Below are 346,531 nucleotides of genomic sequence, written 5' to 3' on the forward strand. Positions count from 1 at the left end.
GGCTTCGCCTCAATCAATCGGGCAATCATGCCCTGCTCAATAATCGCATAAGAGCGCGGCCCTAGACCGGTGCCCAGAAACAAGTCCGTGATATCGCGACGACGGCACTTAGTCCCGTTAAGAAAGTAATTCGACTGGCCTTCTCGCGTCACCTGACGCTTGACTGCAATTTCAGCATATTGCGCGTAAGCACCGCCTAACTTACCGGCCGTATTATCAAACACCAATTCAATGGAGGCTTGGCCAACGGGTTTTCGTCCTCGGGAACCATTGAAAATCACATCAGTCATGGACTCGCCACGCAGATACTTGGCGGACGACTCCCCCATTACCCAGCGTACCGCATCAATGACATTCGATTTGCCACAGCCATTAGGGCCGACAATCGCGCTCATATTACTTTTGAAGGGCACCGTTGTCGGGTCAACGAAGGATTTAAACCCCGCCAGCTTAATGGATTTGAGGCGCATGCATCATCAGTCTACGTTAGTCAAAAGAACAGGCTAGGCCCAGAAACGACAAACGGGCCATTTTGGCCCGTCCTTGTATCGCTCGCAAGCATCCTTTTACGAGGCCGGATCAGTCTCTAAGCGTTGATCAATCACGATATTGACCTCCTGACGACCGTCAACCGCCAGCGGTGTATCGCTTCCCCCTTGCCAATCTCCCGGCTGAGCCTTGGGATCACCATGACGAGAAACGCGAGCCTGAACGAGCACTTGCTCCGCCTGAGATAAGCGAGCCTGCGGGGACATTGCCTGCCCATCATCCAGAACCACCGTCGTCGGCAGATCACTGACTTTCAGACGTGCCACCGCCAAAGGCATAGGCAGATCGGGTCGACGTGCTAAGACATAGACCACATCATCCTCACTCACCGCCATACGCGCTCGATTGGAAAGATCAACTTTCACCGCAAAGCTAGCCTGAGCCTGCAGAGGCGCTTGACCCAGCCGAATACGTAACTCGTTAACACCTTCGGTGAGTGCTTTTTCAGCCTCAGGAGATTGCGCACTGGCTAAAGCACGCTCCCAGTAATCCAATGCAGAAGCCCATTGCTCAGATTGATAAGCATGCATGCCCAACAAACTCAGCGCTTGAGACTGGGACGGATTAGCCTCTAATGCCTCATCGATCAGCGTTTTTACTCGGCTCGACATCTGTCGTTGATCGGCAAAGTAGTAAGCTTGGGCCGTTTGTGCCAAGAACACAGGTTGACGCCCTTGCAGACGCATAATCTGCTCCAACGCCTGCCCCCCTTGTTCATAACGCCCCATATCTAGATAAATACGTGCCAACAGCGACCAGCCTTGGGGATCATCTGGATGTTCTTCGACAGTCTGTTCAAGCCGCTTCAACAACTTACCAAAATCTTGCTGACCTTCAGCCACTAGCTGTTGATGGGTAAAGTAAGCCGCGACCTCATCAGCACCTCCCCAATGACGATATAATCCTGCCGCCCCCAGGATCATGCTCAAGGCCACGACGACCACACCCATCATGGCCGTTTTATTCGAACCAGAGCGCCACTCAGCCGCGGCTTCCTGTTCAGTATCCGCTAAAAGGCTATCTTCCAACTCATGACGCTGCTGTTGATAAGCAGGGGCATCTAATTCACCTGCAGCATGCGCTTGCTCTAAAGCAGCCAGCTTTTGCTGAAACAAACGCACATTTTCAGCATTCCGAGCCTTGTGCTCACTGATCAAACGTTGCTGCAGACGAGGCCACCGCCAAACGGCTAGCAATAACACGAGAACAGCCATCACAACCAAAAGGCTCAGGCCGATCCATAAACTACTCATGAGGGAATATCCTTGTCGTCAGCATAGCGATCCAACACTTGCTGCAAGCGTGCAGCGCGTTGAGCTTCGTGGGGGGAAGACGTCACCTCAGCTGCCGCATTAGACTGGCGGCGCTTATGCCATACCAGCCCCAAGATAATGATGGCACCCGCCAATAGCGCCAATGGCGGCAACCACCATAAAACCCAAGTATCTTTCCGCATGGGGGGCTGATACACCACATAATCACCAAACCGGGCCTTCATATAATCAATCACTTCCTGATCCGAATGCCCTTGCTGTAAAAGAGTAAACAGCTGTTCACGCATATCTTGAGCGATTGGCGAATTCGACCCCCCAATAGTTTGGTTCTGGCACTTAGGGCAGCGCAATAGTTCGGTAAGATGTTGAAATCGATCACGCTGTTGATCATCTGCGAATGGAAACACTTCGATCGCGGCGTGAGCCATTGAGACAATGAGCAGACCCATACATAGGCCCATCAATGTTTTTGCCATCGGCGCACCTCCGGCAGGAGCGTTTCATTTAATAGGGTTTCGGTCACAACCCCCGTCAGGTGATAACGAATGGTGCCCTCACGATCGACCAAAAAAGTTTCTGGCGCACCATAAACGCCGAGATCAAAGGCCAGTGCCCGCATACCTTCAGGCTCCTGTAAATTCATTTGATAGGGGTTGCCCATTTTACGTAAATACTCATGAGCTTTTTCCGGCGTATCTTTGTAGTTCAACCCAATGACCGGCACACCGGCTTTTGCAGCCGCCACAATGTATTCATGCTCATCGTAACAACTGGGGCACCAACTCCCCCAGACATTAAGCAAGAAGACTTGACCTAGTAGGTCATCACGCGTCACCACTTGATGCGGAGCGTCCAGTCGTTTCAAACTGAACTCAGGTAACGGCTGGCCGATCATGGTGGAAGCGCGCTCCATCGGGTTCAGTGACAAGCCTCGCATGAAAAAAACCGCTAACACCAAAAAAATCGCCAACGGAATAAACAGCACCAAACGCCTCATACCGCAACCTCCGTGACGGCAGCAGCCTCTTCAGAACGCTTGACCCGAGACCGATAACGTTTATCACAAGCCGCTAAGAGACCACCAAGCGCCATGAAGCCCCCACCAAACCATAACCAACGAACAAAAGGTTTATAGTGAACACGCATCGCCCAAGCCCCATCCGCCAGAGGCTCTCCCATCGCCACGTAAATATCTCGCGTGAAGCCCCAGTCAATCGCCGCTTCCGTCATCGGCATCCGGCGTACCGCATATAAGCGTTTTTCAGGATGCAGTACTGAAATTTGGGCCCCATCGGGTCCCGACACCGACACGACTGCACGCTCAGCGGTATAGTTCGGCCCTTCTACATGTTCCAGTGAGGTCAACGTAAAGTTCAGCCCATGCACCTCAACAGGCTCCTGCAAGGCCATTCGGATATCCCGCTCTTCAGCATAATTAGCCACCATGGTGACCCCAAAAGCGGTCATAGCTAAACCAAGGTGGCCTAAGATCATGCCCCAGCGGCTGGCCGTCACCCCAGCAAGACCGCGTCGACCTCGAGCCGCTTCATACAGGTCACGCAGTGATGTCAGCACAATCCAGAGCGTCACCGTCATGCCCATAGCCACCCAGAAGTGCCATTGCCCATCATAGATAAACGGAAGTACAACAAGGCCAAAGACCAGGGTCGCGCCAGCAGCCCACCATAAGCGCTGCCGTAAGCGCTGCCAACGGGCCTGCTTCCATTCCGTCAAAGGCCCTAATCCCATAAAGAACGCCAGCAGAATCATTTGCGGCGCAATCAAGGCATTGAAGTAAGGAGGTCCGACAGAAATTTTGCCATGTCCCAATGCATCCAGTAATAGCGGATAGATTGTCCCCAATAGGACCGTCAACATCGCCACAACAAGAATAATATTATTGACAAGCAAAAAGACTTCGCGGGAAAACAGCGCATAGCGCACCTTGACGTTCACTTTAGGTACGCGCAATGCATAAAGCAGTAATGAGCCCCCAATCGTGATTCCCAACAGGACCAAAATAAAGAAGCCCCGACCTGGGTCAGCCGCAAACGCATGCACCGAATTCAGCACGCCGGAGCGCACCAAGAAAGTCCCCAGCAAGCTCAATGAAAACGAGAAGATGGCCAGTAGCAGTGTCCAACTACGGAAGACACCACGTTTCTCCGTCACCGCCAAAGAGTGCATCAGGGCGGTTCCCACCAACCAAGGCATCAAAGAGGCATTTTCGACCGGATCCCAGAACCACCAGCCCCCCCAGCCCAGTTCGTAATAGGCCCACCACGAACCGAGGGTGATACCTAATGTCAGGAAGATCCAGGCCACCGTTGTCCAGGGCCGACTCCAACGTGCCCAAGCCGCATCCAACCGACCACTCCAGAGCGCGGTAATCGCAAATGCAAACGCCACAGCAAACCCGACATAGCCCATATAAAGCAAAGGCGGATGCACGATAAGACCGAAGTCCTGTAAGAGCGGGTTCAGGTCAGCACCATCCGTCGGGATTCGGGGCAAAATACGCTCAAAGGGGTCAGATGTCGCCAGAATAAACAGCGCAAACCCGACAGAAATCGCGCCCATCACCGCCAGTACACGCGCTAAAATTTCAGCGGGTAATCCACGCGTCAGGCTGACAGCAAATGTCCACCCAGACAGGATCCAAATCCACAGCAATAACGATCCCTCGTGGCTGCCCCACACAGCGCTAAATTTATAGTACCAAGGCAAAGCACTATTCGAGTTATTGGCAATATACGCCACACTGAAATCATCCAGCATGAAGCTCGCTGTCAAACAGGCAAAACTGAATGTCAGGAATAAGAACTGTCCCCATGCCGCCGGTTGCGCATAAGCCAACCAAACCGGTTGACGTACCAGAGTGCCCAATAACGGCATCACCATCTGCACACAAGCCATGCACAGGGCCAGAATTAAGGCAAAGTGGCCTAATTCGGGTAATTCGATTATGTGCATGATCACCTCAAGGTTGCGCTTTGACAGGAGCGGATTCAGAGTCAGGCGGTAAACGACCGGATTGCTTCAAAGCCTCGGCCACTTCTGGGGGCATATAATTCTCATCATGCTTGGCCAATACTTGAGACGCGACCAGAACACCCTCAGCATTCAATTGCCCGACAGCCACAATCCCCTGACCTTCACGGAAGAGATCCGGCAGAATTTTGTCATAGGAGACAGTGACGGTGTGGGCATAATCGGTCACACCAAACTGCACGTCTAAAGCGCCTGATGCACGCTGGACACTCCCCTCAACCACCATACCGCCGGCCCGAATCTCACGGCCCTGAGGCGCCTCACCTTGCGCAATCTGAGTTGGGGTATAAAAGAGGTTAATATTACTGTTCAAGGCATAGAGCACTAGACTGACCGCGACAGCCACACCGCCAACCAGTAGACCAATTAACAATAAGCGCTGCTTACGCTTGGGATTCATATCAGGCTCCTTATCCCGTTATGGCCGCGTAGTCGATACGTGATCCGTACCCGCGGGTCGGCTCATCGAAGAAGTGGCAGATGCGGCATGCTGTGCCTTACGAGATAACCGGCGCTGCAACTGTTGCCGAAAACGGCGGCTTTGCCACCAAGGCACTAAAATATTCAGTACGAGGATCGCCACGCCGATACCATAGGCCCCCCAGACATAAGGAGCGTGCCCCCCCATATGCACAAAATCGGTCAGATTCGCAAAGTACATATTTGCAAAACTCATGACATCACTCCCTCAACATCAGCTCACGCACCCAGTGCGCCTGCTGCTCGCGGCGCAGAATTTCATGACGGGCACGCAATAAAGTCGCCCAAGCTAAAAAACAATAGAACCCTAAGACCATCACTAATAAGGGCAGCCACATTTCCATCGGCATGGCTGGCTTTTCGGTCAAAGAGAAAGTGGCAGGTTGATGCAGGGTGTACCATAAGTCCACAGAGTATTTAATAATTGGAATATTAATCACCCCGACAATCGCGAGAATGGCACAAGCTTTGGCGGCCGCATCCTCTGGCGATAACGCCTCACGTAATGCGATCACTCCCAGATATAAAAACAGCAGGATCAACATTGACGTTAGACGTGCATCCCATACCCACCAGGTTCCCCATGTGGGCATTCCCCAGATCGACCCAGTGACAAGTGCTAAAAAAGTCATGGAGGCACCAATCGGCGCTAAGGCTTTGGCTAACACATCCGCCATCTTGATTTTCCATACCAGCAACACCACCCCCATGGCGGCCATCATCATATAAATCGATTGCGCCAAGATCGCGGCGGGAACATGCAGATAAATAATGCGAAAACTATTCCCCTGCTGATAATCCATAGGCGCAAAAGCCAAGCCCCAGACAAGACCAATACTTAGCAGGAGCACGCAGGCCACACCAAACCAAGGCAGCCAACGGCCACTGATCTGATAGAACCACTTGGGCGATCCCAGGCGGTGATAGCATTGCTTCAGCCAGTTCCACACGGTATTGGTCCTCATCAAGCTGTTTCAGGTCTTAAGACCATCAATAGTTTTGTATAACCTTGCGTCTATCTACAGGGACTCATGCACCATGAGTTTTGCACCGTATCGTACAGGCCCATCGTAAAAACGTGTTTTACACCCATTGCCCCTGCACCGATCAAGGCTCCAGTACGACGACTCATCATTGCCCCTGCACAACAACCTTGAGGCTGGCAGAAATAGCCCAAGGTGCCAGCATCAACGCCACCACCCACATCGCCATCAGCAGTGCCAATGTGGGCAGTGGTGAATGTCCGGCAATCGCGTACTGCACCGTCTGAGTGCCAAGAATCAGTACCGGAATATATAAAGGTAAAACCATCAGAGTTAATAGCACGCCGGATTTTCCCAGCCCAGCGGTCAATGCCGCGCCAATGGCTCCCACTAGCGCCAGCACCCCAGTTCCCAAGAAAAGCGCTGCCATCAGGGCGGGCACCGCAGACCAAGGCAAAAACAGCATCATGCCCAAAAAAGGCGCCAGCACAATCAGTGGCAAACTACCGAGTAACCAATGCATCATCACTTTTGCCAAAGCTAAAGGCGCCACCGGCTGCCCTGAGACCACCCATTGTTCTAATGAGCCATCTAATAAGTCAGGTCGAAATAAAGCGTCCAGAGAAAGCAATGTGGCCAACAAAGCGGCCACCCAAAGCACACCGGATGCGACCGGGGCCAAGACCTCAGAAACAGGAGAAACACCCAATGGGAATAAGATCGTCACCAGGGCAAAAAATAATAACGGATTAATCAAGTCACCCCGGCGGCGGACCTGCAAACACCATTCGCGCTTAAGTGCAGCCCAAAGCACACGCGATAGCCGAACCGGGTGATGTGACACTGGAGATAAAGGACGAAAAGCTTCAGACATCAAGCATATCCTCCGGCGGCATAATCTCAACCTGCCGTAATGACGTTAATGACTGAAGTGCATGATGACTGGTTAAAATAACGGCGCCTCCCCGGGCAGCATGCAACTGAAAAAGCTGCTCAAGGGCTTGAACGCCTGCCTGATCAATCGCGGTCAGAGGTTCATCCAGAATCCATAAAGGGCGTTCAGTTAATAGCAAACGGGCCAATGCCACTCGGCGCTGCTGGCCAGCCGATAACTGCTGGCAAAGATGGTCTTCGTAACCCGCTAGACCAACACGCTGCAAGGCTTCGACTAAACGAGGTTCATCACAGCCACCTTCTAATTGCATCAACCAATCAAGATTTTCTAAAGCCGTCAGTTCATGCTTAACCCCTGACAGATGACCAAGAAATAACAGGTGTTGATTAAATGCCAGACGCTGTTGAGATAAAGGCTCACCTTGCCAGCATAGCTGTCCCTCATCATGAGGCAGCAGGCCCGCCAGAACGCGTAACAGCGTGGTTTTACCCACACCATTAGGACCGACGACTTGCACTAGATCGCCATTACCAACACTCAAATTGACACCCTGCAGCAGGCGTTGAGTATGGCGTTGACAGACCAGCGCTTCAGCGGTCAGAGAAAATGGGGCGTACGAAGTGGCCGTCATAGCACCTTACACTGCCGATCCAGAAGAGAATCCAACAAGGATTCTGATATCGGCCGCCACTTTACTATGATCCCTATCAAACCGCTATACACATCACGGCCACAGGTTTTGCTTATCGCGGCCGATAACCCTATTGTTGATCTTGGGCAAAAAAATTGATCGGGTTGGAACTGAATATGTCGACATTGGATCCACAGCTCACCACACAGCTGAGTCAAACATCACGAACAGCGATCACTCAGTCAGCACCGATCAAAGTGGCTTCTGGGACGCCTCCGGCAGCCGGTCAGCAGATGGCAGGAGAGGTCATCCCTCCGCCTCAAGGGCAAAGTGCTGCAGCGGCAAAAACGGCTAATACCACTTGGGTCCAATTAAGTGATGGGCGCGTCATGGCCTTACAGACCGAACGCCCGCTTCCTCCAGGCACTCAAATCAACGTCACAGGTCGCCAAGATCAGCAGGTCAACCTTCAAGTATTACCTCAGAAAACCACCCAAGCAGCCGCCAACGCCGCCGCCTTACAAGCGCTATCAACGACAAGCCAAACAAACCAGCAAGCGGGCCCAGCGACTTCGACAGCCTTTCAAAGCCCTTCAACAGCAATTTTGTCGGCGCTGGTGAGACAACTGCCCGAACCCCAGCAACAGCAGCTGATCCAGCGCCTCAATGAAATCAGTCAACCGCAAGTCACTCAGCAAACGGCCGCGGCAATGAATAAAGCCAGTACCGCAGGCGATACGCAATCACTGCTACAACTGGCCAGTCAACAATTACGTCAAGCCTTACCCGTACAGCAGTCTTTACAACAAACGCTTCAGCAAATCACAAACCTACTCCCACAGCTGAAAGCGACATCCCCAGACTTGATGAGCCTTTTACAAACCATCACCGATAAAGTGCCCAAAGGGGATCAACCGCCCTCCGCGCAAGAGATCAAGCACTGGATCAATTCCAGTGGTCCTTTGCTGGAGGCTCGTATGGCCCAAGGGAAAGGTGATGTTCAGCAGGATCTAAAACTGCTATTACAACGTGCTGCTGCGATGCTCTTACAGCAATCAAGCGCCCAAGGCCGAACGGCGACCACTCATATGGCCAACCGTTCGACCTCAAACACAACAGGCCAAAGCCCTTCCACACCCGCATCCTCACAACCCGCTTCAACGAACACCAATAACGCTGCGACGAGTCCCAATGCAACGGCAAGCAGTCATGCGGCGGCAAGGCCAAGTACAGCGAGTGGAACGACGACAGCTCAAGGGGCTAACACCGCGGCATCATCTCCTTCAAGCTCAACCCCAACATTACCAAGTGGCTCTACGGCAGCACGCTCAAACTTACCTAACGCTCAAGCGTCACAGTTTCAACAAGCTGCTCAACAACTCCAAAGTGCTTCCCCTGCCTCACTCCTAGCCACGATGAACCCGCCCACTTCGGCAGGAGCAACGAGCATTCGTGCAGCGCTATTACAAGGCGCTCTCGCAGGGCTGAACCAAGCACTCAGCTCTACACCGGGAAATCCTGCAGGCACCTCCCCCGCTAACTCGATTCCAACACCGGGAACGACAACACCGAATACGGCTTTCACCGCATCATCACAAGCCAATGCCGCTCAGTCACCGACAGTTCAAACACAGGAGGCTCTCCGCCAAGCACTTGGGGGAGCTTTAGCCCGTATTCAGGTACAGCAGCATGCCGCATTACAGCAAACACAAACGTCTTTTGATCGAGGCCAGCCCGCCCAGGTATTACAAACAGATATTCCCTACATGGTTCGTAATGAATGGCAAAACGCTCACCTTGATATTCGCCGCTTACATGTTAATGAAGAAGGCGGTGGAGAAGGCAGCACGAGTGAAGCTCAAGATCGACCCTGGCAAGTGCGACTCAGATTTGAACTGAATGACTGGGGGGTTGTACATACCCACCTAGTATTGAGAGGAGAAAACTTAAAAGCAGACGTCTGGGTGGAAGAAGCATCCGCCTATAAAGAGATGCAATCAGCGGTTGAGTCTTTGGCTTCACGACTGAGAAGTATTGGGGCCGAGGTGGAAAACGTCGACTGCCACATCGGCACGCCTCCCAGTCTGAAAGCAGAAAGGACTAGCTCAAGTGGCTTGATCGACACCCACATATGATGCAAATTGATTCAAGAGTGCGCATCAAGGTCACCCCAACACACCAATGAGCTTGTAATCATGAAAGTGCATCGACAAAGGTTCACCCCCACCCCAAAGGCTATTGCACTCCAATATGATGGCATGTCGCCACCACGTGTGACCGCCACAGGCGCTCAAGAGATTGCAGAACGCATTGTGGCGATTGCCCGAGAGCACGATGTACCGCTTTATGAAGACCCTTCCCTGGCTGGAGCCTTAGCCCATCTTGAGCTGGGGGATGAAATACCAGAACTCCTTTATCTCGCCATTGCAGAAGTATTGGCTTTTATTTATGGCCTACAGCAAGAAGGTCAACACAAGGGTGAATACACCCGAGAAGACCTCAATCAAAAAAGGCGCCATCGCTATCGCTAATGGCACCTTTTTGACGATAAGGAATGAGCTAAGCACCAACAGCCTCATAATGCTCTTCTTCAGAGACACCACGAACCTCTCGGTGTACTAACGTAATCAATTCCGCTTCAGCTCTCGCCAAACCACAATTTTTCACTAAATCGTCTGAAGACGCGCCCATTTCAACAAGTCGAACAGCATAGTTATAAGGTAAGGCCCCCGGATCACGCTGCTCTATTTCTTGTTGTCGCTCAACGGTCTGATTCAAGCGTTTCTCCACTTCAACCAATCGTTGACCAACCCCAATCGCACCACTGCCCATTGCGTGCGTTTCATTACGCAATGCATTCACCAGCATCCGCGTTTCACGCCGAGCTTCATCGACATCGGACTGAATTCTACGTGTACGCCTAAGCGCAACAAGCCCTAACGTCAACGTGATCAGGCCCAGCAATAAAGCAACGCCAGCCAGATACATCATGGCACTATCCATATTCATCACCCACATCAACACTGCCCGCTGTATCTAGCCAGCGATTCTTTAGCCTAATCAAATCGCCGCCAGTTCCGCCCATTCTTCGTCGTTCATCATCTTACTGAGTTCGACCAGAATAAGCAGAACATTGTTCTTGTTACAGACGCCCTGAATGAATTTGGCACTTTCTTCATTCCCGACATTAGGCGCTGTCTCAATTTCAGACTGGTTCAGATAAACCACTTCCGAGACAGAGTCGACCATGATACCAATCACCTGTTGATCGGCCTCAATAATCATAATCCGCGTTGCATCTGATACCTCACTGGGTGCCAAACCAAAACGCAGTCGCGTATCAATCACGGTCACCACATTACCCCGCAGATTGATAATGCCCAGAACATAGTCTGGCGCCCCGGGGACCGGTGCGATTTCGTTATAACGCAGGACTTCTTGTACCTGCATTACATTGATGCCGTAGGTCTCTTCCGCTAAACGGAAGGTCACATACTGCAACACGGGATCATTGGCACTTTTGGCCTGAATTTCTTGTGAGCTCGACATAATGCGTAACCCTTCTGTTGCCCGCGGGAATCAAACCCGGCCAGACTCATGCTAGTACATGGGTGACGGGATTGACACCCTCGAATCAATCTTCAATATTTTCCAGTACACTTAAATTGGCAGGTGCCATATCACCATGCCCTTCTTCCAACAATCGAGCAAAAGCAGAGACATCAATCAACGCACACATATGATCAATGACTGTACCTGCTAGCCAAGGACGACGCCCTAGCTGAGTACGCCATCTGACCTGCTCCGGCCCTAAGCTAATGGCTTCAGCCACTTGATTGCAGCACAGCCCCCAGTGGCTGTCATGTATCCGAATCACAAATTGATAAGGATCTTTCTGCTGAGCAAGGTGAGGAGGCAGTACCCACTGCGCTGTATCCACCATGCAGACATTCATCCCATTTGAACGCAACATACCACTGAACCAGTCGGGCTGCCCAAATAAAGGCGTTGGTTCTTTTTCAACGCGAATAATACCGCCCAGCTCAACCAGAGGCACTGCCAGCGTTAACCCCTTAACCTTGAACAATAAACACTCAAACCGTTCTTGAGCCCAAAGAGGGCGGCCATTTTTCCATTGAGGCGGTGCAGGAGGCGCCGGAGTCTGATCCTGATGTTGTACAACGAGTTCTGGCTCTGGCTCTGGCTCTGGCTCTGGCTCTGGCTCTGGCTCTGGCTCTGGCTCTGGCTCTGGCTCTGGCTCTGGCTCTGGCTCTGGCTCTGGCTCTGTAATATCAGGCGCGACCTCTTCATTGAGGTCAACTTCAACGTCAGGTGTAGTGGGCTCCGGAACCGCTATTTCAAACTGCTCGCTGTCAGGCTCAGGTACTGACAGTTCAGGCATTAAGACCTGAGGACCAGGATTCACTTCAGCAACAGGAACATGTTGTGCTTCTACCGGAGCAGAAGTTTGAGCCTGAGGCGCTGTCGCTTCAGCCCGAGCATTCATTGACTGACGTAAGTGCTGAGCTTGCTGTGAATCTGAATTTTCAGGCTCTTGCTCTAACAGTTTATGAGCAGACTCCGATTGATTATGAGCAGAATCCCACAATGTCGTCTCGTCAGACTCAGTTAACAAAGCCTCAAGATAGCCTTCAATGGCCTGTTGATGGGCATCATGCTGACTCATAACACAGCCCCTTCAGCATCAAGGCGATGCCGTTCATTCTGCCGATCCAACAAGAATTTCAATAAGACAGAGTAAGCATGCACACCCCGGCTATTGGGGTCTAGCATTGAGGCTGGCATACCAGCCACACTGGCTTCTCTAAACTTAGTATCAACGGGCACCATCCCATGCCAGATGGAGTCGCCATAAGTGTTGCGTAGTAGGCGCAAACTCTGAACAGATGCTTGAGCACGCCGATCATAGAGTGTCGGTACCACGGCATAAGGAAGATCGTGTTTGCGTGCCTTGTTCACCATCCGCAGTGTTCTCATCATCCGTTCAAGACCTTTAATGGCCAAGAACTCAGTCTGAACAGGAACAATCAGCTGCTGACAAGCCGCCAGTGCATTAATCATGAGCAATCCAAGCACAGGCGGGCTATCAATCAACACATAATCAAAACGATTCCACAGCATGGCCAATGCCTTAGAAACGACAAGGCCTTGCCCACCTTTGCCACTGGCTTGGCGCTCCAGCGTCGCTAATGCCGTTGAAGCCGCCATAATTTTTAAACGATCATGGCCGGTATCAAGCAAAAGTGAAGCGGGCAAGTCTTCAGGCATCTGTCGGTGTTGAAAAAGCTCATAAGCACTTTTTTCAACATTATCCGGGTCGTACTTAAAGTAACTGGTTAAAGAACCATGGGGATCCAAATCCAATAGCAATACTTGATGGCCACGATCAGCTAATAAGCCGCCGAGTGTCACGACAGACGTTGTTTTACCAACGCCTCCTTTTTGATTTGCAACTGCCCAGACATGCATACCAGATCCCCATTCCACTCAGCACTTCTTATGTAATATCACTCTATCACGTGACATCACTGATCAGCTTCGCAGGTATATCGGCTAAATTAATGATTTCATCAGTCAGGCCTGCTTTAGCCACTGCCATTGGCATGCCATAAATGACTGAGCTGGCCTCATCTTGCGCCCAGATCAAGCTCCCAGAGTCTTTCAACATACGAGCCCCTTCTCGTCCATCTGCGCCCATCCCCGTCAGCACAACACCCAGTACCTTGCCCGGATAAACTCTCGCCGCAGAACCAAAAGTGACATCAACACTAGGTTTGTAATTTAAACGTTCGTCACCATCGAGAATTTTGACACAACCACTACCACGCTTTTCGACCATCATTTGCTTCCCGCCAGGGGCTAGCAAAGCTAATCCAGGGCGTAACGCGTCACCATCACGGGCTTCTCGCACTTCAATTTTGCACAAGCTATTCAGCCGCTCAGCAAAGGCACCAGTGAAAGTCGCCGGCATATGCTGAATCAATACAATAGGTGCAGGGAAGTGAGCTGGCAGCTGAGTTAACAAGCTTTGCAAAGCCATAGGCCCCCCCGTCGAAGTCCCAATAGCGACTAAACTAAAATGGCGAGGATTAGATTTTGGCCGGGCTGCAGGCTTAACAGGAGGGCGCGGCTCATGAGTCTGACGAGCTTGAGTTTCCTGACGACGCTGCTGAATTCGATCTCGCAACCCTCCCGGCACTGGCTTGGGAGAAGGTTCGGCTGGAGCATGTCGCTGGCGTGATTCAGGAGGACGTAATGCGGAGGCATTGGGCTGACCTCGCAACACTCCTCTCTGGCTTCGAGCAACCGTCAGAACTTTATCGCACAGAACTCTCGCCAACTTATCAGCATGACGTGAAATATCTTCAAAATTTTTCGGCAGGTAGTCAACAGCCCCAGCCTCAAGGGCGTTTAATGTAATACGCGCCCCTTCATGAGTCAGAGAAGAGAACATCAAGACAGGAGTGGGTTGACGCTGCATGATCTCCCTGACCGCCTCGATGCCATCCATGACAGGCATTTCATAGTCCATGGTGATGACATCAGGCTTAAGTGTTAGCGCCTGCTCGATAGCCTCGCGGCCATTACTAGCGGTACCAATCGGCTTGAGACGTGGGTCCGTCGACAGCAGTTCACATACTCTGCGTCGAAAGAAACCAGAATCATCCACGACCAAGACTGTTACAGGCATGAGCAGTGCCACCTCATCATCATTTAATTACAACTCCGACATTAAATTAGTGTGCTTGCCCTCTGAGCCTTCAGAAACCAAAAGACCCAGTGTGTCACCTTCAATAGAAACCAGTAGTAATACAACAGGCTCACAAGACTTGCTGATAAAAGAGGTCTCTGTAGCGCCTACACATCGTGTATGACAATACAGTGACCCCTCACTTTTCTATCGTGGTCTTGAGCAAAAGGGACCCGCTTTGATTATCAAGCAAACTTTAGCGGATCAGTTACCAGAGCACAGGGCTTCCTAGAACACAGGGTTAACGACGAGCATAATGCTTAAGCACGCCAGGAATATCCAAAATCAGCGCAATGCGCCCATCTCCTGTAATAGTGGCCCCGGCTAGACCAGGCGTACCATGTAGCATCTCTCCCAGAGGCTTAATCACCACCTCTTCTTGCCCTATCAGCTGGTCAACCACAAATCCAACTTGTTGGTTACCAATAGAGACCACGACAACATGAGCACTTTTCAACTCATCGTGTTCAATCACACGCTTGGCAGGATCGCGCACCAACCACCGACGCAGATGGAACAACGGCAAAGTACGATCACGAATGACCAAACACTCCTGGCCATCCACCACATTCGCCTTAGTAATATCCAGCTGAAAAATCTCATTCACATTAACCAACGGTAATGCAAAAGCCTGATCCTTCAACATAATCATCAAGGTCGGCATAATCGCCAGCGTCAAAGGCACTTTAATACTGATTTTGGTGCCCTTATGAATCTCAGACCACACATTGATCGTGCCGTTAAGCTGGGAGATTTTAGTTTTCACGACATCCATCCCAACCCCTCGACCCGAAACATCAGAGATTTGATCCTTGGTCGACAAGCCTGCCGCAAAAATTAAATTAAAGGCCTCTTGATCATTTAATCGGTCAGCGGCATCAGGGTCTAACAATCCTTTTTCAACGGCCTTCTGACGCAGCCGGTTAGGATCCATACCAGCCCCATCATCGGAGATGGTCAGCAAGATATGATCGCCTTCCTGCTCAGCCGCAAGAATGACCTTACCCTGGCGAGACTTACCATTACGCTCACGCTCATCGGGAGTTTCTACCCCATGATCAACAGAGTTTCGAACCAAGTGAACCAGTGGATCCGCTAAGGCTTCAACCAGGTTTTTATCAAGATCCGTATCTTCACCGATCATTTCCAGCGCAACTTCTTTCTTCAACTTACGGGAAAGGTCACGAATAACACGAGGGAAACGCCCAAACACTTTCTTCACTGGCTGCATGCGCGTCTTCATCACAGAGGTCTGCAAATCTGCGGTGACGACATCAAGGTTAGAAACAGCCTTAGCCAGCTCAGAATCATTACTCTCAGACCCCAAGCGAACCAAACGGTTACGCACCAGCACCAACTCACCCACCATATTCATAATTTCATCAAGGCGAGAAGTGTCAACGCGCACAGTGGTATCAGCCACAGGCTCTTTCTTAGCGGGCGCCTTACCCTGCTGAGCAGGTAAGTTTTGACCATCTTTATTAGCCGCAGCGGCCGCTTTAGGTTTAGGTGCAACAGGCGGTTTTGGCTGAGGAGAAGACGGCGCCTCGGTGTGAGGATGGACATCAACAGGCCCTTTCCCCTTACCGTGCAACTGATCGAGCAGCGCTTCAAACTCATCCTCAGTGATATCTTCACTGCCACTGGTCGCCACCGAGATATCCGCTGCCGCAGGCTCGGGCGAGGATTCCGAAGATAACTCAGCGCCAGGCCCCTTCCCTTTACCATGTAGCTGGTCTAGGAGATTCTCAAACTCATCTTCAGAAATCTCATCACCACCATCTGCCGCCCCCCCTGTTGCCGCGACCGTTGAGGGCTGTTGTGGTGCAGTGGGCGCCTTGCCATCATGCAAGGCATCCAATAGTGACTCGAACTCGTCATCCGTAATATCGCCACTATCAGACTCAGGAGAATCCGTGGTGATCTCAGGCTCTGGCTCAACCGCAGCACTCGGTGGAGGCTCGGCAACCGGAGCAGAAGCCACCTCTGGCGCGGGGCCTGTTTCGCTCTCCGGTTTTGCATAATAAACCAGTTGCTCAATGAGAGCCTCATCAGCTTCTTCTGGCATTTCATCGCCGCGCACCGTCTCAAACATCTCATTGACGCTATCTAACGCAGCCAATACCACGTCCATCAATTCAGGGGTGACCTGACGTTGATGTTTACGCAGGGTATCGAACACATTTTCCGCGGAGTGGCAGCACTCAACCAACGGTGTCAACTGGAGAAAGCCTGCCCCCCCTTTGACCGTATGAAAGCCTCGGAAAATCGCATTCAGCAGCTCAGTGTCATCTGGGGCCTGTTCCAGATCGACCAACTGTTCTGACAACAATTCAAGAATTTCCCCCGCCTCAACGAGGAAGTCCTGCAAAATTTCCTGGTCTACATCAAGACTCATCCAATGACTCCTTTAAAACCCGAGACTAGAAAGAAGGTCATCCACTTCATCCTGATTGGCAACCACATCGCTACGTTTATCCGGCGACACAATCGGCCCCTCGGGCAGTGTTCCATCACCTTCTTCTTTGGCCACCTGTTTCTGCTGGGCCATCTGGGGATGTCGGATGCCGGTAATACGGTCAACCTGTCCAGCCATGCAGACCAGGTTTACCAGACTGGATTCCACTTCATGAACTAAATTGCTCACACGCTTCAACACCTGCCCAGTAAGATCCTGATAGCCTTGTGCTAGCGTAATTTCACCGAACTTTTCTGAAAGGACATTGGATTGTGTTTCAACATGCTCCAGAAAGAGATCAATGCGCTTATAAAGCCCACGAAACTCATCTGCTTTCATTTCGCGACTCATAAGCTTGGCCCATTCTTTTCTAAGCTGTGAGGCTTCCCGACCAATATTGTCATTAATCGGTGTGCACTCTTCCACCTTATCCATAGTGGTATTAGCAGCTTCCTGAGTCATGCCGATGACATAATTGAGCCGATCAGAAGCATCCGCCATTTCCGACATTTGTTGACTCGCTTGCGGATTCAAACCCGAATCAATGTGGAAATTATTAATGGCATCATGCAACGCTCGAGTCAGTCTCCCAACCTCTTGGTAGAGATTTCGGTGACGTTCATCATTAATCTGTTGGAGCAGGTTAACTGCTTCCGTCAGATCTCCTTTTGCGATGCTCTCTGTCAACTCAGCTGTGGCCTCTCGAAGCTTTTGCTCGAATTCACCACTTTCGTGCTGTTCATCTGTCATAGCTCGACCCTGTCGCCATTAAGCCAAGGTGCTGCAAAATCCAAAATCAACCTTCAATACGTTCGAAGATCTTTTCGATTTTGTCTTTGAGCACTGCAGCTGTGAATGGCTTCACAATATAGCCATTAACACCGGCTTGAGCCGCTGCCACAATCTGCTCTCGCTTCGCCTCTGCTGTCACCATCAAGACCGGAAGATCTTTTAACTTCGGATCAGCCCGGACATGCTTCAGCAAGTCAAATCCCGTCATACCCGGCATATTCCAGTCGGTGACTAAAAAGTCAAAGTTACCGGAATTAAGTAGCGGAACAGCAGTCGTACCATCGTCGGCTTCTTGGGTATTGTGAAACCCCAAGTCCTTCAACAGGTTTTTGATGATTCTTCTCATGGTGGCAAAGTCATCCACGATGAGAATTTTCATGTTCTTATCCAAGGCAACCTCCGTTAAACCTTGCTAGCAGCGGTCAAGGGTATATTACAACAAGATGGCGGCTTTTGATCTCAGCCTTTCCACCCCGAAAGTCGGCCTCGTAATCGCATTGCGGCCTGACTGTGGATCTGGCTGACCCGTGACTCACTTACTGAGAGCACAGCGCCAATCTCCTTGAGATTTAATTGCTCTGTATAATAGAGACTTAATACCAGTTTCTCCCGTTCAGGCAAACCTTCAATCGCATCAGCAAGCGCACTCTGAAAACGATTTTCTTCCAGTTCACCCTGCGGACTGGGCAAGTGACCATCAGGAATTTCATACGGTGAATCATCCTGATTAGTCAGTTCATCAAAGCTGAAAAGTCGCGTACCTGCAGTATCAGCCAAGCAAGCATGATATTCATCCATACTCATGCCTAACTCTTCAGCCACCTCTAAATCACGTGCATCTCGTCCCGTTCGGGTCTCAATATGCTTAACAGCTTCTGCAATTTTACGCCCATTTCGATGCACAGACCGGGGCGCCCAATCATGCCGCCGCACCTCATCAAGCATAGCGCCTCGAATACGAATTGCGGCATAAGTTTCAAAACTTGCCCCTTTATCCGCTTCAAACTTTCTTGAAGCTTCGATTAAGCCAATCATCCCTGATTGCATCAAATCTTCTAGCTGAACATGATCAGGCAAGCGCCCCATAAGGTGTCGGGCCACTCTTCGCACCAGAGACGTATATTTTTCAACCAGCTGACCATCAGCCAGCTGCTGATTACGAGCATAGAGATCATGCCCCTTGACTGCAGCCATCCTGTTGTCCCGTCTCGTCCCGACTTTTTCCACCGCCATTGAGTGATGCATGATCAAGGCCTTTAAAACACACCTACTGAATGCAGCATAACAGCGGTCACTTAAGTGCTCCACTGATTCAATGCGAATTGAGTGCACCATTAATAAAACAAAACAGTCTGCTTCATATTGCACAACCGTCGTCACTAGACAGTAATGTTTCGTTCAATAATTGAATCAGTACATCGCGATTAACCAACGATAAATCATCTGGAATCTTTTGACCTGTTGCCAAATAGGCCAACGGCAAACGACGTTCCGCGACCAAGCCCAGCACATCACCCAAACGGCGTGCCTCATCCAGTTTAGTCAATACACAGCCATTCAGGCCTGATGGATGATACGCATCATAAGTTTCGGACAACACTTCGGTTTGACTCGTACACGGCAATACCAGAAAACGACGGATCCTCGCTTTGGCACTGTTTAACAAATTCAGCTGGGTCATCATATTGGGATCGCGTACATTGAGCCCGGCAGTATCAATTAAAATAAGTTGCTTGGAGCGCAATGATTTAAGCGTCTCATCCATTGAGTTACGCTCATCAACGACACGCACCGGCACCCCCAAAATACGTCCAAATGTCCTCAACTGTTCGTATGCCGCAATGCGATAGCAGTCTGTCGTCACCAAGGCCAACCCATCGGGACCATGTTTAAGCACATAGCGAGCAGCTAATTTCCCGATTGTCGTCGTTTTGCCTACGCCAGTGGGCCCCATTAATGCCACCACACCACCGCGATCAATCAGCTCTTCGTCAACAACTTGCAAATCTAACTTGAGCCGCTGCAACATCATATCCAAGGCTTGAGTAGAGTCATCAATACCTTCTATAGCACTGAGCTCTAATAAGCGTTTAATGTATTTTTCTGTAAACCCTTGGGCTAAAAGTCGTCGCCTAAGCATCGCTTCAAGTGGGTGGCGCATATCACCCTGCTCACGCATTTGCTCTCTCAAAAGCTCACGAAGCCCTTGGATTTCCGCCTGCATCGCATCCAGTACAACCTGTTCGTGCGCCGAACTTGTAGAATGACGCAACTCCGAGGCTCGGGATGAGCGGCTTCGATCAGAATCAGCCCCCTGTTCTGCATGCCTCAACTGCTCGGCATAACCCCCTAGCTGGCGAGCCTGCGCTCTTTTCTGAAACGCATTGTCATCTAGACCACTGTCAAAGCGAGCCCCTTCAAGAATACGCTGTCTAGCGGATTCCAGCTCTCTCTTTAAATCCTCACCTTCAAGCTGTTTACTCAGCCGATCAGAAGAAGCTCCGAGTGAAACATCAGAACCTGATAACGACACAGGATTAGCCTCTGTCTGCTCCGCCTCATGAAAGTCTAGCGCGCAAACCACCTCTACGCCCCCATCTCGATGATTACGCGACAAAATTGCAGCATCAGGCCCAAGTTCTTCCTGAACTTGACGCATCGCTTGTCGCATCGTCGGCGCAAAGAACCGCTTCACACGCATTCAATCAACTCCGGCAACCTCGATATCATTAACGTTCCACATGCCGCCATTCATAACCTGCACAAGATAAGGAGAGTCAATACACCGCAAGCAAAATGCTTAAATACTCGACCCTTCAACACCATGATAGACTTTATTAACCTCAGCATGCGCCATAAAACGGCTAAAAAACAACAACTTCGATACAATATACTTACAAGCCGTGCATATGATACCTCATGATAAACGGCATCATTGTCCCACAGTCGCCACGATTGTAATTTGTTTATTATCAGGAATTTCCTGATAAGAAAGCACATGAACATTCTGAATACCATAGCGTACAAAACGCGCCATGACAGGCCTCACAGGCCCAGCAACCACAAGCACCGCAGCATTGCCCTGCATTTCTTGTTGTTGAGCGGCCTCAGCTAATGAATGTTGCAACCGCTCAGCCATCGCAGGTTCAAGCACAAGTTGATCACTTTCACCGCCTTGCTGAGCGGCTTGCTGCACACTTTTCAATAACATTTGTTCAAGCTCAGGCGCCAGTGTGATTACAGGAAGGTGGTCACTGGGCCCTGTAATCGCCTGAACAATTGATCGAGACAAGGCAACACGAACAGCAGAGGTCAACTGAACAGGATCTCGTGTTGTATGCGCCGCATCAACAATCGCTTGAGCAATGGAACGCATATCCCGCACGGGCACATGTTCAACCAATAAGCTTTGCAATACTTTCAATAGAATAGACAATGTCACACTATCAGGGATCAGCTGTTCAGCCAATTTAGGTGACGACTCACTGAGGATATCCACCATTTTTTGCACATCATCATGCCCCATGAGTTCATAAGCATAATCTTGCAGCACCTGGTTGAGCTGTGTCGCGATCACCGTACTTGCATCCACAACGGTGTACCCGAGCGTTTGCGCCTCTTCGCGCTGTGCCGGCGTAATCCATACGGCTTCCAAGCCAAAAGCAGGATCACGCCCTTTAATGCCGTTAATAGGGCCATAAACCTGCCCAGGGTTAATCGCCATTTCCCGTTCAGGATGAACCTCTGCCTCTCCAATCGTGACGCCCTTTAAGACAATGCGATAGGCATTTGGCGATAAATCCAAGTTATCTCGGATATGAACGGACGGCATCAAAAAGCCGAGATCCTGAGACAGTTTTTTACGAATCCCCTTGATTCGTCCCAACAACTGCCCTCCCTGAGCACGGTCAACCAAAGGAATTAACCGGTAGCCCACTTCAAGCCCCAATAAATCGACAGGCGCCACATCCTGCCAACCCAGTTCCTTTTGGTCGATGACCTCAGCATCAGGTTTTTCAGGCGGCATCGCAGCCGCTTGTTCTGCAGCAACACGTTCGGCTTCAAGTTTTTGCTGATGGCGAAATAACAGCCAAGCAATACCCGCCGCAATGGTCGCCAATCCCAGAAAAGCGACATGGGGCATTCCTGGCACTAAGCCCATAACCGCCATAATCGTTGCGGCAACGACCAAGGCTCGCGGGGTCCCGAACATTTGGCGAGTCACCTGCCCACTAATCGTTTCCGAGCTGTTTACTCGAGTCACGATAATGGCCGCCGCCACAGACAGAATTAATGAAGGAATTTGAGCAACAAGGCCATCACCGATGGTCAATAGCACATAACGCTGCATGGCAATCTGAAATGACAGGTCATGCTGCAGCATACCGACTAATAAACCACCGATGATATTAATCACCAGGATCATAATCCCGGCCATTGCATCACCGCGAACGAACTTACTCGCCCCATCCATAGAGCCATAGAAATCGGCTTCAGAGGCAATCTCTTCTCGCCGCGCTCGAGCCTGCTCCTGATCAATCAAACCTGCATTGAGATCAGCATCAATCGCCATTTGCTTACCGGGCATCGCATCCAGCGTAAAACGAGCGCTCACCTCAGAAATTCGTCCGGCACCTTTGGTAATCACCACAAAGTTAATAATCATCAAAATAAGAAAGACGATCAAACCCACGACATAATTACCACCGATCAATACCGAGCCAAAGGCTTCAATCACCTTACCCGCAGCATCCCCCCCCTCGTGACCATTCAATAAAACAATACGTGTCGAAGCCACATTAAGCGCCAGTCGTAATAAGGTCGCAACGAGCAAAATGGTCGGAAAAACTGCAAAATCAAGTGGTTTCAATGCATAAATCGCCACCAACAAAATGATGATGGAAAGCGCAATATTGAAAGTAAACAAGACATCCAGCAGGAATACAGGCATCGGCAGCGTCATCATGCCGAGCAGGATTAGCAGCAGCAGCGGGATGCCTACTTGTGCCTGTTTGATGCTTCTAAAAGAGCTAGCCAGCTGCGTACGATCCATTCATCACCTGCCATTGATAAGGCATCCCCAATAAAGACAAGAAGTATGCCAATATCAAGGACCTAAATAAACTCGCTCTGCTGTGACGAAATACAGCAAATTGTTAATCGCGATACACACTTACTGAACTCAAGCATCGTACCGGAAATCTTCGGGTACCTCGATGTCAGGTAAATGACTCGGCCGTTTAACTCGACCGGCTTTGGCCTGACGTAGTTGATAGACATAAGCCAGTACTTGTGCCACAGCCATATACAATGCCTGTGGGATTTCATCCCCAATTTCGGTGGTATGATACAGGGCACGAGTCAAAGGCGGGAGCTCAAGTGTAGGAATATCATGATGTTGAGCAATCTCTCTGATTTTGAAAGCAATTTCATCAGCCCCTTTAGCCAGCATTAAAGGAGCACTATTCCCTTGTTCATCATATTGTAGTGCTACAGCGTAGTGCTGGGGGTTTGTAATCACAACATCGGCTTTCGGGACATCCGCCATCATGCGACGCTGCGCCATCTCATACTGCAAGCGACGAATGCGGCTTTTAATTTCAGGGTTACCTTCCGTATTTTTATTCTCGTCTTTCACCTCCTGTTTCGTCATTTTCAGCTGTTCTTTATGCTGATGAAGTTGCCAAGGTACATCAATTAACACGACAGCAATCAAGCAAGCACTGATCGCAACAAAAGCCCACAGAACCATGTAAGCCCCTCGCGCCATCGCTTGCTCGGGCGCCATAAACCCCAAAGCAGTGAAGTCATTCTTCAGGCTTAATACAATACCAACAGCCGTCCCCCCGACGAGAAAAAGCTTCGCAGTCGCTTTGCCTAGCTCAACAACAGAGTTCTTAGAGAAGATTCGCTTAATGCCCTTAACGGGATTCATGCGACTGCCTTTAGGCGCTATGGCTTTACCGCTCCAGTTCCACCCCCCCACTGCGATTTGAGACAAAATGCCCGATAAAAACAAGGCGAACAAAATGGGCAATATCACTTGTAAGGCTATAATGGCCGAGTTTTTCAAATGGATGGCCATCATGGAAGTTGAAGTCACCGCCTCCCGGTCTATCGAAAAATTAAAGCGCATCATCTGAATCGCGGCATCTGCCACCCAAGCACCAAAAATAAGAATCGACATCCCACCAAACAGTAGCAGTAAAAAAGTGCTCAGTTCTTTTGAACGGGCAACCTGCCCCTCCTTTCGCGCCTCTTCAAATTTTTTCGACGTCGGCTCTTCCGACTTCTCCTGGCCGTCTTCGTTTTCTTGTGCCATTAGGGCACTCCGATCCAGTTCCGCATGAGCTCAAAAATATCCCGCGCCATACGATCGTAATAGAACAAATAGTCCGACATCCAAACCCATAACTCAAAGAGCCCCATGATCATCATCACAGGAAAACCGAGCGTAAAAATATTTAATTGGGGGGCAGCACGAGTAGCAATACCCAGCGCTCCATTCACAATCAATTTCGCGACAAGAATAGGTAACGCCATAATCACGCCGCCAGAAAACAGCCAACTCCCTTGCTGGGCAAGCAGCCATGCCCGCTCCCGTGTAAATCCCTCAGCCCCAACAGGAATAACACGAAAACTCTCAATCAAGGTGTCTAAAACGACAATATGACCATTGGTGGCTAGAAACATAAGGTTTGTGGCCAAAAGCATGTATTGGCTTAATACCGTCGAACTAATGCCATTGACGGGATCATTCATTTGCGCCATCCCAAGACCAATTTGCATCGCAATGACTTGGCCAAACACCACAAAAACTTCAAGCAATAGCTTCACGATGAAGCCTAGTGCAACACCGATTAACAACTGATGCGCGACAATTAACCAGCTATTCACCGTTAAAGCATCTAAAGGCGGCATTTTAGGCAAAAGCGGAGCCACAAGTACGGTTGTAAAAAGCGTTAAGCCAATCTTGACTTGTGCAGGAACCGTTTGCGCACCAAAGAAACTGACAACCATAAAAAAGCCGCCTATGCGCACCATAGGCCACAGAAAGCTGCCAATCCAGGCACCAATGGTGGCATCGGTCATTGGCAGATCAGAAAAAGGCAACATGCGAGGCTAACTAATCAAATAAGGAATATTAGTCATTAGATTAGTCATAAACTCCATGAGTTGATTGACAATCCAAGGGCCGGCAACGATCAAAGCGGTTAAAGTGGCCAACAATCGCGGTAAAAAGCTTAATGTTTGCTCATTAATCTGGGTCGCCGCCTGAAATACACTGATCATTAACCCCACAAGCAAACCTGGCACTACCGCAATGGCGACGATCGTAATGACGAGGAAAAGTGCCTGACGCAACAGATCAAGCGTTTCGCCCGGATTCATGGTCTATTCCTCCTCGACATGCTTTGCCTGCTAAAACCCATAGCTTGCGGCCAGGGTACCCATAACCAGAGACCAGCCATCAACCAGTACAAAAAGCATCAGCTTGAAAGGTAGCGAAATAATAATAGGCGACAACATCATCATACCCATGGCCATCAAGATACTGGCGACAACCATATCAATGATCAGAAACGGTATGAACAACATAAAGCCTATTTGAAAAGCCGTTTTAAGCTCACTCGTCACAAACGCAGGCACTAAAACCGTAAAAGGCACATCCTCTTCATCCTCAAATACCTTATAACCACCAATACGGCCAAAGAGGTCGAGATCTTCCTCTCGCGTCTGTGAAAACATAAACTCACGAAGCGGGAGACTCGCCTGTTTAACAGCATCAACAGGCCCCATCTGCTCATTCAAATAAGGTTGCAATGCCTCTTCATTAACCCGCTCCCAAACTGGGGTCATGATAAACATCGTTAAAAAAAGCGCCAACCCGATCAGTATTTGAGTTGAAGGGGTCTGCTGTAATCCCAACGCCTGGCGCAAGATCGCCAGCACAACCACAATACGCGTAAAACTGGTCATCATGATTAAGGCCGCTGGAATAAACGTCAGCGCCGTCATGATGGCCAGAATTTGCAATGTTACAGAGTAAGTCTCTCCGCCCTCTCCATCAGGGGTCATTTTGAGTGCGTCAATGCCTTCTGGAGCGGCAAGGACCGGAGCCGAAAAGCATGCACACAGCAAAGCAATCAGAAGACCCCATCCGACAATCGATTTATGCTCACGCCAAACATGAGCCACCAAGAAATTAATCAAGAGAGGACCTACTTTCCGTTGAGCCTTGAGGCGTTGATGTCGTGTCAGGTTGACGCCAATGCTTTAGTATTTGTTTAAACCCAGGGTTATCAGGACGCGTCATATCCACAGGCTCATCAAACACGTGTAAACATGAAATTTGATGTGAAGTCACACCTAATAACAAATGCTTACCGCCAATATCGACTAACATGAGGCGTTCGCGCTGCCCTAGCGCATGCGTCATGATCACTTTCATGCCATGGGTATTGGCATTAGGGGTTAAACGAAGTCGCTTGGCAGTCCAAGCCAGCAAAAGTATTAAAGCAATGACGACCATAAGTCCGGCAATCATTTGCAGCATACTTGAGCCCACGCCAGCCCCAGAAACGCTCGATGCCTCCGACGCCTGGGCAAGCGGCGGAAGCATCATGAGTATCAAGCTCCAGATGAACATCTTAACGTAAACGTTTAATACGTTCAGACGGGCTCACGACATCAGTCAAGCGAATACCAAACTTTTCATTCACCATGACCACTTCGCCATGAGCAATTAAAGTACCATTAACTTTAACGTCTAGAGGCTCACCCGCTAAACGATCAAGCTCAATCACGGAGCCCTGATTGAGCTGCAATAAATTACGAATCGCAATTTCCGTACTGCCGACCTCCATAGAAATCGTCACAGGAATATCCATAATGACTTCAAGATTAGGATTATCGGAGTCAAAGTCTGGCGACTCATCTTCTAGATAATCTAAAGGTGCCGTCTGGATATCATCTTCAGTCAAGTCCGCACTATCGGTTTCATCCTGCTCGGCCATGGCCGCAGCCCAGTCATCCATCCCATCGTCATCAGATGAAGACTCTTCTTCCGTCATAGCTGCGGCCCAATCATCAGTCAAGTCATCACTACCGGCAGCCTCACCACCTTGCTCATCATCCAGAGCCGATGCCCAATCATCGAGGTTATCGTCTTTAGGCTGATCCTGATTGTTTTCGTCACTCATGAGCCACTTCCTTAACGGATAAAGAGTCGGTAAAACCACCGCCCCATATGCTATTCATTTGGGCAAAAGCCCAACTTTAACTAATCGAGCCAGAGACTCGAACCGAACACACTGTCAATGCTAACGCTGCAACTTCACCTGTTCTGCAATTTTTAGCGCTAAATTATCTCCAGAGCGCCCAAGCTTGCACTTAAACACAGGCACACCATTCGCATTGAGCTGTACATGCTCAGACATATCGACAGGAATAATGTCGCCCGCCTCCAAATTGACAATATCGCGCAACGTCAATTGACGCTCGACCACTTTAACGTTCAATGGAATATGGGCATCCATAATGTCTGAGCGCAGCGCACGAACCCAACGTTCATCAATATCATCGACATCAGACTGCACCCCTGAGTCCAGTTCTTCTCGCACAGGCTCAATCATGGAATAGGGCATTGTGATATGAAGATCACCACCGCCCCCATCAAGCTCAATATGGAAAGTACTGACAACCACGACTTCACTGGGGCTGACGATGTTCGCCATCGCCGGATTCACTTCAAAACCAATATATTCAAAATTAAGAGGCAAAACCGTCGCCCAGGCTTCTTTAAGGTCGACAAACACTTGCTCTAATACTTTCTGAACAATACGGATTTCAGTCGGTGTAAATTCGCGACCTTCAATTTTGGCATGGCGCCCATCACCGCCAAAAAAGTTATCAACAAGCTTAAACACCAACTTGGCATCCATCACAAATAATGAAGTGCCTCGCAAGGGACGGATTTTGACCAAGTTAAGACTTGTGGGCACATACAGTGTATGAACATACTCACCAAACTTCATAATCTGCACGCCACCTGAGGCGACATGGGCACTGCGTCGCATCAGGTTGAACAAGCTAATGCGCGTATAACGGGCAAAGCGTTCATTGATCATTTCCAGCGTGGGCATCCGCCCACGGACGATCCGATCCTGACTGGTAATGTCGTAAGCCTGCACATCTCCCGATGCGCCTGCCTCCGAGGGGTCAGGAAGATCATCATCATCGACGCCATGCAGCAGTACGTCGATTTCATCCTGGGACAACAGATCCTGTACTGCCATAAAAGCTACCTGTTTCCAAAACGTGGCCGTCTAACCGTATCTGAATTACTGCATGACAAAGTCAGTAATCAGTACAGTATCAATGTTTTGTGACTCTTCCTGAACTACTTTTTGTACAGCTTCTGTAGCCGCCATTTGCAGCTGCACTTTACCTTCAACGGTTTGCATTGTGGCAAAGTCCTGCCGACGCAACAGCTGATTCACATCATTCAACACTTGTGGAAGCCGCTTTTCAATGACGCTAATCGCCTCAGGCGTTTCCGCTTTTACGGCAAAGCGCACTTGCATAAATCGCTGACGCTTACCACTTCCTTCGCTGGCAAAAGGCGATACAAATGGCTTTTCAAAGCTATAATAAACCGCAGAACTAGGCTGAAGCCCACTCATAGGCGCTTTATCTACGACCTCTTCCTGCCCACCACCAGACCCAGGCAAGCGATCTAAAAAGTACAAAGTCCCGCCAACCGCCAAAGCAGCCACGACCGCTAGCCCCATAACAATGCCACCGATCAGCAACAGTTTATTGGACTTGCCGCCTTCATCTTCGTCAAAATCATCTGCCATGGCATAACCTTCCTTTCAGACTATACAAGAGAAAGCTCTATTTAATTCATTGAATGGATTAACAATCAAAGCAAAAACAACACGTTTTCAACATCCATACTAACGCTTATGTTCAGGTTAACAGAACTCACTGACACCGAGTCATTTATGAATAACCTCACCCATTGAGTCATCACGCATAAGCATCCACCAACCCAACAAGCTGGCGCTGGGGCACCGAAATGCTAACCCCATCAGCATCAAGCTCAATGCCGCTCTCTTGTGCCGAGCTTGAAGCACCTTCTGAACCATCATGAGCTGCCGCCATATCTTCAGCAATACTGCGTTCACCATGCTGTTGATCTGCGACGTTCGCTTCCCCCATATCCATCCCTTGCTCCGCTAACATATCGCGTAAGCGCGGCATTGACTGCTCCAGCGCATCTCGCACATGTGCATGAGGCGACTGGAAGCTAATATTGGCCTGATCACCTTGCATATGAATGCGAATGCGTAAAGCTCCTAGCTCAGGAGGATCCAAGCGAATCTCAGCAATCTTCATATTACGCGACTGCATAATGGCAATGCGCTCCACTAAAGCACTGGCATTCGACTGTGCCGCTGCATTAGCTTGAGCCGTCATCAAGGGTAAAGCCGGTACACTGGTACGGCTGGCATTAATGCTAGAAGACTGGAGCTGCTGCAAGCCTTGCCCTGCTGTCTGTATCAGCTGTTGTAATGAATCGGTCCGAGTATGGCCTTTGCCATCCTGGGCATTAATACCGAGCGCATTCATACCTAGTGCCATTTTTTGTTCTTTCTGGCTCGTCACATAACGATTAAACAACGACTCTGAAGCGAGCATGTCTTGCTGCTGCTTCGAGGCAGCTTGATCTAATGATTGCTTTCCAGAGCTGAGCTCACGTTGCGATGAGTCCTGCTGTTGCCGCCATTTATCCACGACTTCAGACACTAACGCTTCTTGAGATTTTGCTGAGTTTGCTTGAGCCACTTCCGAAGACGGAGATAAGCGTACAGTCACCAGCTCAAAGCGTTTGCCATCTTCCCCAATCGAATCAGCACGCCAGGCCAATCGATAATGTTGCCCTTCAGGCAACTGCTGAAATGCTGCTGCCAGCTCTCGCACTGCTGCCTCTAAATCACCAAATTTCAACCCCAGCTCACCTGAGAGTTGGTCAAGCTGAGCCCTCAGCTCATCAGATAAATTGAGTTGATCTAGATCTGCATCAGGATGCTGATTGAGCCATTCGGTAAGTTTCGACAACACTTTCTTCAACTGCTCATCATCAAACTGAGCCAATACATCACGAGTTTTATCGTCTAACGGCAGAGCTTGTCCTTCATCCGGCATGGACTTGCCGCCCTCAGGACTGAGACGGGCGTTCGAAGCAGGGTCTTCAGCACCTTTCTTTTTACCGACTTGAGTGTCTCCCGCAGATGACGACTCGGCACTTTTCACTTTCGCTGTTTCAGTAGACTCACGAGCGTTATTCTGAGCTGTATCAGCTGAGGCACCATGTTGAGTCGTCGCAACAGTCTTATTCGGCACACGGTCACGTTCATTATTAGAAACAGCATTCTGAGACCTATTCGGAACATTTGTTTCTTTCGATACCCGATCTAAAGACTGATCAGCACGAGATGAAGACCGGCCGGCGTTTAGATATTGACCAAACGCTGGGGCTTGAGCCGGCGATTTCAGTGTCGCCTGAGCTGACGGCTTCAAAGACCCTGCCGATGCCGTTTGTAATAGTATGCCAAGACTCGATTGTGCCATCCCGTTCCCTACCCTGAAGACCAAATCACGCAACTGTTTTCAAATCTAATGCAAGCCTTGTACCAACATGCAGGCAACACCATAAAGAAATGATCTGCAGGCATTATTTTTTCGATAATCAATACTTCAAGTGCAACTTACCAGCGCGATTGTCGTGCAAAGCGATAGTTTGAGAATTCATCCAATTGCTTTTGCTCACGCTTCAATTCGAATTGTTGGGCTTTTTGTTGATCACGTTCAATCAAGTTTTCTAATGCTTTCACCCGCGCTCGTTTTTCTACCCAGTGCGCTTTGACTTGCTCATGCTGGCGATATAACTGGGCAATTTGATCGTTCTGTTGATGCTGGGCTTTCTCCAAACGCTCAACAAACTGCTGATAGCGCATCATAGACTGGATATTCACGACCTGCCCTGCTTGGCCATTCTGAGACATCATATCCAAGTACTCGCGCTGATAGTTTTCCAGCTGTGATAATGTTGAACGCTCTTGATCTATTTGCTGGTTCAAGTACCCCAAAGCTAAAGCGGCTTGGTCTTCTTTTTGCTTTTCAAGGCGCAAAACAGGCAATAATCGATGTGATGACGCCATGAACTCACCCCTATAAGCGATTGATGCATCGTTAACCTATAACAGCAGGCACAATCAAGATCATTTTAAGCGTCAATTCGGATGCATATCACCTGCTTTTAAGCACCAAATTGAATCTGCCGGTTATCCACCTGATCAGCCTCACTCAGCAGCACTTCAAGCTCCCGAACACTGGCTTTCAAGTCTACGGACTGATCAAGCGATTGCTGAAGAAATCGACGAATACGCGGCATCATATTAATCGCCAAATCAACATTTTGATCAGACCCCCTCGTATAGGCACCCACATTAATCAAATCACGGTTTTCTTGATAAGCCGCATAAATCTGCTTCAGCTGATACACACGCCGAAGATGTTCCGAAGTCACAATTTGAGGCATCGCTCGGCTAATAGAGGCTTCAATATCGATAGCAGGGTAATGACCTTCTTCAGCTAAACGACGCGACAACACAATATGACCATCTAAAATCGCACGCGCAGCATCGGCAATAGGATCCTGCTGATCATCGCCTTCGGTCAGCACGGTATAAAAAGCCGTAATCGACCCCCCACCCTGAGCCGCATTCCCGGTTCGCTCAACCAACCGGGGCAGTAAAGCAAAAACCGAAGGGGGGTAACCCTTGGTCGCAGGCGGCTCACCTACAGCCAATGCGATTTCACGTTGCGCCATGGCATAACGTGTCAGCGAATCCATCAACAACAAAACATTACGCCCTTGATCACGATAATATTCAGCCACGCTATGAGTTAATTGAGCAGCTCGCAGTCGCATCAAAGGCGCATCATCAGCCGGGGAAGCCACAACCACTGAACGCGCCAGGCCCTCAGGCCCAAGAATTTGCTCAATAAATTCTTTAACTTCTCGGCCACGTTCCCCCACTAGGCCAACGACAATAATGTCGGCCTCGGTAAAGCGCGTCATCATACCCAATAACACGGATTTACCAACACCACTACCGGCGAACAACCCCATACGCTGGCCACGGCCAACCGTCATAAGCGCATTAATCGCGATAACGCCTACATCAAGCGGTGTATCAATGGGGTGACGCTCTAAAGGATTCAGTGCCTTACCCGTAATACTTTGCTCCGCCTCAGCACGCAACGGCCCCAACCCATCCAGCGGCCGACCCGCACCATCCAAAACCCGCCCTAACAAACTGAATCCAGCAGGCACACAAAGGGCTTTCAGATTAGGCGTCACTCGAGCACCAGGTCTCAGCCCTTCGGCTTGCCCCATAGGCATCAAGTACAGGTGCTCTCCGGCAAAACCGACCACTTCAGCTTCAATCGGGGCCCCAGTCGCCGACTCGATAAAGCAGTAAGAGCCTACCGGAAGATTGCACCCGACAGCTTCTAAGGTCAGGCCAACCATCCGCACGAGTCGACCCTCAACCAAAGGCGGTGTCTCTTTCTCCAGAGCATCTTGATAGTGGCGTAGCCGATCAGCAAGACGAGGACTATTCATGAGTAGACCTCTCCGCTTCGACACCCTTTTGCTCAGAATCAGATAGGGTATCATCGGGGTGGCTAGAAGGCTTCACAGATTCTGAACGCCCCTCTCCCACTGGAGTATCAACGTCCTCTAACGAATATCGGTCTTCATAAACCGAAGAGGTTTCACCTGAAGGAAAAGCGACATCGCCGTCATCATGATGATGGCTACTGTTTTGGGCTGACTGTTGTACGGAAGCGGCTGCTTGGGTCACAAGATCAGCCGCAGAGGCTTCAGCGATGTGACTTGTCTGAGAGTCATCCGTCTCTATATCACCTACAGACGCCTCCTGAGTCGCATCGTTATTATTGAGAGTGGCATTACGAGGAGAGGAATTAGCCGAGTCATCTCGAGGTGCATGCTTCCGAGATGAGGATAACGAAACCCGCACGGGTTCACGCTTTCCTGGCGAGGCTTGAACACCCGTCGTTTCAACAGGGTCGACAGGAGCCACCGACTCATCAGAGTTGAGCGACTCACCCACCGGATCTGGTGACAACTCAGCATGCGGTGCTTCCAATATTTCCGAAGGAACATCGTCGCCTTTTGTGTACAACGGTTGGTCCGTACCAGCTTTTTCAGTACGTCGATCTACAGAGTTCGGGACTTCAGAGGCTCTGTATTCAGGACCCAGGCTTTCAGCATTATGGTTTTCAACACGATGAGTAGATGGTTTACTCTCTGTTTGAGCAGACAACGCGCCATCACTTTCGAGTGGATCAGTTTCGCCCCTCTCCTCGGCAGAGAGATTTTCTCGCCCATCATCCGCTTGAACCGGTTCAGATGAGGGCCCTTGTACGGGCTCAGGAGAAAAGTCAGTCGATGAGACATTAGCCGATGATGAGCTCAACGGACTAGAGGTATGGGTTTCAGGTAAAACGGCATCATCGCCTAATACCGCCGCCAACTCAGCCCGCAGACTCTCTAATTCAGCCAAAGCGGCCTCAGCTGAAAAATGGCCCGGCCCAAGGGGCGAATCACTTTCGGCACGCCTAGGCAACGGTCCCGCTGCAGGTGGCTGATCAGGATACTGCTCGCCCATTAGTTTTTCGACCACAGCGCGATATCGCCGCTCCACGGTACAGTCCACTAGGCTGTATTGAGTTTCAATATGAACGCCTCCCGGCGTCACTTCCGGGTCTTCCACAATACGGTAGTCATCAAAGCGACCTTCACAGGCCGCCTCGACAAGGACTTTGTCATCCGGATGCACATGAATGCGGAGGCGCCGACTAGTATCAGGTAAAGCATTTAAAGCCTCCTGAACAATATGCGTCAAAGATGAACGGTCAATCGTTAATTCTCGGCGCAAAACCCCTGTCGCAATTAATTCAGCCAGTTCAAGCAATGCCTGCTCAGCATCATCATCGACGTGAGCCAAAGGCCGCAGCAATTGATCAAGCTGCGACTGAAACCTAGCGGACAATTGATCGACTTCATTCCGTGCTTGTTCAAGACCTTTTTCATACCCACTCTGAAAACCAGCTTCCGAACCTTCCCGCTCACCGGAAGCATACCCTTGAGCTCGACCATGCTCATACCCTTCGGCATGGCCCGCTGTCAGCCCTTCTTGACGCCCGTCCTCATAAGCCTGTGCTTTTAACGCTTCAATATCTTCATCAGAAGGCATTTCAACAGGCACAACATCATCTTCTGTTACCTGCTCAGCAGACACTTCGGCTTCACGCTGAGCTTCAAGCTCTTCTAGGCGACGCGAAATACTACGACGGACTCCCGTGAGGTCTGGCATTTCCCAGCGCTCATAAGCATCGACATCGTCAGCGGGTATTCGAGTTTGTCGTGTCATCAGAGCTCCACAACGGCACTATAGCAATGATTAATCAGAATAACGTCCTGGTTGCTTATGACTGTTTTAAATCATCTGATCAGCGCCCGATGACAAATTGATGGTGCCATCTTCCGCCAAGCGTCGTGCCACACCCAAAATTTCTTTCTGAGAAGTTTCCACTTCACTCACCCGAACAGGTCCTTGCGCCTCAAGATCATCACGCAATAGCTCAGCAGCACGCTTGGACATGTTTTTAAAGATTTTTTCCTGCACACGAGTGTCAGCGCCTTTAAGCGCCATAGTCAGCGTTTCTGGTTTGACTTCACGCAACAAGGTCTGGAGATCCCGATCATCAACATCAACCAAGTTATCAAAGACAAACATCAAGTCCTCAATCTCTTCACCAAGCGCTTCATCAATCTCTTTAATCGCCTCCATCAGATCACCTTCCACATTGCTGTCCAGGTTATTCATGATATCGGCGACAACCTTAACACCGCCCATGCTGGTCGTTTGGGTGCTGCCAGAGCCAGAGAACTGCTTCTCAAGGATATCATTCAGCTCTTGCAAAGCCTGAGGCTGTACGGACTCCAACGCAGCCACACGCAACATCACATCCAAGCGCACTTTGGGATCGAAAAACTTGACGACCTCACCCGCCTGATCAGAGTCCAAATAGGACATGACGATCGCTTGGATCTGAGGGTGTTCGTAACGGATGATATCGGCAACCGCCCGCGGCTCCATCCATTTCAACGTATCCAGCCCCGTGGTATTGCCCCCCAGCAAGATACGATCAATCAAGCCATTCGCTTTATCTTCACCCAAGGCTTCGGACAACATTCGGCGAATATAACTATCAGCTCCAACGCCCAAGCCCGTTTGCTCTCCCACCGCCTCAAGAAAATCAGCTAACACTTCCTCAACTTGTGCCCGCGTCACATTTTGCAGCTGTGACATGGCCAAGCCTACTTTCTGAACTTCTTTCGGCCCCATATGCTTCAGGATCTGGGCAGCGTCAGACTCACCCAGCGTCATCAACAAGATCGCTGCGCGATCCAGAGCCGTTAACGGCTCTGGATATAAATCATCTTCATCACTCATCACTCACCACCCATTGGCGCACGACCTGTGCTACTCGACCTGGATTCTCTGCAATCAACGCTCTTACAGCATTGAGCTGACGCTCATATGAGTCACTGGGCGGAGCCAGCAAGGGATCATCAGAAGCACTCAAAGTCACTTGGTCGTCACTTAAACCACCATCCAACGCTTGGAACTCTTCCAGTTCAGCTTCTCGCTCATCTTGATCCGCTTTACCTGCAGCCAAGTTTCGCAGAATGGGACGCAGCACGCCAAAAATCAAAATTAAGACAAAGAGTCCTGCTAACAACTGTTTGGCCAAATCCCAAACCCATGGCTGTTCCCACAGAGGGATCTCGGGCAGCTGATCTTCGCCGGTATCGACAAAGGGCGCATTCACGACACTGACGCTATCACCACGCTCAGCACTATAGCCCACTGCATTGCGTACAAGCGCCGTCATACGCTGCAACTCATCCTCACTCCAGGCGGTGCGTTCAATATTGCCCGAATCAGGATTACGCTGAATCACGTCGTCTAACACAACAGCAACAGTTAAACGGTTCACCCGACCCGCATTATTCCGGCTATAACTCAACGTGCGATCAAGCTCATAATTACGGGTAGCCTGTGAGCGGGTATTCACTGGGGTTTGCTGTTGACCATTCCCACCTTGTGCCTGCTCTGGAGCAAAGCCATCTTGTGGTGGCTGATTGGACAAAGCACCAGGAATCCCTTCAGGCCCGAAATCACCGACACGCTGTTCATCTACAGTCTGTTCACTACGAATCGCAGGCAAGTCAGGATTAAATTGTTCCGCACTTTGCTCAGTCTGGGTAAAGTCCATATCCACAGAAACGGCCGCCTGAAAACGACCTGCCCCAGCGACAGGCTCAAGAATAGAGCGCACACGATCAGTCAACCGCTGTTCAACCGTACGGGTGTAATCAAGCTGACGCTGCATTTCTTTGTCAGTGGGGTCCTCTGTCTTATTCGACAACAGCTCCCCGCGTTGATCCACAATCGTGACAGACTTGGGATCCATTTCAGGAATACTAGAGGCGACCAAACGCACAATCGCATTGGCTTGCTCATGATCCAATGTCCGTCCGGCCTGCATGTTAATGAAGACAGAAGCAGAGGGCTTGCGCTGATCACGCATAAAAACAGACTGCTTAGGCATAGCAAGATGCACACGAGCTTGCCGAATACTATCCAAACTCGAAATCGTACGCGCCAGCTCGCCCTCAAGGCTACGCCGATAACGCGCATTTTCCATAAACTGACTGGTTCCTAAGCCCTGGTCTTTTTCCAGCAGCTCGTAACCAACAGTGTTCGGTTGAGAAATATCAGCACCTGCAATCTGCATTCGAGCCTGATAAATCTGATCCGAAGGCACCAACAAGGCACCTGAATTAGGATCTATTTTGTAATCAATATGATTTTTTTCCAGAACCTCGACAATCGCAGCAGAGTCCACCTCATTGAGGCTAGAGAGCAGCGGTCGATAAGGCTCGCTTTGCGACCAAAGCACCACTGCAAATCCCAGGGCAATGCTCGCAGCAAAACCAACCAGCAATGCCATTTGACGCAACACATCTAACTGATTAAAACCAGCAAATGCATTCCCCATGGCAAACCGGCTTTTATTTCCGCGTTTGTCGCTCTTGGACGACTTATCACTACTACTTTCAGTTCCTGCAGCCGCCGAGGCATTCTCATCTTGCCCCTCATCAGCCACCTTGACTGGTGCGTTTTCCATCCAATGACCCCAATCTGAGTCTCGAACCGGGCATTAAGCTTTACAGCTGCATGCGCATGATTTCCTGGTAAGCACTTACCAAGCGGTTACGTGCTTGCAATGTTGCCTCAAAAGCCACACTAGATTTTTGAGAAGCCACCATCACATCCACAATATCCACATTAGGGTCACCCATTTCATAGCGAGTACGCAGATCGCTTGTCTCCGATTGCAGACCATTCACATTGTCAATTGCTTGCTTCAACATATCGGTAAATGAAGGAGAATCGGATGTATCGACGGCATGCTGCGTAGAGGCGCCCTCTTCGTTTTGCTTAAGCGCATTCAGCAGAGGCTGCTGCAAAGAGGATCCATGCCCCTGAGGTTGAACCTCTTGCTGCATGCTACGTATTTGTGACAGCACTTGGCCGATTTCAGGTCTGTCTAACACGATTCGCCTCCAGTTATGTCAATGACGGGAGTCTGTTGAAATATAAAATTGTCGACCATATCTATTCATTGCCTGTATAGCTTAAAGCAGCAATGCTGCCATACTTTCTAAAAGCCAGTGACTTGTGAGATCAATGCACTGCATGCCATAAAGCATAGGCAACTTTCATGCCCAACCATCACAAGCACTATAACAACCACACATTTAGCGGTAATTTTTTCGCGCTGACAACCATCAAATACATGCATTTAACCTGCACGTTTAATACACCCAGCAACAGGACTACTCTAACCTGAATTGAGACGAGAGTGTGTTTCTCGGCGTTACATTATGTGCCTTTAACAGCGCCCAAACGTCAACGCTCTAACCATCCATCACTCCGCATTTTAGCAAGTTTGTAACGAAGCGTTCTGGGGCTAATACCTAAACGCTCCGCCGTTTCTTTTTTTCGTCCATCTTCAGCCCGTAAGGCTTCAAGAATCATCCGATACTCTTGTTCCCGCAACCCATCTCCAAGTCCTGATCCCGCATCATCGCGTGACAAATCAGACACCTCGGTAACTGGCACTACAGTATGTTCAGTCTCGCGACTCAAACAAAAACGATCGGTTTCCAGTACAATATCATCAGAACATACCCATCCTGCTGAAGACAGGATCAATGCACGCTGCATGACATTATCCAGCTCCCGAACATTCCCTGGCCACTCATAAGCCAACAGGCGCTCTACAACGGCTTCTTCCAGCTGAGGGACACGCATCCCCATTCGATGCGCATGCTTCATTAATAACGATTGGGCCAGCGGTAAAATGTCTTTAGGGCGCTGGCACAGAGGAGGCCAATTCAACGGAAACACATTGAGCCGGTAATATAAATCCTCCCGAAAAATGCCTTCAGCAACACTCTGCTTTAAATCACGGTTACTCGTCGCCAACACCCTTACATTCAATGCAATAGGCTTACGCCCACCCAGGCGCTCTACTTCGCGCTCTTGCAGCACTCGTAACAGCTTCGCCTGCAACGCCAAGGGCATCTCAGTCACTTCATCAAGCAACAAAGTGCCTCCCTGGGCTTGTTCAAACTTTCCTGGAGCCGCATTAGAGGCGCCTGTAAATGCGCCCTTCTCATACCCAAACAACGTTGCTTCTAACATCGTATCGGGAATGGCTGCACAATTAATCGCCACAAAAGGATTATCAGCGCGATCCGAACGTGTATGAATAAAGCGAGCAAGCACTTCCTTACCGGTACCTGAAGCCCCACCAATCATCACCGCAGCTTCACTCCGAGCGACTTTCTCAGCCAATTGAAGCAACTTGACACTTACAGGATCTTCTGCGATAGGTGCGCCTTCCTCAGCGGACGTTGCCCCCACGCCTAACAAAGGACTCAGCGTATCAAGCAACGTCTGAGGCTCAAATGGCTTCACTAAATAATCTTGAGCCCCAGCTCTCATCGCCTCAACAGCCTTATCAATAGAGCCATAAGCGGTCATTAATATTACAGGCAGGCCCGGTTGGCGACGTTGAATTTCAGCAAGCAACTGGTGCCCTCCCATCTCTGGCATAGAGACATCAGAAAGCACCGCCACATAAGACTCTTTTTCTAAAGCCACGAGCGCTTCTTTTCCATGGCTTGCAGCTGTAGATGCAATACCTTCGAGCTCCAAGGTATCGCACACGGCTTCACGAAGATCAGCATCATCTTCAACAACCAAAATACGTTGCTGGATCATAACCTCAAACCACCTGCTTCATTGTCATGCCACCCAGTCTACCTAAATTGACAAAGAAAGATGTTGCACAACAGCAATGATTAAGTTTCTGCGGGTAGCGCAATCCAGGCACGAGTGCCTTGCCCAGGTACAGATTGCAACCAAAAGCGACCGTTATGGGCATCAATCACTGCTCGAACAATCGCCAGCCCCAACCCTGTGCCTTGGGACTTTGTCGTAAAAAAGGGCTCATTTACCTTGTTTAATAAAGCCTCATCAATCCCTGGCCCCTCATCCACTAAGCACATCAACACATGCTTACCCACTTGTTGAGGGAGGGTTTCAACATACTCAACATGCAGCCTCAAAGGCGGTGGCGGCACAGAAACTTCCAATGCATTGTTCACCAAGTTCAATATAGCACCGACAAGTGAGTCTTCACTGACCACCATAAAAACCTGAGAAGATTTATCCGCAGTGGGAACAGACCACTCACAATCAGCACCCGCACGATCAAGCACAGGCTCCACCGCTTGACGGATTGCATCCAATAACTGCCCTAAGGTCACACGCTGCGCCATATGAGTTTCCCCTTTGGCAAAAATCAGCATGTCTTTAATTTGGCGGTCCATATGAAGCAAACGGCCTGTCAACTTGGTCGCAAAGCGCTGTCGCTTATCATCAGGCAAACCAGTTTTCTGCAAGTGTCCGGAATATAACAAGGCGGTTGATAAAGGGGTTCTAAGCTGATGAGCCAAAGAGGCCACCATTTTTCCCATCGAAGACAATCGCTCATGGCGAGATAACGCCGACTGCAGCTCCCGCGTTTCAGTCATATCCTGCAATAAGATCAACTGCCCACGCCCACCCGTGAGCGAGCTGGTAGTAATACTGACACGGCGCCCATCCCGTAAAGAAACCTCATGACCATCATCTTCTCTTGGTGCAAACGCCTCTCGAATAACCTCAACCCATAGGCGCCCCACCAATGCCTCCCCCAGCAACTGTTCAGCCGCCGGGTTTGTTTGAAAGACTTGACCATGTCCATTCAGCATCACAACACCCGCGGGCAATACTGCTAAGACATCCTGCCAGTCGCCTTCGCTTAGCACCTCACTCACACATTAGCTCCTTCAGAGGCTGACACCAGCACTACTCCAATGCATCTGCCTGTCAATGTATCGCACCTTCAGCCGATATATCATACGCTTACACAAAGATAATGTGGGCAACACCAAGCCAGTGTAGGCTTTAAGCCAAACCATTAACACTTTAGCTCTCGCGGATATGCCTGAAACCGCAGGGCGGTAGCGTGCCTACTTCGGACTGTCGATTCCAGATTAGAAGGTCAGGATATCATTGAGAGTCACCCTTATATTGTTTGATTTTTTTGTAACAAATGTTTCTTTGGCGTCGAGATTGCTCCGCAGTTCAAGCGGCTTAAGTAGTCGGGATTAAGCGGCTCAAGAGGTTTCACAATAAGCCAATTCGATTCTCAAGCTTTCATGTTCATCACATTTTTGGACGCCAGAGTAGCCTGTACAACCAGACACACACTTCCTAACACCACGCTTCCTCACTCTGGAAAATCTGGCCTATAACGGCCTCACTAGGTACACGAGCGGATAAGATTTCTAACGAGAAAGGCACCACGGATATTGTCAGCATCGACATGAATCTTCATACCGAAGCACTACAAATTTTCTTTTTTAGCTTGGCTCATCCTGGGATCACCACGACCACTTTATTTTGAGTTGGGCTGGACACACGGAGAATACAGGCAACCCTCTGAAGCCCTTGCTTGAACGTCACCTCCCATTGCTTACATTTTCATATTATTAAAAGCTAGCAAAAGAGACTCATCGAATGACAACAAGTTCAGCAGAACAATATTAATCAAAGTCAGGCCGATACTTGGCTAAAAAGCAAGAGCATAAACAGGATTCTGATTTTGTAAAATATCACTTTAACCAACATGCATTATTGCTGTTAAAAATTTACCTCTCAGCGCAACATAAATTTCTGCGCAACCAAGTGACAAGTCCCTCATGAGGTTCCTTTACATGGGCTGAAGATTTTAAAGTCATCGGCGTCACATTGCTTGGAGACTGGCTAAATTCAGATAGAACATATAAAAGTTACTCATAACCAACCATCTCCTCTATTAACACCAACATTTTCTTGACCCAATCTAATCCAGGATAAGCTTATGAGATCCATACTCAATTTAATCGGAAGAGATCAGAACTTATTTGACAAAGATATTGCTAACAATGATAAACAACTATCTGAAACGGTAAAAAACTCGCGTTTTCTAGTGCTCGGAGGCGCGGGCTCCATCGGCCAAGCAGTCACAAAAGAAATCTTCAAACGGTCACCTCAGAAACTACATGTCATTGACATTAACGAAAACAACCTAGTCGAGCTGGTACGAGACATAAGAAGCGAGTTCGGCTATATCAGTGGGGAATTCCAAACATTTTCAATTGATATCGGGTCAACTGAATACGATGCCTTCTTCAAAGCAGACGGACACTATGATTTCATTTTAAATTTATCAGCACTGAAGCATGTTCGGAGTGAGAAGGACCCCTATACATTAATGCGCATGATTAATGTAAACATACTCAATACAGAAAAAACACTTAAACAAGCTATAGAGTCAGGCGTCAAAAAATATTTTTGCGTATCAACAGATAAAGCTGCCAACCCTGTCAATATGATGGGAGCGTCAAAGCGAATAATGGAAATGGTTATCATCAAAAATAGCGATAGCATTAACGTATCTACAGCAAGATTTGCTAACGTTGCTTTCTCTGATGGATCATTACTTCATGGATTTAATCAACGCATAGAAAAAAAACAACCTATTGTAGCCCCCCAGGATATCAAGCGTTATTTCATAACTCCAAAAGAAGCGGGAGAGCTTTGTTTAATGTCCTGTATTTTTGGTGAAAACAGAGAAATATTTTTCCCCAAACCGAGTAGCAAATTGAGTCTGATATCCTTTTCAGAGATAGCTCATAGATATCTGAAAGAGAAAAACCTAGAACCCATTTATTGTCATAACGAAGATGAAGCACGCACCATAGCAAAAACATTAAAAGACAATAAAAAATGGCCTTGCCTGTTTGCCAACAGCGATACCACAGGAGAAAAAGAGTTCGAGGAATTTTATACTGATGCAGAAAAAATCAATATGGAAAAATTTGAAAGCATCGGCACCATAGATAACGAGCTAAATATCGACAACGAGCAGTTAAAAGATTTCAAAAACTCGATTATAAAAATGCAAAAAGAACTTACCTGGAGCAAAAAGGAAATATTGGAACTATTCACCAAAATCATACCAGAGTTCCAACATAGAGAAACAGGAAAATATCTAGACAACAAAATGTGAGAGCGCCGTGAATAAAGAATTGATCGAATTCATTAGAGACCACTACAAAACAAAAGATTTTATACCCTTACATGAACCTAGCTTTGATCACCGAGAAGAAGAGTATGTATTAGAGACGATTAAATCTACATTCGTATCAAGCGTAGGGACTCATGTAGATAGCTTAGAAAAAAAAATAGCTGGATATACAGGTTCACCCGCAGCTGTCGCCACTGTCAATGGCTCTTCGGCACTTCATATCGCCTTAAAATTAGCTGGGGTTAAGCATAATGATTTAGTGATCACACAGCCACTAACCTTTGTTGCGACATGCAATGCAATTACTTATTGCGGTGCAAGCCCCATATTCATTGATGTTGACAAGAATACATTGGGAATGTCCCCCACCGCATTGGATACTTGGTTAAGTGATCATGCTTATATCGATCCAGATAACTTATGTAGGACCATAAAAGAGGACAAAGTAATTCGAGCATGCCTTCCCATGCACACTTTTGGACATCCCGCTGATCTTGATGGATTAAATGAGGTAGCAAGGCGCTGGAAATTAATACTGGTAGAAGATGCAGCCGAATCATTGGGTAGTTTTTATAAAGGGCGTCATACGGGGACAATTGGAACCTTAGGCATACTGAGCTTTAATGGAAATAAAATAATTACAACTGGCGGCGGTGGAATGATTCTGAGCAATAACTCAATAGCCAAAAAAGCCAAACACCTCACGACCACAGCGAAAACACAGCATCACTTTGAATACAATCATGACGAAATTGGCTACAACTACAGGCTGCCCAACTTAAATGCAGCACTGGGCTGCGGACAGCTAGAAAAGATAGAGAAACTAATAGAATCAAAGAGATCGCTTGCAGGTAAGTATAACACATTATTCAAAAATTCATCCATTCAGTTCATCACTGAGCCTCCACAGTGCCGCTCGAATTACTGGCTAAACAGCATAATCTGCGAGGACCAAGAACAAAGAGATGAATTACTCGAATTCACCCACAAAAACTCGGTAATGACCCGCCCTATTTGGAGGCTGATGAATTATTTACCGATGTATAAGCATTGCTTACGGGGTAGTTTAAAAAATGCTGAATGGCTTGAGCAAAGAGTTGTTTGTTTACCAAGCAGTGCGCAACTAGGAGAACAAGATTGAAAACAATTGCGATCTTCACTGGTACTCGTGCTGAATACGGACTACTTTATTGGCTAATAAAAGAAATTGAAAAAGATTCCACGCTTGAGCTCAAGCTTATCGTCAGTGGCATGCACCTATCCCCAGAGTTTGGTCATACAGTAGATGAAATAGAAAATGATGGTTTTCTCATTCACGAGAAAATTGAAATGCTGCTTTCATCATCAAGCGAAATAGGCATTGCAAAATCTATTGGACTTGGAGTGATTAGTTTTGCAGATGCACTCAATCGATTAAAGCCAGATTGTTTAGTGATTCTCGGGGACCGATTTGAGGCTTTGTCAGTAGCACAAACCGCAATGCTACTTCGGATTCCCATAGCACATCTACATGGTGGTGAAATTACGGAAGGGGCAATAGATGAATCTATTCGCCACTCAATCACCAAAATGGCTCAATTACACTTTACTAGCACAGAGATATACCGTAATAGAGTTATTCAATTAGGGGAAAACCCAGAAAGAGTTTTTAATGTAGGTGCTCTCGCGATAGAAAACATAAAAAGATTGCCTCTTATCAGCCAGCCAGAGCTTGAAGCATCATTAAACTTTAGCTTAGGAGACAGCTCAATACTGGTTACATACCACCCAGTAACACTAGATGAAAACGGCGGTATAGAAACTCTTAAAAACCTCATTGGAGCTATTGATGCACTAGATAAAGAAATAAAAATAGTGATCACCTCACCCAATGCAGATGCACACGGAAGAGACTTTATAGACCTAATCAAAGAATTCACTTCTAAAAACAAAGAACGAGTATTTTTCACATCATCACTAGGTAAAACCAGGTATTTAAGCCTAGTCAAGATATGCAAAGCTGTCGTAGGCAATTCATCTAGCGGCATTTTTGAAGCACCAGCACTAAAAACGCCTTCAGTTAATATAGGGGAAAGACAAAGAGGAAGATTGCAGCCTAAATCTGTAATACAAAGCGGTGAAAGCAAAGAAGAAATAGAAGACGCCATCAAACAAGCAATTTCAAAAAAACAGCAAATAGCAAGCGATCCCTGCTGTGATTTTTATGGTGAGGGTCACGCAAGTCAAAAAATAATCAAAACATTAAAAGAAACCAATTTAAACCAATTAACAACAAAAAAATTCTATGACCTCCCCAAGCCTTAAAACAACAGAAAAAACCATCAAACTGTTAACTTGATACGTTATTCTTAATACAAGCCAAACTCATGACCAGATACATCATGTCCACGACTTATCAAACAATCATTCATTGAAGGATGAGATGGCTAACCTAGTAGCTACCTTGTATACCCAACTCATTCTTTGAAACATTACCCAGTATCTTTTGGCCCCAAAGAGCTGACCGTACGTAAGTGTAAGGATAATGATCTACGAACATGTAGCCGCATTATTTTCATTTCCGTTCAGACCAAGTGAACACTGAGCAGCGGGCTTTGGTAGAGTCGAATCATCCGCCATTGCTTTACTCTAAGGATGGTCATGAACTGTCATAAAATGAAATCGCTGGAATGTTTTCTCAATACCAGCATCAAAAAAATCAAAACATAAAATTAATTACAACATTGAAGACCAAATAAAAAATCACTCACATCAAACTCTAAAAGCAGCATAGACCCAAAGTTCTTAATCGAAGGAAACATTAATGGCCATCTTTATAATTGCTGAAGCAGGTGTAAACCATAACGGAAGCAAATCCAAAGCATTAGAACTGATAGAGGTCGCAGCGAAGGCTGGTGCAGATGCCATCAAATTTCAAACATTTAATGCAGAGCGCTTAGCCACTAAAAATATCTCTAAAGCTAATTATCAAAACAAAACAACCAGTCGCTCAGAATCACAGTTAGACATGTTAAAAAGACTAGAGCTGCCCGTCGACTGGCATTATGAGCTAAAGCAAAGAGCCACTGAGTTAGGAATCGAATTTTTATCTACAGCATTTGATACCGAAAGCTTAAATTTTCTCGAAAGTTTAGACCTACCTTTTTATAAAATTCCATCTGGTGAAATAACGAATGGCCCCCTGTTACTTGAATTTGCTAAGACGGGAAAAAAAACCATCTTATCGACAGGAATGTCAACACTAGGAGAAGTAGAACAAGCATTAGCCATTTTATCATGGGGATATAAATATCAAGAAGCTCCAAATAAATTATCAGATATATGGCGACACTGGTCTTCTAAAGAAGCCACAGCAATCATAAAAGAAAAAGTATCGCTTTTACATTGTACATCTGAATATCCTGCAGCAATGGAAGAAGTCAATTTAAAGGCAATGGACATGCTTTCAAATTCTTTTTCACTGCCTGTGGGTTATTCAGATCACACAGAAGGTTCACTGATATCAATTGCCGCTGCAGCCCGAGGTGCAGTCATTATAGAGAAGCACTTCACACTAGACCGTGAATTACCTGGCCCAGATCATAAGGCATCCATCAATCCAACAGAGTTAAATCAGCTGGTGGCCTCAATACGTAATATAGAAATAGCCTTAGGGGATGGTCAAAAGCGCCCTCAACCAAGTGAGTTGGAAAATAGGTCAAAAACACGACAAACTATTATTGCAAAATCAAATATATCAAATGGAGAAATCTTCACAGATCAAAATTTGACCACCGCCAGAGCCGGTGCTGGTGAGTACCCAGTACAGATATGGGACAAATTTAAAACAAGGTCAAATCGAAAATATAACAAAGGAGATATCATTGAATCTTAATGAGGAAACACTAATACTGATCGGAGCAGGCGGCCATGCCAAAGTCATCATTGATACATTAAAAGATCAAAATATAAACATCAACGGTATCGTCGATCCAAAGCTATCAAAAACACAATCTTTTTGGCGGAACATTGAAGTGCTAGGCGATGATCATTGGCTGATGAGACAATCACCAGAAAAAACAAAGCTGATCAATGGAGTAGGATCTTTGCCTGGCCACACAATCAGAGAAAATATATTCAATCGCTTCAAATCTTCAGGCTTTGAGTTTATTTCGGTTATACATTCAAGCGCAATAATAGGATCAGGTGTTGTAATAGAAGAAGGCTGTCACATCATGGCTGGAGCCATTATTCAAGCTGACTGCAACATAGGAGAAAATACAATTATAAACACAGGAGCTCAAATAGATCATGATTGCAAAATAGGTAATAATGTACACATCGCGCCTGGAGCGATTTTATCAGGTTCAATCACTGTTGGGGACCAATCACACATTGGCTGCGGCGCGACTCTTATACAAGGCATCGAAATAGGCAGACAATCAATAGTTGCTGCTGGAACCACGGTGGTCAAATCGATATCCAGCAACTCAAAAATCATCGCCCCGAAACCACACATAATAAAACAATAACTGCAACTATCAAAAAATAAAATCATATAGCGACTCTCCAAAATCATCACAATTATATCGTCCATTCAATAACTCAGTACTTGCCTAATCGTGTATCAATATCATCAGGACATCATTATGATCACCGTCACAGTATGATAGCCAATATGACGCCTATATTCATAATACGCTTGGGAGTCTGTCGTTTATGGGAATAACCACACTCCACACACCTTGAGCGAAGCCATACGGTGGCATGCAAGGAACTAGTCTGAAAATCAGTCTCTCGTGAGCCCGGATAAAAGGCCGTTTAAACCAGGCAAACGGTAAACGACTCAAGGGGTGGTTCTATCGACCTGGACAAGGAAGCACTATACGTGATCCATGTGTAGCAACATCAATAACACGGAAAATAACGGCGCAAGCTAAGTAGCTTAAGAAAATTCGGTTCAGGACGACATAAAAACCGGCTATCACGTTGGGTAGCTGCATGAATCGCACCTCCCTCTGGACATTGTGCGTTAGTGATTGCCAAGGATGAGGCAACCCTCCCACAAAGCTTTATGCATGACGTCCTAAGCCCAACGTTGCTGGCTAGTTGAAGCGATCAATAGTCATCTATGCAATAGAAATATCGAGAAGACTGATTGAAAAACCATATTAATAAATGCAAGTCACGAAAAATCAATCAATGCTTTTCAAGTAATGACAACATCAGAAGCATTGAGAATGGATGTGAAAGCTTACTTTTAAACACATATGACTTTTTTAAACACATATGACTTCCTCTCATCCATATAAAAACTGCCCTTATTATAAATTATTCAACATAGAACCATTAATAAACCTCATCACACCCTCAATCATCAAACCCTAAACTCAACGGCTATGAGAAATCTTATGAAAGCCTGGCGAAATACATTAACATCACCGTCAACTCCATTGAAAGAAGCCATCAAGAAAATGGATAAGTCGGCACAACAAATATTAATCATAGTCAATAAAAAAGAAGAACTATTAGGCACTGTCACGGATGGAGACATAAGAAGATCTTTAATCAATGAAATCAACTTAGAAATACCTATTTCAGAAATAATGAATAAAAACCCTCATTCTGCCAAACCAGAATGGGGGAAAAACAAAATAATCAAATTCATGGAAGAACATAGTATATCTCAAGTGCCAATTGTAGATCAAAACGGGATAGTCATTGGCATTAAAAACCTGCGCAACTTACTCAACACAACCTCAAAAGAAAACCCCGTTTTTATCATGGCGGGAGGATTTGGCAAGCGTCTACACCCTTTAACGAAGGACTGCCCAAAACCCTTATTAAAAATTGGTAAAAAACCAATACTAGAAATAATACTAGAGAGCTTTATTGAAGCTGGATTTTATAATTTCTTTATTTCCACTCATTACATGCCCGAAAAAATACAGGATTATTTTGGAGATGGGAGCAATTGGGGGGTTACTATCAACTACATCCATGAGGAACAACCTTTAGGTACGGCGGGAGCTCTTGGATTGCTCCCAAAAGACAAGATAAATTCACCTCTTTTTATGATCAATGGTGATATATTGACAAACCTTGACTACCACTCACTGCTCAAAGAACACATAGAAAATAACAGTGATATTACTGTGTGTGTACGTCAACATGAATATCAGATACCTTATGGTATCATTGAGTCAGAAGACACAAAGATCATATCCATAAAAGAAAAACCAACATATAAATTCGATGTCAATGCAGGCATTTACTTAATATCTCCAAACATTATAAAAAACGCTCCCTCTAATAAGAAGATGGACATGCCAGAACTCATAAAAGAAAATATAAAATCCAAGAAAAAAATCAACTTATTCAAACTCAATGACTATTGGCTTGACATCGGTAGAATGGATGATTTCAAGCAAGCCCAATCTGATATTATCGAGTTTTTCTCATGAGTGCTTTTACACATAAAAATTTAGCGATAATACCTGCACGCTCGGGAAGCAAGAGGCTTCCCAAAAAAAATACAAAGAATCTCAATGGAAAGCCTCTCATCAAATGGACAATTGACTTAGCTAAGCAGGTGAATGAAATAGACTTGACTGCCATTACCAGTGACAGCTCTGAAATACTCACAATGGCCTCACAGGAAAATTGTATCACCATACAGCGCCCAGACTATCTCGCCTCAGATACAGCATCAACATTTGATACTTTGCTCCATACAATAGAGCATCTAGCCAATACTGGAATATATCCAGAGAATATCTTACTGCTTCAACCAACATCACCGTTAAGATCTAAAGAAGATATAGAAAATAGTTTAAGTTTGCTGGACGAAAAAGAAGCGGATAGTATTATCAGCGTATGTCCCAGTGATCACCCTCCTTTTTGGAGTAACACGTTAAAATCAGACTTGAGCATGGACTCTTTTCTCGAGAATGACATCCCAAACCAGTCAAAAAAGTACTATAGATTAAATGGGGCAATATACTTAACAAAAACATCACTCCTAATAAAAAACAAAGGTTTTTTTATGCCCAACTCTTTTGCTTATATAATGCCACAAGAACGCTCAATTGATATCGACACATCACTTGATTTTGAATTTTGCGACTTCATGTTAAAAAGAAGGCAGAACTAAATGAACTTAACATATTACAAGTCAGATCAGTTTGCTGAACTAATATCGAGAAAAACATTTTGCGGATTTAATGCTTGGAAAAGACTTATGACATGGTCTGATGTCGATGATCATTTTATAGAGTTTTTAGATTGCTGGTTAAAAAACATTGCACCTTTTTATCATTCCGATGAAAAAGATGCAGAAAAACCATCTATCGAAGGCCTCTTAGAAAATCATTTTGAATATCTCTATCCGGCGCAATTCATTCTCAGGTTAACACAAATAGCAGATCTTGAGCGCCAAAGCTGGTTATTATCATCAATAAATACTCGCCAGCAACAAATATTGCTTGAGTGGATCGCTGACAGCCATCATGATTTTTTGAAAGGGTTTATTGCTGACAACTGGTCACAAGAATTACCTAAAGACATCGTCACATATGAAGGTGTTGATATCACAAGCCCATTGAGAAGTTACATCTTTCAACAGTTATCGAATCATAGCAAAAAACTTTCAAAAAAGCTCAGGTAAAATCATGAAGAAAGAAGCTATTATATCCACTTTGCTAGATCGTCACCTAGCAGTACTCGATGGTGTGCTTGCTTATCATAAGATGGAGATTATATCTCCAGATTTATTCGCATCAAGTCACATGCCATTAGCCACATTTCACGAAGTCAATGTCATCAATATAGAATCAACTTTAGATGAGAGTGATTACGAGGACATTGAAAATGAGGCAAAAAAGCTTATCCACTTATACCAAAAAAATAGTAAAAGCATTGAGCCTTGGCTTATAGAAAATCAAGGCTCAGTTGCTTGCATTTCAACTATAGAGAATGTCTTAAAAGAAAGGCTATCGTACATAATCAAGATAATAAAAGGACTCAACAAACTCAACAATGAATATGATATAAAAGCAGTTATTGTAAATCAAGAATACATGAAATCTGAAGCCACATTGATTCAGTGGGCGAAAACAAACAACATACCGTCAATTCACTTTTGTCATAGCCCCTATATTGCCAGAAATTTAGGCTCCATTAGGCATTTCCTTAGTGACCATCTGACACTTGCATCGGAGCGGTGCAAAGAAACACTGGATGACCTGAACACAGGTAAAGGTGAAAGACATATCACGGGAATGATCAATTGGGACACTTATAGAGATATAAAAAACACCGACAAAAAAGACATTATTGATTCTCTAGAAATACCAGAAGATAGTTTAATTGTCAGTTTCTTCACGACCTACGCTGTATTAGAAAATGCAACCTCTGATATCGAAACACACCAAAAATCAATTGACGCATTCATGGAAGCAGCGGCTTTCATAAATAAAAACTCAAATAAAAAAGTCTTCTTTATCATAAAAGACAGACCGTCTGGAACCTACTTTTCTAAGCAAAATGTACTCAAAAAAGCTGAAAAACTTGGACTCTCTAATAACTTTGCTTATATTTTTGAGCGTCCAGAACGAATCATTCTAATTTCTGATATTGTCATCTCATCTGGATCCAGTATTTCAGTTGAAAGTATGGCGTTAGGAAAGGCCACAATAGAGCTAGTGTCGCGGCAAGTTTTTCTAGGAGGATTAATTTTCTCCGCTGAAGATGGTGTTATACAGTGCGAAGCGTCAACACTGAAAGATGAGCTTTTAACTCTCGTAGAAAAACCCAAGTACAGGGAACACCTTGAACACCAAGGATACATCAATGATTATTTTAATGAAATGACCAAACAGTGTCTTGCGACACAAAACTCTGCACATACACTTTTAAAAACAATAGGGAAAAATGAAGAGTCTCAAAAGCTGCTGGCGGATACGGATTTTTACTCCAAAATAAATATCAAGGCGACCGACTCACGTTTCAACAAAAGGGATAACTTCTTAATTTGGCGAGCAAGAACACAAATTAACCCCCTTACCGGCCAATTAATGGGCGAAAGCTATAATAGCTGGGCAACAAAACCGACCTTTCATTTGATTATCATTGCCTATCAACATCTTTTTAGCGCACTGGCCGACACGCTAGATAGTCTCGAACAGCAGTTTTATCCTCATTTTGGGGTATCCATTATCAGCCCATCCCCCTGCCCTATCATTGAGTTAAACAAAAAAGAAAACATAGAGTGGATTCAGAGAGAAACACCAGAAAAAAATATCAATGAAATCATAAACAATGTCGAATCAGACTGGGTCATTCAAATAACGCCAGGAGACAACGTACAACCTCAGGCTCTTTTCAACCTGGCAGATTATGCAAATTTAAATCCAAAATGGCTCGCCATTTATGGTGATGAAACCATTCTTAGAGAAAGAAATAGCGATGAACAACTGGGGGATGAAGAATCTCACTTTGATGATAGTTTGCAAGTGACCCCACTATTCAAGCCCGACTTTAATATAGACTTATTTCGTGCCACAGATTACATCAGCAGGTTCATTGCGTTTAAAAGAAGTGCAATCAAAGAGTTAGGAGGCTTTCAACCTTTACCCTATAGAGCAGCTGAAGACCTCATATTCAGACTACATGATAGTAAAGATGAAAACTGCATAGGACACATTCCCCAAATCCTATTGTATAGATCAAAACACATTGATTCTTTCAAAAACTTTAAAGAGAATGAAATACTAGGGTTTAATATAAGAAATGAACATTTAAAGAGAATCGGTTATCAAGACAGCAAAGTCTTACCGGGACTTTACAGCTCAATATACAATATCAGATATTTTTCTGACACCCCCAAAGCATCAGTAGATATGCTCATCCCCAGCAAAGAGTTAGACGAACAGCTATTGAAAAGTCTTTCCACTTTGCAAGAACAAGGTAAGTCAGGCTGGCCTGACAATATCATTATTGCGACATGCGCTTCCTCGCATGAAGTCAAACAATGGGTCGACACGAATAAAATAGAAAAACTTCCAATTAATTCTATAACCATAAGTGATTGGAATGGACCTGTTGATGCCTTACAGCATTCTTTATCATTAAGTGATTCAGAATATTTAATTTTGGCTAGTAGTGAGCTTAGATGGGTACAAGAAAACTGGTTATCTCCATTACTCGATCAGCTGCAAAGGCCGGAAGTTGCTGCAGCGGCACCACGTTTGGTCTCATCTCAAGCTGAAATCATAAGTGCCGGGCAAATTCTTGGTAAGGATGGACTCCTTGGTGATTTATATCGAAACTTTTTTCTTGAGCAAGAACTTGATGTACTCCCTCGAGCATGGTGCGAACAAAGCTTAAACTCACTTAACCCTAACTGTATTGCTATAAAGAGAGAAGTCATCGATAAGCTAAATGGATTCAACTTAAACTACAAAGGGCTGTTGGCAATCAATCACTTGCAACTAGAGTCTCGAGTATTAGCCCAAAAACTCATCTGGACACCTTTAAGCACAGTAGTTCAGATTGAGAATTCGAATTACATCAATCAAGCCTCAATAGATGAAAAAAAATACTTCAAACAAAATTGGTTTAAAGCACTCATCAACGACCCTTGTTTCAACAAAAATTTGGAATTAAAAAACTCTGGATTAGAGCCTGACACCATTCTATCAAGTTCGTGGCATCCAACTTACTTACAACGACCACGAATATTAAAAATAATGTATAACATAAACAAATATCAGAGAAGCGACTTCGAGGAGATAGAAAAAGTAATTGCCTTAGTAGAGCAATCAGAGAAAGTACAAACAATGTCATACCTGTACGATGACAACCATCAAAAACAAAAAATATCTTCAATAGAAATCGCACGAACGATGCCAAGTTTATGCTTATATGCCGGCGAAGTGCCTAGTGATGAAAGTATAATCCAAGACATTGCGTCATATACAGAAGTAAAGCAATGGGCTTTCATCAGAAACAAAAAAGAATTAAACTATTGGCACCAATCAATGAAGTACCTAACCGGCATCATCACAGACAACCAAGCACTATTAGAATCAGAAAAGAACAACCCAGACAGTCTTTTTGTATTTTTTGACAAGACAAAAACCAATTATTCAAAATGCCGCTGGCTAGAGGATGAAATTTTAAATATATTACCCTAATTTATCGATAGGTGGATAGCATAACTAAGAGCAACACAAGCTAATGAATACTGCAGAAGCACCTGCTGGATTTATTTATCCAAATATCAGTTAAGAGTCGTATTGATCTCGAATGTTGAACTGAAGCACCGTGGAGCCCAATTCGTTCTCACTGAATATCGGCAAACATATCCGCTTCACTAGAAGCTAGTGCAGAATAGCATCAATGCTCTCGTTGGTTGCACACTGTCAGAAATGTGGGGGGCGGTGCGATTTAAATCGCGCCGCCCATTTTTCATCATTGTCACAATGTCTATCCATACCAAGTGACTTCATGACATGGAGTTTAGCATCACAGTAGGATCCCACAGCCGAGCGCCAAACAATCCAGGCCAGTAACAATGGGCACCTCAAGAATGTGTAAGCGATCCACTACGCCCAAGTCATGCAGTTTATCCATGAAGGTGGCCGCCTTCATGGGACTGCCGTTATCGGAGTGCAGCACCAGGGACTTTTTCTGAGAAGCCAGGTGTTCACGCCAGTAGGCTTTCTCAATGAACTCACTCGCCAGCTTACCCGCTTCACTGTCTTAGACCTCATGGCCCACAATCTTGCGGCTGTAGACGTCCAGCATCAGGTATAAGTAGAACCAGGTTCCTCGCGTTGGCCCAGGCAACCAGGAGTATCCCAGGCCCATAGCCGGTTCACCTCAGAGGCTTTATGCGTCGTCGCCTGACGTTTGCGCTCAGGCGTTTTCTGGCGCCCCCTGAGGTGAATCTGATCATAGTCACGCAGGACCCGGTAAAAGGTCGATTCCGAGGCCAGGTAACGGCCCCGATCCAACTGATCCGCGACAATAAATGCCGGCGGACAGCTTCGGTATTCTGGCTGGTTGCAAAGCGACGCCACAACTACCTTTTCAGCCCGGGCTTTTTCCTTGCGCCGCAGCTCGAATTGTAAGCGGTCCACAAACCCCATCTTTCGGGCTTGATTCCACATACGACAGACTGGTGGCTCTCATCATAAAGTAGAACACCATGACCGACTTCAATAAAGAGAAGACATGTTTTACACCCTTATTCAGATAGCTACCGACAAGGAGCGCTAGCATTTCCTGATCGTATCAGCGCGGCTACAACAACTCGTGAACTGGACATACATTCGTGCCAGCTTTAATCAGTGCCGCTCCCAAGCCCAACGGCAACAAGACACTTTGGAACGAGAGCGGTGGTTAGCTGAAGAGAATGCCCTCAGAAGAGGCAACGAGCCGAAACCAATGAAGAATTGGCTACCACAAACAATGGCGTGAGGAACAAGGCGAAGAGCATGAAGTGAGGTACACCTTCATCCAGCGTCATCAACAGGCTTTCAGCGTTTAACGCATGTGCCATGTTCTTGACGATGCGTGAAGCGGCGACTACAACGCTTGGTAACAGCACGAAAGCGAGCTTTGATTGCTTACATCCTCACGCAACAAGGGAAGGAACTCTCAACATAATCGCCATACCACTGTCCGTAGAGAAAAAGATTAAAGGTTCCTGGATACTCGCCGATAAGGTATTTGTCAGCAAAAACCAATCTTGTAAGGAGCACTACCATGGCTATGGTAATCAACACTAACATTGCATCAATCAACGGCCGTAACGCCCTAAGCGCTACTCAAAAAGATCAAGAAACTACTTTCAACCGTTTGTCTACTGGTCTGCGTATCAACTCAGCGAAAGATGATGCGGCTGGTCTATACTTGTCTGAAAGTCAGACTAAAGACATCCGTGGCCTGAATATGGCAACCCGTAACGCTAATGATGGCATTTCTCTCGCTCAAACCGCTGAAGGCGCGTTGGATCAAATCACTTCCAACATGCAGCGCATCAACGAACTGGCCACCCAGTCTGCGAACGGAACTTACAACACTGCTGCTCGCTCAGGCATGCAGCAAGAAGTTAACGCCTTGACTCAAGAAATTGCGCGTATTGTTGAGACAACTGAGTTCAATGGTAAAACACTGTTGAATTCATCTGCTGAATCACTCGATATGCAGGTAGGTTTCAAAAATAACTCTGCATCTCGCGTCAGCGTCGGGATGTCTGGTGGCCTATCTGCGGCTCTAAATACTGCAAACAATACCGCCATTGGGGCGATTGTAGCCGGTGGCTTGAATGGTACTGCTATTATCGATATCAGTACTCAGACTGCGGCTCAAAGTGCGATTTCTATGAGCCGTACTGCGATTGATGGTATCTCATCAGTTCGCGCAGACTTCGGTGCTGCAATGAACCGGTTTGATGCTGTTATCTCAGGTAACGAAACCTATAGTTCTAACTTGAATGCAGCACGTAGCCGTATTCGTGATGCTGACTTTGCAGAAGAAACTGCGAACTTGGCTAAACAGCAGGTTCTACAGCAAGCAGGTGTTGCAGCACTTGGACAAGCTAACTCGTCTTCACAGGTTGTTCTGAGTCTGCTGTAATAGACACTTAAGCAAATGTGTACACAACCAGTACCGGGCAGAGCCCGGTACTGGTTTCACAGGAGCCTATTATGACCAGTTCCTCTCTTAATAACGCGTTATCTGGCACGATGGCTCAAGAGAACTTGAGGTCTACTGCTCAACGTGCCTCTCACGAAAAGACCCCGTCCCCTCACTCGCCTAAAGATGTCGATCAACTCAAAAGTACTGAACGGGTAGATACAGAGGCGATGCGCACCCAGGGGCATCTTGAACAGCAGACTCGTAACGCACCTCAGCATCATGACATAAAGCATGACCCAAGCGATGGCCAGAAGGCCAGTGCTCTCGCAAGCGACACTCCGCAAGCCCTGGAAGCACAAGAAGACGAAGTGAGTGAGGAACAGGCGCCCAAACTGGCCCAACAACTATCTGAACTCAACAATGTGATGTACGCTTTAAATCGTAAAATCAAATTTGAAATAGACGATACAACTGAAGCTCTCATTGTAAGGGTCATCAATAAAGAGACGAATGAGATCATTCGTCAATACCCAAAAGATGAAATCTTAGAACGCATGGAACGTCTGCTAGAAGGCGATACCGGTTCGTTTTCAGCCGAGATCGAATAAACGAAAAGTGAGGTTAGCATCATGTCAACGGTAGGCAACTCAGCAGGCATAAAGTTTTCAGGGCTAGGCTCAGGCTTGGATGTTGAAGCAATTGTAGATGCAACAGTCCAAGCTGAGTCTATGCAGCTCGAAAGGCTGAAAGAAGAGAAAAATTTTACTGACACTCAAATTAGCGACTATGGCAAAGTTTCGACCATGCTCGATCAGTTACAAACGACCATGGATAAACTGACCGGTGCAGACAATTTTGCCTTATTAAAATCATCGACTAGCAACGAAAACCTCTTTTCGATTGCAGCAGACCGAGAAGATGGCGCTCAATCAGGCACTTATGATATCCAAGTCATTGACGAAGCTCGTCAATATAAATCTGTCAGCCAATCAGCAGCCAAAGATGACAGCTTTACGGGTACATTATCCATCAAAAATGCTGATGGTTCAGATACCTTAGCGGATATTGATCTGTCTGGAGGAAAATCTCTTGAACAGATTCGAGCAGCCATCAACGCCAATGAAGACCTTAAAGGGAAAGTGACGGCTAGCATCGTACAAGAAGGCAACGGTCAACAACGCCTCATTCTCAAATCAGCTGAGACGGGCGAAGAAAACCGTCTCACGGTTGATTATAGCGGCGTCTCTGGCGCAGGACTGAGTGAAGATAGCACCTTATCATCAGATGCGAGCAGCCTTGATGCGAAAATCAAGGTAGATGGTATAGAAGCAACCAGCAGCACGAATACTTTTGATAATGTCATTTCAGGTGTCACCATTACGCTGAATGACGGTGCCTCGCTACAATCTGACAAGCAAGGCACTGCACGCGTCGCCCGAGACGACGAGCAAATTAAAAGCAACATTGAAGATTTTGTAAATAGTTACAATGAAGTGGTTAAATTCCTTAATCAAGCAAAAAATAAGGAAACCTCTTTAGGCAAAGAAACAACAATTCGGAGTATTGAGACAGCCTTGAGAAGTGTCATCAGTGCACCTGCTGGTAGTGATCCGAACAATTGGGAAAACTATTTGGGCTCTCTTGGGATTACCACGGACCCAGGCGCACCAGGAGACACTTTAGATCCAAACCGGGGCACGCTGAAGTTAGATTCAGAAGAACTACAGAAAGCCCTTGAGAGTGACTTCGACCAAGTCGCTTTTGTTTTAGGTGACCCTGATACAGGATATGCGTCTCGTTTAGCTAAAATCGCTGAACAAATGACCAGTACAACGGTTGATTCTGAAGGAAGAATACAAAAGGGTTTGATTGAGATTCGAACTGAAGGTCTGACTAAAAATAGCACTCGAATCGCTGAAAGAATAACCAAGGAACAAGAACGCCTCGATGCTTTAGAGGCGCGTCTTTATACAAAGTTTAATTCAATAGAAAGCTTGACCGCTAATTTGAATTCAACCGCATCTTACATCGGTGGTCAAATAAGTAGTCTGCCGGGTTATACACGATAGTTCAACCCAATAGTGTATCGTTTAATTGGTAAGTATAGAATAACAAGGGCGCTCAATAGCGCCCTTGTTATATACAGTTGGAGAAAGTAATGAGTTATCAAAAGCGCTTACTAGGGGTGCAACAGTACGTTAGAGGAAGTGCTGAATCTCAAGTGAGAGATGCAAGCCCCTATCAACTAATCCTTATGTTAATGGATTCGGCCTTAGGACGACTGGCAGCTGCACGAGGCGCTATTGAGCGCCAAGATGAGCCATTAATGGCGCAGTCATTACAAAAAGCCCAAGCGATTATTAACGAACTTCGTAATGTATTGGATTTCGAGCAAGGCGGTGAAGTGGCACAAAATCTACATGATCTTTATGACTACTTTGGTCAGCAAATTGCCAAAGCCGCTGCACAGAAGAAAGCCGAGCCTATCAACGAAGTGGTCCGATTATTTCAGCCCCTCCGCGATAGCTGGGTCGAAATACGTAATGAAGCTGAAAAGGCCCTCATGGAAAGGGATCAAGAGTAAGATAAAACTGGCACAGAGATTGCAACTCTAAAAAGCAAGGCGAATGACCGATCAAAAAGGTTAAGCCCGATAAGGCGTGCTGCGATAACAACGGCAAGACCCTGCCGGTTTTGGCAAAGCCATGCCGTAGCACAAGACTGAAGTAGCTAAGGAGTTCATAACATGGCACTGGTACTCAATACCAATATCGCGGCAATCAATGGCCAGCGAAATCTTTCAAAAACCCAAGCGGATCAAGCCACAACATTTAATCGTCTATCTACTGGGCTGCGCATTAACTCAGCTAAAGACGATGCTGCGGGCTTGTATCTCGCCGAGAGTCAAACTAAAGATATTCGTGGCCTCAATATGGCAACCCGCAACGCGAGTGACGGTATTTCTATGTCACAAACCGCTGAAGGAGCTTTAGACCAGATCACATCCAACCTGCAGCGTATCAATGAACTCGCCATTCAGTCGGCTAACGGCACCTACGACACTGCGGCACGAGAAGGTATTCAGAAAGAAGTTGATGGTCTAACCCAAGAAATTGCGCGTATAGTAGAAACAACAGAGTTTAACGGAAAGAAACTACTAAACACTGCCGCAACCAAAACAACATTACAAGTCGGCTTTAAGAATGACTCTGCATCTCAAGTTGATGTAGGCTTGTCTGGTGGTCTTTCTGCCGCACTCGATGCAGCGGGCTTCGGTACAGCAATCGGTCGTATAATTTCTGGTGGGTTGGTTGGCACTGGTATTATAGATTTATCGACCCAAACTGCGGCACGAAGTGCCATTGACTTTAGCCGAAACGATATTAATGGAATCTCTCGTTTACGCGCAAACTTTGGTGCTGCCATGAATCGCTTTGAGGCAGTGATTTCAGGCAACCAAACTTATAGCGAAAACTTACAAGCTGCGCGCAGTCGTATTCAGGATGCAGACTTTGCTGAAGAAACGTCAAAACTGGCTAAGCAACAAGTACTCCAGCAAGCAGGTGTTTCTGTACTAAGTCAGGCCAATGCCTCAAGTCAGACCATTCTTGGACTACTACAGTAAGTATATTAAAGAGGTTGTTTCATGCCACGCGCCAAAACGTTGCGTCAGATCCAGCAGGCTGCTGCCCAATATTCACAACAGGTGCAGGGGAACCGACACCTTCGTGAAGAAGTTAAGCAGGCCAATCCATATCAGCTGATCAAGATGCTTTATGCTGCCCTAGAGTCTCATTTGGATGCTGGGCTCAGCGCTTTGGAGCGTGGCGACACCGTGTCGGCGACTCGCTGTTTGGATAAAGCCCACTCAAGTATTAACTACTTAAGAGCATGTTTGAGCCCTGAGTTTTACCCTGAGTTATATGAAACACTGGACGCCCTCTACGACTACATGGGACAACGACTTGTTACTGCCCGACTTAAGCATGAGGTGGCAGCCGTGCAAGAGGTGCAAGAGCTTCTAAGACCACTACAAGAAGCTTGGGTTGAGGTTGAAACCACTGCTGACGAGCTATATAAAGATTTTGTTCCCGCGGATTACGACTCACTTTCGGAGTCAGGTTAATGCCAAGTGAACGGATGCATCATGACGATTTTGAAAAGGCGTTATCGGCGCTTATCAACGTCAGTGAAGCGCTCAAGGAAAAGATCAAGTCTGAGGATCTCACCAAGGCCGTTGAGCTCTCCGGAGCGCGCGACCAAATAGCCCATCAGCTTTTTGCTCTACCTTGGTCAGAATCTAAAGTACAGCAACATCATTCTAAATTAGAAATAATCGACCAACTTGATCGAGAGATCACCTCGGTTGCAGCAGCATTTAAAGCTGAGGTTGAGCAGCAAATCAAAGACGTTCAGGCCGAAAAAAAAGACCTATCAGAACAAATGCGTCAGTTATCAAAAGGACAAAGTGCTATTAACGCATATGATAAAGCACGAAAAGCTTTTCGATAATTCCATAGCAGGTCAAAGCGCTGAGTAACCTCCACAGTCCCTTTTATAAGTACCATAAAAAAGCCCTCTAGAGAGGGCATTTTTATGGCTTCAAAGATCACATTTTAGACATCGATTCAGACATAGTTAAAGAGTGAAAGCCCCTGAATCTGGCCAAAAGCCTGTTGACTCGCCTGTAACGACATCTGCTGCACTTTAAATTGGCTAATCGCTTCAGCGTAATCTAGATCTTCTAAATTCGAAATGCTCTTTTTAGCGAAAGAAACAAAGTCTTCATTTGAGGATTTTAAAGAGCTTATAGTACTCTGTCTTGCCCCAACCTCAGAACGAGCCTGTAGCGCTTGATCAAAAGCAACATCAATATCATCAATACTTTTGCGGATCATCTCCTTATCCACAACCTGATTAGTACCATTTCCGGTTGCATCAACAAGTTGCTTAACCGCCCCCATCATATTTGAAGGCAAGAGATTACCGCTGTCATCACGAAACTCTAATAAATTACCGGCTTCATCCTTCAGGTTCTCGAAGGCTTTAGCGCCTGTCACATTAGCGGGCGTAAACACATCATCACTCACCTGTAATTCTCGTTCGATATCATCACCTTGAAAACTCAAACCTGAATAGGCTTTTTGGTCCCCTTGGGAACCTGCAAAGATATACTCATCAGTTTCATTTTGAGTATTCACTAAGCCTTGTAGCTGGTTCAACAACTCTTTAGCTTCAACGCCCGCCGCTTTAATTTGGTCATCGCTGTACTGATCACTACCAAGCTGTATCGCTAGCTCTTTTAACCGATTCAATACATCACCCGTTTGATCGAGTACAGATTCGGTTAAATCTAAGTTTTTATCAGCGTAATCAGCATTTCTATTATATTGCTCAACAATAGATTGGCGTGTTTTGGTATTAAGGCTTTGTGCCGATGCCACGGGATCATCAGCAGGAGTCAGAACCCGTTTTCCGGAACTGAGTTGATCATAAGTGCTGTTCATCTTCGAGTAGGTCGACAACATATTGTCTCGACTACTGTAAAACATCTGAGCTGTAGAGAGCCTCATAATCTCAAATCCTCCAAACAGTTATCGACCGATACTCAAGATAGCGTTGAATGTTGTTTGGGCAGCGGCAATGACTTGTGCAGCGGCCTGATAGGCTTGCTGGAATTTGACCAAGTTAGCCGCTTCCTCATCCATATTAACACCAGAAATAGACTCTCTTAATTGTGTCGACTGGCCGAGAATGGCATTATTGGTTTCGTTAGTGATTCGAGCTTGACTCGTTTTATTGCCCACAAATTCCACAAGCTGACTGTACGACTCTTGCAGCGAGCTGCCCCCACCATCACTAGCATCAACTAATTTATCTCTTTGCAAGCCTGCTAGCTCTAAACCATTGGCATTACCAGACTTACCCTCTGGCATGAGGGACCATGAATCCCCAGCAGCGGCAGAGTCAAAATTGATGCTCAAAACCTGGGTAGAGCCATCCCCCATATCAACGTTAAACACAGTATTACCTGTACCAGCACCGGCAACAGTGACGGTTTGATCAAGCCCGTTGGCATCAACATAAGAAAGCGTATAGTCAGTACCATCATAGCTAATTTCGCCAGAAGGAATGATATCCGTCGCCTGGGTGACAGCGGCTGAACCAGTCGTCCCTTGACTCCCTTGAATCAACTCACCGCCGTCAAACGAGCGCGAAAAAGTCCAGTTATCGCTATCATTACTTGCTGCTAAGGCACCCCCGGTATAATTCATTTCGAGGGTCTCGCCAGAAGTTAGGGTGAAATTCAGTGTTGCAGGCGTAGAACCGACAGCAGCATCAACAGTCACGCTTTGACTGACGCCATCTTGATCGGTGTACTCAAGTACAAATCCGCCAGTCCCCGCGGTACCAGCAGAATCATCATAGGTAATCTTAGCATTATCGGGAATATTCGTAATATCGCTCGCAGCGGTGAAATCAAGCGTAATGGCATTAGTAGCATCATTACTGCTATTGGCAACAACTTCAGACGACGTCAATGATAAACTGTCGTTATTACCGCCCCGCAAAGCGATTTTATTAATATCTTTGATCACCGTTTCAAGTTGGCTTGCCCCGCTGCGTGCAGGACTGATCATAAACTTATCTGCTGCATTCTCACTGCCGAGTCCATTAGGAATCGAGACTTCAAAACCTAAATCATTACCTGAGCTATCGGTAAACGTTAAATAATCATTCGGGTGATCGGCATCAGCCGCATTCGCTGCCACATTATACTGCGTGCCATCTAAACCTCTTAACGTATAGTTGCCGGCACCATCACCTTGTAGCACGTATTCATCTGTCGATAATGCACTAAGATCTGTTAGAGCCACCTGAAGCTTCCCTGCTCCTGGGCCTGCTCCGTTTGTTTGGAAGCCATTCGCTCGAGACTGCATAAAATCGATAGAATTAATATCTTTAAAGAAATCACCGCCAAGCGCATCATTCAGATCTTTACCTTGCTGATGCTGTTCATTAAAAGCATCTGCAAAAACCATCGCAGTACGCCCTAACTCATTTAAAGAACGATCTAAAACATTTTCGCGGAATCGGAGTAACCCACCTAACTCACCACCTGTGAGCAACTGGTTGACAACTTGAGAAGACCCCGCCGGATCTCTAAACACAACGTCATGACGACCAATATCACCTTGTCCAGTCTGAACAGCCATCCGCTGCGCATCCCCACCCAATACTAAGGGCTGTCCTTTACCAATCATGACATTGATGCTATTACCATCTTGTTCAACAACATCGACGTCGACATACTCAGACAGTTCACGCAACTTTTCATCACGAGAGTCAAGCAAGTCATTAGGTGGGTTGCCCGCCCCCTTACCATAAGCGGCAACAATTTCATCATTCAACTTGGCAATAGAAGATGACAGCTCATTGACGCGATCTACGATAGAACTTAATTGGGTATTAATCGCATCATTCTGCTCCATCATACGATCATAAGCCGTTTGAAAACGCTGCGTCATTCCCGTTGCAGTTGATAACACCAACTCTCTTGCAGGCTTAGATAGCGGGTCATTAGCAGCTGTTTGAAGCGCATCAAAGAAATCATTCAGCGCATTGCCTGGTGCAGAACTGTCATTTGCCAATAGGTTATCTATTTGGGAAATATTCTCTAAATAAATCTCTGCTTCCTTAGCTCTGCTCGTATCAACACGGACTTGATCTACCGCATATTTGTCGACAACGCGATTAATTACTTCCGTTCTAGAGCCACTCCCCATCGCACCATAACCGTGATAACTGGCCGAGTTCGTCACTTGTTCAGCACGTTGGCGAGAATATCCTGGCGTATCAATATTGCTAATATTATGGCCAGTTACTGTCAAATTATTGCGGCTTGATCGAATCCCAGTCAATCCAATATTCAGTAAATCAGCCATAATCGTATCCTTATAATGGTTGTACGCTCAAAGTGCGCACAAAACTACTTATATTATTTAACAATCAACATCAACAAGACTAACAACTTTAAACGAGCATCAAATCATGACGCATTTTGATACCCCATCATTCTAATATTTGATTTGCCCCATTCGATGCTGTTTGATCTTTTAAATCATTAATAGTCTGATTGAATGGATCACTATCGAGTATTTTCAAAATTTTATTGGCATATTGTGGATCAGTTGCATATCCAGAGCGCTGTAAGCCATGGGTATAAGCATGAGCATTATCGGCTTCCTGTAACGCAGCCTCATAACGTGGGTTGCTTAACAAAAAATCAGCATAATCACGCATGCTTTCTTCAAACGATCCATAAGCACGAAAAGCAGCCTGCTCTTGCTGAGGTTGCCCATTTCGAAATTCCAACGTATTGACGTTGGCTGATTCGCCAGCCCATCGTGAATCAGCCTTAATACCAAAGAGATTAAAGCTATTACGACCATCCTCACGAGGAATCATGTAACGCCCCCACCCCGTTTCCAATGCCGATTGCGCTAACATGACTTTGGGGTCGACACCCAGTGTTTTGGCCACTTTTTCAGCGACAGGGTAAAGCGACCTCACGAAATCTTCTGGACTCTCAAAATAGGCTCTTTTTTCCGCACTATTTCCATCGACCCCAAGCGGCTGCTCGCCTGCAGCCAATAGCGGTGGACGTATTCCTTCAATATCTTGAGTTTCTAATGTATAGGTAGGCAAGGTATGAGGCATGGCAGTACTTGTCATACGTCGAGCCTGAAGCGCCTGCTGAATGTGATCAGCGGCCGCCGCGATATCGGCCTCAGAAGCATCACGTTTAAGCAATTGCGACACTTCAGATGAAGGTTCATGGTCACCTGAAGCTTTATCACCTAACTGCTGAACAAGCGCTTGTGCAATCCCGAAGCCACCATGACCATGATCTTCAGCCAAAGCGACTGACATTTGCTCATCCATCATGCCTTGATAAAACTTCATCTGTTGCGAGCTGAAATAGCTGTTCTCGCCCGAAATCAGATCATTGGCATCACGTGCACTTTTCAGCACCATCTGAATGAAGAGTGCTTCGAATTGACGTGCCGTTTCTTGTAAGGCTTCTGGGCTATCGCCACCCTGTTTAAGCGACTGGAGTCCCTTCAAGTCATGATAACTCGAAGTTTGAAACTGAGTTTTTGGCAGCACACCACTTTTATCGCCCAGCATCTCACCGACCCCTTGAAGATAAACAACGAAGATCCTGTCGTATGATCAAATCACGACCAGTTCTGCCTTAAGCGCGCCTGCCTGCTTAAGCGCTTCTAAGATAGCCATTAAATCTCCTGGCGCAGCACCTACCTGGTTAACCGCTTGAACCAGCTGATCCAGGGTGACGCCTGCATCAAATTTAAACATACGCCCATCACCCTGCTGCACATTCACCTGTGATTGAGGCGTTACCGTCGTATCTCCGTCACTTAGCGCATTAGGCTGACTCACTTGGGGATTCTCATTAATCGTGACAGTTAATCCACCATGCGTTACAGCCGCAGGCGAAACACGGACATTTTGTCCAATAATAATGGTGCCGGTCCTAGAGTTTATGATGACACGCGCTTTGGCTTCAGCCGGATCCACTTCTAGGTTTTCTAATACCGATAAATAACTGACTCGCTGGCTTGAGTCTCTTGGTGCCCGAACACGAATAGAGGTCGCGTCCAAAGCTTGAGCGACATCGGGGCCCATCAGGTCATTAATTTGTTCAGCAACACGGCGTGCAGTCGTAAAGTCGGGATAGTTAAGATTTAATGTAAGCGAATCGCCTTTGGCAAAAAAGTTAGGTATTGATCTTTCAACCGTTGCACCGCCGGGGATTCGTCCAACACTTGGGACATTAACCGTAATCTTAGAGCCATCTGCACCCGAAGCGCCAAAACCACCCACCACCAAGCTGCCTTGAGCCACTGCATAGGTATTACCATCAGCGCCTTTCAAGGGCGTCATCAGCAAGGTTCCACCCCGCAAGCTATCAGCATTACCAATCGATGAAACCGTAATATCAATGGCCTGACCTGGCTTTGAAAAAGGGGGCAACTCAGCACTGACAGTAACGGCTGCGACATTTTCTGAATCGGGGTTAACACCAGGTGGCAATGTAATCCCGAACTGAGTCATCATGTTGGCAAAGGTCTGATCCGTAAAAGGCGCATCATCTCCGGTACCATTCAAACCCACGACAAGTCCATAACCGATCAGCTGGTTATTACGCACACCTTGAACCGACGTGATATCTTTAAGTCGATCAGCCTGCGCCAAGGGTGCAAATGCAGCGACCACAAGCGCCACTAAGCAGCATACGCGGGCAGGTATTTTGAACGCTTTCATTAAGCTCAATGACTCCACCTTATTGCCTTTCGTCTTTTCAATGACCATTCTGATCACCCCTCAGAAAGGCCACCAGCCGCTATTGAAGAAGCGTGTTAGCCAACCTTGCTTGTTGGAATCAGCCAAATCACCCGTGCCGCTGTAAGTCAAGCGAGCATCGGCTAGGTGCCTTGAAGCCACCGTATTATTCGGCTGAATATCATCCGGCCGCACAATGCCAGAGACACGAATAAACTCTGAACCCTGGTTCAAATTAAGCCACTTTTCACCCCGGACCTGTAAATTCCCGTTCGGCAATACTTGATGTACTGTGACCGTAATCTGACCCGTCAAGCTATTACTTTGGTCAGCACTACTATCACCTTTAAAGTCACTGGAACCATCAAAGCTAGTCCCCAAGTTCATACGTGTTCGCCCAAAAACAGTCGGCGTAGGTAAATCAATATTTGATTCACGCTTGATGTCCGTTTTGGCCGACTTGGTCGAACTTGTTTGCTCTTGAAGCACAATCGTGATCACGTCACCCACACGGTATGCTTTGCGATCACCAAATAGCTGTTGGCTATACTGCTGCTGGTAAAGTGACCCATCTGCCGGAGGAGGTGGTTCCATGCTGCTAGGCTGAACCGGCGCATAGTATGGATCACCAGCTTCAACGACAGGCTCTGAGCCGACACAGGCCGTCAACCCAAAAACAGAACAGATCAGACTTAACTTTAACCAGCGCATGGTGTGACCTCTATATCCAGCTATCCGAAACTCAGACCTATTGTAACGGATAGCCCAACCTCTCATTAGAGGGTTTGTGTCAGGTTGCGTAGCATTTCATCAGCAGTAGAGACGACCTTAGTATTCATCTCATAGGCTCGTTGGGTCGTGATCATATCCACCATTTCTTCAACCGCACTCACATTAGACTGCTCCAGAGCCCCTTGAGTCACTGCGCCAAAGCCATCTTCCCCACCGACACCGACATTGGGAGCACCCGAGCCCGCGGTCTCTTTAAAGATATTGTTACCCATTGCCATCAGGCCTGCTGGATTAATGAAATCCACCACGTCAATTTGACCGATTTGCTGAGGATTGGCGGTATCCCCATCAGTGATCACCTCAACAGTACCATCTTGACCGATAGTGAGGTCTGTTGTGTTATCGGGCACCACGATTTCTGGATCAAGAGGCAATCCATTAGTATTGACAACACGGCCTTCCGAGTCCAAATGAAATTGACCATTTCGGGTATAAGCCACATCACCATCGGGTGTAGCTAAACGGAAGAAACCACGACCATTAATCATGATATCCAGCGTCTGACTGGTCGTATTCACATTCCCTTCAGTGAACTGCTTTTGCGTACCGGCAACACGGACACCAGTACCTAGCTGTAAGCCTGACGGAATCTGTGCATTATCCCCATTTTCAGTACCGGGCATTCTTTTGATCTGGTAGAGCAGGTCTTCAAAAACGGCACGCTCACGTTTAAAGCCCACCGTGTTCACGTTGGCCAAGTTATTCGAAATGGTGGACAGTTTAGTGTCCATCGCATTCAAACCCGTTTTACCTACCCATAATGCCGGATGCATGAGCAACTCCTTGAAATTATTGGTTTACCAGAGATCAATATCAATCGAGCGTCTAGCTCATACGTAAAACGCTGTTCATTGAAGAGCCATTTTCATCAACGGTCTTCATCATTTTCACATTCATTTCATATTGGCGTGACAAAGCAATCATATGCGTCAGCTCATTGACGGCATTGACATTACTGGTCTCAATCATGCCTGAAGCCACACGCACAGTTGGATCTTCATCCAACTGTGCCTGGCCATTACGGGGGCGCATCAAACCATCAAGGCCCTTGTCCATCGCCACGTCTTCTGCTGCGGGGTTCACAAGTTTTAGCTGGTCAACACCCATCGCCATCGGCTGGCCACCGCCATTGGAGATAATCGAAATAGTGCCATCTTCGCCAATGCTGACACGTGAGGCAGGCGGTAGCACGATCGGCCCGCCACTGCCGATCACCGGCAAGCCATTGCCGGTTCTCATAACGCCATTAGCATCGAGGGAAAGATCACCACGACGCGTATAGGCTTCGGAACCATCCGGGGCTTGCACCGCCAGCCAGCCATCACCGTTAATGGCGACATCTAAGGGGTTACCGGTTTGATTATACTGGCCACTGGCAACATCGGTCGCTGGACGTTCAGTCAATGCATAAGCGCGCGTCGGATAGCTTTGACCAAATACCGGCATGGCTCGCGCTTGCTCTAAGTCAGCCTTGAAGCCTGTGGTATTCACATTGGCCAAGTTATTGGCCCTTGCTTGTTGAGCCAGCATATTGTGCTTGGCTCCAGTCATTGCGATAAAAAGCGCCTTATCCATACTTATCTCCTATAGATTGCTTTTAACTAAAGCAAAATATATGCCAACACTTCAAGCTATAAAAAAACCGCTAGCCTCTGGGTGCTAGCGGTTCCAAACCCTGACACGAACGTTTATCGAATATTAATAATCGTCTGTGTCAACGCATCCTGAGTTTGTATGGTTTTAGCATTAGCTTGATAGTTGCGCTGAGCCACGATCATTTTAACCAGCTCTTCCGACAAGTCGACATTGGAATCTTCCAGGGAGCCCCCATCAACCGCCCCAGTGACGCCTGTACCCGCGGTATTAACGGTTGGAATGCCTGAATCAGTTGTCTCAGCCCAAGCGGTTGAACCTACAGGCTTTAACCCGCCCGGGTTACGGAAGTTCGCTATAGGCACTTGACCCACTGCTTTTTGCTGTCCATTCGTATACCGAGCGTAAATCGTACCATCTTGATCAACATTAAGACCCGACATCTTACCGGTGGTATAGCCATCCTGAGTTAAAGAACTGACCTCAAAGTTATCACCATATTGCGTTGAGCCCGTAAACGCCACAGCAACCGTATTATCTCCGTTCTGGCCAAACTCAGTACTTGTGCCGTCAACAGAGCTTAAATCCAAACTAAAGCTCTGAGTCGGGTCACCCGCAGCAGCCGGGGGGTTAATACCGGCAAAAGTCCCAGTATTAGAGTAACCAATCGTCGCATTCGCAGCGGGTGGATTTACCGTGGGATCACTATATGCAGCACCATCCCAGAACAAGGTCTCTCCCTGGGTGTTGGTAATAGAGGTATAAACTTCCCAATCGGTTTCACCAACGGCCGCTGCAGGCGTTGATGTGGAGTCCGCGACCTTCTTGTAATACACCCGTAACGTATGCTCATTCCCCAAGCTATCAAAAGTCTTCACTGCCGTGGAATGATTGTAAGTGGTTGCATCATCTGGGTTAAAAGCCGTTGCCGCAGGGATAATATCCTCACCGCTATCCAGGTTATTCTCCATATCAATGCGGTCAGTTGCTCGCGGCGCAACGTTGGCCTGCTCAATACGAATATCACCCAACGCACCCGTTAACACCTCACCATCTTCAGCTTCATAACCCTGAAGACGAGCGCCAGTGTTATTGACGACATAGCCATCTTTATCAATCAAGAAAATACCATTACGCGTATATTCCGTAGAGCCGTTATTCTTGGTGATAAAATAGCCATTACCATTGATGGCTAGATCCAATGAATTATCAGTGGAATTAATATTGCCCTGATTGTGCATTTGCGCAACACGCTCAACCAACACACCTGAGCCGACTGCATTTTTTCCCGTACCGAGCACGGAGGCTGCGTAAACATCACCAAACTCAGCACGCGATTGCTTAAACCCTGTCGTACTGGCATTCGCGACGTTGTTACCAATAGTATTAAGATCTATCTGTGCACCACGCAAGCCAGAGAGGCCAACATTAAAAGCCATAACACCACTCCTTTAAATTCAGAAACCTGCACTACTTAATATTCTTGACCTCAGAAAGCGGTACCTGACCCACCCCCTGAATGTTTAGCATCAACTGACCCGAACCACCTGCCGCAACCTGCACGCTATCCACATTTGAGTCCATATACATCGTGGGCACATCTTGATCTTCACCATTTTTCGCGAGATTACGCGGCTTAAACACGTAAACACCCGGCGGAAAGTCATTGCCCTCGGTATCTTTACCATCCCATTCAAAAGGCACCTCACCTGCACTCACATTATCCCAAGCAATAGAGCCCAAGTATTCTCCGGATGAGCTTTCGACATCGACCACTAATGATGGTGTGTCGTAATCAAGGTGAACACTGCCGGATACTTTGCCACCTTCTTTCAAAATCCCCACATTAGACTCAACTTCAACCTTGCGACCCACGAGCGAAGAGGCTTGCAAGGCCTGAGCAGACTTGAGGCTGACCGCAAAGTTATCCACGGTACTATTGAGCTGCTGAATACCTTCCAGAGAACTGAACTGAGCGAGTTGCGCCACATATTGCGTATTATCTTGGGGACTCGTCGGATCCTGGTTTTGCAACTGAGTAATCAACAATTGCATAAACTGATCCCGCCCCATATCAGTTCTTGAGGCTTTTTCCTTTTCTCTCTGATCCCTAAAGCGATATTCCGCCTGAAGGCTCTCATAGAAACTGGTTGGTTCAGCCATGCTCGCTCTCACTCAGCCACATTCAGCGGCAATCCGTTATTACTATTTTAAATATATTGATTATGCGTCAACGTTAACTTCGCTAAGAACCAAAGCCAAAAAATGCATCAAGCACCCTGTCCCAAAGTCAATGCTCGCTGAACCATTTGCTTCGCTGTGTTCATCACTTCCACATTCGTTTGGAAGGAGCGGGAGGCCGCAATCATATCGGTCATTTCTTCGACCACATTCACGTTGGGATAGAACACATAGCCGTCTTCATTCGCCGCCGGATTATTCGGCTCATAACGCATTTTCAATTCAGCATTACTTTCGACAATGCCCAACGTCTGAACCCCTTCACCCGCAACATTCTCAGGGTTCAGACTCGTCACGGGGTTTTGATAGCCCTGATTATCCGTAATCCCTTGTTTATAACCTTCCAAAATCGGAGCGAAGACAGGCTTACGGGCACGGTACGTCTCATCAATAGAAGAGGAGACTGACTGAGCATTCGCCAAGTTAGAAGCGGTTGTATTCAAGCGCAGTGACTGCGCATTCATGCCAGAACCCGCAATATCAAAGACTTTATTTAAAGACATGTCATCAACCTATCGATACCATCAGAACGATCTCAGCCCCAAAAACCATAGGGCAACCTTTACGCGATTATTGACGATGCGCTATTGCTCTTTCATCGCTTTGACCAGTCCCTTGAACTTGCTATCGAGAAACGAAAAGCTGGCCTGGAAGTCCAATGAGTTATCGGCATACTTGGCTTGCTCAATATTACTTTCCACTGTATTGCCATCCACTGCAGGCTGCTGGGGGATGCGATATTTCAAAGCGCTATCGACCACAGCCGCTTCGGCAGGAATATGCCGAGCATTCGTTGTTTCAAGGCGCATACGATCGACTTTCTCATACTCACCCTTCAGCATGCCTTGGAAGTCCAAATCCCGCGCTTTGAACCCAGGCGTATCACTATTAGCCAAATTATTCGCCAGAATTTCAGCGCGCTGACTGCGCACACTCAGCGATTGCGGATGAATACCCAGAGCATTTTTGAAGTTGATCGCCATTGCTTTCTCCTTAACACTTATTCAGAACCTATGCACAACTCGTGCCATTAAAATAAAAACCATAAAAAACAATAAGTTAAAAAACAAACGCTCAACTTTCATATGCTAAAACACCTAAAGCGGCAAACCGATGCCGCACAAAAACGGCAACATAATGCAACACAGCAGCACCTAAAGCCGAACACACTCATGCATCAAGACACATCAAAACGATGCGGCAGTAGACTTGCAGCGGATTTTATCGCCCCCATACTGGTTATTCACCCTTTAGTTATTCGCAGGTTAAACGACGATGTCGACATCTTCTATCATGCTCCGCTTAATCCATTTACTCGAACAACGCATGCGTCAAGCCAATCTATGGCACTGTAGCACCCCGTCACACGACGCGATGCAAAGCACAGAGCCCTTTGCAGTCGATACGATGCACCTTGAGCAATGGCTCAAGTTTATCTTTATCCCCCGAATGCGCGCACTGATCGACGGACAACACCCCTTACCCGAACGCTGTGTCATTACGCCCCACGCCGAACAAATGTGGGCACGCCCCCAAAGCGATGCGGTCATTGAAGTGCTCATGGCCATCGATGCCTTTATTTCTGAAAATCGAATGCCGAGTGCCAAACTGCTCAAAACCCTGGAGCATTGAGCCTTAGCGTTTTCATCCCGCAAGCACTTAAAGGCTTACCTCCCCATACTGACACCGTAAGAGCGAACACGACACACAAACCTTGAAGCATTCGTAAACGGTATCGCGATGATTAAAACGCTCACAATATCGACTCACGGTCAGGGCCTTTATGAATTCACCCGTGTACTGGCGCCCTTGATCAAACAGTCACACCGATCTGAAGGACTCTGCTCCTTACTGGTTCAACATACCAGCGCCAGCTTATTGATTCAGGAAAATGCAGATCCAAGTGCCCGTGATGACTTGGAACAGTGGTTAAATCGGTTAGTCCCCGAGCAAGATTCAGCTTACACCCATACCCATGAGGGGCCTGACGATATGCCCGCTCATATCAAAGCGGCATTAACGGCCACAACACTCAGCATTCCTTTTCAGCATAATCGCTTATTGCTAGGCACATGGCAGGGCCTCTATCTTTGGGAGCATCGACACCAACCCGCCTCCAGACGAATTGTCGTTCATTTATCGACATAGCAATCGAATAGGGACAATCATGCCTGACATCACTCCGCCACAGCCACTAGCTGATGACCATCAACCCTCTCAGGAGACATCAACTCCCGACGGCAATACGACTCGAGAACGTCTATTAGCGCGGGCTCAAAAATTGATCCAGCAAGGCGGGACTCAAGGGTTCAGCTATCAGCAATTAGCCAATGATATAGGCATTAGAAAGGCAAGCGTTTACTACCACTTCCCCAGTAAAGAGGCGTTAATCAATGCTGTTTTAACTCGCTATATCGACACCTTTAACCACTTTTTAAACCAGCAAGAGGGCATCACTGCAGAGGCGCAGCTACACGCTTACTGCCATTATTTCGTTCAAATACTCAGCCAGCATAACCAGCTATGTCCCGTCATCATGCTGACTTTAGAACAGAACTCACTTAACGACTCAACTCTTAGTCTTATGCATGAGTTTCTCAAGCGGAATGAGCAGTGGCTGACACAAGTTTTTCGGCAGGGTAAGTCCACCCGCCAGCTAATGTTAACGGGCAGCGAAACAGTTCACGCCAAGCAACTTTTGCAACGGTACAGGGCAGTATGCTGACCGCCCGAATGAGCGGTCAGCGGGGTGATTTTCAAGCGATTATCGATCAATTATTACGCGGCTATAAAGCGCTTTAATGGCTCGAAGACTGATCAGCGGGAGAAAACGCCGGCACTTGATCTGAGCGCTCATTAGAATAGTGATGAACATCTCGCTGCGGATAAGGAATCGTCACGCCTTGTTCATCAAACGCCAGTTTGATGCGCTCCATCATATCCCACTTCAACGGCCAGTAGTTCGCCGTGTCGACCCAAGCGCGCACAGTGAAGTTAACGGAACTATCAGCAAATTCAAACACGGCGATTAGGGGTTCTGGGTCGTGGTGAACGCGCTCATCGGCTTCCAACAATGATTTTAAAATAGTACGCACCTGACGAATATCATCGTCATAGCTCACACCAATCAGCAAATCGAGTCGGCGAGTCGATTGTGCCGAATAGTTAATAATATTTCCGCCCACCAGGTTGCCGTTGGGCACAACAATTTTTTTGTTATCCGGAGTAATCAGAAAAGTATGGAGTAAGGTGATGCGATCGACAGTACCGGCCGTACTGCCGCCTTCAATATAATCACCGCTACGAAAAGGCCTTAAAGCGACTAACAAAAAACCTGCGGCCAGATTTTCTAGCGAATTCTTCAGCGCCAAGCCAACAGCCAGACCTACGGCACCCAAGGCGGCAATCAACGAGGTGGTATCAATCCCAAGCTGACTTAATACGGCAATAATCAAAATCACCAGCATCACGGCATAGGCAATTTGCCCCATGAATCCAGCCGCGGCATGATCCATACGCCGAGTCATGACTTTGATCATCATGCTACGCAGCCACTTCACTAACACCCAACCGACGATAAGGAGCAATAAAGCTGGCCAAAGTGCATCAAACACATCCCAAACGCGCTGTGCAAAGGGACCACTTTCTTGCATTAACTTTTCCCACATGAAGATCTCCTTAGCCATAAGTCATGATCATCCGGCGAGCATAGCACAGCTCACATTCAACGCACTTGCGAACCGCACTCCAATCAATGACAAAAAGCCGTGCGGGCAACCCGCACGGCTTTTGTTTTTCAAAACTTGAGAGTGCTTCAAGTCCGGTTAAGTCTTTGCTTTAAAGACGCTGACACTGAGTACGATTAACTCACAACAGAACGACGCATCCCTCACTCAAGCATCATTTTCAGCATCAACGTCACCGAAGTTGTTACGCGCTTCAAGCCACATGGCATTAATAATGCCAAGACTACAGGCAAAGAGCACCCCAATAATCCAAGTGAAGTACCACATAACCTTCTCCTCAATTAATCAGTGATATTCCCGACAACCTCGACCATTAATAAAGTGCGTGCGCATTCTCTTCGATATCACGCACAGAGATACGGCGCCACATTTTGACGTAAGCCCAAGTGGTGTAGGCGAGGATAATCGGCACCATCACAATGGCGACCCAGAACATAATTTTCAGAGTCAACAGACTAGAAGTGGCATCCCATAATGTCAGACTATCGGAAGGCACTAAGCTGGACGGCATAATGAAGGGGAACATGGCAAACCCAGCAGTGGTGATGACACCCGCAATGGTCAAAGAGGACATAATCAACGCCAATGCCGGACGACGAGCCAATGCCAATAAAGCCACCACCAGGGCACTAAACAGCCCCAACATCGGTGCAATCCAGAACGAAGGATGGCGATCAAAGTTGCCGATCCAAGCAATACCATCCGCCACAACATCTTTATTCAACGGATTAGGGTAAGCATTTCCATCAATGACCGACTCAATGCGGAACCCGAACTCGCCCATCCACAGCCAAAGCCCACCTAACGCAAATAGGACTAAAACCACTAATGCCAGCAGAATCACCGCAACACGGGCACGTTCAGCCACCGCCTGATCAGCTCGTGCCATCATCCAGGTGCCCCCATGCATGGCCAACATCGCAATCGATAAGATCCCCGCCAACAAACCATAAGGGTTCAGCAGCTGCCAGAAGTTACCCACATAGGTTGGTCGCATGAGGTCATCAAACTGAAAAGGCACCCCTTGCAGCAAATTGCCAAAAGCCACGCCAAAGACCAGGGCAGGCACTAAGCTGCCACCGAAAAGCGCCCAATCCCAGGCATTACGCCAACGGCTGTTCTCCAGCTTACTCCGGTAGTCAAACCCGACAGGTCGAAAAAACAGCGCAAACAGGGTCAACAACATGGCCATATAAAAGCCTGAGAAGGCAGTCGCATAGACCATAGGCCAAGCAGCGAAAATGGCCCCGCCAGCAGTAATAAACCATACTTGGTTGCCATCCCAATGCGGCGCAATCGTATTGATCATGGTGCGCCGTTCATTATCGGTTCGCCCTAAAAAAGGCATCAGGATCATACTGCCCATATCCATGCCATCAGTGACCGCGAAACCAATCAGTAACACACCGATCAACACCCACCAGATGAGCTTCAATGTTTCATAATCAAGAATCATGTCCATTCTCCTCAACGCAACCGGTCGGCCGGCCCTGGTAGGGGACCATTGCCACTTGGTGACACCTGCTGTTCGTGATGATAACGACCAGTATGCAGACTGGAGGGACCCAAGCGTGCGAAACGGAACATTAAGTACATTTCCACAATCGCCAGCAGCGTATAAAGCCCGACAAATCCAGCAATACTCATCATCAGGTCATGGGCTTCAAGCGTTGAAGTGGCCAGGAAAGTCGGCAAAATTTCGCCAATCGCCCAAGGTTGACGCCCGAATTCAGCGACAAACCAGCCAGTTTCCACACCAATCCAAGGGAGCGGGATCGAAAAAAGCACCAGCTTCAAGAACCAGGGGTAACGTTCAGCGATGCCTTTAGTGGAGAGATAGACCGAAAAGATGAAGATGAACAGCATCGCGAAACCACACGCTACCATCACACGGAAACTCCAGAACAAAGGCGCTACCGGCGGGATGGAATCCATCGCAGCTTGCTGAATTTGAGCCTCTGTTGCATTAGCAGGATTTTCAACGTAGCGTTTCAGCAATAGACCAAACCCGAGGTCATCTTTCACCTCATCAAACTGACGGCGTACCTCTAAGCTGGTATCTCCGCTGCGTAATCGAGTCATCAGATTGTAAGCCACGACACCATTACGAATCCGGGACTCATTCTGTTGAATCAAGTCACGTAACCCAGTGACAGGCGTATCCACAGAGCGTGTGGCAATCAGCCCCATCAGATAAGGAATCTTAATGGCATAGTCTGTTTTTTGGGCTTCCTGATCAGGTAAACCAAAGAGGGTAAAGCTGGCCGGCGGTGTGCTGGTTTCCCACTCCGCTTCAATAGCGGCCAGTTTCACTTTCTGAACTTCGCCGACTTCATAGCCTGATTCATCACCTAATACGATGACAGAAATCACCGAAGCCAACCCAAACGCAGCGGCAATCGCAAAAGAGCGACGTGCGAAAGGTAAGTCGCGGCCCTTCAGCAAGTACCAGCTGGAAATACCAAGGACAAACATAGAGCCGGTCACATAACCCGCTGAGACGGTATGCACAAACTTCACTTGAGCGACAGGATTCAAGACCAGATCAGCAAAGCTCTGCATCTCCATGCGCATGGTTTCGAAGTTAAACTCAGCGCCGACGGGATGCTGCATCCAGCCATTAGCAACCAGAATCCATAAGGCTGATAGATTTGACCCCAACGCCACCAGCCAGGTCACCGCCAAATGCTGACGTCGAGACAGTCGATCCCATCCAAAGAAGAAAAGACCAATGAAGGTTGACTCCAAGAAGAAGGCCACCAGTCCTTCGATGGCTAGAGGTGCGCCAAAGATATCCCCCACATAATGGGAGTAGTAAGCCCAGTTGGTACCGAACTGGAACTCCATGGTTAAACCAGTGGTTACCCCAAGGGCGAAGTTAATACCAAACAGTTTTCCCCAAAACTGTGTCATGTCCTTGTAAACCTGCTTACCAGTCATCACATAGACTGATTCCATAATGGCCAGCAGGAAGGTCATCCCCAGAGTCAGCGGCACAAAGAGGAAGTGGTAGAGTGCGGTGAGCGCAAATTGCCACCGCGACAGGTCGACCACAAGATCACTAATCATTGCCAGTCTCTCTCGTCTTAAGATTGGACGAATATGTCGGCACTGCGTATTACCGACCGGACATACCATCATCATGTATGTCCGGGGCTCCGCCCGGAGCCCGATACAACAAAAGCGGAAGGCTTTTGTTGGGGTCAGTCAGGTCGTAAAGATGCTTTTTAATGGAAGCTCAGTTACTTGTTCGAAATATTTCATCGCACAAAAACTCAACTAACGCCTTGGGCATCTATTCCCACCGGCATAAACTGCGTAGACTTTGCAGCATTGAGTTTGCCTTTTCATGACGTGCCGTCATTTTAATCGACCCCAAGATAAGGCTTAAGGTGACATGATGTCGCACCCTGAATCCATGAGCGAGATTGGCCAGTTCCCGGCGCCCTCACCTCAGGCAGAAACCTGGGGAAAACGCTTAGCGGAACTCGAAGCACCGATATTGAGCCAGCGCCAGCAATTACAGCGAATGCTATCTCCTTCAATATCCTTGCTTGATTTAGAGCATGCTTTAGCCGCTGACCCGATGCTGGCATGGCCTGTACTCCTAAAAGCAGCACAACTGCCACGAATAGGTGGTCAGGTACAAGGCCTACAGCACGCTTTGAATTTACTCGGCTTAGATAAAACACAAGCATGTATTCGCGCACATTCAAAACCGGCCTATGATCGCAACCAGCCTGGCCATACTCATTATTTGCAGGCCTTGTCTGTCGGCGAATTTGCAGCTCAACTACTACGCCTATGGGAGTCGCCACAATACCCTGGCGGCACAGAACACATGGCTTGGAGCACGATGCTGTTGAGCCTGGGTCGTTACCTTATGCCATTATTAGAACCCAAGCTCATGGCACAACTGGAACGACGTGTTGCTTTGGGAGAAAGACGCAGCCGGGTCGAACACTCTCTATTGGGATGCAATCTGGCAGAAATCACGATCGCCATGTTGCGTTTGAAAGGGCTGCCTGAATCGCAATGGCCGCCGATGATTGATAGCCGAACACCTCGTCATATTGCCGCAGCGGGCCACTTCGCTTGGACCGATATCATGGCTCCCGAACTGCCCCGTCACATTGCACTATGGTTGAGACGCCCCAATACCGGCATGTTATTGGCCCATTTACTGGCTTGGCGCGCTTATGATGGCTGGTACGACCGTGCGACATGGCGTTTACTTCACACTGTTTCTGCTTATTTAAATCAGCCACTGAGCCAGGTGGTTGCAAGCGTTCACCACTGTGCGGCACGGACCAGTCGCTTACAGCGTCATACCGAGATTGTCACGGTGGGAGAGTTACTGCTTCACCCACCACGGGCTCCACGAACTTTAAATACCGATCCGACGGAAAGCCGATCCCATACCGAATCTCAAAGAGCCGCTACAGCAGCCCCGGCTTTACAAACGACTAGCCATGACGATGCTCTAAATGTCACGACACCCGCACCCGACATTCACCATCTCAAACAATGGCTAAAAGCCGTTCAGCAAGGACAATACACTGATCTAAGGGCACTCATGCATAGCGCAGCCATCACCATGACTAAAGGGCTAGGGATAGAACGTTGCCTATTGCTCATGCGCCCACCCAAAAGTGAAGCGCTTCGCTGCTACTATGCCCATGGGTTTGTTGAGCCAGACCACTTACGCCAACTGACATTGACCGAGCATAGTGATGGTGTTTTAGCGCGCATGATGAATGATGGCGGGGCCCTCAAGGTCAATGCAGACCGAGTGAATGCCATCAAACGACAACTTCCACCTCCCCTGAATACCCTCTGCCTGCAAAGCGGGTTATTATTAGCCAGTATCCACTTGAACCACCATGTTGTAGGTCTGTTATGGGCCGACACTGGACATGCGGAAATACAATTGCATGATCAGCATTATCTGGGATTTAAAAAAGTGGCACAGGCGATTAGCCACGGCTTTGCGCTACAAGCCAAAGGGCGACAAGCCATACGCACATCTCAACCTCCAGGATCTTAATTCGCCCCATATCACGTTGACGCGGAGAGCTGCTGTCCATGCTGCTAAGTGAAACCCAAGCTGCTTGTAATGATTTACTTGAGCTCATCGAAGAAAGTATCGACCTATACCAAGATCATGCAGCACAGCTGCCCGCAAGTGATCGTAAAGCGCAACTTGACCGTTTAATGGAAGAGCGCCAACAGCTACTGGAAGAGCTTCAGCAGCAAGCCCGCCAATCATTAGGGCTCAGGCCGCGGGCAGCGGATCTAGATATGGAAGGATTAACTCATCTACTCGGGCAATTCAGAAGCCTTTGGCAATCACCAGAAGGGGTCGCGCTGGAAGTTATGCGAGATCAAGAGAAAGCCGTGCATGATGCGCTGACAAAGCTCCAACAACAGGATGAAGGCTTACCAGAACATCTACAGCTTTCATTGCGCAAGCTCGCTGACCACCTGACAGCTATCGCACCTTGGTGGCGTCCATAGCGTCTCGTCTATTCAGACTAAATGGCGCCATCAAGGCGTTAATCTGCTGGCGATATCACTTCATCCGGTAGGTCCACATGAGGGCCCAGAAAACGGGGAGCACGCTGCCAGATAAATAAATCGCCTAATGTGGCCAACCGGGCCAACACTTCACGCCACCATTGAAAATGAGTCCAATGCAACGTCGGCCCGTATGCAGAACAACCTTCCACATGAAGCCCCAGAACGTCAGCGATAAATAAGGCTCGCGGCAGGTGCCAAGATTGAGAAACCAATAACGCGCGCTGAACACCAAACACCTCTCGCGCCCTCACCAGGGTGTCAAAAGTGCTGAGCCCGGCATAATCGAGCGTCATGACCTCTGGGGGCACGCCTAATGCCATCAGATCCTTCTGCATATTGACCGGCTCATTGTAATAGAGCGAGCGATTATCTCCTGACAACAAAAGATGCTGGATTCGCCCTTCGTTATATAACTGAGCCGCTAAGTCCAAACGGCCATGATAGTGGGGATTATCTCGACCATTGCGCAAATAACGACTGGTTCCAAATACAATCGCCAAGGGAATCGAAGTGCACCGCGAAGGCGACTGAATGAAAGGACGCGTCTTCCATAACATCCATTCATTCAATGCGATCATCACGACAAGCAATAAGGCGAGCAGGCCGCAAAGGGGCAACCCCCATCGCCGAATCAGGGACACCCGTCTCATAGCGGCCTACAGACAGAGAAAACCGTCATATTCAATCAGCAACCTGAGCAAACCCCTGCCCCATACGGACTGAGGCTTGCGGCCCTAATGAGTCATGCCACTTCGTTGCAGAGTTCGCCATCAACAAAATAACTGTCGAGCCTAATTTAAAGCGCCCCATTTCAGCCCCCTTTTCTAATTCAACAGGCCCTTGGGGAACATGTAGGGCGGTCGTCTGACGCATCTGCGGAGTGACCTGCCCCTGCCATACCGTTTCAATGCCCGCCACGATCATCGCACCCACCAGCACCATAGCCATAGGCCCAAACTGGGTATCAAAAATCGCCACCAATCGTTCATTCCGCGCGAACAAATCGGGCACATGGGCCGCTGTCGCTTGATTCACAGAAAATAAACGGCCCGGAATGTAGACCACCTCACGTAGCGTCCCAGTCACAGGCATATGAACACGATGATAGTCTCGTGGAGAAAGATAAACCGTCGCAAATTGCCCGCCCATAAAAGGCTTAGCGCGTTCAAGATCGCCACCGAGCAAAGTGTTCAAACTATAATCATGACCTTTCGCTTGAAAAATACGGCCCGCTTCAATCGCGCCACACTGGCTAATCGCGCCATCAGCAGGGCTCACCACATCAGCGGCCGGATCAATCTCACGCACATCAGGCCGTAAAGCTCGCGTAAAAAAATCATTAAAGCAATCATAAGCGATGGGATTAGGCTCAAGGGCTTCACTCATATCGACTTGATAACGCTTCACGAACCAACGAATGAACGCATTCTTTAGCCAAGGCGTTCGGGTATCGGCCAAGCGACCGACCCAACGAGAAATACAGTGATGGGGAAGCGGATACTGCCCCAAAGAAAACAAACGCGCTTTATCCACGAAGCATGCCTCTTTCATCTTTCAGCCCACTGCGCCGCAGTATACTGATCCAAGTGTTCTGAGAAGAACGAATGTGCCAGAGTGTACAAATAAAAACGCACACTTGGAGATATTGTTACGGATACGCCGCCACTCAGCAGATTCGAATCGAATGCACGCAATAGCATGCTCACAAGCACGGATCTATGTTATGAAAGACCCACAGTGCAATCATCACATTGCCAAAGCACACGCATTATGCCGACCGAAGGCATAAGTGCCTAGAGGCCAATAAGAATCAAATGCTTACATCGCCTGAAGCGGCATGGTTTGTGGCCAGCCCTATTCACGTGACACAGGCAAGTCCGCCCGGTTTCCCCACTCTTTCCAGGAGCCATCATAAGCTTGCATTTTGAGCCCTAATAAAGTCCCGACCAGCCAGGTTAAGCCAGAGCGATGATGGGTCTGACAATGAGTAACGATCGTTTTTCCCGGAGCGATTCCTAACGCGGCTAACTCTTGCCGAATGATGTCAAGATCACGCAGGCCTTTATCTGCAGACGGCATCATCGTTTTTGTCCACTCATAATTCACCGCGCCAGGGATGTGGCCACCTCGTGCAGCCAGCACTTTTTCACCTGAGAATTCCTCTGGGGCCCGAGCATCCCAAATCGCCAAATCTTCAGCCCCCAGCAGTTCACGGAGATGATCAGCCGACACCATCAGTTCGGGGTGTCGAATGGTGACCACATAATCTGTCGGTTCAATAGAAGGCTCTTCTGTCGAAACAGGATAACCCGCCGCCTGCCAGGCGACGACACCGCCATCAAGATAGGACCAACGCTCATGACCAATAACCGCGAGCGTCCAAATCAGTCGACCCGCCCAACCCCCGCCTTCATCATCATAAACGACGATATGCTGGTCAGGAGTCACACCTAAGGTCGACAACAAGTCGGAAAGTTGCGCGACAGAGGGCAGTTTATTCCCCCGCTCCCCTCCCGCTAAGAGTGCCGTATGGTCGACATAAATCGCCCCAGGCAGGTGTCCCTGACGAAAATGCTCAATGGCCGTCGGCACACACAGCACAACGATATCAGGATGTTCCAATAACGATGCCAAGGCTTCGGGTTGAATGAGCCGAGGCAACCGGTTTTGATCAAGATTCATTTTAATCCCCTGCAACAAAAAAACAGCATGCAACAAAAAACAGCGTTTTAGCATGGACAACATTATTTAATAAGATGTCCTAACATGAGGTCATCATCCGTCACAAAGCGCACACAACATAAGATCAATGAACTTCATCGAAGACCCTGTATAACGGTTTCGCCCCTTCTCGTCTGCGGGTACACTAACTCAATAATGATACGACGTACGCTTAGGGACCCAAACAACCATGCTACTGATTATTGGTGCTTTAGTGGTAATAGGCAGCGTAGCCGGCGGTTACGTATTGTCGCACGGCGATTTGATTATGCTCTGGCAACCCTACGAGCTGATAATCATTGGTGGAGCTGCCCTTGGCGGGTTCATCACCGCCAACCCTGCCCATGTCTTGAAAGATGTGTTTGCTTCTGTGCCTCAGTTGCTAACGAGCGGCGGACAGAACAAGGCCTTTTATATTGATCTACTGCGCTTGATGTTCGAACTATTCAATAAAGCGCGTAAAGAGGGCATCATTGCTATCGAAGCCGATGTTGACGAACCGGAGCAGAGCCCTATCTTCCAAGGCTACCCAGCAATCCTTAAACAGCATGAGCTTATCGAGTTCATCACAGACTATATGCGGCTTATCAGTTCAGGCAATATGCAGCCTCATGAGCTGGAAGGGTTGATGGATTCCGAAATTGAAAACCTACAAAAAGAAATGGCGGAGCCTAGCCATGCCGTAGGCAGTGTGGCAGACGCCTTACCAGGGTTTGGTATCGTGGCCGCGGTGCTCGGGATTACCATCACGATGAAAGATATTGCCGCACCACCAGAAGTCCTCGGCCACCACATCGCCGCAGCGTTGGTTGGAACATTCCTGGGGATCCTGCTCTCTTATGGTTTTGTTGGGCCTACGGCACGCGCAATGGAAACCATGGCGCACGATAAAATCAAAGCCTTTGAAGCCATAAAGGCCTGTCTTCTGGCCAATATGAATGGGTTACCTCCCCAACTGGCCGTCGAGTTTGGGCGCAAGATGCTCAATCATGGCAGTCGCCCAACCTTTAATGAACTTGAAGAAAGCGTTCGTAATCGCTGATCGCCAACGGATGGCGAAGTCAACGCCTCCGATCTCAGCTCTGTGTACTGGCTGCGCCTTGCAGCCAGTACACGCGCGTTAAGCCTTTAAGTACGAGGAGTTCACGCCCATGGCGGCAATGGATGATAAGCAACCCATCATCATCAAAAGGGTCAAGAAAGTTGTTGGGGGCCACCATGGCGGCTCTTGGAAAATTGCCCTGGCTGACTTTGCTATCGCGATGATGGCCTTCTTTTTGCTGCTCTGGCTATTAGCCAACACCACAGAAACACAAAAAATTGAACTGCAGCAGTTCTTTTCTGACCCCACCGGTTATATGGATAAAGTCGGCCGGCTTAATCCTATCGATTTAGGCGGGAGCCCTTCATTACTGCGTAATACCAACCCATCAGATAGCAGCGAGCAAATAGAGTCTTCGCAAGAGCTGTCAATGGAGAACCCAGAAGAGCTGGCCAGCTCACCCAATAAAGAATCACTCGAAGAGCTTCAAAACTCTTTGCTTTCCGCCATTGAAAGTGATGACCTCCTCTCGCAGTTTAAAAATCAGTTAATTATCGATATTGCGCCAGATGGTCTACATATTCAGATTGTCGATAATCAACGCCGACCGATGTTTGATGAAGGCTCATCTCGCTTACGTTATTATTTTGCGGAGATCCTACTTCAACTCGCGCCCGAACTTGCCAAAGTCAACAATAAAATTAGCATTCAAGGCCATACCGATAGTTATCACTACAGCGACAATGATAACTTTGGTAACTGGGAGCTGTCGGCCAATCGCGCCAACGCAGCCCGACGGATGTTAATTGAAGGCGGATATCCTGATGATCAGGTCGCCCAAGTGGTGGGACTGGCCGACTCAATACCTTTCGATACTGATCACCCCACAGACCCGATTAATCGACGTATTGAATTGGTAGTACTCAACCGCCAGGCAGAAAAGCAGCTGGATAATCAATCTGGAGAGCACTTAAGTGATGCCGCTAAAGCCAGATTAGAAGCCGCGCGGAAAGCTGCCGATATTGATCCAAGCCCAGAAAGTACTGAAGGCGATTCCCTTGATACCAAGCCTCCACGCAAAGGCGCTGAAAGTCAGCCCGGCGAGGTGCTCGATCAACTGGAGCAGTTGCTAAATCAAGACAGTCCTTATCAACCGCCCTCCTCGGTACGCTAAGACAACGGCATGGCATAAGGCAATGCCGTCACAACCTATTCAACAATGACTTATCGCGCCAGGCAGACGTCAACTCTGCCTGGGCTTAGTGGTTACCATCATGACACGACTTTCAGCACTAGCGCACTGGCCTCAGTTCGAGCAAGAAGCTCATCATATGCATGATGTTCACCTGCGGGACCTCCATCAGCAGGAACCCAACCGGTTTGACCAATGGCACCTTCAATTTGATCAATTACTGCTGGATCTCTCCAAGCAAAGAATGCGTGCAGAAACCCGCAAGGCCTTACTTCAGCTGGCCCGAGAAGCCAAGCTCCCCGAAGCCATTGAAGCGCTATTTACGGGACAACCGGTCAATCGCAGCGAACAAAGGCCGGCCTTGCACACCGCCCTACGCCAGCCATCGGACACATCCCTTGAAGTGGACGGCGAAGACATCATACCGGCGATCCATCAGACGCTGGATCATATGGAATCCTTGGTCAACACGGTGCGCTCAGGCCAGTGGCGTGGCGTCACCGGCCACCCCATTACAGATGTGGTGAATTTAGGTGTTGGTGGCTCAGATCTTGGCCCCTTGATGGCCTGCCATGCACTGAGAGACTTTGCCGTCCAACCGCCTCGCGTACACTTTGTCTCCACCATGGATGGCTCACAACTGGTTGATCGGCTAGCCTGGCTGAATCCAAGCACTACGCTATTCATTTTTTCATCGAAGTCGTTCACAACCGCAGACACCCTAGCCAATGCAGAAACGGCTCGGCGTTGGCTGAGCCAACATTTGGGAGACGAAGGGCTCATTATGAAACGCCATTTTATTGGCGTCTCAGCCAGCCCAGATAAAATGACCGCCTGGGGAATCCCCGAAGCTCACCAGTTATGCTTTTGGGAATGGGTCGGTGGACGCTATTCACTCTGGTCCGCCATTGGCCTGCCCATCGCGCTCAAGATAGGCATGGCCGGATTTCGCGAACTGCTCGCCGGAGCACATGCCTTAGACCAGCATTTCCGGCAGACGCCACTGGAAGAAAATCTGCCCGTAATGCTGGCCCTGACCGGGGTTTGGAATATCAACGGATTAAATATCAATGCCCATGCCGTACTGCCTTATGATGGCCGCATGAAGTACTTACCCGCTTACCTTGAACAACTGGAAATGGAATCCAACGGTAAGTGCACGACTCAAGATGATGAAGGTGTCGACTATGACACTTGTCCAGTGCTTTGGGGTGAACTTGGGCCTAATGCACAGCACGCTTTTTATCAACTGCTCCATCAGGGCACTCAAGCCGTCAACTGCGACTTTATCGCCCCCGCCCGACGCTATGAAGATGTTAAATCGCCCGATCAACGCCAACAACTGACACGCCAACACCGTATGACATTGGCTAACTGTTTTGCCCAATCACGCCTTTTGATGTTGGGAGATTCGGCGTTGGATCCCACTGTACTTGATTCAGCCCCTCGCTACCGCTTATATCGCGGCAATCAGCCCTCGACCACACTATTGCTCGAACAACTCACCCCTTATAGCCTGGGTCAGTTACTCGCGTTGTATGAGCACAAAGTGTTTGTCCAAGCCACGCTGTGGGACATCAACCCGTTCGATCAGTGGGGCGTTGAAATGGGCAAAAAAATAGCAATTGCGACAGAAGAAGCCCTCGTTGAACAACGCCACACCATGGCTGAGTTCGATAGTTCAACTCAAGGGCTGATGAGCCATTGCCTTCATCAGCAAGAGGCCTCAAACAGGTCGGACTTGGAGTCTTAGAATGGAATTGCTGAGTGCCTTTTCTCCCATGACGCTAGGTTTCATGAGCTTGATTGCGCTCATGACGGCCTATTTTCATGGTCCCGTTTATTCACTGAGAACGGTGAATGCTGCTCCCTCAATCCTCACGAGCGTGGGGATTTTCGGTACATTTCTGGGGATTGCATTAGGCCTGATGAACTTTGATAGCAGCAACGTTGAAGCCAGCGTTCCTCAACTTATTGAAGGACTCAAAACAGCCTTTTGGTCATCCATTGCAGGGCTCCTTGGCGCAATGACGATCAAGCTTCGCCATGTCCTGAATCATGTGCGCGGAGTCGATGGCAGCACTCAAGTCACTGGTGCAACAATGGACGACTTGGCCACGCTGCTTGGGGATATTCGCCTTCAACTCAAAAGTTCTGGGCTGACCCGGCTGGATGATCATTTAAAAGCTTCTGATCAACGCTTCGAACAATTACTGACCCGTATCAAAACCGATATTGGGACTTATCAAGAACAAATGGCAAAAGCCAATAGTGACGCTTTGGTTCAAGCACTGGGGCAATTGCTGCAAGATTTTAACCAACAGATTGGCACCCAATACGGCGATAACTTCCAAGCTTTAAATGATGCTGTCGGCCAGATGCTGCAATGGCAGAACAATTACCGTGATGAGCTGGAAAAACTTCTCAACGAACAAAGGGCCAATGGGCAAGTGCTAGATAAAGCCACAGAAGCTTACAAGACCATGGTGCAACACACACAATCATTTAATACCGTGGCTGAAACTCTGGGTGACGTGATGCAGGGCTTGCAGCAACAGTCTGAATCACTGGGCAGTTATCTGGATTCATTAGCCCGTTTGGTGAACCAAGCAGGCGGCGGCTTGCCGAAACTAGAAGGTCGCATTCTCGCGCTGACCGAAGGGCTCTCAGAAGCCTTAGAGCATCAACACAGTCAGATGCAAAAACTATTGGATAACAGCGGACGCCGTATCACAGACAGTGTCGAGCACCTCAATGAAGTGCTAGGAGAGCGACTTGATCAACAATTGGAACGCCAACAACGCCTGACCGTCCAAGCATTGGATCGTAATGAGCAACAGCTGGTCCGGATGGATGCAGCATTGGAACACGAACTGACACACGCTCTACAAACTTTTGGCAGTCAAATGGCCGCCCTTTCTGAGAAGTTTGCCACTGATTACACGCCGCTAGCGGACAAACTTCGAGACATCGTCAAACTTGCCGAACAGATCGACCGAGAGACCGTAAGAGGCACGAAATGAACCCCAATCTGCAGGATGAAGATCCACTTGCAGGCGAAGAAGGCGCTCACTGGATTTCCGTCAGTGACTTGATGGCCGGGCTAATGATGGTCTTCTTGTTGCTGGCAGTTGTCTTTATGGTCATCGTCCAGCATCAAAATGAACGGGTACGACAGGTAGCCGAAGTCTATGTTGATCTTCGCGAAGCCCTTTACCAAGACCTACTCCAAGAGTTTAAAGATGACCTCCCTCGTTGGGGCGCTGAGTTACGCCGAGACCTGAGCATTCGCTTTAATGATAGCGGCGGCTTATTTGAATTAGGTTCAGCAGAACTCCGCCCTGAATTTGCCGAGATACTGGCGGATTTTTTTCCACGCTATATTCGCATTATTACCTCGCCCAAGTACCGGGATGAAATCGCAGAAGTCCGTATCGAAGGTCATACATCAAGCGACTGGACCAATGCCAAAACCCAGGATGATGCTTACATCAACAATATGCAGTTATCCCAACATAGGACACGCAGCACACTGGCCTACTTACTGCAGCTGCAAGACCTTCAAATTGAAAAATCCTGGCTGAAGCATAATGTCACCGCCAATGGTCTTTCTTCCTCAAAGCCATTGCTCACCGCAGCGGGGACAGAAGATGAAGCACGTTCTAGGCGGGTAGAGTTCCGTGTTCGAACCGATGCCGATGCCCGAATACGCGAAATTCTGCAAGAGATGGGGGTTAAAAGTGTGATTCCACATGGCGATCTCAATGAGTCGTCCAAGATCAAAGCCGCAACATCAACAGCGGTCACACCGTCGCAGACCGATCAAAAAGCGCCAATCCAATGAAATTACCTGATTTCACTGAATTTGAGCCCTTTGTCGCATTGAGACAGCAAATGGGGGCTCGCCGCCAAGGCCATTTTGAATTATTCGACCCCAAACGCCATCTCAATGGTCGTGAACGATCGGCGTTAGAAACCACCGGTCTCAAGCGTTCACTGTCACAATTGAGGGCCCTTGCAGATGGTACCTGGGCCATTAAAAACAGCCGAATTCTCATTTATAGTGCCCACACGCCTGGGCATTACCACTTGGCCCAGTGTCCATCCTTATTAACGCAAAAACGACAAGAGGTCGTGATCACAACACGCCGACAAGGCCAAATTCCAGGATTCACTGAGGACGTGACCGCTCAAGTCTGCTCAGACTGCCTACAACTGCTGGGCTATAAAGGGTTTGATCTCACCCGCAATCGTAAAATCGCCTACAGCAAAGCACTACTCAAAGATTTCTCTCGTGAAGACTTTTTTAAAGTGTTCACCCTTTATCCTGTGCGCGGCATTGCGGAACATACGTTAACCGAGTCACCCCTGACTCAGTCTAACCATCAAGCATCAGGGGATGCTTAATGCAATGCCTGACGCTTAATCCCCATCACCACCCCAAGCACTTCAACATCTTCATTGGCCAGATAAATAGGTGACAAATGCTCGTTCGCGGGTTGCAAACGGACACCTCCACGCTCGATATACAGCTTTTTTAAGGTGACTTCACGCTGATTAATCATAATCACGGCTGTTTCACCATTTTCGGCGGTTTCCCGGCGATCAATAATAATGACATCACCGTCATGAATATCGCACTCAATCATTGAATTCCCACGAACTCTAAGTGCATAAGTATCTCGTCGTACCAACTGACGGGGCACCGTCACGGTCGACGAATTCTCAAATATTTCAATAGGCTGACCAGCGGACACCCATCCCAAAAGCGGCACGTCCATATCCGCGGGATCATCCAGTAACTGCCACGGTAAACACCGAGTATGCTGCAAATGCGACGTCTGACGCGCTAAAAATTGCACTTTGCTCATAACCGCCTCCGGCAATGACTTATCCCCAATATGAAAGGTGAATATAAGTCACTCCGGGGCAGATGAAAAGCAATTTACTGTATTTTTGAACAGCATTCAGCACTCATCATAGAGCTCATCCATAACAACACGATGATTCACAATTGATGGAAGCTCTCAATTTCTTCGCTGCACTGATGAGAGCCTGTTCCGTCTCAGACCAGGACAAGCAAGGGTCAGTCACTGACTGGCCAAACGTTAACAAAGAGGGATCTTGCAGCGGTTGCCGGCCCGCCTCAATAAAGCTTTCTAGCATTACGCCTAGAACAGGCGCCCCGTTGATACGCTGTTGTAATACCGCTTGCAACACTTCCGACTGTCGCTCAGCGACTTTACCGCAGTTAGCATGACTACAATCGACCATAAGCTGTACAGGCAACCCGGCATGACTCAGCCTATCAGTCGCAGCTTGAATAGAATTCGCATCATAATTAGGACCCTTATGCCCTCCTCTGAGCACAAGGTGCGTATTCGCATTCCCCCTAGTCACTTTTTGCTGTAAACGTCCATCCGCACTCTGGCCGAGTATCGTATGAGGCTGCGCAGCGGCACGCATGGCATTCATCGCCACCTCAAAACCACCATCGGTACCATTTTTAAATCCAATCGTACCCGGTAAATCACTGGCCATTTCACGGTGTGTTTGAGACTCCGTCGTACGTGCCCCAATCGCGTACCAGCTCACCAAATCCTTGAAGTAATCGGCCACCAGAGGATTCAGTGCCTCGGTCGCTATGGGCAACCCTAACTGAGCGACCTCGCTCATTAACCGACGTGAAAGCGTCAAACCTAGCGCTAAATTATCTTGCCCACTCAGACGAGGGTTGGTGACAAACCCCTTCCAGCCCAGCGCAGTTCTCGGTTTTTCGATATAAACACGCATCACTGGATACATCACATCTGAAACTTGTGATGTAAGCGCCGTTAATCGACGTGCATAGGCCAAAGAGGAGGCCATGTCATGAATAGAGCAAGGGCCAATGACAACAAGTAACCGTGGGTCGTCTCCGTTAAGAATACGATGAATCGTTTGGCGCTGTTGCTGAATTTGATGTTTCAAAAGTGGACTTAGCGGATACTGCGCTTGCAATTCTGCACAGGAAGGCAAAGAGGCACAGTCTGTCGTTTCATTAACCACATCAGTCTGCGCTGGGTGAGTCGCCGTTTGAGAAGCATTCACAGTCGATAAAGCAGTCATGCTTTGAATCTCCTTAATACTTGAGTCTTCTGACTCAGGTATATCAACATCGTAATGTTAAACATGTTCGTAAATGGCCGGCGATATTCACTTGCTGAACACCAGCCGTACTCAAGGCGCAGCAAGCGTCACTAAATCGCCACCCATAAGCCTGTGTCAGATAAACCAGTGCGATATTGAAATATGACATGTTCAGATCCTCTAAATTGATGGCGTTAGGCCTGTCGAACGAATACCCGTTCTAGCAAATAAAACGCATAAAAAAACCCCGGTGTGGACAGGGCCACTCACCGGGGTTCTTGATACAGGGTGGGCGGCCATCAGGCGCCCAACCGAGTAGGCGCACTCAGTCGGTAAAATACCAATAGTTCATAGGGACTTGCTGAATCAAATTCAACAGTGCCGAGTCTGAGCGAACGCCTGTATGGCTGACTGAAAAATTTTCACGCACGAAAGTGTCAGCGCCTTTGTGGGGCTGAAAACCATGATTTAGAACACATGAGCATTGATCAGTTAATTTTTTCATAGCTTGATCATGCCGACTTAATCAGCGCTTGGCAAGGCCTTTTGTGCCATCATTTTAGCTGTCACATATTCAGCACGAGATGACGCATTGACGGGTTTACCCTTCTCGTTACACCAAGCCAACAATTCTTCGACATCAACCTCAACGCGATCAATAAAGATTTGTCGAGTGGCAAAGACTTCTATCATTTCTTCAGTCTTGGCGCGCCACTCCTCCCAAGTCGACTCCAATAGATCATGATCTTCCGCAATATCCAACAAACGCGGCCACTGTGCTTCTTGTATCCAGCAAATCCCCGCTTTCTGCGGGGCTGCAGTCTGTGCCTCTTCCATTCCCACCGCTCCTAAAGGCTTACCATCATGCCTAAAACCCTAGCACGATGAGCCTGTTCAGCCAAATCATCAAACAGCTGGTTATTCAAATAATTAGTTATTCAAACAATTAGTTATTCAACCCATTGATCAACCCACTTTAATCGCGTAGGCATCTAGCAATGTCTCCTGAACACTGATTTCAGCCTCCCCTTCGGCGGGTGTCTGCAAGCGATAACTACCATCGCTTTGTAAGCACCAACGTTGGCAGTTGTCCACGAGGTAAGTCTCAAGGTCTTTGCGCACACGATTAGCAAGACGAGGCTCAAGCAATGGGAAACAGGTCTCCACCCGGCGGAACATATTTCTTTCCATGAAATCGGCACTGGCACAGTACACCTCATCCCGGCCGTTATGATGGAAGTAAAATACACGGGTGTGCTCCAAAAAACGTCCGATAATAGAATGCACTCGTATCGTTTCAGAAATACCCGGCAAACCAGGTTTTAAACAACACATACCACGAATGATCATATCAATTTCAACACCCGCCTGACTGGCTTTATACAGAGCACGAATCAGCTTGGGTTCGGTCATGGAATTACATTTAATAATGATACGTGCTTTATGGCCTGCAGCGGCATGCTCGGCTTCACGCTCAATCATAGCGACTAGCTGTTTATGCAGTGTAAAAGGCGCATGCAGAAGATGGTTCATCTGAAGCACTTGCCCCATACCGCACAACTGCTGAAACACTTTATGTACATCTTCACATAGCTCAGGATGAGCGGTTAGAAGCCCATAATCAGTATACAGTTTGGCTGTTTTCGCATGATAATTACCGGTCCCGACATGCGCATAATGCTTTAACTTGCCATGCTCACGACGCAAAATATGCATCATCTTGGCATGGGTTTTATACGCCACCACACCATAAATAACGATAGCACCGGCTTCTTGTAGGCGACTGGCCAAAGCTAAGTTATCCGCCTCATCAAAGCGCGCTCTCAACTCAATCACCACGGTCACTTCTTTATTATTGCGAGCGGCTTCCACCAGTGCATTCACAATTTCAGAATCGGCGCCAGTGCGATATAACGTTTGTTTGATTGCCACAACATTGGGATCTCGTGCTGCCTCTCTGAGCATATCCTCAACGGGTGCAAAGCTCTCAAACGGGTGATGCAGGAGAATATCCTGCTGCCGAATTGCATTAAAAATCGAGCCTTCTTCTCGCTTCAAAGGTTTAGGCAATCCCGGGGTAAAAGGTGGAAACTCTAAATCCGGACGCTCTGTTTGACCCATCACCGTCATTAAACGATTCAAATTGACCGGTCCATTCACGCGATACAGCTCATCTTCACTCAGACCAAACTGATGGAGTAAAAAATGAGACAACTCGTCCGGGCAATTATCCGCCACTTCCAATCTGACGGCATCACCATAACGGCGTGACAATAGCTCCCCTCTCAAAGCACTAGCGAGATCAGACACCTCTTCCGGATCGACCAGAAGATCCGCATTACGTGTCAGCCGAAACTGATAACAGCCCTTCACTTTCATGCCGGGAAAGAGCAGTTCAGCATGGGCATGAATCATGGAAGAAAGAAATACAAACTCATCACCACCTTGTGTCAAGTCCCCAGGCATGCGAATCAAGCGTGGTAAGGATCTCGGCGCAGGCAAAATCGCTAACCCACCTTCACGGCCAAAAGCATCTTTTCCTTCTAAAGACACAATGAAGTTAAGGCTTTTATTCACCAAGCGTGGGAAAGGATGTGAGGGATCCAAACCAATCGGACTAATGACGGGCATGATTTCGTCCTGAAAATACTTCGCGACCCACGCCTTCTGCGCATGACTCCATTGGTTACGTCGCACAAAACGGACGTTATGTTCTTCTAATGCAGGAATCAAAATATCATTCAAAATATGGTATTGCCGATCAACCTGCTCATGGCAAATACGAGAAATCTCTTTTAAAACCTCAGCAGGGCGCATGCCATCGGCATCAGAAGTTTCACGTCCAAACGCCAATTGCCGCTTCAGCCCAGCCACCCGAATTTCAAAGAATTCATCGAGATTGCTGGAAAAAATTAATAAAAAAACCAACCGGTTAAATAATGGATGACTTTCATCCAACGCTTGCTCAAGCACGCGAATATTAAACTGGAGATGAGAGAGTTCTCGGTTGAAGTAAAGCTCAGGAGCATCGAGATCAATATCAGAAGAGGGCTTACGTCGGCGCACTCCCGTTTTGCTCTGATTAATACGCAGAATAGGGCGTGTGACGGTACCCGCCTCATCATACTGAACCTCGGGCAAAGAATGGGGAGGGCGGGGATCACTACTCATGGTACAAGCTCCTTAAGCCATGTTCATAGACAGACACTACAGCACCATCACAATGAAATGATTACCGGTATAGCATGGTGTTGTGCTAGTAGGTTGATCAAGATGCGATCAATCGATATTCGAGTACATGGTATTAACAATAGGGCTGCAAGACTGAAACAACGAGATGACAAAAAGATGACAGAACGCCATTCAGTAATGACGCACTGCATCATCATAGTGTGACTCAATTGGCTACACCGCTGAAGGCTGCATTAGATTGAAGTGACGCTATCCGTTGGAGGATCTGCTATGAATAAACATATTGCTGTTATTTTAGCGGGCTGCGGCCACCAAATGGGGTCAAGTGCCGAAGATACTGTGCTGACCCTGTTACAGTTGGATCATGCGGGTGTACAGAGCCAATGTTTCGCACCGGAGCAAGCTCACATCCCTCCAGCCAACTTACCATCACCCACATCACTACCGCTGGCTGATGCTGCCAAACTCACACGTCAGCCCGTTCTCCCACTTAATGACGAGACACAAGCTAAACACTTCGATGGCATTATTATTCCTGGGGGACGTGGAGTGCTCAGCGTCTTCTCAAATCTAGATCAACCGGATGCAACACCAGAGCTACAGGATGAGCTGGCCGATTTTTTAGCCTCAGCCCATCAAAATGATATCCCGATTGCCACAATAGGGCTGGCCACGCTGCTCTTGCCTATTGCCTTTGGCGAAGGAATTACTTGCACACTGGGCCAAGAGGCTGCAATGCTCGGCACATTGATGCACTTAGGCGGACTACATCGTCATTGCGAAGCCGATGATATCGTCATTGATCATGCTCAAAAGCTACTCTCAACACCAGGCACGTTAGAGGCAGAACACTTAAGTCATGCCGCTAAAGGAATTCATTGCCTTGTTGATCGTCTACTTGAATTGAGCAACTAGTCATGACATTTGGCCACAGCGGTTACTCAATGCCCAACGGATCCCCCTGATGTCAAACAGGTTATATCAAGTCAGGCATTTCAAAGTTAAAAGACTGGGCCAAACGAATGACTTCAACCCCCCAAAGCATTGCGGGATTAATCGGATGGCGATCACTTAATCCACATGTCGAACAAATTGCAAAGTTCTCTGCCCCGGTGTTCCGACGCCGGGGTGAAATAAAGAAATTACCATCTGCTTTTTTTATACTGGCCACAACTGGCGCCTTGGGGTCCGTTGTACGCCCAACCACAACGGCTCGCTCCCCATTGTTTAATCTGACATAGACCCCCGGCGGGTATAAGCCTAATTCATTCAGAAAGAGCAAGGTCAACTTTTCATCAAACGACTCGCCTCGTTTAATGAAGAGCTCACGCAGCGAGTCCTTATGCTGAATTGGCGGCCGATAAGGACGCGCCGTCACCATAGCGGAATAGACATCAGCTAATGCCAAAATACGGGCTTCTCGACGAATATCATCCCCTTTGAGACCAAGAGGATAGCCAGTACCATCTAACTTCTCATGATGCTGGCGCACTAATTCGAGCCATAACTCCGAATCCACACCCGAATGCGCAAGCATCCGAGCACTTTGTAGTGGATGTTTATTGATTACACGGCGCTGCTTTGAAGAAAGGGGCTGACGCTGTAAATGAAGTTGTTGCTGGTAGTGATTCATCGCGATATTACAAGTCAGAGCCGCGCCAATCGCCGGCAGCTGGATCTCTTGCTCAACACGCAGTCGCTTTAGAATCAACTCAGTCAGCACAGCCATCTGCATTGGGTGGTGCAGATGATAGGGAAACTGATCGGACAAATGAACGGCGCCTAACAGGGCATCAGCATCATAATGAGATAACCCCTGTAGCGTCGTCACGATTTCATAAATACGTTTCTCGACTAAGCCTGCCCGCGGCGGCACTTCTTGTTCAATGAGTTTAAATGCCTCCTGGAGCTTCATGCATAACTCATCAAACTCAGCAAAGGGATTAATACGCCGGTTGAAGCGGACAGGCTGCGGGAGTTGATGTGTCGTTTGATGACGTTGTGTCGGCACATGTAGGCCGACTTGAACCAACACATCTCGTTGATGCTGAGAACGTACTCGAGCACCTTTGGCCAAGAGTAACTTACCAAATTCATCATAAACAGCCCAAGGGATAGGCTGCCCAACTTGTAACTCTTCAGGCGCAATACCTGTCAACTCAAAGCCACGTAACTGCATCATTGTTGTCATCCTTGTAGCCCCCGCCGTTACGGTCGCCACACTGCGCGCCGATCGATGCGTCGAGTAAGGATTCGAACCAAACCTCACCTATCACGCCGCATCATCGTCAACAGAACCTACCTTTAGAAGCCGTAATACTCATCCAGCAAATCGGTGCCGCACTGCAAGCCTTCTAACCATTGAAGAAAAGGCTCAATCATGGGTTTAGGAATAATGGCGCCATGTTGAGGCACAATCATTTCCACTGGATACTGACGAATCATCGCCACCCATTTAGCCAAAGCCGCTTGATTGCCCATGTAACGCCGATGAAAACCTTCCATATAACCACGATGCTGTTCCCAATCCTCAGCGAATAAATAACGCTCGCCTTTTGGAAAAACAGCGGCCCCGATATCGCCTGAAAACAAGATATTAGAGCGTGTATCGTAAAAACTAAAGTTACCTTCGCTATGCAAAAAATGGGCTGGCAGCAGCAGTATTTCACCGCCTTCGGCAAGGCGAATCTTACGTCCTTTATCTTCAATCGGCACAAGACGGCTCACATCATTAAAGCCGAAATGGGAAACAAAGCGCACCCATAGCCTAGAAACCAATAATTTAGCCTGAGTGGCCTTCAGCCATAGCGTCACTGAAGACAACACATCTGGATCTTGGTGGGTCGCAAGAATATAGCGAATCTGATCAAGGGCCACATACTTGTTTAACTCAGCCACGACATCAGAAAAAATGAAAGCACCACCAGGATCAAACAAATACGCCTGATCACCATGAGTGACCAACACTTGGTTTGACTGCACCAAACTTTCTTCTGCTTCAGGATCTTCCCAGCCAAACCAAATCAGCTGGTGCTCGTCGTCCTCATACAAAATCCGACTTTGTTCAACCATCGATGTCCGCCCGAGCCTCAATCTAACTTACTCAATAAATAGACACATTACCTGTCCTTCGATAAGCCACCATGACTTAAAACAAAAAAGCCGTCGATTAATGTCGACGGCTTTTATTTACGCTTATGTCAAGGTCACTGGATCACATTTCTTCACTACGCTTCGGTAACAGTCGCGCAATCAAGATACCCACTTCAAAAAGCAGCCACATGGGTAGTGCCAACATGCTTTGCGAAAAAATATCGGGAGGGGTCAGCAGCATCCCCACCACAAAACACCCCACAATCACGTAGCCACGCTTAGCCGCTAGCTTCTGTACAGAAGTCACCCCTATTTGTACTAGCAATACAGTCGCCACGGGAATTTCAAATGTAATACCAAACGCGAAAAACAGCTTGAGCACAAAGTTTAGGTAGGCGTTGATATCCGTCATGACCTCAACACCTTCAGGCCCAGTACTGGTAAAGAAACCAAATATCAGTGGGAACACCACATAATAAGCAAAAGCCATCCCGGCATAAAACAACACAATACTAGAGGCGAGGATGGGCACAGCAATACGTTTTTCATGGCGATAAAGCCCAGGCGCCACAAAGCTCCACGCTTGGAATAGCACAAACGGCATGGCGGCAAAGATCGCCACAATTAACGTGAGCTTAAAAGGCGCTAAAAAGGGTGAAGCCACTTCAGTCGCGATCATATGAGAGCCTTCAGGCAACAAATCTCGCAAAGGCCCCGATACGAACTGATAAAGATCATTCGCAAAATAAAATAGCGCACCGAAAACACATAAAATGATCAGCACACTTTTAAGTAAACGGTTTCGCAGCTCAACCAAGTGCTCAATCAAAGGGGCATGGGCGCCACCCTCAGGAGTGACCTCAGTTGATGCTGACGGTGTATCAAGATCCGTGGACTCTGGTTCATCAGAAGTCACGGTGGGAGTCGACTCACGCTCACTCATCGAGATGATTTACCTGTTTCTGATGTGGGCTCGGATCGTTCAGCAGGTGGCACCTCCGAGTGACTCTGCTGCTGATTGAGCCTATCGGCACTTTCATTACCTGCCGCTCCATTAGCTGCCGTTCCATTACCTAACGCGCCATCACTTGCCGACTGATGATTCGCTAAATTCGCATGACTATCGTCACTTGAAGCCAATGCGTCAGCCTCAGTCACCGGCGACTCAGAATTGGGCGCCGACGTCTCAGCTTTGTCGGGAGAGCGGTCAGGTAAAGGCTCGCCTTTGAGGGATGCTTTGGCTTCTTCTTCAGTACGAATCAGGCCATCCTTGACCCGCTTCTCATGTTCAGCCAAGCGTTGACGCATTTCTTCAAGCTGCAGCTGGTCATTGACCTCTTGCTGGATGCTGCTCGCCATACGCTTGATACGCCCGACCCATAGGCCCACAGTCCGCACCGCCTGAGGCAACCGCTCAGGTCCAAGGATCAATAGTCCAAGAATGGCAATAAGCAATAACTCGAAAAAGCCGATATCAAACATAGTGGCGGCTTATCGCTGCGACTTATCGTCGGACGTTTGAGACGACCGCTCAGCCGTGACGTCAATCGCGTCATCATCTTCAGAGCGTTGCTCTACAGACTTCTTCTCGGCGTTATTCTGATCCTGATCATCAGTTTTGACAGCCTCTTTAAAGCCTTTGACCGCGTTGCCTAGATCGCCGCCAATATTGCGTAGCTTCTTCGTGCCAAAGATCAAAATAATGATGCCCAGCACGATTAATAACTGCCAGATACTAATGCCACCAAACCCCATGATCTTCTCCTACACCCCTGCGGGCGATTCATTCAAAACGGTCATAGCCCACGTCAATACAGGCAGATAAAGACCACACACTGATCACACCAATGCGTGATAGGCCTTTTTACTCCTGCACGCGAGAGGCTTTCTCTTCTAATCCGGATATTCCCATACGCCGTGCAAGTTCATCGAGCACTTCGCCATGGCTCACACCTAAATGCGATAGCATCACCAGAGAGTGAAACCACAAATCGGCCGTTTCGCCAATCAAGGCTTGTCGCCCCCCGGGAAGCGCTACATCCTTAGCCGCCAAAATCGTTTCTGTCGCCTCTTCCCCTACTTTTTCAAGAATTTTGTTCAATCCTTTATGGTGAAGTTGGGCCACATAAGACGTCGAAGGATCAGCTTGGCGACGTTGCGCCAAAATATCATCCAGTTGATCGAGAATATCACTCATCAGAAGTCCTGCATCATGCTTGAAATCATGTGACAAAGGTATTTCAAAATACCCAAGTTGGCATTAAAAAAGTACTTTTTCTCGCTTCACTTCATTCCACCGTGTTCAAAATCAAACACAATGGAGATCAATATGGTCTCTCAAGCTCATACTGACTCAGCGGCGCAACAAGATCACCAGCCCGAGTACGCCAATCCCGCCCAACACGAACTCAGGCATCGCTTTGAGTTGAGGCATATAGTCAGGATACAAGCCATAGAGGGCGAATGCGATCAACAACAGTCCGATCCAACGCCAACCACCTTGTCGCCGATTAGCACTGACCTCTTGGGTCAACTGCTGTAATACCTGACGGTGCGCCTGTTGCTCTTGCCGCCAATCCTGTAACTGGTTCAAACTTTCATGGGCCAACTGAGGCAACTCAGGAATCTGTTCTAACCAATCAGGTAATTTTTCATAGGCTTTCTTCACGATCCCCCGAGGGCCAACCCGTTGTTTCATCCAGTTTTCCAGATAAGGCTTAGCCGTACTCCAAAGATCTAACTCGGGATAAAGCTGCCGTCCGAGCCCTTCAATATTCAGTAATGTTTTTTGCAGCAGCACCAACTGAGGCTGTACCTCCATATGAAAACGCCGGGCCGTTTGGAAAAGCCCCAATAACACTTGACCAAAAGAGATATCCATCAGCGGTTTCTCAAAGATCGGTTCACATACGGCTCGAATTGCAGAAGCAAACTCATTCGCTCTCGTATTCTCCCCGACCCACCCCGACTCAATATGAAGGCGCGCGACTTCATAATAATCCTGCTTGAAAAAGGCCAATAGGTTGCGCGCCAAATAGTTCTGATCTTCAACGGTCAAGCTACCGACAATGCCACAATCGATACCGACATAACGTGGAGACGCGGGGTTACGAACATCAACAAAGATATTCCCCGGATGCATATCCGCATGGAAAAAATTATCGCGAAACACCTGGGTAAAAAAGATCTCAACACCACGTTCAGCCAATAGCTTCAAATCAACATGATGTGAGCGGAGAGTTTCTACATCCGCCACTGGAACGCCATAGATACGCTCTTGAACCATGACATTGCGGCGTGATAAATCCCAGTAAATGCTGGGCACATAAAGCAACTCAGAATCTTTAAAGTTACGCTTGAGCTGGGAAGTATTGGCCGCTTCTTTTTGCAAATCCAGCTCATCAAACAAAGTCACCTCATAATCGGCGACCACTTCTCTTGGACGCAACCGGTGCGCTTCAGGCACCAGCTTCAGCATGAGTTCTGCCACCATGTACATCAGCGCAATGTCTTTGCGCATAATGCGATCAATACCTGGGCGTAGAATTTTTACCACGACCTGATCACCATTGGGCAATTGTGCCGCATGGACTTGCGCAATGGATGCCGACGCCATCGGCTCGGTACTAAATTCGGTAAAGAGCGTTTCAATCGACTCGCCCAAGGCTCTTTCAACCACACGGCGTGCAACAGCGCCAGGGAAAGGGGGTACTTGATCTTGCAAGCGCTTCAGCTCTTGCGCCACGTCATCCGGTAAAAGATCCCGACGGGTCGATAGCATTTGCCCAAATTTAACGAAAATAGGGCCTAACTCTTCCAGGGATAAGCGTAATCGCTCCCCTCGGCTACGCTGACCGACAGGAAATAGCCGCATCGGGTTTACCCAAAGCAACCAACGCAGCATCACCGGTAACCGCTCAGCAGGAATTAACGTATCTAAGCGATAACGCGTGATGACATAGCCAATACGCAAAAAACGAATGATTCTGGACACCTCAAACTCCTGTCAGGCGGTGTTCTAACTGCCCAACACGGGCTTCCAAGCGATCAAGACTTAAGCGTAACTCACTAAGCTCATCTTCCAGGCGCTGCATCGCATGAGGAGCCGGTGCCCAGCGGACTTCTTCATGGACATAATCCCGCACATCCTGCTGCCCTGAAGACCAACTGCGCAAAGCCCAGTCACGTAAGCCCGTCAACCCAGAACGCCCCCAATCAGTCCATGTTGCGCCAACAAACTGAGATAAAAGGCGCGTGGTATCCAGCTCCAGAGATTGCACCAACGCCTGTAATGCTTCCAGACGCAAAGAATCTCCCCCCATGTGAACACCAGAGCTCATCATCGTCTCAGTGGAAGACGTCGTCGTCACGAGCTTCATCAAAGCAGAGGGGGATAACTCGAGCCATGCATCAGGCTCATCGTCCAGGTGACGATAAAAAACGACGCCTGAAGACGTGATACTGAGCCAAAGCACCACATCAGGAGGATTCAAACGAATACGAAAAAGGCTGCCTGACAACTGAGCCAAACGCGTTTGACACGCCGGACCTTTAAGCAGCGGATTAACCCACTGTTCTAACGTTGCCAAGGCGCCGAGTACCATGACCTGATTCATAATGCGATCTCGATCACAATTTGACGCCACGGTGCAATGCAACCACACCCCCAGTCATATTGTGGTATTCCACATGATCCAAGCCTGCATCGCTCATCATCTGCTTTAACGTTTCCTGATCCGGATGCATGCGGATGGATTCCGCCAGATAACGATAAGATTCACTATCCCCAGCAATCAGTTTTCCCATCAAGGGCAGAGCGCTGAAGGAGTAAAGATCATAGGCTTTAGACATCAATGCCGTCGTTGGCTTAGAAAATTCCAGCACTAACAACCGTCCACCAGGCTTAAGGATACGGGCCATATCCGCCAAAGCTTTATCCTTATCGGTCACATTGCGCAGGCCAAAGGCAATGGTAATACAATCAAAATGATTGTCAGGAAAAGGCAGCGACTCGGCATTGGCTTGAACGAATCGGATATTGCCGCCAAACCCTCGGTCTAGCAGTTTATCCCGACCGACGTTCAGCATCGACTCATTGATATCAGCTAAGACCACTTCACCCTCGTCACCGACCAACCGAGAGAAGGCCATGGTCAGATCACCTGTACCACCGGCAATATCCAGCACTTTATGGCCTTTACGCACACCGGACATTTCGATCGTGAACTTCTTCCAGATACGATGAATGCCAAATGACATCAGATCATTCATCACATCATAGTGACTGGCCACAGAGTGAAAAACGCTGGCCACTTTAGTGGCCTTCTCTTCCACAGCCACTTCTTCATAACCAAAGTGAGTGGTATTGCGGCGATCATCCGACATGCGGGAATTCCTTGGATAGAGTCAAAAGTAAATCAACAGAACAAAACCGCTGACAGCGAAACGCTTGTGATTGAGGGGCCTGTTCAATTCATGCCATCAGGTCACTTTCTCTTCCCACTCAGTCACTGGAAGACAAAGGAATCAAACTCGGTTGACGGCTCTTCCCCTGCTCAGCGAGCTGTGCCAGGTAATCTTGCCATAAACGCGCCTGGTTCTGCCCTAAGTGCGCCAGATAATCCCACGAATAAAGCCCAGTGTCGTGACCATCATCAAAACTCAGCTTCAAGGCATAACGCCCAACAGGCTCAATCTGCCAGATTTTAACCTCACACTTGCCCGTCTGCAGTATGGGTTGACCATGGCCCTTCACCTCCGCAGACGGAGACATAACCCGTAAAAATTCTGCACTCAAGGTGTAAGCGTGGCCATCTGCATAGGTCAACACCAAGCGACGCTCTTGTTGTTGATAATCAACAGAGGTGGGTACTGAGGTCTTCACCATAAGCGTTCGCCCCATCAAAAACAGGCCCCGCAGGGCCTGTCAGGTTTACAGAATATAACGGGATAGATCTTCGTCCCTGGCCAAATCACCTAACTGCTGATCAACAAATGCAGCATCGATGACCAGCTTTTCGGTCAGCTCTGTCGCACGATAAGACGCATCATCAAGCAAGCGCTCCATCACGGTATGTAAACGGCGGGCCCCAATATTTTCAGTCCCTTCATTTACCTGAAATGCAATTTCAGCAATGCGAGCGATACCATCTTCAGCGAATTCGATCTCAGCCCCTTCAGTCGCCAGCAGTGCTTGATACTGCCGGGTCAAAGACGCATGTGGCTCGGTTAAGATGCGACGAAAATCTTCCGGCGTCAGAGCCTTCAGTTCAACTCGAATCGGCAACCGCCCCTGCAACTCAGGAATCAAGTCAGAAGGCTTGGCGAGGTGAAAAGCACCAGAGGCAATAAACAAAATATGATCGGTGCGCACCATGCCATATTTAGTCGACACAGAAGAGCCTTCAATGAGCGGCAAGAGATCGCGCTGAACGCCTTCACGAGAGACATCAGCATTCGTCCCTTCACTGCGCTTACACACCTTATCAATCTCATCCAGGAAGACGATGCCGTTTTGCTCAACCAGCTCAACCGCCTCCTGTTTCAAGTCTTCCTCATTGACCAAGCGCGCCGCTTCTTCGTCACGAATCTGACGCAGTGCATCACGCACCTTCATCCGTCGCTGTTTACGCTTATCTTGCCCGAGGCTCGAAAAAAGACCCTGTAACTGCTGGGTCATTTCTTCCATGCCGGGGGGCGTCATAATTTCCACCCCCATCTGCTGGGCAGAGACTTCAACATCAATCTCTTTTTCGTCTAACTCACCTTCGCGTAATTTTTTACGAAACACTTGGCGCGTCGAAGAATCTGTTGACTGCGTATTACCCTGAGCATCTCGTGCAGGAGGCAGTAATGCATCCAGCACACGCTCCTCAGCGGCATCTTCTGCCTTATGACGCACCTTATCCATGGCCTGCTCACGCAGCATTTTGAGCGCACTTTCAGTCAGGTCACGAATAATGGTTTCAACATCACGCCCAACATAACCCACTTCAGTAAACTTAGTGGCTTCAACTTTAATAAAAGGTGCATTCGCTAACTTGGCCAAACGGCGGGCGATTTCTGTTTTACCCACCCCCGTCGGCCCAATCATGAGAATATTCTTGGGCGTCACCTCAGGCCGAAGCGCATCATCTAGGCGCATACGGCGCCAACGGTTACGCAGGGCAATCGCAACAGAGCGCTTCGCTTCGGCCTGTCCGACAATAAAACGGTCCAGCTCACTGACAATTTCTCGCGGCGTCATCTCGCTCATGATTCGAGCCCTTCAATAGTCTGCTGATGATTAGTAAAGACACAAATATCGCCGGCCATTTGCAGGCTTTTTTCGACGATTTCACGCGCTGACAGATCGGTATTTTCTAATAACGCCCGCCCCGCAGCCAGGGCATAATTCCCACCTGACCCAATCGCCAAAATGCCATGTTCGGGCTCAACCACATCACCCGTACCGGAAATACATAAAGTTGCGGTTTCATCAGCGACCACCAACATCGCCTCTAGACGCCTCAGTGCACGATCGGTTCGCCATTCTTTAGCCATTTCAACGGCGGCTTTCACTAACTGCCCCTGATACTTCTCTAGCTGTGCTTCAAAACGCTCAAATAGCGTAAAAGCATCGGCGGTACCACCGGCAAATCCCGCCAGCACTTGGTCGCGATATAAGCGGCGCACCTTGCGGGCATTACCTTTCATCACAGTGTTGCCTAGTGAGACTTGTCCGTCTCCACCTAGCACCACATCGTTGTCGCGTCTAACGCAGACGATCGTGGTCATTTGCTTCTCCTCACTTGATTCACTGAGACTCGTTTTTGAGGCGAAGACGCATAGATTCAAGTCCTGCGTCTGCCAAACGGTCCTGAGCCTCATTCATTAGACGCCGATCCTGATAGGGGCCCACCTGAACACGGTGCCAGGTTTCACCATTAGAGGAGCGCACAGCACTGATCTTAATATTATCAAAACCCAGTTTCTGTAAACGGCTGCCTAAACGCCTGGCATCATCCGCATTACGAAATGAGCTGACTTGCAGTAAATAACGCGGCAAATCGGCTTCATCAATTTCTGGTGAGGCGTAAGCCTCAACACTGGGCGCAATGACTTCGCTTTCAGGTAATAAGGTATAAAAATCAAAACGCGGAGATGGGGCGGCGGTCTCATCAGCGTTTTCCGCAACTTCATCGGCAACATCAGCCGCTTGCTGAGCTGCATTCGAGGCCGGTTTATCTGACGATTCAGCCCCTAAAGTCGGCTGTGTCGCCTGAGCCAAAGGCGTAGGCGCCGGCGGCATCGTGAACTGAGAAATCATAAAGCCAACCACCAGCCCCAGTAATAACCAGCTCCAACCAGGCAAACGTTGCCACATATTAGCCGGAGCCGTCGGTGCTGCTGGAGCCTTGGATTGACGCGATGCCGTGGCCGCTCCTTGGCGGGCAGATGAACGGCCCGTTGCATTGGTACGCCGATGCTGGCGACTCGCAAAATCGCGCGACATGCGTTACATCTCCTCGGGCGCAGTCACACCCAATAAACTCATCCCGTTAGCCAGAACCTGCCGAGTCGCCATCGCTAAGGTCAAGCGAGCGTTACGCAAGGAGGCTTCTTCGACCAGGAAGGGGCAGGCGTTGTACCAAGCATGCATGGCGGCCGCCAAATCACGCAGATACTGCGCAATCTGATGCGGCTCTAGATCTCGAGCGGCCAGCTCAACCACTTCAGGGTAACGCGCCAGCTGATTAAGCAATGCTTGTTCCTGCTCGTGCACTAATAACGTCAAGGCCGCTTCACCGGCGTCACGATCCCAAGGCATATCCTTTTCATTGGCCTGACGCGCCACACTACACAAGCGCGCATGGGCATACTGAATGTAATACACCGGGTTTTCGTTGGATTGCGAACGCGCCAGATCAATATCAAACGTTAACTGAGACGTCGCAGCACGGGCAGCGAGGAAGTAACGCGTCGCATCACGCCCCACCTCATTAATCAAATCCCTCAGCGTGACATAGCTGCCTGCACGCTTTGACAACTTAACTTCTTCGCCGCCTCGCATGACCGTCACCATCTGGTGCAGGACATAATCAGGCCAGCCTTCTGGAATGTCGACATCCAGTGCCTGCAAACCGGCACGAACGCGAGTAATCGTCGAGTGGTGATCCGCACCTTGCTCATCAATCACCCGCTTAAAGCCACGCTGCCATTTATTCAGATGGTAAGCAACATCCGGCACAAAGTAGGTGTAGCCGCCATCTTTCTTACGCATGACACGGTCTTTATCATCACCAAAATCGGTGGTGCGCAACCAAAGGGCGCCATCTTGCTCATAGGTATGACCTTGTGCGATTAAGCGTTGCACGGTCTCTTCCACTTTGCCTTCATCATACAAAGAGGATTCAAGGAAAAAGACATCAAACCCGACATCAAACGCCTTGAGATCCTGATCTTGCTCGTGGCGTAAAAAGGCGACCGCAAAACGGCGGATCGATTCCAGATCATCGGCATCGGCTGCACCCGTGACCTCAATATCATCCGCCTTGACCGTTTCGCCCGCCATATAGCTGCGTGCAACATCTTGAATATAATCGCCACGATAACCATCTTCCGGCCAACCTTGATCATCGGGGCCAAGGCCCTTGGCCCGCGCTTGAACCGACAAGGCCAGATTAGCGATCTGTTGGCCCGCATCGTTATAGTAAAACTCTGCGGTCACATCCCACCCAGTCGCTTCCAGCAACCGGCACAGACAGTCACCCACTGCAGCGCCACGACCATGGCCGACATGAAGCGGTCCCGTCGGATTCGCTGAGACAAACTCGACCTGAACCTTTTGTCCAGCGCCGGTTTGGCTACGGCCAAATTGAGCCGCCTGCTTCAGGATCTCCGGCACAATCGCCGTTTGCGCTGAGGAGCTCAAGAAAAAGTTAATAAAGCCTGGCCCGGCAATTTCCGCCTTGCTGATCTGATCAGTCTCAGGCAAGGCCTGGATAAGCCGTTCCGCCAGATCGCGGGGGGGCATACCCGCCGCTTTAGCGCTCACCATCGCCAGGTTAGTGGCCAGATCTCCATGGCGTTTATCCTTAGTGTTATCCACCATGATGCGCGGGTTGAAATCAGCGGGGAATACCGCCTCGGCTTTCAGGCGATCGACAGTCTGCGACAAAATCTCAGCAATGAACGGTTTCATGAATAAGCTAGCTTTCGCTTGAAGTAAAAGAAAAGGACAGGAAAACCCGACTGTAACGCTACGGGTTAATGAAGCGATTATCACCTTTCCTGAGGCTGCTGTTAACCTTTCAGGAAGATTTCTTCACGATATTCCCCTTTATAGCAGTTCAATCGGGTCAACATCCAATGACCATCGTGCTCGCCGAGCCTCCGGCAGCTTTTCCAACCAAGGCACTAAGGTCGCCAGTAGCTGATGCAATACCGAACGTTTATCGGCCTGCATTAACAGCTGAACATGATAGCGCCCTTGTCGCCGCTCCATAGGGGCAGGCACAGGCCCTAAACAAAACACACTACCGTTAGCCACAACCGGCTGTTGCTGGGCGGCATCCGCCAGAGCTTGCATTAGCGCTTGAGCCGCCTCAGGTTTCGGAGCCTCGGCCCGCCACAAAGCCTGATGGCTATAAGGTGGCCAATGAGACTCTCGCCGTTCGCGCAGCAGCTGCTGCGCCAGCACTTCATAGCCTGACTGGCAAAGCAGATTCAGTCGTGGATCATCACTATGATGCGTCTGAATAATCACTTCACCCGCATGGGCTTCACGACCCGCTCGACCAGCGACCTGAGTGAGTAACTGAGCCATCCGCTCCATGGCACGCGGATCACTGCTATACAGGCCATGATCGGCATCGACCACCGCAGCCAAGGTCACCTGGGGAAAGTGATGGCCTTTAGCCAACATCTGCGTACCGATCAACAATGCCGGATGTCCCGCATGAATATCCGCCAACTTTTCCTGTAATCGGTCTTTGCCACGAACGGAATCCCGGTCAATTCGAATAATCGGCACATCAGGGAAACGTGCCGCCAAGATCTCCTCCCCGCGCTCGGTGCCTGCACCTAATGGTAATAATTCAGCTTCACCACACTGAGGGCATACATCAGGTAATGGCTGACGATGACCACAATGATGGCAGTGGAGCCGTGGCGGCTCTCGGTGCCAAGTCATGCGCGCATCACAATGCTGGCATCCCGCCACCCAGCCACAAGCATGGCACATCAAGACCGGGGCAAATCCTCGACGGTTCAGCACCACGAGCACTTGCCGGCCGCGATCAAGATGGCGCTGCATGGCCTCCAACAAAGGGACAGAAAAGCCCCCTTGTAGGCGCCGGTTACGAATATCCAATAATTGAGGGACCGGCGGGGTTCGAGTAGCGGCAGCACGATCGGGCAATCGCAACAAGGTGCAATGACCACGCTCGACCTGTGCCAATGTTTCCAGGGAAGGCGTTGCCGACCCCAACATAATCGGCACTTGCTCTCGCTGTGCACGTACCAGAGCTAAATCACGTGCGTGGTAACGAAAGCCATCTTGTTGTTTAAAGGAAGCATCATGCTCTTCATCAACAATAATCACGCCAGGACGCCGCAAAGGCGTAAACACAGCGGAGCGTGTTCCGATGACAATATCAGCTTTTCCCTCACTCGCCGCTCGCCATGCCGCCAGCCGCTCCCGGTCGTTCAACCCAGAATGCAGTAACACCACTTCTCGGGCAAAACGCTGGCGAAAACGTGCGACCGTTTGCGGCGTTAAACCAATTTCAGGCACCAAAACCAGCGCCTGCTGGCCTTGAGCAAGTACCCGCTCAATGACTTGCAAATAGACCTCAGTCTTACCACTGCCAGTCACCCCGAGTAATACCGCTGGGGCAAACTGACCCAAACGGCTGATGACACAATCTACAGCTTCTCGCTGTGGTGCATTCAACGTTAAAGGAGACTCAGCTAATACATCCTTATGGACAGATACGGGAGTATGGTGTTGCAAATCGGGCAAACCAACACCTTCACCTTTTGGGATCACGTCAACTTCATGGGCCAAGCCTTTTTCTTGCAAACGGCGACAGACATCACGCTCAAAGCCATGTGCACGCAAGACGCTCATCGGCAAACCCGCCGGATCCAAACGCAGCAACTCAATTAAGCGCCATTGTTTGACCGCCCGTCCCATCCCTGCAGCCGTCATCTTCAGGCCTTTATCTGTCAACTGCCAATGCGGTGGATGCTCAGGTTCAATAGGCTGCCCCTGACGTAGCAAAGTCGGTAAAGCGGATAAAACACACTCCCCCGGCCCTTGATGATAATAACGCGCCACCCAAAGGAGCCAAGCCAGCATGGCCTCACTGAGTAACGGGGTCTCGTCCAATACGGCCAATACCGGTTTCAATTTTTCACGCGGCACTTCAGTTTGATCAGAAACGCCGACAACCAAGCCAATGAGTTCACGGCGTCCGAATGAAACACGCACACGTTTACCCACTTGAGGCACTTCAGCGGCAATATCAGCCGCAGGGTCTAGCGACTGAGGATATAAATAGTCGAACCATTGGCGTAATGGTGTCGGGAGTACGACTTGAAGCACCTTATCTTGCACCTGCATAACCGCAATGATTAACCTCGCCGTTAAAGTGAATACTTTTTCGAAACAAGAAGAGTCCTTTGTTAAGCAAGTGAATACGCATCACGCCCATCAGTATGCCGACTTATGAAGGCGAAGCCTAATGTGTCGGTAGACCCACGGTTCAACAAGGCCCAGTCCATCCTCCAAAGCAGCATAAGGCGTAACAATAGACTTGCATCAGCCTATTTTTCTGCTAAGATTTGCGCCCTTCGCTCCAAGTGAGCGTTGATTCCATTACCGTATGCGGTGCCCGGCAAGCGATCGGGTAGCGGCATGCAGAACGACGAGGCCAAGTCATGAAACAAGGTATTCATCCGGATTATCAACAAGTCAAGGCGACTTGTTCTTGTGGCGCCACATTCTCTATCGGCACCACCCTGAAACAGGATTTCAACGTTGACGTCTGCTCAAACTGCCACCCGTTCTATACCGGCAAGCAGAAACAGGCGACAACTGGGGGTCGTATCGAGCGCTTTGCGAATCGTTTTGGCCGTCGCATCAGCAGCAAATAAGCATTGTCGCTTATTACCTGCACCAAAAGCCGCGCGTCAAAGTGCGGCTTTTTTGTGTTTAATCGCCACTCGATAGCGCAAATTTCAGTAGCACAACTTCGATAGCCCACCTCCTAGCAACACAAGATTCAACCACACAAACTTCTATCGCCATTGCACTGTGACTTAGCCCACCCTGATCCTGACGCCTTGCGTTTGATCGATGCCGCTCAGCTAAATACCTGAAAGATCACTAATCTTTTAGAGACCATTGTCACTGTGGCCGGCCATTAAAAGAGAACCTTACAGCTGAATAAACTCATGATGCGAGACGTGTCGCGTCAAGCAACGTTACGAATTGCCCCAAGTCAACACTTACTTAATTGAGATAAAACTATTTAGGCAAGACGGCAACATAAAAAATAAGACTCACACCATAACTTTTTATTATCCCACTTTAAAAGCCCATCAAATCTCATTTATTTTATTTAAAAAAGTCTACATGACACTAAATCAACCACAAACGCCCCATAAAAAAACTAAAACAACGAACCAATAAAAAAGCGCGCAAGCTGACTGATTTCATCGTTCATTGGCCAAGACCCACAGCCAATCACTCATTACCCGCCACTTCACCGCCCCTTGTACAGTACAGCATACCGCCGATATCAAAACCTATCGCATGAACGTTAAAAAGATTAGCGCTATCGAATTCAAACAATAGTTTAGTTAATAAATAGCGCCACAACGCCTTTCACCATGGTTCAATCGATATAAATAACTGTCTCTAAAAACACCTTTCTCATCACCACCTCACAGTGATTGTTGACACTAACGCTTTGCCTTGTCGACCTGATGCTTTTTCTATATGCTCAAAAACACTTGTACATCACATAAAGCGGAACAGCGACAATGTCAGATCAAATGAAAAAAGCCGCATTGGATTATCATGCCTTGCCAATTCCCGGCAAAATGAGCACTGAGATCAGCAAGCCCACTCAGACGGCCAAGGATCTTGCACTGGCCTATAGCCCGGGTGTTGCTGAACCCGTGCGTGAAATCGCTAAAGACCCAGATACGGCCTACAAATACACGGGTAAGGGCAACCTTGTCTGTGTGATCTCTGATGGCAGCGCCATTTTGGGACTAGGTAACTTGGGACCTCAAGCTTCAAAGCCTGTCATGGAAGGTAAAAGCCTGCTGTTCAAGCGCTTTGCCGGTGTTAACTCCACTGACCTGGAAATTGATGCCGAAAGTCCACAAGCTTTCATCGATACGGTAGCCCGTATTGCAGATAGCTTTGGCGGTATCAATCTCGAAGATATCAAAGCGCCTGAGTGCTTTGAAATTGAGCGCGCACTCATAGAAAAGTGCAACATCCCTGTATTCCACGATGATCAGCATGGTACTGCCATCGTCACTGCAGCCGGCTTACTGAATGCGTTAAGCCTTGCAGGTAAAAAACTCGAAGATGCACGTGTTGTGTGCCTCGGTGCTGGCGCTGCAGCCATTGCCTGCATGAAACTGCTCGTCGCTTGTGGCGCCAGAATGGAGAATATCTTCATGCTGGACCGTAAAGGTGTGATCCATTCAGGTCGTGACGATTTAAACCAATACAAGACCATGTTCGCGAATGACACTGACAAGCGCACCATGAATGATGCATTGGACGGTGCTGATGTCTTTATCGGTCTTTCAGGACCCGACCTGCTCAAACCTGAGCAGCTGAAAATGATGGCACCCAACCCGGTTGTGTTCGCCTGCTCTAACCCTGATCCTGAAATTTCGCCCAAGCTCGCCCATGAAACCCGTGATGACGTCATCATGGCGACAGGCCGTTCGGACTATCCCAACCAGGTCAACAACGTTTTGGGCTTCCCCTTCATCTTCCGTGGTGCATTGGACGTTCGAGCCAGCGCTATTAATGAAGAAATGAAGGTCGCCGCCGTACACGCGCTTAAAGATCTCGCACGTGAACCCGTCCCACAGGAAGTACTGGAAGCTTACGAGCTCAACACTATGGAGTTCAGCCGCGAGTACATCCTGCCGAAACCAACCGATCCGCGTCTATTGGGCACATTAGCGGCTGCAGTTGCACAAGCGGCTGTTGATTCGGGTGTCGCACGACTGCCTTACCCCGCCCATTACCCGCTTAAAAGCGTGGACGAGGTTTACGGCAACACTGAGGCTTAAAACCTCACCGTTGGTCAGTTCACCATAATGCGAGAACTGACTCACTTGGCTGGTTCATCAAAGCCAGCCTACAAAAAAGCCCGGCTCTGAGCCGGGCTTTTTTATTGGAAAACAACGCTATTGAAAGACAACGCTATTGAAAGACAGGCCGTTATCCAGAGGCATTCTGACCTGATAATCAATCGAGTGCAGTCATTTAAAACAGTGACTCAGGGGCTGGTGCATCAGGTGCTCGACCCTCACCAGAATCCTCGCCACCGGTATCAATATCAAGGTTCGGCCCATGGCCCGCTTTAGGCACTCGCTCTGATTTAAACAATTCAAAAATAGCATCTTGCTGGCCAGGACGAGCTCTTTGCCCTGTTTCAGGGTCAATTTTCACTGTCACGATGCCACTTGGACGCGCCATGCTTCGCTCAGGTCGACCCGCCAATGCTTCTTTCATAAAATCAATCCAAATCGGCAATGCGAGGCTTGCCCCATATTCGCCCGTGGTATCGGGGTTATCAAACCCCGCCCACACCGTGACGGCCAAGTCACTGTTAAACCCAGAGAACCAAGTGTCACGCAGCTCATTGGTCGTGCCCGTCTTGCCACGAATATCACCACGGTTTAGGGCCAATGCGCGGCGTCCAGTTCCTTTCTCGATCACATCACGCAAAATACTCTGCATGATATAAAGCGTGCGACTATCGACCACCCTAGGTGCAATAGGATAATCCTGACCATCGAAGCGTAACGTTTTCTGATCGGGTTCACAGTTCCGGCACACTTGAGGCGGCAGTGCTCGATAGACGACGTCATCATTGCTGTTTTCAATGCGAGAGATCAGATAAGGGCTGATGCGAAAACCACCATTGGCCATAATGGCATAGGCCCGTGCCATCGCCATGGGCGTGACATTAGCGCTTCCTAACGCCAGCGATAAATTGCGTGGCATTTTATCCGGATCAAACCCAAAACGGCCGATTAAGTCGATCGCTCTCGCCACCCCGACATAATCAAGGACTCGGATCGACACAAGATTTCGAGAGGTATACAGCCCTTTTCTTAAGCGGGTTGGGCCAGCAAAGGTCCCGTTTGAGTTTTGCGGCCGCCATTGATCTTCAAGCTGCTGATCATCAAAGACAACGGGCGCATCATTAATCACCGTTGCCGCGGTATACCCCTTTTCCAAAGCTGCCAAGTAAATAAAAGGCTTGAAAATAGAACCCGCCTGACGCTCTGCCTGCTCAGCCCGATTATATTTACTCATATTGAAATCAAAGCCGCCGACCATGGCAGTCAAGGCCCCATCTTCAGGCTTCATCGCCACAACGGCGCCTTGAATATCAGGCAACTGAGACAGCTGAACGACAGGAAATGGCTTAGGCTGATCACTGACTTGATCGCCCTTAAACACAGAGGACGGTAGCCGATAGTTTTGAGTCTCGGGCTCGTCCAAGGGTTTAATCCGAACCAAATCGCCTCGATTCAAAAACCGCCCAGCAGCAGGTGCATGAGGGATTTTCCAGTAGGCAGAGTGCAACTTACCGGCCCAATCAAACTGCTCTCGTGGAATCAGAGCCAAGGTGCCATCTTGCTGCAAGACAACAATCAGATCATCCTCAGTATGCACCACAATCGCAGGTGCTAAGCCACCATAAAGCGGGGTTGAATCCAGCACTTTTAACCAATTGGAGACATTTTCGCCAATCAAACCTTCCAAATGACGTGCTCGCTCATCTTCTAGCGCCTTTTCAACATCATCCAAACTAGTACGCGCATCTTTCAGCTCAGCTAACGCATCTTGGTCTAGCGTTTCTTGGGGGGGCTCAGGCGGAATACTTTCCTGTTCAACACCACGCCAACCGTGCTTCTGATCATAATTTTCCAACCCTCGCTGTAAAGATCTTTGGGCCAGGGCCTGATGCTCAGAGGTCACAGTGGTATAAACGCGCAAACCTCGCGTGTAAGCCGAAGGACCAAACTTCTCGACGGCAAAACTACGGGCCGCCTCAGCCACATAAGGCGCTTTCAGTTCAACTTCCTGGGCATGATAGGTGGCGGTAATGGGCTGCTTTACGGCTTCAGCATAAGCGGGCTGCTCAATCTCACCCAACTCAAGCATACGAGATAAAATCCAGTTACGTCGAATCAAGGCACGGCGCGGGTTGGCTAACGGATTATAGGCTGAAGGCGCTTTAGGCAAGCCGGCAATCATCGCCAGCTGCGCCAGATCGAGTTCACCGATGGGCTTGCCATAGTAAACATCTGCTGCTGCAGCGATGCCATAAGCTCGATTGCCGAGATAGATCTTATTGACATAAAGTTCCATGATCTGCTGCTTACTCAGCATTTGCTCCATGCGCAGAGAAAGCAGAATCTCGCGAATTTTACGTGTAAAAGTACGGTCCAATGTCAATAAGTAGTTACGCGCAACCTGCATGGTAATGGTCGAACCACCGGATTGAATATGTCCGGTACTGACCAACTGCCATGCCGCACGCAATAACCCCTTGGGATCGACCCCGTGATGGGAGAAAAAAGCAGAGTCTTCGGCCGCTAAAATCGCTTTAATATACGCCTCAGGAATCTCGTTATAATGAATTCGTTCTCGACGATGTTCACCAAATGAGGCGATGAGCTTATTGTCAGCACTGTAAACCCGTAGCGGGGTTTCCAGCTGCGTATTCAATAATTCATCCAGATCCTGTAACTGTGCGACTTCATCCTGCAAGCCGGGCCAGTAGTATAAGGCCACACCAAGAGCGCCAGCACTCATGGCAGCAAATAAGGCTAAGCCTGCCCAAAGCAGATAAGCGGTGCATCGTTTAAACCGTGCCATTGAGCTGGTTTCTCCTCGCTCCTGAGCTAAAGACGCAGGCCCGGCATATCCCGTAATCTGCGGCTGTAATGATTGAAATCATGAGTGATCTTAATAGATGACCACAAAGTATTTCATTATAAATGACACATTCCCTTACGGTCTTGTGTCGGGTTATTACGACGTACGACAGACAAACATACTGCCTTTGTGCTTATATCGATAGAGGGCAGGAAGCCCTTACAACATAAAATTGGCTAAAAGCCTGCCAGATGGGGTCTTACGCTTAAAAATAAAGGCTCAAACGGGGCCTAACAACAGACACAAAATCGTCACAGCGCGACCTTCCCCCCAATCTGGCCGATAGATATGGCTTTTTGCTTCAACCCATCACTGACAAGGATGCCGTGATGCGAAGTAGATACCGTCTATTTGCACCAAGCCCCTTATGGGGCATATCGCTGTCGTCGAGCCAGCAACTCGATATCACATCGTTGAAGGGACCATGGTATAAGCCCACCCCTCAAATTCAATGCGAAATTGTCAGTGCCTCAGATTCAGCTCCATTCCCTGATCCTCAGGCCATTTCATTTATCGCGAAATCACTACAGCAAAGGGTTCAAAGCCATAGCCGCCGAAAAAAACCCAAGGTTATCGCTGCGGTCCCTAGTGCTCAGGTGATCAGCCAATCTCATCGCCTACAAGACCTCAGTTTATGTGCCGAAACGCCCGAAGCCCGTCAAGCGCAAGCGGCTTATATTCACCAGCTTGCACTTCAACACTGGCCTTCTGATGCGATCGATATGGCACTGGATTATCGTTGCAGCCCAGTGCAATCAGATCAAACAGTCATTATCGAATGGGTCGCCTGTCATCAAAAGTGGATTCAGGCCTGGGATAAAACCATCATTCAGGCAGGACTATCTCCTTATCGCATTGAGCCAGAACACCAAGCTTGGTGGCGGGTTTTACGCGCTGGCGAAGCGGCCGAGTTAGCGAACAGTTCATGTTCCACAAGCGCTTTAGATGCTCAAAGCACTTCACACGCTCACAGTACATCGCATGTCCAAAGCCCATCGGCACTAATGGCCTCACCCTTCACACACCATCCAGATTCAAGCATCACGTCCAATTCAAGCGAGATCTCAAACAACAACAGCAGTACGATCCCTCATACGCCAGCCGTTATGGCATTACTGTGCTGTGAACACGATCAGCTCATTTTAACGGTTTGGTTAGGCCCCCATTGCCTTTACCGTCACCACAACTCACTCACCGCTGACGCCACAAGCGCCGAGCGTCTTGAAACACTAGCCCAGCATCTACAGCGCGCCCGAGTCAGCATTGGCGTCACGCATTGGTCTCGCTGCTATCTGAGCAGTGACCTGCCCTTTGAGGAGGCCAACATCACTTGGCTTGAAGCGACCACAGGGCTGACACTCTTGCCTCTGCCTTTTGGCCTAGAAGGAATGGCGACATTAACCGCCTGGGGGCTTGCACTCGCGGAGATGGCAGCCCATGCATGAATTTAATTTACGACCATGGCGCATGCTGCAAAGGCGCAGACAATCCCGACAACTGCTGATCCGTTTACTCTTAATCAGCGCCGCCACCCTCACCTTCATGATTAGCCTTGTGGGCTACTTGGATCAGCAAACGCAACAACTGCAGGCGGAAAACCAATACAGACAACAGCAAATACAGCATCGACAAACAGGGCTTAAGCAACACCAAACGCTGACATCAGATCAACAGGCCCTTTGGAGCCAGATTCAGCAAGACCGCGACTATGTAGTGAGATTGTTGGCCAAGCTCAACCCACCGCAAAATAGTGGTGAGCCCAGCAAGCTAGATGATATCCAACTGACCCAGATTCAATGGCAGCCACCTCGCCTAAAACTACTGGGCCAATACCGCTCATCAGAGGCCTTCCAACAATGGCTGAAAGCACTACAAGGGGCGCCTCTACCTTGGGTTTTACAAGCTCAAAAGCGCGACGACCATCACTTTAGCTTAGAGCTCACTCGCCATGACTGACGATCAAAGTACAGTATCAGGCCTCAAGCATTCGCTTATGAAGCGTCATGAACGCGATAAAGTTATGGTGCTCGATAAGCTCCGGCAGATCCCCGACATCATCAAGGCTTGGTGGCGACAAGAATGGCAGGCCATACAGCAACTGCGCCGAGAAGACTGGCGGCTTGCTGAAGCAGGACAATGGCCAGAGCTACTCAAGGTGCTGCTGACGATCATCTGTCAGATAGGGCTCTTGTGGCTGGGGTATCATTACCTTTTAGCGTCTAGACTCGACAGCTGGCAACACATGCAGCAACGTCACCAGCAGTTATCCGAGCAATGGCAGGCGTTATCTCAACAGTCACAAGATGGCTCAATGGCACACCCCTTAAGCACGCTCGCGCCAAATGAGTCAGGGGGAGTATCCCACCACAGTACACTCAACACCGATGAAAGCCTTGGCATGGCATCTGCTCAAGTCCCGCAATGGACACAGCTGTTGGAGCACCACTTCAACCAAGCCGAGATCAAATTAACCGCCTTTTCCTTGGCACACCCCCAACGCTATGCGGATTGGCAAGCTCAACCCTTTCAGTTGCAGCTCATTGGTCATTATAGTGATTTGGCCCAAAGCCTCGGGCAACTTAGCGCAATTACACCGCTTTTGACTTGGCATGATTTCACCCTACAACCCGCGCTAGAAGACACCAACGATTCACCAGAATTAGCACATCGGCCCGATCTCAGCATGACGATTCATGGTCGTTTACTGCTTTCCACACAAGAAGAGAATGACCCAAGCCCACAACCTCATAAGCAAGCTGAATGGCATGCTTTAGAAGGCAAAGCCCTCACAACACACTATCAATTTCCGGGGGATCCAAATCGTTCGCCCATGTCGCCTTTAGAGACAGCCAAGCGAGTCTCTCCGCCCACCACTCCCAAGACAGAGACAACCAAGACCGAAACACGGGCATCACCGCCCCCCTTGGGCACAGATTCCCCTAAAGCGCCACCGTTAACGGCGCCAGCACTCAAGATTGCGGGGGTCATTCAATACCAGCGGCAACACCGAGCCTTGGTTCAAACAACCGATCAGCCATGGCTTTGGGTTCAGCCTGGGGATGCAGTGGCAGGTGGTTATATCAGCAACATCACAATGAATGAATTAATCTGGACGGAGTCACTCAAGGATGAGACGACACAGCACCATTATGACGTTAAGGCCACGGGCCCCCAATGATGACACTCGCGACTTAGTCAACCGATGGCGGAAAAATACTCATAATCAAAGCGCTAGTCATTCGATCCTCATTTTTCTGGCGATCTTTTTAGCGATCTGCACGGCCTCACATGCAACCGCTAGAGAGATCCCCGCGGCCGTTCACCCAAGTGGACACCTTCCCCAAGAGCGCCAAGACGCACCGGCAACGCGTCACAACGAGCACAACGTCAGTATGCATTTCAGTAATGTCGAGATCACCCAACTATTACAGCAACTGGCCCGCATGACGGGGCTGAATCTTGTGATGGGGGCGGGCGTAAAGGGCAAGGCAAGTCTTCATCTTCAAGATGTCCCTTGGCAAGAAGCACTGGAAAGTATCATTCAGAGTCAAGGTCTGGCTTATCGGTTACACGGACAAGTCCTCATGATTGCTCATCCCGACACGATTGCAGCCCTACAAACACAAACATTGCGCGCCCAGCGAGAAGCAGAACAACAAAGGCCGTTACGCACGGCCCACTTCCGAACTCACTACCTGGATGTCATGAGGTTAGTCAAAGCGCTTGGCAATGAGTCTCCTTCTGGCGATCAAGTCACTCACGCTCAATATCCCATTTTATCGGCTCGCGGGCATTTACTCGCGGATGAACGCACCAACACGTTAATTGTCCGTGACACAGCGGTTCATATCGCAGCCGTTGCAGATTTGATTGAACGTCTAGACATTCCAGTACGGCAAGTCATGATTGAAGCCCGTATCGTGATCGCACGGCAAAACTTTACTGAAGATTTAGGCGTTCGTTGGCGCGGAATGGGCCGCTATAGCCAACAGCCAGACTTTGCACTGGGTCAAGCCGATGGTTTAGACGTGTTGCTACCGAGTAGTGCTAACACCCCCGGTGTCGGACAAATGGCGTTTGGCTATATCGGTCGCCACATTGCAATTGATCTAGAGCTGAATGCGTTGGAAGCTCAAGGTTATGGTGAAATCATCTCACAGCCAAAGCTGATCACCTCAAACCGCACCGAGGCGGTCATCCGCTCCGGTCAACAGCTGCCTTACACCAGCCTGGACAGTGACGGCAACGAACAAGTGGAATTCAAAGATGCCGTGCTGGCCCTGCAAGTCACCCCAGAAATCACTCGCGACGATAAGATTCTCATGCAGCTCAAAATCAATAAAGATGCTCGTGGAGAACTGACACGTAACGGTAATTTTGCGATTGAAACTAACGCCATTGAAACCCAAGTATTGGTTAACGATAGCGAAACGCTGGTCATTGGCGGTATCTTATCGTCAGAAGATATGGAAACATTGTCAAAAATCCCGGTTTTGGGTGACATTCCTTGGTTAGGGGCGCTGTTTAGACATTCCGCCCAAAGCCGAGAAAAAGTAGAATTACTGGTATTTATAACACCACGCCTGTTAAGAACGGATGAACAGGCAGGTTTAGCGGGCGAGTTCGCGGATGACACAAGCCATACCCAATATCTTTCTTATCGGTCCAATGGGGGCAGGTAAAAGCACAATCGGCCGACTGCTGGCGCAGACGCTAAAACGCCCTTTTATTGATAGCGACCATGAGATCGAGCGTCGCTGCGGTGCCGATATCCCCTGGATTTTTGATATTGAAGGTGAAATCGGCTTTCGAGACCGTGAGAGCGCCATTATTGACGAGCTGACGCAACGACAAGGCGTCGTACTGGCCACCGGTGGTGGCGCTATCTTACGCCCAGAAAATAGGCACCACCTCCACCAAAGAGGTTTAGTGATTCTATTAGACGTCACGGTACGCCAGCAACTTGAACGCACCCGGCGGGATCAAAGTCGTCCATTACTGCAAACCGAAAACCCTCGTGCACGCCTAGAGGGTTTGCGCAAAGAGCGTAATCCGCTATATCGCAAAACAGCGCACCTGATTCTGCAAACAGATCGTCGGCCACCCCGCCAAGTGATGCTGGATCTACGCCAGCGAATTCAACAGCACTTGAACCAGACAACAGCGACAATCGTGACCGCTCATGGAGCTTCTTGATGCAAACGCTTAACGTCGATCTTGGTGATCGTAGTTACCCCATTCATATTGGCCCGGCACTGCTTGACCGGGATGACCTGATTCGCCCTCATATTACCGGTCGGCAGGTCATGATCGTCACCAATGACACCGTCGCGCCGCTCTATCGGCAGCAATTGGAAACCACTTTGGCGCGTATTGAAGGCCTTGAAGTGATTACGCTGATACTGCCTGACGGCGAAGCGTATAAAAATCTGCAACATCTCGAACGCATCTGGACAGGACTACTAGAAGCGCGTTTTAGCCGAACAGCCACCCTCATTGCATTGGGCGGCGGCGTGATCGGCGATATGACCGGATTTGCCGCAGCGACCTATCAGCGCGGCATCCCCTTTATTCAGATACCCACGACATTGCTCTCCCAGGTGGATTCTTCTGTCGGTGGAAAAACCGGCGTCAACCACCCGTTAGGCAAAAATATGATTGGGGCTTTTCATCAGCCGCAGCTGGTACTGGCGGATACCGACACCCTCAGTACGCTACCTCAGCGAGAGCTGTCTGCAGGCATGGCCGAAGTCATCAAGTATGGATTGCTTGGCGACCTGGAATTTCTGAGTTGGCTGGAAGCGCACATGGAAGCGCTTATGGCCCGTGACGCCACCTTACTGACCGAAGCCATTCTTCAATCATGTGCTTGTAAAGCTCGACTGGTTGCAGAAGATGAGAGAGAAGGCGGCGTTCGAGCCTTACTCAATCTCGGCCACACTTTTGGTCACGCCATTGAAACCGAAATGGGCTATGGCTGCTGGTTACATGGTGAAGCTGTCGGTAGTGGCATGTATTTGGCGACAGTCGCCTCGCAACGTATGGGATGGTTAGATCAAGCGGATGTCCTGCGAGTCGCCACTTTGCTGGAGCGGGCCCACTTACCCACACATCCACCCGAAAATATGACGCCTAAAGCCTTCTTAAAACATATGGCAGTGGATAAGAAAAATATTGATGGGCACCTTCGGCTGGTTTTGCTAAAACCATTAGGGCAGGCAGTGCTCACCACAGCGATGCCTCAAGCAGAATTGGAACAAATGCTCACTACGGAGTGTCAATCAGGTCAAGCATTAAGCTGAGAGTATGTACTCACTATCGTCCAATGCTCTTCGATGATGAATGCGTTATGATCGCCATCTATTGAACGAATGCTACTGAAAGCACACCACAATGACGCATTGATATGCAAAATAATGACAGCCACTCACAATGTCGTACTTGAGTATTTGTTAAACTACCCAAGCCAGACTCAACTGAGTCCACAACGTCTTAACCGATGATGGAGCAAGGCGGCATGCAGCCCCAAGAACCTTCGCTCGATAGCACTTTATCTCATGCTGATGTCTTACAGCGTTTGGAAGGCATTCATGATGACCGGGTTTTCTATCCGGGACATCAATATGGCAAATATCTTGATTTACTTGCTCACTTAAGCCGCTACAGCAATTTGATGTTAACGCTGACAGGCCCTGTGGGCAGCGGTAAGTCTCACCTGCGTCACAAGCTGCTGGCTTCATTGGATACAGGGGTTGTGGTATCCCCTTTAGATGCAGAACAAACCAATGACAAGAGCGCTTTACTGACGGCACTCAATCAATCACTCGAATTGGGCGTGCCTGGTAAAGCGGAAGCCGAGACTTATCTTGAATATTTGCGACGACACTGCGCGCTTCTGGCCGAGGATGGTCGCAGCTGTCTACTTGTATTTGATAATGCAGAATCGCTTGAAGATGATGCGCTCAGCCTATTATTGGATTTAGCCAATACAGAGGATGACAACCAGCGCCCTCACATGCTGTTGCTGGGGTTACCAGAGCTGTTCGAACGTCTCTCCAGGGCGCCATTTCAATCACGCTTTGAGCCCGTCGGTCACCATCTTGCCTTAGACCCAATGTCAGAGGTTGAGTCTAGGGCGTATTTAGAAACGCGTTTACGCAGTGTTGGGGTCACGACATTTCCCTTCAGTGATGCCCAAATGCACAACCTGTATAAACGCTCCCGGGGCTGGCCAGGAAGTTTAAATATTGCCGCGCTCAAGGCACTAGGCGAACAAGACATTACTCCGGTTGAGGCCGAAACCCCCAATAAAAGCGAGCAAGATAAAGCACGCCAACACGCGAAAAAACAGCGTGAGGCTGAAAAGTTAGCCAAAGCGCGCCAGCAGAAGAAAATGCGCCGCCCCTTGCCGGTACTCCCCTTAGCCGGCGCCGCCGTATTTATCGCATTGGCTGCTATCATCTATATATATAGTGATAGCTTTAGCGGCAAAAGCCCGGATCTAAGCGTATTGGCACGCTCTCATGAAATTGCCAAAAGTGAGAGCAAGACGCCGCTTATGCCCATTGAGATTGGTAATCCAGCTGATCCTCAAGAGGACACCGAGGAGACGACGACCCCGCCACAAGTCTCTGATTCAAGCAACTCGGCGAATAATTCGAGCCAGGATTTGGCCACCGAGCAAGATCAACCCAACAGACAAGAAATTGATATTCCAATCCCTAGCGACTCGTCTGCACAAACCGAAACAGAAAAAACACCAGAGGCCTTACAGCCAGACCTCCCTGACGATACCGGTGTCACCGCCGACACAGAAGCGCCTTCAGAGGCCGCGGACAATAGCGAGTCAGAAACGACTCAATCAACCCCCGAACCTCAAACGTCCACTCCCGACCCTCAAGCATCCACTCCCGAACCTCGGGCATCCACAAATAGTGATGCGGCACAATCAGAAGCCCCGCAACCGCAAAACCAAGGGTTGCAGCGTGAAGCTTGGCTGATGGAGCGCAACGCAGGCCACTATACCTTGCAGATGATGGGCAGCCTGGAAGAGTCTAGTGTCATTGACTTTATTCAAGCACAGTCGAATCAAAGTGAGTTCACCTACTTTGAGAGCCGCTACCAAGGACAACCTTGGTATGTCGTCGTCCATGGCGATTACCCAAACCGCAATGCAGCAGTCAGGGGCATAGAGTCCCTACCGGCGCCATTACGTCGAATGCAGCCTTGGGCTCGTAGTTTTGGTAGTGTGCAGGAAGATATTCGAAATCGATGACCGCCATCAGAGATACGTTGATTGAAGCGTAATCGCATGATGTCGCAGCTGTGCATGCTCGCGAACGAGTCGATCTTCTGGGCGACCGGTTGAAAAGTCCCCAGAAGATCATTCCATTGAGCAGCATCAGCCATCCACATCACCCTCCCGCCTTATCGCCCCTCCCCCGATAGCGTTCACTGATCTCCAGTTGATCCAACGCGGTCCAATGTGCAGCGCTATTCATCCATCGGCATATTGCCAAACCGACCGCACCATCATGAGGCATTATCTAACAGGCAAACTCACCCTCTAAAACAGTAATTTACATATAAAACGTCATTAAAATGAACCTAAAAGACAAAAACACCCCCTCAAAATAATCAAAAAGAATAGATTTAATTTAAATTATTCCCAAAAGAAATCCAAAAGGCATTTTTTTGCCAAAATATGCCTTTTACCAATTGTGGTTTTACATCTCCGCCGTGTAATATCGATCAACTAAAAAATCATGCCCCATACAAAAATGGCATAGCACCAGAATAATTCACGTTGATGGCCAACTGACAGCATGCCCATAGGCAAGCCGCCTTCAACGTCGGACACATCCTTTTTGGACCACTTCAGAGCGAGAGACAGCCTATGAACCAGGGTCTTCATCAGCCCGGTGAATTTCGGGACAACTGTGGCTTCGGTTTAATCGCGCAAATGCACGGTGAAGCCAGTCATGATCTCCTTCAGACCGCCATTCGCGCCCTGACCAATATGACGCACCGCGGCGGCATCGCCGCTGATGGGAAAACAGGTGATGGTTGCGGCATTCTGATCAAAAAACCAGACGCCTTCTTACGTGAAATTGCTCAAGAGCAGTTTCAGACCGAGTTAGCCGAGCGCTACGCGGTCGGCATGATCTTCCTCTCTCAGGATGAGGGTAAAGCTCAAAAAGCGCGCCAAACGCTCGCCCAGCAGGCCATGGCACAGGGCCTCAATGTCGTTGGTTGGCGTGAAGTACCGACAGCCCCCAGCATCTGCGGTGAAATTGCATTAGCTTGCATGCCCCGTTTCGAGCAAATTTTTATTGACGCACCCGCTGATCTTGAAGAATCTCAATTCCGGGTGAAGTTGTTTATGGCGCGTCGCCGTGCCGAGATGGCGCTCAAAGATGACAGTGAGTTTTATGTCGCGTCGTTATCCTCTCAGGTGCTGTCTTATAAGGGCCTGATCATGCCCGAGGATCTCCCATCCTTTTATCAGGATCTGGGTGATCCGCGCATGGCCACGGCCATCTGTGTATTCCACCAGCGCTTTTCGACCAATACCGCACCTCAATGGCCGCTGGCTCAGCCTTTCCGCTATCTAGCGCACAATGGCGAAATCAACACCATTGAAGCGAATCGTGGTTGGGCGAATGGGCGTAAGAAGAACTTCAACTGCAGCCTGCTACCCGATATCGAAACCATCGACCCGATTGTCAACACGACCGGCTCTGACTCCTCATCGATGGATAACATGTTGGAAGTGCTTTTAGCGGGCGGCATGGAGCTCTTTAAAGCCGTTCGTTTGATGGTACCGCCGGCATGGCAAAATGTGCAGACCATGGATGCCGATCTACGCGCCTTCTATGAATACAACTCCATGCATATGGAACCTTGGGATGGCCCTGCCGGTATGGTCATGACCGATGGCCGTTATGCCGTGTGTATGCTGGATCGAAATGGTCTGCGCCCAGCACGTTTTGTCGCCACCAAAAATGGCTACATCACATTAGCCTCTGAAATTGGCGTCTGGGATTATGAGCCCGGCGATGTTTTATACAAAAGCCGTGTCGGCCCAGGCCAGATTCTCGCCATTGATACCCTGACCGGCGATATTCTGCATACCAAAGATGTCGATGATCGACTGAAGTCAGCTCATCCCTACAAACAGTGGCTACGGGAACAGTCGACTTACCTTGAATCAACACTGCTTGAATCGGGCCCGCAATATGAAGTGATGTCGCGCCATGAGCTGAATACCGCCATGAAGATGTTCAACATCAGCTATGAAGAACGCGACCAGATTCTCCGACCCTTGGCCGAAAATGGGCAGGAAGCGGTCGGCTCAATGGGCGATGACACCCCAATGGCGGTCCTTTCATGCAAAGTACGCCATGTTGCCGACTACTTCCGGCAAAAGTTTGCTCAGGTGACCAACCCACCCATTGACCCCTTGCGTGAATCCATTGTGATGTCACTGGAGACCTGCATTGGGCGTGAGCTAAATGTATTCGATGAATCTGCCGAGCATGCCAACCGCATTATTCTGACAACACCGGTGCTGTCACCACGCAAGTTTAAATCGCTGATTGATGAAGATCGCTATGGCTTTGAAGAAGCCATTTTGCCGTTGGCTTATCAACCCAGTGAAATCGGCTTAAAAGAGGCGCTTGAACAATTATGCCGACAGGCTGAAGAAGCCGTACGCCAAGGCAAAGTATTGCTGGTACTGTCGGATCAGAATCTGGACAAGGGCTTACTGCCGATTAATGCGGTCATGGCCACAGGCGCAGTGCATCATCACTTAGCGGCTAAGGGCATGCGCGCTGACTGTAACTTGATCATTGATACTGGCTGGGCTCGAGATCCACACCATATGGCGGTCTTGTTTGGCTTTGGTGCCACCGCCGTGCACCCCTGGCTCTCCTATCAAGTGATCGCCGATTTGCATCGCAGTGCTGAACTCCAGGGCGATCCAGGCGAGGCTCGCCGTGCTTATCGCAAAGGTCTGCAAAAAGGCTTGATGAAAATCCTCTCTAAAATGGGGATTTCAACGCTGGCCTCATATCGCGGCTCTCAACTATTTGAAGCTATTGGGCTGGATGACGAAGTCGTTGGACTATGTTTTAAAGATGTCGCGAGCCGCATTGGCGGTGCCGGTTTCAGTGATTTCCAAATGGAACAGGAATTACTGGCAGAGAATGCTTGGCGCCGAAGTGCCAACATTAGCCATGGCGGCCTACTCAAGTATGTCCATGGTGGCGAATATCACGCCTATAACCCGGATGTTGTGAAAAATCTGCAGCAAGCCGTTCAAAGCGGCCAGTATGAAGACTGGAAAGCATTTGCCAAGCTAGTGAATGAGCGTCCAGTGGCCACTCTGCGTGATTTGCTGAGATTGAAAAAAGTCGAGAACCCGCTTCCACTAGAAGAAGTTGAATCCATCGAGAGCTTGCTGCCTCGCTTCGACTCTGCGGGCATGTCGCTCGGCGCCCTGTCACCTGAAGCGCACGAAGCACTGGCTCAAGCGATGAATGAAATGGGCGCGCGCTCCAACTCAGGAGAAGGCGGCGAAGATCCTGCCCGCTACGGCACAATCAAGTCGTCTAAAATCAAGCAAATTGCCTCGGGACGATTTGGTGTCACCCCCACTTATCTCGCCAATGCGGACGTCCTGCAAATCAAAGTGGCGCAAGGGGCGAAACCAGGTGAAGGCGGGCAGCTGCCCGGCGGTAAGGTGAATGCGCTCATCGCTCGCCTACGTCACTCGGTGCCCGGGGTCACGCTGATTTCACCTCCGCCGCACCATGATATTTATTCGATCGAAGATTTGGCCCAGTTGATTTTCGATTTGAAACAGGTCAATCCGAAAGCGCAAGTCTCGGTGAAGCTGGTCTCAGAACCCGGTATTGGCACCATTGCCACCGGTGTCGCCAAAGCCTATGCCGACTTGATTACCGTATCAGGCTATGACGGCGGAACGGCAGCCTCCCCGCTGACTTCCATCAAATATGCCGGCTCACCGTGGGAAATTGGGCTTGCTGAGGTGCAACAGGCCTTACGCATCAACAAGCTGCGTGACAAGATTCGCCTGCAAACCGATGGTGGTTTGAAAACAGGTCTAGACGTCATCAAAGCCGCTATCCTTGGCGCTGAAAGTTTCGGCTTTGGTACTGCGCCTATGGTTGCACTGGGGTGTAAATACCTGCGTATTTGCCACCTGAATAACTGTGCAACCGGTGTTGCCACTCAAGATGATGATCTGCGTGAGCAGCACTTCCGTGGCACGGTGGAAATGGTAAAAAATTATTTCCGCTTTATTGCCGAAGAAGTGCGAGAACTCATGGCCGCATTGGGTATCCGCAAGCTGACGGACCTGATTGGGCGTACAGATCTTCTGGAAGTCTTCGAAGGCCAAACCGATAAGCAAGGCAAACTGGACTTCAGCCGCCTGCTGAATAATGACCATGTGCCCGCGGATGCACCACAGTTCTGTCAACATCATCGGAATGATCCCTTTGATAAAGCAGAACTGGCCACCCAAATGTGGCTTGATACCCAATCGGCGATTGAGCAGAAAACAGGGGGCGAGTTCAGCTATAACGTCACCAACCGTGATCGCTCAATTGGAGCACGACTGTCGGGCGAAATTGCCCTTCGTTATGGTGACGAAGGCTTATCAGACCAACCCATCACGATTCACCTCAAAGGGGTCGCGGGCCAATCTTTCGGGGTCTGGAATGCGAAGGGGCTCAACCTTCACTTGGAAGGTGATGCCAACGACTATGTCGGTAAAGGGATGAATGGCGGCCGCTTAGTCCTGACCCCACCGGTGGGCAGTGTCTTTGCTAGCCACAAAACCTCAATCATTGGTAACACCTGTCTCTATGGTGCAACCGGTGGTGAACTCTATGCCGCCGGCCGTGCCGGGGAACGTTTTGGGGTACGCAACTCCGGTGCGACAGCGGTCATTGAAGGCGCCGGGGATCACTGCTGCGAATATATGACAGGGGGGCTGGTCTGTGTGCTAGGAGAAACAGGCTATAACTTTGGCGCGGGTATGACCGGTGGCTTTGCTTATGTGCTGGACCTGGAGCGCAGCTTTGTCGACAAATACAACCACGAACTGGTCGACCTTCACCGGATCAACACCGAACAAATGGAAGCTTATCGTAACCACTTGCGTAGTATCGTTCAGGCTCATGTTGATACAACCGGCAGTGCTTGGGGCCGCAAGATCTTGCAAGAGTTCTCAGATTTCATCCGCCATTTCTGGTTGGTGAAACCCAAGGCGGCCAACTTAGGCGACCTGCTGAATAACACACGACAAAATCCGCAGTGATCCTGGTGACGAGAGAGAGGAGAAAATCATGGCTGAACGTCTAAATAATGACTTCCAGTTTGTTGATGTCGGGCGCCAGGATCCGGGTAAGAAAGCACTGGATATGCGGAAAAAGGCTTTCGTCGAGATCTATGAGCCCTTTGGCAGTGATACGGCAGCCGAGCAGGCCCACCGCTGCCTGTCCTGCGGCAACCCTTATTGTGAATGGAAGTGCCCGGTTCATAACTACATCCCTAATTGGCTGAAGCTGGCTAGCGAAGGCAATATCCTTGAAGCGGTAGAACTGTGTCACCGTACCAACTCGCTACCGGAGGTCTGTGGTCGAGTGTGCCCGCAGGACCGCCTATGTGAGGGCTCCTGTACGCTGAACGATGGTTTTGGCGCAGTCACTATCGGCTCCGTCGAAAAGTATATTACCGATACCGCCTTTGCGATGGGCTGGCGTCCAGACATGAGCGATGTGCTCTGGACCGATAAAAAAGTGGCAGTGATCGGTGCTGGTCCAGCAGGACTGGGCTGTGCGGATATTCTGGCCCGTAACGGCGTTAAGCCCGTAGTGTTCGACAAGCACCCAGAAATTGGTGGCCTACTGACCTTTGGTATTCCTGAGTTCAAACTCGAAAAACATGTGATGGCTCGCCGTCGCGAGATTTTTGAAGGCATGGGTGTCGAGTTCCGCCTCAACACTGAAGTGGGTACCGATATCACCATTGACACCTTAATGAACGACTATGATGCCGTGTTCATGGGGATGGGAACTTACAACTACATGAAAGGCGGCTTTCCTGGTGAACACTTACCCGGCGTTTACGATGCATTAGACTTCCTGATTTCCAACGTTAATCGCTGCCTGGGCTTTGAAAAAGACCCCGCCGACTATATCAGCATGGAAGGCAAGCGCGTCGTGGTACTCGGGGGCGGCGATACGGCCATGGACTGTAACCGCACCTCCATTCGCCAAGAAGCTCGGAATGTCACTTGTGCTTATCGCCGCGATGAAGAGAACATGCCAGGCTCCCGCAAAGAAGTGGCTAACGCTAAAGAAGAAGGCGTGAAGTTCTTATTCAATCGTCAGCCGATTGCGATTGTTGGCGAAGATAAAGTCGAAGGCGTTAAAGTCGTTCGGACACAAATGGGCGAGCCCGATGCGCATGGCCGCCGCCGTCCGGAAATCGTACCCGGCTCAGAAGAAGTTTTACCGGCTGATGCCGTGTTGGTGGCTTTTGGCTTCCAAGCAAGCCCAGCAGACTGGTTTGATAAGCAGAAGATTACAACCGATGAACGCGGACGTGTCCTCGCGCCTGAGGTTGCACGCTACCCTTTCCAAACCAGTAATGAGAAAGTGTTTGCTGGCGGCGATATGGTGCGTGGCTCAGACTTAGTGGTCACCGCGATCTGGGAAGGGCGTGAAGCGGCTAAAGGAATCTTAGCCTACCTCAATGTCTAACCCAGTTTGACCCCCACCCCTTAATCACAGCAGCCTAAGGGCTGCTGTTTTTGTCAGTAAGCATGCTAGACTGCGCAGCATGATGCCCAGCCGGGCTTTATTGTCTGATGATCACGGAGTATACCCATGGCACACCAACCTGTTCGCTTGCAAGGCCTCACCGCTGACGGCGAAGTCGTCGAGCTCCCTGAACTCAGCGAAATTCAAATCATGTGGGAAGAAGGTAGTCTGCCGGTCAACCTGGTCTTGGCACCCGAACACCTCAGTGGTCACAGCCTGTCACTGGAAGTGGCCAGCAGCGAAGATGAAGAAGATCAAATGGATCGTTATGGCGTCCTGACCCTTCGTCCTGGCGCCTGTAACGTTGTCGATGTCAGTGTTGAGACACACGTTATGGAAGATGAAGACGAGCATGTGCACGGCCCGGATTGCCAGCACTGAGCAAAAGAAAAGGATTTAGAGCCAATAGCGTCTTAATGCAAAAAGCATCACATGACGCTCGGTCGATACGGCCAAAGCAGAATAAACACCTCACCGTCACAGGCAAGCACCGCTTGCCTGTTCTGCTTGATCTTGCCGCAGCGCAAATGAATCAGTCTGCTTCTAGATCCAGCACCTCATCCATAGGCAGTCCCATCAAGGGGGCCTGCTCATCAAGATCAAATGCCATGAAGGAAGGCTCAATCTCAATCATTCGATCAAAGAGTTCACGGTCGGGATTATCCGGCCAAAGACGGCTATCCTCTTCCCAACTGAGCCACTCATTTTCCAGAATATCCAAATAGCGCTCTTCGAGTAGCGCACCCAGATCTTCGGGGCCATCTAACTCTGGCACCAGGTAAACAGTGGCTTCCTGATTTGCCTCTGCCAAAGTGACCGTTTCTTCCTGTGCATTATCGAGTCCGTTGACCCAATCTACAAAAGGTTGTTTGAGCCGAACACTGATGGCCGAGCGATTGAGCATTTTCATGACATGACTCCTGACTTGACTGGAAATTAGTCAACGCGGGCCATTATGGGCATCCCCACGGCTAAAGCCAAGTGTTGTCATGGGGAAACCTAGATAAATCGCCTCATAAGCGTCGAAAGGGTGCAATAGAGCCAAAACAGGGGTCAAAAGGACCCCTGAACGATCACCTGATCAGCGCAGTTTTAGTTGTGCGCATGCAATGCATCGTTGAGTTCAATCGCCGTTTTATTCGTCAAACATTCGATACGACCGGATTGAGCGTTACGACGGAAGAGCAAATCGGGTTTACCGGCTAAGTCTCGAGCCGCGATGACTTCAACGTCGTTGCCTTGATCATCCAGAACCGTGACTTTAGCCCCAGCCGTCACATAAAGCCCAGCCTCAATCGTACAACGATCGCCCAACGGAATCCCAACCCCCGCGTTTGCGCCAATCAGACATTGAGTTCCCACAGAGATCACGACAGCGTTGCCCCCTGACAAGGTGCCCATGGTTGAACAACCACCGCCCAGATCAGAGCCCGATTTCACCACAACACCGGCGCTGATTCGCCCTTCGATCATATTAGGGCCTTCAGTACCGGCATTAAAGTTCACGAAACCTTCATGCATCACCGTCGTCCCTTCACCCAAATAGGCCCCAAGACGAACTCGCGCTGTATCACCAATACGGACGCCTGCCGGCACCACATAGTCCGTCATTTTAGGGAACTTATCGACGCAATTGACCGACAGGATACGGCCTTCTAACCGAGCCTGAAGCTGGCGATGCGGCAGCTCATCTAGGTCAATCGCCCCTTCATTGGTCCAAGCGACGTTACGTAGCTTGCCGAACATGCCATTCAAGTTCGTTTCATGCGGACGAACTAAGCGGTGCGATAGCAGGTGTAACTTAAGATAAACTTCAGAAACACTCTCTGGCTCGTCATCAGAAACCAATAACGTCAATACAACAGGGCGATGACTGCGCAGAAACTGCTGTGCGATTTTAGCCTGATCATGCTCACCAATATCATCTAGTGCTTGAACCAGTAGCTCTAAGCGCTCGCTTTGCAGTGACTGCACTCGATTACCATCTGGCTCTCCTCCTGCGATATCAAACAGGACCTTCATGAGGGCCTCGGACGGATGCAGCAGCGGCTGTGGATAAAAGACTTCCAGCCAGTCGCCTCGGGTATTTTGCGTACCTACGCCCAGGCCACAGGCATACAAGCTCGTGCTCATGAGTCAGTTCCTCAGTTAACATCGGTTTAAAATATAGCGTCGTTTAAAAAATAACGTCGTTTAAATACTGGAATCGTCACAGAAGGTGATGCCCGTTTAGGGTTCAAGTAGGGCTGCGCGATAACGATCAGCATCAAACCCAACTTCGATCCCTTTCGGGTGAATCAGCACGGGACGCTTGATCAAACTGGGATGCTCAACCATTAAACGCAACGCTTGTTCCCGGCCCACTTCTGCTTTTGCCTCATCAGGGAGGTTACGCCAGGTCGTGCCGCGCTTATTTAATAAAATTTCCCAGCCCACTTGGTCTGCCCATGCCGATAAATGCGCTAGCGTAATGCCTACTTTTTTGTAGTCATGAAAATCATATTCAAGCCCGGCTTCGACCAGCCAAGTCCGCGCCTTTTTCATGGTATTGCAGTTCGGGATACCGTATAACTCAATCATGTATGACCCTTGTTTAGCCTTATCAACGCGCTACCCATTGAAAACTCGACGGCCCACCCATTGAAAAAACAAACGCTTCATTACCATGGGCAGTGCCGCGCTCACAGCGATCAGGTCGACAGCTGCGATGACTTAGAAATCACCCTTTTCTACGCAGCAGCGAATTCGCTTAGCCCCCTCAATACACTCTGAAAGCTCTGCAACCAGCGCCATCCGTACACGCCCTGCACCTGGGTTCACGCCCTGGGGAGCACGAGATAAGTAGCGCCCCGGTAAAACCCCTAGGTTTTGTTCACGCAGCAAAGCCATGGCAAAAGCTTCATCATCTCCCCCCGGCACCGCAGGCCATAGATAAAAGCCAGCATCAGGGCGTTGAACATCCATCACCGGTTGCAGGATCTCGAGCACTGCATCGAACTTGGCACGATAGGCCTCTCGATTCTCGCGCACATGCGTTTCATCCTGCCAAGCCGCAATAGAGGTCTGCTGATGATGAAGCGGCATGGCACAGCCATGGTAAGTACGATAGCGTAAAAAATCGCTAAGGATCGCCGCATCACCCGCCACAAAGCCTGAACGTAAACCCGGCAAATTAGAACGCTTAGACAAGCTGTGAAAGACAACACAACGCTTAAAATCATGCCGTCCGAGCGCAACACAAGCTTGCAATAATCCAGGAGGCGGCATCGTTTCATCATGATAAATTTCGGAATAACACTCATCGGCCGCAATCACAAAATCATATTGATCCGCTAGCGCAATCAAGCGTTGCTGTACGGCCAAAGGCATCACCGCCCCGGTGGGGTTGCCCGGTGAACAAATAAACAATAACTGAGTATTTTCCCAAACCTCCGGGGTAATGGCCTCGAAGTCAGGAATAAAGCCATCAGCCTCAAGGCAAGGCAAGTAGTGCGGCTGCCCTCCCGCCAGCAAGGTCGCCCCTTCATAGATCTGATAGAAGGGATTAGGCATCAATACCGTCGCTGGACGGGATCGGTCGAGTACCGTCTGCACGAAAGCGAATAACGCTTCACGCGTGCCATTGACAGGCAGCACTTGAGTCTCAGCCTCTAAGCTCGCCCCAAATCGACGCTGGCACCAGTGCGCAATCGCCTCGCGTAACGCTAATAAGCCTTTTGTACCTGGGTAATGACTGACTTGCGGCAAAGCATCACGCAACACCGCCAAGACAGATTCAGGTGCAGGATGACGCGGCTCACCAATCGTCAATGGAATATGGGCTAAATCAGCAGCAGGCCTGACATCTGCTTTCAGCTGTGCAAGCTTCTCAAACGGATAAGGATGTAAATGAGCAAGATCCGGGTTCATGTCCAGCCTTCCAGCTTAGTGGCGAAAAGCGCTCATATCCGTCGCCTTGTTCGCCGTTTATTATCGTGTCGACACACATCACCATGCCCAGACGACACGGCTCTTAAAAAGAGCACTAGAAATGGACATCACGATGCAAAGACAGTATGAAAGTTTAACGTTACATTATATCAGCGATAGTGCTTTACAACAGTGCTTTACGACAGCGCTTCTTCGCCAGGCACGATTATTGGCGGGCCTCTCGATCGAGCTCATCACAAAGTCGGTTTTGCAGCTGCTGACAGATCTCAGGATCCGAAAGAGGTTCGCCGCTAGGCAACGTAATAAAGAAGACGTCTTCAACACGCTCACCCAAAGTGGCAATTTTGGCATTCTGCAACCACAGATCATATTCCATAAAAATGCGACCGATACGCGCCAAAAGACCTGGGCGATCAGGGCTGATCACCTCGACCAAGGTCCGAAAATTGACCGGATCATTGCTGATATTCACCTGAGTTGGTAGCGTAAAGTGCTTCAACTGGCGAGGCGTATGATGGCGCACCAAGTCAGGAAAATCCTCAGGATCATCCAGGGCTTCAAACAGAACCTGTCGGATCTCAGCCAAACGGGCAGGATCACGCGGCATGGTCCCATCGGGTTCCAACACGATAAATGTATTCAGAGTATACCCATTATCACTGGTCGTGATTCGAGCATCATGAATAGATAAACCCAATTGATCTAAAGCCGCGGCCGTCGCGGCAAAGATAAAGGCCACATCCCGCATATAGACAAAGACTTTAGTGCTGCCCTCACGCATATCCTCACTCGGCCCAGCCACTAGAATCAACGGATTGGGGTCATCTTTATGCTGTAAAATTCCTAGCGTCTGCCAGGCCACCTCACTGGGTTGAACCTGCAGAAAATAGTCTTCTCCCAAGTTATCCCACAACGACCAGACCTTCGCTGTGTCCGCTCCCATCGCATTCAATACTGATAACGCTTCCTGGCGTGTTTCCTCCACCCACTCTTCACGATCGATTGGATTTTCCAGTCCACGCCTTAAAGCACGCTTGGTTTCACTGTAAAGCTGATGAAGCAAGGCTGCACGCCAGCCATTCCACAGTTTCGGATTAGTGGCATTGATATCCGCGACCGTTAGCACATAAAGATAATCCAGCCGCATTTGATTCTTCACCAGCGCCGCGAAGTCGGCAATCACATCTGGGTCAGAAATATCTTTTTTCTGTGCGGTCATCGACATCACCAAGTGCTGCTCGACGAGCCAGCGCACCAGACGGGTATCCCGCCGCGAGATATGATGACGCTCACAAAAATCGACGACCACTTCACCGCCTAATAATGAATGATCGCCGCCACGTCCTTTGGCTAAATCGTGAAATAGACCCGCGATATAAACAAGCTCAAGCTTAGGCAGCTGCTGAATGACTTCGGAGGCCACCGGATAACGCTCATCATGATGGCAGGTATGACGAAAATCATGGAGAAATTTGAGCAAGCGTAGCGTATGCGCATCCACGGTATACACATGGAAAAGGTCGTGCTGCATCATCCCAACAGCACGCCCAAAGTCAGGTAAATATTTGCCAAGAACCCCATAGCGACTCATACGGCTTAACTGGAGCGCGACATTACCAGAAGAGCGTAAAAGCTCCATAAATAAGCTGGTATTACGCAAGTCTTGGCGAAAACTTTCATCAATCAGATGGCGATGATCACGAATCGCTCGAATCGTACTGGCACGCACGCCCTCAACATCATCACGTTGCGCCATCAAAAGAAAAATTTCGATTAAGGCAAAGGGCTGATGCGCAAACACATCTGGATCAATGGCTTCAATATGCTGGTTTCGCAACTGAAAACGTCGATTTAGCGGCTGAACGATCTCCGCTTGCTTGGATTCAAGAATCACTTCCTCGAAATGCTGCAATAACACATCGTTAAGCTCAGTCAGCATCATGACCACACGGAAATAACGCTTCATGAACTGTTCAACGGCCAAGCGTTGCTCGTTATCGGCATACTCGAACATGCGGGCCAACTGAATCTGATAGTCAAACAGCAAACGATCTTCCGCTCGCGATGCGATCATGTGTAACCCATAACGAATCTGCCACAAGACGCATTGCCCTTGGGTCAATAATCGTAGCTCGGCCTCATTGATGAAGCCCTCTTCAACTAAATCATCAAAGGTTTGGGCACCAAAGTGACGCTTAGCCACCCAGCCAATCATCTGAATATCACGCAGCCCGCCGGGAGAGCTTTTAATGTTCGGTTCTAGGTGATATTCACTGTTGTTATATTTCGCATGCCGGGCAATTTGCTCTTGCCATTTGGCTTCAAAGAACTCAGCCGATGGCCACATATGCTCACTGCCGAGTCGCTCATCCATCGCGGCTCTTAATCGGTCAGGGCCGACAATAGTGCGATTTTCCAACAAATTAGTCGCAACCGTAATGTCGCCACGGGCCTCACGCTCGCAGTCATTTAAAGAGCGAACACTGTGCCCAATATCAAGGCGCAAATCCCATAAGAAGGTGATAAATGCCGTAATCGCCTCACGGTAGGCCGTATCGTCATCCTGCTCTAGCAGGATCAAAAGATCGATATCAGAGCCAGGATGCAGCTCTCCTCGGCCATAGCCGCCCACTGCCAATAACGCAATATGGTCATCCGGCCAATTAAAGCAGCGCCATGCACAAGCCAGCAGTTGGTCCATCGCCCAGGCTCGCCCATAGACTAGGTCACGGATATCCGCGCCCGCTAAAAAGTGCTGATCAAAGCCTTCTCGTAGCGTTTGCAATGCACTACGAAAAAGCGCCACCGGAGGCGGCGCCTGGGATGAAGTCGTCTGATCATTCGCAAGGGAAGCAGCCTCATCAAGCTGAGCCGTAAAGGCTTCTATATCTAATAGTGCCGAATCGGGCTGAAAAGAATAGTGAATACTCATGATGATCTGCTAAGCCCCAGCAATCAGGCGGGCAATGCCTGTCGATAAGTCGATTCTTCTTGGCGCGCGGTCAAAACATCGACCCCTGTTTCAGTGACCAGCAAAGTGTGCTCCCACTGAGCAGATAAACTGTGATCCTTAGTCACCACTGTCCAGCCATCTCGCAAGAGCTTACACTGACGCTTACCAGCATTGATCATGGGCTCAATGGTGAAGGTCATCCCCGGCTCAAGCACCAAGTCTGTTTTGTCGGTATAACCGTCGTAATGCAGAACTTGTGGATCTTCATGGAAGTTTTGACCAATCCCATGACCACAATATTCCTGCACCACGGCAAAGCGTTCTTTTTTGGCCATATCTTGAATTAAACGACCAATATCAGAGAGCCGAGTGCCCGGTTTCACCAAATCAATAGAGGCATAAAGTGAGCGTTGAGTGAATTCACACAAACGCTTGGCCAACACTGAAGGCTCACCGACATAGAACATTTTGTTGGTATCACCGTGATAACCATCTTTAATGACGGTGACATCGATATTCATGATATCCCCGCGCTTAAGTACCTTGTCATCACTGGGAATACCATGACAAATCACATGGTTCACAGAGGTGCAAATTGACTTGGGGAAGCCATGATAGTTCAACGGAGCCGGAATAGCGCCTTGTACATCGACGATGTAGTCGTGGCAGAGTTTATCCAGTGTTTCAGTGCTAACGCCTGGCTCGATATGTGCTTCAATCATTTCCAGCACATCAGCCGCCAAGCGACCGGCAACGCGCATTTTTTCAATTTCTTCAGGCGTTTTGATCGTAACGTTCATGGAAATCCAATGCTTAAAGGCCCGGCAGACAGGCTGACTTGGAACAAAATACGAGTGTCCGTCCGGACTGGGTTCTTTATATTGACGCTGGTCTATGCTATAAACCTGCGCGCCCTGAGCTGAAGCCAGAGCATACGGCAACGAGCCGGTGTAAGGCAAACTAGGGCGCCTAAACTTAGGAGTGGCTGGAGATCATCCGGACCGCCCATTAAAAACGTCACACATGCACCGACACATGTTCCTGGGTGCCTGCAAGTCAGGTTGGAGCATGGGGTGTATGGAGGCCCAACCCATTATTTGGAGCATGACAATGGCACAAGTATCTATGCGCGACCTGCTGCAAGCCGGCGCTCACTTTGGTCACCAGACTCGTTACTGGAACCCGAAGATGGGCAAATACATCTTCGGCGCTCGCAACAAGATCCATATCATCAACCTGGAAAAAACGGTCCCGGCTCTGAATGACGCGGCGAATTTCGCGTCCAAGCTGGCTTCTGGGAAGAATAAGATCCTGTTCGTCGGCACTAAGCGCGCTGCCAGCAAAATCATCAAGGAAGAAGCCACCCGTGTAAACATGCCGTTTGTCAACCATCGCTGGTTAGGCGGCATGCTGACCAACTATAAAACGATCCGCCAGTCTATCCGTCGTCTGCGTGATCTGGAGTCTCAGCAACAGGATGGGACTTTTGACAAGCTGACCAAGAAAGAAGCGCTGATGAACCAGCGTGAAATGGACAAGCTGGAACGCTCCATCGGCGGTATCAAAGATATGGGCGGTCTGCCGGATGCATTGTTCGTGATCGATGTTGACCACGAGCGTCTGGCCATCAACGAAGCCAACAAACTGGGTATCCCGGTGATTGGCGTGGTGGATACCAACTCAAATCCGGATGGCGTTGACTACATCATCCCGGGTAATGACGATGCGATCCGTGCAGTTCAGCTGTACGTTCAGGCCATCGCGGATGCTTGCGATCAAGCCAATCAGAATACCCCGGAAGAGCTGGTTGAAGTATCCGAGGACAAAGCCGAGTAAGGTCTGTCCTGATCGCCACAGGGCTGTCATCGTGGCATGACACCCTGTGGCTGCATCGGGGGGCTTCGGCCCCCTTTTGCACGCCCTGACAGGCATACGAGAGCTTATGATTTCATGTTGTTAATGGCATCGCCCATTAACGATTCACGAACAGGCAAACGAGAGGTTTCACCATGGCAGCGATCAGCGCCTCTATGGTTAAAGAACTGCGTGAGCGTACCGGTCTTGGCATGATGGAGTGCAAAAAAGCACTGCAAGAAGCTGAAGGCAGCATCGACACTGCAATTGACAATCTGCGTAAGTCTTCTGGCCTGAAAGCCGCGAAGAAAGCCAGCCGTGTAGCCGCGGAAGGGGCTGTTGCAACACGTGTGGCCGCAGATGGTAGCTACGGCGTCGTCATTGAAGTCAATTCTGAAACAGACTTCGTGGCTCGCGATGACAACTTCAAAGGCTTCGTCAACACTGTTGTCGAAAAGCTACTGGAGACACGCGAAACAGATATCGCCAAACTGACCGAAGGTGAGCTGGAAAGTGCCCGCGAAGCACTGGTTCAGAAAATCGGTGAAAATATCAGTGTTCGTCGAGCGGCGGTTTTGGAAGCGCCAGCTGGCGGTACCGTAGGTGAGTATGTTCACGGCGGCCGTATCGGCGTCTTAACTCAGCTGACTGGCGGAAATGCTGACGTCGCGAAAGACATCGCAATGCATGTCGCAGCGGTTAACCCGCGCGTCTGCCGCCCGGAAGATATGCCTCAGTCTGAGCTGGATCACGAAAAAGAGATTATCAAAGCTCAGCCCGATATGGATGGCAAGCCGGAAGAAATTAAAGAAAAAATGGCCACTGGCCGTTTGAAAAAATATCTTTCCGAGAACAGCTTGATCGAACAGCCATTCGTTAAAGATCCGAGCCAAACGGTTGCTGAGTTCGCCAAGGCCAATGGTGCTGAAGTCCAAGGCTTCACACGTTTGGAAGTGGGTGAAGGCATCGAGAAAGAAGAAACTGATTTTGCTGCAGAAGTCATGGCTCAAGTTAAAGGCCAGTAAGCGATAATCAGTGAAAAGGCGCGCTGGGCATAGCTCATGCGCGCCTTTTTGTAGGTATCCCAGTTCTTTTGTAAGTATCACAGTTCTTTTGTCAGCATCACGGTTCTAATCACGGCAGTGCCGTATAACCGTCATCAAAAGACTGAACAAGCTTTTGACCCAGGTACTGCATTACGCAGTGCACTATTTACGCCCAGTTTACGCTCAGTGGAGATCGACCATGGCCATGCCTGAACGCAATGCCAAATATAAGCGCATCCTGCTCAAACTCAGTGGTGAAGCCCTTATGGGCGACCAGGAGTTTGGTATTGACCCCAAGGTACTGGATCGAATGGCGCTTGAGATCGGCCAGCTGGTTGGCATCGGTGTTCAGGTCGGTATTGTCATTGGTGGGGGCAACTTGTTCCGAGGCGCCGCCCTCCATGCTGCCGGTATGGAACGTGTCACCGGCGATCATATGGGCATGCTGGCCACAGTGATGAATGCACTGGCGATGCGCGATGCGCTTGAGCGTTCAAACATTCGCTCACGCGTGATGTCTGCGATTCCGATGAGTGGTGTTGTCGAACATTATGATCGCCGAACCGCTATCCGTTACCTGACCGCAGGTGATGTCGTGCTTTTCTCCGCCGGTACGGGCAACCCCTTCTTCACCACGGACTCCGCCGCTTGCTTACGCGGTATCGAAATTGATGCGGACGTGGTCGTCAAAGCCACTAAGGTCGATGGCGTCTACAACAAAGATCCGGTTAAATATTCCGATGCCATCAAGTATGATCGCCTGACTTATGATGAAGCGCTGGATCAGAAACTTGGCGTCATGGATCTAACCGCAATCTGCCTGGTACGAGATGAAAATATGCCCGTACGTGTTTTCAATATGAATCGTGCAGGCGCATTATTGAATATGGTTGTAGGTGGCAAAGAAGGCACCCTGATAGACCAAGGCGAAAAACCTGCTGATGCCTGAGTCATCAGCGCTCAACGTCTCTCAGATGAATGACACCCAGAGGTTGTAATCGTGATCAACGAAATCAAAAAAGACGCCGAAGCACGCATGCAGAAAACCGTTGAGTCGCTGCACTCAGCACTGAATAAAATTCGTACTGGGCGCGCGCACCCCAGCATTCTGGACAGCATCCGTGTGGACTACTATGGCGGTGAAGTGCCCATTAACCAAGTCGCCAATGTCAACGTTGAAGATGCCCGTACACTAGCCGTCATCCCGTGGGAAAAGACGATGGTCCCGGTCGTCGAGAAAGCGATCATTAAATCTGACCTAGGTCTGAACCCCAGCACGTCAGGCAGTAACATCCGAGTGCCAATGCCAGCACTGACGGAAGAAACACGCAAAGGGTATATCAAACAGGCCCGAAGCGAGGCTGAAAATGCTCGCGTTGCAGTACGCAACATCAGACGTGATGCAAACGCTCATTTGAAGGGCTTGCTGAAAGACAAAGAAATCACCGAAGATGAAGAGCATGGTGCGCAGGATAGTGTGCAAAAGCTCACCGATAAGTTTATTGCTGAAGTCGATCAGGTGCTGGAATCCAAAGAGAAGGATCTGATGGAGATCTAATGGGTCCTCCCATCCAATCAACATCAGTTACGACCAGTGGTACGCTCGTGAGTCATGACAGTAGGTTTTAATGACCTGTTTTAACTTCATGTTTTAACGACATGCTGTTGACACTATCGACTCACGGGCGCTGCCTTTCATTCCTTCCACGCCTGATGTCACCATGACTGATCGTTCTACTCAAGCGGTACCGACGATATCGCCACTCCCACGCCATGTAGCCATCATCATGGATGGTAATAATCGATGGGCCAAAGCACATCAACGTAGCAGTATTTCAGGGCATCGTGCGGGTGTTGAAGCTGTTCGAGCAGTCATTGAGGTCGCACTGCGTCAAGGCATAGAAGCCCTGACCTTGTTTGCATTCTCCAGCGAAAACTGGAAACGCCCCCAGCACGAAGTAAGTGCATTGATGGAGCTTTTCCTGTGGGCGCTGAAACGCGAAACCAAACGTCTGAATAAGTATCAGGTAAGGCTCCGAGTAATCGGGGATCGCTCCCGCTTCTCAGAAGAGATACAAAAGCTCATTCAACAAGCCGAAGCACAAACTCGTCATAATCAACGCATGGATTTGGTCATCGCCGCCAATTACGGGGGCCAATGGGATCTTGCTCATGCGGCGCAACTAGCAGCACGCGATGTCGCTCATGGCACACTGACCCCGGATGACATTGACGAGGCTTATCTGAGTCAATATATCTGCCTGAACGACCTCCCCACCGTAGATCTCTGTATCCGTACCAGCGGGGAACAGCGCATCAGTAATTTTCTATTGTGGCAATTGGCCTATGCAGAATTACTCTTTGTCGATACGCTCTGGCCCGATTTTAAACAAGCAGCCTTTACCGAAGCGTTACAAGAATTCGCCGGACGCCAGCGGCGCTTCGGCGGCCGTTAGCTGCGCAAGAAGGATGATGGTGTGTTAAAACAACGTATTCTTACCGCATTACTCCTGGGGCCCTTAGCACTCTGGGGCTTGCTGGGTCTAAGCGGGCCTTATTTCGCGCTCTTTTGTGGCGTCATTATTGTATTAGCCAGCTGGGAATGGTCACGCTTATGTGGTTTTAAAGCCAAGGGGCAAATACTTTACCCACTCGGCATTGCCATCACACTGGCCTTGTTGTGGCTAATCCCTATCAACTGGCCTCTCACACTGTGGGCCTCGCTGGCCTGGTGGCTTTTTGCGCTGATGTTGGTTATCGGCTACCCCCATTTGACCCATATTTGGTCAGGCACTTGGCATCGCGCCGTCATTGGTCTTTTGATACTACTGCCGACTTGGTGCGGCTTCATGTTATTACGCCAGGCTGGAGTGAACTGGCTGCTCTATGTGCTTATTCTGGTCTGGGCGGCAGATATTGGTGCCTATTTCGCTGGCCGCGCCTTCGGCAAGCGCAAACTGGCCCCGAATGTCAGCCCAGGAAAATCCTGGGCGGGTGTCTTTGGCGGCCTCGCTGCCACCTTATTTTGGGCATTAGGGGTTGCCATAGGTGCCGGAGCCAACCTCCAGCAAACAGGCCTGATGATGGCCATAACGTTGCTGGTTACGTTTGCCTCCGTATTAGGCGACCTGACCGAAAGCATGTTCAAACGCGAAGCAGGATTGAAAGACTCCAGCCAGCTGCTACCCGGTCATGGTGGTATTTTGGATCGAATTGATAGCTTAACCTCTGCGGTCCCGCTGTTTGCACTATTGGGTCTTCCGCTGGTGGAGCACTTATCATGACGATCAACCCGACGACGCCACGCACCATCACGCTACTCGGGGCCACTGGGTCTATTGGCCATTCCACACTGGATGTCATTGCTCAGCATCCTCAACGGTATCGGGTGCATGGGTTGAGCGCTTACCGCCGACTAGACGCATTACTGAGCCTCTGTCAGCAGTTTCAACCGGCCCAAGTCGCTGTTCCAGCAGAGTCTGTAGACCGCTTTGCACAACAACTCGCGCAAGCAGGACTCGCTCATATCGAAGTCCTGGGTGGAGAATCAGGTTTACGCGAGCTGGCAACCGCACCAGAAGCAGATACTTTGGTCGCGGCGATTGTTGGCGCTGCCGGGCTTATGCCAACACTGGCTGCAGTCCAAGCAGGGAAACGCGTTTTACTGGCGAACAAAGAAGCTTTAGTCATGTCGGGGGCTTTATTTATGCAAGCCGTCGCAGATCATGATGCAGAGCTTCTCCCGGTTGACTCAGAACATAATGCGATTTTTCAAAGTCTGCCGGAATCCTACACCTCGCTCACAGCCAGCGGTGTGGATAAGATTCTCCTGACCGCTTCGGGCGGCCCTTTTCGTGGCCGATCAGCCGAATCACTCCAAGAAGTCACCCCTGAACAAGCCATTGCTCACCCCAACTGGTCAATGGGGCAGAAAATTTCTGTCGACTCCGCCACCTTGATGAATAAAGGGCTTGAACTGATCGAAGCCTGCTGGTTATTTCATGCCACTCCCGCCGATATTGACGTCATTGTCCACCCACAAAGCGTCATTCACTCCATGGTACGCTATGCCGATGGATCGGTACTGGCACAGCTTGGGGTCCCCGATATGCGCACCCCGATCGCCCATGCTTTAGCTTGGCCTGAACGCATCCGCTCTGGCGTGCAGCCATTGGACTTTATGACACTGGGACAATTGACCTTTGAAGCGCCAGACCATACGGCCTTCCCTTGCCTTCAATTGGCAGAGCAAGCATTCGCAGCCGGTGGCACAGCACCCGCCGTATTAAATGCGGCCAACGAAGTCGCCGTTGACGCTTTTCTCAAGCGACAGATCCGTTTTGACCAAATTGCTCAGGTCATAGACCATACACTGCAACAACGCGCCCCAAAATCTGCAAACCAATTGGATGAAATACTGTCTGAAGACCGATTGGCCCGTGAACAGGCGCAGGCTTATATTGCAACTCGAACGATAGCCGCGACGACGTCGCCAAAAACAACGACAGAAACAGCGACAGAAACAACGACTCATACCTCAACAGGTAGGAACTGATGGCGTTTTTACACACTGCAGTGGCATTGATTGTAACCCTTGGGGTTTTAATCACTTTTCATGAATTCGGCCATTTTTGGGTGGCTCGCCGCTGCGGCGTTAAGGTGCTGCGCTTTTCGATTGGCTTTGGCAAACCGATTTGGCGTTGGCAAGATCGCCAAGGTACCGAGTTTGTGCTGGCCTGGATTCCTCTCGGTGGTTATGTCCGGATGGTCGATGAGCGTGAAGGCACGATTGCGGAAGCAGACAAGCCCTTTGCATTCAATCGAAAACCCGTCATGCAGCGTATTGCGATCGTTGCGGCGGGCCCCATAGCCAACTTTTTATTAGCAATCGTGGCTTACTGGGTCCTGTTTATTTCTGGTACACAAGTCCTGGCTCCAGTGGTGGGTCACATTCTCCCACAATCCCCCGCCGCCCTAAGTGGGTTAGCCTCGGGCGATGAAATCATTCAAGTCGACCATAAACAGACCTCTAGCTGGCAAGACGTCGGGCTGGCTTTACTGGACCGCCTAGGGGATACCGGTGAGGTACGTCTTGAGGTGAGCAGCCATGAACATCAAGTCACCCGAGAACTAAGACTCCCGATACAGGCGTTTATGGTCGGGCAAAAAGAACCTCGGCCGCTGCAATCATTGGGCATTACCCCCTGGCGACCGGATATCCCGGCGCGTATCGGGCGTGTACTCGAAGAAGGTCCCGCAGCCCAAGCAGGGCTTAAAGCGGGCGACCTAGTGCAAGCAATCAACGGACAAGCGATCAAAGACTGGCCTGACTTAGTCGAGCATTTGCGTGCATCACCGGGCCAATCACTGACCTTACAAATTGAACGCGACCAGCACACACAGTCACTCACAGTCACCCCACAGGCACGTGCATTAGATGATGGGCAGACGATTGGTTGGATCGGCGCCGGGGTAGAAATGCCTTCAATGCCCGCCAGTATGCAACGCGAGATTCGCTACAACCCGGCTGCCGCGCTTGCTGAGGCATCCGCCAAGACGTGGGAAATGAGCACACTGACACTGGGCTCAATTGGCAAAATGTTGACCGGTCTGATCAGCCCGGACAACCTCTCAGGCCCAATTACCATTGCCCGGGTTGCCAGCGACTCGGCTCGATCAGGCTGGGAAAGCTTTATCTCGTTCCTAGCTTACGTCAGTATTAGTTTAGGGGTATTAAACCTGCTACCAATCCCTGTACTGGATGGCGGTCATTTATTATTTTATGTCATTGAAGCCATTCGCGGCCGCCCAGTGCCCGAACGTATTCAGGAACAGGCGATGCGTTTAGGCATGGTCATATTAGGTAGCGTCATGATCATGGCTTTTTATTTTGACCTGATGCGGCTGTAAGTCATCATATTAAAAACGTCGATGTCTAACCAATATTGGCACAGTAGCAATCGTCAAGGATTCGTTTGAAATCAAATGCCTGCGTACTATCAAGGCAAGGCATAATGTCCATAAAATAGAAGTGTCAGTGAACTTGTTTGGCCTGACACTTTCTTTATCAAGGCCCTTTCTTTAAGGTTGGGCCGCCGTGTCTGCCGATATTTGTACTTTGATAAAGCCCTATATCGCGACAGATGAGTCTATTTTTTTGTTATGGAAGCACTCAGCGTGAAATCAAGCGGTCTGTTGCCATGGTGTCTGGCGCTGTTATGCGCCGCAAGTGTTCAAGCCAATGCCGAAACCCAGGATTTCAAAGTCAGTGATATCCGGGTTGAAGGCCTACAACGCGTCTCAGCGGGCACCGTTTTTGCGGAGTTACCACTGCGCGTCGGTCAAACTGTCGATACTCAGGCATTAAGTGATGCGGCCAAAAAAGTGTTCAAGTCGGGGCTATTTGATGACCTGAAACTGGCACGCGACCATGATGTGCTGATTGTCAAAGTTCAGGAAAGGCCGATGCTGTCTGCCCTCGACATTGAGGGTAACCAGAAGGTTTCAACTGATGATCTCAAGGCTGGACTAAAGCAAACGGGGCTTGAAGAAGGACAAGTCTTTCGACGCTCAACGCTGGAAAAGATCCAGCTGGAACTGGAGCGGATGTATCATGCCCAAGGCCGTTATAATGCCAGCATCACTACCGATGTTGAAAAAATGCCACGCAACCAAGTCAAGGTTTCCATCCAGATCAATGAAGGGACCGTCGCGACCATCAAGCGTATCAACATCGTCGGCAACCACGCCTTTGATAATGACACCCTCCTAGGTCGCTTTGAGCTTGAAGAAGACAGCCCCTGGAGCCTTTTTTCTTCTGCCGACCAGTATTCAAGAGAAAAACTGACAGGTGATTTAGAGAAGCTCCGCAGCTGGTATCTAGATCGCGGTTACCTCCGCTTCTCCATTGAATCCACCCAAGTGTCCATCAGCCCAGACAAGCAAGATATTTATATCACCGTCAATGTCCATGAAGGCGATCGTTACAAAGTCAGCCAAGTCGATTTAGCCGGTGATTTAATTTTAGACAAATCAAAACTCGAGCCATTAATTGCTCTTCAGGCCGGGCAAACCTTTTCCCGCTCCCTGATGACCGCCAGTAGTGAAGCGATCCGTCAGCGACTGGGCGCTGAAGGCTATACCTACGCGAATGTCAACGGCGCGCCTAATATCGACGATGAGAAAAAAGAAGTCGCCATTCGATTTGTCGTGGATCCAGGCCGACGTCACTATGTCCGCCAGATCAGCTTCCGCGGCAATGTCACCACTCAGGATGAAGTCCTGCGTCGCGAAATGACACAGATGGAGGGAGGCTGGGCTTCAACAGATAAGATTCAGCAATCCAAGGCTAACCTTGAACGTCTGGGCTACTTTAAAACCGTCAATGTTGAAACCCATAAAGTACCGGGGCGAAGTGATCAAATCGACGTTGATTATAATGTTGAAGAGCAAGCCTCAGGCTCTATTTCTGCCAGTGTAGGCTACTCACAAAGCAGCGGCATTATTTATGGTGCCCAACTCTCGCAACGCAATTTCCTCGGGACCGGCAATACGGTCAGTGTGGGGGCGAACAAGAGTGACTATCGCACCAGCTATAATTTCAATTACTACAATCCTTATTACACCATTGATGGTATCTCACGAGGCTATGACGTCTTCTACCGTAAAACCAATTACGATGAAACCGACGTCTCCAACTTTGCCACTGATACCTATGGTGCCAATGTCACTTACGGCTACCCGATTAGCAACGACACACGCCTAAGCCTTTCTCTCGGGTTTGATGAAACACGTATTCGTGCAGAAGAAATTGGTGGCGCTATTGCCGTCCAGGAAATCACTGAATTCACCGATGAATATGGCGATGACTTCTGGGCTTGGAAAGCAACCGGTCGCTGGACCCAAAACCGCCTAAACAAAGGGGTGCTGGCCACAGCGGGGAGCTACCAAACCGTGTCATTGGAAGTGGCTGTCCCCGGCAGTGATTATACATTCTATAAACTCAACTATCGGGGCCAGAAGTACTTCCCTATCGCCCAAGATTGGTCCTTGAAATTTAGAACAGACCTGGGATACGGCGCTGGTTTTGGCGACTATAAGCGCCTGCCCTTTTATGAGAACTACTACTCTGGGGGCTTAGGCTCGGTACGCGGCTATGAATCCAATACCCTAGGCCCCCGCGGCACCCCTTCCGCCGCCGCCCGTGCTGATGGCGAGGATGGCGACCCGTTCGGTGGCAATATACTGGCCGAAGGCTCTATTGAGCTGATTTTCCCGCTGCCCTTTGTCGAAGATCAAAGCTCAATGCAAACCACCCTATTCCTGGATGGCGGCACCGTATTCAGCGATGACTGTTATGACGTCAGTACCGACTGTTCATCAGGCATTTCAGGCGATGAACTTCGTTTCTCGACCGGGATTGGCTTAACTTGGTTAACGGCTTTAGGCCCATTGACCTTCAGTGTGGCCAAAGCCCTTAACCCAGATGATGAAGATGAAACGCAATTTTTCCAGTTCTCACTGGGACAAACGTTCTAAGCCAGTCTGACGCATTATCAGACGACATTTTAAAGCGATATCAGGTCGGCCCAACCGGATAAAGCACGAACAGGACAGACAGGAGCAACTTATGCAACCTACTCAAATCAGTCGTATTAAAGTCGGTATTGTGGCACTGATGCTGACACTACTCGCCCCCTTGGCTGTAGCGGATACCAAAATTGCGGTTTTTGACTGGCAAGCCGCATTGATGGGCGCAGAGCAAGTCAAAAAAGAATTCAAAGATATTGATGATAGCTTGGCTGATGATGAAGCCCGTGTACGTCAGCTAGCGGAAGAAGGTCGCAGTAAACAAGAGCGCCTGAAGCAAGATGGTGCCATTATGAGTGAAGACGATAAACGCAATTTGCAGCAAGAAATTCGTGATCAGTCTCAGGAATACCAATTCCTGGTCAACAAGCTGCAGAAATCCCGTCAAGAGCGCCGTCAACGCATTGTTGAGCAATACCGCCCCCAGCTTGAAGCGGCCGTTCAGGCTGTACTCAAATCTGAGGACATTGATTTACTGCTAGATCGTCAGGCGGTGACTTTTGCCAAACCGGATCTGGATATTACTCAGCAGGTCGCAGATCAATTGAATAAAACTGAGTAACCAAGCGCACTCATAACAGTCACACTTTTCCACACAAGCACGCCTAAGAGGCGTTTGTCAGGGGAGCGTGAGACGGGCATAATGCGCCCTCTTGACGTTCCCCTCATGCTAGAACCATATCTGGACCCATGTCTAAAACGACCGAACTGACACTGGCTGCACTGGCTGAACAGCTGGACGCTGAGCTACAAGGCGACCCCGATTATCTTATTCGGGGTCTTGCACCGCTTGCCGAGGCCAAACCAGACCAGCTGAGTTTTCTCAGCAATCCACAATATCGCCCACAACTGGATACCTCCCATGCAGGTGCCGTCATTCTGCATCCGGATATGGCCGAACATTTCAATGGCAATAAGCTGCTGCTTGAAAACCCCTACCTGGGATTCGCTCGCTTAAGCCATCGGTTTGATCAGCAACCCATTCCAGTGAAGGGGATTCACCCTAGCGCGCGTGTCGCCGAAGAGGCTCAAGTGGACCCTTCTGCGGCGATTGCCGCGGGTGCTGTGATTGAAGCCGGTGCGATCATTGAAGCGGATTGTATTGTCGGTGCCAATGCCGTCATTGGGGCTTATTGCCACCTGGGCGCAGGCACTCATGTCTACCCCAATGCCACTTTGTACCATAACGTCCGTACTGGCCAACGCTGCCTGATTCATGCCAATAGCGTCATCGGCGGAGATGGTTTTGGATTCGCACATACCGGCCAAGCTTGGGAAAAAATCGCCCAGCTCGGCGGTGTTGTACTTGGCGATGATGTTGAAGTCGGTGCCTGTACCAGCATTGATCGCGGCGCCTTAGGCGATACCATCATCGGCAATGACGTTAAAATCGATAGCCAGGTACAGATTGCTCATAACGTTAAAATTGGCGACCACTCGGCTTTAGCAGGCTGTGTCGGCATCGCCGGGTCAACCCAAGTGGGTCAGTATTGCATGCTAGGCGGCGGCGTTGGCCTCTCCGGTCACTTGCATATTACCGACGGTGTACAGATTACAGGCATGAGCCTGGTCACTGGCTCAATCGAGGAGAGAGGTATTTACTCCTCAGGAACAGGCGCTATGCCCAACAAGGCATGGCGAAAAAATGCAGTTCGCTTCAAACAACTGGATGATATGGCTCGTCGCCTGCGCCAGCTTGAACGCCAGCTACAACAACTGGAAGGTCACACCCAGGAGTCATAACCCTGGTGTTGTAGGCCGGGTGTTACCCACACACCCTCGATAATAGACAGACAGCTGAGTCGGCCTGACCGACGTGTCATTGAAAGGTTGCCATTACCATGGTCATGGATATTAACGAAATTCGCGAGTACTTACCCCACCGCTATCCTTTCTTGTTGGTGGATCGCGTCCTCGAGATTGAGCTAGGCGAGTCGATCAAAGCATATAAAAATGTCACTATAAATGAAGAACTGTTTAATGGACATTTCCCCCATCACCCGATTATGCCGGGCGTTTTAATTATTGAAGCGATGGCCCAGGCGGCCGGTATTTTAGGCTTTAAAACAGTCAACAAATTGCCGCGTGATGGCTATATTTATTATTTTGTCGGCTCCGATAACGTCCGTTTCAAACGACCCGTAATGCCGGGGGACCAACTTCACCTGGAGGCCCGCGTGGTCAAGGAGAAGCGCGGCATATGGAAATTTGCATGCCGAGCCCTGGTCGAGGGTGAGGTGTGCTGTGAAGCTGAGATCCTCTGCGCGGAGAAAAAGGTTTGAGTCGAATCCATCCGACAGCCCTGATTGACAGCAGGGCAAAGATTGCCGACGACGTCAGCATTGGCCCTTATACGATTATCGGTCCAGATGTTGAAATCGGTGCTGGCTGCGAAATTGGCCCCCACGTTGTGATCAATGGCCCCACTCAGTTAGGACAGCGCAACCGGATTTTCCAATTCGCGAGTATCGGTGAAGCTTGTCAGGACAAGAAATATGCGGGTGAACCCACGCGCCTGATTATGGGAGATGACAACGTCGTCCGAGAGAGCGTGACACTCCACCGTGGCACCGTGCAAGACCGAGGGGAAACGACCATTGGGAGTCGCAACCTCTTTATGGCGTATGCTCATGTAGGCCATGATTGCATCATTGGTGACGATTGTATTTTTGCTAATGCTGCCACCCTGGCGGGCCACGTCAAGATCGGGAACTTTGCGATTCTTGGCGGTCTCTCGGCCATCCACCAATTTTGCCATATGGGCGACCATGCCATGGCGGGCGGTGGTTCCATTATCACCAAAGATATCGCCGCTTATGTCATCGTCAATGGCAACCCCGCTGAAACCCATGGCCTGAACCTGGTCGGTCTTCGCCGCCGCGGCTTCAGTAAAGAGGCCATTAAAGCGCTGAGCCAGGCCTATAAATTGGTCTTTCGTCAGGGGCTTACGCTTCAGCAAGCTATTGATGCACTAGAGCAAATGACACCTGCTCCAGAAGAGCTCCAAGTGTTTATCGATTCATTGAAGTCTTCTCAGCGAGGGTTAACCCGCTAATTCCATGGCCTCTCCCCCTTCCCTTAAGGTTTATCTCGTCGCTGGAGAAGTCTCCGGCGATATTTTAGGTGCTGATCTGATGCATGCGCTCCAAGCGCGCTATCCACAGGTCGAGTTCCGAGGCTTGGGTGGTGAAGGCATGATCGCGGCTGGCCTCACGAGCCTATACCCATTAGAAACACTTTCGGTGATGGGGCTGGTCGAAGTATTAAAACACCTGCCCCGACTGATCAAAGTCCGCCGCCACCTCTATCAAGATGCATTGGCGTGGGGTGCTGACTTGATGGTCGGTATTGATGCCCCGGATTTCACTTTGGGGCTAGAGAAGAAACTACGGCAAACAGGCGTTAAAACCGTTCACTACGTCAGCCCATCGGTGTGGGCATGGCGCCAGGGCCGCATCAAAGGGATTCGTAAAAGCGTTGACCTGATGCTGACATTGCTGCCGTTTGAAGCGGAGTTTTACCATCAGCACAAAGTGCCCGTCGCCTTTGTCGGCCACCCCACGGCAGACCGTTTACCGTTAACACCGGATCGAGAATCGGCTCGCCATCAGTTGGCGCTCCCGCTCTCATCACCTATTCTGGCCTTACTGCCTGGCTCACGGGGCAGTGAAGTGGAGCGAATGGCGCCCATTTTCTTAACCACGGCTCAACAGTTAAAAGCCCATTACCCTGCGCTAAGGTTTTTATTACCCGCCGCAACGCCTGCACGCTATCAGCAACTCAGCGAGCTACTGAAAGAGATCCCGGTAGATGACCTTCAATTGCTAGAAGGTCAAGCGGATCAAGCACTCACTGCTGCAGATTGTGCACTGCTGGCATCAGGTACGGTGGCGCTGGAAGCCATGCTGTGCAAAACCCCGATGGTGGTGGCTTATCGTTTGGCTCCCATGACTTGGTGGCTAGCCCAGAAACTGGTCAAAACCCCTTATATCAGTTTGCCAAACCTGCTAGCACAATCTTCGTTAGTACCTGAACGCCTTCAGGATCAGGCCTCGCCTGATCAACTGAGCCAAGATATTCAACAATGGCTAGATGATCCCGCACAGCGAGAAGCGCTCACTCGCACGTTTACTGAATTACACGCCCAGCTCAAGCAAGGCGCAGGCCAAAAAGCCGCGCAAGCCATTACTGAGTTGATGGAAGGGGACCACTGATGCCGACTGAAGCATGGCCCGAGATTGAGATTCCCTATACCGGTCTTTATCTGGCAGGTATGGATGAAGTTGGGCGCGGACCTCTTATCGGAAATGTCGTCACCGCTGCCGTCATTTTAGACCCTCAACAGCCTATCGAAGGCTTGACCGACTCCAAGAAACTGAGTGAAAAACGCCGAGAGCAATTTTTCGATCAGATTATGGCTAAAGCCCTTTGTGTGGGGGTTGGCGAATGTACGCCACAGGAAATCGATACACACAATATTCTGCAGGCCACCTTTATCGCCATGGGACGTGCTCTTGACCAACTCGCGCCGGCCCCCGAGTATGTCTTGGTTGATGGCAACAAGATGCCACCCAAACTTCGTTGCCCTGGGCAAGCGGTGGTTAAAGGCGATCTACGTCACCCGGCCATTTCGGCGGCCTCGATCATCGCCAAAGTTATTCGTGACCGACAGATGCATGCATTACACGATCAGCATCCAGTGTATGGGTTCGATCGTCATAAAGGTTATCCCACCGCGCAACATCTAAAAGCGCTAGAAACCTATGGCCCATTACCTGAACACAGACGCAGTTTCGGCCCCGTTCAGCGTCAGCTCAACTTGTTTTAATCGACTCATTTTGAGTTAATCGTTTTAACCTAGCAGGCTCATTCATCTCATAGGGTTAAGCTTCACCCAAGGCTCTCTTCAATGATGGCAGGGTGACAGACCTAGTGAACGATACGAGCCGCGCGACGCTCACTGCGTCGACTTTGAGTTATCGGAAGAGTATTCACCATGACACCGCGTTTTGTGCACCTTCGAATTCATACCGAATATTCATTGGTTGATGGTTTGGTTCGCCTCAAGCCTTTAATCAAGCATGCGGCTAGTCATCAGATACCTGCACTTGCAGTGACGGATGAAAGCAACCTCTTTGGTCTGGTGAAGTTCTATAAAGGCGCACAAGGCTCAGGCATCAAGCCTCTGATTGGCGCGGACCTTTGGGTGCGAAACCCTGAAGATCCAGATCAACCTTACCGCCTACCGCTGCTGGCCATGAATGCGCAGGGGTATAGCAACCTGACAGAGCTAATCTCTCGTGGCTGGGTTGAGGGGCAATATCATGATCACGCCCTGCTAGAACCGGAATGGATTGCAGCACAATCGGAAGGGCTCATCGCACTCTCGGGAGCTCGTGAAGGAGAGGTTGGGCGCTTATTGATCAACGGTCATCCACAGGCGGCCCGCGAGCGCTTGGACTGGTGGATGTCCGTCTTCCCTGATCGTTTTTATTTAGAACTTCAACGTACCCACCGCCCAGGGGATGAAACCTGCGTTCACGGCAGTGTGGACTTGGCCCAGGCGACCCAGTGCCCCGTCGTTGCGACCAATGATGTCCGCTTTATCGAAAAAGAAGACTACTGGGCTCATGAAACCCGTGTCGCCATTGGCGAGGGTCGGGCGTTAGATGATCCGCGCCGTGAAAGACGCTACTCCGAAGAGCAATACCTGAAAAGCGCCGATGAAATGGTCGAACTCTTTCAGGATATTCCGGAAGCGCTAGAAAACAGTGTTGAGATTGCTAAACGCTGCAATGTGGATGTCCGGTTAGGCGAATACTTCCTGCCGGAGTACCCGATTCCCGAAGGTATGGGCATGGACGACTTTTTTCGCAAGGTCTCCCATGACGGCCTGACGATGCGCCTGGGTAAGCTTTATGACACGACCCGGCCAGACATGCCTGACATCGAAGCGCGCTATCGGAAACGATTAGATTTTGAGCTCGATACAATTCTTCAGATGGGGTTCCCCGGTTACTTCCTGATCGTAATGGACTTCATCAAATGGGCCAAGCAAAACGGTGTCCCGGTGGGTCCAGGCCGAGGCTCGGGGGCGGGCTCATTGGTCGCTTACTCTCTGGAAATCACCGATCTAGATCCGCTTCAATATGATCTCCTATTCGAGCGATTCCTAAACCCTGAACGTGTGTCCATGCCCGACTTTGACGTCGACTTTTGCATGGATGGACGCGACCGCGTCATTGACTATGTTGCAGAGCGCTACGGGCGAGATGCCGTTTCCCAGATTGTGACCTTTGGCACAATGGCGGCCAAAGCCGTTGTTCGAGACGTCGCCCGGGCTCAAGGCAAGCCCTATATGGTTGGGGACCGCCTATCGAAACTTATTCCATTTGAAGTCGGAATGACGCTCGAAAAGGCTTATGAACAGGAAGAAGCCTTACGCGATCATTTGGCCAGCGACGAAGAATCCCAGGAAATCTGGGAGATGGCCCTCCGCCTGGAAGGGATTACTCGCGGTACAGGTAAGCATGCCGGCGGTGTCGTCATTGCACCGACTAAATTGACCGACTTCTCACCACTCTTGTGTGACGAAGAAGGTAACGGCCTCGTTGTTCAATTTGATAAGAACGATGTTGAAGAGGCAGGCTTAGTTAAATTCGACTTCCTCGGTTTAAGAACCTTAACCATCATTGATTGGGCCCTCCGTGATGTCGACAAGGTCCGAGCACAGGAAGGCCTGGGACCGCTTGATATCAGCACGATCCCGCTCGATGACAAGCCCACTTTTGATATGCTCAAGCGGGCTGAAACCACTGCGGTTTTCCAGCTTGAATCACGTGGTATGAAGGAGCTCATTAAAAAGCTTCAGCCGGATAACCTTGAAGATATGATCGCTTTGGTGGCCTTGTTTCGTCCTGGCCCATTGCAATCGGGCATGGTGGATGACTTCATCAACCGAAAACATGGCCGTGCCGAGCTTGCTTACCCCCACCCGGATTACCAACTGGCGTCACTGCAACCCGTCCTGGAGCCCACCTACGGCATTATCCTGTATCAGGAACAGGTCATGCAGATTGCCCAGGTCATGGCAGGCTTTACGCTTGGGGGCGCAGACATGCTCCGCCGCGCCATGGGTAAGAAAAAGCCAGAAGAGATGGCCAAGCAGAAAACCATCTTTTTGGAAGGCTGTAAAAACAACGGCATTGATCAGCACCTTGCTGAAAACATCTTCGATCTGGTCGAAAAATTTGCGGGTTACGGCTTCAACAAATCGCACTCAGCCGCTTATGGTTTAGTCTCTTATCAAACCGCTTGGCTCAAAACGCACTATCCCGCACCTTTCATGGCAGCGGTACTCTCCACTGAGATGAACAACACCGATAAAGTGGTGACCTTGGTGGAAGAAGTGCGCGCGATGAAACTCACCATCACACCGCCTGATGTCAACACCGGCAGCTGGAAGTTCACGGTGAATGAAAGTGGCGAGATCGTCTATGGCTTGGGGGCCATTAAAGGGGTCGGGGAAGGCCCCATTGAAGCGATTGTAGAAGCACGAGCTGAAAGCGGTGACTTCAAAGACCTATTTGATTTCTGCCATCGCGTTGATCTAAAGCGTCTAAATAAACGTACGTTGGAAGCGCTCATTCGCTCCGGTGCTCTGGATAAACTCGGTCCGAACCGTCATGTCATGATGGCCGCTTTGGATGATGCCATCCGTGCCGCAGATCAGGCTGCACGCAATGAAGATTGCGGCATACAGGATCTCTTTGGCAGTTTTGATGCCCCAAGTGAGACAGCGGCAGAAACCCACGATCCTTTCGCAGATTACCGCCGGACAACCGGTTGGAGTGACCGCGAGCGTTTGGAAGGTGAAAAACAAACCCTTGGACTGTATCTCACGGGTCACCCGATTGATCAGTACGAAACAGAGTTGCGCCATTTTGTCAGCCAACGTATCTGCGATTTAAAACCCGCACGCGAGTCCCAACGAATTGCTGGACTCATCGTCGCCGTTCGCTTTATGAAAACCAAACGAGGCGATACGATGGGCTTTATTACACTGGATGACCGCAGTGCCCGCATTGAAGTCTCTGTGTTTGGTGAAACCTTCCAGGCCACGCGAGATTACCTACAGGCTGACAGTCTGATCGTGGTCGAAGGAGAAGTGCGGCAAGATGATTTTTCTGGTGGACTGGCAATGCGTGCGCGAGAAGTCACGCCTTTAGAAGCCGCACGAAGTCATTATGTGTCGGCGATTCGTTTGCAATTGAATGCTGCTCAGTGTGATCGACACCTGGCTCAATCATTGACCGAAACACTAAGCCCTTATCGCCAACCCGAAGGGGGCCTACCGGTCAGGATCGACTACCATAACGGCGCTGGACGGATTAACTTACAACTCGGCCCTCACTGGCAAATTACGCCCAGCGACGCCGCCGTGGAGCAGTTGATCAAATGCTTTGGCCCGAAACAAGTCACGCTTGAATATCGCTGATTACGCTTTAAAGTAGACGAGTCATTGGCTCATCAATGACCCGTTATGTTGGATGGAAATAAGGACCCAGTGTCGTGAGTCGGGCCACAAATGAACAATGCAAAGTGACGATCATTAGACGTTCACGACAATGGCGTTGCGAATAGATACTCTCATGGGGTTTTTCACCGAGGTGAACTTGGCATATAGTGTGCATCCTTGCTCGTCAGCACGATATGTTACGCTGTGACGACACCAGGATTAAGCTTGCCGCAAGAACTCGATTAGTTCACACGGTAGGCCTCATGATCTCAAAGAACCTGGGCCGCGCGCCCACAAGCAGACAACGCCCATGAATCTTAACTATCTCGACTTCGAGCAACCTATTGCCGAATTGGAAGCCAAAATTGAAGAATTGCGGCTGGTCGGCAACGACAATGACATCAACATCAATGAGGAAATTCAGCGCCTACAGGAGAAGAATCTCAAGCTCACCGAGCAGATCTTCACCAACCTGAGTGCGTGGCAAGTCTCACAAATTTCCCGTCACCCCCAACGGCCTTATACCCTGGACTACATCAAGTTAGCCTTCGATGACTTTGATGAGCTTCACGGTGATCGTCATTTTGCCGATGATGCCGCTATTGTTGGGGGAATCGCCCGCTTAGATGGCCAAAGCGTCATGATCATCGGTCATCAGAAAGGTCGGGAAGTCAAAGAGAAAGTTCGCCGTAATTTTGGCATGCCACGCCCTGAGGGCTATCGCAAAGCACTACGCCTGATGCAAATGGCCGAACGCTTCAAAATGCCGATTTTGACCTTTATTGATACGCCTGGCGCTTACCCGGGTATTGATGCCGAAGAGCGTGGCCAATCTGAAGCCATTGCCTTTAATTTGGCCCAGATGTCCCAGTTCAAAACACCGATTATCGCCACAGTTATCGGTGAAGGCGGGTCTGGCGGCGCCTTGGCGATCGGAGTATGCGATGAATTGATGATGTTGCAATACAGCACTTATTCGGTGATCTCACCGGAAGGCTGTGCCTCCATCCTCTGGAAAAGCGCTGATCGTGCTTCAGATGCCGCAGACGCCATGGGCCTGACCGCTGAACGACTACAAGAGCTCGGCTTTGTCGACACTCTGGTCCCAGAACCCATGGGCGGGGCACACCGCAATCCAGAAAGCATGGCTGAAAGCCTCAAGGCCGCATTGAAAAATGCACTGGCCCGCCTAGATGACCTCGACAGTGATGCCTTAGTGGATCGCCGCTATGAGCGACTCATGAAATACAGCTCACTCGAGAGCTAATAGAGCACGGAGAAAAAGCATGACCCCGACGCCCGACCTGATTCGTCGGGCGCTGGATGCCCTGCCAGATGCCCCGACTCATCTTTTTGTCGCTTACAGCGGCGGCCTGGATTCTCTTGCATTACTCCAGCTGACCGCCGAATTTGCACAGTCTCACTCACTCCCCATCACCGCATTGCATGTCCATCATGGTCTCTCTGATCAAGCCGATGACTGGGTTCAGCATTGCCAACAGCACGCGATGAGACTGCAGCTCCCACTCGACGTCGAATATCTTGAGTTCGATGCTCGACAGAATCTAGAAGCCAGAGCCCGCCATGCCCGCTACGCTTTTTTTGAGCGCCACTTGAATCAATCCGGTCATGTTTTATTAATGGGCCATCATCAACAAGATCAAGCGGAAACATTGATATTGCGTTTGATGCGAAGTGCAGGGCTAGAAGGCCTTTCTGGAATCCCTGAAAAACGGCGCCTTGGTCATGGTTGGTTAGTGCGCCCTTTACTCAATCAAACCAAAGCAAGCTTACAGCATTGGCTTGAACAACAATCGTTGAGCTGGATCGAGGACGAAAGTAACCAGTCACTAGCGCATGATCGCAACTTTATTCGTCACCAGATCTTGCCTCGCTTGGAATCTCGCTTCCCAAAAAGCCAGCAGCGTCTTGCACAATCTGCCCATTGGTTAGCCGATAGTCGCTCAGTGATGCATGAATGGCTGGAAGAAGATCTCCAACACTGCTTATTAAGACCTCATTGCTTGTCGATCCCGCAGCTTAAGCGTTATTCCCCTGCCCGCTGGCGCCATCTGTTGCATTACTATTTACAGCGACAAAAAGCCCCTATCTTGCCTTACAAGCGTTGGGAGGCGGTGTCTCAACTCCTAGCAGCACGCCCGGATGCGATGCCTGAAGTACAGTGGGGCCATTACGCCATGCGTCGATATCGAGACCAACTCTGGATCGCCCCTTGGCACCACTTCGCTCCCTTACCTGAAGGCTGGACACAGGATTGGGATGGACACCCTCCATTGCACACCCCCGTAGGCGCTTTCACCGCAGAACGTCTGACGGTCGAGTCTTCTCAAGAGACGGCTCTCTTACCTGGCAACTATCGAGCCACTAAACGACAAGGGGGTGAACACATTTGGATCCCCCATCGCGGTCATGTGGAATTAAAACAGTGGTATCAGGAAAAAGGCGTTCCGCCTTGGGAGCGCCAGCGGCGTCCACTGATTTGGTCGCAAGATCAGCTCATCGCCGTTGGTAGCCCTCTGAATGAGCCGTAACACTCTCTGTCACGGCTCATCAGGGTATTATTGTGCGGTAGAACGGAATTGCTGAATAAACGCTTCTGAATCTTTAATCGACACTTCCATCTGCCGGATCAGTTGATCGACATCTTGACGAATATGCCCTAGCTCACCTTCAAGCGCGCCGATCGCCTGCGCATTCAGGTTGTGCTTAAGAAACAACATTTGATCCTCAAAAGCAGACAGGACCGGCGTCATTCGATCTTCAGCTTGTCGCATACTCTTCATTAATTGCTGATAGTGGTGCTCAGTATTCTTTAACTGACGTTCACTGGATCGGCGTAAACTTGCACTGTCATAGCGACTCAGTTCATCCTGCCACTCATCGAAGAGTGCTTCGGCGACATCCTGAACCGCATCAATCCGCTCATGCACTTCGTCAGCGGCGGCCTCACTCTGCTCATAAGCCTCACGGACCTGCTCATATTTAGCTTTCAGTGGGGTATCCGGCACATCGACTACTTGTTGAAAACGCTCCAATGAGGAACGAAATGTGTCTTGAGCTTCATGCTGAGCATCACGAGCGTCCTCAACACGATCCACCATAATATCGCGCTTTTCGATCCCCAGCTTTTCCATGGTGGCATAGTACATACTGCTACAGCCTGCCAACCATAACAGGCTGAACAAGACGCCCAAGCGCCATACACTAGATACACTCACCTGCTCGTGATACCGCTTCGTCAAACATCCCACTGGGCTCTCCTATTTCAAAGGCTTTCATTGATATCAATTCAACATAGCAGCACGCCAAGATAATCGGCGTTCATGACGCTTAAAACGCAGCAATGTACCGTAAAGCCATCGCACACCCAAGTCACAACTCAGCCTCCAGTATCATTCGACGTCACTCTCATGCCTCTAAGCGTGTGCACTGTTATGACCCATCACGGGATTTCCCAACAATAGCGCTCAACAGTAGCGCTCAACAACAAAGCTCAATAACCGAGTATGGCATCTAGACAACACAAACAATAAGAATTATCATTCGCACTAATACGAAGCTCACTGGAGACGGTGATGTTCCAATGGAAGCGAGCCATTCTGGCGGGCAATAAAGCATTTGATCAGCAAGATTTTGCGCAAGCTGAACGTCACTATCAAAAAGCACGTCTGGAAGCCGAACGCCAGTTGAGAAACCCACGTGCAGACTGGGATGCCACAATCGCGGCACTGGTAATTAGTTACCAGAATCGCGCTCAGATTTACCTCAACCAAGCACAGTATCAGCCCGCCATTGATATTTACTGGCAGCTCTATCGCAACCTCAGTCAAGCCTCTTATGCAGACTGGGTGTCGATGGAAGATCAACAACGACTCAAGACCATTTATCGTCGTCTGGGCAGTGAATTAATGAACGCACTCCCCAGAGAGCACCAGATATTTCGCCAAGCACGTCCATTAATTCATGCGCTGATGCATCAAGACAACAACTTAGATGCCCTCGCGGTTGCACACTGATCTCGGTCTCATGTGCATTTTACGCACGGATTGAATAATTCACAGAACCCATAAATTTCAGAACGAAGGCGCGATAAGGCGCGATAGGGAAAGAAAACAACTGAATTGACAAGGAGCCTTACATGTTACATCTATTGATACGGACTTATGACAAACTCTTTGGTGTTGACGCCGTCTCAGCTCACTGCGATATCCCCTGCAAAATCTATGACCCCATCGCGGCACAATTAGCGGCGTTGAGCGTCATTCGTTTTATGGACCTCATCAACGAACTGGGTGAAAAAGATGCCTTAACCTTGTCAGACCAAGCCCAGCTCATGCGACTGGTGCAAGAGAAAGAAGTCCATGCGGAAAAAGCCAAACATGAAATCCGCATCATCTGGGGCGATTACTTCAAGCAACCTCAATTGGAGCAACACCCTGAGGCCAGTCAGTTAGTCCATGAGATCATGCTGACAGGTTCAGCCTGCAAGCAAGGCATTGAGCGTGACAAAGGGCTTAAACTCTTATCATTGATCAATGATTTTGCCGAGGCGTTCTGGGCGACCAAAGGTACCGGTACCTTTAAAGCTCCCTGCCCTTACCCTCCAGAGCAAACCGTTGTCTACCCCAAGCTGGATTAACCGCCATTCGCCTTGACCAACGTAGATTCACTATGCCCTTCTCATTCGGGTTATTTAAAGTCACCGGCGAGAGCATGCGCCCACACTTCTATGCTGGTGACTATATCGTGACTTTTCGGCGCCGACGCAGTCGCTTTAAGGTGGGTCAGGTCGTCGTCGTTGATCACCCGAGTCTCGGCCCCATTGTCAAACGCCTCATAGCACTTGACCAATACGGCCAAGTGTTACTCGCGGGCGATAACTCAGCACAAAGCACATCCACCGAAGAGATGGGGCCTGCCGCCATCACACAAATCAAGGGACGAGTCATCGCGCATATAAGACGCCCCGGAATGCGACCAGAATAACGCCTAGACCGCTCGGTCGATCGATTGAGAAGCAGGACTCTCATTTGTAACGCCCATGTATGACGTTCACAGCCCAGAAGATAATCGCGATAAAAGTGGTTTAGATGTTTTAGTTACGTGATGAGCTTTGCTATACTGATGCCCCGTCTAAAGTGGTACTCGTGCAGCAGCTTTGCATGCGGTGCCTTATGCATAAGTGCTTTAACTTTAATTAACTTTAAAAGAAGTACTTTAAAAATAGCTGTACCTCCCGAATATCATAATCAGGGCTGACCAAGCTCTGATTAGAGCTATTTGTTATCAATCCACATATGCCGGATGGTTTCTTCATGACGCGTTACATCTTCGTGACTGGTGGTGTTGTTTCTTCCTTGGGTAAAGGCATCGCCTCCGCTTCACTGGCGGCAATTCTGGAAGCGCGGGGACTCAAGGTCACCATTTTGAAGCTGGATCCCTACATTAACGTTGATCCAGGCACCATGAGTCCTTTCCAACATGGTGAGGTTTTTGTCACCGAAGATGGCGCCGAGACTGACCTCGACCTAGGCCATTACGAGCGCTTCATTCGTACTCGTATGACTCAACGTAACAACTTCACGACAGGTCGGGTTTATGAGCATGTATTGCGCAAAGAGCGTCGTGGCGACTATCTAGGCGGCACGGTTCAGGTCATCCCCCATATCACAGATGAAATCAAACGCCGCGTTATCGCTGGCGGTGAAGGTTATGATGTGGCCCTGGTCGAAATCGGTGGTACTGTCGGCGATATTGAATCACTGCCGTTCCTAGAAGCGATTCGCCAGTTACGTGTTGAAGTCGGTGCCGATCATGCCCTCTTCATGCACTTAACGCTGGTGCCTTACATCAAAACAGCGGGCGAAACCAAGACCAAACCGACCCAGCACAGCGTTAAAGAATTACGCTCCATTGGGATCCAGCCCGATATTCTGATCTGCCGTTCAGAAGTGAATATTGAAGCCGGCGAACGCCGTAAAATTGCGCTGTTTACCAATGTCGATGAAAAAGCAGTCATCTCACTGCCGGATGCCGATACCATTTATCGCATTCCCAGCATGCTTCACGAGCAGGGCCTGGATACCATCGTCGCGCGTAAGCTTAACCTCCAGTGTGGGGAAGCGGATCTATCCGAGTGGGTCAGCGTTGTCGATGCCAAACTCAATCCATTGAAAACCGTACGCATTGCCATGGTCGGTAAGTACATGGAGTTATTGGATGCCTACAAGTCGCTGATTGAAGCCATGGGCCATGCGGGAATCAAAACCCGGACCAAAGTTGAAATCGAATATATTGATTCTGAAGATATTGAGCGTCATGGCACTGATCGATTGGCAGAGAAAGATGCCATTCTGGTGCCTGGCGGCTTTGGTGAACGCGGCGTCGAAGGTAAAATTCTAGCCGCCCAATATGCCCGCGAAAACAAGATCCCTTACCTGGGAATCTGTTTGGGTATGCAGGTGGCCGTCATTGAATTCGCTCGTCACGTTGCTCAGTGGACTGATGCTCACTCGACAGAGTTCACAATGGACACTCAACATCCGGTTGTCGGCCTGATCACTGAATGGCTCAACCCTGAAGGCCGCATCGAAACACGCGACGAGAACTCAGATCTCGGCGGTACGATGCGTCTAGGTGGGCAAGAGTGCCACTTAAAAGCCGGCACGCATGCACGTGAAGCTTATGGCGAAGCTGTCATTCTGGAACGCCATCGCCACCGCTATGAAGTCAACAATCAGTTTGTTGAGGCGCTGGAAAAAGCAGGCTTGGTGATCTCCGGTAAAAGTGCGGATGATAGCTTAGTCGAAATGGTCGAGCTGCCTGATCATCCCTGGTATGTGGCTTGCCAGTTCCACCCGGAATTCACATCAACACCGCGTGATGGACATCCGCTATTCACCGGCTTTGTGAATGCCGCACTGGCCCACCGAGCTGCCCGCTGATCCGCTCACGATATCAGCCCAGAGCCACGTAAGGAGAGAGCATGAGCTTGCCCATGTTACAAGTTGGTGATCTGCAACTCGCCAATGACCGCCCTTTTGTCTTATTAGGGGGGTTAAATGTGCTGGAATCACGAGACTTGGCTTTTAAAACCGCCGAGCATTTCGTCGAAGTCACGCAGCGACTGGGCATTCCCTATGTCTTCAAGGCCAGCTTTGATAAGGCCAATCGCTCCAGCATTCATTCTTATCGTGGCCCGGGGCTTGATGAGGGACTCAAACTGCTATCCGAAATTCGAGATAACTTTGATGTCCCCATCATCAGTGATATCCATGAACCTCATCAGGCTGAAATCGCTGCTGAGGTGCTCGATATTTTGCAGTTGCCTGCATTCCTGGCCCGCCAGACCGACTTGGTCAAAGCCATGGCAGCAACAGGAAAGCCCATCAACATCAAAAAGCCTCAATTCATGTCGCCGTCACAGACCACACACCTGGCTGAAAAATTCGCCGAATGTGGGAATGACCAGATCATGCTATGTGAGCGCGGCAGCTGCTTCGGCTATGACAACCTAGTGGTCGATATGCTAGGTTTCGGTGTCATGAAACAAGCCTCCGGCCAGCGCCCATTAATCTTCGACGTCACTCATGCGTTGCAAACCCGCGACCCCAGCGGAGCCGCTTCGGGGGGGCGCCGTCAACAAGTGGCTGAATTGGGTCGTGCGGGGATGAGCTTGGGGCTCGCCGGCCTCTTCCTGGAAGCTCATCCAACCCCTGACCAAGCCCGCTGTGACGGTCCTTCAGCCCTCCCCTTATCCCAATTAGAGCCATTCCTACGCCAGATGAAGGCCATTGATGATTTGGTTAAATCGATGCCTGACTTGATCATTGAATGACTTAATCATTGACTCAATACCTATCACTGACCGGGCCAGTCATCGGGATTCCCGAGACAGGCCCGACTCGCCAGCTTTCGCCTAGCAGTGTAAACTTCACCTCGCCTTTTACTTGCCATGAAACTGTCTTGCCATTAAGACTGTCAAGCAGTCTCATGGTGTAACGATCAATGCTTCATGTCTAATCGCTGTGCGTCATCATCATGCCGGTGATGATTATAGCCACTGATGCCACAGTAGCCGACGCCACAGTCACTGATTCCACAGGAGACGCACCCCAATGGCTAATATTACCCACATCACGGGCCTTGAAGTTCTAGACTCTCGGGGTAACCCGACCGTTATGGTCGAGGTCACACTGGAAGGCGGTTTTAAAGGCACTGCTTGTGCACCATCCGGCGCATCAACGGGCTCACGTGAAGCCCTTGAGCTGCGGGATGGGGATCAAAGCCGCTACTTGGGTAAAGGGGTGCTCAACGCCGTTGCGAATGTCAATGGCCCCATTCGCGAAGCCTTGACCGGTATGAATGCTCTGGATCAGCAAGCGCTAGATCAACGCATGCTGGCGCTTGACGGAACAGAAAACAAAGCCAATCTGGGTGCCAATGCCATTTTGGCAGTATCTCTGGCTGCCGCCAAAGCGGCTGCAGCAGCAAAAGGCGTTGAGCTCTATGCCCATATTGCGGACATCAATGGCACCGCAGGCCAGTACAGCATGCCAGTCCCGATGATGAATATCCTCAACGGCGGCGAGCATGCTGATAACAATGTGGATATTCAAGAATTCATGGTCCAGCCGGTGGCTGCGCCTAATTTTGCTGAAGCCCTGCGCACAGGTGCAGAAATTTTCCATGCGTTGAAAAAAGTGCTCAAAAGCAAAGGCTTGAATACTGCGGTAGGTGATGAGGGCGGCTTTGCACCGAACCTAACCTCTAACGCCGATGCCTTAGCCGTGATCAAACAAGCCGTTGCCGATGCCGGTTATAAACTCGGTGAAGACGTTACCCTGGCACTGGACTGCGCCTCGTCAGAGTTTTATCGCGATGGCCAGTATCATTTATCAGGCGAAGGCAAAAGCTTCGATGCTCATGGCTTCAGTGATTACTTAGCCAAACTATGCGACCAATACCCCATTGTATCAATTGAAGATGGTCAGGATGAATCCGATTGGGCGGGCTGGCAGTATCAAACTGAAAAGCTAGGCCAGCGCATCCAGTTAGTCGGCGATGACCTCTTTGTGACCAATACTCAGATTCTCAAAGAAGGCATCGAGAAAGGCATCGGCAACTCCATTTTGATCAAATTCAATCAAATTGGCTCCCTGACCGAAACCCTCGAAGCGATCCGCATGGCAAAAGCAGCCGGTTATACGGCGGTCATCTCCCATCGCTCAGGAGAAACCGAGGATGCGACCATCGCTGACTTGGCAGTAGGGACGGCTGCAGGCCAGATTAAAACAGGATCACTTTGCCGCTCTGACCGCGTCGCTAAATATAATCGCCTCCTGGTGATTGAAGCGCAGCTGGGAACACAAGCCCCTTATCCGGGCCGCAAAGCCATCAAAGGCCAATAATTCCCCATCCACCCTTTGTTGAAGCATTGGGTCGATCACAGCAATAGATGCCATAAATTGAAAAGGGCTGCCTCGGCAGCCCTTTTACATGCCAGATTAAACCTCTACGACGTAGATTAGGCATGGCATAATAAAGAGCTGTACCGGGGCCATATCTATTAAGGCTCCAATTTCAATTAACCCCCTATGGGAGTGGGCATGTCACGTTTGCTCTGGACTGTCGGTATTCTGTTGCTGATATTACTGCAGTATCGCCTTTGGTGGGGCGAAAATGGTTTGCTCGAGCAAGCAGAGGTTAATCAGCAAATTGCCCAACTGGAATCCAAAAATGCGAAGCTCCAGAGCCGCAATCAACGACTTCAAGCAGAAGTCAGAGATCTTCGGCAAGGCCTGGGCGAAATAGAAGAACGTGCCAGGGAAGAACTGGGGATGATTGGTCGCGATGAAACCTTTTTTTGGCTAGTCCCTAAATCATCGATTGAGCAAGCGAGACCTCAAGATGACAGCTGATGGCCAGTTGCATACCCAAAAGCCGAATCACCGGCTGTGGGTGATTGTCCCGGCCGCCGGTATTGGCAGTCGCATGCAAGCAGACCGGCCCAAACAATATTTACCACTGGGCCAAGGCTATGTTGCGGATTATACACTGAGCCTTCTGCACCAAGCCTTGCCCGATAGCCAAATACTGGTTCCACTGCATCACCAAGACCAATGGTGGCCAACCTTAGATTGTGCCACTGCTCACTGGCTGGAAACCTTGCCTGGCGGACAAGAAAGAGCCCATTCAGTCCGCAACGCGTTGGAGACTCTCACAGGCCGCGCTCAGGATAACGACTGGGTACTCGTCCACGATATTGCTCGCCCCTGCGTCAGTGTTGGTGATATTCACCATTTGATTGCCACGCTTGCGCAGCATCCAGTCGGTGGGCTACTGGCTGCACCGGTTGCCGATACCATGAAGCGGGCTCAAGGAGACCAACAGGTCACTGAAACAGTCTCCCGCGATGGGCTATGGCATGCACTGACCCCGCAAATGTTTCGCTATGGGCTATTAAAGCAGGCTCTAAATCAAGCCGAGGCATCGCATCAAACCATTACCGATGAAGCTTCGGCGATTGAAGCCCTCGGATTAACCCCCCGCTTAGTGACGGGGTCTCGGTTCAATCTGAAGATTACTCATCCAGAAGACCTGACACTGGCCGAATACATACTGGCCGCCAGATCACAGCAAGCGCTGAAAGCGCAGCAAGCATCAGCGCCAAGCCCCATAGACTCATGATGTTAAGGAACCCATGATGCGGATAGGCCATGGTTTTGATGTACACAAATTTGGTCCAGGTGACCACGTCATGATAGGTGGTGTCGCCATTCCGTACTGTTACGGCCTTGAAGCCCATTCTGATGGTGATGTCTTATTACATGCACTCTGTGATGCTTTATTAGGTGCTGCGGGGCTAGGCGATATTGGCCGTCATTTCCCTGATACCGACCCTGCTTTTTCCGGTGCGGATAGCCGCGATCTGTTAAGACGCGTCGTACAACAACTGGCCGAACGACAATGGCAAGTGGCGAATGTCGATATGACGATCGTGGCACAAGCCCCCAAAATGGCGCCCTATATTGACCAGATGGTGGGGTATATCAGTCAGGATTTAGCTATTGCCCCATCACAGATCAACATTAAAGCCACGACAACCGAACAACTCGGATTCACCGGTCGAAAGGAAGGCATTGCGGCACATGCCGTTGCACTTCTAGAAGCGAGTCATTCGGTGCCAATGCCTCAAGAGTCCAAAAAGTGATGTCACTTCCTTTACCCGACAATTTGACTACTGCCGAGCAACCTTACGCTTGGGGTAAACCACTGTGTGATGCCCTCATTCGCCAGGCTCCTGAAGACTTCGAAGTTGAAGAGGTACTGGGGTTCGAGCCTGAAGGCAGTGGAGAACACTTGTTCGTTTGGGTCGAAAAAGAAGGTCAGAATACGGATTACGTGGCTCGACAATTGGCATTAGCGGCGGGGATAGCTCCCAAGCATGTAGCTTACAGCGGCCTGAAGGATCGTCATGCAATCACTCGCCAGTGGTTCTCACTCCATCTCCCAGGCCAATGCTGGTCAGCCGTGGAAGAGAGTAATCAGGCGTTTAAGGGCGATGGATTTCAAGTGCTTCGATGCCAACGCCACAGTAAAAAATTGAAGCGAGGCGTACACCGAGCGAATAAGTTTCGACTGCGTTTACAACTCACATCCCCCTTAAATGATACGCTGGGCCAACAATTGACCCAACGCTGGCATCAACTATGTCAGCAAGGCGCCCCCAATTATTTCGGCCCACAGCGCTTTGGTCAACAAGGTCGCAATCTGGTATTAGCCGCTCGTTGGCTGGCTCAAGGCGCACCAATGAATAAAAAACAACGCCACCAACAAGGGCTATGGTTATCGGCAGCACGGAGTTGGCTATTCAACGAAGTGTTGGCCGAACGCGTGAAGCAAAACAACTGGAATCAACTGTTAGTTGGCGACAATCTCCAGCTGGCAGGAACGCGTAGCCGTTTCCCGACCTCTAGCGCACTATCATCGACAGAGCTCGAAGCGTTAGAGGAACGTATTAACCGACTTGACCTTCACCCAACAGGGCCATTACCCGGCAAAGGTCGAAGCGAAGTCAGTGATCAGGCCGAGGGGCTGGAAACCGCCTGTCTACTGCCCTGGCAGGCCTGGGTCGAAGCTCTCGCAAAAGCGGGCGCTCAGCACGAGCGCAGGGCCTTGCGCTTGTGCCCAGAAGCAGGCAGTTTGACGCTTGATCAACAAGAAGTGAACTTAACCTTTACATTACCCACGGGCGCTTTTGCGACCACGCTGATTCGAGAGTTAGTCAACTCCATTGAATCACGCCCAATAGAATAAAACCGCTATTAAAATAGCAGGAGATAACAGCATGAAGCTTTTGCTCTCCAACGATGATGGTGTGAATGCGCCGGGATTAGCCGCATTGGCGAGCAGCCTCCAGTCGCTCGGAGAGTGCTGTGTTGTCGCCCCTGATCGTAATCGCAGTGGCGCGAGTAACTCACTCTCTTTGGAACGCCCTTTAAAACCTCAGCAAACCCACCATGGCTTTTGGTCAATTGATGGGACGCCAACAGACTGTGTCCACTTGGCCCTTGGCGGCTTGTTTAATTTCGAGCCTGACATGGTGGTCTCCGGTATCAATGCCGGGGCTAACTTGGGCGACGATGTACTTTACTCAGGCACTGTCGCCGCAGCCATGGAAGGACGGTTTCTCGGTAAGCCCGCTTTAGCGATCTCTCTGGCAGGTCACGAACATTATGAGACCGCAGCTCAAGTCGCCTATCGGCTGGTTAGCCAATATGATCGTCTTTCGGGAGAGCTGGCACTGCCCCCACGTACATTATTAAATGTGAACGTCCCCAATCGACCCTATGCCCAAATTCAAGGGTTTAAGGTCACGCGTTTGGGCCATAGAGGACAGGCATCAGCCCCGGTAACCGTCAAGGATCCTCGTGGCCAGACGAGATACTGGATTGCAGGTGTTGGCAAAATAGCAGAAGCGGGCCCAGGCACAGACTTTGATGCCATCGCCCAGGGCTTTGTTTCAATCACGCCTTTACACATTGATATGACGCGACATGACAGTCTGGAGCAAGTGAGTGCATGGCTGGACCTGTTGAATTAACCCCAGAACTACTGGGTATTGGCTTTACCTCACAAAGAACTCGCAATCGCATGGTCGACCGCCTGGAGAAATCCGGTGTTCGGCATCCTCAGGTGCTAGAAGTCATGCGTACTTTACCGAGACACTTGTTCGTTGATGAGGCTCTGGCGCATCGTGCCTATGAAGATACGGCGCTCCCAATTGGGCTTGGACAGACACTTTCACATCCGCTGACGGTGGCGCGTATGAGTGAACGACTCATGAGCAATACACCTCAGCGAGTACTGGAAATAGGCACAGGCTCGGGGTTTCAATGTGCAGTATTGGCTTGCTTGGTTCCACAAGTGTGGAGTATTGAGCGCCTGGCTCAGTTACAAAAGCGAGCACGTGAACGCTTACGTCGTTTAGGCCTACACAATGTTCATTTGCGCCATACCGATGGCCAGTGGGGCTGGCCCGACAAAGCCCCCTTCGATGCCATTCTTGTGACCGCCGCCGCTCCCCGCATTCCTCAGGCCCTGTTGGAACAATTGGCCATTGGCGGCCAGCTTCTTATTCCTGTGGGAGATGACCAAAAGCAAAGTCTCTGGCAAGTGTCTCGGCTTGAGCAAGGGTTTGAGCATCAAGAGCTCGATCCAGTCCATTTTGTACCCTTAAAGCCGGGACAATCGAACTAACATGATCTGACTTGCTGCACCCGAAAGCTTGAAGCCTTGACGCTTTGGCGTAACCCCTAATACGACCTGAAGACCCCTAGAGCCTGCACTCAGGTCACGTCACCCTCTCAACAGGAGCCTATAGTGAAACTCTGGTCCATTTATGTACGCGGAATCTTGATGGGAGCGGCCGATACTGTTCCAGGTATTTCTGGCGGAACTATCGCCTTCATCACAGGTGTTTATGAGCGGCTCATTTATAGCTTGCATCAACTCGGCTGGCCAGCACTGAAGCATTGGCGTCAACAGGGGATAAAATCAGCCTGGCGCTATATTGATGGTAGTTTCCTGGCCACCTTGCTTGCAGGAGTGATCACCAGCGTTATCACTTTAGCTCACCTTGTGAGCTGGTTATTGGAAGCCTACCCTCTGCAACTTAATGGCTTCTTCTTTGGACTCGTCGCCAGCTCTGCATTATTGCTAGGTCGGCAGGTTGATCATTGGGGGGGTAACCGGCTGATCGCCATTCTAATCGGGGCATTGATCGCACGCAGCTTACCCGAGCTGCTGCCACAACTTGGAAGCTCTTCCGACAGCCTCTTTTTAGTCGCGGGTACTATCGCGATTTGCGCCATGATTCTCCCCGGTATCTCTGGCAGCTTTTTATTACTGACGATGGGGCTATATGGTCCTGTATTAAATGCAGTTAAGTCGTTTGACCTTCCTCCTATTCTCTTTTTTGCAATAGGCTGTGGACTCGGGCTCCTCGCTTTCTCCCGTTTACTCAATTGGCTTTTCACTCACTATCATGGTGCAACCTTTGCAACTTTATTGGGCTTTGTCATTGGTGCACTCCCTCAAGTCTGGCCATGGCAATGGGTTGAACGTTATCGAATTAATATCTCCGACCAATGGACAATACTCGACCAGACCCCCATTTTACCCTGGCAATTTAACGATATAAGTGGTCAATCACCCGCTTACTTCTCTGTCATCTTATTGATGACTCTAGGCTTTATATTGGTCTATATCACCATAAGAAAAGATTAAATAAGCGTGATTGCATAGCCAACTATATTCAATCTTTTTCGACACATATTTACCTTTTGGCCACACCATGTTACTAAGTATTTATGAGGCTCTATTGTGAGAACTGAAGTGAAACATTCGCATTCACAATAAGACTCAACACTATACTGGCAAGTTTTTTGCAGACGTTAGTACGAACGGCGACCAGTGGTTTATTAAATAATGAGCCTTGCCCTGGCCGCTTATCATGTCGAAATAATAATAAAAACACTGACTTTTTAACGGTAATTTTCTACCGTGGCCCGACAGGGAGCACCGCCATGACTGTATTGGAAAGAAACCTCGACGATGACATCACCGCACGAAATGCAGAACTGGAACATATCAACGATGATGCAGCTCACGACGATGGCTTGAACGATGACAGCCCAGACGATGCTTTTGAGCAAGCCTTAGAAAAAGAAGGCATGACGAATCATCGCAGTCTAGATGCCACTCAGATCTATTTAAATGAGATCGGCTTTTCACCGCTGCTGACGCCCGAAGAGGAAGTGCACTATGGACGTCTGGCCCGGAAAGGCGACCCGTTAGGGCAGCGACGGATGATTGAGAGCAACCTAAGGCTTGTGGTTAAAATTTCCCGGCGCTATGTCAATAGAGGCCTCACGCTGCTGGACCTGATTGAAGAAGGCAACCTGGGACTGATCAGAGCCGTCGAGAAATTCGATCCTGAACGAGGCTTTCGCTTTTCAACGTATGCCACTTGGTGGATCAGACAGACCATCGAGCGAGCATTAATGAATCAAACGCGTACTGTTCGATTACCCATTCACGTCGTCAAAGAGCTTAATACCTGCTTACGTGCAGCGCGGACACTTTCCCAGCAGCTGGATCACGAGCCAACACCTGAAGATATCGCACGACATTTAGACAAGCCTGTCGATACCGTCAAAAAATTGCTCGGTTTGAACGAAAGAGCAAGCTCTGTCGACCATCCTGCCGGGATCGGTAGTGATAAACCGTTGCTTGAAACCTTGGCCGATGAAAATAGCCTAGACCCGTTATCACACCTTCAAGAAACCGATATTTGTCAGAATATCGATGGTTGGCTCAATATTCTGACCGAGAAGCAGTGTGAAGTCGTCATTCGCCGTTTTGGCTTACGTGGCCACGAGCCTGCGACACTGGAGCAAGTGGGAGAAGAGATAGGTTTAACCCGAGAGCGTGTCCGTCAAATCCAAATGGAAGCATTGCGACGTTTACGCAAGCTACTTGAGCGCGAGGGTTTATCAATAGATTTCATTTTTAATCCCTAAACACCGACAGATCGTCATAGAGCCCCGTTAGGTCAGCCTACGGGGCTTTTTTTATAGCGTACGGATAGGGATCAATACTGAATCTGATTGAAAGGCCATGGTGTACGACCCCAGCATCATACCAATCTCTTCATATTCACCAACAGTCTTGTACGCATATGCGCACAAGTTCTGTATCCGGATTGTGCCAAAGCGGTGCATTTCACCATGATCCAAATCAATTAAAATTCATAAGACACTGATTTTAAATGATTTAATAAAAGTCCGCCCTAGTTATCATGATCTTAGGGGGCTGGCATGATTCATAGGATCCACCTACTATTAAGTTGTGTTCAGGAGAACATGCCAGTCACAGGATCGACGGCTTAGCAGGATGCTCTGGGGATGCGGATTCAGACTAACAGGATGTTAGTAAGGGACACTGAATCTAATAGGATAGGTCGAGGGAGCGATCCAGGTGCTGGAATACCATTTAGGGATGAGGGGCGGCTATGCCGCCCATTTTTTTATCTCAATTTTTCAATGTTGATTTTAACCTTCCGACCTAATATCTCCAATACAAAGCTCACGCTCACAAAGCAGCCGCTTACCTCGAGTTTATGTTCATTTCATACTAGAGCATATGAGCTATCATCAATTAGGCAATCTCTCACAGTACAATAAACTCAAACGACAAATGACATGTAAGTCAAAGCCGAATAAATAGCCCGCATAAAACAATCAGAGCTGTTTGTTTTATGCGGGCGACTTCATGAAAAAAACGTTTCACAAACCATCAAGAACAGGCCATATAAAAAACAAACCAGATTGTTTTATTAGCACCACTTCATGAAACAAATATTTCAAAAGCAATCAAAAATAGGATATTCACACAATCCAAAAAATCACAATAAGCCTCAATCATTTTCCCCCAGATTCAGACAAATCGATAATGAGTAGAAGAACGACCTTATCCCTATTCACCATGTAGGAAAAATATTACAACGCTTGTCTCCATTCTTCTTAATTCAACGCCATTGATCGCCTCAAATAAATCATCACACAACCATAACTCATTGTTTTACTAAACAATGCGGAATCAATCAGAATACACCACAAGTGTTTACTCAACTTTGTGTCGTCTCCCCCTTGTAGCCAACCAATCTATTTAGGCTTAATCTTGTACTCGTGGTTAAGGAGAAAACCACCGGCGATAAAGGATGACGCCGAACTCGCAGGATGCGAAAACAGGCCCATAGCCAAGGATACAGGATGTATATCGGCTTGCAGGATGCAGGGTCTTGATCAAGGAGGAATCAAGGGATTGGTTCAGGTGTAAGGATACCCCAAGGGACTGAAGGGCGGCTTAGGCCGCCCATCTTTTTTTATATTGATGTCGTTTATAGACGACTGATACCAGTAGCGCCTATGGGCTCTGGGGTGAGGTTGGCTCAGCCACCCACTCAGCAGAAGTTAACAACTGCTGTAAACCACGCTTAGAATTCCGGTCGCTATCTTGATGATACGTCATTGTCACCAGCAAGCTTGTCTCCTCATCACGCTGAGCCATCACTTGAATCACCTGGGTGCGCTTAGCGCCACCGATATAAGCCAATTGCAGCCCCGCATGTCCTGCAACATCAATCGATCGACATTGATTCAGCTGAATGTTTCGTTTCATCTGTTGGGAGAGCAACTCAGGTAATTGTCGGCACACCCGTCTAATCGCGTCACGCGTTTCTGGTACTGCATCTGATGTTGGATAAATGGCAATGTTATCGGCAAACCCAGTGCCATTGGTAGGCGTATTAAAATAGACGGCCATCTGCCCTGAATTAACAGCCTCCATCAGCCGGCTTAGCAAAGCGTCCGGAATGGCCAAAGGGGTATCCGCCGATGTCGACTCGCGTAATGAGTTTAATTGTGTAGACGTCAACGCCATCCACCCCTCGGGTAAAGAAAAACGTAATCCGAAAGCACTTTGCTGTTGATCATCTTGCTCAGTCGCCCACACACCAGTGGTGACGACACACATTCCAATAACCGCCAACCTTAGGCAATGCATCCACGTTTTCATAAGATCCTCTCTATACACTCAATCGCAATCCAAAGATCGGGGTATACCGCTTATTTTTCTTGATGCACATCACAGTGAATATCCGATCCGTTACAATAGAGCTCCAATCAGTGCATCACGCACCCCTCGGCCCTTTTGTAATGCGAATCAGGACACTATGACATTTCACCAAAATCTTTCGCCCACACTGGCCTTGGCCTTTGACCTCATCAGCCGCCCATCAGTCACTCCGGAAGATGCTGGCTGCCTAACACTCATCAGTCAACGATTGGCTCAGCTGGGTTTTACTTTAGAGCCGCTGCGTATTGGTGAAGTCGATAATCTCTGGGCTCGGCGAGGGCAACAGGGTCCCTTATTCTGTTTTGCAGGTCATACAGATGTTGTACCTACAGGGCCTGAAGATCATTGGTCTTACCCGCCATTTGAGCCACTCATTGATTCAGAAGGCATGTTGTGCGGACGCGGCGCTGCCGATATGAAAGGCAGCCTTGCCGCAATGGTCGTCGCCATTGAACGATTTGTCACAGCACACCCTGACCACCCAGGCAGCTTGGCCTTTTTGCTCACCAGCGATGAAGAAGGTCCCGCCGTCAACGGCACTAAGGCCGTGATTCAACATTTACAGGAACGCCAAGAGTCAATCGATTGGTGCCTGGTGGGAGAACCATCGAGCACTGCACAAGTCGGTGATGTCATCAAAAATGGCCGCCGCGGTTCATTAGGCGCCACACTCACGGTGAAAGGGATCCAAGGGCATGTTGCCTATCCCCACTTGGCACGTAACCCCATCCATCAGGCTGCTGCCGCCTTGGATGAGCTTGCCCATACCGAGTGGGATCAAGGAAACGACTATTTTCCGCCCACAAGCTTCCAAATTTCGAATATCAGTGGCGGAACAGGGGCCACCAATGTGATCCCTGGGCACTTAACCGTTGTATTTAACTTCCGATTTTCCACTGAAGTCACCGCAGAAATCCTCAAAGCACGGGTTGAAGACATGTTGCAGCGCCATCAGCTCGACTATGAGCTGGACTGGACGTTGTTTGGCGAGCCTTTTCTCACAGAGGCAGGCCCTTTAGTCGATGCCGCAATTCACGCGATTGAGCATGTCACAGGCATCGACACAGTGTTATCAACCGCAGGTGGCACGTCAGATGGTCGATTTATTGCACCAACAGGCGCTCAAGTCATTGAACTGGGGCCGGTCAATGCCACCATCCATAAAGTCGATGAAAGAATCGCCGCGGCTGACCTCGACACCTTGACTGATATTTACCAGCAATTGCTTGAACAACTGCTCGCATCATGAAATGAACAAATTCGAGCACTGGATTCGTCGCCAGGCCAAACAGCCAAAGCGTCAGCTTAAACGGTTTGTTCTGGGGATGACCCTCTTCTTCACAGGAGGACTCATGTGGTTGTCTGCACCGCCTGTGATTGAAAACCACCATGAGATGATGTGGCAACAATTAGGCATGCTCATGCTGATGGGTATTGGCGGCGTAATCGCACTATACCATTACTTATTATTATCACTGGGTCGACTTTTCGACTGGTGGCGGGAGAAACCATGAGCCAAGCAAACACGACCGAAGCCACAGAGCGTTATCCAGATATTGAGATTTATCTCAAATTCAGCGATGCCACACTGTTAACGCCTTTCCTGAAGGCCCACCTGGAAGAAGTCAGTGAGCCCCAGATCCACCGGAAAGGTGCTCGCTGGCCAGTATCCCACCAAGGTCAAAATTTCCGGGTGCAATGGGTTCCAAACGCTGTTGGGTCATGGTCAAGCCTATGGTTCAATAGCGATCAAACCCCCTGGGCGACGGATCAGGACGCCGCACAAGCAGCAGCAAAAATGCTGAATCAGGCCGTACGTTGCTCGCCTGGACCCTGGCAACCAGGCGATGATCCAGACGCTTGGCTAGAAGTCACACCCCAGGGTGAGATCCAACAGATTCAATGGCCTGAGCACAATACTTGAAGGTCATAAAAAGCTTGAAGGCAAACAACCGACATCATCTCAGCCAGTAGCACAACAAATAGCATAATACCGATACAAGAATGCCGCCCAAAGGCGGCATTCTTGGCGCTTGAAGACTTGGCGAGTGACTACAACTCACCACAGCGCAATCCGATGACAAAGTTTATGTCATGCACAAACCAAGTCATGCCACAATGGACACATCTTCTGCTTGTAACCCTTTTTCTCCCTCAACCGCACTAAAGCGAACGCGTTGTCCTTCACGTAAAGTACGATGCCCTGTACCTCGAATCGCTCGGAAGTGGACAAACACCTCCCCTCCCGTATCGCGGATAATGAAGCCAAATCCTTTGTTCACATTAAACCACTTCACAATCCCTTCCTCACGCGCATCATCAAGGTCATCCCGATCAGCCACATGAATAGAGTGTTGCTGTTGTGGATTACGGCCACGTGCAGGTTGGCCCTGGTGATCTTGAGCTGCTCGATCTGAGTGGGGACGGCGCAAATAGTCATTGGCCAAACTGGCCAACCACAATAGAACGAAGAACAACAACGCTGTTTTGGTATAAGCCAACCCGGCAGCATCATGTGCAAACCAAGTATCAACCCCTTCAGGCAATAACCGACGACCACCATGCTCTAAGAGAAGTACCAATAAAATCGGAGCAGGTAGCGCCAGACACAGACTAATAAAAACAGTTCTTAATAATGAATTATTCCGCATAAGATATCTCTAAAATAATACGAAGCGGGCAACATTTAGCCTCATTGTCAATGAAGGCCGCTGCACCACAAGTCAGGTTTCTACGTTTTTGTACTCACCAGTGCTTTGCTAAACACCAGGATACTGCGACACACTAACCACTACTTTCCCTTCGGCAGGGATAGCAAGTCTGGCATTATATCGACAATAGACAGACATTGCTTGCCCCATGCCGAGTCACAGCAGCAAGCGGTTGTACAGCTAAACACTGATTTCACAGAAAATATAGGACAGCTCATGGATTCTAGTCAGAAAAATCTCCGCTTGGATGAGCGACTTGATGAGCTGGAAAGCCGACAGGCTTTCCAAGATGAGTTGCTCGACCGCCTCAACGACGAAATTATTCGGCAGGGGCAGAGGCTACAAACACTACAAGAAGGCCTGCAGCATCTCTACCAGCGTTTTAATGAAGTCCGAGCACCCGATGATGACAGAACCCCTAGTCTAGACGATGAACGCCCACCACATTATTAATGTTCAGTTCACCATTAAAATCTGCATGTGACTTCATGAGGATCAACTGCCGCCCCGACAATTCGGCGAGTCGGGGCGCGCCTCTCCCCGCTTTTGCCACTCATCAGGGGTATATAAGTGCATAGCTAATGCATGTACGGGACCGGCTTTCTCTTGTGCCAAGATCGTATAAACCCGCTGATGCCGCTTCACCGGACTCAAGCCGGAAAAAGCAGCAGAGACAAGCGTAACTTTAAAATGACTCTCTCGCCCTGGCGGGCCACTGTGGCGGTCACTTTCATTTTCCAACCACAACAGTTCCGGCGCCAATGCAGCCGTCAACTTATCACGAATCGCATTTTCAACTTGCATCGTCATGTCCTCTAAAAACCATATCCCCTGATCACTCCTGACCAAAGGCTTAAAACATCACCGGCACTTCTATTTTAATTGTTTTAATAATTGATGAGGCGCTTGTCGTCGCCCAGGTGCCAGCGCCCAGTATGCCAACAGCATCAAGAGTCCTGCCCCGGCTAAAGGCGGTATTAGCCAGATGATGGGGGCAGGTGACCATGTCAAACCAAACATTTGCTCGGCTAACACACTATATAGAACTTCAGCAATCAAACTGGCGAGCCCTCCGGACAACAAGCCTAACATGCAAAATTCGGCATTTTGACGCCCCCTCAATTTTGGCCATGTCGCCCCCAATACACGCAATAATGCTTGCTCTTTTAGACGCGCATCTAAACTGGCCATCATTAACGCCCAGGTCACTAATAGTGCAGCCAAAACGACAAAACCTAGCACATACTCAATGCCCAAACTCAGCTGGCCAATCAGGTTCTCTGCCTGCGTCAATAAGGCACGAATGTCTAAGAAAGCCACACCGGGGAAACGCTGGGCCAGATGTCGCAAAAGCCCTTCGGCTTGCTGTGGCAACGCAAAACTGCCCAAAAAAGTATGTGGATAAGCCTGCATCACGCTCGGTGGCAAAATGACATAAAAGTTTGGATTTAGACTACTCCACTCAAGGTCACGAAAACTTGTAATTTGCGCTTTAAGCGATTGGCCAGCAATCGAAAAAGTTAAGGTATCCCCGAGCGTAAGCCCCAGCCGATCGGCTAACCCCTGCTCAACGGAAGCTTCAGGCATACCCGCAGCATTGACCCCCGCGCCCGGCCACCAGCGTCCTGCACTTAACCGGTTATGGTCAGGCAGCTCAGCACTCCAGGTCAGGTTCCACTCTCGTCGAAGTGTATTGCTACCCCGCTGAGATGCGGGCACAGCATCTTCAGCAGCCTCATCATTAATCCCACTCAAGCGCCCACGCACAACAGGATATAAATCACTATGCTCAATACCAGCCTCATTGAGCGCCTGCAAAAAAGCAGATTGCTCCTGTGGCTGAATATCAATCGCAAAGTGGTCTGGCCGATCTTCAGGGAAACGCATTTGCCAGGTTTCGAGTAGCTGCTGACCACTTCTGGCCACCAACAATAAAGCGGTAAACGTCAGCGTGAAGGTCGCCAGCTGCAACAAGGTGGCTTGCCGTTGGTGGTACAACCGCCTTAACGCTTGCCGCCAATGCCATGAGAATTGGTTTCGAGCCTGATAAAGGCTCCATAACACACCCCAGCCAAACAAGGCGACGAGAACACCGGCAACCCCTAACCCCAGCAAGGTCCATAACGTTAAGCGAGCATCACCGGATAACCAATAACCTAACCCCAAAACAACAATCGCCATCAGCAAATAGCGCCAGCCACTACTGAAGCCTTGAGGTAAAGGGCGGTTTTGGAGCACTGATAGAGGCGAAACAGAGACCAGCCTCAGCAAAGGCACTAAAGCAAACCCCAACAATATCCATAGTGCCAGCAAGATCGCTGTACCGAGCGGCCATAGTGCCGGGGAAGGTAGCGTAATCGGCAATAGGGGCTGCAACAAAGCCACCAATCCCTGCTGGGCGGCATAACCGATCAAGCCTCCGAATAGCCCCGCAAAGACACCCACCCAGGCAAACTGCCATAACCAAAGGCGTCTTATGCGTTGACGCGAAACACCCAGAGCTCGCAACAAGGCGACGGTACTCGTTTGCCGACGAACCTGACGATGAGTGGCCAACGCGACCGCCATGGAAGCCAGCAGCACCGCCACTAAACCCGCCTGCCCAAGATAACGCCGTCCATAATCCAGCGCTCGACCAATCCCAGGGCGGTCATCATCTAAAGATAACAACCGCTGATTGTCTGAAAGTTGCGGCGTTAGCCATTGTCGCCAATCCGCCAATGCCTGCGCGCTACCGGTAAACCCAGCGCGCCAACGGATGCGACTTAATGGCCCCATCAATACTGAATCTTCAAGACTTTTGAGGTTAACCATCAACTTGGGGGCTAGGCTAGAAAGGCCACCGCCTTGATCCGGCGCCATTAAAAGCTCAGCCGAAAATCTCAACGTTTTATCCCCAAGCTCAACCTCGTCTCCCGGCACGACACCGAGCCTCAGCGCTAACCCCGGCTCAAGCCATATTTCGCCTGGCTTAGGCGGAGACTGGACCGAACGCCGTTGACCTTTTTGTTGAATATCAATCGACCCCAACAATGGGTAGTGAGCATCGACCGCCGTCACGCTGGCTAACAACATGGCATCATCATGAGCGGCCATACTAGAAAAACGCGCAATACGCGTCATCGATAATCCACGCGACAGAGCTTGCTGTGCCCAGGGTTCAGGCAGTGGCTGGCGATCACTTAACACTAGATCCCCCCCAGCCATACGAGCAGCTTCTTGGTCCAACGCACGTTGCAGACGATCCCCCACGACACCTAATAAAGTGGCACAGGCCACAGCTAAGATCAGAGCCGCTAATAACACTCGATACTCACCTGCTTTGACACTGCGCCAAGCGAGACGCCCCGCTAGAGATAGATCACGCATGCGCCTCCTCCAAACGCCCATGACGTAGCCAAAAAATACGCTGGCAACGCTGGGCTAATGTCAAATCATGCGTCACTAAAATCAAGGTGGCCCCTGATTCTTGATTCAGCTGGAATAGTAGATCGGCCACATGCTGACCATTATCACTATCCAAATTACCTGTAGGTTCATCAGCGAATAGAACTTTGGGTGTTGTCGCAAAGGCTCGTGCGATGGCGACTCGCTGCTGCTCCCCCCCTGACAACACCTGCGGATGATGGTGTAAGCGACTTTCTAAACCCACTTGATTCAGCCAGTGCTGCGCTTTTGACTCAGCCTCTGGATCACCTTGTAACTCCAGCGGCAAAAGCACATTTTCTAAGGCCGTCAGCTCAGGTAATAGTTGGAAGGATTGAAACACAAACCCAACATCCCGAGCCCTAATCGCCGCCCGATCGTCTTCATTCAACTGAGAGAAAGGCGCCCCTTGCCACATTAATGTGCCTTGAGTCGGTACATCCAACCCAGCCAATAAAGCCAGTAATGTCGATTTACCGGCACCCGAAGGGCCAACAATCGCCACACTTTCTCCGGCAGAGATAGTCATATTCAGATCAGCTAAAATCACCAGAGGCTGCTCGGCAGTTTCGATTTGATAACCCAGCGCCTTGACTTGAATCAGCGGCGCAGAAGATAGATCCTGATAACCTGTTTGATTCGCTGGAGGATGATGCGGCATGTCCAAAACCTCATATTGGAGACTTCAACACTTCCGTGTTTGTGTGGTGATACTGGTAGGGTTGGTGATCTACGCAGGAAGCACCCATTCGAGCCTTTATGCTGCTGATCCACAACCGAAGATACTGATCTTAGGCGATAGCCTAAGTGCTGCTTATGGCCTCGAACAACATCAAGGCTGGGTCTCTCTCTTACGTCAGCGGCTTATTGATCAAGGGTATGCCTACACAGTCATCAATGCCGCCATCAGTGGAGAAACCACCCAAGGCGGATTAACCAGACTGCCTCAATTACTCAAAGAGCATCAACCCGAAATCGTACTCATTGAGTTAGGCGGTAACGATGGTTTAAGAGGGCAACCAATCCCCAATACGAAAGCCAATCTGGCCCAAATGATTGAACTGGCACAAGCATCCGGTGCTCAGGTGGTGCTAGGAGGGATGATGATTCCACCCAATTATGGTCCGCGTTATACCCAAATGTTTAGTCAAATGTATCCCGACTTGGGTGAAGAACATAACGTCGCAGTCATCCCATTTATTTTACAGGGTATTGCCGACCAACCAAATCTGATGCAGGCAGACCAGATCCACCCTACCGCTCAGGCACAACCGATGCTGCTGGATAACATTTGGCCAGTATTAATGCCATTATTAAATAAAGATCGCTCACAAGCGCTCTCGACCCCACTGATTCACGCTGCTTAAGGATGGCTGACAAATATGCATTCTGATCTTGAAGTCACTATGCGCGAGGCACAAAAAAGCGCACAACAAACACCGAATAGCTACCCCTATAAACAAAAAATGGGGAGAAAAGAGTACGAAGCCAATAAACGTCAGCTTCAAATTGAGCTGCTGAAAATGCAACGCTGGGTCAAGGAGAATGGTGAGCGGATTGTGATCTTATTTGAGGGCCGAGACGCTGCGGGTAAAGGGGGCAGCATCAAACGCTTTATGGAACACTTAAATCCACGCGGCGCCCACGTGGTGGCACTCGAAAAACCGAACGAACGAGAAACCAGCCAATGGTACTTCCAGCGCTACTTACAACATTTACCCTGCGCAGGTGAAATCGTGCTCTTTGACCGCTCCTGGTATAACCGGGCAGGAGTAGAAAAAGTCATGGGTTTTTGTGATCAAGAAGAGTATGTCGAGTTTCTGCACCAAGCCCCGGTGCTGGAGCAAATGCTGGTTGAGTCAGGTATTAAACTTTATAAATTTTGGTTCTCTGTCTCCAGACAAGAGCAATTCCGACGTTTTATGGAGCGTCGCAACGATCCCCTTAAGCAATGGAAGCTTTCTCCAGTCGACCTTGCGTCATTAGATAAATGGGATGCTTATACCGAAGCGAAAGAAGCCATGTTCATGCATACCCATAAACCCCAAACGCCCTGGACGGTCATCAAATCAGATGACAAAAAACGTGCACGTCTAGCCGCTATGCGCGTTTTATTATCCAGCTTATCCTACGACAATCGCGATGATGAGATTGTCAGCATGCCTGACCCGCTCTTAGTCAGTAGTGCGACAGATGTGTTGAATAGCCCAGAGATATAATCAGATACTCTGAAGTCTGTATGACAACGCAATCACATCCACAGAACAGTGCTCAGCATTTGCCACCAGATCCAGCAAAGGAGGGATGATAATGGCTCAATCCAATCACGATATTCGCCATCAGGAAGAGGCACAACAAGTGGTTGAACAGTTCAAACACATGTTGAGCCCCACAGGGCGCGCCCATGTGAGTCAAAAACACCTGCAAGAACTGGAAATGCTCATTGAAGTGGCTCTGAGTAAAACATCGCGCAAGGTCCGGGAGGATATTGCCCACCGACTAGAAACCCTGGTTGCGGGCCTACACGCCAGTGATTAGTGCAAACAGACCATCTCAATACATCGAACTCAGTACACCGAACCCAACACAAAGCACCTCCCCCAAGTCGTTAGGCATTAAGGTGTTATCAAGCGGGATGATCGGATTGGCGGTGCCATTGCTGCAACGCCAATCCACATAGAATCATCGCTAACGCGACTAGCGTGGAAGCAAAAATCGGCTCACCTAACAATTGATTCAACAATACAAGAGAGATTGGGGGTGAAAGAAAAATAAGATTCGACAAACGCGACGTTTGCTGAGTCCGCTTCATTGCGCCTAGCCATAACAAGAACGCAATCCCCATCTCAAAAAGACCGACATATAGTGCGGCGCCCCAATAGGGCCCACTAGAAGGCCATGCGATATCGGGTGACCGGTAGAGGATCAACGATAAGACCGCCCAACCAATCGTGAAATTTTGCCATTGAGCGAGCAATGCCGGCCGCTGGTCCAGAGTATTGAGAATCCAATAACCCGCCCAGATCACCGTCGTCACCAGCATAATGCCAACCCCAACAGGATCAGCGAATGTCAACGACCAAGGCTGTCCTCGAGTAGCAATCACCAAGACACCGCCATAACAAATACCGCCGGCAATCACATCAATTCCACGCAACCGATGCTTGAGCATTGGAATCGCCATAAAGGCTAAGGTAAGTGCCCAAGTATAATTCAATGCCATGGCTTCTTGACCGGGTAATCGCCGATAACCTTCAAACAAGAGCAAGTAATATAACGTCGGATTTAACACACCTGCGATCACTGGAATCAGGCGGTGCCCTCGTTCAGGCCATAATGCGGGACGATGGGGCTGGCGCCAAAGCAATACAGAAAAAAGACACCAGGACACCCCTGTTGCAATCCACAACAACATCAAGGGCGACATATCCGACAGCGCCCACTTAAATGCAGTGGCTACCGTTGACCACAACCCGACGGCTCCCAGCCCCATGAAGAAGGCCTGACGCTCCGCTATCTGACTCATCAAAAACGCCTTATCCAGAAAAAGATGAAGACTGTTGCCCCCCAAAGCTATTGCAAATTCTATCGTGTCACAAAGCCAATAGTCACAAAACCAATAGCCACAAAGCCAATAGATTGCTTGATCTGCCTTCGTTGACTCAGCATACAGCCTAGGCATTCTTCGCTTGGTCAACACTTCCTTCGCGTTTCTCTCACGTTTCTTTCAATAGACAAAAAACTGTCTCCTGATGATGACATCATGCGAATACTCCTTTCATGGGGCATACTGATTCAAGTAGGCCATCAAATGTACGCGAAGCACTCGATTTTTATTGACTCAACGGATATTCGGCATGGTTTCACGGACAGCTCCCATGTGGTTACAGGGCCATATTCTGGCCCCATACGCTCAACTCGAAGACGCTGATCCATCAGCTTGGCCTAATGATGCCCCGGTCTGGGTTCATTTTGATGCGGAGACACCGGAGCTCAGCGACTGGCTACTGGAGCTTGGACTGGCCGATACTGTTGTTGACGCCTTATTAGCGGATGACACTCGGCCACGCTGCTCTCGTATGGCGGGCGGCATACAACTCACCTTAAGGGGTATTAACTTAAACCCCGAGTCCAGCCCGGAAGACATGGTATCGCTACGCCTGTGGCTACATGGCAAGCGTTGTATCAGCGTACAAAAACGCCCACTACAAACGTTACAACAGCTCAGCCAGCACCTTGAAACAGGGCAAGGCCCTCAACATATTGATGAATTAGTTGTCGCGATTATTGAAGGGCTGGTTGATCGAATAGGCCTCTGCAGCCATGACCTAGAAGACCGCCTGGATACCCTTGAAGACCAAGCCTTGGCCGGCACCCTATCTATTGATGATGCCCTCACCCATTTAAGACAACAGTTGATCCCTTTACGACGCTTTTTGGAACCACAGCGCCTCACGATTCAGCGCCTACTAAGCGAGCCTATTTTTAGCGCCGACACCCGAATTCAGCTTGAGGAAAGCCTCAACCTGCTGACCCGCTATGTCGAAGATCTCAGCGCCATGCAGGAACGAGCACAAGTACTACAAGAACGTCAATTGAGCCTACAAAATGAACAACTCAATCGAAGAATGTACTTATTAGGCGTCATCACCGCATTATTCCTGCCTTTAAGTTTTTTAACCGGATTATTTGGTATCAATTTAGGGGGTATGCCAGGGGCTGAAACAACGAGCGGTTTTTGGTGGTTCTCTATCGCATTAGTGGTGATTGGTGGCCTCGTCGCTTGGCGACTCAAAGAATCACGCTGGTGGTAAATCAAATACCCAATAGCCGTACTGACGCCGAAGGAGAAACCGATGCCGACAGCAGCAGCGTCTGATGACTCATCACAACCTAATATGAGGCCCGAGCAGCTGCTTCAACTTCAGGGCTGTTTAAGCTTGGCCACTCAGACTGATCAAGGCGATCCTTTATGCAGCACCGCCCCCTACGCTTGGCAGGCCCCTTATTTTTTCATCCTGGCCAGCACATTGGCTGAACATGGGCCCGCGCTACAACAAGCCGCACAAGCTCATCGCACCATTGCCTGGATGATCGTACAAGATGAATACAATAGCCGACAGCCTTATGCGCGGACACGCCTGATGCTCAAAGGACATGTTGAACAGCTCAATGAATCAACGGATCAACGTTACGCTATTGCACTGGACCAATTACAACAGCGTCATGGAGAAGTGGTCTCAGTCTTATCCCAACTGGATGACTTCTCAATGTTTGCGCTCACCCCGAACGAAGGAAGGTGGATTACAGGGTTTGGGCAGGCTTGGCGCATTGATGATGCACACTTAACGCAATTAAGCCCTCTTCAATCACAAAAGACGCAAAAAGCGTCTCCCTAACCTAAGATGTATTATGGATTTACAATAAGCTTACGTGAATGAGATGACTAGAAACAGGATCATAACGTCAAGTTGATTGAATTTTCAAACACCATACATCGGGCCTGCGGTCTGCATGGTAGACTGATTTTTTTAAGTTTGCGATTTGCCATACGCATTACGCAACGACAGGCGCAGGGAACGGGAGACTGACGTTCGTAATTCAAGGAGACGCCAGAATGCAACTCACTCGACAAACCGATTTCGCGATGCGCGTCCTGATGTACCTCGGTATTCAGGAAGATGACCGACTGGTGACAATCAGCGACATTGCTTACCACTTTGATATTTCACGCAATCATCTTATGAAGATTGTGCACAAACTTGGGCAAATGGAGTACATCCAGACAGTCCGAGGCAAATATGGTGGTTTACGACTCGTCCGGGAACCGGCTTCGATCAACATTGGCCATGTTGTCAGAGACTTTGAAACAACACTAGAAGTCATGAACTGTTCGAAGTTGGACTGCCCTTTAACAGCGAACTGTGACTTTAAGCCGATGTTACAAAAAGCCCAGGAGGCCTTTCTACAAGTCATCGACCAGTACAGCCTTAAAGATCTACTGAGCAACCCTCAGGATATGCGCAGCTTGCTAGGCCTGGACGATGAAGAGGCACTGCCGCTGCAAATCATGGAAGTCTCTTAATGATTGAAAACGGTATACAGCACCACGGACTGTATACCGTTTTTTAAGCACCAAACCCTATGTCCTCCACGCTTTGATAATCCCATTTTATCGCTTTCATCTCATATCGATTTTACCTAGTATCACTTTGAACCCTTGGCTCCGAATGATTTGACGCTCATGTGCATTGAAATTGCAGATCATGATCAGCATAGTGATGACACTAGCATCGGGTAACGCTAACTAGGCCGCTATGGACACCCCCAATGAAAGATGAGAGCTTGATCCCTCACGAACTACTGGCACAAGTGATTGAATACGCCCAAGACGGTATCGTGATTGCTGAAAAAGAGGGTGATGACCACATCCTGATTTATGTTAACCATGGGTTCGAAGAGTTAACAGGTTATCAGCGAGATGAGATCCTTTATCAGGACTGTCGATTCTTACAAGGCTCGGAACGGGATCAGCCCGGCCTGAGAAATATTCGAAAAGCGCTTCAACAAGGGCAGGCTTGTCGTGAAATCGTACGTAACTACCGTAAAGACGGCAGCCCTTTCTGGAATGAATTATCAATTACACCTTTTTTCAACGACACCGATGAACTCATGTACTACATTGGCGTTCAGAAGGATGTGACCGAGCTTGTCGAGCTTCGGGCACAGCAGCCAAACTCACTGACTGAAAATAAATAAGTGCTCACTGCATTTTTTGCTTGTCCAAAAACCAAAATGCGAATATATAGGCAGCCTAAAGGGTGCGAATAGCACCTGACTAACACGACCTTTCCATGACAACTTTTTGTGGAGATACCAAGGCATGGGACGTGAAGAAGCCTCCTATGACGAAGAAGACGATCTGCTCGCCGATGCAGATAATGATGAGTCTTTCGAAGACCTGGACGAGCAGGCTGATGCTCTGCCACCACTGCAAAAGCGCCGTATGATCGAGGATATGCTAGAAGAACGACGACTCAGGCGCCAGCTGGCTGAGGAGTATGACTTCCTGGATGATTTCGATGAAGAGGAGTAAGAGCGACCCGTTTTAAACTTGCAGCCGATGAGCCGTTCATATGCCATGAACGCTAGCATCATCAGGCCTTGAGCAGATGAAGGCCTGATGATCGGTGAGTTGCGAACGATAGGTGTTATGGGCTGAGTTATGGGCTTATCGAACGATAAATGAGGGCTCAACAGGATGAAGAGAGAAAGCCTGTAAGAGATGGCCTGTATAGATAACCAAGCCATCATACAAAGTCAGTGTTAACACATTGCTGGAGCGAGTCGTTCAGCAATTCAGCTATTCATAAAAAGTATGGCTTCAATGCCATATCAAGTAACAAGCTTGCATAATGACCGCTGCATAAATGCCCGCCAGAACATCATCAAACATGATGCCAAAGCCACCATCCACTCGTCGGTCAATCCAGCGAATAGGCCACGGCTTCCAAATGTCAAAGAGCCGGAACAACACAAACCCCAGCAGCATCCAGCTGAACTGTACAGGCATGGCCCACATCGTGATCCAATACCCCACAAATTCATCCCACACGATACCACTGTGATCATGAACCCCAAGGTCTGCCGATGTTCGCTCACAGAGCCAACATCCGAAAATAAAAGTGACGGCAAGAAATAACCCATAAAGCGATAGCGGTAAATGCCCCACCCCCCAGTACAGGATCATTGCAGCCACAGTCCCGACTGTGCCTGGCGCCCAGGGTGCTGCACCACTTCCCAAACCGAATGCCAGGAAGTGGACTGGATTACGCCAAACGGTCTTTGGAGCTCGGTTCACACACAACTCTCATTCATAATGATCGCACTCATAAGATCGTTTGAGAGGGTATCAAACATCACGGGCAAAGGAGCCGCTCATTCGCTTGCACTTTGATGACCCTACAGAAAATGATTAAACCCTTCCTGAATCCAAGAACGGCCTGATGCCAGCTTAATCCCTAGAGACTCAGTACACTCACCAATCACAACCGTTGCGGGCCAAAGGCGCGTCAAGGTCTCGAGCTGATCCGGCGCAACAGCACACAAGAGCACATAATCATCGCCCCCCGAAAGGGCGGCCTCTCGCGCCTGATTTTGTCCTAACAAGATCTCAAGATCCGCTTCAATCGGCAATGAATCATCCTGAATCAAAGCACCCACACCGGAGGCTTCCAATAGATGACGACAGTCTGCCAGCAATCCATCAGACACATCAATTGCCGCATGCACACCCGGTTGAGATGACCAAGCATCACGTACGGCATAGGGCGGTTCAGGCAACATATAGGCCTGCATAAGAGGAGTCCAAGACCAACGCTCTCCTCGCTGGCGGGTGTTAATCGCTTGCATTTGCTGCAGACCGCCTCGCGCGCTGCCTAAGCTTCCCGTGACCACCAGGAGATCACCGCTCTGAGCCCCATCACGACGCCAAACATGCTCCGGCTGACACCACCCCATCACCTGAACCGTAGCGCTTAGCGGACCCCGTGTAGTATCACCACCAATCAGCGGACAGCCTGCTTTTTCTGATAACGATCGTAAACCGGCAGAAAAATCAGCCAGCCAACAGTCTTCGACTTCAGGCAGGGTCAAAGCCAGCGTAAACCCAGAAGGCTTCGCATTCATCGCCGCCAAATCGGACAACGCAACGGCCAATGCTCGCCAACCAATAGCCCAGGGGTCAGCATCAGCCAAAAAATGTCGGCCCGCGATTGAAGTATCCACCGAAATCGCTTGCCAACAGCCGGAAGGTGGGGCCAGGAGTGCACAGTCATCCCCTACACCAAGACGAATATCACTGGCAAGAGGACCTAGTTGTGCAAAATGTCGCTGGATTAACCCAAACTCACCCATGGACTTAACCTCGACGCGCCTGCACCTCTGTCGCACGCTTCGTTTTAGCCAGCTTATCTAATACGCCATTGACATACTTATGGCTATCAGTGCCGCCAAAGCGTTTAGCCAGCTCAACCGCCTCATTAATCACTACACGATAAGGCACATCCAGGCGCTTGATCATCTCATAGCTCCCCAGACGTAGGATCGAGATTTCAATCGGATCCAGGTCATCCAGTTCACGGTCCAAATAACCACTGAATGCCTCATCCATTTCTTGGCGATAACGCACGATCCCATGGGCCAACTCATGGAAATAAGCATGGTCAGCCTGACGCACGACCTCGACGATATCTTCATGAGGCTCCAGGTTATCATCTGGCATCGCAGCACGTAGCTGAGCTTCAATATCAGCCATTGTATTGCCACTAATCTGCCACTGATACAGTGCTTGTAAAGTCAGCTGACGTGCAGCACTGCGGGCCTGACGTTTAGAAACCTGGCCTTTGCTCATGCTTGATGCTCCCCATCCGTCTCTAGGCGTGTCAGCAAATTCACCATTTCAAGTGCCGCCATCGCTGCTTCAGCACCCTTATTCCCCATTTTGGTGCCAGAGCGCTCAATTGCTTGCTCAATGCTTTCTACGGTCAAAACACCATTGGCAATAGGCAAATCATGGCTCAACATTAAGTTTTTCAGCGCACTGTTACACTCACCAGCAACGAACTCGAAGTGTGGTGTCCCTCCACGAATCACAGCGCCCAGCACAATGACCGCATCAACCTGACGGGTTTTCAATACACGTTGTACTGCCAAAGGCAGCTCCCAGGCTCCCGGAGCATGCACAACCTCAATCTGCTGAGGTTTAACACCGTGAGCTTTTAGTGTACCCACAGCACCAGAGACCAGGCTATCGACCACAAAGCTGTTAAAGCGGCCTGCGACAATCGCAAAACGCGCGTTGGGGGCCGTCAAATCCCCTTCAATGACGGTCATATCTTGCATGGCGTTATCCTGATAACGAGATATAACAAGGCCACCGGCACACAATTTGGCCTAAGTGTCCTTTTTAATGTGACAACCCATTGATGGCACGCAAGCGCATAATGCGCAGGACGTGAACTCTACTGGGTTATGACGATGTTTCTTCGCAGCCAATTGTCTCGACAATTTCCAGGTCAAACCCAGAAATACCGCCAAATTTTAATGGCGATGATAGCAGGCGCATTTTGCCTACGCCCAAATCTCTTAGAATTTGTGCCCCAGTGCCAATAGTCAAATAGGCACCACTACCATCACGTGCACTGCCTCTAGCAGAACGCGTCAACCCTAAAAAGCGATTGAGACTCGCCGCCATATCTTGGGGTTCTGACTCCGCCAGTAAAACCAACACGCCTTCGCCAGCCTCTGCAATATGCTGCATGGCTTGACTCAGGCTCCAGCTGGAGGCTTCTGGCTGGCGAACACCCAATAAGTCTCTGACTGGATCGGCTTGGTGAACTCGGACCAGAATCGGCGTTTCAGGGTCAGGCTGCCCTTTAACTAAGGCCAGATGCGTCAATTGCTGGATATCATCCCGATAAGGGATCACCTGAAACTCACCATAAGCAGTATCCAGAGTATGCGACGCTTCTCGCTTTACTGTGGTCTCGTTGACCAAACGATAGTGGATCAGATCTGCGATGGTGCCAATTTTCAAGTCATGGCGCTGTGCAAAAGCTTCCAGGTCAGGGCGTCGAGCCATAGACCCATCATCATTCATCACTTCGACGATCGCAGCGGCAGACTCATAGCCAGCCATCCTAGCCAAATCGCAGCCCGCTTCGGTGTGTCCGGCCCGTTGTAATACCCCACCGGGTTGAGCACGCAAAGGAAAAATATGCCCAGGCTGTACAATGTCTTCTGGGCGCGCATCTCGCGCAACAGCGGCTTGAATAGTACGCGCACGATCCGCCGCTGAAATACCTGTCGTCACCCCTCGTGCGGCTTCAATAGACAAAGTGAAATTGGTCGAGAACTGGGCACCATTACTACGCACCATCAGGGGCAATTCCAACTGATCGCAACGTTCACTACTGAGCGTTAGACAAATCAAGCCACGGGCATAACGGGCCATAAAATTAATATCTTCCGCCGAAACACACTCAGCGGCCATGATGAGATCACCCTCATTCTCACGATCTTCATCATCCATCAGGATGACCATTTTCCCCTGACGGATATCATCCAGAATTTCTTCAATTGTGTTCAGTGCCATACCCTTTATCCTCAATGGTCATATCGGGTGCCACAGAGACAGGGCTAGCTTGGATTCGCCAGTCTTCACCCACAGCCCGGATATCATGAATCTTCAAATGAACCTTATCAGCCATTCGCTCAAGTCCAGGCAGATTAAATAAAGCACGAGCAGACTGCCCCAGTAGCACGGGAGCCAAGTACAAATAAATGTCATCTAATAAGCCGGCTTGAAGACAGGCCCCCACCAAAGTGGCGCCTGCCTCAACTAAAACTTCATTACAATCTCGTTGCTGGGCTAAATACTCAAATAGCCCTTTTAATTCAACCCGCCCTTGTGCCTGAGCAGGTAGCACAATCACTTCCGCGCCAGCTTCTTCTAGTGCCTGCTGGCGGGCCGCCATATCAAGATGGGCATGATCCTGACTGGCCACAATCAAAGTGGTCCCCGGCTGCTTCAAAATGCGAGCGCCGATAGGTGTTCTTAACCCCGAATCAACAATGACACGTAAAGGCTGACGCTGCGCAATTTCATCCGCATCAGGCAAAGTCAATTGATCCGCTCGAACCGTTAAAGCGCAATCATCATGAATAACCGTCTCAACACCCGTCACAATCGCGCTTGAGGCCGCACGCAAACGCTGAACATCCGCACGCGCTGATGCACCGGTAATCCATTGAGACTCACCTGACCACATCGCGGTTCGGCCATCGAGGCTGGCGGCCAGTTTGGCGCACACTCGGGGACGTCCCTCTGACATGCGACGAATAAAGCCAAGATTTAACGCCTCAGCATCGGCTTCCAGCAATCCCACTTCAACATCGACACCCGCTTCACGTAAGCGCTTAATGCCATTACCCGCAACAAGCGGGTTAGGATCCTGCATGCCCACCACAACACGTGAAACACCCGCTTGAATAAGCGCTTCAGCACAAGGAGGAGTACGCCCATGATGACTGCAGGGCTCTAAAGTGACATAAGCCGTCGCGCCATGAGCTTTACCGCCCGCTGCCTGCAAAGCATGAATTTCAGCATGGGGTTCACCGGCACGATAATGCCAGCCTTCCCCGATAATGCGCCCGGCTTTTTCCAAAACACAGCCGACACGTGGATTAGGATCTGTGGTGTAACGTCCCCGCCGCGCCAAAGAAATGGCATGCGCCATACAACGCGCTGGCGTCCAGGGCGTTTTACGTCGACCACGCATAAGTCACTCCGTTAATCACGGGGAGAATCGTGTGAAGAAGTTGCTGACGGCCGATCCGCTGACAAACGATCGATTTCTTCACGAAAGGCTTCCAAGTCTTTGAACTGACGATAAACCGAAGCAAAACGAATATAAGCCACTTCATCCAGTTCGCGCAGCTGATTCATCACGACTTCACCGACTTGTCGAGACTGGATTTCCCGCTCACCTCGTGAGCGTAGCTGTTGTCGAATGCGTTCAATCGCCGTTTCCATCGCTTCAGTACTGACAGGGCGCTTCTCAAGGGCTCGCTTCAATCCCGCTCGAAGTTTAGTTTCATCGAACGATTCTCGCGTACCATCCTGCTTTACAATCTGAGGCATCACCAATTCGGCAGTTTCATAGGTGGTGAAGCGCTCATTACATGTCAGACACTCGCGTCGACGGCGCACTTGATCGCCCCCCGCCACCAATCTGGAGTCCGTGACTTTGGTTTCCTGTGCATTACAGAAAGGGCAGTGCATGTTGCGATCGCCGTTTAATCTAGGTGAACAAACCGATTGCGCCTGATGATTGCAGCGCACTGAAAACAATATTCTAACGTCAAATCGCCCCCGGTGACAGGCACACGGGGGCGAACTTTAAAACGAGCCTAACATCATAAGGGCAAGATCTGCACTAAAGCGTCTCTTTATCCCCCTAATGACGGCTCAAAGTGACATCGACCGCCCCGCATCAATGGGATCAGGTAACGGCTGGTGCGCCACCCACAAGCGGTCAATATGTTCGGCAACGAGCCCTGGAAAAGGCATTTCCTTACGCTCATCTAAATCGGCATTACTCAAAATTTGTTCACACGTTGCACAGACCTGTCCTTTCTCGTCTTTAAGCACTAACCAAATACGCAAACGCTTGGCATCATGCTCCAGCAACTGCAAATCAATATGCACTAGCCCCCCGGCATAAAGATCATGCCAATAGCTAATACGACTTTCCAATGTGAACAGGCTACAACGAAGGCTTTCTCGAGTACCTTTATCGAGCCCAATGCGCTCTTTCAAACGATCAACAGCTTGAGAAAACACACTGGCAAAAGCGGCATCATTCATCCGCCCACTTACATCCGTCCAGGCTTCACTTACAGGGCATTCAAGCAACGGCGTCATAGTTTTCTCCTGTCGAAACGAAGGTGAACATACGGATATGAGTCACCCTGCATGGCACTGCGTCTTGATATCATGTTCTTACTGAACATTGTGTTTGGGTGCTGAGGATCATATTCAACCCCAGGCTGATAGATTCCCCCAGTGACCGACTTTTTTGTCGCGCCTCCAATGCAGACCACAAAAACAGAGAAAAGTCCCTTCCAAAAGCATATTTTTCAACCCAATCGAGTAGGAAGGGGAGTTGCCCCCCTCATCTCACACCACCGTCCTCTCACACCTCCGTACGTACGGTTCCGTATACAGCGGTTCAAAGCGCTACGCGCCATGCCTGGAACACCAATAAAAAAAGCCCCGCCTAGGCGGGGCTTGGGTCAAACTTTTCAATTAAGCTCTTCAATCAAGCTCTGGAGTCAAAATAGAATCAAACTAAGTACGGTTCTATCTGCTCATTCTATTAATCTTCACTATCGACAATAAACAATCGATTAAACAGAGTAATACATATCGAATTCAACCGGGTGAGTGGTCTGACGCAGACGATCGATCTCTTCCTGCTTCAATGAGATAAAGCCCTGAATCATATCTTCGGTGAAGACACCACCTTTAGTCAGGAACTCATGATCATTAGCCAGGCATTCAATAGCTTCTTCCAAGCTACTGGCCACCTGAGGAATCGCTGCAGCTTCTTCTGCAGGCAGATCATACAAGTCTTTATCAGCAGCATCGCCAGGATGAATTTTGTTCTGAATGCCGTCCAGACCAGCCATCAGCAATGCGGCAAAGCACAGGTAGGGGTTGGCAGACGGATCAGGGAAGCGTGTTTCAATACGCTTAGCTTTCGGGCTGCTGACATACGGAATACGGATAGACGCTGAACGGTTGCGAGCAGAGTAAGCCAGCATCACCGGTGCTTCAAAACCCGGGACCAAACGCTTGTAAGAGTTGGTTGAGCTGTTCGTCAGCGCATTCAGTGCCTTAGCGTGCTTGATGATACCGCCAATGTAATAAAGGGCGATTTCAGACAGGCCGGCATAGCTATCGCCTGAGAAGAGGTTAACACCATCTTTAGACAGTGACTGGTGTACATGCATCCCAGAACCATTGTCGCCGACAACTGGCTTCGGCATAAAAGTGGCTGTCTTACCGAAGGCATGTGCCACGTTATGGATGCAATATTTCAGTACTTGGACTTCATCCGCTTTTTTGACCAGCGTATTGAAGGCGACACCGATTTCATTCTGGTTCGCTGTCGCAACTTCATGGTGGTGAACTTCCACCTCAAGACCCATCGCAGTCATAGCGTTACACATAGCGCCACGAATTTCATGGGAAGAGTCCACCGGCGGTACCGGGAAGTAGCCGCCTTTAACACGCGGGCGGTGCCCCATGTTACCGCCTTCGATTTTAGAATCAGAAGACCACGCAGCTTCTTCAGAATTGACTTCGTACATGGCGCCGGACATATCCTGCTTCCATTTAACGTCATCAAAAATGAAGAATTCCGGTTCTGGACCGAAGAAAGCGGTATCTGCAATGCCAGTGGACTTCAGATACTCTTCAGCGCGACGCGCGATGGAGCGCGGATCACGTTCATAACCCTGCATCGTGCTCGGCTCAATGATGTCACAACGTACAATCAACGTCGGCTCATCAGTGAACGGATCCAACACGGAACCTTCATCATCCGGCATTAGGATCATGTCGGACTCATTGATGCCTTTCCAGCCACCAATGGAAGAACCATCAAACATCTGACCTGTCTCAAAAAACTCCTCATCCACAAAACTAGCCGGGATGGTCACGTGCTGCTCTTTACCCCGTGTATCGGTAAAACGCAGATCGACCCACTTCACGTCGTGTTCTTTGATCAGATTCAGGGTTTTATCGGACATGATCGCCTCCATGTAATTGGCGTTGATTCTCAGACTAAGTGTCTATTCATTAAAATCTTCGAGCGTTTCAGTATCCAGCGTGCTCGTTTATTCGCCAGCTTGCCATCATCGATGCCGTCGATTCACATTGAATGTGCTGTCGCTGACATCTGCTGTCGTTGGCCTCTACTTCAGTTGGCCTCAGTGCCAACAGGCTACCCATCGATTGAAATGCTCATCACCATATCAGCATTCCATTCATCAGATGTTCAAGCCTTAGGATATCAGTTCAAGAGCAAAGCCTGTGCCAGAACGAGGCATCATGATCAAAATAACGCTGAAAGGCCCATCATAAGCGGCTTACAAAGATCCAAAATAAATTCCGCGACAGATTTAAACCCCATCAGCGCCCTTTAAGAGTGCAGTTTTGGTTAAAAAAATGCGGTCAGCGCACCAAAACAAAACAAAAAAGGCCCAAAAGCACCAAGTTAGTGCGAATCATGCGGGTTAGCAGGCCACCCTGATATAAAACTCATCATCGGTCGTCTCAATCGAGACCAACTCATGACCATGGACACGACACCAGGCCGGAATATCATGCGTCGCGCCGGGGTCAGTACAAATCACCGTTAAAACTTCCCCAGGCCCCATGCTGGCGATGGCCTGTTGCGTTTTAATCACCGGCAACGGGCATAATTTCAATCTCATATCCAATACTTGATCGGTCATGACCTTTCTCTGCATTATCTTAGTGCACACGAATTAAGACCTGGGCGGAATCACCCAGTACCCTGGGGTATCATTCATAAGAACTTGGCTAGAACTTGGCTATCGTTTATCGATACCAGGCTTGTGGCAGTGCATCAGCGGCCATCGGCACAACAGTGTGCATCTGGGCGGGCTGACCATGTTCGGGACAGTAACTTAAGGTGACTTCCGGCGCACTTTTACCTTGGGTAAAGCGCGCAATGACTGAGAGTGCCAGTTCCAAATCGTCTTGCGTATCGACTCGGCCATCAATCAGCGCAAAAGGTCCACCATGGCTTTCGGGACGAACATGGGCAAACTGGCGCCGATAACCTTCCAGGTAGCGATTTTCCCCTTCTTCACGGGCAATAATCAGTTTGAAGTGCGGTTTGGGGCGAATGTGACGACCGATTTTGAGCAGCATGATGTCATCCAGCTCATAATCACGCTCCCCTCGACTTTGCCAGAGATCCTGCATTTTTTTGGCGAAAGTCTCATCCGTCAGAAAACAACAGCCTCCTGCCGGTTGTGCCCACTCACTAAAACCAAACTCACGCGCCAATGCAAACTGTGGTTTTCGATTACGGCCGTGGAAATCATGCAGCTTTTCTCGATCAACCCAGCCTTCTCTTTCAGGCAAAGTTTCCGGCATATGTTTGGCACATAATGGACGCAACAAACGATCTTCCACTTCAGATTGTCGGGCAATCAGAGGCAGGGTTTCTTTGCGTTGAGATTTGGGCCTTTGCCCCATCACCTCGCCGGTCACAACGAAGTCAAAACCGTGATCCTGCGCCCACTGCCAAGCTCGACTGACCATATCAATCTTGCAATCAAGACAAGGGTTCAGATGCTGACCATAGCCATACTTAGGGTTCAGCACGATGTCTTTATACTCTTCCGAGATATCAATAATGTGAAGTTTAATGCCCAGCTGCTCAGCCACCCAAAGCGCATTATTGCGCTTTTGCTTTTCACGATCCTGCTTACGGATCGCCTGAGTGTGCCCTTCTACACAAAAGCCGGTATAGAAATTGATGCCTTCAACGTGAATCCCTTGGTTTTGCAGTGTGCGTACCGCCAGCATGGAATCGAGTCCACCCGATACCAGGGCTACAGCTTTACGTTCTTGTGTCATGACATTGTCTAGTACGTTTGCGAAAATGGAATGAGGCTCAGAAAGGCCGCGATTTTACAGGATCCGAGAGCGATGTGCAGGGACGGATTGCACTCAGATCCATCTTAGCAGTAGGCGAACCGCGAGTAGATCGCTATACTAGCGACCCTTTTCCCTTCTAATTTGGATATGACCGGCATCGACCGGGAGAGCATACGTGATCGAAAATCTTCGCAACATCGCAATTATTGCCCACGTTGACCACGGTAAGACGACCCTGGTAGATAAGCTGTTACAACAATCCGGTACGCTGGATCGCCGTAACGCCGATGCTGAGCGCATCATGGATTCTAATGACCAGGAAAAAGAACGCGGCATCACGATTCTGGCCAAGAACACCGCGATTAACTGGCATGATTACCGCATCAACATTATTGATACGCCTGGACACGCTGACTTCGGTGGTGAAGTTGAGCGCGTAATGTCCATGGTCGACTCCGTATTATTGCTGGTTGACGCGATGGACGGCCCCATGCCGCAGACTCGCTTCGTCACCCAGAAGGCTTTTGAACGCGGCTTAAAGCCGATTGTCGTGGTCAACAAAGTCGACCGCCCAGGCTCTCGTCCCGACTGGGTCATCGACCAGATCTTTGATCTGTTTGATAACCTGGGCGCTTCAGAAGAGCAGCTGGACTTCCCGATTATCTACGCCTCTGCACTCAACGGCGTTGCTGGGGATGACCCTGAAAATCTGGCGGATGATATGACACCGCTGTTCCAGGCTATTGTTGACCTGGTACCGCCGCCCTCGGTTGATCCTGACGCACCATTCCAAATGCAGATTTCTGCACTGGATTACTCCAGCTATGTCGGCGTTATCGGGGTTGGCCGCATTACACGCGGTAAAGCACGCCCCAATCAGCAGGTCGTCATTGAAGATCGACACGGCAACCAGCGTAAAGGCAAGATCGGTCAGGTCATGACCTACCTAGGTCTGGAAAGGGGCGAAACCCCTGAAGGCGCCGATGCAGGGGACATCATCTGCATCACCGGGATTGATCCGCTGAGCATCTCCGATACCCTGTGTGACCCGTCTAATGTCGAAGCACTCCCGGCACTGACGGTTGACGAGCCGACCGTCACCATGACCTTCCAAGTTAACGACTCGCCCTTTGCTGGTCAGGATGGCAAATACGTAACCAGCCGCAACATTAAAGAGCGTCTGGAGCGAGAACTGGTTCACAACGTGGCTCTGCGTGTTGAAGAAACAGAAAGCCCGGAAAAATTCCGTGTTTCTGGCCGCGGCGAGCTGCACCTCTCAGTGCTGATTGAAAGCATGCGTCGAGAAGGCTACGAGCTCGGTGTTTCACGTCCTGAAGTCATCATCCGTGAAATCGATGGCGTCAAACAAGAGCCCTATGAAGAACTGATTATTGATGTTGAAGAACAGCATCAAGGCTCAGTCATGGAAGAGTTGGGTAAACGCAAAGCGCGTATGACCAACATGAACCCGGATGGCAAAGGCCGAGTACGTCTGGACTTTATCATTCCATCACGCGGCTTGATTGGCTTCCGTGGCCTGTTCATGACCTTAACTTCAGGCTCTGGGATTCTGACCAGTATTTTCGACCACTATGGTCCGCTGGCCGAAGGCGCCATGGAACACCGTAACAACGGCGTTCTGGTGTCAATGGCGAAAGGCAAGGTTTTGGCTTATGCCCTGACGACCCTGCAGGATCGCGGCAAGCTGTTCGTTGAACCGGGTGTTGAAGTCTATGAAGGCATGGTCGTGGGGATTAACTCACGCGCCAACGATATGACCGTCAACCCGACCAAGGCGAAGAAGCTCGATAACATGCGTGCTTCAGGTAACGATGAAACCATCCAACTGGTGCCACCGGTTCGCTTTACACTAGAACAGTCACTGGAATTCATTGACGATGACGAACTGGTCGAAGTCACGCCTCACTTTATCCGTATCCGGAAAAAGTACCTGACCGAAAACGAACGCAAGCGCGCCTCTAAAGGCTAAGCAACGGATTCGTTGGTCAGTCACCGTTAGACGACGCCATGCCTTCGGGCATGGCGTTTTTTATTCGCGTCATGTTGAGCCCGCCAAACCGAGCTATTCGCTCTGAACCCCTAACTGCTTCAAATACGTCATAGCCAGTTGACCCGCCTGCCGCCCCGCATCGAGTTCACCACAAACATGCGCCTGAACAATCGCACCTTCTTTAAGCAATGCCAGCGTATCCGCGCCTTGTCGCACTTGCTCTGGGGTCGCGCCAACCTGATCCAGGATGTCAGCAAAAAGTTGTTTGATCGATTGCTTATGATCGGCACACCGCTGATGAACGGGATGTTCTGGATTGGCGTACTCACCACTGGCATGAATAAAAAAGCAACCATGAAACGGGCGCATCATAGGATCACGTTCATGAAACCAGTCATCCAGTGCCGCAAATACGCCCTGAACCGCCAACAGGCCTTCACCAGACGCCTGTATACGCGATATTAACCAATTCTTAAACTCCTGATGACGATAAGCCACCACGGCTTCAATCAATGCGTCTTTACTTGAAAAGTGGTGATAAAGCGTTTTTTTGGCAACGCCGGCCTCCTGCAGCACTTGATTAATCCCCACCGCATGAATGCCATGGCAATAAAACAGCTCAAAAGCACATGCCACTAGCTGCTGTCGTTTGTCCATGCGGTTTTCTCCTTCGCTAAACGCGGCACTCTCTCAAGGTCAACGCTTGCTCAAGGTCAACGCTTGGAATTGAAGCCTCTTGAGTGATTGAAGCCCCGACAATTCGAGGCAAGGCGTAAATTCAAGATAAGACACAGCTTGACTCAAGTAGACAAACTTGTCTACTCTAACCACCCAAAGGAGACAGATCGGTCTACCTTGCTTGAACGACATATTCCACACCATGAGGATCTCAAGATGCCATCACTCTCATCTCCCCATATCGCCTTGATCGCAGGCCTTGGCGCAACCGTATGTATTAGTGCCCTGGCGTTATTAAGCCAACACTCTCCTGGAGCGCTATGGCTGATGGCCCCCTTTGGCGCCACCATGGTGATTATGTTCGCATTACCCAACAGCCCTTTGGCACATCCTCGCAATATTATAGGAGGCCACCTCCTGACCAGCCTAGTCGGGCTCTGCTTGCTCTATGGACTAGGAGTTTCTCCACTGACACTCGGCTTAGGAGTTGGGATCGCACTCATGCTGATGATGCTCACCAAGACCACACACCCTCCCGCGGGCGCTAACCCTTTATTGATTATGTTGACGGGTCAACATTGGGACTTTCTGCTCACCCCGGTTTTGAGCGGCAGTGTCTTAATCGTTTTATTCGGTTGCCTTTATCATCGCTGGGTGAGTCACCAGCCTTATGTGGGCTTCCAAAAAACATGACTCACATCAGCCTTGGGCAACCGTCATGCCCTCCGAAAGTCTCTGTGAGCAAACGAAAACGGCTATCATGGTCCACTCGCCACTACCGATCACACTAGAGGATTAAATTGATGCTCATGAATCTCAACCGATCCCAAGCGTTGCGACAGCTGCTCGGGTTCATGCTGCTCGGGGCATCAAGCTCAGTCATAGCGGCGGGAGTTATCGAGATGTATAAAAGCCCTTATTGTGGCTGCTGTAGTGCTTGGGCCCAGCATATGGAATCCATGGGATTTGAAGTCAATAGCCACGCCATCAACGATATCAATGCCAAAAAACAACAACTTGGCATTCCGGCTCAGTTAGCCTCATGCCATACCGCAATGATTGAAGGTTACCGAATCGAAGGCCATGTGCCCGCCCGAGAGGTGCAACGCTTGTTAGATGAACGCCCCAATATTTCAGGCCTTGCGGTTCCCGGTATGCCCCACGGGTCACCCGGCATGGAAACAGGCCGACAAGAGGCTTATACCGTCTATGCCTTTGATCTTAAACATCGTACATTAGCGCCTTATCAACGTTATCCCAGCGAATAAGCCCGGGGCCGACGATTCAAAAACGCGGACATTCAAACAGGAGTACTATTGTGGAACTGGTCACCTGGTTGACTTATCTTGGGGTCATTACCGCCCTGATCGCTTTTCCAGGCCCGGTGGCCTTATTATGCGCCAGCCATGGCCTAAAGCATGGACACCGACGAACACTGAGTACGGTGATAGGCGGTGCATTAGCCGCGCTGATCATGATGACCTGCTCCGCTCTGGGCCTAGGCGCGATTCTGGCCACATCAGAAATGGCATTCTTAATACTCAAGTTCGTCGGCGGTGCTTACCTCATCTGGCTCGGCATTCAAAGCTGGCGGGCGCCTGCAGAAACCCCTCAGTGGACGCCGTCAGAAGAGCAGGCTGAACTACAGCCTCTCTCATCATGGTCGCTATTTAAAACGGGCTTTACGGTGGGGATCAGTAACCCCAAAGACCTCCTGTTTTTTGCTGCTTTATTTCCTGGCTTTATCGTAATGGATCAGCCACAGCTCCCACAGTTCGCAATATTGGCAATCACTTGGCTTGTCATCGATACCACGTTAATGTCGCTCTACAGTGTACTCGGGGCCCAAGCAAGTCGCTGGTTCAGACATGCTCATCATGTCCGTTGGTTCAACCGGATTACCGGTAGCCTTTTCATTACCGCTGGAAGTGCGCTACTACGAACGAATCGATAACTCGCCTACCAAACAGCCCATTAGCAAGCCCCGTTTACTGGAAAGTGGCTGTAAAGCAGATTATATTGCTGCCACTTTCGTATCACATGACATAGACGGCTTCATTTTGCATCAGCCTTCGTTATGTCTTTTGGCGCTGCCTCTATGCATTGACTGTGATCCACTGACTCCAACCGTGAATGTCTCATGCATCAACTCAAACGTAGTGATCTTCTTGCCTTGGGCTTTATGACCTTTGCCCTCTTTCTCGGGGCCGGTAATATTATTTTCCCACCTGACGTTGGTCGAACCGCAGGCGAAGCTGTCTGGCCCGCGGCTTTTGGCTTTCTCAGCACTGGCGTTGGCCTACCGCTTTTGGGCGTCGTCGCCGCAGCGATTATCGGCGGAGGTTTAAGCGACATAACCCAGCCATTACCGCGCTGGGGAGCGGTTATTTTTGGCTTATCGATTTACCTCTCCATCGGACCGCTTTTTGCCATTCCACGTACCGCCACGGTCGCCTATGAAATTGGCGCAGACCCTTTTATTCCTGGAGATTCAGCGCTCGGGCTAGCCCTTTACATTGTGGTCTTTTTTACTATCAGCACTTTATTAGCGCTGTCTCCCGGCAAATTGATGGATCGTGTAGGGAAATGGATCACACCCGCGCTCATTGCAGTCCTGGCCATCATGGCCATTGCCGTCCTCGTTGACCCTCAGGGGCCCATTGGCCATCGTGATGCCGAACTGTCAGGTAGTGCCTTTGGGTTCGGTTTTCTTGAGGGTTACCAAACAATGGATACCCTGGCCTCAGTCGTGTTTGGCATTGTGATCATTCAGGCCATTCGTGATAAAGGCATCAACGAACGCGCCCAAATCACTCGCTACACGCTGATTGCAGGCTTTATTGCAGCGCTTTGCCTATCGTTGGTTTACCTACCACTGGCCTGGCTTGGCGCCACCAGCCATACCATTGCCCCTCACGTGGCCAATGGCGGTAAGATGATTGCGCTTTATATTCAAGGCATTTTTGGCGCCTGGGGGCAGGTCATGTTAGCCATTGTCATCTCATTAGCCTGTCTAACCACCGCCATAGGCTTATTAACCTGTTGCGGCGAATACCTCCACCAACTGATGCCGCGACTGCCCTACAAACCGACAGTGATTGTGCTGGCAATTTTCAGTGCCTTGATCGCCAACCAAGGGCTCTCCACGATTATTCAGTTCTCAATTCCAGTGCTGGTGGCCCTTTACCCACTCACCATGGTGTTAATTGGCCTGTCACTGATTAAACCTTGGCTACGAGATCCAGAGCGGGTTTATCGCATAGCATTAGGCCTGACGCTTATCATCAGCCTCTATGATGGCCTCAAGCAGGCAGGCGTCGAGATGGGAAGCCTCGCTCACTATTACCAGCAACTGCCATTGGCCTCCGCGGGAATTGCTTGGAGCTTACCGGCAGCATTGGGGTTATTACTGGGTTTACTCATGCAGCGTCGTCACTCCAAGCTCGAGCAAGTCCAGTCATCCCAGGGATGACCGAAAGCCGCAACTGTAGCCCAGCACAATAAGCCCCGCATAAAAAAACCGGAAGCCAACGCTTCCGGTTTTTTATTCTGCAAGATCTAAATGCTTGGCACTCCTTAGCGCACCACACCTCTCACAAGACAAAGTTCTCGATTACTCATAATCCGGCTCAACCTGATGAGGAATCTTATTCACAATATAAGTGTAGATCGTAGGTACGACATACAACGTCAACAGTGTGCCAAAGGTCAGCCCCCCGACGATCACCCAACCAATCGCCTGACGACTTTCGGCCCCTGCACCGGTCGCTAATGCTAGCGGCACATTACCCAACACCATGGCACCCGTCGTCATTAGAATCGGGCGTAACCGCAGCACCGACCCTTCAACAATAGATTCAAATTTATCCTGACCTTTCTCGCGGAGTTGATTAGCGAATTCAGTCATCAAAATCCCATGCTTGGTAATCAGACCGATCAGTGTGATCAAACCAATCTGACTATAAACGTTAAGACTCCCGCCGGTGGCCAACATGGTTAAAACCGCGCCCAGAATAGCCAAAGGCACCGTTAACATAATCACCATGGGGGAACGGAAGCTCTCGAACTGCGCAGCCAACACCAAATAGATAAATCCAAGCGCCAAAACGAAAGTGACCATGAGCGTATTGCCCGATTGAATGAACTCCCGCGCCTGACCGGCATAATCAAACTGAACCCCTTGAATCCCCATCTCTTGAGCAGTCTGTTCGATGGTCTCGCGTAACCAGGTCAAGGCTTCACCTTGAGTCATACCTGGCGCCAAACTGGCCTCAATGGTTGCAGCACGCAGTTTATTAAAGTGATTCAGCTCTTTAGGTGCGACAGTTTCTTTAATCGTCACCAAGTTCGACAACTGAATCATTTGCCCTTGGCTGTTGCGCACATAAATTGAGTTCAACGCATTAGGCGTTGTCCGTTCGGCATCCTCAACCTTGACGATGACATCATACTGCTCATTACCTTCGCGATAACGCGTCACCGTTTTACCCCCTAAGAGGGTTTCCAGGGTGCTGGTGATATCGGACACCTGAATCCCCACCGTCGCGGCCTTATCACGGTTAACATCAATCTCCAGCTGAGGCTTATTGAGCTTCAGATCCATATCCGGACGAATCAATTTCCCACTGGCATAGACCTTACCCATAACGGCATTCATCAGCCGCTCAAGATCTGCGAACTCGCCGGTCGACTGCACCACAAGCTCAACCGGTCGGGCCACAGGGCTTTGTCCCAAAGAAGCGGGTAACACAGGGAATGACATAATACCGGGAATACCGGCATACATAGGCCCTGACAACTCACCTGCGATCGCTTGAGAAGAACGCGCTCGCACCTCCCAATCTTTGAGTCCGGCAAACGCAATTACATTATTTTCTGATGGGAACAAACCGGTAATGACGAAATAACGCTCAACTTCCGGCACCTTGGCAAACATGCCTTCAAGCTGTCGACTGTAAGGATCAAGAAACTCAGTCGTTGCGCCTTCTGGCCCAATCCCAAAACCGATAATGGTCCCCCGGTCTTCAGTGGGCGACAGTTCAGAGTTCAAGTGTGTGAAGGAGTATGCCATCCCGGCCAGACAGCCCACCCCCAACAACAACATTAACGGGCGCACTTTCAGTGTGGCTTTCAGGCTGCGACGATAGAGATTACTCAACCCATCAAGAACCTTCTCACCCCATAAATAGAAGCGCCCATGTTGCTCATGTTTCAATAAGCGAGAGCACATCATGGGCGACAGCGTCAACGCCACAAAACCGGACACAATCACTGCACTGGCAAGCGTCAACGCAAACTCCGCAAACAACTTACCGGTTCGCCCTTCGGTAAACGCAATCGGCGTGAATACCGCAGCCAACGTGATCGTCATGGCGATGACGGCAAAACCAATTTCTTTAGACCCTTTAAAAGCCGCCTGAATCGGGCTCATGCCCTCTTCGATATGCCGGTAAATGTTCTCCAGCATCACGATCGCATCATCGACCACCAGACCGATGGCCATGACCATGGCCAATAAAGTCAAGGTATTGACGGAATAGCCCAGCGCGTACATGAAGATGAAGGCCCCCACTAACGACACCGGAATCGTCACCAAAGGCACCAGGGTGGCTCTTAATGAACGTAAGAACAGGAAAATAACCAGGATGACCAGAATAACGGCTTCAAATACCGTGTGGTAAACCGCCTCGATCGAGCGATCGATAAAGATAGAAGAGTCATAGGCCACATTGACCTTCATACCTTCGGGCAAGATGCCTTCAATCTCAGGAATCATCTCCCGCACACCCTCTGAGACTTCTAGAGGGTTGGCGACGGATTGTTTGACCACCCCAAGCGCAACTGCGGTCTTGCCATTAAAGCGCACCGTACCGCGATCCCTTTCAGCCCCAATCCGGACTCGAGCGACATCCGACAAACGCACCAGATAGCCGTTATCGTGACGAAGAATAATACGCTCAAACTCTTCAGGTTGTTTCAGATCGGTCTGCGATAGCACCGTGAACTCACGGTCTGACGACTTCACCGTACCCGAAGGCACTTCCAAATTTTGGCTGCGTAATGCATTGGCAACATCGGTCACGGTGACGCCATAAGCTGCCATGCGTGCCTTATCCAACCAAATCCGCATCGCATAACGCCGCTCACCAAAAATACGGACTTCAGCGACCCCTTCGACGGTTTGCAATCGATCTTTCACCAGTCGATCGGCATAGTCCGTCATTTCAAGCGGTGTATGATTGGGGCTGGAAAATGCCAAATACATGATGGGCTGAGCATTCGCCTCAACTTTAGCGACCACCGGCTCATCAATATCATCCGGCAACTGGCCGCGAACCCGGCCAACACGGTCTCGCACATCAGAGGCGGCGGTATCGGCATCACGATCTAGCTTAAAATTAATCGTGATTTGACTCTCTCCTTTTCGTGAGGAAGAGGTCATAAAATCAATGCCTTCAATACCAGAAAGAGAATCCTCCAGCACATTGGTCACCTGAGACTCAATGATACTGGCATTGGCACCGTCATAAGTCGTTTCAACAGAAACCGTTGGCACATCGATATTCGGGTATTCGCGCACCGATAGCCTGTCATAAGCAATGATCCCGACTAACAGGATCAACAAGCTCATGACCGTAGCCAGCACAGGGCGCTTGATCGACAGTTCAGATAACACCATATTGAAGCGCTCCTTACTGTGAGTCAGCGGGTGCCGGCAAATTAATAGGCACCGCTGCGGCACCAGGCTGCAGCTTCATTTGTCCTGCGGTCACGATGATATCGCCTGGCGCCAAGCCTTTCACAATACGCACCTGACCCGAGCGACGCAGTCCTATTGCCACAGGCGTAATCTCAACCTTGCCATCGACCAGTTTGTAGATCAGCTGCTGATGTCCTTCAGGCACCAACGCATCTTCCGACACCATCAACGCATCGGGAATCGTCTCCAGCGTAACGGTCACCCGAGCAAAAAGTCCCGGTTTCAATTGCCCTTCATCGTTATTCAACCGCGCTCTTACCGTGAAATTACGGCTGTTATCATCGATCGCAGGGGATAAGGCATAGACTTGCCCGGTAAAACGCTGACCCGGCAAAGCATCGAGCGTAATCGCCACCGACTGATCACGCTGGAGATCACTGACGTAAATTTCAGGCACCTGAAATTCAAGCTTAATGGGATTCACAGACACCAGCGGCGCCAAAGACTCGCCAGGGGACACGTACTGCCCAAGACTGACCTGTCGCAACCCCATCACGCCATCGAAAGGCGCCACTAAAGACATTTTATTGATACGCTCACGCGCCAGCTCAACTTCAGCCTCATCGGTGCGCAATTTAGCCAAAGCCGCATCACGATCATTGGCGCTGCCTACATTTTTACGCAGCAGCTCATTGGCACGACGGTATTCCAATTGACTGAGTTCACGACTGGCTTCAGCTTGTTTCAGCTGAGCCCGCTCAATGGAGCTATCTAAAGAAAACAGCACATCACCGGCAGAGACCGCCTGGCCTTCATCGAAGTGGATTTCACTGACTCGACCCGCCACCTCAGGGCTGACCACGACACTTTCATTCGGTGTCAAAGAGCCCACCGCTTCAAACTGCCGCTCAATCCTTTGAGGTTTCACTACCTGAGCTTCTACGGGGAGTCCCTGCGATTCTTGTGCCGCGTAGAGGGAGGACGAAGTGGCGGCCATCATAAGTGACACAGCCAATACTCGCAGCATGGCGCGCGGCAAGCAGAAATTTTGAACTGGGCGTAACATAAAAGGGGCGTTCCTCTGCGTTATCTGGAGAACTCACATGACCGCTACGATAGCGTGAATTCGGCACTATCATTCGGCTGTTTTGCGTCTTTTTGTCGTATCGCTCGCAGGGTAATCAGCCCTCATCGAAGCTGAACAACCTGATATCGATCGGTTTACCCTTTATATAGGACTTTTATATAGGGTTTATTTTTAACTCTGATGACTCATCCCTAATAAAGCTCATCCCTAATAAAGCTCACCTATAGTGAAACTCATCCAAGCTTGAACATCATAAGCAGGCGATACGGCGTCCAATGGCGCTTAACGTTCGGCAGAACGTCTTTCCCTGAACTTAGTCTCATCCTAACCAATATGACGGGCAGAAACGGGCACAAAAAATAGTTGCCTGCCTATCGATAGTGACGACAAAGTGCTGGACGCATCATCCTACCCCATGTAGACTGACCAGTCTAATCAGGTTCAATTCCTTGATTGAAGGCCGTGTCAATGCCCGGATCTGCGCATGGTCTGGCGTCACACCATGTTCACCGCAAATCCCGTACAATGAAGCATATGGTCATCATATCAGCGGTCATATCACCGCGATGTACTGTGGTGCAATCTCTTATTAGGTATCCCGTTTACAAGCCACCTGCTTATAAACACCAGCAAGGGAAGCCATCATGTCCATTGCAACAATGATCACTGCAGTATTGCTGACCCATGCCCAGTCCAGGACTGACCTGAATCATCTTGACGAACGCTCAAGCGCAGAGGACGTCTACATTCATGCGACGTAAAACCCTATTAGCCAGTGCCCTGGCGTTACTGATCACCCCGGTCGCCCACGCTACAGACCTAATGGATATCTACCGTGATGCGGTCACTCAAGATACTCAACTGGCCATTGCCAAAGCACAGTTAGAACAGGTGCGTAGCCAAGCCGATCAGGCTAGCGGTAATTTGCTACCACAAATTTCGGCTTCCGGCACTTACAGTCATAATGATGTCGATGCCGACGGTAACGACATGGATTATGAGAACCTCAACCTGAACCTTCAGGCCCAACAAATTCTGTTTGATGGCAGTGTCTGGAACAATCGTCAAGCGGCTGATGATCGCTTGAAAGCCGCCGTCTCTCAGTATCGCGATACTGAACAGAATTTATTGCTGCGCACGTCCCAAGCTTACTTCACCGTACTGCGTGCTGAAGATAGCCTGACAACGGCCCAAGCAGAAGAAGCGGCGATCAAACGCCAACTGGATCAGGTCAAAGAACAGCACGAGGTCGGCCTTGTTGCCATTACAGGCGTGTATGAAGCCCAGGCCGCTTATGACAGTGCCCGAGCTTCTCGAATTGCAGCAGAAGGCCAACTTGTCGTCAGCTATGAAGCACTAGAACAGCTGACCGACAAAAACTATGAAAACCTCGAAGTGCTGCAACGTGACTTCCCTATTCAGCATCCAGCCCCGCAGGATAGGACCGTCTGGGAACGTATGGCGCTCAGCAACAACCTCAGCTTGGATACCGCCCGAGATAATGTCAACGTGGCTCAAAGCAGCCTGAAAGCCAAAAAAGCAGGCCACTACCCGACATTATCATTAGTGGCGCAGCACGACCGTAACTCTGACTCGCCCAATGGCACTGGCACAATCGAGCAAAACACAACCACCGTAGGCGTGAAGGCCAGCCTGGAAATTTATTCTGGGGGCACCACCAGCGCCGCTATCCGCGAGGGCAGCTTTGCACTGGAAGAAGCTCAGGTGTCACTGGAACAGGCTCGCCGCAACGTACTGCAAAATGTGCGCAGCACCTATACCCAAGTCAACACCGACATCCAAACCGTCGAGGCTCAACGTTTAACGATCAAATCCAGTCAAAGCGCCTTGGATGCCACTCGCGCAGGCTATGAGGTCGGTACCCGTAATGTCGTCGATGTACTGAATGCAGAGCGCAACCTGTACGCCGCACAACGAGATTATGACGATGCGCGTTACGACTTCATCATTGACCAGCTCAACCTGAAGCGTGCCGCTGGGAGCCTCACAGAGCAAGATATCGAAGCACTCAACCAGTGGTTATCGGATTCACCCGCACCGCAAGAAGCGCTATCATCCGATCGCTAATGTCAGCTTAACCCCTGACTTGACCACGAACACTACTCGCGATCCCCGCGCTTATCGTCAGTATCCACAGCCCGATTGAGACCAATCGAATGCAGTGGATACTGGCTTCAAGCGTGGGGTTTCTTATTCAACTGATCGCGGCGCCTGGAAAAAGATATAACGCAGCTCATGGCTAAAACTCGCTATCCCAAATCTTATGCCCACCCCCGCTATTGGCCAACCTGGTTCACTATTGGTGCGATGCATATCATGGCCTGGCTACCGACACCTTGGCGAACTCGTCTTGGTCGTGCCCTGGGTTGGCTCGCTTGGCACTTGGCTAAACGTCGCCGACATATCACCGAAACGAATATTCGTCTAGCATTCCCGGATCTCTCATCAAAAGCGCAACAAGAACTCGCTTATGAGAGCTTTATCCAAAATGGAATTTCACTCCCGGAAACGGCTGTCGCCTGGTGCCGGGATATTCAGTTTCTACGTACCAAGACCACATTTAAAGGTCTGGAACATGTCGATAAAGCGCTACAAGAAGGCCGTGGTGCGTTATTGATGGGCGCTCATTATGCCGTACTGGATTTGAGTGCGGCACTGGTCAATCTAGAGCGCACCGTTGATAGCACCTACCGCCCGCATGACAATCCATTGTTCAATGATTTCATGATGAAAGGCCGCGCCCGTTCATTAGAGGAGGCCTTGGACAAAAACAATCTGCGCCGAGTGCTGACCCGATTAAAACAGAACAAGCTGGTGTGGTATGCCCCCGACCAAGACTATGGGCGTAAGGTCAGTGTCTTTGCGCCATTTTTTGGGCAGTCAGCGGCTAGCATTAAAATGACCGCGCGCATTGCCAAAATGACCGGCACCGCTTGTATTCCACTGCGAGTGCATCGCAAGCCAGATAATGAACATTATGAAATCGAATTTTATCCCCCTCTAAGCGACTTCCCCAGTGGCGATGAAATCGCCGATGCCAGGCGGGTCAACGCCGCGCTGGAGCTCATGATTGAGCAAGCGCCCGCTCAGTACATGTGGATGCATCGACGTTTCAAAACACGCCCGGAAGGAGAGGCCAGCGTTTATTGAGATTCGGCGGCAATCAGTAGGCTTAACATCGCCCGCCGCCACTTTTAGCATGATGTGTTCACAACATGATGTAATAATCAACACTTCAATCATCGATTTGTGAGCTGATGCTCAGGAGCAGGTCATGCCGACAACCGAAACCAATCGCGACTGGGTCAGTGCCGCACTGGATGCGGTTGAGGAATGGGTTGTCGTCGTCGACCAGCACGCTCAGGTCGTCTTTTTAAATCGTCCTTACCGACAATTTTTAGACGTCACCCCCGAAACGTCCTATGGCCGCCCGGTCACCGAAATCATTGAGAATACGCGGCTCCACCTGGTATTAAAAAGCGGCATCGCAGAACAAGGACGCCTACAAGAAATTCAAGGGCGTCATATGATCGCAAACCGCTACCCAATCCTGGAGCAAGGCCAAGTGGTCGGCGCCATTGGCACCGTACTGTTCCACGATACTCATGAGTGGCGCATGATGAATACTCAAGTACGCGCACTCATGTCAGAGTTGGATTTCTATCGCCGAGCATTAGACAATCAACAAAGCGGTGCCCGCTTTCATCTTTCTGACATCATTGGCCATAGCGCGGTCATGCGTCAGCTCAACGATAAGGTCAAGAAAATTGCCAGTGGCGATGCTGCCGTCCTGATTCGTGGAGAGTCCGGCACCGGAAAAGAGCTTTACGCTCATGCCATTCATTTGCTGAGCGACCGATCGCACAATAGTTTCGTGAAAATTAACTGTGCGGCCATTCCAGAAAATCTGCTGGAAGCGGAGCTTTTTGGTTATGAAGAAGGGGCTTTTACCGGTGCGCGCAAAGGGGGCAAACCAGGAAAGTTCCAGCTCGCCGACGGTGGCACACTATTTCTCGATGAAGTTGGCGATATGCCTTTGGCCATGCAAGCCAAATTATTGCGCGTCCTCCAAGACCGGGAAGTCGAAGCCATTGGTGCCACACAGCTCAAACCGGTGGACGTTCGCGTCATAGCGGCCACGCACCAACCCCTTGAAGACAAAGTCAAAGCGGGCATGTTTCGTGAAGATCTATATTACCGAATCAAAGTGGTCCAACTTGAGCTACCTGCGTTAAGAGAGCGTCGCGAGGATATCCCTGCCCTGGCCGATCATCTGTTAGAGCGGTTAGCTCGACGCACTGGGCGCCATAAACCCAAGTTAACCGCACAGGCACTCACACGGTTATTGGAACATGACTGGCCCGGTAATGTACGAGAGCTGGAAAACTCACTGGAAGCCGCGTTCTATCTCAGTCATGGTCACAAGATTACGTTACAGTCGCTGCCAGAAACACTGACACATGCCTTGATGCCAGCACAACAGCCTGGTCATACTCTACGTGAGCGGCTAGCAGCCGCCGAATACGAGATTCTAAAAGAAGCACTGGCAGCCTGTAATGACAACAGAATGGAAGCCGCCCATTTTCTGGGGATCGGCAAATCAACGCTATACGATAAACTCGCCAAGTATCAGCTTTAACGGGTAATGTCGTAACGGGCGATTATCGCCGCCCGTTGATGATCACTTTTCAAACTTGGTCTTGCTTAAACTCAGCCTTCCTCAAGTTTTATCCTATTGAAATACTGACGGCTTCGCTTCTATCTCGCCGAATTTACCGTTCTCCCCTGCATTCATGTCCACCGTCTAAAATTCCGAAAATCCGGACATAATCCGAAAATTCGGAAAGCATGAAATCCAATTTAAAACGAGGCCTTCAAAACAAAGGCTGGATTTTCACACTCCATCCTTCCGGATTACCGGAATAAAGGCGCATATCGCACCCCATCCGAACATTACGTTGACGTAACCGTCAATCTCAGCTATTGCTAACTTACTGAATACACTGGTGCTAATCGGTTCACGGCACACATCGTGATATCAGTCAGGCGGGCACAACCGAACCCTTCTTTAAAACCAACAACTTGGACGTATTTAAAACCAGCAATTTGAACGTAAAAAAATAGAACACCAACAGCAAAAAACAACAATGAGCAGGAGCCTTTATGTCACGTCATCTCACAAAAACCGCATGGGCTATGGTGCCCTTACTGTTATCGACCAGCGCTGTCGGCTGGGCTGACGGTCCACGTAAACTGGACGTTGCCAGTACTTTCGGCACTCAAAACTTTCTTGGTGCTGGGGCCGTACATCTGTCAGAAACACTGGAGACCGCATCATCCGGCCAGATCAAACTCAAGGTTCATGAGCCCGGCGATCTCGTTCCACCATTTGAGGTCTTTAATGCGGTGTCCACCGGTGCTGTAGATGCAGGCTGGGACTGGATGGGGTATTGGGCCGGTACCGTCCCGGTGACCAACCTTTATGGCGCCCTCCCTTTTGGCCCCTCTCCTGAGGCCTTTATGTCGTGGATGTGGGCAGGCGAGGGGCTCGACATCATTCAAAGCGCTTATGATCCCTACAACATCAAAGTGCTGCCTTGCTTACTGTCACCCCAAGAAACAGGGGGGTGGTACAACAAAGAAATTAATACCTTGGAAGATTTCAAGGGCCTGCGTATGCGGATCTCAGGTCTTGGCGCTAAAGTACTCAACAAGCTAGGCGCCTCAACCCAGCTGATACCAGGTAATGAAATTTATCTAGCGCTTGAGCGTGGCCGCATTGATGCCACAGAGTTTTCGATCCCTCAGGTGGATCAGGCGATGGGCTTCAGTGAAATTGCCAAATACTATTACTTCCCCGGCTGGCACCAAAGCGCAAGCTGGTTCTCCTTGCTGATTAATAAAGATCGCTGGAATGCTTATAGCGATCAGCAAAAAGCCCAATTCGAGGTCGCGTGTCGTGCGACTCAGCAGTGGGCGTTGGCTGAAGCCTCTGCTCGCCAAATGAAAATTGTGGAAGAGCTCAAAGCTCAAGGCGTTGAGGTTCGTCGCTTCCCCGACCCGGTACTACAAGGGCTGAAACAAACCTGGGCTGAAGTTCGCCAGGAAGAAATGCAACAGCATCCACTGTTCAAAAAAGCCTATGAGTCATTAATGGCGCATGCCCAATTGGTGAATGATTGGTACAAGCTCCAGGAGACGCCCTGATATGCCAGATTCGCGCCCAATAGCGCGCCCGGCCGCCTTACTGGCGGCCTTGGGTGAGCGTTTGATCAAGCTCGGGGTTAAAGTGGGTCAGGTCTCTAGCTGGCTGGTGATTGGGGTGATGGTCACGGTGCTAGGAACGGTGACGATGAATGCACTCGAAGTTAATCAGCTATTCAGCTGGGACACATCCATCCCTATTTTCGGCCAGGCCTTCACAATTAATAGTATGACGGAGCTGCAGTGGCACCTGTTTGGCATTCTGACTCTGCTGGGCGGCACCTATGCGATGCACTCAGATACCCATGTGCGCGTCGACCTTGTATATCTACGTTTATCTCCCAGAGGACGACATGCGATTGATCTGATGGGTCATCTTTTGTTGCTCATGCCTTTTTGTTTCCTGATTGCTTGGCTTTCCATTCCCTTGGTCAAAATGAGCTTTATGTCTGGGGAGCAATCCAATTATGGCGGCCTAACCGACCGCTATTTAATCAAAGCAGCGCTCCCCATTGGGCTCAGCTTTTTGGGGCTGGCAGCCTTTGGGCAAGCCTGCTACCACTTGGCTGGCTTGATTGACCCCCGCGTTCATATCGATGAGACAACATCAATAGACTCAACCGAGGAGAATGCCCATGTGGGATGAGTACGGGCTGGCCATATTGATGGTCGTCGCACTATTAGGGGGCATCTTTTCCGGCTATCCCGTCGCCTTTTTACTGGGCGGGCTAGGGATCCTGTTTTCCTTTATCGGCGATATCCCCCTCCCCTTTCTCGGCACCGTCAGCTCACGTATTTTTGGCGGCATTATTGAGAACTGGCTATTGATGGCCATTCCGCTCTTTGTCTTTATGGGGCTAATGCTAGAAAAATCAGGCGTTGCTAAACGCTTGCTGATGACGCTACAGCGCCTGTTTGGACGGGTTCATGGCGGTCTAGCCATCTCCGTCGCTTTACTCGGTGTCATCATGGCCGCCAGTACAGGCATTATTGGCGCCTCGGTCGTGATGCTTGGGCTACTAGCCCTACCGGTGATGCTCAAACAACGTTATCGCCCAGAGATGGCCTGTGGTGTCATTGCCGCATCAGGCACCTTGGGCATTCTGATTCCACCGTCCATCATGTTGGTGCTGATGGGCTCGATATTACAGGTCTCTGTCGGCGCACTCTTTAAAGCCGCATTAGTCCCCGGTTTACTGCTCGGCGTTCTGTATATCGGCTATCTATTGGTCATGGGCTGGCTCAAGCCAGAATGGATGCCTTTACCGCAACAAACTTCAAGCAGCACGGCTGAGACTGATAATGCTGAGGGCCTAGACCTCACGTTTGAGGACGATCATACCCCTTTACCTCTGGCGTTATTGCGCGATTTAGTGGGGCCTGCCGTATTAATGACCGCCGTACTGGGTTCGATTATGACCGGCATTGCGACGCCCACTGAAGCCGCAGCGATAGGAGCGGCAGGCGCCTGGATTCTCGCCCTGGTGAACCGTGCCAGCCAGTGGGCAACACTGCGTGAAGTGGTCTACGACACCTCGAAAACCAGTGCCATGATTCTTTTTGTGGTGATCGGGGCGACCTGCTTTTCAGTGGTCTTTAAACGACTCGGTGGCGATGATCTGATTGAATCACTGGTCACAGGAACGGGGCTCGGCCCTTATGGTCTATTATTATTATTGATGGGCCTTATTTTTATTCTGGGCTTCTTCCTGGAGTGGATTGAGATCAGTTACGTCATCCTGCCGCTGCTGGTTCCCATCGTTGAACAATTGGATTTTGGCCTGGGGCTGTCGTCACAAGCACTCTTGATCTGGTTTGCCGTCTTGGTGGCGATCAACCTACAAACCAGCTTTTTGACCCCTCCCTTTGGCTATGCCTTGTTTTACCTTAAAGGCATCACAGAAGGCCAGATTGGTATTGGCACCATTTACCGCTCAATTCTGCCTTTCGTCCTGCTGCAACTGACGGGTCTAATCATGTGTATTCTTTTCCCAGCCTTAGCCCTATGGTTGCCGGATCTGATGCCATAATTCATCGGATAAAAGGAGCATTATCATGTCGCAACCCTCCGTACTGATTACGGGTGCAGCCAGTGGCATCGGCTTGGAAATTGCCAAAGCTTTTGCCGCTGAGGGCGCGCGCATTGCGATTATCGACTTGAAGCAGGAAGCACTGCATCAAGCCCTCGAAACACTGGGCGGGACGAGTGGAACTCGAATCGGCATTGCCTGTGATGTCACCGACGAACACGCTTTTACTCAAGCCATTGATCAGGTGATCGATCAATTTAACGGTCTTGATGTGCTGATCAATAACGCAGGCATTCAACATGTGGCCGCCATTGAAGATTTTCCCTCATCGCAATATCGAAAACTGCTCGACATTATGCTGATCGCGCCATTTCTCGCTATTCAGCGCGTGTTTCCGACCATGAAAAAGCAAGGCCGTGGCCGCATCATCAATATGGCCTCAATTAATGGATTAATCGGCTTTTCAGGTAAAGCGGGGTACAACAGTGCGAAACACGGTGTTATTGGTCTCACCAAGGTTGCGGCACTCGAGGGGGCCGCTGAAGGGATTACCGTCAATGCACTCTGCCCGGGCTATGTCGATACGCCATTGGTGCGTGGACAACTGGAAGACCTGGCGCAAAGCCGAGGTGTCGCACTCGATAAAGTGCTTGAAGAGGTCATTTACCCGCTGGTCCCTCAAAGGCGATTACTCGACCCTCAAGAAATCGCTGATTACTGCCTCTTCTTGGCCAGTGATAAAGCCCGCTCAGTGACAGGGCAGGCCGTTGTCATGGATGGCGGTTATACGGCTCAATAAATCACCTTAAAACCACCTTATTCACGTACAACAATACCTTATCGTTACATTAATCTCGATCTGATCGACCGGTCACTGCAGTGGCCGGTCACACGGCTTAAGATCTGATCAACACATCCTGGCTAGACCTGACGCCCATTCAAAATCTTATTCAGAATTAGAACGCCTCCAAGCACGGTCTTCAGGCAAACCGCCCCTAGCTGAGTGCTTGAATCACAGGTTTATCTCATCGCCAGCCCCTCATTAAAGCCGTGATATCAACACCACTTTTCGCAGACTTTCAAGCGAAAAATGACTAGCAGATAAGCGTCAATGCGTAATCAACGGAAACAAATCATCACAATACTCCTTTTTTGAAGTACCCTAGCAATCGTTAGGATGAAGAGAGATTTCCTGTATCCTGTATCCTGTATGACAAATTAAATAATTATTAATTACATAAGCGTTTTCGAGGTCGACATGCGTCTGAACTTGTCCATGAAACAATCCCTTTATCTCATACTGGGACTTGTCATCGCTGGTATGGCACTTCTATCTGCAAGTGGTTTGCATAGCTTGAACCAGCAAGCCGAGACATCAGCTAAAGCAGATGCCTTGAGCCATAGCGCCATTCGAGTGCTTAAGCTGCAGAACGAGTTAATGAATGTCCAAAAGCATATCGACAAAGCCACACCCTCAGAGCTGGCTCGTCTACATCAAACACTGGGCGATCTACCGAAAACCTATCAAGAAACATTGGCACCACTGGTCACACAACTAGGTTCCGAGTCGAACCAACAAGTCAAAACACTGAATCAATTGGGAACGCAATACTTCCAAGGGATGAACACCCAACTGGAACAACGGACTCAATTAGGCCTAGATTACCAATCAGGAAAACTCGGTGAATTAGAGTCAGCGGCCAAGAAGTTTGTTGATGAAGCCGGCTTTCTCAAAACCATTGCTAACGATTTCAACACAGTACGCAGTAAGGAAAAAGCCTTTCTATTATCGCCCTCAAAAGAATTACAGGCTCAGTGGATTAAGTCCATTCAAGACCTGGTTGACCGACTGGTCATGACCGGCTTTGACGATCAATTCCTTTCATTACTCGAAAGTTATCGTACCGTGGCTAAGCAAGTCATCGATCTTAAAAATAAAGACACCTCCACGACCGATTCTTTGAAACAACAAGAAGCAGTCGTGATGTCGAAGCTCTCTCAACTGGCCGATGAGGTTTCCGGTACTCAACTGGAAAAAGCCCGTCAGGAAGCCGACCAAGCGGCCAGCCAACAAAAAATGGTCGCCATCATTATCGGAGTTGTCGTCTCTATCGTCGCCGCTTTAATCGTTGTATTTCTGGCGCGGATGTTAACAGCGCGCGCTCATGAACTACTGACGGGGCTTGAGCAGGTGGCTGCTGGAGATCTACGAAACCACCTGGATGAGCATAGCAGCCAAGATGAATTCTCCAGGCTGGCACGCGGCATCAACCGCATGATTGACTCCTTATCCACGCTGGTGGGGACACTACAAAGCAATAACAAGATCCTGCAAGACACCAGTCAGCAACTGGAACAGCACGCCGAAGCACTACAAGATGATGGTCAAGTATTGAGTCAACGGAGTGATGCCCTGGTCAGTGCTACCGAACAAATCAGCGCCGCAGCCCAAGAAATTGCCACCACCACCGAAGCAGTAGACCGAGATTCAGGAGACTCCCATGCCGCTGCAGAAGAAGGCGCTCGCGTCATTACGCAAGCCCTCCAAGCAATGGAGTCGATCGGCACGATCGTTGATGATGTCAGTCAGCATGTTGATTTATTGGGTAAACGCTCTGAAGAAATCAATGGTGTCATGGATCTGATCAGTGAAATTGCAGGGCAAACCAATCTGCTGGCGCTGAATGCAGCGATTGAAGCGGCACGCGTCGGAGAACATGGACGAGGCTTTGCCGTCGTGGCAGATGAGGTCCGTTCTTTGGCTGAACAAACGGTTAAAGCGGCTGAAGATATTAATGAACGTATCGCCGCCATCCAACAAGATACGCAATCCGTCATCAGCGGTGTTCGTCAGGCTCAGGAGCGCGTCAATGACGGGCGAGGCTTAGGCGATCAGGCTCTCGGCGCGATCAAAGGCATCGAGAGCAGCTCAGAAAACACATCTGGCCGTATTGCGGAAGTTCGTCAGGCGATGCAAGAAGTCGCTGAAACGACCAGTGACATGGCCGTTCAAAGTGATGGGGTTGCCGAACTGATCCAACGTAATACCCAGCACAGCCAATCACTCGCCGCGGCCACCATTCAATTGCAACAGCAAGCGAAAGAGATGGCGGAAGGGGTCAGTCGCTTCCGGTTGTGATAGCGTAAGACTCGATCAGCGAGACAGACAGCCTGAGCGGCGCTAACCACTCGCCTCTTTTATGATCGCATCACCCTCAAAGCGCCCTGGGACTCAGTTCCAGGGCGCTTTGATATCAGCTCATGACCAACGTTGAGCCAAAGCACATCTCTGACAATACTTCCGCCACGTTGAATGACTTGTCCCATGATTCAGCGAACACTAACCTAATACTTCATCTGCTGCTTGTTGAGGCCCCATGTTCATCAATCTTCCGGAAACGGGTGTCGAGCATCGCGCGGTGCTGTGGCTATCAGGCACAGCACAGCAAACTCGAGAGCGCGCCTGTCAATTACTGCACAAGGTACCTTTCCAGGCGCCTTTAATGACGCGACCCCATCTATGGCTTGGACGTGAGGAAGATGCCCCCGAAGGCTGGGTGACACGCCAAAATGCACAAGCCCGACAAAGCCTAGGGCAAGAATATGGCACTCTGGTCTACGATGCTCATGAAGGATTTGATCCAGATGCCTTTGGCGCTTTAACCGGTACTGTGAAAGCAGGGGGGTGGTGTTTTTTACTCACCCCTGAGCACTGGGCCGAACATCCCGATCCAGACTACCACCGCCTAGCTGACTGGCCTCATCAACCCGAAAAAATGAGCCGCCACTTTCTTCAACATTTGAGCCAACGCTTACACAAGCAAGCTCAAATGGGCACAATCGGGCACTGGTCTGCTGAAGCACTCGCCCCTCAGTGGCCCCGCCAACGTGCCGCCGCTCGACGAGTCGAACAACCTGATGCGCCTTACTTAACACCCGATCAGGCGATCGCAGTTCAAGCCTTAAACCAGCAGCTTCCCTACAGCAAAACGCCCTATTTGCTCACCGCTGATCGTGGCCGTGGAAAATCGGCCACACTCGGCTTAGTTGCCGGAGATTGGTTAGAGCAAGGTCATGGCGATATCCAATTAACAGCACCTCGCCCGGAATCGATTGAAACCGTTTTGACCACTTTGACGCATTACTGGCCCCAAGCCCAACGTCAGGGACACGTGATTCAGCTCAACCAACACCGCCTACAATTTCATGCCCCAGACGATCCAGAGCTGATCCAGTCACCCGCCAGCCTGCTCCTGGTGGATGAAGCTGCAGCGCTACCTATTCCAGTGTTATCACATCTACTGACAGCACAATCGCGGGCGATTCTCGCCACCACATTACACGGCTATGAAGGCAATGGGCGCGGCTTTGCCTTAAGGTTCCCTCACTACCTGGATCGCCATTACCCCGACTGGCAACGCCTACGTTTACGTCAGCCGATTCGCTGGCAAGCGGATGATCCCCTTGAGCAACTCACTCGGCAACTGCTGTTGCTAGACGCAGAGCCTCCCAAACCGGCGATGATTGATCAGGCCTTGAATACCTGGCCTGTGACTTATGAACGCTGGGATCCTGCCGATGATCTTGACCAACCAGAACGGTTAGCTGAATGCTTCGGGCTACTGGTCTTGGCCCACTATCGCACCACGCCATCTGACTTCCGCCAACTGCTGGATGCCTCCGATCGCCAAGTGTGGATTGCACGGGCCGGGCAAATTCCAGTAGGCCTACTACTGACACGCGATGAAGGCGGCTTTCCAGAACCACTCGTTCAGGCGATCTGTATGGGACAAAGACGACCACAAGGTCATCTGCTGGCCCAGTCGCTGGCGTTTCATGGCGGCTTTGCTTCAGCCGCACGCTATCGTTGGCGACGGATTGTCCGACTGGCCATCCATCCAAACGCTCAGCGTAGAGGGATTGGCGAAGCATTATTGCAACGAGTGATAGAAGCCACTCAGGAAGAGCAGCAAGCCCATGAAGCGTCTTTAGACGGGCTAGGCACCAGTTTTGGTGCAGAAGCGGGTCTTGTTCAATTCTGGCATCACTGCCATTTCGCCGCCGTCCGTTTAGGGCTCACACGAGAGCAATCAACAGGCGAGCATGCGCTGCAGTGGCTATATCCACTGAGTGATCGAGCGCGCACATTAACTCAACAAATGCAGACACGGTTAGCCGATCAGCTTCCCGGGATTTTGCACCACCCCAATAATCAGCTCTCAACCACACTGATCAGCCGCTTATTACAAGCATTACCTGTTCCTCGATTAACATCACAGGATCAGATCGAATTACATTATTTTATCGAAGGCCATCGTCCCTTATTAATGACGCAGCTGGCACTCAGTCGAGCCTTACCTGGGTGGATTCAAAAGGGTCTAGACAGTCTGACGACTCAAGCCCTGATTCGCCTATGTTGGCAACAACATGATTTCAATAGCACCTGCCAGTCGCTAGGATTTACAGGACAAAAGACCCTGTTACGCTATCTCCGACAGCAACTGCGTCATTGGCATCCGCCACTAGACCCCAGCCTCATCACGGAGCCTACGCAGCCCGATACTGACTCACAAAGCCACTCACAAAACCGATCATAGAACCAATCAAAAGCCCAATGAGTGAAAGGTGGCCACTTGCCCAGTAATTGACCCGGGGAACCGGACTGCTAAGATGCCGTCTTAATACTTTGCACCGTTCAAAGCGGTGCGGGGTAATCTGAACGAGCACTTGAAGCCATCATCTGATCATTCTGCTTTCATCTCTGACTCCATGGAGCCTGTAGGACTATGCGTATTTCTCATCTTATTTTCGCCGGACTGGCCGCCTGCACCGTGACGACAGCCGCTCATGCCGAGACGATTCACAGCTTCGGGACAGATATTATTCGCCAGTTTGATAAAAATCAGGATGAAGATGGGCTGGTGAACTTGTTCTATCAGGCCTCAGTGGGCCGTCGCAGCGCTCTTATTTTAGGGGCCGCTCAAGGCGATGAGCGCAGAATTTATGATATCGCTTGGAAGCGTTACAACGACAAATATCTGAACGGCAGCTTCTTCCAGTTTGGTGCCACTTACTGGGATGGCCGTGAGGAAAGTATTGAAAGTAAGTTTGGTGGTGAAGCTCGCGTCGGTTATGAGTGGCCTATCGCGACTTGGGCCACCCTATCAGGCTCGGTCAGTGCGACTTATGGTCCTGAACATCCCAGCACAGGGGATCAGGATGTGATCTTTCTGCCCCACCTGAGCATCATGGCAAACTTTTAATCATTTTAGCTTTTAGCTTCAAAAGACTTGGCCTTTTAACCACCGCCAATGCATCATCACTGGCTTGCATTACACTACTGCGGTAATGCAAGCGGTGCACAGTTTAAAGACGAGCAATATCAGCCCATTGTGCCGGAGCTTGTTGGCACAGATCATCTGGCGCGAGCGCTAGTTCAAGCCCGCGCCGTCCACCACTGACATAAATCAGATCAAACTGAGCCGCAGATTGATCGATCCACTTCGCCAATCTTTTTTTCTGACCCAAAGGGCTGATCCCGCCAACGCGATACCCGGTGGCTCTTTCTGCCGCCTCCACCGGTGCCATGTGCGCCTTACGGGCACCTGCCGCTTTAGCCAAGGCTTTGAGGTCCAACTGTCCTGATACTGGCACCATGGCAACCACCAAGCGGCCATCATCTAACTCGGCTAACAAGGTTTTAAACACCTGAGCGGGGTTAAACCCCATGACATCTGCGGCTTCAGTGCCATAACTCTCCGCTCGCGGGTCATGTTCATATTCATAAACCTGATGTTTGATTTTGGCTTTTTTCAATTGCCGAATTGCCGGTGTCATGCCTTTTATCCTTCCTCTTGAGGCAATAAATGATGTGTCAACTCCGCACGAATATCATCCGGTAACGGTACCGCCTGCTGCTCGGAAAAATCATAATGAACCAGAGTGGCTTTCCCCTGAGCAGCCAGCTCTCCCTGCTGCCACGCTTGTTGGATCACAGTGAATGAGCTGTTGCCCAAACGACCAATATAGGTCCGAATTTCAATATCGTGCCCAAAAAATAACTCCCCCAAAAAATCGACTTCAATACGCGCCAGGATGAGACGCCATTGCTGGGGATCAAGATCGGGAGTAAAGAGGCGGAAGACATCATTGCGCGCCGCCTCAAACCAACGAGGTAAGTTGGTATTGTTAATATGTCCTAACGCATCGGTATCCAGAAAGGCGGGGGTCAGTTGATAGTGCCACATAAAATACAGCTCCTAATTCGAGAAATAGCCAACAGCACGCGGCTCCATTGAGGCCCGTGCCTGCAGCAGCCTATAAAACATCGCACACGAATAAACCCTGGCCAGACACAAGCACAAGGCCGATGAACGACTCAATAGTCACGCCCAGATAGAAACCCGGGTGAAGAAAAGGGCTCGCTGGCGCCGATCTCCAGATAAAGCCCGGTCCATGCCTCCTCGATTGATCTTTTCAAGTCATCGACTCATCGGGCATATCGCTATGCAAAAGGACTACTTTCCCCCGCGCCTCACCACTACTAAAACGCACATGCGCTTGCGGCGCTTGATCAAAACTAAAGAAGGTGTCATCAAGCAAGATTTTTAAAGCCCCCGCTTCGGCCATCGGTTTAACCCGGGATAAAGCGGCACGAAACACATCATATTCCTGATGGTGCAATAAAGGGGTCCCCATCATCACACCATGCAAGGTGATGTTACGCATATAAAGCAAACTTAAATCCTGCATTGAACGACTATTGGTCGTCACCACTCGCCCACTGACACGCACCGCACGCAAGCACGAAGCCAGGACTTCGCCACCGACTGTATCCAGCACGACATCGTATCCCTTACCTTCGGTAAGCCGGGCGACATAGTTCTCCACGGTTTCTTCGGGGTATAGGATGACTTCATCGGCCCCGAGTTCACGCACCCTGGCCGCTTTATCTCTGGAAGACACCGTGACATGGACCTCGGCCCCAAGCCATTTCCCGACCTGAATAGCTAAATGCCCGACTCCCCCCGCGCCGCCTTGAATCAACAATCGCTCACCAGGCTGAATGGCTGCACGATCATACAAGGCTTCCCAAGTGACGACGAAAACTGCGGGTAATGCCGCAGCTTCAGCAAAAGGTAGGGCACGAGGCTTATGAATCAGCGTCCTCGGGTCGGCCAACATATAATCTGCCAACGCGCCCTGATAATGACCAAAGCCACCCGCCCAGCCAAAGACTTCATCACCAGGCTCAAACATTGAAACTTCATCCCCTACAGCATCAATGACGCCCGCCACATCGCCATGCAATACCGCCGGAAAATCCACCGGTAAGGGCAACTGTCCATTGCGAATTTTCAAATCGAAAGGGTTAATACTCGTCGCGGCCACGCGAATACGTACCTGGTTTGGGCCAGGCAGGGGCATCGGCAGTGTGATCGGGTGAATGGCTTCAGGCCCACCGAACTGATCAATCACCCAAGCTCGCATTGTCGTTTTCATTCATCACTCCCTGAATTGGCGGATCGAATCACGACCATACGGTCTGATGAGACTAAATTAGCAGGATTCGATCATCGAGACGATGCTACGTGCTATCAGTACGGCATCCAAGCCACAAAACATCTTATAGGGAGGCAATCGACATAGATTAAGATAGAATCAAGCGCTTGCATCCCTTGAGCGGCTCGATCACTTCGCTCATCTATTGGATAACATCATATCGAGACTCATTGAGACAACTCGATTCTTGATCCTGAGAAGCCGCTTCAGAAAAACTGAGCCAGAAAAACCAAACCCGAAAAACCAGTCTAGAGAAACGCAACCCGTGACCTTTGCCCGTGTACAACGCCTGAAAGACGTGCTGGCTCGTCGTCAGCCCGATCTGACCGTCCTCACTGATTTTGTCAATAAACCCCACAATATTGCCGCGATTCAACGCACCTGTGATGCAGTCGGTGTTCACGAACTCCATATTGCACTCGATCAAGGGGCTTTTCGGCAGGCACGCATGACTTCAGGCGGTACTTATCGGTGGGTGCCAGTCATTCAGCACTTCAGCAGTGTCGACGCCGCCTCCCACTTACGGGGACAAGGCTTCAAACTTGTTGCGGCCCAATGGTCAGAACGCGCCATCGCTTACGATCACTATGACTTTACCCAGCCTACGGCACTGATCATGGGCGCAGAGAAACAAGGGGTTAGCCCTGAATTGACAGAGATGGCCGATGAACACCTGATGATCCCAATGCAGGGCATGGCCGCCTCATTCAATGTGTCCGTTGCCGCAGCGATTATGCTCAATGAAGCCCGTCTTCAGCGTGAACGTGCAGGATGTTATCAACGTAGCCACCTCGACCCAGAAACCTTTGAAAAGACCCTCTTCCGCTGGCTCCAGCCTAATATTGCTGACTTATGCGAACGCTTGAACGAGCCTTACCCTGAACTTGACGACGAAGGCGATCTAATCAATCCTTCAGCATGGTTTGCCCGTATTAGCCCAATGGCCCAAGCTGCCGGGCTGCCCCTGAGACACATTATGCATAAAAGTTAATCAGACGGATTCGGATAGCGGCCATGACGGATGACCTGCGCCCACCTCCAGAGCCTGAAGCCTGTGAATTATGTGGGCGATCAGGCCCTTCATTAACCAAACATCATTTGATCCCCAAAACACGACACAATAAGCCCAGCATTCGTAAGCGCTTCAGTCGAGCCGAGCGGCTCACTCGCATTTTGTGGGTCTGCCGCCCCTGTCACGACCATATTCATCGATGCTTCAGCGAAGCAACGCTAGCAGCACGCTTGAATCACCGCGAGGCGCTATTAGCAGAACCAGAGATCCAAGAGTTTATTCAATGGATCCGCCAACGCCCCACGGGATTTAAGCCCAAAAGCCCCATTCGTAAACGCCGCTAACGAGCCACTGGCTGAGCCTCTGCCAATGCATTACGCTTTTCAATCGCGGCGTAATAACCGGCATAAGGGGGCCGTTCAAAGTAGTCACCATCTCCTGCCCGAGCGTATAAAGTCCCGCGCTGCCAAGCGATCCGGCCATTCAATATCGTGGTATCCGGAATCCCCGTTACCTTCATCCCTTCGAAGATATTGTGTTCAATTTTCGAGTAATGCGTGGCAGCAGAAATCACCCGGCTGGCTTCAGGATCCCAGATGACCAAATCCGCATCAGAGCCGACGGCAACAGCGCCTTTACGCGGAAACACATTGAAAATTTTAGCGGTATTGGTTGAGGTCACCGCCACAAACTCTTGCGGCGTTAGACGTCCCGTATTCACCCCTTGATCCCACAACACGGCCATACGTTCTTCCACCCCTGCGGTGCCGTTAGGAATCTTAGTGAAATCCTCAGCCCCCATCGCTTTTTGCGAAGCACAAAAAGCGCAATGATCAGTCGCAGTCGTATGTAAGTGCCCACTCTGCAACCCTTGCCATAGCGCACGTTGATGATGTTTCGGGCGGAAAGGCGGGCTCATCACATGCGCCGCGGCATAATCCCAGTCGGGGCTTTGGTAAACACGATCATCAACAACTAAATGACCCGCCAGCACTTCACCATAGACATGTTGCCCATGATCTTGGGCATAGCGAATCGCATCGAGTGATTCTTCAGCGGACACATGCACCAGATAAATCGGCGCGCCTAAGGTCCCCGCAATACTGATCGCACGACTCGCCGCCTCGCCCTCAACACTGCTGGGGCGCGACAGTGGATGCGCTTCGGGTCCAGTAATCCCTTTGGCCAGCAACTGCTGTTGTAGGTGATAAACCAACTCACCATTTTCAGCGTGGACGGTGGGTATCGCACCCAGCTCAAGACAGCGACTAAAACTGGCAACCAAAATATCGTCAGTCGCCATGATCGCATTCTTATAGGCCATAAAATGCTTGAAGCTGTTCACACCATAATCGTGAACTAAGGTACCCATTTCTTCACAAACGCTGTCATCCCACCAAGTAATCGCCACATGCAGGCTATAATTGGCCATTGATCGACTGCCCCAGTCACGCCATTGATGATAGGCCTCGAGCAAAGACTGTTGAGGGCTGGGAATCACAAAATCAATAATCGAAGTCGTGCCACCGGCCAAAGCCGCAGCGCTGCCACTTTCATAATCGTCCTGGGCAACGGTTCCCATAAAGGGAAGCTGCATATGCGTATGTGGGTCGATGCCACCGGGCATCACCAACTTGCCCGTCGCATCCACGACTTCAGCATCAACTGGCACATCTAAATCAGTGCCCATCTCAATGATCTTGCCTTGGTCGCACAATACATCAGCCTGATAACTCAACTCGTGGGTGACGACCGTACCGTTTTTAATCAACAAACTCATCATCATGTCCTTAAGGGGCTCAACCCCTTGATGTATTCATACCCAAACGCATTCAGTGAGAAATCACGCCAGCTTCAGGTTCACCCTCAGGGATACTGGTAACAACGTCGGCCTGACGAGATGCGGCGATAAAGTAGATCAAGGCACCAGAAAAGGCGCCCGTAAACCAGCCGTAGTCATAAAACCAGGTCATGGTGTTCAAGGTGACCGACATCAACGTCAGCAACACGGGAATGAAAAAGGCGAGAAAACCTGCTTTATTGACCAGCGGATAACGCCCGCCCGTGTGGTAGAGAGACACGAGATCTAACCGTTGGCGTTTGATCAGGAAATAATCCACCACCATGATCCCGGCAATAGGACCCAATAGACTTGAATAGCCCAGCAGCCAATTAGAGTACATGCTTTCGACGCTGACATCAGAGACCACCCAGCCGAGTTTTTTCAATAATTCCCAGCCCATCAGCACAATGCCAATCACACCGGTCAGCAGCACCCCTCGCGTATTATTAATATACTTGGGTGCAATATTCTGGAAGTCATTCGTAGGCGATACGACATTGGCGGCTGTATTGGTCGATAAAGTCGCAATAATGATCAGTATCATGGCCACGATCACCCAGACGGGGCTATCAATCCGGCCAATCAAAGTCACAGGATCAGAGATGGTTTCGCCGACCAAGGTGGCTGAGGCCGCGGTCATCACAACCCCCAAGGCCGAGAAAAAGAACATGGTCAAAGGCAAGCCAATGATCTGGCCGACCACTTGATCACGCTGAGAACGAGCAAAGCGGCTAAAATCAGGGATATTCAGCGATAAAGTCGCCCAAAACCCAACCATCGCCGTTAAACCCGCAAAGAAATAACTCAAAAAACCAGACCCGGCCGGACGACTGGCAGGTGTACTTAACACTTCAGTTAACGAAACCTTACCGCCAGCCCACACCATTAACGCCACACCCACCGCTAACAGAAGAGGAGCCGCTAAGGTTTCCAGCCACTTGATAGACTCAGCACCGCGCAGCACGACGCCAATATTCAACGCCCAGAAAATAAAGAAGCCAAAGACTTCACCGACAGAGCCTAAAGAAGCCCATGAGCTCGATAACTCAGACAACAATAAATGAACTGCTAACCCCCCGAACATCGTCTGAATACCAAACCAGCCACAGGCCACCAGGCCCCGAATCAAACAAGGCACATTAGAACCTAATATGCCAAAAGAGGACCTGAGCAAGACGGGAAAAGGCAGCCCGTACTTAGTCCCAGGAAAAGCATTCAGTGTCAGCGGGACCAAGACGATAATATTGGCTAATAGAATCGTGAATAGCGCCTCCACCACTGACAGGCCGAAATAGGCCGTTAAAACACCCCCCAAGGTATAAGTGGGGACACAGATCGCCATCCCCACCCACAAGGCCGCAATATTGCCTGCGGACCAAGTACGCTCTTTCACCTGAGTGGGCGCTAAATCATCGTTATAGTGAATGCTATGGGTCAGATCATCCCCGACCTGTAGTTCATAAAACTCATCGACTTTCACTGCGGTGCTGTGCTTTGTCATTGTTATGCCTCTGGCATGCAGTTAAAGAGGGATGGGCCCGATCAACCGACCAAGCCCGATAAGGCTTGGCGCTTCAGCACTGTGATTGAGCAATTCGAGCACTCGCTCGCAACATGGCGTGTAACAGGACATTAGCCCCTGCTTCACACTCTTCAGGCTTGGTATATTCAGCTTCGTTGTGGCTAATGCCCTTGAGGCAAGGCGTGAAGACCATACCGGTCGGCACCAAATCAGACATGTAACAAGCGTCATGTCCGGCCCCGGCATAGATATCCATATGCGAGTAGCCCAGTTGTTCGGTGGCCGCTTTGACGTCATCGGAGGCTTTAAACTCAACCGGGGCAAAGTACCAATAGTTATCCACCTCAATCACCAACTGACGTGCACTGGCCAGGACATCACAAAAAGCCACCAGCTCATCATGCATCTGTTGCAGCACGTCAGCATCGGGATTGCGTAAATCCACACTCATCTGAATTTCACCAGGAATCACGTTGCGTGAGTTCGGATGAATATTCATAAAACCCACCGTGCCCAACCCATTAGCGTGGCGATGGGCAATGCGCTCGACTTCGGTGGTAATCAAAGCAGAGACCACCATGGTGTCTTGACGTAAATGCATCGGGGTCGTGCCTGAATGCTGTGAACGCCCTTTAATGGTCAGGTTGTACCAACGAATACCCTGCCCCATGCGCACAACACCAATCTCCTTATCTTCATCCTCCAGAATGGGGCCCTGCTCAATATGCACCTCAAAGAAAGCGCCCATATGACGACTGCCAGGCACTTCATCGCCTAGATAACCAATTTTCGCCAACTCATCTTTGAGCCTTAAACCATCGATATCGGTTTTGTTTAACTCGGTCTCCAGGTCAAACCGCCCGGCATAGACCCCTGACCCCTGCATCGCTGGCTGAAAGCGTGACCCTTCTTCATTCGTCCAAACCGAAATCTCAATCGGTGTCGGTGTCTCAATCTGGTGCTCATGTAAAGTGCGTAAGACTTCAACACCGGCTAATACGCCAAAAACCCCATCAAACTTGCCTCCGGTAGGCTGTGTATCCAAATGAGAGCCTGCGCCCACCGCAGGTAAGTGGTTATCTCGGCCCGGCCGACGGGCAAACATATTCCCCATCTGATCGACACTGATGGTGCAGCCCGCAGCCTTACACCAGGACACAAATAAATCACGGGCTTGCCCGTCTAATGCGGTCGCGGCCAATCGATTACATCCCCCTTTAGGCGTGCCACCGATATCACCCATTTCCATGAGTGAATCCCATAAGCGGGTTCCATTCACTCTCAGATCAGATGTTTTTTCTACATGACTATCACTCATCACAACCCCCTCACTCATCAATCTTTATGTTCAACATCAATCACCAACTTAAAAACATTTCCTACTCAAACTTCTAAAAAACAATCTTTTTTAAAACTTCAAAAATTCATTCACCAGCTCATTTACCCGTTCATTTACCAACTGGTCAAAATCAAAACATTAAAAAAAGCGACGATTCAACATCACTCAAAAATGATCAAACCTGGTGCCATAGAATAAAAAAATGCACCAAAACAATCATAAAATAGAGGCAACCAACATCTCATCTATGGCATATCCAATAACCAAGCATATCTTGTGCCAAAAGAGCAGAGACCGCGGTGGATCACTGACCTGATATCAAGGCTCAAACGACTCATGAATAAGCTTTTAGAGGAAAGTCCACAGAGACACTTGGCGGATGATGACGGTGTCATCCCGATGAATACTGAATGAAAGCGTTAGACAGAAGGTTATGCCCATAGCGCCATGCCCATAGATAGCGCCATGGCCATAGAAAGGACATTCAGCTCAAGCTGTAGATATGGAATAATGAGGGTTCAGAGTCAGTGATGACTCATCATTCAGAGGTTTGCATGCGCGCAACAGGCCCCCAGGCTCACTCCACCCAACGACAAGTCATTGAGCAAAGAATTCTTAGAGCAGCAGAAGCTGCTTTTGCCCATAACGGCTTTAAGGGCACATCCATGGAGTCAGTGGCTGAAGCAGCCGGGCTGTCGAAACAAAATATGCTGTATTACTTTCGCTCTAAGCGGTTACTTTACCGGCGTGTACTGGAAAACATCCTGGATCAATGGGTTGAAAAAATGGTGTTCACAGAGAACCCTGACAGTCAACCGACAGAAGTGATTGCGCAATATATCCGAGGAAAATTAGAACTTTCACGAGACTATCCCGAAGGTTCACGTGTCTTTGCCCATGAGATCATCAACGGCGCGCCCATGCTCAAGGACTACTTGAGCAAACGCCTCAAACCTCAGTTTGAACATGACCTCAAACTGGTGAAGCGTTGGCAACAAGCCGGACTGATTGATGAGGTTGATCCCGCGCACTTGTTCTTCACCATTTGGGCGGCGACCCAGACTTACGCCGATTTTTCCAGCCAAATCCAACTGCTATTAGGCCATGAACCATTAGCTGACGAAGGTTTTGAACAAGCCTGCAGCACCCTTACCCACATCGTTCTCAAAGGGCTTGGCCTCTCGCCTGCCGCTTGAGACAACATTGAATTTCAAACCAATACGATTTTTGAAACAAGATGGTGCGCATATAAAAAATTAAGCGAATGCTCAAAGCCAATATGACTCAATTCATTCGACCCACCTTGATTTCCGTTTGACTCAAGGCTCCAAATCCTGTCCCCCACACTCTGACTCACCCCACCTAAAAATATTTTTATTTTCAATCACTCACACCACCATTATCACAGAAAAATGCCCTTCATCCCGCACCAATATCATCAACAAAAAGATCAAAATGCCTCATAAATAAGCACACCAAGCACTAAAAATGATCACTTATTTTTTTATTTACCATTAGGTAAAAAACGTGATACCCATAAATTGACCAAACGGTAAAAAACAAAATAACGGTCAATTGAGCACCAACAAAAACTCCAAAAAGAAAAGACAAGAACAAGCATGTGCCCGGAGTAATCTCATGATTTCACGAAAAGAAGCGATCGCACTGGGTGGTATCCAAGGAAAAGAACTGGATGATCTTTGTGAATATGCCAGTCAGGTCCGAGATCAAACCTGGGGGAAGCAGCTCACCTATTCACGTAAAGTCTTTATCCCACTAACGAATATGTGCCGTGATCGCTGTGGCTACTGCACTTTTGTGAAAGGTCCACAGTCTCCAGAAGCTCAGGTGATGACTGAGACCGCAGTGATGCATCGCGTTCAACAAGGAGAAGCGAGTGGCTGTCGTGAAGCCTTGTTCAGCTTGGGCGAGCGGCCAGAAAAGCGTTACCCACAATTGCAGCACTTTCTTGAACATCACGGCTTCCGTCGCCTGATTGACTATCTGGCGCACTGCGCTGAACAAGTATTGGCAAAGAGTACACTGCTCCCTCACTTGAACCCTGGAACTTTAACCCGCAACGAGCTGCGCCAACTTAAACCTGTCTCAGCCAGCATGGGGATGATGCTAGAAAGCGCCAGTCAACGATTATTACGCCCAGGACAAGCCCACCACCGGTGCCCAGACAAAGTGCCGAATGTCCGCCTTAAAACACTGGATGATGCGGGCCGACTGGCCATTCCATTTACCACAGGCCTGCTCATTGGCATTGGGGAAACCTGGCAAGAGCGGATCGAGGCGCTGTTACTGATTAATGCGCTCCATCAACAGCATGGCCACATTCAGGAAGTCATTATCCAGAACTTCCGAGCCAAGCCTGGCACGGCCATGGCCCATTGTCATGAGCCTGATCTGGATGACATGCGGCGTACCTTAGCGGTTGCACGCTTATTACTTTCACCACGTATCAGCCTTCAGGCACCGCCGAATCTTCATGCGGATTATCCCGCCTATATCCGTAGCGGGCTCAATGACTGGGGCGGTATCTCTCCCGTCACACAAGACCATATCAATCCGGAAAGGGCCTGGCCGCAAATCGATCATCTCGCGACAGCCTGCCAAGCTCAAGGCTACACACTGAAACAACGTCTGACGGTTTACCCCGATTACTTAAAGCGACCAGCCTTCATCCAGCCCCTAGGGCCAAAACTGATTGCCATGAGTAGCCAGTTAAACGCGACTGATGCGCTGAATCCGATTGATCAACTGACCCGTGGCGATGGACTCAGCCACGATCCTCATATCTCACATCCAATGGCCTGCACGGCTTAACCCACACAAGCACAACGCCACGAGCTCACGCAATCAGTGGTATTGCTCGCCGAAAGCCTGGCTGACCGACACCTAGAGACAGGAGCCTGATGATGAAACCGTCTAATCATCTCACTGATCATGACCTGACCCCACAGACCGATTCCAATAGCAAGGTCACGCCTCAGATCGCCGCTATTTTGCAACGTGCGCGACAAGGCATTGCGCCAAGCCGTGCCGAAGGTGAGCAACTCTTCATGGCTGAAGGTGCTGATTATTGGGCTTTGCTGACAGCCGCGGATGATGTCCGTCAACAACGCTGTGGTGAAAAAGCCAGCTTTGTCATTACACGCAATATCAACTTTACCAATGTGTGTTACATGGGGTGTCGCTTCTGTAATTTCAGCGTCAATCGCGAAGACCCCACGGCGGAGTTCTTATCGGTTGAAGAGGTGGCAGACCGCGCTCAAGAAGCCTGGGAACGAGGCGCAACAGAAGTCTGTGTGCAAGGCGGTTTACATCCCGATATCAACCCGAATGATTACCGCAATCTCCTTCGCGCCATTAAACAGCGTTTGCCTGACCTGCATATTCATGCCTTTTCACCCTTTGAGATCTGGTATGGGGCGAAGAAGGCACGCATGAGTGCTGAAGACTTTCTGCGTGACCTAAAGGCCTGCGGATTAGGCTCCATGCCTGGCACCGCAGCGGAAATTCTCGATGTCGAAGTGCGCCAACAACTGACCAAAAATAAATTAACCACCGATGAGTGGGTCAAGATCATCAAAGCGGCTCATCAAGTCGGTATTCGCACAACAGCGACCATCATGTATGGCCATGTGGATGCCCCTCGACATTGGGCCGAGCACCTCGACTTACTCCGCCAAATACAACAGGAAACAGGGGGATTCACTGAATTTGTGCCACTGGGTTTTATTCACTACAAAACCGCGCTGTATAACGACAATCCAGACAAGGTCCGTACCGGCCCGACCCGTGCCGAGCACTTCAAGATGCATGCGATCGCGCGGCTGATGCTGCAAGGTCAGATCGATAACATTCAGGCCAGTTGGGTCAAAATGGGGCCAGAAACCGCCGCTCAAATGCTACGTGCGGGGGCTAATGACCTTGGCGGCACGCTCATGAACGAAAGCATCTCCACCGCAGCCGGCGGGGAGCACGGTCAAGAAGTCATGCCAGAAGATATGGTGCGCAACATTCAACGGGCTGGTTTAACGCCGGTCCAGCGCACAACACTCTACCAAGTGAAGCAACAATTTGAGCCCACCGCTCATGACAGCCTCTATGACCTACATCGCCGTATCCGTACGGAGGCCGTCGCATGACTCAACGTTTGGTATTGATCGCGGGCGGCGTCGGCGGGGCCAAAGCCGCCGAAGGATTAGCTCAGGCCGCCGCTGAACGAGGCGATCACCTTCAAATCATTGGTAATGTCGCCGACGATGACACCTTCTATGGGCTCCAGGTGTCCCCCGATATTGACACGCTGCTGTATAGCTTAAGTCAAAGAGTAAATCGCTCTCAGGGCTGGGGACTGGCCGGTGATAGCAACCGACTACAGCAGCAATTGGCCCTGCTCGGTGCTTCTCACTGGATGAAGCTGGGCGACCTAGACCTCGCCACTCACCTTTATCGCACTCAGCGCCAACAACAAGGCGACCGGACCAGTGATATTACACACTCACTGGCGGTGAGTTTAGGGGTCACTACCCCGGTGCTCCTCCCCACCGATGACGATTTACGCACCTGGATTAAAACATCGGAAGGATGGTTACGGTTTCAAGAATTCTTCGTCCGTGAACGCTGCCAACCCGCGGTTGAAGCCATTGAGATTCGTGGGCTGGAGACAGCCCAAGCGACACCTGAAGCCATCGCCGCACTGGAGCAGGCTGATGTGATTTTACTCGCCCCCAGTAACCCTTTAGTCAGTATTGACCCCATCCTGAAAGTGCCAGGAATCCAACAGGCCATCACTCGCAGTGCGGCGCGCTGTATCGCAATATCCCCTTTAATTGGTGGACAACCGATCAAAGGCCCATTGGACAAGATGCTTAAAGCCCTGCATTTACCCTGCAACAACATCGGGGTAGCCCAACATTATCAGCAGACTTATCCAGGGCTACTGAATGCATTGGTCATTGACCACCAAGACCACATTGATCAGCAAGCCATACAGGCACAAGGGATTGTCACCTTCATCACCGATACGTTAATGACTTGCCAAGCCGATAAAGTGCATCTGATGCAACAGTGCCTAAGGTGGATGGATCTCTTAACCACAACACCGCGCTCAATAACCTGCTCTACACCGCCATACGCTTCACAAACGGGAGCCGCGCCATGTTGATCAATTCGAGACCGTCATCTCCCCCTTACAAACTGAATATCGTCATTCCAGTCAAACAGCTGAATAAAGCGAAGCAACGCCTGAGCTCACGCTATACACCGTATCAACGTCAAACCCTGGCCGACAGTCTATTACGCAATACGCTCAGCTTTTTTCAGGAATACTGTCCCCACTGGCATCGTTTGGTCGTGACCGAGTCACCTGAGGCCATGGCTCTAGCCGATCAGTATGGGGCCACAACGCTTTATCGGCGTGATCAGGACGGGCTCAACAGTGCCTTGAGTATCGCGAGTCAATGGAGCCTTGACCATGGATTTAGCCACCAGCTCATCGTACCGACCGATATCGGCCACTGGGTCGTCGATGAAGTCAAAGCATTATTAGACTCAATCGACACACTAGCACAACAGCATCCCCGTCGCGCTTGCGCGGTGTTAGCTCAGGCGCATGATGGTGGCACCAATGCCCTACTGATGAGCCCGCCAACGGCACTCACACCTCAGTTTGGACCGAACTCCGCATGGCATCACCAGCAACAAGCCACGGCCCGACAGATGGCCTTTAAATCGCTATATCTGACATCTCTGAGCCAAGATCTGGATACGCCCGAAGACTTTACGCAAATCCATTGGCATCAGTGGCCGCATCAGCCTCAATGGCTCAGCCAGCAGCAACCTTCGGTCATGCAGGAGCAACGTTATGGCTAACCCGTTAACGGTGTTCCGGCTGGAAGGGCTACCTGACTTCCGCCCTGGCGACGATTTAGCCAATGCGATCCTGACACAGCTGGATGCGCAGCAAGCCACGCTTGAAGCGGGCGATATTCTCGTCATTGCCCACAAAGTGGTCTCCAAAACCGAAGGCGACATCATCGATATGGCGACCATTACACCCAGCGATGAAGCGCTAAAGCTGGCTCATCAGGTGAATAAGGACCCACGCAAAGTCGAGGTCATTCTCAATCAATCTCGACGACTTGTACGAGTGGTGCCACCGCGCGACAAATCGACTGAAGGCTTACTGATTGCCGAGCATCGACTGGGGTTTATCTGTGCCAATGCCGCCGTTGATGAATCCAACGCCGACCAGCCCAACCAACTCATCACATTACCCCAAGACCCGGATGCCAGTGCGCAACGACTCTGCCAAACCTTACAAAACGCCACCGGAGTCCGCTTAGGTATTGTCATCAGCGACACCTTCGGGCGCCCATGGCGTATGGGACAAGTCAATGTCGCCATAGGTCTCGCCCAAGTGCCCGCCCAACTGGATTTGAGAGGTCAGCACGACGGTTGGGGGCAGACATTACGGGTCACCACACCGGCTTTTGCCGATGAACTGGCCGCAGCCTCTGGCCTGCTCATGGGTAAAGCAGACAAAAGCCCGGTCATTATTTTCCGTGGCCTCGACTGGCCTGTTAGCGACAGTCAGGCCAGCACTCTTGTTAGACCCCCACATGAGGATCTGTTCAGATGACGATTGCCATTATCGGCGGCACCGGCCCCCAGGGCAGCGGTTTAGCTTTGCGTTTTGCTCGGGCAGGCATTCCTGTCGTGATCGGTTCACGCGATGGAGAACGCGCAGCCCAACATGCACACACCTTACGCCAACAACTCCCCGATGACGCTGCGGCGTTAACCGGCACCGATAACCTGGATGCTGCACAACAGGCGGATCAGCATGTCATTTTAGCGGTGCCCTACAGCGCCCATGCGGCGACGCTGGATGCCCTCAAACCGACACTGACGGGCAAAATTCTGATCGACATCGTCGTGCCCTTGGCCAAAGGCAACCCGAAGACGGTCGAGATGCCCCCAGAAGGCTCCGCAACAGAAGCGGCACAAGCCTTATTAGGAGATGCAATCCCGGTTGTCGGTGCTTTACACAATGTCTCCGCCGTGACCCTCAATGCGCTGGATCATGCCATCAACTGCGACATTTTAGTCTGCGGTAATGATTTAGACGCGAAGCAAAGCGTCATGACCTTACTGTCAGCATTACAAGTGGATTGCTATAACGCCGGCCCCGCTGACAATGCCCGCTGCATTGAAGCCATCACCCCAATTCTAATCCGTTTAAACATCTCGAAAGCCGTCCCTTTCAGCCATGCCGGCATTCGTATTTGCCCACCGGATAAGCCGTAATTCATACATGACGACCCCAAACCTCAAGACAGCGCCATGTCAAGAAGTGTCATTTCAAGAGAACAACAAAGAAGAGGATGATCACAATGGAATTCGGTATCACATTCAAAGGCTTTGTCAGCCCCAACCGTGCCCGTAACTTGGTTCGCCAGGCTGAAGAGGCCGGATTCACCTACTGCTGGTTTTATGATTCGCACATTCTTTGGCGAGAGTCTTTCGTCGCCATGGCCATGTGCATGGAACATACCCGCAAAATGCGATTTGGCCCTTGTGTCACCAACCCGAATATTCGTGACTGGTCACTGGCAGCCAGCCTCTACGGCTCTTTGGCCTTACAAAGTGAAGGACGTTTTGATATTGGCTTGGGCCGTGGCGACTCTTCAATGCGCGTGATGGGTAAAAAGCCCGCCCCACTGGCGCGAGTAGCGGAATTCACCGAAAAAGTGAAAGCCATGGTCCGTGGCGAAGAAGTGACTTATGGCGAATGTGAATCCCCAGTCAAACTGCCTTGGGCCAACGGTTATGAACTGCCTGTTTGGATTGGGGCCTACGGCCCAAAAGCACTGGCCACAGCAGGCACTGTCGGCGATGGTGTGATTCTGCAAATAGGCGATCCCAGCTTGGTCCAATGGTTCAAAGATCAATGTATTCAAGCCGGTGAGACAAGCGGTCGAGATATGAGTCAGTTCAAAGTTCAAGCCGCCGCCCCCGCCTACTTTGGTGATATGGCGTATTGCATTGAGAAAACCAAATGGTTCCCCGCCATGGTCGGCAACCATGTCGCAGATATCGTCGAAAAATATGGTAGTGAATCAGGATTGGTGCCTCGCAGCCTCACCGACTATATCGAGAAACGCCGAGGCTACGACTATGCCAAGCATGGTCAGAGTGATAACCCTTATCTGGATTTTATTACAGAGGATATTGTGAAAAGTTTTTGTGTATTAGGTGAAATCGACGACCATATTCATAAATTGAAACAACTCGAAGAAGCCGGAACGACACAATTCAATATCTACCTAGATAACGGCGATGAAGAACGCATCATCGCGGAGTATGGCAATCACATCATTCCTAAGTTTGCCCAATAGCCTTGCGGCATCCAATCTAAGCTCATCCCCCATAAGATCAACAGGCCCCGGTGAACACCGGGGCACTGACGGCTTTATACCCCTTGGGTTTATACCACACGGGTTTATACCACACTGGTTGACACCACACGGGGTTACGCCACGACACCAGGCGTTCGTGCTTCCCATACCTTGCGATATAACGCCACCATTTCGTCAATCGTGGGCTGACGCGGATTATTCGATGGGGACCCTGAAGCTTGTGCTTGTTCGGCCATCACGGTTAAATGCGACATGAAATCGGCCTCGGCAATCCCAAACTCAGCCGGAGTAGGCACCTGAAGCTCTTCATTTAAAGCCGTCAACTCAGCGAGTAAGCGCTGGTTGGCCATATCGATGTCTTCTCCAGCTTCAGCCACGCCCATCGCCTTAGCACAATCAGCATAGCGTTCCGCCGCTGACGGAATAGAGAATTCAGTCACTGTAGGCAATAACATGGCATTGGATAAACCATGAGGCACATGAAAAAAGGCCCCAATCGGGCGGCTCATGCCATGCACCAAGGCGACTGAGGCATTTGAGAAGGCGACCCCAGCTAAGTGAGCGCCCAACATCATGGCCTCACGAGCGGCACGATCCTCTGGGTGATGATAGGCCGTACGCAGATTAGGAGCGATCAAGCGCATCGCCGCCAGCGCCTGCTGATCACTATATAGATTGGCCTTACGACTGACATAAGCTTCAATCGCATGCGTAAGCGCATCAATCCCAGTATCTGCCGTGACTCGAGGCGGCACACTCATCGTGAGATCAAAATCCACCAATGCAGCCACGGGCATAAACGCGGTGCCCGCACACAACATCTTTTCATCGGTTTGATCATCGGTAATGATCGTAAACCGCGTCACCTCAGACCCCGTTCCGGCTGTCGTCGGAATCGCAATCAGCGGTAAACCCGCCTCACTGACATCTCGGGGCACTTTGTAATCACGCATCTGACCACCGAAACTCCCCAACACGCCTATCGCTTTGGCAGAATCAATCGGACTCCCCCCGCCCAGCGCAATCAGACAGTCGAACTCACCACTGGACAGCCCCTGGCGCAACATCTCCACCCCCGCCATGATGGAGCTTTCAGTCGGTTCCGGCTGAGTATCAGCGAATACCGCATACTCGATACCCGCCGCCTCAAGGGGCTCGGTTAGACGGGCCACATACGCTAATTCCACCATCATCCGGTCGGTCACAATCAACGGACGATGGCAGCCCAGAGAGGCCAGCATGGGCGCAATCTGTGCAATCGCACCGGCACCAAGTTCAACTAAACGGGGTAAAACAAGACGATGTGATGTCGGCATAGTACGCCTCCCCTGGCGTTGTTAACCTAGTTATTGGGATAGACTCAACGAATAATCGAAGATCGAGCATGCGCTTATGCTAAGCCGTTTCGCAATATGAGCAGCCTGAACCTCACGTAATCGTTTAGTTAACTTAACTAAACGAGCCGTCGCTGACTATATATCGAGAGGTATCCATTCGGCGTAGAGAAAAGCGCCAACGGCGTAAAGAAGACTGTAAATAAAGGCTTGGTCGCAACCCATCACATCGCCTTGATAAGAACAGGCATGGCCTCTGGCCGTTATAAAAAAGCCCCGCCTTTTGGCGGGGCTCAACATCGCACTCACAATGGAGCAATGCTCAAATACTTCAATATGCTTAAATCACAACCTGAAAAATATCCCTATTGCGACTGCATGCTCTCTAGCATACGGATCATCCATTCTGCATGAGCCCCCTGAACACAATCTTAAAATCTGACCTGACAAGTTAAGATTTTAAGCTCAGGCTTTAACACTCAGTCTTACTGCATTCAAAAGGCTCAAAACCGTTTTGATGGCGCCAATTAAGATGCCATCGTATCCACAATCCCGCCTTCAACCCGAAGGGCCGCCCCTGTTGTCGCACTGGCCTGAGGTGAGGCCGCATACACACACATATGAGCCACTTCGTCAGGATCAGCCAAACGCTGAATGATCGAAGAAGGGCGATTGTCCGCAACAAAATTCGCTTCAACCTCGGCCAATGTTTTCCCCTGCTCATCTGCCATCTGCTGCAACATTTTCACCACCCCTTCTGAACGCGTTGGCCCGGGTAAGATGGCATTCACCGTCACTCGAGTCCCAGCCAGTACTTTGGCTAATCCCCGGGACACAGACTGCACGGCAGACTTGGTCATACCGTAGTGCACCATCTCAGTGGGAATATTCATGGCGGACTCACTGGATAAAAAGAGCACGCGACCATAATCTCGCGTCTTCATACCGCGAGCATAGTGTCGCGATAAGCGGACAGCGCTCATTACATTCGCCTGAAAAAAACGATCCCAGGTCTCATCATCGGTTTCAAAGAAATCCTGGGGCTGAAAAATCCCCACATTGTTCACCAGGATATCCGCTTCAGGTTGCGCCTGAATCAAGGCATTACACCCTGCAGCAGTACTCAAATCAGCAGCCACACCATTGATATGAGCCCCCGGTGCAGCCTGCTGTAACGAGGCAATAGCAGACTCCACTCGCTCAGGCGTGCGCCCCGTAATGGTGACAGCAGCACCCGCTTGGGCCAAACCTTTGGCAATGGCATAACCAATGCCCGCCGTTGAACCACTGACAACCGCATGCTGACCGGACAAATCAATACGCATATCACCTCTCCTCTACGACACACACCTCAGCGGGCGTATCTCGACTATGGGTTATGGCTCAAGACTTTGAGATCATTTCGATTGAATTCAACCCCATGATCGAGAGTGGCTAGCGTAAGCATCATCGTCATGATAAAAGCGTCATCAAAAGCAGAAGGAAAAGAAGAGCTGAAAGAAGCACTGAAAGAGTAGGCACTCGGGAAATCTACCATTAAGATCCCCCGTTAGACAGGAGGCCAAGAATGGGAATAGAAGGACCCCCTATGACTCGATTTGATATCGATGCAGTGCTCTGCATTAGCCTGGAAGACCGTAAAGATCGTCGTGAACAACTCGAAAAGAGTTTTCAAGCGCTAGATCATGAGATCGAATATGTATTGGTTCAACGCGATTCAGAGGACCCTGAGCGCGGCTGTTATCAATCACATCTCAAGTGTGCCGAACTGGCGCTGGAAAGAGGCTACCAACGCGTCTTGATATTAGAAGACGACGCCACCTTCTTACCGCCTAGCCCGCGTCAGTTAAAATGGATCAACCATTTTTTGCGGTGGCGAAACCCTCAGCTTTTTCACCTCGGTGGCATTCTAGGCCGGATGTGGTTAATTCCGTTTCCGTTTGTGGTGCGAGCGCGGATGACTGGCGCCCATGCCTATGTGCTCTCCCATAAAGCCTGCCAGCGGCTGGTCAAAGAATCGTATCAAGGCATTGCTATTGATAGTCTATTTTGCCGCTTTTTCCGCGCTTACAGCGCCTTCCCGATGCTGTCTTATCAACAACCTGAGGCCCAAGCCAGCAGCGATATCATGGCACACCGCGCCCTGACCAAAAGCCTGGAAGTCAAAGATGAAGCTTACTGGGCACACAATGAAGCCAAGCAATGGCCCGCCCTACGCCGCAATTGGATTCGCACCCTCTGCCTACGATTTTTTTAATCGCCTATACCGCCTAGCACTATTGCTCTCCTGTCATGAGAGCAATAGTGCTTGATGACAACTTGATGATGAATACCGACTCAACCGCGACAAACCAATAGCCAACCGCTTGATGCCTTTAAATCAAAAATCCGGGCCTATACCTATAGACCCGGATTTAAGCGCAACACGGTGATGTGATAAGTTGAGCGGTACGGCAAGATTAGTCGATGATGCCTCGATTTTTCAGTGCATCCAGGATTTTGCGTACACAGGTTTCAACACTGTCAGTACCACTATTGAGGTGGACTTCCGGCTGAGACGGTGCCTCATAAGGCGAATCAATGCCTGTAAAGTGGGTAATATCGCCCGCTCTAGCTTTCTGATAGAGACCTTTCGGATCGCGTGATTCACAGACATCCAGCGGGGTGTCGACGAAGATCTCGATAAATTCACCCGCTTCAACACGATCACGAATGCGCTGACGGTCCGCTTGGAAAGGTGAGATGAAGCTCACGAGCACCAAGAGACCGGCATCGACCATCAGACGGGCCACTTCACCGACGCGACGGATATTCTCTTCTCGGTCATTGTCATCAAAGCCCAGATCCTGACACAGACCATGGCGCACATTATCCCCATCCAACAGATAAGTACGCTGCCCCATACCAAAGAGCTGTTTCTCCAGTGCATCGGCGATGGTGGATTTACCCGCGCCTGAAAGCCCTGTGAACCAAAGAATCGCCGGTTTTTGATGGTTGCGCTCGGCTCGGCGGGCTTTATTGACGCCCATTTGATGCCAAGTAATATGGCTCTCATCGAGCATCTGTGTGACCATGCCTGCGCCAACGGTGACATGGCTCATGGGGTCGATCACAATTAAGCTGCCTGTGGCTGGTGCCGACTGGTAGGATTCCAGTGCCACGGGGCTCTGTACCTCAAGCTCACATAGCGCAATCCCATTGAGCGGCAATTGCTCTGCAGGCCCAGTATCCAGCGTGTTCACATCAATCTGGTGAAGAATGCGTTTAACACGGCCACGGGTGAAGGTATGACCCGTTTTGATATCATAGCGGCGACCGACTTCCAGCGGGTCTTCACTCATCCACACCAGATGCGCTTCAAACGTATGGCCACAAACGAGCTCATCATCTTGCGCGACAATTAAGTCACCACGGGCAATATCGACTTCATCATCGAGGGTCAAGGTGATGGCCTGCCCAGGATAAGCCGCGTCTTGTTCTCCATCCCAGGTCACAATAGAACGGACGCTAGAGGTCACCCCGGAAGGCAAGACTTTAATCGCTTGCCCTGGTTTCACAACGCCTGATGCTAAAGTGCCACTGAAACCACGGAAGTCGAGATTCGGACGATTCACATACTGAACAGGAAAACGCAGATCCGTCAGATTTTCATCATGCTCGATATTGAGTGTTTCCAGCAATTCGAGCAGAGGCTGACCTTGATACCAGGGCGAACGTTCGCTCAATGAGGTGACGTTATCCCCTTCAAGCGCTGACATGGGCACAAAGTGAATATTCTGTACTTTGAGCTTTTCAGCAAATGCCAAATAATCGTCGCGGATACGCTCGTAAGTCGACTGATCAAAATCGACTAAGTCCATCTTATTCACCGCAATCACAAAGTGGCGGATACCGAGCAAATCACAGATATAACTGTGGCGACGTGTTTGCGTCTGCACGCCATAACGCGCATCGATCAGGATCACAGCCAATTTGGCGGTGGAGGCACCGGTGGCCATGTTACGGGTGTACTGCTCATGCCCTGGCGTATCGGCAATAATAAACTTACGGCGATCAGTGGAAAAATAACGATAAGCCACATCAATGGTAATACCCTGCTCACGCTCAGATTGCAGGCCATCCACCAATAAGGCTAGATCCAGCTCTCCACCTCGGGTACCACTGGTACGACTATCACGAGTTAATGCGGCCAACTGATCTTCATAGATCATTTTAGAGTCGTGCAACAAACGACCAATAAGCGTGGACTTACCATCATCCACACTGCCACAGGTAATGAAACGCAGCAGGCCCTTATTCTCGTGCTGCTTGAGATAATCCTCGATATTGTCGAGATTGGACGTACTGGCGTTCATTAAAAGTACCCCTCGCGTTTTTTCTTCTCCATGGAACCGGACTGATCATGGTCAATCGCTCGACCTGAGCGCTCAGAAGTCGTCGCCAATAACATTTCACGAATAATCGCGGGCAATGTATCGGCTTTAGACGGCACAGCGCCGGTTAAGGGGTAACAACCCAAGGTACGAAAACGTACCCATTTCTCTTCAGGCACTTCACCTTCAGCCAACGGCAAGCGATCATCATCCACCATGATGGTCATACCATCACGCTCAACCACCGGGCGAGGTGCGGCATAATACAAGGGCACAATAGGAATAGACTCTAAGTAGATGTACTGCCAGATATCCAACTCGGTCCAATTCGATAAGGGAAAAACACGGATCGACTCGCCTTTATTGACCTTACCGTTATAAGTATTCCATAACTCTGGGCGTTGATTTCGCGGATCCCAACGGTGGTGGCGATCGCGGAACGAGTACACACGCTCTTTGGCACGCGATTTTTCTTCATCCCGCCGAGCACCACCAAAGGCCGCATCAAAACCGTACTTATCCAGCGCTTGCTTCAGCGCCTCGGTTTTCATGACATCGGTATAGTGACTCCCATGCTCAAAAGGATTAATGCCCTGGGCTAGCCCTTCCTGGTTGGAGTGAACCAGCAACTCCATGCCTGCCTCACGCGCCATACGGTCGCGAAAAGAGATCATCTCGCGGAATTTCCAGGTGGTATTAATGTGCATCAGCGGAAAAGGCGGCGTACCCGGATAGAAGGCTTTGCGCGCTAGGTGCAACATGACAGAAGAGTCTTTCCCGATAGAATACAGCATCACCGGATTATCAAACTCTGCCGCCACCTCACGAATGATATGAATCGACTCGGCCTCAAGCTGCTTGAGGTGAGTCATACGCTGTTCGGATACAGGCATGGACAACTCCGAAACGATTTGCTTATTCATTTAAGCTATTTAAAAAGATGTTTTTAATTCCACAAAATCCAGTCGCTAAGTGTCCCCCTTTCGTCATCAATCGGCAAGGTTTCACCCAGCCCCTTTCAGGCCAATTGGCGCTATCGATATAGCCAGGGGGCGGGATTAAAGCACTTGAGTGGAAGAGCAAAGGCATCATGTCATACGAAAAAGGCCACCCGAAGGTGGCCTCAATTCTACTCAGTAAGAACAGCGGTCAATCAACACAGCACGGGCTTTTAAGCCGCTTTGTGTTCACTCAAGCCGTCATCTTCACTGTCAAACACGCTCGCATCGTGCTGCTTTAATAAACGACTGGTCACGGTACCGGCCGTCATCGCGCCATTCACATTAATCGCGGTTCGGCCCATGTCGATCAGCGGTTCAATCGAAATCAAAAGCCCTGCCAGCGCTATCGGCAGATTCAGGGTCGACAGCACAATAATCGCAGCGAAAGTCGCACCACCCCCGACCCCTGCAATACCGAATGAGCCCAGCGTCACGACTAGCACTAAGGTCCCGAGGAACTCTAACGACAAAGGATCAATCCCCACGGTCGGCGCAATCATCATCGCCAACATGGCGGGGTAAAGGCCCGCACAACCATTTTGACCGATAGTGGCCCCAAAAGAAGCCGCAAAGTTGGCAATCGCCGGTGGAACACCAATACGATCGACCTGGGCTTCAATGTTGAGCGGAATCGTTGCCGCACTGGAGCGAGAAGTAAATGCAAAGGTCAGTACTGGCCAAACTTTCTGGAAATAGCGTTTCGGGTTAACCCCTGCACCGGCTAAGAACAGTGCATGCATGACCAAAATTAACGTCAGCCCAATATAAGAGGCCACGACGAAACCGATCAAATTGAGAATATCGTTCAGATTCGAAGTAGAAACGACTTTCGTCATCAGCGCCATCACACCATAGGGCGTCAAGCGGATCACCATACGGACTAAACGCATGATCCATTTTTGGACGACTTCAATGCCGTTAATCAGCTGATCACCCAATTCCGCATTTTCACGCTTAATGCCCAGTGCCGCAACCCCAAGGAAAGCGGCAAAAATCACAACACTGATAATCGATGTAGGGCGTGCACCCGCGAGATCTTGGAAAGGGTTCGTCGGAATAAACGACAACAGCAGTTGAGGTACCGTCAGATCCGCCAATTGCGCACTGCGGTCAATGATCGCCTGCCCCCGCTCAAGCTCACGCGCGCCCTGCACTAAGCCATCAGCGGATAAACCAAACAGCTGCGTCATGGTAATACCGATCACCGCTGAAATCGCCGTTGTGATCATCAGCATGCCCAACACACCGAAGCTAATCTTACCCAGCGCACTGGCATCATGTAAGCGCGTGACCGCAGATAAAATAGTCACCAGCACTAAAGGCATAATGATCATTTTCAACAAGTGGACATAGCCGCCGCCTACCAGATTGACCCAGTCAATCGTCCCCGTTAGAACAGCTTGATCAGAATAGCCCCATTGCATGAGCACCCCAAAAGCCACCCCAACGACCAAGCCTGCCAGCACCACCCGCGATAAACTCGCGCCCTTAAGCTGCCAGCGTGCGAGCAGCCCGGCGGCCAAGGCAAAAATCAATACATTGATTGCAACCAACCCATTCATGTTGATCGTCTCCCAAATGACAAAAGCGGCACATCATCGATGTGCCGCATAGACTAAATGCGACAGCGTTAAACTGTCGGCTAATGCTTGAGCGCTATAGTAAGGAATATCACAAGGTAATAAAAATGGATTTTCTTTATAACCTAAAAACTTTTTACCTATAAGAGAATTAACTTATAGATAAAAAATAGCCAAAACGGCGCTACAGGCTACAAGGAACCCGACCTTTAACCCCCAGTCGCATTCATGAAGCGGACAATCTGCACATCACCATCGGTAGTAAAGTGGTGGCGTTCAGGTTTTAGGTCCATAGCCTCAACAATGGTTTGCTTCAATCGCTCTTGATCACCGGGGTAGTCACGCAGCACCTGGCGCAAATCAACTGAGTGCTCATTCCCCAGACATAACAGTAAACGCCCTTCCACAGTGACTCTGACGCGATTGCAGTCACCACAGAAGTTGTGGCTATGCGGTGAGATAAAGCCAATGCGGCTAGCATGCTCATCGGCAAAACGATAATAGCGTGAAGGGCCGCCGGTCACTTCACCACAGGGCAGCAGTTCATACTGCTGCTCAATCATCGCCCTCACCTCATCACTGGAGCAGAAGGTTTCATCACGACCATGATCTGAAATATGGCCTAATGGCATTTCTTCAATAAAGCTAATATCGATTTCACGAGACCTGGCAAAGCGCACTAAGTCCACAACTTCATCATCATTACGACCTTTCATAATGACCGCATTGAGCTTAATCCGCTCAAATCCAGCAGATTTGGCCGCATCAATCCCCTCAATGACCTGCTGCAGCTGCCCTGTTCGGGTAATTCGGGTAAAACGTTCGGGGTCGAGGGAATCTAAACTGATATTGAGCCGATCCAGCCCTCCCGCTTGCAGCGTATCCGCCCACTTGGGGAGCTGGCTGCCATTGGTGGTCATGCTCAAGTCTCTCAATCCCGAGACGGATTTTAAATGACCGAGCTGACTCACCAACGAATCCACATCACGCCGCACCAATGGCTCACCACCGGTCAGACGAATATGCTCAACCCCTAGGTCAACAAAGGCTTGAGCCACTTGCCCGATTTCCTCCAGCGTCAACACCTGCTGGCGAGGCAAAAACGTCATCTCCTCACTCATGCAGTAGACACAACGAAAATCACAGCGATCCGTCACAGATAGGCGTACATAACGAATGGTTCGACCAAAACGATCCACCATCGCCTCTTTTTTCATGGAATCAAAACTCATGAGGGCGCTCCAGCTGCATGCCAGCGATCAGCCGCTTGCGTATCACTATCCCGGGCAGACACCCAGTAATCCCCACTGGCGGTATGCTCTTTTTTCCAGAAAGGCGCTCGGGTTTTTAGGTAATCCATTAAAAAATTACAGGCTTCAAAAGCCGCTTGGCGATGAGCAGAGGCGACTAAGACCAATACGATCGGATCACCCGGTGTCATCTTGCCAACCCGATGAATCACCGAAATGCCATTCAAAGACCAACGTGAAATGGCTTCATCAATGATTTGGTGCAATGCCTTTTCGGTCATGGCCGGATAATGCTCTAACGTCAGCGCCAACACATCGGGCCGCTCATTGAAATCACGGACATAACCGACAAATGTCACGGTTGCTCCGATATCACTCCGGCCTTGAGTGAGTCGCTGCATTTCCGACTCAACACTAAAAGGCGCAGGCTGAACACGAACGTATCGCGGGCAGACGTTGTCTGGGCATAATTCATCAGACATCTTAACCTCCTGTGACAGGCGGGAAAAAGGCCACTTCATCTCCCACCTGCAACGGGTGCATCGGCTTGACCATCTCCTGATTGACGGCCATCAGCAGTTGTGGCTGCTGCTGCAGAGCAGCGCGTTCGCTAGCTTGAGCCACTAACCAATTCAATAGCGCGGCAACAGTCGGTTCCGACAGCGCTTCAAGCGGCACATCACAAGCTTCCATCTGTAGTTGTTCCCGAAGCTCGGCAAAGAACCTGACATGAACGCTCGTGCCAACATCGGCTGGCACAGTCGATGCGGACTGAGATACCGATTGCGCTACTGATAACACCTCAGTCGCTGGGGATTGATCCTCAAAAGGTCGCCAATCACCTGACTTACCGCCTGTCTTTTCCAGCACTTTGATATCGTCAATGATCATGCGCTTATCGACCGCTTTACACATATCATAAAGTGTCAGCGCCGCCACTGAAGCCGCCGTCAAGGCTTCCATCTCGACGCCTGTTCGGCCTGCCAGACGGCAGGTTGCTTCGATACGAATACCCGGCAAAGCCTCGTCAGGCGTCAATTCAACCGCCACCTTAGACAACATCAAAGGGTGGCATAACGGGATCAGGTCAGCCGTTCTTTTAGCCGCCATAATCCCGGCAATCCGTGCGGTCGCCAGCACATCGCCTTTGGGATGTTCTCCCGCCATAATGCGCGCCAGCGTCTGCGGTTGCATGCGAATCGCCGCCGAAGCCACTGCCGTACGCGCAGTAATCTCTTTTTGACCGACATCGACCATATGAGCCTGCCCTCGAGCATCCAGATGTGTCAGCTCATTCATCATTCACCTCTTTCATTTCAATGGACTCATAAGGGCTGGCTTGCAATATCACCGGATGACGCCTGCTGTCGACGTAGTTCATCGAGTACCCACGTTTCGATGGCATCCAGGTCGTTCAAATCCAAGACGGGTAAAACATTGCCTTCCGGCACTTGATTGGGAGAATCAGTGGCAATGGCAAGAATTTGAGGATCATCAGGGAAACGCCATGGCTTATCAACCGACATTCGGTGCAGCTCAAGCTTAGGGAAAGGCTCGGCTTTAAACCCTTCAACAAGCACCAAGTCCACCTCACTCGGATTAAAATGCTGCAGCATTTCATCAAGAGAAGGGGCTTCATCCCGTGGTGCTTCAACCATTAAGGCCCAGCGTCGATCGGAGGCAATCAGCATCTGGCCAGCCCCGGCATGACGTAAGGTATGGCTATCTTTGCCTGGCTGATCCACATCAAAATCATGATGGGCATGCTTCACACAAGCGATACGTAATCCTCGTGCTTTTAATCGGGGTAACAGAGCCTTCAATAACGTCGTTTTACCTGTACCGCTCCAAGCACTGAAACCTAATAGAGGGCGAGGAAAGGAAGCATAATGGCTCATATAAGCACCTACGCAATGATCACAGCACCAATCCAGCAGACCCTATCGGAGATAGTGATGCACTAAACATCAAATCTCGCCAAGTCTTCTGGATAGTTGAGGTTAATAAAATGTCGTGCGGGAAACGTCACGGCCACATAGTGATACAAAGAAAACCAGCGATCGACCTTACGGCCGCCTTCGGCGAGAAAGCACTGTAAAGAAGCCAATAAAGCCCGTTGTAACAACACCACCGCAGGCTGCAAACGTTCGCCATCATGCGCAACCGCGATCGGGGCTTGAGCCGACTGTGCCGCATGCCAAAGACGCTGAGCAAGATCAGGAGGTAGCTGCGGCGTATCACAAGGCACACATAACACCCAATCTGTTTGAGCATAATGAAGTGCCGTCGCCATCCCCATCAGCGGACCTTGAAACCCTGAATCAAGATCCGTGATCACCGGGATATCCAGTGCCTGATAACGCTCGACTGAACGATTGGCATTGATCATGAGATGGTCAACTTGCGGAGCTAAACATTGGAGCACATGATCAATGAGCGGTTGGCCTTGAAACATGACCCAACCTTTATCCTCACCGCCCATTCGGCGACCTTGACCACCCGCCAAAACGACCCCTGTCAGTGATGGTATGGGCAAAAAGGTCTTATTAGCAGTCGTCTCTTTTGAGGACAGTGAAGCACACATGAACAGCCCTTCATCATCAATACATCTAGGCCGGTATCATAACGGAATACATACGCCAACGGTATGTTATGAGCGGACAAAAATGACGTGCCGAAGACACTTTGCGCCAGGAAATTCAGTCTTCTACCTCAATAAGTTAGGCCAACTACTCCTTATGAGGTAGGTCTTGCAGGATGGACTTATCGTGTCTCCGTTGATAACGGCACTGAGTCTGAACTTGACCCCAAAAAGATATGTTATATAATAACAATCATTATCAATTTGAATGCACCCACTCATGACACTGCGATAAGCTAGCTTTTGCTCATTTATCGCGATAAGGAATTCTCTCAATGCCGACGCTTTGCGCTTCACGCAAGAGCCAATATAAAAGGTACAAGCAACATTCACTGGCACTGGTCACTTTATTAACGGGCTTACTGACCGTAGGCACCGTCCAGGCTCAAGAGAGTTCGTTTCCTTTAACCTTGGAAAACTGCGGTCAAACACTCACCTTTGAACATCCCGTTGAACGAATTGTCACCGTCGGTCAAGCCACAACAGAAATTCTGTATGCCTTAGGTCTTGCAGATAAAGTCAAAGCGACTTCCGTTTGGTTCACTCCAGTCCAACCCAAGTACCAAACAGTCAACAGCCATATTCCCCGCCTTGCTGATAATGACCCCAGCTTCGAAAGCGTCGTCAATCAGCACCCAGATCTGGTGACCGTGCAATATGAATGGCATATCGGCGCCAACGGTATTGTGGGTACCCGCGAGCAGTTTCATGATCTGGGTATTCCGACTTATGTGATGCCGACCGACTGTGTTGGCAAAGACAACAGCACCGGCATGGATGGCACTCGTTTGCAGCTCTTCTCCACCCAATGGCTGTTCCAAAGCGTGCAGGATCTTGCCGATATCGCTGGCGTTCATCAGCGCGGCGCTGAATTGGTTGACCAACTCAAAGCCCGCGAAGACGAGGTCAAACAACGGGCACATCAACTAGACAGCGACCTCTCTGCCGTCTTTTGGTACTCCAGCGCCGATATGAATGTAGACCCCTTTGTCGCAGGCAGTCTCGGAGCACCTGCCTACATGATGAAGCAACTCGGTATCCACAATATTGTCGATACCGCTGAAGAGTGGCCAATGAAAAGCTGGGAAAGCATCGCCAAAGCGAACCCAGACATTATCGTTATTGCTAAGATGGACCGTCGTCGATTCCCTGCAGATGACTACCAGAAAAAACTAGAATTTTTGCACAACGACCCTGTCGCCAGCCAAATGGACGCCGTTAAAAACGACCACATTATTATGCTAGAAGCCACTGAAATGGACGCGACATTGCGTATGATTGAGGGAATGGAAAAATTAATCCAGGCGCTGCAGGATCAAAACATGGTGGAAGAGTGATCCAAAGTCATCAACAGGACAGCGTCGCACTAGAAGACAGGCCTGACAACAACGAGGCCTGTCGTCAGGACAGAGTACTGAACCACGGGTTATCCCGCAGCGTTCGTGGACTAGGCTATTTATTGCCTAGTCTGCTGTTGATCGCCACCGCGATCATGGCTGGGGTGGCCATTGGCGAAATTCGCTACTCCTTCACGACGGTCATGCAGGTGGCCGGTAACCAGTTATTCAATATGGACTATCCGGTCAGCCAGCTGGATACCGGTATTATCTGGGATTACCGGCTCACACGAGCCCTTGTCGCCGCATGCTGTGGTGCCGGTTTGGCGTTATCAGGCGTCGTCCTTCAATCCTTATTGCGCAATAACCTCGCCGACCCTTATATCCTGGGTATTTCTGCAGGCGCTTCGACAGGCGCTGTGCTGGTTGCCGTCATGGGGTTAGGCGCAGGCATGGTATCACTCTCTTCGGGAGCGTTCGTTGGCGCATTGCTCGCCTTTGCGGTCGTCGCCTTGCTAGCGAAGGGTGCCGCTCAGGGGACAGCTCAATATCATAATGGCCACATTGTGCTCGCGGGTATTGCCAGCTGCCAGCTGTTTAATGCGCTGACGGCATTAGTTATCGCCAAATCAGCGAATTCAGATCAGGCTCGGGGAATCATGTTCTGGCTGTTGGGCAACCTAAGCGGTGTACGCTGGGACGATGTCACGCTAGCCCTCCCCATGACCCTCGCCGGGTTGATCGTCTGCCTGTTGTATACACGCCCGTTGGATGCATTTACGTTTGGTCAGGAATCTGCAGCAGCCCTGGGGATTCCAGTCCGTCAGACCCAGACCCTCTTAATTGCGGCAGCGGCTTTAATGACCGCCGCTATGGTGGCCATCGTCGGCGCCATTGGCTTTGTTGGATTAGTCATCCCCCATGCCGCTCGTTTTTTGGTGGGTAGTCAGCATGGTCGACTTGTTCCCATGTCCGCATTAATCGGTGCCGTATTTCTCGTCTGTGCCGATATTGCGTCACGCATCATTATTCCAGGCCAAGTATTGCCCATTGGGGTCATCACTGCGTTGATCGGTGCTCCGGTTTTTGCTTTGCTATTAATTCGAGGGCAATCAAAATGATTGGCGTAAAAGCACAGGCACTGAGTTGGGGCGTCAAGCATAAAGAGATTGTCAAAACCGTCAGCTTCACCTTAGACGCGGGACAAAACCTGGGCCTCATTGGGCCCAATGGATCGGGTAAGTCCAGCCTACTGAAACTATTAACGGGTATTCGACCGGCCCATTCAGGCGACATTTGGTTAGGTGATCAGGCGCTTAAGCGGCTCTCTCAACGTCAGATCGCAAGACAAGTGGCTTTTGTCGAACAACAGGCTGAAACGATTGATCGCATCACGGTGCAACAAGTGGTCTCCCTGGGACGCACGCCCTGGTTATCATTGCGATCACCTTGGTCAGATAAAGATGATCAGCTGGTGATCCAAGCCCTCACTGAAGTCGGGCTTCAGGATAAGCGCGAGCGCCTTTGGCATAGTTTGTCTGGCGGCGAGCGCCAACGTGTTCAAATTGCGCGGGCCCTGGCGCAGCAGCCACAGCTACTCGTTCTGGACGAGCCTGCTAACCACCTGGACATTCGCTACCAACTGATGATCTTAGATCTGGCCCTTTCACTACCGGTCACTACGGTCATGGCCCTACATGACCTCAACCAAGCATTGCGCTGCGACCAAGTCGGTGTCATGCATCATGGTGAGCTCATTGCACTCGGCGCCCCCAGAGAAGTACTCACTCAGCCCCTGATTGAAACCGTATTCGGCGTTCAGAGCCACCAATGCGAACACCCGATAGATCAGTCACCTTATTTACACTTTTATCTCAAGGATAATGCTCATCATGGCACTCGTCGCCAATCTGAACGTGCAAAAGCAGCTGATCGCCTTACATCCGTTGCAACGCCTGAGCCCCATGGTCATCTGGACCCTACGCCTGTTCATGGTATGGGCGCTCATGCTGCCTTTAGCTCACGCTGAAACCTATCAAGTCAAAATGTTAAATAACAACGACACTGGTGTCATGGCATTTGAGCCCGACTATCTTCATATCCAGCCCGGAGATACCGTCCACTTTGTGGCGTCGGATCGCACTCACAACGCGATGACCATCCCAAACCTATGGCCTGATAGGGCGCCCACAATTCGAACACCGATGAATCAGGATGCCGACGTCACCTTCCAGCAAGTGGGCTTTTACGGTATTAAGTGCCTCCCACACTTTATGTTGGGCATGGTGATGTTAATTGAGGTTGGAGAAAATGATACAGCGGCCCACATTCCCAACGGCTTACCGGCAAGGGCTAAAAAGCGGTTTGAAGAGATTAAACAACGAGCAGGCCTTTAAGCCTCACCGTGACAAGACCCAAGTCGCTCATGGCAAAGTCCTCTGGCGGCTGGCACAGCTGAGCTAAGCTGACGCCTTATTTTGCATGGTTTCAAATGCACATAACACTTGTGCTTGAAGGCGCTCAACAATCGACTTATCCGCGAGATATAACTGCTGCTCAATGCGATCTGTCGACACTTGTTCAATGCCCTGAATACACAATAAGGGTGAGCGACCAATCGATGAGAAGTAATCCAAAAATTTAAAGTCGCCCCCGGCATGCAAAGCACCGTCAGAGATCCAGACATTTGGAATTTGATAGGCATCACTCAGAATCAAACCATGCAGTCCCTGACTCAGAATGACATCGCACGAAGCCATGGTTTGAATCACCTGTTGATAATCCTCATGTCTAAAATCGATCATGATCGCATTAGGTAAACGGCGACAAAGTGCTTGCCACTGAGGATCATCCACTTGTGTAAAATGAGGAATAAGGCCGTACCGGTACTGATGACACCGTTGGGGGGTCACGATATGAGGCATCAATAACCCAGGGTCGCCTATCAACTCAACGGAACATCCTTGCCCTGCTAAAATCTGCTGTGTCAGACACCCTCTCACTGAGATCACATCGAGACAATCAGGAAGCCACCGTTTCAACGTGAAGCGACGCTTTAAGCTGGTAGGCTTAAGTCGAGGGCGAATCAAGCCAGAACCGACGACATATAAAGGTGTGGTTCTGCGATAAAATGATTTAGATGTCATCACTTTATCTAAAACACTCCCTGTGCTGAGTAACGATGCCTGATCGAGACCAACACGTTGATGAGGTTGATTCAATATTTGCTCAAGCACAATTGAAGTAATTTCGTCACCTAAATTCGTCCCCTCATCAGGGCGCCACCAATAGACATTCATTCTCGACTCACTTAAAGCATCGGCAGTTTTAAAGCCCTGTGTTTTTAACAATGCTTGTTTCAGACTCAATACAGTAATCAATCCGTAATAAATACTGACACAAGCCGTTATCATTATCACTTTTGAGTAGCACGACATATTGTTTCAAAGACGACATATTGCCTCAAAGAGTGCCCGTTTTCAGACAGGGAAGCCCGATGCCCATTATCAACGTCAAAAAGCAGCACATGCCATGAATAATCGCCATAATACGCGCCCGGCCCATTCCCAATATTCAGGATCATCTATGCGTGACGAACCTTTACGAGCCTCAGGCATTGCGTTAAGACTGGCCGCAACCGGTTTATTTGCGTTGATGTCGCTGTGTGTACAGCAGGCGTCCCATGAAGTGGGCACAGGGCAAATTGTGTTCTGGCGCAGCGCTCTGGCTCTGATTCCTATTCTGGCTTATCTCGGCTTAACCGGTGCGCTGCCTCAAGCTCTCAAAACCCGCAACCCCAAAGGCCATGCCATACGTAGCCTGTTAGGTTGCAGTGCGATGTTTCTTTCGTTTATTGCCATTGCTTATTTACCACTCTCACTGGCCGCCGCCTTGGGTTTTCTGGCACCGATACTGTCCGTTATGCTAGCCAGTTTATTGATTCGAGAAGTCCCCTCGATGCTGACTTGGGCCATGACCTTGCTCAGTTTTATGGGGGTTCTTCTGGTGATCAACCCCTTTAATGACACCGCATTATCCCACCAGGCTTGGATTGGTATCATCTGTGGTATTGCCATGGCCGCACTGACCGCACTGGCTAAAATCATGATTCGAACGCTGACCGCTCATGAACATTCCGGTGCGATTGCTTTTTATTTTGCGGTCACATGTTCGTTGATCGGGCTAGCCACGGCCATTGAGGGCTGGACCTTACCAACAGGAGCGACGTGGGGATGGTTGATCGGCGCAGGCTTATGTGGTGGATTAGCGCATATTGCCATGACTGAAGCACTGGCCCGAGCACCGGTAGCCACCTTAGCAGTCTTTGAATATACCGCTATTTTCTGGGCGCTGGGGTTTGATTTATGGCTGTTTGAACGCACGCCTTCGGTCGGGGCCATTGTCGGTGTGATTTGTATTACTATCAGCTCACTGGTGATCGCCTTGAAGGGACGCGCACCGGTGGCACCGGCACAGAAGAGCATGACCGAGAGCCTCCCCAACACGCGCATAATTCCTGATAAAGACTGAGATACGGCCAGCAGAACAACCACTTAACCGGGCTCAAGGTATGGGCCCGTGCCACCACTCTTAACTTCAAATATCGTTTAATCAACGATGTCCATCAGGCGCCCCCTGGCCTAAAAGCACACTGAGAATAAGATCACGCAGGAGAAACACCCAATGCTCAACAGCTATGGCTACTTAGCGTTAGCTATTATTCTTGAAGTCATGGCCACAACAGCCTTAAAAGCATCTGAAGGCTTCACACGACCAGGACCAACGATCTTGGTCGTTGCAGGCTACCTGACGACGTTCTGGTTACTGACCCTGATTATGCAAACCTTACCCGTGGGTGTGGTGTATGCGATTTGGGCTGGTGCTGGCATTGTCCTGGTCACTTTAGTCAGTATGGTGATTTACAAACAAACACCGGATCTGCCCGCCATTATCGGCATGATGTTGATTATTGCCGGGGTCACGATCATTCATGTGTTCTCAGATATGTCTACGCACTAACGTCTGCGTTAGGGCATAACAACGAGACCATCTAGAGGAAGTCAACCAATGGCACAAGGGGAAGAGTAAAGCACGAGAAAGAAAGGGAGGGAGAATATGAAGTGGAATAGTGGAATAGGAATAGGAATAACCGATGAAGGTCTAAGCTGCTGTGCGAATCTGGTTGATTTGCTGAACAACGGTTTGAGTATCCGGCATGGCATTGGCCGCATAAGTTGACGCCACTTGATGAGGGGACGGTGTGTCTTTACTCTTCATCGCCGTCAAATGCTGCAGCATGGGATATTCTTCTGAAAGCGCACGCAACCAGCTGAAATAAGCCCCATCACCATTATAAAAAGCAAGTCCCATTTCAGCGTTGACCAAGCAGGCCAACTCTCGCATAAACTCATCGGGTTCGAGGTCACTATCCCCCATATCCGGCGCATAGAGTGTCGCCCCCATCAAACTCAGCAGCAACGCAAATTCCGCTCCGCGTGCAGCATGCAGCGAAACGTTCAGCGACTCCTGAGCTTTTAGGTTTCTGGCGTAAACGTTTTCTATACGCATAATGAGTTCTCCGGTTACAGAGGACTATCGGCAAGCGTTAGCACTTCTTTAACCTTTATTGAAAATTTTTCTACCTATTTCGACAACTACGACTTCCACAACTACCGCTTCCACAACCACGACATCAACAAACACGACGACAGGCCTGTGTATCAAGTGATATGAGCGTGCTTTCTTTCTATCGTGAGGTATCAGGCCTATCTTGAAGTATCAGGCCAGCGAGAAGTCTCCAATGACACTCTCCTGGCCTGATCTCAAGTCACTTAGGCTTTCACCGCAGCGACAACACTCACTTCAACTTTGAGGTCTGGAGAAGCCATGCGGGCTTCGACACAAGCGCGGGCCGGGGCATGGCCGGTCGGTACCCAGGCATCCCAAACTTCATTCATACCGTCAAAATCAACCATATCGCGAATATAAAGAGTCGCCGACAACAGGTGCTCTCGATCACTGCCTGCCTCTTTCAGCAGCTCGTCGACTTTCGCCAGCATACTGCGAGTTTGCGCTTGAATATCAGACTGGCGATCTTCTGTCGCACAGACCTGGCCACACAGATAAATAGTCCCATTGTGAATGACCGCTCGACTCATACGGGCCTGGGTTTCCAAGCGCTGAATACTCATGCAGCTCTCCTATTGCTTTATTGGGATGAGAGATATCAAATAATGATTTGGACACGTGATCATGGCACTCACTATGCCACAAGGCGATCAAGACTAGCAGAACCCCATATCCCTTGCACCGAATATCCCTTGCAACGGCAAAGTAATGCGTTAGACTGGCGCCAGCAGCTGGATCGACAACACATTTATGGTCGAGACGATTGTCACCACAGTCTGCCGCTTCATCTTGACGGGGTGCCGTAACCAATCGGCTGAGATGATACCCGCAATACCTGAACCGGTTCGCACCGGCGTAGGGATCGAGATGCATACTACATTCCGGGCCTCATCGATGAAGGCTTCTCATGTCTCGGAATGTACCTTTTAATTTCTCGTGGCCCCGCCGTACCGGTTCTCCTGCATAACATGCCTGGAGAGACCGATGTCTGCACCTGACAAACAAAAGACCCGCCCTTCCTCAAATCAACCCGAGGCAGGGACTTACAGCCAACATTTTCTCAACAACACTGCCCAGGTCGATCAAGCCTCGGTACAACCCTTACCTGCTTCGCGCAAACTTTATGTGGAAGGTTCCCGGCCGGACATTCGTGTCCCCATGCGCGCCATCACACAAACCGCGACTCACACTGATGCGGGCGAAGAGCTCAACCCGGACATTCTGGTCTACGACACATCAGGCCCTTATACCGACCCCAGCGCCGAAATTGATATTCGCAAGGGGCTCCCGGCTTTGCGTCAAACCTGGATTGAGGAGCGGGCCGACACAGAATTGCTTAACGGACCGACCAGTGAATATGGCCGCCGCCGAGCCCAAGATCCGACATTAGAGCCTTTGCGGTTCGAGCTTAAACGTCAACCTCGTCGGGCTAAAACCGGCCATAATGTGACCCAACTTCACTATGCTCGGCAAGGCATCATCACGCCGGAGATGGAGTTTATCGCCATTCGGGAAAATCAACGCCGCCAAGCCTTGGGGACGGAAGAAGTTGAGCGCATTCTCAGTCAGCAACACCCAGGACAACCACTCGGCGCACGTATTCCAGACGAGATCACCCCAGAATTTGTTCGTGCCGAAGTAGCGGCCGGGCGAGCCATTATTCCGGCCAATATCAACCACCCCGAAAGTGAGCCCATGATTATCGGGCGCAACTTCCTCGTCAAAATCAACGGCAATATCGGTAACTCAGCGTTGGGGTCATCGATCGAAGAAGAAGTGGCCAAAATGACCTGGGGAACGCGTTGGGGATCAGACACCATCATGGATCTGTCCACGGGCAAGCATATTCATGAAACGCGCGAATGGATTGTGCGCAACGCCCCAGTGCCAGTCGGCACCGTACCCATTTATCAGGCGTTGGAAAAAGTCGGAGGCGCAGCGGAAGACCTCACCTGGGAAATCTTCAAAGATACCCTCATTGAGCAAGCCGAACAGGGCGTAGATTACTTCACCATTCATGCCGGGGTCCGTTTACACCACGTTCCCCTGACAGCTAAGCGTGTCACCGGCATCGTGTCTCGGGGTGGCTCTATCATGGCCAAATGGTGTTTGGCTCACCACCAGGAAAACTTCCTTTACACTCACTTTGAAGACATCTGTGAGATCTGCAAACAATACGATGTTGCTTTCTCGCTAGGCGATGGCTTGCGCCCTGGCTCCATTGCCGATGCCAATGATGAGGCTCAATTTGGTGAACTGGAAACACTCGGTGAGTTGACGAAGATCGCCTGGCAACATGATGTGCAAGTCATGATCGAAGGGCCTGGGCATGTCCCCATGCACTTGATCAAAGAGAACATGGATAAACAGCTGAAAGAATGTGACGAAGCCCCTTTCTATACCTTAGGCCCGCTAACGACAGACATTGCGCCCGGCTACGATCATATTACCTCAGGGATCGGGGCGGCTATGATTGGCTGGTATGGCTGTGCCATGCTCTGTTATGTCACGCCCAAAGAACATTTGGGGCTGCCCAATATTGATGATGTTAAAACCGGCATCATCACCTATAAGATTGCCGCCCATGCCGCCGATCTGGCGAAGGGCCACCCGGCCGCCCAACGACGAGACAATGCGTTGTCCAAAGCGCGTTTTGAGTTCCGTTGGGAGGATCAATTTAATCTAGGGCTGGATCCAGACACGGCGCGCGCTTTCCATGACGAGACTTTACCTAAGGAGTCAGCCAAAGTTGCACATTTCTGCTCCATGTGTGGCCCCAAATTCTGCTCTATGAAGATCAGCCAAGAAGTCCGTGACTATGCGGCGGCACAAGGGGTTGATGCAGAAAAAGCGTTGAATCAAGGCATGGCGGAACAAGCTGAGAAATTCCGTGACAACGGCAGTGCCATTTACCATAAGGCTTAAGCCCTAAATCACGCGATTCAGTACGATATTCAATGCCCGGCACTCGCTGGGCATTTTCTTTTGTGATTACTCTCACATCGGCTTGCCATCACTGGCGCTACTCTATTCGCCGAATATCGAGTCCAAGTCTATATGACCCAGGCGATAGCGTCTTAACGGTCGTCTGGTACTGGACGATTCACTGCCTTTTTTGCGAGTCTCAAAATATGAGACGAAAACCATTTTTTATCTCGTTATGCTCAGCGTTATAACAACAATGAGCGAACGATTGATATTGATGCAAGGACGGTCATGAACAATCACGCGAAAAAACTGGCCACACCCGCCGCCAATGCAGCGGGCCCTTCGACTCTGCGCCATGCCATGCAACTGTTAAAGATCACAGCCGCAGGCGGCTACCAAGGGGCCAGTATTGATGATTATTTAGATGCGATGACACTCAGTCGACCCAGTATTTATCGTCTACTGAAGAGTCTGAAAGCAGAAGATTATTTGCGCAGCTCACCTAAACGCGGACGCTATTTATTAGGCTATCAGCTGCTGGCACTGGGCGCCCAAGCGGGCAATGGGTCAGGTTTGCGTGATTTGATGCGCCCCCGACTACTGTCTTTGGCCCAACGCTTTGGCGATAGCTTTTATCTGTTTGCCCGCGATGGTATCTACGCTGTTTGCCTTGAAGTACAAAATGGCGCTTACCCGGTGGGAAGCTTTGTGCGTGCGACGGGAGAACGTGTCCCACTAGGCGTTGGACAAGCCTCTATCGCACTATTGGCTCAACTCCCACTGGCAGAGCGTCATACGTTATTGAAGCACAGTGCGACACAGCTTGAGCACGATTACCAGATCAGCATTGAGGATGTTGAGACAGAAATTGAGTTTCTCCATCAACACGGTTATGCCCGCGGAGTCGAAGGCTCGCAACTGCCTGAGTACACCGGCCTGGCGCTCCCAATTCTGGATCATAGTGGTCACCCGTTAGGGGCGTTGAGCTGTGCCATGCTGAAATCCCGTATGACCGATGAACACCGCCAAGCGGTACTAGCCGGTATGCGTCACCACGTCACTGAACTGGTTGAGCAGGCCCATAGCTTGCTGCATTTGGAGTAACCCATGACCTATGCATTGGCCCCGAGCCATCAACATGCCTGCGGCTGGAACCATTGGCTGCCACCGCGTGAACCACATCCTTCACTGACACACGATCAGAGTGCTGAAGTGGTCATCGTCGGCGCGGGCTATACCGGTGTCGCTGCGGCGCGGGCTTGGGCAATGCAACGTCCGGATGATCGGATTCTACTGCTGGATGCCAGCACTCTAGGCGAAGGCAGCCCAGGGCGTAACTCTGGCTTCATGCTAGAAATCGCCCTGGCCAATGATGCCTCAGCCGACCAGCTGGCCCGAATGGCACAACTGAATGAGATCAGCCGCACCACCATGGCTGAAATTCGTCACTTAGTCACCACTCATCAGATTGATTGCCAGTTACAACATAGTGGTACGTTAAGAGCGGCCTGCACCCCAGAAGGCCTCGCCAGCATCGCCGCCTATAAAACGTTTCTGCAAAGTGCCGGTTTGCGCCATGAAGTCCTGTCTCGGCAAGCACTGGCTGATCGCATTGGCACCGATTATTACCATGAAGGTCTATATTCACCAGATTGTTACCTGGTTCAACCTGCCGCCTTGATTCGCGGCTTGGCCGATTGTCTGCCCCCTCAAGTGAAGCGCTATGAAAATACGCGGGTAACACGTGTTCACCGTGAAGGTGATCAATGGCAGGTCAATACGGATCAGGCCCAAATCCGGGCTCCTCAAGTGATTCTGGCCAATAACGCCTTTTCACGCATGCTCGGTGCGGATCATTCACGTCTGACGGCAATTTATACGTATGCTGCCGTCACCGATGTACTTCCCGAATCGGTTCAGGCCGAGGTGATGCCACAGGCCTGGGGCCTGCTACCAGCCCACCGTTTGGGCTGCACATTACGTAGTACCGCCGATGGCCGTTTGATGATTCGTTCGCTGTATAGCTACGAAAAAGAGCAAGACAACACCGCTGTACAACACCATCTGCAAAGTAGTTTTGATGCGCGCTACCCCCAACTCAAGGATTATCCCCTAACAGAGGTATGGGGCGGCACCACAGGCCTGACCTATAACGGCGCCCCGGTCTGGGGCGAGATTCAACCCGGGTTATATGTCTCAGCAGGCTGTAATGGTGGCGGCATTGTCAAAGGTACTTTTCTCGGCCAAACCTTGGCCCATAAAGCCATGGGGCAGGCTACACCCGATATCCACGGCCTGTTTGGCCAGGCCAGTTGGATGCCCCCCGAGCCCGTGCGTAAGTTGGGCTTTCACTTAATCGCCGCGCTTGAACGCCGCAAAGCCAATGGCGAAGCCTGAAATACTCTTGTCTCTCCCTCATAACCGAGATGTCCGCTCGGTTTAAGGCTAATGATCGACTTGATCTTGCATCAAGTTAAAAAAAATAATCAAAGAGGTCTCCAATGGACACTAACCTAGGACTTGTGTCGGTTTTACCGGCTACGCTGGCCATTATTTTGGCTTTTGTTACTCGTAATACGGTCTTCTCCTTGGCTGTCGCCTGCTTGGTCGGCGTCCTGGCCATGGGGAATGGCTTAATGGGCTTTCCGACACTACTCAAAGAAACGCTGGGTACGACCAGCTTTTCTTGGATTCTACTATTAGAGCTGTTTATCGGCACGGTCATCGCCTTTTTCCAACGCACTGGCGCAGTCCAAAACTTTTCGGGATGGATTGAAAAGCGTCACTTATCACGGATCAAAGTACAGCTCATTGGTTGGGTGATGGGGATGTTCGTCTTCTTCAGTGATTACTTCAGCCCGTTATTTGTGGGCACCACCATGCGCAACCTGTGCGATCGCTATAAGGTGTCCCGAGAAAAGCTGGCTTACATTGCAGACTCCACCTCAGCACCGGTCAGCGTGCTCATGCCGATCACCGGTTGGGCGGTATTCATCTCGGGACTACTGATTGGGATGGGCCCCATTGAAGATGCTCACCAGGCCATGTCAGTGTTCATCCACGCCATTCCTTTTAACTTATATGCCTGGGTCTCCGTTATTGTGGTCGGGCTGGTCATTATGGGCCTGATCCCGCTATTTGGGCCGATGAAAAAGGCAGAACGCCGCGCCCTCGAAGAAGGCAAAGTCCTAAGAGACGGTGCTGAGCCACTGATGGGTGAAGAATTGACCGATATCACCCCTTATCCGGGCGCCAAAACCTCGTTATTCCTGAACTTTTTCTTACCCGTATTGGTGGTCATCAGCATCGCCATCGGTACCTTTATCGTGATGGGGTCAGCCAAAACCATGGAAGCCTTCCTCGGCGCCTCGGTGGTACTAGGAATCATCATGCGCGCCCAAGGCATCCCGCTTAATGACATCATCAAAACAGCAGTATCCGGCATGAAAGGCGTCATGCCCGCGATCGTCATCCTGGCTTTGGCTTATTCGCTCAATCAGCTCTCTAAAGATATGGGGACTGCCCAGTACATTGTCTCCGTGACCGAAGATTGGCTGACGCCACACCTATTACCGGCCATGACATTCATGATTGCCGCCGTCATCGCTTTTTCCACAGGCACCTCATGGGGCACTTTTGCCATCATGATGCCACTGGCCGTGCCCGTCGCCTTTACCCTCACCGGGGATAACATCACGCCCTTGGTCTATGCCACTGTTGCCGCTGTCGCTGGAGGTGGTGTCTTTGGTGATCACTGCTCACCCTTGTCGGACACCTCTGTACTCGCCTCAACCGGTGCGGCTTCTGATCATATCGACCACGTCAAAACCCAAATTCCTTTTGCCTTAGCGGTAGCGGTCCTAACCTTGGGTCTCTATCTGATTGCTGGCTTTAGCTGGCTTTAAGATTGACTCAACGAGGTTAGCTCAACGAGACCGATTCAACGAGACTTCAACCCAAGCCGTCGCGCCAGCTTATGCAGGTTACTGGCATCCATTTGCAAAGAATGGGCGGCTTGGGTCCAGTTCATCTCATGGGCTTCTAACGCCTGCTCGATGAGCTGAATCTGTAACTGTGCAACGGCATCTTTGAGCGATACACCATATCTCAATGTCTCGATAGCCGAGACCGTTTGAGGCCTCACCATCTCATCACAGTGCCGAGTAGACTGGGCGGACAAGGACGCCGTAGGCAGGACATCCAGATCTAAGTGACTGGACTCAATCGAGACAACCTCCTGAGGCTTGGCCGTCTGATTCACTGCTCGCAAAGCAGCACGACTCAGCACATGCTCCAATTCACGGACATTACCGGGCCAATGGTAAACGCATAGCGCCTGCTGGGCTTGTGGCGTCAGCCTTAATCCCCGGACACCTAAACGCGCTCGGTTAAGCTCCACGAAATATCCCGCCAGCATCAGAATATCACCACCACGATCGCGCAATGGCGGCACCTGTACTGGATACACGGAGAGCCGGTGGTAGAGGTCGGCTCGAAATTCACCCCATCGCACCATGTCACTCAAATGCCGATTAGTGGCGGCGACAATACGGACATCCACACGACGCGGCGTATCCGACCCAAGTCGCTGGATTTCTCCATTCTGCAAACAGCGCAATAACTTAGCCTGCACCACAAGGGGCAACTCGCCCACTTCATCCAGTAAAAGCGTCCCTTGATCGGCGGATTCAAACTTACCTTTACGGTCACTAACCGCCCCTGAAAAAGCGCCTTTAACATGACCAAACAACTCACTTTCTACCAACGATTCAGGTAACGCTGCACAATTCACGTACACCAGAGGCTGTGAGGCACGCCCCGAACGCTGATGCAACTGTTGAGCCACCAGCTCTTTACCCACTCCCGTTTCCCCTTGTATCAAAACAGGCAAGGGGGAATCTGCGACAATCTCGATATCCTGTTGTAAAGACTGCATCACCGGGCTATGACCGATCATACCTGTCTCATTCTTCAGTATCGGCTCATAAACAAAAGCAGCGTTGGCGGGATCATAGTCAGTCACTTGTGCTTCCAGGGTGCTCATATAAATCACCCATTCAGTGAGTCGAGCCACTGGATCGATCAGCTGAAGCTGTTCATCCGTCAGTACTGCACTGGCCACCGAATCTAAGGTTAGAGCCCCCCAGCACTGCTCACCGACATATAAGCTCACACCAATACAGTCATGCACCGGTAGGGCTGTTTCTTGATGATCCTTTAAGAGCCCATCGTAAGGATCACACCAAGTACAATCCGGCGCAAAGCGCACCCATTCCCGCTGGCTAATGATACGTTGTAAACGCGGCTGACTGGTCAGCTCAAAACGCCGCCCTCGCGTATCATCAACTAAACCGTGGATTGCCACCGGGCATAAATAGGCGCCTTCAAGCTTTAGCAGTCCAAGTGCTGAGGTCGGGAAATAATGCGTTAATTGATCAAGCCAATATTGATAACGAGACTCCCCGTTGGCAGATGTCATGACCCCGGCCCAATCCAATGCAAGCGAATGCACACTGATCTCCCCGTCGACTTCATTTAAACAAGGTCAATATGACCTTTTAAGGTAATATTAACCCGACATAACCAGGTACTAAATACCTCATAAGAGTTAATCACCGCATCAAATGCGGCTTTAACAATTGGCACGAGATTTGAATAAATCAAAATAAAGTCAGCACAGCACTGGCATAAACGCTTAACCATGAGGCGTCAGCGTTATACAGGAGAGTGATCATGAATTTATTAAAACAAACGACCGGCCAATTGGCATTGCATCACCCGCTGGCCACTCAAACGTTAAAGCAGATGAACATTGATTATTTAAATAATCCTCATCAGAAATTGGAAGAGGCTTTCACCTCAACAGAAGACGACATGATCAGAATGAGTCAACAACTCATTCAAAATCAGTGCTATGCCAGCGAACAAGATGATTCGAATCTTAAAGAGTACTCAACAAGTCAATTAATTGATTATATTCTTTGGCGCTATCACCAATGGCATCGTGCTCAACTCAACGCCTTGGTCGAATTACTGGATGATACCCCCTCGCAACATGACGATCAGCAAAGACTACAAAGTGAGATTCGAGCTTTCATTCACGCCCAAACACTCGATTTAGAACAACATATGCAAAAAGAGGAAGCCATATTATTTCCAATGATGCAACAAAATAGCGCCATTCCCAAACCGGGTCCGATTCAAGTCATGATGCGAGAACACGAAATACATCAATCTCAGTTTCCAATCATTGATCAATTTATCTGTCGATTGAACCAAACCCCTCACCAGGCCTTAATCAATCGAATTCTCGTGCATCAACTCAATAAATTCAAAGTCGATCTAAGCATTCACATTCACATTGAAAATAACATTTTATTCCCACGTTTTGGATAAAATTCAATTTCAAAAAACACCACTGCAATTAAATACTTTTTAAACAAACGGGATCGACAAAATAAACCTTAATCAAAGAGCACTAATTAGAGAACGCTAACAAACGCATTTCAATGAACGCACCTCAATAAATCAGGATAGTCTTATGCAAGCGTCACAAATTGAATTAATTAAATCCACCATTCCGGTCTTAGAAGCCCATGGCGTGGAACTGATTCAACACTTTTACCACCGAATGCTCACTCACAACAGTGAACTGCGTAATATATTTAACCATGCCCATCAAGCATCAGGACGGCAACCCCAAGCCCTAGCCGGTGCAGTACTGGCTTATGCACAACATATTGAAGATCCTTCAGCACTCTGGAAAACACTCGAACGGATTGCCCATAAGCACGTCAGCTTAAATATTAGAGCGGAGCATTATGCGATTGTCGGCAAACATTTACTGGCTGCGATCAGCGAAGTGTTGGGTGACCAAGCCAGTGATGAATTAATTGAAGCATGGGCCGCTGCTTACCAGCAGCTGGCGGATGTCTTGATCACACTGGAAAGTGGCCTCTATCAGCAAGCGATTGACACTGAAGGCGGCTGGAGTGGCTGGCGTCCATTCATTATTGACCAGAAAATTCAAGAAAGTGACGAAATCACCTCTTTCTATTTCAAACCACTGGATGGAGGGCAAATCCCGACCTACCATCCAGGCCAATACATCAGTATTCAGGTTTATGTGCCATCACTGGGGGCCTTGCAACCACGGCAATACAGCTTGTCGGATGCACCCAACGGTGATTATTTGCGTATTTCGGTCAAACGTGAACCTGCCGCTCATGGCCAGCCTAGTGGACAAGTCTCCAACCTTTTGCATGATGAATATGACGAAGGTCGGATCGTCACGCTATCCCAACCCTATGGTGATTTTTATCTTGATCAGGGCAACCTGCAAGATTTAGAACCTCACGATCGCACATCCCCCGTCACCTTAATCAGCGGTGGCGTTGGCATCACCCCGATGATGGCCATGCTGAACCATTTGAATCAGCATACACCTGCTCGCCCGGTCTACTTCTACCATTGTGCACGTAACCGCCACGTTCATGCGTTTAAAGCGATTACAGACCGATTCATAGACCAACCGGAGCATCGCGTTCATTATTATTATGATGAAGTCGATCAAGACGTTGATAAGGCAGTACAGCCAGGGCCTTTAACTTTGGCAGACACACTCCCTACCAGCGCATTGACCGGGCACTTCTATCTGTGTGGTCCGCAAGGATTCATGGCCCACCATATAGACGCTCTGAAACAACTGGGCGTGGGTGATGCCCAAATTCATGCAGAAACCTTTGGTTCTGGCGGTATTTCAGCTTAACACCTTTCTTCACGAGACAGATTTCTTCACGAGACAGCGCAGGGCTGACACGAGCCCTGCCACTCAACCATCCCTCATCAAGTACAGATGCAGGGCAGGGTTACCCTGATATGGAGGCTCCATCATGAGACAAGGAAGCGTCGACGATAATCATTAGGCGTTAACCCCACGATCTGAGTGAATACTTTGCGAAATGCTTTAACATCGCGATAGCCCATGTCCCAAGCGATCCTGTCTACAGGTAAGCGCGTTCGCTGTAGCTGCTCTTGCGCTCTTCCTACTCGTAAACGTTGCATATACTCTGTCGTTGTCATGCCTGTGGCCTTTTGAAAACGACGCAATAACGTTCTCACTTCAAGTCCAGCATGTTGCGCTAACACCGCCAGCGAAATAGATCCGCCACCCGGTTCAATCGCCTGCTCATCTAACAACGTCTGAACCTTTTCAATGGCCACATCACCATGCTGTCGACGCGGTGAAAAAACCTGATAGTAACGTTGCTGGCGACCGGGTGGGTCAACCATCAAAACCCGCGCCACGGCTAACATCGTGTCGATATGCCAATAATGCGCGACCAAATGGAGCCCAAGATCAACCCAAGACATCACGCCCCCGGTGGTGAGAATATCGCCAGAGTCAATCAATAAAGGGTTGAGGTCTAAACGTACTTCAGGGAACAACGCCTGAAAGCATTCGGCATGTTGGTAATGGACTGTCACCGTGCGCCTATTCAAAAGACCACTTTCGGCCAGAATAAAGGCACCGCCGCAAATGGCCGCCAAGCGGCACCCCGCACCATGCAACTGGCGTAACCCAGGCGCATACCGCTGTGCCTGCTCAGAGGGCATAGGATCACCTAAGGTTGGCGGCAAAATCATCAGGTCAGGGATCAGTGCTGGGGTCGGTGCGTCTGCGGCCGATGACAAGCGCTTTTCTTCAAACGCCATGTGCTTTTCTTCAAACGACATGTGCTCGCTTTCAAAAGAAACCAGTGACTGCTGCTGATCCGACCAATGCCATTGCGTCAGGGACAGACGCGGCCGGTGCTCACAATCACCAGACGTCACTGACTCACGCTCGGCCAGCCGAAACAGATCAGAGAGCCCTAATATTGTGGCGTGTTGGACCTGTGGATAACACAAGAAGCCAATCTCGATGACATCCGCATTTTGCATGTGTCGTTTTAACCCCCTATAGATGTCGGCTGAGACACTCCAATCCCACGCATGGATCTCCGATGATGACCAGACTTGTTAGATCAAGCACTCAACCAAACTATTTAACCCAAGAGGTCTTATCATGGCTCAAGTCCATCATGCTCAGCCCCTCGAAGCCCAGCTCACTAATCACGCCGTCATAGTGGTCGACTTGCAAAATGAATACCTGCCTTCGGGACACCTCCCCTTGGTCGGTATCGAGGCCGCCGTACACAATGCCGCTCAAATTATGGCTCAAGCTAGAGTTCAAGGGATACCTGTGATTCATATACGTCACGAAGCGGCTGATGCCAATGCGACGGTATTCCAACCCGGTACAGATCACGTCAAGATTCAAGCGCCCGTACAGCCTGAAGGCGATGAAACCGTCATTCTGAAGCACTACCCCAACTCATTCCGTGAGACATCACTTCAATCACAGTTACAACAAATGGGGATTACACAACTCACCGTCATCGGTGCCATGAGTTATATGTGCATTGACGCCACTGTGCGGGCAGCCGTTGATTTGGGGTATCAGGTCACGGTTGCAGAAGACGCCTGCGCCACGCGTAATATTGCATTTGGAGAGAAAGAAGTACCGGCAGCTCAGGCACACGCCACCATTATGGCAGGATTTGAATTTGCTTATGCACAGGTGGTGACCACTAACACTCTGCTGAGCCACTGGGCTCGGTAATCATGGCAATGAAAGGGCCACCGTCATGTATCGGCCCTTTCATTTCATCAGTGCCAGAAGTGATCAGCCACGCCATTAACCGCTAAGCACAGCAGCGCTGATCACACTAAACACACTGAACGGTTGATAATGCAGTCGTTGAATCGCGCTCAAACCTCAATATCACGCCCTAAAGCCGATAACTTATGCATCACCTCGTCACTGGCTTGTTCCATCCGCTTAAGGTAACCCAACATGGCAGCATCGTCGTTTTGAGCCATTGCATCCAGTGCCGCAATACCATTTTGATGCACCGCGACATGGGGCGTTTCTAAAGCTCGGAAACTGGCCAAATGCTGATAACGTGAAGCCCCTTCTCCATCATAATACCACTGTCCCATTCGACAGTTAGTATGATCAGCGAAGTCTGCCATGGTTTGATTGGATAAACCTTGGAGGACTTTATAGATATCTAACTTCCACACGACATGGTCCAGTTTCACTGTACGAATAAACGAGTTGCTGGCTGACCGAGTAATCACACCGTACATCTGCCGAGACAAATCCACCAGATGCTCAGTATGCTGCTGGATACTATTCGATGCATCCAACGCCCGAGTACTTTTCTCATCCATATCGCTAATATCCGTCACCAGACGCATCATGGCCTCACCAATATGGGTAATGAGGTTGGAAATTTCGGAGGATGACTCTGAAGAACGTTGGGCCAACGCTCTCACTTCATCGGCCACGACAGCGAACCCTCGCCCGTGCTCCCCTGCACGCGCCGCCTCAATCGCCGCATTCAAAGCCAGTAAGTTCGTTTGGTCGGCAATTCCCTGAATGGTATCAATAAAGCCACGAATCCCTTCAGTCTGTTCTTTCAACTGTGAGATCGACGTCACGACTTCGCGTGCATCGGAATTAATCGCCTGATTCGCTGCAACGGTATTCTTGAGTAAGACTAAAACTTCTTCAAACAAGGCCTGGGTTTCATGTAAATCATCACGATGCTGCAGCAACTTAGAGGCGGCCTCCGCGATTTCGGTGCGGAAATCATCGACCGTATCGGTCGTACTGACCCACATAGTATTGAGCGCGCGGCTCTTCTGTTGAAGGTGATGTTGATCAGCCAGCTGCTGTTTAAGTGAGGCAATTTCTGATTCCTGTTCATTAAGCCGTTGCTGTAAACGCCCGATCTCCGCTGCCTGCTCATCATTCTGGCGCTGGAACGCCTGCTGTCGCTCATCCCGGTTGAACCCAAACATAACCGCCACTCCTTTAATTGGCCTGTGTTAATCGGACTTTTTTTAGTTAAACGATTTTTAATCGGATTGAGCCTTGCAATCGAGAGTGGGTATAGATCGATCGTACCTCACCATTACACGTGCGCCAGGCTGATACAAAAATGTCGCTATTATACGTCGCTTCTAAATAAGCAACAGCTTCAATATCAAAACGGCAAAAAGAAACCAAAAAAACAAATGAGAACTATTCTCAAAATTGAATTTGAATGACACAGATCAAGGCAGAGAGTTCGAGACAGGATTAGCCTCAAGCACAACATATGGTATTAAAAACCAAAACCTGAAGCATATATAGAGGACCCCTTCATGGCCGCCGTCATACCGCCCCGTTCACTTGATATCACCTCAACCGTAGAGGAATACCTAAATCGAGAGGATTGGCGTGTCCATGCCAATGCCAATCAGGGCTACTCACTGGGCGGTCTAATTCTCAATGTCTCTGGCAAATTGATTGCGAACTACTGGCTTGACCAAGTGTACCCGGCCGCGATAGGAGAAGCCCATCGTGAAGGGGATTTACATATTCATGATCTGGATATGCTCAGCGGCTATTGTGCTGGCTGGTCACTCCGCCAACTCCTACATGAAGGTTTCAATGGTATTGCTGACCGTGCAGAAAGTGATCCTCCTCGGCACCTGTCCAGCGCGTTAGGCCAAATGGTTAACTTTTTGGGCACCTTACAAAATGAGTGGGCAGGGGCTCAGGCCTTCAGCTCCTTTGATACTTACTTGGCACCTTTTATCCGTCGAGATCAACTGACCTACCCCCAAGTCAAACAAGCCATGCAGGAGTTTATTTATAACCTCAATGTCCCCTCACGTTGGGGCACTCAAACCCCCTTCACCAATCTGACATTTGATTGGGTATGCCCAGAAGATCTGCGAGATCAAATCCCCGTGATTGGCGGGGAAGAACAGCCCTTCAGTTACGGCGAACTCCAAGCTGAAATGGACCTGATCAATCGGGCTTATTTGGAAGTGATGGAAGCGGGAGACCGACAGGGCCGGGTCTTTACCTTCCCGATCCCAACTTACAATATTACCCCGGAATTTGACTGGGAAAGCCCGAATACCGAGCGACTGTTCGCCCTCACCGCCAAATACGGCCTACCTTATTTTCAGAACTTCCTGAATTCTGACCTCAAGCCCAACATGGTTCGCTCCATGTGCTGCCGCCTACAGCTCGACCTCAGCGAGCTACTCAAACGTGGGAACGGCTTGTTTGGCTCTGCAGAACAAACAGGGTCTTTAGGTGTTGTTACACTCAACTGTGCACGACTAGGTTATCGATTCAAGGGCGATTTAAAAGGACTATACCAAGCCCTTGACCAGCTGCTTGAGATTGCTCGCGACAGCTTGGAAATCAAACGCACCGCCATCCAAAACTGGATGGACAACGGCCTTTATCCTTATACCCAACGCTACCTCGGTACGTTGCGTAATCACTTTTCGACCATTGGCGTGAATGGGCTGAATGAAATGGTCCGCAATTTCACCCAAGACGACAGCGATATCGCCTCGCTGGGCGGGCAGGCCATGGCCATCGAACTACTTGATCATGTACGCCAGCGCATGCGTGAATTTCAAGAAGAAACCGGACACCTCTATAACCTTGAGGCGACCCCTGCCGAAGGCACCACCTATCGCTTTGCCCGAGAAGATCGCAAACGGTTCCCTGACATTCTTCAGGCCGGCACGCCAGAAGCCCCTTATTACACCAACTCGAGCCAGCTGCCTGTCGGCTATACCGACGATCCCTTCGAAGCACTGGACCACCAAGACCCACTGCAAAGCCGTTATACCGGCGGGACAGTGCTGCATCTTTATATGAATGAACGTATTTCCAGCCCGACAGCTTGTCGGCAATTAGTGAAAACGGCACTCACCCATTTCCATTTACCTTACTTGACCATTACACCCACTTTTTCGATTTGCCCGGTGCATGGTTATTTAGCCGGTGAACACGAGTTCTGCCCTCGTTGTGACGAAGCACTGCTGGCCCAACAAAGGCCTTGCGATCACAGTGATGTGGCCTATGGCGTTGAGTCAGTTGAAAGCCTCTAACCACTCATCGATCATCAGAAATCACTCATAAGTGCTGGCGTCATCAGTATTGGCCAGCACTGTCATTATCACCATTCGAGAGGTCATTATCATGAATCACAACACATCCCATATCACACCCTCCACTCAGCTCCCCAACGATCAGCGTCAACGCTGTGAGGTCTGGACTCGGGTCATGGGCTATCACCGACCCGTCAGTCAGTTCAATGCAGGAAAACGTTCAGAACATCATGAGCGCCAACACTTCACCGAACGGCACACAGGCGAACAGCGCTTCCTCGAAAAGCAAACGAGATTTGAATCTAAAGCCGCACTTTATAGTGTAGAAGCTTAATTTTATTCGATATTTTACTTTGCTCGCATAGCGCACACTCAAACAGCACAAGCCGTACGCAATGGACAATTATCAACAAGTCACTCCAAAAGGGCTCTGCACTCTCCCGCCCATGCCCAGCCTACCGGTCGCGGGCATAACACCACTGACCACAATTGATTTTCCTGATCGTCTGGCTTGTGTGGTGTTTCTACAAGGCTGTCCACTACGCTGCGGCTACTGCCATAACCCACAGATGATCAAGCCTCGACAAGCAGCACCAGAAGAGTGGTCTCAGGTGGAAGACTTTCTGCAACGACGACAGGGCTTATTGGAGGGTGTCGTCATCAGTGGCGGTGAACCCACGATGCACTCTGGACTGGTGGAGGCATTGGTCAGAATCAAAACCTTGGGGTTTATGACGGGATTACATACCAGCGGTGTTTATCCGCGACGACTGGCCGAAGCCCTCCCTTATCTCGACTGGGTCGGCCTGGATGTCAAAGGGATCTCCACGCCCAATGCCCAGTGTCGAGGCCATGTCGATCAAGTGACAGGACGAAAGGGACTCGCTGAAGCGTTTCAGGCCAGCTTACATCTACTGACCCAATCCAAAGTCGATTTGGAATGCCGAACAACGGTTCACCCTCGTGACTTCAACGAACACAGCTTGGATCAACTGGCTCATACGCTAAGCGAAGCAGAGGTTACGGACTGGATTATTCAGGCGGCTCGCCACCAGCAATGCCTTGATGCCGACTACCAAAAACCAGCCGCCCCTCTGGCACTCGACCCATGGTGTCAACGTTGGCGTCCTTGCTTTAACCGACTCGAATTACGGCGGGCCTAAAGTAAGACCATAAGTTTAAGATCTGGGCTTTAAGGCCCAAGTTTTAAGCGCCGGGTTTTAAGGGCGTGTTTTTAAGCACACGGTTTTAAGGGCATGCTTTTAAGCGCCAGGCGTTTACGTTAGCCCTTTATTGACAGCCCATACGGCGGCCTCAACACGAGAACGCACATCGAGTTTTTTCAATAAATGTTTGACGTGCACCTTAACTGTGCCCTCGGAAATGCCTAAATGGCGGGCAATCATTTTGTTGCTCATGCCACGGGCCAAAGCCATCAAGATATCTTTCTCCCGCCGGGTTAAGCTCTCGAGTAGCAAACCATCTGGATCAGCTCGCCCGCTAAGCGCCCTGGCCAGCAAACTGGTTAACCTTGGGCTAACACAGATCTCTCCTTGTGCGACTTGCTCAATGTGTTTGAGTAATGCTTCAGACTCCATATCTTTCAATAGATATCCCACCGCACCTGCCCGAAGCGCCTCAATCACATCCTGCTCAGCATCAGACACGGTTAGCATCACCACCCGCACCGTTTGACCACTGGCTTGTAGCGCTTGCAAAGATTTCAACCCATCAAGCTTGGCCATATTAAGATCCATCAGGATCAGGTCAGGGTTTAACGTCTCTACGGCCTCAAGAGCACCTTCACCATCATCCACTTCCCCCACGAACTGCAAATGTTCCGACATCGCTAATAACTGCTGAAGTCCACGCCGAAACAGCGGATGGTCATCCACGATCAATACACGTGATGTCATAACAGGCCTTTTATCTAGGTTCGGTGATATCGATTGAAGGTAATGCGTGGGCATCCGTTGGTGGACGGCTTTTACCCGGCTGGAAATACAGTAAAACTTCAGTGCCTGAAGGCGAGCATGGACTAACCGTGATGTTGCCTTTCAAGCTCGTCGCCCGCTCATGCATGATGGTTAACCCATAATGATAGGGCTGGCCTGAATCCATCTCAATGCCCACGCCATCATCACGAACAGAGACTTCAAGCTCACCATTGTCAACCAACCGAACGCGAACCCAACAGTGTTGAGCACAGGCATGATGGAGAACATTCGACAGTGCTTCACGCACAATATGCAACACATGAACCTCTTCATTGGGGGTTAAAGGCCCATGCTGTGGTTCATGATCCAACTGAATATCCACATCACCCCGGCGATTAAATTCCGCCACGGTACTGTCTAAGGCATCGGCGAGGCCATGGGTGTTAATCGTCAGACGGAAAGTATTGAGTAGCTCACGCAACTGGCGATATGCACTGTTCAGGCCCTCTCGAAGCTCTAATACAATCGGTTGGGCCGCTTGTAACGAGTCAGCATCACGCTGATATGAGTATGTCGCTTGTAAGCGGCTGACCTGTATTTTCAAGTACGATAATGACTGCGCTAAAGAGTCATGCAGTTCGCGCGCAATCACTGCACGCTCCGTCATCAAAGCCACTCGGCGCTGATTGTCGTGGTGCTCCGCTAATGACAAAGAAGTCGCCACTAGTCCGGCGATGGCCTCAATCAACTCACTCTGCCACGGCTGTATCATCTGCGTCGGCGGATAGCTGACGGATAACCGCCCATAGACTTCCCCCGCCTCACCAATAGTCTTTTGATCAAGGTGCTGATGATGCCAATAAAGAGGCGTCGTCGTCTCAGACCAACAAGCGTCACAACTGACTTCGGAACATATCATGTCAGGACGGCTGACCACATGCTGCCCGCCCCATTGAGGCTTCAGACATAACATCATCGGTCCTAAACCACAGACAGTATCCAGGCGCTCGAGTACCCACTGGAAATGGGTCGCTGGCGACTGATGGCCATTCAGCAAACGGGACGCATCATAGAGCAGGGTTAAAGAATCATTGGTACGGCTCAGTGCCGCCGTTTTTTCGGCAACACGTTGCTCCAGCTGGCCATACATATGCGACAAATCAGTGTTCATCTGATTGATGGTTTGCGCCAGTTGGCCTAATTCATCGGGTGATTGATAGTGCACCTGCCCCGAAAAATCTCCCGCGCGGACTTTTTCCATCACATATAACAGTTCACGCAAAGGCGGCATCCAACGCACCCGCAGTTGATACATGGACCACCCAATAATGGTCAACGTGAGCAATAACACCACGGCCTGTCCTAATTTCAGCTGCAACAAACGACGCTCAGACTGAAATTGCAGTTGATCCACTAAGTGATCATTCGCTTCAACAAATTGACGAGTTAACTCACGAATCACTGTCGTCGATTCATTCCGCTGACCAAGTAATACTGGCCTGAGCACTTGATGCCAGAAATACAACACCTGTTGATAATCGCGATTAAGTGCTGTCTGCTCATTATCGGGAATGAGAGAGATAATCACCTGATCGTGTAACGTATGCTCCAATTGATTAATCAGTTGTTCATAATACGCTGATGACTCTGCTTTTATGTCGCGCTCGTCATCATGAGGTTGCCGCCGTAAATCTAAAGGGCCCTCTATCGGGTGGTTCGAAATTCGAAAAGCTTCTAAGCGATAAGCTTGCATACGCAAGGTACCGGCCAAATTGATAGCCGCCGCATCACCACTGGCCGTTTCCGCGATCACAATCGAACCGGTCATACTGATTAACGCCAGCAGCATTAAACCGCCCATCAATATACTGGTCTGAAACACCAAAGACTGTCGCCACGGCGTTGGCATGAGTAAAGCTCCAGAAAAACCGCATCAATAGCGCGATCAATGATTCATGAATAGTATGATCCGTTGTACGTCATCATACCCGACGTCAACAGGGGCCTACCTCGAATAACCCAGCCCATAGTAAACCCCAGGTCAAAAACACAAGACAAATAAAAAAACCCAACAAAATCAATATATTATAAAAATAATGTATCTACCTAAAAAGAGGTAATATGGACATTTAAGGCAGATAAGCACCTAGCCTCGATTGATATACATCAATCAACCTCATGACGTCATCACGCACAGTCCCTAGCGAAATACCTTCATCTGTCAGAGGGATTCGCCATGGGCATCACCTTCGCAACCTCAAAGGCTTACCGAGCACTGGGTCTGAGTACCCTGGCTTTTACCTTGTGCTTTGCCGTCTGGACATTGTTTTCCATTATCGGCATTAAAATACAAGCCGCTTTTAATCTCTCCGATACAGAATTAGGGCTTCTAATGGCGACCCCGGTGTTAACTGGTTCCATTAGCCGCTTATTTCTGGGCATTCTCACCGACCGTTTTGGCGGTCGCTGGGTTTTCAGTCTACTGATGCTGGTCACTGCGGCCTGTGTTTACCTGATGACCTTGGCACAGAGCTACGGAATGTTACTGGTCGGTGCTCTCGGCATTGGCTTAGCAGGGGGCGCCTTTATTGTTGGCGTCGCTTACACCGCCCCGTGGTTCTCCCCGCAACATCAAGGGACTGCACTGGGGATCTTCGGCGCAGGCAACGTCGGGGCCGCCCTGACTAACTTTGGCGCCCCATTGCTCTTGTTGATGATGGATTGGCAGTCAGCAGCGCGTATTTACGCTCTGATCATGGTCGTCATGAGCATTATCTTTTGGATTTGCGCGCGCCCAGATCCGCAAAGTCAGCACCGTCAACAACAAACCCTCAAGCATCAGCTCGCGCCTTTGGCCGACATTCGAGTCTGGCGCTTTTCGCTGTATTACTTTTTTGTTTTCGGCGGCTTTGTCGCGCTCGCCCTTTGGCTGCCCCACTACCTCATTAAAGTTTACGACCTCAGCTTAGCGCAAGCAGGCCTGGTCGCCGCGTTATATACCATTCCTGCGTCACTGTTTCGGATACTCGGCGGGTGGTTCTCAGACCGTTACGGCGCCCGCAAAGTGATGTACTGGACACTGGGCGTCTGTGCGATTTGTAGTTTTATGCTGAGTTATCCGCCCACCGCTTATCGCATTGAAGGCGTGTCAGGCCCGGTCGCTTTTGAATTTGATATGCCTTTAGCCGGATTTATCGGGCTCACCATGGTCCTGGGCTTTTTCATGTCCTTGGGGAAAGCCGCTGTCTATAAGCATATTCCGACCTATTACCCTCAGCATGTTGGGGCTGTCGGCGGAGCAGTGGGTATGGTCGGTGGCTTAGGCGGCTTCTGCCTGCCGCTGACCTTCGGCATGCTCAATGATGTCGTCGGCATTTGGCAAAGCTGCTTCATGCTGATGTTCATCGTCGCCATGGCCGCTTTGATCTGGATGCACTACGCCATTCACCAGGCCCACCGGGCCGAATGGTCACAAGGGCGTGATGAAACCGATTTACCTGAACTGGCCACACCGAATCGCTTTGTTTTAGATGACTGGCGACCGGAAGACCCTGACTTTTGGGCTCAAAAAGGTCGCACCATTGCCAACCGTAACCTCTGGATCTCGATCCCGAATCTGGTGCTAGGCTTTGCCGTTTGGATGGTCTGGTCGGTGGTTGTGGCCAAACTCCCATTGGTGGGCTTTCCCTACAGCGCCAACCAGCTTTTCTGGCTCGCCGCCTTGCCCGGGCTATCCGGCGCCACCTTGCGCATTTTTTACAGTTTCATGATTCCTATTATGGGAGGTCGACGCTTCACTGCACTATCGACCGCTTCGCTGCTCATCCCTGCGGTATGGATTGGCTTTGCCGTGCAAAACCCTGACACCCCTTATCTGGTGATGCTCATTCTCGCCCTGCTATGTGGTTTTGGTGGCGGTAACTTTGCCTCCAGCATGGCCAATATCTCCTTTTTCTACCCCAAAAAAGAAAAAGGTAGCGCCATGGGCATGAATGCAGGACTAGGCAATCTCGGCGTCAGCATTATGCAGTTGTTGGTGCCCTTAGCGATTACCACTACAGTGTTCGGCGTGCTCGGGGGCAGCCCACAGACCTTACCGAATGGCGATGCGGTATGGTTACAAAATGCAGGCTTCATCTGGGTGCCCTTTATCTTGGTTGCCACCTTATTTGCCTGGTGGGGCATGAATGATATTGCCAGTGCCAAAGCGTCTTTCGCTGATCAGGCCGTCATTTTCAAACGCAAACACAACTGGTTGATGTGTCTGTTATATACCGGCACTTTTGGCAGCTTCATCGGCTATTCCGCCGCCTTTCCGCTGCTGGCAGCGAATCAATTTCCCCATATTGAAGTCTTGAAATACGCCTTCCTTGGTCCTCTTATTGGTGCCGTCAGCCGTGCCGCGACCGGTGGCCTGGCTGACCGCTTTGGGGGTGCACGCGTGACTTTCTGGGTCTTTGCGGGAATGTCCGCCAGTGTGGTGGGGGTTTTGTTTTTCCTCGGTATTAAAGACCAGCCAGGCGCCTTTTGGGGCTTCTTCGCCATGTTCTTGTCGTTATTCTTTTTCACTGGGGTCGGCAACGCCAGCACTTTCCAGATGATCCCCGAAATCTTTCGTCAAGAAGTCGCCCGTCTGATGCCTCATTTAGACCAGACCGCGCAGTACCGGGAGTCCGAACGAGAATCAGCGGCCACTGTGGGCTTTACCTCCGCCATTGCCGCCTATGGCGCCTTTTTTATTCCTAAAACCTTTGGCACCGCTATCGACCTGAGTGGCAGTGCCGCCCCTGCGCTTTATGGCTTCATCGTGTTCTATGCGATTTGCATGGGGCTGACCTGGTTTTACTACAGCCGACGTCACGCTGAAATTCGTTTTCAGTCGCAGTCACCTGAGCGTCACTAATGTGAGGATGAGGAGATCATCATGAGTCGATTTTTAGATCATCTGAGACACCTGACTCAGACCCCAGAACCCTTTTCCGGTGAGCATGGTGAAGCCCGTCATGAAAACCGGGACTGGGAGCAAGGCTACCGAGACCGCTGGCAGTACGACAAAATCGTACGCTCCACTCATGGCGTCAACTGCACCGGTTCATGCAGCTGGAAAATCTACGTTAAAAATGGGCTTGTCACTTGGGAAACCCAACAAACAGACTACCCCAGAACCCGTCCAGATCTGCCCAATCATGAGCCCCGAGGCTGCCCAAGAGGCGCCAGCTATTCATGGTATTTGTACAGCGCCAATCGCTTGAAATACCCCCTGATTCGTAAAGAACTCGCGGCGTTATGGCAACAAGCCCGCCAGCAATTTGATGATCCCGTCGAGGCATGGGCTTGGATTGTTGAAGATGCTCAACATACCGCGGCTTATAAGCAGGTACGCGGCTTGGGTGGTTTTGTGCGTGCCCAATGGGATGAATTGAATACGTTAATCGCGGCTTCAAACGTCTACACCGCCAAGCAATATGGCCCCGATCGTATTATTGGATTTTCACCGATCCCGGCGATGTCGATGGTCAGTTATGCGTCAGGCGCCCGTTACTTGTCATTGATTGGCGGGGTCTGCCTGTCTTTCTATGACTGGTATTGCGATTTACCCCCCGCCTCTCCCATGACCTGGGGTGAGCAAACCGATGTGCCCGAATCGGCCGATTGGTACAACTCAGGCTACTTGATTGCGTGGGGCTCCAATGTGCCCCAGACGCGTACCCCGGATGCCCATTTCTTCACTGAAGTCCGATACAAAGGCACCAAAACCGTCGCGATTACACCAGATTACGCAGAAGTCGCGAAGCTGTCCGATGAGTGGCTCTCAGCCAAACAAGGCACCGACGCTGCATTAGCGATGGCCATGGGCCATGTCATGTTGAAGCGCTTTCATTTAGAGCAACAGACGCCTTACTTCACTGATTATGTGCGACGCTACACCGACATGCCGATGCTGGTGGTGTTAGAACAACGGGAAGATGGCCGTTATGTCGCGGGTCGCCAGCTTAGAGCCCATGATATGCCCGGCCAAATGGGCCAACAGAATAACCCAGAATGGAAAACACTCGGCTGGGATGAACTGACCGACCAACTGGTCGTACCTAAAGGCTCGATTGGCTTTCGTTGGGGACAAGCCGATCAAGGCCAATGGAATCTGGAACCTCAGGATGCTGAAGGTCGTAGCATCCAGTTACAACTCTCCTTCGCGGACAATCACGACACCATCGCATCGGTCGGCTTCCCTTACTTCGGCGGCATTGAACACGAGCACTTTGAGCACGTCGCCGGTGATGACGTGGTGTATCACAACTTACCCACCAAACGCCTCACACTGGCCGATGGTCAGGAAGTGCTGGTGGCCACGGTGTTTGACTTAACTTGTGCCAACTATGGGATCGACCGGGGCTTCCAAGGCGAACATGACGATCAAGGGGCCACCTCATTTGATCAGATACGTCCTTATACACCGGCGTGGCAAGCTCAAATCACGGGCGTGAGTGCCGCGCAATGTGAGCGCATTGCAACGGAATTCGCTGACAATGCCGCCAAAACCCAAGGGCGCAGCATGATCATTGTGGGTGCCGGGATGAACCACTGGTATCACATGGATATGAGCTATCGCGGCTTGATGAACATGCTCATCCTTTGTGGCTGTATCGGTCAAAGTGGCGGCGGCTGGGCCCACTATGTCGGGCAAGAAAAACTCAGACCCCAAACCGGCTGGCTGCCGTTGGCCTTTGGGCTTGATTGGACACGTCCGCCACGCCAGATGAATGGCACCTCATTCTTTTATAACCACTCCAGTCAGTGGCGTTATGAGAAGCTCCAAGTCAGTGAACTGCTCTCGCCATTGGCGGACCCGAAAGACTTCAGTGGCAGCCTCATTGATTACAACGTTCGGGCCGAGCGGATGGGATGGCTGCCGTCAGCACCGCAGCTCAATACCAACCCGTTGCACTTGAAAGCCCAAGCCCAAGCCGCTGGCGCCGAATCGACCCAAGCGTATGTCATTGATCAGCTCAAACAAGGGCAGCTTCAATTCGCCGCGGAAGATCCGGATCATCCGCAAAACTTCCCCCGCAACATGTTTATCTGGCGTTCAAACCTGCTGGGGAGTTCAGGCAAAGGGCACGACTATCTGCTGAAATATTTGCTGGGCGCAACACACGGCATTCAAGGTGAAGACCTGGATCAATCCAACGGCATCAAACCCGAAGAAGTGACTTGGCGCGAAGGCGCAGAAGGCAAATTAGACCTACTGGTCACCCTGGATTTCCGGATGTCGACCACTTGCCTGTATTCGGATATCGTCCTGCCGACGGCCACTTGGTACGAGAAGGACGACCTCAATACTTCGGATATGCATCCGTTTATTCACCCGCTGACCGCTGCCACAGACCCGGCATGGGAATCGCGCAGTGATTGGGAAATTTACAAAGGCATTGCCAAAGCATTTTCCGACGTCTGTCCCGGTCACTTGGGTCAGGAAACGGATATCGTCACGCTGCCACTGCAGCATGATAGCCCTGCCGAGTTAGGCCCCAGCGAAGTCAAAGACTGGAAGCATGGTGAATGTGAGGCCATTCCTGGTGTCACTATGCCCAGTTTGATCGCCGTCGAGCGTGATTACCCCGCCACTTACGAACGCTTTACCTCTTTAGGCCCGGCGCTGGAAGAAAAAGGCAATGGTGGCAAAGGCATCAACTGGGACACCGTCAGTGAAGTTGACCTGCTAGGGCGACTGAATCATCGCAAGCTGTCCGGTGCCGCAGAGGGACGCCCTTGCATTGAAACCGCCGTGGACGCTGCAGAAACTATCCTCAGTCTTGCTCCGGAAACCAACGGACAGGTCGCCGTGAAAGCCTGGCAGGCACTCTCCAAAGTCACGGGGCGTGCTCATGATCACTTAGCCAGACCTAAAGAAGAGGAAAAAATTCGCTTTCGCGATATCGTCGCCCAACCGCGCAAAATCATCTCAAGCCCGACTTGGTCAGGCCTGGAGGATGAACACGTCTCCTACAATGCCTGCTACACCAATGTGCATGAACTCATTCCCTGGCGCACCTTGAGTGGCCGACAGCAACTTTATCAAGACCACCCCTGGATGCGCGCTTTCGGCGAAAGCCTTGTCGCCTATCGTCCACCCATCAACACCCGGGCGATCAGTAGCATGAAACAGCCCGCGAGCAATGGGAACCCCACCATCGCTTTAAACTGGATAACCCCCCACCAGAAATGGGGCATTCATTCCACTTACAGCGATAACCTGCTGATGCAAACCCTTTCGCGAGGCGGCCCGATTGTGTGGCTGTCAGAGCCCGATGCACGCTCGATCGGGGTTGAAGATAACGATTGGGTCGAGCTTTACAACGCCAACGGTGCCGTCACGGCACGCGCGGTGGTCAGCCAAAGGGTGAAAGATGGCATGGTGATGATGTACCACGCGCAAGAGCGTTTGCTGAATATTCCCGGTTCGGAGGTCTCCGGCACTCGTGGCGGCATTCACAACTCGGTCACCCGCATCTGCCCGAAACCCACCCATATGATCGGCGGCTATGCTCAGCTCGCTTATAGCTTCAACTACTACGGGACCGTCGGTTCCAATCGTGATGAGTTTGTCGTGGTGCGCAAAATGCGCCGTGTGGACTGGCTCGATGATGAAGGCCGAGATACAGAACAGGAGGCCGTGCAATGAAAATTCGTTCTCAAGTCGGCATGGTATTAAATCTGGATAAGTGTATTGGCTGCCACACCTGTTCCGTGACCTGTAAGAACGTCTGGACCAGCCGTGAAGGGGTCGAATACGCCTGGTTCAATAACGTCGAGACCAAACCCGGGATTGGTTATCCCAAAGCCTGGGAAGATCAGAAAAAATGGAAAGGCGGTTGGCTACGTCGCCGTGATGGCAAGCTGCAACCGCGGATTGGCGGTAAGTGGCGCGTCCTGTCCAATATTTTTTCAAACCCGGACCTCCCGGAAATTGACGATTACTACGAACCTTTCACGTTTGACTATCAGCATTTGCATCAAACCGCTAGAACTCGACATCAACCGATTGCACGCCCTCGCTCCCTGATATCGGGAGAACGCATGACGAAAATCGAGTGGGGGCCCAACTGGGAAGAAATCCTGGGCACCGAGTTTGCCAAACGTCGCCGAGATGCCAACTTTGAGCGCATCGAAGCCGACATCTATGGTCAGTTCGAAAACACCTTCATGATGTATCTGCCACGCCTTTGCGAACATTGTTTGAATCCAGCGTGCGTAGCTTCTTGTCCCAGTGGCGCCATCTACAAGCGCGAAGAAGATGGCATTGTGCTGATTGATCAGGATAAATGCCGTGGCTGGCGCATGTGCGTATCGGGTTGTCCTTACAAAAAAATCTATTACAACTGGAAGAGCGGCAAATCAGAAAAATGTATTTTCTGCTATCCCAGAATTGAGTCAGGCCAACCCACGGTGTGTTCGGAAACCTGTGTCGGGCGGATTCGTTACCTCGGGGTCTTGTTATACGATGCCGACCGTATCGAGGAAGTGGCCGCCAGCGAGGACGAGCAAGATCTCTATCAACGTCAGCGCGATATTTTTCTCGACCCCAACGATCCGGAGGTCATTGCACAGGCCCGCCGTGATGGCATCACTGAGAATGTGATCAAAGCGGCACAAGCCTCACCCGTCTACAAATTGGCCATGGATTGGGAACTGGCGCTTCCACTTCACCCGGAATACCGCACCTTACCGATGGTCTGGTATGTGCCACCGCTCTCCCCCATTCAATCGGCCGCCGAGTCAGGCATTTTGGACACTCACTTGGGGCTACCCAAAATCGAGGACCTGCGCATTCCGGTTCAATATCTGGCTAACTTGCTGACCGCAGGAGATGAAAAACCGGTGATACGCGCGCTCAAACGCATGCTGGCAATGCGACTGTTCATGCGTGAGCGCCATGTTGAAGGCCGCGATAACCCAGAACTGCTGGAAAGTGTCGGGCTCACTCAAGCCCAAGTCGAATCCATGTATCGCTATCTCGCGATTGCCAACTATGAAGACCGCTTTGTGATTCCAACGAGCCACCGCGAATTGGCCAAAGAAGCCTTCCCGGAAAAAAGTGGCTGCGGCTTCTCCTTCGGACAAGGCTGTCAGGGCGGTGACAGCGAATTCTCTTTATTTGGCGGACGTCGACAAACCAGCACTCTCGTCAAACCTGTCGATATTTATGATCCACAGGAGGCCACTCATGATCAGTAATACCGCGATGACGCTCAGGGCGCTTGCTCGGCTATTGGACTATCCCGACCCTCAATTAATCGAGAGTTTGGCAGACATTGATCACGTCATGGATCAAGACGGCCGGCTACCTGAGGCGTTAAAACCCCGCTTTCATCAATGGACCCAGACACTCAGATCGGGCGAACTATTTGACCATCAGGCCATTTATGTGGAGCAGTTCGATCGTGGACGCCAAACCTCTTTGCTGTTGTTTGAGCATGTCCATGGCGAATCCCGCGATCGTGGTCAAGCGATGGTGGACCTTCTCAATGAATATCAAACCGCAGGGATGACTTTAGCGACCCATGAACTTCCCGATCACTTACCGGTGGTGCTGGAATACCTCTCCACTCGCGATGATCTCACGATAGGTCAATGGCTGGGGGATCTAGAAGCGATTCTGGCACGTTTAGGCGCGCGCCTCAGTGAAGCCGAAAGCGATTATGCCCTGATCTTTCAAGCCCTTTTGGCACTGATCGGCGCCAGTGATCAATTAGAGATTCAGCGTCCAGAGATTAAACACGAGGTCTCCGATAAAACCCCCGAAGCACTCGATGCGGTTTGGGAAGAAGAAGCCGTTCGTTTTCATGCGCAATCCGATGAAGACTGTGCATTACAGTCTGCTCAAGGGCGCCACCTGGCCGCACACAAACGTCAAACCGCCAGCGACCCCGTACGTTTGCTCGATACTCAAGGAGGCCTCTGATGAACACTTTCTTGTTCGGTCTTTACCCTTACTTGGCTGGCAGTGTCTTTCTCATTGGCAGCTGGTTGCGCTATGACCACGGGCAATACACTTGGAAAACGGGCTCAAGCCAAATGCTGTCGCGGCGGCAAATGCGCTTGGGCAGTAACCTGTTCCATATCGGTATCCTGACCATTTTCTTTGGGCACTTGGTGGGTTTGCTCACCCCCCACTGGGTCTATGCGCCCTTCATGTCGGCCAATGCCAAGCAAATCATGGCGATTATCATTGGCGGGGTTGCTGGCCTCATGTGTTTAGGTGGCGGCTTGATCCTACTTCATCGTCGACTCACCAATCCTCGCGTGAAAGCTAGCTCCAGCGGTGCCGATAACCTCATTCTTATTTTATTGATGGTTCAAGTCAGCCTGGGACTCATGACGATCATCCCCGCGGTTGGGCATTTAGAAGGCGGCTCCCAACCGATGCTGCACCTGGCTGAATGGGCACAGTCTATTGTTTTCTTCCAAGGCGGAGCGGCCACCCACCTTGAGGAGATCGGCTTGATTTATAAACTACACATTCTGGTCGGCTTAACCATTGTGCTGATTTTCCCTTTCACTCGATTAGTCCATGTCTGGAGTGCTCCAATAGGCTATATCTATCGTCGCTACCAAATTGTGAGACATCGCGCCTGACGGCTCTCTGTTCAGCACGATACCCGTTATCACCGGGTATCGTGTTGTGATTAAGACTCATGAACAATCATGAGTCTTCATGGGCAGTTATTCGAATTCACGGGCAGTCATTAGGATTCATGGAGAGTGCAATGGATACGATCCCATTAGAAAACCTCGCCAGCTCGGCCCGCTCGATTCAAGTGGGGCAGCACACCATCACCGAGGATGAAATTGCACAAGAGATGCAGCACCATCCGGCCAGCTCTGCGGACGAGGCCTATCAAGAGGCGGCACAAGCGTTGGTCATCCGCGCGCTGCTGTACCAAAGTGCCGAAGCCGAAGGGTTAAACCCAGAGGAAGATGAGGCTACGGCGATCGAACAATTGTTAGACCAAACACTGACCATTGAGGCACCGACCGATCATGAGTGCCAACGTTACTATGCGGCACACCCTGAACGATTTAGTCCACCGTTACAGCTGAAACTACGCCATATTCTATTGGCGGCTCCCGTAGAAGAGACGCAGCAACGTGATACTCAGCGCCAAAAAGCGAATCAATTCATTCAGCAACTCAAGCAAACGCCCGAAGATTTCACGTGGCTGGCGCAAAAAGAGTCGGCGTGCCCTTCCAAAGATCAAGGCGGGGATCTCGGCATCTGGCAAAAAGGGGTCACTGTTCCCGAGTTGGATCGCCAGTTAGCCTACCTCTCAGAGGGCTTATGTGACCGCCCACTAGAGTCTCGGTACGGTTGGCATATCGTATGGATTGATGAACGTTTAGCCCCACCAATACCTGACTACGCGGAGGTACAACAGCAGGTCAAACATTGCTTACAGGAAGAAGCCAGTCGGCGAGCACTGCGACATTATTTACTGGCCCAAGCGGAATACTGGGGCATAAAAGGGTTTGCATTAGACCAACGAACAGATAACGCTTTGATGCAGTGAGTTGTTTGAGCATCCACCACACTGTAATGCTTAAGACGTGTAGAGAAGCCCTACTCATACCTCTTCAGGGCTTCTCCTCAAATCAATCACGCAAACGGTCCATCAACTCACTGACAGGTAGGATGAATATTTCATCATTGAGCAGGTAGTTGGAAGCGTGACATACGATCACTCATTTGCTGAGCCTCATGACGAATATCATTACACGCTGTCACAACTTTCTCTGAATCCTGCCGGGTCTGCTCGGCCACAGAAGACACCTGCACAACCCGTTGATCAATATCCTGAGCCACCTGGCTTTGCTGTTCAGCCGCAGTCGCAATCTGGGTATTCATCGTACTGATGACATCCACTGCCCCCACAATGGCTTCCAGTGATTGTGTGGCTTCTTGCATGGTATCCACATTTTGCTGGGCTTCTTCAGCCCGTTGCTGCATCGCGCTGGCCGTACTTTTGGCTTGGTTTTGCAACCGTTCAATAATGCTGCGAATTTCCCCGGTGGATTGCTGTGTCCGTTGTGCCAGAGACCTCACTTCATCAGCTACGACAGCAAAACCACGACCGGCGTCACCCGCACGCGCCGCTTCAATCGCCGCATTTAAGGCCAGCAAGTTCGTCTGCTCAGCAATCCCCGTAATCACTTCCAAGACTTTATCCACCTCTTCAGTCTCGGCTTCCAACTGACGCACCTGATCGGCAGTGGCTTGAAGCTGTGCCATCATGTCATTGAGCATATGTGCGGTACGATCGACTACGGTTTTGCCTTTACGCGCTTCCTCTTCAGCATTCTGGGTCGCATCGGCGGCTTGCCCCGCATTTTCAGCAATTTCGCTGACAGTAGCGGTCATTTCGTTCATGGCCGTCGCCACTTGATCTAAATCTTCAGACTGACGCGCAACACCTTGGCTCGTTGAATGAGTCGTGCTGACCACTTCCAAAGTATAACGATCATTATTAGTCGCCGTTTCTTGTATTTGTCGCAGTAAATGGCAAATTTCGTTCTGCATGCGATTAAACGCTGAGAACATTCGACCAACTTCATTGTCTTCGTACTCGATCGGTAAACGTTGAGTCAAATCACCTTTACCGACTTGCTCAAGCCCACTCAGCAGCACTCGAATCTGCTGCATTAGCACACTGATGCCAAACATACGCCCCATCACCACTAAGACCAGAATCACTAACACACAACTGAAGGCAATACCAAGCTGCAAGCGTTGAGTGGCATCAGCTTCTTGCGTCATCATGACGACGGCTTGGTTCATTTCTTTTAACAGGGTGACCGAGTTACGCTGCAGTTCTGGAATACGCGAAGCTTGGGGATCTTGAAGCTGCCGATTAATGAGTGACGCCATTTGCTGCCAGAGCTGATCAACCGTTTGCATCTGACGTTGAATCACGGGGTCATCAAAGACGGCTATATTTTTCGCTGGATTACCCGCCATTAAATCACGATGAGCGGTTTCAAAACGCTGCATCGTTGTTTGAAGTGTCTGTTGATCAACAGCGCCAACTTCAAGTAATAACACCTCTTTCGTCATCTTTTGGCTGAGCATGCGCTGGGCACCCGCGACATTAATCGTCTGAGGGGAAACCGACATACTCAAGAATAACGATACACTGGCCACCGCAGCCATGAGAAAAATCAGTGCATAAGAAAATAAGAATTGACGGTCAAGACTTCTCAAGCCCAAAAGGCGAAGCGCCCGATTTATACCACCAGCAATCAACTGCCTCATTGAGTACATCCTCTTACTTAAAATATTCGCGACCATCATGCGGAGGTCTCGGGAAGAGCAGATAGCTAGAAGCGCAGCTCATCAGCGTTGCTCACAACAGAGATCTGCAGCTACAGCTTGGTGAACGGTCATTCATCACAATACTATTTAATACACGACATAAAATAATGCACCGTATTGATCCCCCTATACCATCAGCAAATGTAGCCCAAAGCCCTTTGTATTGTGACAACAAGTATCTAGCGCAGTACCAGCCACCACCTTTTCAATACAACATCATTGATCAAATAAGCCATCAGATCTAAAAGCATCTATCCATTGCGCACACTGAGACCAGATCGACATATAACGACGGTATGATGATATTGATATCATTCAAAGACATGCCAAAAAACAGTCATCTCGATGGCTCATTAACATGACAATGAGGCGCTTATGCTAAGTGATTGGATACCAGCAACTTTAGAACCTGCTCCATTCCCGACTGAAGGCCGTTGCCGTGGAGGTCATTGGTTAACGCCCTGCTGGGGCGTATTAGAGCTGACACCTGATCACATCAATCCCCAAGTGCCTGCCAGCGTTATTTCGGTCGCCGTTCATGGTAATGAAACTGCACCGGTGGAACTACTGGGCGACTTACTGTGCCAGTTGGATGCCGAAAAAATGACTCTCGGCGCCCCGACCTTACTCATTTTTGGTCACCCTAAGGCTTGCGTCGCACAGCAGCGTTATATCGACACTAACTTAAACCGGCTGTTTCAGCGTGGCTTAGAAGGCACAACTCAGGAACATCATCGTGCGATAGAACTGATGAGTGCAGTTGATGATTTTTTTGAGCGCTATCCATCCAATCCCCATCTCCATCTAGATCTTCACACAGCGATTCGCCGTAGCGAGTATCCTCGTTTTGCTGTATTGCCTTATGCCGAAAGGACGTCGCCAACAGCCACCCAGTGGGGCTGGTTATCTGCTGCGGGCATACAAGCAGCGCTTGTTCAGCACCAGCACAGCTGGACTTTTTCTCACTACAGTCGTCATTACCACCAAGCCACCGCCTGGACACTGGAGCTGGGGCAAGTGGCGCCGATGGGACAAAACGACCTCGAACCACTTGCGCCCATGGGCGCTTTACTCAGTGCATTAATTCAAGGCTCGGCCCCTTCAACAGATAATCCTGACGCCATCACTTATTTTGTCGTACGTGATGAGCTGATGCGTCAAGGCGACCACTTCTCGTTTCATTTTGCCGACGACACACCAAACTTCACCACCTTTAAACCCGGTACCCGCCTCAGTGAAGATGACATTGCAGGGCCTTACATTGTCGGTGATGACCCCGTATTGGTTGTCTTCCCCAACCCTCAAGTTGAAGCCGGTGCACGAGCGGCATTACTGGTCACACCGACTTCACGTCCTGGTTCAGCCTGAATTAAGCTATGTCTGTCATCATATGACTCATTCATGATGTGGAATGAGGCCCTGATAATGAGCGACAAGGGCCTTGTCTGACCTGACAGACACTTGTGACTGAGATAAAGCCTGCGACGATAGCTTAAACATCAAGCGATCCCGCAGCGTTTTATGATCAGTCAGCGGAGACTGATAATGAAAATAACGCAACTGGGCATTGGGCTATTATCGCTTTATGCACTGGTCGCCTGGGCGGGTGATGATTTGGATCAAAGCGAGGCAAGAGCCTTGGTCGCTGCCGGCAAGATCATGCCACTTAATGATCTATTGAACTTATATCCCAGACGTTTAAGAGGACAGCTGCTTGACCTTGAGCTGGAGCGGGAAGATGGCCGTGTCGTCTATGAACTGGAAGTGCTTGATCACGACGGTATTGTTCGTGAAATCCAGCTGGATGCAGAAACCGGGGCATTGATCAGTGAAGAAATTGAAGAGGACTAACCCTTGAAACTGCTGCTTGTAGAAGATGACGACAATCTCGTAGAACAACTCCGTCCTCGCCTACAGCAGGCCGGCTTCGCAGTGGAAGTGGCCAATGATGGCATTGATGGCGCCTTTCTAGGCATGGAAGAAACACTCGATGGCGTGATCTTGGATTTGGGATTACCCGGTCAGTCAGGGCTTGAAGTCCTTAAAGAATGGCGGTCCGCGGGCCGAGATATGCCCGTTCTGATTTTAACCGCACGAGATGCCTGGCATGAAAAAGTGGATGGGCTTAAGGCCGGTGCTGACGATTATCTCGGCAAACCTTTTCATGTCGAAGAGCTAGTGGCTCGTCTTGAAGCCATTATTCGTCGCCATCATGGACAAGCCGATCCGATGCTCAAGGTAGGCAAGATTCATCTCAATCAAGATACTCAATGCGTCACCGATGCCTCAGGTCACACACATGAATTAACCGCCATTGAATTTCGGTTGTTACGTTGCTTAATGCTGAATGTCGGCCAGATCATGTCTAAAACGGCCTTGAGTGAACATGTTTATGAAGAAGACCAGCTGCGTGACAGCAATGTCATGGAAGTTTATGTCAATCGTTTGCGCCAACGCCTGGGCCGTGATGTGATTAAAACCCGGCGCGGCCAAGGCTATGTCATGCCAACACCGGAAGGCGAAGGATGACACGTTTTCGTCAAGGGCAATCGTTAGAAGCGGCACTGCGTCGCCATCTCCTCTGGGTCATGCTGATGGTCATGGGTGGTTTATTAACGATGGTCCATTTCGGTGTTGAAAAGCTGAGTCACGACTTTGTGCTCGCTCGCCTTGAAGATGATGCACAAAGCCTGATAGCCGCTTTATCACAAACGCCTGATGGCGGCTGGCAGCTCAACTTTTCTCGCTTACCCGATGTCTACAGCCGTGTTCGCTCAGGGCATTACTATCAGATTCGTTACCGCACGATTGGAGGAGAATGGCACGAACTGCGCTCTCGCTCATTATGGGATCAGCAAATTGAGCAAAATACGCTGTCTGCCGGACAACATCGAACCCATCAAGCACAAGGTCCCGCCAAGCAAGACTGGCTCATTTGGGAGCAAGGGTTTCGACGTCTTAACAGTGAATTCAGTTTGTGGATGGCCGAAGATATTGCGGCAATGCGCGATGATCAGCGTCAGTTCGAACTGTCACTCCTGGCCTTAGTCACCGCCTCAATTTTCCTGATGCTGGGCTTACAACGGCGCGTTCTCATGCGGGGATTTGCTCGGCTCGCCCCTATTCGGCGTGCACTGGAAGATCAGCGCAGTGGCCAAGATGTCCATATGCCCGATGATTTGCCCGATGAAGTTCAACCATTAGTTCAGGCCATTGAACAGGCCTTACAACGCTCTGGAGAGCAAACCAAACGCTCCCGTCTGGCCCTGGGTAATCTCGCCCACGAGCTCAAACGCCCCCTCCAGCAATTACAATGGTTAGCGGATCAAGCCCCCGAATCTAGCCGTACAGAGCTTCAACAGCTGTATCAACGCCTACGTCATCTCATCGACCGGGAACTTCGTCGTGCGCGTATCGCCGGAAGTCCAAGCCCAGGCCAATATTTTGATCCGCACCAAGAGATACCGATATTAGTCACCGTACTTGAACGTATGGATAATGATCAAATTCAATTCACCTCATCCCTACCCGATCAAAGCTTGCCTTATGACCGCGACGATATGCTGGAGCTCCTTGGCAACTTGTTAGATAACGCCTGGCGACATGCGCATCGACGCGTCCACTTGACGATTGAAACGCTTCCCCAGCAGTGGCAACTGCTGATCGAAGATGATGGCCCAGGTGTCCCCGAAGCACAACGCCGTCAACTGACTCATCGCGGCGTGCGCCTCGATGAAAGTGGCAGTGGCCATGGCCTGGGCCTCTCCATTTGTACCGCCGTGGTCGAAAGCTACCAAGGTGAAATGGTCTTTGAACCCTCACCATTGGGCGGTCTTAGAGTCGCGATTCGACTTCAACGCTAAGCGCTTGCCTTGGCATTTGGCCTGGGCCAATATGGCACTGATTCATGATTGATGTCATCGAGACCGATATCATGCACATCAACACCAGACGATGCCCCCGATGCCATGAACCAGAACGAGACCGTCATGCACGAATGGTTAGCCAACCTGCCCAAAATTGAACTCCACCTGCATATTGAAGGCACCCTCGAGCCTGAACTGGCCTTCGAGCTGGCTCAACGCCACCAAATAGCTCTGCCCTACCCTTCTGTGGAAGCATTACGCGAAGCCTATAACTTTGCTGACTTACAATCATTTCTAGATCTTTACTACCAATGTGCCGAGGTGCTGCGCGATGAAGACGATTTTTATCGGCTGACCATGGCTTATCTAGAACGTTGCCACACACAAGCCGTCACTCACGTCGAAATCTTCTTTGATCCACAAACGCATACGGCTCGTGGTATACCGATGAGCACTGTCATTGAAGGCATTGAACGCGCATTAAAAGAAGGCGAAACGCGATTCGGCATCAGCTCACAGCTGATTCTCTGTATTCTGCGTCACCTAGACGAAGAGGATGCGCTGGCCACACTCAATGCAGCACTGCCCTATCGAGATCGTATTGTCGGTATTGGTCTGGATTCTGGAGAACAAGGTAACCCACCGAGCAAGTTCACACGTGCTTTTGATTTTGCCAGAGCCCAGGGCTGGAAAATTGTCGCTCATGCGGGAGAAGAAGGCCCTGCTGATTATATCTGGCAAGCCCTTAAGTTGCTCAAAGTCGACCGAATCGATCATGGTGTGCGTTGTGTTGAAGACCCCTCACTGGTCGCCCATCTACGAGACATCAACATGCCGCTCACCGTATGCCCGCTCTCGAATACCCGGTTACGTGTCTTTCATAGCATGGCTGAACATAACCTCAAAACACTCCTGGACCAAGGGCTCCGCGTCACCCTCAACAGTGACGACCCAGCCTACTTTGGCGGCTATATGTTAGAGAATATGCTGGCCGTGCAAGAGGCCTTGAACTTAACCCAAGCACAGTGGCGTCAACTGACAAAAAATGCCATAGATGCCAGTTTTATTGATCACGCTCATCAACAACGCCTGCATGCCCAGCTAGACGCCTATCCAGACACGCCCCATTGTTCAGACAGCGCCTAAGGTTCTGTTAAGCTCTCACTCATAAGCTCATCACCTGCTCAAACCACCAAAAAAGGATCAGGTGATGCGCTCTTCTCGTAGACCCCATACAGCTCGACCAGCAACTCTAACGCCAACAACGTCAACGTCAACAACGCCATCATCCACTGTCGTCTGGGACCCATTACTCAGGCTTTACCACTGGGTGTTAGCTGCCGCAGTCATTACCGCATGGCTGACAAGTGAAGATGACAACCCTCTGCACATCTGGAGTGGCTATGTGGTTGGTAGCTGGGTCATATTCAGAATTATTTGGGGGATTGCAGGCCCACAACATGCACGTTTTAGCGATTTTGTCCGTAGCCCACGGGCAGCATTGGATTATTTAAAAAGCCTCTATCAGGGCCACCCGCAGTCTTATACCGGCCACAATCCTGCCGGTGGACTCATGACACTCACCTTGCTCGGTTTACTGGGGATTCAAGTGGCATTAGGGCTGATCATGCTGGCGCATCATGGCGAAGGCATACTGGCCGATACCGCAATCGCTGAGCTGTATAGCCATGATTTAAAAGAAGGGCATGAGTTTATTGGCAATGCCATGCTACTACTGATCGCCTGTCACCTTGCCGGCGTGGCTATCAGCAGTTGGCGGCACCGCGAGAACCTAGTCAAAGCCATGATCACTGGCCGTAAATCCTCTTAAGGTTAGTGCTATTCAAACTAGCGCTATTCAAGTGAGCTCTACCCAAGCAAACGCGCTTAATAACGTTAAGGCTTTCCACGCTAATGCTTTTCAAGCGAACCACCTTCAATCTGATATGCCCCGACGTTAATGCTCCCTTAAGCCCTTCGACATAAAGTGCGGCCATCGCCGTAAGCCCCGAGAATAGGGTCCAAACAGGATCAAATAACGGGGCTTACCTCTGATTGAACCTGTCTTCAGATATTTGACGAATATCTGACATAGAGGCTTTTATGTTCAACATTAGCTCCCCACTGATGCGTCTTTGCCGCCCCTGGGCCCCCCTGGTAGGACTTCTGGTCGCCGGTATCATTCTTCTATCATTAAGCCGACTAGGGCTGGTGATTTGGCAATGGGATCGCGTCATCGCTCAAAAAGCGCTGACCACGGTGCTACTCCAAGGGCTTCGGGTCGACCTGATCCAAATGGGGCTTTGGCTATTACCCCTTGCCCTATTGGCGCCTTTAATTGCTCACGACAAAACCTGGCGCTTATGGCGCTGGAGTTTAATCATCTGGGGCAGTCTTACATTAACCGTATTAGCGTTCATGGAGGCCTCAACCCCTGCGTTTATTCAACAGTACGATCTCAGGCCGAACCGATTATTCATTGAATACTTACAATATCCTCAAGAAGTCGCCTCAACACTTTGGCACGGGTTTAAGCTCCCTTTAATTCTTGGGCTATCACTCACACTCTGCGTCTTAATGATCACATGGCGCACACTAAAGCGGCGATTGCCTCATCATCCTCCGAAAGGACACAGCATTCGACTGCTGATGACTTGGCCGCTGGTCATTCTATTGCTGGCCGGTATGATTCGCTCAACCACAGAACACCGTCCAGCCAACCCGGCCATGTTTGCACTCACCGCAGACCCTTTGGTCAACAGTTTAATTCTAGACTCCACTTGGTCGGTCGAATTTGCGCTCTACAACCTACAACACGAGGCTCATTCCAGCAGCATCTATGGTCATTTATCGGATCAAGCCATGCTAGCCACACTACGTCATGGTGACATGCCTTGGCTTAACCCGAACGCATCATTACCCACACTCCATACTCAAACCGCCACCTACGCGCGCGCGAAGCCCTTAAATCTGGTGATCATACTGGAAGAAAGCCTGGGCGCCGGGTTTGTTCAATCACTAGGCGGACAAGCCTTAACACCGGAGCTGGAATCACTCAAATCACAAGGCTGGTGGTTCGAAAATCTCTATGCCACCGGTACCCGCTCAGTCAGAGGCATAGAAGCCGTTGTCAGTGGATTTATGCCGACTCCAGCGCGTAGTGTTGTCAAACTCTCATTAGCCCAACGCCACTTTTTTACACTCGCAGATCTGTTGAAGCAGCAAGGCTATCACACGGAATTCATCTATGGCGGCGAGGCCCATTTTGACAATATGCGCAGCTTCTTTACCGGCAATGGTTTTGATCAGGTGGTTGACCAGAATGACTATAAAAACCCAATGTTTACGGGCAGCTGGGGAGTCAGTGATGAAGACTTGTTCCATAAAACCGATCAACGTTTACAGCAGCACACTCAATCTGGACAACCCTTCTTCACCCTGGTCTTTAGCTCCAGTAACCACGAACCTTTTGAATACCCCAGTGGACGCATTCAACCTGAAGGCCCCATTCATAGCGTGCACAATGCGGTGCGTTACGCCGACTATGCATTGGGGCAGTTTTTCGACCAAGCTCAGCAACGGGATTATTGGCATAACACCCTGTTTTTGGTCGTCGCTGACCATGATGTTCGAGTTTATGGTAATGAGCTGGTACCGATTAAACACTTCCATATCCCAGGCCTGATTGTCGGTGCCGATATTCAACCCCGAAAAATCAAGAGCATTACCAGCCAGATCGATCTGCCACCAACACTGCTATCACTGATGGGCATCAACAGCCAACACCCGATGCCAGGGCGTGATATGACACAAGCATCACAACAGGCCGCTCAAGGGCGAGCCATGATGCAGTTTGCGGATAATTGGGCCTTAATGCGTGGCCAAGCAGTGACCATCTTGCAGCCGGAGAAGCCCGCCTTAGCCGGTCGCTATGATGCCACCACCCAAAGCCTCACGCTCACCGGCACCGCATCATCGGCACAAAGCCGTGATGCCTTGGCGCACGCGTTATTACCGGCTTGGCTATATCAACAACGACGTTACCACCTTCAAGCCGATCAACCCCCGATGATCGCCAAACAGGCATCAAATCAATCAATGGCATATAAATGATACAGAGGGTCTGGCAATCAGAGCGCTACAGCCAGGGGGACTTTAGCGCTCATCATAAGTGACATCATCGGTGACCATAAGACAGGCACCATGTGAGAACGGACTTCAAAATAACGTTAAGGATTCGAAGCCGTCATCGTGCCATTAAGCGGTAAAACATCCAACACAATCGGACAAGGGTGATAAGGATCAATCCCCTCTAAATTCAGTCCCCACCCTTGGCGGCTCCGATCCTGAACCCAGAGTTTGTATTGCCCTGGCGGCAGGATCATGTTGATGACGAAATTTTGGCCATCGGTACCATCACTGTCGTACGCCACCAGTTCACCTTCTTCGGTGTACAGGCGGGCTTCAGGATTAGGCGTATCGTAAGCGGCCAGGATTTCACTGGAGAGCTTGACCCGCGCCACCTTGTCGAGCTTAAAGCTAAAGCCTTTCGGAAAGGCACTGATATACCCAGTCCAAGGCGTTTGGTCTTTCAGCTCAATCAAGGAGCGCGGTTTAGATTGAAGATGACCACAGCTACTGAGCAACAAAGCACACCCCAGCAGCATGCTATATTTAAACAGTACTTTATATCTTAGCATTACACGATATTTTACAAGCACACGGTATTTTAGATAAGACGTCATTACTCGACCTTCTGGCGTCATGTCATGTCGTATTGTAACGCGAGCACGTCACTTCTCACATTGGTTTTGAACGCGATATCGCGCTCAACACCCAAACGTTGCTCACCATCACACTTCAACACGCTGACAGCCCTAACAAGCTCGAGCGTCAGGCGTTTCAGGTCACCCCGAACACCTGACAAACGGGGTAACCTAGGGTCTGAAGTTCAACCCTGTGGGTAAGCTGGCGGGCAATACCGCCGTATCATTTTCTAATGAGGCCATGGGCCAAGCCACATAATCGGCGGCATAAAAAGCACTCGGGCGATGGTTACCACTATCCCCGACGCCACCAAAAGGCGCATCAGAACTCGCCCCAGTGGTTTGGCGATTCCAGTTCACGACACCGGCACGAATGCGCAAGGTGAAATCTTCCCAATCCCCTGCGCTGCCGCCGATCAGGCCAGCGGCCAGACCGTAACGGGTATCATTGGCCAGCGTCAAAGCCTCTTGCCAATCCCGATAACGAGTCACTTTGGTGAGCGGACCAAAGTACTCTTCATCAGGGACATCACACCCCGTGACATCGATCACGCCAGGCGACAGGAGACTGGTCCCCTCACGCAGCAGTTTCATTTCACGCAATGACCGAGCACCACCGGCCAATAACGACTGTTGCGCAGCCAGCAAATCTTGAGCCGCTTGAGGCGAAGCAACACCGCCCATAAAAGGCGCAGGCTCATCAAACTGCCCACCCACGGTAATGCCATCCACCGCGCGTAAAAAAGCCTCTAACAAACGATCGCCCGCTTCACCTTCTGGCAACAGAATGCGTCGGGCACAGGTGCATCGCTGGCCACCGGAGATAAATGCAGACTGAACCAGCAATACCGCTGCTGCTGCCGGATCCGCATCAGGTAACACCACAACTGGATTATTACCACCTAACTCCAGCGCCAGCAATTGACCCGTCTGGCCGGCAAATTGACGATGCAGCAACTGACCGGTTCGGGCACTGCCCGTAAAGAGCAAGCCATCAATCTCACCTTGAGACAACGTTTGACCGACTTTGACTTCACCCTGAACCAAATTAATCACACCGTCAGGCAGACCGGCTTCCAGCCAACACTGTAATGTGAGATCAGCTGTCGCGGGGGTGAGTTCACTCGGTTTAAACACAATCGTATTCCCCGCCAGCAGTGCAGGAATAATATGGCCATTGGGCAGATGCCCAGGGAAATTATAAGGGCCAAACACCGCCAACACACCGTGTGGACGGTGACGTAGTGTAGCCCGACCTTCGGCCATGGCTTTTTCTCGCACAGGCGTGCGCTCATCATAGGCTTTCAGTGAGATCGCCACTTTCCCCACCATCGCCCCAACTTCGGTTAGCGCTTCCCAATAAGGCTTACCGGTTTCCTGAGCAATCAAGTGCGCTAACTCGGGCTTACGCGCTTCCAAACGTGTCCGAAAACGTTCGACAAAATCGACCCGCTCGGCGTAATCCAACCGCGCCCACTCATAAAAAGCATCACGCGCCGCTGAGATCGCTTGGTTCACTTGAGCTGGCGATGCCGTCGCTGCCTCATAAATCAATACACCTGAAACCGGATCATATTTTTTCAGGGTGTCACCCTGACCGGTGATCCATTGCCCACCAATCAGTTGCTGTTGGCGCAAGGGTAAGGGGGATTCCGTCATCAGTGATCTCCTCATTTTATCGGGCAGTTCAGGCGCCAATCACCATGTAGACATCAGCAATCACGCATGAGCACTCATTTATAAAAACTCATTCATAAAGACGATTTATAAAGACTCACTCACAAACGCTCTGAACCGAAACACGAGTCTGAACCGAAACACTAGAGCACCACAGCCCGCACGAAGGCGCCCTCTTCGATATCCAGTCGACGCGCTTCATCTGGAGTAAGCGGCTGAGCCTGCGCAGTGGGTGAGTAACGGGTGCGGATCGCCCGAAATTGCTGTAAATCTGTAGTCGCGGCCAGGCCATGAAAAACCGTCTCGTCATCATCAGGGGGATCGACCAGCTCAACCGGCAACAGGGTACTCTCCCTAACCGTTCGAATATCCTGAATCCGGCACTCCATCGTCGGCCCACCATCAAAGATGTCGATATAACCTTCGTAACGAAAGCCTTCTTTTTCCAGCATCGCCAGTGCCGGGCGGGTATGCGCATGGACCTGTCCGATACAGTCCCGTGCCGATTGGGGTAAGAAGGCGGTATAGATGGGGTAACGGGGCATTAATTCCGCAATAAATCCTTTTTTGCCCTGGCCGGTCAGGTAATCGGCTTCGTCAAAGGCCATGGGAAAGAAGTGAGCCCCTAGCGCTTCCCAAAAAGGGCTGCGTCCCTCATCAGTGAAATGTCCACGCATTTCAGCCAATACACGTGATGGAAAACGGTCAGCAAATTGCGCTAAAAACAGCATTCGCGCCCGAGATAACAGCTGCCCGACTCGAGCATGACGTGCTTGCGGAAGTAAAAATAACGAACACACTTCAGCATCACCCGTATGATCATTACTGATAAACAGCAAGTCGACCTGCTGGCGAATGCCAATCTGCGGTGAAGCTTGCGTTAGCTTGCCAACCCGGTAATTATAAAAGGGCTGATCAAAGCCAACCGTTGATTCGATGGCACAGCAACCAACGATTTTGCCGTCATCTTGCTCAAGGACAAAAAAATACAACGCATCTTCAGGCGCTGTCTCCGCCAAGCTAGCCTCTGCTCGGGCAATCTTTCCGGCCAGAAAGTCACGATCCAGCGGTAAAGATGTAAAACCAGGTCCTGTCGCTTTCGCCAACCGATAAAGCGCATCAAGGTCCTGTCGGGTGATGGATCGAATGCGCATTACATCATGTCCTCATCCAGCTGTGGCAATTCCAAAGGGGCCATCAACACAGCGCGCCCTTCACCAACACCCAGGCACTCGGCCTGAGGTAATGAGAGTTGTAACTGCCCGGTAGCCGATAACGCCGAACGCGCCAGTACACAGCGAAACCCCGCTAACCCCTGATTGGCCACCAAGGCGGGGGCGGCATCCGGTAACCATTGTTCCTCACGAATACGAATAGGGTGCCAAGAGCAGCGGCTGGGTGTTTGCATCTGATCAATATTCGCCTCCAGAATCGGGCCACCATCAAACACATCGATATGACGCCCAGGCTGCATACCTTCTGCACGCAACTCATCACAAGGCGACATAAAACCACCATGCACTCGACCGATAGCGGCACACGCTTCTGGAGAAAGTAAATTCAAATACAATGGATAAGGGGGCATCACTTCAGCAATGAAGCTCTTACCGACCATGCCCACCAGGCGATTCACTTCAGCAAAATCCAGATCAATAAAATGGCGACCCACCCCATTCCAAAAAGGCGGTTCGCCTGATGCGTTCAAATAACCGGGATAAGCCACAAACAAACGGTCAGCAAAACGCTCACGAAACTGAGCAATAAACATCAGCCGCGCCCGGCGTAATAACCGCTCACCGCTACTGCCGCGCGCTCGCTCATCGACATGAAGCGCGCAAAGCTGGGTCGCTTCAGAAAGCTCATGAGAAAACGATAATGTCTGCACTTCTTGCCTCACATCCATTTGATGTGAAGCATGAATCAGCGTTTCCTGACGATAAGTGTAATAAGCCGATCGCCCTCCCGATAAGGCGCGAATAGACGCTGTGCCGCAAACTTCACGGGTCCGCGTATTTTCCAGCACGAAGACATAGGTTTCATCTCCAGGCTGAGCCACCTCTCGGCGTACAGATGCGCGCGTTAACGCGATCATTTCCTGCAAACGATCACGATGGGCGGGTAAATTTGTTAGAGGGGGATCACCACTGAACGCCAAGCGTTCTATATCCGGCAAATCAGTATAATCCGCCAGCCGCACGCTCCACATGGAGAATCTCCTTACGCATTATCAGCATTCAGCTCAACTAACACGTCGGTATATCGTGCAGTCGCTCAAAGCCGACACATCATCAAAAGAGAAAGCCCGACGCAGAGCCGGGCTTTATTCAATCAATTCGCTAAACGTTTAACCGCACGCTCAAGTCGCGCCAAGCCTTCTTCTACATCAGAAGGGGGGATAATCAAAGAGGGGGCTAAACGCAGAATATTAGGCCCAGCCACTAACGTCATCACGCCTTCCGCCATTGCCGCTTGCAGCAGATCTTTAGCGCGCCCGTGCCACGGATCAGCCATTTCAGCCCCAATCAATAACCCCATACCGCGGACTTCTTTGAATAGGCCACCGTGATTATCGCTGATACGCTTCAACCCCGAAACGAACCACTCATGACGCTCCTTAACACCCGCCAAAACTTCTGGCTGGCGAATAAACTCAAGCGCCGCATAAGAGACGGCAGAGGCCAAAGGATTGCCTCCATAAGTGCTGCCATGAGTGCCGACACCCAAACTCGGCGCGACTTCATCAGTGGCCAGCATCGCCCCTACGGGAAAACCACCGCCCAGAGCTTTGGCAGAAGTCAAAATATCCGGCTTAACGCCATAGTGCATATAGGCATAGAGTTCGCCTGTACGCCCAACACCGCTTTGCACTTCATCGAATACCAGTAGGGCTTCATACTGATCGCATAGGGTTCGCAACCCCTTGAGGAAGTCCGCATCAGCAGGGCGGACCCCACCTTCGCCTTGCATCGGCTCAACAACAACGGCACACGTTGTGTCATCCATTAAAGCCCGAACAGACTCAAGATCATTAAACTCAGCATGTACAATGCCTTGAGGGGCCGGCCGGAAGCCTTCGGTATATTTTTCCTGCCCACCGACCGTCACCGTAAACAGCGAACGGCCATGGAAAGACTGTTTGAAGGCGATAATTTTATGTTTGGCTTCACCATGCTTGAGGTAAGCATGTCGACGCGCCAACTTGAATGCCGCTTCGTTCGCTTCTAACCCAGAAGAACAGAGGAACACCTTATCGGCAAAAGTATGCTCAACCAGGCTGCGGGCCAAGCGAATCTCAGGCTCATTGGCATAGACATTCGATAAATGCCAAATATGCTCAGCTTGAGTTTTTAAAGCCTCCATCAAGACCGGATGACGGTGGCCCAGTGCATTGACCGCAATACCGCCGGCAAAATCAACATACTCTCGATCATTCTGATCCCAAACACGTGAGCCCTCTCCTCGCACCAGCAATTCCGGCTGCGGGGCATAGTTCGGCACAAAATAGTGGTCGAAATCTTCACGGCTCGGGGTCCAGCTCATGACATTCTCCTCATTAATAAGTCATGGGCGAAGCCATAGGCCTCGCCAATTAGGAAATCCAGTATAGAGGGACAGCCGCGACAAGACTTGTCTGGATGAGACATGCTTTTTATATATCAGCGACTTGGCCACTTGAAAACAGCCATTTAAGAAGGTAACCACTGGAGAGGCCACCCATTGATAGCTCACCACTTTATCAATAATGGCGCCATAAATAATAGGCTTACAAAAACGACATCATCACACTCGACGACGCCGTGTCATACGCTATCATCGAGACGGAGATGCACTTAAAATTCAAAGCAATAATTTAAGAAGTCTAAAAAAGTAGCCCTATAAAAAAATAGAAGTAGAAGTCTAAATGGGCGGCCTACGATGAATCTGCACGTCTAAGGAAAGCCGTAATGACGCAATCATCAAGGTAAAACGCCACTGATTATCCTCCTGACGACCATCGGCTGAATACCATGAATCGCTTTAGTCCCCGTGCGCTGGAATACCTCAATGCCATCGACCGTTTTGGTACGCTTCGTAAAGCAGCGGTGCGCTTAAGCGTTGATCCGTCTGCAATCAGTCGCCTACTTTCTCAGCTTGAACAAGACGTCGGCATGCCCGTTTGGGAAAGGCGCCCACCTCACGCCCAGATCACACCAGCAGGTCGCGAGTTACTGGATTACTATCGACAAATGCAATCCAGTGAAGAAGCCACCTTATCGCGCTTGAATGCATTACAGAACCTTAATCAGGGGAAAGTCAGCTTAGCCGTAGGCGAAGGCTTTATTGCCGATCTCATTTCTCAGCCTCTTCAGAATTTTCTCGCAGAATATCCGGGAATCGAGCTGAGCATTGAGATGGCTGGCGCCAGTGAAGCTCTCAGGCTTATCGAGAGTTTCCAGATCGACTTTGCCATCACCTACGCCTCAACCGAAGCGCCTTTTTTGCACACCCATGTTGAAATAGATCAACCATTAAACCTGATCGTGCCACCTGGGCATCCGCTGGGACAAAGTGCCGGGCCCGTTGATTTCCGAGAAACCGCTGATTTTCCCAGCGCCTTGATTGATCGCTCAACCGGCATGGGCCGATTGATCAGCACCATGGAAGAAGTGACTCGAACATCATTGATGCCAAAATTACGCACCAATTCGGTTTCAGTCTTAAAAAATTTTGTGACATCAGGTATCGGCATCAGTTTTATGCCCAGCTTGACGGTTCATGATGAGATCGAAGCCGGCCTGATTCAGGCGCTACCGATTGATCACAGCATCATGCAGAGCGCCCAAGCCCGACTGGTCAGCCACAATCAAAGAGAGCCCACACTCGCGGCTCAAACGCTAATGCAGTACCTCCATCACAATATGCAATTCCTGCGCCGCACCATGTAGGTCAATAGAAGATGGAACTAATATGCTGATTCAACGCAAAAGCGTCACGTCATGATGACATAATAGCAACACCTGCAACATTGCAGAGTCAACATCACAACAACTAGTGTATGAGTGGGTGATGCAAGGACGTCACCAGGCGAAGGACCCCTCCGATTAAGGATAAACTCCAGAAGAGACGATAATAATATGCAACTGAAGAATAGCCTCAAGCAACGCGTTCTACGCAACATGGCACTGACGGTTGGCGGTATGCTGACCGCATTAAGTGTTCAAGCTCAAACGATCAACCTGAGCTATAACGGTGCACCTGATGCGGATAAAAATGCCGTTCACATGTTCGCCAGTAACTTCAAAAAACTGGTTGAAGACAAAACGAACGGCGACCTGGAAATCAAACTGTACCCCAACAGCATGCTGGGAGAAGAGCAGGAGCGTATGGAGCAGGTGATGTACACCCCCAGCCTCAACGTCGCCTCTTTTGCCGGAATTGCCCCCCAGTTCCCGGAAATTTATGTCAGCGCCATCCCCTTCATGTTTAATGACTTCAGCGCTGCACATCGTTTCTTTGATGAAGGGGACTACTGGAAACAAGCCCAAACAACCTGGCGTGAGCGCACAGGCACAGAGCTGCTGTCTGTTGTCGAAGAAGGAGGCTTCCTGGCTTTTACCAACAACCAACGCCAGATTAAAAGCCCTGCAGATTTCGATGGTCTCCGCTTCCGTGCGATGGATCCCAGCCAAGTAGCGCTTTATGAATCTTTCGGCGCATCAGGCACACCGATCCCCTGGACTGAAGTCTATATGGCGCTGAAAACCGGTGTGGCCGATGGTCAAATGAATCCGCCGATGTACATCATCATGGGCAGCCTGTACGAAGTGCAGAAATACATGACCCTGGCCAATATTCAGTACTCAGATCAGTTTCTGGTGGCCAATGGCGATCTACTCAAGAATCTAAGCGATGAGCAACGCACCGCTTTAGAAGATGCTGCGCGCCAAGCGACTGAAATGAACCGTAAGGCTGTTGAGGCGGAAGTTGAAAACCGCATCACCTACCTGAAAGATCAAGGCATGGAAGTCTATACCCCAAATAAAGAAGAGATGGCACAGTTCCAGCAAGTGGGACAACCGTCTTATCTGAAATGGCTGAAAGAGCAAAATATCGACTCCAGCTGGATTGATACTGCATTGGAAGATGCTGGCCTGCGTTAATCCATTTTGGCTGAGTCAATGGACGAAGCCCTATGGATAAGGCCATGCAGATATGCCCCGCTCATCAAGTCATTGAGCCTTGGCAGCGGGGCAATATCTGCCATTTTAGCGCCCTTGATACCGGTTCGACCCTTTAATCGTAACGCCTTCGTCCTCGGCAAACGTTTGACCACGTTGCCCTACAATGAGATTCGACACCATGCTCCGCCTTTTACGACTCCGACTGGGAAAACTCCTAATCGGCGTGGCCAGCGTGATGCTCGCCGTTAATATTGCGGTTTTGCTTTATGGCGTCTTGGCCCGCTATTTAATTGGACATTCACCCATTTGGATGGATGAGCTTTCCCGTTACCTCACCATCTCGACGGTGTTGTTCAGTGCCGGCTTTGTCTGGCAGATCGATGAACATATGCGCGTTGCTTTTTTAGAGCGCAAACTCCCGGGCAAAGCACGCGCCTGTTTGGAAACTTACCTGTGGTTAGTCACGGTACTGCTCTGCGGTTACGCTGCTTGGGTCAGCCTGCACTATGCCTTGTCCTTGACCCACTTTAAAACCTTAGGCCTAGGCGTCAGCAAGATGATCCCGATGCTGTCACTGCCCGTCGGCTTCACCTGCCTGACGCTGCTTAGCCTTATACAACCGCCCTGGAGTGAACGCCCCATGTCTGAGACGGGAGACTGACCATGCTTTTGGCCATGTTTGCGACTTTTTTGATTCATGTCCTGATCGGTTTGCCGCTTTTTCTGGCCCTGATCTCAACCGCCATTGTCGGTTTCTCCTTTATCGACTTATCGCTGCTACCCCGGATGCTGCCCCAACAGTTCTTCGGGGGCATTGATGCGTTTTCCCTCATGGCCATTCCCCTCTTCGTACTGGCGGGGACGTTAATGAATGCGACCGGCATGACCGAACGGCTCATGACCCTGGCACGCGCCATGGTTGGTCACCTAAGAGGAGGACTGGGCTATGTCAACGTCGTCTCCAGCGTCTTCTTTGCCGGGGTCAATGGCTCCGCCGTGGCCGATACCTCAGCGCTAGGCTCATTGTTGGTCCCAGCGATGCGTAAAGAAGGCTATTCAACCTCTTATGCCGCTGGGCTCACCGCTGGCAGCTCCTTGATCGGCCCGATCATTCCCCCCAGCATCTTCATGATTCTATATGCCTCGCTCACGAACACCTCCGTAGGTGATCTGTTCTTGGCAGGCGTCATTCCAGGTTTGCTGTTAGGGCTGGCCTTTATGATCATGAACTGGGTTCACGTTCGCCGTCACGGGATTACCGCAACAGGTGAAAAACCGACGCCACTGAAGGTCATTAAAGCGGTGTGGGGCGCACTGCCCGCTTTAATCGCGCCATTTTTGATTGTCTTTGGAATTGTGCTGGGGTTTGTCACACCCACCGAGTCAGGCGTTTTAATCGTCACCTATGTTGCTCTGCTGGGCCTGATTAACCGTGAGCTATCGCTCAAACGGCTCTGGCAAGCACTCGGAGAAACGGCACGACTGACCTCTGCCATCTTCATGATCATGGCTGCAGCTTCGGTCGTCAGTTGGTTATTGTCTTATGCTCAGGTGCCCGCTCAATTTGCGATGATGCTGACCCCCTTCACCGATAATCCCTTACTGATTCTGGTGATGCTCAGCTTGATTACCTTTGTCACAGGCATGTTCATGGAAGAAGTCTCAGCGCTGATGCTGCTGACGCCGATTTTCCTGCCGATTGCGACTCAGGCCGGTATTGATCCGATTCACCTGGGCATCATCATTACGCTCAACATCACCATCGCGCTGATCACGCCGCCTATGGGCGCTTGTGTCTTTGTCGCGGCGGCCGTCAGTCGACTGGAAATCACCACACTGTTTCGCACAATTTGGCCTTTCGTACTGGTGGCCATCGCGGTGCTCGGATTGCTGATTTTAATGCCGGAAATGGTGCTGTTTCTTCCTAATCTTATGAGTTAATTGAAATGTCTTTAAGTTCACGACCCATGACTGATTTACCGATCCCGGACCTACCGGTGCCGGATTGGCAAACCATCAGCCAGATCCCGATTCATGAATCGGCCGAAGCATTTCAAGCGATCAGTCTATCGCCTAAAATCCGCACTTGGCCGGCTTACTTTAAAATGGGTATTGCCCATACGATGCCAGAATGCTATATCCGCGAAGGCGTCTATCAGCGCCTGCTGGAAGCCACACGTTACTTGCCTGATCATCTGACACTGGTGGTACTTGACGGCTGGCGCCCGTTTAAAGTTCAGCAATTTCTTTATGAGACCTTTTTAGCCCTGCTATCCGAAGCCCAGCCCGATTGGGATGAGGCACAGCGAATTGCTCAAGCACGCCAACTGGTCTCGCCGCCCAGCATAGACCCTAAAGCCCCAAGCCCCCATGTCACCGGCGGCTCCATTGATGTCACCTTAATGGATGCTGACGGCTGCTTATTGAACATGGGCACCTTGTTTGATGAGGCCAGCCCTTTAGCATTCAGTGCGGCCTTCGAAGGTCGTGATGACTTGACCGCAACCCAGCAAGAGGCTCGCGATCATCGGCGTTTGCTCTATCACGCCATGCGACAGGCCGGCTTCACAAACTTGCCGACTGAATGGTGGCACTACGACTACGGCAACCAAATGTGGGCCTGGCACCGTCTAGAGGCAGGTGAAATCAATGCGGAATCAGCTCAAGCCCACTACGGCGTCAGCCATCCTCATACCTTGGAGTACATGTGGCGCTCACAACTTGGGCTGCCCCACTAAACTGAGCTCCCTTAACCGGTCCAGGGATTGACCGGTTAACTCACCATGATTCGCTCAGCCCTACAAAGTAGATTGGCGCTCTTCCCGTGGCGGATAACCAAAGTGATTGCGATAGCGGGTCGTAAAGTGTGATGCACTGGTAAAGCCCACCCGAAGCGCCACCTCACCAATAGACCAAGCAGTCTCTCGGAGCAAACGCTGGGCTTGCTGTAAACGCAGATTTAAATAATAGCGTGATGGCATCGCATCCAGATGTTGACGAAATAAGCGCTCCAGTTGACGCCGAGAAATACCTAAATGGTGAGCCAGCTCATCGGCTGATAAGGGCTCACTGATATTCGCTTCCATCATCGCGACAGCATCACGGAGATGAATCGGCGCATGGCTTAACCGTGCTTTCAACGGCACATGCTGAGGCTCATCGGGTAAGCGAATACGCTCCATCACAAAATGCTCGGAAATACTGGCCGCCATCGATTTACCATAACGAGCGCCAATCCAAGTCACCATCATATCCATAGAGGCCGTCCCCCCCCCACAGGTCATGCGTTGCCGGTCCAGCTCGAACAAGTTACGCGTCACAATAACCTTTGGGTAAGTTTCGCCAAAATGATCTGCGCGCTGCCAATGTAATGCTGCCCGATAACCATCTAACAAACCGGCTTCGGCCAAAGGTTGAGTCCCCGTGGCGATCCCACCCAACATCACACCGGACCGGGCTTGCTGACGCAACCAGTTAAATAAAGCGGTCGCATCAGTCGACTGACGATAACGCCCTCCGACCACCATCAGCACATCCAACGGCGTATGAAAAGCATGAATGGAGCAGCATGGCTGAACCGCCAAAGGGGTTGAACTGTCGACTGGCAAGTGCCGCGCCTCTTCAAGCGGGGCTTCATCTTGCGTCAGTGCCTGAATACGATAAAGCGGTCGGCCGGCTAATTCATTCGCGACCTGGAGGGGTTCTAACGCACAAGCAAGCGCCAGCATCGAAAAGCCGGGCAGTAGCAAAAAACCAATATGAGTCGTGTCGAGCGTCGGAGTCTCCACGGCATTGGCCTTACTCTGTATTGAATGGAAAAAAGATGGCCGAGGGCTTTAATAACGGAAACGTCACACGACGTTCACTCAAGCGCTCGGCCATCCATTACGACCGTTGAGAACAACGGCCATTCACTTTTAAATGGATTCGGGCTCAAAGCCCACATCAGGATTCACATCGGCTTCATAGTCAATATCATCACGGTCAAAGCCAAATAGCTTGAGAAACTCATGCTTATAACCTGCATAATCCGTTAACTCAAACAGATTGTCAGAGGTTACATCCGCCCATAACGCTTTGCAGGCTTCTTGTACATCGTCACGCAGCTCCCGATCATCCATCCGCAAGCGGCCGGCTTCATCCAGATCCATCGGCTGGCCGTCTGCACGATACAACTGCGTTGCGAACAAGCGATTGAGTTGCTCGATGGTGCCTTCGTGCAGCCCTTTTTCTTTCATGACCTTATAAACCAACGCGATATATAACGGCATGACAGGAATCGCGGCTGAAGCCTGAGTCACCACAGACTTCAACACCGCCACATTGGCACTACCACCTTCCGGCGCCAACTTATCGTTCAGAACCTTCGCGGCGCGATCAAGGTCTTCTTTCGCTTTACCCAAGGCCCCGTGCCAATAAATCGGCCAAGTCATTTCAGTGCCGATATAGCTGAACGCCACGGTGCGTGCACCTTTGGCCAGAACACCGGCCTCACCCAGCGCCTGCATCCACAGTTCCCAATCTTCGCCACCCATGACCTCGATCGTGTCTTGGATTTCCTGCTCAGTAGCGGGTTCAACTTCAGCTTTAATAATTTGGTCTTTATTGGTATCAATCGCAGTTGAACGATAAGTCTCACCAATAGGCTTGAGAACAGAGCGCTTCAACTCACCTGAATCCGGCAGTTTGCGGACAGGAGAAGCCAGCGAGTAAACCACGAGGTCGACCTCTCCTAAATCCTGCTGAATCAGCTCAACCGCTTTAGCGCGCATCTCGTGAGAAAAAGCATCGCCATTAATCGACTTGGCATACAGTCCCGCTTCTTGCGCCGCTTGCTCGAAAGCCCAGCTGTTGTAATACCCGGCGGTCCCTGGTTTACGCTCAGTGCCCGGCTTTTCCAAGTAAACCCCTAACGTGGCGGCCTGGTAGCCGAAAGCAGCCGTAATACGGGCGGCCAAGCCATAACCGGAAGATGCACCAATCACCAGGACTTTTTTAGGCCCTTGACCGGAAAATGCTTGCTGACGAGTGACCGCGACCTGCTCCGCGACATTCAGCTGACATCCGGTGGGATGGGTCGTGGTACAGATAAAACCGCGATACTTAGGCTTAATGATCATCCTTTGGCCTCTTGAGTCTGGCGATGCAAAATCTGCCAGGTCAACCAACCTGACATACGTCGTAATGAAAGAATCTGGCCGCGCATTATATCAAGACCGACGCCTTATGGGGCCTTCCGATTCAAGATAGCCATTTTAAGCAGTCTACATTCAATGGTCTTTCCTCACTCAGACCGCGACCCATACCCCGATGGGAGTGAAATCACCGCGTTGGCATGCGATCAACACTTGACATGCTCTGTATTTTTATACAGTTTATGAAGCGCTCACAATTACCACTATTACCATACTGATCAAGGACTTAGCCTTAATGGCCAATTTTGCCACTCATGTCGGCACTGCCGCAGTGCTCGGCGCAATAGGCGCCACCAGCCTAATGTTTCTAGGCACAGTAACACCAGCAGTCGCCATCGGCCTATTCATACTGACCATCGTGGGCACCATGTTACCGGATGTCGACGTGGATCATGCACGTCCCGTTAGGTGGCTGTTTACTTTCATGGCATTGGCGGGCACCTTACTGGCGGTTTATATCACCCTACCAGAAGCGCCACCAGGCTGGGCCTTCTGGCGCACCACTCCACGCCCTGGTTGGCAAGTCGCTGTTGCGGGGATTTGTACATTTTTAACCATCCGCTATCCCTTGGCCTATGGATTCCAAAAACTGACCGTTCATCGAGGCGTCTGGCACAGCCTACTATTCGGTAGCGTGTTATCACTCGGGTGGGTCACTTTGGCCAGCCAAGGGCTTCAGGTCACTCCGGCCATTGCCTGGTTACAAGGGGCAAGCGTCATGGTCGGTTTTTTAATCCACTTGATCCTGGATGAACTCTATAGTGTCGATTTAGAAGGCGCTCGGCTGAAGCGCTCTTTTGGCACCGCATTCAAGCTAGGGATGCCCGATCAACCGTGGGTCAACCTGCTATTGGTCGCCACAATCGCCGCACTCGTCTGGTGGTTGCCTTCTCCAGAAGCCCTCATTGATCTATTTCAGCAGACTGAATGGGCCCGTCAAACACCTTGAGGAGGGTGCGCACGTAAGTGTTTCAGCAAGGCTTGTAACTTGCGCGAAGGCCGCCCAGGACTGTAAAACATTCCCACCTCAACAGGAGCTGGATGCCACCCCGGCAAACAAGCTTCTAACTCACCAGGGTGAACACTAAGATAACCCTCTGCCATATGGACAGGGAGCAATCCAATACCCTCGCCACGACAAATCGCATCAACTTGAAGCACGACAGTATCGCTAGTTATCCGGCTATCAAAAGGAGGTAAAGTACAGGCCAAAGCATCCGGGTGATAAACATCCAGACCCTCCTTCACCATACCGATCATATCCACCCATTGATGTTGTAATAGTTCACGTGGATGCTCAGGCACACCATGTTGGAGACGGTAAGTGGATGAGGTATAAAAACCAAAAGACCATAGCGCCAATCGCTCGTGACGCCAGTGCTCAATGGGGGGCGGGCCAAGCCAAATCATAACATCAGCCTGTTCCAGTGTAGCGGGGGTAGCATGCCCTTGAATATGCATCCGAAGCCCTGGGTATCGCGCTAAAAAAGCGTTAGCTTCGCGCACGAGCCAACTTCTCAAAAAGACCTGATCCGCCACCACCAACAGTTCACCGCTGATCGACTCAGTCAAGGATTCCAAAGCCTCTTGTCCTTGACTAGCGACTTCCAGAATTTGCCGACAGTAAACGCTAAATAACTGTCCGGCCTCGGTCAATTGTAATCGATTGCCCTGGCGGACCACCAAAGACTGCCCTAGATCTGCTTCTAACTGCGACAAACGTCGGCTTAAAGTGGATTTAGGTTGAGCCAATCGTTCAGCAGCTGCCGTTAAGCTCCCGTAACGATACAACGCATCGAACGCTTTTAACGCCCCAAGATCATGCACTCGCCCCTCCTTTCCTCATATTGATAACCATTTTTATATCAAACGCCCCTATTGTTCCATATATGCAACATAGATTTCATGTTTTACCTCTTTAACAACAATTCAATATCAATATCATACGCACATGTTTTTAAGAATCATTATCAAGTGATAAGGAAGCGTCATGACGATCTACAAGTCTGTCACCGTGGCCAGTCTGGCCAGTGTCTTGAGTTACACACCGCTCGTTGCTGCTGAAGACACCGCTAACGAGCCCACTGAACAGCTGGATAAAATGGTCGTCACAGCCGCGGGTTTCGAGCAAAGCGTAGCCGATGCCCCTGCCAGTATCAGCGTGATCACACGTGATCAATTGGAAAATAAATACTACCGCGATGTCACGGATGCCTTAAAACAAGTGCCGGGCGTGATTGTGACCGGCGGTGGCGACAATACGGATATCAGTATCAGAGGGATGGGGGCTAACTACACATTAATCCTGGTGGATGGTAAGCGCCAGAGCAGCCGAGAAACCCGCCCGAACAGTGATGGGCCAGGCATTGAACAAGGCTGGCTGCCGCCGTTAGCTGCGATTGATCGAATCGAAGTGGTCCGTGGCCCCATGTCCACACTATACGGATCCGATGCCATTGGTGGTGTCATTAATATTATCACCCGTAAAGTCGCCGACCGATGGCATGGCCAAATTGATATGAGCACGGTGTATCAAGAAAACCGTGACTCCGGTGATATCCAACAAGGCAGTGTCTATCTGGCAGGTCCATTGATTCCTCAGCGCTTAGGCTTACAACTGCGTGCCCAGACCGATCAGCGTGATGAAGACGAGATCGAGCATGGTTATGCCGATAAAAGCTTACACAGTGGCTCAGCTAAATTTGACTTCACACCGAATGAGCAGCATGACATCGCGTTTGAGGCGGGCATCTCCAAGCAGGATCGCCGCAATAACCTAGGCAAATCAGCCCAGAGCAGTGGTTGTCGCGGCGAATGTGAAGATTCAGTCAATGAATATAATCGACGCTATGTGTCCCTCTCACATACCGGTCACTTCGGTTTCGGTACCACCGATAGTTATGTTCAGCGCGAAGAAACCGATAACAAAAGTCGCGATATGAATATCGAAAATCTCGTGGCGAAAACCAGCCTGGTGATGGCCCTAGGCAATCATATGACGACATTAGGGGCTGAATATGAAAAAGCCGAACTGACCGATGAAAGCTCCAATCAGCTGCCGAACTCGGACAGGGATTATATCGAAAACAGCAAGTGGGCCGCGTTTATTGAAGATGACTGGCAACTGACAGAGACCTTTGCCGTCACAGCAGGTCTGCGTATGGATGACGATGATAATTTTGGCGAGCATTACAGCCCACGCTTGTATGGCCGTTGGCAGCCGGTAGCGAATTGGACGTTCAAAGGGGGCGTGTCAACCGGCTATAAATCCCCCAGCCTGCGCGCCATCACCCCCGATTGGGGACAAGTCAGCCGAGGCGGCAACATCTATGGCAACCCGGACCTTGAGCCCGAAACATCCACCAATACAGAACTCGGCGTCATTTACTCAGCACCCAACGGGCTCAATGGGAGTTTCACTGTCTTCCATAATGACTTTGATGACAAAATCACCCGCGTGACCTGTCCGGAAGATATTTGTACCGATGGCCCCAACGATTTTGGTAGCGACCCCACTTATCGGATCAATGTCGACAAGGCCGTGACTCAAGGGGTTGAACTCAGTTTATCAGCGCCGCTGTCTGAAACCCTCGACTTCACCGCCAGCTATACCTACACCGATTCTGAACAAAAGTCGGGGGAGTACGAAGGTCAGCCGCTGAACAAACTACCCGAACACTTGCTCAATACGACACTTGATTGGCAAGCCACAGAACGTTTCGCACAATGGACGCGTATTACGTTCCGCGGCCGCGAAAGCCAACCCGTTGAAGGGCCTTCGAGTCGAAGCACGCGCGCGCCCTCCTACACCTTTGTCGACACAGGCTTCACCTATCAATTAACCGACCAAGCCCGCCTAAAAGCAGGCGTCTACAACCTCTTTGACAAGGATGTGGACTACGACAACTACGGCTATGTCGAAGATGGTCGCCGCTACTGGCTCGGGCTCACGGTTGATATCTGATCCGTTAAATACTGAGCCATTCACAAGGTTCAAAGGTTTTGTGTTCAGGTTTTGGCGCCAGCAGCTGCTGGCGTCTTTTTCATACATCAATGCTCACCCCACACACATCAAAAACTCAACACCAAAAGGAAGGCTCATGACACTCAAGCATTGGCTAGGGGCGAGTGCCCTATTATTAGGTAGCGTGACAACAGGCGCCGTGCTGGCCCAAGCATCGACTGAAACCCCTTCAGACCGAATCGTTAGTTATGATTTTGGTAGCGTCGATACCTTACATCAACTCGGGCTCAGCGGTCTGGTGGTGGGGCTCCCGAAGCACGGCTTACCGCAATATCTGGAAGCGTTTAAAGCCCATAGTTACATTGATGCCGGCGGTTTAAAAAGTCCTGATTTGGCTGCCGTTGAACAGCTATCACCCAGCCAGATACTGATTACAGGGCGACAAAGCGGGCAACAGGAGGCACTGGCTCAAATTGCTCCAGTAACCGATGTCAGCCTGCCCGAGGGGGATTACTGGACCGCCTTCTCAACTCAGGTCCACCAATTAGCAGACCCCTTAAATGCCAAGGCTCAAGCCACTGATGCTCTAGCCAATTTGCATCAGCACCTCGACCAGTTAAAACAGCAGGTTTCAGGGCAGAAAACAGTCTTACTGGTGACCCATAACGATGGCCATTTTGGATTACGTCAAAGCCCAATCATTAGCGAGCTGCTGGGGCTGAAATCACCTTCGTTACCTGACGACGTCAAATCGATCAAGCGTGGAAGTCGGGTCTTTACGCCACTCACGATCGCCAATATCACTCAAATGGCGCCGGATGTGCTCTTAGTGGTGGATCGTAGTGCTGCCATTGGCCAAACAGATCAAGCCCTGAACCTGGCTCAACTCAAACAACAATTAGCCGACCAACAGTCACAAACAGGGCAAGCGGCGAATACCATCACTCAAGTCAAAGTACTGACGCCCAAGCTCTGGTATCTCTCGGGAAATGGCTTGGAAAGTGTACGCTTACAAGCCGAAGAAGTGGCTAAGGCCATCGAATAATCGACGACGTACACATCAACAACACGTCAGATGACATCGCATGACGCCGGTGTCATCTGAGGTGAACGTCATCGAGGATTGACGAACACAATGGCAGCCCAGCCCATCCAATGCTGGAGACCTAAGCACGCCGAACGTTGGCTAACATCGGACTACCGCTGAAAGGATCTTCGATAATATCGCAGTGCACACGGTATAGCTGAAAGACCAGCTCCGGCGTCAAAATCTCACTAGGCGGGCCATGGGCAATCACCTCTCCCGCCACCATCGCCACCAACTGGTCGGCATAGCGACATGCACTCAGCAAATCATGGACCACCATCGCCACAGTACGCCCCTGACTTGCTAACCGTCGAATCAATTCAAACACTTCGATTTGATGGCCCAAATCAAGCGCTGACGTTGGTTCATCCAATAACAGTAATGGCGTTGATTGTGCGATCGTCATTGCAATCCAGGCTCGCTGACGTTGCCCACCGGAGAGCTGATCCAAAGGGGCATAGCGTAATGGCAACAAATCAGCCGCGCTAAGTGCAGCCTGAACAGCAGCTTGATCCTCTGGTGACCACTGCTGAAATAAGCCTTGATGAGGCTGACGACCAAAACGCACCAAATCCTCGACCGTCATGCCTTCTGGTGCATGCGTATCCTGAGGGAGTAACGCCAGCTGCTGCGCAACCGTTCGGCTCGGCAGTTGCTGAATATCTCGGCCATTCAGTATTACCTGTCCCTGCTCCGGAGCCAAAATTCGAGCCAAGGTATTCAGTAATGTGGATTTACCACATCCATTAGGCCCAACAATCGCGGTCACAGCGCCAGGTGTCAGCGGTAAACTCAACGCTTCAATGACCGTGTTATGGCCACGTGTCACTTTAAGGGCTTGAGCCGCCAGTGACACAGCTTGATCAGTGAATATCGGCGTACTTTTGGCATTCATCAATATCGTGCCTTATCTCTCATCAAATCATCACAACGCGTCAAGAATGAACACGCGATACAGTTAGGGGCACGCTCTCGATCAAGGGCCTGACGTTGCAGGCCGTAACAATAACCAGAGCAAATAAGGGCTTCCCACAACAGCCGTAATAATGCCGACAGGAACCTCAATAGGCGCCAGCATCCAACGCCCCACCCAATCAGCCGCCACCATCATCAAAGCACCACTTAACGCCGCGCCGAATAAAGGCACACCATGGTGGCGATTCAATAACCGCGCCAATTCAGGGCCTAATAAGGCCACCATACCGACAGGGCCCGCCACCGCCACGGCAAAACCGGTCAACATGACAGACAAGGCCAAGGTCACTAGGCGTAAACGTTTCAGCGCAATGCCCAAGCTGACGGTTATAGTGGTCGATATCCGTAACAACTGCAGACCACGAACAAGTCCAAGCGCCACAATTAAGGACGGCACAATCACAAGCCCTAGACCCCATACGGCACCAGGAGAACGTGCATTAAGGCTGCCGACCGTCCAAGGAAAAGCCGCATTAGCCGTATCAATCTCCACTTGGCTGAGCAACAGCTGAGTAAGCGCACCGGCAATGGCGCCAATACCAATACCGGCCACAATAAATCGATAGCCCTGAGTTCCGGTCTGGCCGGCTAATAAGAACGCCAGAAAAGTCGCTAAAGCCGCCCCCACCAAAGCCATTCCAGGAGGAGCAATGCTGGTGGTTAATCCGACGACAGAAGCCACCGCAAAGGCCGTAGCCGCATTATCGATACCGATAATGCCAGGCGTCGCCAAACGGTTATTGGCCAGCGTTTGCATTAAACAGCCTGACAAGGCAAATGCCGCCCCCGTGAGGATACCCGCCAAGACGCGTTGCAACCGTAACTCACGGACCACTAACTCTTGTACGGGGGTCCCCATTCCCCACAAGGCTTGCCAGACTTCTAATGGGGTCAGTTTGACCTGCCCTGCGCCCAGCGCCAAAGTCGACAACACCAGTAGTCCTAGCGTTAGCGCAACATTCACCCACAAAGAACGCTTGAATATCAGTAGCTGCCAGGCGCGACCAGCCCAGTGACCTCGTAATAAATAGAAGCCTTTGGGCGGCACTAATTTTGGGGGCTCTGCCACCATCGAGGGCTCAGACATTCCCATCTACTCAAAGCTCCAGTTAATGGGCTTGCTAACGATTGTCCGCGATTAAAAACCGGCTATAACCAATAGCACCGCCCAGCCAGCGGTCAAACATTGACAATTAAAATCAACACATTAGAGCAAGGGCATTCGCCGTGCTCGGATCATCACAATCAAAACCGGCGCTCCCAGCAAAGCGGTCATCACACCTAACGGCATTTCAGCCGGTGCGGCCAATAACCGCGAACACGTATCGGCAGCAATCAACAAAATCGGCCCAATCACAGCACTCAACCAGAGTGTCCGACGAATATCGGGGCCAGTAAAATGACGCGCAATATAAGGGACAACCAGCCCTAAAAAGGCAATCGGCCCAGCGATAGCCGTCGCCGACCCGACCAAAAGTGCCACAACAAGCACACTGATTAAGCGAATTCGGGCCGGCTTTTCCCCCAACCCTCGGGCGACCGATTCGCCTAATGCTAAAGCGGCCAAAGGGCGCGCAATAAACGCCAGCAGCCCAAGCGCTACGCCAATAAAGGGCAACACCTGAATCGCTTGAGACATATCTCGCCCAGCGACACTGCCGATCACCCAAAACCGAATCTCATCAGCCGAACGTTGATCAAACATCAAAAGCAAAGAGGTGAGCGCCATTAAAAGGCTTGTCAGCGTTGCCCCTGCCAATATCAACCTGACAGGGTTATGACCTAATCCATTCAAGCGGGCCGCCGTCATCACCAGAGCGCACCCCACCAGGGCACCGGCTTGGGCCACAAAAACAGTCAGCGTACTGATACTGGCGCCCAGCACTAACGCTAAGGCCACAGCAAAACTGCTACCAGCGCTCACCCCGAGCAAACCCGGCTCAGCCAGCGGGTTGCGTGATACCGCCTGCATTAAGGCACCGGCACAACCAAGCGCCACACCAACCAAAGCGCCAATCAGCGTGCGGGGGCCACGCAACTCATACAAGACAAACAGGGCCTCGTCCGATCCATATCCCCATAATGCCGCCCAAGCGCGCGCCGGTGAGATTTCGCCAGCCCCCAACAAAAGGCTGGCTAACACCGTCACCGCTAAAATAAGACTCCCGCTGACCAGCAGCGGGAGCATTCGAGGCGTTGTGTGTTGATTACTCATCAAGGTTTTGTCGAGTCCATAACCTGTTCAATACGCTGGAGAATGGCCTGGGCCGCGAGCGGCCCGCTGGCACTGGTCCAAAGTTGCCCATTAACAGGAAAAACCCGATCCTGCTGAACCACATCCAAGCGTTCAAATGCCGGTGATTTTTTCGCCGCTTCCAGCGCCTGCTCACCATCATCATTCAACGTGGCCAAAAACATCCAGTGGCCATCAGCTTTAGTCAGGTTTTCCAAACTGAGAGGCGAACTATGCGGTCGCCCTTCTTTCACCAAACCACCATCATGCACGTCGAATCCCGCTTCAGCCAATATTCGGGCAGAAAAGATCGTGGGTGCCATCACCAGTGGCCCCTGTGGCATCCAACGCATCAAATAGGCATCACGTTGATCGGCGGGCACCCTCTGCACCAACTCAGCTTTGACTTCTGCCGCGCGCTCAGCCACCGCATTAGTCACCTGCTCCCCTTGAGCGGTTCGATTCAAAGCCTGCGCGAATAAACGAGTTTCTTGTTGCCAACTATCAGCCTGAAACGAAGGCACATCCGGCACAACGGTCGGCGCCACAGAAGAGAGCAACTGATACTGAGCTTCAGGCAAAGAAGAGGAGGCCAGAATCAGATCAGGCTGCAGGGCAATCACGGCTTCCAGATTGGTCTCACGTGATGTGCCTACAATCTGGACCCCTTCAGCCTGAGGCTGGATATATGAGGCCACCCCCTCAGCCCCTCGAGAAGCCACCGCGCCTAAGGGTGTGATGCCCATCGCAATCGCAGCATCCAGCGCGCCCTCATACAAGGTCACCACTCGTTGAGGCTGACCATCAGGTAACGACACTTCGCCAAATTTTGTCTCCATCGTGCGTGCCGCCACAGCCGCAGACGTCCCCAAACTCGACAACGCCAAGACACCCAACATGGCCCAGGTTTTCATTCCGCCGACAACCCCTTTGTGACGGCTTTTCCCCTGTACACGACCTTGTACCCTTTGTACGGGCATCACACCCATGAAATATCTCCTTAGCAAACATTCGGCGTAGCAGGCCCATGAATATCGACTTATCGACCCAAGATCAAGAATAATAATGTTTCGTATTTGAATTAAAAACACCTAGCAGTAAAACGGCTTGTTCCAAAAACTGAACAAACACATCACAACATCACCACACCTGAAGCGACCCGAGCCGTGTAGGTCGCAAGCGAGATGTAGGTTACAAACGAGGTGTAGAGTGCAAACGAGGTGTACAAGTGGGGCGTACAGCAAACGAAGGGATAGACAGAAAAGAGAATCGCTCATAGACAACATTAACCCCGAATGAGCGGTTGGCATATGCCAACAGTCAACGACATTAAGATGCCGACAAAAAGTCCTCTCGCGACAACCCGTATTTTTTTTAATTTGTCATAAAGGGTCTTACGGGGGAGGCCAAGATCTTCCATCGTCGCTTTAATCGAGCCTTGATGGCGCGCCAATGCCTGCTGAATCAGGCCTCGCTCAAACATCTCAACTTGTTGCGGTAAATTCAGTGCAGGAGTGGCTTGTTCACTGCCCGGCATCAAGTACTCAAGATTATACTGACAGTTCTCCCCTAACAGCACATAACGCTCAGCCAGATTACGCAACTCCCGCACATTCCCTGGCCAATCATGGGCCATTAATAAGGGGACTTGCGCAGGCGTTAATGGCGGCGGCACATCTTCACGCCCAATACGATTACACGCGACCAAAACAAAGTGCTGAAATAGAAAGGGGATATCCTCCAACCGCTCACGCAGAGGCGGAATATCCAGCGTCACCACATTAAGCCGGTAGAACAGATCTTCACGAAAGCGTCCTTCTTCCGCAGCCACCCGCAAATCGACCTTGGTCGCAGCAATCACGCGAATATCAAGAGGAATGGGGGTATTGGAGCCGAGTCGTTCAATTTGTCGCTCCTGCAGTACGCGCAACAGCTTGACCTGAAGCGCCATGGGCATGGATTCGATTTCATCCAGAAATACGGTCCCCCCTTGAGCATGCTCAAACTTACCAATGCGGCGCTTGTTAGCTCCAGTAAAGGCCCCTTGCTCATGGCCAAACAGCTCCGACTCGATAATATTCTCTGGTACGGCACCACAGTTAATCGCCACAAAATGCTGTTCTGCCCGAGCACTCTGATCATGAATAACACGCGCCGCCATATCCTTACCGGCCCCCGTCTCACCATGCAGCAACACATCCGCATCCACTTGGGCCACCTGACTTAACATGCTGACCAGCCGCTGCATCTTCGGGGTTCGCCCCATCATCCGTGGCCCAGGCTTACTGTGGCGTGCGAGCTCATCTCTCAGGCTGCGGTTTTCCAGAACCAGCCGTCGCTTATCCAGCGCGCGATGCACCACATCAATCATCACTTCACTACCAAACGGCTTCTCCAAGAAATCATAGGCACCTTCGCGCATCGCCTGCACCGCAGTCGACACATCGCCATGGCCGGTGATGAGAATCACCGGCAAATCACGATCAATCTGACCAATCGCCGCTAACAGCGCCATACCATCCATGCCGGGCATGCGGATATCAGAAATCACCACTCCCGGCCAATGATCATTCAGTTGTTTAAGCGCAGTTTCAGCCTCGGCATACGCCTGCACCTCAAAACCGGACAACTCTAACGTCTGGCTCAAGCTAATCCGCAGATGATGCTCATCATCGACAATAATAATAGAAGGCTGAGGTTGTATATCGGTCATGCCGGATCCCGTATTAAGTCATGCAGGGCGCTCATCATAACGAGGTTCATGCTGACTTGCATAACCCTGAACGTCGATAACCGTCGAGCCCATCAGGGCTCTGGTGATAATGATAGCCATTGTCCCGAGCCACTATCCGTCAATATCCAGAGGGCACCATCGGGCGCTTCATAAAGGCTGCGGACTCGTTGCTGAATCGGGATCTGCTCAACCGCTTCAAGTGCGGTGTTATCCATTGTTGCGGTCAGCCGTACCAGCATTTTTGCTTTTAAGGCTCCAGAGAGCCAATCACCTTGCCACTCGGGGATCAAATGACTTTGATACTGGATCAAGCCACTAGGCGCAATGGAGGGCGTCCACTGCCACTTGGGGTCGATCATCCCGGGGCGCTGGCGCGTTTCCGTAATCTCTGCGCCACTGTACTCACGCCCGTAGGTGACCAAGGGCCAGCCATAATTGCCGCCAGCCACCAGCCGATTCACTTCATCACCGCCTCTTGGCCCATGCTCACTGAGCCATAAGGTGCCCGTGGCATGATCAACAGCCAGCCCCTGCGGATTACGATGGCCATAAGAAAAGATCTCAGGGCGAGCGCCGCGCTGCCCGACAAAAGGGTTATCGTCAGGCACCTGCCCATCATCTAATAATCGAATGACACTACCGGGATGACGAGTCAACTGTTGTGCCCAGTCACGCTGACCGCGATCTCCAACCGTTAAGTACACATGGGCATCGTGATCAAAGGCAATGCGGCCCCCGAAGTGATGCTGGGTGGAGACGTAAGGCTCCGCATGAAATAGACGCTCAACTTCGCTCAACCGACCCGCGTGATAACGACCGCGTGCCAGCACGGTGGTATAACGGCCGGCCTGCTGCTCCACATAGCTAAAGTATAGCCAGCGGTTATGGATGAAATCCGGGTGTAATGCTAAATCCAGTAATCCGCCCTGACCCACTGCCGCGACCGCGGGCAAACCTTTCACCGGAGCCTCGAGCAACTGGCCCCGCTGCCAACGTCGCAACCGACCCGCCCTCTCACTAATGAGGGCCTCACCATCAGGCAACACGACTAAGGCCCAAGGAAAGGCCAACCCATCGGCCATCACCGTCACTTGCAGCGACCCGACTGAGGTCTTAAGTGTTCGAGCTAAAGCGGTTTCAGTCTGACTGATCAAGCCGATGCTGAAGCATACGGCGACCCAAATCCGTTTCATCCGTCATCTCCTTTTGACGTCATTCACCACGCTTGGGCTTAATGCTCACGCTTGGGTTTAATATAAAACTCAAGGACTGAATTCGTGGCCTTCATAACGAACCACTGGTAACGTAATCACCAACTCAGCCCCGGTTAACGTATTGGCATCACCTTCACGATTATGAGCGGCCAAGTCCCCCCCGAGTTCTTCAATAATGCGCTGAGAAATGGACAGCCCCAAGCCTAAGCCTTTACCCGATTCTTTCGTCGTAAAGAAAGGATCGAACAACTTGCCCAAGTGTGCATCAGGGATACCAGGCCCATTATCACAAATGCGAATGTCCACTTGCTGTTGATGGCGGGTTGCCCGCAATGTCAACACGGGCTCAGCCACCCCTTCCATGGCATGCAGCGCATTGGAAATCAAATTCACCATCACCTGTTCCAAGCGGACCATATCGGCTTGAACATAAAGTGTTTCTTCAGGCCATTCGGTGACCACTCGCACCTGTTCGGTTTGAATCCGCTGGCGATACAAATTCAACGCATACTGACAAGCCGCTTGTACCGACACCGGCGCCAATTGATCCGCACTTTTGCGGGCAAACATTTTCAGCTGTGCACTGATTTCAGACATTCGCTCAGCCAACCCCACAATCTCGACCATATTGGCATCAGCCCGTTCTGCAGCACCGCGCTGCAAGAAAGCACGCCCGTTCTCAGCATAAGCTCGAATGGCCGTAATCGGCTGATTGAGTTCATGGTTAATACTCGCGGATAACTGCCCTAATACGGCCAATTTACCGGCTTGCACCAACTCATCCTGAGTTTGGCGTAAACGGACTTCGGTACACCGATGTTCCTCTATTTCCTGCAGCAGACGCATATTACTGGCCGACAGATCGGCGGTACGGGCTTCAACCCGAGCCTCAAGTTCATCATGAGCCTGACGCAAAGCACCTTCTTGCGCTTTACGCTCAGAGACATCGTAAAGGGTCAGTAAACGCTCGCCGTCGCCGAGAGGACTCACAGTCAACTCCAGCGGAAAACGGCGTCGGTTGGCGGTCAGCCCTGAGACTTCAAGCGGTTGTCCCTCCATTTTCATTAAAGCATGCTCAACGGCCTGCATATCCACAGGATCAATGAGCTGTTTAAACGGCTCACCATCTAAAGCTAAACGATCACGTTCAAACATGGCTTCTGCCATGGGATTAAACGCGCGAATGGTGCCCTCAGCAGACAGCGTCACTAAACCTGCGCGAGTGCTGTCAATAATATGGCGAATACGGGCCTCGTTCAGCTCTAAGGCTTTTTGAGCTGCACGTTCAAAGGCATGGCGCTGATCATGTACACGACGACGTTGGCGCAAAAACAAGCCAATTAAGCCCAACGCCAGCATGCCCAATGCCGTCAATAACATCGAGAAATAAACTTGCTGTCGTACCGGCGTCAACTGCTTCAAAATATGCAGCTCCCAACCGGCCTCAGGCATCGGCTCAGTTAAGTGCAGGTAAGAGGCAGAAGGGAAACGCTCTTTCCAGACCATCACCTCATGATCACGATCAGGCAATCGCTGCTGGGCTTCAATTGGTAACGGGTCTAGCGATTGGCCAGCATAACGTAAGGAATCACGCAACTGCTGACGTCGTTCTTCGGATAATGGCTTCAACGTTTTCAGACGCCATTCAGGGCGGGAACTGATAAAGACAACACCATCAGGGTCGGTCACTAACAGCTCGCCATTAGGATCACTCCAGGGCTGCTCAATCTGGTTGATATCGATTTTAACCACCAGCACGCCCAATACATCATCGCCTTGCATCACGGGGTAGGAAAAGTAGTATCCACGTGCGCCAGAGGTAGTACCAAGCCCATAGAAACGCCCGGATTGCCCGGCCATGGCCTGCTTGAAATAAGGCCGAAAAGAAAAGTTTTTACCGATGAAACTCGTCCCTCGCCACCAGTTACTGGCCGCACGGGTCGTCCCTTGACGATCCATCAGGTAAATATCGGATACCCCCGTGATGACACGGTAGCTATCCAACGCCAAGTTCAAGGCTTGCAGGTGACTGGCGGAAGCCTCATCAACCCGATTCAGCCCACTCAAATAGCGCCCTAGATTTTCACGCGTCGTCAGCAATTCGGCCAAATACTCATACTTCGCCAAACGCCCCTGCATACTGGTTTGATACAAACGCAATTCGTTAACCGCCTGCTCACGGAGCAATCCCAGCTCATGCTGCCAAGTCCAGCGGGCCGTTTGTGTCACCAACCCGAGCGTAATGATCATAAAAATGACCACCATCAAGACTCGACTAGACCTTGAAGCGCGCGCCTCCAGCATCACGGACATCCCGGCTTATTCCTCATCTCATCCACACCCCCTTCAGCCAACCCCTTTTCCCCACAAACGCCCTCGCTGGTCGTCTCTTTTTTTACTTAACTACCGTGGCGACCCTCATAAAGCGGTATTGATACGCCTCAGGGCTCGTTGAATACGCGTTTCACGCTTCGAGAGTTCCAATAAACCATCTTCCACATAGACGAGATGTTCATGGGACATTTGCTGAGCCCGTTCTGGGTCTCCCGCCAAAATAGCATCCAGTAGCGCTTTATGTTGGTCATAGAGCGTCGAGCGCGAATGATCCCGCTCAAATAAGCTGGATAAGTTGTCCACAATACTGCGTTCCAATAATGAAAAAAGGCCGCGCATGGTATGCAGCAACACGACATTGTGGGCCGCTTCAGCAATCGCTAAATGGAAGGCCGCATCCGCAACCGCTTCTAACTCTGGGTCCATCGCATCATAAGTGTCGGTCAGGTCCTTAAAACGCCGCTCTAACAATTGCTTATCGGCATCGGTTGAGCGCAGCGCCGCATAATAAGCCGACAAGCCTTCTAACGCATGACGAAACTCCAAAAGATCATAGTGAAACTCACCATGCTGCCCCAGCAATTCATAAATCGGATCACTAAACGAAGTCCCGATTTTTTCAGAGACGTAAGTCCCGCCGCCCTGGCGGCTATGTAATAAACCGCGCGCAACCAGCTTTTGAATGGCCTCGCGTAAAGAGGGACGCGACACACCAAACTTTTCCGCCAACTCGCGCTCTGGGGGCAACTTCTGACCGGGCTTAAAACTGCCTTCCAGAATCATGCTTTCCAGTTGCTGCTGAATCACATCGGACAAGCGTTTCGCCTGAACTCGGGGGTAAGTCATAGGAAGATTATCCACTCAATACAGCAGGTCCCATAGGGTCCATGCACGGGTTATTCAAACACTCGTCTATCATACCCATCCTGGTATGAAAACACCGCCATTCATGCACTAAAAAAACTTAACACATCGCCTCCACAACGCCTTTAAACCATGCAATACACCAAGCCTTCCGAACCTGCTCAAAACATCGCAGCCATCGCCATCGCCCATCAAAAACGGCCCAAACCAAATTGGTATTACCAATTTATCAGACATTAAAAAACATCATTATCACCCCTTACGTCAAACCCTTTTTTGAGCTCACACACGCAGCATAAAAATCACTCAAAAAGCGCATAAAACTCAGTAAAAGCTAACAACAAAACCCGTTAGACCATGGTATGAAAATAGCAAGACTCGTTTGACAGCCCTGCAAGAGCTTCATATCGTAACGACACAATATAGATGTCAATTGGTATTACCAATTTATAAAAACTAAAAAATGGCTATTTCTGCTGTCATCGGCCCGATCACCCGAAGCGACCATGCTTGATTCATTCGATCAAAACAGCGCCATCACAACAGCTCCATCAAAACGGCTCCATCAAAACAGCGCGATAAAAATAGTTCCGTGAAATGACCTGACTAGCATGTTGAGAAGAGTGCGATGAAGACCGAAACGGCTCAAACCCCGGTAAAGATTTATCCCCCCAAGCCTGACAAAGTGTATTTTTATGGCACTTGTCTGATTGATCTTTTCTACCCAGATGCGGGCATGGCGGGCATTCAACTGCTCGAGCGTGAGGGTATTGAGGTCATCTTCCCGGAAGGACAAACCTGTTGTGGACAGCCTGCTTATAGCTCGGGCTACCATGATCAGGCGCGCAGTGTCGCCGCCTCACAGCTGAACCTATTCCCCGAAGCCTGGCCGATCGTTGTCCCATCGGGCTCTTGTGGCGGCATGATGCGGCAACACTATCCTGATCTGTTTGCGGATACGCCCCAATCATCACAGGCCAACGCCATTGCCGCACGTACTTGGGAGCTCACTGATTTTCTACTTCATGTCTGCCATATCCAGCTCAAAGATCTCGGCGAGCCGACCACAGTGGCCATGCATACTTCTTGCTCAGCCCGTCGTGAAATGGGCGTTGCAGAAGTCGGCCCCCAATTATTGTCACAACTGGCCAACGTCACCTTAGTCGAGCAAGCAAGAGCTGCCGAATGCTGTGGTTTTGGGGGAACTTTTGCGATTCGCCATCCAGAAATATCTGCCGCTATGGTCTCAGACAAAGCCGACAGCCTCGTGGACACAGGCGCCACACGCTTCGTCACGACCGACTGCGGCTGCTTGATGAATATTCACGGTCACGCCGAACAGTCGCACAAACCCATTCAAGGTGAACATATTTTGAGCTTCCTCTGGCAGCGCACAGGGGAGGCGCATTCATGACAACAGACACAGCGGTTCGTGATTTTCACCCGCGGGCTCATGCCGCACTGAATAATCCGCAAATTCGCGCTAATTTCCGTAAGGCCATGGATGGCTTGATGAGCAAGCGACAGCAAGCTTTTGAAGGTTGGGCTTTAGATACGCTTCGCGAACAAGGAGCCAAAGCCCGTTTGCGTGCACTGGCCAAGCTCCCGGAACTATTAGAACAACTCGAAACCCAGCTGACCGCTAACGGGATTCAAGTGCATTGGGCTGAAAGCCCCGATGAAGCCTGCCGCATCATTCGAGAGATCTGTGAGGCACGGGGCGCCAAAAGTGTCATCAAGGGCAAATCGATGGTCTCAGAGGAAATGCACCTCAATGCCTATCTTGAAGCCCATGGCATCGAAGCACTGGAATCAGATCTGGGTGAATATATCGTTCAAATGGCGGAGGAAACACCTTCGCACATTATTATGCCGGCCATTCACAAAAACACCGGCGAAATTTCGGAATTGATGCACCACAAAACTGGCACTCAACGCTCGCAGGATGTCGAGTATTTGACCGCCAGCGCACGGCAACAGTTACGCGAAAAATTCATGCGCGCCGATGTTGGGCTCTCAGGGGTGAACTTTGCGGTCGCTGAAACCGGCACCTTGTGCCTGGTGGAAAATGAGGGCAACGGCCGCATGACCACGACAGTGCCGCCTTGCCATATTGCCGTCACCGGGATTGAAAAAGTGGTTGAAAAGTTAGAGGACATCACGCCATTGCTGGCGCTGCTGCCTCGTTCAGCCACCGGCCAGCACATCACCACTTACGTCAATATGATCTCCGGCCCGCGCCAGCCAGAAGAGCGGGATGGTCCTGAAGCGGTTCACTTGGTGCTGTTGGATAATGGCCGCAGCGACATTTATCAAGATGACGAATTGCTCGACACCTTGCGCTGTATCCGTTGCGGCGCCTGTATGAACCATTGCCCCGTTTACACGCGCGTAGGTGGACATACCTATGGCACCACTTACCCCGGCCCGATTGGCAAAATCCTAATGCCCCACCTGATTGGCCTGGATGAAGGGCGACATCTTCCCAGCGCCTCAAGCCTTTGCGGCGCCTGCGGCGAAGTCTGTCCAGTCAAAATCCCCATTCCCAAACTCCTCGTACGCCTGCGCCGTGAAGCCGTTGACGGGGATCAGTTACACCCGAGCCAGATGTCAGGCCATGGGGTTAAACGTCAGCGCTTTGAAGTCATGATCTGGCAGAGTTGGGCTTGGCTCAATCAACATCCACGTCTTTATCGTCTCGCCACCCGCATCACCACGCGCCTGAGGAAACTTCAGCCACACCGGCTCGGCGCCTGGACACGATACCGAACCGCGCCTCGCCTGGCTCCGAAAACCCTGCATGAGCAGATGTCTGAACGTCAGCGCGGCAAGCCCCTTGCAGAGGTGAAACGATGACAGCACGTCAACGTATTCTACAAAAGTTACGGGAACGTCGCGGCGGACCGCTCAAAGCACCGGCCGCTGATTTAGCCATTGTCAGTGAGCGTGATTGGCAACCCGAGGAAAAGCTGGCGCTGTTCACTCAAATGATCGAGTCCGTACAGGGTGAAGTGCACCGAGTGGACCGAACCCACTGGTGCGATGAGTTGGCGAGCTTGCTGGCCCAGCGCCACATTCAGCAACTCCTGATACCACGCCAGCACACAGTGGGCCAACAAATCCGTGATGCGGCCGATCAAGCCTACTCAGCTTGGCCCAGATTACGTCATTACGATCAGACGATTGAGCAATGGCAACCCGAATTATTTCACGAGGTTGATGCCGCCATCACCTCCACTCGTGGCGCCATTGCGGAAACCGGCTCTCTGATCCTTTGGCCCACGCAGGATGAACCACGACTGGCCAGCCTGGTACCGCCTTTACATATTGCAGTGCTTGAAGCCGATCAAGTGTATGCCACCTTCCACGAGGCCATCACCACTCAACAGTGGGCCAACGGTATGCCCACCAATGCGCTTTTGATTTCTGGGCCCTCCAAAACCGCCGACATTGAGCAGACCCTGGCTTATGGCGTTCATGGGCCGAAAGCGTTGCTGGTTTTGATACTTGAATCATCAGCGCCTGACGCCTCCTATAAAGATAATATTCAATAAAAACAATACATTATAAAAATAACCGTATTAACCAAACTTCGAACTGAGCCACCATTCGAACTGAGCCACCATTCGAACTGAGCAGCCATTCGAACTTAAAAACTCTAACAACAACAGCTAGGACCATAGCGTTCCAAGCGCCACAACACAGGAAAGAACACGATGAATGAGCCCTTAATGTCCCTATTGGCTTTCGCGCCCATTGTGCTAGCAGGCGTGCTCTTAGTCGGCTTACATTGGCCTGCAAAGCGGGCGATGCCGCTGGTCTTTCTGGTCACCGCTGCGATTGGTTACTTTGCCTGGGAGATGAGCTTTAACCGAGTACTCGCCTCTACTTTTCAGGGGCTCATGCTGACCGCCGCTATTTTATGGATTATTTTCGGCGCGATTTTATTACTCAATACACTCAAACACTCAGGCGCCATCAGCGCTATTCGTAGCGGTTTTTCCGGCATCAGTCCTGACCGGCGAGTCCAGGCCATTATCGTGGCTTGGTTATTCGGCAGCTTCATTGAAGGGGCCTCAGGTTTTGGGACGCCAGCCGCCATTGCCGCTCCGTTACTCGTGGCACTGGGGTTCCCGGCGATGGGCGCCGTCATGATTGGCATGATGATTCAGTCAACACCGGTCTCTTTTGGCGCCATTGGCACGCCACTGGTCGTCGGGGTGACAGGAGGCTTGGATAAAGCCGGTATCAGTACCGCCTTACAAGCCCAAGGCAGCAGCTGGGATGCGTTTTATCAGCTCATCACGTCTGAAGTCGCCATCACCCACGGCATCATCGGCACCCTGATGCCACTCTTTATGTGCATCATGCTGACCCGCTTTTTTGGCCGTAACAAAAGTTGGGCAGAAGGCCTTGCGATGGCGCCGTTTGCGATTTTTGCCGGCCTCTGCTTTACGCTGCCGTATATGGCCGCAGGCGTTTTCCTTGGGCCTGAGTTTCCGTCTTTGATCGGTGCACTGGTTGGATTAGCCATTGTGGTACCGGCTGCCAGAGCCAACTTTCTCTTGCCGAAACAACAGTGGGATTTTGCTCCAGCCAATGAGTGGCCTGCTGAATGGTTAGGCAGTATCGAGATCAAAATGGAATCGGTGGCGGGTAAAGCGCCGATGTCGGTGTTCAAGGCTTGGGTCCCTTACTTACTGCTGGCCGTGATTCTGGTGTTATCGCGCGCCGTGCCCGAAATCAAAAGTTTCTTCACTCATTTCTTAGCCTTCGGTTGGCAAAACATTCTGGGTGAAGACAACATCAGCAGCAGCATTCAGCCCCTTTACTTACCGGGCGGCGTGATGGTACTGGTTATTATCGCGACTTACTTTCTACACCGGATGCGCAGTGATGAAATGCGCGCGGCCCTAAGCGAGTCAACCAAAACGCTGTTAGGTGCAGGCTTCGTACTGCTATTCACTGTCCCGATGGTGCGCATCCTGATCAATTCTGGGGTGAATACGGCCGACCTCCCCTCTATGCCCAAAGCCATGGCCCACCTAGTGTCTGCAGGCGTGGGAACGATTTATCCTTTCTTCAGCGCCACAGTCGGCGCACTCGGGGCCTTCATTGCTGGCTCGAACACCATCTCAAACCTGATGCTGTCTGATTTTCAGTTCAATACCGCCCAACTGCTCGGTGTCTCCAGCGCCATGATGGTGGCCGCACAAGCCGTCGGGGCGGCCGCAGGTAATATGATCGCGATTCATAATGTCGTCGCGGCGTCAGCTACCGTGGGCCTATTAGGTCGAGAAGGAAAAACACTGCGCCTGACGATTATTCCAACACTTTATTATTTGATCACCGCCGGGCTGATCACGCTGATCGCCATGTATGGCATACAGGTGAAAGATGCCTTGATGTGATCTTAGCTTCACTCAACAATTTCACTGAATCGGCGATTTTAAACACACCTTTAAGTTGCATTTTTACAACACAAGCATGCTCCAGCATTTTCGCTTATATTGCGCGGGCACTGTCGCTGAAATAATGCCTCAAGATGGCGCTGATTGTGGTCAGCAAGCATGAGGTCAACCGCATGTGGTCACACCATGCAGCGCCCTCAAAGGCACCAGCGACGCCCCTTTTTTGTCCTGTTCCGGCGGACCTGCATCGCAGTGTCCGCCGCGATGCGATCTTTCATCGCCATATCAGGACGCAAGACGATAATGACCATCAACGGAGACATGGCGTGAAATCTTTATACGGTGTGAAGTCTTTAATCAATATGCAACCCCAGATGGGCGCTCCTAAAGCGATCGCATTGGCGCTAACAGGCCTGGTATTGGCAGGCTGCAATGGACAAGAAAATACACGCCTAACCGACGCGCCAGAAAGTCTCTTGGGTGAAACGCTCAAAGGTGAGTTGACCACCCAGAGCCCGATCAACCTCACGTCAGGAAGCCGCTACGGTGCCCATTGGCTCTGTGGCAGTCAGGGCGTCGGGCGTTATACGCTAGAGGCTGCTTTTGGGAGCACGATTTCAGTGTTGTCAGAAGAGGGAAAATTAATTGATCGCACTCATGCCGATGCCGACAGTATTGGCCAGCAGGTGGTATTGGGTAGTCAAGGAAAGGCTTGCCAACTCTTAGTCATCACTGGGGATGAAGGCGCCTTTGGCCCCTACACTCTGAAAGGCGAGAAGCTTTCCCCCACTGACAGCACCACTTTGCCACTCAATGGCCAACTCATGGCGCCGCTGGCTGATAAAAGCCAAACATATCAACTGAAAGTTGAGCGCCCCATGGAGCTAGATATTGCCATTGCCGATGGCAGTGGCCGCGCCTCAGTGATGCTTGAAGGCAATGGCACGGAGCTTCATGCTCAGCCTTGCGGCTCACATAGCCAACAGTTATCCGGTTACGTGATGCCTGGCGACTATACCCTGAGTATCGAGCCCAAACAGAAGCCTCAGCATGTTCCCGAAGGGAACCCGTCACAATGCTCAGGCAATTTAGTCGGAGAAGGCCCCTTTATCGCACTCACCAGCCACGCCACTCGCCTGCCGGATGGGATGCGTAATGGCGGCCCCATTCAAGATGGCGATCACATTACCGGCACCCTCGCGGCCGGCCAGCCCAATACTTATCTCATTCAGATAGAGCAACCGACCCGTATTGAAGTCGTGGCCACCTCCTCTGAGTTCGATACCCTGCTCCAGCTCAGTGGCCAAGGGGTGCAACAGCAAGATGATGATGGTGCCGGCGGGACCAACTCCAAACTCAGCAGCTTTTTGGTCAAACCCGGTCGTTACGAGCTGACGATTGGTGCTTATGACGATAATACGGCGGCAGGTCGCTACACCCTGGATGCCCAATTCAGTGCCATCGATACCGATTTCCGCAATGAAGGCGACGTTGACCTAGGCAGCAATGTCATGGGGATGCGAGAAACTTTCGGCACCAACCAGTACACATTACATCTTGAGCAGACCTCAGAAGTCAATATCAACCTGACCTCTGACAACTTCGACACCATTTTAAAACTCAGCGGTAACGGCCAGGATCAAGTCAACGACGATGTTGACGGTGGTACCAACTCACGTATTCAGACGTTACTGCCCGCAGGTGATTACACCCTGAATATCGACAGTTATGAGGGGACAGGACCTTACCAGCTCAGCGTTGAAGGCCACCCTTTCGACGGCCAACTCCGCCCGAATGGCGCCGAAGCCCGCAGCGGTGACAGCTTTTATGGTGAGGTTCAAGCCTCCCAGGCGTTGACCTATACCGTCGTGATCACCCAAGCCGGACAGTACCAGATTGATGCCGTATCAACCGCCTTTGACACCATGCTGACGCTGCAAGGCGCTAACACAGACCTTGAAGATGATGATGGTGGCAACGACACCAACGCCCGTATCAATGCCACACTGCAGCCCGGTCGCTATCAGCTGAAAGTGACCGGTTACGAAGCCGGTGCTGGCATGGTGAAAATAACCATAGACGGCTGAGCCATCAAGTCACGCTCAGCCTCACAAACTATCGCCTGCCCCGAGAATGGGGCAGGTGTTTCCGTGATGAGTGAACCGTGACATGAACAGAGCAAGCCAGCACCAAACCGTAGACGATCCACAAGTCGACACCCCCCAAAAAGACATACAGCAGACAGCCAATACCTTGGCTTATGGTGATCTGATTCAGCACCTTCGACAGCGCTTTCCAGAAGAACGCTTGATTCATGATCCATTACGCACACTGGCTTACGGCACCGATGCCAGCTTTTATCGATTGATTCCTCAACTGGTCGCCCGGGTCGAGCAAGAGTCAGAGGTGCAATATCTCTTAAAAGCCTGCGCTGAGCGCGGTCTACCCATCACCTTTCGTGCCGCGGGCACATCACTGTCAGGACAAGCCGTCACCGACTCAGTGCTCATGCAACTGGGGAACGGTTGGAATACCCATGAGATTCTACGCCATGGCGATGCCATTCGATTAGGCCCAGGGGTCATCGGTGCCCAAGCTAACGCTTGGCTCAAACCGCTAGATCGTAAAATCGGCCCCGATCCGGCCTCCATTAACAGCTGCATGATCGGCGGTATTGCCGCCAACAATGCCTCAGGCATGTGTTGCGGCACAGCACAAAATAGCTACCGTACCGTTGAAGCCATGCGCATTATTTTGGCAGATGGCACCCTATTGGATACCGCCGACTCGGACTCACGAGCAGCGTTTATGCAAAGCCATGGTGACTTACTGGAGCGCTTACGTCTGCTCGGTGAAACCACCCAAGCCAACACGCCACTGGCTGATAAGATTCGGCACAAGTACCGACTCAAAAATACGACCGGTTATGCCCTGAACGCTCTGGTCGATTTCACTGACCCGTTTGATATTTTGATGCACCTGCTGATTGGCTCAGAAGGCACGCTGGGATTTATCAGCCAAATCACTTACAGCACCGTGCCAGAACACCGTTACAAGGCAGCCGCCTTGATGTACTTCCCCGATATCGCCACGGCCTGCCGCGCCACTGTTGCCATGAAGTCTTCACCCGTTTCAGCCGTTGAGCTGCTAGACCGTGCCGCTTTGCGTGCGGTTGAAGATATGCCGGGCATGCCCGAGGATCTGAAGACCCTGCCCGAACAGGCCACCGCTCTATTAGTGGATGTGCGTGGTGCGGATGCTCAAGCGCTACACACCCATATTGAGACCGTACAGCAAGCGCTGGGCGATACGCCGACCTTGAGCCCGGTCACCTTCACCACCGATCAAAGCACTTACGAACTTTACTGGAAAATTCGCAAGGGGACGTTTCCGGCCGTCGGTGCCGAGAGAGTGATCGGTACGACCGTGATTATCGAGGATGTGGCCTTCCCACTCGCCTCGCTCGCTGAAGGCGTGACTGAACTTCGCGCCATCTTTGATCGATACGGCTATGATGAAGCCATCCTGTTTGGGCACGCCTTAGAAGGCAACTTACATTTTGTCTTCACCCAGGGCTTTGATGATCCCAAAGAAGTCGCGCGCTATGAAGCCTTGATGGACGATGTCGCGGAGCTGGTGGCGGTACGCTATGGTGGCTCACTCAAAGCCGAGCACGGCACCGGACGCAATATGGCGCCTTATGTTGAGCTCGAGTGGGGCGCTGAAGGCTACGCGCTGATGAAAACGATCAAACATATTTTTGATCCAACTAACCTACTCAACCCCGATGTCATCCTTTCGGACAACCCCAAGCTCCATATTCAAAACCTGAAGCCCTTACCGCCGGCTCATGATTTGGTTGACCGCTGTATTGAATGCGGTTTTTGTGAAGCCGTCTGCCCCTCCCGTCGCCTCACACTAACGCCGCGCCAACGGATTGTGTTATGGCGCGAGCTGTCTCGATTAGAAAGCCAAGGCCAAGATCCTGAACGTCAACAGCAGTTACGAGAGGCCTATCAATACCAGGGTATTGAGACCTGTGCCGCCGATGGACTCTGCTCTACACGTTGCCCGGTCGGCATTAATACGGGGGATTTAGTTCGCGAAATCCGCCATCAGCAAAACCAGTCACTGACAAGTAAGGGGCAGTGGCTGGCGGATCACTTTGCCGGGATCACGCAAATCGCGCGCGTTGGCCTCAAAGCCGCCCGACTAGGACATGGCTTACTGGGCACTGCGGGGATGAAAATCGCTGTCAATGTGGTGAATAAACTCAGTCACAACGCAGTCGGGCACTGGAGCCCAGCGATGCCGACTGCAGCAACCCCGATCACGTCATTACAACGCAAACTCCCCCAGGTCACAGACCCTACAGCACCAGCGGTTGTTTACTTGCCCTCTTGCGCCGCACGCGTCATGGGGGCCGCCAAAGATGATCCCGATCGCCGTTCACTCGAAGAAGTGATCTTCACACTGCTGCACCGCGCAGGCTATCGCGTGATTGTGCCCGAAGCGATCGATAATCTCTGCTGTGGTATGGCTTTCCAATCTAAGGGGTTATTCGATACGGCGAATCAAAAACGCAGCGACTTAATCCAGGCACTTTATCAGGCCAGCGAACAGGGCCGTTGGCCGATTATTTGTGATACCAGCCCCTGCGCCATGCGCTTAAAAGAAACGCCCATTCAAGAGCGCGAAGACAGCACAACCGCCACCGCATTGGCAGCGCTCACCTTGATGGAGCCGGTTCAGTTTGTGCACGATTATTTACTGGACCACCTGACACTGACGCCCAAACAGGAACGCATTGCACTTCACATCACCTGCTCAACCACCCGTATGGGGCTGGCCGATCGCATGCTCAACCTGGCCCAGCGCTGCGCTCAAGACGTGGTGGTGCCTGAATCCATCACCTGCTGTGGTTTTGCCGGTGACAAAGGATTCAAAGTACCTGAATTAAATGCGTCATCATTACAAGACCTGAAGCGGGAAGTGTCAGGATGCCAACGTGGCTTTTCCAACAGCCGCACCTGTGAAATCGGGCTGACTGAACATGGCGGTATTCCCTATCAATCCATTCTCTATCTGGTTGATGAGGTCAGTCGTCCGACCTGATGAGCCCGCATGCTTTAACGATTGCCCCGTCTTACACGGGGCAAGTTCACCCACGCCAAGAACGTCTAGGAGGGCACTGTATCACTCAAGCCACAAGCACACCTCAAGCCACGAACATACTTCAAGCCACGAGCACAGATAAGAGATAATCGATCTGCTGCGGATTAAACACCTGTATCCCCGCTTGTGATAATAACGCCGTGGTCACGCCTTGGCCCGAGCGCGTCTGCCCTTGAAAAGTGCCATCGTAAATCCGTTGACTGCCACAAGAAGGGCTGGCCTCAGTCAGCACCGCATAGCGAATCCCCATGGCCTGACATTGCGCCAAGGCTTGCTGAGCACCCGCCACAAAAGCTTCAGTCACATCGACTTGATCATCACCGACGATCCTGGCTTTCCCGATCAGCACATCGTCACCCAATCCACCTTGAATCTCGGCGGCGGGTCTCGGTGTGGGTAACCCCGCCGCCACTTCAGGACAAAACGGTACGAGCTCATGCTCTGCCTGCAAACGGGCTAGCGCGAGCGCCGCACCAGATTTACTGCGCCCGTCATAACGCACCGGCTGCCCCATCAAACAAGCACTGACCATCACACGGGCCATTCAATTCACTCCCTGCTGATTCAACTCATAACGACAATGCCTATTGATCAAGCATCAGACTGCTTGGCCTGACATTGTTGGTGCGCATCCCAATCTAACGGGATCGATACCGGCAGCAATACCGTATCGAAGACAAAACTGAGCGGTAAATCCAAGAAGAGCAAAGCGCTCAGACGCCAATCTCCATCGTCATCGAATAGACTGTCCGTGAGCATAATTGAATCCATCTGCGTACCGCCGTAGCTATAGCTGATATCTTGGCAAGGGGAAGGGTGGTCATCAAAGGCATAACGCATCGTCGTCGCACAGCCCGGCAACCCCAATACCATAACGGCCATAGCGATCAATCGCGTCAATAATATACAGGCTGGGCGCACAACAACGACTCCCAGAACCCCTGACCGAAGGATCAGGGGTTTAATAGATTCAAGCATTGTCAATTATGCGATCGGCAAGAGTTAGAGACAGGGCCTCTCCTCAATACAAACCTTAGAACTGATAACTGACACCGGCAGTGAATAAGTCCAGGTCATATTCATCCAACACATCGGCCTTAGCCCCAAAAATACGGCGATAACGAAGACCGGCCTGCCAATGATCATTCAGTTGATAACGGACTCCGACACCAAGCAATGGCGCCCAGTCGTTACGGTCATCGTGAGCGCGCTGATATTGCGTACGCACAACGTCACCAGCTTCATCAAACGTCTGGCCCCAGGCTCTCCCTGTACCCTTTTGCTTTAACCAGGCAAATCCTGCCAGCCCTTCCAAAGATAACGATGACGTGACGGGCAGACGCCCAATACCCGAAAAATTCAAACCGCTCACATCCAGCGTTTCCTTAACGTGACGCTGACGGTTAAACCCTGTGCTGGTGGTATCAGAAGTATCTGACTGGGCCGAGAACTCCCCCAAATCCAGATAAGAAACCTCAACCGCCCAATGCGAAGTGAACGCATAGCCCACGCCTAAACCCAACGCCGTGTCCTGATCATCATCCGACAAGGCCGCTTGGCCTCCAGCCGCCTCGATGGAACGATTAAACTCATTAAAACTATTCAGATCAAAATCACCCGATGCCTGTCCACCCTCGACAAAGACATAAGGGCCCGCTTGCGCGGTAGCCGCCATTAAAAGTGCGACACCTGCTATTGCATATTTCATAAGATTAATCCATACCAACTTATTGGATAGGCCAGGGCACAAGGCCCTGACCCCGTCATCAATGACATCAAGTGATCAGAGCATGACACCATACCATCACTTAAGCCTGACCAGTCGGGCCATCTTCACACGATGGCCCATCGATGTGATCTCGATTAACTCAATCAACCCCACCAGTTAAAATAATCACCAAGGTGCAAATCATCACTAAAGGGATCCGGTGCCTGAGCCATTAAGCCGGGCGCCCCTGGGTCAAAAATCATCCCGTTGGCCGCACCATCATCATCAAACTGGCCACCATCTTCAATCGTAAACGTCAGCACTGTGCGATCATTCTCAGTACGCAGGCTACCGCCGAACTCATCACTGGCCAGATTGACCCAGCGATCATTGGCATCCTGTTTCCAGTAACCATTCACTTCAATATCGGATGACATCACCAACGTAAAGGTGGTGCTATCGCCAGCATTGGCAAGCTGAGCACTGAATTGCAACATCCCCAATGGCATCGATAGCGCCTGCGGGTGGCTTTCCGCTTCATCCAACTGTTCAATGCCCAGTAGCGACTCATCATTGCCTGTGGCCAACGTTAAAAACATCTCGGTGGCATTCCCCGGGTTCGACACTGCCGACGATGTATTCAAGACCACAAACGAGGCCACATCCGCCTGTTCAGAGTCTGCAATGCCATCGCCATTACCATCGCCCTGGCCATTACCACCGAAAGAAGGCACCTGGTCTTCAATATCAGAATCAATGCCGTCATCATCAACATCCGGCTCGGGCTCGGGTTCCGGCTCGGGTTCAGGTTCCGGCTCGGGTTCAGGGGTCGGATCGGGATCAGGGGTCGGATCGGGATCAGGCGTCGGATCAGGATCAGGGTCAGGGTCAGGGGTCGGGTCAGGATCAGGGGTCGGGTCAGGATCAGGCGTCGTATCAATCAGCACACCGGTTGTGGCACCAATATTATTCAACGTCAGTGCGGCAGCATTACCATGACTATCTTCCAAGGTACCGCCATTCAGATCTAGGCTGCCACCCACAACAATACCATCAGCATCCTCATCGTCAGCCACAATAGTATATTCAAAGGTCAAAGCTGTTGACCCTGCCCCCGAGACATAATCGGCATAGACTGTATGGCCCCCATCCAGCGTGAGTGCGAGTCGCGGCGTGCCACCAATCGTTGAAACCGACACCTCGTCATCAAAATTAACAGTGAAGGATAAAGCGTCGCCCGCACCATAAGTCTGACCAGTCGGGACTGACACACTACCCACACTTGGGCCCTGGGTATCAATGACGATCGCTTTTTGACCACCTAAAGCATTTGCGCTCCCAGGTGATGGCAAGGTTAATAACGCATCGACATTACTCGAGTTTCGAATCGTCCCACCATTTAAGACAAGTGAACTTGTTGAGACATAATCAAGATCCGCACTGGTATCGCCGGCCTGCACGGTGTAGGTAAACCCCAGCGTACTGGTACCACTCCCTGACGTGTAAGTCGCCACCCGATCCGTAGCGCCGGTCTCAAGAGTGAGCTGGGGAACGCCTCCGGTGGTGTTCAATACAATACTTTCGTTGAATGTCACCATAATCGTAAGCGTATCGCCTACTGAATAAACCCCGTTCGCTTGCACAGCTGACACATGGGTGACAGTCGATGGTGAGGCTGTCGAGGACGTTAGGCTTGAGCTCATCGCAGCGCTCAATCCACCAGACGTGGCAAGTAATGCAATCGTGTCAGATGCCCCCCCATTCGTATATTGAAGGGATAAGTTGGTAAAGGTCCCACGACCCAAAGCAGGCGTCAAAGTGACCGTCGTACCACTGCCATCACTATCCCCAGTGGCAGTTAATCCGTTCACGGTACCATCGAGCGTACTATCATTGGGATCAGTGACCGACAAACTGATATTGGTAGCGTAGTCTGTATCGACCAATCCATTAACATCGACAGCCTGAACGACCGGGTCAGCGGTGAAATCCGTCGTATCGCCGCTGATTACATGGGAAGGAGAAGGCTGGGTAGAGAAAGCGAGTTGAGTCGCGACAACATCGGGATCAATCGCGCTTGAGGTGACACTGGTCAGTCCTGATGCAGAAGCCGTAAGCGCGAAGTTCGCATCACCATCTGAAGCAGCACGATACCCAATGCCCGTAAACGTCGCGACACCATTCACAGCGGTCACCGTGGAGGTACCAGAGAGACTCCCATTACCATTTTCAGTCAGCGTGACAGTGCCATTAAAATCAGTGTCTAGATTGCCTCGCGCATCCATAACCTGCACGACAGGCTGTGTTACAAAAGTCGACCCACTGACAATCGTACTACTCGGCTCCTGGGTCAACACCAAATGAGTCCCGGTAATACCAAGAGCTGCGCCCGCACCATTACTCACATCGGCTTGCGATGCCGTCATGGTTGAGCTGCCTGAGCCCATGATAAAAGCATCGGCGTTCGTCGACAGGACGATAGTGTGACCCTCAGTCATATCCGCGGTCGACGTATCATCACTGTAATAACCGCTGATGGTATAAGTTTCATTGCTACCGTCAGCCACTGCAATAGACAATCCGGAAAAGGTGATCGTATCGTCGGCAGCGTTATATGTGCCTGTGATATTCGATGCATCAGCACCATTTAACAGAAAAGAGAGATTCCCCCGCTCGGCATCGGTAGTGGTACCCGAAACATCAACGGTAATACTCTGCACAGTGGTCGCAGCACCATCACTTTGGCCACCATCATGAATAGTGAAATCCAACAAACTCACCGCACTGGCTGAATCAACGGCGGTGCTAGACAATATTGAAGGCTCTGACAGAGGGCCGCTAGTGACGGTGGAGGTTGAGTCAAAAGCCGGGCTAGGCGCTTTCAAGTCCAGCATATCCATGGACACAAGGTCCAAATTTACGGTACTGGCACCGGTTGTCTGAGTGATAGTTAATGTAAATGCAGAAATATCGTCAAAAACCGTGGGATTAACATTGAAAATTTTCGTCCCTGCTGCTGAATAATTTTCAGTTTGTGAGACAGGAAGCCCTCCAGAGGTGGCCGAAAGCTCAATGGTATAATCACCGCCATAAGAATCAAACTTCAGACCATCTAGATCAAAAGTACCTAAATCAATATCATCAGCGGTCCAAGTAATGGTGGCATAATTATTATTCGCCCCATCTTTATTAGTACCCTCTAAGTAGATATAACTACTATCGGTTCTAACGGTTGTATTGGCATCTGTGGTAACGGTAAAGCCATCTACCGAATTGCCCCCAGAGTTATTGGCATAGTAGACCGGGGTAAAGGTCTGTAGCGTACTGGGGAGTGCGAGCAAATGACCATAAGCGTCGAGTGCTGAAACGGTCAATCCAGCCCAAGGTTCGACAGTGCCTTCGGTCCACTCCAGAGTCCAATCTCCGCCTAGGACAGCACTGCCCGTTGTATCAATGGATGCAGCCACATCAGCGCCCGTATACACAGAGAGGTCTCGGATAAATTGATGACCCACTTCAGTCTGAGCGACGTCACACCCATACAACACAAGGTCACCGCTAGCCTTCAGCGCACCTCCGATGGTCTCCAAGTCACTCACCCGGTCACGAGACATCTCCGCATCAAGCATGACATTCCCGAGCTGGAGTTTGCCATCAGCACCATGGCTGACAAGATGTATCACATCATAGCCGGAATGGGTCGCAGCCCAGTCCGCCATCTGAGTCACCCCATCTTGAGTAGTTTCTAGGACAACAACCTCAACACCATCACGTGCGGCAGCGCCTAGATCGGTGCTATGAGCCACGCCAGAATCAATAAATACGACCTCTTTTCGACGCGGATCATCTTGTATTGTTTCGATTGCCATTCCCTCTCTCCCAGAAGCCCAATCACGAGGCATTTCTTCAACTTATAATAATTAAATATTTCGTACAGAAAAAATCATCATGGACAACAGACTCATTATTACCTATAGGTTTTAGTGTAGAAGTCTGAAAATTTCCAGCATTAATCTCATTCGATAGCTATTCATTAATCAAAAATTATTTTCAGATTTCCCCGCTAAAAAAGCATCAAAAACACTTAATGAAAATTTCTAAAATGAGAAACATCAATACGGAAGGAGCATACGATGGAAGTTTACCTTGGTGCGATCACGATGTTTGCAGGAAATTTCGCCATCCGTGGCAGCGAATTATGTCAAGGGCAACTCAAACCCATATCACAATTTAATGCACTATTTTCCTTACTGGGCACTAACTTTGGAGGCGATGGACGCACCACCTTCGGACTACCGGACATGCAAGGCCGAGCCCCTATCGGTATGGGGCGCGGCCCAGGACTTCCTAATCGCCGAATAGGACAAAGAGGGGGCGCAGATCAAACAACACTACTCAGCATCAACATGCCAGAACATACGCACCCGGTTCATTTAACGCCACCGCCGCCACAAGCTTTCTTGTCCGTTGCAAGCGACACACCCGCAGAGACAACAACGCCTTCCCCTTCTTCTTGCCTCGCGGCAATGGCACAGTATGGGCGAGACTCAGTCGCCATGTATACTGACTCGGCAAGTTCAATGACACCGATTCAAGGTATCACCATTGCACCAAGTGGAGATATTTCAGGCAATATGATCTT

305 protein-coding genes, 1 pseudogene and 1 riboswitch (1 of these 307 cut by a window edge) are annotated in these 346,531 nt (G+C 50.3%); of the genes and pseudogenes, 156 read left to right on the forward strand and 150 right to left on the reverse strand.

What is annotated here, in order from left to right; all coding sequences use genetic code 11:
- The 10 genes from smc to ccmA all read right to left on the reverse strand — a co-directional run.
- A protein-coding gene (smc, locus tag BFW38_RS11915; protein WP_068998991.1) for a chromosome segregation protein SMC crosses the window boundary here: on the reverse strand, positions 1-470 show its start. It extends 3,034 nt beyond the left edge of the window; only the first 470 of its 3,504 coding nucleotides appear in the window; the start codon lies at positions 468-470; its stop codon lies beyond the left edge, outside the window.
- Positions 471-566: 96 nt separating this feature from the next.
- On the reverse strand, positions 567-1,802 hold the full coding sequence (ccmI, locus tag BFW38_RS11920) for a c-type cytochrome biogenesis protein CcmI (RefSeq protein ID WP_068998993.1): 1,236 nt from the start codon (positions 1,800-1,802) through the stop codon (positions 567-569).
- A complete protein-coding gene (locus tag BFW38_RS11925) occupies positions 1,799-2,299 on the reverse strand; it encodes a cytochrome c-type biogenesis protein (RefSeq protein WP_068998995.1) in 501 nt (166 codons plus the stop codon). Before BFW38_RS11925 ends, ccmI begins: the two co-directional genes overlap by 4 nt.
- Positions 2,284-2,820 carry a DsbE family thiol:disulfide interchange protein gene (locus BFW38_RS11930; protein WP_068998997.1) on the reverse strand — a complete coding sequence of 179 codons (537 nt, stop codon included), beginning with the start codon at positions 2,818-2,820 and terminating at the stop codon, positions 2,284-2,286. The genes BFW38_RS11925 and BFW38_RS11930 overlap by 16 nt, the downstream gene beginning before the upstream one ends.
- Entirely contained in the window at positions 2,817-4,796 is a 1,980-nt protein-coding gene (locus BFW38_RS11935; protein ID WP_068998999.1) for a heme lyase CcmF/NrfE family subunit, read from the reverse strand. The genes BFW38_RS11930 and BFW38_RS11935 overlap by 4 nt, the downstream gene beginning before the upstream one ends.
- Before the next feature lie 7 nt (positions 4,797-4,803).
- Positions 4,804-5,274, reverse strand: a complete 471-nt coding sequence (ccmE, locus tag BFW38_RS11940; protein WP_068999001.1) for a cytochrome c maturation protein CcmE — start codon at positions 5,272-5,274, stop codon at positions 4,804-4,806.
- Positions 5,275-5,292: 18 nt separating this feature from the next.
- A complete protein-coding gene (gene ccmD, locus BFW38_RS11945; protein WP_068999002.1) occupies positions 5,293-5,550 on the reverse strand; it encodes a heme exporter protein CcmD in 258 nt (85 codons plus the stop codon).
- Positions 5,551-5,554: 4 nt separating this feature from the next.
- Positions 5,555-6,304: a heme ABC transporter permease gene (locus BFW38_RS11950; RefSeq protein WP_425427906.1), complete on the reverse strand. Its 750-nt coding sequence runs from the start codon at positions 6,302-6,304 to the stop codon at positions 5,555-5,557.
- 181 nt (positions 6,305-6,485) lie between these two features.
- A complete protein-coding gene (gene ccmB, locus BFW38_RS11955) occupies positions 6,486-7,211 on the reverse strand; it encodes a heme exporter protein CcmB (protein WP_084004620.1) in 726 nt (241 codons plus the stop codon).
- On the reverse strand, positions 7,204-7,863 hold the full coding sequence (gene ccmA / locus BFW38_RS11960) for a cytochrome c biogenesis heme-transporting ATPase CcmA (RefSeq protein WP_068999005.1): 660 nt from the start codon (positions 7,861-7,863) through the stop codon (positions 7,204-7,206). The genes ccmB and ccmA overlap by 8 nt, the downstream gene beginning before the upstream one ends.
- A 176-nt stretch (positions 7,864-8,039) precedes the next feature.
- Here ccmA and fliK point away from each other — a divergent pair, with 176 nt between their 5' ends.
- Entirely contained in the window at positions 8,040-9,998 is a 1,959-nt protein-coding gene (gene fliK, locus BFW38_RS11965) for a flagellar hook-length control protein FliK (protein ID WP_068999007.1), read from the forward strand.
- A 60-nt stretch (positions 9,999-10,058) separates the two neighbouring features.
- Positions 10,059-10,394, forward strand: coding sequence for an EscU/YscU/HrcU family type III secretion system export apparatus switch protein (locus BFW38_RS11970; protein WP_068999008.1), 336 nt, complete (start codon positions 10,059-10,061; stop codon positions 10,392-10,394).
- 28 nt (positions 10,395-10,422) lie between these two features.
- Here BFW38_RS11970 and BFW38_RS11975 read toward each other — a convergent pair whose 3' ends face one another.
- The 28 genes from BFW38_RS11975 to BFW38_RS12110 all read right to left on the reverse strand — a co-directional run bounded on the left by BFW38_RS11975 (position 10,423) and on the right by BFW38_RS12110 (position 40,509).
- Complete coding sequence (locus BFW38_RS11975) at positions 10,423-10,872, reverse strand: DUF2802 domain-containing protein (protein WP_218186416.1); 450 nt, start codon at positions 10,870-10,872, stop codon at positions 10,423-10,425.
- 51 nt (positions 10,873-10,923) lie between these two features.
- On the reverse strand, positions 10,924-11,412 hold the full coding sequence (locus BFW38_RS11980) for a chemotaxis protein CheW (protein ID WP_068999009.1): 489 nt from the start codon (positions 11,410-11,412) through the stop codon (positions 10,924-10,926).
- A gap of 85 nt (positions 11,413-11,497) precedes the next feature.
- A complete protein-coding gene (locus BFW38_RS11985; RefSeq protein WP_084004621.1) occupies positions 11,498-12,550 on the reverse strand; it encodes a chemotaxis protein CheW in 1,053 nt (350 codons plus the stop codon).
- Positions 12,547-13,353 carry a ParA family protein gene (locus BFW38_RS11990; protein WP_068999010.1) on the reverse strand — a complete coding sequence of 269 codons (807 nt, stop codon included), beginning with the start codon at positions 13,351-13,353 and terminating at the stop codon, positions 12,547-12,549. The genes BFW38_RS11985 and BFW38_RS11990 overlap by 4 nt, the downstream gene beginning before the upstream one ends.
- 46 nt (positions 13,354-13,399) lie before the next feature.
- Positions 13,400-14,575 carry a protein-glutamate methylesterase/protein-glutamine glutaminase gene (locus BFW38_RS11995; protein WP_069000441.1) on the reverse strand — a complete coding sequence of 392 codons (1,176 nt, stop codon included), beginning with the start codon at positions 14,573-14,575 and terminating at the stop codon, positions 13,400-13,402.
- A gap of 301 nt (positions 14,576-14,876) precedes the next feature.
- Positions 14,877-17,033, reverse strand: a complete 2,157-nt coding sequence (locus BFW38_RS12000; RefSeq protein ID WP_068999011.1) for a chemotaxis protein CheA — start codon at positions 17,031-17,033, stop codon at positions 14,877-14,879.
- Between the two features lie 12 nt (positions 17,034-17,045).
- A complete protein-coding gene (locus BFW38_RS12005; RefSeq protein ID WP_068999012.1) occupies positions 17,046-17,843 on the reverse strand; it encodes a protein phosphatase CheZ in 798 nt (265 codons plus the stop codon).
- Positions 17,844-17,889: 46 nt separating this feature from the next.
- The gene (locus BFW38_RS12010) at positions 17,890-18,264 is read right to left on the reverse strand and encodes a chemotaxis response regulator CheY (protein ID WP_068999013.1); all 375 of its coding nucleotides are present in this window, start codon (positions 18,262-18,264) and stop codon (positions 17,890-17,892) included.
- An 80-nt stretch (positions 18,265-18,344) separates the two neighbouring features.
- Positions 18,345-19,079 carry an RNA polymerase sigma factor FliA gene (locus BFW38_RS12015; RefSeq protein WP_068999015.1) on the reverse strand — a complete coding sequence of 245 codons (735 nt, stop codon included), beginning with the start codon at positions 19,077-19,079 and terminating at the stop codon, positions 18,345-18,347.
- A gap of 163 nt (positions 19,080-19,242) precedes the next feature.
- Positions 19,243-20,586, reverse strand: coding sequence for a flagellar biosynthesis GTPase FlhF (flhF, locus tag BFW38_RS12020; RefSeq protein ID WP_068999017.1), 1,344 nt, complete (start codon positions 20,584-20,586; stop codon positions 19,243-19,245).
- Positions 20,587-20,817: 231 nt separating this feature from the next.
- The gene (flhA, locus tag BFW38_RS12025) at positions 20,818-22,938 is read right to left on the reverse strand and encodes a flagellar biosynthesis protein FlhA (RefSeq protein ID WP_068999019.1); all 2,121 of its coding nucleotides are present in this window, start codon (positions 22,936-22,938) and stop codon (positions 20,818-20,820) included.
- 129 nt (positions 22,939-23,067) lie between these two features.
- Positions 23,068-24,207 carry a flagellar biosynthesis protein FlhB gene (gene flhB, locus BFW38_RS12030; RefSeq protein WP_068999021.1) on the reverse strand — a complete coding sequence of 380 codons (1,140 nt, stop codon included), beginning with the start codon at positions 24,205-24,207 and terminating at the stop codon, positions 23,068-23,070.
- Positions 24,207-24,977, reverse strand: a complete 771-nt coding sequence (fliR, locus tag BFW38_RS12035) for a flagellar biosynthetic protein FliR (RefSeq protein ID WP_218186417.1) — start codon at positions 24,975-24,977, stop codon at positions 24,207-24,209. Before fliR ends, flhB begins: the two co-directional genes overlap by 1 nt.
- A gap of 30 nt (positions 24,978-25,007) precedes the next feature.
- A complete protein-coding gene (gene fliQ, locus BFW38_RS12040) occupies positions 25,008-25,277 on the reverse strand; it encodes a flagellar biosynthesis protein FliQ (protein WP_068999023.1) in 270 nt (89 codons plus the stop codon).
- A 30-nt stretch (positions 25,278-25,307) separates the two neighbouring features.
- Positions 25,308-25,964, reverse strand: coding sequence for a flagellar type III secretion system pore protein FliP (gene fliP, locus BFW38_RS12045; RefSeq protein WP_084004817.1), 657 nt, complete (start codon positions 25,962-25,964; stop codon positions 25,308-25,310).
- A gap of 127 nt (positions 25,965-26,091) precedes the next feature.
- A complete protein-coding gene (gene fliO, locus BFW38_RS12050; protein ID WP_068999025.1) occupies positions 26,092-26,511 on the reverse strand; it encodes a flagellar biosynthetic protein FliO in 420 nt (139 codons plus the stop codon).
- 25 nt (positions 26,512-26,536) lie between these two features.
- The gene (gene fliN, locus BFW38_RS12055; protein ID WP_084004624.1) at positions 26,537-27,088 is read right to left on the reverse strand and encodes a flagellar motor switch protein FliN; all 552 of its coding nucleotides are present in this window, start codon (positions 27,086-27,088) and stop codon (positions 26,537-26,539) included.
- 120 nt (positions 27,089-27,208) lie between these two features.
- Complete coding sequence (gene fliM / locus BFW38_RS12060; RefSeq protein ID WP_068999027.1) at positions 27,209-28,183, reverse strand: flagellar motor switch protein FliM; 975 nt, start codon at positions 28,181-28,183, stop codon at positions 27,209-27,211.
- 45 nt (positions 28,184-28,228) lie between these two features.
- Positions 28,229-28,747: a flagellar basal body-associated FliL family protein gene (locus BFW38_RS12065; RefSeq protein ID WP_068999029.1), complete on the reverse strand. Its 519-nt coding sequence runs from the start codon at positions 28,745-28,747 to the stop codon at positions 28,229-28,231.
- 172 nt (positions 28,748-28,919) lie between these two features.
- The gene (locus BFW38_RS12070) at positions 28,920-30,524 is read right to left on the reverse strand and encodes a flagellar hook-length control protein FliK (RefSeq protein ID WP_068999031.1); all 1,605 of its coding nucleotides are present in this window, start codon (positions 30,522-30,524) and stop codon (positions 28,920-28,922) included.
- Positions 30,525-30,661: 137 nt separating this feature from the next.
- Positions 30,662-31,114 carry a flagellar export protein FliJ gene (gene fliJ, locus BFW38_RS12075; RefSeq protein ID WP_068999033.1) on the reverse strand — a complete coding sequence of 151 codons (453 nt, stop codon included), beginning with the start codon at positions 31,112-31,114 and terminating at the stop codon, positions 30,662-30,664.
- Positions 31,115-31,212: 98 nt separating this feature from the next.
- On the reverse strand, positions 31,213-32,583 hold the full coding sequence (gene fliI, locus BFW38_RS12080; RefSeq protein ID WP_068999035.1) for a flagellar protein export ATPase FliI: 1,371 nt from the start codon (positions 32,581-32,583) through the stop codon (positions 31,213-31,215).
- Positions 32,576-34,417, reverse strand: coding sequence for a flagellar assembly protein FliH (locus BFW38_RS12085; RefSeq protein ID WP_068999037.1), 1,842 nt, complete (start codon positions 34,415-34,417; stop codon positions 32,576-32,578). Before BFW38_RS12085 ends, fliI begins: the two co-directional genes overlap by 8 nt.
- Positions 34,418-34,483: 66 nt before the next feature.
- On the reverse strand, positions 34,484-35,503 hold the full coding sequence (fliG, locus tag BFW38_RS12090) for a flagellar motor switch protein FliG (protein WP_068999039.1): 1,020 nt from the start codon (positions 35,501-35,503) through the stop codon (positions 34,484-34,486).
- Complete coding sequence (fliF, locus tag BFW38_RS12095) at positions 35,496-37,244, reverse strand: flagellar basal-body MS-ring/collar protein FliF (RefSeq protein ID WP_084004625.1); 1,749 nt, start codon at positions 37,242-37,244, stop codon at positions 35,496-35,498. Before fliF ends, fliG begins: the two co-directional genes overlap by 8 nt.
- Positions 37,245-37,284: 40 nt before the next feature.
- A complete protein-coding gene (gene fliE, locus BFW38_RS12100) occupies positions 37,285-37,674 on the reverse strand; it encodes a flagellar hook-basal body complex protein FliE (protein ID WP_068999041.1) in 390 nt (129 codons plus the stop codon).
- A gap of 355 nt (positions 37,675-38,029) precedes the next feature.
- Positions 38,030-39,409, reverse strand: a complete 1,380-nt coding sequence (locus BFW38_RS12105) for a sigma-54-dependent transcriptional regulator (RefSeq protein ID WP_068999043.1) — start codon at positions 39,407-39,409, stop codon at positions 38,030-38,032.
- 80 nt (positions 39,410-39,489) lie between these two features.
- Positions 39,490-40,509, reverse strand: coding sequence for a sensor histidine kinase (locus BFW38_RS12110; protein ID WP_068999045.1), 1,020 nt, complete (start codon positions 40,507-40,509; stop codon positions 39,490-39,492).
- 1,088 nt (positions 40,510-41,597) lie between these two features.
- Here BFW38_RS12110 and BFW38_RS12115 point away from each other — a divergent pair.
- From BFW38_RS12115 to BFW38_RS12155, 9 genes are all read left to right on the forward strand, one after another.
- A complete protein-coding gene (locus BFW38_RS12115; protein WP_068999047.1) occupies positions 41,598-42,788 on the forward strand; it encodes a UDP-N-acetylglucosamine 4,6-dehydratase in 1,191 nt (396 codons plus the stop codon).
- A gap of 7 nt (positions 42,789-42,795) precedes the next feature.
- Positions 42,796-43,947 (forward strand): LegC family aminotransferase, encoded by a 1,152-nt coding sequence (locus BFW38_RS12120; RefSeq protein ID WP_068999048.1) that lies wholly within the window; start codon positions 42,796-42,798, stop codon positions 43,945-43,947.
- Complete coding sequence (gene neuC, locus BFW38_RS12125) at positions 43,944-45,110, forward strand: UDP-N-acetylglucosamine 2-epimerase (protein WP_068999050.1); 1,167 nt, start codon at positions 43,944-43,946, stop codon at positions 45,108-45,110. Before BFW38_RS12120 ends, neuC begins: the two co-directional genes overlap by 4 nt.
- A 499-nt stretch (positions 45,111-45,609) precedes the next feature.
- Positions 45,610-46,680 (forward strand): N-acetylneuraminate synthase, encoded by a 1,071-nt coding sequence (gene neuB / locus BFW38_RS12130; protein WP_068999052.1) that lies wholly within the window; start codon positions 45,610-45,612, stop codon positions 46,678-46,680.
- Positions 46,670-47,317 carry an acetyltransferase gene (locus tag BFW38_RS12135; RefSeq protein ID WP_068999054.1) on the forward strand — a complete coding sequence of 216 codons (648 nt, stop codon included), beginning with the start codon at positions 46,670-46,672 and terminating at the stop codon, positions 47,315-47,317. Before neuB ends, BFW38_RS12135 begins: the two co-directional genes overlap by 11 nt.
- 879 nt (positions 47,318-48,196) lie before the next feature.
- Positions 48,197-49,249: a nucleotidyltransferase family protein gene (locus BFW38_RS12140; RefSeq protein ID WP_068999055.1), complete on the forward strand. Its 1,053-nt coding sequence runs from the start codon at positions 48,197-48,199 to the stop codon at positions 49,247-49,249.
- The gene (locus tag BFW38_RS12145) at positions 49,246-49,938 is read left to right on the forward strand and encodes an acylneuraminate cytidylyltransferase family protein (protein ID WP_068999057.1); all 693 of its coding nucleotides are present in this window, start codon (positions 49,246-49,248) and stop codon (positions 49,936-49,938) included. The genes BFW38_RS12140 and BFW38_RS12145 overlap by 4 nt, the downstream gene beginning before the upstream one ends.
- A gap of 87 nt (positions 49,939-50,025) precedes the next feature.
- Complete coding sequence (locus BFW38_RS12150; protein WP_068999059.1) at positions 50,026-50,451, forward strand: hypothetical protein; 426 nt, start codon at positions 50,026-50,028, stop codon at positions 50,449-50,451.
- Positions 50,452-50,455: 4 nt separating this feature from the next.
- On the forward strand, positions 50,456-53,980 hold the full coding sequence (locus BFW38_RS12155) for a glycosyltransferase family protein (RefSeq protein ID WP_068999061.1): 3,525 nt from the start codon (positions 50,456-50,458) through the stop codon (positions 53,978-53,980).
- A 612-nt stretch (positions 53,981-54,592) separates the two neighbouring features.
- Here BFW38_RS12155 and BFW38_RS17765 read toward each other — a convergent pair.
- Complete coding sequence (locus tag BFW38_RS17765) at positions 54,593-54,928, reverse strand: hypothetical protein (protein ID WP_139116619.1); 336 nt, start codon at positions 54,926-54,928, stop codon at positions 54,593-54,595.
- Between the two features lie 628 nt (positions 54,929-55,556).
- On the opposite strand from BFW38_RS17765, the gene BFW38_RS12165 reads away from it, so the two are divergent.
- From BFW38_RS12165 to BFW38_RS12195, 7 genes are all read left to right on the forward strand, one after another.
- Positions 55,557-56,429, forward strand: coding sequence for a flagellin N-terminal helical domain-containing protein (locus tag BFW38_RS12165; RefSeq protein ID WP_068999063.1), 873 nt, complete (start codon positions 55,557-55,559; stop codon positions 56,427-56,429).
- 71 nt (positions 56,430-56,500) lie between these two features.
- Positions 56,501-57,040 carry a flagellar protein FlaG gene (locus BFW38_RS12170; protein ID WP_068999064.1) on the forward strand — a complete coding sequence of 180 codons (540 nt, stop codon included), beginning with the start codon at positions 56,501-56,503 and terminating at the stop codon, positions 57,038-57,040.
- 21 nt (positions 57,041-57,061) lie between these two features.
- On the forward strand, positions 57,062-58,501 hold the full coding sequence (gene fliD / locus BFW38_RS12175) for a flagellar filament capping protein FliD (RefSeq protein ID WP_068999066.1): 1,440 nt from the start codon (positions 57,062-57,064) through the stop codon (positions 58,499-58,501).
- An 89-nt stretch (positions 58,502-58,590) separates the two neighbouring features.
- Positions 58,591-59,016 carry a flagellar export chaperone FliS gene (gene fliS, locus BFW38_RS12180; RefSeq protein ID WP_068999068.1) on the forward strand — a complete coding sequence of 142 codons (426 nt, stop codon included), beginning with the start codon at positions 58,591-58,593 and terminating at the stop codon, positions 59,014-59,016.
- Positions 59,017-59,178: 162 nt separating this feature from the next.
- Positions 59,179-60,057: a flagellin N-terminal helical domain-containing protein gene (locus tag BFW38_RS12185; protein ID WP_068999070.1), complete on the forward strand. Its 879-nt coding sequence runs from the start codon at positions 59,179-59,181 to the stop codon at positions 60,055-60,057.
- A 21-nt stretch (positions 60,058-60,078) separates the two neighbouring features.
- Positions 60,079-60,558, forward strand: a complete 480-nt coding sequence (gene fliS / locus BFW38_RS12190) for a flagellar export chaperone FliS (protein WP_068999072.1) — start codon at positions 60,079-60,081, stop codon at positions 60,556-60,558.
- Positions 60,558-60,944: a hypothetical protein gene (locus tag BFW38_RS12195; RefSeq protein ID WP_068999074.1), complete on the forward strand. Its 387-nt coding sequence runs from the start codon at positions 60,558-60,560 to the stop codon at positions 60,942-60,944. Before fliS (BFW38_RS12190) ends, BFW38_RS12195 begins: the two co-directional genes overlap by 1 nt.
- Before the next feature lie 116 nt (positions 60,945-61,060).
- On the opposite strand, the gene flgL is transcribed toward BFW38_RS12195, so the two are convergent.
- From flgL to flgB, 11 genes are all read right to left on the reverse strand, one after another.
- A complete protein-coding gene (gene flgL, locus BFW38_RS12200) occupies positions 61,061-62,005 on the reverse strand; it encodes a flagellar hook-associated protein FlgL (RefSeq protein WP_084004628.1) in 945 nt (314 codons plus the stop codon).
- Positions 62,006-62,026: 21 nt separating this feature from the next.
- Positions 62,027-64,378, reverse strand: a complete 2,352-nt coding sequence (gene flgK, locus BFW38_RS12205) for a flagellar hook-associated protein FlgK (RefSeq protein WP_068999078.1) — start codon at positions 64,376-64,378, stop codon at positions 62,027-62,029.
- Between the two features lie 127 nt (positions 64,379-64,505).
- A complete protein-coding gene (gene flgJ / locus BFW38_RS12210) occupies positions 64,506-65,624 on the reverse strand; it encodes a flagellar assembly peptidoglycan hydrolase FlgJ (RefSeq protein WP_068999080.1) in 1,119 nt (372 codons plus the stop codon).
- A 45-nt stretch (positions 65,625-65,669) separates the two neighbouring features.
- Positions 65,670-66,782: a flagellar basal body P-ring protein FlgI gene (locus BFW38_RS12215; protein WP_069000445.1), complete on the reverse strand. Its 1,113-nt coding sequence runs from the start codon at positions 66,780-66,782 to the stop codon at positions 65,670-65,672.
- 60 nt (positions 66,783-66,842) lie between these two features.
- Complete coding sequence (gene flgH, locus BFW38_RS12220; protein ID WP_068999082.1) at positions 66,843-67,511, reverse strand: flagellar basal body L-ring protein FlgH; 669 nt, start codon at positions 67,509-67,511, stop codon at positions 66,843-66,845.
- A gap of 65 nt (positions 67,512-67,576) precedes the next feature.
- Positions 67,577-68,365 carry a flagellar basal-body rod protein FlgG gene (flgG, locus tag BFW38_RS12225; protein ID WP_068999084.1) on the reverse strand — a complete coding sequence of 263 codons (789 nt, stop codon included), beginning with the start codon at positions 68,363-68,365 and terminating at the stop codon, positions 67,577-67,579.
- Between the two features lie 52 nt (positions 68,366-68,417).
- Positions 68,418-69,167: a flagellar basal-body rod protein FlgF gene (flgF, locus tag BFW38_RS12230; RefSeq protein WP_068999086.1), complete on the reverse strand. Its 750-nt coding sequence runs from the start codon at positions 69,165-69,167 to the stop codon at positions 68,418-68,420.
- Between the two features lie 113 nt (positions 69,168-69,280).
- A complete protein-coding gene (flgE, locus tag BFW38_RS12235) occupies positions 69,281-70,624 on the reverse strand; it encodes a flagellar hook protein FlgE (protein ID WP_068999088.1) in 1,344 nt (447 codons plus the stop codon).
- Between the two features lie 31 nt (positions 70,625-70,655).
- Positions 70,656-71,348, reverse strand: coding sequence for a flagellar hook assembly protein FlgD (locus tag BFW38_RS12240; RefSeq protein WP_068999090.1), 693 nt, complete (start codon positions 71,346-71,348; stop codon positions 70,656-70,658).
- A gap of 107 nt (positions 71,349-71,455) precedes the next feature.
- Positions 71,456-71,929: a flagellar basal body rod protein FlgC gene (flgC, locus tag BFW38_RS12245; RefSeq protein ID WP_068999092.1), complete on the reverse strand. Its 474-nt coding sequence runs from the start codon at positions 71,927-71,929 to the stop codon at positions 71,456-71,458.
- A gap of 81 nt (positions 71,930-72,010) precedes the next feature.
- Entirely contained in the window at positions 72,011-72,409 is a 399-nt protein-coding gene (gene flgB / locus BFW38_RS12250) for a flagellar basal body rod protein FlgB (RefSeq protein ID WP_068999094.1), read from the reverse strand.
- Between the two features lie 292 nt (positions 72,410-72,701).
- On the opposite strand from flgB, the gene BFW38_RS12255 reads away from it, so the two are divergent.
- The 3 genes from BFW38_RS12255 (at position 72,702) to BFW38_RS12265 (ending at position 74,151) form a co-directional block, all read left to right on the forward strand.
- Positions 72,702-73,058, forward strand: a complete 357-nt coding sequence (locus tag BFW38_RS12255; RefSeq protein ID WP_068999095.1) for a YqcC family protein — start codon at positions 72,702-72,704, stop codon at positions 73,056-73,058.
- Positions 73,059-73,166: 108 nt separating this feature from the next.
- Complete coding sequence (locus BFW38_RS12260; protein ID WP_068999097.1) at positions 73,167-73,574, forward strand: secondary thiamine-phosphate synthase enzyme YjbQ; 408 nt, start codon at positions 73,167-73,169, stop codon at positions 73,572-73,574.
- A gap of 19 nt (positions 73,575-73,593) precedes the next feature.
- Entirely contained in the window at positions 73,594-74,151 is a 558-nt protein-coding gene (locus BFW38_RS12265; RefSeq protein WP_068999099.1) for a TetR/AcrR family transcriptional regulator, read from the forward strand.
- A gap of 73 nt (positions 74,152-74,224) precedes the next feature.
- Here BFW38_RS12265 and BFW38_RS12270 read toward each other — a convergent pair whose 3' ends face one another.
- The 4 genes from BFW38_RS12270 to BFW38_RS12285 all read right to left on the reverse strand — a co-directional run bounded on the left by BFW38_RS12270 (position 74,225) and on the right by BFW38_RS12285 (position 78,241).
- The gene (locus BFW38_RS12270; RefSeq protein WP_068999101.1) at positions 74,225-75,094 is read right to left on the reverse strand and encodes a mechanosensitive ion channel family protein; all 870 of its coding nucleotides are present in this window, start codon (positions 75,092-75,094) and stop codon (positions 74,225-74,227) included.
- 225 nt (positions 75,095-75,319) lie between these two features.
- Positions 75,320-75,439, reverse strand: a complete 120-nt coding sequence (gene cydX, locus BFW38_RS12275) for a cytochrome bd-I oxidase subunit CydX (protein ID WP_068999105.1) — start codon at positions 75,437-75,439, stop codon at positions 75,320-75,322.
- A 46-nt stretch (positions 75,440-75,485) separates the two neighbouring features.
- Entirely contained in the window at positions 75,486-76,628 is a 1,143-nt protein-coding gene (cydB, locus tag BFW38_RS12280; protein ID WP_068999107.1) for a cytochrome d ubiquinol oxidase subunit II, read from the reverse strand.
- Between the two features lie 11 nt (positions 76,629-76,639).
- Positions 76,640-78,241, reverse strand: a complete 1,602-nt coding sequence (locus BFW38_RS12285) for a cytochrome ubiquinol oxidase subunit I (protein ID WP_068999109.1) — start codon at positions 78,239-78,241, stop codon at positions 76,640-76,642.
- Positions 78,242-78,569: 328 nt separating this feature from the next.
- Here BFW38_RS12285 and BFW38_RS12290 point away from each other — a divergent pair, with 328 nt between their 5' ends.
- A complete protein-coding gene (locus BFW38_RS12290) occupies positions 78,570-80,219 on the forward strand; it encodes an HDOD domain-containing protein (RefSeq protein WP_068999111.1) in 1,650 nt (549 codons plus the stop codon).
- Between the two features lie 38 nt (positions 80,220-80,257).
- The gene (locus tag BFW38_RS12295; protein ID WP_068999112.1) at positions 80,258-80,689 is read left to right on the forward strand and encodes a hypothetical protein; all 432 of its coding nucleotides are present in this window, start codon (positions 80,258-80,260) and stop codon (positions 80,687-80,689) included.
- Between the two features lie 38 nt (positions 80,690-80,727).
- Here the strand turns inward: BFW38_RS12295 and BFW38_RS12300 are convergent, their stop codons facing one another.
- From BFW38_RS12300 to BFW38_RS12310, 3 genes are all read right to left on the reverse strand, one after another.
- A complete protein-coding gene (locus tag BFW38_RS12300; RefSeq protein ID WP_068999114.1) occupies positions 80,728-81,402 on the reverse strand; it encodes a SanA/YdcF family protein in 675 nt (224 codons plus the stop codon).
- Positions 81,403-81,433: 31 nt separating this feature from the next.
- Complete coding sequence (gene asd, locus BFW38_RS12305; RefSeq protein WP_068999116.1) at positions 81,434-82,303, reverse strand: archaetidylserine decarboxylase; 870 nt, start codon at positions 82,301-82,303, stop codon at positions 81,434-81,436.
- A 303-nt stretch (positions 82,304-82,606) separates the two neighbouring features.
- The gene (locus tag BFW38_RS12310; RefSeq protein ID WP_069000446.1) at positions 82,607-83,434 is read right to left on the reverse strand and encodes a sulfurtransferase; all 828 of its coding nucleotides are present in this window, start codon (positions 83,432-83,434) and stop codon (positions 82,607-82,609) included.
- A 229-nt stretch (positions 83,435-83,663) separates the two neighbouring features.
- Between BFW38_RS12310 and motA the strand changes: the two genes are divergently transcribed.
- The 6 genes from motA (at position 83,664) to BFW38_RS12340 (ending at position 90,114) form a co-directional block, all read left to right on the forward strand.
- Positions 83,664-84,515 carry a flagellar motor stator protein MotA gene (gene motA, locus BFW38_RS12315; RefSeq protein WP_068999118.1) on the forward strand — a complete coding sequence of 284 codons (852 nt, stop codon included), beginning with the start codon at positions 83,664-83,666 and terminating at the stop codon, positions 84,513-84,515.
- 109 nt (positions 84,516-84,624) lie between these two features.
- Positions 84,625-85,689, forward strand: coding sequence for a flagellar motor protein MotB (motB, locus tag BFW38_RS12320; RefSeq protein ID WP_068999120.1), 1,065 nt, complete (start codon positions 84,625-84,627; stop codon positions 85,687-85,689).
- Positions 85,690-85,789: 100 nt separating this feature from the next.
- Positions 85,790-87,460 carry a glucose-6-phosphate isomerase gene (pgi, locus tag BFW38_RS12325; protein WP_068999121.1) on the forward strand — a complete coding sequence of 557 codons (1,671 nt, stop codon included), beginning with the start codon at positions 85,790-85,792 and terminating at the stop codon, positions 87,458-87,460.
- A gap of 1 nt (position 87,461) precedes the next feature.
- Positions 87,462-88,730, forward strand: a complete 1,269-nt coding sequence (locus tag BFW38_RS12330; RefSeq protein ID WP_068999123.1) for a hypothetical protein — start codon at positions 87,462-87,464, stop codon at positions 88,728-88,730.
- A complete protein-coding gene (locus tag BFW38_RS12335) occupies positions 88,727-89,551 on the forward strand; it encodes an OmpA/MotB family protein (protein ID WP_068999125.1) in 825 nt (274 codons plus the stop codon). The genes BFW38_RS12330 and BFW38_RS12335 overlap by 4 nt, the downstream gene beginning before the upstream one ends.
- Positions 89,548-90,114 (forward strand): hypothetical protein, encoded by a 567-nt coding sequence (locus BFW38_RS12340; protein ID WP_068999127.1) that lies wholly within the window; start codon positions 89,548-89,550, stop codon positions 90,112-90,114. Before BFW38_RS12335 ends, BFW38_RS12340 begins: the two co-directional genes overlap by 4 nt.
- Here BFW38_RS12340 and BFW38_RS12345 read toward each other — a convergent pair.
- The 4 genes from BFW38_RS12345 to ppk1 all read right to left on the reverse strand — a co-directional run bounded on the left by BFW38_RS12345 (position 90,111) and on the right by ppk1 (position 95,007).
- On the reverse strand, positions 90,111-90,578 hold the full coding sequence (locus BFW38_RS12345; protein WP_068999129.1) for a LexA family protein: 468 nt from the start codon (positions 90,576-90,578) through the stop codon (positions 90,111-90,113). The two genes, BFW38_RS12340 and BFW38_RS12345, sit on opposite strands and share 4 nt — an antisense overlap.
- A gap of 115 nt (positions 90,579-90,693) precedes the next feature.
- The gene (locus tag BFW38_RS12350; RefSeq protein ID WP_139116620.1) at positions 90,694-91,815 is read right to left on the reverse strand and encodes a 3-deoxy-7-phosphoheptulonate synthase; all 1,122 of its coding nucleotides are present in this window, start codon (positions 91,813-91,815) and stop codon (positions 90,694-90,696) included.
- Between the two features lie 543 nt (positions 91,816-92,358).
- On the reverse strand, positions 92,359-92,673 hold the full coding sequence (locus BFW38_RS12360; RefSeq protein WP_068999134.1) for a hypothetical protein: 315 nt from the start codon (positions 92,671-92,673) through the stop codon (positions 92,359-92,361).
- Positions 92,674-92,802: 129 nt separating this feature from the next.
- The gene (ppk1, locus tag BFW38_RS12365) at positions 92,803-95,007 is read right to left on the reverse strand and encodes a polyphosphate kinase 1 (RefSeq protein WP_084004629.1); all 2,205 of its coding nucleotides are present in this window, start codon (positions 95,005-95,007) and stop codon (positions 92,803-92,805) included.
- A gap of 291 nt (positions 95,008-95,298) precedes the next feature.
- Here ppk1 and BFW38_RS12370 point away from each other — a divergent pair, with 291 nt between their 5' ends.
- Positions 95,299-95,943, forward strand: coding sequence for a type 1 glutamine amidotransferase family protein (locus BFW38_RS12370; protein WP_068999135.1), 645 nt, complete (start codon positions 95,299-95,301; stop codon positions 95,941-95,943).
- Between the two features lie 61 nt (positions 95,944-96,004).
- Here the strand turns inward: BFW38_RS12370 and BFW38_RS12375 are convergent, their stop codons facing one another.
- The 15 genes from BFW38_RS12375 to BFW38_RS12445 all read right to left on the reverse strand — a co-directional run bounded on the left by BFW38_RS12375 (position 96,005) and on the right by BFW38_RS12445 (position 110,728).
- A complete protein-coding gene (locus tag BFW38_RS12375) occupies positions 96,005-97,210 on the reverse strand; it encodes an HD-GYP domain-containing protein (protein WP_068999137.1) in 1,206 nt (401 codons plus the stop codon).
- Positions 97,211-97,332: 122 nt separating this feature from the next.
- Positions 97,333-98,100 carry an oxygen-binding di-iron domain-containing protein gene (locus BFW38_RS12380; RefSeq protein ID WP_068999139.1) on the reverse strand — a complete coding sequence of 256 codons (768 nt, stop codon included), beginning with the start codon at positions 98,098-98,100 and terminating at the stop codon, positions 97,333-97,335.
- 142 nt (positions 98,101-98,242) lie between these two features.
- Complete coding sequence (tatC, locus tag BFW38_RS12385; RefSeq protein WP_084004631.1) at positions 98,243-99,064, reverse strand: twin-arginine translocase subunit TatC; 822 nt, start codon at positions 99,062-99,064, stop codon at positions 98,243-98,245.
- The gene (tatB, locus tag BFW38_RS12390; RefSeq protein WP_068999141.1) at positions 99,061-99,603 is read right to left on the reverse strand and encodes a Sec-independent protein translocase protein TatB; all 543 of its coding nucleotides are present in this window, start codon (positions 99,601-99,603) and stop codon (positions 99,061-99,063) included. Before tatB ends, tatC begins: the two co-directional genes overlap by 4 nt.
- A gap of 9 nt (positions 99,604-99,612) precedes the next feature.
- A complete protein-coding gene (tatA, locus tag BFW38_RS12395; protein ID WP_068999143.1) occupies positions 99,613-99,876 on the reverse strand; it encodes a Sec-independent protein translocase subunit TatA in 264 nt (87 codons plus the stop codon).
- A gap of 109 nt (positions 99,877-99,985) precedes the next feature.
- Positions 99,986-100,318, reverse strand: coding sequence for a phosphoribosyl-ATP diphosphatase (locus tag BFW38_RS12400; protein ID WP_068999145.1), 333 nt, complete (start codon positions 100,316-100,318; stop codon positions 99,986-99,988).
- 156 nt (positions 100,319-100,474) lie between these two features.
- Positions 100,475-102,115, reverse strand: a complete 1,641-nt coding sequence (gene ubiB / locus BFW38_RS12405) for a ubiquinone biosynthesis regulatory protein kinase UbiB (RefSeq protein ID WP_084004632.1) — start codon at positions 102,113-102,115, stop codon at positions 100,475-100,477.
- A gap of 1 nt (position 102,116) precedes the next feature.
- Complete coding sequence (locus BFW38_RS12410) at positions 102,117-102,737, reverse strand: ubiquinone biosynthesis accessory factor UbiJ (protein ID WP_068999147.1); 621 nt, start codon at positions 102,735-102,737, stop codon at positions 102,117-102,119.
- Between the two features lie 13 nt (positions 102,738-102,750).
- Positions 102,751-103,506: a bifunctional demethylmenaquinone methyltransferase/2-methoxy-6-polyprenyl-1,4-benzoquinol methylase UbiE gene (gene ubiE / locus BFW38_RS12415; RefSeq protein WP_068999149.1), complete on the reverse strand. Its 756-nt coding sequence runs from the start codon at positions 103,504-103,506 to the stop codon at positions 102,751-102,753.
- Positions 103,507-103,624: 118 nt separating this feature from the next.
- Positions 103,625-104,008 (reverse strand): gamma-butyrobetaine hydroxylase family protein, encoded by a 384-nt coding sequence (locus BFW38_RS12420; protein WP_068999151.1) that lies wholly within the window; start codon positions 104,006-104,008, stop codon positions 103,625-103,627.
- A gap of 45 nt (positions 104,009-104,053) precedes the next feature.
- Positions 104,054-105,376 carry an ATP-dependent protease ATPase subunit HslU gene (gene hslU, locus BFW38_RS12425; protein ID WP_068999153.1) on the reverse strand — a complete coding sequence of 441 codons (1,323 nt, stop codon included), beginning with the start codon at positions 105,374-105,376 and terminating at the stop codon, positions 104,054-104,056.
- Positions 105,373-105,897, reverse strand: coding sequence for an ATP-dependent protease subunit HslV (hslV, locus tag BFW38_RS12430; protein WP_068999155.1), 525 nt, complete (start codon positions 105,895-105,897; stop codon positions 105,373-105,375). The genes hslU and hslV overlap by 4 nt, the downstream gene beginning before the upstream one ends.
- Positions 105,898-105,916: 19 nt before the next feature.
- Positions 105,917-106,615, reverse strand: a complete 699-nt coding sequence (locus tag BFW38_RS12435) for an SPOR domain-containing protein (RefSeq protein ID WP_068999157.1) — start codon at positions 106,613-106,615, stop codon at positions 105,917-105,919.
- Between the two features lie 3 nt (positions 106,616-106,618).
- Entirely contained in the window at positions 106,619-108,304 is a 1,686-nt protein-coding gene (gene argS / locus BFW38_RS12440) for an arginine--tRNA ligase (RefSeq protein ID WP_068999159.1), read from the reverse strand.
- Positions 108,305-108,442: 138 nt separating this feature from the next.
- A complete protein-coding gene (locus BFW38_RS12445; RefSeq protein ID WP_068999161.1) occupies positions 108,443-110,728 on the reverse strand; it encodes a primosomal protein N' in 2,286 nt (761 codons plus the stop codon).
- 317 nt (positions 110,729-111,045) lie between these two features.
- Here BFW38_RS12445 and rpmE point away from each other — a divergent pair, with 317 nt between their 5' ends.
- Both rpmE and BFW38_RS12455 read left to right on the forward strand, forming a co-directional pair.
- A complete protein-coding gene (gene rpmE / locus BFW38_RS12450; protein ID WP_068999164.1) occupies positions 111,046-111,261 on the forward strand; it encodes a 50S ribosomal protein L31 in 216 nt (71 codons plus the stop codon).
- Positions 111,262-112,152: 891 nt separating this feature from the next.
- The gene (locus BFW38_RS12455; RefSeq protein ID WP_068999166.1) at positions 112,153-113,433 is read left to right on the forward strand and encodes a malic enzyme-like NAD(P)-binding protein; all 1,281 of its coding nucleotides are present in this window, start codon (positions 112,153-112,155) and stop codon (positions 113,431-113,433) included.
- Positions 113,434-113,629: 196 nt separating this feature from the next.
- Here the strand turns inward: BFW38_RS12455 and BFW38_RS12460 are convergent, their stop codons facing one another.
- A complete protein-coding gene (locus BFW38_RS12460; protein WP_068999168.1) occupies positions 113,630-116,260 on the reverse strand; it encodes a penicillin-binding protein 1A in 2,631 nt (876 codons plus the stop codon).
- 389 nt (positions 116,261-116,649) lie between these two features.
- Between BFW38_RS12460 and BFW38_RS12465 the strand changes: the two genes are divergently transcribed.
- From BFW38_RS12465 to BFW38_RS12510, 10 genes are all read left to right on the forward strand, one after another.
- Positions 116,650-117,765, forward strand: a complete 1,116-nt coding sequence (locus BFW38_RS12465) for a hypothetical protein (protein WP_068999170.1) — start codon at positions 116,650-116,652, stop codon at positions 117,763-117,765.
- Positions 117,758-118,276, forward strand: coding sequence for a PilN domain-containing protein (locus BFW38_RS12470; RefSeq protein WP_068999172.1), 519 nt, complete (start codon positions 117,758-117,760; stop codon positions 118,274-118,276). The genes BFW38_RS12465 and BFW38_RS12470 overlap by 8 nt, the downstream gene beginning before the upstream one ends.
- Entirely contained in the window at positions 118,269-119,498 is a 1,230-nt protein-coding gene (locus tag BFW38_RS12475) for a hypothetical protein (RefSeq protein ID WP_068999174.1), read from the forward strand. Before BFW38_RS12470 ends, BFW38_RS12475 begins: the two co-directional genes overlap by 8 nt.
- Complete coding sequence (locus BFW38_RS12480) at positions 119,449-121,002, forward strand: type IV pilus secretin PilQ (protein WP_084004633.1); 1,554 nt, start codon at positions 119,449-119,451, stop codon at positions 121,000-121,002. The genes BFW38_RS12475 and BFW38_RS12480 overlap by 50 nt, the downstream gene beginning before the upstream one ends.
- The gene (gene aroK / locus BFW38_RS12485; protein WP_218186419.1) at positions 120,950-121,516 is read left to right on the forward strand and encodes a shikimate kinase AroK; all 567 of its coding nucleotides are present in this window, start codon (positions 120,950-120,952) and stop codon (positions 121,514-121,516) included. The genes BFW38_RS12480 and aroK overlap by 53 nt, the downstream gene beginning before the upstream one ends.
- Positions 121,516-122,622, forward strand: a complete 1,107-nt coding sequence (aroB, locus tag BFW38_RS12490; protein ID WP_068999178.1) for a 3-dehydroquinate synthase — start codon at positions 121,516-121,518, stop codon at positions 122,620-122,622. Before aroK ends, aroB begins: the two co-directional genes overlap by 1 nt.
- 215 nt (positions 122,623-122,837) lie before the next feature.
- Positions 122,838-124,595, forward strand: coding sequence for an SPOR domain-containing protein (locus BFW38_RS12495; RefSeq protein WP_068999180.1), 1,758 nt, complete (start codon positions 122,838-122,840; stop codon positions 124,593-124,595).
- A 621-nt stretch (positions 124,596-125,216) separates the two neighbouring features.
- Positions 125,217-129,671 (forward strand): glutamate synthase large subunit, encoded by a 4,455-nt coding sequence (gene gltB, locus BFW38_RS12500; RefSeq protein ID WP_068999182.1) that lies wholly within the window; start codon positions 125,217-125,219, stop codon positions 129,669-129,671.
- Positions 129,672-129,699: 28 nt separating this feature from the next.
- Positions 129,700-131,118 (forward strand): FAD-dependent oxidoreductase, encoded by a 1,419-nt coding sequence (locus BFW38_RS12505; protein WP_068999184.1) that lies wholly within the window; start codon positions 129,700-129,702, stop codon positions 131,116-131,118.
- Between the two features lie 126 nt (positions 131,119-131,244).
- Positions 131,245-131,559 (forward strand): hypothetical protein, encoded by a 315-nt coding sequence (locus BFW38_RS12510; RefSeq protein ID WP_068999185.1) that lies wholly within the window; start codon positions 131,245-131,247, stop codon positions 131,557-131,559.
- A 151-nt stretch (positions 131,560-131,710) separates the two neighbouring features.
- Here BFW38_RS12510 and BFW38_RS12515 read toward each other — a convergent pair whose 3' ends face one another.
- From BFW38_RS12515 to map, 6 genes are all read right to left on the reverse strand, one after another.
- Positions 131,711-132,088, reverse strand: coding sequence for a hypothetical protein (locus BFW38_RS12515; RefSeq protein ID WP_068999187.1), 378 nt, complete (start codon positions 132,086-132,088; stop codon positions 131,711-131,713).
- Between the two features lie 182 nt (positions 132,089-132,270).
- The gene (gene dapD / locus BFW38_RS12520; RefSeq protein ID WP_425427911.1) at positions 132,271-133,311 is read right to left on the reverse strand and encodes a 2,3,4,5-tetrahydropyridine-2,6-dicarboxylate N-succinyltransferase; all 1,041 of its coding nucleotides are present in this window, start codon (positions 133,309-133,311) and stop codon (positions 132,271-132,273) included.
- Positions 133,312-133,407: 96 nt separating this feature from the next.
- A complete protein-coding gene (locus BFW38_RS12525; RefSeq protein WP_175400980.1) occupies positions 133,408-133,758 on the reverse strand; it encodes an ArsC family reductase in 351 nt (116 codons plus the stop codon).
- A 132-nt stretch (positions 133,759-133,890) separates the two neighbouring features.
- On the reverse strand, positions 133,891-135,087 hold the full coding sequence (gene dapC, locus BFW38_RS12530) for a succinyldiaminopimelate transaminase (protein ID WP_068999188.1): 1,197 nt from the start codon (positions 135,085-135,087) through the stop codon (positions 133,891-133,893).
- 226 nt (positions 135,088-135,313) lie between these two features.
- Complete coding sequence (locus BFW38_RS12535) at positions 135,314-138,040, reverse strand: [protein-PII] uridylyltransferase (protein ID WP_425427912.1); 2,727 nt, start codon at positions 138,038-138,040, stop codon at positions 135,314-135,316.
- 23 nt (positions 138,041-138,063) lie between these two features.
- The gene (gene map / locus BFW38_RS12540) at positions 138,064-138,861 is read right to left on the reverse strand and encodes a type I methionyl aminopeptidase (protein WP_068999192.1); all 798 of its coding nucleotides are present in this window, start codon (positions 138,859-138,861) and stop codon (positions 138,064-138,066) included.
- A gap of 310 nt (positions 138,862-139,171) precedes the next feature.
- Between map and rpsB the strand changes: the two genes are divergently transcribed.
- The 18 genes from rpsB (at position 139,172) to tilS (ending at position 160,620) form a co-directional block, all read left to right on the forward strand.
- The gene (rpsB, locus tag BFW38_RS12545; RefSeq protein ID WP_069000454.1) at positions 139,172-139,897 is read left to right on the forward strand and encodes a 30S ribosomal protein S2; all 726 of its coding nucleotides are present in this window, start codon (positions 139,172-139,174) and stop codon (positions 139,895-139,897) included.
- 173 nt (positions 139,898-140,070) lie between these two features.
- Positions 140,071-140,940, forward strand: coding sequence for a translation elongation factor Ts (gene tsf / locus BFW38_RS12550; protein ID WP_068999194.1), 870 nt, complete (start codon positions 140,071-140,073; stop codon positions 140,938-140,940).
- A gap of 220 nt (positions 140,941-141,160) precedes the next feature.
- On the forward strand, positions 141,161-141,910 hold the full coding sequence (gene pyrH / locus BFW38_RS12555) for a UMP kinase (RefSeq protein ID WP_068999196.1): 750 nt from the start codon (positions 141,161-141,163) through the stop codon (positions 141,908-141,910).
- 51 nt (positions 141,911-141,961) lie between these two features.
- Positions 141,962-142,519 (forward strand): ribosome recycling factor, encoded by a 558-nt coding sequence (gene frr / locus BFW38_RS12560; RefSeq protein ID WP_068999199.1) that lies wholly within the window; start codon positions 141,962-141,964, stop codon positions 142,517-142,519.
- Positions 142,520-142,682: 163 nt separating this feature from the next.
- A complete protein-coding gene (gene uppS, locus BFW38_RS12565) occupies positions 142,683-143,417 on the forward strand; it encodes a polyprenyl diphosphate synthase (protein WP_068999202.1) in 735 nt (244 codons plus the stop codon).
- A gap of 21 nt (positions 143,418-143,438) precedes the next feature.
- Entirely contained in the window at positions 143,439-144,245 is an 807-nt protein-coding gene (locus BFW38_RS12570) for a phosphatidate cytidylyltransferase (protein ID WP_068999203.1), read from the forward strand.
- Positions 144,242-145,516, forward strand: a complete 1,275-nt coding sequence (gene ispC, locus BFW38_RS12575; protein WP_068999204.1) for a 1-deoxy-D-xylulose-5-phosphate reductoisomerase — start codon at positions 144,242-144,244, stop codon at positions 145,514-145,516. The genes BFW38_RS12570 and ispC overlap by 4 nt, the downstream gene beginning before the upstream one ends.
- Positions 145,516-146,871, forward strand: a complete 1,356-nt coding sequence (rseP, locus tag BFW38_RS12580) for an RIP metalloprotease RseP (protein WP_068999205.1) — start codon at positions 145,516-145,518, stop codon at positions 146,869-146,871. Before ispC ends, rseP begins: the two co-directional genes overlap by 1 nt.
- A 252-nt stretch (positions 146,872-147,123) precedes the next feature.
- Positions 147,124-149,499, forward strand: coding sequence for an outer membrane protein assembly factor BamA (bamA, locus tag BFW38_RS12585; RefSeq protein ID WP_068999208.1), 2,376 nt, complete (start codon positions 147,124-147,126; stop codon positions 149,497-149,499).
- A 91-nt stretch (positions 149,500-149,590) separates the two neighbouring features.
- Positions 149,591-150,112: an OmpH/Skp family outer membrane protein gene (locus BFW38_RS12590; protein ID WP_068999209.1), complete on the forward strand. Its 522-nt coding sequence runs from the start codon at positions 149,591-149,593 to the stop codon at positions 150,110-150,112.
- A gap of 128 nt (positions 150,113-150,240) precedes the next feature.
- Complete coding sequence (gene lpxD / locus BFW38_RS12595; RefSeq protein WP_068999211.1) at positions 150,241-151,293, forward strand: UDP-3-O-(3-hydroxymyristoyl)glucosamine N-acyltransferase; 1,053 nt, start codon at positions 150,241-150,243, stop codon at positions 151,291-151,293.
- A 98-nt stretch (positions 151,294-151,391) separates the two neighbouring features.
- Positions 151,392-151,832, forward strand: a complete 441-nt coding sequence (gene fabZ / locus BFW38_RS12600) for a 3-hydroxyacyl-ACP dehydratase FabZ (protein WP_068999213.1) — start codon at positions 151,392-151,394, stop codon at positions 151,830-151,832.
- Positions 151,829-152,605: an acyl-ACP--UDP-N-acetylglucosamine O-acyltransferase gene (gene lpxA, locus BFW38_RS12605; protein WP_245686148.1), complete on the forward strand. Its 777-nt coding sequence runs from the start codon at positions 151,829-151,831 to the stop codon at positions 152,603-152,605. Before fabZ ends, lpxA begins: the two co-directional genes overlap by 4 nt.
- A gap of 4 nt (positions 152,606-152,609) precedes the next feature.
- On the forward strand, positions 152,610-153,764 hold the full coding sequence (gene lpxB, locus BFW38_RS12610; RefSeq protein WP_068999215.1) for a lipid-A-disaccharide synthase: 1,155 nt from the start codon (positions 152,610-152,612) through the stop codon (positions 153,762-153,764).
- Positions 153,764-154,378, forward strand: coding sequence for a ribonuclease HII (gene rnhB / locus BFW38_RS12615; RefSeq protein ID WP_068999217.1), 615 nt, complete (start codon positions 153,764-153,766; stop codon positions 154,376-154,378). Before lpxB ends, rnhB begins: the two co-directional genes overlap by 1 nt.
- Positions 154,379-154,546: 168 nt before the next feature.
- Positions 154,547-158,047 (forward strand): DNA polymerase III subunit alpha, encoded by a 3,501-nt coding sequence (gene dnaE, locus BFW38_RS12620; RefSeq protein WP_068999219.1) that lies wholly within the window; start codon positions 154,547-154,549, stop codon positions 158,045-158,047.
- 331 nt (positions 158,048-158,378) lie between these two features.
- Positions 158,379-159,335, forward strand: a complete 957-nt coding sequence (gene accA, locus BFW38_RS12625; protein WP_068999221.1) for an acetyl-CoA carboxylase carboxyl transferase subunit alpha — start codon at positions 158,379-158,381, stop codon at positions 159,333-159,335.
- Between the two features lie 19 nt (positions 159,336-159,354).
- On the forward strand, positions 159,355-160,620 hold the full coding sequence (tilS, locus tag BFW38_RS12630) for a tRNA lysidine(34) synthetase TilS (RefSeq protein WP_068999223.1): 1,266 nt from the start codon (positions 159,355-159,357) through the stop codon (positions 160,618-160,620).
- 27 nt (positions 160,621-160,647) lie between these two features.
- Here tilS and BFW38_RS12635 read toward each other — a convergent pair whose 3' ends face one another.
- The gene (locus BFW38_RS12635; RefSeq protein ID WP_245686149.1) at positions 160,648-161,307 is read right to left on the reverse strand and encodes a DUF2959 domain-containing protein; all 660 of its coding nucleotides are present in this window, start codon (positions 161,305-161,307) and stop codon (positions 160,648-160,650) included.
- A 357-nt stretch (positions 161,308-161,664) separates the two neighbouring features.
- On the opposite strand from BFW38_RS12635, the gene BFW38_RS12640 reads away from it, so the two are divergent.
- From BFW38_RS12640 to rpoS, 14 genes are all read left to right on the forward strand, one after another.
- Positions 161,665-162,105: a hypothetical protein gene (locus BFW38_RS12640; RefSeq protein WP_068999225.1), complete on the forward strand. Its 441-nt coding sequence runs from the start codon at positions 161,665-161,667 to the stop codon at positions 162,103-162,105.
- Between the two features lie 122 nt (positions 162,106-162,227).
- Complete coding sequence (gene sodN, locus BFW38_RS12645; RefSeq protein ID WP_068999227.1) at positions 162,228-162,728, forward strand: superoxide dismutase, Ni; 501 nt, start codon at positions 162,228-162,230, stop codon at positions 162,726-162,728.
- A 32-nt stretch (positions 162,729-162,760) separates the two neighbouring features.
- On the forward strand, positions 162,761-163,075 hold the full coding sequence (locus BFW38_RS12650; protein ID WP_068999228.1) for a S24/S26 family peptidase: 315 nt from the start codon (positions 162,761-162,763) through the stop codon (positions 163,073-163,075).
- Positions 163,076-163,404: 329 nt separating this feature from the next.
- On the forward strand, positions 163,405-165,033 hold the full coding sequence (locus BFW38_RS12655; RefSeq protein WP_068999230.1) for a CTP synthase: 1,629 nt from the start codon (positions 163,405-163,407) through the stop codon (positions 165,031-165,033).
- Positions 165,034-165,074: 41 nt separating this feature from the next.
- Positions 165,075-165,926, forward strand: a complete 852-nt coding sequence (gene kdsA, locus BFW38_RS12660) for a 3-deoxy-8-phosphooctulonate synthase (protein ID WP_068999232.1) — start codon at positions 165,075-165,077, stop codon at positions 165,924-165,926.
- 280 nt (positions 165,927-166,206) lie between these two features.
- Complete coding sequence (gene eno / locus BFW38_RS12665) at positions 166,207-167,499, forward strand: phosphopyruvate hydratase (RefSeq protein ID WP_068999234.1); 1,293 nt, start codon at positions 166,207-166,209, stop codon at positions 167,497-167,499.
- Between the two features lie 198 nt (positions 167,500-167,697).
- Entirely contained in the window at positions 167,698-168,009 is a 312-nt protein-coding gene (ftsB, locus tag BFW38_RS12670; protein WP_068999237.1) for a cell division protein FtsB, read from the forward strand.
- Entirely contained in the window at positions 167,999-168,778 is a 780-nt protein-coding gene (gene ispD, locus BFW38_RS12675; protein WP_068999239.1) for a 2-C-methyl-D-erythritol 4-phosphate cytidylyltransferase, read from the forward strand. Before ftsB ends, ispD begins: the two co-directional genes overlap by 11 nt.
- A 16-nt stretch (positions 168,779-168,794) precedes the next feature.
- The gene (gene ispF, locus BFW38_RS12680; RefSeq protein WP_068999241.1) at positions 168,795-169,301 is read left to right on the forward strand and encodes a 2-C-methyl-D-erythritol 2,4-cyclodiphosphate synthase; all 507 of its coding nucleotides are present in this window, start codon (positions 168,795-168,797) and stop codon (positions 169,299-169,301) included.
- Positions 169,301-170,407 (forward strand): tRNA pseudouridine(13) synthase TruD, encoded by a 1,107-nt coding sequence (gene truD / locus BFW38_RS12685; protein WP_084004635.1) that lies wholly within the window; start codon positions 169,301-169,303, stop codon positions 170,405-170,407. Before ispF ends, truD begins: the two co-directional genes overlap by 1 nt.
- A gap of 31 nt (positions 170,408-170,438) precedes the next feature.
- Positions 170,439-171,194, forward strand: a complete 756-nt coding sequence (gene surE / locus BFW38_RS12690) for a 5'/3'-nucleotidase SurE (RefSeq protein ID WP_068999242.1) — start codon at positions 170,439-170,441, stop codon at positions 171,192-171,194.
- Positions 171,173-171,850 (forward strand): protein-L-isoaspartate(D-aspartate) O-methyltransferase, encoded by a 678-nt coding sequence (locus BFW38_RS12695; protein WP_068999243.1) that lies wholly within the window; start codon positions 171,173-171,175, stop codon positions 171,848-171,850. Before surE ends, BFW38_RS12695 begins: the two co-directional genes overlap by 22 nt.
- 123 nt (positions 171,851-171,973) lie before the next feature.
- On the forward strand, positions 171,974-172,879 hold the full coding sequence (locus BFW38_RS12700; protein ID WP_084004636.1) for a DUF368 domain-containing protein: 906 nt from the start codon (positions 171,974-171,976) through the stop codon (positions 172,877-172,879).
- A 299-nt stretch (positions 172,880-173,178) separates the two neighbouring features.
- Entirely contained in the window at positions 173,179-174,174 is a 996-nt protein-coding gene (gene rpoS / locus BFW38_RS12705) for an RNA polymerase sigma factor RpoS (protein ID WP_068999244.1), read from the forward strand.
- A gap of 1,405 nt (positions 174,175-175,579) precedes the next feature.
- Here the strand turns inward: rpoS and BFW38_RS12710 are convergent.
- Positions 175,580-176,230 carry a hypothetical protein gene (locus BFW38_RS12710; RefSeq protein WP_139116623.1) on the reverse strand — a complete coding sequence of 217 codons (651 nt, stop codon included), beginning with the start codon at positions 176,228-176,230 and terminating at the stop codon, positions 175,580-175,582.
- A 157-nt stretch (positions 176,231-176,387) separates the two neighbouring features.
- Here BFW38_RS12710 and dapE point away from each other — a divergent pair, with 157 nt between their 5' ends.
- The 3 genes from dapE to BFW38_RS12725 are packed head-to-tail and all read left to right on the forward strand — an operon-like array spanning position 176,388 to position 178,214.
- A complete protein-coding gene (gene dapE, locus BFW38_RS12715) occupies positions 176,388-177,539 on the forward strand; it encodes a succinyl-diaminopimelate desuccinylase (RefSeq protein ID WP_068999246.1) in 1,152 nt (383 codons plus the stop codon).
- 1 nt (position 177,540) lies between these two features.
- Entirely contained in the window at positions 177,541-177,804 is a 264-nt protein-coding gene (locus BFW38_RS12720) for a hypothetical protein (protein WP_068999247.1), read from the forward strand.
- Positions 177,801-178,214, forward strand: a complete 414-nt coding sequence (locus BFW38_RS12725; protein WP_068999248.1) for a hypothetical protein — start codon at positions 177,801-177,803, stop codon at positions 178,212-178,214. The genes BFW38_RS12720 and BFW38_RS12725 overlap by 4 nt, the downstream gene beginning before the upstream one ends.
- Before the next feature lie 184 nt (positions 178,215-178,398).
- Here BFW38_RS12725 and BFW38_RS18360 read toward each other — a convergent pair whose 3' ends face one another.
- Positions 178,399-178,941 (reverse strand): cold-shock protein, encoded by a 543-nt coding sequence (locus BFW38_RS18360; RefSeq protein ID WP_068999249.1) that lies wholly within the window; start codon positions 178,939-178,941, stop codon positions 178,399-178,401.
- 276 nt (positions 178,942-179,217) lie between these two features.
- Between BFW38_RS18360 and BFW38_RS12735 the strand changes: the two genes are divergently transcribed.
- On the forward strand, positions 179,218-179,454 hold the full coding sequence (locus BFW38_RS12735) for a SlyX family protein (RefSeq protein ID WP_068999250.1): 237 nt from the start codon (positions 179,218-179,220) through the stop codon (positions 179,452-179,454).
- A 42-nt stretch (positions 179,455-179,496) separates the two neighbouring features.
- Here BFW38_RS12735 and BFW38_RS12740 read toward each other — a convergent pair whose 3' ends face one another.
- The 3 genes from BFW38_RS12740 to BFW38_RS12750 all read right to left on the reverse strand — a co-directional run bounded on the left by BFW38_RS12740 (position 179,497) and on the right by BFW38_RS12750 (position 183,088).
- Entirely contained in the window at positions 179,497-179,805 is a 309-nt protein-coding gene (locus BFW38_RS12740) for a BolA family protein (protein ID WP_069000459.1), read from the reverse strand.
- Between the two features lie 69 nt (positions 179,806-179,874).
- A complete protein-coding gene (locus tag BFW38_RS12745; RefSeq protein ID WP_068999251.1) occupies positions 179,875-182,370 on the reverse strand; it encodes an ABC transporter permease in 2,496 nt (831 codons plus the stop codon).
- Complete coding sequence (locus tag BFW38_RS12750) at positions 182,363-183,088, reverse strand: ABC transporter ATP-binding protein (RefSeq protein WP_068999252.1); 726 nt, start codon at positions 183,086-183,088, stop codon at positions 182,363-182,365. Before BFW38_RS12750 ends, BFW38_RS12745 begins: the two co-directional genes overlap by 8 nt.
- On the opposite strand from BFW38_RS12750, the gene BFW38_RS12755 reads away from it, so the two are divergent.
- The 3 genes from BFW38_RS12755 to BFW38_RS12765 all read left to right on the forward strand — a co-directional run bounded on the left by BFW38_RS12755 (position 183,087) and on the right by BFW38_RS12765 (position 184,965).
- Entirely contained in the window at positions 183,087-183,794 is a 708-nt protein-coding gene (locus BFW38_RS12755; protein WP_084004638.1) for an arylesterase, read from the forward strand. The genes BFW38_RS12750 and BFW38_RS12755 overlap by 2 nt on opposite strands.
- A 15-nt stretch (positions 183,795-183,809) precedes the next feature.
- On the forward strand, positions 183,810-184,646 hold the full coding sequence (ppk2, locus tag BFW38_RS12760) for a polyphosphate kinase 2 (protein ID WP_175400981.1): 837 nt from the start codon (positions 183,810-183,812) through the stop codon (positions 184,644-184,646).
- A gap of 91 nt (positions 184,647-184,737) precedes the next feature.
- A complete protein-coding gene (locus tag BFW38_RS12765; RefSeq protein ID WP_068999253.1) occupies positions 184,738-184,965 on the forward strand; it encodes a hypothetical protein in 228 nt (75 codons plus the stop codon).
- Between the two features lie 88 nt (positions 184,966-185,053).
- Here the strand turns inward: BFW38_RS12765 and BFW38_RS12770 are convergent, their stop codons facing one another.
- Complete coding sequence (locus tag BFW38_RS12770; protein ID WP_068999254.1) at positions 185,054-185,953, reverse strand: DMT family transporter; 900 nt, start codon at positions 185,951-185,953, stop codon at positions 185,054-185,056.
- Between the two features lie 352 nt (positions 185,954-186,305).
- Between BFW38_RS12770 and BFW38_RS12775 the strand changes: the two genes are divergently transcribed.
- From BFW38_RS12775 to BFW38_RS12795, 5 genes are all read left to right on the forward strand, one after another.
- On the forward strand, positions 186,306-187,241 hold the full coding sequence (locus BFW38_RS12775) for a zinc transporter ZntB (protein ID WP_068999255.1): 936 nt from the start codon (positions 186,306-186,308) through the stop codon (positions 187,239-187,241).
- A gap of 42 nt (positions 187,242-187,283) precedes the next feature.
- Positions 187,284-187,826: a pyridoxamine 5'-phosphate oxidase family protein gene (locus tag BFW38_RS12780; RefSeq protein ID WP_068999256.1), complete on the forward strand. Its 543-nt coding sequence runs from the start codon at positions 187,284-187,286 to the stop codon at positions 187,824-187,826.
- Positions 187,827-188,044: 218 nt separating this feature from the next.
- Positions 188,045-188,512 carry an Rrf2 family transcriptional regulator gene (locus tag BFW38_RS12785; RefSeq protein ID WP_068999257.1) on the forward strand — a complete coding sequence of 156 codons (468 nt, stop codon included), beginning with the start codon at positions 188,045-188,047 and terminating at the stop codon, positions 188,510-188,512.
- 245 nt (positions 188,513-188,757) lie between these two features.
- Positions 188,758-189,186, forward strand: coding sequence for a PAS domain-containing protein (locus BFW38_RS12790; protein WP_068999258.1), 429 nt, complete (start codon positions 188,758-188,760; stop codon positions 189,184-189,186).
- 124 nt (positions 189,187-189,310) lie between these two features.
- Positions 189,311-189,523, forward strand: coding sequence for a PA3496 family putative envelope integrity protein (locus BFW38_RS12795; RefSeq protein WP_068999259.1), 213 nt, complete (start codon positions 189,311-189,313; stop codon positions 189,521-189,523).
- A 288-nt stretch (positions 189,524-189,811) separates the two neighbouring features.
- Here BFW38_RS12795 and BFW38_RS12800 read toward each other — a convergent pair whose 3' ends face one another.
- The 11 genes from BFW38_RS12800 to BFW38_RS12850 all read right to left on the reverse strand — a co-directional run bounded on the left by BFW38_RS12800 (position 189,812) and on the right by BFW38_RS12850 (position 199,669).
- Positions 189,812-190,288, reverse strand: a complete 477-nt coding sequence (locus BFW38_RS12800) for a phosphatidylglycerophosphatase A family protein (RefSeq protein WP_068999260.1) — start codon at positions 190,286-190,288, stop codon at positions 189,812-189,814.
- Between the two features lie 101 nt (positions 190,289-190,389).
- Positions 190,390-191,343, reverse strand: a complete 954-nt coding sequence (thiL, locus tag BFW38_RS12805; protein WP_068999261.1) for a thiamine-phosphate kinase — start codon at positions 191,341-191,343, stop codon at positions 190,390-190,392.
- Positions 191,344-191,347: 4 nt separating this feature from the next.
- Positions 191,348-191,839 carry a transcription antitermination factor NusB gene (gene nusB, locus BFW38_RS12810; RefSeq protein ID WP_068999262.1) on the reverse strand — a complete coding sequence of 164 codons (492 nt, stop codon included), beginning with the start codon at positions 191,837-191,839 and terminating at the stop codon, positions 191,348-191,350.
- The gene (gene ribH, locus BFW38_RS12815) at positions 191,836-192,330 is read right to left on the reverse strand and encodes a 6,7-dimethyl-8-ribityllumazine synthase (protein WP_068999263.1); all 495 of its coding nucleotides are present in this window, start codon (positions 192,328-192,330) and stop codon (positions 191,836-191,838) included. Before ribH ends, nusB begins: the two co-directional genes overlap by 4 nt.
- Positions 192,331-192,457: 127 nt before the next feature.
- Complete coding sequence (gene ribBA / locus BFW38_RS12820) at positions 192,458-193,582, reverse strand: bifunctional 3,4-dihydroxy-2-butanone-4-phosphate synthase/GTP cyclohydrolase II (RefSeq protein ID WP_068999264.1); 1,125 nt, start codon at positions 193,580-193,582, stop codon at positions 192,458-192,460.
- Complete coding sequence (ribD, locus tag BFW38_RS12825) at positions 193,563-194,768, reverse strand: bifunctional diaminohydroxyphosphoribosylaminopyrimidine deaminase/5-amino-6-(5-phosphoribosylamino)uracil reductase RibD (protein WP_068999265.1); 1,206 nt, start codon at positions 194,766-194,768, stop codon at positions 193,563-193,565. The genes ribBA and ribD overlap by 20 nt, the downstream gene beginning before the upstream one ends.
- 11 nt (positions 194,769-194,779) lie before the next feature.
- Complete coding sequence (gene nrdR, locus BFW38_RS12830; RefSeq protein WP_068999266.1) at positions 194,780-195,271, reverse strand: transcriptional regulator NrdR; 492 nt, start codon at positions 195,269-195,271, stop codon at positions 194,780-194,782.
- 186 nt (positions 195,272-195,457) lie between these two features.
- Positions 195,458-195,913, reverse strand: a complete 456-nt coding sequence (locus BFW38_RS12835) for a thioesterase family protein (protein WP_068999267.1) — start codon at positions 195,911-195,913, stop codon at positions 195,458-195,460.
- 485 nt (positions 195,914-196,398) lie between these two features.
- Positions 196,399-197,805, reverse strand: coding sequence for a glutamate--ammonia ligase (gene glnA / locus BFW38_RS12840; protein ID WP_068999268.1), 1,407 nt, complete (start codon positions 197,803-197,805; stop codon positions 196,399-196,401).
- Between the two features lie 486 nt (positions 197,806-198,291).
- A complete protein-coding gene (locus tag BFW38_RS12845; protein WP_068999269.1) occupies positions 198,292-198,513 on the reverse strand; it encodes a sulfurtransferase TusA family protein in 222 nt (73 codons plus the stop codon).
- Positions 198,514-198,619: 106 nt separating this feature from the next.
- Positions 198,620-199,669, reverse strand: a complete 1,050-nt coding sequence (locus BFW38_RS12850) for a tRNA (5-methylaminomethyl-2-thiouridylate)-methyltransferase (protein ID WP_068999270.1) — start codon at positions 199,667-199,669, stop codon at positions 198,620-198,622.
- Between the two features lie 196 nt (positions 199,670-199,865).
- On the opposite strand from BFW38_RS12850, the gene typA reads away from it, so the two are divergent.
- Positions 199,866-201,680, forward strand: a complete 1,815-nt coding sequence (typA, locus tag BFW38_RS12855) for a translational GTPase TypA (RefSeq protein ID WP_068999271.1) — start codon at positions 199,866-199,868, stop codon at positions 201,678-201,680.
- Positions 201,681-201,773: 93 nt separating this feature from the next.
- Here the strand turns inward: typA and BFW38_RS12860 are convergent, their stop codons facing one another.
- Entirely contained in the window at positions 201,774-202,358 is a 585-nt protein-coding gene (locus BFW38_RS12860; protein ID WP_068999272.1) for a TetR/AcrR family transcriptional regulator, read from the reverse strand.
- Between the two features lie 237 nt (positions 202,359-202,595).
- On the opposite strand from BFW38_RS12860, the gene BFW38_RS12870 reads away from it, so the two are divergent.
- The 4 genes from BFW38_RS12870 (at position 202,596) to brnQ (ending at position 205,851) form a co-directional block, all read left to right on the forward strand.
- The gene (locus BFW38_RS12870) at positions 202,596-203,072 is read left to right on the forward strand and encodes an HPP family protein (RefSeq protein WP_068999274.1); all 477 of its coding nucleotides are present in this window, start codon (positions 202,596-202,598) and stop codon (positions 203,070-203,072) included.
- A 110-nt stretch (positions 203,073-203,182) separates the two neighbouring features.
- Positions 203,183-203,647: a DUF411 domain-containing protein gene (locus BFW38_RS12875; RefSeq protein ID WP_245686150.1), complete on the forward strand. Its 465-nt coding sequence runs from the start codon at positions 203,183-203,185 to the stop codon at positions 203,645-203,647.
- 50 nt (positions 203,648-203,697) lie between these two features.
- Entirely contained in the window at positions 203,698-204,333 is a 636-nt protein-coding gene (locus tag BFW38_RS12880) for a LysE family translocator (RefSeq protein ID WP_068999275.1), read from the forward strand.
- A 186-nt stretch (positions 204,334-204,519) separates the two neighbouring features.
- Positions 204,520-205,851, forward strand: a complete 1,332-nt coding sequence (gene brnQ / locus BFW38_RS12885) for a branched-chain amino acid transport system II carrier protein (protein WP_068999276.1) — start codon at positions 204,520-204,522, stop codon at positions 205,849-205,851.
- 141 nt (positions 205,852-205,992) lie between these two features.
- Here the strand turns inward: brnQ and BFW38_RS12890 are convergent, their stop codons facing one another.
- Positions 205,993-209,058 (reverse strand): efflux RND transporter permease subunit, encoded by a 3,066-nt coding sequence (locus BFW38_RS12890; RefSeq protein ID WP_068999277.1) that lies wholly within the window; start codon positions 209,056-209,058, stop codon positions 205,993-205,995.
- A gap of 13 nt (positions 209,059-209,071) precedes the next feature.
- Positions 209,072-210,145 (reverse strand): efflux RND transporter periplasmic adaptor subunit, encoded by a 1,074-nt coding sequence (locus tag BFW38_RS12895; protein ID WP_218186421.1) that lies wholly within the window; start codon positions 210,143-210,145, stop codon positions 209,072-209,074.
- Positions 210,146-210,916: 771 nt separating this feature from the next.
- Between BFW38_RS12895 and BFW38_RS12900 the strand changes: the two genes are divergently transcribed.
- The 10 genes from BFW38_RS12900 to BFW38_RS12945 all read left to right on the forward strand — a co-directional run bounded on the left by BFW38_RS12900 (position 210,917) and on the right by BFW38_RS12945 (position 224,684).
- Positions 210,917-212,254, forward strand: coding sequence for a TolC family outer membrane protein (locus BFW38_RS12900; RefSeq protein ID WP_068999278.1), 1,338 nt, complete (start codon positions 210,917-210,919; stop codon positions 212,252-212,254).
- 168 nt (positions 212,255-212,422) lie between these two features.
- On the forward strand, positions 212,423-213,337 hold the full coding sequence (gene lpxL / locus BFW38_RS12905; protein ID WP_068999279.1) for an LpxL/LpxP family Kdo(2)-lipid IV(A) lauroyl/palmitoleoyl acyltransferase: 915 nt from the start codon (positions 212,423-212,425) through the stop codon (positions 213,335-213,337).
- Between the two features lie 124 nt (positions 213,338-213,461).
- Positions 213,462-214,826, forward strand: coding sequence for a sigma-54 interaction domain-containing protein (locus BFW38_RS12910; RefSeq protein ID WP_068999280.1), 1,365 nt, complete (start codon positions 213,462-213,464; stop codon positions 214,824-214,826).
- A 524-nt stretch (positions 214,827-215,350) separates the two neighbouring features.
- Positions 215,351-216,394 carry a TRAP transporter substrate-binding protein gene (locus BFW38_RS12915; RefSeq protein WP_068999281.1) on the forward strand — a complete coding sequence of 348 codons (1,044 nt, stop codon included), beginning with the start codon at positions 215,351-215,353 and terminating at the stop codon, positions 216,392-216,394.
- A 1-nt stretch (position 216,395) separates the two neighbouring features.
- Positions 216,396-217,037 (forward strand): TRAP transporter small permease subunit, encoded by a 642-nt coding sequence (locus BFW38_RS12920; protein WP_068999282.1) that lies wholly within the window; start codon positions 216,396-216,398, stop codon positions 217,035-217,037.
- Positions 217,027-218,421, forward strand: coding sequence for a TRAP transporter large permease (locus tag BFW38_RS12925; protein ID WP_068999283.1), 1,395 nt, complete (start codon positions 217,027-217,029; stop codon positions 218,419-218,421). The genes BFW38_RS12920 and BFW38_RS12925 overlap by 11 nt, the downstream gene beginning before the upstream one ends.
- Positions 218,422-218,446: 25 nt before the next feature.
- Positions 218,447-219,220: a 3-hydroxybutyrate dehydrogenase gene (locus BFW38_RS12930; RefSeq protein WP_218186422.1), complete on the forward strand. Its 774-nt coding sequence runs from the start codon at positions 218,447-218,449 to the stop codon at positions 219,218-219,220.
- Positions 219,221-219,679: 459 nt separating this feature from the next.
- On the forward strand, positions 219,680-221,560 hold the full coding sequence (locus BFW38_RS12935; RefSeq protein WP_068999285.1) for a methyl-accepting chemotaxis protein: 1,881 nt from the start codon (positions 219,680-219,682) through the stop codon (positions 221,558-221,560).
- Between the two features lie 238 nt (positions 221,561-221,798).
- Positions 221,799-224,018, forward strand: a complete 2,220-nt coding sequence (locus tag BFW38_RS12940; protein ID WP_068999286.1) for a tRNA(Met) cytidine acetyltransferase TmcA — start codon at positions 221,799-221,801, stop codon at positions 224,016-224,018.
- 189 nt (positions 224,019-224,207) lie between these two features.
- Entirely contained in the window at positions 224,208-224,684 is a 477-nt protein-coding gene (locus BFW38_RS12945; RefSeq protein WP_068999287.1) for a hypothetical protein, read from the forward strand.
- Positions 224,685-224,787: 103 nt separating this feature from the next.
- Here BFW38_RS12945 and ybaK read toward each other — a convergent pair whose 3' ends face one another.
- The 3 genes from ybaK to BFW38_RS12960 form a co-directional block, all read right to left on the reverse strand.
- On the reverse strand, positions 224,788-225,258 hold the full coding sequence (ybaK, locus tag BFW38_RS12950) for a Cys-tRNA(Pro) deacylase (protein WP_068999288.1): 471 nt from the start codon (positions 225,256-225,258) through the stop codon (positions 224,788-224,790).
- A gap of 5 nt (positions 225,259-225,263) precedes the next feature.
- Positions 225,264-225,668 (reverse strand): acyl-CoA thioesterase, encoded by a 405-nt coding sequence (locus BFW38_RS12955; protein ID WP_068999289.1) that lies wholly within the window; start codon positions 225,666-225,668, stop codon positions 225,264-225,266.
- A gap of 229 nt (positions 225,669-225,897) precedes the next feature.
- Positions 225,898-226,923: a zinc-dependent alcohol dehydrogenase family protein gene (locus BFW38_RS12960; RefSeq protein WP_218186423.1), complete on the reverse strand. Its 1,026-nt coding sequence runs from the start codon at positions 226,921-226,923 to the stop codon at positions 225,898-225,900.
- 325 nt (positions 226,924-227,248) lie between these two features.
- Between BFW38_RS12960 and trmH the strand changes: the two genes are divergently transcribed.
- Both trmH and BFW38_RS12970 read left to right on the forward strand, forming a co-directional pair.
- Positions 227,249-227,974, forward strand: coding sequence for a tRNA (guanosine(18)-2'-O)-methyltransferase TrmH (gene trmH / locus BFW38_RS12965; RefSeq protein WP_068999290.1), 726 nt, complete (start codon positions 227,249-227,251; stop codon positions 227,972-227,974).
- 23 nt (positions 227,975-227,997) lie between these two features.
- Positions 227,998-228,339, forward strand: a complete 342-nt coding sequence (locus tag BFW38_RS12970; RefSeq protein ID WP_068999291.1) for a hypothetical protein — start codon at positions 227,998-228,000, stop codon at positions 228,337-228,339.
- On the opposite strand, the gene hydA is transcribed toward BFW38_RS12970, so the two are convergent.
- From hydA to BFW38_RS12985, 3 genes are all read right to left on the reverse strand, one after another.
- Positions 228,336-229,775, reverse strand: a complete 1,440-nt coding sequence (hydA, locus tag BFW38_RS12975; protein ID WP_068999292.1) for a dihydropyrimidinase — start codon at positions 229,773-229,775, stop codon at positions 228,336-228,338. The two genes, BFW38_RS12970 and hydA, sit on opposite strands and share 4 nt — an antisense overlap.
- A 52-nt stretch (positions 229,776-229,827) precedes the next feature.
- Positions 229,828-231,339 (reverse strand): NCS1 family nucleobase:cation symporter-1, encoded by a 1,512-nt coding sequence (locus BFW38_RS12980; RefSeq protein ID WP_068999293.1) that lies wholly within the window; start codon positions 231,337-231,339, stop codon positions 229,828-229,830.
- Between the two features lie 73 nt (positions 231,340-231,412).
- Complete coding sequence (locus BFW38_RS12985; protein ID WP_069000465.1) at positions 231,413-232,678, reverse strand: Zn-dependent hydrolase; 1,266 nt, start codon at positions 232,676-232,678, stop codon at positions 231,413-231,415.
- A gap of 575 nt (positions 232,679-233,253) precedes the next feature.
- Here BFW38_RS12985 and BFW38_RS12990 point away from each other — a divergent pair.
- The 8 genes from BFW38_RS12990 to BFW38_RS13025 all read left to right on the forward strand — a co-directional run bounded on the left by BFW38_RS12990 (position 233,254) and on the right by BFW38_RS13025 (position 241,113).
- Positions 233,254-233,895, forward strand: a complete 642-nt coding sequence (locus BFW38_RS12990) for a TetR/AcrR family transcriptional regulator (protein ID WP_069000466.1) — start codon at positions 233,254-233,256, stop codon at positions 233,893-233,895.
- A 442-nt stretch (positions 233,896-234,337) separates the two neighbouring features.
- Positions 234,338-235,531, forward strand: a complete 1,194-nt coding sequence (gene cofG, locus BFW38_RS12995; protein ID WP_068999294.1) for a 7,8-didemethyl-8-hydroxy-5-deazariboflavin synthase CofG — start codon at positions 234,338-234,340, stop codon at positions 235,529-235,531.
- 89 nt (positions 235,532-235,620) lie between these two features.
- Positions 235,621-236,856, forward strand: a complete 1,236-nt coding sequence (gene cofH / locus BFW38_RS13000; protein WP_218186424.1) for a 5-amino-6-(D-ribitylamino)uracil--L-tyrosine 4-hydroxyphenyl transferase CofH — start codon at positions 235,621-235,623, stop codon at positions 236,854-236,856.
- Positions 236,853-237,878 carry a 2-phospho-L-lactate transferase gene (gene cofD, locus BFW38_RS13005; protein WP_068999296.1) on the forward strand — a complete coding sequence of 342 codons (1,026 nt, stop codon included), beginning with the start codon at positions 236,853-236,855 and terminating at the stop codon, positions 237,876-237,878. Before cofH ends, cofD begins: the two co-directional genes overlap by 4 nt.
- Complete coding sequence (gene cofC / locus BFW38_RS13010; RefSeq protein WP_068999297.1) at positions 237,872-238,585, forward strand: 2-phospho-L-lactate guanylyltransferase; 714 nt, start codon at positions 237,872-237,874, stop codon at positions 238,583-238,585. The genes cofD and cofC overlap by 7 nt, the downstream gene beginning before the upstream one ends.
- Positions 238,578-239,354 carry a coenzyme F420-0:L-glutamate ligase gene (cofE, locus tag BFW38_RS13015; protein WP_068999298.1) on the forward strand — a complete coding sequence of 259 codons (777 nt, stop codon included), beginning with the start codon at positions 238,578-238,580 and terminating at the stop codon, positions 239,352-239,354. The genes cofC and cofE overlap by 8 nt, the downstream gene beginning before the upstream one ends.
- Complete coding sequence (gene npdG / locus BFW38_RS13020) at positions 239,351-240,022, forward strand: NADPH-dependent F420 reductase (RefSeq protein ID WP_068999299.1); 672 nt, start codon at positions 239,351-239,353, stop codon at positions 240,020-240,022. The genes cofE and npdG overlap by 4 nt, the downstream gene beginning before the upstream one ends.
- Positions 240,023-240,108: 86 nt before the next feature.
- Positions 240,109-241,113, forward strand: a complete 1,005-nt coding sequence (locus BFW38_RS13025; protein WP_068999300.1) for a TIGR03842 family LLM class F420-dependent oxidoreductase — start codon at positions 240,109-240,111, stop codon at positions 241,111-241,113.
- A gap of 134 nt (positions 241,114-241,247) precedes the next feature.
- Here BFW38_RS13025 and BFW38_RS13030 read toward each other — a convergent pair whose 3' ends face one another.
- Both BFW38_RS13030 and BFW38_RS13035 read right to left on the reverse strand, forming a co-directional pair.
- Entirely contained in the window at positions 241,248-242,450 is a 1,203-nt protein-coding gene (locus tag BFW38_RS13030) for an iron-containing alcohol dehydrogenase (RefSeq protein WP_068999301.1), read from the reverse strand.
- 545 nt (positions 242,451-242,995) lie between these two features.
- On the reverse strand, positions 242,996-243,793 hold the full coding sequence (locus BFW38_RS13035; protein WP_068999302.1) for an SDR family NAD(P)-dependent oxidoreductase: 798 nt from the start codon (positions 243,791-243,793) through the stop codon (positions 242,996-242,998).
- 263 nt (positions 243,794-244,056) lie between these two features.
- On the opposite strand from BFW38_RS13035, the gene BFW38_RS13040 reads away from it, so the two are divergent.
- Positions 244,057-244,725, forward strand: coding sequence for a glycosyltransferase family 25 protein (locus tag BFW38_RS13040; RefSeq protein ID WP_068999303.1), 669 nt, complete (start codon positions 244,057-244,059; stop codon positions 244,723-244,725).
- 202 nt (positions 244,726-244,927) lie between these two features.
- On the opposite strand, the gene cysN is transcribed toward BFW38_RS13040, so the two are convergent.
- From cysN to mobA, 8 genes are all read right to left on the reverse strand, one after another.
- Positions 244,928-246,823, reverse strand: coding sequence for a sulfate adenylyltransferase subunit CysN (gene cysN, locus BFW38_RS13045; RefSeq protein WP_068999304.1), 1,896 nt, complete (start codon positions 246,821-246,823; stop codon positions 244,928-244,930).
- Positions 246,823-247,734: a sulfate adenylyltransferase subunit CysD gene (gene cysD, locus BFW38_RS13050; protein WP_245686151.1), complete on the reverse strand. Its 912-nt coding sequence runs from the start codon at positions 247,732-247,734 to the stop codon at positions 246,823-246,825. The genes cysN and cysD overlap by 1 nt, the downstream gene beginning before the upstream one ends.
- 278 nt (positions 247,735-248,012) lie before the next feature.
- The gene (locus tag BFW38_RS13055; RefSeq protein ID WP_068999305.1) at positions 248,013-249,404 is read right to left on the reverse strand and encodes an L-cystine transporter; all 1,392 of its coding nucleotides are present in this window, start codon (positions 249,402-249,404) and stop codon (positions 248,013-248,015) included.
- Between the two features lie 227 nt (positions 249,405-249,631).
- On the reverse strand, positions 249,632-250,654 hold the full coding sequence (moaA, locus tag BFW38_RS13060) for a GTP 3',8-cyclase MoaA (protein ID WP_245686152.1): 1,023 nt from the start codon (positions 250,652-250,654) through the stop codon (positions 249,632-249,634).
- The gene (gene moaE, locus BFW38_RS13065; RefSeq protein ID WP_068999306.1) at positions 250,651-251,154 is read right to left on the reverse strand and encodes a molybdopterin synthase catalytic subunit MoaE; all 504 of its coding nucleotides are present in this window, start codon (positions 251,152-251,154) and stop codon (positions 250,651-250,653) included. Before moaE ends, moaA begins: the two co-directional genes overlap by 4 nt.
- A 1-nt stretch (position 251,155) precedes the next feature.
- Positions 251,156-251,974 (reverse strand): cyclic pyranopterin monophosphate synthase MoaC, encoded by an 819-nt coding sequence (moaC, locus tag BFW38_RS13070; protein ID WP_245686153.1) that lies wholly within the window; start codon positions 251,972-251,974, stop codon positions 251,156-251,158.
- Between the two features lie 23 nt (positions 251,975-251,997).
- The gene (gene mobB, locus BFW38_RS13075) at positions 251,998-252,570 is read right to left on the reverse strand and encodes a molybdopterin-guanine dinucleotide biosynthesis protein B (protein ID WP_068999308.1); all 573 of its coding nucleotides are present in this window, start codon (positions 252,568-252,570) and stop codon (positions 251,998-252,000) included.
- 62 nt (positions 252,571-252,632) lie between these two features.
- Positions 252,633-253,256 (reverse strand): molybdenum cofactor guanylyltransferase MobA, encoded by a 624-nt coding sequence (gene mobA / locus BFW38_RS13080; protein ID WP_139116625.1) that lies wholly within the window; start codon positions 253,254-253,256, stop codon positions 252,633-252,635.
- Positions 253,257-253,588: 332 nt separating this feature from the next.
- On the opposite strand from mobA, the gene BFW38_RS13085 reads away from it, so the two are divergent.
- From BFW38_RS13085 to BFW38_RS13100, 4 genes are all read left to right on the forward strand, one after another.
- On the forward strand, positions 253,589-254,650 hold the full coding sequence (locus tag BFW38_RS13085; protein ID WP_084004642.1) for an ABC transporter substrate-binding protein: 1,062 nt from the start codon (positions 253,589-253,591) through the stop codon (positions 254,648-254,650).
- 122 nt (positions 254,651-254,772) lie between these two features.
- On the forward strand, positions 254,773-255,771 hold the full coding sequence (locus tag BFW38_RS13090; RefSeq protein ID WP_425427937.1) for a FecCD family ABC transporter permease: 999 nt from the start codon (positions 254,773-254,775) through the stop codon (positions 255,769-255,771).
- Positions 255,768-256,679 carry an ABC transporter ATP-binding protein gene (locus BFW38_RS13095; RefSeq protein WP_068999309.1) on the forward strand — a complete coding sequence of 304 codons (912 nt, stop codon included), beginning with the start codon at positions 255,768-255,770 and terminating at the stop codon, positions 256,677-256,679. The genes BFW38_RS13090 and BFW38_RS13095 overlap by 4 nt, the downstream gene beginning before the upstream one ends.
- Entirely contained in the window at positions 256,657-257,046 is a 390-nt protein-coding gene (locus BFW38_RS13100; RefSeq protein ID WP_218186425.1) for a pseudoazurin, read from the forward strand. Before BFW38_RS13095 ends, BFW38_RS13100 begins: the two co-directional genes overlap by 23 nt.
- A 63-nt stretch (positions 257,047-257,109) precedes the next feature.
- Here the strand turns inward: BFW38_RS13100 and BFW38_RS13105 are convergent, their stop codons facing one another.
- The gene (locus BFW38_RS13105) at positions 257,110-258,063 is read right to left on the reverse strand and encodes a polysaccharide pyruvyl transferase family protein (protein ID WP_175400982.1); all 954 of its coding nucleotides are present in this window, start codon (positions 258,061-258,063) and stop codon (positions 257,110-257,112) included.
- A gap of 172 nt (positions 258,064-258,235) precedes the next feature.
- Between BFW38_RS13105 and BFW38_RS13110 the strand changes: the two genes are divergently transcribed.
- A complete protein-coding gene (locus BFW38_RS13110) occupies positions 258,236-259,180 on the forward strand; it encodes a DMT family transporter (protein ID WP_068999312.1) in 945 nt (314 codons plus the stop codon).
- A 153-nt stretch (positions 259,181-259,333) separates the two neighbouring features.
- Entirely contained in the window at positions 259,334-259,669 is a 336-nt protein-coding gene (locus BFW38_RS13115) for a DMT family transporter (protein WP_068999313.1), read from the forward strand.
- A gap of 141 nt (positions 259,670-259,810) precedes the next feature.
- Here the strand turns inward: BFW38_RS13115 and BFW38_RS13120 are convergent, their stop codons facing one another.
- Together BFW38_RS13120 and BFW38_RS13125 are read right to left on the reverse strand one after the other, a co-directional pair.
- Positions 259,811-260,218, reverse strand: coding sequence for a hypothetical protein (locus tag BFW38_RS13120; RefSeq protein WP_068999314.1), 408 nt, complete (start codon positions 260,216-260,218; stop codon positions 259,811-259,813).
- A gap of 263 nt (positions 260,219-260,481) precedes the next feature.
- Positions 260,482-260,841 carry a RidA family protein gene (locus tag BFW38_RS13125; RefSeq protein ID WP_068999315.1) on the reverse strand — a complete coding sequence of 120 codons (360 nt, stop codon included), beginning with the start codon at positions 260,839-260,841 and terminating at the stop codon, positions 260,482-260,484.
- A 220-nt stretch (positions 260,842-261,061) separates the two neighbouring features.
- Positions 261,062-261,157, forward strand: a riboswitch (TPP riboswitch).
- A 105-nt stretch (positions 261,158-261,262) separates the two neighbouring features.
- Here BFW38_RS13125 and thiC point away from each other — a divergent pair.
- The 4 genes from thiC to BFW38_RS13145 all read left to right on the forward strand — a co-directional run bounded on the left by thiC (position 261,263) and on the right by BFW38_RS13145 (position 267,111).
- On the forward strand, positions 261,263-263,203 hold the full coding sequence (thiC, locus tag BFW38_RS13130; RefSeq protein WP_068999316.1) for a phosphomethylpyrimidine synthase ThiC: 1,941 nt from the start codon (positions 261,263-261,265) through the stop codon (positions 263,201-263,203).
- A gap of 291 nt (positions 263,204-263,494) precedes the next feature.
- Complete coding sequence (locus BFW38_RS13135) at positions 263,495-264,310, forward strand: IclR family transcriptional regulator (RefSeq protein WP_068999317.1); 816 nt, start codon at positions 263,495-263,497, stop codon at positions 264,308-264,310.
- Positions 264,311-264,313: 3 nt separating this feature from the next.
- Positions 264,314-265,603: an NAD(P)/FAD-dependent oxidoreductase gene (locus BFW38_RS13140; RefSeq protein WP_068999318.1), complete on the forward strand. Its 1,290-nt coding sequence runs from the start codon at positions 264,314-264,316 to the stop codon at positions 265,601-265,603.
- Between the two features lie 104 nt (positions 265,604-265,707).
- Complete coding sequence (locus BFW38_RS13145) at positions 265,708-267,111, forward strand: Na+/H+ antiporter NhaC family protein (RefSeq protein ID WP_068999319.1); 1,404 nt, start codon at positions 265,708-265,710, stop codon at positions 267,109-267,111.
- 35 nt (positions 267,112-267,146) lie between these two features.
- Here BFW38_RS13145 and norR read toward each other — a convergent pair whose 3' ends face one another.
- The gene (gene norR / locus BFW38_RS13150) at positions 267,147-268,718 is read right to left on the reverse strand and encodes a nitric oxide reductase transcriptional regulator NorR (protein ID WP_245686154.1); all 1,572 of its coding nucleotides are present in this window, start codon (positions 268,716-268,718) and stop codon (positions 267,147-267,149) included.
- A 221-nt stretch (positions 268,719-268,939) separates the two neighbouring features.
- Here norR and BFW38_RS13155 point away from each other — a divergent pair, with 221 nt between their 5' ends.
- Positions 268,940-269,602 carry a hemerythrin domain-containing protein gene (locus tag BFW38_RS13155; protein ID WP_068999320.1) on the forward strand — a complete coding sequence of 221 codons (663 nt, stop codon included), beginning with the start codon at positions 268,940-268,942 and terminating at the stop codon, positions 269,600-269,602.
- Positions 269,603-269,747: 145 nt separating this feature from the next.
- Complete coding sequence (gene hmpA / locus BFW38_RS13160) at positions 269,748-270,974, forward strand: NO-inducible flavohemoprotein (protein WP_068999321.1); 1,227 nt, start codon at positions 269,748-269,750, stop codon at positions 270,972-270,974.
- A gap of 122 nt (positions 270,975-271,096) precedes the next feature.
- Here the strand turns inward: hmpA and BFW38_RS13165 are convergent, their stop codons facing one another.
- Positions 271,097-272,149 (reverse strand): GlxA family transcriptional regulator, encoded by a 1,053-nt coding sequence (locus BFW38_RS13165; protein WP_068999322.1) that lies wholly within the window; start codon positions 272,147-272,149, stop codon positions 271,097-271,099.
- 124 nt (positions 272,150-272,273) lie between these two features.
- On the opposite strand from BFW38_RS13165, the gene BFW38_RS13170 reads away from it, so the two are divergent.
- Positions 272,274-272,870, forward strand: a complete 597-nt coding sequence (locus tag BFW38_RS13170) for a cysteine hydrolase family protein (RefSeq protein ID WP_068999323.1) — start codon at positions 272,274-272,276, stop codon at positions 272,868-272,870.
- A gap of 149 nt (positions 272,871-273,019) precedes the next feature.
- Here BFW38_RS13170 and BFW38_RS18505 read toward each other — a convergent pair whose 3' ends face one another.
- Together BFW38_RS18505 and BFW38_RS18510 are read right to left on the reverse strand one after the other, a co-directional pair.
- Positions 273,020-273,484, reverse strand: coding sequence for a CZB domain-containing protein (locus tag BFW38_RS18505; protein WP_425427938.1), 465 nt, complete (start codon positions 273,482-273,484; stop codon positions 273,020-273,022).
- Positions 273,458-274,117 (reverse strand): annotated as a pseudogene (locus BFW38_RS18510) (methyl-accepting chemotaxis protein); the annotation flags it as partial. The gene BFW38_RS18505 and the pseudogene BFW38_RS18510, both read right to left, overlap by 27 nt.
- A gap of 345 nt (positions 274,118-274,462) precedes the next feature.
- On the opposite strand from BFW38_RS18510, the gene BFW38_RS13180 reads away from it, so the two are divergent.
- The 3 genes from BFW38_RS13180 to BFW38_RS13190 all read left to right on the forward strand — a co-directional run bounded on the left by BFW38_RS13180 (position 274,463) and on the right by BFW38_RS13190 (position 277,383).
- Positions 274,463-276,220 carry a ribonucleoside triphosphate reductase gene (locus BFW38_RS13180; RefSeq protein WP_068999325.1) on the forward strand — a complete coding sequence of 586 codons (1,758 nt, stop codon included), beginning with the start codon at positions 274,463-274,465 and terminating at the stop codon, positions 276,218-276,220.
- Positions 276,221-276,311: 91 nt separating this feature from the next.
- Positions 276,312-276,554 carry an anaerobic ribonucleoside-triphosphate reductase gene (gene nrdD, locus BFW38_RS18515; RefSeq protein WP_069000473.1) on the forward strand — a complete coding sequence of 81 codons (243 nt, stop codon included), beginning with the start codon at positions 276,312-276,314 and terminating at the stop codon, positions 276,552-276,554.
- Between the two features lie 61 nt (positions 276,555-276,615).
- On the forward strand, positions 276,616-277,383 hold the full coding sequence (locus BFW38_RS13190) for an anaerobic ribonucleoside-triphosphate reductase activating protein (RefSeq protein WP_245686155.1): 768 nt from the start codon (positions 276,616-276,618) through the stop codon (positions 277,381-277,383).
- 114 nt (positions 277,384-277,497) lie between these two features.
- Here the strand turns inward: BFW38_RS13190 and narL are convergent, their stop codons facing one another.
- Both narL and BFW38_RS13200 read right to left on the reverse strand, forming a co-directional pair.
- Positions 277,498-278,136, reverse strand: a complete 639-nt coding sequence (gene narL, locus BFW38_RS13195; RefSeq protein WP_068999326.1) for a two-component system response regulator NarL — start codon at positions 278,134-278,136, stop codon at positions 277,498-277,500.
- Between the two features lie 10 nt (positions 278,137-278,146).
- Positions 278,147-280,066: a histidine kinase gene (locus BFW38_RS13200; protein WP_068999327.1), complete on the reverse strand. Its 1,920-nt coding sequence runs from the start codon at positions 280,064-280,066 to the stop codon at positions 278,147-278,149.
- A 327-nt stretch (positions 280,067-280,393) separates the two neighbouring features.
- Here BFW38_RS13200 and BFW38_RS13205 point away from each other — a divergent pair, with 327 nt between their 5' ends.
- The 6 genes from BFW38_RS13205 (at position 280,394) to BFW38_RS13230 (ending at position 290,726) form a co-directional block, all read left to right on the forward strand.
- Positions 280,394-283,060 carry a nitrate/nitrite transporter gene (locus BFW38_RS13205; RefSeq protein ID WP_068999328.1) on the forward strand — a complete coding sequence of 889 codons (2,667 nt, stop codon included), beginning with the start codon at positions 280,394-280,396 and terminating at the stop codon, positions 283,058-283,060.
- A 21-nt stretch (positions 283,061-283,081) separates the two neighbouring features.
- Positions 283,082-286,840 carry a nitrate reductase subunit alpha gene (locus BFW38_RS13210; protein WP_068999329.1) on the forward strand — a complete coding sequence of 1,253 codons (3,759 nt, stop codon included), beginning with the start codon at positions 283,082-283,084 and terminating at the stop codon, positions 286,838-286,840.
- Positions 286,837-288,393, forward strand: coding sequence for a nitrate reductase subunit beta (gene narH, locus BFW38_RS13215; RefSeq protein WP_068999330.1), 1,557 nt, complete (start codon positions 286,837-286,839; stop codon positions 288,391-288,393). The genes BFW38_RS13210 and narH overlap by 4 nt, the downstream gene beginning before the upstream one ends.
- On the forward strand, positions 288,383-289,120 hold the full coding sequence (gene narJ / locus BFW38_RS13220) for a nitrate reductase molybdenum cofactor assembly chaperone (protein ID WP_084004645.1): 738 nt from the start codon (positions 288,383-288,385) through the stop codon (positions 289,118-289,120). Before narH ends, narJ begins: the two co-directional genes overlap by 11 nt.
- Positions 289,120-289,794, forward strand: a complete 675-nt coding sequence (narI, locus tag BFW38_RS13225) for a respiratory nitrate reductase subunit gamma (RefSeq protein ID WP_068999332.1) — start codon at positions 289,120-289,122, stop codon at positions 289,792-289,794. The genes narJ and narI overlap by 1 nt, the downstream gene beginning before the upstream one ends.
- Positions 289,795-289,925: 131 nt before the next feature.
- On the forward strand, positions 289,926-290,726 hold the full coding sequence (locus tag BFW38_RS13230; protein ID WP_068999333.1) for a peptidylprolyl isomerase: 801 nt from the start codon (positions 289,926-289,928) through the stop codon (positions 290,724-290,726).
- Positions 290,727-290,860: 134 nt separating this feature from the next.
- On the opposite strand, the gene BFW38_RS13235 is transcribed toward BFW38_RS13230, so the two are convergent.
- Positions 290,861-292,465, reverse strand: a complete 1,605-nt coding sequence (locus BFW38_RS13235) for a methyl-accepting chemotaxis protein (protein WP_068999334.1) — start codon at positions 292,463-292,465, stop codon at positions 290,861-290,863.
- 435 nt (positions 292,466-292,900) lie between these two features.
- On the opposite strand from BFW38_RS13235, the gene BFW38_RS13240 reads away from it, so the two are divergent.
- The 7 genes from BFW38_RS13240 (at position 292,901) to BFW38_RS13270 (ending at position 300,504) form a co-directional block, all read left to right on the forward strand.
- Positions 292,901-293,893 carry a succinylglutamate desuccinylase gene (locus tag BFW38_RS13240; protein WP_068999335.1) on the forward strand — a complete coding sequence of 331 codons (993 nt, stop codon included), beginning with the start codon at positions 292,901-292,903 and terminating at the stop codon, positions 293,891-293,893.
- Between the two features lie 177 nt (positions 293,894-294,070).
- Positions 294,071-294,376, forward strand: coding sequence for a PepSY domain-containing protein (locus BFW38_RS13245; RefSeq protein WP_068999336.1), 306 nt, complete (start codon positions 294,071-294,073; stop codon positions 294,374-294,376).
- Between the two features lie 3 nt (positions 294,377-294,379).
- Positions 294,380-295,054 carry a response regulator transcription factor gene (locus BFW38_RS13250; RefSeq protein ID WP_068999337.1) on the forward strand — a complete coding sequence of 225 codons (675 nt, stop codon included), beginning with the start codon at positions 294,380-294,382 and terminating at the stop codon, positions 295,052-295,054.
- Positions 295,051-296,388 carry a sensor histidine kinase gene (locus BFW38_RS13255; protein ID WP_068999338.1) on the forward strand — a complete coding sequence of 446 codons (1,338 nt, stop codon included), beginning with the start codon at positions 295,051-295,053 and terminating at the stop codon, positions 296,386-296,388. The genes BFW38_RS13250 and BFW38_RS13255 overlap by 4 nt, the downstream gene beginning before the upstream one ends.
- A 126-nt stretch (positions 296,389-296,514) precedes the next feature.
- On the forward strand, positions 296,515-297,537 hold the full coding sequence (locus tag BFW38_RS13260; protein ID WP_068999339.1) for an adenosine deaminase: 1,023 nt from the start codon (positions 296,515-296,517) through the stop codon (positions 297,535-297,537).
- Positions 297,538-297,601: 64 nt separating this feature from the next.
- Complete coding sequence (locus tag BFW38_RS13265; protein ID WP_084004647.1) at positions 297,602-298,222, forward strand: cytochrome b/b6 domain-containing protein; 621 nt, start codon at positions 297,602-297,604, stop codon at positions 298,220-298,222.
- A 272-nt stretch (positions 298,223-298,494) separates the two neighbouring features.
- Positions 298,495-300,504, forward strand: coding sequence for an LTA synthase family protein (locus BFW38_RS13270; RefSeq protein ID WP_139116626.1), 2,010 nt, complete (start codon positions 298,495-298,497; stop codon positions 300,502-300,504).
- 116 nt (positions 300,505-300,620) lie between these two features.
- On the opposite strand, the gene BFW38_RS13275 is transcribed toward BFW38_RS13270, so the two are convergent.
- The 5 genes from BFW38_RS13275 to astC all read right to left on the reverse strand — a co-directional run bounded on the left by BFW38_RS13275 (position 300,621) and on the right by astC (position 306,374).
- The gene (locus tag BFW38_RS13275) at positions 300,621-301,136 is read right to left on the reverse strand and encodes a GerMN domain-containing protein (protein ID WP_139116627.1); all 516 of its coding nucleotides are present in this window, start codon (positions 301,134-301,136) and stop codon (positions 300,621-300,623) included.
- A gap of 192 nt (positions 301,137-301,328) precedes the next feature.
- Positions 301,329-302,816 carry a succinylglutamate-semialdehyde dehydrogenase gene (gene astD, locus BFW38_RS13280; protein ID WP_068999342.1) on the reverse strand — a complete coding sequence of 496 codons (1,488 nt, stop codon included), beginning with the start codon at positions 302,814-302,816 and terminating at the stop codon, positions 301,329-301,331.
- A 161-nt stretch (positions 302,817-302,977) separates the two neighbouring features.
- Complete coding sequence (gene astA / locus BFW38_RS13285) at positions 302,978-303,988, reverse strand: arginine N-succinyltransferase (RefSeq protein ID WP_068999343.1); 1,011 nt, start codon at positions 303,986-303,988, stop codon at positions 302,978-302,980.
- Positions 303,988-305,040 (reverse strand): arginine N-succinyltransferase, encoded by a 1,053-nt coding sequence (locus BFW38_RS13290; protein ID WP_068999344.1) that lies wholly within the window; start codon positions 305,038-305,040, stop codon positions 303,988-303,990. The genes astA and BFW38_RS13290 overlap by 1 nt, the downstream gene beginning before the upstream one ends.
- A 122-nt stretch (positions 305,041-305,162) precedes the next feature.
- Positions 305,163-306,374 carry an acetylornithine/succinylornithine family transaminase gene (gene astC / locus BFW38_RS13295; RefSeq protein ID WP_068999345.1) on the reverse strand — a complete coding sequence of 404 codons (1,212 nt, stop codon included), beginning with the start codon at positions 306,372-306,374 and terminating at the stop codon, positions 305,163-305,165.
- Positions 306,375-306,841: 467 nt separating this feature from the next.
- Between astC and BFW38_RS13300 the strand changes: the two genes are divergently transcribed.
- From BFW38_RS13300 to BFW38_RS13320, 5 genes are all read left to right on the forward strand, one after another.
- Positions 306,842-307,759 (forward strand): LysR family transcriptional regulator, encoded by a 918-nt coding sequence (locus BFW38_RS13300; RefSeq protein ID WP_068999346.1) that lies wholly within the window; start codon positions 306,842-306,844, stop codon positions 307,757-307,759.
- Between the two features lie 189 nt (positions 307,760-307,948).
- The gene (locus BFW38_RS13305) at positions 307,949-308,974 is read left to right on the forward strand and encodes a TRAP transporter substrate-binding protein (RefSeq protein ID WP_084004648.1); all 1,026 of its coding nucleotides are present in this window, start codon (positions 307,949-307,951) and stop codon (positions 308,972-308,974) included.
- 199 nt (positions 308,975-309,173) lie between these two features.
- A complete protein-coding gene (locus BFW38_RS13310) occupies positions 309,174-309,656 on the forward strand; it encodes a TRAP transporter small permease (RefSeq protein ID WP_068999347.1) in 483 nt (160 codons plus the stop codon).
- A 2-nt stretch (positions 309,657-309,658) separates the two neighbouring features.
- Complete coding sequence (locus BFW38_RS13315; RefSeq protein WP_068999348.1) at positions 309,659-310,936, forward strand: TRAP transporter large permease; 1,278 nt, start codon at positions 309,659-309,661, stop codon at positions 310,934-310,936.
- Between the two features lie 5 nt (positions 310,937-310,941).
- On the forward strand, positions 310,942-311,733 hold the full coding sequence (locus BFW38_RS13320; RefSeq protein ID WP_245686156.1) for a M15 family metallopeptidase: 792 nt from the start codon (positions 310,942-310,944) through the stop codon (positions 311,731-311,733).
- Positions 311,734-311,793: 60 nt separating this feature from the next.
- Here BFW38_RS13320 and BFW38_RS13325 read toward each other — a convergent pair whose 3' ends face one another.
- Together BFW38_RS13325 and fabV are read right to left on the reverse strand one after the other, a co-directional pair.
- Positions 311,794-312,783: a GlxA family transcriptional regulator gene (locus BFW38_RS13325; RefSeq protein ID WP_245686157.1), complete on the reverse strand. Its 990-nt coding sequence runs from the start codon at positions 312,781-312,783 to the stop codon at positions 311,794-311,796.
- Positions 312,784-312,912: 129 nt separating this feature from the next.
- Entirely contained in the window at positions 312,913-314,115 is a 1,203-nt protein-coding gene (fabV, locus tag BFW38_RS13330; protein WP_068999349.1) for an enoyl-ACP reductase FabV, read from the reverse strand.
- A gap of 310 nt (positions 314,116-314,425) precedes the next feature.
- Between fabV and BFW38_RS13335 the strand changes: the two genes are divergently transcribed.
- A complete protein-coding gene (locus BFW38_RS13335) occupies positions 314,426-315,139 on the forward strand; it encodes a metal-dependent hydrolase (protein ID WP_068999350.1) in 714 nt (237 codons plus the stop codon).
- On the opposite strand, the gene BFW38_RS13340 is transcribed toward BFW38_RS13335, so the two are convergent.
- The gene (locus BFW38_RS13340) at positions 315,127-316,017 is read right to left on the reverse strand and encodes a LysR family transcriptional regulator (RefSeq protein ID WP_068999351.1); all 891 of its coding nucleotides are present in this window, start codon (positions 316,015-316,017) and stop codon (positions 315,127-315,129) included. The two genes, BFW38_RS13335 and BFW38_RS13340, sit on opposite strands and share 13 nt — an antisense overlap.
- A gap of 163 nt (positions 316,018-316,180) precedes the next feature.
- Here BFW38_RS13340 and BFW38_RS13345 point away from each other — a divergent pair, with 163 nt between their 5' ends.
- Complete coding sequence (locus BFW38_RS13345) at positions 316,181-318,154, forward strand: ligand-gated channel protein (RefSeq protein WP_068999352.1); 1,974 nt, start codon at positions 316,181-316,183, stop codon at positions 318,152-318,154.
- A 136-nt stretch (positions 318,155-318,290) separates the two neighbouring features.
- The gene (locus BFW38_RS13350) at positions 318,291-319,199 is read left to right on the forward strand and encodes an ABC transporter substrate-binding protein (RefSeq protein WP_068999353.1); all 909 of its coding nucleotides are present in this window, start codon (positions 318,291-318,293) and stop codon (positions 319,197-319,199) included.
- Between the two features lie 121 nt (positions 319,200-319,320).
- Here the strand turns inward: BFW38_RS13350 and BFW38_RS13355 are convergent, their stop codons facing one another.
- The 8 genes from BFW38_RS13355 to BFW38_RS13390 form a co-directional block, all read right to left on the reverse strand.
- Positions 319,321-320,136, reverse strand: a complete 816-nt coding sequence (locus BFW38_RS13355; RefSeq protein ID WP_068999354.1) for an ABC transporter ATP-binding protein — start codon at positions 320,134-320,136, stop codon at positions 319,321-319,323.
- Between the two features lie 81 nt (positions 320,137-320,217).
- Complete coding sequence (locus BFW38_RS13360; RefSeq protein ID WP_218186426.1) at positions 320,218-321,303, reverse strand: FecCD family ABC transporter permease; 1,086 nt, start codon at positions 321,301-321,303, stop codon at positions 320,218-320,220.
- Positions 321,304-321,423: 120 nt separating this feature from the next.
- Entirely contained in the window at positions 321,424-322,431 is a 1,008-nt protein-coding gene (locus BFW38_RS13365) for a FecCD family ABC transporter permease (protein ID WP_245686158.1), read from the reverse strand.
- Entirely contained in the window at positions 322,431-323,438 is a 1,008-nt protein-coding gene (locus BFW38_RS13370; RefSeq protein WP_245686159.1) for an ABC transporter substrate-binding protein, read from the reverse strand. Before BFW38_RS13370 ends, BFW38_RS13365 begins: the two co-directional genes overlap by 1 nt.
- Positions 323,439-323,734: 296 nt before the next feature.
- On the reverse strand, positions 323,735-325,162 hold the full coding sequence (locus BFW38_RS13375; protein WP_139116628.1) for a sigma-54-dependent transcriptional regulator: 1,428 nt from the start codon (positions 325,160-325,162) through the stop codon (positions 323,735-323,737).
- A 92-nt stretch (positions 325,163-325,254) separates the two neighbouring features.
- Positions 325,255-326,376, reverse strand: coding sequence for a PQQ-dependent sugar dehydrogenase (locus BFW38_RS13380; protein WP_068999356.1), 1,122 nt, complete (start codon positions 326,374-326,376; stop codon positions 325,255-325,257).
- 69 nt (positions 326,377-326,445) lie between these two features.
- Positions 326,446-328,710 carry an ATP-binding protein gene (locus tag BFW38_RS13385; protein WP_084004651.1) on the reverse strand — a complete coding sequence of 755 codons (2,265 nt, stop codon included), beginning with the start codon at positions 328,708-328,710 and terminating at the stop codon, positions 326,446-326,448.
- Between the two features lie 105 nt (positions 328,711-328,815).
- The gene (locus BFW38_RS13390; RefSeq protein WP_068999357.1) at positions 328,816-329,577 is read right to left on the reverse strand and encodes an FCD domain-containing protein; all 762 of its coding nucleotides are present in this window, start codon (positions 329,575-329,577) and stop codon (positions 328,816-328,818) included.
- A gap of 646 nt (positions 329,578-330,223) precedes the next feature.
- Between BFW38_RS13390 and BFW38_RS13395 the strand changes: the two genes are divergently transcribed.
- The 6 genes from BFW38_RS13395 to BFW38_RS13420 all read left to right on the forward strand — a co-directional run bounded on the left by BFW38_RS13395 (position 330,224) and on the right by BFW38_RS13420 (position 340,121).
- Positions 330,224-331,009: a (Fe-S)-binding protein gene (locus tag BFW38_RS13395; protein ID WP_068999358.1), complete on the forward strand. Its 786-nt coding sequence runs from the start codon at positions 330,224-330,226 to the stop codon at positions 331,007-331,009.
- Positions 331,006-332,451 (forward strand): LutB/LldF family L-lactate oxidation iron-sulfur protein, encoded by a 1,446-nt coding sequence (locus tag BFW38_RS13400; RefSeq protein ID WP_068999359.1) that lies wholly within the window; start codon positions 331,006-331,008, stop codon positions 332,449-332,451. The genes BFW38_RS13395 and BFW38_RS13400 overlap by 4 nt, the downstream gene beginning before the upstream one ends.
- Positions 332,448-333,149 (forward strand): LutC/YkgG family protein, encoded by a 702-nt coding sequence (locus BFW38_RS13405; protein WP_068999360.1) that lies wholly within the window; start codon positions 332,448-332,450, stop codon positions 333,147-333,149. Before BFW38_RS13400 ends, BFW38_RS13405 begins: the two co-directional genes overlap by 4 nt.
- A gap of 162 nt (positions 333,150-333,311) precedes the next feature.
- The gene (locus BFW38_RS13410) at positions 333,312-335,006 is read left to right on the forward strand and encodes an L-lactate permease (RefSeq protein WP_068999361.1); all 1,695 of its coding nucleotides are present in this window, start codon (positions 333,312-333,314) and stop codon (positions 335,004-335,006) included.
- A gap of 326 nt (positions 335,007-335,332) precedes the next feature.
- Positions 335,333-337,093 carry a hypothetical protein gene (locus tag BFW38_RS13415; protein WP_139116629.1) on the forward strand — a complete coding sequence of 587 codons (1,761 nt, stop codon included), beginning with the start codon at positions 335,333-335,335 and terminating at the stop codon, positions 337,091-337,093.
- Between the two features lie 82 nt (positions 337,094-337,175).
- Entirely contained in the window at positions 337,176-340,121 is a 2,946-nt protein-coding gene (locus BFW38_RS13420; RefSeq protein WP_084004652.1) for an FAD-binding and (Fe-S)-binding domain-containing protein, read from the forward strand.
- Between the two features lie 121 nt (positions 340,122-340,242).
- Here the strand turns inward: BFW38_RS13420 and BFW38_RS13425 are convergent, their stop codons facing one another.
- The 4 genes from BFW38_RS13425 to BFW38_RS13440 form a co-directional block, all read right to left on the reverse strand.
- Positions 340,243-340,725: a 2-thiouracil desulfurase family protein gene (locus BFW38_RS13425; RefSeq protein WP_068999363.1), complete on the reverse strand. Its 483-nt coding sequence runs from the start codon at positions 340,723-340,725 to the stop codon at positions 340,243-340,245.
- A gap of 47 nt (positions 340,726-340,772) precedes the next feature.
- Positions 340,773-341,102: a YceK/YidQ family lipoprotein gene (locus BFW38_RS13430; RefSeq protein WP_175400983.1), complete on the reverse strand. Its 330-nt coding sequence runs from the start codon at positions 341,100-341,102 to the stop codon at positions 340,773-340,775.
- 112 nt (positions 341,103-341,214) lie between these two features.
- A complete protein-coding gene (locus BFW38_RS13435) occupies positions 341,215-341,889 on the reverse strand; it encodes a porin family protein (protein ID WP_068999365.1) in 675 nt (224 codons plus the stop codon).
- A gap of 164 nt (positions 341,890-342,053) precedes the next feature.
- Positions 342,054-345,758: a DUF4347 domain-containing protein gene (locus BFW38_RS13440; RefSeq protein WP_068999366.1), complete on the reverse strand. Its 3,705-nt coding sequence runs from the start codon at positions 345,756-345,758 to the stop codon at positions 342,054-342,056.
- A gap of 264 nt (positions 345,759-346,022) precedes the next feature.
- On the opposite strand from BFW38_RS13440, the gene BFW38_RS13445 reads away from it, so the two are divergent.
- Positions 346,023-346,531: phage tail protein (locus tag BFW38_RS13445; RefSeq protein ID WP_084004655.1), on the forward strand; the 509-nt coding region annotated here is incomplete at its 3' end.

The organism is Terasakiispira papahanaumokuakeensis (genome assembly GCF_001709345.1).
Taxonomy (GTDB): domain Bacteria; phylum Pseudomonadota; class Gammaproteobacteria; order Pseudomonadales; family Halomonadaceae; genus Terasakiispira; species Terasakiispira papahanaumokuakeensis.

Excerpts from the sequence above, each read along its gene's own strand:
- sodN (WP_068999227.1), top strand. The coding sequence starts at position 162,228 with ATGTTACATCTATTGATACGGACTTATGACAAACTCTTTGGTGTTGAC.
- BFW38_RS12350 (WP_139116620.1), bottom strand. The coding sequence starts at position 91,815 with ATGACTGCTTTATCGACTGTGAATGCTTCTCAAACGGCGACTCACCCA.
- ccmB (WP_084004620.1), bottom strand. The coding sequence starts at position 7,211 with ATGTCTGAAGCTTTTCGTCCTTTATCTCCAGTGTCACATCACCCGGTT.
- BFW38_RS13110 (WP_068999312.1), top strand. The coding sequence starts at position 258,236 with ATGCGTGACGAACCTTTACGAGCCTCAGGCATTGCGTTAAGACTGGCC.
- BFW38_RS12960 (WP_218186423.1), bottom strand. The coding sequence starts at position 226,923 with ATGAAAACGACAATGCGAGCTTGGGTGATTGATCAGTTCGGTGGGCCT.
- BFW38_RS12915 (WP_068999281.1), top strand. The coding sequence starts at position 215,351 with ATGTCACGTCATCTCACAAAAACCGCATGGGCTATGGTGCCCTTACTG.
- ribH (WP_068999263.1), bottom strand. The coding sequence starts at position 192,330 with ATGCAAGATATGACCGTCATTGAAGGGGATTTGACGGCCCCCAACGCG.
- BFW38_RS13135 (WP_068999317.1), top strand. The coding sequence starts at position 263,495 with ATGAACAATCACGCGAAAAAACTGGCCACACCCGCCGCCAATGCAGCG.
- BFW38_RS12980 (WP_068999293.1), bottom strand. The coding sequence starts at position 231,339 with ATGACAAAGCACAGCACCGCAGTGAAAGTCGATGAGTTTTATGAACTA.
- BFW38_RS12410 (WP_068999147.1), bottom strand. The coding sequence starts at position 102,737 with ATGAATCAGGTCATGGTACTCGGCGCCTTGGCAACGTTAGAACAGTGG.
- BFW38_RS12695 (WP_068999243.1), top strand. The coding sequence starts at position 171,173 with ATGGCTGGACCTGTTGAATTAACCCCAGAACTACTGGGTATTGGCTTT.
- BFW38_RS13145 (WP_068999319.1), top strand. The coding sequence starts at position 265,708 with ATGGACACTAACCTAGGACTTGTGTCGGTTTTACCGGCTACGCTGGCC.
- rpoS (WP_068999244.1), top strand. The coding sequence starts at position 173,179 with ATGACTGTATTGGAAAGAAACCTCGACGATGACATCACCGCACGAAAT.
- BFW38_RS12140 (WP_068999055.1), top strand. The coding sequence starts at position 48,197 with ATGAAAGCCTGGCGAAATACATTAACATCACCGTCAACTCCATTGAAA.
- BFW38_RS13385 (WP_084004651.1), bottom strand. The coding sequence starts at position 328,710 with ATGTCCGTGATGCTGGAGGCGCGCGCTTCAAGGTCTAGTCGAGTCTTG.
- BFW38_RS13040 (WP_068999303.1), top strand. The coding sequence starts at position 244,057 with ATGACTCGATTTGATATCGATGCAGTGCTCTGCATTAGCCTGGAAGAC.
- BFW38_RS12770 (WP_068999254.1), bottom strand. The coding sequence starts at position 185,953 with ATGAGTCAGATAGCGGAGCGTCAGGCCTTCTTCATGGGGCTGGGAGCC.
- cofH (WP_218186424.1), top strand. The coding sequence starts at position 235,621 with ATGATGAAACCGTCTAATCATCTCACTGATCATGACCTGACCCCACAG.
- BFW38_RS12170 (WP_068999064.1), top strand. The coding sequence starts at position 56,501 with ATGACCAGTTCCTCTCTTAATAACGCGTTATCTGGCACGATGGCTCAA.
- BFW38_RS13055 (WP_068999305.1), bottom strand. The coding sequence starts at position 249,404 with ATGAATGGGTTGGTTGCAATCAATGTATTGATTTTTGCCTTGGCCGCC.
- rnhB (WP_068999217.1), top strand. The coding sequence starts at position 153,764 with ATGCCGACTGAAGCATGGCCCGAGATTGAGATTCCCTATACCGGTCTT.
- nusB (WP_068999262.1), bottom strand. The coding sequence starts at position 191,839 with ATGAGCAAAGGCCAGGTTTCTAAACGTCAGGCCCGCAGTGCTGCACGT.
- BFW38_RS13270 (WP_139116626.1), top strand. The coding sequence starts at position 298,495 with ATGTTCAACATTAGCTCCCCACTGATGCGTCTTTGCCGCCCCTGGGCC.
- BFW38_RS13380 (WP_068999356.1), bottom strand. The coding sequence starts at position 326,376 with ATGAAACGGATTTGGGTCGCCGTATGCTTCAGCATCGGCTTGATCAGT.
- flhA (WP_068999019.1), bottom strand. The coding sequence starts at position 22,938 with ATGGATCGTACGCAGCTGGCTAGCTCTTTTAGAAGCATCAAACAGGCA.
- BFW38_RS13290 (WP_068999344.1), bottom strand. The coding sequence starts at position 305,040 with ATGTGGAGCGTGCGGCTGGCGGATTATACTGATTTGCCGGATATAGAA.
- lpxD (WP_068999211.1), top strand. The coding sequence starts at position 150,241 with ATGTCTAAAACGACCGAACTGACACTGGCTGCACTGGCTGAACAGCTG.
- fliJ (WP_068999033.1), bottom strand. The coding sequence starts at position 31,114 with ATGGCGTCATCACATCGATTATTGCCTGTTTTGCGCCTTGAAAAGCAA.
- BFW38_RS12640 (WP_068999225.1), top strand. The coding sequence starts at position 161,665 with ATGTTCCAATGGAAGCGAGCCATTCTGGCGGGCAATAAAGCATTTGAT.
- BFW38_RS13105 (WP_175400982.1), bottom strand. The coding sequence starts at position 258,063 with ATGATAACGGCTTGTGTCAGTATTTATTACGGATTGATTACTGTATTG.
- fliQ (WP_068999023.1), bottom strand. The coding sequence starts at position 25,277 with ATGAATCCGGGCGAAACGCTTGATCTGTTGCGTCAGGCACTTTTCCTC.
- BFW38_RS12765 (WP_068999253.1), top strand. The coding sequence starts at position 184,738 with ATGGCTCAATCCAATCACGATATTCGCCATCAGGAAGAGGCACAACAA.
- BFW38_RS12310 (WP_069000446.1), bottom strand. The coding sequence starts at position 83,434 with ATGAATCTTGATCAAAACCGGTTGCCTCGGCTCATTCAACCCGAAGCC.
- BFW38_RS13245 (WP_068999336.1), top strand. The coding sequence starts at position 294,071 with ATGAAAATAACGCAACTGGGCATTGGGCTATTATCGCTTTATGCACTG.
- BFW38_RS13300 (WP_068999346.1), top strand. The coding sequence starts at position 306,842 with ATGAATCGCTTTAGTCCCCGTGCGCTGGAATACCTCAATGCCATCGAC.
- BFW38_RS12925 (WP_068999283.1), top strand. The coding sequence starts at position 217,027 with ATGTGGGATGAGTACGGGCTGGCCATATTGATGGTCGTCGCACTATTA.
- flgF (WP_068999086.1), bottom strand. The coding sequence starts at position 69,167 with ATGGATAAGGCGCTTTTTATCGCAATGACTGGAGCCAAGCACAATATG.
- BFW38_RS12795 (WP_068999259.1), top strand. The coding sequence starts at position 189,311 with ATGGGACGTGAAGAAGCCTCCTATGACGAAGAAGACGATCTGCTCGCC.
- BFW38_RS12445 (WP_068999161.1), bottom strand. The coding sequence starts at position 110,728 with ATGCAGGTGCAAGATAAGGTGCTTCAAGTCGTACTCCCGACACCATTA.
- ispD (WP_068999239.1), top strand. The coding sequence starts at position 167,999 with ATGACAGCTGATGGCCAGTTGCATACCCAAAAGCCGAATCACCGGCTG.
- BFW38_RS11990 (WP_068999010.1), bottom strand. The coding sequence starts at position 13,353 with ATGCATGTCTGGGCAGTTGCAAATCAAAAAGGAGGCGTTGGTAAAACA.
- BFW38_RS11975 (WP_218186416.1), bottom strand. The coding sequence starts at position 10,872 with ATGAATATGGATAGTGCCATGATGTATCTGGCTGGCGTTGCTTTATTG.
- uppS (WP_068999202.1), top strand. The coding sequence starts at position 142,683 with ATGACTGATCGTTCTACTCAAGCGGTACCGACGATATCGCCACTCCCA.
- BFW38_RS13320 (WP_245686156.1), top strand. The coding sequence starts at position 310,942 with ATGTCTTTAAGTTCACGACCCATGACTGATTTACCGATCCCGGACCTA.
- fabV (WP_068999349.1), bottom strand. The coding sequence starts at position 314,115 with ATGATCATTAAGCCTAAGTATCGCGGTTTTATCTGTACCACGACCCAT.
- BFW38_RS12740 (WP_069000459.1), bottom strand. The coding sequence starts at position 179,805 with ATGCAAGTTGAAAATGCGATTCGTGATAAGTTGACGGCTGCATTGGCG.
- neuB (WP_068999052.1), top strand. The coding sequence starts at position 45,610 with ATGGCCATCTTTATAATTGCTGAAGCAGGTGTAAACCATAACGGAAGC.
- BFW38_RS12460 (WP_068999168.1), bottom strand. The coding sequence starts at position 116,260 with ATGGCACGGTTTAAACGATGCACCGCTTATCTGCTTTGGGCAGGCTTA.
- cysD (WP_245686151.1), bottom strand. The coding sequence starts at position 247,734 with ATGCCTGTATCCGAACAGCGTATGACTCACCTCAAGCAGCTTGAGGCC.
- BFW38_RS13395 (WP_068999358.1), top strand. The coding sequence starts at position 330,224 with ATGAAGACCGAAACGGCTCAAACCCCGGTAAAGATTTATCCCCCCAAG.
- BFW38_RS11935 (WP_068998999.1), bottom strand. The coding sequence starts at position 4,796 with ATGCACATAATCGAATTACCCGAATTAGGCCACTTTGCCTTAATTCTG.
- BFW38_RS12015 (WP_068999015.1), bottom strand. The coding sequence starts at position 19,079 with ATGGCTGCAGTCAAGGGGCATGATCTCTATGCTCGTAATCAGCAGCTG.
- BFW38_RS12775 (WP_068999255.1), top strand. The coding sequence starts at position 186,306 with ATGTGGTTACAGGGCCATATTCTGGCCCCATACGCTCAACTCGAAGAC.
- BFW38_RS12860 (WP_068999272.1), bottom strand. The coding sequence starts at position 202,358 with ATGGACAAACGACAGCAGCTAGTGGCATGTGCTTTTGAGCTGTTTTAT.
- BFW38_RS13210 (WP_068999329.1), top strand. The coding sequence starts at position 283,082 with ATGAGTCGATTTTTAGATCATCTGAGACACCTGACTCAGACCCCAGAA.
- fliF (WP_084004625.1), bottom strand. The coding sequence starts at position 37,244 with ATGGAAAACGCACCAGTCAAGGTGGCTGATGAGGGGCAAGATGAGAAT.
- BFW38_RS13190 (WP_245686155.1), top strand. The coding sequence starts at position 276,616 with ATGGACAATTATCAACAAGTCACTCCAAAAGGGCTCTGCACTCTCCCG.
- BFW38_RS13360 (WP_218186426.1), bottom strand. The coding sequence starts at position 321,303 with ATGTCTGAGCCCTCGATGGTGGCAGAGCCCCCAAAATTAGTGCCGCCC.
- BFW38_RS12240 (WP_068999090.1), bottom strand. The coding sequence starts at position 71,348 with ATGGCTGAACCAACCAGTTTCTATGAGAGCCTTCAGGCGGAATATCGC.
- fliN (WP_084004624.1), bottom strand. The coding sequence starts at position 27,088 with ATGAGTGACGAAAACAATCAGGATCAGCCTAAAGACGATAACCTCGAT.
- BFW38_RS12470 (WP_068999172.1), top strand. The coding sequence starts at position 117,758 with ATGCATGAATTTAATTTACGACCATGGCGCATGCTGCAAAGGCGCAGA.
- BFW38_RS12930 (WP_218186422.1), top strand. The coding sequence starts at position 218,447 with ATGTCGCAACCCTCCGTACTGATTACGGGTGCAGCCAGTGGCATCGGC.
- astD (WP_068999342.1), bottom strand. The coding sequence starts at position 302,816 with ATGACGGAATCCCCCTTACCCTTGCGCCAACAGCAACTGATTGGTGGG.
- hslU (WP_068999153.1), bottom strand. The coding sequence starts at position 105,376 with ATGAGCGAGATGACGCCGCGAGAAATTGTCAGTGAGCTGGACCGTTTT.
- ppk1 (WP_084004629.1), bottom strand. The coding sequence starts at position 95,007 with ATGAGTAGTGATCCCCGCCCTCCCCATTCTTTGCCCGAGGTTCAGTAT.
- BFW38_RS13310 (WP_068999347.1), top strand. The coding sequence starts at position 309,174 with ATGCTCCGCCTTTTACGACTCCGACTGGGAAAACTCCTAATCGGCGTG.
- BFW38_RS12195 (WP_068999074.1), top strand. The coding sequence starts at position 60,558 with ATGCCAAGTGAACGGATGCATCATGACGATTTTGAAAAGGCGTTATCG.
- BFW38_RS12985 (WP_069000465.1), bottom strand. The coding sequence starts at position 232,678 with ATGAGTGATAGTCATGTAGAAAAAACATCTGATCTGAGAGTGAATGGA.
- BFW38_RS12215 (WP_069000445.1), bottom strand. The coding sequence starts at position 66,782 with ATGAAAGCGTTCAAAATACCTGCCCGCGTATGCTGCTTAGTGGCGCTT.
- BFW38_RS12400 (WP_068999145.1), bottom strand. The coding sequence starts at position 100,318 with ATGAGTGATATTCTCGATCAACTGGATGATATTTTGGCGCAACGTCGC.
- dapD (WP_425427911.1), bottom strand. The coding sequence starts at position 133,311 with ATGAGCACGAGCTTGTATGCCTGTGGCCTGGGCGTAGGTACGCAAAAT.
- ribD (WP_068999265.1), bottom strand. The coding sequence starts at position 194,768 with ATGCGTGGTCGACGTAAAACGCCCTGGACGCCAGCGCGTTGTATGGCG.
- BFW38_RS12345 (WP_068999129.1), bottom strand. The coding sequence starts at position 90,578 with ATGAGCAAAGTGCAATTTTTAGCGCGTCAGACGTCGCATTTGCAGCAT.
- fliO (WP_068999025.1), bottom strand. The coding sequence starts at position 26,511 with ATGATGCTTCCGCCGCTTGCCCAGGCGTCGGAGGCATCGAGCGTTTCT.
- BFW38_RS12380 (WP_068999139.1), bottom strand. The coding sequence starts at position 98,100 with ATGGTTGAACAAAGTCGGATTTTGTATGAGGACGACGAGCACCAGCTG.
- nrdR (WP_068999266.1), bottom strand. The coding sequence starts at position 195,271 with ATGCACTGCCCTTTCTGTAATGCACAGGAAACCAAAGTCACGGACTCC.
- BFW38_RS12785 (WP_068999257.1), top strand. The coding sequence starts at position 188,045 with ATGCAACTCACTCGACAAACCGATTTCGCGATGCGCGTCCTGATGTAC.
- BFW38_RS18360 (WP_068999249.1), bottom strand. The coding sequence starts at position 178,941 with ATGCGGAATAATTCATTATTAAGAACTGTTTTTATTAGTCTGTGTCTG.
- BFW38_RS12475 (WP_068999174.1), top strand. The coding sequence starts at position 118,269 with ATGACTGACGATCAAAGTACAGTATCAGGCCTCAAGCATTCGCTTATG.
- pgi (WP_068999121.1), top strand. The coding sequence starts at position 85,790 with ATGACACGACTTTCAGCACTAGCGCACTGGCCTCAGTTCGAGCAAGAA.
- argS (WP_068999159.1), bottom strand. The coding sequence starts at position 108,304 with ATGAAACCGTTCATTGCTGAGATTTTGTCGCAGACTGTCGATCGCCTG.
- mobB (WP_068999308.1), bottom strand. The coding sequence starts at position 252,570 with ATGAGCCATTATGCTTCCTTTCCTCGCCCTCTATTAGGTTTCAGTGCT.
- BFW38_RS12165 (WP_068999063.1), top strand. The coding sequence starts at position 55,557 with ATGGCTATGGTAATCAACACTAACATTGCATCAATCAACGGCCGTAAC.
- fliK (WP_068999007.1), top strand. The coding sequence starts at position 8,040 with ATGTCGACATTGGATCCACAGCTCACCACACAGCTGAGTCAAACATCA.
- eno (WP_068999234.1), top strand. The coding sequence starts at position 166,207 with ATGGCTAATATTACCCACATCACGGGCCTTGAAGTTCTAGACTCTCGG.
- BFW38_RS13115 (WP_068999313.1), top strand. The coding sequence starts at position 259,334 with ATGCTCAACAGCTATGGCTACTTAGCGTTAGCTATTATTCTTGAAGTC.
- tatC (WP_084004631.1), bottom strand. The coding sequence starts at position 99,064 with ATGAGTGAGCGTGAGTCGACTCCCACCGTGACTTCTGATGAACCAGAG.
- flhF (WP_068999017.1), bottom strand. The coding sequence starts at position 20,586 with ATGCGTGTGAAGCGGTTCTTTGCGCCGACGATGCGACAAGCGATGCGT.
- BFW38_RS11970 (WP_068999008.1), top strand. The coding sequence starts at position 10,059 with ATGAAAGTGCATCGACAAAGGTTCACCCCCACCCCAAAGGCTATTGCA.
- motA (WP_068999118.1), top strand. The coding sequence starts at position 83,664 with ATGCTACTGATTATTGGTGCTTTAGTGGTAATAGGCAGCGTAGCCGGC.
- glnA (WP_068999268.1), bottom strand. The coding sequence starts at position 197,805 with ATGTCCGATAAAACCCTGAATCTGATCAAAGAACACGACGTGAAGTGG.
- BFW38_RS12465 (WP_068999170.1), top strand. The coding sequence starts at position 116,650 with ATGCGAAGTAGATACCGTCTATTTGCACCAAGCCCCTTATGGGGCATA.
- cysN (WP_068999304.1), bottom strand. The coding sequence starts at position 246,823 with ATGAACGCCAGTACGTCCAATCTCGACAATATCGAGGATTATCTCAAG.
- BFW38_RS12070 (WP_068999031.1), bottom strand. The coding sequence starts at position 30,524 with ATGGCACAATCGAGTCTTGGCATACTATTACAAACGGCATCGGCAGGG.
- map (WP_068999192.1), bottom strand. The coding sequence starts at position 138,861 with ATGAACGTTACGATCAAAACGCCTGAAGAAATTGAAAAAATGCGCGTT.
- BFW38_RS12065 (WP_068999029.1), bottom strand. The coding sequence starts at position 28,747 with ATGGCAGATGATTTTGACGAAGATGAAGGCGGCAAGTCCAATAAACTG.
- fliP (WP_084004817.1), bottom strand. The coding sequence starts at position 25,964 with ATGACCCCTGATGGAGAGGGCGGAGAGACTTACTCTGTAACATTGCAA.
- astC (WP_068999345.1), bottom strand. The coding sequence starts at position 306,374 with ATGAGCTGGACCCCGAGCCGTGAAGATTTCGACCACTATTTTGTGCCG.
- BFW38_RS12340 (WP_068999127.1), top strand. The coding sequence starts at position 89,548 with ATGAAATTACCTGATTTCACTGAATTTGAGCCCTTTGTCGCATTGAGA.
- BFW38_RS12435 (WP_068999157.1), bottom strand. The coding sequence starts at position 106,615 with ATGTCGCGCGATTTTGCGAGTCGCCAGCATCGGCGTACCAATGCAACG.
- BFW38_RS13170 (WP_068999323.1), top strand. The coding sequence starts at position 272,274 with ATGGCTCAAGTCCATCATGCTCAGCCCCTCGAAGCCCAGCTCACTAAT.
- BFW38_RS12005 (WP_068999012.1), bottom strand. The coding sequence starts at position 17,843 with ATGACAGATGAACAGCACGAAAGTGGTGAATTCGAGCAAAAGCTTCGA.
- BFW38_RS12590 (WP_068999209.1), top strand. The coding sequence starts at position 149,591 with ATGCAACCTACTCAAATCAGTCGTATTAAAGTCGGTATTGTGGCACTG.
- BFW38_RS13095 (WP_068999309.1), top strand. The coding sequence starts at position 255,768 with ATGATTGGCGTAAAAGCACAGGCACTGAGTTGGGGCGTCAAGCATAAA.
- BFW38_RS12735 (WP_068999250.1), top strand. The coding sequence starts at position 179,218 with ATGGATTCTAGTCAGAAAAATCTCCGCTTGGATGAGCGACTTGATGAG.
- fliG (WP_068999039.1), bottom strand. The coding sequence starts at position 35,503 with ATGAGTGATGAAGATGATTTATATCCAGAGCCGTTAACGGCTCTGGAT.
- fliM (WP_068999027.1), bottom strand. The coding sequence starts at position 28,183 with ATGGCAGTACAGGATCTGTTGTCCCAGGATGAAATCGACGTACTGCTG.
- flgE (WP_068999088.1), bottom strand. The coding sequence starts at position 70,624 with ATGGCTTTTAATGTTGGCCTCTCTGGCTTGCGTGGTGCACAGATAGAT.
- BFW38_RS12510 (WP_068999185.1), top strand. The coding sequence starts at position 131,245 with ATGGCACACCAACCTGTTCGCTTGCAAGGCCTCACCGCTGACGGCGAA.
- BFW38_RS12300 (WP_068999114.1), bottom strand. The coding sequence starts at position 81,402 with ATGAGACGGGTGTCCCTGATTCGGCGATGGGGGTTGCCCCTTTGCGGC.
- BFW38_RS13400 (WP_068999359.1), top strand. The coding sequence starts at position 331,006 with ATGACAACAGACACAGCGGTTCGTGATTTTCACCCGCGGGCTCATGCC.
- BFW38_RS13370 (WP_245686159.1), bottom strand. The coding sequence starts at position 323,438 with ATGGGTGTGATGCCCGTACAAAGGGTACAAGGTCGTGTACAGGGGAAA.
- BFW38_RS12480 (WP_084004633.1), top strand. The coding sequence starts at position 119,449 with ATGAGACGACACAGCACCATTATGACGTTAAGGCCACGGGCCCCCAAT.
- BFW38_RS12725 (WP_068999248.1), top strand. The coding sequence starts at position 177,801 with ATGAGCCAAGCAAACACGACCGAAGCCACAGAGCGTTATCCAGATATT.
- BFW38_RS13435 (WP_068999365.1), bottom strand. The coding sequence starts at position 341,889 with ATGAAATATGCAATAGCAGGTGTCGCACTTTTAATGGCGGCTACCGCG.
- BFW38_RS13355 (WP_068999354.1), bottom strand. The coding sequence starts at position 320,136 with ATGAATGCCAAAAGTACGCCGATATTCACTGATCAAGCTGTGTCACTG.
- kdsA (WP_068999232.1), top strand. The coding sequence starts at position 165,075 with ATGAGCTTGCCCATGTTACAAGTTGGTGATCTGCAACTCGCCAATGAC.
- BFW38_RS13255 (WP_068999338.1), top strand. The coding sequence starts at position 295,051 with ATGACACGTTTTCGTCAAGGGCAATCGTTAGAAGCGGCACTGCGTCGC.
- BFW38_RS12935 (WP_068999285.1), top strand. The coding sequence starts at position 219,680 with ATGCGTCTGAACTTGTCCATGAAACAATCCCTTTATCTCATACTGGGA.
- flgH (WP_068999082.1), bottom strand. The coding sequence starts at position 67,511 with ATGCGCTGGTTAAAGTTAAGTCTGATCTGTTCTGTTTTTGGGTTGACG.
- flgG (WP_068999084.1), bottom strand. The coding sequence starts at position 68,365 with ATGCATCCGGCATTATGGGTAGGTAAAACGGGTTTGAATGCGATGGAC.
- BFW38_RS13100 (WP_218186425.1), top strand. The coding sequence starts at position 256,657 with ATGCTGCCTTTAGCTCACGCTGAAACCTATCAAGTCAAAATGTTAAAT.
- hmpA (WP_068999321.1), top strand. The coding sequence starts at position 269,748 with ATGCAAGCGTCACAAATTGAATTAATTAAATCCACCATTCCGGTCTTA.
- BFW38_RS13425 (WP_068999363.1), bottom strand. The coding sequence starts at position 340,725 with ATGGCCCGTGTGATGGTCAGTGCTTGTTTGATGGGGCAGCCGGTGCGT.
- BFW38_RS12000 (WP_068999011.1), bottom strand. The coding sequence starts at position 17,033 with ATGAGTCTTGATGTAGACCAGGAAATTTTGCAGGACTTCCTCGTTGAG.
- narI (WP_068999332.1), top strand. The coding sequence starts at position 289,120 with ATGAACACTTTCTTGTTCGGTCTTTACCCTTACTTGGCTGGCAGTGTC.
- BFW38_RS13035 (WP_068999302.1), bottom strand. The coding sequence starts at position 243,793 with ATGCGTATTGATTTGTCCGGTCAGCATGCGGTTGTCAGTGGTTCAACG.
- BFW38_RS13265 (WP_084004647.1), top strand. The coding sequence starts at position 297,602 with ATGCGCTCTTCTCGTAGACCCCATACAGCTCGACCAGCAACTCTAACG.
- fliR (WP_218186417.1), bottom strand. The coding sequence starts at position 24,977 with ATGACCGATGCCACCATTGGTGCCTGGATTGGCAGCTTTCTGTGGCCT.
- cofE (WP_068999298.1), top strand. The coding sequence starts at position 238,578 with ATGGCTAACCCGTTAACGGTGTTCCGGCTGGAAGGGCTACCTGACTTC.
- aroB (WP_068999178.1), top strand. The coding sequence starts at position 121,516 with ATGCAAACGCTTAACGTCGATCTTGGTGATCGTAGTTACCCCATTCAT.
- surE (WP_068999242.1), top strand. The coding sequence starts at position 170,439 with ATGAAGCTTTTGCTCTCCAACGATGATGGTGTGAATGCGCCGGGATTA.
- flhB (WP_068999021.1), bottom strand. The coding sequence starts at position 24,207 with ATGGCACAAGAAAACGAAGACGGCCAGGAGAAGTCGGAAGAGCCGACG.
- mobA (WP_139116625.1), bottom strand. The coding sequence starts at position 253,256 with ATGTGTGCTTCACTGTCCTCAAAAGAGACGACTGCTAATAAGACCTTT.
- BFW38_RS13440 (WP_068999366.1), bottom strand. The coding sequence starts at position 345,758 with ATGGCAATCGAAACAATACAAGATGATCCGCGTCGAAAAGAGGTCGTA.
- BFW38_RS12335 (WP_068999125.1), top strand. The coding sequence starts at position 88,727 with ATGAACCCCAATCTGCAGGATGAAGATCCACTTGCAGGCGAAGAAGGC.
- BFW38_RS18505 (WP_425427938.1), bottom strand. The coding sequence starts at position 273,484 with ATGGATGAGAAAAGTACTCGGGCGTTGGATGCATCGAATAGTATCCAG.
- BFW38_RS13405 (WP_068999360.1), top strand. The coding sequence starts at position 332,448 with ATGACAGCACGTCAACGTATTCTACAAAAGTTACGGGAACGTCGCGGC.
- nrdD (WP_069000473.1), top strand. The coding sequence starts at position 276,312 with ATGAATCACAACACATCCCATATCACACCCTCCACTCAGCTCCCCAAC.
- aroK (WP_218186419.1), top strand. The coding sequence starts at position 120,950 with ATGACACAAGCCATACCCAATATCTTTCTTATCGGTCCAATGGGGGCA.
- pyrH (WP_068999196.1), top strand. The coding sequence starts at position 141,161 with ATGGCCATGCCTGAACGCAATGCCAAATATAAGCGCATCCTGCTCAAA.
- moaC (WP_245686153.1), bottom strand. The coding sequence starts at position 251,974 with ATGATGAATGAGCTGACACATCTGGATGCTCGAGGGCAGGCTCATATG.
- tilS (WP_068999223.1), top strand. The coding sequence starts at position 159,355 with ATGACCCCGACGCCCGACCTGATTCGTCGGGCGCTGGATGCCCTGCCA.
- cofG (WP_068999294.1), top strand. The coding sequence starts at position 234,338 with ATGATTTCACGAAAAGAAGCGATCGCACTGGGTGGTATCCAAGGAAAA.
- fabZ (WP_068999213.1), top strand. The coding sequence starts at position 151,392 with ATGGTCATGGATATTAACGAAATTCGCGAGTACTTACCCCACCGCTAT.
- dapC (WP_068999188.1), bottom strand. The coding sequence starts at position 135,087 with ATGAACCCGGATCTTGCTCATTTACATCCTTATCCGTTTGAGAAGCTT.
- BFW38_RS12515 (WP_068999187.1), bottom strand. The coding sequence starts at position 132,088 with ATGAAAATGCTCAATCGCTCGGCCATCAGTGTTCGGCTCAAACAACCT.
- BFW38_RS11985 (WP_084004621.1), bottom strand. The coding sequence starts at position 12,550 with ATGAGTCAGCATGATGCCCATCAACAGGCCATTGAAGGCTATCTTGAG.
- BFW38_RS13240 (WP_068999335.1), top strand. The coding sequence starts at position 292,901 with ATGCTAAGTGATTGGATACCAGCAACTTTAGAACCTGCTCCATTCCCG.
- flgJ (WP_068999080.1), bottom strand. The coding sequence starts at position 65,624 with ATGCTGGGCGATAAAAGTGGTGTGCTGCCAAAAACTCAGTTTCAAACT.
- BFW38_RS12260 (WP_068999097.1), top strand. The coding sequence starts at position 73,167 with ATGATTAAAACGCTCACAATATCGACTCACGGTCAGGGCCTTTATGAA.
- BFW38_RS12920 (WP_068999282.1), top strand. The coding sequence starts at position 216,396 with ATGCCAGATTCGCGCCCAATAGCGCGCCCGGCCGCCTTACTGGCGGCC.
- bamA (WP_068999208.1), top strand. The coding sequence starts at position 147,124 with ATGGAAGCACTCAGCGTGAAATCAAGCGGTCTGTTGCCATGGTGTCTG.
- tatB (WP_068999141.1), bottom strand. The coding sequence starts at position 99,603 with ATGTTTGATATCGGCTTTTTCGAGTTATTGCTTATTGCCATTCTTGGA.
- BFW38_RS13335 (WP_068999350.1), top strand. The coding sequence starts at position 314,426 with ATGGCCAATTTTGCCACTCATGTCGGCACTGCCGCAGTGCTCGGCGCA.
- BFW38_RS12945 (WP_068999287.1), top strand. The coding sequence starts at position 224,208 with ATGCGTATTTCTCATCTTATTTTCGCCGGACTGGCCGCCTGCACCGTG.
- ispF (WP_068999241.1), top strand. The coding sequence starts at position 168,795 with ATGCGGATAGGCCATGGTTTTGATGTACACAAATTTGGTCCAGGTGAC.
- ccmA (WP_068999005.1), bottom strand. The coding sequence starts at position 7,863 with ATGACGGCCACTTCGTACGCCCCATTTTCTCTGACCGCTGAAGCGCTG.
- moaE (WP_068999306.1), bottom strand. The coding sequence starts at position 251,154 with ATGTCTGATGAATTATGCCCAGACAACGTCTGCCCGCGATACGTTCGT.
- BFW38_RS12330 (WP_068999123.1), top strand. The coding sequence starts at position 87,462 with ATGGAATTGCTGAGTGCCTTTTCTCCCATGACGCTAGGTTTCATGAGC.
- BFW38_RS12655 (WP_068999230.1), top strand. The coding sequence starts at position 163,405 with ATGACGCGTTACATCTTCGTGACTGGTGGTGTTGTTTCTTCCTTGGGT.
- BFW38_RS12010 (WP_068999013.1), bottom strand. The coding sequence starts at position 18,264 with ATGAAAATTCTCATCGTGGATGACTTTGCCACCATGAGAAGAATCATC.
- BFW38_RS12145 (WP_068999057.1), top strand. The coding sequence starts at position 49,246 with ATGAGTGCTTTTACACATAAAAATTTAGCGATAATACCTGCACGCTCG.
- BFW38_RS12870 (WP_068999274.1), top strand. The coding sequence starts at position 202,596 with ATGCCATCACTCTCATCTCCCCATATCGCCTTGATCGCAGGCCTTGGC.
- BFW38_RS12455 (WP_068999166.1), top strand. The coding sequence starts at position 112,153 with ATGTCAGATCAAATGAAAAAAGCCGCATTGGATTATCATGCCTTGCCA.
- ribBA (WP_068999264.1), bottom strand. The coding sequence starts at position 193,582 with ATGGCACTGAACACAATTGAAGAAATTCTGGATGATATCCGTCAGGGG.
- narJ (WP_084004645.1), top strand. The coding sequence starts at position 288,383 with ATGATCAGTAATACCGCGATGACGCTCAGGGCGCTTGCTCGGCTATTG.
- thiC (WP_068999316.1), top strand. The coding sequence starts at position 261,263 with ATGTCTGCACCTGACAAACAAAAGACCCGCCCTTCCTCAAATCAACCC.
- ubiE (WP_068999149.1), bottom strand. The coding sequence starts at position 103,506 with ATGTCGGATGATCGCCGCAATACCACTCACTTTGGTTATGAAGAAGTG.
- BFW38_RS11995 (WP_069000441.1), bottom strand. The coding sequence starts at position 14,575 with ATGCCTGTAACAGTCTTGGTCGTGGATGATTCTGGTTTCTTTCGACGC.
- npdG (WP_068999299.1), top strand. The coding sequence starts at position 239,351 with ATGACGATTGCCATTATCGGCGGCACCGGCCCCCAGGGCAGCGGTTTA.
- flgB (WP_068999094.1), bottom strand. The coding sequence starts at position 72,409 with ATGGCGATCAACTTCAAAAATGCTCTGGGTATTCATCCGCAATCGCTG.
- tsf (WP_068999194.1), top strand. The coding sequence starts at position 140,071 with ATGGCAGCGATCAGCGCCTCTATGGTTAAAGAACTGCGTGAGCGTACC.
- BFW38_RS12525 (WP_175400980.1), bottom strand. The coding sequence starts at position 133,758 with ATGATTGAGTTATACGGTATCCCGAACTGCAATACCATGAAAAAGGCG.
- BFW38_RS13365 (WP_245686158.1), bottom strand. The coding sequence starts at position 322,431 with ATGAGTAATCAACACACAACGCCTCGAATGCTCCCGCTGCTGGTCAGC.
- BFW38_RS12535 (WP_425427912.1), bottom strand. The coding sequence starts at position 138,040 with ATGAGTATTCACTATTCTTTTCAGCCCGATTCGGCACTATTAGATATA.
- BFW38_RS13260 (WP_068999339.1), top strand. The coding sequence starts at position 296,515 with ATGCACGAATGGTTAGCCAACCTGCCCAAAATTGAACTCCACCTGCAT.
- BFW38_RS12155 (WP_068999061.1), top strand. The coding sequence starts at position 50,456 with ATGAAGAAAGAAGCTATTATATCCACTTTGCTAGATCGTCACCTAGCA.
- BFW38_RS12185 (WP_068999070.1), top strand. The coding sequence starts at position 59,179 with ATGGCACTGGTACTCAATACCAATATCGCGGCAATCAATGGCCAGCGA.
- BFW38_RS12650 (WP_068999228.1), top strand. The coding sequence starts at position 162,761 with ATGCCCTTCTCATTCGGGTTATTTAAAGTCACCGGCGAGAGCATGCGC.
- lpxL (WP_068999279.1), top strand. The coding sequence starts at position 212,423 with ATGGCTAAAACTCGCTATCCCAAATCTTATGCCCACCCCCGCTATTGG.
- ftsB (WP_068999237.1), top strand. The coding sequence starts at position 167,698 with ATGTCACGTTTGCTCTGGACTGTCGGTATTCTGTTGCTGATATTACTG.
- BFW38_RS13375 (WP_139116628.1), bottom strand. The coding sequence starts at position 325,162 with ATGACCGATATACAACCTCAGCCTTCTATTATTATTGTCGATGATGAG.
- BFW38_RS12255 (WP_068999095.1), top strand. The coding sequence starts at position 72,702 with ATGTCGACATCTTCTATCATGCTCCGCTTAATCCATTTACTCGAACAA.
- BFW38_RS12370 (WP_068999135.1), top strand. The coding sequence starts at position 95,299 with ATGAATAAACATATTGCTGTTATTTTAGCGGGCTGCGGCCACCAAATG.
- rpmE (WP_068999164.1), top strand. The coding sequence starts at position 111,046 with ATGAAACAAGGTATTCATCCGGATTATCAACAAGTCAAGGCGACTTGT.
- BFW38_RS12790 (WP_068999258.1), top strand. The coding sequence starts at position 188,758 with ATGAAAGATGAGAGCTTGATCCCTCACGAACTACTGGCACAAGTGATT.
- BFW38_RS13200 (WP_068999327.1), bottom strand. The coding sequence starts at position 280,066 with ATGCCAACGCCGTGGCGACAGTCTTTGGTGTTTCAGACCAGTATATTG.
- BFW38_RS11980 (WP_068999009.1), bottom strand. The coding sequence starts at position 11,412 with ATGTCGAGCTCACAAGAAATTCAGGCCAAAAGTGCCAATGATCCCGTG.
- BFW38_RS13030 (WP_068999301.1), bottom strand. The coding sequence starts at position 242,450 with ATGCCGACATCACATCGTCTTGTTTTACCCCGTTTAGTTGAACTTGGT.
- BFW38_RS12115 (WP_068999047.1), top strand. The coding sequence starts at position 41,598 with ATGAGATCCATACTCAATTTAATCGGAAGAGATCAGAACTTATTTGAC.
- ccmI (WP_068998993.1), bottom strand. The coding sequence starts at position 1,802 with ATGAGTAGTTTATGGATCGGCCTGAGCCTTTTGGTTGTGATGGCTGTT.
- BFW38_RS12780 (WP_068999256.1), top strand. The coding sequence starts at position 187,284 with ATGCCGACAGCAGCAGCGTCTGATGACTCATCACAACCTAATATGAGG.
- BFW38_RS12105 (WP_068999043.1), bottom strand. The coding sequence starts at position 39,409 with ATGATCCAGCAACGTATTTTGGTTGTTGAAGATGATGCTGATCTTCGT.
- BFW38_RS12360 (WP_068999134.1), bottom strand. The coding sequence starts at position 92,673 with ATGGAAGAGGCACAGACTGCAGCCCCGCAGAAAGCGGGGATTTGCTGG.
- BFW38_RS12265 (WP_068999099.1), top strand. The coding sequence starts at position 73,594 with ATGCCTGACATCACTCCGCCACAGCCACTAGCTGATGACCATCAACCC.
- BFW38_RS12085 (WP_068999037.1), bottom strand. The coding sequence starts at position 34,417 with ATGACACGACAAACTCGAATACCCGCTGACGATGTCGATGCTTATGAG.
- BFW38_RS12375 (WP_068999137.1), bottom strand. The coding sequence starts at position 97,210 with ATGATGCAGTTACGTGGCTTTGAGTTGACAGGTATTGCGCCTGAAGAG.
- ppk2 (WP_175400981.1), top strand. The coding sequence starts at position 183,810 with ATGCATTCTGATCTTGAAGTCACTATGCGCGAGGCACAAAAAAGCGCA.
- moaA (WP_245686152.1), bottom strand. The coding sequence starts at position 250,654 with ATGAGTTTTGATTCCATGAAAAAAGAGGCGATGGTGGATCGTTTTGGT.
- BFW38_RS13180 (WP_068999325.1), top strand. The coding sequence starts at position 274,463 with ATGGCCGCCGTCATACCGCCCCGTTCACTTGATATCACCTCAACCGTA.
- truD (WP_084004635.1), top strand. The coding sequence starts at position 169,301 with ATGTCACTTCCTTTACCCGACAATTTGACTACTGCCGAGCAACCTTAC.
- BFW38_RS12710 (WP_139116623.1), bottom strand. The coding sequence starts at position 176,230 with ATGAAAACGTGGATGCATTGCCTAAGGTTGGCGGTTATTGGAATGTGT.
- hydA (WP_068999292.1), bottom strand. The coding sequence starts at position 229,775 with ATGAGTTTGTTGATTAAAAACGGTACGGTCGTCACCCACGAGTTGAGT.
- brnQ (WP_068999276.1), top strand. The coding sequence starts at position 204,520 with ATGCATCAACTCAAACGTAGTGATCTTCTTGCCTTGGGCTTTATGACC.
- BFW38_RS12720 (WP_068999247.1), top strand. The coding sequence starts at position 177,541 with ATGAACAAATTCGAGCACTGGATTCGTCGCCAGGCCAAACAGCCAAAG.
- BFW38_RS12850 (WP_068999270.1), bottom strand. The coding sequence starts at position 199,669 with ATGACACAAGAACGTAAAGCTGTAGCCCTGGTATCGGGTGGACTCGAT.
- ccmD (WP_068999002.1), bottom strand. The coding sequence starts at position 5,550 with ATGAGTTTTGCAAATATGTACTTTGCGAATCTGACCGATTTTGTGCAT.
- BFW38_RS12940 (WP_068999286.1), top strand. The coding sequence starts at position 221,799 with ATGTTCATCAATCTTCCGGAAACGGGTGTCGAGCATCGCGCGGTGCTG.
- astA (WP_068999343.1), bottom strand. The coding sequence starts at position 303,988 with ATGCGCATTCGATCCATCACCCGACAGGACCTTGATGCGCTTTATCGG.
- BFW38_RS12835 (WP_068999267.1), bottom strand. The coding sequence starts at position 195,913 with ATGACGCCGTTGCTTGAATGCCCTGTAAGTGAAGCCTGGACGGATGTA.
- cofD (WP_068999296.1), top strand. The coding sequence starts at position 236,853 with ATGACTCAACGTTTGGTATTGATCGCGGGCGGCGTCGGCGGGGCCAAA.
- BFW38_RS13315 (WP_068999348.1), top strand. The coding sequence starts at position 309,659 with ATGCTTTTGGCCATGTTTGCGACTTTTTTGATTCATGTCCTGATCGGT.
- fliI (WP_068999035.1), bottom strand. The coding sequence starts at position 32,583 with ATGAATAGTCCTCGTCTTGCTGATCGGCTACGCCACTATCAAGATGCT.
- narH (WP_068999330.1), top strand. The coding sequence starts at position 286,837 with ATGAAAATTCGTTCTCAAGTCGGCATGGTATTAAATCTGGATAAGTGT.
- dapE (WP_068999246.1), top strand. The coding sequence starts at position 176,388 with ATGACATTTCACCAAAATCTTTCGCCCACACTGGCCTTGGCCTTTGAC.
- BFW38_RS12270 (WP_068999101.1), bottom strand. The coding sequence starts at position 75,094 with ATGTGGGAAAAGTTAATGCAAGAAAGTGGTCCCTTTGCACAGCGCGTT.
- BFW38_RS12990 (WP_069000466.1), top strand. The coding sequence starts at position 233,254 with ATGCGCGCAACAGGCCCCCAGGCTCACTCCACCCAACGACAAGTCATT.
- tatA (WP_068999143.1), bottom strand. The coding sequence starts at position 99,876 with ATGGGGTTTGGTGGCATTAGTATCTGGCAGTTATTAATCGTGCTGGGC.
- BFW38_RS12295 (WP_068999112.1), top strand. The coding sequence starts at position 80,258 with ATGCTGCTAAGTGAAACCCAAGCTGCTTGTAATGATTTACTTGAGCTC.
- dnaE (WP_068999219.1), top strand. The coding sequence starts at position 154,547 with ATGACACCGCGTTTTGTGCACCTTCGAATTCATACCGAATATTCATTG.
- BFW38_RS12845 (WP_068999269.1), bottom strand. The coding sequence starts at position 198,513 with ATGACCGATCAAGTATTGGATATGAGATTGAAATTATGCCCGTTGCCG.
- BFW38_RS11930 (WP_068998997.1), bottom strand. The coding sequence starts at position 2,820 with ATGAGGCGTTTGGTGCTGTTTATTCCGTTGGCGATTTTTTTGGTGTTA.
- BFW38_RS13275 (WP_139116627.1), bottom strand. The coding sequence starts at position 301,136 with ATGACGTCTTATCTAAAATACCGTGTGCTTGTAAAATATCGTGTAATG.
- fliD (WP_068999066.1), top strand. The coding sequence starts at position 57,062 with ATGTCAACGGTAGGCAACTCAGCAGGCATAAAGTTTTCAGGGCTAGGC.
- BFW38_RS13305 (WP_084004648.1), top strand. The coding sequence starts at position 307,949 with ATGCAACTGAAGAATAGCCTCAAGCAACGCGTTCTACGCAACATGGCA.
- ybaK (WP_068999288.1), bottom strand. The coding sequence starts at position 225,258 with ATGACACCGGCAATTCGGCAATTGAAAAAAGCCAAAATCAAACATCAG.
- BFW38_RS13025 (WP_068999300.1), top strand. The coding sequence starts at position 240,109 with ATGGAATTCGGTATCACATTCAAAGGCTTTGTCAGCCCCAACCGTGCC.
- BFW38_RS13140 (WP_068999318.1), top strand. The coding sequence starts at position 264,314 with ATGACCTATGCATTGGCCCCGAGCCATCAACATGCCTGCGGCTGGAAC.
- accA (WP_068999221.1), top strand. The coding sequence starts at position 158,379 with ATGAATCTTAACTATCTCGACTTCGAGCAACCTATTGCCGAATTGGAA.
- BFW38_RS12955 (WP_068999289.1), bottom strand. The coding sequence starts at position 225,668 with ATGTGGCACTATCAACTGACCCCCGCCTTTCTGGATACCGATGCGTTA.
- cofC (WP_068999297.1), top strand. The coding sequence starts at position 237,872 with ATGTTGATCAATTCGAGACCGTCATCTCCCCCTTACAAACTGAATATC.
- cydB (WP_068999107.1), bottom strand. The coding sequence starts at position 76,628 with ATGATTCTTGATTATGAAACATTGAAGCTCATCTGGTGGGTGTTGATC.
- rpsB (WP_069000454.1), top strand. The coding sequence starts at position 139,172 with ATGGCACAAGTATCTATGCGCGACCTGCTGCAAGCCGGCGCTCACTTT.
- cydX (WP_068999105.1), bottom strand. The coding sequence starts at position 75,439 with ATGTGGTACTTCACTTGGATTATTGGGGTGCTCTTTGCCTGTAGTCTT.
- hslV (WP_068999155.1), bottom strand. The coding sequence starts at position 105,897 with ATGACCACGATCGTCTGCGTTAGACGCGACAACGATGTGGTGCTAGGT.
- fliS (WP_068999068.1), top strand. The coding sequence starts at position 58,591 with ATGAGTTATCAAAAGCGCTTACTAGGGGTGCAACAGTACGTTAGAGGA.
- flgC (WP_068999092.1), bottom strand. The coding sequence starts at position 71,929 with ATGTCTTTAAATAAAGTCTTTGATATTGCGGGTTCTGGCATGAATGCG.
- BFW38_RS12420 (WP_068999151.1), bottom strand. The coding sequence starts at position 104,008 with ATGGTGAAGACCTCAGTACCCACCTCTGTTGATTATCAACAACAAGAG.
- ccmE (WP_068999001.1), bottom strand. The coding sequence starts at position 5,274 with ATGAATCCCAAGCGTAAGCAGCGCTTATTGTTAATTGGTCTACTGGTT.
- gltB (WP_068999182.1), top strand. The coding sequence starts at position 125,217 with ATGAACCAGGGTCTTCATCAGCCCGGTGAATTTCGGGACAACTGTGGC.
- BFW38_RS13420 (WP_084004652.1), top strand. The coding sequence starts at position 337,176 with ATGAACAGAGCAAGCCAGCACCAAACCGTAGACGATCCACAAGTCGAC.
- BFW38_RS13390 (WP_068999357.1), bottom strand. The coding sequence starts at position 329,577 with ATGACTTACCCCCGAGTTCAGGCGAAACGCTTGTCCGATGTGATTCAG.
- BFW38_RS12755 (WP_084004638.1), top strand. The coding sequence starts at position 183,087 with ATGTCCAAAACCTCATATTGGAGACTTCAACACTTCCGTGTTTGTGTG.
- flgK (WP_068999078.1), bottom strand. The coding sequence starts at position 64,378 with ATGGCTGATTTACTGAATATTGGATTGACTGGGATTCGATCAAGCCGC.
- thiL (WP_068999261.1), bottom strand. The coding sequence starts at position 191,343 with ATGGGTGAGTTTGGGTTAATCCAGCGACATTTTGCACAACTAGGTCCT.
- ispC (WP_068999204.1), top strand. The coding sequence starts at position 144,242 with ATGACGATCAACCCGACGACGCCACGCACCATCACGCTACTCGGGGCC.
- flgL (WP_084004628.1), bottom strand. The coding sequence starts at position 62,005 with ATGAGGCTCTCTACAGCTCAGATGTTTTACAGTAGTCGAGACAATATG.
- BFW38_RS13410 (WP_068999361.1), top strand. The coding sequence starts at position 333,312 with ATGAATGAGCCCTTAATGTCCCTATTGGCTTTCGCGCCCATTGTGCTA.
- BFW38_RS12970 (WP_068999291.1), top strand. The coding sequence starts at position 227,998 with ATGACGGATGACCTGCGCCCACCTCCAGAGCCTGAAGCCTGTGAATTA.
- BFW38_RS13345 (WP_068999352.1), top strand. The coding sequence starts at position 316,181 with ATGACGATCTACAAGTCTGTCACCGTGGCCAGTCTGGCCAGTGTCTTG.
- BFW38_RS13205 (WP_068999328.1), top strand. The coding sequence starts at position 280,394 with ATGGGCATCACCTTCGCAACCTCAAAGGCTTACCGAGCACTGGGTCTG.
- BFW38_RS11925 (WP_068998995.1), bottom strand. The coding sequence starts at position 2,299 with ATGGCAAAAACATTGATGGGCCTATGTATGGGTCTGCTCATTGTCTCA.
- BFW38_RS13085 (WP_084004642.1), top strand. The coding sequence starts at position 253,589 with ATGCCGACGCTTTGCGCTTCACGCAAGAGCCAATATAAAAGGTACAAG.
- BFW38_RS12290 (WP_068999111.1), top strand. The coding sequence starts at position 78,570 with ATGATGTCGCACCCTGAATCCATGAGCGAGATTGGCCAGTTCCCGGCG.
- BFW38_RS12285 (WP_068999109.1), bottom strand. The coding sequence starts at position 78,241 with ATGATTAGTGATCTTGTGGTCGACCTGTCGCGGTGGCAATTTGCGCTC.
- BFW38_RS13155 (WP_068999320.1), top strand. The coding sequence starts at position 268,940 with ATGAATTTATTAAAACAAACGACCGGCCAATTGGCATTGCATCACCCG.
- BFW38_RS13125 (WP_068999315.1), bottom strand. The coding sequence starts at position 260,841 with ATGAGTATTCAGCGCTTGGAAACCCAGGCCCGTATGAGTCGAGCGGTC.
- narL (WP_068999326.1), bottom strand. The coding sequence starts at position 278,136 with ATGACATCACGTGTATTGATCGTGGATGACCATCCGCTGTTTCGGCGT.
- motB (WP_068999120.1), top strand. The coding sequence starts at position 84,625 with ATGGCGGCAATGGATGATAAGCAACCCATCATCATCAAAAGGGTCAAG.
- BFW38_RS12750 (WP_068999252.1), bottom strand. The coding sequence starts at position 183,088 with ATGCCGCATCATCCTCCAGCGAATCAAACAGGTTATCAGGATCTATCT.
- BFW38_RS12875 (WP_245686150.1), top strand. The coding sequence starts at position 203,183 with ATGCTCATGAATCTCAACCGATCCCAAGCGTTGCGACAGCTGCTCGGG.
- BFW38_RS12505 (WP_068999184.1), top strand. The coding sequence starts at position 129,700 with ATGGCTGAACGTCTAAATAATGACTTCCAGTTTGTTGATGTCGGGCGC.
- BFW38_RS13120 (WP_068999314.1), bottom strand. The coding sequence starts at position 260,218 with ATGCGTATAGAAAACGTTTACGCCAGAAACCTAAAAGCTCAGGAGTCG.
- BFW38_RS12895 (WP_218186421.1), bottom strand. The coding sequence starts at position 210,145 with ATGTTACGCCCAGTTCAAAATTTCTGCTTGCCGCGCGCCATGCTGCGA.
- BFW38_RS12890 (WP_068999277.1), bottom strand. The coding sequence starts at position 209,058 with ATGGTGTTATCTGAACTGTCGATCAAGCGCCCTGTGCTGGCTACGGTC.
- BFW38_RS12495 (WP_068999180.1), top strand. The coding sequence starts at position 122,838 with ATGCAGCCCCAAGAACCTTCGCTCGATAGCACTTTATCTCATGCTGAT.
- BFW38_RS12745 (WP_068999251.1), bottom strand. The coding sequence starts at position 182,370 with ATGCGTGATCTATCTCTAGCGGGGCGTCTCGCTTGGCGCAGTGTCAAA.
- BFW38_RS13350 (WP_068999353.1), top strand. The coding sequence starts at position 318,291 with ATGACACTCAAGCATTGGCTAGGGGCGAGTGCCCTATTATTAGGTAGC.
- BFW38_RS12150 (WP_068999059.1), top strand. The coding sequence starts at position 50,026 with ATGACATGGTCTGATGTCGATGATCATTTTATAGAGTTTTTAGATTGC.
- asd (WP_068999116.1), bottom strand. The coding sequence starts at position 82,303 with ATGAAAGAGGCATGCTTCGTGGATAAAGCGCGTTTGTTTTCTTTGGGG.
- BFW38_RS12910 (WP_068999280.1), top strand. The coding sequence starts at position 213,462 with ATGCCGACAACCGAAACCAATCGCGACTGGGTCAGTGCCGCACTGGAT.
- BFW38_RS13235 (WP_068999334.1), bottom strand. The coding sequence starts at position 292,465 with ATGAGGCAGTTGATTGCTGGTGGTATAAATCGGGCGCTTCGCCTTTTG.
- BFW38_RS13230 (WP_068999333.1), top strand. The coding sequence starts at position 289,926 with ATGGATACGATCCCATTAGAAAACCTCGCCAGCTCGGCCCGCTCGATT.
- rseP (WP_068999205.1), top strand. The coding sequence starts at position 145,516 with ATGGCGTTTTTACACACTGCAGTGGCATTGATTGTAACCCTTGGGGTT.
- BFW38_RS12900 (WP_068999278.1), top strand. The coding sequence starts at position 210,917 with ATGCGACGTAAAACCCTATTAGCCAGTGCCCTGGCGTTACTGATCACC.
- fliS (WP_068999072.1), top strand. The coding sequence starts at position 60,079 with ATGCCACGCGCCAAAACGTTGCGTCAGATCCAGCAGGCTGCTGCCCAA.
- BFW38_RS13165 (WP_068999322.1), bottom strand. The coding sequence starts at position 272,149 with ATGCAAAATGCGGATGTCATCGAGATTGGCTTCTTGTGTTATCCACAG.
- lpxB (WP_068999215.1), top strand. The coding sequence starts at position 152,610 with ATGGCCTCTCCCCCTTCCCTTAAGGTTTATCTCGTCGCTGGAGAAGTC.